The organism is Prescottella equi (genome assembly GCF_002094305.1).
Classification (GTDB): Bacteria; Actinomycetota; Actinomycetes; order Mycobacteriales; family Mycobacteriaceae; genus Prescottella; species Prescottella equi.
Window position 1 is genome coordinate 114036 of record NZ_LWTX01000002.1, and the last position, 455663, is coordinate 569698.

445 protein-coding genes, 10 tRNA genes, 5 pseudogenes and 4 riboswitches (2 of these 464 cut by a window edge) are annotated in these 455663 nt (G+C 68.8%); of the genes and pseudogenes, 217 read left to right on the forward strand and 243 right to left on the reverse strand.

Annotation, left to right across the window (positions count from 1 at the left end; translation table 11 throughout):
• On the forward strand, window positions 1-52 hold the 3' end of the coding sequence (locus A6I89_RS06095; protein WP_022594718.1) for an SGNH/GDSL hydrolase family protein. Its footprint begins 926 nt before the window's first position; 52 of the gene's 978 nt are visible here — the last part of the coding sequence; its start codon lies beyond the left edge, outside the window; the stop codon is at window positions 50-52.
• A gap of 38 nt (window positions 53-90) precedes the next feature.
• A complete protein-coding gene (locus tag A6I89_RS06100; RefSeq protein WP_005514661.1) occupies window positions 91-1308 on the forward strand; it encodes an acetyl-CoA C-acetyltransferase in 1218 nt (405 codons plus the stop codon).
• Window positions 1309-1457: 149 nt separating this feature from the next.
• Here A6I89_RS06100 and A6I89_RS06105 read toward each other — a convergent pair whose 3' ends face one another.
• Window positions 1458-2303: a Bax inhibitor-1/YccA family protein gene (locus tag A6I89_RS06105; protein ID WP_022594716.1), complete on the reverse strand. Its 846-nt coding sequence runs from the start codon at window positions 2301-2303 to the stop codon at window positions 1458-1460.
• Between the two features lie 244 nt (window positions 2304-2547).
• Between A6I89_RS06105 and A6I89_RS06110 the strand changes: the two genes are divergently transcribed.
• The gene (locus tag A6I89_RS06110) at window positions 2548-2892 is read left to right on the forward strand and encodes a hypothetical protein (RefSeq protein ID WP_005514663.1); all 345 of its coding nucleotides are present in this window, start codon (window positions 2548-2550) and stop codon (window positions 2890-2892) included.
• Between the two features lie 3 nt (window positions 2893-2895).
• Here the strand turns inward: A6I89_RS06110 and A6I89_RS06115 are convergent, their stop codons facing one another.
• From A6I89_RS06115 to A6I89_RS06130, 4 genes are all read right to left on the reverse strand, one after another.
• Window positions 2896-4029: a methyltransferase gene (locus tag A6I89_RS06115; RefSeq protein WP_013415276.1), complete on the reverse strand. Its 1134-nt coding sequence runs from the start codon at window positions 4027-4029 to the stop codon at window positions 2896-2898.
• A gap of 133 nt (window positions 4030-4162) precedes the next feature.
• Complete coding sequence (locus tag A6I89_RS06120; protein ID WP_022594714.1) at window positions 4163-5218, reverse strand: alpha/beta fold hydrolase; 1056 nt, start codon at window positions 5216-5218, stop codon at window positions 4163-4165.
• A 48-nt stretch (window positions 5219-5266) separates the two neighbouring features.
• Complete coding sequence (locus A6I89_RS06125) at window positions 5267-5896, reverse strand: FMN reductase (RefSeq protein ID WP_022594712.1); 630 nt, start codon at window positions 5894-5896, stop codon at window positions 5267-5269.
• Window positions 5893-6981 (reverse strand): LLM class flavin-dependent oxidoreductase, encoded by a 1089-nt coding sequence (locus A6I89_RS06130; RefSeq protein ID WP_022594710.1) that lies wholly within the window; start codon window positions 6979-6981, stop codon window positions 5893-5895. The genes A6I89_RS06125 and A6I89_RS06130 overlap by 4 nt, the downstream gene beginning before the upstream one ends.
• A gap of 144 nt (window positions 6982-7125) precedes the next feature.
• Between A6I89_RS06130 and A6I89_RS06135 the strand changes: the two genes are divergently transcribed.
• Complete coding sequence (locus A6I89_RS06135) at window positions 7126-8763, forward strand: acyl-CoA dehydrogenase family protein (protein WP_022594708.1); 1638 nt, start codon at window positions 7126-7128, stop codon at window positions 8761-8763.
• Between the two features lie 55 nt (window positions 8764-8818).
• Complete coding sequence (locus tag A6I89_RS06140) at window positions 8819-9157, forward strand: GNAT family N-acetyltransferase (protein ID WP_005514670.1); 339 nt, start codon at window positions 8819-8821, stop codon at window positions 9155-9157.
• Between the two features lie 86 nt (window positions 9158-9243).
• On the opposite strand, the gene A6I89_RS06145 is transcribed toward A6I89_RS06140, so the two are convergent.
• Window positions 9244-9447, reverse strand: a complete 204-nt coding sequence (locus tag A6I89_RS06145; RefSeq protein WP_013415272.1) for a cold-shock protein — start codon at window positions 9445-9447, stop codon at window positions 9244-9246.
• A 142-nt stretch (window positions 9448-9589) separates the two neighbouring features.
• Here A6I89_RS06145 and A6I89_RS24355 point away from each other — a divergent pair, with 142 nt between their 5' ends.
• Together A6I89_RS24355 and A6I89_RS24360 are read left to right on the forward strand one after the other, a co-directional pair.
• A complete protein-coding gene (locus A6I89_RS24355; protein ID WP_139811865.1) occupies window positions 9590-10117 on the forward strand; it encodes a hypothetical protein in 528 nt (175 codons plus the stop codon).
• 323 nt (window positions 10118-10440) lie between these two features.
• Window positions 10441-10662, forward strand: a complete 222-nt coding sequence (locus A6I89_RS24360) for a hypothetical protein (RefSeq protein WP_139811866.1) — start codon at window positions 10441-10443, stop codon at window positions 10660-10662.
• Between the two features lie 427 nt (window positions 10663-11089).
• Here the strand turns inward: A6I89_RS24360 and A6I89_RS06155 are convergent, their stop codons facing one another.
• The 7 genes from A6I89_RS06155 to A6I89_RS06185 all read right to left on the reverse strand — a co-directional run bounded on the left by A6I89_RS06155 (window position 11090) and on the right by A6I89_RS06185 (window position 16542).
• Window positions 11090-11563 (reverse strand): DUF4190 domain-containing protein, encoded by a 474-nt coding sequence (locus A6I89_RS06155; RefSeq protein ID WP_022594704.1) that lies wholly within the window; start codon window positions 11561-11563, stop codon window positions 11090-11092.
• A gap of 282 nt (window positions 11564-11845) precedes the next feature.
• Window positions 11846-11919 (reverse strand) — tRNA-Leu (locus A6I89_RS06160).
• A 77-nt stretch (window positions 11920-11996) separates the two neighbouring features.
• The gene (locus A6I89_RS06165; RefSeq protein ID WP_022594702.1) at window positions 11997-12953 is read right to left on the reverse strand and encodes a Ppx/GppA phosphatase family protein; all 957 of its coding nucleotides are present in this window, start codon (window positions 12951-12953) and stop codon (window positions 11997-11999) included.
• Entirely contained in the window at window positions 12950-13486 is a 537-nt protein-coding gene (locus A6I89_RS06170; RefSeq protein WP_005514680.1) for a DUF501 domain-containing protein, read from the reverse strand. Before A6I89_RS06170 ends, A6I89_RS06165 begins: the two co-directional genes overlap by 4 nt.
• Window positions 13483-14208 carry an FtsB family cell division protein gene (locus tag A6I89_RS06175; RefSeq protein ID WP_022594700.1) on the reverse strand — a complete coding sequence of 242 codons (726 nt, stop codon included), beginning with the start codon at window positions 14206-14208 and terminating at the stop codon, window positions 13483-13485. Before A6I89_RS06175 ends, A6I89_RS06170 begins: the two co-directional genes overlap by 4 nt.
• An 8-nt stretch (window positions 14209-14216) precedes the next feature.
• Window positions 14217-15503 carry a phosphopyruvate hydratase gene (eno, locus tag A6I89_RS06180; RefSeq protein WP_005514682.1) on the reverse strand — a complete coding sequence of 429 codons (1287 nt, stop codon included), beginning with the start codon at window positions 15501-15503 and terminating at the stop codon, window positions 14217-14219.
• A gap of 181 nt (window positions 15504-15684) precedes the next feature.
• Window positions 15685-16542 carry a lytic transglycosylase domain-containing protein gene (locus A6I89_RS06185; protein WP_231811910.1) on the reverse strand — a complete coding sequence of 286 codons (858 nt, stop codon included), beginning with the start codon at window positions 16540-16542 and terminating at the stop codon, window positions 15685-15687.
• A 191-nt stretch (window positions 16543-16733) separates the two neighbouring features.
• Here A6I89_RS06185 and efeU point away from each other — a divergent pair, with 191 nt between their 5' ends.
• The 4 genes from efeU (at window position 16734) to A6I89_RS06205 (ending at window position 22018) form a co-directional block, all read left to right on the forward strand.
• Window positions 16734-17642 (forward strand): iron uptake transporter permease EfeU, encoded by a 909-nt coding sequence (gene efeU, locus A6I89_RS06190; RefSeq protein ID WP_022594695.1) that lies wholly within the window; start codon window positions 16734-16736, stop codon window positions 17640-17642.
• The gene (gene efeO, locus A6I89_RS06195) at window positions 17639-18799 is read left to right on the forward strand and encodes an iron uptake system protein EfeO (RefSeq protein WP_013415265.1); all 1161 of its coding nucleotides are present in this window, start codon (window positions 17639-17641) and stop codon (window positions 18797-18799) included. Before efeU ends, efeO begins: the two co-directional genes overlap by 4 nt.
• Window positions 18800-18854: 55 nt before the next feature.
• A complete protein-coding gene (gene efeB, locus A6I89_RS06200; protein ID WP_390893145.1) occupies window positions 18855-20096 on the forward strand; it encodes an iron uptake transporter deferrochelatase/peroxidase subunit in 1242 nt (413 codons plus the stop codon).
• Between the two features lie 314 nt (window positions 20097-20410).
• Entirely contained in the window at window positions 20411-22018 is a 1608-nt protein-coding gene (locus A6I89_RS06205; RefSeq protein ID WP_022594691.1) for an ABC-F family ATP-binding cassette domain-containing protein, read from the forward strand.
• Window positions 22019-22025: 7 nt separating this feature from the next.
• On the opposite strand, the gene A6I89_RS06210 is transcribed toward A6I89_RS06205, so the two are convergent.
• The 3 genes from A6I89_RS06210 to A6I89_RS06220 all read right to left on the reverse strand — a co-directional run bounded on the left by A6I89_RS06210 (window position 22026) and on the right by A6I89_RS06220 (window position 27091).
• Entirely contained in the window at window positions 22026-22712 is a 687-nt protein-coding gene (locus tag A6I89_RS06210; RefSeq protein ID WP_005514689.1) for a nucleoside triphosphate pyrophosphohydrolase, read from the reverse strand.
• A 5-nt stretch (window positions 22713-22717) separates the two neighbouring features.
• Entirely contained in the window at window positions 22718-26395 is a 3678-nt protein-coding gene (gene mfd / locus A6I89_RS06215) for a transcription-repair coupling factor (RefSeq protein WP_022594690.1), read from the reverse strand.
• Between the two features lie 105 nt (window positions 26396-26500).
• Window positions 26501-27091, reverse strand: a complete 591-nt coding sequence (locus A6I89_RS06220) for a TetR/AcrR family transcriptional regulator (RefSeq protein ID WP_005514691.1) — start codon at window positions 27089-27091, stop codon at window positions 26501-26503.
• A gap of 220 nt (window positions 27092-27311) precedes the next feature.
• On the opposite strand from A6I89_RS06220, the gene A6I89_RS06225 reads away from it, so the two are divergent.
• The 6 genes from A6I89_RS06225 (at window position 27312) to A6I89_RS06250 (ending at window position 32137) form a co-directional block, all read left to right on the forward strand.
• Window positions 27312-27382 (forward strand) — tRNA-Gln (locus A6I89_RS06225).
• A gap of 267 nt (window positions 27383-27649) precedes the next feature.
• Window positions 27650-29119, forward strand: a complete 1470-nt coding sequence (gene glmU / locus A6I89_RS06230; RefSeq protein ID WP_013415260.1) for a bifunctional UDP-N-acetylglucosamine diphosphorylase/glucosamine-1-phosphate N-acetyltransferase GlmU — start codon at window positions 27650-27652, stop codon at window positions 29117-29119.
• Complete coding sequence (locus A6I89_RS06235; RefSeq protein WP_005514695.1) at window positions 29116-30096, forward strand: ribose-phosphate diphosphokinase; 981 nt, start codon at window positions 29116-29118, stop codon at window positions 30094-30096. The genes glmU and A6I89_RS06235 overlap by 4 nt, the downstream gene beginning before the upstream one ends.
• A 70-nt stretch (window positions 30097-30166) precedes the next feature.
• Window positions 30167-30802, forward strand: a complete 636-nt coding sequence (locus tag A6I89_RS06240; RefSeq protein WP_022594688.1) for a DUF2461 domain-containing protein — start codon at window positions 30167-30169, stop codon at window positions 30800-30802.
• A 299-nt stretch (window positions 30803-31101) separates the two neighbouring features.
• Window positions 31102-31635 carry a hypothetical protein gene (locus tag A6I89_RS06245; RefSeq protein WP_315851602.1) on the forward strand — a complete coding sequence of 178 codons (534 nt, stop codon included), beginning with the start codon at window positions 31102-31104 and terminating at the stop codon, window positions 31633-31635.
• Window positions 31636-31648: 13 nt separating this feature from the next.
• The gene (locus tag A6I89_RS06250; RefSeq protein ID WP_005514698.1) at window positions 31649-32137 is read left to right on the forward strand and encodes a GNAT family N-acetyltransferase; all 489 of its coding nucleotides are present in this window, start codon (window positions 31649-31651) and stop codon (window positions 32135-32137) included.
• 13 nt (window positions 32138-32150) lie between these two features.
• On the opposite strand, the gene egtD is transcribed toward A6I89_RS06250, so the two are convergent.
• From egtD to egtA, 4 genes are read right to left on the reverse strand one after another with little or no spacing between them, the layout of a single operon-like run.
• On the reverse strand, window positions 32151-33122 hold the full coding sequence (egtD, locus tag A6I89_RS06255) for an L-histidine N(alpha)-methyltransferase (RefSeq protein ID WP_022594684.1): 972 nt from the start codon (window positions 33120-33122) through the stop codon (window positions 32151-32153).
• A 57-nt stretch (window positions 33123-33179) separates the two neighbouring features.
• Window positions 33180-33908: an ergothioneine biosynthesis protein EgtC gene (gene egtC / locus A6I89_RS06260; protein ID WP_005514700.1), complete on the reverse strand. Its 729-nt coding sequence runs from the start codon at window positions 33906-33908 to the stop codon at window positions 33180-33182.
• Window positions 33908-35236: an ergothioneine biosynthesis protein EgtB gene (gene egtB, locus A6I89_RS06265; protein WP_044990644.1), complete on the reverse strand. Its 1329-nt coding sequence runs from the start codon at window positions 35234-35236 to the stop codon at window positions 33908-33910. The genes egtC and egtB overlap by 1 nt, the downstream gene beginning before the upstream one ends.
• Entirely contained in the window at window positions 35197-36435 is a 1239-nt protein-coding gene (gene egtA, locus A6I89_RS06270; RefSeq protein ID WP_022594680.1) for an ergothioneine biosynthesis glutamate--cysteine ligase EgtA, read from the reverse strand. Before egtA ends, egtB begins: the two co-directional genes overlap by 40 nt.
• 87 nt (window positions 36436-36522) lie before the next feature.
• Between egtA and A6I89_RS06275 the strand changes: the two genes are divergently transcribed.
• The 8 genes and pseudogenes from A6I89_RS06275 to nrfD all read left to right on the forward strand — a co-directional run bounded on the left by A6I89_RS06275 (window position 36523) and on the right by nrfD (window position 46764).
• The gene (locus A6I89_RS06275; RefSeq protein WP_022594678.1) at window positions 36523-37701 is read left to right on the forward strand and encodes an aminotransferase class V-fold PLP-dependent enzyme; all 1179 of its coding nucleotides are present in this window, start codon (window positions 36523-36525) and stop codon (window positions 37699-37701) included.
• A 98-nt stretch (window positions 37702-37799) separates the two neighbouring features.
• Window positions 37800-38306, forward strand: a complete 507-nt coding sequence (locus A6I89_RS06280; protein WP_060934524.1) for a hypothetical protein — start codon at window positions 37800-37802, stop codon at window positions 38304-38306.
• Between the two features lie 170 nt (window positions 38307-38476).
• Window positions 38477-39952 (forward strand): FAD-dependent oxidoreductase, encoded by a 1476-nt coding sequence (locus tag A6I89_RS06285; protein WP_005514711.1) that lies wholly within the window; start codon window positions 38477-38479, stop codon window positions 39950-39952.
• 256 nt (window positions 39953-40208) lie between these two features.
• Window positions 40209-40802 carry a 50S ribosomal protein L25/general stress protein Ctc gene (locus A6I89_RS06290; RefSeq protein WP_005514712.1) on the forward strand — a complete coding sequence of 198 codons (594 nt, stop codon included), beginning with the start codon at window positions 40209-40211 and terminating at the stop codon, window positions 40800-40802.
• Between the two features lie 112 nt (window positions 40803-40914).
• A complete protein-coding gene (gene pth / locus A6I89_RS06295; protein ID WP_005514714.1) occupies window positions 40915-41493 on the forward strand; it encodes an aminoacyl-tRNA hydrolase in 579 nt (192 codons plus the stop codon).
• 90 nt (window positions 41494-41583) lie between these two features.
• A complete protein-coding gene (fdh, locus tag A6I89_RS06305) occupies window positions 41584-44826 on the forward strand; it encodes a formate dehydrogenase (protein ID WP_162149952.1) in 3243 nt (1080 codons plus the stop codon).
• 116 nt (window positions 44827-44942) lie between these two features.
• A pseudogene (locus tag A6I89_RS06310) lies at window positions 44943-45775 on the forward strand (4Fe-4S dicluster domain-containing protein).
• Window positions 45772-46764, forward strand: a complete 993-nt coding sequence (gene nrfD / locus A6I89_RS06315; RefSeq protein ID WP_022594655.1) for an NrfD/PsrC family molybdoenzyme membrane anchor subunit — start codon at window positions 45772-45774, stop codon at window positions 46762-46764. Before A6I89_RS06310 ends, nrfD begins: the two are co-directional and overlap by 4 nt.
• On the opposite strand, the gene selB is transcribed toward nrfD, so the two are convergent.
• The 3 genes from selB to A6I89_RS06330 all read right to left on the reverse strand — a co-directional run bounded on the left by selB (window position 46749) and on the right by A6I89_RS06330 (window position 49934).
• On the reverse strand, window positions 46749-48500 hold the full coding sequence (gene selB, locus A6I89_RS06320) for a selenocysteine-specific translation elongation factor (RefSeq protein ID WP_044990639.1): 1752 nt from the start codon (window positions 48498-48500) through the stop codon (window positions 46749-46751). The two genes, nrfD and selB, sit on opposite strands and share 16 nt — an antisense overlap.
• Entirely contained in the window at window positions 48500-49753 is a 1254-nt protein-coding gene (gene selA, locus A6I89_RS06325; RefSeq protein WP_022594652.1) for an L-seryl-tRNA(Sec) selenium transferase, read from the reverse strand. The genes selB and selA overlap by 1 nt, the downstream gene beginning before the upstream one ends.
• Window positions 49754-49838: 85 nt before the next feature.
• Window positions 49839-49934: transfer RNA gene (locus A6I89_RS06330), tRNA-Sec, on the reverse strand.
• 24 nt (window positions 49935-49958) lie between these two features.
• On the opposite strand from A6I89_RS06330, the gene selD reads away from it, so the two are divergent.
• Window positions 49959-50963: a selenide, water dikinase SelD gene (selD, locus tag A6I89_RS06335; RefSeq protein WP_022594650.1), complete on the forward strand. Its 1005-nt coding sequence runs from the start codon at window positions 49959-49961 to the stop codon at window positions 50961-50963.
• Between the two features lie 19 nt (window positions 50964-50982).
• Here the strand turns inward: selD and A6I89_RS06340 are convergent, their stop codons facing one another.
• Window positions 50983-52611 (reverse strand): fatty acyl-AMP ligase, encoded by a 1629-nt coding sequence (locus A6I89_RS06340; RefSeq protein ID WP_022594647.1) that lies wholly within the window; start codon window positions 52609-52611, stop codon window positions 50983-50985.
• Window positions 52612-52769: 158 nt separating this feature from the next.
• Here A6I89_RS06340 and A6I89_RS06345 point away from each other — a divergent pair, with 158 nt between their 5' ends.
• Genes A6I89_RS06345 through A6I89_RS06355 form a run of 3 tightly spaced genes read left to right on the forward strand, consistent with a single transcriptional unit; the run spans window position 52770 to window position 56009 of the window.
• Window positions 52770-54446, forward strand: a complete 1677-nt coding sequence (locus tag A6I89_RS06345; RefSeq protein ID WP_022594645.1) for a peptide chain release factor 3 — start codon at window positions 52770-52772, stop codon at window positions 54444-54446.
• A complete protein-coding gene (gene pnuC / locus A6I89_RS06350; RefSeq protein ID WP_022594643.1) occupies window positions 54443-55111 on the forward strand; it encodes a nicotinamide riboside transporter PnuC in 669 nt (222 codons plus the stop codon). The genes A6I89_RS06345 and pnuC overlap by 4 nt, the downstream gene beginning before the upstream one ends.
• 28 nt (window positions 55112-55139) lie before the next feature.
• Entirely contained in the window at window positions 55140-56009 is an 870-nt protein-coding gene (locus tag A6I89_RS06355) for an LLM class F420-dependent oxidoreductase (RefSeq protein ID WP_022594641.1), read from the forward strand.
• An 11-nt stretch (window positions 56010-56020) separates the two neighbouring features.
• On the opposite strand, the gene A6I89_RS06360 is transcribed toward A6I89_RS06355, so the two are convergent.
• Entirely contained in the window at window positions 56021-56470 is a 450-nt protein-coding gene (locus A6I89_RS06360) for a MarR family winged helix-turn-helix transcriptional regulator (RefSeq protein WP_005514729.1), read from the reverse strand.
• A gap of 145 nt (window positions 56471-56615) precedes the next feature.
• Between A6I89_RS06360 and A6I89_RS06365 the strand changes: the two genes are divergently transcribed.
• The 5 genes from A6I89_RS06365 (at window position 56616) to A6I89_RS06385 (ending at window position 61269) form a co-directional block, all read left to right on the forward strand.
• Complete coding sequence (locus tag A6I89_RS06365; protein WP_022594639.1) at window positions 56616-57812, forward strand: MFS transporter; 1197 nt, start codon at window positions 56616-56618, stop codon at window positions 57810-57812.
• A 43-nt stretch (window positions 57813-57855) separates the two neighbouring features.
• Window positions 57856-58683 (forward strand): aldo/keto reductase, encoded by an 828-nt coding sequence (locus A6I89_RS06370; RefSeq protein WP_022594637.1) that lies wholly within the window; start codon window positions 57856-57858, stop codon window positions 58681-58683.
• Window positions 58684-58803: 120 nt separating this feature from the next.
• Entirely contained in the window at window positions 58804-59256 is a 453-nt protein-coding gene (locus A6I89_RS06375; RefSeq protein ID WP_022594635.1) for a hypothetical protein, read from the forward strand.
• A 22-nt stretch (window positions 59257-59278) separates the two neighbouring features.
• Window positions 59279-59980: a response regulator transcription factor gene (locus A6I89_RS06380; protein ID WP_044990637.1), complete on the forward strand. Its 702-nt coding sequence runs from the start codon at window positions 59279-59281 to the stop codon at window positions 59978-59980.
• A complete protein-coding gene (locus tag A6I89_RS06385) occupies window positions 59977-61269 on the forward strand; it encodes a sensor histidine kinase (RefSeq protein WP_022594630.1) in 1293 nt (430 codons plus the stop codon). Before A6I89_RS06380 ends, A6I89_RS06385 begins: the two co-directional genes overlap by 4 nt.
• Window positions 61270-61275: 6 nt before the next feature.
• On the opposite strand, the gene A6I89_RS06390 is transcribed toward A6I89_RS06385, so the two are convergent.
• The 8 genes from A6I89_RS06390 to A6I89_RS06425 form a co-directional block, all read right to left on the reverse strand.
• Window positions 61276-62313 (reverse strand): enoyl-CoA hydratase/isomerase family protein, encoded by a 1038-nt coding sequence (locus A6I89_RS06390; RefSeq protein ID WP_080668370.1) that lies wholly within the window; start codon window positions 62311-62313, stop codon window positions 61276-61278.
• Window positions 62314-62335: 22 nt separating this feature from the next.
• Window positions 62336-63040 carry a pyridoxine/pyridoxamine 5'-phosphate oxidase gene (locus tag A6I89_RS06395; protein WP_022594626.1) on the reverse strand — a complete coding sequence of 235 codons (705 nt, stop codon included), beginning with the start codon at window positions 63038-63040 and terminating at the stop codon, window positions 62336-62338.
• 9 nt (window positions 63041-63049) lie between these two features.
• Window positions 63050-63460, reverse strand: coding sequence for a VOC family protein (locus tag A6I89_RS06400; RefSeq protein ID WP_005514741.1), 411 nt, complete (start codon window positions 63458-63460; stop codon window positions 63050-63052).
• On the reverse strand, window positions 63457-63951 hold the full coding sequence (locus A6I89_RS06405) for a nuclear transport factor 2 family protein (RefSeq protein ID WP_005514743.1): 495 nt from the start codon (window positions 63949-63951) through the stop codon (window positions 63457-63459). The genes A6I89_RS06400 and A6I89_RS06405 overlap by 4 nt, the downstream gene beginning before the upstream one ends.
• Window positions 63952-64062: 111 nt before the next feature.
• Entirely contained in the window at window positions 64063-65853 is a 1791-nt protein-coding gene (locus tag A6I89_RS06410) for an ABC-F family ATP-binding cassette domain-containing protein (protein WP_005514744.1), read from the reverse strand.
• Entirely contained in the window at window positions 65853-66788 is a 936-nt protein-coding gene (locus A6I89_RS06415) for a 4-(cytidine 5'-diphospho)-2-C-methyl-D-erythritol kinase (protein ID WP_005514745.1), read from the reverse strand. The genes A6I89_RS06410 and A6I89_RS06415 overlap by 1 nt, the downstream gene beginning before the upstream one ends.
• A 62-nt stretch (window positions 66789-66850) precedes the next feature.
• Window positions 66851-67594, reverse strand: a complete 744-nt coding sequence (locus A6I89_RS06420; RefSeq protein ID WP_013415229.1) for an ABC transporter permease — start codon at window positions 67592-67594, stop codon at window positions 66851-66853.
• Window positions 67595-67643: 49 nt separating this feature from the next.
• On the reverse strand, window positions 67644-68603 hold the full coding sequence (locus A6I89_RS06425; protein WP_013415228.1) for an ATP-binding cassette domain-containing protein: 960 nt from the start codon (window positions 68601-68603) through the stop codon (window positions 67644-67646).
• Between the two features lie 109 nt (window positions 68604-68712).
• Here A6I89_RS06425 and A6I89_RS06430 point away from each other — a divergent pair, with 109 nt between their 5' ends.
• Complete coding sequence (locus A6I89_RS06430) at window positions 68713-69681, forward strand: helix-turn-helix transcriptional regulator (protein ID WP_005514748.1); 969 nt, start codon at window positions 68713-68715, stop codon at window positions 69679-69681.
• Here the strand turns inward: A6I89_RS06430 and A6I89_RS06435 are convergent.
• Both A6I89_RS06435 and cspE read right to left on the reverse strand, forming a co-directional pair.
• On the reverse strand, window positions 69666-70145 hold the full coding sequence (locus A6I89_RS06435; RefSeq protein WP_232244699.1) for a nuclear transport factor 2 family protein: 480 nt from the start codon (window positions 70143-70145) through the stop codon (window positions 69666-69668). The genes A6I89_RS06430 and A6I89_RS06435 overlap by 16 nt on opposite strands.
• 152 nt (window positions 70146-70297) lie before the next feature.
• Complete coding sequence (cspE, locus tag A6I89_RS06440; protein WP_005514750.1) at window positions 70298-70501, reverse strand: transcription antiterminator/RNA stability regulator CspE; 204 nt, start codon at window positions 70499-70501, stop codon at window positions 70298-70300.
• Window positions 70502-70839: 338 nt separating this feature from the next.
• On the opposite strand from cspE, the gene A6I89_RS06445 reads away from it, so the two are divergent.
• From A6I89_RS06445 to A6I89_RS06455, 3 genes are read left to right on the forward strand one after another with little or no spacing between them, the layout of a single operon-like run.
• Complete coding sequence (locus A6I89_RS06445) at window positions 70840-71049, forward strand: heavy-metal-associated domain-containing protein (protein ID WP_005514751.1); 210 nt, start codon at window positions 70840-70842, stop codon at window positions 71047-71049.
• An 8-nt stretch (window positions 71050-71057) separates the two neighbouring features.
• The gene (locus A6I89_RS06450) at window positions 71058-71990 is read left to right on the forward strand and encodes a hypothetical protein (protein ID WP_022594622.1); all 933 of its coding nucleotides are present in this window, start codon (window positions 71058-71060) and stop codon (window positions 71988-71990) included.
• Complete coding sequence (locus A6I89_RS06455) at window positions 71990-74248, forward strand: heavy metal translocating P-type ATPase (protein WP_022594620.1); 2259 nt, start codon at window positions 71990-71992, stop codon at window positions 74246-74248. Before A6I89_RS06450 ends, A6I89_RS06455 begins: the two co-directional genes overlap by 1 nt.
• 72 nt (window positions 74249-74320) lie before the next feature.
• Here A6I89_RS06455 and A6I89_RS06460 read toward each other — a convergent pair whose 3' ends face one another.
• The 6 genes from A6I89_RS06460 to A6I89_RS06485 form a co-directional block, all read right to left on the reverse strand.
• Complete coding sequence (locus A6I89_RS06460; protein WP_005514755.1) at window positions 74321-75928, reverse strand: ABC transporter substrate-binding protein; 1608 nt, start codon at window positions 75926-75928, stop codon at window positions 74321-74323.
• Window positions 75929-76052: 124 nt separating this feature from the next.
• Entirely contained in the window at window positions 76053-76853 is an 801-nt protein-coding gene (locus A6I89_RS06465) for a hypothetical protein (RefSeq protein ID WP_022594618.1), read from the reverse strand.
• Window positions 76854-76999: 146 nt separating this feature from the next.
• Window positions 77000-77614 (reverse strand): LppU family putative lipoprotein, encoded by a 615-nt coding sequence (gene lppU / locus A6I89_RS06470; protein WP_022594616.1) that lies wholly within the window; start codon window positions 77612-77614, stop codon window positions 77000-77002.
• Window positions 77615-77730: 116 nt separating this feature from the next.
• The gene (rsmA, locus tag A6I89_RS06475) at window positions 77731-78621 is read right to left on the reverse strand and encodes a 16S rRNA (adenine(1518)-N(6)/adenine(1519)-N(6))-dimethyltransferase RsmA (protein ID WP_044990635.1); all 891 of its coding nucleotides are present in this window, start codon (window positions 78619-78621) and stop codon (window positions 77731-77733) included.
• Window positions 78622-78650: 29 nt separating this feature from the next.
• Window positions 78651-79778: a resuscitation-promoting factor gene (locus A6I89_RS06480; RefSeq protein WP_022594612.1), complete on the reverse strand. Its 1128-nt coding sequence runs from the start codon at window positions 79776-79778 to the stop codon at window positions 78651-78653.
• A gap of 9 nt (window positions 79779-79787) precedes the next feature.
• On the reverse strand, window positions 79788-80915 hold the full coding sequence (locus A6I89_RS06485; RefSeq protein ID WP_013415219.1) for a resuscitation-promoting factor: 1128 nt from the start codon (window positions 80913-80915) through the stop codon (window positions 79788-79790).
• A 200-nt stretch (window positions 80916-81115) separates the two neighbouring features.
• On the opposite strand from A6I89_RS06485, the gene A6I89_RS06490 reads away from it, so the two are divergent.
• Window positions 81116-82108, forward strand: a complete 993-nt coding sequence (locus A6I89_RS06490) for a pirin family protein (protein ID WP_022594610.1) — start codon at window positions 81116-81118, stop codon at window positions 82106-82108.
• 28 nt (window positions 82109-82136) lie between these two features.
• On the opposite strand, the gene A6I89_RS06495 is transcribed toward A6I89_RS06490, so the two are convergent.
• The gene (locus A6I89_RS06495; protein WP_022594608.1) at window positions 82137-82976 is read right to left on the reverse strand and encodes a TatD family hydrolase; all 840 of its coding nucleotides are present in this window, start codon (window positions 82974-82976) and stop codon (window positions 82137-82139) included.
• Between the two features lie 20 nt (window positions 82977-82996).
• Between A6I89_RS06495 and metG the strand changes: the two genes are divergently transcribed.
• From metG to A6I89_RS06510, 3 genes are all read left to right on the forward strand, one after another.
• Complete coding sequence (gene metG / locus A6I89_RS06500) at window positions 82997-84583, forward strand: methionine--tRNA ligase (protein WP_022594606.1); 1587 nt, start codon at window positions 82997-82999, stop codon at window positions 84581-84583.
• A gap of 45 nt (window positions 84584-84628) precedes the next feature.
• Window positions 84629-85891, forward strand: a complete 1263-nt coding sequence (locus tag A6I89_RS06505) for a DUF2786 domain-containing protein (RefSeq protein WP_022594604.1) — start codon at window positions 84629-84631, stop codon at window positions 85889-85891.
• A gap of 91 nt (window positions 85892-85982) precedes the next feature.
• Window positions 85983-87278, forward strand: coding sequence for an aminodeoxychorismate synthase component I (locus A6I89_RS06510; RefSeq protein WP_022594602.1), 1296 nt, complete (start codon window positions 85983-85985; stop codon window positions 87276-87278).
• Here the strand turns inward: A6I89_RS06510 and A6I89_RS24795 are convergent.
• The 3 genes and pseudogenes from A6I89_RS24795 to A6I89_RS25020 form a co-directional block, all read right to left on the reverse strand.
• Window positions 87199-89031, reverse strand: a complete 1833-nt coding sequence (locus tag A6I89_RS24795; RefSeq protein ID WP_232244919.1) for a WD40 repeat domain-containing protein — start codon at window positions 89029-89031, stop codon at window positions 87199-87201. The genes A6I89_RS06510 and A6I89_RS24795 overlap by 80 nt on opposite strands.
• A 108-nt stretch (window positions 89032-89139) precedes the next feature.
• Window positions 89140-89442 (reverse strand): annotated as a pseudogene (locus A6I89_RS25080) (hypothetical protein); the annotation flags it as partial.
• A 250-nt stretch (window positions 89443-89692) separates the two neighbouring features.
• A pseudogene (locus A6I89_RS25020) lies at window positions 89693-91267 on the reverse strand (ATP-binding protein); the annotation flags it as partial.
• 300 nt (window positions 91268-91567) lie between these two features.
• Here A6I89_RS25020 and A6I89_RS24575 point away from each other — a divergent pair.
• A complete protein-coding gene (locus A6I89_RS24575) occupies window positions 91568-91732 on the forward strand; it encodes a hypothetical protein (RefSeq protein ID WP_157349027.1) in 165 nt (54 codons plus the stop codon).
• Window positions 91733-91781: 49 nt separating this feature from the next.
• Here A6I89_RS24575 and rsmI read toward each other — a convergent pair whose 3' ends face one another.
• Complete coding sequence (gene rsmI, locus A6I89_RS06520) at window positions 91782-92612, reverse strand: 16S rRNA (cytidine(1402)-2'-O)-methyltransferase (protein ID WP_022594589.1); 831 nt, start codon at window positions 92610-92612, stop codon at window positions 91782-91784.
• A 92-nt stretch (window positions 92613-92704) separates the two neighbouring features.
• Here rsmI and A6I89_RS06525 point away from each other — a divergent pair, with 92 nt between their 5' ends.
• Both A6I89_RS06525 and A6I89_RS06530 read left to right on the forward strand, forming a co-directional pair.
• Window positions 92705-94195 (forward strand): dolichyl-phosphate-mannose--protein mannosyltransferase, encoded by a 1491-nt coding sequence (locus A6I89_RS06525; RefSeq protein WP_044990625.1) that lies wholly within the window; start codon window positions 92705-92707, stop codon window positions 94193-94195.
• 76 nt (window positions 94196-94271) lie between these two features.
• Window positions 94272-95315, forward strand: a complete 1044-nt coding sequence (locus tag A6I89_RS06530) for a phosphatidylinositol-specific phospholipase C domain-containing protein (RefSeq protein WP_044990623.1) — start codon at window positions 94272-94274, stop codon at window positions 95313-95315.
• A 12-nt stretch (window positions 95316-95327) separates the two neighbouring features.
• Here the strand turns inward: A6I89_RS06530 and A6I89_RS06535 are convergent, their stop codons facing one another.
• The 4 genes from A6I89_RS06535 to A6I89_RS06550 all read right to left on the reverse strand — a co-directional run bounded on the left by A6I89_RS06535 (window position 95328) and on the right by A6I89_RS06550 (window position 98536).
• Window positions 95328-96884, reverse strand: a complete 1557-nt coding sequence (locus A6I89_RS06535; RefSeq protein WP_013415209.1) for a BCCT family transporter — start codon at window positions 96882-96884, stop codon at window positions 95328-95330.
• Window positions 96885-96968: 84 nt separating this feature from the next.
• The gene (locus tag A6I89_RS06540) at window positions 96969-97397 is read right to left on the reverse strand and encodes a DoxX family protein (RefSeq protein ID WP_022594584.1); all 429 of its coding nucleotides are present in this window, start codon (window positions 97395-97397) and stop codon (window positions 96969-96971) included.
• A 53-nt stretch (window positions 97398-97450) separates the two neighbouring features.
• Window positions 97451-97810: a GntR family transcriptional regulator gene (locus tag A6I89_RS06545; RefSeq protein ID WP_005514780.1), complete on the reverse strand. Its 360-nt coding sequence runs from the start codon at window positions 97808-97810 to the stop codon at window positions 97451-97453.
• Window positions 97811-97849: 39 nt separating this feature from the next.
• Window positions 97850-98536 carry an SDR family oxidoreductase gene (locus A6I89_RS06550; protein ID WP_005514781.1) on the reverse strand — a complete coding sequence of 229 codons (687 nt, stop codon included), beginning with the start codon at window positions 98534-98536 and terminating at the stop codon, window positions 97850-97852.
• 81 nt (window positions 98537-98617) lie between these two features.
• Between A6I89_RS06550 and arsC the strand changes: the two genes are divergently transcribed.
• Window positions 98618-98974, forward strand: coding sequence for an arsenate reductase (glutaredoxin) (gene arsC, locus A6I89_RS06555; RefSeq protein WP_022594582.1), 357 nt, complete (start codon window positions 98618-98620; stop codon window positions 98972-98974).
• An 11-nt stretch (window positions 98975-98985) separates the two neighbouring features.
• Here the strand turns inward: arsC and A6I89_RS06560 are convergent, their stop codons facing one another.
• Complete coding sequence (locus A6I89_RS06560) at window positions 98986-100212, reverse strand: arginine deiminase (protein WP_005514783.1); 1227 nt, start codon at window positions 100210-100212, stop codon at window positions 98986-98988.
• Window positions 100213-100303: 91 nt separating this feature from the next.
• Between A6I89_RS06560 and soxR the strand changes: the two genes are divergently transcribed.
• Window positions 100304-100765 (forward strand): redox-sensitive transcriptional activator SoxR, encoded by a 462-nt coding sequence (gene soxR / locus A6I89_RS06565; protein ID WP_005514784.1) that lies wholly within the window; start codon window positions 100304-100306, stop codon window positions 100763-100765.
• 11 nt (window positions 100766-100776) lie between these two features.
• On the opposite strand, the gene A6I89_RS06570 is transcribed toward soxR, so the two are convergent.
• The 3 genes from A6I89_RS06570 to A6I89_RS06580 are packed head-to-tail and all read right to left on the reverse strand — an operon-like array spanning window position 100777 to window position 103140.
• Window positions 100777-101286, reverse strand: coding sequence for a DUF2505 domain-containing protein (locus A6I89_RS06570; RefSeq protein WP_022594578.1), 510 nt, complete (start codon window positions 101284-101286; stop codon window positions 100777-100779).
• A 22-nt stretch (window positions 101287-101308) separates the two neighbouring features.
• On the reverse strand, window positions 101309-101935 hold the full coding sequence (locus tag A6I89_RS06575) for a response regulator (RefSeq protein WP_005514786.1): 627 nt from the start codon (window positions 101933-101935) through the stop codon (window positions 101309-101311).
• Window positions 101932-103140: a sensor histidine kinase gene (locus A6I89_RS06580; protein ID WP_022594576.1), complete on the reverse strand. Its 1209-nt coding sequence runs from the start codon at window positions 103138-103140 to the stop codon at window positions 101932-101934. Before A6I89_RS06580 ends, A6I89_RS06575 begins: the two co-directional genes overlap by 4 nt.
• 128 nt (window positions 103141-103268) lie before the next feature.
• Between A6I89_RS06580 and A6I89_RS06585 the strand changes: the two genes are divergently transcribed.
• Both A6I89_RS06585 and A6I89_RS06590 read left to right on the forward strand, forming a co-directional pair.
• Window positions 103269-104336 carry an ABC transporter permease gene (locus tag A6I89_RS06585; protein WP_022594574.1) on the forward strand — a complete coding sequence of 356 codons (1068 nt, stop codon included), beginning with the start codon at window positions 103269-103271 and terminating at the stop codon, window positions 104334-104336.
• Between the two features lie 27 nt (window positions 104337-104363).
• Complete coding sequence (locus tag A6I89_RS06590) at window positions 104364-105056, forward strand: ABC transporter ATP-binding protein (protein ID WP_022594572.1); 693 nt, start codon at window positions 104364-104366, stop codon at window positions 105054-105056.
• Here A6I89_RS06590 and A6I89_RS06595 read toward each other — a convergent pair.
• The gene (locus A6I89_RS06595) at window positions 105040-105879 is read right to left on the reverse strand and encodes an SDR family oxidoreductase (RefSeq protein ID WP_044990622.1); all 840 of its coding nucleotides are present in this window, start codon (window positions 105877-105879) and stop codon (window positions 105040-105042) included. The two genes, A6I89_RS06590 and A6I89_RS06595, sit on opposite strands and share 17 nt — an antisense overlap.
• Before the next feature lie 130 nt (window positions 105880-106009).
• Window positions 106010-106153: a hypothetical protein gene (locus A6I89_RS24580; protein ID WP_022594568.1), complete on the reverse strand. Its 144-nt coding sequence runs from the start codon at window positions 106151-106153 to the stop codon at window positions 106010-106012.
• Window positions 106154-106388: 235 nt separating this feature from the next.
• Here A6I89_RS24580 and A6I89_RS06600 point away from each other — a divergent pair, with 235 nt between their 5' ends.
• Complete coding sequence (locus tag A6I89_RS06600; protein WP_005514792.1) at window positions 106389-106805, forward strand: helix-turn-helix domain-containing protein; 417 nt, start codon at window positions 106389-106391, stop codon at window positions 106803-106805.
• Window positions 106806-106894: 89 nt separating this feature from the next.
• Here the strand turns inward: A6I89_RS06600 and A6I89_RS06605 are convergent.
• Both A6I89_RS06605 and sepX read right to left on the reverse strand, forming a co-directional pair.
• Window positions 106895-106967 (reverse strand) — tRNA-Ala (locus tag A6I89_RS06605).
• Between the two features lie 157 nt (window positions 106968-107124).
• Window positions 107125-107919 carry a divisome protein SepX/GlpR gene (sepX, locus tag A6I89_RS06610; RefSeq protein ID WP_022594566.1) on the reverse strand — a complete coding sequence of 265 codons (795 nt, stop codon included), beginning with the start codon at window positions 107917-107919 and terminating at the stop codon, window positions 107125-107127.
• A 519-nt stretch (window positions 107920-108438) separates the two neighbouring features.
• Here sepX and A6I89_RS06615 point away from each other — a divergent pair.
• Window positions 108439-109188, forward strand: coding sequence for an MspA family porin (locus A6I89_RS06615; protein ID WP_005514797.1), 750 nt, complete (start codon window positions 108439-108441; stop codon window positions 109186-109188).
• Window positions 109189-109242: 54 nt separating this feature from the next.
• On the opposite strand, the gene A6I89_RS06620 is transcribed toward A6I89_RS06615, so the two are convergent.
• From A6I89_RS06620 to A6I89_RS06630, 3 genes are read right to left on the reverse strand one after another with little or no spacing between them, the layout of a single operon-like run.
• Window positions 109243-109872 carry a GNAT family N-acetyltransferase gene (locus A6I89_RS06620; protein WP_226347404.1) on the reverse strand — a complete coding sequence of 210 codons (630 nt, stop codon included), beginning with the start codon at window positions 109870-109872 and terminating at the stop codon, window positions 109243-109245.
• A gap of 13 nt (window positions 109873-109885) precedes the next feature.
• On the reverse strand, window positions 109886-111145 hold the full coding sequence (gene glp / locus A6I89_RS06625) for a molybdotransferase-like divisome protein Glp (RefSeq protein WP_005514799.1): 1260 nt from the start codon (window positions 111143-111145) through the stop codon (window positions 109886-109888).
• Between the two features lie 53 nt (window positions 111146-111198).
• Window positions 111199-112122: a UTP--glucose-1-phosphate uridylyltransferase gene (locus A6I89_RS06630; RefSeq protein WP_005514800.1), complete on the reverse strand. Its 924-nt coding sequence runs from the start codon at window positions 112120-112122 to the stop codon at window positions 111199-111201.
• 61 nt (window positions 112123-112183) lie between these two features.
• Between A6I89_RS06630 and A6I89_RS06635 the strand changes: the two genes are divergently transcribed.
• The 4 genes from A6I89_RS06635 to mscL all read left to right on the forward strand — a co-directional run bounded on the left by A6I89_RS06635 (window position 112184) and on the right by mscL (window position 114504).
• Window positions 112184-112774 (forward strand): 5-formyltetrahydrofolate cyclo-ligase, encoded by a 591-nt coding sequence (locus tag A6I89_RS06635; protein ID WP_022594564.1) that lies wholly within the window; start codon window positions 112184-112186, stop codon window positions 112772-112774.
• Window positions 112775-112887: 113 nt separating this feature from the next.
• The gene (locus tag A6I89_RS06640; RefSeq protein WP_005514802.1) at window positions 112888-113172 is read left to right on the forward strand and encodes an FmdB family zinc ribbon protein; all 285 of its coding nucleotides are present in this window, start codon (window positions 112888-112890) and stop codon (window positions 113170-113172) included.
• 111 nt (window positions 113173-113283) lie between these two features.
• Window positions 113284-113988 (forward strand): SAF domain-containing protein, encoded by a 705-nt coding sequence (locus A6I89_RS06645; RefSeq protein WP_022594562.1) that lies wholly within the window; start codon window positions 113284-113286, stop codon window positions 113986-113988.
• A 78-nt stretch (window positions 113989-114066) separates the two neighbouring features.
• Window positions 114067-114504 (forward strand): large-conductance mechanosensitive channel protein MscL, encoded by a 438-nt coding sequence (mscL, locus tag A6I89_RS06650; protein WP_005514805.1) that lies wholly within the window; start codon window positions 114067-114069, stop codon window positions 114502-114504.
• Between the two features lie 99 nt (window positions 114505-114603).
• Here mscL and A6I89_RS24585 read toward each other — a convergent pair whose 3' ends face one another.
• The 9 genes from A6I89_RS24585 to mrf form a co-directional block, all read right to left on the reverse strand.
• The gene (locus A6I89_RS24585; protein WP_013415193.1) at window positions 114604-114771 is read right to left on the reverse strand and encodes a hypothetical protein; all 168 of its coding nucleotides are present in this window, start codon (window positions 114769-114771) and stop codon (window positions 114604-114606) included.
• Window positions 114768-115262 (reverse strand): MogA/MoaB family molybdenum cofactor biosynthesis protein, encoded by a 495-nt coding sequence (locus A6I89_RS06655; protein WP_005514807.1) that lies wholly within the window; start codon window positions 115260-115262, stop codon window positions 114768-114770. The genes A6I89_RS24585 and A6I89_RS06655 overlap by 4 nt, the downstream gene beginning before the upstream one ends.
• Before the next feature lie 80 nt (window positions 115263-115342).
• Window positions 115343-116728, reverse strand: a complete 1386-nt coding sequence (locus A6I89_RS06660; RefSeq protein WP_022594558.1) for a S1C family serine protease — start codon at window positions 116726-116728, stop codon at window positions 115343-115345.
• 179 nt (window positions 116729-116907) lie between these two features.
• Complete coding sequence (locus A6I89_RS06665) at window positions 116908-118308, reverse strand: HAMP domain-containing sensor histidine kinase (RefSeq protein ID WP_005514809.1); 1401 nt, start codon at window positions 118306-118308, stop codon at window positions 116908-116910.
• Between the two features lie 65 nt (window positions 118309-118373).
• Window positions 118374-119060, reverse strand: a complete 687-nt coding sequence (locus A6I89_RS06670; protein WP_005514811.1) for a response regulator transcription factor — start codon at window positions 119058-119060, stop codon at window positions 118374-118376.
• A gap of 62 nt (window positions 119061-119122) precedes the next feature.
• Window positions 119123-119734: a trimeric intracellular cation channel family protein gene (locus A6I89_RS06675; RefSeq protein ID WP_005514816.1), complete on the reverse strand. Its 612-nt coding sequence runs from the start codon at window positions 119732-119734 to the stop codon at window positions 119123-119125.
• A gap of 33 nt (window positions 119735-119767) precedes the next feature.
• Entirely contained in the window at window positions 119768-119941 is a 174-nt protein-coding gene (rpmF, locus tag A6I89_RS06680) for a 50S ribosomal protein L32 (RefSeq protein ID WP_022594556.1), read from the reverse strand.
• A 3-nt stretch (window positions 119942-119944) separates the two neighbouring features.
• The gene (locus A6I89_RS06685; protein ID WP_013415188.1) at window positions 119945-120214 is read right to left on the reverse strand and encodes a type B 50S ribosomal protein L31; all 270 of its coding nucleotides are present in this window, start codon (window positions 120212-120214) and stop codon (window positions 119945-119947) included.
• Window positions 120211-121467 (reverse strand): ribosome hibernation factor-recruiting GTPase MRF, encoded by a 1257-nt coding sequence (gene mrf, locus A6I89_RS06690; protein WP_044990601.1) that lies wholly within the window; start codon window positions 121465-121467, stop codon window positions 120211-120213. The genes A6I89_RS06685 and mrf overlap by 4 nt, the downstream gene beginning before the upstream one ends.
• An 85-nt stretch (window positions 121468-121552) precedes the next feature.
• Here mrf and rpmB point away from each other — a divergent pair, with 85 nt between their 5' ends.
• From rpmB to A6I89_RS06725, 7 genes are all read left to right on the forward strand, one after another.
• Window positions 121553-121789 (forward strand): 50S ribosomal protein L28, encoded by a 237-nt coding sequence (rpmB, locus tag A6I89_RS06695; protein WP_005514820.1) that lies wholly within the window; start codon window positions 121553-121555, stop codon window positions 121787-121789.
• A 5-nt stretch (window positions 121790-121794) separates the two neighbouring features.
• Window positions 121795-121959 (forward strand): 50S ribosomal protein L33, encoded by a 165-nt coding sequence (gene rpmG / locus A6I89_RS06700; RefSeq protein ID WP_005514821.1) that lies wholly within the window; start codon window positions 121795-121797, stop codon window positions 121957-121959.
• A 4-nt stretch (window positions 121960-121963) separates the two neighbouring features.
• The gene (gene rpsN, locus A6I89_RS06705; protein WP_022594552.1) at window positions 121964-122269 is read left to right on the forward strand and encodes a 30S ribosomal protein S14; all 306 of its coding nucleotides are present in this window, start codon (window positions 121964-121966) and stop codon (window positions 122267-122269) included.
• Between the two features lie 10 nt (window positions 122270-122279).
• On the forward strand, window positions 122280-122534 hold the full coding sequence (gene rpsR, locus A6I89_RS06710; protein ID WP_005514823.1) for a 30S ribosomal protein S18: 255 nt from the start codon (window positions 122280-122282) through the stop codon (window positions 122532-122534).
• Between the two features lie 101 nt (window positions 122535-122635).
• A complete protein-coding gene (locus A6I89_RS06715) occupies window positions 122636-123823 on the forward strand; it encodes an ABC transporter substrate-binding protein (protein WP_022594550.1) in 1188 nt (395 codons plus the stop codon).
• Window positions 123820-124857, forward strand: coding sequence for an iron ABC transporter permease (locus tag A6I89_RS06720; RefSeq protein WP_022594548.1), 1038 nt, complete (start codon window positions 123820-123822; stop codon window positions 124855-124857). Before A6I89_RS06715 ends, A6I89_RS06720 begins: the two co-directional genes overlap by 4 nt.
• Window positions 124854-125630, forward strand: coding sequence for an ABC transporter ATP-binding protein (locus tag A6I89_RS06725; RefSeq protein WP_005514829.1), 777 nt, complete (start codon window positions 124854-124856; stop codon window positions 125628-125630). Before A6I89_RS06720 ends, A6I89_RS06725 begins: the two co-directional genes overlap by 4 nt.
• A 17-nt stretch (window positions 125631-125647) precedes the next feature.
• Here A6I89_RS06725 and A6I89_RS06730 read toward each other — a convergent pair whose 3' ends face one another.
• Window positions 125648-126043: a hypothetical protein gene (locus A6I89_RS06730; protein WP_005514830.1), complete on the reverse strand. Its 396-nt coding sequence runs from the start codon at window positions 126041-126043 to the stop codon at window positions 125648-125650.
• A 48-nt stretch (window positions 126044-126091) separates the two neighbouring features.
• Complete coding sequence (locus A6I89_RS24810) at window positions 126092-126412, reverse strand: MerR family transcriptional regulator (RefSeq protein WP_013415180.1); 321 nt, start codon at window positions 126410-126412, stop codon at window positions 126092-126094.
• A gap of 145 nt (window positions 126413-126557) precedes the next feature.
• Here A6I89_RS24810 and A6I89_RS06740 point away from each other — a divergent pair, with 145 nt between their 5' ends.
• Window positions 126558-127484: an AEC family transporter gene (locus A6I89_RS06740; RefSeq protein WP_005514833.1), complete on the forward strand. Its 927-nt coding sequence runs from the start codon at window positions 126558-126560 to the stop codon at window positions 127482-127484.
• A 10-nt stretch (window positions 127485-127494) separates the two neighbouring features.
• Here the strand turns inward: A6I89_RS06740 and A6I89_RS06745 are convergent, their stop codons facing one another.
• Both A6I89_RS06745 and A6I89_RS06750 read right to left on the reverse strand, forming a co-directional pair.
• Window positions 127495-128190 carry a helix-turn-helix transcriptional regulator gene (locus A6I89_RS06745; protein ID WP_022594546.1) on the reverse strand — a complete coding sequence of 232 codons (696 nt, stop codon included), beginning with the start codon at window positions 128188-128190 and terminating at the stop codon, window positions 127495-127497.
• A 21-nt stretch (window positions 128191-128211) separates the two neighbouring features.
• A complete protein-coding gene (locus A6I89_RS06750) occupies window positions 128212-129630 on the reverse strand; it encodes an amidase (protein WP_022594545.1) in 1419 nt (472 codons plus the stop codon).
• Between the two features lie 155 nt (window positions 129631-129785).
• Between A6I89_RS06750 and A6I89_RS06755 the strand changes: the two genes are divergently transcribed.
• Window positions 129786-130118, forward strand: coding sequence for an ArsR/SmtB family transcription factor (locus A6I89_RS06755; RefSeq protein WP_022594544.1), 333 nt, complete (start codon window positions 129786-129788; stop codon window positions 130116-130118).
• Complete coding sequence (locus tag A6I89_RS06760) at window positions 130115-130501, forward strand: VOC family protein (RefSeq protein WP_022594543.1); 387 nt, start codon at window positions 130115-130117, stop codon at window positions 130499-130501. Before A6I89_RS06755 ends, A6I89_RS06760 begins: the two co-directional genes overlap by 4 nt.
• A gap of 6 nt (window positions 130502-130507) precedes the next feature.
• Here A6I89_RS06760 and A6I89_RS06765 read toward each other — a convergent pair whose 3' ends face one another.
• Window positions 130508-132457 (reverse strand): VWA domain-containing protein, encoded by a 1950-nt coding sequence (locus A6I89_RS06765; protein ID WP_022594542.1) that lies wholly within the window; start codon window positions 132455-132457, stop codon window positions 130508-130510.
• Between the two features lie 13 nt (window positions 132458-132470).
• Window positions 132471-133865 carry an ATP-binding protein gene (locus tag A6I89_RS06770; protein WP_022594540.1) on the reverse strand — a complete coding sequence of 465 codons (1395 nt, stop codon included), beginning with the start codon at window positions 133863-133865 and terminating at the stop codon, window positions 132471-132473.
• A gap of 86 nt (window positions 133866-133951) precedes the next feature.
• Here A6I89_RS06770 and A6I89_RS06775 point away from each other — a divergent pair, with 86 nt between their 5' ends.
• Complete coding sequence (locus A6I89_RS06775) at window positions 133952-134917, forward strand: alpha/beta hydrolase family protein (protein ID WP_022594538.1); 966 nt, start codon at window positions 133952-133954, stop codon at window positions 134915-134917.
• 358 nt (window positions 134918-135275) lie between these two features.
• On the forward strand, window positions 135276-135548 hold the full coding sequence (locus tag A6I89_RS06780; protein WP_022594537.1) for a hypothetical protein: 273 nt from the start codon (window positions 135276-135278) through the stop codon (window positions 135546-135548).
• A 43-nt stretch (window positions 135549-135591) separates the two neighbouring features.
• Here the strand turns inward: A6I89_RS06780 and purH are convergent, their stop codons facing one another.
• From purH to A6I89_RS06805, 5 genes are all read right to left on the reverse strand, one after another.
• Window positions 135592-137178, reverse strand: coding sequence for a bifunctional phosphoribosylaminoimidazolecarboxamide formyltransferase/IMP cyclohydrolase (gene purH / locus A6I89_RS06785; protein WP_022594534.1), 1587 nt, complete (start codon window positions 137176-137178; stop codon window positions 135592-135594).
• Window positions 137171-137779: a phosphoribosylglycinamide formyltransferase gene (gene purN, locus A6I89_RS06790; protein ID WP_005514844.1), complete on the reverse strand. Its 609-nt coding sequence runs from the start codon at window positions 137777-137779 to the stop codon at window positions 137171-137173. Before purN ends, purH begins: the two co-directional genes overlap by 8 nt.
• Before the next feature lie 87 nt (window positions 137780-137866).
• Window positions 137867-139480, reverse strand: coding sequence for a cell division protein PerM (locus A6I89_RS06795; protein WP_232244696.1), 1614 nt, complete (start codon window positions 139478-139480; stop codon window positions 137867-137869).
• A gap of 97 nt (window positions 139481-139577) precedes the next feature.
• Window positions 139578-140468 (reverse strand): DUF5336 domain-containing protein, encoded by an 891-nt coding sequence (locus tag A6I89_RS06800; RefSeq protein ID WP_022594529.1) that lies wholly within the window; start codon window positions 140466-140468, stop codon window positions 139578-139580.
• A 92-nt stretch (window positions 140469-140560) separates the two neighbouring features.
• A complete protein-coding gene (locus tag A6I89_RS06805) occupies window positions 140561-141958 on the reverse strand; it encodes a DUF2252 domain-containing protein (RefSeq protein ID WP_022594528.1) in 1398 nt (465 codons plus the stop codon).
• Between the two features lie 77 nt (window positions 141959-142035).
• Here A6I89_RS06805 and A6I89_RS06810 point away from each other — a divergent pair, with 77 nt between their 5' ends.
• Window positions 142036-142665, forward strand: a complete 630-nt coding sequence (locus A6I89_RS06810; RefSeq protein ID WP_022594527.1) for an IMPACT family protein — start codon at window positions 142036-142038, stop codon at window positions 142663-142665.
• A gap of 71 nt (window positions 142666-142736) precedes the next feature.
• Here A6I89_RS06810 and sucD read toward each other — a convergent pair whose 3' ends face one another.
• Together sucD and sucC are read right to left on the reverse strand one after the other, a co-directional pair.
• Complete coding sequence (gene sucD / locus A6I89_RS06815; RefSeq protein ID WP_005514850.1) at window positions 142737-143639, reverse strand: succinate--CoA ligase subunit alpha; 903 nt, start codon at window positions 143637-143639, stop codon at window positions 142737-142739.
• A 15-nt stretch (window positions 143640-143654) separates the two neighbouring features.
• Window positions 143655-144824, reverse strand: a complete 1170-nt coding sequence (sucC, locus tag A6I89_RS06820; RefSeq protein ID WP_005514851.1) for an ADP-forming succinate--CoA ligase subunit beta — start codon at window positions 144822-144824, stop codon at window positions 143655-143657.
• A gap of 546 nt (window positions 144825-145370) precedes the next feature.
• Here sucC and A6I89_RS06825 point away from each other — a divergent pair.
• Window positions 145371-146372, forward strand: coding sequence for a M23 family metallopeptidase (locus A6I89_RS06825; RefSeq protein WP_013415166.1), 1002 nt, complete (start codon window positions 145371-145373; stop codon window positions 146370-146372).
• 93 nt (window positions 146373-146465) lie between these two features.
• Here A6I89_RS06825 and pcrA read toward each other — a convergent pair whose 3' ends face one another.
• Entirely contained in the window at window positions 146466-148940 is a 2475-nt protein-coding gene (pcrA, locus tag A6I89_RS06830) for a DNA helicase PcrA (protein ID WP_022594525.1), read from the reverse strand.
• 333 nt (window positions 148941-149273) lie between these two features.
• Here pcrA and A6I89_RS06835 point away from each other — a divergent pair, with 333 nt between their 5' ends.
• Window positions 149274-149567 (forward strand): chorismate mutase, encoded by a 294-nt coding sequence (locus A6I89_RS06835; protein ID WP_005514856.1) that lies wholly within the window; start codon window positions 149274-149276, stop codon window positions 149565-149567.
• A gap of 90 nt (window positions 149568-149657) precedes the next feature.
• On the opposite strand, the gene A6I89_RS06840 is transcribed toward A6I89_RS06835, so the two are convergent.
• Window positions 149658-151109, reverse strand: a complete 1452-nt coding sequence (locus A6I89_RS06840) for an NAD-dependent succinate-semialdehyde dehydrogenase (protein ID WP_022594523.1) — start codon at window positions 151107-151109, stop codon at window positions 149658-149660.
• Between the two features lie 89 nt (window positions 151110-151198).
• Between A6I89_RS06840 and pgi the strand changes: the two genes are divergently transcribed.
• On the forward strand, window positions 151199-152848 hold the full coding sequence (pgi, locus tag A6I89_RS06845) for a glucose-6-phosphate isomerase (protein WP_005514858.1): 1650 nt from the start codon (window positions 151199-151201) through the stop codon (window positions 152846-152848).
• Window positions 152849-152850: 2 nt separating this feature from the next.
• On the opposite strand, the gene A6I89_RS06850 is transcribed toward pgi, so the two are convergent.
• The gene (locus A6I89_RS06850) at window positions 152851-153651 is read right to left on the reverse strand and encodes an FAD:protein FMN transferase (protein ID WP_022594522.1); all 801 of its coding nucleotides are present in this window, start codon (window positions 153649-153651) and stop codon (window positions 152851-152853) included.
• A gap of 169 nt (window positions 153652-153820) precedes the next feature.
• On the opposite strand from A6I89_RS06850, the gene A6I89_RS06855 reads away from it, so the two are divergent.
• The 9 genes from A6I89_RS06855 (at window position 153821) to A6I89_RS06890 (ending at window position 163096) form a co-directional block, all read left to right on the forward strand.
• Window positions 153821-154588 carry a crotonase/enoyl-CoA hydratase family protein gene (locus A6I89_RS06855; protein ID WP_022594520.1) on the forward strand — a complete coding sequence of 256 codons (768 nt, stop codon included), beginning with the start codon at window positions 153821-153823 and terminating at the stop codon, window positions 154586-154588.
• A gap of 17 nt (window positions 154589-154605) precedes the next feature.
• Window positions 154606-155877, forward strand: coding sequence for a hypothetical protein (locus A6I89_RS06860; protein WP_022594518.1), 1272 nt, complete (start codon window positions 154606-154608; stop codon window positions 155875-155877).
• A gap of 86 nt (window positions 155878-155963) precedes the next feature.
• On the forward strand, window positions 155964-156479 hold the full coding sequence (locus A6I89_RS06865; protein WP_005514863.1) for a hypothetical protein: 516 nt from the start codon (window positions 155964-155966) through the stop codon (window positions 156477-156479).
• Window positions 156480-156520: 41 nt separating this feature from the next.
• Complete coding sequence (locus A6I89_RS06870) at window positions 156521-157366, forward strand: DUF4097 family beta strand repeat-containing protein (protein WP_022594517.1); 846 nt, start codon at window positions 156521-156523, stop codon at window positions 157364-157366.
• Between the two features lie 32 nt (window positions 157367-157398).
• Window positions 157399-158361, forward strand: a complete 963-nt coding sequence (locus A6I89_RS06875; RefSeq protein WP_044990599.1) for a daunorubicin resistance protein DrrA family ABC transporter ATP-binding protein — start codon at window positions 157399-157401, stop codon at window positions 158359-158361.
• Window positions 158358-159149 carry an ABC transporter permease gene (locus A6I89_RS06880; protein ID WP_022594515.1) on the forward strand — a complete coding sequence of 264 codons (792 nt, stop codon included), beginning with the start codon at window positions 158358-158360 and terminating at the stop codon, window positions 159147-159149. Before A6I89_RS06875 ends, A6I89_RS06880 begins: the two co-directional genes overlap by 4 nt.
• Window positions 159150-159199: 50 nt before the next feature.
• The gene (locus A6I89_RS06885) at window positions 159200-160651 is read left to right on the forward strand and encodes a dihydrolipoyl dehydrogenase family protein (protein ID WP_022594514.1); all 1452 of its coding nucleotides are present in this window, start codon (window positions 159200-159202) and stop codon (window positions 160649-160651) included.
• A gap of 152 nt (window positions 160652-160803) precedes the next feature.
• On the forward strand, window positions 160804-160950 hold the full coding sequence (locus A6I89_RS24590; protein WP_005514868.1) for a hypothetical protein: 147 nt from the start codon (window positions 160804-160806) through the stop codon (window positions 160948-160950).
• 337 nt (window positions 160951-161287) lie between these two features.
• Window positions 161288-163096 (forward strand): alkyl/aryl-sulfatase, encoded by a 1809-nt coding sequence (locus A6I89_RS06890; protein WP_022594512.1) that lies wholly within the window; start codon window positions 161288-161290, stop codon window positions 163094-163096.
• Here A6I89_RS06890 and A6I89_RS06895 read toward each other — a convergent pair.
• Window positions 163052-163732 (reverse strand): class I SAM-dependent methyltransferase, encoded by a 681-nt coding sequence (locus A6I89_RS06895; protein ID WP_044990598.1) that lies wholly within the window; start codon window positions 163730-163732, stop codon window positions 163052-163054. The two genes, A6I89_RS06890 and A6I89_RS06895, sit on opposite strands and share 45 nt — an antisense overlap.
• Before the next feature lie 115 nt (window positions 163733-163847).
• Between A6I89_RS06895 and A6I89_RS06900 the strand changes: the two genes are divergently transcribed.
• From A6I89_RS06900 to casG, 3 genes are all read left to right on the forward strand, one after another.
• Window positions 163848-164444: a hypothetical protein gene (locus A6I89_RS06900; RefSeq protein ID WP_022594508.1), complete on the forward strand. Its 597-nt coding sequence runs from the start codon at window positions 163848-163850 to the stop codon at window positions 164442-164444.
• Window positions 164445-164449: 5 nt separating this feature from the next.
• Window positions 164450-165085: an RES family NAD+ phosphorylase gene (locus A6I89_RS06905; protein WP_022594506.1), complete on the forward strand. Its 636-nt coding sequence runs from the start codon at window positions 164450-164452 to the stop codon at window positions 165083-165085.
• A 191-nt stretch (window positions 165086-165276) separates the two neighbouring features.
• Window positions 165277-166935 (forward strand): steroid-24-oyl-CoA synthetase, encoded by a 1659-nt coding sequence (gene casG, locus A6I89_RS06910; protein ID WP_005514873.1) that lies wholly within the window; start codon window positions 165277-165279, stop codon window positions 166933-166935.
• 113 nt (window positions 166936-167048) lie between these two features.
• On the opposite strand, the gene A6I89_RS06915 is transcribed toward casG, so the two are convergent.
• Entirely contained in the window at window positions 167049-167453 is a 405-nt protein-coding gene (locus A6I89_RS06915) for a DUF4259 domain-containing protein (protein WP_013415152.1), read from the reverse strand.
• A gap of 110 nt (window positions 167454-167563) precedes the next feature.
• Between A6I89_RS06915 and A6I89_RS06920 the strand changes: the two genes are divergently transcribed.
• Genes A6I89_RS06920 through A6I89_RS06935 form a run of 4 tightly spaced genes read left to right on the forward strand, consistent with a single transcriptional unit; the run spans window position 167564 to window position 171738 of the window.
• Window positions 167564-168169: a hypothetical protein gene (locus A6I89_RS06920; protein ID WP_022594505.1), complete on the forward strand. Its 606-nt coding sequence runs from the start codon at window positions 167564-167566 to the stop codon at window positions 168167-168169.
• Between the two features lie 56 nt (window positions 168170-168225).
• A complete protein-coding gene (locus A6I89_RS06925) occupies window positions 168226-169767 on the forward strand; it encodes a carboxylesterase/lipase family protein (protein ID WP_044990596.1) in 1542 nt (513 codons plus the stop codon).
• Window positions 169764-171239: a carboxylesterase/lipase family protein gene (locus A6I89_RS06930; RefSeq protein ID WP_022594503.1), complete on the forward strand. Its 1476-nt coding sequence runs from the start codon at window positions 169764-169766 to the stop codon at window positions 171237-171239. The genes A6I89_RS06925 and A6I89_RS06930 overlap by 4 nt, the downstream gene beginning before the upstream one ends.
• Window positions 171240-171297: 58 nt before the next feature.
• Complete coding sequence (locus tag A6I89_RS06935; RefSeq protein ID WP_013415148.1) at window positions 171298-171738, forward strand: GtrA family protein; 441 nt, start codon at window positions 171298-171300, stop codon at window positions 171736-171738.
• Here the strand turns inward: A6I89_RS06935 and A6I89_RS06940 are convergent.
• Both A6I89_RS06940 and cobF read right to left on the reverse strand, forming a co-directional pair.
• Complete coding sequence (locus A6I89_RS06940) at window positions 171721-172587, reverse strand: Fpg/Nei family DNA glycosylase (protein ID WP_022594502.1); 867 nt, start codon at window positions 172585-172587, stop codon at window positions 171721-171723. The genes A6I89_RS06935 and A6I89_RS06940 overlap by 18 nt on opposite strands.
• Window positions 172588-172663: 76 nt before the next feature.
• Window positions 172664-173404, reverse strand: a complete 741-nt coding sequence (gene cobF / locus A6I89_RS06945; protein WP_022594501.1) for a precorrin-6A synthase (deacetylating) — start codon at window positions 173402-173404, stop codon at window positions 172664-172666.
• Window positions 173405-173527: 123 nt separating this feature from the next.
• On the opposite strand from cobF, the gene A6I89_RS06950 reads away from it, so the two are divergent.
• The 3 genes from A6I89_RS06950 to A6I89_RS06960 all read left to right on the forward strand — a co-directional run bounded on the left by A6I89_RS06950 (window position 173528) and on the right by A6I89_RS06960 (window position 175203).
• Window positions 173528-174286, forward strand: coding sequence for a thymidylate synthase (locus A6I89_RS06950; RefSeq protein WP_022594499.1), 759 nt, complete (start codon window positions 173528-173530; stop codon window positions 174284-174286).
• Entirely contained in the window at window positions 174286-174768 is a 483-nt protein-coding gene (locus A6I89_RS06955; protein WP_022594497.1) for a dihydrofolate reductase, read from the forward strand. The genes A6I89_RS06950 and A6I89_RS06955 overlap by 1 nt, the downstream gene beginning before the upstream one ends.
• Window positions 174769-174876: 108 nt before the next feature.
• Entirely contained in the window at window positions 174877-175203 is a 327-nt protein-coding gene (locus tag A6I89_RS06960) for a cupin domain-containing protein (protein ID WP_022594495.1), read from the forward strand.
• Here A6I89_RS06960 and A6I89_RS06965 read toward each other — a convergent pair whose 3' ends face one another.
• On the reverse strand, window positions 175204-175818 hold the full coding sequence (locus A6I89_RS06965; protein WP_005514890.1) for a TetR/AcrR family transcriptional regulator: 615 nt from the start codon (window positions 175816-175818) through the stop codon (window positions 175204-175206).
• Between the two features lie 423 nt (window positions 175819-176241).
• On the opposite strand from A6I89_RS06965, the gene A6I89_RS06970 reads away from it, so the two are divergent.
• A complete protein-coding gene (locus A6I89_RS06970) occupies window positions 176242-177927 on the forward strand; it encodes a sensor histidine kinase (RefSeq protein ID WP_005514892.1) in 1686 nt (561 codons plus the stop codon).
• A 68-nt stretch (window positions 177928-177995) separates the two neighbouring features.
• Here the strand turns inward: A6I89_RS06970 and A6I89_RS06975 are convergent, their stop codons facing one another.
• The gene (locus A6I89_RS06975; protein ID WP_022594492.1) at window positions 177996-178628 is read right to left on the reverse strand and encodes a response regulator; all 633 of its coding nucleotides are present in this window, start codon (window positions 178626-178628) and stop codon (window positions 177996-177998) included.
• A 151-nt stretch (window positions 178629-178779) separates the two neighbouring features.
• On the opposite strand from A6I89_RS06975, the gene A6I89_RS06980 reads away from it, so the two are divergent.
• Both A6I89_RS06980 and A6I89_RS06985 read left to right on the forward strand, forming a co-directional pair.
• Entirely contained in the window at window positions 178780-179136 is a 357-nt protein-coding gene (locus tag A6I89_RS06980; protein WP_022594491.1) for a hypothetical protein, read from the forward strand.
• Window positions 179129-179767 carry a Dabb family protein gene (locus A6I89_RS06985; protein ID WP_022594490.1) on the forward strand — a complete coding sequence of 213 codons (639 nt, stop codon included), beginning with the start codon at window positions 179129-179131 and terminating at the stop codon, window positions 179765-179767. Before A6I89_RS06980 ends, A6I89_RS06985 begins: the two co-directional genes overlap by 8 nt.
• Before the next feature lie 5 nt (window positions 179768-179772).
• Here the strand turns inward: A6I89_RS06985 and A6I89_RS06990 are convergent, their stop codons facing one another.
• Window positions 179773-182097, reverse strand: coding sequence for an ATP-binding protein (locus A6I89_RS06990; RefSeq protein WP_022594489.1), 2325 nt, complete (start codon window positions 182095-182097; stop codon window positions 179773-179775).
• 159 nt (window positions 182098-182256) lie between these two features.
• Here A6I89_RS06990 and htpG point away from each other — a divergent pair, with 159 nt between their 5' ends.
• Both htpG and mreB read left to right on the forward strand, forming a co-directional pair.
• On the forward strand, window positions 182257-184209 hold the full coding sequence (gene htpG, locus A6I89_RS06995) for a molecular chaperone HtpG (protein ID WP_022594488.1): 1953 nt from the start codon (window positions 182257-182259) through the stop codon (window positions 184207-184209).
• A gap of 165 nt (window positions 184210-184374) precedes the next feature.
• Window positions 184375-185364, forward strand: a complete 990-nt coding sequence (gene mreB, locus A6I89_RS07000) for a rod shape-determining protein (RefSeq protein WP_022594486.1) — start codon at window positions 184375-184377, stop codon at window positions 185362-185364.
• Here the strand turns inward: mreB and A6I89_RS07005 are convergent, their stop codons facing one another.
• Both A6I89_RS07005 and A6I89_RS07010 read right to left on the reverse strand, forming a co-directional pair.
• The gene (locus A6I89_RS07005) at window positions 185365-188238 is read right to left on the reverse strand and encodes an FtsW/RodA/SpoVE family cell cycle protein (RefSeq protein ID WP_005514900.1); all 2874 of its coding nucleotides are present in this window, start codon (window positions 188236-188238) and stop codon (window positions 185365-185367) included.
• On the reverse strand, window positions 188235-189485 hold the full coding sequence (locus A6I89_RS07010; RefSeq protein ID WP_044990594.1) for a hypothetical protein: 1251 nt from the start codon (window positions 189483-189485) through the stop codon (window positions 188235-188237). The genes A6I89_RS07005 and A6I89_RS07010 overlap by 4 nt, the downstream gene beginning before the upstream one ends.
• A gap of 243 nt (window positions 189486-189728) precedes the next feature.
• Between A6I89_RS07010 and A6I89_RS07015 the strand changes: the two genes are divergently transcribed.
• Window positions 189729-191297, forward strand: a complete 1569-nt coding sequence (locus A6I89_RS07015; RefSeq protein WP_022594482.1) for an FUSC family protein — start codon at window positions 189729-189731, stop codon at window positions 191295-191297.
• Between the two features lie 71 nt (window positions 191298-191368).
• Here the strand turns inward: A6I89_RS07015 and A6I89_RS07020 are convergent, their stop codons facing one another.
• The 3 genes from A6I89_RS07020 to A6I89_RS07030 form a co-directional block, all read right to left on the reverse strand.
• On the reverse strand, window positions 191369-192265 hold the full coding sequence (locus tag A6I89_RS07020; RefSeq protein WP_022594480.1) for a universal stress protein: 897 nt from the start codon (window positions 192263-192265) through the stop codon (window positions 191369-191371).
• A gap of 140 nt (window positions 192266-192405) precedes the next feature.
• A complete protein-coding gene (locus tag A6I89_RS07025; RefSeq protein ID WP_022594478.1) occupies window positions 192406-193446 on the reverse strand; it encodes an LLM class F420-dependent oxidoreductase in 1041 nt (346 codons plus the stop codon).
• Window positions 193447-193497: 51 nt separating this feature from the next.
• Window positions 193498-194424, reverse strand: coding sequence for a universal stress protein (locus A6I89_RS07030; protein ID WP_005514908.1), 927 nt, complete (start codon window positions 194422-194424; stop codon window positions 193498-193500).
• Between the two features lie 252 nt (window positions 194425-194676).
• Between A6I89_RS07030 and A6I89_RS07035 the strand changes: the two genes are divergently transcribed.
• The 5 genes from A6I89_RS07035 to A6I89_RS07055 all read left to right on the forward strand — a co-directional run bounded on the left by A6I89_RS07035 (window position 194677) and on the right by A6I89_RS07055 (window position 198666).
• Complete coding sequence (locus tag A6I89_RS07035) at window positions 194677-195123, forward strand: RrF2 family transcriptional regulator (protein WP_005514909.1); 447 nt, start codon at window positions 194677-194679, stop codon at window positions 195121-195123.
• A 31-nt stretch (window positions 195124-195154) separates the two neighbouring features.
• A complete protein-coding gene (locus A6I89_RS07040) occupies window positions 195155-196372 on the forward strand; it encodes a globin domain-containing protein (RefSeq protein ID WP_022594476.1) in 1218 nt (405 codons plus the stop codon).
• A gap of 90 nt (window positions 196373-196462) precedes the next feature.
• Complete coding sequence (locus A6I89_RS07045) at window positions 196463-197485, forward strand: Dyp-type peroxidase (protein ID WP_005514913.1); 1023 nt, start codon at window positions 196463-196465, stop codon at window positions 197483-197485.
• Window positions 197482-198282 carry a family 1 encapsulin nanocompartment shell protein gene (locus A6I89_RS07050; RefSeq protein WP_060934523.1) on the forward strand — a complete coding sequence of 267 codons (801 nt, stop codon included), beginning with the start codon at window positions 197482-197484 and terminating at the stop codon, window positions 198280-198282. Before A6I89_RS07045 ends, A6I89_RS07050 begins: the two co-directional genes overlap by 4 nt.
• Before the next feature lie 135 nt (window positions 198283-198417).
• On the forward strand, window positions 198418-198666 hold the full coding sequence (locus tag A6I89_RS07055; RefSeq protein ID WP_005514916.1) for a hypothetical protein: 249 nt from the start codon (window positions 198418-198420) through the stop codon (window positions 198664-198666).
• An 82-nt stretch (window positions 198667-198748) separates the two neighbouring features.
• On the opposite strand, the gene A6I89_RS07060 is transcribed toward A6I89_RS07055, so the two are convergent.
• Entirely contained in the window at window positions 198749-199582 is an 834-nt protein-coding gene (locus A6I89_RS07060) for a M23 family metallopeptidase (RefSeq protein ID WP_022594470.1), read from the reverse strand.
• A 328-nt stretch (window positions 199583-199910) separates the two neighbouring features.
• Between A6I89_RS07060 and A6I89_RS07065 the strand changes: the two genes are divergently transcribed.
• A tRNA-Arg gene (locus A6I89_RS07065) sits at window positions 199911-199983 on the forward strand.
• A gap of 23 nt (window positions 199984-200006) precedes the next feature.
• Here the strand turns inward: A6I89_RS07065 and A6I89_RS07070 are convergent.
• The 4 genes from A6I89_RS07070 to A6I89_RS24595 all read right to left on the reverse strand — a co-directional run bounded on the left by A6I89_RS07070 (window position 200007) and on the right by A6I89_RS24595 (window position 202961).
• On the reverse strand, window positions 200007-201128 hold the full coding sequence (locus tag A6I89_RS07070) for a type I restriction endonuclease (protein WP_022594469.1): 1122 nt from the start codon (window positions 201126-201128) through the stop codon (window positions 200007-200009).
• A 139-nt stretch (window positions 201129-201267) separates the two neighbouring features.
• Window positions 201268-202197 (reverse strand): MaoC family dehydratase, encoded by a 930-nt coding sequence (locus A6I89_RS07075; RefSeq protein WP_022594468.1) that lies wholly within the window; start codon window positions 202195-202197, stop codon window positions 201268-201270.
• Window positions 202198-202343: 146 nt separating this feature from the next.
• A complete protein-coding gene (locus A6I89_RS07080) occupies window positions 202344-202721 on the reverse strand; it encodes a hypothetical protein (protein WP_022594467.1) in 378 nt (125 codons plus the stop codon).
• Window positions 202722-202811: 90 nt separating this feature from the next.
• A complete protein-coding gene (locus tag A6I89_RS24595) occupies window positions 202812-202961 on the reverse strand; it encodes a hypothetical protein (RefSeq protein WP_162096935.1) in 150 nt (49 codons plus the stop codon).
• A 236-nt stretch (window positions 202962-203197) separates the two neighbouring features.
• Between A6I89_RS24595 and A6I89_RS07085 the strand changes: the two genes are divergently transcribed.
• Window positions 203198-203575: a hypothetical protein gene (locus tag A6I89_RS07085; RefSeq protein WP_005514920.1), complete on the forward strand. Its 378-nt coding sequence runs from the start codon at window positions 203198-203200 to the stop codon at window positions 203573-203575.
• Between the two features lie 7 nt (window positions 203576-203582).
• On the opposite strand, the gene A6I89_RS07090 is transcribed toward A6I89_RS07085, so the two are convergent.
• Window positions 203583-203969 (reverse strand): hypothetical protein, encoded by a 387-nt coding sequence (locus tag A6I89_RS07090; protein ID WP_022594466.1) that lies wholly within the window; start codon window positions 203967-203969, stop codon window positions 203583-203585.
• A 270-nt stretch (window positions 203970-204239) separates the two neighbouring features.
• Here A6I89_RS07090 and A6I89_RS07095 point away from each other — a divergent pair, with 270 nt between their 5' ends.
• Complete coding sequence (locus tag A6I89_RS07095) at window positions 204240-204590, forward strand: MerR family transcriptional regulator (RefSeq protein WP_005514924.1); 351 nt, start codon at window positions 204240-204242, stop codon at window positions 204588-204590.
• A gap of 17 nt (window positions 204591-204607) precedes the next feature.
• On the opposite strand, the gene A6I89_RS07100 is transcribed toward A6I89_RS07095, so the two are convergent.
• Window positions 204608-206848, reverse strand: a complete 2241-nt coding sequence (locus tag A6I89_RS07100; RefSeq protein WP_022594465.1) for an ATP-dependent DNA ligase — start codon at window positions 206846-206848, stop codon at window positions 204608-204610.
• A 79-nt stretch (window positions 206849-206927) separates the two neighbouring features.
• Between A6I89_RS07100 and A6I89_RS07105 the strand changes: the two genes are divergently transcribed.
• Window positions 206928-207830 (forward strand): ABC transporter substrate-binding protein, encoded by a 903-nt coding sequence (locus tag A6I89_RS07105; protein ID WP_044990616.1) that lies wholly within the window; start codon window positions 206928-206930, stop codon window positions 207828-207830.
• Window positions 207831-207860: 30 nt separating this feature from the next.
• On the opposite strand, the gene A6I89_RS07110 is transcribed toward A6I89_RS07105, so the two are convergent.
• Window positions 207861-209006: an acyl-CoA dehydrogenase family protein gene (locus tag A6I89_RS07110; protein ID WP_005514927.1), complete on the reverse strand. Its 1146-nt coding sequence runs from the start codon at window positions 209004-209006 to the stop codon at window positions 207861-207863.
• A gap of 123 nt (window positions 209007-209129) precedes the next feature.
• Here A6I89_RS07110 and A6I89_RS07115 point away from each other — a divergent pair, with 123 nt between their 5' ends.
• Window positions 209130-209753: a TetR/AcrR family transcriptional regulator gene (locus A6I89_RS07115; protein WP_022594461.1), complete on the forward strand. Its 624-nt coding sequence runs from the start codon at window positions 209130-209132 to the stop codon at window positions 209751-209753.
• Between the two features lie 43 nt (window positions 209754-209796).
• On the opposite strand, the gene A6I89_RS07120 is transcribed toward A6I89_RS07115, so the two are convergent.
• The 6 genes from A6I89_RS07120 to A6I89_RS07145 form a co-directional block, all read right to left on the reverse strand.
• Window positions 209797-211263, reverse strand: a complete 1467-nt coding sequence (locus tag A6I89_RS07120; RefSeq protein WP_022594459.1) for a glycoside hydrolase family 5 protein — start codon at window positions 211261-211263, stop codon at window positions 209797-209799.
• Window positions 211264-211379: 116 nt separating this feature from the next.
• Window positions 211380-212915: a long-chain-fatty-acid--CoA ligase gene (locus A6I89_RS07125; protein ID WP_022594458.1), complete on the reverse strand. Its 1536-nt coding sequence runs from the start codon at window positions 212913-212915 to the stop codon at window positions 211380-211382.
• A 35-nt stretch (window positions 212916-212950) separates the two neighbouring features.
• Window positions 212951-213544: an RBBP9/YdeN family alpha/beta hydrolase gene (locus tag A6I89_RS07130; protein WP_022594456.1), complete on the reverse strand. Its 594-nt coding sequence runs from the start codon at window positions 213542-213544 to the stop codon at window positions 212951-212953.
• 103 nt (window positions 213545-213647) lie between these two features.
• Window positions 213648-214703 carry a beta-keto acid cleavage family enzyme gene (locus tag A6I89_RS07135; protein WP_013415117.1) on the reverse strand — a complete coding sequence of 352 codons (1056 nt, stop codon included), beginning with the start codon at window positions 214701-214703 and terminating at the stop codon, window positions 213648-213650.
• Between the two features lie 43 nt (window positions 214704-214746).
• Window positions 214747-215646, reverse strand: a complete 900-nt coding sequence (locus A6I89_RS07140) for a TauD/TfdA dioxygenase family protein (protein ID WP_022594454.1) — start codon at window positions 215644-215646, stop codon at window positions 214747-214749.
• A gap of 31 nt (window positions 215647-215677) precedes the next feature.
• Window positions 215678-216655: a quinone oxidoreductase family protein gene (locus A6I89_RS07145; RefSeq protein WP_022594453.1), complete on the reverse strand. Its 978-nt coding sequence runs from the start codon at window positions 216653-216655 to the stop codon at window positions 215678-215680.
• A 291-nt stretch (window positions 216656-216946) separates the two neighbouring features.
• Between A6I89_RS07145 and A6I89_RS07150 the strand changes: the two genes are divergently transcribed.
• The 5 genes from A6I89_RS07150 to A6I89_RS07170 all read left to right on the forward strand — a co-directional run bounded on the left by A6I89_RS07150 (window position 216947) and on the right by A6I89_RS07170 (window position 221432).
• A complete protein-coding gene (locus A6I89_RS07150; protein WP_022594452.1) occupies window positions 216947-217975 on the forward strand; it encodes an AraC family transcriptional regulator in 1029 nt (342 codons plus the stop codon).
• Window positions 217976-218152: 177 nt separating this feature from the next.
• A complete protein-coding gene (locus tag A6I89_RS07155; RefSeq protein WP_013415113.1) occupies window positions 218153-218536 on the forward strand; it encodes a carboxymuconolactone decarboxylase family protein in 384 nt (127 codons plus the stop codon).
• Between the two features lie 82 nt (window positions 218537-218618).
• Window positions 218619-219983, forward strand: coding sequence for an MFS transporter (locus A6I89_RS07160; protein ID WP_022594451.1), 1365 nt, complete (start codon window positions 218619-218621; stop codon window positions 219981-219983).
• Window positions 219984-220023: 40 nt separating this feature from the next.
• Window positions 220024-220788 (forward strand): CoA transferase subunit A, encoded by a 765-nt coding sequence (locus A6I89_RS07165; RefSeq protein ID WP_022594450.1) that lies wholly within the window; start codon window positions 220024-220026, stop codon window positions 220786-220788.
• Window positions 220785-221432: a CoA transferase subunit B gene (locus A6I89_RS07170; protein WP_022594449.1), complete on the forward strand. Its 648-nt coding sequence runs from the start codon at window positions 220785-220787 to the stop codon at window positions 221430-221432. The genes A6I89_RS07165 and A6I89_RS07170 overlap by 4 nt, the downstream gene beginning before the upstream one ends.
• A 42-nt stretch (window positions 221433-221474) precedes the next feature.
• On the opposite strand, the gene A6I89_RS07175 is transcribed toward A6I89_RS07170, so the two are convergent.
• From A6I89_RS07175 to A6I89_RS07190, 4 genes are all read right to left on the reverse strand, one after another.
• On the reverse strand, window positions 221475-223112 hold the full coding sequence (locus tag A6I89_RS07175) for a VWA domain-containing protein (protein ID WP_005514944.1): 1638 nt from the start codon (window positions 223110-223112) through the stop codon (window positions 221475-221477).
• A 69-nt stretch (window positions 223113-223181) separates the two neighbouring features.
• Complete coding sequence (locus tag A6I89_RS07180; RefSeq protein ID WP_005514945.1) at window positions 223182-223613, reverse strand: type II toxin-antitoxin system Rv0910 family toxin; 432 nt, start codon at window positions 223611-223613, stop codon at window positions 223182-223184.
• A gap of 90 nt (window positions 223614-223703) precedes the next feature.
• On the reverse strand, window positions 223704-225347 hold the full coding sequence (locus A6I89_RS07185; protein WP_005514946.1) for a solute symporter family protein: 1644 nt from the start codon (window positions 225345-225347) through the stop codon (window positions 223704-223706).
• On the reverse strand, window positions 225344-225706 hold the full coding sequence (locus A6I89_RS07190) for a DUF485 domain-containing protein (protein WP_005514947.1): 363 nt from the start codon (window positions 225704-225706) through the stop codon (window positions 225344-225346). Before A6I89_RS07190 ends, A6I89_RS07185 begins: the two co-directional genes overlap by 4 nt.
• Before the next feature lie 281 nt (window positions 225707-225987).
• Here A6I89_RS07190 and A6I89_RS07195 point away from each other — a divergent pair, with 281 nt between their 5' ends.
• Window positions 225988-227724: an N-acyl-D-amino-acid deacylase family protein gene (locus A6I89_RS07195; RefSeq protein ID WP_022594447.1), complete on the forward strand. Its 1737-nt coding sequence runs from the start codon at window positions 225988-225990 to the stop codon at window positions 227722-227724.
• A gap of 29 nt (window positions 227725-227753) precedes the next feature.
• Here A6I89_RS07195 and A6I89_RS07200 read toward each other — a convergent pair whose 3' ends face one another.
• The 11 genes and pseudogenes from A6I89_RS07200 to A6I89_RS07250 form a co-directional block, all read right to left on the reverse strand.
• The gene (locus A6I89_RS07200) at window positions 227754-228116 is read right to left on the reverse strand and encodes a Rieske 2Fe-2S domain-containing protein (RefSeq protein WP_005514949.1); all 363 of its coding nucleotides are present in this window, start codon (window positions 228114-228116) and stop codon (window positions 227754-227756) included.
• Window positions 228117-228224: 108 nt separating this feature from the next.
• Complete coding sequence (locus tag A6I89_RS07205) at window positions 228225-229979, reverse strand: sodium/solute symporter (RefSeq protein WP_013415107.1); 1755 nt, start codon at window positions 229977-229979, stop codon at window positions 228225-228227.
• A gap of 10 nt (window positions 229980-229989) precedes the next feature.
• The gene (locus tag A6I89_RS07210) at window positions 229990-230325 is read right to left on the reverse strand and encodes a hypothetical protein (protein ID WP_080668369.1); all 336 of its coding nucleotides are present in this window, start codon (window positions 230323-230325) and stop codon (window positions 229990-229992) included.
• 35 nt (window positions 230326-230360) lie between these two features.
• A pseudogene (locus A6I89_RS07215) lies at window positions 230361-231157 on the reverse strand (LytR/AlgR family response regulator transcription factor).
• A 58-nt stretch (window positions 231158-231215) separates the two neighbouring features.
• Complete coding sequence (locus tag A6I89_RS07220) at window positions 231216-232445, reverse strand: sensor histidine kinase (protein ID WP_005514953.1); 1230 nt, start codon at window positions 232443-232445, stop codon at window positions 231216-231218.
• Complete coding sequence (locus tag A6I89_RS07225; protein WP_022594436.1) at window positions 232421-233614, reverse strand: lipase family protein; 1194 nt, start codon at window positions 233612-233614, stop codon at window positions 232421-232423. The genes A6I89_RS07220 and A6I89_RS07225 overlap by 25 nt, the downstream gene beginning before the upstream one ends.
• 29 nt (window positions 233615-233643) lie before the next feature.
• A complete protein-coding gene (locus tag A6I89_RS07230) occupies window positions 233644-235254 on the reverse strand; it encodes a Na+/H+ antiporter (RefSeq protein WP_390893134.1) in 1611 nt (536 codons plus the stop codon).
• Between the two features lie 77 nt (window positions 235255-235331).
• Window positions 235332-235523 (reverse strand): antitoxin, encoded by a 192-nt coding sequence (locus tag A6I89_RS07235; protein ID WP_005514959.1) that lies wholly within the window; start codon window positions 235521-235523, stop codon window positions 235332-235334.
• A 40-nt stretch (window positions 235524-235563) separates the two neighbouring features.
• Window positions 235564-236250 (reverse strand): PaaI family thioesterase, encoded by a 687-nt coding sequence (locus tag A6I89_RS07240; RefSeq protein WP_022594434.1) that lies wholly within the window; start codon window positions 236248-236250, stop codon window positions 235564-235566.
• Between the two features lie 68 nt (window positions 236251-236318).
• On the reverse strand, window positions 236319-236969 hold the full coding sequence (locus A6I89_RS07245; protein WP_022594433.1) for a ScbR family autoregulator-binding transcription factor: 651 nt from the start codon (window positions 236967-236969) through the stop codon (window positions 236319-236321).
• A 107-nt stretch (window positions 236970-237076) separates the two neighbouring features.
• Entirely contained in the window at window positions 237077-239542 is a 2466-nt protein-coding gene (locus A6I89_RS07250) for an HAD-IC family P-type ATPase (RefSeq protein WP_022594430.1), read from the reverse strand.
• A gap of 79 nt (window positions 239543-239621) precedes the next feature.
• Here A6I89_RS07250 and A6I89_RS07255 point away from each other — a divergent pair, with 79 nt between their 5' ends.
• Entirely contained in the window at window positions 239622-242000 is a 2379-nt protein-coding gene (locus A6I89_RS07255) for a glycoside hydrolase family 3 C-terminal domain-containing protein (protein WP_022594428.1), read from the forward strand.
• Between the two features lie 9 nt (window positions 242001-242009).
• Here A6I89_RS07255 and A6I89_RS07260 read toward each other — a convergent pair whose 3' ends face one another.
• Together A6I89_RS07260 and A6I89_RS07265 are read right to left on the reverse strand one after the other, a co-directional pair.
• Entirely contained in the window at window positions 242010-243107 is a 1098-nt protein-coding gene (locus A6I89_RS07260) for an MBL fold metallo-hydrolase (protein ID WP_037085556.1), read from the reverse strand.
• A gap of 16 nt (window positions 243108-243123) precedes the next feature.
• Window positions 243124-243855 (reverse strand): enoyl-CoA hydratase, encoded by a 732-nt coding sequence (locus tag A6I89_RS07265; RefSeq protein WP_005514965.1) that lies wholly within the window; start codon window positions 243853-243855, stop codon window positions 243124-243126.
• A gap of 168 nt (window positions 243856-244023) precedes the next feature.
• Here A6I89_RS07265 and A6I89_RS07270 point away from each other — a divergent pair, with 168 nt between their 5' ends.
• Window positions 244024-245094: an NAD(P)-binding domain-containing protein gene (locus A6I89_RS07270; protein WP_005514967.1), complete on the forward strand. Its 1071-nt coding sequence runs from the start codon at window positions 244024-244026 to the stop codon at window positions 245092-245094.
• Between the two features lie 6 nt (window positions 245095-245100).
• On the opposite strand, the gene A6I89_RS07275 is transcribed toward A6I89_RS07270, so the two are convergent.
• Window positions 245101-246480, reverse strand: a complete 1380-nt coding sequence (locus A6I89_RS07275; RefSeq protein ID WP_044990591.1) for a DUF1254 domain-containing protein — start codon at window positions 246478-246480, stop codon at window positions 245101-245103.
• A 68-nt stretch (window positions 246481-246548) separates the two neighbouring features.
• Between A6I89_RS07275 and A6I89_RS07280 the strand changes: the two genes are divergently transcribed.
• Window positions 246549-247028, forward strand: coding sequence for a cupin domain-containing protein (locus A6I89_RS07280; protein WP_013415094.1), 480 nt, complete (start codon window positions 246549-246551; stop codon window positions 247026-247028).
• Between the two features lie 126 nt (window positions 247029-247154).
• Here A6I89_RS07280 and A6I89_RS07285 read toward each other — a convergent pair whose 3' ends face one another.
• Entirely contained in the window at window positions 247155-247592 is a 438-nt protein-coding gene (locus A6I89_RS07285) for a 6,7-dimethyl-8-ribityllumazine synthase (protein ID WP_022594424.1), read from the reverse strand.
• 118 nt (window positions 247593-247710) lie between these two features.
• On the opposite strand from A6I89_RS07285, the gene A6I89_RS07290 reads away from it, so the two are divergent.
• A complete protein-coding gene (locus tag A6I89_RS07290; protein ID WP_084978811.1) occupies window positions 247711-249012 on the forward strand; it encodes an HNH endonuclease signature motif containing protein in 1302 nt (433 codons plus the stop codon).
• 88 nt (window positions 249013-249100) lie between these two features.
• Here A6I89_RS07290 and A6I89_RS07295 read toward each other — a convergent pair whose 3' ends face one another.
• Window positions 249101-249694 (reverse strand): TetR/AcrR family transcriptional regulator, encoded by a 594-nt coding sequence (locus A6I89_RS07295; protein WP_022594422.1) that lies wholly within the window; start codon window positions 249692-249694, stop codon window positions 249101-249103.
• 40 nt (window positions 249695-249734) lie between these two features.
• Here A6I89_RS07295 and zapE point away from each other — a divergent pair, with 40 nt between their 5' ends.
• Window positions 249735-250757 carry a cell division protein ZapE gene (gene zapE / locus A6I89_RS07300; protein ID WP_022594421.1) on the forward strand — a complete coding sequence of 341 codons (1023 nt, stop codon included), beginning with the start codon at window positions 249735-249737 and terminating at the stop codon, window positions 250755-250757.
• Between the two features lie 76 nt (window positions 250758-250833).
• Here zapE and A6I89_RS07305 read toward each other — a convergent pair whose 3' ends face one another.
• The 3 genes from A6I89_RS07305 to A6I89_RS07315 all read right to left on the reverse strand — a co-directional run bounded on the left by A6I89_RS07305 (window position 250834) and on the right by A6I89_RS07315 (window position 253885).
• Window positions 250834-252333, reverse strand: a complete 1500-nt coding sequence (locus A6I89_RS07305) for a DHA2 family efflux MFS transporter permease subunit (RefSeq protein WP_022594420.1) — start codon at window positions 252331-252333, stop codon at window positions 250834-250836.
• Window positions 252330-252938 (reverse strand): PadR family transcriptional regulator, encoded by a 609-nt coding sequence (locus tag A6I89_RS07310; protein ID WP_022594418.1) that lies wholly within the window; start codon window positions 252936-252938, stop codon window positions 252330-252332. The genes A6I89_RS07305 and A6I89_RS07310 overlap by 4 nt, the downstream gene beginning before the upstream one ends.
• A 110-nt stretch (window positions 252939-253048) precedes the next feature.
• The gene (locus A6I89_RS07315; RefSeq protein ID WP_022594416.1) at window positions 253049-253885 is read right to left on the reverse strand and encodes an aldo/keto reductase; all 837 of its coding nucleotides are present in this window, start codon (window positions 253883-253885) and stop codon (window positions 253049-253051) included.
• A 137-nt stretch (window positions 253886-254022) separates the two neighbouring features.
• Here A6I89_RS07315 and A6I89_RS07320 point away from each other — a divergent pair, with 137 nt between their 5' ends.
• The gene (locus A6I89_RS07320; protein ID WP_022594414.1) at window positions 254023-254628 is read left to right on the forward strand and encodes a class I SAM-dependent methyltransferase; all 606 of its coding nucleotides are present in this window, start codon (window positions 254023-254025) and stop codon (window positions 254626-254628) included.
• A 51-nt stretch (window positions 254629-254679) separates the two neighbouring features.
• Here the strand turns inward: A6I89_RS07320 and A6I89_RS07325 are convergent, their stop codons facing one another.
• A complete protein-coding gene (locus A6I89_RS07325; RefSeq protein ID WP_005515019.1) occupies window positions 254680-256386 on the reverse strand; it encodes a 3-ketosteroid-delta-1-dehydrogenase in 1707 nt (568 codons plus the stop codon).
• 243 nt (window positions 256387-256629) lie between these two features.
• Here A6I89_RS07325 and A6I89_RS07330 point away from each other — a divergent pair, with 243 nt between their 5' ends.
• Together A6I89_RS07330 and A6I89_RS07335 are read left to right on the forward strand one after the other, a co-directional pair.
• Complete coding sequence (locus A6I89_RS07330) at window positions 256630-257427, forward strand: SDR family NAD(P)-dependent oxidoreductase (RefSeq protein ID WP_013415085.1); 798 nt, start codon at window positions 256630-256632, stop codon at window positions 257425-257427.
• A gap of 67 nt (window positions 257428-257494) precedes the next feature.
• A complete protein-coding gene (locus tag A6I89_RS07335; RefSeq protein WP_084967839.1) occupies window positions 257495-258292 on the forward strand; it encodes an SDR family NAD(P)-dependent oxidoreductase in 798 nt (265 codons plus the stop codon).
• Between the two features lie 52 nt (window positions 258293-258344).
• Here the strand turns inward: A6I89_RS07335 and A6I89_RS07340 are convergent, their stop codons facing one another.
• Genes A6I89_RS07340 through A6I89_RS07355 form a run of 4 tightly spaced genes read right to left on the reverse strand, consistent with a single transcriptional unit; the run spans window position 258345 to window position 261704 of the window.
• Window positions 258345-259268, reverse strand: a complete 924-nt coding sequence (locus A6I89_RS07340; RefSeq protein ID WP_022594410.1) for an SDR family NAD(P)-dependent oxidoreductase — start codon at window positions 259266-259268, stop codon at window positions 258345-258347.
• The gene (locus A6I89_RS07345; RefSeq protein ID WP_022594408.1) at window positions 259265-260077 is read right to left on the reverse strand and encodes an enoyl-CoA hydratase/isomerase family protein; all 813 of its coding nucleotides are present in this window, start codon (window positions 260075-260077) and stop codon (window positions 259265-259267) included. Before A6I89_RS07345 ends, A6I89_RS07340 begins: the two co-directional genes overlap by 4 nt.
• Complete coding sequence (locus tag A6I89_RS07350) at window positions 260074-261093, reverse strand: TIGR03617 family F420-dependent LLM class oxidoreductase (protein ID WP_022594407.1); 1020 nt, start codon at window positions 261091-261093, stop codon at window positions 260074-260076. The genes A6I89_RS07345 and A6I89_RS07350 overlap by 4 nt, the downstream gene beginning before the upstream one ends.
• Window positions 261090-261704 carry a TetR/AcrR family transcriptional regulator gene (locus A6I89_RS07355; protein WP_022594406.1) on the reverse strand — a complete coding sequence of 205 codons (615 nt, stop codon included), beginning with the start codon at window positions 261702-261704 and terminating at the stop codon, window positions 261090-261092. Before A6I89_RS07355 ends, A6I89_RS07350 begins: the two co-directional genes overlap by 4 nt.
• 115 nt (window positions 261705-261819) lie before the next feature.
• Between A6I89_RS07355 and A6I89_RS07360 the strand changes: the two genes are divergently transcribed.
• The gene (locus A6I89_RS07360) at window positions 261820-263457 is read left to right on the forward strand and encodes an ABC-F family ATP-binding cassette domain-containing protein (protein WP_022594405.1); all 1638 of its coding nucleotides are present in this window, start codon (window positions 261820-261822) and stop codon (window positions 263455-263457) included.
• Between the two features lie 68 nt (window positions 263458-263525).
• Here A6I89_RS07360 and A6I89_RS07365 read toward each other — a convergent pair whose 3' ends face one another.
• The 3 genes from A6I89_RS07365 to A6I89_RS07375 form a co-directional block, all read right to left on the reverse strand.
• Window positions 263526-264719: a Dyp-type peroxidase gene (locus A6I89_RS07365; RefSeq protein WP_005515029.1), complete on the reverse strand. Its 1194-nt coding sequence runs from the start codon at window positions 264717-264719 to the stop codon at window positions 263526-263528.
• Window positions 264712-265290 carry a copper chaperone PCu(A)C gene (locus A6I89_RS07370; protein WP_022594404.1) on the reverse strand — a complete coding sequence of 193 codons (579 nt, stop codon included), beginning with the start codon at window positions 265288-265290 and terminating at the stop codon, window positions 264712-264714. The genes A6I89_RS07365 and A6I89_RS07370 overlap by 8 nt, the downstream gene beginning before the upstream one ends.
• 117 nt (window positions 265291-265407) lie before the next feature.
• Window positions 265408-265950, reverse strand: a complete 543-nt coding sequence (locus A6I89_RS07375; protein WP_005515032.1) for a hypothetical protein — start codon at window positions 265948-265950, stop codon at window positions 265408-265410.
• Between the two features lie 101 nt (window positions 265951-266051).
• On the opposite strand from A6I89_RS07375, the gene A6I89_RS07380 reads away from it, so the two are divergent.
• The 5 genes from A6I89_RS07380 to A6I89_RS07400 all read left to right on the forward strand — a co-directional run bounded on the left by A6I89_RS07380 (window position 266052) and on the right by A6I89_RS07400 (window position 270562).
• On the forward strand, window positions 266052-266342 hold the full coding sequence (locus A6I89_RS07380) for a helix-turn-helix transcriptional regulator (RefSeq protein WP_005515034.1): 291 nt from the start codon (window positions 266052-266054) through the stop codon (window positions 266340-266342).
• On the forward strand, window positions 266335-266886 hold the full coding sequence (locus A6I89_RS07385) for a hypothetical protein (protein ID WP_022594403.1): 552 nt from the start codon (window positions 266335-266337) through the stop codon (window positions 266884-266886). Before A6I89_RS07380 ends, A6I89_RS07385 begins: the two co-directional genes overlap by 8 nt.
• Window positions 266883-267782, forward strand: a complete 900-nt coding sequence (locus A6I89_RS07390) for an ABC transporter ATP-binding protein (RefSeq protein ID WP_022594402.1) — start codon at window positions 266883-266885, stop codon at window positions 267780-267782. Before A6I89_RS07385 ends, A6I89_RS07390 begins: the two co-directional genes overlap by 4 nt.
• Complete coding sequence (locus A6I89_RS07395; RefSeq protein ID WP_022594401.1) at window positions 267779-268981, forward strand: ABC transporter permease; 1203 nt, start codon at window positions 267779-267781, stop codon at window positions 268979-268981. Before A6I89_RS07390 ends, A6I89_RS07395 begins: the two co-directional genes overlap by 4 nt.
• Window positions 268982-269056: 75 nt before the next feature.
• The gene (locus A6I89_RS07400) at window positions 269057-270562 is read left to right on the forward strand and encodes a carboxyl transferase domain-containing protein (RefSeq protein WP_022594399.1); all 1506 of its coding nucleotides are present in this window, start codon (window positions 269057-269059) and stop codon (window positions 270560-270562) included.
• A 30-nt stretch (window positions 270563-270592) separates the two neighbouring features.
• Here the strand turns inward: A6I89_RS07400 and A6I89_RS07405 are convergent, their stop codons facing one another.
• Window positions 270593-271204 carry a TetR/AcrR family transcriptional regulator gene (locus A6I89_RS07405; RefSeq protein ID WP_022594397.1) on the reverse strand — a complete coding sequence of 204 codons (612 nt, stop codon included), beginning with the start codon at window positions 271202-271204 and terminating at the stop codon, window positions 270593-270595.
• Window positions 271205-271282: 78 nt separating this feature from the next.
• Between A6I89_RS07405 and A6I89_RS07410 the strand changes: the two genes are divergently transcribed.
• On the forward strand, window positions 271283-271669 hold the full coding sequence (locus A6I89_RS07410) for a DUF1304 domain-containing protein (protein WP_022594395.1): 387 nt from the start codon (window positions 271283-271285) through the stop codon (window positions 271667-271669).
• A gap of 28 nt (window positions 271670-271697) precedes the next feature.
• Window positions 271698-272702, forward strand: coding sequence for an NADP-dependent oxidoreductase (locus A6I89_RS07415; protein ID WP_022594393.1), 1005 nt, complete (start codon window positions 271698-271700; stop codon window positions 272700-272702).
• 71 nt (window positions 272703-272773) lie between these two features.
• On the opposite strand, the gene A6I89_RS07420 is transcribed toward A6I89_RS07415, so the two are convergent.
• Together A6I89_RS07420 and A6I89_RS07425 are read right to left on the reverse strand one after the other, a co-directional pair.
• On the reverse strand, window positions 272774-273454 hold the full coding sequence (locus A6I89_RS07420) for a GOLPH3/VPS74 family protein (RefSeq protein ID WP_005515042.1): 681 nt from the start codon (window positions 273452-273454) through the stop codon (window positions 272774-272776).
• A 24-nt stretch (window positions 273455-273478) separates the two neighbouring features.
• Window positions 273479-273838, reverse strand: coding sequence for a hypothetical protein (locus tag A6I89_RS07425; RefSeq protein ID WP_005515043.1), 360 nt, complete (start codon window positions 273836-273838; stop codon window positions 273479-273481).
• 338 nt (window positions 273839-274176) lie between these two features.
• On the opposite strand from A6I89_RS07425, the gene A6I89_RS07430 reads away from it, so the two are divergent.
• The 5 genes from A6I89_RS07430 (at window position 274177) to A6I89_RS07450 (ending at window position 279560) form a co-directional block, all read left to right on the forward strand.
• Window positions 274177-274737 (forward strand): RNA polymerase sigma factor, encoded by a 561-nt coding sequence (locus tag A6I89_RS07430; RefSeq protein WP_013415066.1) that lies wholly within the window; start codon window positions 274177-274179, stop codon window positions 274735-274737.
• 39 nt (window positions 274738-274776) lie between these two features.
• A complete protein-coding gene (locus A6I89_RS07435; RefSeq protein ID WP_005515045.1) occupies window positions 274777-275646 on the forward strand; it encodes a GAF and ANTAR domain-containing protein in 870 nt (289 codons plus the stop codon).
• Window positions 275643-276404, forward strand: a complete 762-nt coding sequence (locus A6I89_RS07440; RefSeq protein WP_022594391.1) for a DNA alkylation repair protein — start codon at window positions 275643-275645, stop codon at window positions 276402-276404. The genes A6I89_RS07435 and A6I89_RS07440 overlap by 4 nt, the downstream gene beginning before the upstream one ends.
• A 166-nt stretch (window positions 276405-276570) precedes the next feature.
• A complete protein-coding gene (locus tag A6I89_RS07445) occupies window positions 276571-278484 on the forward strand; it encodes a propionyl-CoA synthetase (RefSeq protein WP_022594389.1) in 1914 nt (637 codons plus the stop codon).
• A gap of 236 nt (window positions 278485-278720) precedes the next feature.
• Window positions 278721-279560: a hypothetical protein gene (locus tag A6I89_RS07450; protein WP_022594387.1), complete on the forward strand. Its 840-nt coding sequence runs from the start codon at window positions 278721-278723 to the stop codon at window positions 279558-279560.
• A 12-nt stretch (window positions 279561-279572) separates the two neighbouring features.
• Here the strand turns inward: A6I89_RS07450 and A6I89_RS07455 are convergent, their stop codons facing one another.
• From A6I89_RS07455 to A6I89_RS07475, 6 genes are all read right to left on the reverse strand, one after another.
• On the reverse strand, window positions 279573-280772 hold the full coding sequence (locus A6I89_RS07455) for an NADH:flavin oxidoreductase (RefSeq protein WP_022594385.1): 1200 nt from the start codon (window positions 280770-280772) through the stop codon (window positions 279573-279575).
• A 96-nt stretch (window positions 280773-280868) separates the two neighbouring features.
• Window positions 280869-281294 carry a hypothetical protein gene (locus A6I89_RS07460; RefSeq protein ID WP_041673920.1) on the reverse strand — a complete coding sequence of 142 codons (426 nt, stop codon included), beginning with the start codon at window positions 281292-281294 and terminating at the stop codon, window positions 280869-280871.
• A 38-nt stretch (window positions 281295-281332) separates the two neighbouring features.
• Entirely contained in the window at window positions 281333-281689 is a 357-nt protein-coding gene (locus tag A6I89_RS07465) for a hypothetical protein (RefSeq protein WP_005515051.1), read from the reverse strand.
• 94 nt (window positions 281690-281783) lie between these two features.
• A complete protein-coding gene (locus A6I89_RS07470; RefSeq protein ID WP_044990610.1) occupies window positions 281784-283115 on the reverse strand; it encodes a cryptochrome/photolyase family protein in 1332 nt (443 codons plus the stop codon).
• Window positions 283116-283163: 48 nt separating this feature from the next.
• The gene (locus A6I89_RS24925; RefSeq protein ID WP_255221271.1) at window positions 283164-283289 is read right to left on the reverse strand and encodes a hypothetical protein; all 126 of its coding nucleotides are present in this window, start codon (window positions 283287-283289) and stop codon (window positions 283164-283166) included.
• A 49-nt stretch (window positions 283290-283338) separates the two neighbouring features.
• Complete coding sequence (locus tag A6I89_RS07475) at window positions 283339-284001, reverse strand: GntR family transcriptional regulator (protein WP_022594382.1); 663 nt, start codon at window positions 283999-284001, stop codon at window positions 283339-283341.
• A gap of 123 nt (window positions 284002-284124) precedes the next feature.
• Between A6I89_RS07475 and A6I89_RS07480 the strand changes: the two genes are divergently transcribed.
• The 6 genes from A6I89_RS07480 to A6I89_RS07505 all read left to right on the forward strand — a co-directional run bounded on the left by A6I89_RS07480 (window position 284125) and on the right by A6I89_RS07505 (window position 291158).
• Window positions 284125-284970: a fumarylacetoacetate hydrolase family protein gene (locus tag A6I89_RS07480; protein WP_022594380.1), complete on the forward strand. Its 846-nt coding sequence runs from the start codon at window positions 284125-284127 to the stop codon at window positions 284968-284970.
• A 70-nt stretch (window positions 284971-285040) separates the two neighbouring features.
• Entirely contained in the window at window positions 285041-285502 is a 462-nt protein-coding gene (locus A6I89_RS07485; protein ID WP_022594378.1) for a MarR family winged helix-turn-helix transcriptional regulator, read from the forward strand.
• A gap of 5 nt (window positions 285503-285507) precedes the next feature.
• Window positions 285508-286242 (forward strand): response regulator transcription factor, encoded by a 735-nt coding sequence (locus tag A6I89_RS07490; RefSeq protein ID WP_044990608.1) that lies wholly within the window; start codon window positions 285508-285510, stop codon window positions 286240-286242.
• Window positions 286239-287543 (forward strand): sensor histidine kinase, encoded by a 1305-nt coding sequence (locus A6I89_RS07495; RefSeq protein ID WP_022594374.1) that lies wholly within the window; start codon window positions 286239-286241, stop codon window positions 287541-287543. The genes A6I89_RS07490 and A6I89_RS07495 overlap by 4 nt, the downstream gene beginning before the upstream one ends.
• A complete protein-coding gene (locus A6I89_RS07500) occupies window positions 287533-289923 on the forward strand; it encodes a lysylphosphatidylglycerol synthase transmembrane domain-containing protein (protein WP_022594372.1) in 2391 nt (796 codons plus the stop codon). Before A6I89_RS07495 ends, A6I89_RS07500 begins: the two co-directional genes overlap by 11 nt.
• Before the next feature lie 152 nt (window positions 289924-290075).
• Window positions 290076-291158, forward strand: coding sequence for an alpha/beta hydrolase (locus A6I89_RS07505; RefSeq protein ID WP_022594370.1), 1083 nt, complete (start codon window positions 290076-290078; stop codon window positions 291156-291158).
• 164 nt (window positions 291159-291322) lie between these two features.
• On the opposite strand, the gene A6I89_RS24815 is transcribed toward A6I89_RS07505, so the two are convergent.
• The 6 genes and pseudogenes from A6I89_RS24815 to pdxH all read right to left on the reverse strand — a co-directional run bounded on the left by A6I89_RS24815 (window position 291323) and on the right by pdxH (window position 296282).
• A complete protein-coding gene (locus tag A6I89_RS24815) occupies window positions 291323-291688 on the reverse strand; it encodes an FKBP-type peptidyl-prolyl cis-trans isomerase (protein WP_269149624.1) in 366 nt (121 codons plus the stop codon).
• Window positions 291689-291697: 9 nt separating this feature from the next.
• Window positions 291698-292048 (reverse strand): annotated as a pseudogene (locus A6I89_RS24820) (FKBP-type peptidyl-prolyl cis-trans isomerase); the annotation flags it as partial.
• A 37-nt stretch (window positions 292049-292085) separates the two neighbouring features.
• Window positions 292086-293384 carry a citrate synthase gene (locus A6I89_RS07515; RefSeq protein WP_005515064.1) on the reverse strand — a complete coding sequence of 433 codons (1299 nt, stop codon included), beginning with the start codon at window positions 293382-293384 and terminating at the stop codon, window positions 292086-292088.
• A gap of 57 nt (window positions 293385-293441) precedes the next feature.
• On the reverse strand, window positions 293442-294362 hold the full coding sequence (locus tag A6I89_RS07520) for a carbohydrate kinase family protein (protein ID WP_022594349.1): 921 nt from the start codon (window positions 294360-294362) through the stop codon (window positions 293442-293444).
• A complete protein-coding gene (locus tag A6I89_RS07525; RefSeq protein WP_013415050.1) occupies window positions 294355-295635 on the reverse strand; it encodes an MFS transporter in 1281 nt (426 codons plus the stop codon). The genes A6I89_RS07520 and A6I89_RS07525 overlap by 8 nt, the downstream gene beginning before the upstream one ends.
• Window positions 295632-296282, reverse strand: a complete 651-nt coding sequence (gene pdxH / locus A6I89_RS07530; RefSeq protein WP_005515067.1) for a pyridoxamine 5'-phosphate oxidase — start codon at window positions 296280-296282, stop codon at window positions 295632-295634. Before pdxH ends, A6I89_RS07525 begins: the two co-directional genes overlap by 4 nt.
• Window positions 296283-296509: 227 nt before the next feature.
• Here pdxH and A6I89_RS07535 point away from each other — a divergent pair, with 227 nt between their 5' ends.
• The 4 genes from A6I89_RS07535 to A6I89_RS07550 all read left to right on the forward strand — a co-directional run bounded on the left by A6I89_RS07535 (window position 296510) and on the right by A6I89_RS07550 (window position 300804).
• Window positions 296510-297637 carry a citrate synthase 2 gene (locus A6I89_RS07535; RefSeq protein WP_005515068.1) on the forward strand — a complete coding sequence of 376 codons (1128 nt, stop codon included), beginning with the start codon at window positions 296510-296512 and terminating at the stop codon, window positions 297635-297637.
• Window positions 297638-297693: 56 nt separating this feature from the next.
• On the forward strand, window positions 297694-298812 hold the full coding sequence (gene serC, locus A6I89_RS07540) for a phosphoserine transaminase (RefSeq protein ID WP_005515069.1): 1119 nt from the start codon (window positions 297694-297696) through the stop codon (window positions 298810-298812).
• A 346-nt stretch (window positions 298813-299158) separates the two neighbouring features.
• On the forward strand, window positions 299159-300028 hold the full coding sequence (sepH, locus tag A6I89_RS07545) for a septation protein SepH (RefSeq protein WP_174525756.1): 870 nt from the start codon (window positions 299159-299161) through the stop codon (window positions 300026-300028).
• Entirely contained in the window at window positions 299983-300804 is an 822-nt protein-coding gene (locus tag A6I89_RS07550; protein WP_226347400.1) for a DUF6928 family protein, read from the forward strand. Before sepH ends, A6I89_RS07550 begins: the two co-directional genes overlap by 46 nt.
• A gap of 6 nt (window positions 300805-300810) precedes the next feature.
• Here the strand turns inward: A6I89_RS07550 and A6I89_RS07555 are convergent, their stop codons facing one another.
• From A6I89_RS07555 to A6I89_RS07565, 3 genes are read right to left on the reverse strand one after another with little or no spacing between them, the layout of a single operon-like run.
• Window positions 300811-301083 (reverse strand): DUF2537 domain-containing protein, encoded by a 273-nt coding sequence (locus A6I89_RS07555; protein WP_013415047.1) that lies wholly within the window; start codon window positions 301081-301083, stop codon window positions 300811-300813.
• Entirely contained in the window at window positions 301080-301886 is an 807-nt protein-coding gene (locus A6I89_RS07560; protein ID WP_022594343.1) for a TrmH family RNA methyltransferase, read from the reverse strand. The genes A6I89_RS07555 and A6I89_RS07560 overlap by 4 nt, the downstream gene beginning before the upstream one ends.
• Window positions 301887-301920: 34 nt before the next feature.
• Window positions 301921-302526 (reverse strand): TetR/AcrR family transcriptional regulator, encoded by a 606-nt coding sequence (locus tag A6I89_RS07565; RefSeq protein ID WP_022594342.1) that lies wholly within the window; start codon window positions 302524-302526, stop codon window positions 301921-301923.
• A 70-nt stretch (window positions 302527-302596) separates the two neighbouring features.
• Here A6I89_RS07565 and A6I89_RS07570 point away from each other — a divergent pair, with 70 nt between their 5' ends.
• On the forward strand, window positions 302597-303148 hold the full coding sequence (locus tag A6I89_RS07570; RefSeq protein WP_022594341.1) for a hypothetical protein: 552 nt from the start codon (window positions 302597-302599) through the stop codon (window positions 303146-303148).
• Here A6I89_RS07570 and A6I89_RS07575 read toward each other — a convergent pair.
• The 3 genes from A6I89_RS07575 to A6I89_RS07585 all read right to left on the reverse strand — a co-directional run bounded on the left by A6I89_RS07575 (window position 303100) and on the right by A6I89_RS07585 (window position 306369).
• Entirely contained in the window at window positions 303100-304317 is a 1218-nt protein-coding gene (locus A6I89_RS07575; RefSeq protein WP_044990583.1) for an MFS transporter, read from the reverse strand. The two genes, A6I89_RS07570 and A6I89_RS07575, sit on opposite strands and share 49 nt — an antisense overlap.
• A 94-nt stretch (window positions 304318-304411) precedes the next feature.
• Window positions 304412-304843, reverse strand: coding sequence for an Rv0880 family HTH-type transcriptional regulator (locus A6I89_RS07580; RefSeq protein WP_022594339.1), 432 nt, complete (start codon window positions 304841-304843; stop codon window positions 304412-304414).
• Window positions 304844-304878: 35 nt separating this feature from the next.
• The gene (locus A6I89_RS07585) at window positions 304879-306369 is read right to left on the reverse strand and encodes an NCS2 family permease (protein WP_005515081.1); all 1491 of its coding nucleotides are present in this window, start codon (window positions 306367-306369) and stop codon (window positions 304879-304881) included.
• Between the two features lie 81 nt (window positions 306370-306450).
• Here A6I89_RS07585 and A6I89_RS07590 point away from each other — a divergent pair, with 81 nt between their 5' ends.
• Window positions 306451-306699: a DUF2530 domain-containing protein gene (locus tag A6I89_RS07590; protein ID WP_005515082.1), complete on the forward strand. Its 249-nt coding sequence runs from the start codon at window positions 306451-306453 to the stop codon at window positions 306697-306699.
• Between the two features lie 46 nt (window positions 306700-306745).
• Here the strand turns inward: A6I89_RS07590 and A6I89_RS07595 are convergent, their stop codons facing one another.
• From A6I89_RS07595 to A6I89_RS07605, 3 genes are read right to left on the reverse strand one after another with little or no spacing between them, the layout of a single operon-like run.
• Window positions 306746-307303, reverse strand: coding sequence for a phosphatase PAP2 family protein (locus A6I89_RS07595; RefSeq protein WP_005515083.1), 558 nt, complete (start codon window positions 307301-307303; stop codon window positions 306746-306748).
• Complete coding sequence (locus A6I89_RS07600; RefSeq protein ID WP_022594336.1) at window positions 307300-310053, reverse strand: sacsin N-terminal ATP-binding-like domain-containing protein; 2754 nt, start codon at window positions 310051-310053, stop codon at window positions 307300-307302. The genes A6I89_RS07595 and A6I89_RS07600 overlap by 4 nt, the downstream gene beginning before the upstream one ends.
• Window positions 310050-310949 (reverse strand): DUF3027 domain-containing protein, encoded by a 900-nt coding sequence (locus A6I89_RS07605; RefSeq protein WP_044990538.1) that lies wholly within the window; start codon window positions 310947-310949, stop codon window positions 310050-310052. Before A6I89_RS07605 ends, A6I89_RS07600 begins: the two co-directional genes overlap by 4 nt.
• A gap of 9 nt (window positions 310950-310958) precedes the next feature.
• Here A6I89_RS07605 and A6I89_RS07610 point away from each other — a divergent pair, with 9 nt between their 5' ends.
• The 3 genes from A6I89_RS07610 (at window position 310959) to A6I89_RS07620 (ending at window position 314126) form a co-directional block, all read left to right on the forward strand.
• Complete coding sequence (locus A6I89_RS07610; protein WP_044990536.1) at window positions 310959-311768, forward strand: glutaminyl-peptide cyclotransferase; 810 nt, start codon at window positions 310959-310961, stop codon at window positions 311766-311768.
• Window positions 311769-311855: 87 nt separating this feature from the next.
• Window positions 311856-313601, forward strand: coding sequence for an MFS transporter (locus A6I89_RS07615; RefSeq protein WP_005515092.1), 1746 nt, complete (start codon window positions 311856-311858; stop codon window positions 313599-313601).
• A 15-nt stretch (window positions 313602-313616) separates the two neighbouring features.
• The gene (locus A6I89_RS07620; RefSeq protein WP_005515094.1) at window positions 313617-314126 is read left to right on the forward strand and encodes a DUF2771 family protein; all 510 of its coding nucleotides are present in this window, start codon (window positions 313617-313619) and stop codon (window positions 314124-314126) included.
• A 76-nt stretch (window positions 314127-314202) separates the two neighbouring features.
• On the opposite strand, the gene A6I89_RS24930 is transcribed toward A6I89_RS07620, so the two are convergent.
• Window positions 314203-314616: a cold-shock protein gene (locus A6I89_RS24930; protein ID WP_022594333.1), complete on the reverse strand. Its 414-nt coding sequence runs from the start codon at window positions 314614-314616 to the stop codon at window positions 314203-314205.
• Between the two features lie 235 nt (window positions 314617-314851).
• On the opposite strand from A6I89_RS24930, the gene metA reads away from it, so the two are divergent.
• The 9 genes from metA (at window position 314852) to A6I89_RS07670 (ending at window position 323365) form a co-directional block, all read left to right on the forward strand.
• Window positions 314852-315766 carry a homoserine O-acetyltransferase MetA gene (gene metA, locus A6I89_RS07630; protein ID WP_044990534.1) on the forward strand — a complete coding sequence of 305 codons (915 nt, stop codon included), beginning with the start codon at window positions 314852-314854 and terminating at the stop codon, window positions 315764-315766.
• Window positions 315767-315869: 103 nt separating this feature from the next.
• Entirely contained in the window at window positions 315870-316646 is a 777-nt protein-coding gene (locus tag A6I89_RS07635; protein WP_022594331.1) for a cyclase family protein, read from the forward strand.
• Window positions 316643-318298, forward strand: a complete 1656-nt coding sequence (locus A6I89_RS07640; RefSeq protein WP_022594330.1) for a thiamine pyrophosphate-binding protein — start codon at window positions 316643-316645, stop codon at window positions 318296-318298. The genes A6I89_RS07635 and A6I89_RS07640 overlap by 4 nt, the downstream gene beginning before the upstream one ends.
• A gap of 316 nt (window positions 318299-318614) precedes the next feature.
• Window positions 318615-319145: an alternate-type signal peptide domain-containing protein gene (locus A6I89_RS07645; RefSeq protein WP_022594329.1), complete on the forward strand. Its 531-nt coding sequence runs from the start codon at window positions 318615-318617 to the stop codon at window positions 319143-319145.
• 39 nt (window positions 319146-319184) lie between these two features.
• Entirely contained in the window at window positions 319185-319706 is a 522-nt protein-coding gene (locus A6I89_RS07650; RefSeq protein WP_022594328.1) for a hypothetical protein, read from the forward strand.
• The gene (locus A6I89_RS07655; protein WP_022594327.1) at window positions 319703-320347 is read left to right on the forward strand and encodes a signal peptidase I; all 645 of its coding nucleotides are present in this window, start codon (window positions 319703-319705) and stop codon (window positions 320345-320347) included. Before A6I89_RS07650 ends, A6I89_RS07655 begins: the two co-directional genes overlap by 4 nt.
• A 60-nt stretch (window positions 320348-320407) precedes the next feature.
• Window positions 320408-320953, forward strand: a complete 546-nt coding sequence (locus A6I89_RS07660) for a TasA family protein (RefSeq protein ID WP_232244695.1) — start codon at window positions 320408-320410, stop codon at window positions 320951-320953.
• A 7-nt stretch (window positions 320954-320960) separates the two neighbouring features.
• Window positions 320961-322679 carry a signal peptidase I gene (locus A6I89_RS24295; RefSeq protein WP_087576486.1) on the forward strand — a complete coding sequence of 573 codons (1719 nt, stop codon included), beginning with the start codon at window positions 320961-320963 and terminating at the stop codon, window positions 322677-322679.
• Window positions 322680-322765: 86 nt separating this feature from the next.
• Window positions 322766-323365 carry an alternate-type signal peptide domain-containing protein gene (locus tag A6I89_RS07670; protein WP_232244693.1) on the forward strand — a complete coding sequence of 200 codons (600 nt, stop codon included), beginning with the start codon at window positions 322766-322768 and terminating at the stop codon, window positions 323363-323365.
• A 309-nt stretch (window positions 323366-323674) separates the two neighbouring features.
• Here the strand turns inward: A6I89_RS07670 and A6I89_RS07675 are convergent, their stop codons facing one another.
• Window positions 323675-324304, reverse strand: a complete 630-nt coding sequence (locus A6I89_RS07675) for a hypothetical protein (RefSeq protein ID WP_022594321.1) — start codon at window positions 324302-324304, stop codon at window positions 323675-323677.
• Between the two features lie 115 nt (window positions 324305-324419).
• On the opposite strand from A6I89_RS07675, the gene A6I89_RS07680 reads away from it, so the two are divergent.
• The 3 genes from A6I89_RS07680 to A6I89_RS07690 all read left to right on the forward strand — a co-directional run bounded on the left by A6I89_RS07680 (window position 324420) and on the right by A6I89_RS07690 (window position 326215).
• The gene (locus A6I89_RS07680; protein WP_022594320.1) at window positions 324420-324659 is read left to right on the forward strand and encodes a hypothetical protein; all 240 of its coding nucleotides are present in this window, start codon (window positions 324420-324422) and stop codon (window positions 324657-324659) included.
• A gap of 11 nt (window positions 324660-324670) precedes the next feature.
• Complete coding sequence (locus tag A6I89_RS07685) at window positions 324671-325075, forward strand: YccF domain-containing protein (RefSeq protein WP_013415021.1); 405 nt, start codon at window positions 324671-324673, stop codon at window positions 325073-325075.
• A 507-nt stretch (window positions 325076-325582) separates the two neighbouring features.
• Complete coding sequence (locus A6I89_RS07690) at window positions 325583-326215, forward strand: resuscitation-promoting factor Rpf1 domain-containing protein (protein WP_005515116.1); 633 nt, start codon at window positions 325583-325585, stop codon at window positions 326213-326215.
• A gap of 69 nt (window positions 326216-326284) precedes the next feature.
• Here the strand turns inward: A6I89_RS07690 and A6I89_RS07695 are convergent, their stop codons facing one another.
• Window positions 326285-326473, reverse strand: coding sequence for a hypothetical protein (locus A6I89_RS07695; protein ID WP_031937314.1), 189 nt, complete (start codon window positions 326471-326473; stop codon window positions 326285-326287).
• Between the two features lie 60 nt (window positions 326474-326533).
• On the opposite strand from A6I89_RS07695, the gene A6I89_RS07700 reads away from it, so the two are divergent.
• The 5 genes from A6I89_RS07700 (at window position 326534) to A6I89_RS07715 (ending at window position 331911) form a co-directional block, all read left to right on the forward strand.
• Window positions 326534-328834 (forward strand): helicase-associated domain-containing protein, encoded by a 2301-nt coding sequence (locus A6I89_RS07700; RefSeq protein ID WP_022594319.1) that lies wholly within the window; start codon window positions 326534-326536, stop codon window positions 328832-328834.
• Between the two features lie 239 nt (window positions 328835-329073).
• Window positions 329074-329286: a hypothetical protein gene (locus A6I89_RS07705; protein WP_005515120.1), complete on the forward strand. Its 213-nt coding sequence runs from the start codon at window positions 329074-329076 to the stop codon at window positions 329284-329286.
• 1 nt (window position 329287) lies between these two features.
• A complete protein-coding gene (locus tag A6I89_RS24600; RefSeq protein WP_005515122.1) occupies window positions 329288-329440 on the forward strand; it encodes a hypothetical protein in 153 nt (50 codons plus the stop codon).
• 131 nt (window positions 329441-329571) lie between these two features.
• A complete protein-coding gene (locus A6I89_RS07710; RefSeq protein ID WP_013415019.1) occupies window positions 329572-331230 on the forward strand; it encodes a DNA repair helicase XPB in 1659 nt (552 codons plus the stop codon).
• Window positions 331231-331242: 12 nt separating this feature from the next.
• The gene (locus tag A6I89_RS07715) at window positions 331243-331911 is read left to right on the forward strand and encodes a DUF3239 domain-containing protein (RefSeq protein WP_022594318.1); all 669 of its coding nucleotides are present in this window, start codon (window positions 331243-331245) and stop codon (window positions 331909-331911) included.
• A 58-nt stretch (window positions 331912-331969) separates the two neighbouring features.
• Here A6I89_RS07715 and A6I89_RS07720 read toward each other — a convergent pair whose 3' ends face one another.
• Window positions 331970-332236, reverse strand: a complete 267-nt coding sequence (locus A6I89_RS07720; protein ID WP_231849566.1) for a hypothetical protein — start codon at window positions 332234-332236, stop codon at window positions 331970-331972.
• A gap of 405 nt (window positions 332237-332641) precedes the next feature.
• On the opposite strand from A6I89_RS07720, the gene A6I89_RS07725 reads away from it, so the two are divergent.
• Entirely contained in the window at window positions 332642-334183 is a 1542-nt protein-coding gene (locus A6I89_RS07725) for an alpha,alpha-trehalose-phosphate synthase (UDP-forming) (RefSeq protein WP_044990519.1), read from the forward strand.
• Here the strand turns inward: A6I89_RS07725 and A6I89_RS07730 are convergent, their stop codons facing one another.
• The 7 genes from A6I89_RS07730 to A6I89_RS07760 form a co-directional block, all read right to left on the reverse strand.
• Window positions 334184-335440: an MCE family protein gene (locus A6I89_RS07730; RefSeq protein ID WP_022594315.1), complete on the reverse strand. Its 1257-nt coding sequence runs from the start codon at window positions 335438-335440 to the stop codon at window positions 334184-334186.
• A gap of 161 nt (window positions 335441-335601) precedes the next feature.
• The gene (gene idi / locus A6I89_RS07735; RefSeq protein ID WP_022594314.1) at window positions 335602-336195 is read right to left on the reverse strand and encodes an isopentenyl-diphosphate Delta-isomerase; all 594 of its coding nucleotides are present in this window, start codon (window positions 336193-336195) and stop codon (window positions 335602-335604) included.
• A gap of 36 nt (window positions 336196-336231) precedes the next feature.
• On the reverse strand, window positions 336232-337218 hold the full coding sequence (locus A6I89_RS07740; protein ID WP_005515133.1) for a phytoene/squalene synthase family protein: 987 nt from the start codon (window positions 337216-337218) through the stop codon (window positions 336232-336234).
• Window positions 337211-338830: a phytoene desaturase family protein gene (gene crtI / locus A6I89_RS07745; RefSeq protein ID WP_022594313.1), complete on the reverse strand. Its 1620-nt coding sequence runs from the start codon at window positions 338828-338830 to the stop codon at window positions 337211-337213. The genes A6I89_RS07740 and crtI overlap by 8 nt, the downstream gene beginning before the upstream one ends.
• Window positions 338827-340095 carry a glycosyltransferase family 2 protein gene (locus A6I89_RS07750; RefSeq protein WP_232244692.1) on the reverse strand — a complete coding sequence of 423 codons (1269 nt, stop codon included), beginning with the start codon at window positions 340093-340095 and terminating at the stop codon, window positions 338827-338829. Before A6I89_RS07750 ends, crtI begins: the two co-directional genes overlap by 4 nt.
• Window positions 340092-340907, reverse strand: a complete 816-nt coding sequence (locus tag A6I89_RS07755) for a carotenoid biosynthesis protein (protein ID WP_013415012.1) — start codon at window positions 340905-340907, stop codon at window positions 340092-340094. Before A6I89_RS07755 ends, A6I89_RS07750 begins: the two co-directional genes overlap by 4 nt.
• A 71-nt stretch (window positions 340908-340978) precedes the next feature.
• Window positions 340979-341143 carry a hypothetical protein gene (locus A6I89_RS07760; protein WP_005515140.1) on the reverse strand — a complete coding sequence of 55 codons (165 nt, stop codon included), beginning with the start codon at window positions 341141-341143 and terminating at the stop codon, window positions 340979-340981.
• A gap of 129 nt (window positions 341144-341272) precedes the next feature.
• Here A6I89_RS07760 and A6I89_RS07765 point away from each other — a divergent pair, with 129 nt between their 5' ends.
• Window positions 341273-342244: a sigma-70 family RNA polymerase sigma factor gene (locus A6I89_RS07765; RefSeq protein WP_022594310.1), complete on the forward strand. Its 972-nt coding sequence runs from the start codon at window positions 341273-341275 to the stop codon at window positions 342242-342244.
• Here A6I89_RS07765 and A6I89_RS07770 read toward each other — a convergent pair.
• Window positions 342171-342773 carry a carboxymuconolactone decarboxylase family protein gene (locus A6I89_RS07770; protein ID WP_022594309.1) on the reverse strand — a complete coding sequence of 201 codons (603 nt, stop codon included), beginning with the start codon at window positions 342771-342773 and terminating at the stop codon, window positions 342171-342173. The genes A6I89_RS07765 and A6I89_RS07770 overlap by 74 nt on opposite strands.
• 128 nt (window positions 342774-342901) lie before the next feature.
• Here A6I89_RS07770 and A6I89_RS07775 point away from each other — a divergent pair, with 128 nt between their 5' ends.
• Window positions 342902-344086 carry a pyridoxal phosphate-dependent aminotransferase gene (locus tag A6I89_RS07775; RefSeq protein WP_022594308.1) on the forward strand — a complete coding sequence of 395 codons (1185 nt, stop codon included), beginning with the start codon at window positions 342902-342904 and terminating at the stop codon, window positions 344084-344086.
• On the forward strand, window positions 344083-345099 hold the full coding sequence (locus A6I89_RS07780; protein ID WP_022594307.1) for an AraC family transcriptional regulator: 1017 nt from the start codon (window positions 344083-344085) through the stop codon (window positions 345097-345099). The genes A6I89_RS07775 and A6I89_RS07780 overlap by 4 nt, the downstream gene beginning before the upstream one ends.
• Here the strand turns inward: A6I89_RS07780 and A6I89_RS07785 are convergent.
• Together A6I89_RS07785 and A6I89_RS07790 are read right to left on the reverse strand one after the other, a co-directional pair.
• Window positions 345059-345382 (reverse strand): WhiB family transcriptional regulator, encoded by a 324-nt coding sequence (locus A6I89_RS07785; RefSeq protein ID WP_022594306.1) that lies wholly within the window; start codon window positions 345380-345382, stop codon window positions 345059-345061. The genes A6I89_RS07780 and A6I89_RS07785 overlap by 41 nt on opposite strands.
• A gap of 88 nt (window positions 345383-345470) precedes the next feature.
• Complete coding sequence (locus A6I89_RS07790; protein WP_044990575.1) at window positions 345471-345875, reverse strand: hypothetical protein; 405 nt, start codon at window positions 345873-345875, stop codon at window positions 345471-345473.
• 241 nt (window positions 345876-346116) lie between these two features.
• On the opposite strand from A6I89_RS07790, the gene A6I89_RS24605 reads away from it, so the two are divergent.
• The 5 genes from A6I89_RS24605 to A6I89_RS07810 are packed head-to-tail and all read left to right on the forward strand — an operon-like array spanning window position 346117 to window position 348396.
• A complete protein-coding gene (locus A6I89_RS24605) occupies window positions 346117-346266 on the forward strand; it encodes a hypothetical protein (protein WP_005515149.1) in 150 nt (49 codons plus the stop codon).
• Window positions 346267-346303: 37 nt separating this feature from the next.
• A complete protein-coding gene (locus tag A6I89_RS07795; protein WP_005515154.1) occupies window positions 346304-346669 on the forward strand; it encodes an anti-sigma factor antagonist in 366 nt (121 codons plus the stop codon).
• Window positions 346670-346674: 5 nt separating this feature from the next.
• A complete protein-coding gene (locus tag A6I89_RS07800) occupies window positions 346675-347166 on the forward strand; it encodes an ATP-binding protein (RefSeq protein WP_232244691.1) in 492 nt (163 codons plus the stop codon).
• 6 nt (window positions 347167-347172) lie between these two features.
• Complete coding sequence (locus A6I89_RS07805; RefSeq protein ID WP_005515156.1) at window positions 347173-347604, forward strand: ATP-binding protein; 432 nt, start codon at window positions 347173-347175, stop codon at window positions 347602-347604.
• A gap of 3 nt (window positions 347605-347607) precedes the next feature.
• Complete coding sequence (locus A6I89_RS07810) at window positions 347608-348396, forward strand: RNA polymerase sigma factor SigF (RefSeq protein WP_022594303.1); 789 nt, start codon at window positions 347608-347610, stop codon at window positions 348394-348396.
• Between the two features lie 6 nt (window positions 348397-348402).
• On the opposite strand, the gene A6I89_RS07815 is transcribed toward A6I89_RS07810, so the two are convergent.
• Window positions 348403-350082, reverse strand: coding sequence for a phospholipase D-like domain-containing protein (locus A6I89_RS07815; protein ID WP_022594302.1), 1680 nt, complete (start codon window positions 350080-350082; stop codon window positions 348403-348405).
• A 171-nt stretch (window positions 350083-350253) separates the two neighbouring features.
• Here A6I89_RS07815 and A6I89_RS07820 point away from each other — a divergent pair, with 171 nt between their 5' ends.
• A complete protein-coding gene (locus tag A6I89_RS07820) occupies window positions 350254-350682 on the forward strand; it encodes an ATP-binding protein (RefSeq protein ID WP_005515161.1) in 429 nt (142 codons plus the stop codon).
• Window positions 350683-350715: 33 nt separating this feature from the next.
• Here the strand turns inward: A6I89_RS07820 and A6I89_RS07825 are convergent, their stop codons facing one another.
• The 4 genes from A6I89_RS07825 to A6I89_RS07840 form a co-directional block, all read right to left on the reverse strand.
• Window positions 350716-351159, reverse strand: coding sequence for a response regulator (locus A6I89_RS07825; RefSeq protein ID WP_005515162.1), 444 nt, complete (start codon window positions 351157-351159; stop codon window positions 350716-350718).
• A complete protein-coding gene (locus tag A6I89_RS07830; protein ID WP_022594301.1) occupies window positions 351156-352778 on the reverse strand; it encodes a sensor histidine kinase in 1623 nt (540 codons plus the stop codon). Before A6I89_RS07830 ends, A6I89_RS07825 begins: the two co-directional genes overlap by 4 nt.
• Complete coding sequence (locus A6I89_RS07835; protein ID WP_022594300.1) at window positions 352775-353986, reverse strand: PP2C family protein-serine/threonine phosphatase; 1212 nt, start codon at window positions 353984-353986, stop codon at window positions 352775-352777. Before A6I89_RS07835 ends, A6I89_RS07830 begins: the two co-directional genes overlap by 4 nt.
• A 138-nt stretch (window positions 353987-354124) precedes the next feature.
• Window positions 354125-354700 (reverse strand): TetR/AcrR family transcriptional regulator, encoded by a 576-nt coding sequence (locus tag A6I89_RS07840; protein ID WP_013415002.1) that lies wholly within the window; start codon window positions 354698-354700, stop codon window positions 354125-354127.
• A 237-nt stretch (window positions 354701-354937) separates the two neighbouring features.
• On the opposite strand from A6I89_RS07840, the gene A6I89_RS07845 reads away from it, so the two are divergent.
• Window positions 354938-356044: an alpha/beta hydrolase gene (locus tag A6I89_RS07845; protein WP_022594299.1), complete on the forward strand. Its 1107-nt coding sequence runs from the start codon at window positions 354938-354940 to the stop codon at window positions 356042-356044.
• Between the two features lie 4 nt (window positions 356045-356048).
• On the opposite strand, the gene A6I89_RS07850 is transcribed toward A6I89_RS07845, so the two are convergent.
• Both A6I89_RS07850 and A6I89_RS07855 read right to left on the reverse strand, forming a co-directional pair.
• Window positions 356049-356474, reverse strand: a complete 426-nt coding sequence (locus A6I89_RS07850; protein WP_022594298.1) for a VOC family protein — start codon at window positions 356472-356474, stop codon at window positions 356049-356051.
• Between the two features lie 119 nt (window positions 356475-356593).
• Window positions 356594-357670 carry a 3-deoxy-7-phosphoheptulonate synthase gene (locus A6I89_RS07855; protein WP_005515170.1) on the reverse strand — a complete coding sequence of 359 codons (1077 nt, stop codon included), beginning with the start codon at window positions 357668-357670 and terminating at the stop codon, window positions 356594-356596.
• 292 nt (window positions 357671-357962) lie between these two features.
• On the opposite strand from A6I89_RS07855, the gene A6I89_RS07860 reads away from it, so the two are divergent.
• The 3 genes from A6I89_RS07860 (at window position 357963) to A6I89_RS07870 (ending at window position 359611) form a co-directional block, all read left to right on the forward strand.
• Window positions 357963-358316 (forward strand): ArsR/SmtB family transcription factor, encoded by a 354-nt coding sequence (locus A6I89_RS07860; RefSeq protein ID WP_005515172.1) that lies wholly within the window; start codon window positions 357963-357965, stop codon window positions 358314-358316.
• A gap of 3 nt (window positions 358317-358319) precedes the next feature.
• The gene (locus tag A6I89_RS07865) at window positions 358320-358805 is read left to right on the forward strand and encodes an SRPBCC family protein (protein WP_013415000.1); all 486 of its coding nucleotides are present in this window, start codon (window positions 358320-358322) and stop codon (window positions 358803-358805) included.
• 122 nt (window positions 358806-358927) lie between these two features.
• A complete protein-coding gene (locus tag A6I89_RS07870; RefSeq protein WP_022594297.1) occupies window positions 358928-359611 on the forward strand; it encodes a nitroreductase in 684 nt (227 codons plus the stop codon).
• Window positions 359612-359638: 27 nt separating this feature from the next.
• On the opposite strand, the gene A6I89_RS07875 is transcribed toward A6I89_RS07870, so the two are convergent.
• Complete coding sequence (locus A6I89_RS07875; RefSeq protein WP_103143038.1) at window positions 359639-360277, reverse strand: TetR/AcrR family transcriptional regulator; 639 nt, start codon at window positions 360275-360277, stop codon at window positions 359639-359641.
• 164 nt (window positions 360278-360441) lie between these two features.
• Here A6I89_RS07875 and A6I89_RS07880 point away from each other — a divergent pair, with 164 nt between their 5' ends.
• The 4 genes from A6I89_RS07880 to metE all read left to right on the forward strand — a co-directional run bounded on the left by A6I89_RS07880 (window position 360442) and on the right by metE (window position 367252).
• Window positions 360442-361677: a cytochrome P450 gene (locus A6I89_RS07880; RefSeq protein ID WP_013414998.1), complete on the forward strand. Its 1236-nt coding sequence runs from the start codon at window positions 360442-360444 to the stop codon at window positions 361675-361677.
• A 29-nt stretch (window positions 361678-361706) separates the two neighbouring features.
• Entirely contained in the window at window positions 361707-362879 is a 1173-nt protein-coding gene (locus A6I89_RS07885) for a phosphotransferase family protein (RefSeq protein ID WP_022594296.1), read from the forward strand.
• Entirely contained in the window at window positions 362876-364489 is a 1614-nt protein-coding gene (locus A6I89_RS07890) for an ABC transporter substrate-binding protein (RefSeq protein ID WP_022594295.1), read from the forward strand. The genes A6I89_RS07885 and A6I89_RS07890 overlap by 4 nt, the downstream gene beginning before the upstream one ends.
• A gap of 152 nt (window positions 364490-364641) precedes the next feature.
• A riboswitch (cobalamin riboswitch) is annotated at window positions 364642-364824 on the forward strand.
• Window positions 364825-364990: 166 nt separating this feature from the next.
• A complete protein-coding gene (gene metE / locus A6I89_RS07895; RefSeq protein WP_044990569.1) occupies window positions 364991-367252 on the forward strand; it encodes a 5-methyltetrahydropteroyltriglutamate--homocysteine S-methyltransferase in 2262 nt (753 codons plus the stop codon).
• Between the two features lie 43 nt (window positions 367253-367295).
• On the opposite strand, the gene A6I89_RS07900 is transcribed toward metE, so the two are convergent.
• From A6I89_RS07900 to A6I89_RS07915, 3 genes are all read right to left on the reverse strand, one after another.
• Window positions 367296-368291 carry an NAD(P)-dependent oxidoreductase gene (locus A6I89_RS07900; RefSeq protein WP_232244689.1) on the reverse strand — a complete coding sequence of 332 codons (996 nt, stop codon included), beginning with the start codon at window positions 368289-368291 and terminating at the stop codon, window positions 367296-367298.
• Window positions 368200-369651, reverse strand: coding sequence for an MFS transporter (locus A6I89_RS07905; protein WP_022594292.1), 1452 nt, complete (start codon window positions 369649-369651; stop codon window positions 368200-368202). The genes A6I89_RS07900 and A6I89_RS07905 overlap by 92 nt, the downstream gene beginning before the upstream one ends.
• Window positions 369652-370129: 478 nt before the next feature.
• Entirely contained in the window at window positions 370130-371548 is a 1419-nt protein-coding gene (locus A6I89_RS07915; RefSeq protein WP_022594291.1) for a short-chain fatty acyl-CoA regulator family protein, read from the reverse strand.
• Window positions 371549-371718: 170 nt separating this feature from the next.
• Between A6I89_RS07915 and prpD the strand changes: the two genes are divergently transcribed.
• From prpD to A6I89_RS07950, 7 genes are all read left to right on the forward strand, one after another.
• Complete coding sequence (gene prpD / locus A6I89_RS07920) at window positions 371719-373221, forward strand: 2-methylcitrate dehydratase PrpD (RefSeq protein WP_022594290.1); 1503 nt, start codon at window positions 371719-371721, stop codon at window positions 373219-373221.
• Window position 373222: 1 nt separating this feature from the next.
• Complete coding sequence (gene prpB / locus A6I89_RS07925) at window positions 373223-374161, forward strand: methylisocitrate lyase (protein ID WP_022594289.1); 939 nt, start codon at window positions 373223-373225, stop codon at window positions 374159-374161.
• Window positions 374158-375279, forward strand: a complete 1122-nt coding sequence (locus A6I89_RS07930; protein WP_022594288.1) for a bifunctional 2-methylcitrate synthase/citrate synthase — start codon at window positions 374158-374160, stop codon at window positions 375277-375279. Before prpB ends, A6I89_RS07930 begins: the two co-directional genes overlap by 4 nt.
• A gap of 100 nt (window positions 375280-375379) precedes the next feature.
• A riboswitch (cobalamin riboswitch) is annotated at window positions 375380-375562 on the forward strand.
• A 33-nt stretch (window positions 375563-375595) separates the two neighbouring features.
• On the forward strand, window positions 375596-377185 hold the full coding sequence (locus tag A6I89_RS07935) for an ABC transporter substrate-binding protein (protein WP_157349026.1): 1590 nt from the start codon (window positions 375596-375598) through the stop codon (window positions 377183-377185).
• On the forward strand, window positions 377182-378135 hold the full coding sequence (locus tag A6I89_RS07940; protein WP_022594286.1) for an ABC transporter permease: 954 nt from the start codon (window positions 377182-377184) through the stop codon (window positions 378133-378135). The genes A6I89_RS07935 and A6I89_RS07940 overlap by 4 nt, the downstream gene beginning before the upstream one ends.
• A gap of 5 nt (window positions 378136-378140) precedes the next feature.
• Window positions 378141-378974: an ABC transporter permease gene (locus A6I89_RS07945; protein WP_044990565.1), complete on the forward strand. Its 834-nt coding sequence runs from the start codon at window positions 378141-378143 to the stop codon at window positions 378972-378974.
• A 41-nt stretch (window positions 378975-379015) separates the two neighbouring features.
• On the forward strand, window positions 379016-380401 hold the full coding sequence (locus tag A6I89_RS07950; protein WP_022594284.1) for an ABC transporter ATP-binding protein: 1386 nt from the start codon (window positions 379016-379018) through the stop codon (window positions 380399-380401).
• On the opposite strand, the gene A6I89_RS07955 is transcribed toward A6I89_RS07950, so the two are convergent.
• The 9 genes from A6I89_RS07955 to A6I89_RS07995 all read right to left on the reverse strand — a co-directional run bounded on the left by A6I89_RS07955 (window position 380366) and on the right by A6I89_RS07995 (window position 390140).
• Window positions 380366-381328, reverse strand: coding sequence for an LLM class flavin-dependent oxidoreductase (locus tag A6I89_RS07955; RefSeq protein ID WP_022594283.1), 963 nt, complete (start codon window positions 381326-381328; stop codon window positions 380366-380368). The genes A6I89_RS07950 and A6I89_RS07955 overlap by 36 nt on opposite strands.
• 25 nt (window positions 381329-381353) lie before the next feature.
• Entirely contained in the window at window positions 381354-382259 is a 906-nt protein-coding gene (locus A6I89_RS07960) for a methylenetetrahydrofolate reductase (RefSeq protein ID WP_232244917.1), read from the reverse strand.
• 265 nt (window positions 382260-382524) lie between these two features.
• A riboswitch (cobalamin riboswitch) is annotated at window positions 382525-382733 on the reverse strand.
• 73 nt (window positions 382734-382806) lie between these two features.
• On the reverse strand, window positions 382807-383640 hold the full coding sequence (locus A6I89_RS07965; protein WP_022594281.1) for an ABC transporter ATP-binding protein: 834 nt from the start codon (window positions 383638-383640) through the stop codon (window positions 382807-382809).
• Window positions 383637-384677 carry a FecCD family ABC transporter permease gene (locus A6I89_RS07970; protein ID WP_022594280.1) on the reverse strand — a complete coding sequence of 347 codons (1041 nt, stop codon included), beginning with the start codon at window positions 384675-384677 and terminating at the stop codon, window positions 383637-383639. The genes A6I89_RS07965 and A6I89_RS07970 overlap by 4 nt, the downstream gene beginning before the upstream one ends.
• On the reverse strand, window positions 384674-385726 hold the full coding sequence (locus A6I89_RS07975) for an ABC transporter substrate-binding protein (RefSeq protein WP_022594279.1): 1053 nt from the start codon (window positions 385724-385726) through the stop codon (window positions 384674-384676). The genes A6I89_RS07970 and A6I89_RS07975 overlap by 4 nt, the downstream gene beginning before the upstream one ends.
• 71 nt (window positions 385727-385797) lie before the next feature.
• Window positions 385798-386553, reverse strand: coding sequence for a class I SAM-dependent methyltransferase (locus A6I89_RS07980; RefSeq protein ID WP_022594278.1), 756 nt, complete (start codon window positions 386551-386553; stop codon window positions 385798-385800).
• Window positions 386550-387443, reverse strand: coding sequence for an ABC transporter substrate-binding protein (locus tag A6I89_RS07985; protein WP_232244688.1), 894 nt, complete (start codon window positions 387441-387443; stop codon window positions 386550-386552). The genes A6I89_RS07980 and A6I89_RS07985 overlap by 4 nt, the downstream gene beginning before the upstream one ends.
• Before the next feature lie 172 nt (window positions 387444-387615).
• Window positions 387616-387748, reverse strand: a riboswitch (cobalamin riboswitch).
• A gap of 134 nt (window positions 387749-387882) precedes the next feature.
• Window positions 387883-389328 carry an MFS transporter gene (locus A6I89_RS07990; protein ID WP_022594276.1) on the reverse strand — a complete coding sequence of 482 codons (1446 nt, stop codon included), beginning with the start codon at window positions 389326-389328 and terminating at the stop codon, window positions 387883-387885.
• A gap of 194 nt (window positions 389329-389522) precedes the next feature.
• Entirely contained in the window at window positions 389523-390140 is a 618-nt protein-coding gene (locus tag A6I89_RS07995) for a hypothetical protein (RefSeq protein ID WP_022594275.1), read from the reverse strand.
• A 222-nt stretch (window positions 390141-390362) separates the two neighbouring features.
• On the opposite strand from A6I89_RS07995, the gene A6I89_RS08000 reads away from it, so the two are divergent.
• On the forward strand, window positions 390363-391088 hold the full coding sequence (locus tag A6I89_RS08000) for an SOS response-associated peptidase (RefSeq protein WP_022594273.1): 726 nt from the start codon (window positions 390363-390365) through the stop codon (window positions 391086-391088).
• Between the two features lie 170 nt (window positions 391089-391258).
• Window positions 391259-392029, forward strand: a complete 771-nt coding sequence (locus A6I89_RS08005; protein WP_005515198.1) for an IclR family transcriptional regulator — start codon at window positions 391259-391261, stop codon at window positions 392027-392029.
• Window positions 392030-392160: 131 nt separating this feature from the next.
• On the opposite strand, the gene A6I89_RS08010 is transcribed toward A6I89_RS08005, so the two are convergent.
• The 3 genes from A6I89_RS08010 to A6I89_RS08020 all read right to left on the reverse strand — a co-directional run bounded on the left by A6I89_RS08010 (window position 392161) and on the right by A6I89_RS08020 (window position 394540).
• Entirely contained in the window at window positions 392161-393321 is a 1161-nt protein-coding gene (locus tag A6I89_RS08010) for a 3-ketosteroid-9-alpha-monooxygenase, oxygenase component (RefSeq protein ID WP_005515199.1), read from the reverse strand.
• A gap of 89 nt (window positions 393322-393410) precedes the next feature.
• Window positions 393411-393683, reverse strand: coding sequence for a hypothetical protein (locus A6I89_RS08015; RefSeq protein ID WP_022594271.1), 273 nt, complete (start codon window positions 393681-393683; stop codon window positions 393411-393413).
• Window positions 393684-393784: 101 nt separating this feature from the next.
• The gene (locus A6I89_RS08020) at window positions 393785-394540 is read right to left on the reverse strand and encodes an SDR family NAD(P)-dependent oxidoreductase (protein WP_022594269.1); all 756 of its coding nucleotides are present in this window, start codon (window positions 394538-394540) and stop codon (window positions 393785-393787) included.
• 185 nt (window positions 394541-394725) lie between these two features.
• Between A6I89_RS08020 and A6I89_RS08025 the strand changes: the two genes are divergently transcribed.
• The gene (locus tag A6I89_RS08025) at window positions 394726-395307 is read left to right on the forward strand and encodes a TetR/AcrR family transcriptional regulator (RefSeq protein ID WP_005515203.1); all 582 of its coding nucleotides are present in this window, start codon (window positions 394726-394728) and stop codon (window positions 395305-395307) included.
• A 64-nt stretch (window positions 395308-395371) separates the two neighbouring features.
• On the opposite strand, the gene A6I89_RS08030 is transcribed toward A6I89_RS08025, so the two are convergent.
• The gene (locus A6I89_RS08030; RefSeq protein ID WP_022594267.1) at window positions 395372-397804 is read right to left on the reverse strand and encodes an ATP-dependent Clp protease ATP-binding subunit; all 2433 of its coding nucleotides are present in this window, start codon (window positions 397802-397804) and stop codon (window positions 395372-395374) included.
• A 253-nt stretch (window positions 397805-398057) separates the two neighbouring features.
• Between A6I89_RS08030 and A6I89_RS08035 the strand changes: the two genes are divergently transcribed.
• Entirely contained in the window at window positions 398058-399494 is a 1437-nt protein-coding gene (locus tag A6I89_RS08035; protein WP_022594265.1) for an MFS transporter, read from the forward strand.
• 1 nt (window position 399495) lies between these two features.
• On the opposite strand, the gene A6I89_RS08040 is transcribed toward A6I89_RS08035, so the two are convergent.
• Genes A6I89_RS08040 through A6I89_RS08050 form a run of 3 tightly spaced genes read right to left on the reverse strand, consistent with a single transcriptional unit; the run spans window position 399496 to window position 401967 of the window.
• Window positions 399496-400035, reverse strand: coding sequence for a VOC family protein (locus tag A6I89_RS08040; RefSeq protein WP_005515213.1), 540 nt, complete (start codon window positions 400033-400035; stop codon window positions 399496-399498).
• A 5-nt stretch (window positions 400036-400040) separates the two neighbouring features.
• Window positions 400041-400922 carry an oxidoreductase gene (locus tag A6I89_RS08045; protein ID WP_022594262.1) on the reverse strand — a complete coding sequence of 294 codons (882 nt, stop codon included), beginning with the start codon at window positions 400920-400922 and terminating at the stop codon, window positions 400041-400043.
• A gap of 55 nt (window positions 400923-400977) precedes the next feature.
• A complete protein-coding gene (locus A6I89_RS08050) occupies window positions 400978-401967 on the reverse strand; it encodes an alpha/beta hydrolase (RefSeq protein WP_022594260.1) in 990 nt (329 codons plus the stop codon).
• A gap of 490 nt (window positions 401968-402457) precedes the next feature.
• On the opposite strand from A6I89_RS08050, the gene A6I89_RS08055 reads away from it, so the two are divergent.
• Window positions 402458-403351: a pseudouridine synthase gene (locus A6I89_RS08055; RefSeq protein WP_005515221.1), complete on the forward strand. Its 894-nt coding sequence runs from the start codon at window positions 402458-402460 to the stop codon at window positions 403349-403351.
• Between the two features lie 111 nt (window positions 403352-403462).
• Window positions 403463-404239 carry an SDR family NAD(P)-dependent oxidoreductase gene (locus A6I89_RS08060; protein WP_022594258.1) on the forward strand — a complete coding sequence of 259 codons (777 nt, stop codon included), beginning with the start codon at window positions 403463-403465 and terminating at the stop codon, window positions 404237-404239.
• 22 nt (window positions 404240-404261) lie between these two features.
• Here A6I89_RS08060 and A6I89_RS08065 read toward each other — a convergent pair whose 3' ends face one another.
• From A6I89_RS08065 to A6I89_RS08080, 4 genes are all read right to left on the reverse strand, one after another.
• Complete coding sequence (locus tag A6I89_RS08065; RefSeq protein WP_005515223.1) at window positions 404262-404828, reverse strand: TetR/AcrR family transcriptional regulator; 567 nt, start codon at window positions 404826-404828, stop codon at window positions 404262-404264.
• 11 nt (window positions 404829-404839) lie between these two features.
• The gene (locus tag A6I89_RS08070) at window positions 404840-406462 is read right to left on the reverse strand and encodes an FAD-binding protein (RefSeq protein WP_022594257.1); all 1623 of its coding nucleotides are present in this window, start codon (window positions 406460-406462) and stop codon (window positions 404840-404842) included.
• A 33-nt stretch (window positions 406463-406495) separates the two neighbouring features.
• Window positions 406496-407671 carry a 3-hydroxy-9,10-secoandrosta-1,3,5(10)-triene-9,17-dione monooxygenase oxygenase subunit gene (gene hsaA / locus A6I89_RS08075; protein WP_013414977.1) on the reverse strand — a complete coding sequence of 392 codons (1176 nt, stop codon included), beginning with the start codon at window positions 407669-407671 and terminating at the stop codon, window positions 406496-406498.
• Window positions 407672-407886: 215 nt separating this feature from the next.
• On the reverse strand, window positions 407887-408489 hold the full coding sequence (locus A6I89_RS08080) for a TetR family transcriptional regulator (protein WP_013414976.1): 603 nt from the start codon (window positions 408487-408489) through the stop codon (window positions 407887-407889).
• A gap of 236 nt (window positions 408490-408725) precedes the next feature.
• Between A6I89_RS08080 and A6I89_RS08085 the strand changes: the two genes are divergently transcribed.
• A complete protein-coding gene (locus A6I89_RS08085) occupies window positions 408726-409484 on the forward strand; it encodes an IclR family transcriptional regulator (RefSeq protein ID WP_005515229.1) in 759 nt (252 codons plus the stop codon).
• A gap of 140 nt (window positions 409485-409624) precedes the next feature.
• On the opposite strand, the gene A6I89_RS08090 is transcribed toward A6I89_RS08085, so the two are convergent.
• The 7 genes from A6I89_RS08090 to A6I89_RS24370 form a co-directional block, all read right to left on the reverse strand.
• Window positions 409625-409698 (reverse strand) — tRNA-Asp (locus tag A6I89_RS08090).
• 57 nt (window positions 409699-409755) lie between these two features.
• Window positions 409756-409832: transfer RNA gene (locus tag A6I89_RS08095), tRNA-Phe, on the reverse strand.
• Between the two features lie 54 nt (window positions 409833-409886).
• Window positions 409887-409960, reverse strand: a tRNA-Asp gene (locus A6I89_RS08100).
• Window positions 409961-410009: 49 nt separating this feature from the next.
• Window positions 410010-410082: transfer RNA gene (locus A6I89_RS08105), tRNA-Glu, on the reverse strand.
• A gap of 117 nt (window positions 410083-410199) precedes the next feature.
• Complete coding sequence (locus A6I89_RS08110; RefSeq protein ID WP_013414975.1) at window positions 410200-410856, reverse strand: TetR/AcrR family transcriptional regulator; 657 nt, start codon at window positions 410854-410856, stop codon at window positions 410200-410202.
• Window positions 410857-411061: 205 nt separating this feature from the next.
• On the reverse strand, window positions 411062-412114 hold the full coding sequence (locus tag A6I89_RS08115; RefSeq protein WP_022594254.1) for a magnesium transporter CorA family protein: 1053 nt from the start codon (window positions 412112-412114) through the stop codon (window positions 411062-411064).
• Window positions 412115-412523: 409 nt separating this feature from the next.
• Complete coding sequence (locus A6I89_RS24370) at window positions 412524-412775, reverse strand: hypothetical protein (RefSeq protein WP_139811867.1); 252 nt, start codon at window positions 412773-412775, stop codon at window positions 412524-412526.
• Window positions 412776-413195: 420 nt separating this feature from the next.
• On the opposite strand from A6I89_RS24370, the gene A6I89_RS08120 reads away from it, so the two are divergent.
• Window positions 413196-413402 (forward strand): tyrosine-type recombinase/integrase, encoded by a 207-nt coding sequence (locus A6I89_RS08120; protein ID WP_022594251.1) that lies wholly within the window; start codon window positions 413196-413198, stop codon window positions 413400-413402.
• Between the two features lie 94 nt (window positions 413403-413496).
• Here the strand turns inward: A6I89_RS08120 and A6I89_RS08125 are convergent, their stop codons facing one another.
• From A6I89_RS08125 to A6I89_RS08155, 9 genes are all read right to left on the reverse strand, one after another.
• Window positions 413497-413979, reverse strand: coding sequence for a hypothetical protein (locus A6I89_RS08125; protein WP_022594249.1), 483 nt, complete (start codon window positions 413977-413979; stop codon window positions 413497-413499).
• Window positions 413980-414082: 103 nt separating this feature from the next.
• Complete coding sequence (locus A6I89_RS08130) at window positions 414083-414397, reverse strand: histone-like nucleoid-structuring protein Lsr2 (RefSeq protein WP_157349025.1); 315 nt, start codon at window positions 414395-414397, stop codon at window positions 414083-414085.
• Window positions 414398-414587: 190 nt separating this feature from the next.
• Window positions 414588-414722: a hypothetical protein gene (locus A6I89_RS24935; RefSeq protein WP_255221270.1), complete on the reverse strand. Its 135-nt coding sequence runs from the start codon at window positions 414720-414722 to the stop codon at window positions 414588-414590.
• A gap of 618 nt (window positions 414723-415340) precedes the next feature.
• On the reverse strand, window positions 415341-415499 hold the full coding sequence (locus A6I89_RS24610) for a hypothetical protein (protein WP_157349024.1): 159 nt from the start codon (window positions 415497-415499) through the stop codon (window positions 415341-415343).
• A gap of 1424 nt (window positions 415500-416923) precedes the next feature.
• Window positions 416924-416996, reverse strand: a tRNA-Lys gene (locus A6I89_RS08135).
• Between the two features lie 392 nt (window positions 416997-417388).
• Window positions 417389-418117: an oxygen-binding di-iron domain-containing protein gene (locus tag A6I89_RS08140; RefSeq protein ID WP_022594246.1), complete on the reverse strand. Its 729-nt coding sequence runs from the start codon at window positions 418115-418117 to the stop codon at window positions 417389-417391.
• A 104-nt stretch (window positions 418118-418221) separates the two neighbouring features.
• Window positions 418222-418803, reverse strand: coding sequence for a hypothetical protein (locus A6I89_RS08145; protein WP_005515331.1), 582 nt, complete (start codon window positions 418801-418803; stop codon window positions 418222-418224).
• Entirely contained in the window at window positions 418800-419192 is a 393-nt protein-coding gene (locus A6I89_RS08150; protein WP_022594244.1) for an MmcQ/YjbR family DNA-binding protein, read from the reverse strand. The genes A6I89_RS08145 and A6I89_RS08150 overlap by 4 nt, the downstream gene beginning before the upstream one ends.
• A gap of 74 nt (window positions 419193-419266) precedes the next feature.
• Complete coding sequence (locus A6I89_RS08155; RefSeq protein WP_005515333.1) at window positions 419267-420502, reverse strand: MFS transporter; 1236 nt, start codon at window positions 420500-420502, stop codon at window positions 419267-419269.
• Between the two features lie 95 nt (window positions 420503-420597).
• Here A6I89_RS08155 and A6I89_RS08160 point away from each other — a divergent pair, with 95 nt between their 5' ends.
• From A6I89_RS08160 to A6I89_RS08195, 8 genes are all read left to right on the forward strand, one after another.
• On the forward strand, window positions 420598-421515 hold the full coding sequence (locus A6I89_RS08160; RefSeq protein ID WP_022594242.1) for a LysR family transcriptional regulator: 918 nt from the start codon (window positions 420598-420600) through the stop codon (window positions 421513-421515).
• A gap of 205 nt (window positions 421516-421720) precedes the next feature.
• Entirely contained in the window at window positions 421721-422674 is a 954-nt protein-coding gene (locus tag A6I89_RS08165; RefSeq protein WP_022594240.1) for an acyl-ACP desaturase, read from the forward strand.
• A gap of 97 nt (window positions 422675-422771) precedes the next feature.
• Window positions 422772-423914: a tRNA dihydrouridine synthase DusB gene (gene dusB, locus A6I89_RS08170; protein WP_084978812.1), complete on the forward strand. Its 1143-nt coding sequence runs from the start codon at window positions 422772-422774 to the stop codon at window positions 423912-423914.
• Window positions 423915-423991: 77 nt separating this feature from the next.
• Window positions 423992-424933: a DUF5996 family protein gene (locus A6I89_RS08175; RefSeq protein WP_005515350.1), complete on the forward strand. Its 942-nt coding sequence runs from the start codon at window positions 423992-423994 to the stop codon at window positions 424931-424933.
• Window positions 424934-425062: 129 nt separating this feature from the next.
• Window positions 425063-427039 (forward strand): LCP family protein, encoded by a 1977-nt coding sequence (locus A6I89_RS08180; RefSeq protein ID WP_022594238.1) that lies wholly within the window; start codon window positions 425063-425065, stop codon window positions 427037-427039.
• 82 nt (window positions 427040-427121) lie between these two features.
• Entirely contained in the window at window positions 427122-427811 is a 690-nt protein-coding gene (gene phoU / locus A6I89_RS08185) for a phosphate signaling complex protein PhoU (RefSeq protein WP_022594237.1), read from the forward strand.
• 73 nt (window positions 427812-427884) lie between these two features.
• A complete protein-coding gene (locus A6I89_RS08190; RefSeq protein WP_022594236.1) occupies window positions 427885-428871 on the forward strand; it encodes an endonuclease/exonuclease/phosphatase family protein in 987 nt (328 codons plus the stop codon).
• Between the two features lie 278 nt (window positions 428872-429149).
• The gene (locus A6I89_RS08195; RefSeq protein WP_005515354.1) at window positions 429150-430280 is read left to right on the forward strand and encodes an NDMA-dependent alcohol dehydrogenase; all 1131 of its coding nucleotides are present in this window, start codon (window positions 429150-429152) and stop codon (window positions 430278-430280) included.
• Window positions 430281-430365: 85 nt separating this feature from the next.
• Here the strand turns inward: A6I89_RS08195 and pstB are convergent, their stop codons facing one another.
• The 6 genes from pstB to A6I89_RS08225 form a co-directional block, all read right to left on the reverse strand.
• Window positions 430366-431142, reverse strand: a complete 777-nt coding sequence (gene pstB, locus A6I89_RS08200) for a phosphate ABC transporter ATP-binding protein PstB (protein ID WP_005515355.1) — start codon at window positions 431140-431142, stop codon at window positions 430366-430368.
• 94 nt (window positions 431143-431236) lie between these two features.
• Complete coding sequence (gene pstA, locus A6I89_RS08205) at window positions 431237-432142, reverse strand: phosphate ABC transporter permease PstA (RefSeq protein ID WP_022594235.1); 906 nt, start codon at window positions 432140-432142, stop codon at window positions 431237-431239.
• 3 nt (window positions 432143-432145) lie between these two features.
• Complete coding sequence (gene pstC / locus A6I89_RS08210; protein ID WP_005515357.1) at window positions 432146-433195, reverse strand: phosphate ABC transporter permease subunit PstC; 1050 nt, start codon at window positions 433193-433195, stop codon at window positions 432146-432148.
• A gap of 58 nt (window positions 433196-433253) precedes the next feature.
• Entirely contained in the window at window positions 433254-434381 is a 1128-nt protein-coding gene (gene pstS / locus A6I89_RS08215) for a phosphate ABC transporter substrate-binding protein PstS (protein WP_022594233.1), read from the reverse strand.
• Window positions 434382-434586: 205 nt separating this feature from the next.
• Window positions 434587-435495 carry a mycothiol synthase gene (mshD, locus tag A6I89_RS08220; RefSeq protein WP_022594231.1) on the reverse strand — a complete coding sequence of 303 codons (909 nt, stop codon included), beginning with the start codon at window positions 435493-435495 and terminating at the stop codon, window positions 434587-434589.
• Window positions 435496-436257 carry a winged helix-turn-helix transcriptional regulator gene (locus A6I89_RS08225; protein ID WP_005515365.1) on the reverse strand — a complete coding sequence of 254 codons (762 nt, stop codon included), beginning with the start codon at window positions 436255-436257 and terminating at the stop codon, window positions 435496-435498.
• A gap of 141 nt (window positions 436258-436398) precedes the next feature.
• On the opposite strand from A6I89_RS08225, the gene A6I89_RS08230 reads away from it, so the two are divergent.
• From A6I89_RS08230 to A6I89_RS08250, 6 genes are all read left to right on the forward strand, one after another.
• Window positions 436399-437184, forward strand: a complete 786-nt coding sequence (locus A6I89_RS08230) for an LmeA family phospholipid-binding protein (RefSeq protein WP_037085655.1) — start codon at window positions 436399-436401, stop codon at window positions 437182-437184.
• Window positions 437181-437654, forward strand: coding sequence for a thioredoxin family protein (locus tag A6I89_RS08235; RefSeq protein WP_005515367.1), 474 nt, complete (start codon window positions 437181-437183; stop codon window positions 437652-437654). Before A6I89_RS08230 ends, A6I89_RS08235 begins: the two co-directional genes overlap by 4 nt.
• 22 nt (window positions 437655-437676) lie before the next feature.
• Complete coding sequence (locus A6I89_RS25085; RefSeq protein WP_350317252.1) at window positions 437677-437763, forward strand: putative leader peptide; 87 nt, start codon at window positions 437677-437679, stop codon at window positions 437761-437763.
• 143 nt (window positions 437764-437906) lie between these two features.
• Entirely contained in the window at window positions 437907-438380 is a 474-nt protein-coding gene (locus A6I89_RS08240) for a DUF4395 domain-containing protein (protein WP_005515368.1), read from the forward strand.
• A 101-nt stretch (window positions 438381-438481) separates the two neighbouring features.
• Entirely contained in the window at window positions 438482-439315 is an 834-nt protein-coding gene (locus A6I89_RS08245) for a sulfurtransferase (RefSeq protein ID WP_005515369.1), read from the forward strand.
• 5 nt (window positions 439316-439320) lie between these two features.
• Window positions 439321-439626 carry a DUF1416 domain-containing protein gene (locus A6I89_RS08250; protein WP_005515371.1) on the forward strand — a complete coding sequence of 102 codons (306 nt, stop codon included), beginning with the start codon at window positions 439321-439323 and terminating at the stop codon, window positions 439624-439626.
• 62 nt (window positions 439627-439688) lie between these two features.
• Here A6I89_RS08250 and A6I89_RS08255 read toward each other — a convergent pair whose 3' ends face one another.
• A complete protein-coding gene (locus A6I89_RS08255) occupies window positions 439689-440915 on the reverse strand; it encodes a cutinase family protein (RefSeq protein WP_044990556.1) in 1227 nt (408 codons plus the stop codon).
• A gap of 264 nt (window positions 440916-441179) precedes the next feature.
• Here A6I89_RS08255 and A6I89_RS08260 point away from each other — a divergent pair, with 264 nt between their 5' ends.
• Window positions 441180-441878: a heme-binding beta-barrel domain-containing protein gene (locus A6I89_RS08260; protein ID WP_013414961.1), complete on the forward strand. Its 699-nt coding sequence runs from the start codon at window positions 441180-441182 to the stop codon at window positions 441876-441878.
• Window positions 441879-442233: 355 nt separating this feature from the next.
• On the opposite strand, the gene A6I89_RS08265 is transcribed toward A6I89_RS08260, so the two are convergent.
• The 6 genes from A6I89_RS08265 to A6I89_RS08290 form a co-directional block, all read right to left on the reverse strand.
• Entirely contained in the window at window positions 442234-442950 is a 717-nt protein-coding gene (locus A6I89_RS08265) for a hypothetical protein (RefSeq protein ID WP_013414960.1), read from the reverse strand.
• Between the two features lie 280 nt (window positions 442951-443230).
• Window positions 443231-444958, reverse strand: coding sequence for a thiol reductant ABC exporter subunit CydC (gene cydC, locus A6I89_RS08270; protein WP_022594229.1), 1728 nt, complete (start codon window positions 444956-444958; stop codon window positions 443231-443233).
• Complete coding sequence (gene cydD / locus A6I89_RS08275) at window positions 444948-446687, reverse strand: thiol reductant ABC exporter subunit CydD (RefSeq protein ID WP_022594228.1); 1740 nt, start codon at window positions 446685-446687, stop codon at window positions 444948-444950. Before cydD ends, cydC begins: the two co-directional genes overlap by 11 nt.
• Window positions 446684-447706 carry a cytochrome d ubiquinol oxidase subunit II gene (cydB, locus tag A6I89_RS08280; RefSeq protein WP_022594227.1) on the reverse strand — a complete coding sequence of 341 codons (1023 nt, stop codon included), beginning with the start codon at window positions 447704-447706 and terminating at the stop codon, window positions 446684-446686. Before cydB ends, cydD begins: the two co-directional genes overlap by 4 nt.
• 9 nt (window positions 447707-447715) lie before the next feature.
• Entirely contained in the window at window positions 447716-449233 is a 1518-nt protein-coding gene (locus A6I89_RS08285) for a cytochrome ubiquinol oxidase subunit I (protein ID WP_013414957.1), read from the reverse strand.
• A 156-nt stretch (window positions 449234-449389) separates the two neighbouring features.
• Entirely contained in the window at window positions 449390-450250 is an 861-nt protein-coding gene (locus A6I89_RS08290; protein WP_037085658.1) for an aminodeoxychorismate lyase, read from the reverse strand.
• An 88-nt stretch (window positions 450251-450338) separates the two neighbouring features.
• Between A6I89_RS08290 and ygfZ the strand changes: the two genes are divergently transcribed.
• From ygfZ to A6I89_RS08310, 4 genes are all read left to right on the forward strand, one after another.
• Complete coding sequence (gene ygfZ / locus A6I89_RS08295; RefSeq protein WP_022594226.1) at window positions 450339-451472, forward strand: CAF17-like 4Fe-4S cluster assembly/insertion protein YgfZ; 1134 nt, start codon at window positions 450339-450341, stop codon at window positions 451470-451472.
• Window positions 451469-452119 (forward strand): MOSC domain-containing protein, encoded by a 651-nt coding sequence (locus A6I89_RS08300; RefSeq protein ID WP_022594225.1) that lies wholly within the window; start codon window positions 451469-451471, stop codon window positions 452117-452119. The genes ygfZ and A6I89_RS08300 overlap by 4 nt, the downstream gene beginning before the upstream one ends.
• Window positions 452116-453120 carry an asparaginase gene (locus A6I89_RS08305; RefSeq protein WP_022594224.1) on the forward strand — a complete coding sequence of 335 codons (1005 nt, stop codon included), beginning with the start codon at window positions 452116-452118 and terminating at the stop codon, window positions 453118-453120. The genes A6I89_RS08300 and A6I89_RS08305 overlap by 4 nt, the downstream gene beginning before the upstream one ends.
• Before the next feature lie 143 nt (window positions 453121-453263).
• Window positions 453264-453479 (forward strand): DUF3073 domain-containing protein, encoded by a 216-nt coding sequence (locus tag A6I89_RS08310; protein WP_080559279.1) that lies wholly within the window; start codon window positions 453264-453266, stop codon window positions 453477-453479.
• A 197-nt stretch (window positions 453480-453676) separates the two neighbouring features.
• On the opposite strand, the gene purM is transcribed toward A6I89_RS08310, so the two are convergent.
• Both purM and purF read right to left on the reverse strand, forming a co-directional pair.
• On the reverse strand, window positions 453677-454756 hold the full coding sequence (gene purM, locus A6I89_RS08315) for a phosphoribosylformylglycinamidine cyclo-ligase (RefSeq protein ID WP_022594223.1): 1080 nt from the start codon (window positions 454754-454756) through the stop codon (window positions 453677-453679).
• Between the two features lie 143 nt (window positions 454757-454899).
• Window positions 454900-455663, reverse strand: the 3' portion of a protein-coding gene (gene purF, locus A6I89_RS08320) for an amidophosphoribosyltransferase (RefSeq protein WP_005515395.1). It continues 817 nt past the right edge of the window; only the last 764 of its 1581 coding nucleotides appear in the window; the start codon falls outside the window, past its right edge; the stop codon is at window positions 454900-454902.

Below are 455663 nucleotides of genomic sequence, written 5' to 3' on the forward strand. Positions count from 1 at the left end.
GTGGGGCCCATTCGGGAGACGGCAAGGTGGTGATGCCGCGCGGGCAACGTAAGTTCAAGGGCGAAGAGACCAACGTACGAAGGAGTTTCCATGCCCGAGGCAGTCATTGTCTCCGTTGCCCGCTCGCCCATCGGCCGCGCCGTCAAGGGCTCGCTGGCCAGCATGCGCCCGGACGATCTGGCAGCTCAGATGGTTGCCGCCGCGATCGCCAAGGTCCCCGAGCTCGATCCCGCCGACATCGACGACCTGATGCTGGGCTGCGGTCTGCCCGGCGGCAAGGCCGGCTTCAACATGGGCCGCATCGTCGCCATCAAGCTCGGGTACGACACCCTGCCCGGCACCACGATCACCCGCTACTGCTCGTCGTCGCTGCAGACCACCCGTATGGCGCTGCACGCGATCAAGGCCGGCGAGGGTGACGTGTTCATCTCCGCCGGTGTCGAGTCGGTGTCGAGCTTCGCGGCCGGCAACTCGGACTCGCTGCCCGACACGAAGAACCCGTTCTTCGCCGAGGCCATGGAGCGCACCGCCGTCGCCGCGCAGGGTGGCGTGCAGTGGAGCGATCCGCGCGAGAACGGCATCGTCCCTGACGCATACATCGCGATGGGCCAGACCGCCGAGAACGTCGCGCAGCTGACCGGCATCAGCCGCGAGGACCAGGACCACTGGGGCGTCCGTTCGCAGAACCGCGCCGAGGAGGCCATCAAGTCCGGCTTCTTCGAGCGCGAGATCACCCCGGTCACGCTGGCCGACGGCACCGTCGTCAGCACCGACGACGGCCCGCGCGCCGGCGTCACCTACGAGGCCGTCAGCCAGCTGAAGCCGGTCTTCCGTCCCGACGGCACCATCAACGCCGGCAACTGCTGCCCGCTGAACGACGGTGCTGCCGCGCTGGTCATCATGAGCGACACCAAGGCCAAGGAGCTGGGCCTGACCCCGCTCGCGCGCGTCGTCTCCACCGGCGTCTCCGGCCTGTCCCCCGAGATCATGGGCCTGGGCCCGATCGAGGCGACCAAGAAGGCCCTCGCGCTCGCCGGCAAGTCGATCAGCGACATCGACCTGTTCGAGATCAACGAGGCCTTCGCGGTGCAGGTGCTGGGCTCGGCCCGCGCGCTGAACATCGACGAGGACAAGCTGAACGTCTCCGGTGGCTCCATTGCCGTCGGCCACCCGTTCGGCATGACCGGCGCCCGCATTACCGCGACGCTGATCAACAACCTGCAGACGCAGGACAAGCAGTTCGGCGTCGAGACCATGTGCGTCGGCGGCGGCCAGGGCATGGCGATGGTGCTCGAGCGCCTGAGCTGATTCTCGGTTGAGCCGCGAACGGGCGGTTACTGCGTACGGCTTCCGGCCGTTGCCGCAGTAACCGCCCGTTTCGTGTTCTGTGACCGAGACGCAGAACGGGCGGCCGCCGCTCTCGCGACGACCGCCCGTTCGTGTCCGGCGCGGTGAGACTAGTCGTTGTTGAAGTAGCTCAGCAGGCGCAGGATCTCGACGTACAGCCACACCAGGGTGACGGTGAGGCCGAGCGCGACGCCCCACGCGGCCTTCTCCGGCGCCTGAGCGCGGATCAGCTCGTCCGCAGCGTCGAAGTCGAGCAGGAAGCTGAATGCGGCCAGGGCGATGCACACCAGGCTGAAGACGATCGCGACGGTGCCGCCGTCACGCAGGCCGAAACCGCCGTCGGTGAAGAAGCTGGCGATCAGGTTGCCGATCATGAGGACCATGACGCCGATGAGGCCGCCGATGATCATGCGAGTCAGGCGCGGGGTGACGCGAATGGCACCGGTCTTGTAGACGACCAGCATGCCGAAGAAGACACCGAAGGTGCCGAGGACGGCCTGGCCGATCAGCATCGAGCCGCCGACCCCACCGAATTCGACATTCGTGAACATGAAGGACAGCGCGCCGAGGAACACGCCCTCACACGCGGCGTAGGCGAGCACGATCGCCGGGTTGTCCATCTTGCGGCCGAACGACGCGACCATCACCAGCACGAAGCCGATGAGACCGCCGCCGATGACGAACGGTGCCGCGAGATTCGTGTTTCCGTCGACCAGGAAGTACGAGACGATCGCGGAGATCGTCAGCACACCGAGCGTGATCGCGGTCTTGGTGACGACGTCGTCGATCGTCATCGCCCGCTGTCTGGTCTGCTGGAACTGCTCGGGAGCGCCGTACTGCTGGCCGTACTCCTGCGCGACCTGCGCGCCGCCGGCCTGCGCGGATCCGAACGTGGCGTATCCCGTGCCCTCCTGCTTGGGCAGGTTCTTGAACACCGGGTTGCTGGTGGTGCGCACCGTGAACATCCCTTCTCGTGGTCGTCTGTCGGGCTTGTGGGGCCCGAGCTCGGCCGGGTGGACCGGCGTCGTTGTCCGTAGAACGCACCGCCCGGCAGGGAAAGTTCCCACACCACGAAGATGACTTGGACAATTCGGACTTTACCGGGCGCCCGCAAGTGGATGCCATCCGAGCGCCCCATGCAACCGTATCGCCGTCGGCCACAATCCAGCGCGAATCGGCGATCCGGAACAGAATGAAGTCATGGGCATCGAAGAAGGACCAGACGACACTCTGGACGTCAGCGAGAGCCTCGACTCCGACGAGGTCCGCAACGAGGACGGCGACGACGTGGTCGATCCGCCGGACCACTGGAGCGAGGCGGACCGGTTCGGCACCACCCTGCGGGAGGCCGAACAGGGCGAGAGCCTCGATCAGCGACTCGCGGAGGAGGAGCCGGACGTCCCGCCGTCCGGTGGAGAGGACGAGTCCGAGGACCCCGACGAACTCCAGGGAGCCGAGATCATCGACGGGGTGATCGTCGAGGACGTCGGCCTCCACCGCGGGCAGGTCGACGGCGACGCGGCGGGCGGCGGACCCGTCGAATAGCGGCTACACCGCTCGCACCGACCGCGTGACGGTGAACTTCGGGTTGCGGCCGACCTCCTCGGTGCGGCCCACTGCGCGCTCGAGGGCGCGCTTGTACCCGAGGTGCGAGTTGTAGACGGTCCACAGTTCGCCCCCGGGTCGCAGAACCCGGCCCGCGGCGTCGAACATCTTGCCTGCACTGCCGGTGTGCACCGCCGCCCCGACATGGAACGGCGGATTGCACAGGATCAGGTCGACGCTCGATTCGGGCAGCGAGGACAGCGCGTCGTCGCGGATCACGCGCACCCGCGCCGCCACCCCGTTCGCGCGGGCGGTGGCGGCCGCGGACGCGACGGCCGCGGCCGACTGGTCGCTCGCGATCACCTCCGCCGACGGCTGCGCCTTCGCGAGACTCACCGCGAGAATGCCCGTCCCGCACCCGAGATCGACGGCCGTGCCGGCCTCCCGCATGCGGGGCAGGAATTCCAGCAGGAATCGGGTGCCGATGTCGAGCTTCGGACCGGCGAACACCGCGCCGTGCGCGGCGACGTCCGATCCGAGTTCGTCGACGTGCTCGACAACCGGGAATCGCGGGGGCTCGGTACTCGTGCGCGGCGTGTCGGCGATCAGCACGCGGGACTTCTGCCGACCGAGCGTTGCGCGCACTCCACCGAAGGAGCGGCGCAGTACGTCGTTCATCGCCGGGGTGATGTGCTTGTTGCGGCCGCCCGCGAACACGACGACGTCAGGGTCTGCGTACCGCGCGACCGCGTCGGCGACCTCGTCGAGCTCGTCCAGGCTGCGCGGCAGCTGCAGCAGCACGACACGCGCGCCGGTCAGCAGGTCCTCCCCCAGTGCGCAGGACCGATACCGGCCCGCGAGCCCGAACCGTTCCGCATTGTTCGCGAGCGCACGTTCACCGGTGAGCGGATCCTGGTGCACACGAATACCGTTCGCACCGAATCGGACGGCTGCAGCAAGCGTGAGCGCACCGTAGTGGTCGCCGACCACGACCACCGACGCCTCCGGGGCGGCCGACAGTGCGTCCGCGGCCTCGTCGAGGATCAGCCGGTCGGCCGCGTCGACGGCGAACAGGTTGGGTGCCTCGACGTCCGGGAAACGTGTGAGGCCGGCGAACAGGTCATCGACGGAGAGCATGACGTCCAGTGTGCGCGACCGGCCGGTGCGCGGCGCAGTCGGCCTGAGCGCCCGTTCCCGACCTGAATCTGCGGCAATCGGCCCGACGCACACAGGAGTGGACATCGGCGACGCCCACTGGCGACGGACTCGGTCAGGCGTCGACGCGCTCGGCTAGGAATGCGTCGATGTGCCGCCACGTGGTCTCTTTCGCACCGGGCCCGGCCAGCAGGCCCAGGTGGCTGCCCGGCGCGGTCTCGAACCGCACCGACGGCGAGCCGGTCAGCACGTCGACGATCGCGGCGACCGAATCGGCCGTCGCGATGACGTCGCCCGTGCCGCCGACCGCGAGCACCGGGACGGCGAGTTCGGCGAGCTTGATCGTCTTGCCGCCCAAGGTGATCCGGCCGTCGCGCAAACTGTTTCCGAGCACCAGCTCCTCGGCCGTCTGGTAGAACAGCCGCGCCGGATAGCCGGGCATCTCGGCCATGAACCGGTCGATGGCCTCCATCCGGGCGAGGGTCTCGGTGTCGTGCAGATTGTTCGCGACGAACCACGGTTTGAGCAGCTCCCGTTGCGGAGCGGTGGCCCGGTAGGCGATCTGGACCAGCGGCGCCGGGAGCCCGCCCATCAGGCGCGTCAGCTCGGTCACCGGGCGATGCCCAGTGATGCGGCCCACGGCCTGCGCCACCGCCATGGTCGGAATCCTGGAGTAGTCGATCGGCGTGCCCAGGGCGGTGACCGAGGCGATGGGAAGCTCCGGGTGCGCCGACGCGGTCAGCAACGAGATGGTCCCGCCGAGGCTCCAGCCGACGACATCGACGGGCGCGCCGTCGTGCAGGGCACTCACGCGCCGCAGCGCGGCCGGGACGATGTCGTCGATCCAGTCCTCGAAGCCGAGATTCCGGTCGGCATAGCCGATGGTTCCGTAGTCGACGACGTACGGCGTACGGCCGGTCTGCGCCAGGTGCGCGACGAGGGACTGGCCAGGGCGCAGGTCGTAGCAGTGCATCGGTACCGCCAGCGGCGGCACCAACAGGACCGGCGCCCCGACGCTGCGCACCCCGTAGCGGTGCAGGTCGCGGTGGGGTTCGCGATGCACCAGCACGGACGGCGTCCGCTCCACCGGCGCGACGCCACCTCCGAACGTCAGCCCCCAAGCATTGCGCAGCGACGTGTTCAGCCGCGATCCCCAGCCCGATTCCCGCACGACTCTCCCCTGCCCTGTCGACCTTGTTGCGGGCATCTTACCGGTGAGTCAGTTAGCGCGCTGCCGCGCCAGCAACTCCTCGAACGGCACCGCGTCGGCGAAGGGATCTGCCGGCGCGGTCCGCTCACGCGATGCCATCGCTGCCGCAAGCTCGTCACCCGCTCGTGCAATCCGCCCCGCGAGGGCCTGGTCACCCGAGCCCGCCCAGTCCTCCGAGGCCGCGTAGACCGCCGTGGGGACGACGCCTGCGCGCAGGTACGCGAACATCGGCCGGATCGCGTGCTCGAGCGCGAGCGAGTGCCGCGCGGTGCCGCCGGTCGCACCGATCAACGTCGGCATGCCGTCGAGCGTCCCCTGCTCGAGAACGTCGAAGAACGACTTGTACAGGCCGCTGTAGGACGCGTTGAAGATCGGTGTGACGGCGATGAGGCCGTCGGACGCCGCGACCCGATCGACGACCGATCGCAGGGCGCCACCGGGAAATCCGGTGAGCAGATTGTCGACGAGCGCGTGTGCGTGGTCGCGCAGCTCGACGACCTCGACGTCGGCGTCGACGCCGCGGCCGGTGAGCGCGTCCACGGTGGCGGCGGTGAGCCGGTCGGCGAGCAGCCGGCTCGACGACGGCTGCGTCAGGCCCGCCGAGAGCACCGTCAGAGCGCGTGTCTTCGTCTCGGTCACGACAGCACCTCCGCCTTCCTGCCGGCCAGCAGGCTCGCGTGGGTGGGTGCGTCGGGGACGTGCGCGGGGCGCATCGCATCCATCTCGCGACGGAGCACCGGCACGACTTCCTCACCGAGCAGGTCGAGCTGCTCGAGGACGGTCTTCAGGGGCAGCCCGGCGTGATCCACGAGGAACAGCTGACGCCGGTAGTCGCCGAAGCTCTCCCGGAAGGTGAGGGTCTTGTCGATGACCTCCTGCGGGCTGCCCACGGTGAGCGGGGTCTGTTCGGTGAACTCCTCGAGCGACGGGCCGTGGCCGTAGACCGGCGCGTTGTCGAAGTAGGGGCGGAACTCCCGGACGGCGTCCTGCGAGTTCTTCCGCATGAACACCTGGCCGCCGAGCCCGACGATCGCCTGGTCGGCGGATCCGTGACCGTAGTGCTCGTAGCGCCGCCGGTACAGGTTGACGAGCTGGATGAAGTGCTCCTTGGGCCAGAAGATGTTGTTCGCGAAGAAGCCGTCGCCGTAGTACGCGGCCTGCTCGGCGATCTCGGGGCTGCGGATCGACCCGTGCCACACGAACGGCGGGACGTCGTCGAGTGGACGTGGCGTCGACGTGAAGCCCTGCAGCGGAGTCCGGAAGCGCCCCTGCCAGTTCACGACGTCCTCGCGCCACAGCTTGTGCAGCAGCGCGTAGTTCTCGATCGCGAGCGGGATGCCCTCGCGGATGTCCTTACCGAACCACGGATATACCGGCCCGGTGTTGCCACGACCGAGCATGAGGTCGACCCGGCCGTCTGCCAGGTGCTGGAGCATCGCGAAGTCCTCGGCGATCTTCACCGGATCGTTCGTGGTGATGAGCGTGGTGGACGTCGAGAGCGTGATGCGCTCGGTGCGCGCCGCGATGTAGCCGAGCATCGTCGTCGGCGACGACGGCACGAACGGTGGATTGTGGTGCTCACCGGTGGCGAACACGTCGAGGCCGACCTCCTCGGCCTTCTGCGCGAGGGCGACCATCGCCTTGATCCGCTCGGCCTCGGTCGGCGTCCGACCGGTCGTGGGGTCCGCGGTCACGTCACCGACGGTGAAGATTCCGAACTGCATGCCCTACCTCCCAGGTATTTCAACTTTCAACTATATGCCACCAACCCGAACGCCACGCCGCATATTCCGCGCATGTCCTTGACGTTCCCGCCGAAGCGTCATTGACTGCACTCGAGGATCGCCACCACCACCGCAGGGGGTCGTATGAGGGTCACGCACGAGGTCACCAACCAGGTTCCGCCGCTGATCGACTACGACGCCGCCGACTATCCGCCGATCCTGGAGGCCCTGCAGCGGGAGGGCGCACATCACGCACTCGACGAGATCCATCGCGTCGGGCGTCTCGCGGGCGGCGCCGAGGCGCAGGCGCTCGGCGATCTGGCCGAGGCCCACCCCCCGGTTCTGCGGACCCACGACCGCTACGGCAACCGGATCGACGAAGTCGAGTACGACCCCGCCTACCACCAATTGATGGACACCGCGGTGGAGCTGGGCCTGCACGGCGCCCCGTGGGCGGATCCCCGTCCGCAGGCTCACCTGATCCGCGCCGCCAAGAACGCCGTGTGGGGGCAGGTCGACGCCGGACACGGGTGCCCGATCTCCATGACCTATGCCGTGGTCCCGGCACTGCGACACGCTCCGGAACTGGCGCTGCAGTACGAACCGCTGCTCACCGCCAAGGTGTACGACCCCGAGTTGCGCGCCCCGCTCACCAAGCCGGGGCTGATCGCCGGAATGTCGATGACCGAGAAGCAGGGCGGCTCCGACGTCCGGGCCGGCACCACCCGCGCGGTCCCGCAACCGGACGGTTCGTACCTGGTCACCGGGCACAAATGGTTCACGTCGGCGCCGATGTCGGACATCTTCCTGGTCCTCGCACAGGCGCCCGGCGGACTCACGTGCTTCCTGCTCCCGCGGATACTGCCCGACGGCTCACGGAACGCGATGTTCCTGCAGCGCCTCAAGGACAAGCTCGGTAACCACTCCAACGCGAGCAGCGAGGTGGAGTACGACGACGCCGTCGCCTGGCGCGTGGGCGACGAGGGCCGCGGGGTCCGGACCATCATCGAGATGGTCAACATGACGCGTCTCGACTGCACGATCGGCACCGCCACGGGCATGCGCCTGGGCGTCGCGCAGGCCGCCCACCACGCGGCTCACCGCAGCGCGTTCGGTGCCCATCTGATCGACCAGCCGCTCATGCGGAACGTGCTCGCGGACCTCGCCGTCGAATCGGAGGCGTCGACCACCGTCGCGATGTGGCTCGCCGCTCTCACCGACCACGCCGACAACGGCGATCCGCAGGCGTCGATCCTGCGCCGCGTCGCGCTCGCGGTGAGCAAGTACTACGTGTGCAAGCGCGGGCCGGCGCATGCCGCGGAGGCACTGGAGTGCCTGGGCGGCAACGGTTACGTCGAGGAATCGCGGATGCCGCGGTTGTACCGGGAGGCACCGCTGCTGTCGGTGTGGGAGGGCTCCGGCAACGTCGCGGCGCTCGACGTCCTGCGAGCGATGGCCCGTCAGCCCGAGTCGGTCGAGGCGTTCTTCGACGAACTCGACGCCAGTGCGGGAGGCGACCAGCGACTCGACACGGCGGTCGAGAAGCTGAAGGGCGCGTTTACCGACGTCGCCAGCCTCGAGCATCGCGCTCGAAGTGTGGTGGGCGAGATGGCCCTCGCGCTGCAGGGCGCGTTGCTGGTCAGGTACGGGCATCCGGCGGTCGCCGACGCATTCTGTGCGAGCCGGCTGTCCGGCGAGTGGGGCACCGTGTTCGGAACGCTGCCGACCGGCCTCGACCTGGCGTCGATCATCGATCGCGCGACGCCCAAGGTGGGTTCGTGAGCGCCCCGAACCCGGAACACTCGCACCAGCGCGCCCGCAGCGTCATAGTGGAGTCATGAGTGACCTCGACGCCCAGCCCGAAGTGACCCCGGATCACGACCGCCGCCGCTACGAGATTCGAGTGGGTGACGCGACCGCCGGGTTCACCCAGTTCGTCGACAGCGGTGACCAGCGCATCTTCTTCCACACGGAGATCGGAGAACGTTTCGCGGGGCGCGGTCTCGCCGGAACGCTGATCCGTGCCGCGCTCGACGACACCGTCGCGCACGGTAAGCGAATCGTGCCGATCTGCCCGTTCGTTGCGGGTTTCCTCGACAAGCACGACGACTTCAAGGGGTTCGTGGACGCCGTCACGCCGGCCGCACAGCAAGCCGTCATCGATTCCCAGCGCTGACCCGCGTCCGCCGACACGACAGGCCCCACTTCCGGTCGGAAGTGGGGCCTGTCGTTCTCACATCGCCCGGTACGGGCGACACGCGATCAGATCGCGGTGATGTTCGTGGCCTGGGGGCCCTTGGCGCCCTGGCCCAGATCGTAGGAAACGCGCTGGTTCTCGTCCAGGCTGCGGAAGCCGCCGCCCTGGATCTCCGAGTAGTGCGCGAACACGTCAGCGCTGCCGTCCTCGGGAGCGATGAAGCCGAAGCCCTTTTCAGCGTTGAACCACTTGACGGTGCCGTTTGCCATTTCTTGCTCCTCTTGCTTGCCGATCACGAATCGCCGATGTTCGAGCGACCCGGGCCGGTACTGCTGAAAGCGATACCCGAAGAGGAGATCCATCCCCCACAACTTAGGGAGTTGTGCGCGCAACGAGCGGGCACAAATCACTATGACCACTTTCAGTGAATCACACTCGGGCCGCGAAGTCGACGCGTTTCCGATCACTTTGCTGGGCAACGGCTTTTCCCGCTGCGCTTCGCGCACCGCCGACACAGCGTGCCGTTGTAGCGATGTGGCGCGCGCTTCGGTCGGTTCGACGGTGCACGTGACCGAGCCGACGGATCTCCCGCAGCCAGAAGTGCGCCGCGAGGGTCGTCTGCGCGTCGGCCGCCGAGCCGTCCGAGGGGCCGTCGACAACAGCGACAAGCGATTCCGCGAGCGCGGCGAGCTTGAGGTTGTTCGCCTGCGAATGCCGCAGCAACTGGTCCGCAGACTCGTCGGCGTCACATCGATAGAGGATTCCCACTATCTCCAGCGCGCGGGCACGGACAGCAGCGGATCGGTTGTGCCGCAATCCGACTGGCGTCGAACTGTCGACATCCGACGACGGGATGAAATTGTGGTGCATGGAACTTCCTTCGTGGTCGTCGCGAGACCATCTCTGCGACAACACATATCCGCGCCTTCGCGCCTGTGAATAAGATCGTTCGGTCGAAGTTCGGCTCGACTCGCGAGCACTCGACCGGTGAGTTCGTGAGGAGTCAGGGCTGCGTCGCTGCGGCGGCTCAGGAGCGGTGTCCGAGCTGACACACCGACAAGACGGCGGACCTGACCAGGACAGTCTACGCGATCCCGACACGGAAGGACACCTCTCCGGCCGGAGACTCACGTCGACACGTCGCGTGAGCGCCGCGTCAACCATCGAATCCTCCACGACTTCAGAATGATTCGCCCCCGACCCCCAACCGACCACACGTTCGCACCGACACGCATGCGGGATGTGGCATCGGTCTCGATCCCGTGGAATCACCTCCCCTCACGCCGTCGCGGGTACGCCCCGTGTGGGCGCAATCCGACGAGTCCGCCCCCAGGCGTCACAGGCCGGGCAAACCGACCCTGACGGCTTCTGCCGGCCTGCTGCCCGCGATGGTGGACCTCGCCGTCACCGGAGTACCGACCGAGGGCATCGCCGTCGGCGGACTGTCAGCGCTTGCGGTCGGCGTTGCCGCGGTCGCGATCTGAACTTGCTGCGCGAGGCCCTTCTCCGCTCTCGCGCGGATCGATAGCATGGTGAGTGCGCCGCAATGGGCTGCGACGAGGACGCCATCGGCGCTTCGATCGCAGCACGGGGAGCGCTGCGGTCCCGCCGAAAGGATCGACCGATGACTCAGGTGCGCGTTCCGCCTTCCCCGTCCACATTCCTCACGCTCGCAAGGGTTCTCGTCGTAGCCACTGTCGCAGCGACCGGACTGGCGATTCCGCCGGCCGCAGTTTCGACCGCCGCCCCGATCGTCCCGCGCGATCTCCCCACGGTTGCGGCCGCCCAGTCGAGCCCGGACCGCACCGCACCATGTCGGCGATGGCAGAACCCGAACGCTTACGGGCACTGGCACTGCAGGTGAGCGGGTAGACGCCGCGTGCGCGCCACCTACCCCCTCCTGCGGGCGTCTCAGTTGCAGGCGTTCATCTCTTCGGGGGTATCGGCATTGCTGATGCACTCCGAATAGCTGTCCCAGTCGTTGGAAATCTGGTTCAGGTCGTCACCCAGCTGATCCACCGCAGTGAAGACGATGACGATGCCCGCGATACCACCGACCACCGCGAGCACGCTGAGCACGATGCCCGAGATCGTGACACCCTTGTTGCTCGCCTGCGCCTTGCGTACCCGACTGAGGCCCGCCAAACCCAGGGCGAGGCCGATTACGCCGAGGATCAGCCCGATGAAACCCGTCAACGGCACCAGACAGAACAGCAGGCCCACGATGCCGAGGATCAGCGCCGCCAGGCCCAACCCGTTGCGCTCGGGGTTACCCGGGATCTGGCCGTAGCCCTGCGGCATCGACTGCTGCGGCATCTGGCCGTAGGCCGGCTGCGCGCCCTGAGGTGCACCCCCACCGGGGTACTGCGGAAACTGCTCTGTCATTTGAATCCCCCTCGCTCACAACTCAATTCAGTCCCCACCGCAGCTGGAGGCGGAAATGGGCAGGCGCGAGCGATGGAACTACAGATCCCCACCCGTGAATCCCCCAAGAAAACCGACCAGCTCGGTTGTAGAGCACAAGGTATACCGCACCACCGACACGAACCGAATCGGAACTGCCGATATTCATGAGCGAAGGCGACGAAATGGCGGAAGGTCCCGTCCACCGGAAGCGCGGTGGACGGGATCCCCGATGCCATGTGCCGTCAGACGGCGGGACGGGCGTGCCCCCAGTGGGACTCGAACCCACACTCGGCGGATTTTAAGTCCGCTGCCTCTGCCAATTGGGCTATGGGGGCCCACCACCGGCCCGACTCCGGTGGCCACGACAGTGGAAACCAAGGAACAGTGTAAGCGGCACAAACAGTGAGCTAATTCACGACCCACCCAGTAGGACTGACATTGCAATTCCGTCCAGAATGTCGTGTTCGCTGACGACCAGTTCGTCGATGCCTGCAAGCCTCGCGAGTTCGTCGGCGAGCACGGTGGTGACGATGGCGCCGCCACCGATCACGTCGACCCGCCCGGGGTGCATCGGCCCGAGCGCGGCCCGCTCGTCGTGCGTCATGGACACCAGGCGGTTCGCGACGTCGTGCAGCTGCCCGACGCTCAGCCGCGAGAGGTGCACCCGCTCGGCGTCGTACTCGGGCAGGTCCTGCGCGACGGCCGACAAGGTCGTCATGGTGCCGGCGACGCCGACCCAGGTGCGAGCCTGCTCCACCGGCACGCGTTCGAAGGCCTGAGCGAGGCGCTCGGCCGCGAACGCGCGGGCGGCGTGGATCTGATCGGTGGTGGGCGGATCGTCGTGCAGGCACCGTTCGGTGACGCGCACGCACCCGACGTCGGTGGAGTACGCGGCGTGGACTCCGGCGTCGTCGCCGAGCACCACCTCGGTGGAACCGCCACCGAGGTCGACGACCACGAACGGACCCTCCGACGCGTCGAGCTCGCCGACGGCGCCGGCGAACGACAGACGCGCCTCCTCGTCGCCGGTGATGACCTCCGCCTCGGCGCCGGGAATCACCGCTCCGAGCACCTCGCGCGTCATGGCGAAGAAGTCGTCGCGATTCGACGCGTCCCGCGTGGCGGACGTCGCGACCATACGCACCGCGGTGGCGCCGGTGTCACGGATGATCTCGGCGTACTCACCGAGCGCCACGCGCGTGCGCTCGATGGCTTCGGGCGCGAACGCTCCCGTGGCGTCGACGCCCTGTCCGAGGCGCACGATCCGCATCAGACGAGTGACGTCGGTGAGACGGCCGTCCTCGCCGGCCTCGGCGACCAGCAGACGAATCGAGTTGGTGCCGCAGTCGATCGCCGCGACCCGGGTCACTCGGCGTCTCCGGAAACTTCCGGGCCCTGGTACTCGGGCCAGTCGGCGGGAATCGCGGTGCCGCGCAGCTTTCCGCGTGCAGCGAGGGCGACGGACTCGTCACCGAGCGGATTGACCCCCGGCCCCTTCGCGAGCGAATGCGCCATGAGAACGTGCAGACACTTCACCCGGTCCGGCATGCCGCCGCCGGTGAAGTCCGTTCCCAGGGAATCGATTTCATTGCGTTCCGCGAGGTAGGACTCGTGTGCGGCACGGTAGGCTGCGGCCAACTCCGGGTCGGTGGCCAGGCGCTCGGTCATCTCGCGCATCACGCCGGCCGACTCCTGCCGGCTGGCCTCTGCGGTCAGACGCGGGTCGGTCAGGTAGTAGAGGGTGGGGAAGGGCGTGCCGTCCGGCAGCCGGGGGGCGGTCTTCACGACGCCGGGCTGGCCGTCCGGGCTGCGGTACGCGATCTCGAGGACGCCCCGTGGGACACGACCCAGCTGGGCCTCCACCGCGTCGAGGTCTTCCTGGGGGACGGACGATTCGCTCACCCGGTGGGTACTCCTGGTTCTTCTGGGGCGGGTGCCGGCACCACGGGGGCCTCCGGCGGTGTCTCTGTTTCGGCCTCGGCGACGGGCGCGGGTTCGGTGAGCCGCTGCCACAGGTCGCTGTGCCAGGCGCCGGTCGACGGCGGCGGCGGGGGCGCGTCCTTCTTCGGCGGCTGCCAGTCCCCGGGCAACTGCACCTTGTAGGGCGTCTCACCGGGGCGGACCAGGCCGAGTCGCTCGCGGCCCTGCGTGGCGATCCACGCGGGATCCTCGATCTGCTCCTTCTGGCGGCGCAGCTGGTCCAGTTGCTGTTCGAGCGCCACCTGCTCGGAGGCGAGCCGATCGGCCTCCGCACGCTGCGTGAGATACGTGCGCAACGGCATCGCGAGCGTGAGCGCGAGAGCGCAGATCACGACGCCGAGGATGACGGCGCGGCCGGTCGACAGACCGAAGAAGGTGCGCTCGGGCTGCGCCTGCGCCGACCGGCGTCCCGCGCCCGCCCGCCTGGAGCGGACACGGGAGCCGGTGGCGTGCGAAGGTCCGGCCGCGTCGCCGCCCGCATCGAGTGGGCTCGACGCGTCGGGGGCGACACGTCCGGTCGCGGTAGTGGTGCCGACCCGGTTGCGGCGGGGCCTACGAGAGCCCTGCCCGGTCCCGGCACCGTGGCGCTCGGGGCGTCCTCCCGGGGAGAGACGACCCGACCGCGACCTACCGCGCTGACTCATCGGCGTGCTTACGCCTCGAAGGCGAAGCGCGGGAACGCCAGCTCGCCGGCGTAGCGGGCGGCGTCGCCCAGGCTCTCCTCGATGCGGAGCAGCTGGTTGTACTTCGCGACGCGCTCGCTGCGGGCGGGGGCACCGGTCTTGATCTGGCCGCTGCCGACCGCGACGGCCAGATCGGCGATCGTGGTGTCCTCGGTCTCACCGGAACGGTGGCTCATCATCGTCTTGTAGCCGCTGCGGTGGGCCAGGTCGACGGCATCCAGCGTCTCGGTGAGCGTGCCGATCTGGTTGACCTTCACCAGGAGTGCGTTCGCGGCGCCCTTGGCGATGCCCTCCTCGAGGCGCTCCGGGTTGGTGACGAACAGGTCGTCGCCCACGAGCTGGACCTTGTTGCCGATCTGCTCGGTCAGCGCCACCCAGCCGGCCCAGTCGTCCTCGCTCAGCGGATCCTCGATCGAGACCAGCGGGAACTGCGTCAGCAGCTCGGCGTAGAACGCGCCCATCTCCTCGGCGGTACGGATCTTGCCCTCGAACTTGTAGCCGGTGCCGTCGGTGTAGAACTCGGTGGCGGCGACGTCGAGTGCGAGTGCGATGTCGGTACCCAGCTTCAGGCCGGTCTTGGCGACGGCCTCGCTGATCAGGTCCAGCGCTTCCTTGGTCCCCGCGACGTCGGGAGCGAAGCCACCCTCGTCACCGAGGCCGGTGGACAGGCCCTTGGCCTTGAGCACCGACTTGAGCGAGTGGTACACCTCGGCACCCCAGCGCAGCGACTCCTTGAAGGTCGGCGCACCGATCGGCGCCACCATGAACTCCTGGACGTCGACGCCGGTGTCGGCGTGCGCGCCACCGTTGAGGATGTTCATCATCGGGACCGGCAGCACGTGGGCGTTGGGGCCACCGACGTAACGGAACAGCTCCAGGCCGGAGGACTCCGCACCGGCGCGGGCCACGGCGAGCGACGCGCCGAGCAGCGCGTTGGCGCCCAGGCGGGACTTGTCGGGGGTTCCGTCGGCGTCCAGCAGAGCCTGGTCGACGGTGCGCTGCTCGGTGGCGTCCAGGCCGATGATGGCCGGTGCGATCTCGCCGAGGACGGATTCGACGGCCTTCTGGACACCCTTGCCCAGGTAACGGTCGCCGCCGTCACGCAGTTCGACGGCCTCGTGCTCACCGGTGGACGCGCCGGAGGGAACGGCGGCGCGGGCGAAGCTACCGTCCTCGAGCAGCACCTCGACCTCAACCGTGGGGTTGCCACGGGAATCGAGGATCTCGCGAGCTCCGACCTGCTCAATGATGGCCACGAATGGTTCTCCTTCGGCGGCTTCGTACGGCTGCTGCGGACAGCGGATCGAGCCGGTCCGGGCAGCAGCAACTGGGTTGTCTACGGGCAAGCGACCACGCTGAGTCGCCGGATGCATAGTGCCAGGTCTGAGCCTAGCGGGAGTAACCGACTCCCGCCTCCAGGCACGCCCGTCGCGCAGGTCACCTCCGCACTCCCACCGAGTACGCAGCCGCGCGGTCGCGGACGTCGCGCAGATACTCCCCCGACAGGTTGTAGGCCATGAGGGCGGCGGTCCACCCGTCCGCAGTGGTGAGGTCGCCACCGCGCGCACACAGGTACCGCGCTGCGGTGAGGGCTGCGTCGTCGATGTTGTCGGGGTCGACCACACCGTCACCGTTGGCGTCGACGCCCCAGCGCGCCCACGTCTCCGGGATGAACTGGAGCGGACCCATGGCACGGTCGTGGGTGGCGTCGCCGTCCATCGCGCCGCCGTCGGTATCGGGGATCTCGGCGACTCCGGGCGAGCCGTCGAGCGGGATACCTCGAATCGGCGGGCTCACCTGCCCGTCCTCGCCGACGCTCGAGCCGCGATACGTGCCGTGCTTGCTCTCGACGGCCGCAATCCCCGCGAGTGTCGTCCATCCGATTCCACAATCAGGCTTGGTCGCGGCCATCACTGCGGCCGCGTACCCGTAGGCCTCGAGCGCGGTAGGCGAGATTGCCAGCGCGTCCGACAGGGGCGCCGCCCACTCCCCCAGCATCGCCGCGGTCCGCCCAGGCCCGTTGATGTCGATCGGCGGCGTCGGCGCACCCGGTCCCGGCGGGACGCCCTCCGGGATCTCGATGCGGGGCTTGCGCTGGTCCAGCTCGTCCAACCCGACCGCGAGGACCACCACCGCGACGCCCACGAGGACCGACGACGCCACGACCAGGAACGTGCGCAGCGGACGCCGGCGCTTGGGTGGCGGGTACGTCGGCGCGGGTGATCCGTAGGACCGCCCCGTAGCGGCCCTCGTCGCGGTTGCGCGGGTTGCGGCTTCTCTCGTCACGGCATCCATCATCCAGAACCGCGCGGTCGCGACGTCGGACGAATCGGGACCAAAGCCCCATTCCAGACAAAAAGCACCAGGTCAGGGGTGGTTTTTCTCCATTGTCGGGGGCTGCTACTTTCGGCGTGGTCCTTCGAGGTTCGGCTTGCCTTGCCTTGCCTTTCCGTTCGCGCCGTCCCGACCCGTAGCAGGAGCCCAGAGTGTCAGTCCTCGCCGCCGGCGCCGCCGCGCCGTCCATTGCGACCCAGCTGTTCGGCAGTGGCCTGATCGGGGTGCGCGAGGGACTCGAGACCGGCATCGTCGTGATGATCCTGGTCGCCTTCCTGGTGAAGTCCGAGCGCCGCGACGCCCTCAGATGGGTATGGGTCGGCGTCGGCGCCGCCGTCGCGATGGTCGTCGCGATCTTCGTCGGCATCCACTTCGGCACTTCCACCGTCACCGGCACGGCCGCCGAACTCATCAGCGGCCTGGCGTCGCTCGTCGCGGTCGCGATCGTCACCGCAATGGTCCTGTGGATGCGCACCGCCGCGGCGTCGATGTCGGGGCACCTGCGCGCCGGGCTGGACCGGGCGCTCGCCGTCGGCCCGGTCGCCGTCGCGACGATGGCCTTCTTCGCCGTCGGCCGCGAGGGCGTCGAGACCGCTCTCCTCCTCGTCGGCTACGCCGAGAACGCGGCCGGAAGCTCGTGGCCGCTCGTCGGACTGCTGCTCGGCATCGCGGTCGCGGCCGCCCTGACCGTGCTGCTGTACGTCGGCGCGGTCCGCATCGACTTCGCCCGTTTCTTCCGCTACACCGGCGCGTTCCTCGTCGTCGTCGCGGCCGGCATCCTCGCGTACGGCGTCCGCGCACTGCAGATCGCTGGGTGGCTGCCCGGCGGATCGACGCTCGCGTTCGACATCTCGTCCGTGTTCGACACGTCCAGCTGGTACGGCACGGTCCTGCAGGGCATCTTCAACTTCCGCCCCGATCCGACCGTCCTCCAGGTGATCGCGTGGGTGGCGTACCTCGCGATCGTGATGCCGCTCTTCCTCCGCCCGGTGAAGCCGAAAGCCGCAGCACCGCAGGCCGCTCCGGGACCGACCGACTCCGAACTCAACGCTTCCCGATGACCGTCACCCGAAAGGTTCCGCTCGTGCGTCGTACCACCTCCGCGCTCGCCCTGCTCGCGATCGCCCCCCTCGCCCTCGCGGCGTGCACGTCCAAGTCGACCGCGGACGCCGAGGCGATCACGGTGACCGCCACCGACTCCACCTGTGACATCTCGGGCAACTCGGCGGAGACCGGCAACACCACGTTCTCCATCACCAACAACGGTTCCAAGGTCACCGAGTTCTACGTCTTCGGCGCCGGCGATCGAGTGATGGGCGAGGTCGAGAACGTCGGCCCCGGTCTGACCCGCCAGCTCATCGTCAACCTCGCCGAGGCCGGGACCTACCACACCGCGTGCAAGCCGGGAATGGTCGGCAACGGCATCCGATCCGAATTCGTCGTCACGGGCGACTCCGTCGCCGCGACCGACCAGGACGGACGCCTCACCGAGGCCGCCGACGGCTACAAGCGTTACGTCGACAGCCAGCTCACCGCACTGCAGGAGACCGTCACGGCGTTCGTCGCGTCGATCAAGGCCGGCGACGTGGCCGCCGCGAAAGCCCAGTACCCGTTGACCCGTACGTACTACGAGCGCATCGAACCCATCGCCGAGAGCTTCCCCGACGACCTCGATCCGCGCATCGACCTGCGCGAGGTCGACGTCGAGCCCGGCTGGAACTGGACCGGCTTCCACCGCCTCGAGAAGGACCTGTGGGTCCAGGGGCTGCAGCCCGACACCAACGCGATCGCCGACCAACTCGTCGCCGACATCCAGGAGCTCGCCGACGGTGTCGCGGCTCCCGACTTCGTCGTCGACCCGATCCAGGTGGCCGGCGGCGCCCAGACACTGCTCGACGAGATCGCCCGCACCAAGATCACCGGCGAGGAGGACATCTTCTCGCACACCGACCTGTACGACTTCCAGGCCAACGCCGACGGTTCGCAGGCCGCGATCGCGTCGCTGCGTCCGATCCTCGACGACCGCAACCCGGAACTCGCCGCCCGCATCGACCAGCGTTTCGCAGACCTCGATGCCGAACTCGCACAGTTCCGCCAGGGCGACGGATTCGTCTCCTACGAGACGGTGACCGAGCCGCAGCGTCAGGCGCTGTCCCAGAAGATCGATGCGTTGTCCGCCGAAGTGAGCCAGGTGCAGGGTGTCGTCGCAGGACAGTAACTCCCGGAACGACAACCAGTCGGACGACACCGGCCGGGCCGAATCGCGTCCAGGACTGTCCCGCCGGCGTCTCTTCGGCGCCGTCGGGGCCGGCGCGGTCCTCGCCGGCGCGGGTGCGGCGGTGGGCCGCCTGTCGGCCCCCGAGGCCGCGGCATCGACCTCCGAAGTGGTGCCCTTCCGGGGTATCCATCAGGCCGGAATCGTTACGGCCGCACAGGATCGCATGCACTTCGTCACGTTCGACGTCATCACCGATTCGCGTGACGAACTGGTGGCGATGTTGAAGAAGTGGACCGAGATGGCCGCGCGGATGACCGCCGGCGAGGAGGCCGCCGCGGACGGTGCCGTCGGCGCCGGCGAATACAACCCGCCCACCGATACCGGTGAGGCACTGGACCTGCACGCCTCGAAGCTCACGCTGACGATCGGGTTCGGACCGTCTCTGTTCGACGCGAACGGTAAGGACCGCTTCGGGATCGCGGACAGGAAGCCGGCGGCGCTCGCCGACCTGCCCAAGTTCACCGGAGACGCGCTCGAGCCGGCCCGCTCCGGCGGCGACATCGCGATCCAGGCCTGCGCCGACGACCCGCAGGTGGCGGTGCACGCGGTGCGCAACCTGGCCCGCGTCGGCTTCGGTGTGGTGGCGGTGCGGTGGTCGCAGCTCGGATTCGGGCGCACGTCCTCGACGTCGACGACCCAGGCGACGCCTCGAAACCTGTTCGGGTTCAAGGACGGAACACGGAACATCAAGGCCGAGGACCCCGTGGCGCTGTCGGAGTTCGTGTGGGTGGATCCGCAGGACGACCAGGCATGGATGGCGGGTGGCTCGTACCTGGTGGCCCGCCGCATCCGGATGCTGATCGAGCCGTGGGACCGCACCACGCTGCACGAACAGGAGCGGGTGTTCGGCCGGACCAAGGGCACCGGCGCACCGCTGGGTCGCAAGGACGAGTTCGACGATCTGCAGCTGGGAGCCAAGGGCGCCGGCGGGAAGCTCGTGATCGACAAGGACGCACACGTTCGGCTCGCGTCGGCCGAGGAGTTGAACGGCATCCAGATCCTGCGCCGCGGCTACAACTTCACCGACGGCACAGACGGTTTCGGCCATCTCGACGCCGGCCTGTTCTTCATCGCGTACTGCCGCGACCCGCAGAAGCAGTTCGTGCCGATGCAACAGACCCTCGCCCGCAACGACGCACTGAACGAGTACATCAAGCACGTCGGCTCCGCCGTGTTCGCGGTGCCACCGGGTGTCGGTGACGGCGACTACTGGGGATCGACGCTGTTCGAGGCGTGACGCGCAACGCACGACTGATGCAACGCACGACTGATAGAGTGCCGGCCATGGACATCGAGGTCGACAGAATCTAGCCACCGGACTGCCGGTGGCGTAGCCGCTCCGGCGCGGACCGCGCCCAGGCTGACGACCCATGCCCATTCCAGGGCGCCCATCCCCGGCACTTCCGGCTCGCGCCGATCACGTTCTCCCGTGTGCGCAGCGATGTCGACCTACTCGTGCGACGCATGCTCGCCCCTCCGGGCGACCCCTTGTGATCGGTCGTTCCCTCAGCCCCGCTGATCAGCAACCTTTCACGAAAGGGACGGCAACGCATGAGTGCCTCCGCAATCACTTTGAGAGACCTCACCTTCGAATGGCCCGACGGCACCGTCGCGCTCGATCGCGTGAGCGGCACCTTCACCACCGGGCGCACCGGTCTCGTCGGGCGGAACGGAGCGGGTAAGTCCACACTGCTCCGACTGATCGCCGGGCTGCTGCGGCCCACGTCGGGACGCGTCGACACGGTCGGGGGGGTGGGGTATCTGCCCCAGACGCTGACCAACCGCAAGGACTCGACCGTCGCCGAACTCCTGGGTGTCGACCGGATCGTCGCAGCGCTCCGGGCCATCGAATCCGGAGACCCCGATCCGCGCCACTTCGACACCGTGGGCGACGACTGGGACATCGAGGCACGTGCCGAGGAGGCCCTCCACGAGATCGGCTTCACCACAGTGGATCTCGACCGCCGAGTCGACACCCTCTCCGGCGGAGAGGCGATGCTGATCGCGATCACCGGCCTCCGAGTCCGGCGTACCCCGGTCACCCTGCTCGACGAGCCGACGAACAACCTCGACCGGCCCACACGCGCACGTCTCGCGGAGATGATCGACAACTGGACGGGCACTCTCGTCGTCGTCAGCCACGACCTGGAACTGCTCGAGCACATGGATGCCACCGCAGAGTTGCACGACAGCCGGATCGAGGTGTTCGGCGGCCCGTACAGCGCATGGAAGGAGCATCGCGAACAGGAGCAGGCGGCCGCCGTGCAAGCCGCGCGCTCCGCCGACCAGGCGCTCAAGGTCGAGAAGCGCCAGAGGATCGAAGCCGAGACGAAGCTGGCCCGCCGCGAACGGACGGCGAAGAAGACCCAGAAGGACGGCGGTATCCCGAAGATCCTCGCCGGAAATCGCGCGAGCAAGGCGCAGGCTTCCGCGGGGGCGATGCGCGGGACGCTCGACGACAAGGTCGAGAGCGCCAAGGCCGCGGCCGATGCGGCCGCCAGACGGGTTCGGGAAGACGAGCACATCCATCTCACGCTGCCCGACCCGGATGTGCCACGGAGTCGACGCATCGCCGAGTTCCATGACGGCGAACGCACCATCGTCGTGCAGGGCCCGGAGAGAATCGCGCTCGTGGGCCCCAACGGGGCCGGCAAGTCCACGCTTCTCGACCATCTCCTCCGGGGCACCGAGGGCGACCCGGGCCGAGTGCGCGGGGCGTTGCTCACCGAGCGGGTCGGCTATCTGCCACAGCGACTCGACAACCTCGACGAGACGCGGAGCGCACTCGAGAACGTGCAGGACGTCGCAACCGGAGCCTCGTCCGGCACGATCCGGAACCAACTCGCCCGTCTCTTGATCCGCGGCAGCGCGCCCGATCGCCCGGTCGCGACGTTGTCCGGCGGTGAACGCTTCCGAGTCTCACTCGCCAAACTGCTACTGGCTGAGCCACCCGCACAATTGTTGATCCTCGACGAGCCGACGAACAACCTCGACATCACCAGCGTCGAGCAACTCGCCGAGGCGCTCGACAGCTACCGCGGCGCGATGATCGTCGTCAGCCACGACTACGAGTTCCTCGGCAAGATCGGGGTGGACGTCACGATCGAACTCGACGCGCACGGCCGAATCGCGGGTCATCACAACGGTTTCCCGGAATGATCCAGAGTCAACTACTCCAGTAGGTCCGCCACGCGTCACCGTCGAGTCCGCCCCATGCGACCCCGGCCGCGTGCGCGGCGGACTCGGCGGCCCGGATGCGTGCGACGAAACGCAGGGCGGCCTTCCGCAGCCCGTCCTCGGCGCTCTCGGGCCCACCGAGCCGTACCATCCGCAGCTCGTCGGGCACCAACTCGTCCGGAAATCCGGCCTTGCGTGCCCGGGAGACGACCTTCTCGGCGAGGGCGAGCGCGGGCTGCTGCAACGCGATGCCGTCGATGCAGGATTCGCGGGCCTTCTCGGCCGCCTTGCGGGCCTCCCACGCGCGTTCCTGCTCGGCGATGTCCACCGGGCCCGCGAGGTCGTCCGCGAGGTGGGGGCTGCGGTGAGCCAGCTTGGTCACGAGAGTGGCAGCCACGTCGTCGACCGTGAACTCGCCGGCGGCCTCCGCGATCCGGGAGTGGAACAGGACCTGCAGCAACAGGTCTCCGAGTTCCTCCCGGATCGCGACGGGATCGCCGGACTGGATCGCGTCGAGCAGTTCGTACGTCTCCTCGAGCAGATAGGGACGCAGCGAGTCGTGGGTCTGCGTCACCTCCCAGCCCCCGAAGCCCCACAGCTTGTCCATCACCAGGGCGGCCTCGACCACGGCGTCGCCCGTGCGCCACTCGTCCTGGCGCTCGTCACCGGCAGTCATCTGCGTCAGACCCCGGCCTGCACACCGGTGGCGGTGCCGAGATCCACGGAGTCCGCCGCCTTCCCGTCCATCGCGAGGAGGAAGTTCGCGATGTACTGCAGCAGTTCGACGTCGCGCACCCGTTCGGCTCCTACGCCGCCCGAACCGGCACGCGGCAGCGGCATCTGCACCATCCCGGTAGTCGCCCGGTACTGCGCGCTCGGGTACATGCGCTTGAGCCGCAGCTGTTTCGAGTCCGGAAGTTGCATGGGCGAGATCTTGAGCTGGGTGCCGGTGACGGCCACTTCCTCGATGCCGTACTCGCGGCACAGCAATCGGAGCTTCGCGACCGACACCAGCCGACCCACCTCCTCGGGGAGCGGACCGTAGCGGTCGACGAGTTCCTCGACGACCGCGGCGATCGCATCGGTGTCGGCTGCGGCAGCGAGCTTGCGATAGCCCTCGAGCCGGAGCCGATCGCTGGTGACGTAGTCGGGCGGGATGTGCGCGTCGACCGGAAGATCGATGCGCACCTCCTTGACCTCAGGCTCGGTGGTGACGGGCCGGCCGTCGGCGACTGCGCGATACGCCTCCACGGCCTCGCCGACCAGCCGCACGTACAGGTCGAAGCCGACACCCGCGACGTGCCCCGACTGCTCGGCACCCAACACGTTTCCGGCGCCGCGGATCTCGAGATCCTTCATCGCGACGGCCATGCCGGCGCCGAGGTCGGAGTTCTGCGAGATCGTGGCGAGCCGGTCGTACGCCGTCTCGGTGAGCGGCTTCTCCGGCGGGTACAGGAAGTACGCGTACCCGCGCTCACGACTACGGCCGACGCGGCCGCGCAACTGGTGCAGCTGCGACAGGCCCAGCGAATCGGCCCGTTCCACGATGAGCGTGTTGGCATTCGAGATGTCGAGGCCGGTCTCGATGATCGTGGTGCAGACCAGGACGTCGAACTCGCGCTCCCAGAACCCCTGCACGGTCTTCTCGAGGGTCTCCTCGTTCATCTGCCCGTGCGCGACGACGACCCGAGCCTCGGGAACCATCTCGCGGATCCGCTTGGCCGCCTTGTCGATCGAGCTGACCCGGTTGTGGACGTAGAACACCTGACCGTCGCGCAGCAACTCGCGCCGGATGGCCGCGGCCACCTGCTTGTCCGCGTACGCACCGACATACGTGAGGATCGGGTGCCGTTCCTCGGGCGGCGTGAGGATCGTCGACATCTCCCGGATGCCGGCCATGCTCATCTCGAGCGTTCGCGGGATCGGGGTGGCCGACATGGTGAGCACGTCGACGTGCGTGCGCAGCGCCTTGATGTGCTCCTTGTGCTCCACACCGAACCGCTGCTCCTCGTCGACGATCACGAGACCGAGGTCCTTCCAACGGACACCGGTCTGCAGCAGTCGGTGGGTACCGACCACGATGTCGATCTCGCCGTCGGCCAGCTGCGCGATGATCTCCTTGGACTCGGCGGCATCGGTGAACCGGGACAGGCCCCGCACCTTCACCGGAAAGTTCGCCATCCGCTCGGAGAACGTCTGCAGGTGCTGCTGCGCGAGCAGCGTCGTCGGCACCAGCACCGCAACCTGCTTGCCGTCCTGCACGGCCTTGAAGGCGGCACGGACCGCGACCTCCGTCTTGCCGTAACCGACGTCGCCGATCACGACGCGATCCATCGGGACCGGCTTCTCCATGTCGGCCTTCACCTCGTCGATGACCGTCAACTGGTCGTGGGTCTCGGTGAATGCGAACGCGTCCTCCATCTCCTTCTGCCACGGGGTGTCCGGACCGAACGCGTGACCCGGCGCCGCCTGGCGGGCCGCGTACAGCTGCACCAGCTCGCCGGCGATCTCCCGGACAGCCTTGCGCGCCTTACGTTTCGTGTTCTGCCAGTCCGAGCCGCCCAGCTTCGACAGCGCGGGCATCTCGCCGCCGACGTAACGGGAGAGCTGATCGAGCGACTCCATCGGCACGAACAGCCGGTCTCCCGGATGGCCGCGCTTGCTGGCGGCGTACTCGATGACGAGGTACTCGCGGCGGGCCCCGCCGATCGTGCGCTCGACCATCTCGACGAAGCGGCCGATGCCGTGCTGGTCGTGCACCACCATGTCGCCGGCGGTGAGCGCGAGCGGATCGACCTGGTTGCGCCGTTTGGCCGGAATCTTCTTGCCGTCACCGGCGGCGGCCACCCGATTGCCGGTCAGGTCGGACTCGGTGACGATCACCAATCCGGGGACCCCGGCCGCGTCGTCACCCGGCAGCACGATGCCTTCGTGCAGCGACCCACGCAGGACCTGGACGAGTCCGCGGGCCGGCTCGGCGCCCGGCGCGAGCTCGCCGGCCGGGACGTCGGCCTCCTTGAGTCGCTCGAGCACGCGGTGGGCCGTGCCCGAACCGGCGACGACCACCACCGCGCGTCCCCCGGTGGTCACGTGCGCCCGCAGGTTCACGAACAGCATCGACAGCAGCTCGTCGGACCCGCGCACCTCGGGCGCCGACTGCACCGGAAGGACGAGCTCGTCTTCGCTGCCCGACGCCAGCGGACTGATCGTCCACCACGGACGGCCCTGCGCCTCGGCGTTCTCCCGCACCTGACGCAGCGACCGGTACGCGGACGCTCCCAGGTCGATGCCGCCGCCGAGCACCGACGTGTCGATGGGCGCGGCCCCGCCGATCGATGCCGCCGTCCACGACGCCTCGAGAAACTCCTGCCCGGTGCGCACGAGATCGGTGGCGCGGGTCCGGATCTTCTCCGGATCACACAGCAGCACATGGGTCTCGCGCGGCAGCACCTCGGTGAGCAGCTGCAGCTCGCCGGGCTGCAGTAGCGGCAGCAATGCCTCCATGCCCTCGACCGGGATACCGGCCGAGAGTTTGTCGAGCATCTCGACCAGAGCCGCGTCGGCGGGGTTCTCGGTGGCCAGCTGCGCGGCGCGGTCGCGCACCGCTTCCGTCAGCAGCAGTTCACGGCACGGCGGCGCGACCACCGTGCTGAGCTCGAGTTCCGGCAGCGAACGCTGGTCCGCGACCGAGAACGCCCGCAGTTCGGTGACCTCGTCGCCCCAGAACTCGACGCGCACTGGATGATCCGACGTGGGCGGGAAGACGTCGAGGATGCCGCCGCGCACCGCGAACTCGCCGCGCTTGCCGACCATGTCGACGCGGGTGTATGCGAGTTCCGCGAGACGCGAGACCAGTTCGCCGAAGTCGTGTTCGGATCCGATCCGCAGGACGACCGGCTCGATGTCGCCGAGCCCGGGCGCCATCGGCTGCACCAGCGAGCGCACGGTCGTGACGATCACCCGCAGCGGCGGGCCGTAGTCGGCCTCGTCGGGACACGCGAGACGCCGCAGCACCTGCAGGCGGCGACCGACGGTGTCCGCGCTCGGCGAGAGCCGCTCGTGCGGCAGCGTCTCCCACGACGGGAACTGCGCGACGCCGTCCCCGAAGATCTCCTGCAACTCGGTGGTGAGGTCGTCGGCCTCACGTCCGGTAGCGGTCACCAGCAACAACTGGGTGCGGTCGGCGAGCGCGGCGGCGACGAACGGGCGCGCCGCGACCGGGGCGACGATGTCGACACCGGTACGTCCGACGCTGTCCTGCACCCGGCCGATCGCGCCGTCCGCGAGCGCCGTCGACGCGAGACCCGCGAGTGGCGTGGCCGCGGCGACAGGGGCCGAAGAGTTATCTGAAGTGGACACGGAAGACAACGACGGCGCTCCTGATGTCGTGAAATGCAGACCGTTCGATTCTAGGCGTGCCCACCGACACCGGGCCGGGCACCCGACCCCGCCGCCCGGTCGTCCTCACTGCCCGAGTTGCGGGTCGGCCTCGAGGTTGGTCAGGCCGTTCCAGCACAGGTTCACCAGGTGCGCGGCGACCACCTCCTTGGACGGGGTGCGGTCGTCGAGCCACCACGTGGCGGTGGTCGCGACCATGCCGACGAGCGCCTGCGCGTACAGCGGCGCGAGGTCGGGATCGAGTCCGCGGCGCGCGAAGTCGCCGGCGAGAATGTGGCCGACCTGCCGGACCGCCTCGTTGAGCAGGCTCGAGTAGGTGCCGTCGTCGGCGGCGACCGGCGAGTCCCGGACCAGGATCCGGAAGCCGTCGGTGCGTTCCTCGACGTAGGTGAGCAGCGCCAGCGCGACCCGTTCGACCCGGATCCGGGAGCGATTCTGGGTGAGCGACGACGTGATCATCTCGAGCAGCGTCGACATCTCCCGATCGACGACGACGGCGTACAACCCTTCCTTGCCACCGAAGTGTTCGTAGACGACGGGCTTCGACACGTTCGCCCGCGCCGCGATCTCCTCGATCGATGCCGCCTCGTATCCGCGTTCGGCGAACAGCGCCCGGCCGATCTCGATCAACTGCTCGCGGCGTTGGGTTCCCGTCATCCGCGTCCGGGGGGCACGCTCGGTGGTCCGGTCCTCCCGCGATGGTCGTGACACTGGGGTCCACCGTCCTTTCCGACACGCCGCGTCGCGCACACTCGGCGCTGGTAGAGGCCACCCTATAGCCCGGTCGCCGAGGAATTTGTCCGGCGGTTCGACGCACGGCGCGTCGGCATGCGAGGATCGTTCCCGCGTATCCGGGCGTCGTCCCGGCGCGCGGTAATCCGCCGTAGTGTAATGGCAGCACCTCTGATTTTGGTTCAGATAGTTCAGGTTCGAGTCCTGGCGGCGGAGCCCTTCGGATCCTTCTCACCCCACGCCCGCGAGCGCTGTGATCCTCCACACAACCCACGGACCGTTCGGTTCGGAGTTGTTACTCCCCCGTTAACTTCCCGGCCTGTTCGCGGGCGCCGGAGCGGATCGCCGGACACCCGACGGGGGCCGTGGTTAATCTCGGACACGTTGCCTTCGCGGGTTCGACTCGCGATATTCTCTTCCGGAACGTGCGCGACCGTCGGGCCGCGCGAGCGGCTAAGCGTAGATCGACTTCGAGGGAGCTTCATGCCACCGCAGACCGCCGTCATCGTCCTTGCTGCCGGCGCCGGGACGCGAATGCGGTCGAAGACCCCCAAGGTGCTGCACACCCTGGCCGGGCGCTCGATGCTCTCGCACGCACTGCATGCCGCGGCCGGCATCGAACCCACCGAACTGGTCACCGTCATCGGCCACGATCGTGACGCCGTGGGCGCTGCGGTGGACGAGGTCGCCAAGGATCTGGGACGCGCCGTCGCCACCGCCGTCCAGCACGAACAGAACGGCACCGGCCACGCCGTCGGTTGTGGACTGACCGCGCTCCCCGACGACTTCGACGGCACAGTTCTCGTCACCGCCGCCGACGTCCCGCTCCTCGACAGCGACACACTGCGCGCCCTCATCGCGACGCACACCGCCGAGCCCGCCGCCGCGGTGACCGTGCTCACCTCCACGGCAACCGATCCCACCGGGTACGGCCGGATCCTGCGGACCACCGACGGCGAGGTCGCCGCGATCGTCGAGCAGGCCGACGCCACCGAGGCGCAGCGGGCGATCACCGAGGTCAACTCCGGCGTGTACGCGTTCGACGCCGCCACCCTGCGCGGTGCCCTGTCGTCGCTGAGCGCCGACAACGCCCAGGGCGAGCTGTACCTCACCGACGTGATCGCGATCGCCCGGTCGGCCGGGAAAACCGTTCGCGCGCAGCACATCGCCGACGACCTGCTCGTCGCCGGAGCCAACGACCGCGTGCAGCTCGCCACCCTCGCAGCCGAACTCAACCGCCGCATTCTCGAACGCCACATGCGCGCCGGGGTCACCGTCGAGGACCCGTCCAGCACCTGGATCGACGTCGACGTGACGATGGAGCGTGACGTGACGCTGCGTCCCGGCGTGCAGTTGCGTGGAGCCACGCACGTCGCCGAGGACGCGGTCGTCGGACCCGACAGCACACTCACCGACGTCACCGTCGGCGCGGGCGCATCGGTGATCCGCACGCACGGCGAATCGGCCCGGATCGGACCGGACGCCACCGTCGGCCCGTACACGTACCTGAGGCCGGGCACGGTCCTCGGCGTGGCCGGCAAGCTCGGTGCGTTCGTGGAGACGAAGAACGCCGACATCGGCGCGCACTCGAAGGTGCCGCACCTGACGTACGTCGGCGACGCGACCATCGGCGATCACAGCAACATCGGAGCATCCAGCGTCTTCGTCAACTACGACGGCGTGAACAAGAGCCGGACCGTCGTCGGTTCGCATGTTCGGACCGGATCCGACACCATGTTCGTCGCCCCGGTCCGTGTCGGCGACGGCGCGTACACGGGTGCAGGTACCGTCCTGCGCACCGACGTGCCTCCGGGGGCGCTCGCCGTCTCGGGCGGCAAGCAACGAAACATCGAGGGCTGGGTCCAGCGCAACCGACCCGGTACCCCCGCTGCCGACGCAGCGGCTCGAGCAGCCCAGCAAGACACCGATTCGAAGGATGGCGAAGACCAGTGAGCGCGATATCCAGCGACGTGCAGAAGAACTTGATGCTCTTCTCGGGCCGCGCACACCCCGAGTTGGCCGAGCAGGTGGCCAAGGAACTGGACATCAAGGTCACGCCGCAGACGGCTCGTGACTTCGCGAACGGCGAGATCTTCGTCCGCTTCGAGGAGTCCGTCCGTGGATCGGACGCGTTCGTGCTCCAGAGCCACCCGGCGCCGCTGAACCAGTGGATCATGGAGCAGCTGATCATGATCGACGCTCTCAAGCGTGGATCTGCCAAGCGCATCACCGCTGTGCTGCCGTTCTACCCGTACGCCCGTCAGGACAAGAAGCACCGCGGCCGCGAGCCCATCTCGGCCCGTCTCATCGCCGACCTGCTCAAGACGGCCGGTGCCGACCGCATCATCACCGTCGACCTGCACACCGATCAGATCCAGGGCTTCTTCGACGGCCCGGTCGACCACATGCACGCCCTCGGTCAGCTCGCTCAGTACGTCCGCGAGAACTACGGCACCGAGAACATCTGCGTGGTCTCCCCCGACGCCGGCCGGGTGAAGGTCGCCGAGAAGTGGGCCGACGCTCTCGACGGAGCCCCGCTCGCGTTCGTGCACAAGACCCGCGACCCGTTGGTTCCGAACCAGGTCAAGTCGAACCGTGTCGTCGGTGACGTGAGCGGCCGCACCTGCGTGCTGATCGACGACATGATCGACACCGGCGGCACGATCGCCGGCGCGGTCGAGGTGCTCAAGAACGCCGGCGCCGGCGACGTCATCATTGCGACCACGCACGGAGTGTTCTCCGATCCGGCCGCCGAGCGTCTCGCGAACTGCGGCGCCAAGGAGGTCATCGCGACCAACACGCTGCCGATCCCGGAAGAGAAGCGCTTCCCGACGCTGACCGTGCTGTCCATCGCACCGCTGCTGGCGCGCACCATCCAGGAAGTGTTCGAGAACGGCTCGGTGACCTCGCTGTTCAACGGCATCGCCTAGACATTCTGCAGACTACGCCCGTGCTCGGTCCGCGATTCGCGGACCGAGCACGGGCGTAGTCTTTCCAAGTGTGTTCACCGGATTTTCGACGACCGCACTGGATTTCTACGAGGACCTCGAGGCCGACAACAGCAAGGCCTGGTGGACGTCCCACAAGTCCGTCTACGACACGGACGTTCGCGCCCCCATGGTCGAACTGCTGTCCGTGCTGGAACCCGAGTTCGGTCCGGGTAAGGCCTTCCGGCCGAATCGTGACGTCCGTTTCTCGAAGGACAAGTCCCCCTACAAGACCCACCAGGGCGGCTTCGTCGAGTCCTGTCCCGGCGTCGGCTTCTACGTCCAGATCGACGCCTCGGGCCTGTTCGTCGCCGGTGGGCACTACTCACACACCCCCGAGCAACTCGCGCGCTACCGCGCGGCGGTCGACGACGACCGGCACGGACGCACGCTCGAGCGGTTGGTCCGCAAGATCGAGAAGGCGGGATTCGAGATCGGCGGCGACCGTCTGGCCACCCGTCCGCGTGGCGTCTCCCCGGATCATCCGCGCATCGAACTGATGCGGCACCGGTCGCTCACGGCCGGACTGAACTACGGCTGCCCCGACTGGCTGGGCACACCCGAGGCGGCCGACCGGATCCGCTCGGCGTGGGCTTCGATGCGGCCTCTCGTGGAGTGGTTCACCGACGTCTTCGGCGCTCACGGCTGACACCTCCGGTAGATCTCACGGGAGCGGAGAACTCGTGTGCCACAAGCCTTTGCCGACGTCGAGGGCGACCGAACATGAGTTTGGTCACGCCCGCGGAGAAGATTGGACCTCGGTGTAGCCGGACGCGAACGGGTGCCCTATTCTGGCTCCTCGTGATCGACGCGCAGACCCTGCAAAACCCCGCCGCCGCCTCTGTTGTTCCGAATCCTCAGCCGGTTCGCCGTTGGACTCCCGGGTCGTGCGTGTGGTGCGGAAGCGATGATTCGATCGAGGAGTTCCGCAACGAGCCCCGGTGCGGTGTGTGCCGCGAGCACGAGACCGTGATCGACGAGGCCCGCAAGTTCATGGGCATGTACGGCCTGCGTCCGATCGGCGGCACCCTCCAGTCCGACGACGAGGAGGAGCGCGAGTGGCGCGTGGGCGCCCGCGATGCGCGTGCCGCCCTCAACCAGATCCGCCTGCCCGAGCCCCCGGACCCGGCCCTCGTCCGCAAGTCGATGCGCCCCAAGGCCGCTCGGATCGTCAAGGCCTTCGAGGCGGAATCCGCTCCGGCCCGCAAGGCGTCCGCTGCGCGCCCGCGTGCGACGTCGGCACCGGCGCCGACACCCACCGCTGCCGTCGCTCCTGCGAAGAAGATCGATGTCGCGGCGCTCGAGCAGCGGGTCACCGGTCTGCTCGATCAGCTCACCAAGGTCGATTCGCAGATCGCGCTGGCCGAGGCCGCTCAGGGCCTCGCGGCCCGTGCTCGCCTCAACGACCTCAACGGGCAGAAGGCCACCATCCTGCGCACGCTCGCGGCGTTGGAGAAGGCGCGCCGCAGCGCAGGGGCGTAAGGCTCTCTCGACCATGCTGATCCGCGACGCCACCACAGGTGACCTGCCCGGGATCCTCGAGATCCACAACGAGGCGATCGCCAACACGACGGCGATCTGGGACGAGACACTCGCCGATCTGGACGAGCGGCGCCGTTGGCTCGACGATCGTCGGGCCAACGGCTTCCCGGTGCTCGTCGCCGACGTCGACGGAGCAGTCGCGGGGTACGCCTCGTACGGGGTGTGGCGGGCCAAGAGCGGCTACCGATACACCGTCGAGAACTCGGTGTACGTCCACGTCGATCACCATCGGCGGGGCATCGCGACCGCGCTCATGACCGCGTTGATCGAGCGGGCCCGCGCCGGCGGGATCCACGTGATCGTCGCCAGCGTCGAATCGTCCAACACGACGTCCATCGCCCTGCACGAACGGTTCGGTTTCCGCATCGTGGCGCAGATGCCGGAGGTGGGACGCAAGTTCGGCCGCTGGCTGGACATGACGTACCTGCAGCTGACCCTCTAGACGCCCCGCACCGTCAGCGGCGCCGCGCACACACGAGGGCGAAGCGCTGATCGGCGTCCGTCCACGTCCGGATGTCCTCGAAGCCCGCGGCGTCGAGTTCCGCGCTGATGCCGCTCAGCCGGAACTTGGCCGAGATCTCGGTACGCATCTGCTCCCCCGCCGCGAACCGCACCGCCAGCCCCAGGTCGGCCACGTGCACCGTCATGTCGGCGGCCGCCTCGAGACGCATCTCGATCCACTCGTCGACGGGATTCCACACTGCGACATGGCGGAAGCGGTCCAGGTCGAAGTCGGCGCCCAATTGTTTGTTCAACACCGACAGCACATTGAGGTCGAACTGCGCTGTGACACCGGCAGCGTCGTCGTAGGCGGGGACCAGTACGCGCGGATCGGTCACGAGTGCGACGCCGAGCAGGAGGTGCTCGCCGGATTCGAGAACACCGGCGATCTCCGCGAGGAACTGCTGCCGCTCGTCGGGAACGAGGTTGCCGAGTGTGCCGCCCAGGAAGGCGACCATCCGGCTGCCGCCGCTGGGCAGATGCTGCAGAGACTGCGTGAAATCCCCCACCACGCCGTGCACGTCGATCTCCGGGAACTCCGTGGCGATCCGGCGGGTGGCGTCCCGTAGCGCGCTCTCCGACACGTCCTGCGGCACATACTTCTCCAGCGTTCCCCGGGCGCCCAGCTCGTGCAGGAGGAGCCGCGTCTTGTCGGAGGAGCCCGATCCGAGTTCCACGAGGATCTGAGGCATGACGACGGCGGCGATCTCGCGGGCGTGCTCCTCGAGCAGCGCCCGCTCGGTCCGCGTCGGGTAGTACTCCGGAAGCCTCGTGATCCGCTCGAACAGTTCGCTGCCGCGCGCGTCGTAGAACCACTTCGGTGGCAGCCACTTGGGGGTCGCGGTGAGCCCACGCTCGGCGTCGGCCCGTAGTGCTGCGTTCAACTGCTCGGGCGTGATGTGTACTTCCAGGGTCGGTGCTCGCATACCTCTCCGATCTCCGTGGGTGTTCTCGGTCAACTCACAGGGCGCTCACAGGGGTGTTCACAGGGGCGTGACGATCAGGTGCCCCGGCCGGGCGGTGACGATGTGCCCGTCCGGGATCTCCCGCCACAGGTGGTTGTGGTCGAAAGGTTCGGAACTGAGGACCGCCCGGTCGTCGTCCACCAGCGCCGACAGCGAGTGATCCCAGGTGGTCGCCCACAGTTGGCGTCCGTCGCCGAGCAGCATGTTCAGCCGCGACCCCGGCGCCGCCTCCGCGACCGCGGACGTCACCTGCATCAGCGCGACCTCCGGGCTGTTGTCGCGCAGTGCGTGCCGAACCAGCGCCCACAGGAACACCGAGTCGGTGGGCGCCTCGAGTCTCAGCAGTTCCGACACCGGCAGGCCGGCCGCAAGCCCCGTCATCGAGTCGGGCCACTGCTCGATACGACCGTTGTGGCTGAACGCCCAGTGCCCCGAGACGAAAGGCGCGCACGCACTGCGTTCGACGGGCATTCCGACGGTGGCGGAGCGGACGGCGGCCATCACCGCGTGCGAACGAACCGTCGAGAGCATCTCGGGTAGAGCAGGATCCGACCAGATCGGCATCGCGCACCGATACCGAGACAGCGTCGAACCCCACCAGGCGGCGCCGTAACCGTCGGCGTTGATGGTCCCACCGCCACGCATGTCCCGCGGCGACCACGACTGCCGCAGCAGGGAGAACTCTCCCGCCGCGATCACCTCGCGCACCGACCGGGTGGGCCCGAGATAGCCCAGGTGCCGACACATCACACGTCCCTGGCGCAGCGGAATCCCGCGAAGATCTGCCGGCGGATCGGGTGATCCCAGTTACGGAACGTCCCGCGGCAGGCCACGGGGTCGGTGCCGAACGATCCGCCCCGCAGCACGCGGTAGTCGCCGCCGAAGAACACCTCCGAGTACTCGCGGTACGGGAAGGCGGTGAATCCGGGGTACCCGGTGAAGCGCGACGACGTCCACTCCCAGACGTCCCCGATCAGCTGGAGCACCCCGAGCGGGGACCGACCGGCCGGATACGATCCCACCGGGGCCGGGGCCAGATGACGTTGCCCCAGATTCGCCCGGGTGCGGTCGGGTTCCTCGTCGCCCCAGGGGAAACGCCGGGACCGTCCACTCGCGGGATGCCACCGCGCGGCCTTCTCCCATTCCGACTCGGTGGGCAACCGCTTGCCGGCCCACCGCGCGTAGGCGTCGGCCTCGAACCAGCACACGTGCATGACGGGCTCGTCTGCGGGCACGGGTTCGAGCACCCCGAACCGGTGCCGCCACCATCGACCGCTGCCGTCACCGGTCCAGAACTGCGGCGCCTCGAGACCCGATTCGCGATTGTGCTGCCAGCCCCGTTCACTCCACAGTTCCCGGCGCCGGTATCCGCCGTCGTCGATGAACTCCGCGTACTCCGCATTGCTGACCGGCACCGTGTCGATGGCGAACTCCGGAACGTGCACGCGGTGCGCGGGCCGCTCGTTGTCGAGTGCCCAGGGGTCGTCCGACGTTCCCATCGTGAATTCGCCTGCCGGAATCACGGTCTCACGATCGACGATCGGTGCGGCGGCCCTCGGGACATCCGGCGCGGTGAGCACCGCCTGCCCCTTCCGCAACTGATGGGTGGCGAGCATGGTCTCGTCGTGTTGCTGTTCGTGCTGCGCGATCATCGCGAAGGCGAACCCGTCGTGCTCGAGTCGACGTCCCCGGAACCTGCTCGCATCCAGCACGTCCCACGTCTTGTCCCGGACCTCACCGACGTACTTCCGGGCTTCGTCCGGGCCGAGGAGCGGGAGGGTCGGGCGGGTGGACCGGGCGTGTTTGAAGGCGTCGTACAGTTCGTCGATGTCGCGGCGGACCGGGTCCCGCCCACCCACATCGCGGATCAACCAGAGTTCCTCCTGGTTGCCGATGTGCGCGAGATCCCAGACGAGCGGGCTCATCAACGGCGAATGCTGGGCGATCAGATCCGAGTCGTCGACGCAATCCGTGAGGGTGTGGCTGCGATGCCGGGCCCTCAGTAGCGCGGATTCCAACTGCTCGCGAAGACCGGTCACGAACGCTCCCCCATCGGATTCTCGGCGCGCCGACATCGCGCCGACGCGGCCCCCAGCCCCGCGGCCAGGTTGCGATCCGACGCGAGGTCGGCCGCCAGTTCCGTCAATTGCACCGCAGCACGGCGCAGTTCACCGTCCGCGAGCCCGTACCGCGCCGCGTCGATCCAACGCCCCCGAGTATTCGCGGCTATCGCGGTGGCCGCATCCACGGCCTCACCCGATGCCAGCAACGCCTCGAGCGTGGCGATCGGCTGCCGCCACTGGTCGCCCGGCTGGGTGTCGAAGTAACGCACCTCCAGGTGGCCGACCGCCCGCACCGCGGGGAACACCGTCGTCAGGTGATAGTCGAGATCGGCAGGGGTGGGACGGCGACCTATCTCGTCGTCGAGCGCACCGTCGACCCAGTCCGCGAACGTCGCACCCGGCGGCGCGGCCCAACACGGTCCGTCGCGGCGCACGCAGAGCAGGGGGACGTCGAGCACCCAGCGCGCGTAGTCGGCGATCGGATCGGCCGAGAACCCCGCCGACTCGGGTGGACCGATCGTGCGGGACCGATCGAGCTCGAACCACGTCCGCATCCGTTGCGACGCCCACTCCCCCGGCGGCACACCCCGCAACCGGGGCGAGCACGCGAACGCTGCGATCAGCGCTGGGCCGACCGCCTGCAGCAGGTTCCAGCGGCGGGCGACATCGGCGACATCCGCTCCGGCATCGACGCTCACCTGAACCGCGGCGGTGTTGCACATCATCAGCTTCCCGAACGGGCCGATCTCCTCGAATCGCTCCTCCATCGCCCGGTAACGAGGCAGTTCGAGCAGACGCCGCGCGGTGCGCCGCGAATCGGCGGCGTGGGCGTGTGCGGTGATGGAACGTCGAGCGAGCAGCGCGCGCAGGGTGCCCTCGTCGGCGGCCAGGGCGGCACAGAGGGCGACGGCACTGTCGTGGGGTGCGCTGGAGAGTTCGATCTGACCGCCGGGTTCGACGGTGACGAGACTGCCCGCGGGAAGTGGGCGGGCGGGAGAATCGGGAGCCACAGATTTCGGGGCGTGCGGCCCGAGAGCTGCGGCGATGGAGGCGAGGTCGGGACGGTCGGGCGAGGATCGGGCGTGGTGGGTGAGCCATTCGAGTTCGGCACCGATGAGCCTCGGCGGACCCAGCTTGAAGCAGACGCCGCCGACGTAGGACTCGGCAGCCGGGCGCGAGGTGAAACCGGTGGACTCGACTGCGACAACCATGCAATCCTCCCCTCGGGAGCGGTCGAGCGTCCTTCTCGAGGGTAGAGCTCACTCCCTGTCGTGGCTACCGATCGGGAGGAATAGCCGATGCTCGATCTCGAACGCCTCCGGCTCGACACTCCGGGTTGTCTGGAAAGAGTGTTTCTCGACAGCGCCGGATCGTCACTGCCCCCTCAGCCGGTGCTCGCGACCGTGATCGAACATCTTCGGCGCGAAGCCGAGGTGGGCGGGTACGTCGCGGCCGCCGAACGTGCGGACGACCTCGCCGCCGTGCGGGATTCGATCGCACGCCTGATCGGCGCCTCACCGGCGGAGATCGCGCTCGTGGACAGCGCGACTCGGGCGTGGTGCGACTTCTTCACGTCGATCCCGTTGGGGCCCGGCGATCGAGTGCTGCTGTCACAGGTGGAGTACGCGAGCAACGCGATCACTGCCCTGCATCGCGCGAAGGAGACGGGCGCGTCGGTCGAGGTCGTCCCCAGCGACCCGAGCGGCCGGATCGACCTGGACGCCCTCGCTCGGATGCTCGACGACCGCGTCGCGCTGGTGTCGCTCGTTCACGTCCCCACCAACGGCGGCCTGATCAACCCGGTGCGCGAGGTTGTCGACCTCGCGCACCGGCACGGCGCGCTGGTCCTCCTCGACGCCTGCCAGTCGGTGGGCCAGGTCCCCATCGACGTCGGCGCGCTCGGTGTCGACGCCCTCTCCGCCACCGGACGCAAATGGTTGCGTGGACCGCGCGGCACCGGATTCCTGTATCTGCGGGGCGCCCTCGCCCGCGAACTGAAGCCCCTGGCGATGGATCTGCACGGGGCGCAGTGGTTGTCGCCCGACGAGTACCTGCCCGCCGCGGATGCGTCGCGCTTCGAGCTGTGGGAATGCGATGTGGCTGCTCGACTGGGGCTGGGCGTTGCAGTCGACTACCTGCTGAGCCTCGGGATCGACTATGCGGCCCGTGCGATCGCGGCCGGCGCCGAACGGATTCGGAACGAGCTGGACGCCTTGCCGGGCGTGCGGGTCCACGATCTCGGCACCGACCGCTGCGGCATCGTGACGTTCACGGTCGACGGCCGGGAGCCGTCGGGTATTCGAGACGCGCTGGCGGACAAGGGGATAACGGTTACCGTGAGTGGACGGTCGTCGACTCTGCTCGACATGAGTGCGCGCGGGCTCGATGCCGTGGTGCGCGCCTCGCCGCACTACTTCGTCTCCGACAGCGATCTGTCGCGGTTCGTCGATGCCGTTTCCCAGCTGACCCTCGAGTAACAATTCGGACAACTGATTCGCAAAGCTCACTTCCTGCCTACCAACCGACTGGTATCTGTTTGTCCGGCATGTACCGATCAATGGGGAGGAATTGAGTAATGCGACGTATCAAGGCTGCCGTTCTCGGGGCGGGCGTCATCGCGTCGGCGCTGCTGCTGGCGGGATGCAACGACGACGGCGACACAACGGCCGAGACGACCACCACCGCGCCGTCCTCGACGACGACCGCACCGAGTACCACGACGGCACCGACCAGCCCGCCCGGCGACGCCGACGCATCTGCTGGTTCCGGCGCGGGAACGGGTGGGGGCAACCGTCCGGCGCCGGGCACCGCGGGCGGTGGCAACGCCGGCGGTGGCAACGTCCAGGCGCCGGCCCCCGCGGCGCCGGCGCCCGCACCCGCACCCGGCGGGGGCGACGCGCCCGCCGCACCGGAGGCCCCCGCAGTCGGGGATCCGGAGAAGGAGGGCCCGGAGGACGGGACGGAGAATCCGGAGAAGACCCCCGAAGACACCCCGCCCGGGGAAGGGACGACGCCGGGCGACGGCACCGACGGCGGGACCGACGGCGGGACCGGAGGCGACGCCGGGGACTCGAACGGCTGATCTCGACAGCCCCGCGGCGGTGCGGCAATCCCCGACAGGATTGCCGCACCGCCGACCTCACAAACCGCGAAGTTCGTTCCCGCTGGGCGGGAACTGTGTGACGCAACAGTTTTGACGCGTGTAAATGATCTGTGTCACATCTTTGTTTGCGCTTGTGAGAGGACAACCTTATGGCCGAGGCCACACCGATCCGACCGATTTCCGCAGATCACATCACCGATTGGGCCTACGAGGCCGATGTCGTCGTCGCCGGATTCGGCGTCGCCGGTGCATCTGCTGCGGTCGGCGCAGCACAGAACGGTGCCGACGTCCTGGTGCTCGAGCGCACCGGCGGCTGGGGCGGCGCCGCGGCGATGGCCGGCGGTTTCATCTACATGGGTGGCGGCACGCCGCTGCAGAAAGCGTGCGGGTTCGAGGACACCGTCGACAGCATGAAGGCCTTCATGAAGGCTGCACTCGGCCCGGGCACCGACGAGGCCAAGATCGACGCGTACTGCGAGGGCAGCGTCGACCACTACCACTGGCTGGTCGACGAGTGCGGCGTCCCGTTCAAGATGAGCTTTTGGGGCGAGCCCGGCTGGGAGCCGCCGGGTGACGACGGCCTGCAGTACACCGGAGGCGAGAACGCCGCCCCCTTCAACGCGACGATTCCGCCGGCACCGCGCGGCCACGTCCCCCAGATGGAGGACAAGCACGTCAGCACCGAGAAGGGCGGCGGCTACATGCTCATGAAGCCGCTCGTGGATACAGCCAAGGCGCTGAATGTGCGCGCCGAGTACGACATGCGCGTGCAGACGCTGATCGTCGACGCCGACGGCCGTGTCGTCGGCCTGCTCGCCAAGCAGTACGGCAAGGACGTCGCGGTCCGTGCCCGCAAGGGTGTCGTCCTGGCGACCGGCAGCTTCGCCTACAACAACGAGATGCTCGAGTCGTTCGCGCCGAAGATGGTCAACCGGCCCGCCGCCTCGATCGAGGAGCACGACGGCCGCGCGATCCGCATGGCGCAGGCACTCGGCGCTGATCTCGCCCACATGGACGCGGCCGAGGTCGCGTTCTTCTGCGATCCGCAGCTGTTCATCCGCGGCATCCTCGTCAACGGCCGCGGCCAGCGGTACATCAACGAGGACACCTACCCAGGCCGCGTCGGCCAGGCCACGCTGTACGAGAACCACAACGAGGCGTACCTGATCATCGACGAGGCCGCGTACGAGGAGGGCATGACCCGCCCGACGTCGAGCCCGCAGCTGCGTCACCAGCCCAAGTGGGTCGCCGAGACCGTCGAGGAGCTCGAGGCCGAGATGGGTCTGCCCGCAGGAGCCCTGCAGGCGACCGTCGACGTCTTCAACCGCCACGCCGAGAACGGCGAGGATCCGCTGTTCGGCAAGAAGACGGAATGGGTCAAGCCCATCGGCTCCCCCGTGGCCGCGATCGACCTGCGCGGCATGACCGGGGGCTTCACACTCGGCGGCCTGCGCACCAACACCGACTCCGAGGTGCTGCACGTCTCCGGTGAACCGATCCCCGGCTTGTTCGCTGCCGGCCGCTGCACCTCCGGCGTCTGCGCCGGCGGCTACGCGTCGGGCACCTCGCTCGGCGACGGCAGCTTCTTCGGCCGTCGCGCCGGCATCAGCGCCGCCAAGGCCTGACGCCTTCCCGATCCGCATCGGGCCCGGTCGGCGCATTCGCGCGGACCGGGCCCGATTCTGTTCCGGACAGCGATCCGGTAGACTGCATCGAGTTGTCTCGGCGAGGGCGATTCGCGTAACGCGCTGAATCACCGTGATCGACGCGGCACGGCTTCGATAGAGCAGTTTGCTCCGGCCGTTCGTGTCAGTCCGCCCCCTCGTCGCGACGAACGACCGTCAACGAATATCTCACGTGAGTTGTAGGAGCCGTTTCACCATGTCTGACGACAACAAGCTCGTAGCCTCTGTCCGTTCCGAGTTCGGCAAGGGCGCTGCCCGCCGTGCCCGCCGCGACGGCCAGGTCCCCGCGGTCCTGTACGGCCACGGCACCGACCCGCAGCACCTGAACCTCCCGGCTCGCGAGTTCGCCGCCATCCTGCGCGCGCACGGCACCAACGTCGTCATCAACCTGGACATCGACGGCAAGGATCAGCTGGCGCTGACCAAGTCGGTCGTCGTCCACCCGATCCGTCGCCACATCGAGCACGCCGACCTGCTGATCGTCCAGAAGGGCGAGAAGGTTGCCGTCGAGGTCCCGATCGTCGTCACCGGCACCGCCGCTCCGGGTGCGCTGGTCACCGAGGAGACCACCACGATCAAGCTCGAGGTCGACGCTCTGGACATCCCCGAGTCCGTCGAGATCTCGGTCGAGGGCGCCGAGGTCGGCACCCAGTTCCTGGCCGGCGCGGTTGCGCTGCCCAAGGGCGCTACCCTGGCCGACGACGCCGAGCTGCTGCTCGTGAACGTCGTTGCCGCTCAGGCTGCCGAGCCCGCCGCCGGCGAGGAGACCGAGGCCGAGGCCGAGGCCTGATCAGCTCCGCGCTGAACATCCAGCGGCGCGTCGATCCCGTTCGGGTTCGACGCGCCGCTGTTCTGTGAGCACTGTCGTATGAGCACCGTCGCATCGAAAGGACTCCCGAGCAGTGAGTGACGACACCGGCACCGCAGTGGTCGTCGGCCTGGGCAACCCGGGACCGCAGTACGAGAAGACCCGCCACAACATCGGTTTCATGGTGGCCGACGTCCTCGCCGGCCGCGTGGGCGGAAAGTTCAGCGCCCACAAGCGCAGTGGCGCCGAGATCGTGCAGACCCGGCTCGTCGGCCGGCAGGTGATCCTCGCCAAGCCCCGCTCGTACATGAACCTGTCGGGTGGCGCGGTGTCCGGGCTGGCCCGCTTCTTCTCGGTGAAGCCGGAGAACATCGTCGTGATCCACGACGAACTGGACCTCGACTTCGGCACCATCCGGCTCAAGCAGGGCGGCGGCGAGGGCGGCCACAACGGCCTGCGCTCGATCTCGCAGTCCCTCGGCACCAAGGACTACCTGCGCACCCGCGTCGGCATCGGCCGCCCGCCGGGCCGACAGGATCCCGCCGACTACGTGCTCAAGCCGTTCTCCACCGTCGAACGCAAGGAACTCGATCTCGTCTGCGAGGAGGCCGCGGACGCCGTCGAACTGGTGCTGCAGCTCGGACTCGAGGCGGCGCAGAACCGGCTGCACTGACGGCCGACCTGCGCATCGGTTGCGAATCCCCGCCTGGTGACGTTGCATGGGTGAGACCACTCGATCGACGGAGCGGACAGGGAGCAGCCGATGAGTATTCGTGACTTCGCGCAGCGCTGGCCGGTGTGGCAGCAGATCACCGGGACCGACCCGCTCGGTCGCGGCGCGGCCGCCCAGTCCCGCCGCTCTCTCGAGATCACCCCCCGCACCGAATCGGCCGATCGGGTCGTCAAGAGCGTGTGCCCGTACTGCGCCGTCGGCTGCGGGCAGAAGATCTACGTCCGCGACGAGAAGGTCGTGCAGATCGAGGGCGATCCGGACAGCCCGATCTCGCGCGGGCGTCTGTGCCCCAAGGGCTCGGCCAGCAAGCAGCTCGTGACGAACCCCGACCGGGTCACCACCGTGCTGCACCGTCGCCCGTATGCGAGCGAGTGGGAAGAAGTCGACCTGGACACAGCCATGGAGATGGTCGCCGACCGGGTGCTCGAGTCGCGAGATCAGTTCTGGCAGTGGGAAGACGACGAGGGCCGACGGGTGCGGCGCACGTCCGGTGTCGCGAGCCTCGGCGGCGCGACGCTGGACAACGAAGAGAACTACCTGATGAAGAAGCTCTACACCGCGCTCGGCGCGATCGAGGTGGAGAATCAGGCCCGTATTTGACACTCCTCCACAGTTCCCGGTCTGGGAACCTCGTTCGGCCGTGGTGGTGCCACGAACTACCAGCAGGACCTCGTCAACGCGGACTGCATCATCATCCAGGGCTCCAACATGGCGGAGTGCCACCCCGTCGGTTTCCAGTGGGTGATGGAAGCGAAGCTGCGGGGCGCCAAGGTCATTCACGTGGATCCGCGGTTCACTCGCACCAGCGCGGTCGCGGATCTGCATGTCCCGGTCCGCGCCGGCTCGGACATCGCGTTCCTGGGTGGGCTCATCAACTACGTGCTGGCCCACGACGCGTACTTCCACGATTACGTCGTGGCGTACACGAACGCGCCGATGATCGTCTCCGACGATTTCCGGGACACCGAGGATCTGGCGGGCCTGTTCTCCGGGTTCGACGTGGAGGGCCGGCAGTACGACACCAGCAGCTGGCAGTACCGGGACGGTGGGTCGCAGTCTCCAGCGGCCGGTGCGCGTGATGCCGAGTCCGGGGAGACCGAGGCGTCCGGCAGCGGCGGAGCGCTCACCGGAAGCGCGGACGAGGTGCCGCAGCGGGACGACTCGCTGCGGGACCCGCGATGCGTCTTCCAGGTACTCAAGCGGCACTTCGAGCGGTACACGCCCGAGATGGTCGAGCAGGCGTGCGGTGTTCCGCGCGAAAGCTTCCTCGAGGTGGCCCGGGCGCTGACCGAGAACTCGGGCCGCGACCGGACGTCGGCGTTCTGCTACGCGGTGGGCTGGACCCAGCACACCGTCGGCGTGCAGTACATCCGCACGGCATCGATCCTCCAGCTCCTGCTCGGCAACATCGGCCGGCCGGGTGGCGGGATCATGGCGCTGCGCGGGCACGCGAGCATCCAGGGGTCGACGGACATCCCGACGCTGTACAACCTGCTGCCCGGGTACATCCCGATGCCGCACGCGCACAAGCACATCGATCTTGACACCTTCGTCGGCGAAAACGCCGGTGCGAAGGGCTTCTGGGGCAACATGCGCGCGTACACGGTGAGCATGCTCAAGTCGTGGTGGGGCGACGCGGCCACGGCCGAGAACGACTTCTGCTTCGACTACCTGCCGCGCCTGACCGGCACGCACGATTCGACGGACACCGTCGAACGGCAGATCAACGAGGGCGGGGGCGGCTACTTCCTGGTCGGCGAGAACCCCGCGGTGGGCACGGCCAACGCCCGCATGCAGCGGGCCGGCCTGGCGAATCTCGACTGGCTGGTGGTGCGCGACCTCGCGATGATCGAGAGCGCGACGTTCTGGAAGGACGGGCCGGAGATCGAGACCGGCGAGATGCGGACCGAGGACATCGGTACCGAGGTCTTCTTCTTCCCCGCCGCCAACCACGCCGAGAAGCAGGGCAGCTTCACCAATACGCAGCGGCTGCTCCAGTGGCATCGCAAGGCGCTCGATCCGCCGGGCGACGCCCGCAGCGACCTGTGGTTCTACTTCCATCTGGGTCGCATCCTCAAGGAGAAGCTCGCGGGCTCCACCGACGAGCGTGATCGGCCGCTGCTCGATCTCGTGTGGGACTACCCGATGGAGCCCGGCACCGACGAGCCCGACGCGGTCGCGGTCCTGGCCGAGATCAACGGCACCGGCCCCGACGGTCAGCCGCTGTCGATGTACACCCAGTTGCGCGACGACGGATCGACCCGCTGCGGGTGCTGGATCTACTGCGGGGTGTACGGCGACGGCGTCAATCAGGCCGATCGACGCCGGAGCCGGCACGAGCAGGGCCCGGTGGCGCCGGACTGGGGTTGGGCATGGCCGGCGAACCGGCGCGTGCTCTACAACCGGGCCTCGGCGGATCCCGACGGTAAACCGTGGAGCGAACGCAAGGCGTTCGTGTGGTGGGATCCGGACGCGAACGACGGCGCCGGCCGCTGGACGGGCCACGACGTCCCGGACTTCGAGGCCGACAAGCCGCCGACGTACCGGGCGCCGGAAGGGGCGACGGCGGAGGACGCGATCAACGGCACCGAGCCGTTCATCATGCAGAACGACGGCCGGGCGTGGTTGTACGCGCCGGTGGGCCTGCTGGACGGTCCGATGCCGACGCACTACGAACCACCGGAGTCGCCGCTGCCGAATCCGCTCTATCCGCAGCAGTCCAACCCTGCTCGGATGCCGCATCCGGGAAAGTTCAACCGCTACAACCCTGCTCACGGTGCGGCGGGCAGCGAGGTGTTCCCGTACATGTTCACCACGTACCGCCTCACCGAGCACCACACGGCCGGCGGGATGAGCCGCACGCTGCCGTACCTGTCGGAACTGCAGCCGGAGTTCTTCTGCGAGGTGAGCCCCGAGCTGGCGGCCGAGCGCGGTCTCGAGAACGGCGGGTGGGCGACGATCGTCACCGCCCGCACGGCGATCGAGGCTCGCGTCCTGGTCACCCACCGGATGCAGCCGCTGGTGGTGGACGGTCGACGGCTCCACCAGATCGGGTTGCCGTACCACTGGGGACGGAACGGCATCAGCGTCGGTGACGGCGCCAACGAGCTGCTGCCGCAGGCGCTGGACCCCAACGTGTCCATCCCGTCCACCAAGGCCACCAGCTGCGACATCCAGCCGGGCCGTCGGCCTCGGGGTCCCGCGCTGCTGGAGTACGTGGCCGAGTACCGGCGACGCGCCGGCGTGACACCCGAGACAGGAACGGAGCTGTAACCGTGTCGGACAATCTGTCGAAACTGGGTCGAGCGTTCTTCGGCCCGGGCGACCCCGCGCGGGAAGCGGGGTACACCGACCCGCCGAGCCGCAAGGGCTTCTTCACCGACACCAGCGTGTGCATCGGGTGCAAGGCCTGCGAGGTCGCGTGCAAGGAGTGGAACGCCGTCCCCGAGGACGGGCTCGAGCTGACCGGGATGTCGTACGACAACACCGGGGCGCTCGGCGCCTCGACCTGGCGGCACGTGGCCTTCGTGGAACAGCCGGTGCCGGCCGAGCGACGGCGGGAGACCGTCGATCTGGGGATGCCGGGGACGTCGTTGCCCGGCGCCGACTCCGACGTCACCGAACGCACGGACTTCCGCTGGCTCATGGAGTCGGACGTGTGCAAGCACTGCACGCACGCGGCATGTCTGGACGTGTGTCCCACCGGCGCGCTGTTCCGGACCGAGTTCGGCACCGTCGTGGTGCAGAACGACATCTGCAACGGCTGCGGCTACTGCATCCCGCCTGCCCGTACGGCGTGATCGACCGCCGCGACGGCCCCGCCGGGGACCCGGCCGTGGGCCTGGCCCAGAAGTGCACGCTCTGTTACGACCGGCTGTCGGGCGGGATGGAACCGGCGTGCGCGAAGGCGTGTCCCACGGATTCGATCCAGTTCGGCGATCTGGACGAGTTGCGCGAGCGCGCCGATCTCCGGCTCGCGCAACTGCAGGACGCGGGTGAGTCGACCGCCCAGCTGTACGGGCGCGACGAGGGCGACGGCGTCGGCGGCACCGGGGCGTTCTTCCTGCTACTGGACGAGCCGGAGGTGTACGGGTTGCCCCCGGACCCGGTGGTCACCACGCGGGACCTGCCCGGGATGTGGCGGCAGGCCGCGGTCGCGGCTGCCACGCTGCTCGGCGGCGCGGTCGTCGCGTTCGCCGGCCGTCGAAAGGGACACCGATGACCGACCGTACGCAGACACGTCGCCGCGGACGGCGCGGGCGCGGCGAGCAGGCGATGGTGCCCGACGCCAAGTTCGAGAGCTACTACGGCCGGCCCATCGTGAAGGCGTCGCCGTGGCAGGCGGACATTCCCGCCTACCTCTTCCTCGGCGGGCTGGCCGGCGGTTCGTCACTGCTGGCCGCCGGGGCGGATCTGACCGGGCGCCCGCACCAACGGCGTTCCGCCCGGGTGATCGCCCTCGGCGCCATCGTGGCGAGCATGTATGCGCTGATCCACGACCTGGGCCGCCCGGCCCGGTTCCATCACATGCTCCGCGTCGCCAAGCCGACGTCCCCGATGAGTGTGGGCACGTGGATCCTGTCGCTGTACGGACCGTTCAACGGTCTGGCCGCGGTCGGCGAGTTCGCGGATCTGCTCCCCCGCCCCATCCGGCGGGGACCGCTGGGCCGGCTGCTGACGTTCGCGACCCGTCCCGCCGGGATCCTGGCCGCGGTCACCGCGCCCGCGGTGGCGTCGTACACCGCCGTGTTGCTCACCGACACCGCGACGCCCAGTTGGCACGAGGCCAAGCGCGAGTTGCCGTTCGTATTCGTCGGCAGCGCGGCCGCGGCCGCGGGCGGGGCGGGCCTGCTGACGGCACCGCTCGCCGAGTCCGGACCTGCCCGGCGCCTCGCGGTCGGGGGCGCGGCGCTCGAACTGGCGGCGTCGCAGATCATGCAGCGGAGCATGGGCATCACAGCCGAACCGCTGCGGACCGGGACCGCGGGTCGTCTGCACTCCGCTGCGACCGCCCTCACCGCGGGCGGCGCGGTGGGAGCCTTGCTCGGCCGACGCAGCCGCGCGGTGACGGCACTGTCGGGCCTGGCGCTGACCGCGGGATCGGCATGCACGCGCTTCGCCGTCTTCCACGCCGGGCAGGCCTCGGCACGCGATCCGCGGTACACGGTGGTGCCGCAGCGGGAACGGCGTGCCGCTCAGGCCACGACGTGACCGTCCTCCCCCGTCCGGCGGGTCCGCCCCTCTCGGGCGAGGACCTCGAGCAGCGGCATGATCACCCGGCGCGAGGTTCCCAGACGAGTTCGGGCTTCGCTGGGCGTGAAGGGTTCCGGTAGCTCCCGGAGCGCCTCGACGGCGGCGTCCACCGCCCCGGCCCCGAGCCAGACGCCCCCGCCGAGCGGAGTGACCAGTCCCGCCCGGGCACAGGCCGCGAGTTCGCGGTGCCCGAGCCCCAGTTCGGCGAGCTCGCCCGCGCTGGGAGCGACGAAGGGCTCGTCCTCCCACCGCTGCTGCAATCGGGCGGCCGCCTGCGCGACGGGCTCCGGAAGCCCGGCCTCGGCGTCGCGTCGCACGATCCGGCCGTCGTCCACCGTGAGGGCGTCCGCATGTTCGAGCACCGCGGCCAGCAGCTGCGGGTCGGGCAATGCGAGCGCTCGACGCGCCGCCTCGCCGGGCAGGCCGGGCGCGAGCGGATGCGTGCGAGCGTGCTCGTCGACCAGTTTCCCCAGTCTCTCCGCCGCCGAACGTGCCGTGTCGGGGTCGAGCAGCCAGTCGCCGGGGCCCGCTGTGTCGGGAACACCGGTGACACCCCACGCCCGCAGATCGCGGGCCCGCGCGAAACCACGTCGGCGCAACTGCGAGCCGACGTCGGGGGCCGCCGCGGCCAGGACCTCGGCGCGCCGACGGGCATCGCCGCGGCGGCGAAGCTCGGGCGGTGCGGGATCGAGTACCACCGCACCCGACGGGATGAGCCCGGCGTCCGGGTCCCGCAGAATCATCCGGTCACCGATCCGCAGGGGCAGCGGCTGCTCGAGCGACAACCGGGCGAACGCGTCGGTGAGCGGTCGGACGCGAGCGCCGATCGCGGCGGATCCGCAGTGCACGACGACGTGTTCCCGCAGCGTTCCGGGCGCCGTCAGCTGCACGTCCACCGTGGCGGTCTCGTACCACCGGTCGGGGGTGAGCAGCGCGTCGCCGCGTGCGATGTCGGAGTTGGCGACGCCGCGCAGGTTCACCGCCACGCGGGCCGGGGCCGGCACCTCCGCGCGGTCCCGGCCGAGCGACTGCAGGCCCCGCACCACCACGCGGGGCCCGTTCGCGCCCACGAGCAGCGTGTCGCCGGTCCGCACGGTGCCGGCTCCGAGGGTGCCGGTCACCACGGTGCCTGCCCCACCGATGGTGAACGAGCGGTCGACCCACAGCCGTACGTCCGCGTCGACGTCCGCCGCGGGGAGCTCGTTCCCGAGTCGTTCCAGCGCCGAACGCAATTCGCCCATCCCGGAGCCGGTGACGGCAGAGACCGCCACCGTCGGGATGTGCGCGAGCGACGTTCCGGCCAGCGCCGCCCGCGCCTCCTCGGCCGCCGGCTCGGGGTCGAGCAGGTCGCTGCGGGTGATCACGAGCACCCCGTGCCGGACGCCCAACGCGGCGAGCGCGTCCAGGTGCTCCTGGGACTGCGGCATCCAGCCGTCGTCGGCGGCGACGACGAACAACACCGCGGGCACCGGGCCCACGCCGGCGAGCATGTTCGGCACGAACCGTCGGTGCCCCGGCACGTCGACGAAGGCGACGGTCCGGCCGTTCGGCAGCGTCGTGGACGCGAAGCCCAGGTCGATCGTGAGACCGCGGCGGCGTTCCTCGGCCCAGCGGTCCGGTTCCTCGCCGGTGAGCGCACGGATCAGCGTGGATTTGCCGTGATCGACGTGCCCGGCGGTCGCGACGACGAACATCACCGCGCCGCCAGGATCGCCCGATACAGGTCGTCGTCCGCCGACGGGCGGACGGTTCGCAGATCCAGCAGGCACCGGCCGTCGAGCACTCGGCCGAGCACGGCCGGACGACCCGCGCGCAGCAGGTCCGCGTACGCCGCGGGCAGACTCACCGCCGCGCTGGGCAGGTCCACCCCCGGCGCTCCGCCGCCACCGACCGTGGCCGCCGAGTCGGCGGCCACCGCGTCGACGCCGGCGCTACGCAGGCGGTCCGCCATCGTCTCGGCCCGCCGTCGCAGCTCCGCGACATCCGCGGAAAGTGCTGCGGCGGTGGGTGTTTGCGGTCCGCGCAGGGTCGCCTCGAACGCGGCCAGCGTCAGCTTGTCCACGCGCATCGCACGCGCCAGCGGGTGGCGTCGCAGCCGGTGCACCAGTTCCGCGCGTCCGCCGATCACCCCCGCCTGGGGTCCACCGAGAAGCTTGTCACCGCTCGCGGTCACGAGGTCGGCACCGGCCCGCAACGTCGAGGCCATGTCCGGCTCGTCGGGCAATACCGGGTGGCGCGCAAGCAGTCCCGAGCCGATGTCCACCACGAGCGGGCAGTCGAGGCCCGCGAGGTCGCGGACCGCGACGCTCGACGTGAAGCCGGTGATCCGGAAGTTCGAGGGATGCACCTTCAGGACGAACGCCGTCTCCGCGTCTATCGCGCGCACGTAGTCGTCGAGGTGCACCCGGTTGGTGGTGCCCACCTCGCGCAGTCGCGCGCCGGTCGATTCCAGCAGGTCCGGCAGCCGGAACCCGTCTCCGATCTCCACCATCTCGCCGCGGGCGATGACGATGTTGCGGCGTTCACCGCCGAGAGCCGTGGCGGCCAGCGCCAACGCCGCCGCGCCGTTGTTGACGATGTGGACGTCCTCGGCGTCGGGCACCGCCGACCGGAGGGCGTCCAGCGCGCCGCGCCCGCGCTTGCCGCGCTGCCCGGACACCAGGTCCAGTTCGACATCGTTGGTGCCCGCAGCCAGTTCGAGCGCTCGGACCGCGGCCGTCGACAGCGGCGCCCGGCCGAGGTTGGTGTGCAGCAGCACTCCGGTCGCGTTGAGCACGGGAGTCAGCGTCACCGGCGTGGCGGGCAGACCGTCGAGCACGACGTCGACGACGCCCTCGGGTGCCAGCAGACCTTGCCGCACCTGCTGCTGGGCGGCGCGGATCCCCGCTTTGACGGTCTCGCGGCCCACCGTGTCGATCGCCTCGCGCAACCGCTCGTCCCGGAGCACCGCGTCGGTGGACGGGACGCGCCGGCGCGGATCGGCCTCGCGGGTCTGCTGCTCGGCTATCGCGGTACCTCACTTCTCATGGCTTTGGCGGAGGCGGACGGGAATCGAACCCGCCTGGCCGAGATACTCGGCCACGTCGGTTTTGAAGACCGCGGAGACCACCAGGTGCCCATACGCCTCCGCTGAAAGACCTTAGGCTGCCTCCATGGGTTCCGCACAACACACCGACAGACTGACCTCATATGCGCACGGCGGCGGATGTGCCTGCAAGATCCCGCCGGGAGCGCTCGAGTCGGTGGTGGCCGGTCTGGTCGCGGCGCCTGTCGCCGAACCCGCGGCCCCGCTGATCGTGGGACTCGACAACGGTGACGACGCGGCCGTCGTGCAGGTGCGCGGCGACCTGGCGGTGATCAGCACGGCGGACTTCTTCACGCCCGTCGTCGACGACCCGTACGACTGGGGGCGCATCGCCGCGGCCAACGCCCTGTCCGACGTCTACGCGATGGGCGGCACTCCGGTGGTGGCGATCAACCTGCTGGGGTGGCCGATCGACCGGCTGCCCTACGAGGTGGCCGCGGAGGTGCTGCGCGGCGGCCGGGACGTCGCTGCCGCCGCGGGCTGCCACGTGGCCGGTGGGCACAGCGTCGACGACCCCGAACCGAAGTACGGCATGGCGGTGACCGGAACCGCCGACCCGGCTCGCCTGATGCGCAACGACGCCGGACGCGCCGGCATCCCGCTGTCGCTGACCAAGCCGCTGGGCATCGGTGTCCTCAACAGCCGCCACAAGAACACCGGAGAGGTGTTCCCGCAGGCGATCTCGGCGATGACTACGCTCAACGACCGAGCCTCCCGCGACGCCGTCGGGGCCGGGATCACGTGCGCGACGGACGTGACCGGCTTCGGTCTGCTGGGGCACCTGTTCAAGCTGGCCCGCGCCAGCGGGGTGTCCGCCGTCGTCGATGCCGCCGCGGTCGAGTACCTGGACGGCGCCCGCGACGCGCTCGCCGACGGCTTCGTCAGCGGCGGCACCCGGCGCAACCTCGACTGGGTCCGCCCGCACCTGGAAGCGTCCGTGAGCGAGGACGAGTTGCTGCTGCTCGCGGACGCCCAGACGTCGGGCGGGCTGCTCGTTGCCGGCGAGATCCCCGGGGCGCCGGTGATCGGCGAACTCGTTCCCGCCGGGGATGCGGTGCTGATGGTGCGGTGACGTCCGACGGGGCCTGGCGTCACAGCAGCCCGATGGAACTCGACCGCCGCAGCTTGCCGGACGACGTCTTGGGCAGCGACCCGGGACCCAGGACGGCGACAGTGCGTGGGCGCACCCCCACCTCGGCGACGACGGCGTGCGCCACCTCGCGCTCGATGCGTCTGACCTCGTCGGCGTCGTCGATTGCGTTCGTTTCCACGGCAACCGCGAAGCTTTCCCGCTTGTCGCCGGCGTCGAGTCGGATCGCGGCGGCGTTGCCGGGGCGCACACCGGACACCGATCCGGCGGCCCGTTCGATGTCGGTGGGATAGATGTTGCGGCCGCCCATGATGATGACGTCCTTGACGCGGCCGCACACCACGACGAGGTCGTCCTCGGTGAAGTAGCCGATGTCGCCGGTGTTGATCCACCCGTCCGCGTCCTGCGTCGCGACGGGGCCGTCGACGGTGAGATATCCAGGGGTGACCGACTTTCCACGCAGCTCGATCACTCCGACCGCGCGCTTGGGCAGTTCCAGCCCGTCCCGGGCGACGACGCGTCCCTCGAGTCCCGGTACGAGCGGACCGAGCGTCGCCATCGCGCGCGCATTGGCGCGGGTGGAACGGACGGCGAGTCCGCCGGCCTCCAGCAGATCGGGATCGACGCGGTCGAGGACGAGCCCTCGGCCGGGTTCCGGCACCGAAACCGCAAGGGTCACTTCGGCCATTCCGTAGGTCGGAGCGAGCGCGAGCGGGTCCAGCCCGAACCGGGCACCGGCGTCGGCGAGCGCGATCATGGTGTCGGGATCGACCGGCTCGGCTCCGTTGAGCAGGACTCGCATCGACGACAGGTCGTACTCGCCCGCCGGCGCCTGCGCGAGGCGTCGGGCAAGCAGCGAGTACGCGAAGTTCGGTGCCGCGGTGACGGTTCCGCGGTATTTGCCTATCAGCTCGGCCCACAGCAGCGGCGTCCGGAGGAAATCGAGCGGCGTGATGTGGACGGTGGTGGCACCGATCTGCATCGGGACGGTGAGGAACCCGATCATTCCCATGTCGTGGAACAGCGGCAGCCAGCTGATCATCACATCGCGTTCGGGACTGAACTCGACCCGGTCGATCATCGCGTACGCGTTGGCGTAGAAATTCGCGTGCGTGAGTTGCACGGCCTTGGGCGATCCGGTGGAGCCGGAGGTCAACTGCTGCAACGCGATGTCGGACTCCGCGGTCTCGACGGGGTCGATGTCGTGGCCGTCGCGCATCGACTCGATCGTCACCACCTTGATGCCGCGCTCGACGAGCAGTGGCACGGCCGCCTCGAACGGCGCCCCCAGCACCACCGCAGCAGCGGAGATCATCCGGATGATCGCCTCGGTGTCCTGCGCCCACACCTGCAGATCGGTACGCGGGGTGGGCTGGTGCAGCATCGTCACCGACCCGCCGCGCATCCAGATCGCCTGGCACGCGGGCGCGATGTCGACAGGCATGCCGGCGAGGACACCGATCGCGTCGCCGGACCCGATACCCGCATCCGCGAGGGCACCGGCCATACGACGGGCGATCGTGTGGACCTCGCCCCACGACTGGCGGAGCGGCGCATCGGGCTCACCCGTGATCAACACCTGCGCACTGGTCGCGGCGGTGGCATACATCTCGTCGGTGAACTTGCTCATCGAAGGCTCCTGCAGGCTCCTGCCGATACCTGTGCGGACACTACGACTGCGCGGCCGATCTCCGACACGTATATCCGGAAGCGGTGCCGACCTGTTACTCCGGCGAACGCCCCGAGTACGCTGGTAGCGGCCCCGATTCCCTTCTGAGAGGTTCACCGTTGACCAGCGCGCCCGACTCGGCCGAGATCACGACCGCCGAGAAGGCGTCGACCACCGCTCCCAAGAACCTCGCCGGTGAGGCGGCCCGGCGACGGACGTTCGCCGTCATCTCCCACCCAGACGCCGGCAAGTCGACGTTGACCGAGGCCCTCGCGCTGCACGCGAAGATGATCTCGGAGGCGGGCGCGGTGCACGGCAAGGCCGGCCGCAAGTCCACGGTCTCCGACTGGATGGAGATGGAGAAGGCCCGCGGCATCTCGGTGTCGTCGACGGCCCTCCAGTTCAACTACCACTCGGACGAGACTCCCGACGACCAGATCAACGTCGTCAATCTGGTCGACACCCCCGGTCACTCCGACTTCTCGGAGGACACCTACCGCGTCCTCACCGCGGTCGACGCCGCCGTGATGCTGATCGATGCCGCGAAAGGCCTCGAGCCGCAGACCCTGAAGCTGTTCCAGGTGTGTCGCCACCGCGGTATCCCCGTCATCACCGTCATCAACAAGTGGGACCGACCGGGTCGCACCCCGCTGGAGTTACTCGACGAGATCGACGAGCGCATCGGCCTCACCCCCACCCCGCTGTACTGGCCGGTCGGCATCGCCGGCGATTTCCGTGGACTGCTGCGCCGCGGCGAGGACGGGGCCCCGAGCGAGTACATCCGTTTCACCCGCACCGCGGGTGGCGCGAAGATCGCGCCCGAAGAGGTCATGGACGCCGACGCCGCCCTCGAGCGTGAGGGCGACGAATGGGTGACCGCCGCGGAGGAGAGCGAACTGCTCTCGGCCAGCGGCCAGGATCACGACCAGGAACTGTTTCTGGCCGGGCAGACGTCACCGGTGATCTTCGCGTCCGCGATGCTCAACTTCGGTGTCCGTCAGATCCTCGACACGCTCGTGGCGCTCGCCCCCGCATCGGGCGCCCGCAAGGATGTCGCCGACAAGCCGCGCGAGGTCACCGACCCGTTCAGCGCCGTCGTGTTCAAGGTGCAGGCGGGCATGGACACCGCGCACCGCGACCGCCTGGCGTTCATGCGCGTCGTCTCCGGCGTGTTCGAGCGCGGCATGGTCGTCACGCACGCGCAAACCGGCAAGCCGTTCGCCACCAAGTACGCGCTGACGGTGTTCGGCCGTGACCGCAACACGGTCGAGAACGCGTACCCCGGCGACATCGTCGGCCTGGTCAACGCCAATGCGCTGGCCCCGGGCCACACGCTGTTCTCCGAGAAGAAGGTGGAGTTCCCGCCGATCCCGTCGTTCGCGCCCGAACACTTCTCGGTGCTGCGTGCGGAGAGTGCGAGCAAGTACAAGCAGTTCCGTCGAGCCGTCGACCAGCTCGAATCCGAGGGTGTCGTGCAGATCCTCCGCAACGACATCCGCGGTGACGCGTCCCCGGTCATGGCGGCCGTCGGTCCCATGCAGTTCGAGGTGGTCGCGGCCCGCATGAAGGCCGAGTTCAACGTCGAGGCCCGGATGGAGCCGCTCGGCTACGCCCTCGCCCGGCGCACCGACGCCGAGTCCGCCGTCGAACTCGGCCGTCAGCGCGGCGTCGAGGTGTTCACCCGCAACGACGGGGTGCTGTTGGCTCTGTTCAGCGACAAGTGGCGGCTGCAGTACATCCAGAAGGAGATGCCGGAGCTGACACTCGAGCCGTTGGTCGCCGCAGGCGATCAGTGAGTTTCCTCCAGACGCTCTTCGACGCCGAACTCCACGTCGGCGGCGCCACGATCCTGTGGCGCGAGATCGTCGGGAACGCGTTCGGTATCGCGTCGGCGATCGGCGGGATGAAGCGCGTCGTGTGGGCGTGGCCGGTGGGCATCATCGGCAACGCGCTGCTGTTCACGGTGTTCATGGGCGCGCTGTTCCACACGCCGCAGAACCTCGACCTGTACGGCCAGGCCGGCCGCCAGCTGCTGTTCATCACCGTGAGTGCATACGGCTGGACGCGCTGGCTCCAGTCGCGGCACGACTCCGGCAAGGCGGTGCTCCCGCACTGGGCGCCCACCCGCGCACGAGTGGGGATGATCGCGACGATGGCGATCGGCACCGTCGCGTTCGCGAAGGTGTTCGAGATGCTCGGCTCGTGGGGACCGTGGCCCGATGCCTGGATCTTCACCGGTTCGATCCTCGCCACCTACGGCATGGCGCGCGGGTGGACCGAGTTCTGGTTGATCTGGATCGGGGTCGACGCCGTGGGCGTTCCGCTGCTCTTCAGCGGCGGCTACTACCCGTCGGCCCTGCTGTACCTCGTGTACGCGGCCTTCGTGCTGTGGGGTTTCGCGGTGTGGTTGCGAATCCAGCGGCAGTCCGCGCCGCAGTCGACGGCGATCACCGCGGAATGATCCACCGACCGGTCCGGTTGGAACCGGTATGGCAGCGGTCACACACGACACGGCAGATACCCCTTCGTACGGAAAGTTCGGCGTCTGGCGACACGCCTTCGGGCTGCAGCCCGAGGTGGGCGCCGAGATCGAACGCCTCGGCTACGGCGCGATCTGGGCCGGCGGGTCTCCCCCCGCCGACCTGCAGGTGGTCGAGGACCTGATCGCCGGCACCGAGACGATCACCGTCGCGACCGGCATCGTGAACATCTTCTCGGCACCGGCCGACGAGATCGCGAAGTCCTACCAACGCATCGAGTCCCGCCATCCCGGACGCTTCGTCCTCGGCATCGGCGTCGGCCACCCCGAGGTGCCCGGTATGGGCGCCGAGAAGCCGTACGACGCCCTCGTTCGGTACCTCGACGTCCTCGACGACGCCGGTGTCCCGAAGCACCGGCGCGTCCTGGCCGCGCTCGGCCCGAAGGTGTTGCAGCTCGCGGCCGATCGCACGGCCGGCGCACACCCGTATCTGACGACGCCCGAGCACACCCGGCAGGCGCGGGAGATCGTCGGCCCGGACGCACTGCTCGCTCCCGAGCAGAAGGTGGTGCTGAGCACCGACTCCGACGCCGCCCGCGCCACCGGCCGGGAGGCCGTCGAGAACCCGTACCTGCATCTACGGAACTACCGCCGCAACCTCGAACGCCTCGGTTTCCCGACCGAGGAGCTCGACGACGGAGGCAGTGACCGCGTGATCGACGCACTGGTCGCGCACGGAGACGCGGCCGCGATCGCCCCGCGGCTCACCGCGCACCTCGACGCCGGAGCCGACCACGTCGCGATCCAGGTGCTGCCGATGGCGGGCGACCCGCTGCCGGCGCTGCGAGAGCTGGCCTCGGCGCTGAACATCGGCGGGTAACCGCCGCCCTCCTACGGCGCGGCGTGCAGCAGCGGCAGCGCGTCGACGAGGGGTGCCAGTTCGGGCACCCCTCGCGCCTCGGCGAGCGCGCGCTCGAGCGTCGCGTCGTGGACAGGCCGCGCCTCCTCGAGTAGTTCACGCCCGGCCGGGGTGAGCTCGGTGTAGATCCCACGCCGGTCGTCCGCGCACAGGATCCGGGTGAGCAGGCCCCGGTCCTCGAGCCGATTCACCAGACGGGTCGTGGCACTCGCACTGAGCGCCGCCGCACGGGCCAGTTGCTGCATGCGCATGTGCCAGCCGTCCTGCCTGCTCAGGGCATCCATCACCGTGTATTCCACGACCGAGAGCTCGGCCTCTGCCTGCAGTGATCGCTCGAGTTCGGACTCGATCAGCCCGTGCAGCGCGGCGAGAGTCCGCCACCCCTGCGACCTGATCTCGACCGCATCGTCCCTGATGCCCACGATGCCCCTTTCCTGGTGACGAGCCTTACATCTTCAAATAGTTGCTTGCGCGGCATATCTACGCGTGCAACTATTTATCCAGCGCCTGCAACTAACAGCTTACGCGCCCTATCTGCTCTCACCGCGCTTTCAAGGAGCACCCCACATGCCCATAGGCCTCATAGCCCTCGCTCTCGGCGGGTTCGGCATCGGATTGACCGAGTTCGTCATCATGGGCCTCCTGCCCGAGGTCTCCACCGACTTCGCAGTCAGCGAGGCCACTGCGGGCTGGCTCATCTCCGGCTACGCACTCAGCGTCGTGGTCGGCGCACTGGTCCTGACCGCTGCCGTCACCCGTCTCCCCCGCAAACCTGTCCTCGCCGGATTGATGGTCCTCTTCGTCGTCGGGAACACGCTCTCGGCGCTCGCCCCGGACTTCCCCACCATGGTGCTGGGACGTGTCGTCGCGGCGCTCTGCCACGGAGCCTTCTTCGGTATCGGCGCCGTCGTGGCCGCCGACATGGTTGCGCCCCACAAGAAGGCGGGCGCGATTGCCGTCATGTTCACCGGCCTCACGGCAGCGAACGTGCTCGGTGTCCCCTTCGGAACACTGTTGGGGCAGGCCGCGGGCTGGCGCTCGACGTTCTGGGCGATCAGCGCGATCGGCGTCGTCGCCCTTGTCGGCATCCTCGCACTGGTCCCCGTCACCGAGCGCGGCACCGCAGGAACCACCGGGCTACGCGGCGAACTGCGAGCCTTCCGCTCCGGCCAGGTGTGGGCCTCGATCGCCATCACGGTCCTCGGCTACGGCGGAATGTTCGGCGCCTTCACGTACATCGCGTTCACCCTCACGTCGGTCAGCGGCTTCGACAGCGCGACGGTGCCGTGGCTGCTCATGGTGTTCGGTGTGGGTCTGTTCATCGGAAACACGCTGGGCGGCAGGGCCGCCGACCGCAACGTCGACGCCACCCTTCTGGCGGCGCTGTCCGTGTTGACCGTCGTCCTCGCCGTCTTCGCGCTGACCGCCGCGAGTGCCGTGATGGCGGTCGTGTCCCTGCTGCTGATGGGCATCTTCGGGTTCGCGACCGTGCCCGGCCTGCAGATGCGCGTCATGAAGTACGCCAGCGAGGCTCCCACTCTCGCGTCCGGCGCCAACATCGGCGCCTTCAACGCGGGCAACGCGTTCGGTGCCTGGATCGGTGGCGTCACCATCTCGGCGGGTCTCGGTTACACCTCACCGATCTGGGCCGGAGCCGCCATCACCCTGGCCGCCGTCGCTGTCATGGCACTCGCGGCCCGAACGGCGAACTCCCGCAATGGAGTCGAACTCGCACCCCGCACCGGCGACCTCGCCGGTGTCTGACCGTCCCCAACCGACCGACCTTCACCCACACCCAAGGAGAATCATGTCCACCGTTCCCAGCATCACCCTGAACAACGGCGTCACGATGCCGCAGATCGGCTTCGGAGTCTTCCAGGTTCCCGACGACGAGACGACGGCGGCGGTGACCGCTGCACTCGACGCCGGGTATCGCTCGATCGACACCGCGGCTGTCTACGGAAACGAGTCCGGCACCGGAAAAGCTCTGGCCGCCTCCGGGATCGCGCGCGACGAGTTGTTCGTGACGTCCAAGTTGTGGAACACCGACCAGGGCTACGACGCCACTCTCGCGGGCTTCGATGCGAGCCTGGACCGTCTCGGCCTCGACTACCTCGACCTGTACCTGATCCACTGGCCGGCCCCCGCCCAGGATCGATACCTCGACTCCTGGCGTGCCCTCGAAAAGCTGTACTCCGATGGACGCGTCCGGGCGATCGGCGTCTCGAACTTCCTGCCCGAGCACCTGCGTCGGGTACTCGATTCCGGCTCGATCGTCCCCGCCGTCAACCAGATCGAGCTGCACCCCGCACTGCAGCAGCGCGACGTCGTCGAGTTCGCCGACGCCCACGGCATCGCCACCGAAGCCTGGAGCCCGTTGGCGCAGGGCGCGGTCCTCGATGACGCGTCGATCGCACGGATCGCGGCCACCCACGAACGGACACCCGCGCAGGTCGTCCTCCGTTGGCACCTGCAGCAGGGACGCATCGTCATCCCGAAGTCGGTGACGCCGTCACGAATCCGCGAGAACCTCGACATCCTCGGCTTCGAACTCTCGGCCGCCGAGCTGGCAGAAATCGATGCACTGGACCGCGACGGACGGACCGGACCGCATCCGGCGGAGTTCAACGGCTAGACCGCACCCGACGACCCTCACCAACCCCTAACAGTTCGTTAACGGGGACCGATATCCGCGCCCATAGCTTGGCCGGTGTCGGTGCCACCGGGGCACCGACACCGAGCCAGGAGGCCGCACATGAACAAGAACGTCGTCACCCGCCGCCGCATCGCGGTCGCCGCCGCGAGCATCGCAGCCGCCGGAGCCCTCGCAGTGCCCGGCGTCGCCTGGGCGCAGAACGCCATCCCGGGTGGTTCCCCCGTGGCCGTCGCCGCCGTGAACGGTGTCGCCGCACCGGCCACATCCGTCATACCCGCTGCCACGGCCTCCCCCGACGAAGCCGTCTGCGGCCTGACGGTGGCGCCGCTGACGGACGCGGAACTGCAGACGCTGCGCGACGGTGGGGTCGTCACGAAGGAGGTGGAGACGGTCTCGGAGACAGGTGAGTCGTCGACCGTCTCGTTCTCGATGGCCGCCGCCGTCACAGCGGCCGACGAGACGGCCGCCGCGCCCGTGGAATTCCCCGCGGACGTCGCAGCGACGGCAAGCGATTCCGTCGCTGCGACCACGGTCACAGCGCAGGCCTGCTGAGCACCCCGAGGGCACGGGCACTATGGATGCAGTGACCGACAGCGCCGGTATCCTGCTCGTCGACGACGACCCCAAGGTCCTGTCGTCCCTCACGCGGGGGCTCCGACTCTCCGGTTTCGAACTCGATACCGCCGACGACGGAGCTTCCGCGCTGCGGGCCGTCTCCGAGTCCCGCCCGGACGCGATCGTGCTCGACGTGAACATGCCCGTCCTCGACGGGGTGAGCGTCGTCACCGCGCTACGGGCGATGGGGAACGATGTTCCGATCTGTGTGCTCAGCGCGCGCAGCACGGTCGGCGACCGGATCGCGGGACTCGAGGCCGGGGCCGACGACTATCTCACCAAACCGTTCGAACTGGGCGAGCTCGTCGCCCGGCTGCGCGCGCTGCTCCGCCGGGCGCCGCGGACACCGGCGCCGGCCGGGACTGTCACGGTCGGACCGTTGGAGGTGGACCTGCCGGGCCGCCGCGTCCACATGGGAGGCGAGCGAATCGACCTCACCAAACGGGAATTCGATCTGCTCGAGGTTCTCGCCGAGAACGCCGGCATCGTGCTCAGCCGGGTCCGACTGCTGGAGCTGGTGTGGGGCTACGACTTCGACGCGGACACCAACGTGGTGGACGTCTTCGCGACGTACCTGCGGAGAAAGTTGGAGGCCGGTGGCAGGCCGCGAGTGCTGCATACCGTGCGGGGAGTCGGCTTCGTACTCAGGGAGCAGCCGTGACCGTGCGCCGCCCGTCGCTGTCGCTGCGCGCCCGTGTCGCCGTGGTCTCCGCACTCGCCGCGGCGATCGTGATCGCCGCGATCGGTGTGGCGTTCGCGGTGTTCCTCCGGGTCAACGGCTCCGAGCAGCTCGACCGCACCCTCGATTCGGTATCGCTGAGCGTCGCCCCCGCCACTTCCGCGCCGAACGACTTCCCGGCAGGTCCTCCCGAGATCGCCGCACTCGACGGCTATTCGACCCCCGCGGTGTCCGAACCGGTCCGCACGACCACGATCGACGGTGCCGCGGTGCGCGCGAAGGACGTCACCATCGCCGGCACTCTCGGCGAGGTGATTGCCGTGTCCGTACCGGAGGACGCCCTCAGCCGGGCCATCCGGGAACAGCAGTGGCAGGTCGCGGGGGTGGCCGTTGCCGCGATCGCGGTGGCCGCCGGCCTCGGATGGCTCCTCGCCGGCCGTGCCGTGCGCCCGCTGCAGCGACTCGCGGCAGCCACCCACACCGTGGGGGACGAACTACCCGCGTCGCTCCCGGACATCCGCGGGGCGCGCGAGGCGGAGGAACTCGGTGAAGCGATCCGGCACATGCTCGATCGAATCGGAAAGGCCCAGAGTCGAACTCAGGACGCACTGGGAGCGGCGCGCGATTTCGCGGCCGTCTCCGCCCACGAACTGCGCACACCGCTCACGTCGATGCGCACCGATCTCGAGGTGCTCGCGACGATGCCGCTCACCGAGACCCAACGCGCCGAGATCCTGCGCGAACTGCGCTCCACCGAACGGCAGATCGAGTCGACACTCACCGATCTCGAAAGCCTCGCGGTGGGTGAACTCTCCGATCCCGCCGATCACGAGGACGTCGATCTGGTGGAACTGGCGGACCGCTGTGTCCAGGAATCGTCTCGGCGCCTGCCCGACGTGGACGTCCGGCTGACGGCACCGGCATCGTCGTCCCCGATGCGCGGCCTCCCGTCCGGACTGCGATCCGTCCTCGACAACGCCGTCACGAACGCCGTCCGGCACGGCCGCGCCGATCGCATCGAGATCACCGTCGCCGCGACTGCCCACGCGATCACGATCACCGTCGACGACAACGGCGTCGGCGTCCGGGAAGACGAGCGGACGGCGGTGTTCGAGCGCTTCGCGCGCGGAGCGTCCGCCCACCCCGTCGGGTCCGGGCTCGGGCTCGCACTCGTCGCCCAACTAGCGGCACTGCACGGCGGCACCGCCGAACTGACCGACAGTCCGCTCGGCGGTGCCCGGCTGCGGCTCGACCTGCCCGCGCCGGTCTGACCGCGGTTATCCCGCCAGTTCGGCGGTGATCTCGGTGAACAGCGCCTCGATCGCCTCGGCGTCGATGTCGTCGATCGACGGCGGATTCCACGACGGGTTGCGGTCCTTGTCGACCAGCACGGCCCGCACGCCCTCGATGAAGTCGGCGTTGCGGGTCACCTCGGCGCCGAGCACCAGCTCGAGGTCGAGGCACTGCTCGAGGGTCAGGTCCGCACCCCGGCGCACCAGCTCCGCGGTGATCCACAGGCTGCTGGGGGCCAGCGTGGTGAGAGCCTCACGGGTCTGCTTGGTCCACTCGTCGTCGCCGGTCAGCCGCGCCACCATGTCGGTGATGTCGCCCGACCCGAAGACCCGGTCGATCTCGCCCAGCTGATCCTTCAGCTCCGACGCCGGCGCCTCGGTGGTGTGCCGCGCCAGCACCGCGTCCAGGTCCGTGCCGCTCATCGCGCGGATGTCGTCGGCGAGTGCGCCGAGCTTGTCGCTCGGCACGAAGTGCGTGGCCAGGCCCGCGAACACGGCGTCGGCCGCCGACGCGCGCGCCCCGGTCAGGCCCAGGTACATCCCCGTCGCGCCGGTCAGCCGCGGCAGGAAGTAGCTGGCACCGATGTCGGGGAAGAAGCCGATGGCCGTCTCGGGCATCGCGAGGCCGGCCTTCTCCGTGACCACCCGCACCGACCCGTGCACCGAGATGCCGAGACCGCCGCCCATCGCGTGGCCGTCGATGAGCGCGACGTACGGCTTGGGGTAGTTCGCGATGAGCGCGTTGAGCTTGTACTCGGCAGCGAAGAACGCATGGACCGCGTTGTGGTCGCGGTCGAGGGCGGACTGGCGGACGGACTTGATGTCGCCGCCCGCGCAGAAGGCGCGTTCCGACGCGCTGGTCACCAGCACCGCCGTGATCGCGTCGTCGTCGCGCCACTTGGTCAGCGCGGCGTACATGTCGCGAATCATGCTGCCGTCCAAGGCGTTGAGCGCCCTCGGTCGATCGAGCACGATCTCCGCGACGTTTCCGTGCACCTGGGTCTGGATGAACGAGGCCATCACATCTCCCTTTCTGTCGAACTGTTCACGGCCACAACGCGTCGGAGCGCCAACCCGACCCCTCCGGGGGACGGAGGCGTCGGTAGCGGACACGCAGGTGCCGTCGGCCCGGGTCTGCGTGCCAGAACTCGACTGTCGCCGGAACCAGACACCAAGCCTGCCAGGTTGCCGAAACGAACGATCGGTCGGCCTCCATCTCGGATTCCGCGGCCCGGACGGCAGCGTCGTACTCTGCGGCGTCGGCGAGGATCTCGCTCTGCCGACTCGCCGCGGCCGCCGCCCGCGCCGTGATCGACCGCTCGCGGAAGTCGCGGGCGGTCACGTCGGCGTCGCCCCGCTCGACTCGACCGCAGACCCGCACCTGACGGCCCTGTTCGCGCCAGTAGAAGGTCAGTGCCGCGGCGGGATGCGCGCCGAGCTGACGGGCCTTCGGCGACCGCCGGTCGCTCGAGAACCACCATCCCCGCTCGGTGACGTCCTTGAGCAACAGCGTCCGGGCGTCCGGATCGCCCGCCGGATCGACCGTCGACAGCGTCGCGACGTGCGGTTCCGCGACGCCCGCAGCGACCGCCTCCCTCAGCCACGACACGAACAGCGCGACCGGGTCGGTGGGCAGGTTCGGGTCGCCGGGCATCGGCAGACCGCTCGGCGGCGGTGACGTCGCCGCGCCCGGAATGGCGCGGATCCAGCTGCGGGTGTCGGGGAAGTCGGCGGGAGACGGAACGGCCACCGACCGACCCTATCGAGCGGAGTCGCCCTTCGCCGGGCCCGAGAGCATCCAGCGATGCCCGAAGGGGTCGATCAGCGTCGCGTTGCGCCGACCGTAGTTCTCGGAGATCCAGCGCTCGACGGTGCCGCCCGCGTCGTGGGCACGTTCGAGCACCGCATCGGTGTCGTCGACCGGGAGCATCAGACTCACCGAGGTGGCACCCGACTCGGGGGCCGTCAGCCCCATCTCCGGGAACTCCTCCGCGAGGTAGATCAACCCGGTAGGCAGGCGCAGCTCGGCATGTCCGATCCGCCCGTCGTCCATCACGATCGGCTCGCCCACGACCTCAGCCCCGAAAGCCTTCCGATACCACTCGAGCGCCTCCCGCGCCCCGCGTACCGTCAGGTAGGGCAGGGCACCGGCGGGCGGGAATGCGGTCACGGCGCCACCCCGGACACCCCCGGCTGCGGCGACCCGATGAGGGCCCAGCGGTTGGAGGTGAGACGGAAACTGGGCACGTCGACCAGCGAGTACACCGATTCGTAGGTGCGCTCGTACGTCGTGGCGGCGATCTTCCACCGTCCCGCCGAGTCCCTGGTGTAGCGGTCCTGATAGAAGGCGGCGCCGTGCATCACCATCTGATCGCCCGGCACCACGACGGTGTCGGACAGGTACCAGATTCCCGTCGCGGTGTCGCCGTGGACGTCGATCTCGGGATGCCCGCAGTGGTGTTCGGTGATCACGTGCGGGCCGAGCGTGTCCTGCAGGAAGGAGACGAACGCGTCGCGCGAGTCGAACCGCAGATGCTCCGCGTACGTGGCGGTGACGTCCGGCATGAGTGTCTCCGCGAAGTCCGCCCACGACTTGGTGTCGAGAGCGCGCACGTACCGGTACTTGAGCCGACTGATCTCGGCTATCGCCTCCAGATCCACGATGCCCGCCCTCCACCCGCGCGTACGGTGACAACTGCAGGCTATCCGCCCGCGCGCCCGAATGAGGTGTGTAGTGCGATTATCGTTGCCCGGCAGCGATTCCGCCCCGCCTCAGTCGAGTTCGGACGCGAGCTCCATCCACTGCTCCTCGGCCGCTTCCTTCTCGGCCACCACCTGCTTGAGCTCGGCGTCGAGGGTCATCAACCTGGCCGGATCGGTCGCGGCCTCCGCCAGCTGGGCGTGCAGCTTCGCCTCGCGCTCGTCGAGCTTCGCGACCGCACGCTCGAGCCGGGACAGTTCCTTGCGGGCGGCGCGGTCGGCCGCGCCGTCGCGCGCCACCTTCGGAGCGGCCGCCCCGGCCGTCGACGCCACCGACTGCGCTACGTTCTCCGGCTTCTGGGCCAGGATCGCGCGTCGGCGCAGGTACTCCTCGATGCCACCGGGCAGGTTGGTCAGCTTGCCGTCGCCGAACAACGCCCACGTGGTGTCACAGATCCGCTCGATGAGGTAGCGGTCGTGGGAGATGACGACCATCGTCCCGGCCCAGCCGTCGAGCAGGTCCTCGAGCTGCTGCAGGGTGTCGATGTCGAGGTCGTTGGTGGGCTCGTCGAGCAGCAGCACGTTCGGCTCGGCCATCAGGACGCGGGTGAGCTGCAGACGACGACGCTCGCCACCGGACAGGTCGCCGACCGGCGTGCGCTGGCGGGCCGGCGCGAAGCCGAGCCGTTCGGCGAGCTGTCCGGCCGAGATCTCCTTGTCGCCCAGTGTGATCCGCTCCGCGACATCCTTGACGGCGTCGAGCACCCGCATGTCGGTGGGCAGGTCGTCGAGTTCCTGTCGGAGCCAGCCGATCTTGACGGTCTGGCCCTGGATCCGCTTGCCCGACGCCGGTTCCAGTTCGCCTGCGAGAGTGCGCAGCAGCGTCGTCTTGCCGGAGCCGTTGACGCCGACCAGGCCGACCCGCTCGCCGGGCGCCAGCCGCCACGTGAGGTCGTGGACCAGTTCGCGGCCGTCCGGCGTCGTGAGCGTGGCATCCTCGAGTTCGACGACCACCCGGCCCAGCCGCCGCTTCGCGAACGACGCGAGCGCGATGCTGTCACGCGGGGCGGGCACGTCGGCGATGAGCGCCTCGGCCGCCTCCACCCGGTACTTCGGCTTGGAGGTGCGAGCCTGCGGTCCGCGGCGCAGCCACGCCAGTTCCTTGCGCGCGAGATTCTGGCGCCGCTCCTCCGCGGCGTCGGCCTGCCGGGCACGTTCGGCGCGGGCGAAGATCCAGTCGTTGTAGCCGCCCTCGTAGCTCTCGACCTTGCCGCCCACCACCTCCCACGTGCGGGTGGCGACGGTGTCGAGGAACCAACGGTCGTGCGTGACGACCACGAGCGCGGAGCGCCGCGACACCAGATGCTCGGCGAGCCACTGCACGCCCTCGACGTCGAGATGGTTGGTGGGCTCGTCGAGCACCAGCAGATCGAGTTCCTGCACGAGCGCCGCGGCCAGGGCGACGCGACGCCGCTCACCGCCGGACAGCCCGTCGACCGATGCGTCGAGCCCGAGGTTGTCGATGCCGATACCGGCGAGGATGCCACGGATACGGGCGTCACCGGCCCACTCGTGGTCCGCGACACCGAGCGGGCCCAGGACGACGTCACCGACCGTCGATCCGGACGGGAGCACACCGCGCTGGGTGACGACCGCCATGCGCAGTCCGCCGACCCGGCTCACCCGGCCCGAGTCCGGCTCCTCGAGGCCCGCGAGGACCTCGAGCATCGTCGTCTTGCCGCCGCCGTTGAGGCCGACGACACCGATCCGCTCACCTTCCTGCACACCGAGCGAGACGGAGTCGAGCAGCGGCTTGATGCCGAAGGACTTCGAAACCTGTTCGAGATTGATCAAATTCGCCATCAGAGGCTGCCTTCCGGCTCGGAGTCGATCACGCGTGCGCCGGGCACCGGCCCGCTCGCGACACGTACGGTGCGGCACACTCCCGCACCCGAGAGTTCCGCCCCCACCGCGACCGCTGCGTCGGCGTCCGCACACAGGAACGCGCAAGTGGGACCGGAGCCGGACACGATGCCCGCGAGCGCACCGGCCGTCACGCCGGCGCGCAGCGTGCGCCGCAGGTCGGGGGCCAGCGACAGCGCCGCCGCCTGCAGGTCGTTGCCGAGCAGCGGAGCCAGCGCCTCCGCGTCACCGGACGCGAGCGCGTGCATGAGATCGTCGACGTCGCCGACCCGCGGCGGGTCACCCTCCACGCGCAGTCGATCGAGTTCACGGAACACCGTCGGCGTCGACAGTCCGCCCTTGGCGAGGGCGAGCACCCAGTGGAACGAATCGCGGGAGAGCACCGGCAGCAGCTTCTCGCCGCGCCCGGTGCCGACGGCGGTGCCGCCGTGCAAGGAGAACGGGACGTCACTGCCGAGGCGGGCGGCGAAGACGGAAAGGGCGTCCCGATCGAGCCCGAGCCGCCACAGTTCGTTGAGCGCGACCAGCGCGGCCGCCGCGTCGGCGCTGCCGCCGGCCATGCCGCCCGCCACCGGGATGCCCTTGACGATCGAGATCTCCACGTCGGGCGCGATCCCCGCCTCGGCGGCCAGCATCTCGGCGGCCTTCCAGACGAGGTTGGTGTGGTCGGTGGGCACCGACTCGGCGCCCTCACCGCGCACACGGACCGACAGCGCGTCCGACGCGATCACGGACACGTCGTCCGCGAGGGACAGCGCCTGGAAGACGGTGCGCAGCTCGTGGTAGCCGTCCTCCCTCAGGTCACCTACCGACAGGTGCAGGTTGACCTTGGACGGCGCCCGGACGGTGACGGGGCGAGGAACGACGGAAAGCACAGGTTCCAACAATAGGCGGTGCGCCCGAGGTGACGAAAACGCACCTCAGGCGGCACTTCCGGCTAGCGGACGGACCGCACGCCCACACCGAGGCCCACGGCCGCCACGGTGGCGGCTGCGATCACGCCCGACAGCACCGGCCCGGACGCGAGATCGCCCGCGAACAGCGCGCGCTCGGCGTCGACGACGTACCCGAGCGGATTGATCGCGACCAGAGCGCGCATCCAGCTCGGGGCGTCGTCGAGGGGGAGCATCGTGCCCGACAGGATGAGCATCGGGAACATCAGCGTCTGCTGCACCACCCAGAACATCCAGTCCTGATCCCGCACGGCGAGCGCCAGCGCGTACGACAGTGCGCCCAGGCCCACCCCGAACACGCCGAGCACCGCGATGCCCACGACCGCGCCGAGTGGATCGACGTCGAGACCCAGTGGCAACGCCACCAGAATGATCAGGACCGCCTGCGCGGCAAGCGGAACCATTTCCTTCGCCGCCCGGCCGATCAGCAGCGCCGAGCGGTGCAGAGGCGTCACCAGCATCCGTTCGTGCGAGCCCTGCTGCATCTCCATCAGCAGGTTCGAGCCCGTCATCGAGGTCCCGAAGATCGCGATCATCACCAGCACACCGGGGATGAACCAGTTCCACACGCCCTCGCCCATGCCCGGGACGTTCTTCAGGAGTGGGCCGAACAGCGCCAGCAGGATCAACGGCTGAGCGAGGCTGAACACCACGCTCACGGGGTCGCGCAGTGTGGGTCGCAGTTCGCGGGCCATCACGATGCCACTGTCGCGGACGATTCCGGTCATGAGAGGTCTCCTGGAGTGTGGAAGGCGAGAGGTGTGGAAGGGAAGACGTTCATGCGGCGGCCGTTTCTCGCAGGCTGCGTCCGGTCAGGCCCAGGAAGACGTCGTCGAGGGTCGGCCGCGTGATGTCGGCGGTCGTGACACGCAGGCCGGAAAGTTCGCTTCTCCGGAGCAGCTCCGGCAGCGTCGCGTCGCCCTCGCTCGTACGAATCCGCACCGATGTCCCGACCACCGTGACGTCGCGGACCGTGACGAGCTCCCCGGCCAGCCGGGCCGCCTCGGCGGCCGCGACGGCGTCGTCGAAGCCCACCGTCAACAGATCGCCCGCGAGATCCGCCTTGAGTGCGGACGCGGTGTCGTCGGCGATCACCGTGCCGCGATCGATGACGATCACGCGTTCGGCCATCGCGTCGGCCTCTTCGAGGTAGTGCGTCGTGAGCACGATCGTGGTGCCCATCGACTCCCGCAGGCGCAGGATGTGATCCCACAGGTTGGCCCGGCTCTGCGGGTCCATTCCGGTGGTCGGCTCGTCGAGGAACAGCAGCGGCGGCCGGTGCACCAGACCGAGCGCGATGTCGAGACGTCGGCGCTGTCCACCGGAGAGCGTGCTGACCTTGCGGGTGGCGAGGTCGTCGAGGTCGAGGGCCGCGAGCAGTTCGTTCGCGCGGGCGTCCGACGCCTGCCTCGTCATCCCGTAACAGCGTCCCTGCGTCACCAGCTCGTCCCGGACGCGCTGATTGTGCCCGGCCCCGCTCCCCTGGCCGACGTAGCCGATCCGGCGCCGCACCTCGTCGCGATCCGCGGTGACGTCGAAGCCGGCGACCTCGGCGCGACCCGCGGTGGGCTCCAGCAGTGTCGTCAGCATGCGCAGAGTTGTCGACTTGCCCGCACCGTTGGGTCCGAGCAGCGCCACCAGCTCGCCCTCGGCGACGTCGAGATCGACGTCCACGACCGCCTGCACCGTGTTCTTGCCCTGCGTGAATCGTTTGGTCAGACCCACCGTCCGGATCATCGCGTGCATCGCTTCCGCCTCCCGCTTTCGTGATTCGTTTCGTCCGACCACGAAAGCTAGGAGCAATTGCGGACACCTGGCGTCCGCAATCTCCGGGATACTTCGACGCATGCGGGAAACCTCGGCACGGCTGCTCCGGCTGCTCTCCCTGCTCCAGACCCGACGGGACTGGTCGGGCGTGGAACTGGCCGAGCGCCTGGACATCACCCCACGGACGGTGCGACGCGACGTCGACAAACTGCGCGGCCTCGGCTACCCCGTCGACGCGACCGTCGGCGTGGGGGGCGGGTACCGGCTCGGCGCGGGCGCGGAGATGCCGCCGCTGCTGCTCGACGACGACGAGGTGCTCGCCGTCGCGCTCGGGCTGCAGTCCGGCGCGACAGGCTCGGTCGTGGGCATCGGCGAGTCGTCGGTACGCGCACTCACCAAGTTGCGGCAGGTGATGCCGTCACGGCTGCGACACCGACTCGAGGCACTGCAGGTGGACGTCGTGCAGCGCGAACCCGCGCCCAGCGCGGTGGACGCCGCGGTGCTGTCCGCGATCGCATCGGTGTGCCACGGCCACGAGCGTCTCCGCTTCGACTACCGGACGCACGACGGCGGCGAGAGCCGCCGAGAGGTGGAGCCGTATCGCCTGGTCCGCTCCGGATCGCGGTGGTATTTGATGGCGTGGGACCTGTCGAGGGAGGACTGGCGGTCGTTCCGCGTCGACCGCATGGATCCGAAGATTCCCACCGGACCGCGCTTCACCCCTCGCGCACTCCCGCCCGGCGGGGCCGCGGAGTTCGTCGCGCGCGGCATCGGCCGAGCGGTGACGCGTGTGCGCGCCCGAGTGCTGCTGCACGCTCCGATCGGGGACATCGCGCCGATGGTGGACGCCGCGTGGGGCACGCTCGAAGACGCGCCGGACGGTCGGTGCGTGATTGCCCTGGCGGGCGAATCGCCGTCGTCGATCGCCCGCTGGCTGAGCGCGTTCGACGTCGACTTCACGGTGCTCGATCCCCCGGAACTACGTGACGAGTGCCGACGCCGCGCGGCGCACCACGCGCTGGTCGCCGAGCGTTACCGCGGCGCCTGACCGGGCACGTCCATCCAACCGCCGCCGACATCGTTACGGATCCAGTCGACCTCGATCCGGCGATCCGCGATGGCCCACCGGCCGTCGCGGCGCTCGAACCGGTCGAGGTAGCGCAACCATACGACCAGGAAGTTGCGGGTGGCGTGACCCGTGTCGGCCGCACTGGTGTGCTGCGCCATCGCGTAGGTTTCGGCGTCGGCGGTGTCACCGTCCAGCTCGATCAGCTGATTCCCCGCGAAATGGAACGTGCGATCGAACAGGCCGAACCCGCCAGGGTCCGCGAGGAACTGCATGAAGTCGTCCAGCCCGCCCTGGTAGAACGGCGCGTAGTCGTTGTGCGCATCCTCGAAGAAGCAGCCACGCACCAGGTTCCAGTCGCGGCGATCGACGCCCCGGAAGTAGCGGAGCAGCACGTCGCCGATCTCGGCACGGTCCGCGAGTGCGCGCAGTTCGTAGGCAGCCACCGTCGTCCCTTCGGTCACCTGAGCGGTTGCCGAACCCTACTTCCGAACCGGCGACCGGTGCCACGAATCCGGCCGTGAAACGCCGAAACGGGGCCCCATCCTCGCGGATGGGGCCCCGTGCACGTCAGATCCCGGTCAGACCGGGAGCGGAATCAGACCGCGGTGACGTCGGTGGCCTGCGGGCCCTTGTTGCCCTGACCGATCTCGAAGCGAACGCGCTGGTTCTCCTCGAGGGTGCGGAAGCCGTTGGTCTGGATGGCCGAGTAGTGGACGAAGACGTCGGCGCTGCCGTCGTCGGGCGCGATGAAGCCGAAGCCCTTTTCAGCGTTGAACCACTTCACGGTGCCTTCTGCCATGTTTCTTTCTCTCTCTTACGAAGTGCAAACTCGGGAAACTCCAGGTCAGGGGTTCCCGGGCCGGTGTCACACGGCGGCTTCGTCGATCCTCGGAGAGAGAACCCGTCCGCCCGCAACTTCAGGATTTGCGAGCGTGGACTAACACAAACACAAAAACTACGACCGAGGACCAGTCAACCACACGCAGCCCGGATGCGCCCGGGGACCCTCGTCACACTTCGTCGCAGTGACGCAGATCTCTTCGAATCCCTTGCAAGTGGATACCCCCCAGGGGTACCTTCGAGATGTCAGAACGAAGTACCCACACCGGGTAGTGGTACCTAAGCAAGGAGTCCGACATGAGCACCGCCGAATACACCGTCACCGGAATGACCTGCGGACACTGCGTCTCCTCGGTCAAGGAAGAGGTCGGCGCGATCGGCGGCGTCTCCGACGTCGCGGTCGATCTGAAGTCCGGCCGCCTCACCGTCACATCCGCGGCACCCCTCCCCGTCGACGCGGTCACCGCCGCGGTCGAGGAGGCGGGCTACACCGCCCAGCCGATCTGAGGAATCCGATGCGTACGTCCACCACGCTCATCGCCTACGCCGGGGGGCTCGCGGTCGTCTTCGCCGCGGCCCTCGGCGTGGGCGCCGTCACGGGAAGTCCGATCGACATGACGAGCACACACTCCGACAGCCACGCGGCCGCGGACCCCGAGCCCGCCTCGAGTGCCCCCGCCGGGTTACAGGTCTCGCAGGACGGCTACACCCTCGGCGAGGTCACCTCGCCCACCAGCGCCGGCCAGGCCGGCACCCTGAGCTTCCGCATCCTGGACGCGGACGGAGCGCCGGTGCGCGAGTACGACGACCTGCACGAGAAGCAGCTGCACCTCATCGTCGTCCGCTCGGACACCAGCCAGTTCCGACACGTCCACCCCACGCTCGGGCCCGACGGCACATGGTCGATCGACTGGACCTGGCCCACGGGCGGCACGTATCGCGTGTTCGCCGACTTCCAGGCGAGCGGCGCTCCCCGCCAACTCACCCTGGGCCGGAACGTCGACGTCGGCGGCGATCTGCAGCCGGCGGCACTGCCGACCCCGTCGCGCACGGCGACGGTCGACGGCTACACCATCACCCTCGACGGCGACCTCGGCACCGCAGGCGGACCGCTGACGCTCACGGTCGCCCGCGACGGCGCGCCCGTCACTGATCTCGATCCCTACCTGGGCGCATACGGTCACCTGGTCGCGCTGCGCACCGGCGACCTGGCCTACCTGCACGTGCACCCCGAAGGCGAACCCGGCGACGGTGTCACCGCGCCCGGCCCGGACGTCACGTTCCACGCACAGGCCCCGAGCGTCGGTACCTACCGACTGTTCCTCGACTTCCAGCACCGGGGCACCGTCCGCACCGCCGAGTTCACCGTTCCGGTCGGACCGGCGACCGCGCCATCGGCCACAGGATCCGTATCCGCACCTCACGACGGTCACGAAGGAGGACACTGATGACTACCGCCGATCTCACCACCGGCCGCAACGACACCATCGAACTCGCGATCGGCGGTATGACGTGCGCCTCGTGCGCCGCCCGAGTCGAGAAGAAGCTCAACAAGATCGAGGGCGTCACCGCTACGGTCAACTACGCCACCGAGAAGGCGAAGATCGCCTTCCCCGAGGGTGTCAGCACCGACGACCTCGTCACCGCGGTGCAGAACGCCGGCTACACCGCGACCCTGCCCACTCCCCCCTCGGCCGACGAGTCCGGCCCCACCGACGATCCGCGTGATCGCGAACTCACCGCGCTACGCACCCGTCTGATCGTCTCGGCGATCCTGTCGGTGCCGGTGATCGCGATGGCGATGGTCCCGGCCCTGCAGTTCGACAACTGGCAGTGGCTCTCGCTCACCCTCGCCGCCCCGGTGATCGTGTGGGCCGGCCTCCCCTTCCACCGCGCCGCCTGGACCAATCTGCGCCACGGCACCGCGACCATGGACACCCTCATCTCGCTCGGCACCACCGCAGCCTTCGCGTGGTCGCTGTACGCACTGTTCTTCGGCACCGCCGGCACCCCCGGGATGAAGCACGCGTTCGAGCTGACCGTCGACCGGATGGACGGCGCCGCGAACATCTATCTCGAGGTCGCGGCCGGTGTCATCACGTTCGTGCTCGCGGGACGGTACTTCGAGGCCAAGTCGAAGCGAACCGCCGGTGCGGCACTGCGTGCTCTGCTCGAACTGGGCGCCAAGGAAGTCTCGGTGCTGCGTGACGGCGTCGAATCCCGCATTCCCGCGGACCAATTGCGCGTCGACGACCTCTTCGTGGTCCGGCCCGGCGAGAAGGTCGCCACCGACGGCGTCGTCGTGGAGGGCAACTCGGCCGTCGACATGAGCATGCTCACCGGCGAATCTGTGCCCGTCGAGGTGGGAGTCGGCGACGACGTCGTCGGCGCCACCGTGAACGCGGGCGGACGGCTCGTGGTGCGCGCCCGCCGTGTCGGTAGCGACACCCAACTCGCGCAGATGGCCGCGCTGGTCGAGGACGCCCAGAACGGCAAGGCCGAGGTGCAGCGCCTCGCCGACCGCATCGCCGGCGTGTTCGTCCCGATCGCGATCGCGATCTCCGTTGCAGCCCTGGGCTACTGGATCGGCACCGGCAACCCCCTGCAGATGGCGTTCACGGCCGCCGTCGCGGTGCTCATCATCGCCTGCCCCTGCGCCCTCGGTCTGGCAACCCCCACCGCGCTGCTGGTCGGCACCGGCCGCGGCGCCCAACTGGGCGTCCTCATCAAGGGTCCTGAGGTTCTCGAGACCACCCGCGGCGTCGACACCATCGTGCTCGACAAGACCGGCACCGTCACCACGGGCAAGATGACGCTGATCGACGTCGTCACCACCGACGGCGTCGACCGCGACGAGGCGCTGCGCCTGGTGGGCGCGCTCGAGAACGCGTCCGAGCATCCGATCGCGCAGGCGGTCGCGGCAGGAGCCGCCGAGGGCGTCGGTTCCCTGCCCTCCGTCGAGGATTTCGTCAACGTCGAGGGCAAGGGTGTGCAGGGCATCGTCGACGGCCACGCCGTGGTCGCCGGACGCGAGAGTCTGCTCGCGGACTGGTCGCAGCACCTGCCCGACGACCTCGCCCGCGCGAAGCGGGAGGCCGAGAAGCTGGGCCGCACCGCGATCGCCGCAGGCTGGGACGGACAGGCCCGCGCCGTGTTCGTGGTCGCCGACGCCATCAAGGACACCAGTGCGGACGCCGTCCGCCGGTTCAAGCAACTGGGTCTGAACCCGGTGCTGCTCACCGGCGACAACGAGACCGTCGCCCGCACCGTGGCGGCGCAGGTGGGCATCGACACCGTCGTCGCCGAGGTGCTGCCCGGCGACAAGGTCGACGCCGTCAAGAACCTGCAGGCCGAGGGCAAGGTTGTCGCGATGGTCGGCGACGGTGTGAACGACGCGGCCGCTCTTGCCCAGGCCGATCTGGGCCTGGCGATGGGCACGGGCACCGATGTCGCGATCGAAGCCGCCGACATCACCCTCGTTCGCGGCGACCTGCGCTCGGCCGCCGACGCGATCGAGCTGTCCCGCAGGACCCTTCGCACCATCAAGGGGAACCTGTTCTGGGCGTTCGCCTACAACGCGGCGGCGATCCCCCTGGCCGCGGCGGGTCTGCTGAACCCGATGCTCGCCGGTGCGGCGATGGCGTTCTCGAGCGTGTTCGTGGTCAGCAACAGCCTCCGGCTGCGGCGGTTCAGCCCGTCCGCCTAGAGCAGGCGCAATACGAGGGCCCGGCGACCGTATGGTCACCGGGCCCTCGTCACGTCACCGGCTCGTCGACGCTCAGTTGCGACCGGCCTTGTCGAGCAGCATGATTCCCGTCGCAGTGGGAACGACACCGCCGACATTCTTCTGCCAGGCGACGTAGATCATCACCGAGCTCACCGGGACGCTCGGGACGGTCTCGTTCCACAGCGTCTGGATCTCCGCCAGCACACCGCGGATCTGGTCGTCGCCGTCCGCCGCCTGCAGCTTGTCGAGCAGCACCTCCATCTGCGGGTTCGAATAGCCCGCGAAGTTGGCCGTGGACGTCGCCGACAGCGTGGTGTCGAGACCCAGGTACGGAATGGCCTCGTACAGACCGATACCGGCGTGCGCCATGTCGTAGTCACGCTGCACGTACACCTGCTTGACGATGTCGCCGGCGTTGTTGGCGTTGATGATGTTCACCGTGAAGCCGACCGCCTGCAGCAGGGACTGCACGGCCAGGCCGATCGCCTGTTCACTCGGCTCCTGCAGCACGATGTAGTTCAGCTTGCCGTCGTAGCCGTCGGCCTTCGCCTCGTCGAGCAGCTTGCGGGCAGCGTCCGGGTCGAACGGCACGCCCTCGACGTCGGTGGCCCAACGGGAGAGATCGTTGAACATGGCCTTGCCCGGCAGGCCCAGGCCGTTGTCGCCGCGCTGACCGACCAGCTCCGGATCGATCGCGAGCGCAATTGCCCTGCGCACCCGCACATCCGCGCCCGGTCGGCCCTCACGGTTGTTGACCAGCTCGGCGCCACCACTGTTGAGGATGCTGAAGGATCCGGGGTAACCGGCGTCGATCGTGTCGTAGATCGCCTGCGGGTTGCCGCGCAGAAATCCGATGTCGATACCGTTGGTGCGCATCGACTCCAGGTTCTCCCGCGAACCGCTCAACGCGATGAAGCGCAACTTGTCGGACTTGGGCTTGCCGTTCCAGTAGTCGGCGCGCGCCGTGAGCACCCGCTCCTCGTTGGGCGCGTAGCGGTCGAGGACGAACGGGCCGGCGCCGATCGGCTTGAAGGCTTCGCCCTCGCCCGCCCCGGGCGCGACGATCATGCCGTGGCCGAGTGCGAGCATCGACGGGAACGTCGGCCACTTCTTGTTCAACCGGAACTCCACCGTCTGCGCGTCGACGGCCGTCGTCGACGCGACGGCGTCGACCCACACGGCAGCGCCGTTGCCCTTGTTGGCGTTGTAGCGGTTGATGCTGGCGACGACCGCGTTCGCGTCGAGCGGGGTTCCGTCGCTGAAGGTGACGCCCGGGCGCAGCTTCAGCGTCCAGACGTTGCCCTCCTGATCGGACGTCAGGGACTGCGCGAGACGCGGTACGAACTCCCCCGTCTCCTCGTCGTACCGCAGCAGGACGTCGTAGACCGCGGCCAGTTCGTCGCCGCCGCTGCCGCCGCGGGCGGTGGTCCTGGCCGGATCGAGCACTGCCGCGAGCGCCTGCACGCTGAAGGTGAGCTGCGGCGTCGAACCCGTCGGGTCCGGAGCCTGGTCGCCCACCAGGCCCACCGCGGGCGGGGTGCGGGTACCGCTGGTGTCGCCGCCACCGCCGTCGTCCGAACTGGCACAGCCCGCGAGCGCCAGCGCACCCACCACCAACACCGTCGTCAGGCTCTTGCCGAACCTCGCCCTGCTGCCCACGCACCCTCCAGTCGCTCCGGTGTGACTCACGCCACACATCCGCGCAGACGTTAGCCGGACGCGAATCGTACGGAATGCCCGGTCCCATTGAGCGGGAGAATTGGTGCGTGGGCGGCGTCGGCCGCTAGGAGAAGAGGCTGCCGAACAGGTTGCCGAGGCTGCCCAGGGAACCCGCTCCGGCCGGTTCGGGATCGTTCTTGGCGAAATCGGTGGTGCACCCGTTGAACTGCACGGCGTCGACCAAGGTCGACGTCGCGGCCGAGCCCGAGCCGACGCTCACCCCGTAGTGCTCGACGGTCGCGTTCGGGTTCGCTGCCGAGATCGCCGCCAGCGTGGTCGGCACACGATCCTTCGCGCCGTCGATGTTCTGGGTGCTCCACCACAGACCCTTCTGGATCTCCTCGTGGGTGGCACCCTGGGCGACGTCGGCGCCGGGCTCGGCGACCCACACCAGTGTGGTGAAGCCGTTCTCGAACTTGCCTCCCTTGGTGCCCAGCAGACGGATCTGGAACGACGCGGTGGACGTGGCCGCCTTCTCGGCGAAACCGATGTCCCTCGAGATGACGTCCGCGAGCGCGACGCTGCCGGCCTCGTGGTACCAGGCGGTGCGGTCCGTCGTTCCGGTCACGGCCAGCTCGAGCGAACCGTTGTCGTCGAGGACGTTGCTCGCGGAGTACGCGGCCTCCTGCCCCTTCTCGTCCTCGAACGGCACACCCCAGCCGGCGGGATTCGACTCGGTCGACAGGGCGTCACACGTGAAACCACCCGCAGGCTCCTCGGAGGAGCTGCCGAGCGACCCGGACGCGCTACCGAGGGAGCCTCCGAGCGAGCCGGTTGCGGCCGAGGACAGGGCCGGCGAGACCAGGATCGCGGTACCGGCGATCGCGACCACCGTGGCGACGCGACGAAGCGAGCTACTCGACATAGGAAGACCTTTCGGATGCGGAAACAGGCTGTACTCCAACGAAGTTAGAGAGCCACAGCCCGTTTCCGCTGCCCCGCAGGCCGCTTCGGCACGAAAGGAGGAGACGTTTCCTACGAAAGTAGGAGACGCCGACTGCTCGGCGACGTCTACAGCGGACGCACCGTCTCCGTGCACACCGTGAATTCGCGCTCGTCGTGGACGTAGCCGCCCTCCGAGCACTGCTCGACGTCGACGACGCCCTCGATGACCTCGATCGCACGCTCGATACCCGGAGCGTACGGGTCGTCGCACTCGACACGCTGCGGTTCGTCGTCGTCACCGTCCGGCAGGCTCATGCACCCGCCCATCACCCAGTCGATGTCGAGGCACAGCGCACCACGTTCGTTGCCCCAGCGGGTCTCGTAGTACACCTGGTCGACGTCCGACGCGCACTGCGCGTTCTTCGCGGCCTTGCCGACGACCTTGTAGTTGGATTTGTCACTGCCGCACACCGCTTCGTCGATCGTCGCGGCGTCCGCCGTTCCGCCCAGGCGAACACAGTCACCGATCTCGACGTCGATGTCGACCCGTCCACCGAGATCGGCCTCGCGTGGTGCGGTCGATGACGTCGACGATGACGACGACGTCGCGGCCGCGGAAGTACTCGCGGCGGTCGCCGTACCGTCGACGGACGTCCCACATCCCGCCGCGGTCAACGCCGCGGCCACGACCACAACCGCACCCGATCGTCGCACGATCGCCCGAATTCCCTTGTTCACCATCACATTCCTCACACCAACCCCGTCGCCGGGGACACCGTCGCGAAGGTCCGACAGAACGGACCACCCGGACCATTGTGGTCGAGGCCGTTTCGAGGAGGTGCGTCGGCCGTCTGGAACTACGAGACGTTCGCGAGCCGCACGAAGGCTGCCGCATCGAGTTTCTCACCGCGCGTGGACGGTTCGATCCCGGCCGCGACGAGCCGGCGCTCGGCTTCGACCGGCGAACCGGCCCACCCGGCAAGGGCTGCCCGAAGAGTCTTGCGACGCTGCGCGAAGGCCGCGTCGATGACGGCGAAGACCTTGCGCCGATGCTCGGCGTCGATCGGCCACGGCGCCTGCTCGTACCGGTCGATCCGCACCAGGCCGGACTCCACCTGCGGCACCGGCCAGAACACCGCGCGACCGACGTGGCCGGCGCGCTTGACCGTGCCGAAGAAGTTGGCCTTGACGCTCGGCACGCCGTACACCTTGCTGCCCGGAGTGGCCGCGAGCCGGTCCGCCACCTCGGCCTGCACCATCACCAATGCGGTGCGCAGGCTCGGGAACTCGGCGAACAGGTGCAGCAGTACCGGCACGGCCACGTTGTAGGGCAGATTCGCCACCACCGCGGTGGGCTCCGCCGGGACGTCGTCGGGCATCACCCGCATCGCATCGGCGCCGACGACCGTGAGCCGATCCGTGAGTTCGGGGGCGCGGTCGGCGACCGTCGCGGGCAGGCGGGCGGCCAGCTTGGGGTCGATCTCGACGGCGACCACGCGGTCGACGACGTCGAGCAGTGCCAGCGTGAGCGAACCGAGCCCCGGGCCGACCTCGAGGACGGTGTCCTCGGGACCCACGCCGGCCACCGTGACGATCCGGCGCACCGTGTTGGCATCGTGCACGAAATTCTGGCCGAGTTGTTTGGTGGGGCGCACCCCGAACTCTTCGGCGAGCGCACGGACCTCGGCGGGGCCCAGGAGGGCGGCCTGTCCTCGCGGGTGGATGGGGGGCGGCACGGCGTCTGACACCTGAAGAACCTAACGCACGGCGGAACTGGTCAGCGCAGGCCCAGCTTGCTGGTACACGACGGCCACGCGCCCCAGCCCTGTGTCTGCTGCGTGCGGGAAGCGATCGCGATCTGCTCCTCCCGGGTGGCGAGGTCCGCCCGCGGCGCGTACTTCAGGCCGCCCTGGCGCTCCCACGTGTTCTGGTCGAACTGCACGCCGCCGTAGAAGCCGTTTCCGGTGTTGATCGCCCAGTTGCCCGTGGCCTCGCACTGGGCCAGCGCGTCCCACGTCGCACCGTTTTGCACCGGCGGCACCTCGGTGCCGGGCTTGGCGCCCACCCGGACCACCTTGGGCTGGGCCGGCACCGTGACGGTGGATGCGACCGGCTTGCGTCCGGTCTCGACTCCGTTGACGGTGGTGACGTCGTAGGTGACGTCCGCGACGCCGGCCGTGCCCGGGTTCTCCACGACGGTGCGGCTCATGTTCATCGACGGATCCTCGATCCGTTGCTCCGGTGGCGCGACCGGCTCCGTGAGTACACGGGTCTCGACCCGGCCGCGGGTCACCGCGACCTCCATCCCGTCCACGAGCGGCGTCTCCGCGGCCGGCTCGACGGTGTCGGCCTGCTCGAGCGGGGTGCCGTGGGCGGCGAGGAAATCGCCCACCGTCGGCGCGGCGAGGCGGACGTCCACCGGGGCGGACGCGCCGTCGATCAGTTTCACCGTGCGGGGGCTCAGGACGTCCAGATCGGATCCCTCGAGCGGCAGGCGCTGCGACCGGTTCGCCGAGACGTGCACGTCACCGGCGAGTCGGAACTGGTTCAACGCCTCGTCGACGGTGAGCGCCGTCGTCCACACCGTGCGTTGCCGACCGTCCACGGTGAGCGCGACCTCGCGACCGCGACGCAGGACCACCGTGTCACCGTCGTCGAGGTCCGAGTCCGACGCGGGGGCCACGACGTCGTGTTCGCCCACGCTGTAGCCCGCCGCCGCGAGTGCCCCGTCGACCTTCGACGACATCGTGCCGACCGTGATCAGCTCACCGTCGACGTCGACGGTCACCGTCTTGTGTTGTGCCACCGCGACACCGCCACCGACCGTGAGGGTCACGAGGGTCGCGGCCACGACGCCGTACATCAGCGGCGAACGGCTCGAGTTGATCTTCGACAGTGGCGACATCGCGATTCCTTACCGGAGACCCAACTTGCTCGAACACGACGGCCACGCACCCCAGCCCTGGGCGGCCTGAACCTTCTCGGCGACGGCGATCTGCTGCTCACGCGACGCCCGGTCGGCGGTGGGGGCGTACTGCGTGCCCCCGTAGGCGGCCCATGTGCTCTGCGAGAACTGGAGTCCGCCGTAGAAGCCGTTGCCGTTGCTGATCGCCCAGTTGCCCGTCGCCTCGCACTGCGCCAACGAGTCCCACACCGACCCGGACGCGACCGCGGGCGCCGACGGCTTGGGCTTGGTCCCGACCCGCACGACCGCCGGCGCCGGCTCACGGACCACCACGGACGACAGTTCCCGGCGGTCCGTCTCGGCGCCGTTCACGGTCGTGACGGTCACCGTCACCGTCCGCTCCCCCGGTGTGCCGGGGTTCTCGACGGTGGTCTTCCCCTGCTCGAGTCCCGGATCGTCGACGCGGTTCTCCGGCGCCTGGATCGGCTGGGTCTCGGTGCGCGTCTCGGTGCGGTTGCGGGTCACGACGATCTCGAGGCCGTCGGTCAGCGGCGTCTCCGGCGCGGGCACGACCGTGTCGGCCTGTTCGAGCGGGACGTTCGTGACGTCGAGGAGCGCGCCGACGGTCGGTGCCGCCACGCGGACGTCGGCGTGCGGGGCGCCGTTGTCGGAGATCCGTACCGCCTTCGCGTTCACGACGTCGAACTCGATGCCGTCGAGCGGGATCCGCTGGCCACGCGATGCGGACGCGTAGGCGTCGCCGGCAAAGTTCAGCTGGCGCATCGCGTCGTCCACCGTGAGGGCCGTCGACCAGACGGTGCGGCGCTCGCCGTCCACCGTGAGCACGATCTCGCGAGCGCGGCGCAGGACCACGGTGTCGCCGTCGGAGAGCTTCGCATCGACGCTCGGCGCGACGACGTCGTGCTCACCGATCGGATAACCGGCGTTGTCCAGCACGGAGCCGACCTCGGAACGCAGTGTGCTCAGCGAGATCTGGTCGCCGTCGACGTCGAGTGTGATCGTCTTGTGCTGGGTGACGACCAGGCCGCCACCGACGAGAAGGGTCGCGAAGAGTGCGGCGACCACGACGTACAGGAGCGGCGACCTGGCGGTGTTGATCCGAGCGAAAGGCGACACGAGAAATCCTGGGGCAGACGACAGGTTCGATTACAGCACGGTAACGGTGGGGCTGTGATGTGGCAACCGCACGGTCTCGATCAGCACAAACACGACTACAAAGATATCGAGGAAAGCGCTGGTCGATCACGAATCGATTACGGAAGATTCCGGCCAGTTGCGCGCGTCACACCCGCACGGGGCCGTGGGAGGGTAGGGACATGAGCAACGTCGAAGCCGAACCGATCGAGATCGAGTGCGAGAACGGACCGCGCGCGGGCACCGCGGGCCGCCCGCTCGCCGAGATCATCACCTCACGAGAGGTCCCGCTGGGCGGGCCGCGGGCGATGCCGGTGCGCCGAACGCTGCCCCAGCGACAGCGCTCGCTGATCGGCGCGTGGTGCTTCGCCGACCACTACGGACCCGACGACGTCGCGCAGACCGGGGGCATGGACGTCGCCCCACACCCGCACACCGGATTGCAGACCGTGAGCTGGCTGTTCACCGGCGAGATCGAGCACCGCGACAGCCTGGGCATGCACGCGACGGTCCGGCCCGGCGAGGTCAACCTGATGACCGGCGGCCGCGGCATCTGCCACTCCGAGGTGTCGACGGCGGAGACGACGATCCTGCACGGCGTCCAGCTGTGGGTGGCACTGCCCGACGCCGCCCGGGACGCGCCCCGCAACTTCGAGCACTACGTGCCGCCGCAAGTGGATCTGGACGGCGGACGCGCTCGGGTCTTCCTGGGCTCGCTGGCCGGATCGACTTCCCCCGTGCACACCTTCACTCCCCTACTCGGCGCGGAACTCGTCCTCGAGCCGCGCGCCGAGGTGCGTCTCGACGTCGATCCGACGTTCGAGCACGGCGTCCTGGTCGACGCCGGGGCGATCGGCGTGGAGGGACTCGAGCTCGCTCGCGCCGACCTCGGCTACGTCGGGACCGGGGCGTCGGATCTGACGTTGGTCAACCGCACCGACGAACCCGCCCGCGTCGTGCTGCTCGGCGGCGAACCGTTCGGCGAGGAGATCGTGATGTGGTGGAACTTCGTCGGCCGCAGCCACGAGGAGATCGAGCAGTTCCGCGCCGAATGGCAGGCCGAGTCGGACCGCTTCGGCGCGGTGCACGGCTACGAGGGCACCGTGCAGCGACTGCCGGCGCCGCCGTTGCCGAACGCACGCATCAAGCCGCGGCAGAACCCGCCGTCGGCCTGAGCGCCCACTCCGTCGGCGCCGGACGCGCTCAGTTGCGACTCGGCAGGCGGTAGACGCGCTCGGCCGTCGCGGTCGACGCCTTCGCCAACTCGATCGGGTCCTCGCCGCGTACCTCGGCGAGGGCCCGCAGCGTGTACGGCAGACAGTACGACTGGTTCGGCGCGCCCCGGTACGGGTGCGGAGTGAGATACGGGGCGTCGGTCTCGACCAGCAACTGGTCGGACGGGACCGACAGCGCCGCCTCACGCAGGGCTTTCGCGTTCTTGAAACTCACGGTGCCGGAGAAGCTCAGCACGTAGCCGGCGTCGACACAGGCGCGGGCCATCGCGCTGTCGGACGAGAAGCAGTGGAAGATCACCGTCTCGGGCGCGCCCTCGGCGTCGAGCACGCGCAGCAGGTCGGTGTCGGCCTCACGGTTGTGAATCATGAGCGGCTTGCCGAGGCGCTTCGCGAGATCGATGTGCCAGCGGAACCCGTCCTCCTGCTCCTCCACCGTCGCGCAGCCGTCGAGCTTGCCGGGCCAGTACAGGTCGAGGCCGGTCTCGCCGACCGCGACCACACGCGGGTCCGACGCCAGCCGTTCGATCTCCGCCTTCGTGGCGTCGTCGAGAGTGTTCGCCCGGGTCGGGTGGATGGCGACCGCCGCGAAGACCCGCTCGTCCCAGTTGGCGGCGTTCACCGCGAACCGCGCGGCCGCCAGGTCGTCGGCCACCGTGACGATCCGCTCGACGCCCACCGACGCGGCACGGTCGACGATCGCGCGCGTGCTCTCCGCGTCCGTGGCACCGCACGCGTCGAGGTGCGTGTGGGCGTCGACGAGTGGAAAAAGCGGCTCGGGCAGGTCCGGGGCGGGACGATCTTTGCTCACGTCGATAGAGTAGGCGCACCATGACTGTGCCTTCCTCGCCCAACCAGATGCCTGCCCCGACGGACCGTCCGCCGTTCTATCTGACGACGGCGATCGCCTACCCCAACGGCGTTCCGCACATCGGGCACGCCTACGAGTACATCTCGTCGGACGCGATCGCGCGCTTCAAGCGCCTCGACGGATTCGACGTGTTCTTCCTGACCGGCACCGACGAGCACGGCCTGAAGATGCAGCAGACGGCGGCCAAGGAAGGCGTCGACGTCCGCGACCTGGCAACCCGCAACTCCGATGTGTTCCAGGCCATGGACAAGGCCCTGAACATCTCGTACGACCGGTTCATCCGGACCACGGACGCCGACCACCTCGAGGCCAGCAAGGCGATCTGGGAGCGGATGGTCGCGGCCGGCGACATCTACCTCGACACCTACTCCGGCTGGTACTCCGTTCGCGACGAGGCGTTCCACGCCGAGGAGGAGACGACGGTCCTCGAGGACGGCACCCGCATCGCCACCGAGACCGGCACGCCGGTGGAGTGGACCGAGGAGTCGAACTACACCTTCCGGCTGTCGAAGTACCAGGACCGTCTCCTCGCGCACTACGAGGAGAACCCGGACTTCATCGCGCCGGCCACTCGGCGCAACGAGATCCTCAGCTTCGTCAAGAGCGGGCTCAAGGACCTGTCGATCTCGCGCACCACGTTCGACTGGGGTGTCCCCGTGCCCGGCGATCCGGCACACGTCATGTACGTGTGGGTGGACGCGCTCACCAACTACCTCACCGGCGCCGGGTTCCCGAACACCGATTCCGCGGAGTTCGAGCGGTACTGGCCCGCGAACCTGCACATCATCGGCAAGGACATCACGCGGTTCCACACCGTGTACTGGCCGGCCTTCCTGATGTCGGCGGGGATCGAGCTGCCGAAGCGCGTCTTCGTGCACGGCTTCCTGTTCAACAAGGGCGAGAAGATGTCGAAGTCGGTCGGCAACGTCGTCGACCCGCTCGCGATGGTGGAGCAGTACGGCCTGGACGCGGTCCGCTTCTTCCTGCTGCGCGAGATCTCGTACGGGCAGGACGGCAGCTACAGCCACGAGGCGATCGTCACCCGGATGAACACCGACCTGGCGAACGAGCTGGGCAACCTGGCCCAGCGGTCGCTGTCGATGGTCGCGAAGAACTGCGACGCGCATGTCCCGACGCCGGGCGAGCTCACCGACGCCGACCGCGCGTTGCTCGCACAGGCCGACGCGCTGCTCGAGAAGGTGCGGGCCGAGTTCGACGTGCAGGCCCTGCATCTCGGGCTCGAGGCGATCTGGCACGTGCTGGGCGAGACGAACCGGTACTTCTCGCAGCAGGAACCGTGGGTGCTGCGCAAGACGGACCCGGCCCGCATGGCCACGGTCCTGTACGTCACGCTCGAGGTGGTCCGCATCGTCGGCATCCTGGTCCAGCCGGTGATGCCGGGCTCGGCCGAGAAGATCCTCGACCTGCTCGGGCAGGCTCCCGACGCCCGCGCCTTCGTCGACCTCGCGAACCGGATCGTCGCAGGTACGCCGCTGCCGAAGCCGGTGGGCGTGTTCCCGCGGTACGTCGAGGAGACCGAGGCGTAGCGACGCTCCCGAAAGTTGTCAGCCCCCTGATGCACACTGTCGCCCATGGGGAGCAATAGAACATACATTCGAGAAAACCCGACCGGCTCGACGTCCGAGGACTACGACGAGTTCGAGGACTTCGACGCCGGCATGTTCGACGACTTCGGGCAATTCGAGTGCCCACCACCACGGGAGCGTTCCATCACCGGCCTACTGATCGCCCTGACCGACGCCTACGAGCGCGGATGGCAGCCGGCCGACGTCATGCACGTGACCCGGCGCGCTCTCGGGGCGGACTCGACGGCGGTCACCGCCGCCACGGTGCTGTACCACTACCGGACGACGGGCGCAGCCGATCGAGCGCCGGCCGTCTGGGTCACGCAACTCGACCAGATCGCGGAGCGGGAATCCGCCGCCGCCGAGTTCGCGGCGGGTCTCCCGGCCGACTGCGACAGCAGCGCGTTCGGTGCGGCGCTGGACGCGTCCGGGTGGCATCTCGGCGAGAACGAGTCGACGGCGACGGCCCTGCTCTGGCTCGAGCTGCCCCGCGTCACCGAACTGTGTGTGCCGCCGTCGAGATGGCCGCGGATCCGCGTCGAGTCCGCGCCGGAGGCCCACGACGAAACCGCCGATCCCAAGGTCCTCAACAAGATCCGAGGACTGCTGGCCAAGGCGGAGGCCACCGAGTTCGTGGAGGAGGCGGAGACTTTCACGGCCAAGGCGCAGGAACTGATGACGCGGTACGCGATCAGCGCGGCACTGCTGCACGCGACCGTTTCAGGCTCCCCCACCGTACGCAGCCGACGCATCCACCTCGACAATCCGTACGTCAAGGAGAAGGTGCACCTGCTCACCGCCATCGGTGAAGCCAACCGGGTGCGCACGGTGTGGTTCGACAGGTTCGGCATCGCGACGGTCGTCGGCAGTCCGGTCGACCTCGACCAGGTGGATCTGCTGTTTACCTCACTGCTCGTCCAGGCCACCCGGGCGATGCAGGAGTCGTCCCCGCGTGCGAAACGCGGGGCGCGCACCACGTCGTTCCGGAAGGCGTTCCTGTTCGGGTTCGCGGTCCGGATCGGGCAGCGCCTGAAGGAAGCCGGGCACCGCGCCACGGCAGACGTCGCCGCCGAGTCGCACGTCCCCGTCGAGGACCTGCTGCCCGCACTGGCGGCACGGTCCGCGGCAGTCGACGCCGAGTTCGATCGACTGTTCCCCACGACGAGGGCAGCGCGGAGCCGATCGGTGGATGCCGGCGGCTGGTACGCGGGACAGTCGGCCGCCGACGACGCCTCGCTGGATCCGAGCAGCCGAGCGCTGCGGCCGTGACAATGCGTGGACCCCGGATCGGCTGCCCCACCGGCCGGGGTCGGCGCGGTCCGATGTCGGCGGAGAGCGAGCCACATGGAAGGCTGGACGGATGCGATCGGAGCGACTCGGAGATGGTGGCAGCGCCGCCGACGTGTTCCGCGCACTGGCTCGGCGGGCTCGCTCGCGGGAGCTGGCACCACCGGCCGGCCTGATCGGGAACTGGTTCGACGCCGCCGCCGTCATCGCACCCAGCGTTCGGGCCGCTCCGCACGACGCACGATCGGCGTTCACACTGCCGCCGCGCGGCACGGGACCGGTCCCCACCCCCGGCGACCCGATCGTCGGCGGCGGATGGATCGGCTACCGCGCCTACCCCGATCGATCCGGCATCCTGCCCGAGGCCGCGGGCGGATGGACCGATCATGTTCTGCGGCTGGACAACTCGGGTTTCTGGTGGTTCGAGAGCCTCCTCGACGAGCCGTGCCCCGAGGACCTCGTCGACGCGGTGCGCCGACCCGACGCCGTCCCCGGCCCCTGGCACATCGACTGGACCACCCCGGACCGTCACGCCCACCGCCGCGGAGTCGAGGACTGTCTCGACGCCATCGCCCGCGGCGACGTCTACCAGGCGTGCGTGTGCGCGCGCTTCCACGGCACCAGTTCGGGCCGCCCCGTCGACTTCTTCGCCGACGCAGTCGACCGAACCCGGCCCGGCCGAGCAGCTTTCGTGCAGGGCGATTGGGGCGCGGTAGCTTCCCTGTCCCCCGAACTGTTCCTGTCCCGCCGCGGCGGAACCGTCACCTCCAGCCCCATCAAGGGCACGCTTCCACTGAGCGAAGACCCTGCGCGGCTGCGTAATTCGGTGAAGGACGTCGCCGAGAACGTGATGATCGTCGACCTCGTCCGCAACGACCTGGGCCGCGTTGCCGACGCCGGGTCGGTCAGGGTGACCGACCTGTTGCGCGTGAAGCCCGCACCCGGCGTGTGGCACCTGGTCTCGACGGTGACCGCGGCCGTGTCGGACCGGGTGAGTGCCGCCGATCTGCTCGACGCCGCGTTCCCGCCCGCCTCGGTGACCGGGTGCCCCAAACACTCGGCCCGGACTCTGCTCCGCGCGTGGGAACCTGACCCCCGCGGCGTCTACTGTGGGGCCGTCGGAATGCACAGCCCGCTGGCAGGACTCGAACTCAACGTCGCGATCCGGACCGTGGAGTTCGACGCGGCCGGCCGGGTCGGGCTCGGCGTCGGCGGCGGAATCACCATCGACTCCGACCCCGACGCCGAATGGCAGGAGTGCCTGGACAAGGCGTCGAGCATCGTCACGCTCACCCAGTCCCGCACGCTCCCCGACCCGATTCCGGCATCTCGAAATGCGCCGGGCGATCCTGTGTCAGCTCCGAGGTAGACGAACAGATCCGTGCGGTGATCGGATCCTCGTCGAGGCGCCACGTCCGCAGCACACCGTCGCCGCCGCCCGCGATCACCGTGTCGGTCCGCGGCAGGAACGCGACCTGCCAACGTCCGGTGCCGATGGTGGTGAGCGGCCCGCCCACCTCCTCCGCCTCACCGGCGCCGTCGACGTTCCACAGCCGCACCGAACCGTCGTCGCTGCCGCTGACCACGTGGGTGCCGTCGCCGCCGAACGCGACGCTGTACACCGTGCCGGTGTGTCCACGCAGCGGCACCGGGCGGGGCGTGAAACCCCCGTCGTCGTCCCGATCCCACAGCACCAGCGTGTGATCGTCGCTGGCGGTCACGAGGGTGTCGCCGTCCGGACCGAACGAGACGGCATTGACGCCACCGTCGTGCCCGCCGGCACGGACCGGAAGCGATGCGGGCTTCTCCGGCGTGGACACGTCCCATGCGTAGATGTCGCCGTCGGCGCTCGACGCGACCAGGACGTCGCCGTCGGGCCCGAACGCGACGCTCCGCACCAGGTTCCCTGGACCGGTGAGACGCTCCCCCAGCCGCACCGGGTTGCGCGGATCCTGCACGTCCCACAGCGCGACGCTGAAGTCGTCGTCGCCGATCGCCAGTGTCCGGCCGTCCGGGCTGAACGCCATCTCCCACGTGAACCGCGTCGCCGTCGTGATCGGTGCCCCCAGCGCAGCCGGGTGCTCCGGATCGGCGACGTCCCACAACTGGACGTGGCCGCCCGACGTCTGGGTCGTCGCCAGCACCTTGCCGTCCGGCGACAGCTCGACCACGTTGCCGCCGCCGAGCGGTCGCGGCAACTCGATCGTGCCGGCGCGGTCCATCTCCCCGGCAGCCGACACCTTCCACAACCGCACCTGCGAGTCGTATCCGGCGGTCACCACCCGGGAGCCGTCGCTGTTGATCGACGGCAAGGTCATCGACGCGTCCGACACCGGCACCGTTCCCGCCGGCAGTGTCCACATCCGCACGATCGAATCCTGGCCACCCGTGACGATCGTCGTGCCGTCGGGCGAGAGCGCGAGCGCGGGGACACCGCCGCCGTTGCCGCTGAGCGCGGGCCGCAGTTCGTGCACCGCGCGGGTCCCCGGATCGACCGACCACAGCTTCGCGGTGCCGTCCCACGACGCACTCGCCAACGTCGACCCGTCGGCGGCGAACGCGACGGTCCAGATGCCGCCCGTATGGGCCTGCACCGGGGCGCCGACCTGACGGATGTCCGCGAGATTCGTGGCGTCGAAGACGCGGATCATGCCGTCGTCGCTACTCGCCGCGAGCGTCGTGCCGTCGGGGCTGAACGACACCGAGTGCGCGACGTCGTCGAAGCCCGTCAGATCCCGCCCCACCTGGACGGGGCGGGCGGGGTCGGCGACGTCCCACACCCGCACGGTGCGGTCGTCACTCGACGTCGCCATCACGGTGCCGCCGCGGAACGACACCGTGCGCACCGCACCGGAGTGTGCCCGCAGCGTGAATGCGGGGAACTCTCCCGAATCCGGCTTCGTGGTGTCGAACAGCGTGACCGTGCCGTCGTCGTGCGGCACCGCCAGCAACCGGCCGTCCGGGCTGAACCGGACGTTGTGCACCGCACCGGGCGCGTTCCGCTGCCCCGACATCAGTGCTCGCGGCGCGGACCGGTCACCGATGTCCCAGATCCACATCGTGCCGTCGCCGCCGCCGGCCGCGAGGAGATGCCCGTCGGGGCTGAACGAGACCGACGCCATGTACTGGTCCGGTCCGGTCAGCTCCTGCCCGATCTGTACCGGAACGGAACCGTCGGCGAGATCCCACAGCCGCACGGAACGGTCGTCGCTCGCGGTCGCGAGGGTCCGTCCGTCGGCGGAGAACGCGACGCCGTACACCGGACCGGTGTGGCCGGTCAGGCTGCGCGAGATGGGCGTGGTCTCGGTGGCGACCAGGCGGGAGAACGCGTCGTCGCTGCCGGGTCGCATCCGCCACGCGGCCAACGACAACTGCGCCGACGTGGTGGGGTCGCTCTCCCGCAGTGCGTCGGCGAGGGCGACCACCTGCTGGAACTGCGCGGCGCTCCGCTCGTCCTCGGCGCGCGACTTCGCGGCCAGCGCCATCGCGCCCATCGCGACCGCGACGACGGTCGACAGCGCCAGCGCGGTCATGACGGTGCGTTTGCGCCACGTCTGCCGCCGCACCTGCCCCACCGACGCCTCCAGGAAATCCGCGGCCGCGGGGGGTCAGCGACGCCGCCACCGCCTCGACAGCGCTCTCCCCCGTCGGAGTTCCGTGATCGGCTCGGGTCTGCGCGTGCTCGGTCAGCAGGTCGAGCCGACCGCGGTGGTAGAGCAGGCTGCTGTTGCGGTCCGAGTCCTCCCAGTGCACGGCGTCCGTCTCGATCTGTTGGCGCAGCGCGGAGTAGGAGCGGTCCTCCTGGATCCAGGTCCGGAGCCGCGGCCACGTGTAGATCACCGCGTCGTGGATCAGCTCGACCGCGTCGCCGTCGGCCACGAGCACCCGGGCGTTGACGAAGTGGTCCACCACGCGGCGTCCCGCTCCGGTGTCGTCGCCCTCGAGTGCCAGCAGCTGAGGGATCGTGCGACGGATCTTCACGTCGGTGCCGGTGCTGGTGACGTAGACCAGATGCACGAACATCGCCCGCGCGAGCACCCGGCCGCGTTCGTCGAGTTGCTCCCACGCACGCTCGGCGGCGGCCGCGATGGACCCCCGCACCCCGCCGGTGGCGCGGTAGTTCGCGATGGTGAGCTGTCCTCCGCGGCGCCGCTCCCACATCGTGTCGAGCAGGTGCGAGACCAGCGGCAGCACGGTGTCGCTGCTCTCGGAGGGGTTGGGCGACGCCGCGGTGAGTACGCCGAGATCGTTGAGGATGAGGTCGACCAGGCCCGGCTCGAGCTTGAGCCCGATCATGCGGGCCGGTTTCGTGATCACCTCGACGACGTCCTCCCGCAGGAGGGGCGAGACCGTCTTGCTGCGCTGTTCGAGCGCCCGCGCGAGCACCGGATGGGTGAGCGCCTGCGGATAGAAGTCCGATCGCATCGTCGCGACGACCGACGTCGTATCGGTCGCCCCGCCGCCGACGGGTGCCGTCGCGGCCAGGTCGAGCACCGTCAGGAAGGCCGCCCGCTCGTCGGCGTCGGAGCACTGCGAGAACAGTTCCTCGATCTGGTCGACCACGATCAGCAGGTGGTGGGCGCCGAGCCGTTCCGCCGCGCGGCCCAAGGCGTCGTGGAGCTGGTCGGCGCTCGGGACGTCCTCCGTCAGCTCGGGCACTGCGGACCGCAGCGACGTCAGGGGGTGCGCACCCGGCGCGAAGACCACCGCCGCGTAAGCGCTGCGATCGCCGTCCTGGTCGAGGGCCTTCAGCTGCGGAATCAACCCGGCCTGGACCAGCGACGACTTGCCTACGCCCGAGGCGCCGGTGACGATCACGATGCCCTTGCCCTGAGCCGCCTCGACCGCGGCGACGAGTCCGTCGACGCTCTGGGTGCGCCCGAAGAACAGCCGCTCGTCCTTCTCCCGGTACGGCGCCAGGCCGCGATAGGGCCGCACCCCGGCCGGCAACGTCGCCGGCGCCGGCTCCCCGGCTGCCGCGGCCGCCGCCTTCGTCGTGGGGACGGAGCTGGCCTTGCGCCACCACGCCTCCCACTGGCGCATCGAGAAGAGTCCATCGGTGGGTGGCGGACCCTCGTGGAGCGCGCGGGCCATCCGGATGAGGACCGCCAGCACCGGGCGGACCGACTCGAACGTGGCCGGCATCCGCTTGCCCGACCGCCAGTCGCTGATGCGCTGGACCGAGGCGGGCTTCTCCCCGCCGACCGAGCGACCGAGTGTCGCGGCCTCGGCGGCGACCTTCTTCAGCGGGGGACCGCCGGCGGTCGCGAACAGCAGCCGCAGCTGGTCGGCGAACATCAACCGCGCCTCCGCGCCGGACCGTTCCGCGTCCTGCGGGGCCTCGCTGTCCGCTGTCATCGCGCTGGTCGTTCCTTCCCTGTCGCCGGCCGGGCGTTCCCCCCGGTTCGGGCCCGTTTCCGCGCTCGGCAGCCCCCGCGGATTCCGCTGCGGAATAATTCCTCACCGCCCGCGAACAGGGATGATAGCTCGTCTTGCGAACCATCCAGTTCGTCCGTTCCGCCGAATGGGGCAAAGTCGACGTCGACGCACAAAGGCCCTGCGCCAGCGGTGCTGCAACCGGTGGGGGTTGGAGAAATCCACGAGGGGTATCCCCTGCCGGGTGCAGCGTCCAACGGAGGAGGAACTCGGATGATCGCGATGGCGACCAGACTGACGGCGAAGACACCGCCGGCTGTCGGGGCAGGTCTGGTCATCGCCGCGACCGTGGGCCTGATGTTGCTGTTGGGTGCGGCCCCCGCCGATGCGGTCGCTGCCCCGGTGGGGGGTGCTCCGGTTTCGACCGGAGCACCCGCCCCGGAGTAGTCGCTCGACGGGGGTCGGCGGGAACCGCGTTCCCAGCGCTCCGAACGCGTCAGTCCCTTCGCGATGCCAGTACGGTCTCGTACAGCTCGCGCTTCGACACGCCCTCGGTGGCCACCTGCGCGCACGCGTCCTTCAATCGCGCTCCGTCCGCCACGAGCCGTTCGACCTCGGCGACGAGATCCTCCGGATCCGCTGCGACCATCTGCGCACCCTCGAGAACGACGGTGATCTCACCGCGTGCGCCGTCCACGGCCCACTCGGCGAGCTCGGCCAGTGTCCCGCGGCGCACTTCCTCGTACGTCTTCGTCAATTCCCGGCACACCGCCGCCCTACGGGTGCCTCCGAGCACATCCACCGCGTCCGCAAGACACGCGGCCAGCCGGTGCGGCGCTTCGAAGAAGACACACGCCCGCGGCTCGGTCTTCAGAGTTTCGAACCACGTCCGGCGCTGACCCTGCTTGCGGGGCGGGAATCCGTCGAAGCAGAACCGCTCCACCGGCAGCCCGGACAGAGCGAGCGCCGTGGTGACCGCCGACGGGCCGGGCAGGCACGTCACCGGTAGGTCCTTCTCGACGCACGCCGCTACCAACCGGTAGCCGGGGTCGCTCACGGACGGCATCCCGGCGTCGGTCACGAGCAGTACGGTGCGGCCCTCCTCGACGTCCGCCACGAGCACCGGCAGCCGAGCCACCTCCACCTGGTCGTAGAAGCTGACGACACGTCCGGTGATCGTGACCCCCAGGGCCGCGGCCAGTGCCTTCGTGCGCCGGGTGTCCTCGGCGGCCACGACGTCGGCGGATCCGAGGGCTGTGCGCAGGCGTTCGGAGGCGTCACCGATGTCCCCCATGGGAGTTGCGGCGAGGACGAGGCGACCAGTCATGGGTGACAGCCTACGATCGACACGTGACCCAGCTGACGGACGAGCACCCCGCGCCCTCGTCCGGCGGACCCCGGACCGTCAGCCCCGCTCCGATGGCCCCGCCACCGGACTTCGGCCCCACCGACCGCCGACGCGGCTGGATCGCGACCCTCGTGGTCACCGCGCTCGCCGCCATCACGCGGTTCGTGATGCTGAACTACCCCACCGACGCGGGCACCCCGGTCTTCGACGAGAAGCACTACGTGCCGCAGGGATGGCAGGTCCTCACCGGTGGCGGGCTCGAGGACAATCCGGGATACGGGCTGGTGGTGCATCCGCCGGTCGGCAAGCAGCTGATCGCGATGGGCGAGGCCCTCTTCGGCTACAACGCGTGGGGCTGGCGGTTCGCGTCGGCACTCGCCGGGACGATCCTCGTGCTGTTGGTGATGCGGATCGTCCGGCGGATGACCCGGTCGACGCTGATCGGCACGATCGCCGGCGTCCTGCTGATCGTCGACGGCGTCACCTTCGTCTCGTCCCGGCTCGGAATGCTGGACATCTTCCTCGCCCTGTTCACCGTCGCGGCGCTCGGTTGCCTGGTCGTCGACCGGGACCAAGTCCGCGAGCGGATGGCCCGGGTCCGGGCGGAGGGACGTATCGGCGTCACCGAGTTCGGCCCCCGGCTGGGCGTGCGGTGGTGGCGATTCGGGGCCGGGCTCATGCTCGGTCTCGCGTGCGGCACCAAGTGGTCCGGCATGTACTTCATCGCGTTCTTCGGCCTGCTGTGCGTCGGGTACGACATCGCCGCGCGCCGCGCGTACGGGGTGCGGCGGCCGTGGGTCGGCACCGCGATCCGTGACATCGTCCCGTCGCTGTACGCGCTCGTCGTGGTGCCGCTGATCGTGTACCTCGGTACGTACGGCGCGTGGTTCGCGAGCGAGACCGGCGTCGACCGGCACGCCGCCGGAAATCAGATCGGCACGGGCGGGCCGTTCTCGTTCGTACCGGAGGCCCTGCGGTCGCTGTGGTACTACAGCGCCAAGGTGCTCGAGTTCCATTCGGGCCTGACCAACTCGGCCGGCAACCACCATCCGTGGGAGTCGAAGCCGTGGACGTGGCCGATGGGTCTGCGCCCGATGCTCTACTACTTCGCCGAGGGCGAGCACGTGTCCGGCTGCGGCGGGCCCAGTTGTGTCAAGGCGGTGATGCTGGTCGGCACACCCGCGATGTGGTGGCTGGCTCTTCCGGTCCTCGGGTGGGCGCTGTGGCGCACCTTCGTCAGCCGCGACTGGCGCTACGCGACGGTTCTGACCGGCTATGCGGCCGCACTGCTGCCGTGGTTCGTGACGCTGGACCGTCAGATGTACTACTTCTACGCGGTCGCCCTGGCCCCGTTCTTCGTGATGGCGATCGCGCTCGTCCTCGGTGAGCTCCTCGGCGCCGCCAAGGCGTCGGCCGAACGGCGCGGCACGGGCCTGCTCGCGGTGTGTCTCTACGTGGGGCTGGTGATCGCGAACTTCGTGTGGCTGTGGCCGATCCTGACGGCCGTGCCGATCACGCCGGAGATGTGGCAGCAGCAACTGTGGTTGCCGAGCTGGCGCTGATCCCCCACGACGGGTGACCGCTCCTCCTCCGCGAAACGTGCCCGCGGTCGCCCTCTCCGTGGGTAGTGTGCTCCGAATGTCCAGACCGTCCGTGATCGTGACGATCGTGCTCGCCGCCCTGACCGCGCTCGTACCGGCAACCGCGCGAGCGGATTCCGGTCCGGCCGCACCACGCTTGTCCGACGTGACGTCGGTCGGGGTGCACAACACGTTCGAGAAGCACCGCTACCCGTTCCTGGCGGATGCTCTCGACGCCGGCGCGGGGCTGATCGAGCTCGACGTGTGGACCAATGCGGCCGGTCCGGATTGGCGGGTGTCGCATTCGAACCCGGTCGCGAACGACAACAACTGCGCGGGCGCGACCTCGGCCGACCGGTTGCGGACGGGCCCGCGTGACCAATTCCTGAGCGGGTGCCTCGACGACCTGCGCGCGTGGCACGACGCCGACCCCGACCACCGGCCGGTCGTGGTGAAGGTGGAGATGAAGGACGGTTTCACGCCGCCGTTCGGTCGCGGCCCGCGCGAGTTCGACGCGCTGGTCCGCAGCCGGCTGGGCGACGCGGTGTTCGGTCCGGCCGATCTCCTCGCGCACGCCGGGCCGTCCGCCGCGACGCTCGACGACGCCGTCCGTTCCGTGGGGTGGCCCGATGTCGACGACCTGCGCGGCAGGTTTCTCGTGGAACTGATTCCCGGCACCGTGCAGGAGAACAATCCTCTCGACACCTGGTGGATCGACCGCGCATATGCGACGCACCTGTCGGATCTCTCCCGTGTCGGCGCCCTGGACCTGGCGACCGCCTTCCCCGCGGTGCACCGGGCGCAGGCCGGGGACCCGCGGTTCCGGTACGACGCAGTGCTGCGGCCGTGGTTCGTGGTGTTCGACGTGGACGCGGCGGACTTCGTCGGCCGCGACATCGACACCGGGTGGTACCGCGACAACGGCTATCTGGTCGTCCTCACCGACGCGCACAAGGTGCTCCCGGCACTCGACGCGGTCGCACCGTCGGAGGCCGACGCCCGCACTCGGGTGCTCGACCTCGCGGGCCGCTCGGCATCCGTCGTCTCCACGGACTGGACGCCGCTGCCGCGGATCCTGTCGATGGTCACCGACCGCGGCTGACGGGCCCCGGCGTCAACTCCAACGCCGCACTGCTCGCGGCGACAGTCGTCGCTCCTGGCGGCCGGCGAGGATCATCGGATCGCGGGACAGGTCCCGATACAGCGAGATGCACAGGCCGATCATGACGATCACGAACGGCGCGGCCGCGATGATCGTCATGGTCTGCAGACCGTTGAGCGCGTCGGCGCCACCGGTCCACAGGATCAGCGCCGCGACACCACCGGTGAGCAGGCCCCAGAAGACGACGACCCAGCGCGCCGGCGCGAGAGCCCCGCGCTGCGAGAGCGTGCCCATGACCATCGAGGCGGCGTCGGCGCCGGAGACGAAGAAGATGGCGACGAGCACCATCACCAGCACGGTGGAGATACCGAACAGCGGCAGGTGCTCGAGCATCCCGAACAGTTGACTCTCGGTGGTGTCCCGTCCGGCCAGGTCGATGCCCTCACGTTGCTCGTTGATCCCCGCGCCACCGAACACCGCGAACCACAGCAGGCTCACCAGGCTCGGGATGAGGATCACACCGACCACGAACTCGCGGATGGTGCGCCCGCGGCTGATCCGGGCGAGGAACATTCCGACGAACGGCGTCCACGAGATCCACCACGCCCAGTAGAAGATCGTCCACGACGACAGCCACTCGGCGGTCTCGGGATTGCTCGACGCCGCGGTCCGCGCGGACATCGACGCGAGGTCGGCTGCGTAGTTGCCGATCGTGCTGGGAATCAGGTTGAGGATCAGCACCGTCGGCCCGAGCACGAACACGAAGACCGCGAGCGCGAGAGCGAGCACCATGTTGATGTTCGACAGCCACTGGATGCCTTTCGCGACACCGGACACCGCCGATGCGACGAATGCGAGGGTGAGTACCGCGACGACGGCGACCAGCAGGAAGGTGCCGACCTCGCCCATCCAGCCGATCACCTCCAGTCCGGAGCCGATCTGCAGCGCGCCGAGACCGAGGGAGGCCGCCGTGCCGAACATGGTCGCGAAGATCGCGAGGACGTCGATGATCCGCCCGATCGGGCCTCCGCTGCGCCGCCCGAGGAGCGGGAAGAACGCCGCACTGATCAGTTGCGGGCGGCCGCGCCGGTACGTCCCGTAGGCGATCGAGAGGCCCATCACCGCGTAGATGGACCAGGGATGCAGGCTCCAGTGGAACATCGTGGTGGCCATCGCGGTACCCACTCCGCCGTCGGTGCCGGGCGGTGGCGTGACGAAGTGGGCGAGTGGTTCGGCCACGCCGAAGAACATCAGGCCGATGCCCATGCCGGCGCTGAACATCATCGCGATCCAGCTGACGGTCGTGAACTCGGGCTTCTCGCCGTCCTTCCCGAGCGGAACCCGGCCGTACTTGCTCGCGGCGATCCACAGTGTGAAGACCACGAACGACGACGCGGCTATGACGAACAACCAGCCCATGTTGGTGACCAGCCAGTCCAGCATGTTGCCGGTGACCGATTCGAGGTTGTCGGGCGCCGCCAGTCCCCACACGACGATCGCGGCGACGGCGGTCGCGGCCACGCCGAACACCACCCGGTCGGTCCCGGACAGTTCGCGTGCGCCTGCCATTCCTCAAACGGTGCTCACTCTCGCGGCCAAAAGCAAGCACCCGGAGCCCGCCGTGGCGAGTTCCGGGTGCGTGTAGACGACAGCTCAGGAGGCGGACAGCACCCGCGACCTTTTCCCGACGACGGCGTCGACGCTGAACCGGCCCGCACCGACACCCGCGATCAGCAGCGATGCGACCCCGAGCGCCAGGACCAGTTCGTAGCCGCCGTCACCGACGAAGATGCCGTGGCCGACGTGCACGATGAAGAACGCGCCGAGCATGTTCAGGAAGAGCAGGACGCCGGCTACCCGGGTGGCGAATCCGACGAGCAGGGCGATGCCGCCCACCAACTCGATCGTCGCGGCGACGATCGCGGAGACGTCGGCCAGCGGCACGTCCATGCCGGCGAAGGCGGCCTGGGTGCCGTCGATGCCCCACGTGGAGAACTTCTGCCACCCGTGCGCGATGAAGATCACGCCGAGGCCCAGCCGGGCGATGAGCAGACTGACGTCACGGAACACGGTGGAGTTCATGACCCCACCCTGACACAGATTAAGTTGAAGCGTCAACCTAAACGGCTACAGGCTCAGGCTCCCTCGAGGGCGCTCGCCACGAACGCCACGGCATCCGCGTCCGAGATTCCCAGCCGACGAACCACCCGGGCGTACTCGGTCGCGGCTTCCTGCGCCTTGGCCCGCGTGGGATCGCCGGACGCCGCCACGAAGGAGCCGAGCCGTCCACGCGTCTCGATGACCCCGAGTTGCTCGAGCTCCCGATAGGTCCGCGCGACGGTGTTCGGCGCGATGTGGAGTTGGGACGCCAGGCCCCGAACAGTCGGGATCTTGGTGCCGGCCACGAGCCGCTCGGACTTGACGAGTTCGAGTATCTGCGTGCGCAACTGCTCGAACGGCGGCGTCGACGACGCGTGGTCGATCTCGATGTCCACGACTCCCCTTCCTGCTCATCCGCCCCCTGTCGAGTGGATTCACGGTAACGCGGCGAGGGCGTCCTCAATGGAGAACGACCCCTCCGTGAGCATCAGCGTGCGCCGGACCGCACGCGGCGGACGGCCGTCCCCGTCCGACGCGAGCAACGCGGCGATGACGGCTGCGACATCGCCCCGTGGCACCGTGCCGCGTTCGAGCGGCGGCTCCGTCAGCGTGACCTCGCCCGTCGGATCGTCGTCGGTGAGTCCCCCGGGCCGCAGGATCGTCCAGTCCAGGCCGTCCCGCCGCCTCAGGTCGTCCTCGGCGGCGGTCTTCGCGACGAGGTAAGCCGCGAACACCTCGTCGGTGCCGTCGGGAATCGGCTCACCGGCGCCGAAGGAGCTGACCTGGATGAACCTCCGCACCCCGGCCCGCTCGGCGGCATCGGCCATGAGGACCGCGGCGCCGCGATCGACGCTGTCCTTCCGGTCCGCGCCGCTGCCCGGTCCGGCGCCGGCCGCGAACACGACCGCGTCGGCACCACGGACGACGTCCGCCACCTCGTCGACGGTCGCGGTTTCGAGGTCGATCACCACCGGCAGCGCACCGAGCGCCCGCACCGGGCCCACGTGGTCCGGGTTTCGGATCAGTGCCACCGCGCGGTCGCCCGACGCGGTCAACTCCTTGATCAGGTGCCTGGCGATCTTGCCGTGCCCGCCGGCGATGACGATGCGTCGATCGGTCATGTCCAACACTCCTCACGCTGAGTTCGTGACTAGCTGGTCTCCATGCTCCGTCATCCATTGTCCCCGTGCAGAATGGCAGGCATGGCAGGTACCGCAAAGAACGCAACGATCTATCACAATCCCCGCTGCAGCACGTCGCGGAACACGTTGAAACTCATCGAGGAAGCCGGCCTCGAGCCGACCGTCGTCAAGTACCTCGAGACGCCGCCTTCGCGGGACGGACTGCGCAAACTGCTCGACGACGCGGGCCTGCGCCCGAGCGAGGCGATCCGAAAGAAGGAGGCCGTCTACAAGGAACTCGGCCTCGCGAGCGCCTCCGAGGACGAACTGCTCGACGCGATGGTCGACAACCCGATCCTCATCGAACGCCCCATCGTCGTGACCGACCGCGGCACCGTGCTGGCGCGGCCGTACGAGAAGGTGCGCGACATCCTCTGACCGCCGTGGGCTCAGGGCAGCGGATCGCGTGCTATCGGACACGACATACAGCGCGGTCCGCCCCGCCCGGACCCCAACTCGGAGCCGGAGATTCGCAACACCTCGATGCCCGATGCCTCCATTCGCGCGTTGGTCTCGACGTTGCGCTCGTAGGCGACCACGACGCCGGGCGCGAGCGCGAGCGTGTTGTTGCCGTCGTCCCACTGCTCGCGCTCGGCGGTGACGTGATCGAGTCCGGTGTCGATCACCCGCAGCTTCCCGATCCCCATCGCGGCCGCGGCGGCCTCGAGGAAGGGCTCCGGGCCGCTGATCCGCGCGCTTCCGTCCAGGCTGCGGATCGTGAAGGCCGACAGGGTTTCCCGAACAGCCGGGTACATCACGACCGCATCGGTGTCGACCATCGTCAGGACGGTGTCGAGGTGCATGGACGCCCGCCGTTGCTCGATCGGCACCGCCAGCACGGTGTGCGCCAGTCCGTCCTCGAAGACGCTGCGCGCCAACGCTTCGGCACCGGCCGGCGTAGTCCGCTCCCCCACCCCGACCGCGATCACCCCGGGGGCGAGCAGCAGGACGTCGCCGCCTTCCACCGGGGCGGTGTGCGATTCGTAGGCCCGCCGCACCCCGCGGAAGCGCGGGTGATGCGCATAGATGAGGTCGGTGAGCGACGCCTCGCGCGCCCGCGCCGGCAGGGCGAGGGTCGTGATCGCGAAGCGGCCGCCCACCCAGAACGACGAATCCCGCGTGAACAGCAGGTTCGGCAGTGGGTCGATAACGAAGTCGCCGCCGTGGTGCATCAACCGGACCAGCGACGGGGTCGCGGCACCGGTGCCGATCGGCAACTCGTCGAACGTCATCCCGGCGGTGAGGACGTCGGCCAGGTCGGCCGCGGGAATCCCGCGCAGGTGCGCGGCGAGGTCCTGCGCGAGTGCGTGCCCCAGTTTGCGCGGGTCGACGGCCGCCGAAATGCCCTGCATCCGTGCCGCACCGCTCGTGGTGAGCGTCTCGGCCAGCAGGTCGGCGAGCAGCAGCACCTCCACTCCGCGCCCGCGAAGCACGTCGGCGAACGCGTCGTGCTCCTCCTGCGCGCGGTCCAGCCAGGGCAGGCCGTCGAAGAGCAGTTGGTCGTTGTTGCGCGGGGTCAGTCTGCGCAGTTCGTCGCCGGGACGGTGCAGCAGCACCGTGCGCAGCGCGCCCACCTCGGTGTCGACCCCCGGTTTCGCCGGCTCCTGCACGCTCATGGGTAAACGGTAGTCCCGCCCGCGCCGGACGGCATCCCACGCCCCAATCCTCGAGTATTGTCGAGGTTGGCGCACGGGAAGGGTGGACGGAGTGGAAATGCCGGATTGGAACACCAGGGAACTCACGCCCGGACAGCTGTCGGAGCGCAGCGGGGTGGCGGTCTCGGCGCTGCACTTCTACGAACGCGAGGGCCTCATCTCGAGCCGCCGGACCAGCGGCAACCAACGCCGCTACAAGCGCGACGTGCTGCGCAGGGTCGCGTTCGTCCGGCTGTCCCAGAAAGTCGGGATACCGCTCGCCGAGATCCGGGACGCACTGTCCACCCTCCCGGACGGCCGCACCCCCAACCGCAGCGACTGGGCGCGGCTGTCGAGCCGCTGGCACGCCGACCTCGACCGGCGCATCGAACAACTCACCCGGCTGCGCGACGACCTCACCAACTGCATCGGCTGCGGGTGCCTGTCCCTGGCGAGTTGCACTCTCGCCAACCCGCACGACGAACTCGGCACCGAGGGCCCCGGGGCTCGGGTCATCGATGTCGAGATCGACTGACCCGCCCGCACTCAGCCGGTGTCGGCGAGTCGGCGCAGCACCTCGTCACGGTCTCGGGTCACCATCTGCCCCACCATCTGGCGGGCGAGGGTCTCGATGCTGCCTCCGATCACGGGGACCTTCGCGGTGATCGTTCCGCGCACCGCGAGCAGCGCGCCGCCCGCGTGCGGGCCCAGGTCGTAGTCGCCGCGGATCACGACCGGTATGCCCGTCGACGTCCCCTCGACCCGACCCGACGCCCGGCCGTCGCCGACAGGACTCCACGAGTCGACACGCTGCATACGCATCTCACCGCGAACTGCCTTGCGCACCAACGCCGGAAAACTGGCCGAATCGACCGTCTCGGTCATCGTCACCGTCACCAGTGGCCGCCCGTCCCCGTCGAGGGAGTCGACCACCTGCACGGCTGCGCGCGAGTCGGGAGTCAGTCGCCCGCGCCAGTAGGCTTCGTCGGTCAGCACGGCGTACACACGCTCGACCGGATGCGCGAACTCGGCCGAGAACTCGAAACGCTTCGGCATGCGTCGGACGCTACCCGATCCGTCAGGTGATCAGGCCCCGTTCGCGGGCCGCGGCCACCGCAGCGGTGCGACTGTCGACACCGAGTTTCGTGAACGCATGTACCAGATGGGACTTGACGGTGGCCTCGCTCACGAACAACTGCTTCGCGATGGCCCGGTTCGACAGTCCCTGCGCCACCAGGTCCAGAACCTCGACCTCCCGGCCGCTGAGCTCCACTCTCGGCTGCTGCATACGCCGGTAGAGCCGTTGCGCCACATCCGGATCCAACACCGTGTCGCCTCGCGCCGCCGCGAACACCGACTCGATCAGCACCTCCGGCGCCGTGTCCTTGAGCAGGTACCCGGAGGCACCCGCCTCCACCGCGCGCAGGATGTCGGCGTCGGTGTCGTAGGTGGTGAGCACGACGACACGCGGTGGGTTCTCGGCCGCGGTGATCCGTGCCGTCGCCCCCGCGCCGTCCAGGCCGGCGCCGAGCCGTAGATCCATCAGCACGACGTCGGGTTCGGTGCTCCCGGCCAGCGCCACCGCCTCCTCGCCCGACGACGCCTCCGCCACCACGTCCACACCGTCGTGCGACGCGAGCAGGGCGCGCAGTCCCGCTCGCACGACGGGATGGTCGTCGACCAGAAGCACCCGCACGCCACTCACAGCGGCCTCCCCACCGGAAGTGTTGCGGCAACCGCGGTCCCGTCGTTCGGAGCACTCTCCACGACCAACGTTCCTCCCAACTCCGCGAGTCGCTCGCGCATGGCCCGCAGACCGAATCCACCGGCCTCGCGGGTATCGAAACCGATCCCGTCGTCGACGACGTCCAGGCGCACCTCGTCCGCCTCGTAGGTGAGTGTCACCCGCACCCGCTGCGCCCGCGAATGCAGGCGGACGTTCGCGAGCGAACTCTGCGCGACCCGCAGCAACGCGACGTCGTAGTCCATCGGCAGGGGGACGTCCTCGCCGTCGGTGTGCACTTCACCGATGATGCCGGTCTGGTCGCCTAGTTGGGCGACCAGGCGCCGCAACGCCGACTCGAGGGGCGCCGATTCCAGGTCGGCGGGCGCGAGCGCCGCCACCACCCGGCGAGCCTCCACCAGATTCTCCTGCGCGGTATCGGCGATCTGGTCGAAGATCGGCGCGGCGTCGTTGCCGCGCCGGCCCGCGCGGGCCAGCAGCAGGATCGACGAGAAGCCCTGCGCGAGGGTGTCGTGGATGTCCCGGGCGAGCCGTGAACGTTCCTCCAGGGCACCGGATTCGCGTTGCAGGGCGCCCAGTTCGTCCTGTGCGCCCAGGAGTTCGCGATGCGCCTCGGTGAGTTCGTCGACCAGCAGCTGTCGTTCGGCGGCCTCCCGCACCAGCAACTGGTACACCGTCGCCATGCCCGCGGCGACGGCCGCACCGATGAGCGGCCCCACGATCGACGGCACCGTCTCGGTGACGCCGTGCCACAGGCTCGCCGTGATCGACACCGCCGTGAGCGCCACGGTCGCTCCGAACGCCTGCGGAATCGTCAGCAGGTGGAAGCACAGGAAGAACAGCGCGAACACGAGCCAGACGAAGTTGGGGTCCGAGACCACGAGCGCCAGCCAGCCGAGGACGAGGATACCCAGCCACGACCGCCCGGACGCCTTGTCGACGGCGCCGCCGTTTCGCGCGCCACGGGCGAAGAGCACTCCGCAGCCGTACCAGAGCAGTTCCGCGACCGCGATCGCGACGATCCACCAACCGTCGGCGCCCTTCGTGACGAGAACCCGTCCGACACCGATCGCGAGCAGGAGCAGGAAGAGGAAGTGCGCGCCGATCTGCATGGCGCGCAGCACGGGGGCGACACCGCCGGGGTGGTACGCGTCGGAGGTCTGCATTTCACTCACGCTAACACCGCCGATCCCACGCTCACCGCCGCCAAGCACGGACTCCTACTTTCGATGGACCGGGGAAGTCAACCGATGCGCGATGCCCCGACCACCCCTTCTCCGCGACGCTGGATCACATGTTCCTCAGTATTCGAGATCTCCGCTTCGCCAAGGGCCGGTTCGCCCTCATGAGCTCGGCCCTGTTCCTGATCTCCCTGATGGTCGTCATGCTGTCGGGGCTGACCACGGGTCTGGGCAACCAATCGATCGCCGCGGTCCAGCACATCGGCGCCGACAACTTCGCGTTCGGTGAACCCGCAGAGGGCCAGTCGCTCTCGTTCGGCGAATCCACCGTCACCGAACAACAGCGCGACGCTCTGACCGCGACGGCCGGTGTCGACGAGGCCGCGATCGTCGGCATCGCGCCGGTCCGGATCAGCAACGGCAGCAGGGAGGTGGCCGCCTCCGCGTTCGGAGTCGACGGCGATTCCTTCGCCGCCCCCGTACCGCTCGATGCCGGTTCGGCAGCCGTCGACGCCGATCTCGCGAAGGACAACGGCTGGGACGCCGGTAGCCGAATCACCATCGGCGCCCAGACGTTCACGATCACCGCACTCGTCGACGACTCCCTCTACAGCCACCAGCCCGTGGTGTGGATCGACCACGGGGTGTGGACGCAACTGCCGTCCGCGGGCGGCAGCGACGGCACCGTCGTCGCGCTGCGCACGTCGGGAGGGTTCGACGCCGACGGTGCTGCCGCCGCGACCGGCACGTCGATCACCGACCAGAAGGGTGCGCTCGACGCGATCGGCTCCTACACGTCCGAGCGGGGCTCGCTGCTCCTCATGCAGGCGATGCTCATGACGGTCAGTGCCCTGGTGGTCGGCGCGTTCTTCACCGTCTGGACCATCCAGCGCAGCCAGGACCTCGCGGTCCTCAAGGCCGTCGGCGCCTCCACGAAGTACCTCCTCAAGGACGCACTCGGCCAGTCGCTGATCGTGCTCGTCCTCGGTGCCGGCCTCGGCGCCCTCGCCGCGGCGGGACTCGGCGCCATCGCGTCGCAGTTCGTGCCCTTCACGCTGACCCTGACGGGCACCCTCGTCCCGTTCGTCGCATTGATCGTGATGGGCATGGTGGGTGCGACCGCCGCCCTGGCCCGCATCGTCTCCATCGACCCGCAGTCCGCGCTCGCGACCGCCCGCTGAGCCGCCCCACTCCACGAAAGGTTCCCCATGAGCATCGATCTGCGTGACATCGTCCTCACCTACCCCGACGGCGACACCCGCCTGCGCGCCCTCGACGACGTGAATCTCCACGTGAACCGCGGGGAACTGGTCGCCGTGACCGGACCCTCCGGATCCGGCAAGTCGAGCGTCCTGGCCGTCGCAGGGTTGCTGACCACGCCGGATTCCGGCACCGTCACGATCGACGGCACCGATGTCACGGGCCTCGACCGCGGCGCCCGCACCGACGTGCGGCGCGAGAAGCTCGGTTTCGTGTTCCAGCAGTCGAACCTGCTGCCGTCCCTCACCGCCACCGAGCAACTCGAGATGATCACGCATCTGAACGGCGGCAAGGTGCGCGAGAGCCGGCGCCGCGCCCGAGACCTGCTCAGCAGCCTCGGTCTCGAGGGCCAGCTCGACCGGCGGCCGAACCAGCTCTCCGGTGGGCAGCGACAGCGGGTCGCGATCGCCCGCTCACTCGTCAACGACCCCGCGGTGCTCCTGGTCGACGAGCCCACGTCGGCCCTCGACGAGGAACGCAGCCGGGAGATCGTCGCGCTGTTGGCGGACCTGAGCCGCGAACGATCCGTCGCGACGGTCATGGTGACCCACGACCTGAGCCAACTCGATCTCGTCGACGCCGCCTTCGAGATGCACAGCGGTGCGCTGCGGCCGCGCCCGATCGCTACAGCAGTGAACTGAACCGGTCGTTGGCCTTCTGCATCACGAACTCGTACGGCGGGGCGAACTTCCGAGCCCACCAGTATCCGAATCGGATGTCGTTCGACGTGTAGACCAGGAAACGGTTCTTCACGATCCCGGCCAGGATGCAGTCGGCCACCTTCTCTGGCGTGACGGCGTGCTTCTCGAAACGCCGGGTGAGCTTCTGCACACGCGGGTCCTGTCTGTCGATGCCCGCGATCTGCACCGTTTCGACCAGGGGTGTCTTCACGCCACCCGGGACCACCAGACTCACGCCGATACCGTGCCGCTTGAGGTCGAACCGCAGGACCTCCGACACCCCACGCAGCCCGAACTTGCCGGCGCTGTACGCCGCATGCCACGGCAGCGCCAGGAGCCCGGCCGCGGACGAGACGTTCACGAGGTGCCCCCCGCGGCCGGCCGCGATCATCGGCGGCACGAAGCGCTCGATGATGTGGATCGGTCCCATCAGATTGACGTCGACCATCGACTTCCAGTGTCGATGCTCGAGATGTTCCACCGTGCCCCACGCAGAGATCCCGGCGACGTTCATGACCACGTCGAGACTGCCGAACTCCTCGTGCACGTCGTTCGCGAAGTCGGTGACAGTGTCGAAGTCGGTGATGTCGAAAGCGCGCGCGGACAACACCTTCCCACCCGCACCACCGCACAGCGCGACTGTCTCCGCCAGACCGACCTCGTTCACGTCGGTCAGCACCAACTCCGCGCCTCTGCCCGCCGCCGCGACGGCGGTCGCCCGCCCGATCCCACTGGCCGCACCGGTGACGAGACACTTCTTCCCGTCGAGTGTTCTGATCGCCATCGTCTGTCGTCCCCCGCCTTCGCCGATCGGTCCGTCCAGTCCCGGCAGTGTACGTCGCACACGAGGCATCCGCGCCGAACGAGGCGTCGGCGCGGGGGCAGCGCGAATCGGACTCCGAGGGGCCCTCTTCTCAGAGGCGCTGCGCCATCTCGTCCTGGTAGTCGCGGATGGTTCTCTCGATGCCGTCCGCGTCCTCGGGGCGTCCGTGGCTTCGGGCGTCGTCCGCCCGATCGCGCAGCACGCGAATCGCCCTGCGCAATTCGTTGTCGCTCATTCTGCGGTCCATGTCACAAGTCTCCCCGGTGTGGTCTGGGTTCGCCAGCCGGGCCGGAATTGACCGGCAGAGCGCCGGAATTGCCGGAAAGGAATTCGAGCAACGGCGAAGCTATTCGAGTAGCGCCGCCGACAATTACCATCCCGTCCGGGCCATTCCCCGAACACACCGAACGCCTGACCAGTCGACACTTTCGAGCTACCGATTGGCTATCACCGGTGCTACTATCGTCGCGATGTCTGATTTCGCCGCACGGCTGAACAAGCTCTTCGAGACCGTCCATCCCCCGGGCCGGAAGCCGCATACCAACGCAGAAGTGGCGAACGCCCTCATCGCGGACGGACACAAGATCTCCAAGCCGTACATCTCGCAGCTGCGCTCCGGCCAGCGAAGCAATCCGTCGGACGAGACCGTGGCCGCCTTCGCGAAGTTCTTCAAGGTCAAGCCGGCGTACTTCTTCAACGACATCTACGCCTCCAAGATCGATCACGATCTCGAGCTGCTCAACCAGTTGCAGGGCTACGGGCTGCGCAGGCTCGCGACCCGCGCATTCGATCTGTCCGAAGAGTCCCAGACGCTGTTGACGACGCTCGCGGAGAAGCTGCGCGCAGCGGAGGGCCTACCGGAGATCCCCCCGGACGCTTCACGCTGACCACGGTCCCGGCGAATCGGTGAACCCCGCCCGCGATCGGGACGAACACGAAGAAGGCCCCCTCCCGAGGGAGGGGGCCTTCTTTCCGGTGGAGCTGAGGGGAATCGAACCCCTGACCTCTTCGATGCGAACGAAGCGCGCTACCAACTGCGCCACAGCCCCGAACCACGGTCCATCGTTCCCTGACCGCTCCGAAACTCTAACAGGACATGCCTCCGGATAACGAATCGGCTGGTCAGCAGCCACAATTCGCGCCGGCGCCCGACAACGCGAAGGGCGCCCGATCGGTGATCGGACGCCCTTCGCAAAACCTGTCGGACTACTGTCCCGACGCTCTGCGCAGATCCTCGTCTCGGTAACGGCTGTCGTCGTACCCGTACTCGGCCGCCTCCGCGTCGTAGTAGTCGAGGTGGTCGAACGCCGGGTCCCCGTCGTCGACCTCGAGGACCACTGCGCCGGGCCGGCGCAACCGCGACGGGACGAGGCGAAGTTCGTCGTCGGAGAGCGACTCCACACCGAGTCGCGACCGGCCGACCCGGGCCATCCGGCGGCGGCGAATGGCCTGCTCCATGTGCACCTGTCGGCGCAGATATGCCAGATAGAACCCCAGTCCGACGAACGTCAGCGCAAAGACCCACCACATGACGGGGGTGAGTGCCACGGCCAAACCGGCCGTGAGCAGGGACGCGAACACCAATCCCAGCACGGAGCGCTGACGGAACTGGTATCGGGCCGCGCGGGCGATCGCGTCGGCCTCGGGGTCGAATCCACCCCGGCCGCGTCGGTCCGGTACGTACTCTCCCGCGGCGCCGCGGTCGCGCGCCCTCGGGTCGTCGTCGGCGTGAGCGTTCATTCGATCCTCCGCGTCCGTGCCATGGTGGTCGTCGCTGTGGGTGTCACCGAAATCCGGTGCCGGTCGCCAGTTCGGGTCGCTGCGGTGCCCGGCCGCGGGACCCCGCGCCGTCCGCTTCGCCCCGCCTTGAAACAGCACTCGAGTCGCGAGGGCTGCGTCGGTCGTCTGCCGGATCCGAGGCCGCCTGCTGACAAGCATCGGAACAAGGACGAACAGCCAGACGGCGACGAGCGCGATCCAGATGATCGAGGAACTCGGCATACCGGCGGCCTCCTCCCATTCGTCTACCAGCACTGATGTCGCCAATGACCCGTTCAGGGTAGTGGCAGCGAGGCACGAATCGTCGCAGACGCGCCGACTCAAGTTTCGCAGGTGTCACACCCGTCACTCGATTATCACCTCTCGAGGAAGAAATTGCAGCCTCGAGATTCCTTGCACCCCGCGCCGTCCCGGGTCCACCCAGCAAACGACGCACCGCCGAGGCGCCGCACGGTGGCAGGCCGGCCGCCGGCGGCAGCTGACCCGACATCTGACGCGAAGCGGCACAGCGAGCTGCAATCAACCTTCGGCCGCCGCAGAAAAGCGACAAATTGTGCGGTCGATTCCAAATCGTTAGCGACCCTTGATCAAATCTAGGAAAACAAGTCGCCAAAATCTTACGGATCAGTGATTCAGCCCCAATACTGCAACCGGGACAGGCACTCGCGAAGCGGCCTGTCCACACCGCCCGAGGCCGGGATTTCCCACCGGTCGCGCAACAGGAGAAGACGAGGAATTCCCATGCATGCGAATCGCCGGTCTTTACTTCGCCACTTTCGCCGCCGCTCCTTCACGCGCTCGGCCACCGCGGTCGTCGCCGGCTCGGCGGCCCTGCTGCTGGCGGGCGCCGTAGGCACCGCGGGCGCCGCCGTGGCCCAGCAGGAGAACACCTCCGCGCACACCGTGAGCTTCGACGGCTGGGATCTCACCGTCGAGCAGACAGGGCAATCCATCAACAGCGTGCAACCGCTCTCGGGCAACCAGTTCACGCGCGACCTCTTCGCGAGCCAGCGGGCGCTCGCCACGGTGAGTGGCAACGGCGGCTCGCCGTACACCGGCGGCACCCTCGAGGTCGGCTACCAGATCGGCTACCAGGCCGACGTTTCGAACGGCGCCGTCATCACCGGCAACGCCGGCGTCACGCCCGGCGCCGTCTTCATTCCGGAGGTCTCCGAGAATCTGATCCTGACCGCCGACCCGGAGGTCCCGGCGGTAGTGGAACTGTTCAACGGGCAGGCCCTCGAGCTGGGCGTCGAGACACCGGTCGAGGGCAACCTCTCGACGCAGATCGCGCCCGGCACCATCGCGACCGTCCCGGTCCAGAAGAAGGAGTGCAAGTCGACGCAGTGCGCCATCACGCTGCGCGACGTGCACCTCGAGGTCAATCACGCCCTCGGCACGGTGTCGGTGCGGTCCTACGCGATCTTCACCGCGTCGACCGATATCGCCGATGACGTCGTCGTCAGTTACGGCCCGCCCGTCATCGTGTGATCCGCGGCCGAGCGGCCTCGTCGGGCGTCGGGCCCCGGCGGGGTCGCTCGGCCGTCAGCCCCACGTGGCGCGTCCGGCCCGCACCAACCGGTCGGAGATCGAGCCCGGAACCTCTTCCACCGTCATCGCCACCAGCAGGTGGTCCCGCCATTGGCCGTCGACGTCGAGGTAGCGGCGCAGCAATCCCTCCTCCCGGAACCCGGCGTGTTCCAGAACTGCCCGGCTCGCAACGTTTTCCGGGCGCACGGTGGCTTCCACGCGATGCAGTCCCATGGGACCGAAGCAGTGGTCCAAACCGAGTGCGAGGGCGGCGGTCGCCACCCCCTGGCCGCCGACGTCCTTCGTGACCCAGTAGCCGATCCACGCCGAACTCAGGGCGCCTCGGATGATGTTGCCGACCGTGATCTGGCCGCAGTAGCGACCGTCGAGTTCGATGACCATCGGCAGCATGCGGCCTTTGCGGGCCTCGGAGCGCAGGCTCGAACACAGGCCCGGCCAGACGGTGACATGGTGCCGATCGTCCCACGGCGCCTGCCCGGTGGGCTCCCACGGCTCGAGATGCTCCCGATTGACGATGCGCAGCCGACTCCACGTCGCCGCATCACGTAACCGGATGGGCCGCAGCGTTACCCGGCCCGCCGTCACCCGCAGCGGCCCGACCCGGGCAGGCCATCCAGGATGCACCGATCCGCCCCGCTCAGCCCCGCTGCGCAAGGAACGCGACTTCCACCTCTTCACCGGCCCGAACCTCGGTGACCTCGGGGTCGACGAGCACCAGACAGTTGGCCTCGGCCAACGTGGCGAGCAGGTGCGACGACGCTCCCGGCGCTCCGCCGAGCGCCTGCACGAGGTACTCGCCGGTGGTTTCGTCCCGCATCAGTTGTCCCCGCAGAAAGCCCTTGCGGTTCGCGATGGACGTGATCGGGGCGACCGACCGGGCCGTGACGATCCGGCGCATCGGCTGCCGCCGGCCCAGGGCGATACGGATCAGCGGCCGCACCATCACCTCGAACACCACGAGCGCACTGACCGGATTGGACGGCAGCAGGAACGTCGGCACCTCGTCGCGCCCCAACTGTCCGAAACCCTGCACGGATCCCGGGTGCATCGCCACCCGCTCCACCTCGAGATCGCCCAGATCCGCGAGCGCCTCGCGCACCTCGTCGGACGCGCCACCACCGACGGCGCCCGCGATGACGACGATCTCGGAGCGGATCAACTGCCCCTCGACGACTTCCCGGAGCCGCCGCGGATCCATCGTCGCGATGCCGACCCGGTTGACGTCGGCGCCGGCGTCCCGCGCGGCGGCCGCGAGCGCGTACGAATTGACGTCGTACACCTGCCCCGGGCCGGGCGTGCGGTCGATGTCGACGAGTTCGCCGCCCACCGATATCACCGACAGGCGTGGCCGTGGATGCACGAGAACCTTGTCCCGGCCGACCGCGGCGAGCAGCCCGACCTGGGCGGCGCCGATGATCGTGCCCGCCCGGACCGCGACGTCGCCGGGCTGGACATCGTCACCGGCGCGTCGGACGTAGTCGCCGGATCGCACCGGCTTGTAGACCTTGACCCGCACGTGACCGCCGTCGGTGCGGTCCATCGGCAGGACGGCGTCCGCGAGAGTCGGCAGCGGCGCACCGGTGTCGACCCGCACCGCCTGCCGGGGCTGGAGCCTGATCGGCTGACGCGAGCCCGCGGTGACCTCACCGACCACCGGCAGTGTGAGCTCGGTGGGCTCGCCGTCCTCGCCGCGGACATCGGTGCCCGCGGCGAGGACGTCGACACTGCGAACCGCATAGCCGTCGATCGCGGCCTGGTCGAAGCCTGGCAGTGGCCGTTCGGTCACCACTTCCTCCGCGCAGAGCAGCCCCTGCGCCTCGGAGATCGCCACCCGGACGGGCCGGGGCGCCACCGCGGCAGCAGTCACTCTCGACTGCTGCTCCTCAACCGAGCGCATGTGGTTTCTCGTCCTCCAGACCCTGTCGACCCGACCTGTACTGCTGCGAACCGCTATTCGGCGGAAGGCTGCTGCAGTCGGTCGGCCAGCCACTCACGCAGCGACGGACCGTACTCGTCGCTGTTCAACGCAAAGTCAACCGCAGCCCGCAGGTAACCGCCGGGATTTCCCAGATCGTGTCGAGTTCCGCGATGGACCACGACGTGGACGGGATGTCCCTCGGAGATCAGCAGTGCGATGGCGTCGGTGAGCTGGAGTTCGCCGCCCGCGCCCGGCTCGATCCGGCGCAAGGCGTCGAAGATCGCGCGGTCGAGCAGGTACCGGCCGGCCGCGGCGAAGGTGGACGGAGCGTCCTCCATCGCCGGCTTCTCGACCATTCCGACGACCTTGAGGACGTCCGGGTTGGTCGCGTCCGGGACTGTCTCGACGTCGAACACGCCGTACGCGCTGACCTGCTCCTTGGGCACGTCGATGGCGCACAGCACGCTGCCGCCGCGCTTGGCGCGCACCCGCGCCATGGTCTCGAGCACGCCGCGCGGCATCACCAGATCGTCCGGCAGGAGCACCGCGATGGCGTCCTCGTCGTCGTCGAGCACCGCTTCGGCGCACCCGACCGCGTGACCGAGGCCCAGCGGCTCGGCCTGCACGACGGAGTCGACCTCCAGCAGTCCCGGAGCCTTCCGGACCTTCTCGAGTAGGTGGTACTTGCCGCTGGCTTCGAGCTTGCTCTCGAGGACGAGATCCTCGACGAAGTGAGCGACGACACCGTCCTTACCGGGCGAGGTCACGATGACGAGACGGTTCGCCCCCGAATCGGCCGCCTCACCCGCCACCAACTCGATGCCCGGCGTGTCGACCACCGGGAGTAACTCCTTCGGAACGGTCTTCGTCGCAGGTAGGAACCGCGTTCCCATCCCTGCAGCGGGCACGACCGCCGTCCGGAAGCACCTGTTGTCATTGGTGACGGCATCTGTCATAACTCACCACCCTATCCATCCGGCCCCCGCGGCCGGACGGAGCGATCCTAAGGTGGCGGTCATGAATTCGCTCTCCAAGGCGGAATGGCGTGCTCACGTCCTCCGCGAACGCCGTGCGGTGTCCTCCGGAACGCGGGCGGCCGAGGCGCGGGCGCTGGCCGCGACGGCGGTTTCCGTGGCCGGATCGACGGCTCCGGCGGGGGCGACGGTGTGCGCGTACGTGCCTGTCGGCTCGGAACCAGGTTCCATCGAGATGCTCGACGCGCTGCGTGCGGCCGGGTTGCGGGTGCTGCTCCCGGTCACCGGTGAACCCGGCCCGCTCGAGTGGGCCGAGTTCACGGGCGCCGAAGGGCTGGCCGCGGCGGGCCACGGACTGCAGGAACCCTTCGGTCCGGTGTTGCCGGCCGGCGAGGTCGCGTCCGCGTCCGTGATCTTCGTCCCGGCGCTCGCCGTGGACGAGCGGGGCACCCGACTGGGCCGAGGAGCCGGGTTCTACGACCGCACCCTCGGCTACGCCGATCCCGGCGCGGCACTCGTCGCGGTGGTACGCGACTGCGAGTTGGTGCCCACACTGCCCGCCGACCCGCACGACGTCCGGATGCACTACGCGCTCACCCCGGGCCGCGGGCTGGTCCGGCTGCGCGACAAGTGACTTTCGCGACGTTCGCTCACTCGCGGAAATAGCATGCTGGTTTCCGCTGTTGGCACTGTCGACTGTAGAGTGCCAACACCTGCGGTTTGACTACACAGTGCGGAGGAACCCCAGTGCCCACCTACTCGTACGCCTGCACCGAGTGCGACAACAAGTTCGACATCGTGCAGTCGTTCAGCGACGACACCCTGACCGTGTGCCCGGCATGCTCGGGCAAGCTCCGCAAGCTGTTCAACTCGGTCGGCATCGTGTTCAAGGGCAGCGGCTTCTACCGCACCGACAGCCGTGGCGGCGGCTCGAGCACCGTGAGCGAGCCCGCGAAGAAGTCCGAGTCGACCTCGACTGCTTCCTCTTCCTCGTCCACCACGAGCGGATCGAGCACGGCCGCCGCGAGCTAGCCGCCGCCGCCGAACCACTTTCTCCACAGCTCCGGACTCATCCACAGGCAGATCGGTCCGCCCAGGAAAGCCCCGGCCGGTTCCTCGCACCCGGCCGTAGCGTCCGATGGCATGCCGAAGTATTCCGTCCGTTCCCGGGGGCCGAGTCCCGATGCGTCGCTGGCGCCGACCCTGCTGGGCAGGGTCGGCGCCGCTGTGCGTCCGGACTGGGCCCGCACCGACACGGCCCGGCGGGTCACCGCCGGTGTCCTGATCGTCGCCGCCGGGGTGCTCCTGCTGCGCGACGGATTACGTGACTCGGGCGCCCCGGTCCTCGTCGCGGCGCACGATCTGACCCCCGGAACGGTGCTCACCCCCGGCGATGTCCGGGTCGTCGCCCGCCCGGATCCTGATCTTCCCGAGGGATCCGTGCGTGTCGTCGCCGACGCCTCCGGCCGCACCGTCGCCTCACCGGTACGGGCGGGCGAGATGCTCACCGATGTCCGTCTCCTCGGCCCCCGGCTCACCGAGGCCGCTGCCGGGGCGCCCGACGCGCGGATGGTGCCGGTCCGGCTGACGGATCCGGGTCTGTCCGAACTCATCCGCGCCGGCGACCGCGTCGACGTCCTGACCGTGGACCAGACGTCCGGGCCCACCGAGACGCGACGGCCCGCCGCCACCGTGCTGGCAACCGACGCCACGGTGGTGCTCGTCTCCCCCGAATCGTCCGGTGCGGGACGGCGCGACCGCGTCGTGATGCTCGCGCTGCCGGCGCCCGCCGCGGGGGCGGTGGCGACCGCATCGTTGACCGAAGCGCTCACGGTGACCCTGCGGTGAACGCGCGCCGGTCGCCCACCGTGTCCCCGTGAATTAGGGTCTGCTGGTGCACCAGTCATTCCAAGCGAGGGGGCACAGATGCTCAAGGGATTCAAGGACTTCCTGCTCCGGGGCAATGTCCTGGATCTGGCGGTCGCGGTGGTCGTCGGCGCCGCGTTCACCGCGATCGTGACCGCGTTCACCGACAACATCATCAGCCCGCTCATCGCCGCGGTCGGCGGATCCGACGACCTTCCCTGGGGTAAGGCGATCATCGAGGGCAACGACGCAACGTTCGTCAACGTCGGTGCCGTGGTGACTGCGATCATCAACTTCGTCATCATCGCTGCCGTCGTCTACTTCGTCCTGATCGTCCCCGCGAACGCCGTCAAGGCCCGTTTCGCGACGGAGGAAGAGGACACGAAAGCCAGTGAGGCGGACCTGCTCATCCAGATTCGCGACATCCTGGCCGAGGGCCGCATCGGCGAGGCCTCGTCCGCGGAGTCCGACGGCAGGCACACCCGAGTCGACGACTGATCCGTCGGCCCACACCGAAACGACGATGCGCGTGCCCTCCGGAGGGCACGCGCATCGTTTCGTCTCTGCTGCGGGAGTCGCCGTCCGAGCGACTCGAGATCAGCCGTGGTGCGGGGGCACCTGACGACGCAGCCACTCGTCCGGAGTGCCGTCGCCGCGCGACTCGCCGTCCGGGGACCGCTCGTCCGACGTCTGGTCGGGCAGGACCGTTCCGAACACGGCGTCCAGCCGTGCCCGGTCGATCTCCTTCTTCTTTTCCTGCGTCATTCGTCGATCGCCGACAACTGACCGATGACGTGGCTCGCAAGCGGCGTCAGCGTCGCCATGCCGTCGCGGACGGCCGCCCGCGACGCCGCGAGATTGGCCACCAGGGTGCTGCCGGAGATACCGACCAGACCGCGCGAGATCACCGCGTCGACCGCACCGGCCGCCAGACCCGAGGACCTGAGTGCCTCACTGATACCGGGCAACTCGCGATCGAGAACCTCGGCGGTGGCCTCGGGGGTGACGTCACGCGGGGTGACGCCGGTGCCGCCGACCGAGATCACCAGGTCGACACCGCCGATCACCGCGGTGTTGAGCGCGTTGCGAATCTCCACCTCGTCCGCGGTCACCGCGACGGTCGCGTCCACCAGGAATCCGGCCTCGGTGAGCAGTTCGGTGACGAGCGGACCCGTCGAGTCGAGGTCGCCGTGGGCGGTGCGATCGTCGACGATGACGACGAGAGCTCGTCCGGCCATCGGTGATTCCAGTTCCATGGTTCCCACCGTAGTGGCAGCGTCCGACGACGACGGGACGTGGCGGAGAATCCGCGGCGCCGGTCGCGCTCCGGAGTTCATCAACGGCCGCCCGTGGTGGGCGCGGTGCCGAGTTCGACGTCGACGGTCTTGCTGTTGCCGGACGGGTCCTTGTACGTGACGCTCACCTTGTCGCCGGGCGCGTGGGAGCGGATCGCGGCGATCAGCGCGTCCCCGCTCGTGATCACGCGATCGTCGACCTTGGTGACGACCGCACCCTTCGGGATGCCGGCCTTCTCGGCCGGTCCGCCGCCGGTGACGTCGACCACCGTCGCGCCGCCCGTCGCGTCCTTGGCCGCGACCTGGACGCCGATGATCGCCTGCGTGGCCTTGCCGGTCTTCACCAGTTCGTCGGCGATGCGCCGGGCCTGGTCGACGGGGATCGCGAAGCCGAGTCCGATCGATCCGCCCTGCCCACCGGCCGTCGCGATCGCGGTGTTGATGCCGACCAGTTGGCCTTCCATGTTCACCAGCGCGCCACCCGAGTTGCCCGGGTTGATCGCGGCGTCCGTCTGGATCGCGTCGATGACGGTGTTCTGGTTGCCGGTCTCCCCGCTCGTCGACACGGGGCGGTCGAGCGCGGAGACGATGCCGGCGGTGACGGTGCCGGCCAGGCCGAGCGGCGAACCGATCGCGACGACCTCCTCGCCGACCTTGACGTCCTCGGACGAGCCCAGCTCGATCGGGGTCAGGCCGGACTTGCCGTCGACCTTGATGACCGCGATGTCCGAGGTGGGGTCGGTACCGACGAGGGTGGCCGGGGCCGTGCTGCCGTCCGAGAACGCGACCAGCAGCTTGCCGTCGGTTCCGCCGCCGGCGATGACGTGGTTGTTGGTCATGATCAGTCCGTCGGACGAGAGGATCACACCGGAGCCCTCGCCTTCACCGCGGGTGCCCGCGACCTGGATCTGCACGACGCTCGGCACGACCTTGGCGGCGACGGCCTCGACGGACCCCGCCGGCGCGTTGGACGCGGGACTGGTGCTGGGCTTCGGTGCGTCGAGCGCGTTCGAGACGGGGGCGCTGCTGCCGTTGTTCGACGAAGCGAGCGATCCCACGACGCCACCGATACCCCCGCTCACGAGCGCCAGCGCGACGGCGCCCGCCACGAGAGCCGTCCGGCCCACCCGCCGGGGCTCGGTGGACGGCGTCGGCGCACCGGTGGTGGGCAGGGTTCCCGTGCCACCGACCGTCGGGATCTGCTCGGTCGGGCGGTACCCCGCCTGGTACCCGGGCTGCTGCGGGTAGCCCGGGTAGCCGCCGGCGCCCTGCGGCGTCGTCGGGTGGTAGCCGGCTCCGGGGCTCCACGGATCGCGCGGAGCGGACGGCTGCTGTCCCTCGCCGTGCTGGTGGGCGTTCTGGGCGGGATGACCCTGGTAGGGATTGCCCTGGTTCGGGTCACCGTGAGGATTACGGTCGTCGGTCATCGCACCGCTTTCTGTCTGTCCGCCTGTGTCGGGCGGCGCTGGTGGGTCGCTGACTACCAGACTGCCCGGCCCGTCTGAGAGGCCGCTGAGACGGTCCTTTCAGTTTCCCGTGTCCTTACCCGCGCTGGCCAACAACACAATTCGGACAGCAGAGCGGCCGAACGAACCGACCGAACGGATCAGCGCCCCTCGGCCTCGGGCTCGCCCGGCAACACGATGCGGATCCGGGTGCCGCCCCGGTCCGACGTCTCCACCGCGATCGTGCCGCCGTGTTTGACGACGACCTGCCGGACGATGGCCAGGCCGAGGCCCGACCCGGGCATGGAGCGCGAGGCGGTGGACCGGTAGAACCGCTCGAAGACCAGTTCGCGGTCCTCGAGCGGAATGCCCGGGCCCGCATCGTCGACGACGAGTTCGAGCAGCCGGTCCCCGATCTGCCGCATCGTGACATCGACACGGTCACCGGTGGGGCTCCACTTCGCTGCATTGTCGAGGACGTTGAGCACGGCTCGGGACAGCCCGGCCTGGTCGCCGTAGATGAACCACGGCGTCGTCCGTGCCTCGAAGTCGATCTCGTTGCGGCGACGGCGCGCCTTCTCCAACGATCGTTCGACCACCTCGCTCAGGTCGACGAGTTCGAACACCGTCTCGGGGGCGTCCTCGCGGGCCAGGTCGACGAGGTCGCCGACGAGCGTGGACAGCTCCTCGATCTGCGCGACGACGTCCGCGCGCAGATCGGCCATGTCCTCGTCGGGGATGCTCGGCGCGCCGGGGCGGCTCGACGCGATCAGCAGCTCCATGTTGGTGCGCAGCGACGTCAGCGGCGTGCGCAGTTCGTGTCCGGCGTCCGCCACGAGGCGACTCTGCCGGTTCCGCGACTCCCCGAGCGCGCGCAGCATGGTGTTGAAACTGACGGTGAGCCGGGCGAGTTCGTCGTTACCGGTCACCGGGATGGGCGTGAGGTCGTCGGTGCGCGCGACCCGTTCGGCCGCGGCGGTCAACCGCGCGATCGGCCGCAGACCGGTGCGTCCCACGGTGGTGCCGGCGGCCGCCGCGAGTACGACGCCGCAACCACCCACCACGAACAGCACCCACGCGAGCCGGTCGAGGACGTCCTCGGTCGGTTCCAGACGCTGCGCGATCACCAGGGTGCTGCCGTCGCGGGTTCGCTCGGCCAGCACCCGGTTGCCCTCGACGGTGCGCAGCGACGAGTCGAGCTGACCACGGGCAACGGCCAGTTCGGCTGGGCCGATCGGCACCACGGAACCCGGCGGGATGTACTTGTTCAGGTCCGGGAAGATCAGCGCCACACTGATATCGGTGGTGTAGAGGGTGGCGCCCGCGATGTACCGCGGGTCGAACGTGATGAGGTCGTTGTCGACGATCGCGGATGCGCGGGAACGCAGTTGGTGGTCGACGTCCGCATACAACGCCCGCGACACCACCGCATACGCGGCGAACGCCATGAGCGCCACCGCGATCGCGACGACCGACGCCGCCAGCAGCGTCACCCGCCAGCGCAGCGACACCGATCGCGTCAGCGGCATCGGGGGCCGCATCTCGTGCTGCACGGGCCGCATGGGGCGGAACGGGGGCGGCGACGCGGGCTGTGGCGGCGGACCGGACCTACCGAAGGGCGCACCCATCACGGAGGCGTCTCCCGCAGGACGTAACCGACACCGCGCACCGTGTGGATCAGGCGCGGCTCACCGTCGGCCTCGGTCTTGCGCCGCAGGTAGCCGACGTACACCTCGAGCGCATTGCCCGACGTCGGGAAGTCGTAACCCCACACCTCCTCGAGGATGCGGCTGCGGGACAACACCCGGCGCGGGTTCGCCATCAGCATCTCGAGCAGCGCGAACTCGGTGCGGGTGAGGCTGATCGAGCGACCGCCGCGGGTCACCTCGCGGGTCACCGGGTCCAGCGTGAGGTCCTCGAACGTCATGGCCTCGGAGTCGTCCCCGGCGGCCGGCGCAGCCCGGCGCAGCAGGGCGCGCAGACGGGCGAGCAACTCCTCGAGCGCGAACGGCTTGGGCAGGTAGTCGTCGGCACCGGCGTCCAGGCCGGCGACCCGCTCGGACACCGAATCACGGGCGGTGAGAACGAGAATCGGCAGATCGTCGCCGGTGCTGCGCAGTCGGCGGCACACCTCGAGTCCGTCCAGGCGCGGCATCATCACGTCGAGCACGAGGGCATCGGGGCGCGACGCCGCGACCTTCTCGAGCGCATCCATGCCGTCGACGGCGAGATCGACCGTGTAGCCGTTGAAGCTCAGGGATCGCCGCAGCGACTCCCGCACCGCCCGGTCGTCGTCGACCACCAATATGCGCATGCCGACATTTTGGCCCCACCGGCTGAGATCCCGCTGAGAGGATCCCGTTCACGCGTGTCGGGTCACTCGCGGGACAGCCGTGGGCCGGGCAGCGACCAGCTCCGCCACAGCGCCAGCAGACGCAGCCCCGACGCCACCACCGTCCCGATCACGAGCGAGGTGTCGCCGGTCAGACCCGCCGACGTCCCCGCCACCACGATCCCGGCGCCCAGCAGCGCGGGTATCGCGTACAGGTCGCGGTGCAGCAGCAGCGGCACCTCGTTCACCAGGACGTCGCGCAGGATGCCGCCGCCGATCGCGGCGGTGGCCCCGATCAGCACCGACGCGAGCGCCCCGGCACCGGCGTCGAGGGCGATCACGGCGCCGGTGCTCGCGAACAAGCCCATGCCGAGCGCGTCCAGCACCAGGATCTCGCGGCGCAGCTTGCCGAGCGCCGAGTGCAGGAAGAACACGACCATCGACGTCACGGCCGCGGTCCCGAACAGCGGCCAGTTCGTCAGCGACGTCGGCGGATGGATCCCGAGGAGGATGTCGCGCACGATGCCGCCGCCGATGCCGGTGAAGACACCGACGACGCACACCCCGAAGATGTCGAAGCGTTTACTGACCCCGACGAGGGCACCGGACGCGGCGAACGCGACGATGCCCACCAGTTCGAGGATCTTCAGCAGCACGCCGACAGCCTCGCACGGCCGACATGGCGGCCGTCACAGGCGCGACGGATCGATCACCCCGAGTCGGACAGCCCGCACCAGACGTCGGGGAACGCGGAACGACTGCCCGCCCACGGTGACCGTCACCAGCGCGGGGGCCGCCGCCTTCCACTGCGCCCGCCGCTTGCGGGTGTTGGCGCGCGAGCGGCGCCGCTTCGGTACCGCCATCGGTCAGCCCTCCCGAGGTCCGCGACGGGTGCGACGGCCGTACCGGCGCTCGAACTTCTCGACTCGTCCCTCGGTGTCGACGATCCTGTCCGCGCCCGTCCAGAAGGGATGGGACGCGCTGGTCACGTCGACGACCACGAGCGGATAGCTGCGGCCGTCCTCCCACACGACGGTGCGGTCGGTGTGTGCCGTCGATCTCGTGAGAAAGGCCGTTCCGGTGTTCGCGTCCTGGAACACGACGGGTCGGTAGTCGGGATGGATTCCGGTCTTCACGATGCGTTCTCTCCGTTCTTCTCGAAGGCACCGAGGGGTGCCTCGGCGCAGGGGTCGGTATGGAATTCGCCGAACGGGTCGTCCCATGTGGGCCACGCCGCCTCGTCCGCGAGTTCACGCTCGGTGACCAGCGCCCACCCGAGCGCGGCGGTGATCTCCTCCGGTTCGACGTCGTGGACGAGCACCACCATCGAGGTGTCCCGGTCGCCGAACCGGTCGTCCCACCGCAGCGCGGCGAGAGCTCGACGCTCCGGGTCGACGAGCTCGGTCTCGTCGTCGGTCATGTCGGCGAGCCAGCGGTCGGCAGCGGCCACCCGCAGTCCCCCGCCGGCGGATTCGAGCCACAGCGCGGCGTCGGGCCGCGTCGCGAGCCAGAGCCGGCCGCGGGCGGTGACGACCCCGTCGAGCAGGACGTCGATCGCCTCGTGCAGCCGACCCGGGTGGAACGGTCGGCGCGCGGTGAACTCGACGAGTGCGACACCGTGTTCCTCCTCGAGCGGTGGACGTCCGCGCAGCAGCGGCGAATGGGCACCGTCGACCCGACCTCGGCGGGCGTCGGCGCCGACCTGCGACAGGAGCGAGGGTCCGTCCGCTGCGGACACCACGGGGGCGCCGGGTGCGAGGCGGGCCAGCACCGCGCGAACCTTGTGCGTCAACCACGGATCGCGCGCGGAGGGGTGAACGACGAGCGCGTCGGCGAACGCCACCTGTCCCACGGCGACCTGCGCCACGGTCCGGTCGTCGTCGAGGTCCTCGTCGCCGGTCACCGCGTCCCACCAGCCGTCGACGTCGACGCAGGTGACGATGGCTTCGACACGGATGTCGCGGGCCGCGGGCCCGTCGATCCGTCCCACCACACCCACCACCGGGACGTGCTCTATCGCCCAGCACACCGCTTCGGGTTCCAGTGCAGGGTCGAGTTCGAGGACGACGCGGTCCACGGTGCTGCGGGCATGCAGCTTCCGCAGCAGCGGGAGCAGGTCGAACCGCAGTGTGCAGGACACGCACCCGTGGGCGAGTTCGAGGATCTCGGTTGTCACGACGGGCACGGCGGCGGTCCCCGTGGTGACGGTCCGGCGCACGACGCCCTGCCCGAGGTCGGTGAGATCGTGACGGATCACGACGGTGCCCTGGCCGTCGAGGAACGAGCGGGCCGTCTCCTCCACCGGCCCGCGCCACCCGCTCACGAGCACCAGCGGAGTCCGACCGTCCGATGTCACAGCCACGAACCCCCTTTCGAAAATGATTGTCATTACAGATACAGAAGACTACGCTCACTCAGCGTTATCGACAACCGTTTTCAAGAACTGGCCGCTCGACGGCCGGAAGGGAGCCTCCGTGTCCGCTCACTGCCAGGTGACCGGCAGACGCCCCGGCTTCGGCCGATCCGTATCCCACTCGCACCGACGGACCAATCGGCGCTGGAACCCCAACATCCAGACCAAGACGTACTTCCTGCCCGGCGAGGGCCGCAGGATCACCCTGCGCGTCACCCCGAAAGGCATCCGCACCATCGACCGCGACGGCATCGAAGCCGTGGTCGCCCGCCTCCGGGCCGCCGGAGAGAAGGTTTGAAAACCATGGCAGGCAACGAGATCCGCCCACTCACCAAGCTCGTGTCCACGGCGGGCACCGGATACCGCTACTACACCCGGAAGAACCGACGCAACGACCCGGAGCGTCTGGTACTGCGCCGCTACGACCCCGTGGTGCGCCGGCACGTCGACTTTCGAGAGGAGCGCTGACGACATGGCGAAGAAGTCGAAGATCGTCCGGAACGAACAACGCAAGGCGACCGTGGCGCGCTACGCGCCGCTCCGCGCGGAACTGAAGGAGACCATCCGGCGGCCCACGTCCACTCCCGAGGAACGCGTCACAGCACAGTTTCGGCTGGCAGGGCTGCCGCGGGACGCGAGTCCGGTACGATTGCGCAATCGAGACGCCGCGGATGGACGTCCGCGCGGTCACCTGCGAAAGTTCGGCCTTTCCCGCGTTCGGGTACGCGAGATGGCACACCGCGGGGAACTGCCAGGCGTGCACAAGTCGAGCTGGTAAGGAAAGAGCAATGGCAGTCAAGAGATCACCGTCGAGGAAGTCGCGCGGCGAGCAGGGCCGCCGCCCCAAGAAGAACCCGCTCATCGCCGCGGGCATCGAGACCGTCGACTACAAGGACGTCAACCTCCTGCGCACCTTCATCTCGGACCGCGGCAAGATCCGTAGCCGCCGCGTCACGGGGCTGACCCCGCAGCAGCAGCGCCAGGTCGCCGTGGCGGTGAAGAACGCGCGCGAGATGGCGCTTCTCCCCTTCACCAGCCGCTAGGACCCACCCGAGAGGCCGCGCAGTCCGACCGACCGCGCGGCCTCTCGGCGTTCGTGGCGAGCGACGCACGGTCCGCCGCGGCTGCACGCTAGATTCTCCGGGTGTCGTTTTCGTTCCGTACCGCTGTTCTTCTCACCGCGACCGCCCTGACCGTGGGCGCTGTCGCGGCGTGCTCGTCCGATGACTCGACCGACGCCGCGTCGGCCGCCGGCGCCGACTGCATCACCGACTTCGACGCGGGCACCGACTACTTCCCGGACAAGCAGACCGTGGAATACGCGGAGAACTTCGACATCGAGTACCACCAGTCGTACCAGGTGGTGACGGTCCGCCAGCCCGGCCAGGCCGACGAGTCGTACGTGCTCACCCGCTGCGGCGCCCCGGCGCCCGAACTCACGGGCGACCTCGCCGGCGCCCAGCAGGTCACGACGCCGGTGACGAGCCTGTTCGCCGAGTCGACGACGCACCTGCCGAGCCTCGAGGCCCTCGGCAAGCTCGACGTTCTGACCGGTTTCGCGAGCGCCGACTACGTCTACAGCGAGGCCGCGCGCGCCCACATCGCCGACGACGGCGTCACCCAGTTCGCCACTGCCGGCCAGGTCGACGCGGAGGCCGTCGTGGCGCAGGCCCCGCAGGCGTTCGTGACCGGCGGCTTCACCGATCCCGCTTTCGCGGTGATCGAGCGTTCGAAGATCCCGGTCCTCGACAACTACGACTGGCTCGAGACCGACCCGTTGGGCCGGGCCGAGTGGATCAAGTTCTTCGCGGCCCTCACCGGCACCGAGCAGCAGGCCACCGAGACGTTCGACGGCATCGTCTCCGAGTACGGCAAGTACACGACACTCGCCGCGAACGTCGCGGACGCGCCGATCGTTCCGGGCCTGCCCTATCAGGGAGCGTGGTCGGTCCCGCTGGCCAGCTACTCCAACGACCTGTACTCCACCGCCCGCATCACGCACCCGTGGAAGTCGGAGCCGGGCACCGGCAGCCTGCAGACGGACCTCGAGACCGTGTTCGCGAAGGCCGGCGGATTCCCGTTGGCGATCAGCACGTCTTCGAACAGGACGAAGGCCGAGGCGATCGCCGCCGAGCCGCGCCTCGCCGAGTTCGCAGCCTTCCGCGACGGTCAGGTGTGGACGTCGTCGGCGCGGATGACCGACGCGGGCGCGCTCGACATCTACGAGCAGGGCGTCCTGCGCCCCGACCTGGTGCTCGCCGATCTCATCGCGATCGCGCATCCGGACCTTCTGCCCGGCCACGAGTTCACCTTCTACCGTCGACTGCAGTGAACCGCACCGCCGCCACCGTCACCGCGCTGGCCGCGTTCGTCGTCGCGGCGACGATCCTCGCGGTTTCGGTCGGATCGGTGACCATCCCGTTCGGCACCACCGCGCGGTACCTGTTCACCGGTGACGCGGGCTCAGAGCGCTGGACCACGCTCATCGCGGACATCCGTCTGCCCCGCGTGGTCACCGCGGCCTGTGCGGGCGCGGCGCTCGCGGTGGCGGGTCTGCTGATGCAGACGCTGTTCGCCAATCCCCTCGCCGACCCGTACATCCTCGGGGTGTCCTCCGGCGCGAGTCTGGGCGTCGCGCTCGTGGTGCTCGGCTCGGGTACCGGCGCCGGCGTCTTCGCGGCGGTCGCGGGAACCGGGCGTCTCGGGGTCGCTGCGGCTGCCGCGATAGGCGCGCTGGCCGTGCTGCTGCTGGTGCTCGCCATCTCGCGCTGGATCCGTTCGGTCGTCACGCTGCTCATCGTCGGCGTCATGGTGGGGTCCGTCACCAGCGCGATCGTCTCGCTGCTGGTCGCGTTCTCGCAGCCCGCCCAGATGCAGCAGTTCGTCCTGTGGAGCCTCGGCTCGTACGCGGGCGCGTCGTGGTCGGATCTGCGGGTTCTCGTGCCCGCCGTGCTCGTCGGTGTCGTGTTGGCCGCGACGCTGGTCCGGCCGCTCAACGCGATGCTCCTCGGCGAGGACTACGCCCACTCGATGGGCGTCCATCTGGTCCGCACCCGAACGATCGCGATCACGGCGTCGGCGCTGCTGGCCGGCGCCGTCACCGCGTTCTGCGGACCGATCGCCTTCCTCGGGATCGCGGTCCCACACCTCGCCCGGCTGGCGCTCGGCACCTCCGACCACCGGATCCTCCTGCCCGGCGTCGTGCTCATGGGGGCCGGTGTGTCACTGCTGTGTTCGGTGGTCGCCCAGCTGCCCGGACGCGACGGCGTCCTGCCCCTCAACGTCGTCACCGCGCTCGTCGGCGCGCCGGTCGTGATCCTCGTCCTCCTGCGCTCGCGCCGCGCCCAAGCCGGGACCGTCTCATGACGCTCGTCCTCGACGACGTCACCGTCGGCTACCCGGGCCGCCCGGCGCGGACGATCCTGCGAGATGTGCGATTGACGGCCCACGCCGGTCAGGTCACCGCCCTGCTCGGCCCCAACGGCGCGGGCAAGTCGACGCTGCTGCGGTCGGTCGCCGGGTTGCAGCGTGTCCTCGGCGGGTCGGTGTTCCTCGACGGGGACGACGTCACGAAGCTCTCCCCCGCACACCGCGCCCGGAGGATCGCGGTGGTCCTCACCGACCGCGTCGACGGGGGCCTGCTCACGGGTGGCGAGGTGGCCGCCCTCGGACGACTCCCCCACCAGGGCTTCACATCCCGGTTGAGCGCGGACGAGAAGCGGCTCATCGCCGACAGTCTCGACCGGCTCGGCGCCGCCCACCTCACCGACGTGCGCATGCACGAGATGTCGGACGGCCAGCGACAGCGCATCCTGATCGCGCGGGCGCTCGTGCAGCAGCCGGCCCTGTTGGTGCTCGACGAGCCGAGCGCGTTCCTCGACGTGGCCGCTCGCGTCGAACTGCTGGCCCTGCTGGACGAGATCGCCACCGACACCGGAATCACGGTGCTGCTCTCGACGCACGACGTCGAACTGGTGCTGCGCACGTCACAGCACGTGTGGCTGGCCGCCGGGGACGGCACCGTCGTCGACGGCAGCCCCGCCGAACTCGTCGAATCAGGGGCGATCACGCGCGCCTTCGACTCACGGCGGGTGCACTTCGATCCGCGCGACGGCATCTTCCGCCTGGGCGGCGTATAGAGACGGCGCCCGGTCGATCAGGCGTCCGAGTCGTTCGGCGACTCCGGCCGCGGCGCGATCTCGTGGAGCATCGCGTCGGAGGAAATCCACTTGCCGGTGCTGATCAGTTCGGCGATCACGAGATCGAACGCGTCGGCGAGCCACTCGTGACGCGCGCGGACGAGTTCGACGTCGCCCGTCGTGTCGTCCGAGGTCTGCTCGAAGAGCCGCACCAACCAGATGTCGCGGGCGTCGGGGTCGCTGCTCAGTCCGTGTTCGGTATTGGTGGCGAGCACGTACATCCCGAAGGCGAAGTCGACACGGATCGCGTACTCGCCACCGATGTTGACGACGTTCGTGGGCCGATGCGTGGCGGCGGCGAGCGCGGTCAACGCATCGGCGTAGCGGGCTGCGTGTTCCTGTGTGCGTGGCACTTCATCGTCCCTTCGGTCGACGCGAGATCGGACTCGGTGGTCTCGCTGCTACACGGCCGATTCGGCAGCCGCCCTCAATCTGGCGTTCTCGGCGGTCAGCGCCGCGCGTTCGTCCTCGAGCGACAGGATGAGACCGATACCGGTGAGGTTGACGCCGAGCGCGACGAGTTCACTGATCCTGGTCAGCCGGTACAGGTCGTCCTCGCTGTATCGGCGGGTCCCGCCCGACGTGCGCGACGGAGTGATGAGCCCGCGGCTCTCGTACAGCCGCAGCGTCTGCGGACCGATCCCGGACAGCTCCGACGTCACCGAGATGCCGTAGACGCCACGCTTCGAGCGTGAGGAGTCCTCCGGCGGTTGAATTCCCACGAAGGGAAAGGTAGCAGTGCCGGACACGCCCGATGAGCAGCGGCTCGCGGTACCGGCCCGGCGCGGCGCCCGGAAGCCCCGGGAGTAGAGTTCGCGGCGGTATGTGCAGTTCAGCGACACCTCGGTAGATCGGCGGATGTAGGCAGTGTCGGGTGTGGTCGCAGGCTTCACGGTCATCTTCGTCGTCATCGCGATCGGGTACTTCCTCGGTCGCACCGGCACCCTCGGCGAGCACGGGCAGTTCGTCCTCAGCCGCCTCGTCTTCTTCGTCGCCACTCCGGCGCTGCTGTTCGACACCCTCGCCAACTCGGACCTGTCGGTGGTGTTCTCCCCGACCCTCGCCGTGGCGGCGGCCACCGCGTTCGCAGTCGCCGGCCTCTATTTCGTGATCGCCCGGGTGTGGCTGCGCCGGGAACTGCCGGAACTGACGATCGGCGCGCTCGCGTCGTCGTACGTGAACTCGGCGAACCTGGGCATTCCCATCGCCGTGTTCGTACTCGGCGACGCGTCGTTCGTGGCGCCGCTGCTGCTGTTCCAGATCATGATCTTCTCGCCGATCGCGCTGACCGTGCTCGACATCAGCACGATGCGCCAGGACGCGTCCCGGCTCGAGACGATCACCGCGCCGTTCAAGAATCCGATCGTGCTGGCCGGCGCCGCCGGACTCGCGGTGGCCGTGTCGGGGTGGACGATGCCGGAAGCACTGATGCAGCCGTTCCGGCTCATCGGCGGCGCCTCCGTCCCCGGGGCACTGCTCGCCTTCGGACTGTCGCTGTACGGGGTGCGCGTGCTCGAGAAGGGTGCGAGTCCGCGCCGCGACGTCGTGCTCGCGTCGGTGCTCAAGATCTGCGTCCAGCCGGTGCTCGGGTACCTGATGGCCCGCTACCTGCTCGGCCTCGAGGGTCACGAACTGTTCGCGATCGTCGTCGTGTCGACGCTGCCCACCGCGCAGAACGTGTTCGTCTACGCCAGCCGCTATCAGCGCGGCATGGTCCTCTCCCGCGACGCGGCCTTCGTCACGACCTTGGCGTCGATCCCGGCGATCGGATTGGTGGCGGCGCTGCTCGCCTGAACCACCCGGCTCACAGGATCCCCAGTTCCGTGGCCCGGACCGCGACGCGGACACGGGACCGCGTCCCGGTCTTGGCGAAGATGTTCTCCAGGTGTGTCGCCACCGTGCGCCTACTGATCAACAGTTCCGCGGCGATCTCGGCGTTGCTTGCGCCCTGCGCGACCAGCGCGAGTATCTGGTGTTCCCGGCCGCTGAGCCGGAACGATTCACGTTCGCTCTGATCCGCGACGATGCGGCGACATTGCCGCGCGAGCGCCTCGATTCCGGCCCGCACCGTCGAATCGACCTGCGAGCGCGTGAAGCTCACGTGCAGGACGCTGGTGACCTGCCCTCGTTCCAGGCCGAGTGCCACCGAGGATCCTTCTCGGAACCCAGAGGGCCGCAACACGTCCTCCACGGCCGATGTCAGCTCGAAATCGGGGACGTCCTCCCAGCAGACCGGCCGCCCGGACGCCACCCTGATGTGGTCGAAGATCCGAGTGTCGTCGACGAACTCGCGTGCCAGGTACTGCGCGACGGGCACCGCGTAGCCGCCGTTGGCGAGCACCCGCTGCCCCTGGTCCCCACTGCGTCGGTAGGTGATCGCGGCCGCGACGTAACCGAGTTCGGCGGACCAGCGTGAGAGCAGGCCGTGCGCGACGGTGACCGGGGATCGGGACGACATCAGGTCCCGGTCTCCGGCCGCCGTCTCGCACCGCTCGCCCATGGCGCCGAATCTACCTGTGACCTACGCCACCGGACGCCGATCCGCCCACGGCCGCGCCTGCTCCAGGTTCGCCGCGGCCCGGAGCACGAGCGCATCCTGGCGGTGCCGCGCAGCGATCTGCAGGCCGACCGGACGTCCGTCCGGGGTGAATCCGGCCGGCACGGTGATCGCCGGGTTGTTCAACATGTTGTACGGGTAGGTCAGCAGCCAGTCGAGAAGCTGCTCGCGGAGCGACTTGCCCTGCAACCAGTCGGGCGCGAACTGGGTGAGCGGGAAGGTCGCGGATGCGAGGGTCGGCGAGATGAGGACGTCGTAGTCGTTCATGAACTCGGTCCAGGTGTCCCACATGCGACCGCGGAACGTGTCGGCGCGGCCGTAGTCGACACCGGTGAGCCGACGCCCCTCGTGGATCAGCTCGATCAGATTCTCGTCGACGTCGCCGTGCAGCGAGTCCCAGTTGAGCATGTCGTGCTCGCCCGCGAAGCCGGGCACCCAGATGCCGTGCCACATCGCCTGAGACGGATCTCCCCAATCGGGGGTCGCCTCGACGATCTTCGCGCCCATCTCCTCGAAGCACGCGACCGCCTCGGCACACACGGCCGCGACGTCGGGGTCGACGTACCCGAGACCGAGGTTCGGCGACCACGCGATCCGCAGGCCGTCGATTCCCCCGCGCGCCGCCTCGACGTACGACGTCTCGACTCGCTCGATGCTGAGAGGATCCGAATGATCCGGTCCGGCGAGCACGTCCAGCATCAGCGCGTTGTCGGCGACGGTGCGCGTGATGGGGCCGTGGTAGGCCCAGTTGTTGTAGCGGCCGGGCAGGATCGTCTGCGGGATCACGCCGGTCGTGGGTTTGAGACCGACGACGCCGCACAGCGCCGACGGGATCCGAACCGATCCGGCGCCGTCGCTGCCCTCGGCGAGCGGGCCCAGTCCGGCGGCAACCGCGGCGGCCGCGCCACCACTCGATCCACCCGCGGTGTGGCCGGGCTTCCACGGGTTGTGGGTCGGGCCGAAGAGGTGGTTGTCGGTGCCGCCGTAGTAACCGCTCTCCGGCGTGTTGGTCTTGCCGAGATACAGGCCACCGGCCTGCCGCAACCGGGTCACGATCACCGCGTCGCGCTCGGCGATGTTGTCGCGCATGGGCTTCAGGCCGAATGTGGTCGGGAGACCGCGGACGTCGGTGAGATCCTTGATCGTGAACGGGACGCCGTGCAGCGGCCCCAACTGTTCGCCACTCACCTGCGCGCGTGTCAGTTCCGCCGCGTCGCGCCGCACCTGGTCGGCGTCGAAGTGCACGATCGCGTTGACCGAAGGGTTGATCTCGTCGACCCGGCGGATCATCTCCTCCGCGATCTCGTTGGGCGACAGACTCTTCGAGGCGACCTGCGCGGCCATCTCGATAGCCGACATCCAACCCGGATCCGATGTGTTCATGGCGAACCGTCCTTCACAGTGAGGTGTTGCGGAGACGATCGCCACGCTATGACCGTCGTCACACCCGCACCATCGGTCGGATGACCGATGACGGAACCCCGACGGGCGTCGACGGGGATTGACAGGCAAGCGAGCACTTGCCTATCGTTTCGGGTGTGGGTGACCTGTTCAGAGCCCTGGCGGACCCGACCCGGCGCGCGATCCTCGACGAACTCGTCGACCGGGACGGTCAGACGCTGTTCGAACTGTGCACGCGACTCGTCACGAAGCACGACGTCGGCTCGTCCCGGCAAGCCGTCTCGCAGCACGTGGCGGTACTGGAGGAGGCCGGCCTGCTCCGAACCCGACGCGAGGGCCGGTACAAGTTCCACCATCTCGACACGACACCCCTACGAGAGATCACCGATCGCTGGCCGGTTCGCATCACGCACCACGACATCACGCACCACGACATCACGCAGCACCGCGGAGAGGAAGAAGTGCCATGAGGATCCATCTGACGAGCGTGCACGTCGACGACCAGGACAAGGCGCTCGCCTTCTACACCGACGTCCTCGGCTTCGTGAAGAAGACCGAAGTCCCCCTCGGCGAACACAAGTGGCTCACCGTCGCCTCTCCCGAGAACCCCGACGGCACCGAGTTGCTGCTCGAACCCGACCAGCACCCGGCCGCCCAGGCCTACAAGACCGGTCTCGTCGCGGACGGAATCCCCGCCGCTTCCTTCGCGGTCGACGACGTGCCGGCCGAGTTCGAGCGACTGAAGGCACTCGGAGTCGTGTTCACGCAGGAGCCGTTGAACATGGGGCCCGTCACCACCGCCGTCTTCGACGACACCTGCGGCAATCTGATCCAGATCGTCGCGCAGGACTGACGCCTCTCACCGCCCGGGGCGACGCATCCGCATGTAGTCGCTCACCACGGCAGCACCGAGACCGTCGAGGTCGGGTGCGACGACTCGTCCGCCCACCCGCTGCGCCATCCGGTCCACGACACGGGCCAGGCCGGGATCGTCTCCGAGCCGGAAGATGGTGACCTGAGCGCCGAGCCTGGCGAGAGTGTCGAGTTCGCGCACCGTCAGCCCCAGCGTCCGCACGTTCGGCGGGTAGTCGAAGAACGCCTGCCCGTCCGGCTCGAGGTGGGCGGTGGGCTCACCGTCGGTGACGATCAGCACGACGGGCTGCGCGTTGGGATGGCGGCGCAGGTGCCGGGCCGCGAGCAGCAGCGCGTGGTGCAGATTGGTGCCCTGGTCCCACGCGCCGTCCAGGCCCGCGAGCTCGGCAACACTGAGGGCCTGCGCGTACCGCCCGAAACCGATGAGCTGCAACGCGTCTCCCCGGAACCGCGTCGTCACCAGGTGCTCGAGCGCCAGCGCAGTGCGCTTCATCGGCACCCACCGCCCGTCCATCACCATCGAGAACGACGTGTCCACCAGCAGTGCGACGGCGGCCTGCGCGCGCTGCTCGGTCTCGGCCACTTCCACGTCCGCGACCGACATCCGCACCGGCATCCGGCCGGGTTCGCGCAGGATCGCGTTGGTCAAGGTCCGGGTGACGTCCCACGGTTCGGTGTCCCCGAACTCCCATGCCCGCGACGCCCCGGTCGGCTCCCCCATCGACCCGGCGCGACGGGTCTCCCGCTGCCCGCCGCGGTGCGCGAGGCTTCCGGCGACGTCCCGCAGAGCCGTCTGCCCCAACTGGCGCATCGCCTTGGGCGACAGGCGCCACTGACCGTCCGGGGCCCGGTCGAAGAACCCCTGCTGCTGCAGCGCCTTCTCGAGGTCGGCGAGCGTCCGAGCGTCCGCGACGGCCTCGTCTCCGAGTTGGCGGGCCAGCGCCTCGGTGTCGATGTCGTCGAGCTGGGCGCCCGGATACTGTTGCGACAGTTGCTCGGACAGCCGCTCGAGGTCCGCCACGTCCGCGACCGCCGACGTCCCCTCCCCCAACCCGAGTCCGTCGTCGCCGCGGAACTCCGCCGAGCCGTTCCAGTCCTCGCCGGGACGGGCGGCCTGCAGGTGCGCGTCGAGGCGGTCGAGCTGGTTCGTCAACGACGGGTCGCCGAATGCCTGCTGCGCCAGTGCATCCAGCTCCGCGCGTTGATCCGGGGTGAGCGAGTTCCGCAGCCGCTGAGCTGCGGCGGCCCGACGGGCCAGCGAGTCCAGCAGTTCGTCGGTGTTGCGCGGGTTCTCGGGGAAGAACTCGCCGTGCCGATTCATGAACTGCTCGAACTGCTCCGTGGTGTCCTCGCCGCGAGCATGGCTGTCCAGCAGAGCGTTCAGGTCCTCGAGCATGTCGCGGATCCGCTGGCGATCCTCCTCGGTGGCGCCTTCGAGAGCCTGCTTCATCCCGTCGAATCGTTGGTCCAGCAGCTCACGCCCGAGCAGGTCACGGATCTTCTCGTAGTCCTCGCGGGCCTGGCTGCTGCGCCAGTCGTAGTCGGCGAGGTCGGCGACGGCCTGCGCCGTCGACGGCGGCAGCTCCTCGATCCGCATCTCGGCGAACCGGGCGTCGTCGTCGAGGGCGCGCGCCAGGGCCTTGCGCTCCTCGAGTACCGCCCGGTCGAGCAGTTCCCGCACCTCGTCGAGCGTCCCACCGAGGTTGTTGCGTTGCAGCAACTCCCGGCGGCGCCGGTTGGCCTGCGCGGCCAGGTCGTCGAGCCCGCGCCGGTCCCCGAAGCCGCGCCGCAGCAACTCCCGCAACGCCTGCCGCGGCGAGGCCCCCTCGAGCACGTCGTCACCGATCGCGGCCAGCGCGTCCCGCAGATCCACCGGCGGTGCCAGTGGATCGCCGCCCTCGTACCGGCCGTACCGCGCGCCGCGAGACGGGCTCATGAGGCCCACGCCCTCATGAATACACCGCCTGCCCGTTCTCGTCCGGATTCTTCGAGATCCGCCGGGCCAGGTAGAGGCCCTCGAGTGCGAGCTCGGCCGCGGAGGCCCGTTCGCCGTCGGTCTGTGCCCCGAGCCGGGCCGCGACCTCGTCGAGCACGTCGAGTTCCGGTAGCTCCCCGAGCAGCGCCTTCGCGGTGACCCGCTCGCCGGTGACGACGGGCTGCCCCTGCTCCACCGCCGACACGAGCGATGCCATGTCGATACCGCCGAGTCGGGTGCGGGCGGTGTCCGCGGTCGCACGTCGCAGCAGATGTTCGAGAATCTCGAGTTCTCGCCCCTCCTCGCCGGATTCGAACTCGACCTTGCCGCGAAGCACCTCGACGACGGTGCCGAGGTCGATCGGCCGGGCCACCGCCTCGGCCTCGCCGAGCACGGCGCTGCGATGCACCGCGGCGGCACTCACCGTCTCCGCACCGGCCACAGCGAAGCGCGCCGAGACGCCCGACCGCTGATCCACCGACGTCGACTCGCGCAGCAGCCGAGTGAACCGGGCCAGCACCTCGAGCAGATGGTGCGGCACCGACGCCTGCAGGTTCGCCTCCTGGCGGATCACCGCGATCTCGTCGTCGAGCAACGACGGGTAATGGGTGCGAATCTCGGCGCCGAAGCGGTCCTTGAGCGGAGTGATGATCCGGCCGCGGTTGGTGTAGTCCTCGGGGTTGGCGCTGGCCACCAGCAGCACGTCCAGCGGAAGCCGCAGCGTGTAGCCGCGGACCTGGATGTCGCGCTCCTCCATGACGTTGAGCAGCGACACCTGGATCCGTTCGGCCAGGTCGGGCAGCTCGTTGATCGCGACGATGCCGCGGTGCGCGCGGGGCACGAGCCCGAAGTGGATGGTCTCCGGATCGCCCAGGCTGCGTCCCTCCGCGACCTTGATCGGGTCGACGTCGCCGACCAGGTCCGCGACCGACGTGTCCGGCGTCGCGAGCTTCTCCGCGTAGCGCTCCGTGCGGTGCCGCCACTCGACGGGCAGCGCGTCGCCGAGTTCGGCGGCCCGGCGCAGCGAGGCCGGGGCGATCGGCTCGTACGGGTGCTCGCCCAGTTCGGACCCGGCGATCACCGGCGTCCACTCGTCGAGCAACAGCGGCAAGGTGCGCAGCAGTCGCGTCTTGCCCTGGCCTCGCTCCCCGAGCAGCACGACGTCGTGGCCGGCGATGAGGGCGCGCTCGAGTTGCGGCAGCACCGTCTCCTCGAAGCCGACGATGCCGGGCCACGGGTCCACGCCGTCCCGGAGGGCCGCGAGCAGATTGTCACGCATCTCCTCCTTGACCGGACGCTGGACGTGGCCGGACGCCCGGAGTTCACCGAGAGTGCGGGGCAGATGCGCGGGCGGTGTGGCAGTCACCACTCCAAGCTACGAGTGTTCCGACGATTCGGCACGTGGGCTCGTCGCCGCATACGGAGCGGACGTGTCGCTCTGAGAGACTCGACGGCATGGCCGACACCGAGATCACCTTCACCACCGGCGCGATCACCCTGCACGGCAGCCTGCGTCTGCCGGCCGGCAGCGGGCCCGACGCGCCCGCCCCCGCCGTCCTGCTGCTGGCCGGCAGCGGGCCGACCGACCGCAACGGCGACAGCGCGCTGCTCCCCGGTTCGATCGGCACCCTCGAGTTCCTGGCGGACCTGCTCGAGCGGCACGGTTTCGCGTCCCTGCGCTACGACAAGCTGGGCAGCGGTTCGACCGGACTCGGTCCGTACGAGCTCGAGGACATCGGCGACCTCGGCTTCTCGGTGTTCACCGACGCCGCCGCGGCCGCGCTGACGTTCCTGTCCGACCGCGCCGCCGTGGACCCGGAACGGGTGTACGTCGTCGGGCACAGCGAGGGCGCGCTCATCGCGCTGGCCCTCGCCGGCAGCGGCGCGAAGGTCGCCGGCCTGGGCCTGCTCGAGCCGCTCGCCGTCCGGCTTCTGGACCTGCTCACCACGCAGATCGACGGACAGCTCACCGCCGTCGTCGGCGCCGGACAGCTACCGGTGGAACTGGCGGACGAGCTGCGGGTTGCGCTCGCCGGAGCCGTCGAGTCGCTGCGGAGCGATGCCACGCTGACCGACGACCTGCCCGATCCGCTGCGCGCCGCGGGCCTCGTCCCCGCCAATGCGCGAGCACTCGCGGAGGAGGATTCGCTCGACCCGCGCGAGCTGGCCTCGCGCCTGCCTGCGGGTCTGCCGGTCGTGACCAGTTGCTCTGCGAAGGACATCCAGCTCAGCAGCAGCGACGTCGACGCGCTCGACGCCGCACTCGCTCACACCGCGCTGACTCCGGTGCGCATGACGACCGCGAACCACGTGCTCAAGGAGATCGGCGACGCCCCCTCCACCGGTGCGGACTACATCGCACCGTTGCCCTGGTCGACCGAGTTCACCCAGGGTTTCGAGGGCTGGCTCCGCAGCCTCTGATCCCCCTCTCATCCGGGACTCGCACGGCCCGGCGACACGCTCGGCGCAGAAACCGAGATGTCGCCGGGCCGTCACTGCTGTATGGTTCTCCGTTAACCAACGGGCACACACGAGAAGGGTACGGTCGCGATGCAGTCGATGAGCTCGGCAAACGCCTTGAAGCACGTAGGCAACAAGCACTTTTCACAGCACATCTCCGAGCACGCATATTTCGCCGTACCCGCCTGGCACCGCCACGCAGCCTTCTTCAGGTGGCCCCGAGAGACCGGTTCCCCGTAACCGGAACCTCTCTCGGGCACCCGAAGGCACACCGCCTCGGGTGCCTTTTCTTTTACTACTTCCAGTCAGGAGAAATCACATGAAGCTTCGACTCGGCGCCGGCGGCGCCACGAGACACGGCGCCGGCGGTACCACCGCCCTGAACCTGCCCGGCGACCTCACCGGCCAGGTCGTCACCATCGACCTGCGGCACGTCGAGCCCGGTCAGGACGCCGGAGCAGCGGCACTGCTCAGCGAACTGATCGCCCGCGGCGCGGCCCGCCTGGTCGTCGAGGGCACCGACGCCGCCCACGCCCGCACGCTCATCGAGTCCGCACAGCACAGCGCTCCCCCGTCCGGGCTCGCGGCCTGAGGCTCGCGAACTCCGGACGAGGGAGCGCTGCGGAAGGTGTCGATCAGTGCGCGAAGTGGCGCGCACCGGTCAGGTAGAGGGTGACGCCGGCCTCGCGGGCCGCCTCGATCACCTCGTTGTCGCGAACGGATCCGCCCGGCTGGACGACCGCGCGGACACCGGCGTCGAGCAGGACCTGCAGTCCGTCGGGGAACGGGAAGAACGCGTCGGACGCCGCCACCGATCCCTTGGAGCGGTCCCCGGCACGCTGCACCGCGAGGTGTGCGGAGTCGACGCGGTTGACCTGCCCCATGCCGACGCCCACCGAGGCGCCGTCGTTCGCGAGCAGGATCGCGTTGGACTTCACGGCGCGGCACGCACGCCACGCGAACTCCAGATCCGCGAGGGTCTTCTCGTCTGCAGCGTCGCCGACCACCAGCGTCCAGTTTGCGGAGTTGTCGCCGTCGGCGTCGAGGACGTCGCGGTCCTGCAGCAACGCGCCACCGGAGATCGGACGCAGCTCGATGCCCGTCTCGGTGGGGGCGGCGGCCTCGAGAACGCGGACGTTCTTCTTGCGGGCCAGCACCTCGACGGCACCCGGCGCGTACGACGGCGCGATGACGACCTCGGTGAAGATGTCGGCGACCTGCTCGGCCATCTCGACGGTCACCTCGCGGTTGGCGGCGATCACGCCACCGAACGCGGAGACCGGATCGCACGCGTGTGCCTTGCGGTGCGCCTCGGCGATGTCGGCGCCCACCGCGATGCCACACGGGTTGGCGTGCTTGATGATCGCGACCGCGGGCTCGGCATGGTCGTAGGCCGCACGCCACGCGGCGTCACCGTCGGTGTAGTTGTTGTACGACATCTCCTTGCCGTGGAACTGCTTCGCCTGCGCGAGGCCCGCGGGACCGGCCGGGCTGTCGTACAGCGCCGCCGCCTGGTGGGGGTTCTCGCCGTAGCGCAGCACCGCGGAGCGGTTCCACGTGGCACCGACCCAGCGCGGGAACTTCGACAGTGCGGAATCGTCCGTCTCTTCGCTGGGCGCGACGGTCTGGACCAGGCTCTCGGTCATCCAGGTGGCGACCGCGACGTCGTACGACGCGGTGTGCTGGAACGCCTGTGCCGCCAGCGCGGTGCGCTCGAAGAGGTTGAAGCCACCGGCCTCCACCGCGGCGAGAACGCCCTCGTACTTCGCGGGGTCGACGACGACCGCGACGGACGGGTGGTTCTTGGCGGCGGCGCGGACCATCGACGGACCGCCGATGTCGATCTGCTCGACGCACTCGTCCGGGGTGGCGCCCGACGCGACGGTCTGCGTGAACGGGTACAGGTTCACGATCACCAACTGGAAGGCCTCGATGCCCAGTTCCTCGAGCTGCGCGAGATGCTCGGGCTTGCGGGTGTCGGCGAGAACACCGGCGTGTACGCGCGGGTGCAACGTCTTGACGCGGCCCTCGAGGCACTCGGGGAAGCCGGTCAGGTCCTCGACCTTGGTGACCGGGATGCCGGCCTCGGCGATCTTGGCTGCGGTGGAGCCGGTGGACACCAGCTCGACACCGGCCTGGTGCAGGCCGGTGGCCAGTTCGACCAGTCCGGTCTTGTCGTAGACGCTGACAAGTGCGCGGCGCACAGCCTTGCGTTCACTCACTGGGGATCACGGCCTTTCGTCCGTCGGAAACAACACCTCGGAGGGCGACGGCGGCCACGACCTCGGCCAGCAGTCGCCGTTCGACAATCTTGATGCGCTCGTGCAGCGTCGCCTCGTCGTCGTCGACGCGGACCTCGACCGGCTCCTGGGCCAGGATCGGGCCGGTGTCGACGCCGGAATCGACCAGGTGCACCGTCGAGCCGGTCACCCGTACGCCGTACGCGAGCGCGTCACGCACCGCGTGCGCGCCGGGAAACGCCGGCAGCAGCGCGGGATGCGTGTTGATGATGCGGCCACCGAAACGTTCCATGAACGCCGGGCCGAGGATCTTCATGAAACCGGCGCTGACCACCAGGTCGGGCCGGTGGGCGGCGACGGCCTCGGTGAAGGCGACGTCCCACGCGGCGCGGTCGGCATGCTCGCCGAGCGCGACCTTGAAGTGTGCGACACCGGCGTTCGCGGCATGATCGGTGGCGGCGCAGTCCCGGTCGACCCCGACTGCGACGATCGCCGCGGGATAGCCGTCGGCGCGCGTAGCCGCGAGGAGCGCCTCCAGGAGGCTGCCGGTCCCCGACGCGAGTACGACAATCCGAGCGGGCACCGTGGGCCGCAGCTGGTCACGCGTGGCAGTCAGCGCACTACTCCTGGTTTTCGAGACGATCCGGCCGCGTCACGGGCCGCCCCAAGCCTAGTCTCTGGGGGTCACCGGACCGTCCGGCAGGTCGCCTTCCGCGTCCGCGGCGCGCTCCCGCGCGGAACTCTTCTCGGAAACGCCGTCCGGGGAATCGCCGGAATCGACGGGATCTTCTCCGCCGGCCGCAACCTCGACCTCGACGACGTCGAGCGCCTCGGCCTCCGACTCGCCGTCCGCGGGCTGCGGTTCGGGCGTCTCGTCGTCGACGATCTCGGCCTCGAGGGCGTCCTCGACAGCCGGGTCCCGAGCATCCGCGCCGTCCGCATCCGGGCCGTCCGCTGTCACGGCATCCGGTTCGGGTTCCGAGCGGTAGCGCATCGACGGCAGTTCGAGACGCTTCACCTCGAACGCGAACTCCTCAGTTGCGCCGAGCTCACCGGACGCGCTCGGCGACACCTCGGCCTCCCCGGCTCCCTCGTCGAGGGTTTCCTCGAACTTTTCGTCGCTCTCGTTCCGGCGCGCGAGCACGGCCGCGACGGCCAGACCAGGCAGCACGAGCCACCCGAAGGTCAGCAGGCCCAACGCCCACGGCTCCACCCCGACGAATCCGTAGGCGCCCAGTTCACCGCCGGCCGCGAAGCCCACCGCGGCAGCGAGGACACCGGCGACGCCCGCCGCCGTGAGCACCGCGAACGCGGTGTCCTGCAGCGACAGCCGGAGCCGACCGCAGTCTCGTCCGAGAAGTGCTCCGACGGCCACCGGGACGAGGAGCAGGACGGGCCACGCGGGACCGGCCAGTTCGGTCGGCACCCCTCCGAGGACGGGCACCGGCGGTACCGGACCCGCGACGATCTCGAACAGGCTCAGTGACGTCCCGCCGACATTCGCTGTCCCGCCGAGGAGCACCGCGACGCCGCCGACGGCGACGTTGGGCAGGTACAGCACCGACACCACGGTCAGACCCAGTACCCCGACCACACCGCCGCCCTCGCCGAGCAGGTCACCGACCTCGGACCACGACCACAGGAGGGAGGCGAGGGCGAGCACGCTGCCGGCCGCGAACAGCGACACTGCCGCGCGCACGGCGGGCCGGACCACCGACGGCAGCCACGTGGGCGCACCGAGTGCAGCACACCGAGTGCGTCCGACGACCGACACGACACCGGCGCCCGCGGCCAGGGCGTGGATCGCCACCACCCACGCCAACGCGGCCCCTGCGTTCGGCGAGGAGATCGGCGTGACGGCGGAGGCGTCGGTCACCACCGCGAGCGCGATGAGCGTCGCGGCGAGCGGACCGGCGACGGCAGCACCGACCACCTTCGCGGCCTCACGCGCAGACGTGTCCGGTTCCACCACTCGCGCACAGCCGCGCGCCACCACCCACATCAGCACCGCGGTCGGCAGCAACGGGAGGATCCCGAGCGGTGCGTCCGTGATCGTCAGCGAAACCTGGTGCAGCGCGAACCAACTCGTCGCGATCGCGCCGATCGCGCCCGTCAGGTCACTGTTCGACGACACGAGCGTGACGAGCACGACCGCAGACAACAGCACGATCGCGGCACCGGTCGGCCGCAGTGCGACACCGACGAGTGCGCGGGCGTCGCCGGAAATCGGATCGGGGCGAGTGGGGACGTCGCGGCGGGAGCCACGACCAAGCAGAGAAGTCATCATCTCGAGGGTCGCACCTGCGCGCCGGGTGTCCGCTCAGGCGCGCCGGAACGTGGCCTTCCCCACTGGCACAGGAGACGGGTGACGCCTCGCCGGGTCACTTCTCGTCGTCGCCCTTGTCGCGCGCGTCGTTCCGGTCGCCCTGAGCGCCGAACGCCTGGGTGGGCGCCCCGGTCACGTCGGTCTGCGAGGGCTCGGGCCGGGGCGGGGCCGGCGTCGACGACGTCTCCGGCTGTTGCTGCGACATCTGTTGCGTCGGCTGCGACTGGTAGGGCTGCCCCGCCTGGAACTGTCCGTACCCGGCCGTGGGCTGAGGAGCCTGGTGCGACTGCGGGTAGCCGTACTGCTGCTGCGACGGTCCGTAGCCGGACGGGTAGCCCTGCTGCGGCGCATACCCCTGCTGGGGCGCGTAGCCCTGCGGCGGCCCGTAACCCTGGGACGCGTTGTAGCCCTGCTGCGGCGCGTACCCCTGAGGATGTCCGTACGCGGCGGGATGGGTGTGGGTGCGGCTGGGTCGCGCGGCCGGCTCACTCACGATTCCGGCCGAGAACAGGAACACGGCGACCGCCAGCACCGTCTGGACGAACCCGAGGACGAGAATCGCGATTCCACCGCCGGCGAGCTCGCTGTTGCCCGGAAGGTTGAGCATGAGCGCGAACGCGGCGAGGAAGCCCGTGACCGCGGCCGCGGCCGCCGGCCCCGTGAAATTCTGCTTCGGCAGCAGCGAGATGCCCGACAACAGACCGCCCAGCAGCAGCAGCGACAGCGGCGCCACCGCGTTGCTGAGCGGCTCGAACGCATTGAGCGTCACGCCGTACATCATCGCGGAACCCGGCGAGTCGAGGTACGGGGCGAAGCCGAGGAGGAAGCTCACGACGCCCAACGCCGCCGCCCCGAGGCCGAGGTAGAAGGAGAGTCCCCGCGAATTGGACTCGCCCGACGTCTGCGGGGGCTGGCCGTAGCCCGACCCTGCATCGTTGTAAGTCATCTGCGCTCCTCGTCGATGTGTCGAAATCCCCATGAACGCTACCCCGATCACCGACAGCTCTCACCCGAAGAGAGCACGGCGCACGACGGGCGTCACGTCGGCGTGCTCACCGGGATCCGGCCCTCCTCGACGGCCGCGGCCAGCATGGCACGGTCCTGCTCGGTCCGGTCCGCGTAGGACCGCGCGAAGGCGGCCATCGCCTCGTCGAATCCGGTGCCGGGGCCCAGGTACTCGGCGATCGCGAACCGGTCGCCCCCGCGAGCGTGCGCGTAACCGAGCACACGGCCGCACAGCCTCGCGTACTGCTCCATCCCGGTCGGGGTCATCGACTCGACCGTCGCCGATCCCTTGGCGTCGCGCAGCTGCCGCACGTAGTAGTCCCGTCGGACACCGTCGTTGCCGACGCCCTGCTGCCAGCCGAGGAAGATGTCGCTCGCGGCCTGCATGATCCGTTGCCCTTCGACTACCCGCTGCCCCTGGTTCGGGTGGTCCGGTCCGTGAAGGTACTGCGCCAGGACCGAGGGCTGGGCTTCCTTGGCCTGGAGGAACAGCGGGTCGCTGTCGTCCGCACCGAGCAACAGCAGGATCCAACTACGAGTCCCCACACTCCCCACGCCGACGACCTTGCGGGCGGCCTGGACGAAGGCATACCGGTCGAACGGGACACGGTGGTCGGCGCGCAGCGTCTCGCGGTACTCGGCGAGGCGCCCCGACAACTCGCGGTACAGCGCACGCGCGTCCTGCGTCTCGAACACCTCCTCGATCGGCACCAGCAGCGGTGGCCGAGAGACGATCCGGCGACCGTCGTCGGTCATCGTGGTCAGCTTGCCGAGAGCCTGGAGGCTGTCACGCCGCCACGACTTCTCGACCAGTTTTCGCGAACTCCGGCGGCTGGCCGCATCGAGCGTCTCGCGGAGATCGGCGAGTTCCTGTTCGGCCTCGACGTGCGAGTACCATACGGCCAGATTGCCGAGCCGGGCCTGCGCCGACATCGTCTCGCGGTACGCGGCGGCGCACGCGAGGGCGATGCGGTGGCGGCGCTTACCACCGAACGACAGGACCCGGGCGGCGACCTCGACGCTCGCGACGAGCCGTTTGACGTCCCACTCGAACGGTCCCGGGTACGTCTCGTCGAAGTCGTTGACGTCGAAAGCCAGCCGTCGTTCCGGGGTCGCGAAGACCCCGAAGTTGCTCAGGTGCGCGTCCCCACACAGGTGTGTGTGCAGTCCCGAGTTCGGCGTTCGCGACAAATCGTCGGCCATCACCGCCGCCGCGCCGCGGTAGAACGCGAAGGGCGTCGACACCATTCGCCCGTAACGGATCGGAAGGAGCTCCGGAATTCGTTGCAGGTCTTGACTTCTCAACAACTCGATCGGATCGCGACCACTGCCCGCGAGATCGGCCAGAGCGTCGAACGGCACGCGCCGACGGGCGGCCTCGCCCCGGTCGGCGCGGTCGGTCCGGATCGAAGACTCGGCAACTTTCGACATCGCACCTCCCTCGGGTGGGGACCGCACCATTGTCTCCCCGCGGCGGTGGACCCGGGCCGGAAAGGGAAGATGACATCATGCCGTTCACGCTGCCCGCAGGTTCCGACGTCGTAGAGGAGACGGAGGTCAAGCACTCCCGCTTCATCGCGGCGCTGAGAAGGGTCGACTCCCCCGCGGATGCGCAGGCCTTCCTCGGCGAGCAGCGGCGGCTCCATCCGGACGCTCGGCACCACTGCTGGGCGTACGTGACGGGCAACGAACCGTCCGAACGCGCCGAACGGTCGGGCGACGACGGGGAACCGGGCGGCACTGCCGGCGTGCCGATGCTGCAGGTACTGCGGGCGCGCGATCTGGTCGACGTGGCCGCGGTGGTGACCCGGTACTTCGGTGGCGTCAAACTCGGGGCGGGCGGCCTCGTGCGCGCGTATTCCGGCGCAGTCGCGGTGGCGGCCGACGCCGCTCGGCCGACACTGCTCAGCCGCGAACGTCTCGATCTGCTGTCCCTCGACGTCGGGCACGACACCGCGGGCCGAATCGAGGCGGAACTGCGCGGCCGCGCAATCCCCGTCGTCGACACCGTCTACGGTGCCGAGGTCACCTTCACCCTGGCCACGAAGGACCCCGGTCACCTCGCCGCGGTCGTCTCCGAACTCACCGCCGGGGCAGGCGAACTCGAGCCGGCCGGCGTCCGGTGGGTCGACGTGTGAGACGCCGAACGGCGCCCGCAGCCGGACGATACGTCCTGGCTGCGAGCGCCGTTCGCAAGATCCGTCGGGATCTAGAGGTTCTGCAGGATCTCCCGAGCGAGAGCCGCGGTCTCGGACGGCGTCTTGCCGACCTTGACGCCGGCCGCCTCGAGGGCGTCCTTCTTGGCCTGCGCGGTGCCCGAGGAACCGGAGACGATGGCGCCGGCGTGGCCCATGGTCTTGCCCTCGGGAGCGGTGAAGCCCGCGACGTAGCCGACGACCGGCTTGGTCACGTTGGCCTTGATGTAGTCGGCGGCACGCTCCTCGGCGTCGCCACCGATCTCACCGATCATCACGATCAGCTTGGTCTCGGGATCCTTCTCGAACGCCTCGATGGCGTCGATGTGGGTGGTGCCGATGACCGGGTCGCCGCCGATGCCGATGGCGGTCGAGAAGCCGTACTCACGCAGCTCGAACATCATCTGGTAGGTCAGGGTGCCGGACTTGGAGACCAGGCCGACCGGGCCCTTGCCCGCGATGTTCGCCGGGGTGATGCCGACGAGGGCCTCCTCCGGGGTGATGATGCCCGGGCAGTTGGGGCCGATGATGCGGGTCTTGTTGCCCTTCTCCACGTTGTAGGCCCACGCGTACGCGGAGTCCTGCACCGGGATGCCCTCGGTGATGACCACGAGCAGCGGGATCTCCGCGTCGATGGCCTCGACGATGGCGTCCTTCGAGAAGGCCGGGGGAACGAACGCGATCGAGACGTCCGCGCCGGTCTCCTTCATGGCCTCGGCGACGGTCGCGAAGACCGGCAGCTCGACAGCGTTGCCGTCCTTGTCGGTGTGCGAGACCGTGGTGCCGGCCTTGCGAGCGTTGACGCCACCGACGACCTGGGTGCCGGCCTTGAGCATCAGCGCGGTGTGCTTGGTGCCCTCGCCGCCGGTGATGCCCTGGACGATGACCTTGGAGTCCTTGGTCAGGAAGATAGCCATTGTTGTGTGTGTCCCTTACTTCGCGGCGAACGCGAGCTCGGCAGCCTTGTCGGCAGCCTCGTCCATGGTTGCGACGACCGTCACCAGCGGGTGGTTGGCCTCGGCGAGGATGCGACGACCCTCTTCGACGTTGTTGCCGTCCAGGCGCACGACGAGCGGCTTGTTGGCCTCGTCGCCCAGGGTCTCGAGGGCACCCACGATGCCGTTGGCGACCGCGTCACATGCGGTGATGCCACCGAAGACGTTGACGAAGACGCTCTTGACCTGTGCGTCGTTCAGGATGACGTCGAGGCCGGCAGCCATGACCGCCGCCGAGGCGCCGCCACCGATGTCGAGGAAGTTGGCGGGCTTGACGTTGCCGTGCTTCTCACCCGCGTAGGCGACGACGTCCAGGGTCGACATGACCAGGCCGGCGCCGTTACCGATGATTCCGACCTCGCCGTCGAGCTTGACGTAGTTGAGGTCGTTCTCCTTGGCCTTGAGCTCGAGCGGATCCGTCGCGTCCTTGTCCTCGAACTCGGCATGGCCGGGCTGACGGAAGTCGGCGTTGGCGTCCAGGGTGACCTTGCCGTCGAGGGCGAGGATCTGGTCGTCGGGCGTACGGACGAGCGGGTTGACCTCGACGAGGAGAGCGTCTTCCTTGACGAAGACCTCCCACAGCTTCTGGATGGTCACGGCTGCGGCGTCGAGCACCTCGGCGGGCAGGTGGCCCTGCTCGGCGATGCTGCGCGCGAACGCGAGGTCGACACCCTTCACGGCGTCGACGGAGACCTTGGCGAGACGCTCCGGCTTGGTGGCGGCGACCTCTTCGATCTCCATGCCACCCTCGACCGAGCACATGGCCAGGTAGGTGCGGTTGGTGCGGTCGAGCAGGAAGGAGATGTAGTACTCCTCCGCGATGTCGCTCGCCTCGGCGACGAGGAGCTTCTTGACGACGTGGCCCTTGATGTCCAGGCCGAGGATGTTCTCGGCGTGGGTCTGCGCATCGTCCGCGGTGGCGGCGTACTTCACGCCACCGGCCTTGCCACGGCCGCCGACCTTGACCTGGGCCTTGACCATGACCGGCTTGCCGATTTCCTCCGCGATCTCGCGGGCACCGGCAACCGTGTCGGTAACACGGCCGGCCGACGTCGGCACGTCATGCTTGGCGAAGAGTTCCTTCGCCTGGTATTCGAAGAGATCCATCTGCTCACCGTCTCGTCTGCGTTGACGCCCGCTCGGGGTAGGAGCGGGTCCGTGTCGGACTTTAACTAGTTCAATCAATCGACTATCGCTCGCCTATGTGCCATGTGGCATATATCACGCGCTCGAGCCGACGGCGGCACTCCGTCGCGGCCACCACATCACAGGAGCGGCGGCACCCACGATTCGATCCGGGTGCGCACTCGGTGCGGCCGCGCCAGAAGGCGCCCTCCCAAGGATTGCAGGTGGCCCGAACGGCGTCGCGATCGGACCACCCGAATCACCGCCGAAACCGCCGCGCGGCAACTACCCGGCACTGCAACCGACCCGCAACCGATCACTGCCGCGATCGGGCTGTAACAAACACGAGCCGTCCCGATATATGAACGAAACCATTCGGGATGTTCGACATCCTCCCAGCTCACCGTGTGACACGCGTCACAATGCCATGTTGCTTGCGCGGTACAGGTTGCCCCGCTGCAACCGTTTCGTTACCGTCGCCAAGGTCTAAGTCACAGGCAGGTCACGGGCAGGAGGACGGCAGGGCACATGCACCACCGCACTCAGTTCACCGCCAGCCGATTCGTGAAACAGCACGCCGACGAGGAGCCCACCCGGGCGTTCCCAGCGGCGGCAGGTCCGGAAGCCACAGGCTCCGGGGCGGAAAGAACCGAGATTCACAGCGTCATGCTCCACAGCACCGAAGTTCCCACCGCCCGCGAGGATGCCCCCGGCACCGGCGAGGCCCCCACCGAGATCGTCGGGGCCACCACGGTCACCGCTGCCGCTCCCCCCGGACGCGGCGGTCGCCACCGCCTCCCCACCCCACCCACCGCCCTCAAGGGCCGGGCAGCGGTCATCGCAGTGGCCGCCGGCGCAGTGGTCGCCGCCGGACAGGCCGCGGTCAGCGGACCGTCGCAGGATTCCGATCATTCCGAGGTCGCCCTCGACGAGGCCGGATCCGTCGCCACCACCGCGACTCCCCAGGCGGCACAGTTCAGCAATGTCGCGCAGACGACCTCCACCAGTTCCGCCCCGCAGGTACTCGCCCTCGCGAACCCGACGGATCTGAACCAGTTCTCCAACCTGCTGGCCAAGGGCCAGCGTTTCAGCGAGGAGCGCGCCGCCCGCGAGGCCGCCGCCCGCCGCCCGCTGTTCGTCCTGCCCGCCAAGGGCACCTACACCTCGTCGTTCGGGGCCCGCTGGGGCACCCTGCACGCGGGTGTCGACATCGCCAACGCCATCGGCACCCCGATCTACGCGGTGGCCGACGGCACGGTCATCGACTCCGGTCCGGCCTCCGGCTTCGGCATGTGGGTCCGTCTCCAGCACGCCGACGGCACGATCACCGTGTACGGCCACATCAACGAGACGCTCGTGACGGTCGGGCAGAAGGTCATGGCCGGCGACCAGATCGCCACCATGGGCAACCGCGGCTTCTCCACGGGTCCGCACCTGCACTTCGAGGTCCACCTGGCCGGCGAGAACAAGATCGATCCGCTGCCGTGGCTTGCGACCCGCGGCATCAGCCTCGGCGTCGAACAGCCCTGATCGGCCGCGCACCCCGCTACCGAAAACGCCTCCGGCCCAAGCATTTCGCTTGGGCCGGAGGCGTTTCGGTCTCCGCGTCTCCGCAGGGACGCGTCAGAGTTTGACCATCGGCACGCCGCCGATGAGCATCAGCCGCACCTTGCCGGCCGAACCGAAGTCGATCGTGACCGTCGCGGTCGGACCGGCCCCCTTGGTCTCGAGCACCTTGCCGAGCCCGTACTTGTCGTGGCTGACCCGATCCCCCACGGCGAGCACCAGATTGTTGTTGCGCCCGCGCGGCGCCCCGAAGCTCGGCGACGAAGCGCCCGAGCGACCCGTCGAACCGAATCCCGCTCCGCCGCCCCCGAAGCCGCCCCCGTAGCCCTGGCCACGCGGACGCCCGCCGCCGATCGCACCACCGGTACCCAGCACACCGGGATCCTCGCGTCGCCAGTTCACGAGATCGGCCGGAATCTCCTGCAGGAAGCGCGATTCCGGATTGGTGACGGGCTGCCCCCAAGCCGACCGCACGATCGCGCGGGTGAGATACAGCCGGTGCCGCGCGCGGGTGATCCCGACGTACGCGAGCCGCCGCTCCTCCGACAGTTCCGCCGGATCGCCGAGGGCCCTCATGTGCGGGAACTGCCCGTCCTCCCAGCCGGTCACGAACACGACGGGGAACTCGAGACCCTTCGCGGTGTGCAGCGTCATGAGGGTCACCACGCCCTCACCCTCGTCGGGCACCTGGTCGGAGTCGGCGACCAGCGACACCCGCTCGAGAAACGCGGCGAGTGAGCCGGGATCGGGCTGACCCTCGTCTTCCACGACGTCACCCTCGGCGGCGTTCTCCTCGGCGAAGGCAGCGGCGTTGCGGGCGTCGGAGCTGAACTCTCTTGCGACGCTGACCAGTTCGTTCAGGTTGTCGAGGCGGGCACCGTCCTGAGGGTCGCTGCTGGCCTCGAGCTCCCGGCGGTAGCCGGTGCGATCGAGGACACCTTCGACGACCTCTCCGATGTCGGTGAGGTCGTTGCCGTCGGCGTCGGTGCTCACCATGAGCGCGCGCAGCCCGTCGAGCAGCTCGAGGAACGACGCGATCGCCTTCTGGGACCGGGTGTTGAGCAGCGGCACCGATCCCTCGCCGGCGGCCCGCAACGCCTCGGCGAATCCGACGCCCTTCTGCTCCGCGTACACCGACACGCACGCCTCGGCGCGATCGCCGATGCCGCGGCGCGGGGTGTTGAGGATCCGGCGCAGGCTCACCGTGTCGTCCTCGTTCGCCAGCACACGCAGGTAGGCGACGATGTCGCGCACTTCCTTGCGCTCGTAGAACCGCGTGCCGCCGACCACCTTGTACGGAATCCCGAGCCGGATGAAGATCTCTTCCAGCGCGCGGGAGGAGTTGTTGGTCCGGTAGAAGACCGCCACCTCACCGAACTTGGTCTCGCCCGCGTCGACCAGGCGGTCGATCTCGGACGCCACGAACTGCGCCTCGTCGTGCTCGTTGTCGGCGACGTAGCCGGTGATCAGCTCGCCCTCGCCGGAGTCCGTCCACAACCGCTTCTCGCGCCGACCGGTGTTGCGGGAGATCACCGAGTTCGCCGCGGACAGGATGTTCTGCGTGGAACGGTAGTTCTGCTCGAGCAGGATGGTCCGGGCGTCCGGGTAGTCGCGCTCGAATTCCTCGATGTTGCGGATCGTCGCGCCACGGAACGCATAGATCGACTGGTCGGCGTCACCGACGACGCACAGCTCACCCGGCGGGACGGCGTACGGGTCGTCCGACTCCTCCCCCACGAGCTCGCGGACCAGGACGTACTGGGCGTGGTTGGTGTCCTGGTACTCGTCGACCAGAACGTGCCGGAAGCGGCGCCGGTAGTACTCGGCGACCTGCGGGTTCGCCTGCAGCAGTCCCACCGTCTCGCCGATCAGGTCGTCGAAGTCGAGAGCGTTCGCGGCCCGCAGGCGCTGCTGGTAGTGCGCGTAGACCCGCGCCACCAGCTTGTCCAGGTCGTTGGAGTCGCGATCGGCGTCCGCCGCGGCCTCCTCGGGGTCGATCAGCTCGTTCTTGAGGTTCGAGATCTTGGTCGCGAGGAGCCGGGCCGAGTACCGCTTTGTGTCGATTTCCAGGTCCTTGGAAATCATCGTCAGCAGGCGGCGCGAGTCGTCGGCGTCGTAAATCGAGAAGTTCGAGTTCAGGCCGTGCAGCAGGCCGGCCTGCGCGCGCAGGATCCGGACGCAGCTCGAGTGGAACGTCGAGACCCACATGCTGTTGGCGCGGGGGCCCACCAGCTGGGCGACGCGCTCGCGCATCTCCGCCGCGGCCTTGTTGGTGAACGTGATCGCGAGGATCTGTCCGGGCATCACTCCCCGCTCGGCCAGCAGGTACGCGATCCGGCGGGTGAGGACGGCGGTCTTACCCGATCCGGCTCCCGCGACGATGAGCAGCGGCGACCCCGCGTGCAGGACAGCCTCACGCTGTTGCGGGTTGAGCCCCTCGAGCAGCGCGTCGGCAGGGCCGCGGGATCCGCCCTGGGATCCGCCCTGGGAATGGCCGGGAATACCGAGCGTGGAACCGGAGATCGTATTCATCGTCTGTCCACGCTACCGGCGAAGTCCGACACCGCGGCAGGTACCCGATCACCCTGGTCGTGAAGGCAGTCACCCTTGCTTGGGTTGGACTTGTACGCGTGGCAAACTGGAGAGGTGATCATGGCCGCAACGATGCGAGCATCCGGTGCACGATGGCGCGAGTGCCGTCTGCACTGGCGATTTCCCAGCGGGTACCGACCGATGGTGCCCGCGGCCTGATCCTCCGCGAGCCCCGAGGTCCACTGGATCCCGGGGCGTTCTTGTGAGCAGGACCCGGATTCGTAACGACTCGAGGGAACCGAACGAACCTAGTTCCGACACGAGGAGCAGACTATGAGCAGCCCCACCACCACTTCTTCATCCGATTCGTCGCTGCCTGCGAGCGAGGCCGAGATCGCCGAACTCCGCAAGGAGATCGACCGCCTCGACGCCGAGATCCTCGCGGCCGTCAAGCGCCGCAGCGAGGTGTCGCAGATCATCGGCCGTACCCGTATGGCGTCCGGTGGCCCACGGCTGGTGCACAGCCGGGAAATGAAGGTTCTGGAGCGCTTCAGTGAGCTCGGCCAGGAGGGCCACACCCTCGCCATGCTGCTGCTCCGTCTCGGACGCGGCCGGCTGGGGCACTGACCGCTCCCGTCTCACCACCTCACAGCGCGAACTCGAGAAACGCCCGGTCCGTTCGGACCGGGCGTTTCTCGTGCTCGTGCTGCGGCCGGTTCAGGTGAGCGCGATGTACTTGGTCTCGAGGTACTCGGCGATCCCCTCGCTACCGCCCTCGCGGCCGAACCCGGAGGCCTTGACGCCGCCGAACGGGGCCGCGGTGTCGGAGATGACGCCGCGGTTGACACCGACCATGCCCGTTTCCAGGGCGTCGGAGACGCGCAGCGCCCGGTCCAGGTCGCGGGTGTAGATGTACGCCGCGAGACCGAACTCGGTGTCGTTGGCGGCCGCGACGGCCTCCTCCTCGGTGTCGAAGCCGGTGATCGCCGCGACCGGCCCGAACACCTCCTCGCGCAGGATGCGCGCCGACGCCGGGACGTCGGCGAGGACGGTGGCGGGATAGAACCAGCCCGGGCCGCCCGGGGCCTCGCCGCCGAGCAGTACCTTCGCTCCCGCTTGCACGGCGTCGTCGACGAGTTCGGCGACGGTGGCGAGCTGATCGCGATTGATCAGCGGGCCGAGCGTCGTCTCCGGGTCGATGCCGGGGCCCATCTTCGACGCTGCCATCCGTTCGGTGAGTTTCGCGGTGAACTCCTCACGGACGGCGTTCGCGACGTGGAAACGGTTCGCGGCCGTGCACGCCTCGCCCCCGTTGCGGAGCTTGGCCAGCATCGCGCCGTCCACCGCGGCATCGATATCGGCGTCGTCGAACACGACGAACGGCGCGTTGCCACCAAGTTCCATCGACGTGCGCAGCAGCCCCTTCGCGGACTTCTCGACCAGCATCCGGCCCACACCGGTGGAGCCGGTGAAGGTGAGTTTGCGCAGCCGAGGGTCCTCGAGCAGCGGCTCGGTGACCGCGCTCGAATGCGACGTCGGCAGCACCGACAGCACGCCCGGCGGCAGCCCCGCCTCGACGAACAGCTCGGCCAGCGCCAGCATGGTCAGCGGCGTCTCCGATGCAGGCTTGACGATCATGGTGCAGCCGGCGGCCAGCGCCGGGCCGATCTTGCGGGTGCCCATCGCGAGCGGGAAGTTCCACGGCGTGATCGCCAAGCACGGTCCCACCGGCTGCTTCGACACGAGGATGCGGCCGTTGCCGGCGGGCGCGGCCTGGTAGCGACCCTCCATCCGGACCGCTTCCTCGGCGAACCACCGGAAGAACTCGGCGCCGTACTTGACCTCGGCCCGGCTCTCGGGCAGTGCTTTGCCCATCTCGAGGGTCATCAGTTGCGCGAAGGTCTCCGCACGGGTCGTGATCTTGTCGAACACCGAGCGCAGCAACTCGCCGCGCTCGCGGGCGGGCGTGGCGGCCCAGTCCGCCTGTGCGGCGGCCGCGGCGTCGAGGGCCTTGACGGCGTCGCCGGGACTGGCGTCGGCGACCTCGGTGAGTACGTCACCGGTCGCGGGGTCGTACACGGGGAAGGTGGCGCCGTTCTCGGCGTCCACGGAGGTGCCCCCGATCCACAGCTTGGTAGGAACGGCACGAATCAGTTCGGCTGGGTTCATGGCTTCCATCATGCGCCGGTCGAGCGCGCCGTGTGTCGCTCAACGAGAGTCGGCAAGAGCTTCGGGCGCGCTGCCGATAAGCTTCCTGCATGAGCACAGACATCACCGGTACCGCAGCCTGGAAGAATCTGGATGCGCATCATCGAGTGGTCGAATCTGCCCATCTGCGAGACCTGTTCGCTCAGGACCCCTCCCGCGGCACCGAACTGACGGTGACGGCGGGCGACCTGTACGTGGACTACAGCAAACATCGTGTGACTCGCGAAACCCTTGATCTGCTCGTGGAACTGGCGCGAACCGCACAGGTGGAGCAGCGCCGCGACGACATGTTCGCGGGCGCGCACATCAACACGTCGGAGGACCGCGCGGTGCTGCACACCGCCCTGCGCCTGCCGGCGGACGCCGACCTCACCGTCGACGGGCAGGACGTCGTCGCCGACGTGCACGACGTTCTGCGCCGGATGGGCGAGTTCACCGACCGGCTGCGGTCCGGGCAGTGGCGGGGCGCGACCGGCGAGAAGATCCGCACGGTCGTCAACATCGGTATCGGCGGTTCGGATCTCGGTCCGGTGATGGTGTGCGGGGCGCTGCGTCACTACGCCGACGCCGGGATCTCGGCGCGTTTCGTCTCCAACGTCGACCCTGCCGACCTGGTGGGCACGCTGGCCGACCTGGATCCGGCCACGACGCTGTTCGTCGTCGCGTCGAAGACGTTCTCGACGCTCGAGACGCTGACGAACGCATCCGCCGCGCGCCGCTGGCTCGTCGACGAGCTCGGTGAGGACGCGGTGCCCAAGCACTTCGTGGCGGTCTCGACGCACGCCGAGCGGGTCGCGGAGTTCGGCATCGACACCGCCAACATGTTCGGGTTCTGGGACTGGGTCGGCGGACGCTACTCGGTGGACTCGGCGATCGGGTTGTCGGTGATGGCGGTGATCGGCAAGGAGCGCTTCGCGGAGTTCCTCGCCGGCTTCCATGCCGTCGACGAGCACTTCCGGACGGCGCCGCTCGCGGAGAACGCGCCGGTGCTGCTGGGACTGATCGGGGTGTGGTACTCGAGTTTCTTCGACGCCGAATCCCGTGCGGTCCTTCCGTATTCGAACGATCTGGCCCGCTTCGCGGCCTACCTGCAGCAGCTCACGATGGAGTCGAACGGCAAGTCGGTGCGCGCCGACGGCTCCCCCGTCACCACCAGGACCGGCGAGATCTTCTGGGGCGAGCCGGGAACCAACGGCCAGCACGCGTTCTACCAGTTGCTGCACCAGGGCACCCGCCTGGTGCCGGCAGACTTCATCGGCTTCGCCGAGCCCACCGACGACCTGCCGACCTCCGACGGGACCGGCAGCATGCACGATCTGCTCATGAGCAACCTGTTCGCGCAGACGAAGGTGCTCGCGTTCGGCAAGACCGCCGAGGAGATCGCCGCCGAGGGCACGCCGCCGGAGTTGGTACCGCACAAGGTGATGCCGGGTAATCGCCCGACCACGACGATCCTGGCGCCGCGCCTGACGCCGTCGGTGATCGGTCAGCTCATCGCGCTGTACGAGCACCAGGTGTTCGTCGCGGGCGTCATCTGGGGCATCGATTCGTTCGACCAGTGGGGCGTCGAACTCGGCAAGGCCCAGGCACTCGAGCTCGGTCCCGTGCTGACGTCCACGGAAGCTCCTCCGCGGCAGGACGACTCGTCCACCGACGCCTTGGTGCGGTGGTACCGGAGCCGGCGCGGCCGAGCGGTCTGAGATCACGCGGCGTGCGGATGGCTCCATCCGCACGTCGTGTAGACGCGCCCGTCGCGATCGACCAGCCGGGCGGCCAGTTCCTGCTGTTCCAGCCAGGTGACGGCGCCGACTCCGCGACGGAGGGCTGCAGCGGCGGCGCCGTGGGCCCACAGCGCGTCCTCCGCCAGGACCGAGACCTGCTCCCACTCCCCGCCCACCGCGTCGTGGCCGGCGAACGTGGCGTCCGTGCCGGCCGTCGCGAGCGCCGTCTCCGTCGGCAGCTCGGTCGTGCCGTCTCCCGGCACCGGCACCTGCCAGCCGCCGGCCGGGCAGTGTCCCGCGGTTGCGACGTCGGAGCCGATCCGCACCAGCGCCCCGCACTCCAGGTCGTGGGCGACGAGGGTCGCCGCGCGGTCCGCGGTGTCAGCCTTGGCGATGCCCGCGATGTCGAACGAGGCGCCCCACGGTGCGAGAACGGTGTCGCCGTCGATCTGGACGTCCCGGAAAGTCGGTGCCGGGTGGATGGACGGCACGGCGGACAGGGTGTCCTCGACCGCCAGCGGACTGACGGCCCCGTCGGTCATCCGTGCCACCCACAGAGCCGACCGGAGCAGTCTCGCCAACCCGACGCTGACCCGGACCGGCAGGCCCTGAGCCAGATTGACGGCGTGGATCTCGGCGTCGCCCCGCTGCAGGCTGCAGGCGGCCTCGGCCCCTGCGAGCACCGCGCCCACCAGGGCCACAGCGGACCCGAGGGCCGCTGCCTCGGTCACCTGGACCTCGATCTCCTCGCCCCAGGCGCTCCATCTGGTTTCGACCAACATGACGCACTCCGTGTCTCCGTGCGAACCGGTTCGGGAACCGGTGCGGACAACGGGTTCATTTCCTCAATTATGCGCTCGGCGCACCGGTCCGGGCCCGCTCGTCAATCGGTTTTCCGTCGAATCGCGGATTCTCCCCAGCCGCGCGGACGGCCGCGGGTAGCGTCGCATCATGCCGGTACGCAGCGAGAAGGCCGGGCCCGTCACCACGATCGTGTTGTCCCGGCCCGAGGTTCGCAACGCCGTGGACGGCCCCACCGCCGCGGCTCTCGCGTCCGCCTTCAGGGAGTTCGACGACGATCCGGACGCCGCGGTGGCGGTGCTGTGGGGCGAGGGCGGCACGTTCTGCGCAGGGGCCGATCTCAAGGCTCTCGGAACCGAACGGTCCAACCACGTCACCCCGGACGGCGACGGCCCGATGGGGCCCACCCGCATGCGCCTGTCCAAGCCGGTGATCGCGGCTGTGTCCGGTCACGCGGTGGCGGGCGGCCTCGAACTGGCGTTGTGGGCCGACCTGCGAATCGCCGAAGCCGACAGCGTCTTCGGCGTCTTCTGTCGACGCTGGGGCGTGCCACTGATCGACGGCGGCACCGTACGGTTGCCGCGGATCGTCGGGGCGGGGCGGGCGATGGACCTCGTGCTCACCGGGCGCGCCGTGGATGCCGAGGAGGCCCTGACGATCGGTCTGGTGAACCGGGTGGTACCGCCCGGTCAGGCCCGCGTCGCCGCGGAGGAGCTGGCAGCCGAGCTGGCGACGTTCCCGCAGACCTGTCTGCGGGAGGACCGCATGTCGCTACTCGAGCAGGAGGGCATGTCCGAGGAGGACGCCCTCGCCACCGAGTTCCGGCACGGCATGGTGGCGGTCACGGTCGACGCGCTCTCCGGCGCCGCCCGCTTCACGGCCGGCGAGGGTCGGCACGGGAGCTTCGGCGGGGACTGACGGTAACGTCCGGTCTCATGGACCGGCTGACCATGGTGGACGAGATCTTCCTACGCAGGCACCACGGTTACGGCTTGCCGATCGTGATGCAGGGCGTGTGGCGCACCGCCGACGCGGTGGACGTCCGGGCGCTCGAAGCGGTGCACGCGGCGCTTTCCCGCGGCGCTCTCGGCCGCCGAGTGGTCCGCCCCCGGGTACCGGGGGCCCGCATGCGCTGGGAGGCGAGCACCGCCACCCATCCGCTGCGCTACGAGACGTACCCGGTGGACGACGTGGTGGCGTGGGCGGACGCGTGCGCCGACGTCGACGTCGATCCCGAGCACGGCCCCGCGTGGGCGCTCGCCGCGGCGCCCACCGCCGACGGCGGAACTGCGATCTCGTTGGTGTGCTCCCACGTGGTCGCCGACGCGCGCGGACTCGTGTCGGCGGCGGCCACCGCGCTCACCGGCGGATCCCCGCCTCCGGCCCCCGCCCGGACGTCCGATGTGGGCGACGCGCTGCGCACCGTGGGCTCCGTGCTCGCCGACGGCGCGACTGCCTCCCTCGGTCTGCTGTTCAGCGCGGACAGGCGCCGCGAACTGCGCGAGTTCCGTGAGGTCGCGGCCGCCGACCGTCGGCCCGGCGGCGCACACCTCACCACCGGAACGTCGACCGCGATAGTCGACGTCGACGCCGCGGCGTGGGACGCGTCCGCCGCGGCGGACGGCGGGACTGCGAACAGCCTGTTCATCGCGCTCGTCACCGCGATCGCCGACGCGGCCGGCGTCCCGATGCCGTTGCACGTCAGTGTGCCGGTCGACACCCGCAATTCCGACGCCGTCGACAACGCGATGGTCATCACCGAAGTCGTTGTGCGCCCCACTGATTCGCTGTCCGATATCCGCCGGCTGAGCAGAGCGGCGTTCGCTCGGCCACCGATGGGCGCTCCGTCGGGCTTTCCCGAGGAGATCACGCAGATCCTGCCCGACCGCATCGCGAACAGGCTGACCGTCGGGGCCGGGGAGCGCGACGCACTGTGCTCGAACATCGGCCGGTTGCCCGGCTCCTTGGCATCGCTGGGCCCCTATCGCACCACCGGCGTCGCGACCCGCGCGGTGCATCCGGGACTGTCCCGGCACCGACCGGCGTCGACGACCACGCGCCTCTCGGGCTACCTCTGCTCACACGGCAAGACGTACACGTTGTCGCTGGTGGGAGTGGATCCGCAGCACTTCGGAGATTCCGACCGACTCCGTGAACTGGCCATCGCCGAACTCGGAAAGCGAGGACTCACGGCGCGCTCCTGGTGACAGATGGCACCACTTTGCGCCGTCTTGGCACCATCAATTTCATGAAACCCATTTACATGGCACCACAGTGATGCCATAGTGGTGCCATGAACTTGGATCCGTACGTCAGCGCCCTTCAGCACGACCTCGCAGTCGCTGCCGAGGCCGCGGGCCCCGACGCTCGCGCCCTCGCGGAGCGACTGACCGCTCCGCTCGACTCGGCGGTGCGTCTGGCACTGCTCGACGCACTGTCCGCGGCGGCCGGTGAGATCACCCGCGACCTCGCGCCCGGCTCGGTCGATCTCCGACTGCGGGGTCGGGAGCCGAGCTTCGTCGTCACTCCGCCGCCCGGTGAACCCGCCGACGACACCGGGGAAACGGCCGGCACGGAACCCCCGCCCCGGGGCCCCGACGTCGACGAGGGCCCGATGACTCGAATCAACCTCCGGTTGCCGCAGGAGCTCAAGGACCGCGTCGAGGACGCTGCCCGCGTCGCCGGAATGTCGGTCAACGCGTGGCTCGTCCGCTCGGCCGCGGCAGGGCTCGAGGACGGCGGCGGCGCACGTCGTCCCGAGCGTCGCGCCACCACGGGCGGCGACCGCTTCACCGGCTGGGTCCACTGAGCACGCGACAGCGCCGCCCCCATCACACAACGAGGATCACGATGCCCACTTTCAGCACCCCCGAACCGATCTCGGCCGCGATCTCGCTCGTGGTCGGCGACGTCGCCGTCACCGCCTCCGACCGGGACGACACGGTCGTGGAGGTCCACCCCAGCGATCCACACCGCGAACAGGACGTGCGCGCGGCCGAACAGACGCGCGTCGAGTTCGCCGCCGGACGACTGGTCGTCAAGGCACCCCGGCCCCGCGTGCTCGGCGTCTGGGGCAAGGTCGGGTCGATCGACATCACCGTCGACCTGCCGACCGACTCGGCGGTGGAGTCCGACGCCTCCGTCGGCGGCTTCCGCTCCACCGGCCGACTCGGTAACTGCCGACTGAAGTCCGCGACCGGCGACATCCGCCTCGACGGCACCGGCGATCTGATCGTGCACACGGGCGCCGGCGCCATCTCGGTCGAATCCGTCGGCGGCGCCGCCGATCTGTCGACCGGTTCGGGCCGGATCGAGGTCGCCCACATCGGCGGAAACGCTCTGGTCGAGAACTCCAACGGCCACAACAGGATCGGCTCGGTCGCCGGGAATCTACGGGTCAAGACCGCGAACGGCGACGTCGTCGTCGGTAGCGCCGGGGGCGACGTAGATGCGGCGACTGCGAACGGCGAGGTCCGGATCGGCGAGGTGACCCGCGGCGTCGTGTCGCTGCGCACCGGCAATGGTGCGGTCGAGGCCGGAATCCGCGAAGGCACCGCCGCGCGCGTCGACGCGCACACCTCGTTCGGCAAGGTCCACAACCTTCTCACCGAGGCCTCCGGCCCCTCAGCGACCGAGGAACGGGTCGAACTGCGGGCCCGGACGAGTTTCGGGGACATCACCGTTCGCCGCCCCTGACCGGGCGCGGACCACAACTCGAAGGCGGAAATATGACATCCACGGTCTCCACAGCATCAGCAGTTCGAGTTCGATCACTTCGGAAGTCCTTCGGGGACAAGGTGGTACTCGACGGCATCGATCTCGACATCGCCGAGGGCACCATCTTCTCCCTGCTCGGCCCCAACGGTGCCGGCAAGACGACGGTCGTGAACATCTTGTCCACGCTGGTCCGGCCCGACGCCGGTGAGGTGTGGGTCGCGGGCCACGACCTGAGCCGCCACCCCGACGCGATCAGGTCCGCGATCGGTGTCACCGGCCAGTTCTCGGCGGTGGACGGTCTTCTGACCGGCGCCGAGAACCTCGCGCTCATGGCGGATCTCCACCACCTCGATCGGCGCAGCGAGCGCCACCGCACCGCCGAACTGCTCGAGCGGTTCGATCTCACCGAGGCGGCGTCGAAGCCGGCCGCGAGCTACTCGGGTGGCATGCGGCGCCGACTCGATCTCGCGATGACGCTCGTCGGACGTCCGCGCATCATCTTCCTGGACGAGCCGACGACCGGACTGGACCCGCGCAGTCGCAGGACCATGTGGGACATCGTGCGCGAACTCGTCGCGGACGGCGTCACGATCTTCCTCACCACCCAGTACCTCGAGGAGGCCGACCAGTTGGCCGATCGCATCGCGCTGCTGGACCAGGGCCGATTGGTCGCCGACGGCACGCCGGCCGATCTCAAGCAACTCGTACCTGGCGGACATGTCCGCCTGCGCTTCGCCGACGTCGACGAACTCCGTTCGGCTGCACACTCTCTCGCCGGGTCCGCTCCCGACGACGAGACCCTGACGCTGCAGGTGCCGGGAGACGGCAGCATCCCGTCGCTGCGGTCGATTCTCGACCGACTGGACGCCGAGGCCATCGAGGTCGCCGACCTCTCGATCCACACTCCCGACCTCGACGACGTGTTCTTCGCCCTCACCGCCCGATCCGACTCCCCTACGGAGGTATCGCGATGACCACTCTCTCCTACGCCGTGACCGATTCCGCCACGATGTTGCGGCGCAATCTGCGGCACATGATCCGGTACCCGTCGATGACGGTGATGCTGATCGGGATGCCCGTCGTGCTCCTGCTGCTGTTCGTCTACGTCTTCGGCGGCACTCTCGGTGCAGGACTGGGCGACCCGGGCGGCGGGCGTGGGGCATACGTGGACTACGTGACGCCCGGCATCCTGTTGATGACCGTAGCGAGTTCCGCTCAGGGAACGGCGATCTCGGTCGCGACGGACATGACGGAGGGAATCATCGCCCGGTTCCGGACCATGTCGATCTCCCGCGCCTCGGTACTCACCGGGCACGTCGTCGGCAGCCTGCTCCAGACGATGCTCAGCCTGGCGGTGGTGACCGGCGTCGCCGTCCTCGTCGGATTCCGGCCCACTGCGACCGCGGCCGAGTGGATCGCCGCCTTCGGCCTGCTCGCGGCCTTCACACTGGCGATCACGTGGCTGTCCGTGGCGCTGGGACTGGTCTCGCGGAGCGTCGAGACGGCGAGCAATCTGCCGATGTTCCTCATCCTGCTGCCCTTCCTGGGCAGCGGTTTCGTACCCACCGACTCGATGCCCACCGCGGTGCGCTGGTTCGCCGAGTACCAACCGTTCAGCCCGGTCATCGAGACGCTGCGCGGCCTGCTCCTGGGCACGCCGATCGACGCGAACGGTGCGCTCGCTGCGGCGTGGATCGTCGGGATCGGCCTGTTCGGGTACGTCTGGGCGAACCGCCTGTTCGAGCGGCGCTCTCCCCGCTGACGCCGACCGGAAGTAGCGCGAAACCGTTCTCCCCGGCCTACCGTGGGTCCATGGCTCCCGAAGATTTCGACGTCATCGTCATCGGAGGCGGACCGGCCGGGGAGAACGCCGCGGCCTACGCCATCGCCGGAAGCGACCGCACCGCGGCACTCGTCGAACACGAGTTGGTGGGCGGCGAATGCTCGTACTGGGCGTGTATGCCGTCGAAGGCACTGCTCAGACCCGTCGAGGTGCTCGGCACCGCCCGGCACATGCCGGGAGTGGAGGAGAAGGTCAACGCGTACGGCCTCGACACCGAGGCCGTACTCGCACGACGGGACGGGTTCACCCACAATCTCGACGACTCGTCGCAGGTGTTGTGGGCGGATTCGGTCGGCATCGACGTGATCCGCGGCACCGCACGCATCACCGGGGTACGGGAGGTGACGGTGGGCGACCGCGTGCTGCGGGCCCGCCACGCGGTGGTTCTCGCGACCGGCACCAGGGCGAGTGTGCCGGATCTACCGGGTCTGCGGGACGCACTTCCGTGGACTTCGCGGGACGCCACCAACGTCCGCGAGGTGCCCGCGCGCCTCGCGGTCGTCGGTGGCGGCGTGGTGGCGTGTGAGGCTGCCACGTGGATGCACGAACTCGGCGCCGATGAGGTGACGCTCCTGGTCCGCGGCTCGGCGTTGCTCGAACGGACCGAGCCGTTCGCGGGTGAACTCGTCGCCGAGAAGCTGCGCAAGCACGGTGTGAACGTGCGCTTCGGCACCTCGCTGCAGACCGCGTCCCGCCCGGGCGCCGCCGACACCGGAGTGGGCCGCATCCACGGCGGCCCGGTCACCCTCACGGTCAGCGGTGACGGTTCCGATTCGGAGTTGACCGTCGACGAGCTACTCGTGGCGACGGGTCGGACACCTGCGACCACCGGGCTCGGCCTGGATCTGTTCGGACTCCCCGACCACGGCTACGTCGGTGTCGACGACCATCTCACCGTCACCGGGGTGGACGGTGAGTGGCTGTACGCCGTCGGCGACGTCAACGGCCGGGCGCTGCTCACCCACATGGGCAAGTACCAGGCCCGGGTGTGCGGCGACGTCATCGCCGCCCGTGCCGAGGGCCGGCCACTGGACGGTCCCCGCTTCGTCGCGTCGGCCGACCACGGCCAGGTGCCGCAAGTGGTGTTCACGACCCCCGAGGTCGCAGCCGTCGGACGCACCGAAAGTCAAGCCCGTGCAGACGGATTGGATACCGAAGTGGTCACCGTCGACATCGATGTCGCGGGTGCCGCACTGTCTCGCGACGACTACTCCGGGCGGGCGTCGCTGGTGATCGACCGTGCGACCGACACGGTCGTCGGCGCGACGTTCGTCGGCTCGGGTGTCGCGGAACTGGTGCACGCCGCTACCGTCGCCGTCGTCGGCAAGGTGCCACTCGAGAGCCTCTGGCACGCGGTCCCGTCGTACCCGACGGTGAGCGAGGTGTGGCTACGGCTGCTCGAGGCCCGGCGCGATCGATAGACCCGGACGGGGACGCGGGAGCATCGAACCCGGCACCTACGCACGCACACCCAGGTATGGGAACGGGTAATTGTCCGGTCGTGCATTCGCACCCGACGTACAAAGCTTCGATTGTCCGGATCGAACCATCTTCGTCAGCTAGGGAGGAAACCATGAGCAGACAGCCCGCCAGGGTCCTCGCTCTCGCCCGCTTCCGGTGTCGACTCGCCCTGATGGGACGCAGGGAGCGTGCGTGCTGGATGTCGCTGTCGCGGCCGCAGGACGAGCGTTTGCTCGATTGCGACAGCTTCGCGTTGTAGTCGGGGCCGGTGTCGCGGCGGTTTCGGCATGGGGCAGAATCGCCGCTCAGCCACGATCACGCGAAGGAGTAACCATGGGTTCCTTATCCGAGTTCACGCCCGCGGAGAACATTGCCGGCTTCGTCAGCTGGGCTTTCGGAAGTCTCGTCCTCCTCGGCCTCGCGGGTGTACTGAAGTCCGCGAGCTGACCGGCGCCCGGAACCTGCTCGCCGGATCCCACCCACTGCTTCGGGCATCATCGGATCGTCCTGATCTCACCCCTTTCGGATGAGACACAGGGGACCCGTGCGTGCGCAGAATGCCTGAAGCACTTGGCTTCGGCGAGCGAGGAGTTCCGATGGCGCCAGATTTTTCCGACCGATCCGACTTCGACGATGCGGAGCGTGGGTTCGTAGCAACCCTCGAGCCGTTGAAGATCACCGACGCCGAGGGGCGGATCGTGTTCGATCTGTCGGGGTACGAATTCCTCGACGGGGACTGTCCCGACACCGTGGACCCGGGCTTGTTCCGCCAGAGTCGCCTCTGCGTCAAGAACGGTCTTTTCGAAGTGGTGGAGGGGATATATCAGATCCGCGGCTTCGATCTGTCGAACATGACCCTGGTCGAAGGCGACACCGGTGTCATCGTGATCGATCCGCTCGTCAGCGTCGAGTGCGCCGCCGCAGGTTTGGCTCTCTACCGCAAGCATCGCGGCGAGCGCCCGGTTACCGGTGTCATCTACACCCATTCCCACGGGGACCACTTCGGCGGTGTGCTCGGCGTCCTTCCCGACGGTGCCGGCGACGTGCCGATCCTGGCTCCGGCCGGATTCATGGCCGAGGCCGTCTCGGAAAACGTCTATGCCGGTATCGCAATGAACCGGCGCGGCAACTACATGTACGGCGTGACCTTGCCGGTGGGGCCGCAGGGCCATGTCGGTGCCGGGCTGGGCCTGCAGGGTTCGACCGGTCAGGTCAGCCTGCTCGCGCCGACACTCGACGTGACCTACACCGGCCAGACCGAAACTCTCGACGGCGTCCCGATCGTCTTCCAGATCACTCCGGGTACCGAGGCGCCCTCGGAGATGAACTTCCACTTCCCGCGCCATCGCGCGCTGTGTATGGCCGAGAACGCCACTCACACCCTGCACAATCTGCTGACGTTGCGCGGCGCGCAGGTACGCGATCCCCGGATGTGGTCCCACTATCTCGACGAGGCAATCGAGCTCTTCGCCGACGCATCGGATGTGGTCTTCGCCTCCCACCACTGGCCCACCTGGGGCACGGACAATCTCGTCCGGTTCGTGTCCCAGCAACGTGATCTCTACATCTATCTGCACGATCAGACGGTGCGGAGGATGAACCAGGGCATGACCGGTGTCGAGATCGCCGAAGAGATGACCCTTCCTCCCGCGCTCGAGGAGGCCTGGCATGCGCGCGGATATTACGGCTCGGTCAGCCACAACGTCAAAGCCATCTACCAGCGCTATCTCGGCTGGTTCGACGGCCACCCCAGCTCCCTGTGGCAACACCCACCCACAGCGCTTGCCCATCGCTACGTTCAGGTCATCGGCGGCATCGACGCGGTGGTCGAGCACGGCCGACGATTCTCCGACGAGGGAGACCTGCGCTTCGCTGCCGAACTGCTCAAACACGCCGTGTTCGCCGATCCCGACCACGCGCCCGCGCGAGAAGCTCTGGCCGAGGTCTACACGCGGCTGGGACACGGCTCGGAGAATGCCACGTGGCGGGGGTTCTATCTCACCGGGGCGAAGGAACTTCGCGAAGGAATCACCGCCCCCGAGCTCGACCTCGGCGGTGGCATGGCGGCCGCACTCAGTGTCGAACAACTCTTCGACACTCTCGCCATCCGTGTCGACGGTCTCCGAGCGGCCGGCGAATCGCTGTGCATCGACTGGCATTTCACCGAGCCGGACCTCACGATACGGACCATGCTGTCCAACGGCGCACTCATCCGCACCCGCGACCCGCGCAGCGTCGCAACGAAGGTGGATCTGTCACTGACACTGACCAAATCACAACTGCTCGGCCTGCTCGCCGGCGGTGACCTGGACGCCGTCACCACCGACGGCGACGAGACGGCGCTGCGGCGGCTGTTCGGCTTACTCGACGAACCTTCTCCGGCCTTCGCCATCGTCACCCCGTGAGCGGGGCGCACTCCGCCGCCGCGCGACGATCGCACCGTGCGGGCGCTGCCCACTCGAGGTCCGCGTGTGCGTCTCGATCACCTCGAAACCGGCCACGACCAGCTCCCGTTCGAGATCGGCTGTCGGCCATCGATAAGCCGTCGTGGCGGCATGGTCGAAGGGCTCCACTGCCGGCCCTTCGAAGAACCCCACCAGCAGTCCTCCGCCCGGCCGGATCACGCGCGCAAACTCGGTGAGAGGGATCCGGACGTCCTGCGGCCGGTGGTGGATCAGCGAATACCAGGCGAGGATTCCACCGAGCGATTCGTCGGCGGCGTCCAGTGTTTCGAAGCTGCCGTGGGCGAACGAGAGGTGTGGATACCGCGTCCGTGCGCGGCGGACGAACTCCGGAACGAGGTCGATGCCTGCGGCCGCCGATCCGCACCCGGTCAGGAAGTCCGTCCACTGCCCCGGCCCGCAACCTGCATCGAGCACGGGACCGCTGAGCGTCTGGGCCCAGTTGCCCACGAGGGCCCGATCGGACGGGTGGGTCGACGTCATCGAGCCGAAGAGGTCGATGTACTCCCGCGACCGGGCCGAGTAGGCCGTTCGGACGATGTCGCCCACGGCGTCCGCCTTCTCCATGCCCCCGATCATGCCGTGGCGACGAGCACACCGGTGGCACGACCCACCCCGGCACGAGGGCCGTGAACCGAGCCTGGCTGACACGATCGGTACGCGGTACACTTGTGGCACATTTGGAGGTGCGACCATGCTCGTCGACCGAGACCGTGCCCGCGACACGATCCACGCATTGTCGGATCAAGACCTGCTGGAACTGCTGTCCGAGGAGTTCTCCCGGCGCCCCAACCTGCGCCCGGTGCGCGACGACGTCACCGCACTGCTGGCGATGGGGCCGGCACTGGCGCTGCAACACGAACGTGCCGTGGCCAATCCCGCCGCCGCGGCCGTCGCCCGCACCCGCATCGCGTCCTCCGCATTGCGCTCGCTCGTGGAGGAGCACGAGATGCTCGACTCCACTGCCGTCAGCCGCGCACTGGGCAGGGCCGCCACCAGCCGCAATACCGCGAGCCGCCTCGCGTCGTCCGGCAGCGTCATCGCGCTCCCCGCAGCCGGGCACAAGCTCTTCCCCGCCTTCCAATTCGACACCGAGCGACGTGAGGTGCGCCCGATCGTCGCCGAGATCAACCGCATCATCGGCGCCAAGGAAGATCCGTGGGGCGCAGCTTCGTGGTGGCTGAACCCGACGGCCTTCGCCGACGATCCCCGCTCCCCCGCCGACCTCGCCGTCGCCGGCGGACACGACCAGGATCTACGGGACATGTCCGGCGACCTCGTCGCCGACTGACCCCCGTGTACCCCGACCCACCGGCCGCGCTGCCGGCCGCCCTGATCACGACGGTGCCCGCCGACACGTCGGCGTGGCGGATCCACAGCGCCACTCGCGGCGCCGCCGACCTCAACCCGACGCCGAGACCGCGCGTGCGCACCGGGGGCCGCTTCGACAGCCTCGACGGCTCGTACGCGTATCTCTACGTCGGCGACAGCCCGGCGGCGGCAGTAGCGGAAACGCTGTGCCGCAACCTTCCGGTCGACCTGTCCCCCAGGCTGATTCCGCGCATCCAGGTCCGCGGCCGGGTGCTGAGTGAGCTGCGTACGACCCGGCCGGTGCGCGTCGCAGACCTGACCGGCACCAGCGCGGCGCGACTCAACGCCGATGTGTGGCTCACCAAGTGCGACCCCTCCGGCTATCTCGCCACGCGTCGCTGGGCCGCCGCCGTCCTCGCCGCGAACCCGGACATCGACGGTCTGCAGTACCGGCCACGCCACGACGAGAACAATCTCGCGTGGATGCTCGCCGCCGGCCCCACCGTCACCGCGCACCCCGCGGTGTCCGCGGTGGGAGGCGTGGTCCCACTCGATTCGGCCGACGGGCACTATCTCCTCGGGGCACTGCCCACGGCTCACAACGCCGCCCTCGCACCCTGATCCGGCCGGCGGCGGCCCGCGGCACCGGGTTTTCCGCGCACTGATCGACCCGGGCGCCACCCGATCGGCAGTCCTGGTCGAGGACGCGCCCGATTCCGACTCCACTCACCGAGACCTCCCTTGACAGGAAATCGGACACCCTCGACTATGACGCACGTCACTCGAGAGTCGTTCGTCGAAAGGATCCATCCGTGACCCAGTCTGTCGACCCCCAGGCCTACATCGCATCGGTCATGGCCGGGCTGACCGGCCCGGGTGGCCGTTTCGAATTCGTCCAGGAGGACGTCCTCGGCACGACCATGCCGGTGATGAAGAACCGCGACAAGGCGCTGGGCGACGTCCTCGCCGCGTCCGCCGCCTACGGCGACCGCGACTACCTGGTCACCGAGGACCGGCGGATCAGTTACGCCGACCATCTGCGTGACGTCGCCGCACTCGCGACCGCACTGCGCGACCGGTACGGCGTCGGCAAGGGCGACCGGGTCGGCATTCTCGCCGCCAATACCCCCGAGTGGGTCGAATCGTTCTGGGCCGCGCAGGCGCTCGGCGCGATCGCGGTCGGATTCAACGCGTGGTGGGTGCCCCGCGAGATCGAGTACGGCGTGGAGCACACCCGCCCGTCCGTGCTGATCGTCGACGCCAAGCGCGCTGCCCTGCTCGACGACCTCGACCTCGACGTCCCGGTCCTGACGATGGAGGACGACCTGCCCCGTCTCGTCAAGGAGTTCGCCGGTGCAGAGCTTCCGACAACCACTGTCGCCGAAGACGATCCGGCGGTGATCCTCTACACGTCCGGCACCAGTGGGCGGCCGAAGGGTGCGGTGCACTCGCAGCGGAACCTGCTGGCCGTCATCGACTACCACCGCTACAGCGACGCCCTCCTGGCAGCGTTCTCGGGCGCGGCGCCGAGCGACGGCCCCAGCGACCTCCGGTACCTGCTCACCTCGCCGCTGTTCCACATCGCGAGCCTCCACAACCTCGTCGTGCCACGACTGGCGACCGGCAGCGCGGTGGTGCTCTACCAGGGCTCGTTCGACGCCGACCGCGTGCTGCGGCTCATCGAGCGGGAGAAGGTCACCAACTGGGGCGCGGTCCCGACGATGGCCGGGCGCCTGCTCGAGCACGAGGATGTCTCGCGCTACGACACGTCGTCGCTCACCGCGTTCGCGCTCGCGTCGGCGCCGTCGTCCCCCGGCTTCCAGCAGCGCCTGCGCGAAAAGTTGCCGTTCGCGACCAACGCACTCGTCGACAGCTACGGGCTCACCGAATGCAGCACCGCGATCTCGGTCGCGACCCCGATGGACCTGCAGGCCTTCCCGGGTACCCTGGGCCGCCCGATCCTCGGCGTCAGCGTCGAGGTGCGCGACCCGTTCGGCGATCCGGTCCCCGACGGCACCGAGGGCGAGATCTGTGTGCGCAGCCCGTACGTGATGCTCGGCTACTGGGAGAACGACGCCGCGACGTCCGACGCGATCCGCAAGGACCGCTGGCTGCACACCGGCGACTTCGGCGTCATCGAGAACGGCATGGTCCGGCTCACCGGCCGCCGCTCCGACCTGATCCTGCGCGGCGGCGAGAACGTGTACCCGGTGGAGATCGAGCAGTGCCTCGACGAGCATCCGGACGTCGCCGAGTGCGCGGTGATCGGCGTCGACCACCCCGACCTCGGACAGGAGGTTGCCGCGGTGGTCGTGCTGCGACCGGGCGCCACGGTCACCGAGGACGAACTCCGGGAGTTCGCGGCCGAGCGCCTCTCCTACTTCAAGGTGCCCACGCGCTGGCGCCTCTCCGGGGAACCGCTGCCGCGCAACGCGACCGGCAAGACCATGCGCAAGCAGATCGTCATCTGAGCACGACACGCAATGGCGAACCGAAACTGACCGATCCGCCGAGGCCCTGGGCACTCGGCGGACCGGGCAGTTCCTCCGGGCCCGCTGAGCGGCGGGCCGCGAGCTGCCGGGGGTCAGCCCAGTGCTCGGAGGCTCTCCAGCCTGCGCGCGACCGGGGCACGCCACTCCTCGAGATCCTCGGGGCCGTTCTCGGCCCACAGCTCGTGCAGCTCCGAGGTGTCGCTGTCCGCGATCGCACGTTCGAGTGTGGTGAGGATCCACGCGTGTTGTTCGGGTGTCAGCGACGCGCAGAAAGCCGCCGCGTCGATCCCGTCGAGATGTGGGGACGCCGACTCGATTCCGCGGCCCACCGCCACGATCTCCGCGTAAGCGATCGCCGCCTGCGCGTCGTCCGCCTCGAGGTACTCCTCGTCGACGTGACTCGTGAAGTCGTCGATGACGAAGTCACCAGCTCGCAGCCCGGCGAGCAGATCACCCGCTCCGTCGTTCTCGAACGGTCCCGAACCCCATGTCCCCATACCGGATTCCTCCTAGCTACCGATGCTTGCTCGCGTGCCGAGCATAAGGTTGGGCACCGACAGCCGCCAGGCCTTCGACACCTCGCCGCGTGCGATGAAATGCTGTCACCATGGCCTACAAGGGATCTCGCACCAAGACGACGGCGATCTGGCTGTCACCCGAGGACGAGGTGCGCGTCGGCCGCGCAATCGCGGATGCGGCACCCCGCGCCGCCTGGCTCTGCAGCCCGCCGGGCCCGGCCGGACTACACCCGGTTCACCTGCACCGAAATCTCGAGCAGGCATTCGAGTGTGGGCCCGTTCAGGCGTTTCTGCTGATGCCCTTCGCAGCGGCGCCGCCCGGCGACGTCGAGCCGGACGCGGACGTCGAGATCACCCCGGCGCTGACGGGGCGGGCGCTCGTCCAACTCCTGCGTTCCCGGCACGTGGACGACGAGTGGAGTCGGTCCGGCGAGCATGGGAAGGCCTTTTCGTCCGGGCGGCTCGCGGTGCGCTGGTCCGAGTCCGAGGTGGGTCCGGACGAGCATCGGCTCCTGTCGGAGCAGACCGACATCGTGTGGGCGGCGATGCGCTGGGCCACGCGTCCGGCGAGGCTGCTCGGGCCGGACGGTCGCGTCTCCACCGCTGGACGCATCGGGCAGGCAGCGTACGACATGGTCACGACGACCGGGATCCCGCTGACCCGTGGCGGGCCGGAGCGCTGCGCACTCGCCTGACGACACCGCTCGCGACCCGCCCGGCCGCGGCGTCCCGCCGCCGTATAGTCGCGAACATGAGGCCGAGTCTCGACGTGACCACCTCCGACGGCGTCGTCCGGGGGCTGCGGATGGGCGATCTGTCGACCTGGCGCGGGATTCCGTTCGCTGCTGCGCCGGTGGGGCCGCTGCGGCTGCGGGCACCGCACCCGGTGCAGCCCTGGGCCGGGGTCCGCGATGCCACCGAGTTCGGCAACGCCGCCCCCCAGTCCCGAATGGGCACGACGCTGCGACCGGGCAAGTACCAGCCGATCTCCGAGGACTGCCTGACGCTCAACATCGTCGCGCCCGCCGCACCGAGTGCGGAGCTCCGGCCGGTGATGGTGTTCGTGCACGGCGGCGCGTTCGTTCTCGGCACCACCGCGATGGGCATCTACCGGGGCGACCGCCTGGCGCGCCGCGGCGATGTCGTCTACGTGTCGCTGAACTATCGCCTGGGCGCCCTCGGCTATCTCGACTTCACCGAGTTCTCGACTCCCGAGCGTCCCATCGACGCCAACCTCGGTCTCCGCGACCAGGTCGCCGCGCTGCAGTGGATCCAACGCAACATCGCGGCGTTCGGCGGTGACCCGGACAACGTCACGCTGTTCGGGGAGTCCGCGGGCGGCACTTCGGTGACGACCCTGCTGGCGACCCCCGCGGCGCGGGGCCTGTTCGCCCGCGCGATCTCCCAGAGTTCCGCGCCCGTCCTGGTGGGCGACGCCACTCGCGCGCGGACGTGGGCCCGGCAGTTCCTGCCGCTGCTCGGCTGCGACGACCCGGCCGACGCGACCCGTGCTCTCGACGCGGCCACCCCAGCCGAACTCGGCAAGGCGGCCGGACGATTGGGTGCGAAAGTGCTCGCGGAGACACCCGGGCTGCACCCGTTCGGGCCCGTCGTGGACGGCGACTTCCTGCCCGTCGCCCCGTTGCAGGCGTTCACCGACGGCACCGCGCATCCCGTGCCGTTGATCATCGGCACCAACGCCCGCGAGGGCACTTTGTTCCCCAAGGTGATGGACGGTCTGCCCACCGACGCGGCCCGCATCGACGCGATGTTCGCCCTCACCGATCCCGCCGCCCGCGATCGTGTGGTCGCCGCGTACCTCGGCTATCCGGGAGTGGCCGCGGCGATCGACCTCGGCGGCGACCTCACGTTCTGGAAGCCGTCGGTCGACATCGCCGACGCGCATTCGGCGCACGCCCCCACCTACAGCTACCGGTTCGACTACGCGCCGCGTCTGCTGCATCGCCTCGGCCTCGGTGCCACGCACGCGTTCGAGTTGTTCGCGGTGTTCGGCTACGGCGAGTCCGCGGCCGGTCGGGCGCTGACGGCCTACGGTGGTCGACGCGGACTGCGGACGGTCACCGATCGGGTCCAGGAGAACTGGATCTCGTTCGCCCGGGGCGGTGTTCCGGAGCCGTGGTGGCCCCGGTACGACGCCGAGAACCGGCGCACCCTGATATTCGACGTCCCCACCCGCGTAGAGCGGGACCCCAATCGGGACCGGCGCCTCGCCTGGTCCGGTTACCGCGGCTATCTCGGCGAGGGCACGGCCGAAGCCGAACGGCTTTCGTGAGCGACGACCACGCGGCTGTCACGTATGCGGACGGAACCGTCCGCGGCAGGCGCCTCGCGGATCTGTTGTCGTGGCGTGGAATCCCTTACGCCGCACCCCCGGTCGGACCACTGCGGCTGCGCGCGCCCCGACCGGTCTCGCCGTGGGCGGGCGTTCGCGATGCCCTCTCGTTCGGCCCGCCGGCCCCCCAGCGGCGTCGCCGTGGCAGCGAGGACTGCCTCACACTCAACGTCCTCCGGCAGGCCGAACCGAGCGCCGACCCACGCCCCGTCATGGTCTACATCCACGGCGGGGCACACACGGCCGGGACGTCCGCGGCACCGATGTACAGCGGGGCGTCCCTCGTCCGCCGCGGCGACGTCGTGTTCGTCTCGCTCGGCTACCGGCTCGGAGCGCTCGGCTACCTCGACTTCCGCGAGTTCTCCACACCGGAACACACTTTCGATGTCAATCTCGGCCTGCGTGACCAGATCGCCGCGCTCGAATGGGTGCAGCGGAACATCGCGGCCTTCGGCGGGGACCCGTCGAACGTGACACTGTTCGGCGAGTCGGCGGGAGCGGACGCCGTCGTCACCCTGATGTGCACGCCGGCGGCGCGGGGCCTGTTCGCCCGCGCGATCGCGCAGAGCCCGCCGCCCGCAACGTCCAACGGCACCGAACTGGCAGGGCTGTGGGCGCGGGAGTTCCTGGACCTGGCGGGCGTGTCACGGGCGGACGCGGCCCACTACCTGACGACGGCGTCGCCCGAAGCACTCGTCCGGACCGCCGCGACGCTCAGCGCGCGAGGCGCCGACGAGGTTCCCGGTGTCCGCCCGTTCGCGCCCGTCGCCGACGGCGCAGTGCTGCCCGACCATCCCCTCGACGCGTTCGAGGCGGGTACCGAACACCGGGTCCCCCTGATCATCGGTACCAACGCCCAGGAGGGGCGCATCTTTCCGCGGATGCTCGACATCCTGCCGACCGACCGCACCCGGATCGAGAAGATGTTCGAGGGCACCGACCCGGCGATCGCGGCGCGCGTGACGGCCGCCTACCCCGGCTATCCGCGGCGGTGGGCGGCCGCCGACCTCGGCGGGGACGTCGTGTTCTGGGAGCCGTCGCTGCGCTGCGCACACGCGCACACCCGGCACACGGAGACCTACATGTACCGGTACGACTTCGCGCCGCGCCTGTCGCACCTGGCCGGTCTGGGTGCGACGCACGCGACGGAACTGTTCGCGGTCTTCGGCCGGCGAGGAGTGGGCGTCGGAACGCTGACCGCGCTGGGCGGGCGCAAAGGACTGCGCGCGGTCACCGAAACGATGCAGCGCCACTGGCTCGAGTTCGCCCACTCCGGCCGCCCGCTGGACTCGTGGCCGCGGTACTCGTCCGAGCACCGCGATACCTTGATCATCGACGAGGTCTGTCGGGTGGAGTGCGACCCGGCGCGCCGCCGCCGGGAGGCATGGCTCGGATACCGGCACCGTCACTAGATCTCGAATGGGTTACCGTTGCGAGTTGCAACCAAATCTCAGGCTTTGGGAGACCTCGATGGCGATGCGCGAACTGCGTCTGGGCGGTGACGGCTGGGCCGCGCAGCTCACTCGGTTCGCACTCGTCGGCGGATCGAGCAACGTCCTGTACGCGCTGTCGTTCGTCGTCCTCGACGCCTACGGAACGTTCCTGGCGAACGCCGTGGGCGTCGCGACCAGCACGGTGCTCGCCAACGAATTGCACCGCCGCCGCACCTTCCGTGCCGCCGACCGGGTGCCGTGGTTCGCCGCTCAATGGGAAGGCGGCGCGCTCGCGCTGCTCGGCCTCGTGATCAGCTCGCTCGTGCTGGCCGCGCTGCACTTCTTCCTTCCCGACGCCACCGATCTCGTGTCGATCGCGCTCGTGATCGCGGTGAGTGGAGTGGTCGGAGGGCTGCGATTCGTGGCGCTGCGCGGCTGGGTGTTCGGCCGCCGGGACCCGCTACTTCAACAGCCGTGACATCCGCCGGTCGGCGAGGATCCTGCCACCGGTCTGGCACGTCGGGCAGTACTGGAACGACCGCTCGGCGTACGCCACCTCCCGCACCGTGTCGCCGCACACCGGGCACGGCATCCCGGTCCGCGCGTGCACCGTCATCCCGGCGCGCTTCTCGCCCTTGAGCCGGGCCGCCTCCTGCCCCACCGAACGTTCGACGGCGTCGGACAGCTCCGCGCGCATCGCGTCGTACAACCGGTCCACCTCGTCGGGCGCCAGCTTCGACGTCGTCGCGAACGGGGACAGCCGGGCCGCGTGCAGGATCTCGTCGGAGTAGGCGTTGCCGATTCCGGCCAGCAGCGACTGGTCCACGAGCGCCGTCTTGATCCGGGACGTGGTGCCGGCGAGGATCTCGCCGAACTGTGGGCGGGTCACCTCGAGCGCGTCCGGCCCGAGTCGCGCGATTCCCGGGACGAGCAGCGGGTCCGTCACCACCCACACCGCGAGCCGCTTCTTGGTGCCGGCCTCGGTGAGGTCGAAGGCGGGGGTCTCGCCGTCGGGGGTGAAGAAGTGCACGCGCACCGCCAGCGGCCCCTTGCCGGGTTTCGGCGGCGCCGAACCGGGGTTGTCGATCCAGCGCAGCCAGCCGCCGCGGGACAGGTGCGCGATGAGCCACAGCCCGTCGCAGTCCAGCGCGAGGTGCTTGCCGAACCGGTCCGCCCCGGTGACGTTGCGGCCCTGCAGCGAGGTGATCGGCGGATCGAACGTCTTGAGCACACTCAACGCGGCCACGTCGACGCGTCCCACGACAGCACCCACGGCATGGTCGCGCAGGAACTGGGCCAGGGCCTCCACCTCGGGCAGTTCGGGCATGGGGCCAGCGTAAGGCGGCTCCGCCGCCCGTGCGCCTTTTCGGTAGCTCCGACCACCGAAAAGACGCACGGGCGCGTCAGCGCCTGATCAGATAGATGTCCATGATCCAGCCCTTGCGCTCCCGCAGTTCGGCGCGGACGCGGACGATCTCGTCCTCGACCTCGCGGAGCTTGCCGGAGATCAGCACCTCGTCCGGCAATCCCAGGTACGCGCCCCACCAGATCTCGGCATCCTCGTCCGGGACGTGGGTGAAGCTGCATTCCGCGTCGAGCATCACGACGGCCGTGCCGACGCCGTCCGGTAGGCCGTCGCGCAGCTTCCTGCCGGTGGTGACGTGCAGCGGCTCGCCGATCCGGTTGAGCACGATCCGGTGCTGCGCGGCGAGCGCCTGGATGCTCGTGACGCCGGGGATCACCGTGTAGTCGAACGCGACGTTGCCGCGGGCCAGGACGCGCTCGACGATGCGCAGTGTGCTGTCGTACAGCGACGGGTCACCCCACACGAGGATCGCGCCGACACCGTCCTCGGCCGCGAACTTCTCCTCGAACACCTGGGCCCGGCGGTCGTGCCAGTCGTCGACGACACCGGTGTAGTCGGACGGCGTCCGGTCCCGCGGCGGGTCGAGGATGTCGACGATCCGGTACTCGCGGTCCATGTGCTCGGCGAGGATGCTGGTCCGCAGGTCCACCAGTTCCTGCTTCTCGTCGCCCTTGCCGATGACGAAGAACACGTCGGCCCGGTTCATCGCCTTGACGGCCTGGATCGTCACCTGGTCGGGGTCGCCGGCGCCGATGCCGATCACGAGAAGCTCACGCATGGGCGCAGGCTATCGCCCGTGCGCCTTTCCGGTAGCACCCACCACCGGAAAGGCGCACGGGTGGCGCAGCCGCCTAGACTGACCCCCGTGCACTCCCCCTACGAAGATCTCCTGCGCCTGGTCATGGACACCGGAACTGCCAAGGCGGACCGCACCGGAACCGGGACGCGCAGCGTCTTCGGGCATCAGATGCGCTGGGATCTCGCCGAGGGGTTCCCGCTGATCACCACCAAGAAGGTGCACCTCAAGTCCATCGTCTACGAGCTGCTGTGGTTCCTGCGCGGCGAGTCGAACGTCAAGTGGCTGCAGGAGCACGGCGTCACCATCTGGGACGAGTGGGCGGACGCGGACGGCGAGCTGGGCCCGGTGTACGGCGTGCAGTGGCGGTCGTGGCCGACGCCGTCGGGCGAGCACATCGACCAGATCACCAAGGTCGTCGAGACGCTGAAGACCAATCCGGACTCGCGGCGGATCATCGTCTCGGCGTGGAACGTGGCCGACCTCGACGCCATGGCGCTGCAGCCGTGCCACGCGTTCTTCCAGTTCTACGTCGCCGACGGCAAGCTCAGCTGCCAGCTGTACCAGCGCAGCGCGGACCTGTTCCTCGGTGTGCCGTTCAACATCGCGAGCTACGCGCTGCTCACCCACATGGTGGCGCAGCAGGCCGACCTCGAGGTGGGCGACTTCATCTGGACCGGTGGCGACTGCCACATCTACGACAACCACGTCGACCAGGTCACCGAGCAGCTCTCCCGGGAGCCGCTCCCCTATCCGACGCTGAAGCTGAACAAGCGCGACTCGATCTTCGACTACACCTTCGAGGACGTCGAGATCGTCGACTACCGGCACCATCCGGCGATCAAGGCACCGGTGGCCGTCTGATGATCGGCCTGATCTGGGCCCAGACGACGTCGGGCGTGATCGGACGCGACAACACGATCCCGTGGCGGGTCCCGGAGGACATGGCCCGGTTCAAGGACACGACCATGGGTCATCCCGTGGTGATGGGCCGGTTGACGTGGGAATCGCTGCCCCCGAAGTTCCGTCCGCTGGCCGGCCGCACCAACATCGTCGTCACCCGCCAGGACGGATGGAGTGCCGACGGCGCCCGGACCGCACACGGGATCGAACAGGCGCTCGAGGTCGCCGGCGACACCGCCTGGGTGATGGGCGGCAGCCAGATCTACACAGCAGCAATGCCGTTCGCGGACCTGCTGTCGGTGACCGAGATCGACGCCGACATCGAGGGCGATGCCTTCGCCCCGACGATCGGGAACGAGTGGGTGATCGGGGACGAGGGCGACTGGCACATCTCCGAGAAGTCCGGGCTGCGCTACCGGTTCCTGACATACGTGCGGGGCTGACCGGACCGGGACGGTGGCCGAACCGTTAGGTCGATGTCCGGACCATTCGCCCCCGGGTGGGTCATACTGCGGGAACCACCGCCCCTGCCGTCCCGGGAGTGACATGTGATGGACAAGACCTCGCTGACCGCGCTCGCCCGCCAGCAGCTCAAGCTGGCGGCCACGTCGTCGAGTGGCCGCAGCTCGCAGACCGTGCACGGCGGTCACCAGCGGCATCTACGCCAGACCGTCATCGCGCTGAGCGCCGGGAAGTCGCTGGCCGAGCACGACAGCCCGGGCGAGGCGACGCTCCTGGTGCTCAGCGGCAAGCTCGCGCTCATCTCCGGCGAGGACTCGTGGAAGGGATCGACGGGCGACCTGCTCATCATTCCCCCGACGCGGCACAGCGTGGAGGCGCTCGAGGACGTCGCGTTCCTCCTCACGGTCGCGAAGTAGTCACACCATCTGGTCGACGGGTGCGGGGACCACGCCGAGCGACAGCAGTCCGGCCACGAAGGCGCGCAGCGCAGTCTCGTCCGTCGTGTCGATCACGCCCCCGGTCGTGATGAACGAGGTCACCAACCGGAAGGCCCACTCACACACCGCGCGCGGATCGATGGTGGCGAGCTGCTCGGCGGTCATCAGTCGTTCGAACAGGGGGGCGAGGTAGTCGGTGCCGCGCTCGACGAACGGTCGGGCCCGCACCGTGAACCATGGCAGCACGACCTCCGGGTCGTCGCGGAGTCCCTTCTGGAGCAACATGTGGCGGCGCGCATAGCCGACAGCGAAGACGACGCAGTCGGTGAGCCCGGTATCCAGCCGCTCGCTGTCCCGGAGCACGGGCGTCAACAGCGTGAAGAACCGGGTGATCTCCCGCTGGAACAGCGCCTCGAAGATCTCGGCCTGATCGCCCACGTACTTGTAGACCGTCGGCCGGGACAGGCCGGCCCGCTCGGAGATCACCGCGTGCAGTCGCGTGCCGTACCCGGACTCCACCAGGCAGGCTTCTGCGGCGTCGAGGATCCGTTCCCGAATCGCGACGGGGCTCAGATCTTGTGCGCGAGATCTCATTCGCGGGATTGTAGTGCGAACGACACCTACCGGCCGGTTCAGTTCTTCAGGCCCGACGTCACCATGCTCCCCAGCGACCGAAGGCCGGTTCCAGCACCACGCGCACGGCCCGGGGAAGGGTCTGCCCGTACGCGCGGAACAACTCGTCCCGCGAATCGAACGTGCCGAGTGACCGAATTACGAACCGCGACAGGTCGACGCACCCCGTGACAGCAGTGTTTTCCCAGGTTATGACGCTGCTAGAGGGAAGTCCGGCGCCGACCCCCTCCCCCGAGGATCGACGCCGGACAGTCAAAGGCGGGAGCAGGCCACCACGACCCCGCTCCCGATCACTTCACCCCCTACATCGGGCGCCTACTGCAACGCGTTACACCCGGACACAACCAAATTTTCGGGAGAGTTTCGGGCGCCTATGCTGCGTGCATGGTGGAGAGCGGCAGCTGGGACCTCGGGGAATTCGACGACCTGGAGGAACTGCTCGCCGACATGCGCAGTCGCCTCGTGGAAAGCGTCGCGACGCCGGCCCGGCTGCGGGAACTGCTCGAGGCGGTCCTGGTCGTCGGGGCGGGGCTGGAACTCGATTCGATCCTGCAACGCATCGTGCAGGCGGCGACGACACTGCTCGACGCACGCTACGGGGCGCTCGGTGTCCGCGATCCGGACGGCGGACTGTCGGAGTTCGTGTACGAGGGCATCACCACCGAGCAGCGCGCCCGGATGGGGCACCTCCCGGAGGGGCACGGGCTGCTGGGGCTGTTGATGGAACACCCCCGGCCGGTTCGTGTCTCACACCTGGGCGCGCACCCGGCGTCGGTCGGCTTCCCGCCGAACCACCCCCCGATGGACAGTTTCCTGGGCATGCCGATCATCGTGCGCGGCCAGGTTTTCGGCAGCATCTACCTCACCGAGAAGCGCACCGGCCCCGAGTTCACCGACGAGGACGAGACGATCCTCGACGCCCTGGCCACGTCGGCCGGCGTCGCGATCGACAACGCGCATCTGTTCGAGGAGTCCCGAACCCGGGAGCGTTGGGTGACGGCGCTCCGGTCCGCGAACGCCCGCCTGCTGTCCGGCGGGTCCATCGACGAGGCGCTCGATCTGCTGGTCACCCGCACCCGCGACCTGTGCTCGGCCAGCGGAGCCTACGTGGTCGTGGTGGAGGAGGACGACGACGCGACGATCGAGGCGGCGTCGTCCGACGGCGGTCCCCGCCCCGGCAGCCACATCGACCTGTCCGGGTCCGACCTGCTGTCCGTGGTCCGCGGCCGCCGCCCGGCGCTGCTCGGCGAGCACGACCGGATCGGGCCGTTCGGTGCCGACGAACCGGTGCGGATCGCGGCGCTCCCGCTCTCGACGACGTCGGGGGTCGCCGGAATGCTCGTGGTGACCCGCGCCGGAACTGCGAGTTGGGCCGCCGACGAGATCACGAGGCTGGGGTCGATGGCCGATTCGGCGGCCCTGGCCGTCGAGTTCGCCGATCAGCAGCAGCGTCGCCGTCAGCTCGATGTCCTCGCCGACCGGGACCGCATCGCGCGCGACCTGCACGACAACGTCATCCAGCAGTTGTTCGCGACCGGGATGAGCCTGCAGAGCTTGCTGCTGGACACGACCGCGCCGCTGCCCGAGGCGACGGCCGGCACGATCACGAAGTCGGTGTCCCAGCTCGACCGGATGATCCACGAGATCCGCACCACGATCTTCGACCTGCAGACGACGGGGGATCAGCCCAGCACGAGCCTGCGCCGGCGCCTGCTCGACGCGATCGGCGACCTGACGACCCGCTCGGAAGTGGTGCCCAACGTCCAGTTCACCGGCGCGATCGACACCTTGGTGCCGCCGCGGATCCATCCGCACGCCGAGGCGGTGCTGCGGGAGGGGCTGAGCAACGCGTTGCGGCACGCCGATGCGACGACCATCGACGTCGTGATCGACGCGGCCGACCGGCTCACGATCCGGATCTGCGACGACGGCGTCGGCGTGCCCGAGACCACGCGACGCAGCGGCCTCGACAACCTGGCCCGACGCGCTGAGCAGTGCGGCGGTACCTTCACGCTGCTGCCGGGTGTCAGCTGCGGCACCGAACTGACGTGGCGGGTGCCGCTGCGTTAGGCGCTCCGCGCCCGTGCGCACTTGTGGTGGGGCCGGCTACCAAAAAGGCGCACGGGTGCCGCAGGCGCCTATCGCTTGTTCCGCAGCTCCGTGGCCAGCACCGCGGCCTGGGTGCGACGCTGCATGCCCAGTTTGGCGAGCAGTCGCGAGACGTAGTTCTTGATCGTCTTCTCGGCGAGAAACAGCCGTTCGGCGATCTCACGGTTGGTCAGACCCTGGCCGATGAGGTCGAAGACGGCTCGCTCCTGATCGGACAGTTCGGCGAGCGGGTCGGCGGTGCGCTCGGAGCGCATGCGCTGCATCAGTGCGGCGGTGGCGCGGCTGTCGAGCAGCGAACCGCCGGCGCCGACGGTCCGCACCGCCGAGATCAGGTCGGTGCCGAGGATCTGCTTGAGCACGAACCCGGACGCTCCGGCCATGACGGCGTCGAACAGGGCCTCGTCGTCGGCGAAAGACGTGAGCATCAGGCAGCGCAGGTCCGGCAGGACGGTGCGCAGGTCACGGCACAGTTCGACGCCGTTGCCGTCGGGGAGCCGGACGTCGAGCACCGCGACGTCGGCGCCGCTGGACGGGATCCGGGCCATCGCCTCGCCCACCGACGCGGCCTCGCCGACCACCGTGAGGTCGGGCGCGCTGCCGAGTAGATCCACCAGCCCGCGTCGCACGATCTCGTGATCGTCGACCAGAAAGACCCGCGTCATCGGTGTCACCTCCATGTCCGTTCCGGAAAACGCTACCGCGCCGCGGCCGCTTTCCTGGTGTCGGACCTCCCGCTGCATGGAATCGGCCGTGGCGGTGTCGCACACACCACACCTAGCGTCGGCGTCGAGTTGCTGTGGTGAGAGGAGCCCGATGACGCACACGGCGGAAGCCATCGTCTACATCGTCGACGAGATGGTGGTCCGGCCCGGACGGGGCCGCGAATTCCTCTCCGCCTACCTCGAGCGGTACGCGCCCGGCGCGGAAGCTCGCGGCCTCACCCTCGACCGCGCCCTCGTCAGTCCGCCGGTGTGGCTCGACGACCAGTCGAACACCGTGACCGTCACGTGGACGGTCACGGGAGTCGACGCGTGGTGGCAGCAGCGGTGGGCGGCGGGACGCGACCCCGGCGTCGCGCAGTGGTGGGCCGAAGCGGACGCCTGGCTGCTCAGCCGCAACCGCAGCACGTCGTGTCCGGTCGACGATCTCGCGGCGGTGGCCGGTGTTTGAGGTCACCAAGCTGATCAGGTTCGCCGACGGCGTCGACGAATCCGAAAGAGAGACCGTGCTGTCGGGGGTGGCGTCCGACGTCTTGCCCCATGCCCGGAGCGCCCTGATCCGGCCCACGCTGCCGGGCGGTATCGCGGCCGGGGACGTCATCGCCCGGTTCCGGTTCGACGTCGAATCCGATTGGCGGGCAGCTCAGAACGACGTCGAGCGACGCTTGTGGACCGCAGCGGTCGAGCACGTGGATTCCGTGACCCACACCGGGACACCGCGACCCGCGAAGTCCGATGCCCCACCCACCGTGTTCCGGACACTGCTGGTCGCGGTGAATCCATCGACGGACCCGAAGGTGTTACGGCAGTTCGAATCCGAGACGGCGGCGATGGCGGACTACATCCCCTCGATCGGGGCGTCGCAACTCGGCCGGGTACACGAGGCGTCGGGCTCGGCGCGGTGGACGCACGTGTGGGAGCAGGAGTACGCGAGCCTGGACGGACTGACCGGCCCGTACATGACGCACCCCTATCACTGGGCGCACGTCGACCGCTGGTTCGACGCCGAGCGCGGGCAGCGCATCGTCACCGCCCTGTGCCACAGCTTCTGCCGGATCGAGGAGCCGATCCTCGTCTGCTGACACGCTCAGCGGGCTCCCCCGCGCTGCGCGACCATCCACGCCGCGACCTGGGTGCGCGAGGTGAACCCGAGCTTGGCGAGGATGTGGTCGACGTGCCCCTCGACGGTGCGCGGGGCGATGACGAGGCGCTCGGCGATAGCCCGGTTCGTCATGCCCTCGGCGACGAGTTCCGCGACCTGCATTTCGCGGCGGGTGAGGTTGTGCCCGCTGTCGGCGGCCGGTTCCGCAACGTCCAGCGGCTGTTCCCCGAGCGCGTACGCGATGACCTCCTCGGTGTTCATCGCCACGCCGCGCTGACGGGCAGCGTCGAAGGCGTTGTCACCGAGCGCTTCACGGGCTCGACGCACACACTGCTCGTGGTAGGCCACCAACGGCTGGAACGTCTCGATGGGACTACCCGTCGCGGTGAAGAGCACCTCGGCGGCGCCGAGGAACACCGCGGCCCGTTCCGGATCCTGCTCGACGACCGTCCAAGCCAGCTGTTCGAAACACCAGGCCCCACCGAACTGGTTGTCCAACGCACGCAGGAGGGGTAGAGCCTCCACGAGCATCGCACTCCCCCGCTCGAGCTGCCCGTGCCGCCAGAGCGACGACCCGTAGTCGGACATGATCATCGCGCGCCACATGATTTCGCCGTGGGCCTCGGTGACGGCGAGCGCCTCGTCGTAGTGCGCGGACGCCTCGTCGGGATCGCCCAGGATGTCGATCACGTACCCCTGCCAGTAGAGCGCGGGCACGAGATCGTAGAGATCGTCACGCTCGCGGAACACCGCGATCGCCCGCCCCAGGTCGGCCTGCGCCGGTTCCAGGTCGCCCCGGGTGACCGCGGCGTAGGCGACCGCTGCCGCCGCCCGTGCGGCCGACACGTCGTCGACACCTTCCTCGGCCAGCCGACGGGCCTTGTCCGCCAACACTGTTGCGGCGACGATGTCCTGTTGGAGCGCGGCGAGCATGCTGTTCACGCACAGCGCCTCGATACGGTCGTCGATCGGCCCACCGTCCCCCTCCCACGACCGTCTCAGCCAGAGGCGGCCCTCGTTGAACCGGCCCCGCACGATCCACGCCGGGTACAGCGCCGCCGTGATCCGCAACGCGGCGCCCCAATCACGCTCCGCCAGTGCGAACTCGATCGCCTCACGGATGTTCGACTGCTCGACGTCCACGGCGGCGGCCCACTGGACCTGCCGGGGACCGATCCAGTCGTTCTTGGCGCGCAGGACGAAACGCTCGAACCAGTCGAGGTGCCGACGGCGCACGATGTCCGTCCAGCCGAACTCCTCCAGCTTCTCCTGCCCGTACTCGCGGATCGTCTCGAGCATCCGGTACCGGGCGAGAACCCCCGTCGAGTCCGCCTCGTCGCGCACGAGTATCGACTTGTCCACCAGCGCGGTCACGACGTCGAGCACGTCCACCGGCCCGGCTTCGTCGTGCAGCACGCTCTCGGCCGTATCGAGATCGAAGCCACCCGCGAACACCGACAGGCAGGCCCACAACCGCCGTTCCGAGTCGGTGCACAGGTCGTAGCTCCAGTCGATGCTCATCCGCAGCGTCTGCTGTCGGCCCGGGCTGGTGCGGCCACCGAGCGTCAGCAACCGGAAGCGATCGCTCAGCCGGTCGCGGATCTGCTCCACCGACAGCGCCCGCAGCCTGGCGGCGGCCAACTCGATCGGCAGTGGCAGGCCCTCGAGCCGCGCACAGATCTCCTCGACCACCGCCCGGTTGTCGTCGGTGACGCGGAAATCGGGCACTGCTGCACGCGCCCGTTCCTCGAACAGCAGGACCGCGTCGGACATCTGCTCGCCCGGACCTGTCCCCGCGGCGACCGTCAGCGGCGGCACCCGGACGACGGCCTCCCCGCCGATACCGAGCGGCTCGCGGCTGGTCGCGAGCATCGACAGGCCCGGGCACGCGCGGAGCAGGGTGTCGGAGAAGTTCGCCACGGCGTCGACCAGGTGCTCGCAGTTGTCGAGGATCAGCAGTGCACGCCCGTCCGCCAGGTGCTCGACGAGCACGGCCTCCGGCGGGCGGGCCGACCAGTCCTGCAGACCGAGGACGTCCGTCACCGTCTGCCACAGCAGGTCGGGATCGCGCAGGTCCCCCAACTCCACGAACCACGTTCCACCGGTGAAAACCTTGCGGGACTCGCGGGCGACGCGGAGCGCGAGCCGGGTCTTGCCGACGCCGCCGGGGCCGGTGAGCGTCACCAGGCGCGACTCGGACAGCAGCCGCCGGACCTCGGCCACCTCGTTCTGCCGTCCCACGAAGCTGTCCAGCTCCTCGGGAAGACTCGCCCTGCCGATCCCCGCGTCGGTCCGCACCGCACCGCGCACGATTCCAAGATACGTCCGCGCGCGCCACCGGAAAGCCACTCCGACCAGCAGGCGAGCGTAACGTTCGCGTCACGCGAACAGCCGGTTCGTGCGACGGTGCGCGGGCCGGCCAGCCGCTACCATCTGCGTCGAACGTTCTGCTGTCGAAGGGGACCACGAATGACCACGGGTATCGAACAGCGCGAGTTCCAGACGGAGACTCGCCAGATCCTGGATCTGATGATCCACTCGGTGTACTCCAACAAGGACACCTTCCTCCGTGAGCTCGTCTCGAACGCGTCCGACGCGCTCGACAAGCTCAAGTTGGAGGCCTACCGCGACAAGGACCTCGAGGCCGACACGTCGGATCTGCACATCGAGCTCGAAGTGGACGCCGACACGCGCACCCTGACGGTGCGCGACAACGGCATCGGCATGTCCCGCGACGAGGTGATCGACCTGATCGGCACCCTCGCCAAGTCGGGCACCGCCGAGCTTCGCCGCAAGCTGCGCGAGGCGAAGGACGCGGCGGCGTCGGAGGAGCTGATCGGACAGTTCGGCATCGGCTTCTATTCGACGTTCATGGTCGCCGACAAGGTCACGCTGCTCACCCGCAAGGCCGGCGAGAAGCACGGCACGCGCTGGGAGTCGAGCGGCGACGCCACGTACACGATCGAGACCGTCGACGACGCCCCGCAGGGCACGTCGGTGACGCTGCACCTCAAGCCCGAGGACGTCGAGGATCACCTGTACGACTACGCGTCCGAGCGCAAGCTCCGCGAGATCGTCAAGCGGTACTCGGACTTCATCGCGTACCCGGTGCGGATGCAGGTGGAGCGTCCGGCACCGAAGACTGACGACGATGCGGACGACGCCGCGCCGAAGACGGTGGTCGAGACCGAAACCCTCAACTCCATGAAGGCGCTGTGGGCCCGGCCGCGCAGCGAGGTCACCGACGACGAGTACAACGAGTTCTACAAGCACGTCAGCCACTCGTGGGACGACCCGCTCGAGGTCATCCCGATGAAGGCCGAGGGCACGTTCGAATACCAGGCGCTGCTGTTCATCCCGTCGCACGCCCCGTTCGACCTCTTCTCCCGGGAGCACCGCGCGGGCATCCACCTGTACGTCAAGCGGGTGTTCATCATGGACGACTGCGAGGAACTCATGCCCGAGTACCTGCGCTTCGTCAAGGGCGTGGTGGACGCGCAGGACCTGTCGCTCAACGTCTCTCGCGAGATTCTGCAGCAGGACCGCCAGATCCGGGCGATCCGGCGCCGGCTCACCAAGAAGGTCCTCACCACGATCAAGGACATGCTCTGGTCCGACGACGAGGCGACCCGCGAGAAGTACCGGACCGTCTGGTCGCAGTTCGGCCGGGTCCTCAAGGAGGGTCTGCTCTCGGACTTCGACAACCGCGACACCCTGCTCGAGATCTCGTCGTTCCCGTCGACGCACAGCGAGGACGAGCAGACCACGCTCGCGCAGTACGTCGAGCGGATGAAGGACGGCCAGGAGCAGATCTACTACCTCACCGGCGAGTCCCGCCAGCAGCTCGAGGCGTCGCCGCACATGGAGGCGTTCCGAGCCCGCGGCCTCGAGGTGCTGCTCCTCACCGACCCGGTCGACGAGATGTGGGTGACGTCGGTCCCCGAGTTCGACGGCAAGCCGCTGCAGTCGATCGCGAAGGGTGAGGTGGACCTCGACACCGAGGAGGAGAAGAAGGACGCCGAGGCCAAGCGCGAGGAGCAGGACAAGCAGTTCGCCGACGTTCTCGCCTGGCTCACCTCGACCCTGGAGGAGCAGGTCAAGCAGGTGCGCCTGTCGACGCGCCTCACCGATTCCCCCGCCTGCATCGTCGGCGACGAGTTCGGCATGACGCCGTCGCTCGAGCGCATGTACCGGGCGTCGGGCCAGGAGGTCCCGCACTTCAAGCGGATCCTCGAACTCAACCCGACCCACCCGTTGGTGGAGGGGCTGCGCGCCGCGCACGCCGAACGCGGTGCCGATCCGAGCCTCGCCGAGACCGCCGAATTGCTCTACGGCACCGCCCTTCTCGCGGAGGGCGGCGAGCTGGAGGATCCGGCACACTTCGCGAAAATGCTCGCAAACCGCCTGGCAAGGACCCTCTAGACACGCTCACAAGTTCGACGCAGCGCCCGCGGGAGTCACCTCCCGCGGGCGCTGTCGTTCGCGCCGCACGATCGCACCGAGCGCTGCCCCGCGAAACCGGCCATGAAGCTGCGCGGTGTGCGTAGCATCTAATCCATCTCGTTCGATTCCCTTCGGGAGGCCGAAGTGCGTGGACTTGGCATCGATCTCGGAACTACCAACACTGTCGTCGGGACCCTCGACGGCGGAATCGTCCTGAACGAACCGTCTTTCATGCTGGTGCGAAACAAGGACCCGCATCGGGCCCTCGTGATAGGCCAGGACGCGCGCAATCTCGTCGGCCGCACCCCGGCAGGGATCTCGCAGGTGCGGCCCATGCGCGACGGCGTGATCGTGGACCTGGAGTCGGCCCGGGCTTTCGTCACGGCCGTCATCGAGCAGGTCGCGCCGCACCGCCGCTACGGCCGACGGCAGACGGCCGTCTTCTCGGCACCCGCCGGGGCCACCCCGCTCGAGCGCCGCGCCCTGCTCGAGGTCGGGCACGAGGCCGGTCTGCGGAAGGTCGGGCTGATCCCCGAACCTGTGGCGGGGGCGCTCGGGTGCGGCGTCAACCCCCTCGAACCACGGGCGCACCTCGTCGTCAGCGTGGGCGGCGGTGTCTCGGAGGTCACCGCGATCTGCTTCGGAGGCGTGATCTCGCACCGCAGTTGCCAACTGGCGGGCGAGGAACTGACCGAGGCGCTGCACCACTACCTGCGCGAAGAACACCAGATCATCGTCGGCGAACTCACCGCGGAGCGCGCGAAGATGGGCGCCCCCGACCCCGCCGACGAACAATCGCTCGTGGTGGAGGGACTGGACGCCGTCACCGGCCGCGCCCGGCTGATCTCGCTCGACGTCGAGGAGATCGTGGAGGCGCTGCGACCGACCACGACGGGAATCGTGCAGACACTCACCGCATGCCTGGAAGATCTTCCCCCGCAAGCGATCAGCGACGTCATGTCCGAGGGCGTTCTGATGATCGGCGGTGGCGCGATGCTCCGCGGGCTGTCCCAGTTGTTCGAGGAGTCGTTCGGCCTGCCGGTGAAGACGGCCGAACGCCCCCTCACGTGCGTCGCCGAGGGCGCCACCGCCTGCCTCGATCACCCCGAGGTCGTTGCCGCCTACAGCGGCTGATCACCGGCCGGGTTCCGGCGCCGGTGCCGCAGGCGGGGGGCCCGGGCGCTCCGCGAGGTAGCGCTCGAGGATGGCCTTGACCACCGGACCGGATGTGGCCGAACCGAACCCGCCGCCGCGAACCAGCGCGGTCACGACGATCTCGGGGGATTCGAAGGGCACCACCGCGGAGAACCAGGCGTTGAGCCCGCCCGGCGCCGACGGATCCTCCGCCGTGCCCGTCTTGGCGCCGGCAGTTACCGGCAGCGTGGCCAATTGGCCCGCGGTACCCGCGGTGGCCGAAGCCCGCATTCCGGCGCGGACAGGACCGAGCTTGTCGGCGAAGGGAAGCCGCTGCGGCTCGCCCGTCGGAATCGGAGCGCCGTCGCCGGTGGCGTCGGCGGCGGCGAGTTGCGGGGTCACGAGCGCGCCGGTCGCGATGCCGGACGTCCAGCGCGCCACCTGCACCGGCGTCGCGATCACGGTGCCCTGGCCGATACCCATCAACAGCGTGGAGCCGGGATACCAGGTGCCACCGATGTCGGCGACGTTCTCCGGGGTGCCGAGGAACCCGGCGGATTCGCCGGGCAGGTCGATGCCGGATCGGCTGCCCACACCGAGTTCGGACGCGGTCCGCGCCATCCGTTCGGGACCGAGGAGTTCCCCGAGCTTGTAGAAGTACACGTTGTCCGACCACTGGATCGCGCCCAACAGTTTGTTCGGTCCCATCGGTTGCCAGTTCGCGAACGTGTGCCCGCCGTAGCTGTAGGCGGCGCCGGTCTCGATCACCTCTTCCGGGTCCAGGACCTGCTCCTCCTGGTTCGCCGACGCGACGACGATCTTGAAGGTGGAGCCGGGTGGCGCGGCGGTCTGGTAGGCGTGGTTGAGCATCTTGCCGGGCCCCGCCCCCTCGGTCTGGGCGGCCAGCGCGACGGCGTCGACGGGGGGACCGTAGACGTTGTTGTCGTACCCGGGCACGCTGGCGAGCGCGAGCACCCCACCGGTGCGCGCGTCCATCACGACCGCCGCGCCGAGGTCGCCTCCGCTGCTACGGACCGCCTGGGCCAGCGCGTCCGTCGCCAGCGTCTGCAAGCCGATGTCCAGGTGCAATCGCAGGTCGTGGCCCGGCACCGGATCGACCCGCTCGGCGGGGCCGACCAGGTTGCCTGCGGGATCGACGTACACACACTGTCTGCCGTCGGTGCCGCGGAGCAGCGCGTCGTACTGCTTCTCTAGGCCCGCCCGGCCCACCCGCGACCCGAGGGCCAGCTGCGGCCAACGTTCCATGTCCTGCGGATCGCCGACGCCGACATAGCCGAGCACCGAGGCGAGCGAGGGTCCGTACGGATAGTGCCGCTTGCCGGAGGGCACGACGAGCACCCCGGGCAGCTTCGCGTCGATGATCCGCCGCGCCTGCTCCGGGGGCACCCGGCCGACGACGGCCTGCATCTCGCCGTCGCCGCGGGCGCTCAACGTTTCCGCCAGCTCGGCGTCGGGCTCGCCGAGCAGCCCGGCCAGCATGATGCGTTCCCCGGAATCGTCCTCGTCGAACATGCGACTGACCACCGATATGGAGTACTCGGGCACGTTGGTCGCCAGCGGCACCCCGTTGCGGTCGAGGATCTCGCCGCGCTCGGCGGGCAATCGGATGCACCGGGTCATCTGGGTGTCGCTGAGCGCGCGCAACTCCGGACCGCGGCCACTCTGCAACTGCCACGCGAAGACCGACATGGCCACGAGGAGCGCGGTGACCGCGAGCGAGCCGGCCGTGACGCCCCGTGGCCGACCGCGGCGAGTCGACGGCTGCGCCCACAGCGGGCGGCCGACACCGTCGCGGCGCACCGCGAGCACCAGCCCGATCGCCACGAAACCTACGACCGCGACGGTGCCTCCGTAGCTGAACATCGGGAGCGGCATCCCGGTCTGGGGCAGCACCGACAGGCTCGCCCCGATGGACAGCACCGCGTGGATCCCGAACAGTCCGCCGATTCCCGCGGCCACGAGCGCGGCCTCCCGGGTCCGGGCGCGGCGCGCGGCGAGCGCGGCCCGCCACGTGATCACCAGGCTGGCCGCGATGACGGCGATACCGGCGAACAGCCCCCACCCGTAGACGACGCTCGCGAACGCGAGGTCGTGCTCCGCCTCGGGCAGGTATGCCGCCCTCAGGTCGTAGACCGGGTCGCGCGCCAGGCCCCACAGGCCGCCGCTGCCGACCGCGATGTCGGCCTGCATCGACGCCCAGCCCGACCCGCCCGGGTCGGCGTCGCTGGAGATGAACGTCTGGATCCGTTCGAGCTGGTACGGGCGCAGGAAGAGCACAGCGATGGGTAGCGCGGCGATCCCCAGCGCGAACAGCGGCATCAGCGGCGCCGCCGGCACCCGGGCCAGGATCAGCATCAACACCGCGATCGCGACGAGCACCACGGCACTCGACAGGTCAGGCTGCAGCGCAACGAGCGCGACGACGCCGCCGGCGATCGCCAACGCCGCCGTCAGTCGGCCGACGGTGTAGCCACCGGCGAGGATGGTCGCGGACACCATCACCAGACCGAGCTTGGCGATCTCCGACGGCTGCACGGTGAACAGGCCGAAATCCAGCCAGCGCTGCGCGCCCTTCACCGCGACGCCGACGAGCGGCACCGCCGCCAGCATCACGACCGAGACTGCGAGGGTCACCCATCCGAACCGGGCCAGATTGTTCACGCGCATGCGCGAGACGACCCACATCAATCCGAGTCCGATCACCGTGAAGAAGGCGTGGCGGATGGCCTGCGACGTGAACCCGATGGACACCAGGTTGAGGAGACCGAGAACCGCGAGAACGACCGCCGCCGCCACGATCCAGGGGTCGGACTCCCGATCGTGTCCCCGAACCCGGCCGCCGTCCCCACTCATCGGCAGACCGCGTTCTCGGCGGGTACGTACAGCGGCTCCGACGCGGCGACGGCCGGGACGCTCGTGATCGCCGCGACGGCGAGCGCCGGACTGTCCGGAAGGGTGGCCCGGCTCAGGCCGTACACACCGTCGCGCCCCGGCTCCGCCGGGATGGTGACGTCGGACCCCTCGCGCACCTCGCCGGTGCAACGGTCGTAGACGTTCAGCTTCCAGGTGACCGCGCCCACCGTCGACGGGTCCAGTCGCACGTCCACTCGGACGGCGCAGGGCTTACCGGGACTGCACGAGCCGTCGGCGAAACTTGCTGTGACCCCGGTTATCTGACCTGACGCGGCCGGGGCACCGGTGTCCACCGCCGCCGGCGCGACCCCGCCTGCGGCCGCCGGGTCCTCGGGTGCGGGTGGCGGCGGCGACACCGGCTCGATGCGGTTCTGTGCTGACGAGGCGTTCACCGGATGGACCAGCGCGTCCCAGCCCCGACTCAACTGATCCCAGGCGCGGGGAGCCGCGACGGCCGACCCGGCGAGAACGACGAGCGCGAGCACGGCGTACAGGCCCTGACGCCGGGACGGTCGCCGCCGCCGACTGTGCCAGGGACTCCGCACCGGCGGATACCAACCGGTACCCGTCACCAGCGATCCGGTCGCCACGGCCGGACCGTTCCGGGTCGCGGACGGGTCGCGCGGCTCCGCGGCCGCCCGGCTGCTCGCCGAGGGCCGGACGGTCGCCGCCTCGACGAGGTCGGCGATCCGGCGCCGCCGCCGAGCCTCCCCGTCGGGGTCGAGTTCGGGATCGATCACCCGACGAATCCGATGAGACGACTCCTGGGGATCCACAGTGCCCGAGACTGATTCGCGAAGAAGATCACCGAAGCCCGAACCGCGGCAGTTGGCTGCGATGCCCCGGATCAGATCGACGAGGCCGTCGTCCACCTCGATACGGGAGGCGACACCGTCGATCGTGAGCCGTCCACCGTCGGACACCGTGACGGCCTCGGGGGACAGCGTTACCGGCCTGCCCCGACGCGTAGCTGTCAGTTCGACCTGTTCGAGCAGGTCCGCGACCAGTTGCGCGGCCTGCGGCGGCGTCAGGCGGGCCACCGCGAGCAGCGCCGGGAGCGTGATACGGCCACCGGGGGCGCCGCCACCGCCACTGCCCGCGGCGTCGTCGGACGACTCGGCCGGCTCCGATCCGGACACGGCGGGCCGGCTCCCGCTCGCGTGGACTCCCAAGGCTGCTTCGTTCATCGCGCATCCCCGAAACGATCTGCCTCCCGCGGGCGGCAACGAACCGGTGCGGGCGGGCGGTGGACTGGGCTGGCCGTGCTAGTGCTGTCGAAATCCCTTGCGCCTGTTCGAATCCATTTAACTCCGATCCCTTCCGCCGAGGGGAGGAATCGAGAAGGCCACGAGACCCGGATGCACGGTAGGCGACATTCCCGGTTCGCCTGATTCGATCGCGCCCCCGACCGTTTCGTAACGTAAGGATCCGTGTCGATCGAAGCCCCTCCCCCGATTCCCACCCCGGCGCGGCCCTGGCCCGCGCTGGTGCGCGTGCCGCGGGACGGTCGGCGCTGGCCGGGAACTGCGCGGGCGGCGGTCGCAGTCGCCCTGCCCGGCCTGCTCGGCATCGCACTCGGTCACGGTCCGGCGGCCGCGACGGCCGCTCTCGGCGCCTTCGCGGTCGTGTACGGGGAGAGCCGTCCGTATCGGGTGCGGTGGCGAGCGGTCTCGGCCGCGGCCGGAGTGATGGTGGTCGCGGCCACGCTCGGCGCGGTCGTCGGCAGCGCGGTCCACGAAGCGGCGTCCGCCGATGGGTCCGCGTGGTGGCCCATGGCGCTGGTGCTGACGATGTCGGTATTCGTGGCCGTTGCCGCCTTCGTGGTCGACGCGCTGCGCATCGGCGCGCCGGGCGCCTTCCTTCCGCTGCTCGCGGTGGAGATCGCGTCGGCCCTCCCGGCGGCCGGCGTTCCCGTCGGTCACGTCGTCGGCTGGACCGCGATCGGGGCGGCCACCGCGGTGGCCGTCGCCATGTCCGGATGCGTGCTGCGGCCACGGACCCCCGAGCGCGCGGCGGTGGCGTCGGCGATCGCGGCGGTCGACGCCCTCGACCACGACCGGGGATCGGCGGTGCGACGGCACGCCGCGGTCAAGGCGGTCCACACCGCGTGGCAGTGCCTGCACGACGCCGACCTCGCCGCCCGCGACCATCCCCTCACCGAAGACCTGCGCACCGCGCAGGACCGCTGCGTCGCCCTGTTGCACGGGAGCACTTCGACGCTCGACGCCGACGGCGAGGACCTGTCTCGGAGCGTTCCCGCTCCCCGGCCGACGGTCCGATTCCGGCTCGGCCGCGCGGCGCACCTGCGGAGCCGATCGACGCTCATCGTGGTGCGACTGCTCGTCGCCTGCCCGACAGCGGGTGCGGCCGCGATGCTCCTCGGCGTCGCCCGCCCGGACTGGGCCGTCATCACCGCGGCCATGATCCTGCATCAGGGCCCGGACCGGATCCTGGGGACGTACCGGGCCGTGCACCGGTTCGCCGGGACCGTCCTGGGCCTGGTGATCCTCGCCGCGCTGACCCCGCTCGACCCGACGGGTGCGGCACTCGTCCTCGTGCTGGCCGCGTCGATGGCCGGCATCCAGGCGTACCTCGTCCGCAACTACGGGCTGGCGATGGTGTTCATCACGATCCTCGCGCTGCTGCTCGCCGGGCTCGGGTCACCGGCGGACCTGACGGCGGTGACGCGCGACCGCCTGGTCGAGACGGTGATCGGTGTCGTCGTCGCCGTCGTCGTGCTGTGGGCGGTGCTGCCCGCGTCGTACCGGCGGATCCTCGACGACGCCGACGCCCGGGTCGACGCGACGATCGGACAGGTCGACGCCGCAGCCGACCCCGCCGAGATTCGGGAGCTGCGACGCGCCCTCGAGTTCGACCTGCACTCGGCCACGACGGCCGCTCTGGTCGCGGCCCACACCGACGCCGGCTGGACAGAGACGCGGTGGGCGCGCCATCACGCGCTCAACGAGTCGGGCTATCGGGCCCTGGCCCGCGCCTGAGAGGGTCGAAGACCACACGATTTTCACGGGGCCGCGCGGCGAACCGCACGGCCCCGGCGAAAAGCTCGGATCTAGGTGCCCGACGGCACGATCAGCACCGGGCAATCGGCGGTGTGCAGCATCGCGCGACTGGTCGAACCCAGCAGCATGCCCTTGAAGCCGCCCCGGCCGCGAGTGCCGACGACGATCAACTGCGCCTGCTCGGCGTACTCGCTGAGCACCCGCACCGGACGGTCACGCGCGACCACACGCTCGACGGTCACATCCGGGTAGCGCTCCTGCCAGCCCGCGAGCCGCTCGGCGAGCACCACTTCCTCACCCGTCTGGATACGGCTCCAGTGCGGGTCGTCCGGTGTCGCGCCGAGCGACGGCTGCACGCTGACATCGCTCCACACATTGACCGCGACCAGGGTGGCGCCGCGCATCGCGGCCTCCTCGAACGCTGCAGCGACGGCGGGCTTGCAGGACTCGGAGCCGTCGACGCCCACGACGATCGGACCCTCGATGGGCGGATGCCCGTCGAGCGTGCGACCACGAACCACGGCGACGGGGCACTCGGAGTGCGCGGCCACCGCGGCCGTCACCGAACCGACGACCAGCCCGGTGATCTCACCGTGGCCGTGCGAGCCGAGGACCACCATCCACGCCTGCTTCGACAGGTCGATCAGCAGCGGCGCCGGCCGGCCCTCGAGTTCCTCGGTCGTGATCTCGATCGCCGCGTTGTCGTCGGCCGACTGCCGGGCGAGGACCTGTGCGCTGTCGAGGCGGGCGCGGGCGGTGTCGTGCAGCTCGTCCTGGAAGCTGCGTGCCAGGTAGGGCTCGGAGTAGTAGAACGCCGGGATGTGTACGGCGGTCACGATGTGCAGGCGACGCTGATGGGCCGCGGCGGCACGGGCCGCCCAGACCACCGCGTTCGATGCCGCTTCGGAACCGTCTACTGCGACGACGATCGCATCTGTTGCGCTCATGGATTCTGATTCTCCTTCACACCCGCGGTGTGTTCCGGGACCTGTCGAGACCCATTGTCCTGATTTCCGGCGGCCCGCGTGTGGGTCTTCGGTCCCGGGCGAGCCGTGACGCTCGGCACGTCACGGCTCGCCGGGGTCCGTCAGTCGACGAGCGCGCGCAACTGCTCGATGAGCGCGACGCGCCCGGCACGGTCTGCGGCCAGCGGCATCACGTTGAGAGTGGTGGCGCCGGCGGCCGCGAAGGCCGCGACCCGTTCCTTGACGAAACTCTCGGTGCCGATCAAGGAGATCGCGCGCACGAGGTCGTCGGGCACGGCGGCGGTGGCCTCCGCCTTCTTGCCGGCCAGGTACAGGTCCTGGATCTTCTCGGCCTCCTCCTCGTACCCGTAGCGGCACGCGAGGTCGTTGTAGAAGTTCTTGCCCTTGGCGCCCATGCCGCCGATGTAGAGCGCCAGATTCGGCTTGATCCACTCCAGCATGGGCTCGACGTCGTCGCCGATCGCCAGCGCCGGGCTCGCGTAGATCTGCAGGTCGCCCAGGCTCGGATCACGCTTGACCTTGCCCGTCGCGAGCGCGTCGCCCCACACCGCGTCGGCCTTCTCCGGGTGGAAGAAGATCGGTTCCCAGCCCTCCGCGATCTCCGCGGTCAGCGCCACGTTCTTCGGTCCGAGCGAGGCGATGACGATCGGAATCCGGTCGCGCACGGGGTGGTTGATGAGCTTGAGCGGCTTGCCCAGCCCCGTGCCCTGGTCGGCGGGCAGCGGCACCTTGTAGTACTTGCCCTGGTACTCGACCTTCTCCCGCCGCCACACCTGACGACAGATGTCGACGAGCTCGCGGGTGCGGCCGAGCGGCGCGTCGTACTTGACGCCGTGGAAGCCCTCGATCACCTGCGGGCCCGACGCCCCGATACCCATCACGAATCGGCCGTTCGAGACGTAGTCCAGACCCGCCGCGGTCATCGCGGTGAGGCTCGGGGTGCGGGTGTAGATCTGGAAGATGCCCGACGCCAACTCCACCGTCGACGTCTTCGCCGCGAGGTAGCCGATCTGGCTGACCGCGTCGAACGAGTACGCCTCGGGGACGAAGACGATGTCCAGGCCCGCCCGTTCGAGGTCGGCGACCTCCTCGACGGTCTCGGCGAATCCGCCGCTGTAGTTCAAGCCCATACCGATGCGCACTTCGGCGACCCCATTCCGTATTTACCTGTGACGGACGTTACGGAGTGGACTCTACGACCGCTCGGGCCGAACCACCATCACGGGGCACTGCGCCTTCTGGACCAGCTCGTTGCTGGTCGAGCCCAGCAGCAATCCGCGGAATCCGCCGCGACCACGGCTGCCGACCACCACGAGCTGCGCCTTCTGGGACCACGCCAGCAGATGGGTGCGGGGTCCGTCGATGTACAGCTCGCGCTGGACCTCGACGTCCGGGTAGCGATCGCGCCAACCGGCGAGACGTTCGGAGAGGACCTCACGCTCGGCGTCCTCGAACGCACGCGGATCCCGGATCGCGCTGCGGCCACCGGCCAGGGTGCCGTGCGGGGTGTCGCTCCAGGCGTGCACGGCGACCAGGGGGACCCCGCGCAGCGCCGCCTCCTCGAACGCCACCGCGGTGGCGCGCTCGCTCGTCTGGCTGCCGTCGATGCCGACGACGACGGGGCCCTGGCTGGGCACCTCGCCGTCGCGCTGGTGCACCACGACGACCGGGCACACGCCGTGGCTGGCGGCATTGACCGCCGTCGAACCGATGCCGCCCGCCGCACCGCTGCCGGACGCGCCGAGGACGAGCGCGCGCGAATCCTCCGACAACGAGACGAGCCAGCGGGCGCCGCCCATCGTGGAGATCTCGGTGGACAGCGTCAGGTCGGCGGAGACTTCGCGGGCGGCCGCGGCGGCGCGGGCGAGGATCTCCTTGCCCTCGTCCTCCATCCAGTCGTAGATCCCGGCGACATCGAGGTAGGGCGCCCCGTAGGTGTACGGCGAGAAGTTGAGGGCGTGGATGATTCGCAGGGTGAGGTTGCGCTCCGCGCACATCCGCGCGGCCCAGACGACGGCCGCCTGGGCGGCGTCCGATCCGTCGACGCCGACGATCACCGAGTTCTCGTCCCTGGCGACCGACGGTTCCTCGACGCCCTGCTGCATGCCCTCTGCGGTCATCCCGCTCACCCTCTTCCGTTTGCGACGAATCGGTGTGGCATTCGTGGTCGATCCTGCCCCGGACCGAACCGATCGAGGTGCCACCTCCGACGTTAGTCACTCGGGCCTGTTTGCGTGGGGATGCCACGGTCCCGAGTGGTTCGGGACCAAAGTCCCGTCCGCCCAGGCCCAAGGTCGGGACTTCGTCTCCGGCACCGCGACCCGCGTCACATCTAATTGGAATCGCAGATACCAATTTTCTACGGTCGAGACATGCAGCTGACGCAGTTCACCGATCTGGGCCTGCGGATCGTCATGCGCCTGGCCACCGACCCGGCCGGGTCGGGCGGTCCCAGCACCCGCGCGGTCGCCGAGCAGCTCGCCGTCTCGTACACGCACGCGACCAAAGTGGTTGCGCGACTGAGCGAACTCGGCGTCGTGACGACACGCCGTGGGCGCGGCGGTGGGCTGGCGATCACCGATCTCGGTCGCACCGCGTCGGTGGGCTGGTTGACCCGTCAGCTCGAGGGCGACGGCGAGGTCGTGACCTGCGAGGGCGACAAGCCGTGCCCGCTGCGTCGGGGCTGCCGGCTCAGGTCGTCCCTGCGCGTCGCCCAGGACGCGTTCTACACCGCACTCGACGCGATGACCGTCCGCGACCTCGCCGCCCCCACCCCCACAACCGTGCTGCCGGTACCCGACTCACCGGCAGTGACCTAACCGTAGAAACCCGACCGACAAGGAGAATCCGATGCTCTCGGAGGCCTCGAAGGAAACCGTCCGCGCGACCCTGCCCGTCGTGGGCGCGGCGATCGGCGACATCACGACGCTGTTCTACCGCAAGATGTTCGACGCCCACCCGGAGCTCGAGCGGGACCTGTTCAACCGGGGCAACCAGCGCCAGGGTGAGCAGCAGAAGGCACTTGCGGGCGCCGTCGCCGCGTTCGCGACGCTGCAGCTCGAGCCCGACCCCGAGCGGGTGGACGCGATCCTGTCGCGCATCGCACACAAGCATGCCTCGCTCGGGATCATCGCGGACCAGTACTGGATCGTGCACAAGCACCTGTTCGAGGCGATCGTCGAGATCCTCGGCGAGGCCGTCACGCCCGAGGTCGCGTCGGCGTGGGACGAGGTCTACTGGCTGATGGCGAACACGCTGATCGCGATGGAGGCCGGGTTGTACGAGAAGGCCGGTGTCGCAGCCGGTGACGTGTGGCGCGCAGTGCGGGTGACGCGCCGCGAGCACCAGTCGGCGGACACCGTCTCCTTCACGCTCGCCTCGGCGGAGAACACTCCACTCCCCACGTTCGCCCCCGGCCAGTACATCTCGGTCGCCGTCCATCTGCCGGACGGCGCGCGGCAGATCCGGCAGTACAGCCTCGCCTGCGGCCCCACCGACGAACAGTGGCGGATCACCGTCAAGCGCATCGCGGGCGGGACGCTGGCCGACGGTACCCCCGCACCCGCCGGTGAGGTATCGAACTTCCTGTACGACAACGTCTTCGAAGGGGACGAGCTGGCCGTGTCGCTGCCCTTCGGCGATCTCGTCCTGCCCGACGACGACGCGCCGCTGCTGCTGGTCTCGGCCGGCATCGGCTGCACCCCGATGATCGGCATGCTCGAGCACCTCGCGTCCACCGAGGACCAGCGCAGCGTGTCCGTGCTGCACGCCGACCGATCCGTCGCGCAGCACGCGCACCGCGCCGAGCTCACCGAACTGGTCGAGAAGCTGCCGTCGGGCGTGGTGCACCGCTGGTACGAGGATCTGGGGGCGCGCGAGGCGTTCGACGGAATCCGGCTGGGCCGTGCGGATCTGACCGACGTCACGCTCGAGCCCGGCACCCGCGCCTTCCTCTGCGGCCCGCTGCCGTTCATGTTGGCGATGAAGGAGTCGCTCCTCGCCCGCGACGTGCCCGAGTCGAACATCCACTACGAGGTCTTCGGCCCGGATACCTGGGCGGGGGTATAGGCGCTTCGCGCCCGTGCGCCTTTTTGGTAGCTACAGCTACCGAAAAGGCGCACGGGCGACGGAGTCGCCCGGAGTGTTCTAACGTAAGGCGTGGCCCGATCTCAGTTGATCCTGACGCCGCTGACACCAGCGGCGATCTTCCTCGTGCTCACCATCGACGAGGGTGGTGAGGACACCGTCCGCGACGTGCTCTCGGACGTCGACGGCCTGCGCAAGGCCGTCGGATTCCGGGTACCCGACTCCGGATTGGTGTGTGTCGCCTCCATCGGTTCGTCCGCGTGGGACCGCCTGTTCGACGGCCCGCGGCCCGCGGAGCTGCACGAGTTCGTCGAACTCGACGGCGGCCGGCACCGCGCCCCCGCGACACCGGGCGATCTGCTGTTCCACCTTCGTGCGGTGTCGATGGACCTGTGCTTCGAGTTGGCGTCGAAGATCGTCGGACGGCTGCGCGGCGCCGCGACCGTCGTCGACGAGACGCACGGCTTCCGCTACTTCGAGCAGCGCGACCTGCTGGGGTTCGTCGACGGGACCGAGAACCCGGAAGGCGTCGAGGCTGCCGAGGCCGCCCTCGTGGGCGACGAGGACCCCGACTTCACCGGCGGCAGCTACGTCATCGTGCAGAAGTACCTGCACGACATGGACTCGTGGAACGCGATCTCCACCGAGGAGCAGGAACGCGTCATCGGCCGCACCAAGCTGGACGACATCGAGTTCGCCGACGACGTCAAGCCGTCGAACTCTCATGTCGCGCTGAACACCATCACCGACGAGGACGGCGACGAGCGGCAGATCCTGCGCGTCAACATGCCGTTCGGCAGCCTCGGTGACGGCGAGTTCGGCACGTACTTCATCGGGTACGCGGCGACGCCGTCGGTCACCGAGGAGATGCTGCGGAACATGTTCATCGGCAAGCCCGAAGGCAACACCGACCGCATCCTCGACTTCTCCACGGCCGTCACCGGCGGCCTGTTCTTCTCCCCCACCGTCGAGTTCTTCGACGATCTCCCGCCGGCGCCGGCCATCCGGAACGCCGACACCGAAGGCACGAGCCCGTCTCCCGCCGCTGACGGATCACTCGGAATTGGCAGTCTGAGAAGGAGTTCCAACCGATGAACAACCTCTACCGCGGTCTCGCCCCCCTCACCGACGCCGCCTGGGCGTCGATCGAGGAGGAGGCGACCCGAACCTTCAAGCGGCACATCGCGGGACGTACCGTCGTCGACGTCTCCGGCCCGCACGGCACCGACTTCTCCGCGGTCGGGCTGGGACGCACCACCATGATCGAGGCCCCCGCCTCCGGTGTGATGGCCCGCCAGCGCCGAGTGGCTCCACTGGTCGAGTTGCGCGTCCCGTTCAAGCTCTCGCGCGAGGAGATCGACAACGTCGAACGTGGCGCGCAGGACGCGGACTGGGATGCGGTCAAAGATGCCGCGAAGAAGATCGCGTTCGCCGAGGATCGGGCGATCTTCGAGGGCTACGCCGCGGCCGGCATCGAGGGGATCCGGGCGAGCTCGTCGAACCCGCCGCTGCAGCTGCCCGAGGACGTCCGAGACGTACCCGAGGTCATCAGCCAGGCGCTGTCCGAACTGCGCCTGGCCGGCGTCGACGGCCCCTACTCGGTGCTGCTGAGCGCCGAGGCGTACACGCAGGTGAGCGAGACGTCGGACCACGGCTACCCGATTCGCGAGCACATCCGACGCCTCATCGACGGCGACATCATCTGGGCACCGGCGATCGACGGGGCGTTCGTGCTGACCACGCGCGGCGGCGACTTCGACCTGCAGATCGGGCAGGACCTGTCGATCGGCTACCTGTCGCACGACGCGGAGACCGTCGAGCTGTACTTCCAGGAGTCGCTGACGTTCCTCACGTACACCGGCGAGGCGTCGGTCGCACTCGGGGCGCGCTGACCGCACCCGGAGTGGTTGCTCACACCGACCGAACGCAGGGTTGACAGGCCCACAGGAGCGAAGGCTAACCTAATCTCTGTTGCCTGGACGGCGACGGAGGACCCGGTCGACCCGGGGGTACGAGGAGCAGCTTTCGTGATCGAGGACCTGATCGAACTCGCCCATACGCAGGGCGTCGTGTGCGAGACGTCGGTCGGCCCCGACGGTTGCGACGAGTACGTCCTCGCTTGCGCGGACGGTGTGACGACGGTCCGGTTGTGGGTGCGTCCGGACGGCCGCTTCTCCCGCGCGCACGGCAATGCGGGATCGCTGAGCCTCGGTCAGGTCATGGCGGTGTGCGGCCTGTCCTACGCGGCCCGTACGTCCGCCGCGCCGGCCGCCTGAGCTCCGCGGATCTCGGCGCACCACTCGAACGACAAAGTCCCCGCCCGGATGGGCGGGGACTTTGCGTCGTTTCGGGATCGGCTCACATGGTGGCCGAGGCACCTCGCCACGTGACCGCGACACCGCGCTCCTCGAGCCACGAGGACGGGTCGATCTTGGCGCCGCCCGGGCTCCACACCTCGAAGTGCAGGTGCGGGCCGGTGGACTGACCGCGGTTGCCGACGGTGGCGATCTGCTGGCCGGCGACGACGTGCTGGCCGACGTTCACCTGGTAGTCGTTGACGTGGCCGTAGACCGTGGTGGTGCCGTCGTCGTGCTTGACGCGCACCCACAGGCCGAAGCCGGACGCGGGACCGGCGTCGACGACAACGCCGTCCGCTGCCGCGTACACCGGGGTACCGATCGGTGCCGCGATGTCGAGGCCGCCGTGATGGCTGCCCCAGCGCGGTCCGAAGTCGGAGGTGAGCGTGCCGGAGACCGGCTTCACGGCGCGCGCGTTGGGCGTGCCCACCGAACCGAAGGCGGCCTCGGCGGCGGCCGTGAGGTTGTCGACGACGTCCTGCACCTGCGGGAGTTCAGCCGGGATCTCGATCGTCTTGGCCTGCTGGATCAGTTCCTGTGCGGACGGCACCGCCGGAGCTGCGGGCAACTCGGGGAGCTGGAACTGCGGAAGTTCGACGCCCGCAGGCAGCAGTCCGGCGGGGACCTGGAGTGGCGCGGGAGCCGGGGCGGCGGCGGCACTGCCGGCGCCGAGCTGGGCACCCGCGGTGATGATCGCGCCCGTCGCCGCGGCAACCGTGGCGGCCTTCAAGCCTGCGCCGGGACCGGAGGTCTCCTCACGGTGGCGGCCGCGCCGGAGCGTCGGGTCGAGCTCGATGAGAACAGCGTCTGCTGACGTCCGGTGATGGCGTCCCACAGTCAATTACCTCGTCAATCGGTTTCTTCGGCCGCACACTCCGGAGTGCACTCGATCTTGCTGCCGGGCCAAGGTAACAAATCCATATACGTCCCCGCCAGCGTTACCTGATCTTTATTTTCGAGTTGCCGCATCAGTGCTGGGAGCGCGCCCGATCGACGCGCGGTCGCGGGGCGGCCACCGGGCGTGTCGGCGCGGCGCGGCGGATCAGCCGCACCAGCAACCCCACCCCCTCGCACGACCCCGTCCGACCGATTCATCTCGGACGCCCTCCGGCCGCTACACTCCCTAACTGCGGAACAGCGCGACTCCCGTTCGCCCCGCCCCCGCCCTCGTAGCTCAGGGGATAGAGCACGGCTCTCCTAAAGCCGGTGTCGCAGGTTCGAATCCTGCCGAGGGCACTTCACTTGATCTGTCCGTAAACTCAGTCAGCAGTGGCGACCTCGACGTACCCTCGGACGGTGGAGCGGATCTGTTCCGCGAACTTGTAGATGTCGACGACAGTCTCGATGTCGTGACGGATGCCCACCTTGCTGCCGTCTTCGAAGGTCGTCACGAACTTCACCGATTTTCCGTTCAAGTGCAATCGAAGAATCGGCTTGCGGTTGTTGTCGTCGAGGAGCACGGCGCAATAGCTCTTCGAATCGCGATAGACGACCCGATGGGGCGCAACGTCGGCGACCGCGATGGCACGCACGATGTTGAACCCCTCGAGTTCCTCATCGGTTGTCACGATCTCCGGATCTGGCACCTCCGGTGCCAGAACGTCGTCGCGAGCGATGATATCTACGACTTCGACATTCGAAGTCGCAATTTCATCGCGCCCGACTCCTTCACCCAGTGCACTCTTCAGGCGCTCGTTGACTTGGTCCGAAACGTACTGGCTTGTCGCCTTGGAGACGAGTCCACGGAACTGATCGACAACTCGCTGCGTCGCCTTACCGTCGTAAACCCTCGCGACGAAGTACCTGATCCAATCGTCCGTCGGTTCCTTGATCTCGTTCGCGAGTGCTCGCTTGACCAAGCCGATGTACTTCAGTTCCTCCGCTGCACTGATCACCGATTCGAGGTCGAAGGATTCCTTCGACAGCTTCTGAACCTCGGAGATCAACGAACGATCGATGTCGAGGAGGTCGAACACAAGAAAAGGCTTCTCATCCATCCGGTTCGGAGCGTCACCGTCTGTGTAGATCTGGTACACCTGACCGTTCGTCAAGATCGCGATGCGAGCGGAGGTAACCGCAAAGTACCGAAACAGTTGGGAGGCATGCTGCAAGCTGAGCGGCTCCCCAACCTTCTTGCACTCGATGAGGATCTGCACCTCGCCGTTCTTCACGATGGCGTAGTCGATCTTCTCCCCCTTCTTGACGCCCACATCCGCAACGAACTCGGGGACCACTTCTGACGGGTCGAAGACGTCATAGCCGAGGACCGTTGAGATGAACGGCATGATGAGCGCGTTCTTGGTCGCTTCCTCGGTGACGATCTCCGACTTCCTGTCACGAACCTTGCCCGCGAGTGTGCTGATCGCTTCGGCAAATGTCATTCTCCAACCCCCTGGTTCACGAGATAGTGGCCTCGAGCAGGAAGTAGAGCACAGCGGAGGGACAAAAGCGCCAAATTGGTGAAAGCACCAATTCGCACGAAACTATGCGGACACGAGCGTCCTATCCATCCCTCGACGCCTAGTCCACCAGAACCTCCGCGGCACCGCTGAAGACCGGCACGCCCTGCTGATTCGTCGTGGTGAGTGCGATATCGGCGACGGTCCCGCCGTCGTCGCTCGCCCGGACGGCGGTGATCTCGACGCGCGCGGTGAGAGTGTCCCCGGGCCAGACCTGCGAGACGATCCGGCCACCGAACGACCGGACGCTCGCGTGACCGAAACGGTCGGTGACGGCCCGGCCGGTCATGCCCATCGTCAGCATGCCGTGCGCGAAGACACCCGGGTGCCCGCGATCGCGCGCGTACACGTCGTCGCTGTGCAGCGGATGGAAGTCGCCGGACGCACCCGCGTACATGACGATCTGCGCCCGCGTCAGATCCTCGACCAGCACGACGGTCCATGCGCTTCCGACCGTGAGATCCTGTGCGGCCGAGCCGTGTTCGACGACCGGTGCTGGTCGGGAGGATGAGCGATCGGCCGCTGCGGCGGGGGACGGCGCGTCCGGTTTGCGCTCGACCATGGCGGAGACCCAGCGCGCGGTCGCGACGAGTTCACCATCGAAATCGCGGTAGTCGGTGAGGGTCTCGCCGAACGTCATCGTCCCGGCGCGGCGTCCGCTCTTCTCCCAGGTGGCGCCGGGCCGCGATGCGGCGGTCAGGACGTCACCGGCACGGACGGGGCGACGGAACGTGAAGTGTTGCTCCATGTGGAATCCGGACTGCTGCGCGCTGTCACGCGGTCGCGACCCGAGCCACGAGGTTCCCGGCCGCGGGCGGCGCGCGTAGGCGGGATCGAAGTGGTCGGCAGCCATCAGGAACGTCGGTGGTGCGACGAGCGCGTCCGGGCCGGTGGCCGCCAGACGCCCGACGTCCTCGAAGACAGGATCGAAATCGCCGACCGCACGCGCGAACTGCATGAGGTGCGAACCGTGCACGACAAACCCGAACATGCCACCTGCTTTCAGAGGGTTGAGAGGGTTCAGGGGGAGGGACGATCTGCCTTACGCATGAATGCTCCGGACAAACGTCACACACCTCCGGCCCCGCCCGCGGCCCGCCACTCGGTGAGTGGGACCTGCCCCCATCCGGCAACCGGTCAGGGCGCCGGATCAGCTGTCTGCAGTACCACCGGGTCGATCGCCTCGCCGCACGCCGCGGTGACGAAGGCCTCGTGCGCCGTCATCGCCTCTTCTTCCGTTGCATACCAACGGTGTTCGAGCGTCTCGTGGTCCCGGTCGAAGACCGCAGCCTCGAAGATCAGCGGAGGCCCGGAATCGTTCTCGCCGTTGAAGTCGAGACCGATCCACACCGTCGAGACGTCGCGGATCCAGTCCAGGTCCGCCATGTCGAGAATCGTGGTGGACCCGACCCTGTCGTAGCCGGGGCGTCCGAGAAGTCGCTCGGCCTCGTCCGCGGAGATCGGTCGCCCCGCACGGTCGTACCATTGCCGTCCCGCCCCGACACGATCCGTCATCGCCCGCCTCCGTCCCACCGCGCGTAGTGCGCACGCCCGCTCAGCGAAAACCTACCGGGCGGCGGCATCCGGCCGCTCCGCGAGCTTCCTTCACGGCACCATCACCCCCAGGACCGACGTCCCGAACACGACGAGCCCACCGACGAGGCCCGCGAGGATCACGAGCCCCGACGTGGGGTGATCGAGCAGCGAATCCGCCTGCACCTCTTCCTTCGAACTCGACACTGCCGAACTCGCCACCGTCTCCATCTCGCACCACCGAATCTCACGACGTCGTCGACCGGACCGGCCGACGTGAACAACGTTAATCTATGCCCTATGGTATAGATTTACTGAGCGAAATGGTTGAGACAAGGTGCGCGGCACCAGATAGGAAACTGACGAACTCCAGTTCACACCCGAAGGGTCCGCCGGCAACCGCCCGAGACCCGCGCACCGCCGACAGCGTTCGGTGGCCCGAGAGAGAGACGAGCGACATGGCACGCAAGCACGAGTACTTCACGGACCTCTACACCGACGCCCTGATCGGCTTCGCCGCCTTCACCCACCTGCCGGCCTCGGTAGTGAAGACCGCACTCGGCTACGCGATCCGCGCCGACGCCGGATCCGGGCGCATCCTGCTGGCCACGAACAGCGAGCTGGGCTTGGCGGACGTCCGCAGCGACCTCGACCTCTGGACGGTCCAGGTCCTGCAGAACTCGCCGGCCGGTGCGCACCCGATCGCGGAGGAAACCGATCGCGACCTGATCGTCGCCTACGGCCGCGCGGTGGAGCGCCTCGAGCTCGAGGGCGCGTGGTCCCCCGTCGAGGTGGCACTCGATCGCCCCGTCACGGTGGTCGAGGGCGCAGCCTAGAGGTGGCTCAGGCTTCGCTCGCGACGCCGACCGGCAACTTCGCCAGTTCCCCGAACTTGGCGTCGGAGTCGATCCAGTTCGCCGAGCGGCGCAGGCAGTCGAGCGCCTGGTCGAAGGCATCGGCCAGCCATTCGTCCTCGGCCTCTGCGAGCAGTTCGTCGGCAGCGCCTTCGGACAGCTGGAAGAACGCGACGTGCCAGGCCTCGATGGCGTCGACGTCGCTGGTCAGGCCGTCCTCCGAGTTGGTCGCCAGGACGTAGCGATTGAACTCGAAATCGACGCGGATCGCGTAACGGTCATGGAGGTTGACGATGTTGGCGGGACGGTGCGTGGCGGCTGCAAGCGCGATCAGAGCATCGGTGTACCGCGCTGTGTGTTCCTGCGTGCGGGGCATGCGCCCTCATCTCTGACTTGAAGTGGCCCCCGTAACCCACGGTGGCAGCCGGCGCACCGGGGTGGCTGCGAACCCACCCCGCACGTTTCGCCCGATCGATCGTAACGGCACCGACCACGATTTCGGCAAGCCACAGGCCGTGGTTGACCCGACCAGAGGAGGTTATCTGTGTAGACGAGAAACACTTTTCGATCCCAGGATCCGCATGCCCGATCGCTGCGATCGGCGTCCCACGCACGATTCGCAGCACTGTACGAAGCGGAGGATTCGATGCACAGTCACACCCACGAGCGACCCACCCGCTCCTACGGCTCCGCCGCCGCCCCCGTCGACCGGGGGGTGTACGGCATCTCGGTCACCGCCGAACTGTCCGGAGTCGGCCCCCAAACCCTGCGCCTGTACGAGCGCCGCGGACTGCTCGCCCCGGACCGCACCGGCGGCGGCACCCGACGCTACAGCCACGAGGACCTCGAGCGGCTGCGCCGCATCACCGAACTCGTCGAGCTCGGCGTCAATCTCACCGGCATCCGCGAGATACTCGCCCTCGAGGACCAGCAGTCGGCACTGCGCGCGGAGATCGCGGAACTCACCCACGCCTCGCCGGAACGGCGCCTGGGCTGATCGCCGGGCGACGGCTCCTATTCGATGCGAACGTCGTCGGGAGACTTGTCGTCCCGTAGCCCGCGCCACGCCGGGTGCCGCAGGCGCCCGGCGTCGGTGCGTTCCCGGTACCGCACCTCACCGACGACGCTCGGCGTCACCCACACGGTATCCCGGTCGACGTCGGGTACCTCGCCGGCGAAGGGGCTCGATTCGCGTTCGAGGGGTCCGAGCAACTCGATCAGCCGTTCGCGCTCCCGTTCGCTGAACCCGGTCCCGACCCGTCCGACGTACCGCAGCCCGGCCTTGTCGGGAACACCCAGCAGTAGCGACCCGATGCCTGCCTCGCGGGCACCGCGGCCCCGCCGCCATCCCCCGATCACCACTTCCTGCGTGAGCCAGTTCTTCGTCTTGATCCACGCCGTCCCGCGGCGACCCGGCAGGTAGATCGAGTCGCGACGCTTCGCGACGACGCCCTCGAGGTCCTTGCTCTGCGCGCGCACGTCCGCGACGCCGCCCGTCAACTGCGGTGGCACGTCGAGGCCCACGGTGGCCGCGGCCAGCGCGTCGAGGATCCGTCGGCGATCGTCGTAGCGCTTGCGGAGCAGCGAGACCCCGTCGAGGTACAGGATGTCGAAGGCCCGGAACTGAGGGACGCCGCCGGCCTGAAGCGCGGGAAAACTGGTGTTGCCGTGCGAGTCCAGGCTCACCACCTCGCCGTCGAGCACCACTCGATGCCCGTCGAGAGCCGCCGCGAGCGCCTGCAACGCCGGATAGCGTTCGGTCACATCGTTTCCCGCCCGCCCTCGCAACCGCACCGTCGTGCCGTCGAATTCGACGATCAGTCGGATGCCGTCCCACTTTCCCTCGAACGCCCACTGCTCGGGTTCGAGCCCGTCGAGCGTGCCGGCGGTGGCGAGCATCGGGGCGAGCCCGCGGGGCAGATCGGCGGCACCACCGTCATCCTTCATCAGGTGCATCAGCCACTGGTCGCCCTCGGTGCGGATGAGCGCGTATCGCCCCTGGGCCCGCTGCCCGGACAGTCGCACGATCACCTCGTCGTCGCGCCATTTCTCCGGCTCGTACGTCCCCGCGTCCCAGATGCTCACGGTGCCGCCGCCGTACTCGCCCTTGGGAATCGATCCCGCGAAGCTCGCGTACTCGAGCGGGTGGTCCTCGGTGTGAACGGCCAGACGGTTCTCCTTCGACGACGTCGGCAGCCCGCGGGGTACCGCCCACGACACCATCACTCCGTCACGTTCGAGACGGAAGTCGTAGTGCAGGCGTCGGGCGTGGTGCTCCTGGATCACGAACGAATTGCCCTCGCCGCCTTCGGCCGCGGTCTGCGGGATCGGTTCGGGCGTACGGTCGGCGTCGCGCTTGCGGCGGTACTCGGTGAGGGCATCCATCCGCGGATCGAGGTCGGCGATGAGGTCGCCGTCCCGCTGGAACCGGTCGAGGACCTCGTCGAACCGCAGATGCCGCAGGCCCGGATCCTCGAGTTCGTCCCAGGTCCGCGGCGCCGCCACGGTGGGTGCCGCCCGGCCGCGCAACGAGTACGGCGCAATGGTGGTCTTCGCCGCGTTGTTCTGGCTCCAGTCCACGAAGACGCGCCCCGCCCGCACCGATTTCGCCATCGTCGCCGTCACCAAATCGGGGTGCAACTGTTCCAAGCTGGTCGCGACCTTCCGCGCGACAGTGGACGCTCCGCCCGGCGCAAGGGTCCGGTCCAACGGCACGTACACGTGAATCCCTTTGCTGCCACTGGTGACCGGGTACGCCGTCCAGCCCAGGCTCGCCACCAGGTCCCGCACCGCGGCGGCCACCCGCGCGCACTCCGCGAGCCCCACACCGTCACCGGGATCGAGATCGAACACCAGCCGCGTCGCAGGCCCCGGCTCGCCGTCGACGAAGCGCCACTGCGGAACGTGGACCTCGAGCGCCGCCTGCTGGCCGATCCACACCAGGGCCGCAGCGGAATCGATCACCGGGTACCGCACCGCCCGGTCCTTGTGATGGACCGCGTGACGCGTGAGCCAGTCCGGTGCGGACGCAGCGAGGTTCTTCTCGAAGAACGACGGCTCGTCGACCCCGTTCGGCCAGCGCTTGCGGGTCACCGGACGATCCACGACGTGCGGCAGCATCGCCGGTGCGATCGCCTCGTAGTAGTCGATCACCTCGCCCTTGGTCACTGCGGGGCCGTTCGCGGTGGCCGGATAGAGCACCTTGTCGAGGCGGCTCACCGCCACCCGTCGTCCGTCGATGGTGCGCGTCGGCATCGGTCACCTCCCGTCACAGATACGCACATTGTGCGCCCGCACGCACCTGTTCTTGTCGCATTCCGGGCGCGAAGGCAAGATGACTGCGGTGTTGACCCCCCGACGACGCTCTGCGGTCCTGGCCTCGATCTGCCTCGCCGTCGTTCCCGCGACCGCATGCACCATCGCCGATCCCGCCGACGCGGCCGACACGTCGGCAGCATCCGCGGACGCCGCGTCGCGGTCGGTCTCGTGCGGTCCCGGCGGCGGGCTCACCTGGGCGCCGGACGTTCTCACGATTGCGACCGACGACCCCGCCCACGCACCGTGGGTCATCGACAACGACCCGGCCAACGGGCTGGGCTACGAGGGGGCGGTGGCCCGAGCAGTGTCCGAACGCCTGGGGTACGCCCCCGACCAGGTGCGGTTCAGCCGGGTCGCCTTCGACGACGCCCTGGCGCCCGGGCCCAAGAACTTCGACTTCGACATCAACCAGTTCACGATCGTCACCGACCGGCGGGACAGCGTCGATTTCTCGGCGCCGTACTACCCGGTGGCGCAGTCGGTGGTGGCGCTGTCCACGAACCCCGCAGCACGATCGCGATCGCTCGCCGACCTGACGGAGCTTCGACTGGGCGCGCAGCGGAATTCGACGAGCCTGGCCGCGATCGAGGGCACCATCCGTCCGGGAAGGACGCCGATGGCATTCGACAGCACCGATACGGCGAAAGCGGCGCTGCTGGCCGGCGAGGTCGATGCGATCGTCGTGGACCTGCCCACCGGCTTCCACATCACGGAGGAACAGATTCCGGGAAGCGTCATCGTCGGGCAGTTCCCCCGCCCCAACGATGTCACCGAGTTCTACGGCGTGGTGCTCGAGAAGGACAGTCCTCTGACCGGGTGCGTGTCCGCCGCACTCGACGGCCTGTACGACGACGGGACCCTGGACGCTCTGATCGCGCGGTGGCTCACCGACAGCGCCGGCGCGCGGGTGCTGCAGTAGCAGCTCCCGCGGTCGGCGCCGCCGATCGGTTCACAGCTCGAGATCGCGACCGATGATCTCCTTCATGATCTCGTTGGATCCGGCCCAGATCTTCGTGACCCGGGCGTCCATCCAGGCCCGCGCGACGCGGTACTCGCGCATGAAGCCGTAACCACCGTGCAACTGCACGCAGTGGTCGAGGACCTCGTTCTGCACCTGCGCCGACCACCACTTGGCCTTGGCCGCGTCGACGGCGCTCAGACCCGAATCGGAGTGTTCGGCCACCGCGGCGTCGATGTACGCCTGGGCCACCTCGATCTTCGTCACCAGCTCGGCCAGCAGGAACTTGTTGTGCTGGAACGACCCGATCGAGTTCCCGAAGGCCTTGCGCTCCTTCGCGTACTCGATGGTCTCGAGCAGGATCTGCTTGGCGTGCGCGACGTTGGTCACTGCGGCGCCGATCCGTTCCTGCGGCAGCCGCTCCATCATCGAGACGAACCCGGTGCCGGGCTCGCCGAGCATCGCGTCGGCGGGCAGCCGGATCTCGTCGAAGAACAGTTCCGCGGTGTCCGCCTCCGGCTGGCCCACCTTGTCGAGCTTGCGTCCCCGCTCGAATCCGGGCAGCGACGTGTCGACGAGGAACAGGCTGATGCCCTTCGACCTCTGGGTCGGATCGGTTCGAGCCGCCACCACCACGACGTCGGCGGTGTAGCCGTTGGTGATGAACGTCTTGGAGCCGCTCAGAATCCAGTCGGAACCGTCGCGGACCGCGGACGTCTTGAGGTTCGCCAGATCCGAGCCGGCAGACGGCTCGGTCATGCCGATCGCAGCGACGGCCTCACCGGCGGCCATGCGCGGCAGCCACTGCTGCTTCTGCTCCTCCGACGCCAGGTCGACGACGTACGGGGTCACGATGTCGAAGTGGATGCCGAAGCTCGACGCCAGCGCCATGTTGACCGCGGCCAGTTCCTCGGTGGCGACGGCGTTGAACCGGTAGTCGCCGGCCTCGCCGCCGCCGTACGCCTCGGGGATCTCGAGCCCGAGGATGCCCTGCTTGCCGGCCTCGTGCCAGACCTCACGCGCGATGAGTTTGTTCTCGGCGTACTCGTCCACGTTGGGCACCACGTCGCGGGCCAGGAAATCGCGGACGGCCGAACGGAACTCCTCGTGATCGGCCGTGAAAACTGATCTCTTCACTTCGCAGCCCTTTCCGACTGAGCACTAACTTCTAAGCGTTCGCTTAGTCTGCGGTGGACGTGTGCGAAAGTCAACGCGGAAGACGTCGACACCGGGTCGACGGAGCGGCGGAGGTCGAACCAGATGACATCGCGAACAGGAACCCGATCGGGCGCGCCCGAGACGGAGCGGCCGGCCGCCGAGGCCGAGCAGCGACTGCTCGACGCCGCCCGCGACGCCTTCGCCGCGAAGGGCTACCACGGCACGAGCACGCGGGAGATCGCAGCAGGAGCCGGCATGAGCCCCGCCGCCATGTACATCCACTTCCGGTCCAAGCAGGACGTCCTCGCGCGACTGAGCATCGAGGGACACGTCTCCGCCCTCGCCCGACTCACCGCCGCCGCCACACCTCCCGGTTCGCCCACGAAACGCCTGCGGGCAGCGGTGTACGCGTTCGCCCACTGGCACGCCGAGAACACCACGACCGCCCGGGTGGTGCAGTACGAGTTGTCCCATCTCGACCCCGCCAGTCACGTGCAGGTGGTGCGGTTGCGGCGCGAGATCGTCGACACGGTGCGCTCGATCGTCGCGGACGGGTCGCGCGTCGGCGACTTCGCGGTGGCCGACGTCGACACCACGACGCTCGCCGTGCTGTCGCTGTGCATCGACACCGCCCGCTGGTACCCGTCTCGCGAACTCGACACCCCGGACGCGGTCGGCGCATCGCTGGCGGCGATGGCAGAGCGGATGGTCGGGGCGGTCGGCTGAGCCCGGCTCGTTCTTCCGCGCCCCCGAACCCCTAAGCGATCGCTCAGAGCGTTGTGACCGAGTACTCTCCGGCGGCCTCACCGATCAGGCGCCAGCCGCCGTCGACGCGGGTGAGCGCGACGTCGGCCACGTTCACCGTGTCCAGCTGCGGCCGCTCGGCGCCGGGGTACCAGGCCTCGATGCGTCCGGTGCCGTCGCCGCGGAAGCCTTCCGTCGCCACCTCGGTCAGGCCAGGCGCCGCCCGCGGGTACGCGCGGGCGAGTTGCTCCGCGAACCCCTCGACCAGCCCCTGCTCCTCCCCCGACGGACAGTCGATGCGATTGAGGTTGCCCTGCGGCTCGGCGGTATTGCCGTCCTTCACCGCGTGCGGGTCACCACACGCCTGGGTCCACGACCACCACGCGCCCCCGATCCGGTGCGTGTTCATCGCATCGACGAACCGGCGGACCTGACCTGCCTGCTCGTCCGGATCACCGAACCAGCCCCACTCGCCGGTCCACAGCGGCGCGCCGTACCAGTCGGCCGCCGCCGCGGCGATCCTGAATCCGTCCTCGATCGAAGGAAATTCACTGCTGACGTTGATCGACTGGCTGTAGAGGTGCGGCGAGAACACGACCAGCGGATCGGCAAGATAGTGCCGCGGCGGCAGCGCGTCGAATCCGAACGCCGACCACAGCGCGCTGGGCTCGAAGATCACCAGGTGCGGGAAGCCGCCCGTCTCGGCCTGCCGGATGGCCGCGATCGCCCGCTGATAGAAGCGTCCGATCTGATCGGCCGCCGCGAACGGGTCCCGAAGCCCGGGGTTCGGTTCGTTGAGCAGGTCGTAGCCCACCACCGCGGGCTCGTTCCTGAACTCTGCGGCCAGGCGCGCCCAGGTCTGCACCAGGTGGCCCTGCACACCCTGTTCGTCGTCGTAGAACGCCTGGAACGCCCTGGCGACCGCCGGCGACGCTTCCCGCTGACCGCCGATGTTGCACGTCGTCCACCCGCCGGTGAGCGTCGCCCATTCGGGTGCCCCGTCCCACCCGATCCCGCGCTGCAGGAGCGGCGGGCAATCCTGTCCCTCGGGCGTTCCCACGTAGGGACCCCACGCGTCCTGGTGCATGTCGAGGACCGTGTAGATGCCGTTGTCCTTCGCGTCCTGCACGGCCTCGCGGATCCGGGCGACGTAGGCGGCGTCGAAGGCGCCGGGGGTCGGTTCGAGCGCCGACCACGCGATGTTCAACCGCACCACGTCGAATCCGAGCGCCGCCATGGCTTCGAAGTCCGTCCGGTCCAGCGGCGCGACCGTCGGCAGTCCGGTTCCGTTGGAGGCGTAGTCGTTGAGCCCGTTGACGTTCGCGCCGCGCAGCATGACCGTCCGCCCGTCGACGTCCTTGATGGCGCCGTCCTCGACGGTCAGCCGCGGAAGCGTCCAGCCATCCGAGGCAGACGGGACCGGAGCCGCCGACACGGCCGGCGCGGCCTGGAGTGTCAGAGCCGCGAGGGCGACCATCAACAGTGCGCGCACGAGGAGCCTTCCTGTACAACCGTCCAAGTGGACGGAAGCTTAGGTCGGCACCGGGACCGAAAGGGGCGAAACCATCGAAGTTCCGCTCGCCGAGCACGTCTCGAACAGTCCTCGGGTCACACCAGTTCGCGCTTGAGGATCTTCCCCGTGGCGGTCATCGGCAGTTGCTCCACGAAGTGCACTTCACGCGGATACTTGTAGCTCGCCATCCGCTCCTTCGACCACGCGACGAGATCCGCGGCCGAGACCTCGGTTCCGGCGGCGGGAATCACGTAGGCGCGCACCTCCTCGCCGTGCCGCTCGTGCGGGACACCGACGACGGCGGCCAGCGACACGGCGTCGTGCGTCATGAGGACTTCCTCGACCTCACGCGGGTACACGTTGAATCCGCCGCGCACGATCATGTCCTTGGCACGGTCGACGATGTAGTAGAAGCCGTCCGCGTCCCGGCGCGCGAGGTCACCTGTGCGGAACCACCCGTCCCGCATCGCCTCCGCGGTCGCGTCGGGCCGGCCGAGGTACCCCTTCATGACGTTGTGGCCGCGGATCGCGATCTCGCCCACGGCGTCCGCGCCCTCGACGGTATTCCAGTCCCGATCGACCAGACGGACTTGCACGCCCCACAGCGGGACGCCGATCGAGCCCGGACGCGGCGCCTGCTCCGGATCGCTGAACAGTGCGACCGGCGACGTCTCGGACAGCCCGTAACCCTCCAGGATCTGCACCCCGAACCGCGACGCGAACCGTTCGAGGATCTCGACCGGCAGGGCGGCGCCGCCGGAAATCGCCTTGCGGAGGTTTCCGGCGATCTGCTCGACGTCCACCGAGTCGTCGACCGCACCGAGCAGGGACCAGTACATCGTCGGTACACCCGCGAATATCGTGATCGACTCGCGTTCCATGATCTCGAGTGCGGCCCCCGCCTCGAACCGCGGCAGCAGCACCAGCGTCGCGCCCACCGAGAACCCGGCGTTCATGTTGATCGTCTGTCCGAAGGAATGGAACAGCGGCAGGGTGAGCAGATGGGTGTCCGGCACGCTCGGCGTGCTGTCGAACAACCGGTTCGCGGCGATCGCGTTCAGCACCATGTTCGAGTGGGTGAGCTCGGCACCCTTGGGCTGGCCGGTGGTGCCGCTCGTGTAGAGGATCACCGCGGTGTCCGTCGCCCCGCAGGCCGCCGCCTCGAACGTGTTCGGCTGTGCGGGAAGCACATCCGACAGAGAGGTGACACCGTCGCCGCTGCTGCCGTCGATGACGAACATGGTGTGGCACCCCTCGGCGGACCGGAAGCCCTCCCGCCCGTACTCCCCGATCGGCAACTCCGGCCCACCCTCGAAGCAGAAGTACGCCGCCGCCCCGCAGTCCTGCAGGTGGTAGGTGATCTCACGACCTTTCAGCAGGACGTTGAGCGGCACGACGACCGCACCTGCCTTGAGGATCCCGTAGTAGACGATCGGGAACCACGGCACATTCGGACACGAGATCGCGACTCGGTCGCCGGGCTCGATCCCGGACGCGACGAGGAGATTCGCTATCTGGTTCGCCAGGCCGTCGGTCTCGGCGTAGGTGAACCGGGAATCCCCCAGCACCAGTGCGTCGCGCTGCGGGTACTTGCGGGCCGAGTCTTCCAGGAACATGGACAGATTGAGCATCGAGGCGTTCTTCTCTCGGGCGGCGATCGTGACGGTCAGTGGCTCGGTGCGGGTGCGGCGCCGATCGTGGTGAGGAGTTCGTCCAGAAGTTCGGATGCGCGCGGCCATTCGCCGTAGCCGGAGGCTGGATTGAGGTGCCCCACCTCACCGAGATCGACGAGCCGGCTGCCCCACGCGTGCGCCAGATCGACGACGGCCGTGAACTCGGCGAGCGGATCGTTGCGGCTCGCGGCGACGATGCTCGGGAACGGCAACGGGCTGCGCGGGACCGGGTTCCAGCCGTTGGCGTCGAGGTCGGGCAGCGTCGGATAGCCGGCGGGCAGCGGCGTAGAGAAATCCGGCGGGGTGGCCAGGAGCGCGCCCGCGACCGGGCGGTCGTGCCGAGACGCCCAGTGCACGGCGATCATCACCCCGGCGCTGTGCGCAACCAGCACGATGGGGCCGTCGATGCCGGTCAGGACGTCGTCGAGTGCGGCCACCCGTGCGTCGAGGCTGAGTCTGTCGTGCTCGAGCGGCGGAACGATGCGGACCCTGTCCAGGCCGGCGGCCAGCAGGGTCTGCCAGTGGTCGTCGACGTGGTCACGCAAACCGGGAACTATCACGACGGTCGGGGATGCGCTGCTGCTCATGGTATTTCCTTGAAAGATATCGAGGCGGACGGACCGAGCGGGGGACACCTGTAGGTGTCCCCCGCTCGACCGGAACACGCTGTCGCAGACGGGTGACAGCGGGTCAGGCGTGCCGGGTGAAGCCGACCTGACCGCGAACACGGTTCGGCGCGTAGCCGAGCTTGGCGAGGGTCTCGTCGGCGTCCTTGTAGGTGGTGCCGATCTTGTAGATGTCGCGCGCTTCCTTGCCGGTGGCGACCTCGCGGCCGAGTTCCTTCGCCACCCGGACCAGCTGACGGACCTGGTCGGCCGAGGTGATCTTGACCTCGCCGCTCGGCGCCCACAGGTTGTCCTCGTTGCCGCACCGCGGATGCAGGCCCATCGCGATCGCCATCGCGTTGACCGGCAGAACCGATCGCATGAGCGTCTCGAGGGTCAGGCAGGCGCCGTCCGGGACGCGATCGATGAACTGCATCATGTTGTACGGGTTGGGGCCGTCGAAGCCGCCACCGATCGCCACCCAGGTCAGATTCAACGGGCCGGTGTAGACGCCGCGACGGATCAGCCGTTCGACGGTCTCGAGCTGCGGGATCGAGGAGAGCTGGAAGTGCGGCTGGATACCGGCGGCCTGCAACCGGCGCAGGTGCTCCTCGACCCACTCGGGACCGGCAGGGACGGTCATCTCTCGGTAGGTGTGGGCCAGCTCGGCGTTCTCCAGAGAGGTGCCCTTGATGTCGCCCGGCGTCATCAACTCCATGATGTTCATCTGGCTGGTGTTGATGGCGATCGTGACCTGGTCGGGCTTCGGATCCAGCTCGGCGAGCATGTGGCGGACGTTGTCCGGAAGCCACTTCGCGTCGGCGCCGTCACCTTCCGGCGCGAAGGAGATCGAACCGCCGACCTGGAGGATCATGTCCGGCACAGCCTCCCGCAGACGCCCGAGGAGCTCGTTGAACTTGGAGAGCCGCTTCGAGCCCTTCCCGTCCTCCTCACGGACGTGGATGTGCAGCACGGTCGCGCCGGCTTCGTAGCAGTCCACCGCCTGCTGGACGTGCTCGTCCATCGTGAGCGGCAAGTCCTCGGGGAAGTCCTCCACCGCCCATTCCGGACCGTACGGCGCGACGGTGATGACCAGCTTGTCCTGGTTCTCGGGGAAGAGCGCATCGTCGTGGAAATGCATTGCGTAACTCCGTTTCTGAATAGCTGAAGGGCTGAAGGAAGACTCAGAAGGGGCGGTCGCCGACGATCCCGGCGCGCTCCATCTTTCGAACTGCCGGCCAGTAGTCCTGGACCGCGTAGTGCTGCGTCGAGCGGTTGTCCCAGATCGCGACGCTGTTCTTCGTCCACCGCCAACGCACCTGATATTCCGGGATCGTGGCCTGAGTCTGCAGGTACCGCAGCAGATCTCCGGCGCCCGGCGCGTAATCGATTCCGCTCCGGACGTTCTCGGCGGTGTGGAAGTTCGTCAGATGCGTCGTGAAGCTGTTGACGAACAGGATCTTCTCCCCCGTCTCCGGGTGGACGCGGACGACCGGGTGCTCCGCATCCGGGAAGCGCTCCTTCAGTTCGAGCCGCTGCTCGATCGGCAGCCGGGCGCCGAACGACGCCTCGATGCTGTGCCGCGCCCGAAGACCCTCGATCCGTTCCTTGACCCGTTCCGGCAGACGCGCGTATGCGAGCGCCATGTTCACCCAGATCGTGTCGCCGCCGACCGCCGGACCCTCCACGCAGCGCAGCACACACCCCATGGGCGGATTCACGCGCCACGTCGCATCACAGTGGTAGGCGTTCTCGAACGCTTCCGGGGCGCTGTCGAGGTCCTTGTAGATCCGGACCAGGCCGGGATGCTCGGGATCGCTTCCGACGACGGGGTGATCCTCGAGCGCGCCGAACCGCTGCGCGAGCGCCACGTGCTCGGCCCTGCTCATGTCCTGGTCACGAAAGAAGAGCACCTTGTGCTCGAGCAGACGCGATTTCAGTTCGGCGAACAGGACGTCGTCGCGGGACACCTCCCCGAGATCGACGCCGTGGACCTCCGCGCCGATGCTGCAGGTCAAAGGTCGTGCGTCCAGGTTCGCGACGGTCGCCCCGCGACCGCGAACGCGGCTTTCGACAATGGTCATCGCTCTCTCCTGTTCATGCTCGGAAGACGGTTCAGAACGAGAAGACCGACGAGCCGATGCTGATCCCCGACTCCAGGTCTCGGTGGGCCTGTTCGGCTTCCTCGAGTGCGTAGTGCTGGTTGATCTCGATCTGGATGCGGCCGGCCGCAACGTGGCCGAACAGCTCGCCGGCGAGCTCGGCTCGCTCGGCGGGGTCGGCGATGTAGTCGGCGAGCGCCGGCCGGGTCACGAACAGTGAGCCCTTGACCGCGAGTTCCATCGCGTCGATCGGCGGGATCGGGCCCGACGCCGTACCGAAGGCCACCAGCAGACCCCGGCGCGCCAGCGAGTCGATCGACGACTGGTAGGTGGTCTGCCCGATACTGTCGTACACGACCGGCACCCCCGCACCGTCGGTGAGCTCGCGGACCCGTTCGGCAACGTTCTCCCGCTTGTAGACGATGACCTCGCCGCATCCGTGCGCGCGCGCGACCGCAGCCTTCTCGTCGCTCGACACGGTTCCGATGACGTTGATGCCCAGCAGTTTCGCCCACTGGCAGAAGATCAGACCCACGCCGCCGGCGGCCGCGTGCAGCAGGACCGTGTCGCCCGCCTTCAGCGACGGAGCGATCCGACGCAGCAGGTACGACGTGGTGAGCCCGCGCATCGTCATCGCGGCCGCGGTCTCGAACGCGATCCCGTCCGGCAGCGCGATCAGGTGCTCGGCGGGCAGGACGCGCTCGGTGCTGTACGCGCCCAGTGGGCTGCCGGTATAGGTGACCCGGTCCCCCGCCGCGAAGCCCTCCACCCCGGGGCCGACCGCCTCGACGACGCCCGCGGCCTCGACGCCCATTCCCGCCGGCAGCGGGGCCGGGTACAGCCCGGTGCGGAAGTACGTGTCGGCGAAGTTCAGCCCGACTGCCTCGTGCCGGACGCGCACCTCGCCGGGGCCGGGGTCGCCGACGTCCACCGACTCCCACTTCAGGACTTCCGGTCCACCGGTCTCGTGAAAGCGGATCGCTTTGGCCATTGACTTCTCCTCGATCGCGAATCGACGCCCAGCGGCCGGCTCATTCGAGCCGCAGGGCGGAACACCCCGAGCGGCAGGCCTTTTCGAGCCGCGGCGCCGGTGTGACTCAACTGACACGACACTATCGAGCCGGCCACCCGCGCACATACCCTGCCGGGACATATTTCTTTCCCTTTCGGGACATAGGTGTGACGGGGGCAATATCGCGCACAGCACACCCGAGCTCGACTGCGACTGGGCACACACTTACCCTTACGGGACAGCACGACCATCCCGAGGAGGGTGATACGGGTGGCCAAGCCCCTCGCGCGATATGCGGCGCTCACCGGATATGTCGAGGTCAGCCGCATGCTGGGCATCGACCCGGTTCAGTTGCTGCGGACCGTCGGACTCGATCCGTCGAGCCTCGACCTACAGGACCGGTGGATCCCGGCAGCCTCCGTGGCACGACTTCTCGAACTGTCGTCGGCCGCAGCGGGGCGCCCCGACTTCGCACTCAAGCTCGCCGAGCACCGGCGACTGTCCACGCTCGGGCCGCTCAGCGTGAGCATCCGCGAGGAGCCGGACGCCCGCAGCGCACTGCGCATGCTGATCCGGTACCAGCACATGTACAACGAGGCCCTGCACATCCGCATGAGCGAGAGGGACGGGCTGTCCGCGATCCAGGTCAGCATCGAACCCGGCGAGCCGGTGCCGGTTCGGCAATCGGTCGAACTCGCGGTCACAGTGGTGCACCAACTGCTCCGTAACCTGCTCGGAGAGCGGTGGCACCCGGTCTCCGTGTGCTTCGAGCACGGCCGGCCCGCGGACGACTCCACCCACCGGAGAATGTTCGGCACCCCGCCCACGTTCGGCAGCGACTTCAGCGGAATCGTCACCTACACAGGAGATCTGAACGAGCCGAATCGCCTGTCCGACCCCGGGTTGCGAACGTATGCCAAGCAGTTCCTCGACACCCTGTCGGAGCCCGCGGAACCCACCGTGGAGGGGCGAGTGCGCGAACTGATCGAGCTGCTGCTCCCGACCGGCCGATGCTCCATCGACCAGGTCGCCCGAAGCCTCGGCGTCGACCGTCGTACGGTCCATCGCCATCTCGCGAAGTCGGGACAGACCTTTACCACGGTGCTGGACGACACCCGGGCCGAACTGGCGAATCGAATGGTGCGCGGGAGCCGGTACTCCTTCACGGAAATCTCCGAGATGCTCGCATTCTCGACCCCGAGCAGCTTCTCGCGCTGGTTCCATCAGCAGTTCGGCGCCAACCCCCGGGACTGGCGCAAACAGGCCGCGGCGAACGATGCCGCCCACAGCGGCTCCTGACCCCGGACGCCCGGGACGGGTGCCTGGTCGTCCACGATGTCCCGAGATGCACAGAATGACGTCCCAGTGGGGTAATTAATGCCGGCCGAGGCGAGATAACGTGATGTGCGCCACCTTTTGCGGCGCGCTGTCGCGCGCACCACATCCACCCTCGACTTCGGTGAAACGAGCGCTGCCATGACCACGAACCCCGAGCCGACATCCACCCCGACGATCAGTCGCATGCAGCAAGAGGGAAGCTGGAACCCCCTGTGGGACACACTTTCCCAGTGGGATCCCGAATGGACCGAACAGTTCATGGCGATGAACGCGACACCGATCCGACGCGGGGTGTTCCCGCCGGAGTTCGTAGAGTTGCTCAGTATCGCCATCGACGCCGCGGCCACGCACATGTACGCACCGGGCGTGCGCAGGCACATCCGCGCGGCCCTCGAACTCGGCGTCACCCGCGAGCAGATTCTCACCGTGCTCCAGATGGTCAGCGTCCTGGGGATCCACGCCTGCAACCTCGGCGTGCCGATTCTCGCGGAGGAACTGGCCGCGATGGAAGCGCGCCCCTAGACCACCGCCAACGCGGCGACATCGATCCGCGAGTCCTCGATCGCCGCGCCCCCTACCAGCCCATCCGCCTCCAGGAGCCACCATGGGACTGCCCCCCACGTCCATCGAACAGCCGGCCGGAACCGTCGAATCCGACGCACCCGGTAGGACGGCCACCTCCGCGCCCCGCCGCACCCGATCCCGAAGCTATCCCTGGATCGTCGCCGGCCTGGCGTTCGCACTGCTGCTGTCGGACTACATGTCCCGCCAGGTCCTCAGCGCAGTCTTCCCGATGCTGAAAGCCGAATGGGCACTGTCCGATTCCCAGTTGGCATCGTTGACCAGCATCGTCGCGTTGATGGTCGGCCTGCTGACGTTCCCGCTCTCCGTGCTCGCCGACAGGTGGGGTCGGGTCCGCAGCCTGGTCGTCATGGCCGTGATGTGGAGCCTGGCAACGCTGTGCTGTGCGATCGCATCCAACTACGAACAGATGTTGGCCGCGCGGTTCTTCGTGGGCGTCGGCGAAGCCGCGTACGGCAGCGTGGGCATCGCGGTGGTCCTGAGCGTGTTCTCCCCACGGTTGCACTCGTCGCTCAGCGGCGCCTTCATGGCCGGTGGCTCCTTCGGTTCCGTCGTCGGCGTCTCGCTCGGTGGCGTGATCGCCGTGAATGTCGGCTGGCGATGGTCGTTCACAGCGATGGCCGTACTGGGGCTCATCCTCGCCGCGCTGTTCCGCGCCGTGGTCACCGAGTCGCGCCTCGCGAGGTACGCCGTGCACGACGAACCCGTCACTCAGTCCGGCTCCCCCGACCCGACCGCACGCGTCGTGCGCGTGCCCGTGTCCACCCTGTTCACGAACCGCGCCGTGTGGTGCGCCTACCTCGCGGGTGGCTTCCAGATGTTCACCGCAGCCGTGCTGCTGTCGTGGACCCCCAGCTTCTTCAACCGGTATTACGGGATGGCACCGGACAAGGCCGGTGCGGTAGCCGCGCTGTTCGTCCTGTTGGTCGGCACGGGAATGGTGGTGTGCGGCATGATCACCGACCGCGTGAGCCGCACCGATCCCGCGCGGAAGTGGACGACGGCCGTCGTCTTCTGCACGATCGCGCTCCTCACGCTCGGCATCGGGCTCCGGCTGGGTACCGGGGCGCCTCAGCTGATCCTCCTCGGCATCGGCGCCTTCTTCTCCGCCGGATGCTCGGGTCCCACGGCCGCCATGGTCGCCGGCCTCACCCACGAATCCGTCCGCTCGTCGGCACTGGGTACACTCACCATCGCCAACAATGTTCTCGGTTTGGCGTTGGGCCCCTTCGTCATCGGCATTCTCGCCGATCGACTCGGCCTTCTCGAGTCGCTGCAGCTCGCGCCCCTCTTCTACATCGCCGCCATCGTTGCACTGCTCGTAGGCAAGCGCGTCTACCCCGCGGGACTGCGCAAGCTCGTAGCGCAGAGCACAGCGTCCGCCTGACCCGACGATCGCCGAGACACACAGAGACGGAAAGGTTCTCATGACCAAGATTTACCCATCGGCCGCCGCGGCGGTCGCCGACATCCCGTCCGGGGCCTCCCTGGCCGTCGGAGGGTTCGGGCTGTGCGGCATTCCGGACGTCCTGATCGCTGCCCTCGCGGCCGGCGCGGAAACCGCGTTCGAGGTGTTCTCCAACAACTGCGGAACCGACGGGCACGGTCTGGGAATCCTCCTCGAGACAGGCAGGATTCGACGTGTCACGGCGTCGTACGTCGGGGAGAACCGGGAGTTCGCGCGCCAATACCTGTCGGGGGAACTCGAGGTGGTGCTGACCCCGCAGGGCACACTCGCCGAGAAGTTGCGCGCCGGCGGGGCGGGGATACCGGCCTTCTTCACGCCGTCGGGCGTCGGCACCCTCATCTCCGAGGGCGGCCTGCCGTGGCGCTACGCGCCCGACGGCTCGGTGGCCCTCGCGTCCCCGCCCAAGGAGGTGCGCGCGTTCGGTGGTCGCGACTACGTGCTGGAGGAGTCGATCACCGCCGACTTCTCGCTGGTGCACGCGATGGTCGCGGACACCGCGGGCAACCTGGTCTTCAACAAGGCCGCGATGAACTTCAACCCGCTGGCCGCGATGGCCGGCCGAGTGTGCATCGCCCAGGCCGAGGTGATCGTCGAGGCCGGCGAACTCGATCCGGAGCAGGTGCATCTGCCGGGAATCTTCGTCGACCGGATCGTCCATATCGGACAGCAGGACAAGAAGATCGAGAAGCGGACCGTCTCGGCCGCGAAGGAGGGCACCCGATGACCGCGGTGGTGGAGACCGTCGGCTGGACGCGCGAGCAGATGGCCGCGCGGGCCGCGTTGGAACTGGCGTCGGGCGAGTACGTCAACCTGGGAATCGGCCTGCCCACGCTGATTCCGAACCATCTGCCGGGCGGCGTCGAGGTGACGCTGCACAGCGAGAACGGCATCCTCGGCACTGGTGCGTACCCGACCGAGGCCGAGGTGGACCCGGATCTGATCAACGCCGGCAAGGAGACCGTGACCGTCGACGCCGGTGCGTCGTTCTTCGACTCCGCCACCAGTTTCGGGATGATCCGCGGCGGCCACATCGACACGGCGGTGCTGGGCGGGATGCAGGTGTCCGCCACCGGCGACCTCGCGAACTGGATGGTGCCGGGCAAGATGGTCAAGGGCATGGGCGGCGCGATGGACCTGGTGCACGGCGCCCGCAAGGTGATCGTGCTCATGGAGCACACCGACAAGGCCGGGGCGTCGAAGATCGTCGAACGCTGCACCCTCCCCCTCACCGGGCGCGCGGTGGTCGACCGCATCATCACCGATCTCGCAGTGATCGACGTAACCGACACCGGTCTGGTCCTTCGGGAATGCGCTCCGGGAGTGACCGAGGACGCGGTCCGCGCGGCGACCGACGCCGTCCTGCTCTGACGCGCGGGGGTGGGCTGCACACGGATGCAGCCCACCCTGCCGTCAGCTGGTGGCGCGGCTACGCATCGCGTCCACGAACACGCCGGGAATCTCCGCAGGCGTGCGCGCGACGTGACTGGTTCCGCCCGTGGCGGCCGAGATCTTCTGCAGCACAGCCGCATCGGCATCCTCGGTGATGCCGATGGTGACGATGATGACCGGGCGTGCCGGGTCCTGCTCCCGCTTCAACGTGGCGAGCAGTTCGTCGAGCGAGATCGTCGACGGGTCCTCGTTGGCGCCGTCGGTGAGCAGGATGACGCTGTTGATCGCGGCCGGATCGTAGCCCTCCTTGACCTTCCGGAAGGCGGCGAGCGTCGTGTCGTACAGTCCGGTGCCGCCCTTGACGAGCGAGGGCAGCGTGCGGACGGCATCGGTCAGGCGCTGCCGGTGGCTGACCCCGTCGACCGTCTCGTCGAGGCGGCGGATCGGGGCGAGTTCCTTGTAGTCCTGCGAGCCCCCACCCAACCCGATCGAGAACGCCCACAGACCCAGTTGCGCGTTGTCGGGGAACAGTCGGGCGCCCGTCTCGCTGGCCTGGACCGTCAGCGCGATCCGAGTCTCCGGGCCGGCCTGCTCGGCCATCGAACCCGAGACGTCCTCCACCACGAGCGCGCGGGACGGCAACGCCAGCACCGCATACCGTCGGAGAACCTGAGCCGTCTCCGTCGGATCCTCCACGGTCAGCACCGCGACATCCCCCACGCCGCGGCCGGCGTCGAGCGGAGCCCGGTCCGGGGCGCGGAACCCGCGCTGCGCCAACGCGGCCCGGCCCGCGTCGGATCCCATCACCTCGGCCAGCGCGACGCCCGCACTGCGGGCGTCGTCGTGCTCGGACCCCGGCGCGGTGGCAACGACCGGATAGTCGAGGAACACCGCACCCGAGTTCGGAGTGGTCGCCTCGAGGCGCACCGCCGAGTCGCCCGCGTTCTGTCCCGCCACCTGCTGCTCGGTGGCGATGGCGATCCCGCCGTCCGATGCCACCGCCGCGAGCCGCGCGGCCGGGTCGGTCTGATGCATGTTGGCGGCCTGCGCCTGGGCGAGCGGAACCAGCGCTCCGGGCACCGCGTCGCCCGGGACGGTGCCGGCGGCGGACTCGGACAGCGCACCGACGATGGGGGCACCCGAGACGGTGCTGGTGAGCGGGTCGCCGATCCGCAGACCCTGCAGCTGCAGAGCGCTCAGCCAAGTTGCGAAGAACGGCATGTCGCCCTCGCGCGCCGCGATGACGACCGGCGTCGTGGCGATCGACGGGGCCGCGACGTCGAAGAGTGTGCCGGTTCCGCTGCTCGCCTTCGCGACCCACTGCGTCGAATCCGGAATCCACAGGTCCGGCCCCGACTGTTGACCGGGCGACCCGAGCGGTTCCATGCCGGACGCGGCCTCGATCCGGAAGCTGCGGCAGCCGAGGTCCTCCGCCGATGTCGCCGAAGTCACCTCGGTGAGCACCGGCGAGATCGACGGGTCGGCGGCCACCACGAACTCGGTGACCGAATCGCATCCGCCGCCGGCGACGGCGTCCACCGCGAAGTACGCCCCCACACCCACGACGACCACCGCAGCGAGGCCGATCGCCCCGTACTTCACCGACGGCGACGCCGCCGCGGTGGATTTCGCGCGCGGCGCGCTGTGACGACCGGCCATGTCTTCGAGACCTCCGTAGGGATCGCGTTCCGGCCGGGCCGCCGGTCGCGTTGTGCGGGTTCCGCCGAATCAGGCGTAGAGAGTGACGAACTTCTGCAGCGAGCCCTCGATGTCGCCGCGCAGCGCCTTGGCCACGCCCGACCCGATGGGTCCGAACAGGGGTGCGCCGCCGAGGTCGATGTCGAGCGCGACGACGGCGCCCACCGTGGACGGTTCGACGCTGAGGACGAGGCCGAGCTTCACGCCACCCTTGCCGTCGCCCTTCAGGACCAGGCTCCGCGGCGGGTTGTACTGCTTGAGCGTCCACGTCACGCGATTTCGCAGGCCTTTGACCGTGACGACCGAACTGACGACGGTGCCGGTGCTCAGTTCCGCGGGCAGATCGCTACGCCAACCCTCGTGGATGCTGAGCCACTGCTCGAACTCGGTGAGGTCCGACGCCCGGTCCCACGCGTCCTCGGGGCTCATCGGCACGTCGACGGACACCTTCAGCTTGGCCATTGTCGGATCGTAACCAAAAGGTGACGTAGACGACAGTGCGCCCCGTGACGCGGCTGCGTCACGGGGCGCCCCGGGAAGCCCGGACGGCCGCTAGTGGGCCACGGCCTTCTCGACGCCGACACCGGTGAGGGAGCGGACCTCCATCTCGGCCTGCTTGAACGGATCTTCAAGCTTGTTCCGTCCCACCCAGGTACCGACGATGCCGAGCGCGAACGCCAGCGGGATCGACACGATGCCGGGGTTGGCCAGCGGGAACCAGGCGAAGTCGACGTTCGGGAACATCGACGTCTTGGCGCCGGAGACGGCCGGCGAGAAGACGATGAGCACCAGGCAGCTGATCAGGCCGCCGTAGATGCTGAACAGCGCGCCGGTGGTGTTGAACTTCTTCCAGAACAGCGAGTACAGCAGCGTCGGCAGGTTCGCCGACGCGGCGACGGCGAACGCGAGCGCGACGAGGAACGCGATGTTCTGTCCCATCGCGAGGATGCCGAGGACGATCGCAACGATGCCGATGACGACCACGGTGATCCGCGAGACCCGGACCTGCTCCTCCTCCGACGCCTTGCCGCGCTTGATGACGCTGGCGTAGATGTCGTGGGCGAACGACGCCGACGCGGTGATCGCCAAGCCGGCGACGACCGCGAGGATCGTCGCGAACGCGACCGCCGAGATGATGCCCAGGAAGATCGTGCCGCCCAGTTCGAACGCCAGCAGCGGCGCCGCCGAGTTCTCCTTGCCGGGAGCGGCCAGGATCGTATCGGGGCCGACCATCTTCGCGGCGCCGTAACCGAGGACGAGCGTGAACAGGTAGAACGCGCCGATCAATCCGATCGCCCACGTCACCGAGCGGCGGGCCTCCTTGGCGGTGGGCACCGTGTAGAAGCGCATGAGCACGTGCGGCAGGCCCGCGGTGCCGAGGACCAGGGCGATACCGAGCGAGACGAAGTCCAGCCGCGACATGTCGCTGATCCCGTACTTGGCGCCCGGTGCGAGCACGTCGCGCCCGGCGACGGCCTCGTTGGCGGAGCCGTTGACCATGTTCTGCGCGTCGGCCAGCAGCTGCGAGAAGTTGCCCTTCACCGCGAACAGCACCAGGACGAACATGATGCCGGCGCCCGCGATGAGCAGGACGGCCTTGACCATCTGCACGTACGTGGTGCCCTTCATGCCGCCGATCAGCACGTAGACGATCATCAGCACACCGACGACCGCGACGACGATCGCCTGTCCCGCGAAGTCCTTGATGTTCAGCAACAGCGCGACCAGGCCGCCCGCACCGGCCATCTGCGCGAGCAGGTAGAACAGCGAGACGACCAGCGTCGACAATGCCGCCGCCATCCGCACCGGACGCTGCTTCAGCCGGAAGCTCAGAACGTCGGCCATCGTGAATCGTCCTGTGTTGCGAAGCAGTTCGGCCACCAACAGCAGCGCGACGAGCCACGCGACGAGGAACCCGATCGAGTACAGGAACCCGTCGTATCCGTACACCGCGATGGCGCCGGCGATACCGAGGAACGACGCCGCCGACAGGTAGTCACCGGCGATGGCGAAACCGTTCTGCGGGCCGGAGAACTGGCCGCCGCCGGTGTAGAAGTCCGACGCCTTCTTCGTCGATTTGCTGGCCCGGATCACCAGGGTCATGGTGCCGACGACGAACGCGACGAAGATCGCGATGTTGAACAGCGGATTGCCGACATCCGTTGCCGGAGCGGACTGTGCGAGCGTGGTGATCACCGGGCCGGTCCTTCCAGTTCCTCGCGGATCGCCGACGACCGCGGATCGAGTTCACGGTTCGCGAACTTCACGTACAGGGCGGTGATGACGAACGTCGTCACGAACTGGCCGAGACCGAGCACGATTCCGAGGTTGACGTTGCCGAACACCTTGGTGGCCATGAAGTCCGGCGCGTACGTCGCGAGCAGGACGTAGCCGGCGTACCACGTGAGGAAGAACGCGGTCATCGGAAAGACGAAGCGCCGCAGCCGGTGCCGGAGTTCCTGGAACTCCGGGCTCGCCTGCATGTCGAGGAACGCCTGCGCGTCGGGCGTGGGCCGCTGCGGCGGCGCTCCCGAGCCGAGGTCGGTGGTGGTCATGATCGGGCTCCTCCGATGGCGGGCGACGGGCGTCGCGGGGTGTGCGAAGCGACGCTAGTGAGAGCCAGATCACAGGAGAAGGGTGTGGTGCCAGTCACACGCCGAGCTGTCGACGCGTGCGCCGAACGGTAGCCGCCACACGACGAACGGTCGGCTCCCGAACCCTGCGACCGAGCGAACGAACGACCCGATTTCCACACTCACTGACACCGTGTCCAGTTAGTCTGACGCCTGTCATCGAGACGCATGACGTGCCGGTCGACTCTCAGCGAGGAGTGGATATGGGTTTCTCTCTCGTGATCTCCAACGGGACAGTGGTGGACGGGACCGGCGGTGAACCCTTCGTCGCCGACGTCGGGGTCCGGGACGGCTCGATCGTGGCCGTCACCCCGGGAGGCGAACTCGCCGATGCGGACGCCGACGAGGTGATCGACGCGACCGGACTGCTCGTCACCCCGGGGTTCGTCGACATCCACACCCACTACGACGGCCAGGTCACGTGGGACCCGATGCTCACACCCAGCTGCTGGCACGGTGTCACCACCGCGGTGATGGGCAACTGCGGCGTGGGATTCGCTCCGGTGGCCGACGCCGACCGCGAATGGCTGATCGGCCTCATGGAAGGCGTCGAGGACATTCCCGGTGCCGCGCTGTCCGCCGGGATCCGCTGGGGCTGGCAGTCCTTCCCGCAGTACCTCGACGCGCTCGACCGGCTGCCGCTGGCCATCGACGTGGGCACGCACGTGCCGCACGGAGCCGTGCGGGCGTACGTGATGGGCGAGCGCGGTGCCCGCAACGAGGCGGCGTCGGCCGAGGACATCGCGTTGATGGCCAAGCTGGTCCGTGAGGGCGTCGAGGCCGGGGCCCTCGGCTTCTCGACGTCACGCACCATCGTGCACCGGGCGATCGACGGGGAACCGGTACCGGGAACCTTCGCTGCCGAGGACGAACTGTTCGGCATCGGGCAGGCGCTGGCCGCCGCCGGAACCGGGGTGTTCGAACTGGCACCGGCCGGCATCATGGGCGAGGACCTGGCGGCCCCCGACCGCGAACTCGATTGGATGCTGCGGTTGGCCGAACTCACCGGGCGGACAGTGTGTTTCGGCCTGATGCAGCACGACAACGTGCCGAACGACTGGAAGCGACTGCTCGACGCCGCTGCCGCCGCGTACGAGACCGGAATACCCCTGCGCCCGCAGGTCCCGGCGCGCCCGCTGGGCCTGCTGACCGGCTTGCAGACGTTCAACGCCTTCCACACCCGGCCGACGTACCTCGCGGCCGCCGCGCGCGCCGACGGCGACCTCGACGCCCTGGTGGCCGCGCTGCGTGACCCGGCGACCCGGCGCGCGATCCTCGACGAACCCGATTCGCCCGACAATCGGATGCCGTACCTGAGCAGGCTCGACCGGACGTTCGATCTCGGCCACCCGCCGCGGTACGAACCCGATCCCGACACCAGCCTCGCCCGCGAGGCCGAGCGCGCCGGGCGGGATCCGTTCGAGTACGCCTACGACCTCATGCTCACCGACGGGGGCCGCGCGTTGTTCTTCCGGCCTCTCTTGGGGTACTCGGACTTCACGCTCGACCCGACCCGGGAGATGCTGATGCATCCCGCGACTGCGATCGGCCTCGGCGACGGCGGCGCGCACGTGGGAGCCATCTGCGACGCGTCGAACACCACGTTCATGCTGACGCACTGGGCGCGCGACCGCAGTCGCGGTGACCTGATCCCGCTGGCGACCGCGGTCCGGAAGATGACCCTCGACACCGCGACGATCTACGGACTCGGCGATCGCGGCGTGATCGCCGAGGGCAAGAAGGCCGATCTCAACGTGATCGATTTCGAACGGCTGCAGCTGCAGTCGCCGACGATGGTGCACGACCTGCCGGGCGGCGCCCGGCGCCTGCTGCAGGGCGCCGACGGCTACCGCGCGACGATCGTCTCCGGTCGGGTGGTGCTCCGCGACGGCGTCGACACCGGGGCCCGCCCCGGCGCCCTGATCCGCGGCTCACGCTGAGAGCTGCCCTCACGTCGTGGGCCGCGGGCTCACCACCACGCGTTCGCGGCCCGGACCGGGCGACCGGTGGGCGCGGCGTCGGACCGCTCGAGATACAGCAGCCCGTCCCGCTCCTCGGTCGTCCAGGAGCGGATCGGCAGCAGCTTGGGTGACCCGCCGACGCACTTGCCCTTGCCGTTCCAGCGCCACCGGTGGGCGGGGCAGTCGATGGTGTCCCCCACGACCCGGCCCTTGCTGAGATCGGCGCCCATGTGGGGGCAGCGGGAATCGAGGACGTTGATGCCGCCCGCCCGGTCGGAGTAGACGACGAGATCGGTGTCGAATGCCCGGACGGCGTGGGGCTTTCCGTCGCGGTAGTCGTCGGCGGTTCCGAGGCAGTGCCAATCCGACACGGGGTCTCCTTCTTCCGGGCGTGAGCGCGGGCAGCACACGCAGACCCGTCACGTTCGCCGATACCGGCGACGGGCGTCAATCGCCGGACCCACCTACCGGAACCCGGATCACGTCGATCGCAGGTCGTCCTCGCGGTCGCGGCCCATGCCCAGTCGTTCCGGCGCGTGCATGCGGGTGAAGATCCGGCCCACGTCGCGAGGGATCTGCCGCCGGGTGGCGAGGCTGACCGACACCATCGCCGCGAACGACAGCGGGACGCTGACCGCGGCCGGGTAGCCGATGAGCACGGACGGCCAACCGTTCCAGAGGTTCTCGGAGGGGACGCCGAGCACCGCGAGCAGGGCCGCTCCCCCGCCGGTCACCAGCCCGACGACGAGACCGGCCGTCGCTCCCGCGGCAGTGAGTCCGCGCCACCAGATCCCGAGGACCAGCAGCGGGCACAACGTCGAGGCCGCGACCGCGAACACCAACCCGACAGATCGGGACAGGTCGAGCGACGCGGCCCCGAGCGCCAGGATCAGCGGTACCGCTCCGGCGAGGACCGCGGCGACCCGGAAGTCCCGGACCCGACCGCGCAGCACGTCGGTGCTGAGGACACCGGCGATGCTCACCAACAGCCCCGACGACGTGGACAGGAACGCCGCGATGGCGCCGGCCGCGACCAGCGCGGCGAGCAGTTGGCCGCCCCACCCGGAGAACACCGAGACCGGGAGCAGCAGGACGGCAGCGTCCGACGTGCCGGTGATGAGCAACTGCGGGACGTACAGCCGCGCGAACACCCCGAGCAGGACCGGGAACAGGTAGAACACGCCCACCAAAGCGATCACGACCAGTGACGTCAGGCGGGCCGCGCGCCCGTCCGGGTTGGTGTAGAAGCGCACGAGGACGTGCGGCAGACCCATCGCGCCGAGGAACGTCGCGAGCATCAGCGAGTACACCTGGAACATCGGGTGCGGACCGCCGAAACCGCCACCCGGATCGGCCCACCCGGCGCCGTCGGCGGGAGCGCCGGCCACCACCGGGACCGGTGATCCCGCGGGCAGCACCAGCGTCGTGCCCTTCCCCAGTTCGTGCCGGCCCGCGCCGAGTCGGACGTCGCCCGACACCGCTCGGTCGTCGAGTCGTCCGTGCACCGTCACGTCGGTCGCGACGGCGACCTGCACCACGACGTCGGTGGTGACGTCCACCGACGTCTGCGTCGCGACGGTGGGCGGGGCGGGTGCGCCCACCGACTGCTGGTCGGCGAAGAAGTGCCCGGCCAGCACCAGCGCGGGAACGGCGACGGCCGTCAGCTTGAGCCAGTACTGGAACCCCTGGACGAACGTGATCGACCGCATGCCGCCGCCCACGACGTTGCCGATCACGATGATCCCGACCACGACGATGCCCACCCAGCCGGGCACGCCCAGCAAGATGTTCAGCGTCAGACCCGCGCCCTGGAGCTGCGGCACCATGTACAGCCCGCACACCAGCGCCACCACGATCATCGCGACACGGCGTACCCGCACGGAACCGAGCCGGAACTCCGCGAAATCGGGGACGGTGTACGCGCCGGAGCGGCGCAGGGGCGCCGCGACGAACAGCAGCAGCCCGAGGTAACCGGCGGTGAACCCGATCGGATACCACAGCGCGTCCGCACCGTACTTCGCGATGAGGCCGGCGACACCGAGAAACGAGGCGGCCGAGAGGTACTCACCCGAGATCGCCGCCGCGTTCCACCGCGGCCCGACACTGCGCGACGCCACCAGGAAGTCGGAGGTGGTGCGCGCCAGACGCACCCCGTAGATCCCGATGCCGACGGTCGCGACGGCCGCGGCGACGAGCGCGAACACCGTCAGGAGGGGAATGGGCTGTCCGGTCATGGGCGCCGCCTCAGTCGTCGACCAGGTCGGCGAAGTCCTGTTCGTTGCGCTCTGCCGCGCGGATGTAGAACCAGCCCGCCGCCAACAGGATCGGCAGCGGGACGCTCACCGCGAGCAGCCACGGCAGACGGACTCCGAAGACCACGACATCGGCGACGTCGGGGAACACGAGCAGCAGGACGGGCACCACCGCGAACAGCAACCCGACCGCCGCCGCGACCCGCGTGGCGAGGCTCAGCTGGGCCCGGACGAGCCCGCGGATCATCGCGTCGCCGATCTCCGTCTGCTCCTGCACTTCCACGCGGGTGCGCACCATCCGGGCGCCGCGCCGCTTCGCGAGCACCACCCGTTCGCGGGCAGGTGGAACGGCACCCGGCGACGTCACCTCGACGTCCAGTTCTGACGCGGACCGCGGATGAGTTTGTCCTTCAGTTCCCGGGTGTGCCGACGACTCACCGGCAACTCCACCGACGGCGCGGTGCCCTGCGGACGCAGGCACACCACGAGCCCGGAGCCGACGCTGCGGATGCCGGTCACCTCGGCGAGCGACACGAGGTACGAGCGGTGTACCCGCAGGAACCCGGCATCGGCCCAGCGACTCTCGAGCGACGAGATGGGGATGCGTACGAGGTGCGATCCGGTACCGGTGTGCAGGCGCGCGTAGTCGCCGTCGGCCTCCACCCACTTGACCGTCGACCGCGGCACCAGTGTCGTCACACCGCCGAGTTCGACGGGGATCACCTCGTCGGCCGACGAGTCGTCGTCGGCGTCGTCCTTCGCTCGGCGTCGACGCTCGACGATCCGGCGCACCGACTCCGCGAGCCGCTCCTCGCGCAGCGGCTTGAGCAGGTAGTCGACGGCACCGAGGTCGAACGCCGCGACGGCCCGGTCCTCGTGCGCGGTCACGAACACCACCGACGGCGGGTTCGCGAACTGAGTGAGGATCCCCGCCAGCTCCAGACCGTCGAGCCCGGGCATGTTGATGTCGAGGAAGACTGCATCGATGCCGCCGTCCCGCAGGATGCGCAGCGCGGTGGTGGCGTCTCCCGCGGTGAGGATCTCCCCGATCTCGTCGCGGGCACGGAGCAGAAAGCCAGCTCGTCGAGGGCAGGTCGCTCGTCGTCGACTGCCAGCACGGTCAGGAGGCCGTCAAAGGGCCGGTCAGAGATCTCGTTCACAACGGATCCATCGTGCCATGTCGCGGGGACCCTCCGGACCGGACAGGCCGACGGCCCGTCAGGCCCGGATGCCGGGACGGAACTTGGGGACCCGCATGCTGACCTTGGTCCCGGCGCCGGGGGCCGTTTCCACCACCAGTCCGTAGTCGTTGCCGAATGCGGCGCGGAGCCGGTCGTCGACGTTCGCCAGGCCCACGTGCGCGGCCTCCGATGCGCTCGGCCCGCCGGTCCCGGACGCGACCGCGTCGAGTTCCCCCGAGCGGAGCAGTTCCGGGTCCATGCCCACGCCGTCGTCCTCGACGCTGATGACGCAGTCCGGCCCGGCGTCGGACGCCACGATCGAGACGGTGCCGCCGGCCGACTTGCCGGACAGCCCGTGCCGGACCGCGTTCTCGACCAGCGGCTGCAGCGCGAGGAAGGGCAGCACGACGCTGAGCACCTCGGGCGCCACCTGGAGCCGCACCTGCAAGTTGTCCCCGAAGCGGGCCCGCTCGAGCGTCAGATAGCGGTCGATGTTGCGCAACTCGTCCGCCAGCACGGTGTACTCGCCGGCGGACCGGAACGAGTAGCGGGTGAAGTCGGCGAACTCGAGGACCAGTTCCCGCGCCCGTTCCGGGTCGGTGCGCACGAACGACGCGATCGTGCCGAGCGCGTTGTAGATGAAGTGCGGGCTGATCTGCGCCCGCAACGCCCGTACCTCGGCGCGGTCGAGCCGCGCACGGGACGAGTCGAGCTCGGCCAGCTCGAGCTGACCGCACGCGTACCGGGCGACCTCGGTGAGCGCGCCCAGCATCGCCGGCCCCGGTTCGGTGGTGGTGACGACGGCGAGCGCACCCACGACGCCGGTCCCCTCGATCAGCAGCGGTTGCGCGACGAGGGCTCGTACGTCGTGGTCACCGGCGCCGCGCTCGAGATCACCGTGGCCGACCAGGACGCGCCGGCCGTCGTCGATCGCGCGTCCGGCCACGGCCGTCACCTGTGCCGACAGCGCCTCGTGCGGTCCCGTCCACGCCAGCAAACCGCCGTCCGGTCCCAGGATCGCGAGCGACTGTGCCCCGGTCAGCACCCGCAGATGCGGCGCCGCCTCCCGCGCCGACGTCTCGTCGAGGCCGCGGCGCAGCGGACGTGCGGCCAGCGACGCGGTGTGCAGTGTGTCGTGCACGGCGCGTTCGGCGGGCGTGGTGAGCACCCGGCGGGTCCGCATCGCGACATAGGTCAGCGACACCGCGACCGCGACGACGATCGCGGTCCAGACGAGCGGGCTCACCGTGGTGCCTGCCCCGCGCACGTGGAGCTCGCGGAGACCCCGGCGAACCGGTCCGAGATCCACTCCACGGCACCGGGCAGTGCCTTCGCGTCGGCGTGCACGTCGTCGGGGCGATAACGCAGTTCGACGACGTCACCCTGCCCGCACGCACGGCCCACGGCCGCGGTGGTCCAGTCGGGGCGGATCAGGTTGTCCCGCCCGGCGACCACCACGAGCAGCGGACCGGACGCCTGCTGCTGCGGCAGAGCGTCCGCGGTGAGCCACTCGCGCATCCGCGCGACGTCTTCGTCGCTGCGCGGCAACGTGTCCGCCGGCGTGAGATTCAACGCGACCGACAGCTTGCGCGACGCGAGGGCACCCGTGCACGACCGGATCACGTCACGGTTGTCGGCGAGCGGACCGCGGATGTAGGCACTGGCATCCAGGTCGGGATGCGAGACCGCGAGACCGTCGAGCAGCATGGGCAGGAAGATCTGTTGCGGAACATCGAGATTCGGTGGGCCGTCCGACACGATGGGGCTGAGGTCTGCGGGCGGCGACAGGCTGGCGGCTCCGACGAACTCGAGGCCGTCGCCGTACCGACCGGCGCGTTCGGCGGCCGCCCACGCCGCCTGGCCGCCCTGCGACACCCCGATCGCCGCCCAGCGGGTCGACGCATCGGGCACGAGGGTGCGCGCGGCACGGACCGCGTCGATCAGGTTGTAGCCCGCGGTGATCGGTTCGAGGTAGGGGTGCGGGCCGTCGGTGCCGAGGCCCTCGTAGTCGGTGACCGCGACGACGTAGCCGCGGGCCAGCAGGTCACGCACCAGCCCGGCCGAACCCAGCAGGTTGCCGTGCCGCGACGGCGCACAGTCGTCGAGCAGTCCGGTGGTGGGGTGGCCGACGGTGACGACCGGCCACCCGCCCGCAGGCGCCCGACCGGGCGGCACGAACACCGTGCCCGACACCTCGGTGCCGCGCCCGTCGATGCCGGACGTCGACCGGTACAGGATCTTCTGCCCCGACAGTCCTTCGCCGGTGAACGGTTCCGCGGAGGTCACCACGCCGCGCTCGGCGGGGTCGGGCGCCGCCACGGCTTGCGAGGTCTGCGTAGCAGTTGTCCGCGGCGTCCGGTCGTCGGCCGTGGCGGAGCAGCCCACCAACGCGGCCGCGCACAGCAGCACCGCGAGCAACGCACCGGTTCGAGTCACGGATCGATTGTGCCCGTCACGACCCCGACTCAGCCACGACGACGCCGCACCCGCTGTTCGGCGGCCGCTTCCTCGATGTCGCGGGACTCCAGTTCGGCGCGCAGCACCTCGTCGTCGAGCACACCCTCGTCACGGGCGGCGATCAGCGCCGTGCGCTGAGTCTGCAGGACCCGGCGCCGCACCGAGTCGAACAGCGCACCCGCCTGCTTCAACGTGAGGTCGTTGCCGTCGTCGTCGCCCTCTGCCTCCTCCACCTGAGCCTGCGCGCGGACCGACATCCGCACCCGGTCGAGCGCGCGCACGAACTGCTCCGGGTCGGCGCCGGCGGGCGGGTCGGCCGCCACCTCGGCGAGCGCCCGGTCCGCGGCGTCCGCGGCGATCCGGCGGGCGAGCAGCGTCTGCTGGTGGGCCCGCTCGAGTTCGGCGGGATCGGCGACGTCGAGTCGGCGGATCATGAACGGGATGGTGGCGCCCTGGATCAGCAGCGTGCCGACCGCGACCACGAACGCGATCGCCTGGATGACGCCGCGTCCGGGGAACGGATCACCGGCCGCGGTGAGCACCGGGATACCGCCCGCCGCGGCGAGGGTGACGACTCCGCGCATGCCCGCCCACGACACCACCAGTTTCTGACGCCAGTTCAGGGTCGGCCCGGTGGACCCGGTGCGACGCGGGGCGAACCGCAGGTGCGTCGGACCCCAGTTGAGGAACACCCAGATCGGCCGGACCAGGATCACGACCGCCAACACCGCGAATCCGTAGGCGAAGATGTGGTGGACCGGCAGTCCCTCGTCCGCGACGTCCTCGATCACGAACTTCAACTGCAGTCCCATGTACGCGAACACGAACATCTCGAGCAGCAGGTCGAGGGTCGTCCACAGCGACCGTTCCTGTAGCCGGGTGGGAATCGAGACGTTGGTCGCGTGATGGCCCATCACGAATCCGGCGACGACGACCGCGAGCACGCCCGAGGTGTCGAGCGACTCCGCCGCGAGGTATGCGGCGAACGGCAGCACCAGCCCCAGAACGGTTTCGAGTGGCGAGTCGTACATGCGGGCCCGCACCCAGCGCACGACCGTGGCCATCACGACACCGACGCCCACGCCGCCGGCCACCTCGTACAGGAAGAACAGCACCGGCTGCTCGACGACGACCCGGGTGCCCGCGACGGCGGCGACGCTCACCGTGAACAGGGTGAGCGCGGTCGCGTCGTTGAGCAGTCCCTCACCGGTGAGGATCGCCAGGACGCGTTTGGGCAACCCGAGTTTTCGGCCCACACTGACCGCGCTGACGGCATCCGTCGGGGAGACCACCGCGCCGAGGACGAGCGCGGCACCGAGCGTGAACTCGGGCACCAGCCAGTTCGCGAAGAACCCGACGGCGAACGCCGTCACCAGCACCAGCCCGACGCCGAGACGGAGGATCGAGGCGAAGTTGCGGCGCAGGCTGGCCATCGAGAAATCGAGCGCCGCCGAGTACAGCAGTGGCGGCAACACGACACCGAGGATGATCTCGGGATCGAGTTCGAGCCGCGGCATCCCCGGAATGAAGGACGCCGCCGACCCGAACGCGACGAGCACGAGCGGAACCTGCAGGTCCCGCCGCTTCGCCAGGCTCGTCACCGCGATGGCGACGATCATGACGAGCAGTACGAGTGTCAGATGCACCCGTCGATTGTGCAGCCGACTACACCGAGACGGTCAGCCGACTCACACGGCTACTCCTTCGGCGGCACGACCTTCTTGGCAGCCTCGGCCGCCTTGTCGATCTTGTCGCTGTACTTGCCGCCGGTCTTGTCGTCGGCGAGGTCCGCAGCCTTGTCGATGACGCCCTGCACCTTGTCGGAGTGCTCGGCGGCGAGTTCCTGACCCTTGTTGACCAGGCCCTTGACTGAATCCATGAATCCCATGGACACATTCTCCCCCAAATCACGCGGGGAGACCGGTGCGTCAGGCCGGGCCGGGGACGGGCAGCGCACTCGAACCGTCGGCAGCCCGCGCCCACCGCGGCAGGATGAAGACGCCCTCCGCCTCGACGCAGACACCGTCGGGACCGGCCAGGTGTCCGGTGACGAACGTCTTGACCCCCTCGATGCGGTCCACGCACGCCTCGAGGTGCAGCTTCCCGAGCGGGGTGGGCTTGCGGTAGCGGAGTGTCAGTGTGCCGGTCATACCGGGCGCGCCGCCGTGCTCGGCGGCCTCGCCGAGCACCTGGTCGAGCAGCAGCGCCGAGATGCCGCCGTGCGTGAGCCCGGCCGGCCCCTCGTACTGCATCCCCAGTTCGACGTCCGCCCACACGCGCCCGTCCGGTTCCCGCTGGATCCGCAGCGGCGGCGCCACCGCGTTGCGCAGCCCGACCACGGCGTTCCCCCATGCCCGCCGGTTGCCCGCCGCGTTCCACCGGACCCCGTACGGCTGCGGGCGGGTCCTTTTGGACAGCAGCGCCTTCGCGGCCTCGAGGTGTTCCCGCGCCTGCCGGATGTCGTCGTCGTCGGACTCGGTCGACAGCGCGAGTTCGACCAGGTCCCGGACGCTCCCGGTGAGGTCGCCGTAGAACTCCGCCTCCCGCGCGATCTCCTCGTCCGTCAGGTCCTCGAAGACGTACAGACCCTGCTTGCTGTCGACCGATTCCGTCACCAACGCCTCATTCCCGCATGCAATCGATGTGCATCATGCACGTGACGTGGACAATACCGAGGGCTGCGTCACACCATCTCGGCGCACCAGCGTGCGGAGCTGGCCGACGGGATCCGGTCGTGGCGGCCGGCGGGAACGATGCTCGGGAGCAGCACCTGCCACATCTCGTCGACGCGCCCGTCGAGATCGGAGAACCAGGTGCGCACCCGCGATACCAACTGGGCCCCGGTGATCGCACCGATGAGGTGGCGTCCGAGGACCGCGGGGGCCACCCGGTCGCTGATGTCGCCCTGCTCGACGGCCCGCGCCGCCAGACGCGTCGCCCAGTCCGTCCACGGCTGGAACGGGTCCGTCGGTGCGTCACCGAGAGCATCGGTCACACCGAGTTCCACGGTGAGGCGGATCCCGGCACGTACGAGGGGGTTACTCGTCTGGCGCGCCATCTCGTGGCACAGCATCACCATCTGCTCGAGCGCCGACGCATCGGTGGCCGCGATGGCCTCGATCGAACGTTCGGCAAGGCGGTGCTGCTCACGGATGATGTGCCGGGCCAGGCCGTCCTTGGATCCGAAGTGGAAGTAGAGCGCACCCTTGGTGATTCGGGCGCTCTCCACGATCTCCTCGACCCGCGCGCCGTAGTAGCCGACGCGGTCGAAGACCTCCGATGCCCGGAGCACGATGAGCTGTCGGGTCGCGACGGCACGCGCCTGTCGTGCCACTGCCTACCTCCACAGAGTCCCCGGGGAGCCGACGGGTGATCGGTCGCTCGGGACCGTACCACTCGACACGTGTCCATGCACCTGCCCACCCCGCGGGGCGTGGGCGGTCAGTGCACCCCGGGCAGATCGTCACTCGAGGCGAACAGTCGCCGGTGTTCCCCGTGGATACGGCCGGTCACCCACCACGCGATCTCCACCAGCACGACACCGACCAGACCGATCAGCAGGGCCCCGGTCGTCGCGGCCACGTTCGACGGATCGAGCTTGAAGAACTCGCGGGTGAAGGAGAATCCGAAGAGGACGACGTACCCGAGGACCGAGCCCACGATCAGCACGATCTTCCACCACGTGTAGGGACGGGCGACCACCGCGAGCACCCACAACGCGATCATGATGAGCGTGATGAGCGCGGTCGTGCCGGCCTGCTCCACCTGCTGCTCGGTCGCATCCGGACCCGCGTACGCGAGCAGGTACGACACGTACGTCGCGATGCCGATGATGACGCCGGACGGAATCGCCAACCGCATGACGCGCGAGACGAACCCGGTCCGGGCCCGCTCGTTGTTCGGGGCGAGCGACAGGATGAACGCCGGGATGCCGATCGTGAACCACGCGGCGATCGTCACGTGCCGCGGCAGGAACGGGTACGGCAGCGGATCGAAGTCGAAGATCTGCGCCACCACACCGGACACGCCGATGAGGAATGCCAGCAGCACCGAGTACACGGTCTTGGTCAGGAAAAGGTTCGAGACGCGCTCGATGTTGCCGATAACCCGGCGGCCCTCGCCGACGACGTACGGCAGCGTTGCGAACTTGTTGTCCAGCAGCACGATCTGCGCCACCGCACGCGTCGCGGGGCTACCCGATCCCATCGCGACCCCGATGTCGGCGTCCTTGAGCGCCAGCACGTCGTTGACGCCGTCGCCGGTCATCGCGACGGTGTGTCCGCGAGACTGCAGCGCCCCCACCATCGCCCGCTTCTGGTCCGGGCGCACCCGACCGAAGGTGGTGGCCTCGTCGAGGGTGTCGGCCAGCTCCTCGGGATCCTCCGGCAGCTTGCGGGCATCGATCGCGTTGTCGCCGCCGGGCAGCCCGAGCGACGTCGCGACGGCGCCCACCGAGACCGCGTTGTCGCCGGAGATGACCTTGACGTCCACCTTCTGGCTCGCGAAGTACTCGAGGGTCTCGCGGGCGTCGGGGCGCACCTTCTGATCGAGGATCACCAGCGCGCGCGGCGTCACGGCGCCGGGGGCGTCGGGCGCGTCGACGGGGCGGTCACTGCTGCCGAGCAGCAGCACCCGCAGCCCCTGGGCGCCCACCTCCTCGGCCTGCCGGGCCATGTCGCTGTCCGGATCGAGCAGGACGTCGGGGGCGCCGAGCAACCAGTTGCCGTTGTTGCCGTACGACTGGCCGCTCCACTTCTTGGCGGACGAGAACGGCGCCACCGCGGTGGGCTCCCACCCGGGATCGTCGGACAGGGCCTCACGGATCGCGAGCATGCTCGCGTTGGGCCGCGGGTCGTCGGCGGCCATCGCGGCGAGCGCGCGAGCGGCCTGCGCGTCGTCGGGCTTGGCGGTGCGCAGCTCCGCGAGCTTCATGCCGTTCTCGGTGAGGGTGCCGGTCTTGTCGGCGCACACGACGTCGACGCGGGCCAGGCCTTCGATGGCAGGCAGTTCCTGCACGAGGCACTTGCGCTGACCGAGGCGGACCACGCCGACGGCGAACGCGATCGAGGTCATCAGCACCAGACCCTCGGGGACCATCGGCACCAGCGCGGCCACCATGCCGTTGAGGGCCGGGCCGAGCGCCTGGCCGCTCGAGAACAGCTGGTTGTAGATGATCAGCAGACCCGCCGGGATCATCAGGTAGGTGATGAACTTGAGGATCTTGTCGATGCCGGAGCGCAGTTCGGAGTGCACCAGCGTGAACTTGCTGGCCTCCTCGGCGAGCTTGGCGGCATACGCCTCGCGCCCCACCTTGGTCGCCCGGTACGCGCCGCTGCCGGCGACGACGTAGCTGCCGGACAGCACCTGCGCACCGATCGGCTTGTGTACGGCGTCGGCCTCGCCGGTGAGCAGCGACTCGTCGACCTCGAGCGCCGACGCCTCCACCACCACCCCGTCCACGACGATCTGATCGCCCGGACCGAGTTCGATGATGTCGTCGAACACCACGTCCTTCGGTGCGACGGGCGCGGCCGTACCGTCGCGACGGACCACCGGTTTGGCCTGACTGACGATCGCCAGCTGGTCGAGTGTTCGTTTGGCCCGGATCTCCTGGATGATGCCGATCCCGCTGTTGGCGATGATCAGCAGACCGAACATTCCGTCGATGATCGATCCGGTCGACAGCACGATGATCAGCAGAACACCGAGAATCGCATTGATCCGGGTGAACACGTTTCCCCGGACGATGTCCTTGACCGAGCGGCTGGCCCGGTCCGGAACATCGTTGGTCTGCCCGTTCGCGACCCGCTGCGCCACCTCGTCGGCGGTGAGGCCGTTCTCGATGTGCCGGGGATCGGTGTCCAGAGTGCCGACTGCGCCGCCGTCGGCCGGATCGTCCGTTGCCATGACACGAAGGCTATTCCAACTGCCCGGCGACACGACGGAAGGTCCGCGGTCCTGCCGCGTTCGGGGGCATGCTGGGCCCATGACGATGCGCGAGCAGGTGTCACTCACGTCCGGCGCCGACTTCTGGCACACGCACACTCCGCCGGTCCCGGGATTGCCGGCGATCATGCTCACGGACGGCCCGCACGGCGTCCGGAAACAGGCGGCGACCGCAGCCGGTTACTCCCCGGAGTCCGTGCCCGCGACGTGCTTCCCAACCGCGTCCGCGCTCGCGGCCACGTGGGACGTCGAACTGCTCGAGGAGGTGGGCGTCGCGCTCGGCACCGAGGCGCGCACCGAGGGCGTGAGCGTGCTGCTGGGCCCGGGCGCCAACATCAAGCGCAGCGCGCTGTGCGGGCGGAACTTCGAGTACTTCTCGGAGGATCCCTTCCTGTCGTCCCGCATGGCGGCGGCCTGGATCCTCGGCGTCCAGTCCACCGGCGTCGGGGCGTCGCTCAAGCACTTCGCGGTCAACAACCAGGAGTTCCGGCGCTACAGCGTCGACGCCGTCGTCGACGCCCGCGCGCTGCGGGAGATCTACCTCGCCGGCTTCGAGCACGCCGTGGTCGACGCCCGTCCCGCCACCGTGATGGCCGCGTACAACCGGGTCGGCGGCACCCATTGCGCCGAGAACCGCTGGTTGCTCACCGACGTCCTGCGCGAGCAGTGGGGGTTCGACGGACTGGTGGTCTCCGACTGGGGCGCGGTCACTCGGCGCTCGCGCTGCCTGGCGGCGGGCCTCGACCTCGAGATGCCCGGCTACGGTGGGCTCGGCGACGACGACGTGCTCGCGGCGGTGGGCGCCGGGAAACTGGATCCGGCTGCCGTGGCCCGCGCCGCCGAGTCCGTGACGCGCCTGATCGAACGGACCGAGGCCGCCCGGACCGCCGCTCCCGGGTACGACGAGGCCGCACACCACGCGCTCGCGCGGCGCGCGGCCGAGGCGGGCACCGTGCTGCTGCGGAACGACGGCGTCCTGCCGTTGGCCGCGGCGCAGGTCGCGATCGTCGGCGAGTTCGCGAAGCAGCCGCGATACCAGGGCGCGGGCAGTTCCGGCATCACCCCGCACCGTCTCGACGATGCGTGGACCGATCTCGTCGAACATCTCGGCGCCGAACGGCTCACCTACGCCCCGGGCTACCGGCGTGCGTCGGGACGGACCGACGCGGCGCTGCTCGACGAGGCGCGAGCTGTCGCGCGGGACACCGACGTCACGGTGGTGTTCGCGGGGCTGCCCGACAGTTACGAGACCGAGGGTGTCGACCGTGCGGACCTGAAGCTGCCGGAGGGCCACGACGCGCTGATCGCCGCGGTCGCCGAGGTGTGCCCGCGGGTGGTGGTGGTGCTCGCCAACGGGGCGCCGGTGACGATGCCGTGGCACGACGACGTGGCCGCGATCGTCGAGTGCTATCTGGGCGGGCAGGCCGCGGGCAGCGCGATCGCCCGGATTCTCACCGGCGACGCCGAGCCGGGCGGGCGGCTCGCGGAGACGTTCCCGCTGCACACGTCGGACAACCCGGTGCACGTGTGGCCCGCCGGGCCGTCGGTGGTGGAGTACCGCGAGAGCATCTACGTCGGCTACCGCTACTACGACGCCGCCGAACTCGACGTCCGGTACCCGTTCGGGCACGGGCTGAGCTACACGTCGTTCGCGTGGACCGAACTCGAAGTCGCCGACGTGTTCGACAGCACCTCCGAAGACATCGAGCAGCGCCTCGACGTCTCGGTGCGCGTCACCAACACCGGCGACCGTCCCGGCAGCGAGGTCGTGCAGGTCTACGTGCGGGATGTCGAATCCACGGTGTTCCGGCCCGACCAGGAACTGGCAGCCTTCGCGAAGGTGTTCCTGGCGCCCGGGGAATCCCGACGCGTCACGCTTCACGTGGACCGTCGAGCGTTCTCGTTCTGGGACACCACGATCGACGACTGGTCGATCGAATCGGGAGACTTCGAGATCCGGGTCGGAGCATCGTCACGCGACATCCGGCAGTCGGCGACGGTGACCCTCACGTCGGACCGGTCCGGTTTCGACGCCGGGCCACTCGCCTACCACGGTTCACCGGTCTTCGAACGCGCTGCCTTCGCGGAGCTGTACGGAAAACCACTACCCGACAACGTTGTCGACGCACCACGCCATTACAGCGTCGACACCCCTCTCGCGGACATCCGGCACCCGGCCGCCGCGCTGCTGACACGAGCGATGCGGCGCAAGGTCGCGGCGACGGCGCCCGCGCTCGACGAGGACGATCCGCTGTCGCGGCTGATCGAGCGATCGCTGCAGGAGTTGCCGCCGCGGATGCTGCCGATGCTCACGCAGGGTGGAGTCACTCCCGCGGCGGCGCAGGCGTTCGTCGACATCTGCAACGGGCACACCGTCCGCGGCGGGTGGGCCCTGGTGGCGGCGCTGCGACGGAAGTGAGTGCGCCGCTCAGCCCAGCGCCTCCCACCACGGCTTCTGCTCGGGTGGGCGCAACGCGTCGACCCGCTGACCCACCATCGGGATCGCCATCGCCACCTCCGCGGCGGTCGCCGCGTCGACCAGGCGGGTGATCGGCTCCCCCCACGGATGGAACGCGAGGTTGAACGTGGCCCAGTGGATGGGGATCAGCAGCGCCCCGGCCACATCCAGGTGCGTTCGCACCGCCTCCTCGGGGTTCATGTGAATGTCGGGCCAGCGCTCGTCGTAGGCACCCACCGGCAACAGCGTGACGTCGAACGGCCCGTACGCCCGGCCGAGATCGGCGAAACGCGGCGTGTACCCGGAGTCGCCCCCGAAGAACACCCGGTGTCGCGGTCCGGCGATCACCCACGACGACCACAGCGTCGTGTCGCGGGCCAACCCACGGCCCGAGAAGTGCCGAGCCTCCGTGCACGTCAGCACCAGCCCGTTCACCTCGGCCGACTCGTCCCAGTCGAGTTCGACGATGCGGTCGCTCGGGACGTTCCACCGGCGCAGGTGGGCGCCCACCCCGATCGGCACCACGAAGACCGTGTCCTGCGTGCGTGCGAGCCCGGTGACGGTCGCCTGGTCGAGGTGGTCGTAGTGGTCGTGCGAGATGACGACGGCGTCGATCGGCGGCAGATCGGCCAGCGCCATCGGAACCGGATGCATCCGGGCCGGACCGACGACCGCGGACGGTGAGACCCGTTCGCTCCATACGGGATCGGCGAGCACGCGGCGTCCGTCGATCTCGAGCAGCACGCTCGAGTGACCGAACCAGGTGACGGCCAACTCCCCGGCCTCGGCCGGCGCCAGTGGTGTCGCGAGCGGGATCGCCCGGCGTGGCCGCCCGACGTCGCCGCGCGTGAGGAACGCCTTGGCGAGGCCGGACTGGGAGCCGGCCGGTAGCGACGAACTGGGGTCGGAGTTGTGAAAACGGCTGTCGCGGTAACGCGGTGAGGACTCTGCGTACGGCTCGATCGCCGCCCGTGAGGCGCCGAGCGCGGGGAGCGTCCCCCACGCGGCGCGGGCCACCCAGCCGGCCCCCGCGGCGGCCGCCGCAACCAGCACTCCCCTGCCGATCATCGTCCGCCCCACTTCCCTATCGCCCCCGGAATTCGGGGACGCGCTTCTCGATTCGCGCGGCTCGCGCCTCCTGCGCGTCTTCGCTGCCCCATGCTGCGTACAGCGCGGCGAGTTGTTCCTCGGTCTGCGGCTCGCGGGTTCCGTCGTCGTTGAAGACGAGCTTGAGGTGGCGCAGCGACAGCGGAGCGAGCTCCGAGATCGTGCGCGCCCATTCCTGCGCGGTCACGAGGTCACCGAACTTGTTGGCCAGCCCGCGTGCGAAAGCCTCTTCCGCCGAGATGGTCTCGGCGCCGAGCAGCATGGTCCGGGCCGGGCCGCCGCCGACGAGGGACACCAGACGCCGCACCGTCCACTTGTCGACGGTGATGCCGAGTTTCGCCGCGGGGACCCCGAACCGCGCCTCGGGGCTCACGACCCGCAGGTCGGCAGCGAGCGCCAACTGAGTGCCGGCGCCGATCGCGGGCCCGTTGACGGCGGCGATGACCGGAACGGGGATCGAGTCGATCGTGTGCAGCATGCCGAGCAGGTGGTCGGTGAAGCCCTCCGCGTAGACGTCGCCGGACAGGTCCGCCCCCGCACAGAACGCGGTGCCCTGCCCGGTCAGCACGATCGCGCGCGCCTCGTCCGCGACGGCCTTCTCGAGAGCTTCCCGCAGTTCGATGCACAATGCAGCGCTGAGGGCGTTGCGCCGCTCCGGACGCTGCAGCTCGAGCGTGACTACGTGGCCGTCACGGCTGGTCCCGATCATGTGGGTCCACTCGCTTTCTCGGGTGCGGGCCCCGTCCCTGCTGACGGCCCCGGCAGATGCGATCCGAACAGTACCTGTAACGCAACATCCACAGACACGCCGAGTTCGGGGAACAACCGGTACCTCGGCAGCGTTGCGGCAGATTCAGGCTATACAGATCGGAGCAGCATGGACACCGAGCTCGACGTCGTGGTCATCGGGGCCGGGCAAGCAGGGCTGTCCGCCGCTTACCACCTGCGCCGATCGGGACTCGAGCCGGAGAATCAGTTCGTGGTGCTCGACCATGCGCCCGGTCCGGGCGGGGCGTGGCAGTTCCGCTGGCCGTCGCTCACCCTGCAGACCGTCAACGGTGTCCACGACCTCCCCGGGATGCCCTTCGCCGAGACGCTCGGTCCCGATGTCGACTCCGTACGGGCCGCCGACGCCGTCCCCCACTACTACGGGCTCTACGAGAAACGATTCGAGTTGCCGGTCCACCGCCCGGTACACGTGCCGGTGGTGTGCGATCGCGGCGAGCGGCTCGCGGTGGAGACGCCGGACGGGACGTATCTGACCCGCGGGCTCGTCAACGCCACCGGCACATGGGAGCGGCCGTTCGTCCCCTCGGTGCCCGGCGCCGAACGATTCGAGGGACGTCAACTGCACACCCGCGACTATCGCGGCGCCCAGGAATTCGAGGGCCGGCACGTGATCGTGGTCGGCGGCGGCATCTCGGCGGTGCAACTGCTCGACGAGATCTCGTGCGTCACGACCACCACATGGGTGACGCGTCGCGAGCCCCGGTTCCGGGAGGAGCCGTTCACGCCCGAGATCGGACGCGCGGCCGTCGCCCTCGTCGAGGATCGGGTTCGACGCGGTCTGCCGCCGGGCTCGGTCGTCTCGGTCACCGGGCTGCCGGTCACGCCCGCCATCCGGGCCGCGCGCGAACGCGGAGTCCTGCACCGGCTCCCGATGTTCTCCGAGATCACCGAAACCGGCGTCCGCTGGGCCGACGGCACCGAACGACGCGCCGACGTCATCCTGTGGTGCACGGGTTTTCGGTCGTCGCTCGACCATCTCGCGCCGCTGCGGCTACGCGGTCCCGGCGGAGGCATCACGATGACCGGTCGCCTGGCGACGCAGGTCGCCGGCGACGCACGCGTGCACCTCGTGGGGTACGGCCCGTCGGCGTCGACGATCGGCGCCAACCGCGCCGGCCGCGCCGCGGCACGGGAGTTGACCCAGTTCCTGAAGCAGTGACGCGGATCAGCCCTGGCCGTCGACCTTCACGATCGGCGGCATCTCGTAGCTGCCGTCCAACACCGCCTTGTTCGGGATGTACATCCGCAGCAGCGGCCGGAAGGGCCCGGCCGGTGTCGGCAACCAGTTGGCCCGCGCCACCGGATCGGCCGGCTCGGTAGCGCTCAACGTCAGTGTCAGCGAGCCGTTGTCGTCGTACACGAGCCCCGGCGTGCGGTCGCCGATCGAGTACCGCTCGATCGGGTTCGACACCAGATAGAAGTGCGGCATGCTGTACATCGTGATCGACCAGAACGCCTCCACCGGTGGTGGCGACGCGAACGTGATCGCGTAGGTGTGCTCCCCGGTGAGCTGCGCGCCCGTCGCATCGGTGTAGATCTGGCTGTACGCGGCCTCGTAGCCGTGATTACCCCACAAACCGCCCATCGCCGCGGCCGCACGGACGCCGATCGCCTTCCGTCGGTCCTCGATGCGCCACTCCGGACTGTCGAGAGTGCCGATCTCGAAGAAGTCGTCGTTGTAGTCGAAGATGTGGAACGCCTGATGCCAGCCGTTGACGACAGTCGCGGCCGAACCGGACTTCAGCGCCTGTTCGATCCGCGCCCGTCCCTGCGCGGCGCCCTCGACGAGGATCTTCGCCAGTGCCGGATCGGGATTCACGTACGGTGATGATCCCGATTCGAGCAAGCCGAGCGGCGCGAAGGCCTGCTGCAGTGCGATGTCCCGGGGTGCCGGAGGGAACGCCTGCAGATAGAGCCGCAGCCTCTCCCAGAACGCGAGCTCCTCCGGCACCGCCGGATCGGGCTCCGGTAGACCCTCCGGATCCTTGGTCACCAAGGGAGTCAGCCCGATCCGGTCCTGCAGGTCCCGCACCCGGTCGATGTCGTCGGGTCCGTCGCACGCCCACCTGCCGACGATGGACACGATGCGCGTCGAGCAGTGCACCGCCGTCGCATCGGACGGCAACTCGCCCGGCCATCCCGGTGGAACCAGAACGTAGCGACCAGCTTTCGTTCCGGTTGCCCGCTTCCCGATGTAAGCGAAGTTGTTGGTCCACGCGTCCACGAACTGCAGCACGAAGTACGCATCCGCAGTGTCGGGCACGTCGAGGATCAGCGGACCGACGCTCAGATCGAGTTGCGCCATCGAGTAGATGGTGTCGTTGTTGATCGAGACGAACGTGTCGTCCGGACCCGCGAGCCCGTCGGCGTGGCTGAACGAATTGAACGGCGCCGCAGAATTCGCCCCGACTCCGGTGGTCACGAAACGTTCCACCTGAGACAGATTGAAGACCGGAGCGAATCCGTAAACGAACGCGCTCACGGCCGATTCGACAGTGACTGCCGAATCCGAACCTACTGCCGAATCTCCACTCGGGTGGGTCATGCGGCCATTTCACCATCACGACCGGACCCGCGCTCGCGATACGGAAAGATTCGGTTCATCATGGTCTGGTGACCGATCTTCCCGAGTGGGCATCCGCCCTCGATCTCGCCCCTCACCCCGAGGGCGGCTGGTATTGCGAAACCTGGCGGAGCGACATCGAGTTACCCGGCGTGGCGCTGCCGAACATGTTCGGTGGGGCACGCTCGGCGGGGACCGCGATCCTGTTCCTGCTCGAACCCGGGCAGCAGTCCGCGTGGCACACGGTGCGCGGCACGGAGATCTGGTTGTACCACCGCGGCAGCCCGATACTGCTCGAGATCGGCGGCGACGGCGACAACCCGGACGCGATCACGACACACGTAGTTGGACCGGACATTTCGGCCGGCCAGACGCCGCAGGTGGTCGTGCCGCCCTGCGCGTGGCAGCGAGCGCGGCCGATGGAGGACGAGGCCGGTCTCGTCAGCTGCATCGTGGTCCCCGGCTTCGACTTCGCAGACTTCCGCGTCGAAGGCCAGGAGTATCCGATGCCGTCGCCGGCGCAGTTCTGAGGGTGTCGGAACACCACCCCCCACAGGAGGACGTCGCTCGATCTCCTGTGGGGGGCTCGACGACAATCCTGGCGACGAGCCGGCCGCCGAGGTGCGGGCCGAACCCGCCGGCAGCGCCGTCTCCGGCTATCCGATCGCGGCGAGCCCGGCAAGAGTCGCCGAGCAGGCGTTCGCGACCTCCTGGCCCTTCTTGTCGAAGTGCGCGGTGAAGAACGCGTCGTGATCGAGATGCTCGTGGAAGTGATGCGGAGTGAGCACCGCGGAAAACACCGGCACGTCGGTGTCGAGCTGGACACGCATGAGACCGTCGATCACCGCGGATGCGACGAACTCGTGACGGTAGATACCACCGTCGACCACCAGACCGGCCGCAACCACCGCAGCGAAGCGCCCGGTGCGCGCGAGTCGCTGGGCATGCAGGGGGATCTCGAACGCCCCGGGCGTCTCGAAGAACTCGATCCCGGCCGGGTCGTGCCCCAACTCGCTCCACCGCGCCACGAAAGCGTCACGTGCGCGGTCGACGATGGACCGATGCCAAGTGGACTGGACAAACGCGATGTTCATACCCGCGATCCTAGGCTCTCGGGTCCCGTGGTCAGCCTCGGCGGGCGATTCGAGCGGACGGAAGACCCGAAAGCGCTGCACCCTTGACTCGAACATCAGTTCGAACTAGGCTCGTGTCATGAATCCGGGGGGACTCAACAATTCGGGCATCGCGGCCACCGCGCTGCAGCCTGCCGAGGTGCGTCGACTCGTCGAACCCGACCTCGTGCGGTCGGTGATCGAGGTGTCTCGCGAGATCGAACGTCTGGAGGCTCTCAGGGCCGTCGCGGTCGCCGAAATCGATGAGCGCGCAGTCTCGTTCGACACCCTCGGATTTCGCAGTGTCAAGCAGTGGTTGGCTGCGAACACGTTGCTGGAGGTACCGGCTGCCGCACGGATCCTCGCATTGGGCCGGATGCTGAGCCGACAGCCCGAGATCGCCGACGCCTTCAACGCCGGCGATATTTCCGCCGAGCACGCGGCGTTGATCGGGAAGTTCTGCGAGACCCCGCCGCGCGGCATGCCGAACGAAGCGCTTGGTTCGTGCCGGAAGGTGTTGCTGGACGCCGCGTCCGGTCCCGCCGCGACCACCACGACCGTCCGCACCTGCATCTCCCGGCTCGAGCGGATCTTCGAATCCGACGAACTCCCACCCAGCGAAGACACCGAACGCAACGAATTCCACGCCTCGAAAACCCTGAACGGACGCGTCGCGGTCAAGGGTGACCTCGACGCCGTCACCGGCGAAATGCTCCTGACCGCACTCTCCGCGCTGACCAAACCACGGAATCTTCTCGACGACCCGGCCGAGAAACGCCCTCCGACGCGGCAGCGAGCCGATGCGTTCGCGGAGATCCTGCGCCGCTACCTCGACTCCGGCGAAGCACCCGTCGAGGGCGGCGAGCGGCCCCACCTGTCACTCCATGTGAACGCCAGCGACCTCGCCCGCAGCGAGTCGGCTAACGAGTGGGTGAATCCAGACGGCGAGTCGGACCTGTTCGGCGACAACGACATCGCACGCCTGCCCCACACGGGGCCACTGTCCATCGCCACCGCGCGACGGCTCGCCTGCGACTGTCACCTCACCCCCATCGTCATGGACGACGGTGTCCCGCTCAACCTCGGCCGCACCAGCAGAACCGTGTCGAAGAAGCAGCGCCGGGCGTTGATCGCCCGCGACCACGGCTGCGCCTTCCCCGGCTGCGGCACACCGCCCGCACACTGCGAAGGCCACCACATCAAGCATTGGGCCGACGGCGGCCCCACCGACCTCGACAACCTCGTCCTACTCTGCCGCTACCACCACACCTTGCTGCACCACTCCCACTGGGACGTGGAAATCGGCGTCGACAGAAAGCCGTGGTTCACACCACCATCCACCGTGGCCCCCTACAAGAAACCCATCCCCGCCCACAACCGGGCGGGACCACACGCCGCATGACGCTGCAGCCGACACCCCCTGGGGAAGGGGTGCCGGCCAAAGCGTGCCGGTCAAGCCCGCGACGGAGGCGCGCCGCGACCCCCGCAGGTCACGACTCGGCGAGCGCCGCCAGCCACAAGCGGATCGTCACCCGAAAGCGTTGGGTGCTCGGCGTCGATCCGCCGGCGAGCACCGACCGAGACCCGTACACGGAGTCGAACACCAACCCCTCCAGCAAGCTGATCAGGTCGTGCGCCGCCGAGTCCGGATCGCTTGCACCGAGCGCCTCCAGCAACCCGGTCGCCTTCTCCACCGAGAAGAGGCAGCCCGCGAGCGCGGGGCGAAGCTCCTCGTCATCGGCGGCATCGACAGCCAGGGCGTAACGCGCCAGCACATCCCGTCGCCGACCGGTCAGCAGCAACACGATCTGGTCGGCCATGAGATCAGCGGCGCCCTCGACCGAGACGCCGCCGACGCCCGCGCCGTACGCCTCGGCGAACGCAGCCCGCGACCGCTCGGTCAGGCGTCGAACCGCGGCACCCACCAGCGCGTCGCGCGTCCGGAAGTAGTACGACGTCGACCCTTTCGCCAGGCTCAGACGTCGATCGATCGCCTGATGGGTGACGGCGTGGTTGCCGCCCTCTGCGGCGAGATCGAGAGCGGCCTCGCAAATCGATTCGCGCCGCGACGGACGGTGACTCATGCCTCGATATTGCCAGACTCTACGATGATAGAGTCCAGGCATGCGATGGCCGAGACGCTCGTCCCGCTCGACGACACTGCGGGTACCCGTCGAAGCATTCGACGACGCGGCGTACCGGCAGGGCTACACGATCGACTCCGCCCAGCGGCAGGCAATCTCTCGACTGTGCGAAACGGCCGGCCGCGGCGTCTACCTGTGGGGTCCGGTCGGCCGAGGCAAGAGTTGGCTCATGGCAACTTATTTCGCGGCGTTGCCCACCACCTGCAAGAGACGTGTGCACTTCCACGAGTTCTTCCGTGAACTGCATGCCGCGATTCGTCGACACCGGAACGATCTGGATGCGGCGCTCGACACCATCCTCGATGGCGTCCATGTGCTGTGCTTCGACGAGTTCCACGTCCACGACGTCGCCGACGCGAAGTTCGTCGAACGTCTCCTCCCGGCCCTCTTCGCCCGGAACATCGCCCTCGTCGTGACCTCGAACTATCCCCCGCCCCGCCTACTGCCGAATCCCCTGTTCCACGACATCTTCGTGCCGACGATCGAGTTGATCGAGCAGTCGCTGGATGTTGTCGCCGTCGATGGGCCGCGGGACTATCGAGCCACGTCGGATCACCTCTCCGGCTTCGCGTCGGGCCGATGGGTGGTGCGCGGCGCCACCGACCCACTGGCCGCGCTGGGGCTCGAGCCCCCGGCACCGGACGAACGGTCCACGCTGATTCCGCGCGGACATCCGCTGGTCGCACTGCGCGCGGAGGCTCACTGCCTGTGGTTCGACTTCGACGACCTGTGCGAGCGCACCACCGCGCCGGCGGACTACCTGAAGCTTGCCGCGGAGTTCGACCGATGGGTCGTCAGTGGCATTCCCGATCTGGCGCATGCGGGTCGCGAAGCGGCGCAACGGTTCGCGAACCTGATCGACGTCCTGTACGACCGGGACGTCGAAACCACGTTCGTGGCCGACCTACCCATGGAAGCGCTCGTGGCCGAGGGACGCCGTCCGGTCGACATCGACCGAATCATGAGCAGACTCGGGCAGCTGCAACGAGTCGGTACCGCCTGAGCGAAACGAGACTCGAAACACGGAAGGCGCAGCCGGCCAGTGGTCGGCTGCGCCTTCCGCGAGAACGGAGCCCTCGTCAGTGGCCGGTACTCACCGACTCCCCGTCGACACCCGCCGGCACGGCCTGCTCCGTCGGACCCTTGCGGGGATTGACGAAGAACATCACCGCGACGAAACCGACCAGAAGCGCTGCCGCCGGCAGCATCGCCGACTGGGACATCGCGGTGGAGAACGGCTCACGCACCATCTCCGGAAGCTGACCCACGTGCGAGCCCTCGCCGACCTTCGCACCTCCGCCGACGCCGAGCGTCGACAGTTCGGCGGTGATCCGCGACGTCATGAGCGCGCCCATCGCGGCGCTACCGAGGACGGCGCCGACCTGACGGGTGGTGTTGTAGACGCCCGAGCCGGCACCGACGTGCATGGGCGGCAGGTTCCGCGTCGCGGTGGCGGCCAGCGGTGCCCAGATGAATGCGTTGGACGCACCGATGATCGCCATCGGCAACAGGATCTGCCATACCGGGGTGGTCGGGGTGAGCCTCGTGGCCAGCCATGCGGTCGCGAGGGCGAACACGAGGAAACCGGGGCCGGCGATCATCCGCGGGTGCGCCTTGTCGACGAGGCGTCCGACGAACGGCGCGAGGATGCCGGTGACGATCGCCATCGGCGCCATCAACAGTGCCGAACGCGTCGGCGACAGCCCCGTCACGCTCTGCGCGTAGAACATGAACGGCAGCATCACACCGGTGATGGAGAAGCCCATCGCGGCGATACCGACGTTGGCGACGGAGAAGTTGCGGTCCTTGAACAGGCCCAGCGGTACCAGCGGCTCGTTGCGGTTGACCTTCTGCCACCACACGAACACACCCATCACGACGAGGCCGCCGGCGATCAGGCCCCACGCGCGCGCATCCCAGTCGTACGAGTTGCCTTCCTGCAGCCCGAAGACGATGCAGAACAGGCCGATCGCGCTGAGCGCGACTCCGATCATGTCGAACTTGTGGTTGTTCGTCGGCAGCGACGGGACCAGGCGCCACGCGAGCAGGAAGCCGACCACGCCGACGGGCACGTTGACGAAGAAGATCCACTGCCAGCCGAGGTTGTCCAGCAGCACACCGCCGAGGATCGGCCCCACCAGCGTCGCGACACCGGCCACCGAACCCCACAGGCCCATGGCGGTTCCGCGCTTGTCGGGCGGGAAGATCCGGGTGATGACGGCCATCGTCTGCGGGGTCATCATGGCCGCGCCGAGGCCCTGGAAGACGCGCGCGACGATGAGCATCTCGACGCCACCGGACAGACCACACCACAGCGATGCGAGCGTGAACACGACCAGACCGATCAGGTACATGTTCTTGGGGCCGAACCGGTCGCCGAGACGTCCGGTGACGAGCAACGGCACCGCGTACGCGAGCAGGTAGGCGCTCGTGACCCAGATGACCGCGTTGACGTCGGCGTTCAGTTCCGCGGTGATGACCGGGTTGGCGACGGCGACGATGGTGCTGTCGACGAGGATCATGAAGAAGCCCAGGCACAGGGCCCACAGGGCCGGCCAGGGCCGTACTTCGGTTTTCATGCGTTGCCCTTCTGATGTGCGAGCCGTGTGGATTCGAGGTGTTCTTCGGTGACCCAGGGAATCTCGCCACTGCGGACGCGGTCGACGAAGGCGCGCAGCCAGTCCACTTCGGCCTGTGCCATCGCCCGGGTGTAGGAGAACGGGATGGTGAACAATTCCGGCACCTCGCGGGCGAACTCCGCCAGGTCGTCGAGGGCGGAGAGTTCGCCGGCGAGCGCTGCTATGCGCTGCTCCAGCAACGCGAGCGCTTCGACGGATTCCAGGTTGTGCAGTTCGGCGAGGCCGAGGGTGAACCGCGGGTACTCGGGAGTGGGAGCGGCGACGGTGTCGGAGACCCACTGCCGCATCGCGGCGCGTCCCGCGGACGTGATCTCGTAGATCGTCCGTTCCGGCCGGTTGCCCTGCCGGTCGGTACCCGACGCGAGCACCAGTCCGTCCCGCTCGAGGCGCTCGACCGTGTGGTACAGCGACCCCGGACGCACCTTGACCACGCGATCCTTGCGGCGGGTGGTCAACAGCTGAAACATCTCGTAGGGGTGCATCGGCCGCTCGAACAGCAGCGCGAGCACCGAGACGCCCAACGGTGTGACGGAGCGCGGCAACATTCCTCACCCCCACTTCCACGCCGTATATTCCACGTGGAATATACGGCCGGGAGTGGAGTGCGGGCAATCACGATCGCCGCCTGTGACGAGTACCACCGGAACCCGGAAGGTCAGCCGAACTCCACCGGGTCGGGCCCGAGGCGGCCGTCCGGGGAATCCAGCGAGGCGATCGCGAACATGTCGTCGGCCGTCAGTTCGAAGTCGAAGACGTCGAAGTTGCTCGCGATCCGCTCGGGCGTCACCGACTTGGGAATCACCACGTTCCCCAACTGGATGTGCCAGCGCAGGATCACCTGCGCGGGCGTGCGCCCGTGCGCGCCGGCGATCTCGCGGATCGTCGGGTTCGTGAGCGTGGTGCCCTGCCCGAGCGGACTCCACGCCTCGGTGACGATGCCCATGTCGGCGTGCACGGAACGCAGGTGCGCCTGCGCGAAGTCCGGATGCAGCTCGATCTGGTTGAGCACCGGGGTCTCCCCCACCGCCTCGACCAGGCGTTCGAGGTTCTCGGCGGTGAAGTTCGAGACACCGATCGACCGGATCCGACCGTCCGCCTTCAACTGCTGGAAGGCCTTGAACGTGTCGACGTAGCGGTCCTGCGCGGGCACCGGCCAGTGGATGAGATAGAGGTCGAGGTAGTCGAGGCCGAGTCGGGCGAGGCTGTCGTCGAACGCCCGCAGCGTCGAGTCGTAGCCCTGATCGGAGTTCCAGAGCTTGGTGGTGACGAACAGGTCCTCGCGGGCGACACCGGAATCAGCCAACGCGCGGCCGGTCCCGGTCTCGTTCTCGTAGATTCGGGCGGTGTCGATGCTGCGGTAGCCGACGCGTAGCGCCTCACCGACCGCGTCGTACGCCTGGTCGTCCGACACCTGGAACACCCCGAAGCCCAGTTGCGGAATCGTGTTGCCGTCGTTCAGTTCGACGGCCGGTACGGAACTGATGGAGGTCATCTCCAGGGCAACCGCGGCGACGCCCCGACATGTTCCCGCCGTCCCAGAACGTGGACCCCAGCGGCGCCCGTTGCGCGGTGCTCGACTGCGGGCCTACGTTCGTTCCAGGTGGTCGGATCTCCGGAAAGGGACGGCCGATGAACCTCGGGTACCGGTTGGCGTATCGGGCGGGCTTCACCCCGTGGGAGAAGGCCGGCCGGGCGATCTTCGCGGGGCAGTTGAACCACCTGCTCGACGCCGTCGCCGTCCCCGGCGAGGCGGCGGCCCGGGCTCTCGACCTCGGTTGCGGAACCGGTGACCACTCGATCGAGCTGGCGAAGCGGGGATGGTCGGTGACCGCCGTCGACTCCGTGCCGCTCGCGATCGAACGGGGCCGCGCGAAGCTGCCCGTGGCCGGCGCGGACGTGAGGTTCGTACTCGGCGACGTCACGCATCTGCCCGCCTACGTCGACGACCACTACACCTTCGCCCTCGATGTCGGTTGCTTCCACGGCCTCACCGACGAATGCCGCGTCGCCTACGGCCGGGGCCTCACCGCGGTGACGGCACCGGGCGCCCGGTTGCTGATGTTCGCGTTCTCGCCCGGGCGGCGCGGACCACTGCCCCGAGGTTCGTCCCGGCGCGACGTCGAGCAGGCGCTGGCCGGGTGGGAGGTCGTCGGTGACGACGCCATGGACACCGGTAGCGCGCCCGGTCTCCTCGCACGGGCCGAACCACGGTTCTTCCGCCTGGTCCGCAACTGACGGAGCGGCCCACCACATCGTCGATGTGGTGGGCCGCTCCGAGTCGATCCGTCAGGCGTCGACGGTCCGTTCCGCAGCGTCGTGCGCGGCGATGTAGCCGAACACCAGACCCTGGCCGATCGTCGCGCCGGCACCCGGGTAGGTGTGACCGAACGCGTTGGCCGCGGTGTTGCCGATCGCGTACAGACCCTCGACCGGGCTGCCGTCCTCGCGCACCACGCGCGCCCGCTCGTCGGCCTGGACACCACCGCAGGTGCCGAGGTCGCTGAGCGTCATCTTCACCGCGTACAGCGATCCGCCGGTCAGCGGCCGCAGGTTCGGGTTCGGCTGCTGGGTGGGGTCGCCGTAGTAGCGGTCGTAGGCGCTCTGGCCGCGCTGGAACTCGCTGTCGGTGCCCGTCGCCGCGTCCTCGTTGAACTTGCGGAACGTCTCCGTGAACGCATCCTCGGGCAGGCCGGCCTTGCGGGCCAGCTCGGCCGGGGTGGACGCCTGGTGGGCGATGCCCGCCTTGTACCAGGACTCCGGCAGCGGCTGACGCGGGAACAGCCCGGCCGCGAAGATGTAGCTGTTGCGGTACTTCTGGTCGAACACGATCCACTGCGACTCGATCGGGTCGCCGGCGCGCTCGCGCTCGAGAACCTTCTGGCCGTAGGACATGTAGTCGATGGACTCGTTGATGAACCGACGACCGGTGTGGTCGACGATGAACGAGCCGGGCAGCGAACGCTCGGCGAGCATCACCGTCGGCGGACGACCCGGCAGCGCTGCCACGGCGGGGAACCACCACGACTGGTCCATCAGGTCGGTCGTGGCGCCGACTTCCTGGGCGATCCGGATCGCGTCGCCGGTGTTGCCCTCCGCACCGAGGCTCTCGTGCTCGCCGAGGCTCTCCGACTGGTACTTGTGCCGCATCGCCATGTCGTGGTCGAAACCACCGGCCGCGAGCACCACACCGCGACGCGCGGTCACGGTGACCTCACGGTCGCCCTGCGTGACGACGGCGCCGGTGACCCGATCGCCCTCGGTGACCAAGCGCACCAGCGACGTCTCGGTCCAGACCGGGATCCCGGCGCGAACCACACCGGCGAACAGACCCGCGGCGAGCGCCTGGCCGCCGGCCATGTACTCGCGACGCAGCGCGAGGCCGCCGACGCCCTGGGCGAGACGCTTGACGACGCGCGGGATGCCCTTCTGGGGCACGCGCGCCATGAGGTTCATCCACTTGTAGTCGGCGCCCGTGGTGGGCATCGGCATCGGGGCCTCCATCAGGCCCGGACGCAGACGCGGACGCTCCGGTCCGAGGATCGAGGCGTCGAACGGACGGCATTCACAGGTGCGGCCGATCGCCGATCCGCCAGGCAGTTCGGGGTGGTAGTCCGAGTAGCCCTCGGCCCAGAAGAACTTCATCGGCGTCGTGCGCTGCAGCAGTTCGACGGTGGCGGCCGAGTTGTCGACGAACGCCTTGCCGCGTTCGGCGGGTGCGGTGCCGCCGACGACGGCGCTGACGTAGGTCTGCGCCCGCTCGTGGGAGTCACCGGCGTTCGCCTCACGGAGGATCGGGTTGTCGGGCAGCCAGAATGCGCCGCCCGAACGTGCCGTCGATCCGCCCACGTACTTCGTCTTCTCGACGATGAGGGTGGACAGTCCCAGCTCCTTCGCCGCAAGTGCTGCGGCCATTCCGGTGCCGGCGCCGACGACCAGCAGGTCGACGGTGATGTCGCGCGCGGTGGGTGTGACCGCGGCAGGACTGGTGGCCATGAAAACTCCTTCGCCTGGTTGTGGGAGCACGCTAGGTAGGTCCGACGCGGACATAAAGCCGCAATCCCATTCGCTGGGAGTTTCGCACTCCAGGCCCGCCGGAAATGGGGGTCCCGGCCAGTGGAATCCGGGGCGTACTGCGATCCACGTCACACCATAATCGGGGACATCTGGACTGAGCGGTCGACCGATCAGCCAGGCCGTTCCCGACCGTCGGGAGCGCGGAAACGAAGGGACCGATACATGATCGACGCAGCCAAGTACGGGCCGTGGGCCGTCATCGCAGGCGGATCCGAGGGCGTCGGCGAGGAGTTCGCCGTCCAACTCGCCGAGGCCGGCCTGAACCTCGTGCTCCTGGCCCGCAAGCCGGAGCCGCTCGAGGTGGCTGCCGAGAAGGCCCGCGCGAAGGGCGTCGAGGTCCGCACGCTGTCGGTCGATCTCACCGCTGCCGACATGCTCGACAAGATCCGCAGCGTCACCGACGGTCTCGAGGTGGGCCTGCTCGTCTACAACGCGGGCGCCAACACGTACGGCCACGAGTTCGTCACCGGCGACCTCGACCGCTTCCAGCAGGTGATCGACCTCAACATCACCGGTCAGCTCAAGCTGATCCAGCACTTCGGCGCACCGATGAAGGATCGTCGCCGAGGCGGCCTGCTGCTGGTCGGCTCGATGGCCGGTTTCCTCGGCGCCTCCCAGATCAGCATCTACGCGGGCGTGAAGTCGTTCTGCCGCACCTTCGCCGAGGGCCTGTGGCTCGAGATGCGCGAATACGACGTCGACGTCCTCGAAATGGTCCTCGGCGTCACCCGCACCCCTGCGATGGCCCGCGCCGGGCTGAACATGGACATCCCCGGCCTGAACGTCTCCGAACCCGCGGACGTCGCGGCGCAGGCACTCGCCAACCTCGGCAACGGACCCGTGGTGGTCGCGAAGGGCAACGAGTCGGCCGTAGAGAAGCGCAGCGGCGGCAACCGTGCCGAACTGCTGCTGGCCGCGCAGGCCGCGTCGAAGGCGATGCTGCCGCCGGCCAGCAAGTAGCAGACCGCGGCACGAGAAACACCTGCGCCTGCGCCTGCGCAGATTCGAACGACGAGGGGATCGAATCATGATCGACATTGCCAAGTACGGGCCGTGGGCCGTCATCGCCGGCGGCTCCGAGGGTATGGGCGCGGAACTCGCCGTCCAACTCGCCGAGGCGGGCCTGAATCTGGTTCTGCTGGCCCGCAAACCGGGGCCGCTCGAGGCGACGGCGGAGCGCGTCCGCGCGAACGGCGTCGAGGTGCGCACACTGTCCGTCGATCTCACCGAGGCGGACGTGCTCGACAAGATCCGCACCGTCACCGACGACCTCGAGGTGGGCCTGCTCGTCTACAACGCGGGCGCCAACACCTACGGCCACGAGTTCGTCACCGGCGACCTCGACCGCTTCCAGCAGGTGATCGACCTCAACATCACCGGTCAGCTCAAGCTGATCCAGCACTTCGGCGCACCGATGAAGGATCGTCGCCGAGGCGGCCTGCTGCTGGTCGGCTCGATGGCCGGTTTCCTCGGCGCCTCCCAGATCAGCATCTACGCGGGCGTGAAGTCGTTCTGCCGCACCTTCGCCGAGGGCCTGTGGCTCGAGATGCGCGAATACGACGTCGACGTTCTCGAAATGGTCCTCGGTGTCACCCGCACCCCGGCGATGGACCGGGCCGGGCTGAACATGGACATCGACGGCCTCCATGTCTCCGAACCGGCGGACGTGGCTGCGCAAGCGATAGCGAACATCGGGAACGGCCCGGTGTTCGTCACCAAGGGCAACGAGGAGAAGGCCGAGCGTCGCAGCGGCGGCGATCGCGTCCGGATCCTGCTCGACGCGCACGACGAGGCACTGCAGATGCTCCCGCCGGAAACTGTGTAGCCCAACCCTTCCGGGGTCGGCCGCGCACTTGCGACCGGCCCCGGATTCGCGTTCAGCGGCCGACGAGTTGCTCCGACAGTTCCCACAGCTCCTCTGCGGTCGACGGATCCACGGCATGCCGGGACGCCCTGCCGACAGCGCAGTCGGCGAGGTACGCCCCGCCCGCGGAGTCCAGTTCCGTGGCGGTCGCCGCCCACACCGATGTCGCTACCGCGGCGGGGATGGACTTGAGATTCTCCAGCAGGCCCGGCTTCCCGGCGCTCATCGCCTTCATCTCGGCGAAGTCGTCGCGGGCCATGTACCGCGACAGGCCGGTCGCGCACACGCCGGGATGCACTGCGAATGCCTGGATCCCACTGTCCGCGTACCGCTTCTGCAGCTCGATCGTCATGAGGACGTTGGCCGCCTTGGACTGCGCATACGCGACGAACTTGTCGTACTCCCGGTCCCGGAAGTTCGGATCGGCGAGATCGACGGCATGCGCGCGGTGCGCGTCCGACGACACGGTGACCACCCTGGACGGGGTCCCGGCCCGGCCTGCCGCAGCGATCAGGTTCGGCAGCAGCAGCGTGGTGAGAAGGAAATGACCCAGGTGGTTCGTGCCGAATTGCAACTCGAACCCGTCGGCGGTGCGCTCGAACGGCGTGTACATCACACCGGCGTTGTTGATCAGCAGGTCGATCGGCTGCCCGCCCAGGCTCTCGGCGGCGCCGCGAACGCTCGACAGGTCGGCCAGATCGATTGCCGTGACGAGCAGTTCGGCGCCGGGCACGGCCTCACCGATGCCGTCGGCCACGATCGCGGCGGCGTCACCATTGCGGGCCGCGAGGATCACCGTCGCACCGGCGGCAGCCAGCGCTCGCGCGGTTTCCCCGCCGAGACCGCTCGTCACTCCGGTGACCAGTGCGGTGCGGCCGGTCAGGTCGACTCCGGCGAGCACGTCATCGGTGGTGGTGTCGGGTCCGAAAACATTCACTTCCAAGGCAATTCCTTCCAATCGGCGGATACCCGCGCGGTCCAGTCGGGGTCGCGGCGGTCGAGGAAGGCGCGCACGCCCTCCGCTGCGTCCGCGGTGCCCATGACCCGGTGGTGCAGTTCGGTCTCGTATCCGGCCACCTCGCGGGGCGCGAAACCCTCTCGTGCGCTGTCCCACAGCAGTCGCTTGCTCAGCGCCGCCGACATCGGTGCGACGTTGGTCGCGATGTCCCGCGCCGTGGCGAGCGCGGCGGGCAGAACCTGGCCGGCGGGCAGCGACCGGCTCGCGAGCCCCAGCCGGACCGCCTCGGGGCCGTCGAAGGTGCGCCCGGTGAGCAGGACGTCCGCGGCCACCGCCAAGCCGGCGACGCGCGCGACCGTCCAGTGCGACATCATGTCGGGCACGACACCGCGCCGCACCTGCGGGATCGCATACTTCGCGTCGTCGGCGACGATGCGGATGTCGGCCTGCATCGCGAGAGTGAGGCCGATCCCGATCGCGTGCCCGTTGACGGCCGCGATCACCGGTTTGCGGATCTCGAACGCGGCCGGGTCCACCGGGGACGCGGAGAAGCCGCTGTCGGTCGGGGAGGCGAACGTCTCGCCCTCCGCAGTGAGATCGGCACCCGCGCAGAAAGCCGGCGGGGTGCCGGTGAGGACGACCGCGCGGACCGCATCGTCGGCGTCGAGTTCGCCGTACAGGTCACCGAGACGGCGACCCATGTCACCGGTGAACGCGTTGCGCGCCGCCGGCCGATTGAGCGTGAGAACCGCGACGCCGCCGTCGATCTCGATCAGCACGTCACTCACGGCGACGTCAGCTTTTTCACGGCCGCGACCAGATCGGTAATGTACCCGTCCCGGATCGGGTAGCCCGGGAAGTAGCAGCACACGCGGTCGCTGTAGGCACCGAACCGCTCGACGATCTCGGCGGCGCATTCCTCGGGCGTGCCGTGCACCGCGAGGGCCGTGAGCATCTTGTCGTCGATCAGCTCCGCCATCGCGGCGTACTCGCCGACCTTGGATAAAGCGTTGAGCTCGGGTTGCAGGTCCCCCCAGCCCTCGACGTCGAGGACCGGGCGGTAGGCGGGCGTGGATCCGTAGAAGGCGAGCAGGCTCCGCACGCCGCGCGACGCCGCGGCCAGCTCGTCCGGGGTGCGTCCTGTTCCCACGATCACCTGCGGGTAGATCGCGAGATCCGCGGCGTGGCGTCCGGCGCGGACGAGCCCCTCCTCGATCGCCGGCAGCGTGCGCTCGCGGTAGTGCCGAACGCTGTTGAACGGCATGACGAGCAACCCGTCTGCGACCTCGGCGGCGGTGCGCGTCATCACCGGTCCGAGCGCGCCGAGACAGATCGGGGGCGGACCGTACGGGTTGGGTCCGGGGTCGAACGTGGGCGGCATCAGCGTGTGGGTGGTGAACTCCCCCTCGAACCGCAGGCGCGAATTGCCCTCCCACGCATCGAAGATCGCCTTCACCGCGAGAACGATCTCCCGCATCCGCGCGGCCGGGCGTGACCACTCGGCGCCGTACCGCTTCTCGATGTGCGGCCGGATCTGCGAGCCCAGCCCGAGGCGGAAGCGGCCGCGGCTGAGCGTCTGCAGGTCGTAGGCGGTGTGCGCGAGGTGCATCGGGCTGCGCGGCAACGCGATCGCGACGTTGGTCATGAGGTCGGCATCGACCGCGCCCGCCGCCGCCACCAGTGGGAGGAACACGTCGTGTGGGCCCTCGAACGTGAACAGTCCGTCCACGCCGAGGTCGACGAGTTCCCGCGCGCGGGCTGCCGCCCTCTCCGGGCGTCCGTCGAGTTGGACGTCGATCTTCACGACTCGCTCTCCTTCACTTCTACAGCCAGTTCGTCACCGTGCGCGGCCAGCACGTGGAGCGCGCCGGCGAGGGCGGCCACGAACGCGTCGGCGCCGGCTCCGCCCTGAGTGAGCCCTCGAATCGACGTGGTGCCGGTGAGGATCTCGAACAAGGTGGCCGCGTCCACCGGTCCCGGAATCTCCCCTCGGTCCGCTGCGAGCTCGATTCGAGCAGTGAAGGCAGCCCGCACGGGATCCTGCAGCGAGAGCAGCCTCGCGCGATCCGCATCTGTCCGAATGTCGGCCAGCAGCCCGGGCACGCCCGCGCGGGCAGCGGGACTCGCCGACCGTGACAGGAAGACTCGCACCCATGTGGCCAGGTCCGCACGGAGATCGTGCGTGGCCTCGGGCAGCCTGTGCGCGCCGGGTCCGTGGACCGCTTCCTCGAGGAGCGCCTCCCGGGTGGGCCAGCGGCGGTAGATCGCCGGGGCGCTCACGTTGGACCGGCGTGCAATCGCCGAGATCGTGGTCTGCTGATAGCCGACCTCGCGGAGCAGTCGCCGCGCGGCGACGAGGACCGCGTGATCCTTTCCGGGGTCACGGGGTCGACCGATGCGGGGCGAAGTCTCCATTACGTTTCACGTTAATACGTTACGTTTTTCCACGGGCCCGATTCGCCATATCCCGCGAGCTCTGGCGCCCGCAACCTCATCGCACGGGCGGATGCCGACCTGGGACAATCGACCCGTGACTGCAACACTGCGTATCTCCGGCCTCTCCGCATCCCGGGGCGAGCGCACGCTATTCTCCGATCTCGACCTGACCGTCGCGCCCGGCGACGTGATCGGCCTGGTCGGCGCGAACGGCGCCGGGAAGTCGACGCTGCTCACAACGCTCGCAGGGGTCGGGAACGCGGACATCGAGGGCACCGTCACGCTCAGCCCGCCCGACGCGACCGTCGGCTACCTCGCGCAGGAACCCGACCGGATCGAGGGCGAGACGGTACTCGAGTTCCTCGGCCGACGGACCGGCGTCACCGCCGCCGAAACCGCGATGAACGCCGCGGCCGAGTCGCTCGCGGACGGCGGGGAGGACCTCTACTCCCCCGCCCTCGACAAGTGGCTCGCCCTCGGCGGCGCGGATCTCGCCGAGCGTGCCGAGAAGGTCCTCGCCGATCTGGGTCTCGACGTCACAGGCGACGCCCACATGACGGACCTCTCCGGTGGACAGGCCGCACGGGCGGGCCTGGCGTCGTTGCTGCTCTCGCGCTACGACGTCCTGCTGCTCGACGAGCCGACCAACGACCTCGATCTGCCCGGACTCGAGCAGCTCGAACAGTTCGTCGCCGAGACCCGGACGGCACTGGTGGTGGTCAGTCACGATCGGGAGTTCCTGGCGCGCACCGTTACCGGCATCGTCGAACTCGATCTCGCGCAGCAGCAGATCGCGGTGTACGACGGCGGGTACGAGTCGTACCTCGCCGAACGCGAGGTGGCCAGGCGGCACGCGCGCGAGGCCTACGACGAGTACGCAGGGAACCTGTCGGCACTCGAGGACCGCGCACAGATGCAACGTAACTGGCTCGAGCACGGCGTCCGCAACGCGCGCCGCAAGGCCAAGGGCGGCGACGCGGACAAGATGGGCCGCAAGGCACGCGCCGAGTCCACCGAGAAGCAGGCCGCGAAGGCGCGGCAGACGCAGCGCCGGATCGAGCGGCTCGAGGTGGTCGAGGAGCCCCGCAAGGAGTGGGAGTTGCGGATGGAGATCGCTGCGGCACCGCGCAGCGGCGCGGTCGTGGCCACGCTCAGCGGTGCCGTGGTCCGCCGCGACGCGTTCACGTTCGGTCCCGTCACCGCACAGATCGACTGGGGTGACCGAATTCTCGTGACCGGCCCGAACGGGTCCGGCAAGTCGACGCTGTTGAAGGTCCTGCTCGGGAAGCTGCCACCCGACGAGGGCACCGCAACCCTCGGCTCGGGTGTCGCGGTGGGCGAGATCGACCAGGCGCGCGGACTTTTCGAAGGCGACGAGCCGCTGGCCGACGCATTCGGCGCACAGGTCCCCGACTGGCCCGAGGCGGACGTCCGCACGCTGTTGGCGAAGTTCGGACTCAAGGGTCACCACGTGCTGCGGTCCGCGGCGTCGCTGTCGCCGGGCGAACGCACCCGCGCGGCGCTGGCGCTGCTGCAGGCCCGTGGGGTCAATCTGCTGGTCCTCGACGAGCCCACCAACCACCTCGACCTGCCCGCGATCGAGCAGCTCGAGCAGGCGATGGAATCGTTCACCGGCACGCTGCTGCTGGTCACCCACGACCGTCGGATGCTGGGCACCATGCGGCACACCCGGCGCTGGCACATGGACGGTGGCGGGCTGACGGAGGAGTAGGCGCTTCGCGCCCGTGCGCCTTTTCGGTAGCTGGAACCACCAAAAAGGCGCACGGGCGACGAAGTCGCCTAGGCGAGCAGACCCTGCCCCAGGTACTCGCCCTTCCGGCACCCCGGGAGGATCGCGAACACCGCCGAGCCGATCGGCGTCGACCACTGGTTGAACATGTCGGCCTCCGCCAGCCGCTGCTGGACCGGCAGGTACTGGGCGTCGACGTCGGCCTGGTAGGCGACGAAGATCAGCCCCGAGTCGGACACTCCGATGCCGTCTGGGGCCTCGTCGTAGTTGTACGCCCGACGGTGGAAACGCTCCCGCGGCGCCATCGGGCGGGCTCGCGCGATGTGCGAGAACTCGGGGATGATCTTCAAACCGCCGCGGCCGGTGGCGTCGAAATCCGGTGCGTCGTGCTCGGATTCACCGGTCAACGGCGCGCCGTCGGACATCCGCCGGCCCATCACCTCGTCCCGTCCGGGCCGGTCGAGTTCGTCCCACCCGTCCAGGTCGAGGTGGATCCGCCGGATCACCACCGACGTCCCACCCGCGAACCACGGCTGCTCGGCGCCGTCGTTCCACACCACTTGCGCGAAGTCGTCGCTGCCGGACGCCGGGTTGACGGTGCCGTCGACCTGCCCCATGAGGTTCCGCATCGTGGTGCCCTCGGGTTCGCTGCCCCGGGCCCGACGGAAACCGCGCTGGACCCAGCGCACCGTCGCGGTGCCCCGCGCGGCCTTGAGCAGCACCCGCAATGCGTGCGCCACGGTGACAGGGTCGTCCGAGCCGACGTGCAACAGGAGGTCACCGCCGTTCCAGCGGTCCTCGAGCTTGTCGATCTCGAACGGTGGCAACGGCTTGCACCAGGACGGCCGCTTGTCCTCGACCGCCGCGGCACGGAACGCGCCCGGTCCGAAACCGACCGTGACGGTGAGCCGCGCCGGTGCTGTCGCGAGGTCCGGTTCGGTGTCGGCGAGGGCGCCGCGCCCCTCGGTGAGGCGCGCGGCGTCGTCGGTCCACACCCGCATCAGCCGCACGAGCGCGGCCCGGTCGGTGCCGGGACGCAGGTCAAGGCCCACGAACGTGGCATGAGCCTGTGGCGTGGTCTCGATCCCGGCCTGGTGTTCCCCGTGGAACGGGACGGTCTCCGCGACGACGTCGGCCTTCGCGGGACGCGCGGCGACGGTGCCGGCGCCCAGACCGAGGCCGACGCCGCCGACGGCAGCGGCGGCACCGACCCCGAACAGTTGACGACGGCTGAGGTCAGCCACCGTGCGCCTCGCCCTGGCCGTGGTCCTGCATCGCGCCGTCCATCCCGCCCGACGTCTCGCCGTGCGATGCACCGTCGCCGTAGTCCTCTCGGGCGCCGGTGAAGTCGCGGACCTGCGCGGTGAACTGTGCCGTCGCGCCGTCGGCGAACGTAAACGTGAACGGGACGTCGCTGCCGGCCCGGACCGGCGCGGGCAGATCGAACAGCATGATGTGGTCACCGCCCGGCGCCAACTCGTACGAGCTGTTCGCCTGGACAACCACCCCGCCGTCCTTCTCGCGCATCTTCATCGCACCGGTGCCGTCGGGAGCCATCTCGTGCAGTTCGACCCGGGGCGAGACGCCGGTGGTGACGGACGTCAGGGTGACGTCGGAATCCGAGTCGTTGACGATCGTTCCGAACATCGCAGTCATGCCGGAGTCGGCCGCCTTGACCCAGGAATCCTCGAACGAGATCGCCGAGGTGTCGGTCGTCGAACCGGATTCCTCGGAGTTGCTGCAGCCGGTGAGGACGAGTGCCGTTGCCGCGGTCACGCCGATCGCAAGGGTGCGGGCGCGGGTGAATGCCTTCATGTACGTGTGCCTTTCGAATGCGGGCGCGCAGCAACCAATGACGGGCGCGCAACCCGCAGGGTGTGAGGGGACGCGCGTCGCCGGAGAGAAGGCCGGGGACGCGGTGAGTGAGAGAGGTCAGGCCCGGACGGGTGGGCCGCGGCGCGCGATGGGCCCTACCGCCACGAGCGAGCGCGCTGGGCGGATGTCGTCGACGACGTGCGGCAACGCCGGTTCCAGACGGACCGGGAGGACCGCGACGATGCTGGGCAGGATCCGGCGCAGCGCGGCGGCGGCGCGGGGACCGACGAGTTCGGCGCCCGCGATGAGTACGGCGCACGCGACGACTGCGACCGAGTGGGCGAGCAGCATCGGCGTCGTCGAATGCGAACCCGAGTGCATCGCGCCGTGCGCATCACCGAGGGAGAGCGCGGAGTGCGAGAGCACCTGGCCGGTCGCGAGGACGGGAACGAGCCACCGACGTCGGGTGGCGAGCGCGGGAACCGCGATCACCGCGGCAGCCAGGACCGCGGCGACACCGCCGAGCAGAAGGAACGTCGACCCCTGCGGTGCGCCGCCTCCGGCCAGTCCGTGCGCGCCGATCGCGAGCGTGACGACGGATGCAGCGACAGCGAGGCCACGCACCTGGCGTGCGAGCTCCTCACCTGGGCCGATCCGCATGCCCAGAGGTTACTACAGGCAGTCGTACCCACCGGAGATCGGAGCCTGCGGACCGTTGTCTCGATTTGACACATCGTTAGGTTTTCCCAACGATGTGTTGCATGAGTCCGGTGCGACGTGGGGCGAGTCTCCCCATCTTCAATCGCATCGCCGTGCTGCGCGCCGAACGCAAGATGACCCGCGCGCAGCTCGCCGAGCTGATCGAGGTCAACCCGCAGACGGTCGGCGCACTCGAGCGGGGTGACCACTACCCCAGCCTCGATCTCGCGCTGCGGATCTGCACGGTCTTCGATCTCCCCGTGGAGGCGGTCTTCTCCCGAACCGAGTTCGGGCCGATCAGCGCCGAGTTGTACCGAGCCGACCGATCACGAGGAGGCGACGACCATGGCTGACCCCGGCTTGCTCGAGCGGTACCAGGATTTCCGCACCCGGCGGTTCCTGAAGAACGAGGACCAGTTCAAGCACTGGCTACCGGGTTGGCGAACCCGGGCGAGACGGCGCATCCTCGTCGTCACCCTGGCGGTGATTCTGGGATGCATGCTCGCCGTCGGCGCGGTCTGCCTGACGAACATGCGCGTCGGCCCGCTGTTGTGGCTGCCCGCCTGCCTCGCCTTCATGGCGGTCTGGACGACGCTGCAGATCGTCTCGGGACGCCAGGGCGATGCGCCTCGCCATGCGCTCGACGAATGGGAGGTCCAGCAGCGCGACAGCGCCCGCTCGATCGGCCTCACGGTCACCCAGGTCCTGACCTTCGTCCCGGCGATGTTCCTGATCGTCGCCGGCTCACTGGACCTCGACATCGACCGATCCAATCTCACCTACTCCGCCGGACTCTTCGTCCTCACCACGCTGATAGCCGGCGCGTGTTCGCCGGCGATGATCCTGGCGTGGACGCGCCCCGACCCCGAACCCGACGACCACGAGGAGACCACATGACCGGCCAGACCCTCACCTTCGACGGAATAGCCAAACGCTACGGCGACGTCGTCGCGCTCGAGAGCCTGAGTTTCGACGTCCGTCCCGGCGAAATCTTCGGCTTCGTCGGCAGCAACGGGGCCGGCAAGACCACCGCGATGCGGATCGCTCTCGGTGTGCTCGCCGCCGACCGCGGCGAGGTGCGTCTCGGTGGCAAGCCCGTGGACCTCGAGGTCCGCCGCTCGATCGGCTACATGCCCGAGGAGCGCGGCCTCTATCCGAAGATGAAGGTGGGTCGTCAGCTCACGTACCTGGCCGAGCTGCATGGTCTTTCGCGGGCCGAGGCGGCCGACGCCGCGAGCCGGTGGACCGAGCGTCTCGGCATCGCCGCGCGCGTGAACGACGCCGTCGATGCGCTCAGTCTGGGTAACCAGCAGCGCGTGCAGCTCGCCGCCGCGCTGGTCCACGACCCTGCCGTCCTGATCCTCGACGAGCCGTTCTCGGGCCTGGATCCGGTGGCCGTCGACGTCATGAGCGACGTTCTGGTGGAGAAGGCGAACTCGGGTGTGCCCGTGATCTTCTCGAGCCATCAGCTCGACCTGGTGCAGCGGCTGTGCGACCGGGTCGGGATCATCGCGAAGGGGCGGATGAACTCGATCGGCACCGTCGACGAACTCCGTGGCAGCGGCGACGTGCTCCTCGACGTCCACGCACCCGCCGCACCGTCCGGGTGGGCCGACCACCTGTTCGGGGTGACGATCGTCAGCCACGCCGACGGCCGCACGGTGTTGGCACTCGGTGCGGGGGCCGACGACCAGGCCGTCCTGCATGCCGCTCTGAAGACCGGACCCGTCCACGAGTTCGCGGTCCGCAAGCCGTCCCTGACCGAACTGTTCCGAGAGGTGGTGTCCGCGTGAGCGAACGCAGCGGACTGAACCCGAGCCGCGCCATCGCACTGGTGGCCCGGCGCGAATTCCTGACCCAGGTGCAAAAGAAGAGCTTCCTGGTCAGCAACGTGATCGTCCTGATCGCGATCATCGGCGGCATCGTCGCCGCATCGATCTTCTCCGGCAAGGACGACGAGTCCCGCTCGAAGGTGGGGCTCGTCGGCGACCAGTCGCTCAGTGCGGCACTGGTCGCGACCGGCGACGCGGCCGGCAACCCCGTCGAGGTGACCGAGATCGGCGACGAGCAGACCGCCCGCACGCAGGTCGAGGACGGTGACCTCGACGTCGCCGTCGTGCCGGGCAGCGGGGGCGCGGTCACCGCGATCACGAAGTCCGAGATCGACTCCTCGCTGCGCGTCGTGCTCGACGGTGCGGTGGCCGCCCAGGCCCAGAGCGCCGCGCTGGCCGCCCAGGGCGTCGACGCCGCGCAACTGGCCGAGAACACCGCGTCGGCAGTCGTCACCGTCGACGCCATCGATCCTCCGGATCCCGAACGTGGACAGCGCATCGCGCTGTCCACGGCGGTGGTGGTCCTGTTGTACATGCAGATCCTCGCGTTCGGCATGTACGTCGCGATGGGCGTGGTCGAGGAGAAGTCGTCCCGCGTCGTCGAACTGCTGCTGTCGACCCTGCGTCCGCTGCAGTTGCTGTGGGGCAAGGTGATCGGCATCGGCGCTGTCGGTCTCGCACAGTTGACGGTGTACGGCGTCGTGGGTGTCGGCGCGGGCGTCGCGACCGGGGTCCTCACCCTCGGCGGCACCGCCTGGGGCACCCTGCTCGGCACGCTGGGCTGGTTCGTTCTCGGCTTCGCGTTCTTCGCGGTGCTCTATGCCGCAACAGGTTCGATGGTCTCGCGCCAGGAGGACGTCAATTCCACCGCGATGCCGTTGACCATCCTGATCATGGCGATGTTCTTCGCCGCGTTCAGCGCCGTGCAGAACCCGGAAGGCACACTGTCCAACGTGCTCAGTTGGATTCCGCCGTTCTCGGCGATCCTCATGCCGCTGCGCATCGCGGCCGGTGTCGCGAGCGCCACCCAGATCGCCGCCACGGTCGTGCTCATGCTGATCGTCACCGTCGCGATGTCCGCGATCGCCGCCCGCATCTACCAGCGCTCGATCCTGCGGATGGGCAAGACGGTCTCGTGGCGCGAGGCACTCGCGCGGTAACTAGGCTGGAGCTGTGCCGGCCGCCGTCGTCTCCGGACGACGGCGGCCGTTCCGTAGAGAAGTGGAGGAAGGCCCGTGCCCGCGAACAAGGTTTCGGCTCGCGAACTGATCGGCCAGGTATTCGACGCCGACAGCTTCGAATCGTGGGACACCGCACCGCTCGAGATCGATCCCGACCCGAAGTACCGGGCCGAACTCGATGCGGCAGCCGAGAAGTCGGGCGCCGACGAGTCCGTGCTCACCGGGACCGCACTGCTCGGCGGGCGCCGCGTGGCCGTGATCGCGTGCGAGTTCTCGTTCCTCGCCGGCTCCATCGGCGTGGCCGCAGCGGAACGGATCGTCACCGCGATCGAGCGCGCCACCACCGAGGGTCTCCCGCTGCTCGCGTCGCCCACCTCCGGCGGCACCCGCATGCAGGAGGGCACGGTCGCCTTCGTGCAGATGGTGAAGATCGCGGCCGCGATCGCCGCCCACAAGTCCGCTCACCTGCCGTACCTGGTGTACCTGCGCAATCCCACCACCGGTGGGGTGTTCGCATCGTGGGGGTCGCTCGGTCACGTCACCATCGCCGAACCCGGCGCGCTCGTCGGCTTCCTCGGCCCGCGCGTGTACGAGGCCCTCTACGGCGAGAAGTTCCCGGAGGGCGTGCAGACGTCGGAGAACCTGTACCGCAACGGTGTGATCGACGGAGTGGCGTCGACGACCCAACTGCGTGACCTCGTCGACCGCGCCCTGCACGTGCTCGTCGACTCGCCGGGTGACGACCACACGATTCCCGAACCGGCTGACTCCCAGGACATCCCGGACGTCCCGGCGTGGCAGTCGGTCATCACGTCGCGGCGCGACGACCGTCCGGGTGTGCGCGAGCTCGTCCGGCACGCGTCGTCCACCCGGGTGCCCCTCAGCGGCACCGGCCAGGGCGAGGTGGACTCGACCGTGCTGCTGTCGCTGGCCCGGTTCCACGGTCAGCCGTGCGTGCTGTTCGGTCAGGATCGCGCGGGCCAGTCGGCGCTCAACACGATGGGGCCGGCAGCGCTGCGGGAGGCCCGCCGCGGTATGCGGATGGCGGCCGAACTGCGGCTACCGCTGGTGCTCGTGATCGACACCCTCGGCGCGGCTCTGTCCAAGGAGGCCGAGGAGCGGGGCCTGGCCCCCGAGATCGCGCGCTGCATCTCCGATCTCGTCACCCTGCGCACGCCCACCGTGTCGGTGCTGCTCGGTCAGGGCACCGGCGGCGGCGCTCTCGCGCTACTGCCCGCCGACCGCGTCCTCGCCGCGCAGAACGGCTGGCTCGCACCGCTTCCACCGGAGGGGGCGAGTGCCATCGTGCACCGCGACGTCACCCACGCACCCGCAATGGCGGCGGCGCAGGGCATCCGGTCGCTCGACCTGCTACGCGACGGTGTCGTCGACGCAGTCATTCCCGAAAGGCCCGACGCGGCGATCGAGCCGGTCGAGTTCTCCCGGCGCGTCGGCGCCGCGATCGCCCGCGAACTCGTCTCCCTGCGCGGGGTCCCCGGCGACGATCGGATGTCCGCTCGACTCGGGCGCTTCCGCACGCTGGGACTGCCCGCGGACTGAACGACGGGTCCCCCCGTTACCGGGGCGTGACTACGCGGTGGTTCGCTGATTCCGGGCGGCGGACCACTCCGCCAACTGCTCCAGCGCGGTTCGCGCGAGCGCCGCGGCCTCGTCCCGATTGACCCGGGACAGCAGCAGCGCACTGATCGACAGCGACGTCAGGAGACGGGTGCGATGGACGATCCGGTCGGCGGAGGCCTCGGGGTCGAGGGCGCGCAGCGCGTGCGCCAGCGCCGCCGCCAGCTCCGATCGGTAGGCGTCGACCACCGCCCGCTGGGCGTCGTCGTGCGCAGCGAATCCGGCGGCGCTGTTGAGAAGCAGGCACCCGCGCCCGGGGTAGTCGTCCGGCAGGGACTCGATGGCCTCCACGACACCGCGGTAGTACCGGGAGGCCGCGTCGGGCACGGTGGGCTCGTGGGTCAGGATCCGCAGTCGCGGGCGGACCACGCGGTCCAGGTAGTCCTGCACGGCGGCATCGAAGAGACCCCGTTTGCTACCGAACGCGTTGTACAGGCTCGACCGGTTCAACCCTGTCACGCGTTCGAGGTCCGGTACCGAGGTGGCCTCGAACCCCTTGTCCCAGAAGAGGTCCCGCGCCCGAGCGACGACGGTGTCGGTGTCGAACTCCTGCACCCGCGGCATGACGACCCTCACTTCCCGTTGTGGAACGACCATTGCAGTATATATTGAAACGATCAGTTCAAAATAAGGAGAGTGACCATGGTCGTCGCGGGTCTGATCGTCGCCGCACTCGCCGGCGCGCTGCATGTCTACATCTTCTTCCTCGAGTCGCTGCGCTGGACCGCCCCGCGCACCCGCGCGACGTTCGGCACCACCGCCGAGGAGGCCGCCGCAACCCGGGAACTCGCGTTCAACCAGGGCTTCTACAACCTTTTCCTGGCGATCGTCACGGCCGCCGGCATCGTCGCAGTCCTGATCGGCGCGACCGCAGTGGGTTCGGCGCTCGTGTTCGCCGGCACCGGATCGATGCTGCTCGCAGCACTGGTCCTGCTGCTCTCGTCGCCGGACAAGGCCCGTGCCGCGATCACTCAGGGGACGCTCCCCCTCGTCGCCGTCGTCCTCCTCGCACTCGGACTGATTCTCTGACCCCGCACACCCACGAAGGGACCGATCCATGTCGACCAGCACGCAGATCCAGCTCATCGCCCGCCCGGTCGGGTGGCCCACGCTCGACAACTTCCGGACTACCACCGTGGAGCTGCCGGACCTCGCACCCAACCAGGTGCGGGTGGCCAACGAGTTCCTCTCCGTCGACCCGTACATGCGCGGCCGGATGAACGACGTGAAGTCCTACGTGCCTCCGTTCGCGCTGAACGAGACCATGACCGGCGGCGCGGTGGGCCGAATCGTCGAGTCCACCTCCCCCTCCCACCCCGCCGGTGCCGTCGTCGTGCACGATCTCGGCTGGCGCGACGTGGCACAGGGTGACGCCTCGGGCTTCCGTGTGGTGGAGGAGATTCCGGGCGTACCGGTGTCCGCGTACCTCGGCATCCTCGGCCTCACGGGGCTCACCGCCTACGTCGGGCTGATGCACATCGCGCACCTGAAGCCGGGCGAGTCCGTGTTCATCTCCGGTGCCGCGGGCGCCGTCGGCACCGCCGCCGGACAGATCGCCCGGTTGGAGGGGGCCGCCCGGATCATCGGCTCGGCGGGGTCGGCCGAGAAGGTGGAGCTGCTCACCGAGCGCTACGGCTACAGCGTGGCGTTCGACTACAAGCGGGAACCGGTGCGGAAGCAGTTGCGGGAGATCGCCGGAGACGGCATCGACGTCTACTTCGACAACGTCGGCGGAGACCATCTCGAGGCCGCGCTGGACGTGATGAGGGACGGTGGCCGGGCAGCGTTGTGCGGCGCCATCGCCGACTACAACGCGACCGAGCGCACGCCGGGTCCCGACAACATGGCGAACATCATCACCCGCGGGCTGACGCTGCAGGGATTCACACTCGGCAACTACACCCACTTCTTCCCCGAGTTCGCCGCCAAGATGGGGCCCTGGTTGGCGTCGGGCGACGTCGTGTTCGACGAGACGATCGTCGACGGCATCGACAACGCGGTCGACGCCTTCCTCCAGCTGATGCGCGGCGGCAACATCGGGAAGATGCTGGTGCGGATCTGAACTCCCCCCTTCGACCGACTGTCACATGCGTTCGGTTCGAGTGAATGCATGTGACAGTCGGCCGGGGACCCTCAGGACGATCCGGCAGCGATCGCCGGCACCATGACCGCCACGAAGACGGCGCTGTTGATCGCGTCGACGGCCTTGCGGACCGCCGCGCCCGCCCATTCGCCGTCGGCGATCTCCTTGGCGCGCTTGCGGATCATCTTGCGGTCGGTGTCGGGAAACACCTTCGCCGCAGCGTCCACCGCGGACAGCAGGGAGATCAGTGCCGCGGCACGGGGCGTCGGATCGAGGCCCTCGACCAGCACCCCGGACAGTTCGTGACGCACCCCTCGCTCGTGGCTCTCGTCGACGGGCGGCCAGACCTTGGACGGGAAGATCCCGAGCACCTTGCGTCGGCTCTCGCGAACCCACCCGCGGTCGATCACCCGCTCGAACACCGCGGCCCGAACCTCGGAGTCGAGCTTCTCGATCGCCGCTTCCGGTTTCATCGGACGCCGGGCGTCCGCGACTACGCCGAGAGCGCGCCCGAGGATCGGGTCGGCAGGCGCCTCCACCCGCCGCACCGCGAGCCGGCCTCGCTTGACGTCCTCACCCTGGTCCGCGGGCGTCACGTACCCGTCGAGCGCCAGCTCGAGCAGCACCGCACCGGCCAGCACCCGAGGCAGCCGGGTGCCGTCGACGAGCGGGTCGCCCGACTCGTCGTCGAGTAGGAGCAGCAGCAGATCCTCGGCGATGAGCGACGTCATGGCCTTCACCGTACGGAACGGACGTCAACAGGTCGACGGCGCGAACTCGCCGTAGGTGGTGCCGTCCTCTCGCCACCACTTCGACGCCCGGAGTTCGCCGACCACGGCGTCGAACGCGTCGACGAGCCACTCCCGGTCCGCGGAGGCGAGCAGCACGTCGGCGCTGCCGAAGAACTTCACCGTCCACGTGCCGGGACCGCCGTCGGCCGTCGTGGCGAGATCCCCGCCGGCGTTGGTGGCGAGCAGGTACCGGCCCAGCTCGAACTCGACGCGGATGGCGTACGTGCCGCCCAGGTTGACGATGTTGGCAGGACGCTGCGTCGCCGTGGCCATCGCCACGAGGGCATCCGCGTACCGTTCGGTGTGCTCACGAGTCAGCGGCATGGCGGGACCGCCCGTCGCCGCCTCGGCAGAGCGAAGCCCAGGTCATCCGCACGCGCGACACCGACCCCTCGAACGATGCTGCGCAACTGATCGATTCGCGCGCTTATCGGACTTTTCCCAACGCTCTCACCTTCTCACGGACAACCTACGCGGTGCACCTGCTCTCCCACTCCGTTAGACGTTCCGAAGCGACCGAACCGAACACCGGCCGACTGTGATCTGTCGCACATTTCCGGCGGCGGGTGGCGCTGCCTGCGGTTTGACGGTCGGTGCGTCCGATCGGGGTAAAGTCGGCGTGCCTCACTCCCGCGACGGCTTCGACGGGAGGAGTGTATTCAGTGACCGAACAGGCCATGGACGGGCCGACGGCGCCCGACCATGTCTTGGGCCAGGACGGCCACCCCGACGGAACCTTCGCCGGATTCGTCGAGCGCTACGGCCTCGAGCTGCGCAGATACTGCCGGCCGCTCGCGCCGGACGACGACGCCGCCGAGGACATCGTCCAGGAGACCTTCATCGCCGCCTGGAATCAGCTGTCCTCGTTCCGCGGCGACGCGTCGATCCGGACCTGGCTGTTCGCGATCTGCACCCGCAAGGTCCTCGACCTGCACCGCCGGCGTCGACCCCACGTCGTCGACGACGAAATCCTCCACACGATCCCCGATCAGCGCAGGCACGAACCGGCGACGGTGGTGTCGAGCAACGCGTTCCTCAACGCCCTCGACGGCGCATTGCGGCAACTCCCGCTGCGACAGCGAGCATCATGGGTGATGAGAGAAGTGGAATCGATGACGTTTCCTGAGATCGGCAAGGTGCTGGGCTTGAGCCCGGACGCGGCCCGCGGTCAACATCGGCGCGCGGCGGCGACGCTGGCCGTTCTGCTGGAGGAGTGGCGATGATTCCGTGGCACGGGCGGCGCACAGAAGGAGGCCTACACCATGGTGCACATTGACCCACTGACGGACGGGCGAACACCGGACGACACGAGGAACAGAACGAACAGCACGAAGACGGACGGAACGAAGGCGGGCACGCGGCCGAGTGCCGCCGACGTCGTCGCTGTCGCGGAACAGTCCGACCTGTCCCCCACCGCACTCGCATCCCTGCTCGTGTCGCTCGGCGAGAGCATCACCGACGAGGACGATCTGGCGAACGTCCTGCAGCGGGTGACGGAGGTGGCGCACCAGGTGATCGACAACGCCGATTGCACCGGTGTGACGGTCGACTTCGGTGGACGCACCTACACCGCCGCCTACACCGACGGGCGCACCCTGCGGGTGGATCACGAGCAGTACGCCGCCGGCGAAGGGCCGTGCCTGCAGGCGTCGCGGACCCGAGAGACGGTCCTGGTGGACCTCGACGAGGCGACCGATCGTTGGCCGGCGTTCACGGAATCAGCTCGGGCGGAGGGGATTCGCAGCTTCCTCGCCGCTCCCCTGTTCGTCGACGACCACACCCTGGGCGCGCTCAACCTCTACGGCCGTGGACCGTCGGCCTTCGACGAGGTGGACGCCGACGTCCTCGAACTGCTCACCGGCACCGTGTCCCGGGCGATCGGCGAGTTCGCGCGCTTCAAGTCCGCGCGCGACGCCGCGGACGCGCTGCAACGCGCGCTGGAGACCCGGGCACCGATCGAGCAGGCGAAGGGCATGCTGATGGCCCTCCACCGGATCGACGCGCACCAGGCCTTCCAATTGCTGCGCAAGCAGTCGCAGACGACCAACACACGCTTGCGCGACGTCGCCCTGAATCTCGTCGAACAACTCAGCGCGCCAGAGGACTTCGCCGTCGACGAGACCGCCTCGTGACGCGGACAGGCGCCGCGGACGCGGTGATCGCCGCGCTGGCGGAAGTCGCCGACCCCGACGACGCCCGACAGCTCGCCCGGTTCTTCAAGACGGGTCCGGGCGAGTACGGCGAGGGCGACGTCTTCATCGGTGTCCGGGTGCCCGCGACCCGTGCCGTGGCCAAGCGGTTCACGTCGTTGTCGGCCGACGGTGTCGACGCGCTGCTCGACAGCCCCGTCCACGAACACCGGCTCGCCGGCTTGCTGATCCTCGTCGAACAGTTCGCCGCGGTCAGCCGGCCACGGGGTCGCGACGACGGCGCCCGTGAGCGCATCGCCGACCACTACCTCGCGACCGTCCTGCGGGGGCGGGTGAACAACTGGGACCTGGTGGACCAGTCGGCCCACCCCATCCTCGGCGACTGGCTGTACGACCGGCCCCGGGACGTCGTGTTCGAGCTCGGCGCCGACGACGACCTGTGGCGGCGCCGGGTCGCGCTGGTCACGACGTTCGGCTTCATCCGGCGCGGCGACGCGTCCACGACGCTCGATCTGGCGGCGCAGGTCCTGAGCGACCGGCGCGACCTCACGCAGAAGGCGACCGGTTGGATGCTGCGCGAGGTCGGCAAACGGGTGGACCGGGCGCTGCTGCTCGGTTTCCTCGACCGGCACGCCCCGCAGATGGGCGCCACCGCGCTCGGTTACGCCACCGAACACCTCGACCCGGACACCCGCGCGCATTACCGGCTACTCCGCGGTAACCACGCCCGGAGCAGATAGCCGCCGTTCATCGACCGTCGGGCACCATCCACCGCACGGACGCGCGGCGGACGGTCCGCTGCGCGGGCGATCTCCCGGCCGTCCAATAGGGTGTTGTGTGCATCACAGCTGCACACTCACGCGTGCGTCCCCGACGCAGTGTCAGGACCCGAGAGGACACGAATCGATGAGCACCGCCGAGCACGCATCCGGCGCCTACGCCGAGGCCTTCCGTCGGAGCGTGGAGGACCCCGACGGCTACTGGCTCGCGGCCGCCGAGGCCGTCGAGTGGGACACGGCGCCGACACGCGCCCTGGACGACTCGAACGCCCCGATGTACCGCTGGTTCCCGGACGCCACGCTCAACACGTGCTTCAACGCGCTCGACCGGCACGTGCGCGACGGCCGCGGTGATCAGGCGGCACTGATCTGGGACTCGGCAATGGTCCCGGCGCAGCGGACGTACACGTACGCCGAGCTGCTCGCGGAGGTGGCCCGATTCGCGGGCGTGCTGTCCGAGCAGGGCGTCGTGGCCGGCGACCGCGTCGTGATCTACATGCCGATGATCCCCGAGGCCGCGATCGCGATGCTCGCGTGCGCCCGGATCGGTGCCGTGCACTCGGTGGTGTTCGGCGGCTTCGCCGCCAAGGAGCTCGCGACCCGCATCGACGACGCACAGCCCGTCGTCCTGGTCACCGCGTCCGGGGGCCTCGAGCCGGGCCGCACCATCGAGTACCTGCCGATGGTCGACCAGGCGCTGGACATGTCGGCGCACCCGCCGCACACCGTGATCGTGAAGAACCGCGAGGCCGTGCCCGGGTCCGCAGGCGACTTCCGCGACCGGGGCGCCGCGTGGTTCGACTGGGACGAGCTGGCCGCCGACGCGAAGGACGCCGCCCCCGTCTCGGTGGCCGCGACCGACCCCCTGTACATCCTCTACACGTCGGGCACCACCGGGAAGCCGAAGGGTGTGGTCCGCGACAACGGTGGCCACGCTGTGGCGTTGACCTGGTCGATGCGCAACATCTACGACCTCGGCCCCGGCCAGGTCATGTGGACCGCGTCGGACGTCGGCTGGGTCGTCGGCCACTCCTACATCGTGTACGCGCCGTTGCTGGCGGGCGCGACCACCGTGATGTACGAGGGCAAGCCGGTGGGCACCCCCGACGCCGGTGCGTTCTGGCGAGTGATCCAGGAGCACAACGTCTCCGCGTTGTTCACCGCACCCACCGCGATCCGCGCGATCCGCAAGGCGGACCCGGAGGCCGCCGAACTCGCCAAGTACGACATCTCGTCGATGACGACGCTGTTCGCCGCCGGCGAGCGCCTCGATCCCGACACCTACGTGTGGGCCACCGAGAAGCTCGGCGTCCCGGTGATCGACCACTGGTGGCAGACCGAGACGGGCTGGGCCATCTGTGCGAATCTGCGTGGGCTGGAACCGATGCCGATCAAGGCCGGCTCCCCCACCGTCCCCGTGCCCGGTTACCGCGTCGGCATCGTCGACGGCGAGGGTTCTCCGGTCGGGGCGGGCACGGAGGGCAACATCGTGATCGCGCTGCCGCTGCCGCCCGGCACCCTGGCGGGGCTGTGGCGCGACGAGGATCGCTACACGAAGTCGTACCTGTCGACGTTCGACGGCTACTACCTCACCGGCGACTCCGGCTACATCGACGAGGACGGCTACGTGTTCGTACTCGGACGCAGCGACGACGTCATCAACGTTGCCGGACACCGCCTTTCGACCGGCAGCATGGAGGCGGTCGTCGCGTCGCATCCCGCGGTCGCCGAGTGCGCGGTGATCGGCATCCACGACGAACTCAAGGGCCAGCGTCCGAGCGGCTACGTGGTCCTCAAGGCCGGCGTGGAGATCGAGGACGACGTTCTGCGCAAGGAACTGATCGCGATGGTCCGGGAACAGATCGGCGCGGTCGCCACATTCCGCGACGTCACCGTCGTGCAGGCCCTTCCGAAGACGCGATCGGGCAAGATCCTGCGCAAGACGATGCGGCAGATCGCGGACAACGACGAGTACACCGTGCCGTCGACCATCGAGGACCCGTCCGTCATCGACGCACTCGAGAAACTGCTGCGCGGATAGCGTGGCGCCCTACCGAAAGGCCCCTCCCCACTGCGGGGCGGGGCCTTTCTTTTCGGATAAATCGGATATTCAGCACCAATTAGTACCAAACGACATTTTGGCCTAAATATCCAAAAGGGCAGGTCAGGGCCACATAGAGGTTGACCATCACGGTTCGATCACGGTATGTTTACGAACAGGATCCAAGCGATCATCGGATTCGACACCATCAATTCGCACTCGCCCGAGGGGGAGAATTGTCCGTAGTCGCCACGCCATCCGTCCACGCCCTTCTGCGCGATCTCGTCGCGAACTGCACGCGCAGCCATTTCCTGGACGATCCGGAGGGACTCGAACTCTCGAACCAGGCCGCCCTCATGCGTGAGGTCGTCGTCACCGTGCAGGCCTGTCTGGCCCCCGACCTGGACGCCACCCGAGCGGCCGAGCGCCGGGACGCGGCGAGCGACCCTCACTGGTCCGACAGCCCCGGCCTGCGCCTGATCGCCGCCATCGCGCAGTACGAGGAGATTCTGTCCACCCTGCTGGACGCAGCCACCCTCGTCGAATCGGGGCGCATGAGCACCGCCTGGACGCTCCTCGGATCGACGGCGGACCGCCTCCGGGTCCTCGCAGCCCTCGCATCGGCCGCCGGCGACGACGTCGCCCGGCAGCTGGCCGCCACGTCGGCACACGCCCGCGCGCGATTCACCGCTGCGGCCGCAACCGACGGCGTCGACCTCGGCCTGCCCGCGCCGTTCGAATCGGCGACGAACGTGGTGACCGCGCCCGCCCCCCTCGCACCGGGAGAGCCGCCGCGGGCGATCGCCCGGGTGATCGAACTCGCCACGCTGGGCGCCGCGACCAGCCGGGACGGCGGACCGCTCGACACGACTTCGCTGCACGGTTCGCCGCACCACACCGACTACGCACATCTCGCAACCGTCGGCGGCTACCAATTCCACCTCGTACTCGACATCGTCCGCGCCGCAACCGATTCCCTCTGCAGCGTCGCCGGCGCCCTCACCGCCGAGCAGGTCTGGGCGGACTGGGCCGACGACGTCCGCGAGGCGATCGAATTCGCGTGGGACTGCATCTAGGACGCGTCCGCGTCAGCCTCCGATGCGCACCGGCCCCCGGTCGACCAGGACGCAGCGGGCGCCCGAGAAGATCGTCGGCATGCACTTGTTGCAGTGGATGCACAGCGACCGCGTGCGGGACTCGGCCTGGATCCGGTTGATCAGGTCGGGCTCCCGCAGCAGCGCGCGCGCCATCGCGACGAACTCGAACCCCTCCTCCATCGCGGTGTCCATACCGGCCTTGTCGGTGACACCGCCGAGCAGCACCAGCGGCATCTTCACGGCCGCGCGGATCTGTCGGGCCTCCTCGAGCATGAACAGCGGCTCGTAGGGGTAGGTCTTGATGAACGCCTTGCCCACCAACTGCACACCGAGCTTGACCGGCTGCGGCATCGCATTGGCGAAGTCGCGGACCGGGGCGTCGCCCTTGAACAGGTACATCGGGTTGAGCAGCGAGCTGCCCATGGTCAGTTCGAGCGCGTCGAGGCTGCCGTCGGCCTCGAGCCACTGCGCCACCTGGATCGCCTCGTCCACCCAGAACCCGCCGGGCACACCGTCGTCCATGTTGAGTTTGGCGAGCACAGCGATGCGGTCGCCGACGGCCTCGCGGACGGCGCGGGCCGTCTCACGCACGATCCGCGCTCGATTCTCGAGCGATCCGCCGTAGTTGTCCTGGCGCTTGTTCAGCTTGGGGCTGAGGAATGAACTGGCGAAGTAGTTGTGGCCGAAGTGGATCTCCACGGCGTCGAAGCCGCCCTCGATCGCGAACCTCGCGGCGTCGGCGTGCGCCTGCGTGATCCGCGCGATGTCGGCGGAGGTCGCGGCGTGGATCCTCTTCATGCTCAGCGGGCTGAACGACGTCGACGGCGCCAGCGCCGGCAGCCCGTTCGACTTCTCGTTCGCGACGGGACCGGCGTGCCCGATCTGCGCCGACGCCGCCGCACCCTCGGCATGGATCGCGTCGGTGAGCTCGCGAAGGCCCGGCACCACCTCGGGTCGCATCCACAGCTGACCGCGTTCGGTGCGCCCCTCGGGCTGCACGGCGCAGTACGCGACCGTGGTCATGCCTACACCGCCCGCCGCGGGCCGGCGGTGGAACTCGATGAGCTCGTTCGTGACCAGCGCCTGCGGGGTGCGCCCCTCGAACGTCGCGGACTTGATGATCCGATTGCGCAGCGTGATCGGGCCGAGCTTGGCCGGCGCGAACACGTCGGGGGCAGTGATCTGGGACACCGCGAATCCTTCCGTCGGGAGCGGCCCGAGGCTATACCGATGCCAGCGGTCTCGAAAGTAGGGGTGTCCACTGGGTGGGACGTTTCGGACCGGTGCTCAACGGCAGACCGTCTCCACGAGCCCGTAGATCTCGCGGGACTGCTCTCCTGTCGGCATCCGGCCCTCGTGCTCTGCCCGATCGACGATCCGCGAGCTCACCGCGTCCGGGTCGACGCGCCTGCCGAGATCGTCGCACGACTGCGTGGCGATCCCGGCGATTTCGGCGTCATTGCGGTCGACGGCCAACTCGGGGTACCGGGCCCGGAAGGTCGCGACGAAAGCGGCCACCTGCGCGGGGTCGTAGGTCCCGAGTGTGGGCCGGGTGTGATCGTGGTGGTCCGTGTCCGACGGCATCACATCGGTGGTCGCAGCCGGTCCCCGGGGACCCGTGTCGACCGGGTGGTCGTGGACGTCACCGCAGGCGCCGGCGAACACGAGGGTCCCGATCGCGATCGCGATCCCCCCGAACGCCACTCTGGTCATACCTTCGGATTCCCCGACAACGCGGTTCCGAAACCCGCTCAGCCGGCCACGCTTCGCACCGCGATGCCCAGATACACGAGCATCAGGACGAACAGGAACCATCCCGCCGCCTGCCAGATCGGCCATGTTCCGGCGCGGCGCCACACACGGTAGGCCTGCACGAACGCTCCGATCCCACCGAGCAACAGCAGAGCCGACGGCACCACGACCACCACGATGCGCGCGGTGTCGGTACACAGTCGGCCCTCGTCGGGGGCGCAGTCACCGGCCCCCGACCCCACCACGATCGTGACGACCATCGCGATCAACGCGAGCACGATCGTCGCGCCGTCGTACAGCGCCGCCCGGCGAAATGTCTGCGGGTCCGACCACCGCTTCTCCACGTCGCGCGTCATGAGCCTCCCTCGTGTCGTTCGATCACGAGGCGCCTACCCGGACGGGCGCGCCCCGAAACCGATCGCCGCGAAAGCGAGGGTTGTCCGCGGCCTGTCAGCCCAGCGCGCCGTACCGGGCCAGCGCCTCGCGCCGCTCCTCGGCGTGGTCGACTATCGGGTCCGGGTACGCCTCCGGCCGAGCGTCTTTCAGGGTGTGCACCGCCTTGCCGCGCACCCCGCGCAGTTCCGGCACCCAACGCCGCACGTAATCTCCCGTGGGGTCGAACTTCTCACCCTGCCCGGTCGGGTTGAACACCCGGAAGTACGGCGAGGCGTCGGTACCCGACCCGGCGGTCCACTGCCAGCCGTGCTGGTTCGACGCCAGATCGCCGTCGACCAGATGCTGCATGAAGAACCGAGCACCGCGCCACCACGGCAGGTGCAGGTCCTTCACGAGGAACGACGCGACGATCATCCGCACGCGGTTGTGCATCCACCCCTCGGACACCAGCTGCCGCATCCCGGCGTCGACGATCGGAAAGCCGGTGCGACCCTCGCACCACGCCGCGAACAACGCGTCGGCGTCGCGTCCGGTGTCGTGACGCATGGCGTCGAACTTGGCGTCGTAGTTGCGGCGCGCACTGTCGGGACGCTGGAACAGGATGTCGGCGTAGAAGTCTCGCCACGCCACCTGACGACGATACTGTTCGGCGCCGTGGCTGCGCTTGCGGGCCAGGTCGGCGAGCATCGTGCGCGGATGAATGTTCCCGAACTTGAGGTACACCGACATTCGACTGGTGGTGTCGAGGTCCGGGCGGTCACGCTCGGCGTCGTACCGGATCAGGTCGTCGTCACAGAAGGCGCTCCAGCGTTCCAGCGCCGCCGCCTCCCCCGCCGCCGGGCCCGAAGCCTCGGGGGCCGGAATTGCGTTGCGCGCCTTCGAGACATCGACGTCGTCCGGGTCGATCCAGTCGAGTGTGTCCGCACCCGTACTGGCCGGCGCGCGCCAGCCGTGGTCGAGCCAGCGCTTGAACCACGGCGTGAACACCTTGTAGGGGTTGCCGTCGTCCTTCGTCACCCGGCCGGGCGCGACCGCGTACGGAGAACCGGTCGTCACCAGGTCCACGTGCTCCGCGACGGCCGCGTCGCGCTCGCGCCCGTACGGACCATAGTCGGCACTCACATGCACTTCGTGCGCGCCAATCGCTTTCGCGACCAAAGGCACCACCTCGACCGGATCACCTCGCACCACCAGCAGTCGTCCGTCCAACTGCTCGTCGAGCGCGGACAAGCTGCGGTACAGGAAGTCCCGTCGCGGACCGCCCGACGGGCCGAGCAAACGGTCGTCGAGCACGAACAGCCCCAGTGCCCGCTCCCCGGCGGCGCTCAGCGTCGGCAGGTCGCCCACCCGCAGGTCGCGGCGGAACCAGACGAGCGATTGCGTCACGGCGTCCTCCTGATCGGTCGTGTGCCCGGCACACACGACCACGGTAGTTCAGGCGTCGTCTGCACCGCCCGGCACCGCTTCACGCGACGCGGTGCGGCGACGGCGCAGCATTCGTCCGGCAACTCCTACGAAGAGAAGCACCACCAGCACCAGCAGCACACCGGCGTCGGACACCCGATTCGCCCAGTCCCCATCACGGCGCTCTCGAGTTCCCCCAGTCCGATCATGCTCCGGCACCGGCAATCAACAGGTCGGTCGTCAGCTCGATGTGCCGCCGCAGCTCGTCCACCGCGCGGTCTGCGTCCCGATCAACGGCCGCCGTGGCGATGCGGTCGTGCTCCGCCTCGACGTCCCGGGCCGCGGATTCGGGGCTGCGCACGCTCCAGCAGCGGTACACCTCCGAGACGTCGCGCAGCGATTCGGCGATGTGCACGAGCCGGGTGTTGGGACACGCCTGCAACAGCGCACCGTGAAAGCCGCTGTGCGCCGCGAGCCACGCCTCCGAGACTCGGCCAAAGGTGTCCAGCGACGCCGTCCGCGACAGCCGGTGCCGCGCCGCGAGCACCGCAGACTCCCATTCGACGTCGCCGTGCGCGATCGACCGGCGCAGCGCCTCGGTCTCGACGAACACGCGAGTGTCGGTCAGTTCCAGCAGATCCGGCACCGACACCGGGACGACACGGAACCCCAGTTGCGCCTCCGACACCGCGAGCCCCTGCTCGACCAGCCTCGGCAGTACCTCGCGCAGCACCCCGGTGCTGACGTCGTAGCGGGCCTGCAGCTGCCCGAAGGCGAGCTTCTCCCCCGGCGCGAGGACGCCACCGAGGATGTCGGCACGCAGCCGCGCGTGGATCTCGTCGGCGCGGGTCGCGGTCGCTCTGGCCATGCCGTCAGTACAGGCTGTTCCGAATCGCGAGTCAAGTTTCGAAATTATGTTGCTTTTCCGATATTTCTCGGGTCTACTGGGCCTCACCTCCGCCAGCACTCACCGACAGACAGGAACGCCGTCATGCGCGTGGCCAATCTCTCCGGACGAACCGTCCTGATCGACGGCGACCGAGCCCTCGACGTCCACACCGCGAGCTCCGGCCGCTTCGGCCCCGACCCAGCGGCGGTCTACGCGGACTGGCCGGCCTTCGCCGAGTGGGCGCGGACACTCACCGGCACAGACGGGGAACCGTTCGATCGCCGCGAACTCGGCGCCCCGTCCCCCGCGCCCAGCCAGGTGTTCGCGATCGGCCTCAACTACCGCGACCACGCGGCCGAGACCGGACTGGACGCACCCGACGCACCGCCGACGTTCACCAAGTTCGCGAGCTGCCTCACCGGCCCCGAGACCGACCTGGTGCTGCCCACCGACACCGTCGACTGGGAAGTGGAGCTGGTGGCGGTCATCGGCCGGGAGGCCACCGACGTCCCAGCCGCCGACGCATGGTCGTACGTCGCGGGACTGACCGTCGGACAGGACTTCTCGGAGCGGACGTCGCAGATGGCCGGGCCGGCGCCGCAGTTCTCGCTGGCCAAGTCGTTTCCCGGCTTCGGCGCGACCGGGCCGTGGCTGGTGACGCCCGACGAGTTCGCCGACCGGGACGACCTCACGATCGCGTGCGAGATCGACGGCGAGACGGTGCAGTCCGGCCGCACCGGACAGATGATGTTCCCCGTCGCCGACCTGATCGCCCACCTGTCGGCGGTGTGCATGTTGCGCCCGGGCGACCTGATCTTCACCGGCACCCCGGCCGGCGTCGGGGTCGGCCGCAGCCCGCAGCGGTTCCTGGTTCCCGGCAACGTCGTGACCAGCAGCATCGAGGGCATCGGTTCGCTGGTCCAGCGCTGCGTGGCCGGAGCGAAGTAGGCGATTCACCGGAATCTCGGCGGGACCGCGACTTAGTGAACAGCATTCACAATGAACTAGCATCACCGCCGTGTCCGACAACTCCGACCGCCACGACGCCCGCGACGCGCTCGGCCGCGCGTACGTCCTCGTGGAGAACCTGTCGGCGTCGCTGCAGTCGGGCACCCGCGATGTCGGACTGACCACTGCGCGGACCCGTGCGCTGCTGTGCGTCCTCGAGAATCCGCCCATGACGCAGCGCGACCTCGCGAAGGCGCTGCGGTGCAGCACCCGCCAGGTCACCGCGCTGGTCGATGCGCTCGAGAAGTCCGGACACCTGCGCCGGGATCCGCATCCCACCGATCGGCGCGCCCACATCGTCGCGCTCACCGAGCGCGGCCACCACGACGCCGACCGGGTCCGGCACCTGCGGGCCAGTACCGCGCAGCAGCTGTTCGACGGCGTCGATCCGCACGATCTCGACGCCTTCGTCCGGGTCGCCGACACCGTCATCGCACGCGCCGACCGCGTCCGCCCCCGGCCGGAGGAGTGACGAAGATGAGGGGAAATGCCGCAGTCGGCGGGCACAATGCTCAGGTGACCGCCACCGTACTGGTCGTGGACGACGACCCGGACGTGCTCGCCTCGCTCGAGCGTGGGCTCCGTCTGTCCGGCTTCACGGTCCTCACCGCGTCGGACGGGGCGGTGGCGTTGAGGGTAGTCGCGGACGCGGCGCCCGACGCCGTCGTGCTCGACATGAACATGCCTGTCCTCGACGGGACCGGCGTGGTCACCGCGCTGCGCAGGGCGGGCAACGAGGTGCCGATCTGCGTGCTCAGTGCCCGCAGTTCGGTCGACGATCGCATCGCCGGGCTCGAGTCCGGCGCGGACGACTACCTCGTCAAACCGTTCGTGCTCGCCGAACTGGTCGCCCGGATCCGCGCGATGCTGCGCCGCCGCTCGGTCGTCGTCGCGGCGACGGACACCGATCCCCCGATCGTCGTCGGCCCGCTGGCGGTGGATCTCGCGGGCCGCCGTGTCTGGCTCGGCGACACCGAGATCACCCTCACCAAGAGGGAATTCGAGCTCACGGAGGTGCTGGCCCGCAACGCCGGGGTGGTACTGAGCCGCGAACGACTGCTGGATCTGGTGTGGGGCTACGACTTCGTCGCCGACACCAACGTGGTGGACGTGTTCGTCGGCTACCTGCGCCGCAAGTTCGAGATCGACGGCACCCCACGGCTCGTGCACACCGTGCGCGGCGTGGGCTTCGTGTTGCGGGAACCGACATGAGACCGCAGTCGCTGCGGGCACGCGTCGCCGCCGCCACCGCACTGGGCGCGACGATCGTCGTCGCCGCGGTCGGCGTGTACCTGGCCCTCGCGATCGCCCGCAACAATCTGCAGCAGCTCGATCGGCGGCTCGAGACCGCGTCGCGGGTGCTCGTCGTCAATGCCGGTGCCGCAGCGCCGTTCCTGAACGTCCTCGGTGACGGCGGGGCGTTCGCGGTGACGATCCGGGCGGGCGAGAAGGTCGTGTCGAGCACGTCCAGCCGGCTGCCCGAGCTCGATCCCGGATCGCACACCGTCGACGTCGCCGGGACCCCGTTCCGCACCTTCACCGCCCCGCTGGGTCCCGACTCCACGACCCTCCTGACGGTGGCGGTCCCGCTCGCCGAGGCGAAGGATCCCACCACCGACCAGCAGCAGCAGGTCGCACTGGTGGGTGTGGGCGCGATCGTCGCCGCCACCGGGCTCGGCTGGCTCTTCGGTGGCCGCGCCGTCCGCCCGCTGGTCGAACTCACCCAGCGCGTCGGCCGCCGCGACCGCGACCTCGCCACCGCGGCGTCCGGGGTCCGCGAGGCCGACGAGCTCGCCGCCGCGGCCGGCGCCATGCTGCAGGACGTCTCCGACGCGCAGGAACGCACCGCGGCCGCGCTCGACACCGCCCGCGACTTCGCGGCCGCGTCCGCGCACGAGCTACGGACCCCGCTCACCGCCATGCGCACCGACCTCGAGGTACTCACCACCCTCGACCTGTCCGACGAACAGCGCGCCGAGATCCTCGCCGACCTCGCGCGGACACAGGGCCGGCTCGAGGCCACGCTCACCGCGCTGGAACGGCTCGCGTCGGGTGAACTGTCCAGCGAGAAGGACCACGTCGACCTCGACCTGACGGAACTGTGCGACCTCGCCGCCGAGGACGCGCAGCGGCTGCGTCCGGATCTCACGGTCACCGTCGACGCGCCACCCGGGCTGGTCGTGCGCGGCCTGCCGGTGGGACTGCGGCTGTCGATCGACAATGCGATCAGCAATGCCGTCCGGCACGGCGGCGCACGGCACGTGTCGATCGGTGCGCACCGCGACGACGACGGCACCGTCACGGTCACCGTCGACGACGACGGCACCGGCATCCCGCACGAGGAGAGGGCCGAGGTGTTCGAGCGCTTCCGGCGCGGCAGCAGCGCCGCCAAGGGCGGCTCCGGGCTCGGGCTGGCGCTCGTGGCGCAGCAGGCCGGTCTGCACGGCGGCACGGCACACCTCGCGGACAGCCCCCTCGGCGGCGCGCGACTGGTGGTGACCCTTGAAAGTTGACGGACGCGAAATCCCGGTCAGCGGCAGCCTGCTGCCGCCACTGATCCGGCGCACCAGCGACATCCTGCGGGTCGTCTTCGCACTGGTCCTGCTCGGCGCCGTGATCGCCGGCTCGGTGATCACCCGCAGCGAGTGGGACGCCCTCGAGACGTCGGTGTCCGACATCGTCGGCATCCTCTCGCCAGGGGTGTCCGACACGGTCTACCTGCTGTACGGCGTCGCGATCCTGGCGCTGCCGTTCGCGATCCTGATCCAGCTGATCGTGGGCCGCCGCTGGAAGCTGCTCGCCGGCTACGCGGCCGCGGGACTCATCGCGGGAGTGGCGCTCTCGTTCACCGGGTCTGGGCTGGCGGCCCCGCGCTGGCACCTCGACGTCTCGGACCGCCTCAACACGTTCCTGTCGCAGTTCCTCGACGACCCCCGCTGGATCGCCATGCTCGCCGCCGTCCTGACCGTCTCGGGGCCGTGGCTGCCCAAACGCTGGCGGCGCGTGTGGTGGGCGCTGCTGCTGTTGTTCGCACCGATCCATCTGGTCGTCAGCTCGATCGTCCCGGCCCGCTCGATGCTCGGCCTGGCCGTGGGCTACCTCGTCGGCGCGATCATCGTGCTCGTCGTGGGCACCCCCGCGCTGGAGGTCCCGCTCGAGTCGGCGGTCGAGGCGCTGCAGCGTCTGGGACACCGGGTGACCGCGTTCCGCGTCATCACCACCGCCGGCAGCGGGCCGCTGATCCTCGGCGCGTCTCGCGACGGCGAACCCGAGATGATCGTCGAACTGTACGGGCAGAACCAGCGCAGCAGCGGAGCGATCCGGCAGGTGTCGAAGTGGCTGACGCTGCGCAGCAGCGAGAGCGCCCCCGCGCACGCGTCGCTGGCGCGGGCCGTCGAGCACCGGGCACTCATGGGGATCGCCGTGGCCGATCTGGGACTCGCGGCGTCGAAGCCGATGGCCGTCACCGCCCTCGACCGCGGGTGGCAGCTCTATGCCCGGCCGCTCTCCCACGGCGCCCCGGTCGCGACGCTCCGGACCGACAACCCCCACCCTCGCGACACCCTGCTCGAGATGCTGTGGGCCTCGCTCGGCGAACTGCACGCCCGCCAGATCACGCACGGCGACCTGCGCGCGTCCGAGATCCGGATCGACGACGGCCAGGCCATGTTCGACGGCTTCACGTACGCCGAACTGGGGTCGTCGGAGGCACAGATACAGTCCGACACCGCGCAACTGCTCCTGACGACCGCGACGCTGTTCGGGGTGGAGCCGGCCGTCCGTGCCGCGCTCGCCGCGCGCGGCCGCGACCGGATCCTCGCCGCGTCGGGCCGGCTCACGAAGTCCGCGATGCCGTCACGGCTGCGCAAGCAGGCGCCCGACTCGTCCGCGCTGCTCGGCGCGATCCGGGACGAGGTGAGCAACCAGACCGACATCGAGAAGATCGCCCCAGAACAGGTCACCCGCTTCACCCGGAACCAGATCATCCAGCTGGTGCTGCTGATCGGCCTGGTCTACGTGGCCTACCCGTTCATCAGCCAGGTACCGACGTTCCTCACGGAACTGAAGACCGCGAACTGGTGGTGGGCACTGGCCGGACTGGTCGTCTCGGCCCTCACCTACGTCGGCGCCGCGGCCGCCCTGTGGGCGTGCGCCTCCGAGCTGGTGCGCTACCGGCACCTGCTGATCATGCAGATCGCCAACACGTTCGCCACCACCACCACCCCGGCCGGCGTCGGTGGCCTTGCGCTGAGCGTGCGGTTCCTGCAGAAGGGCGGCCTCGGCACCGTCCGGGCGACGGCCGCGGTGGCCCTGCAACAGACCGTGCAGGTGGTCACCCACGTGGCGCTGCTGATCTTCTTCAGCGTCGCCGCCGGGCGGGACGCCGATCTGTCGCACTTCGTCCCCAAGGGCACGACCCTCTACCTCATCGCGGGCATCGCGTTGGGTGCGATCGGCACCTTCACGTTCATCCCCAAGGCGCGGCGCTGGCTGCGCAACGAGGTCCGGCCACAGCTGACGGAGGTGCTCGGATCCCTGACGCAACTGGCCCGCAATCCGGGCCGCTTCATGCTGATCGTCCTCGGCAGCGCGGGCACCACCCTCGGGGCCGCACTGGCGTTGTGGGCCAGCGTCGAGGCGTTCGGCGGCGGCACCACGTTCGTCACGGTCACGATCGTCACGATGATCGGCGGCACCCTGGCGTCGGCCGCGCCCACCCCCGGCGGTGTGGGCGCGGTGGAGGCCGCCCTCATCGGTGGCCTGACCGCCTTCGGGCTGCCCGTGGGCATCGCGGTACCGTCAGTGCTGCTGTACCGCGTCCTGACCTGCTGGCTGCCGGTGTTCTGCGGCTGGCCGACATTGCGCTGGTTGCAGAAAAACGACATGGTCTGACGGTTTGTGACCGATAATTCTGGAACGCCGGAAGAATTTTGCGGCAACCAGTAGCAAATCGAGACGTAGTCCCGATAGCGAAAGTGATATACACCTGTTCAGAACCGCGGAGCTGATCCTTGCTCCCGGCCGACCACCGAAGCGGAGAAAGCATGCGCGTAACCCAGAAGTCCCGCCGGCTCAAAGCACTGATCGGCGCCACGACTGCGGCGGTCGCCGCACTGCCCGTCTTCGTCGGAGCCGGGGTCGCCTCCGCCTCGACGCCCGGCGCGACCGACGCCGCCAACGTCCAGGCTTCGGCCCGCGCGAACGGTGGCACCAAGCTCGTGTCGGCCACGTCGACCGGCTCCAACAAGCTCCGCCTGGTGGTCCGCTCCGAGTCGATGAACCGCGACATCCCGCTCGACGTCATCCGCCCGGCCGACACGTCCAAGGCCGCCCCCACGCTGTACCTGCTCAACGGCGCAGGCGGCGGCGAGGACTCGGCGTCGTGGCAGAAGCAGGCCGACATCGGCACCTTCTTCGAGGGTAAGCACGTCAACGTGGTCACCCCGATGCAGGGCGCGTTCACCTACTACACCGACTGGCAGAAGGCCGACGACGCCCTGCACGGTGTCAACAAGTGGGAGACGTTCCTCACGCAGGAACTACCGCCGGTCATCGACTCCGCGCTCGGCACCACCAAGGTCAACAGCCTTGCCGGCATCTCGACGTCGGGCACCTCGGTGTTCAACCTCGCGCTCAAGGATCCGCAGCTGTACAAGGCGGTCGGCGCCTACAGCGGTTGCGCGGACACCGTGACTCCGATGGGCCAGACCTACATCCAGATCGTCATCGCGGCCCGCGGCAGCGCCGAGGTCGAGAACATGTGGGGCCCGGTCGGCAGCCCCGACTGGCAGGCCCACGACCCGATCTACAACATCGGCAAGCTCAAGGGCGGCCCGAAGCTGTACGTCGCCAACGCGTCCGGTCTGCCGGGCCCGCACGACACCCTCGAAAGCCAGGGCATCAACGGTAACGTCTCGACGCTGGCCAACCAGATCATCGTCGGCGGCATCATCGAGGCGGCCACCAACGAGTGCACCCACCGTCTGTTCGACGCCGTCAACTTCAACGGCATGGGCGACCAGGCGCACTTCGACTTCAAGCCGGCCGGCACCCACTCGTGGGGCTACTGGCGTGACGACCTGGCCAACTCGTGGCCGATGCTGGCCGAGTCCATGGGCACCGCGTAACAGCCCTCAGGGTCGAGCAGGAACATACTGACGAAAAGGCGCCCCGACTTCGGTCGGGGCGCCTTTTCTCGTCGCCGGTCCGGCGCTCCTGACCGGACTTCGGAGACGACTCGGGCCCCACACCGGTGAACGGTGTGGGGCCCGAGTTCTGTTGCTCTACAGGACTACTGGGTGCCCAGCAGGTCGATGACGAACACCAGCGTCTTGCCCGACAGCTGATGGCCGCCACCGGCGGGACCGTATGCGAGCTCCGGAGGAACCGTGAGCTTGCGGCGGCCGCCGACCTTCATGCCGGGGATGCCTTCCTGCCAGCCCGGGATCAACCGGTTGAGAGGGAAGGCGACCGACTCGCCACGCAGGAACGACGAGTCGAACACCTCGTTGGAGTCGTACTCGACACCGTGGTAGTGCACGTCCACGACACCGCCCGGCTGAGCCTCCGCGCCGTCGCCGATCGTGATGTCCTCGATCACCAGCTCGGCCGGCGCCGGGCCCTCGGCGGGCTCGATGACCGGCGGCTTCGGCGGCACGACGACGTCGAGCAGGTCGATGACGAACACGAGGGTCTTGCCGGACAGCTGGTGACCGCTGCCTGCCGGACCGTACGCAAGCTCCGGCGGGATGGTCAGCTGACGCCGGCCGCCCACCTTCATGCCCGGGATGCCTTCCTGCCAGCCTGCGATGAGGCCCTGGAGCGGGAAGGTGATGGACTCGCCGCGGCCCCACGAGGAGTCGAACTCCTCGCCGGAGTCGAACTCGACGCCGACGTAGTGGACCTCGACCTTCGCGCCGGGGGTGGCCTCGGGGCCGTCACCGACGACGATGTCCTTGATGACGAGTTCGGTGGGCGCGGGGCCTTCCTGGAACTCGATCTCGGGCTTGGTGCTCATGATGGTGTCCGATCAGTAGTAGTCGGGCAGAAACAGATCAGCGTGCGGACAGGTCCACGTAGCCGCGCTGCGTGTAGCCGGTGTAGATCTGACGCGGACGGCCGATCTTGGTGGCCGGATCCTCGTGCATCTCACGCCAGTGCGCGATCCAGCCGGGCAGGCGGCCGAGCGCGAACAGGACCGTGAACATGCGCGTCGGGAAGCCCATCGCGCGATAGATCAGGCCCGTGTAGAAGTCCACGTTCGGGTACAGCTTGCGCTCGATGAAGTACTCGTCGGTGAGCGCGGTCTCCTCGAGCGCCATGGCGATCTCGAGCATCTTGTCGTCGCCGCCGAGCTTGCCGAGCACCGAGTGCGCGGTCTGCTTGACGAGTGCGGCGCGCGGGTCGTAGTTGCGGTAGACGCGGTGACCGAAGCCCATGAGCTTCACGCCGTCTTCCTTGTTCTTGACCTTGCGGACGAACTCCTTGACGTCGCCACCGTTCGCGGTGATGTCGTCGAGCATCTCGAGCACGGCCTGGTTGGCGCCGCCGTGCAGCGGGCCCCACAGCGCGTTGATGCCGGCGGAGACCGACGTGAACAGGTTCGCGTCCGACGAGCCGACCATGCGGACCGTCGACGTCGAGCAGTTCTGCTCGTGGTCGGCGTGCAGGATCAGCAGCATGTCGAGGGCCTTGGCGACCTCGGGGTCCACCTCGTACGGCTCGGCGGGGAAGCCGAACGTCATGCGGAGGAAGTTCTCGACCAGGCTCAGCGAGTTGTCCGGGTAGAGGAACGGCTGACCGACCGACTTCTTGTACGCGTACGCCGCGATCGTGGGCAGCTTCGCGAGAAGGCGGATCGTGGACAGCTCGACCTGCTCCGGATCGTCCGGATCCAGGGCGTCCTGGTAGTACGCGGACAGCGCGTTGACGGCGCTCGACAGCACCGGCATCGGGTGCGCGTTGCGCGGGAAGCCGTCGAAGAACCGCTTGAGGTCCTCGTGCAGGAGGGTGTGGCGACGGATCTTGTCGGTGAACACCTCGAGCTGGTTTTCGGTGGGCAGCTCGCCGTAGATCAGCAGGTAGCTGACCTCGATGAACGTGGAGCGCTGTGCGAGCTCCTCGATCGGGTACCCGCGGTAGCGCAGGATGCCCTTGTCGCCGTCGATGTAGGTGATTGCGGAACTGGTGGACGCGGTGTTCACGAAGCCCGGGTCGAGCGTCGTGTAACCCGTGTCGGCAAGGAGCTTGCCCAGCTCGATGCCGTCGTTGCCTTCAGTCGCCTTGGCGATGGACATCGTGTGCTCGCCACCGGGGTAGCTGAGTGTGGGTTTGTTGTCATTCTCAGCGGGCACGGAAGGATCCCTCTCAAACTCAGACCAGTGAGTAACTTCGTAACATTCAAGTAGAAACTAGCCGCCCGCGAGCTCCACTGCCCACGGAGGGTCCGCCCCGGGCCGCGAAACGGTGATCGCCGCCGCGCGCGCCGCGAATTCCAGGGCGTCACGCCATTGTCCCCCGTCGAGCCGCGATACCGAATTCCGACCGAGGAGTTCCCGCCGGTCGAGCCGATGCAGGAGCGCCGCCTGAACCGTGTCACCTGCACCGATCGTGTCGACGACGGCCACCGGTCGTCCCGGCACGCGCACCGTCAGGGACCGCGTCCGCACGCTCAGTCCGTCCGCCCCGTGCGTCGTGACGACGGCGGCAACTCCGCGATCGAGCCACTGCTCCGGTGTGGTGCCGTCCACTCCGTGTCCCAACCACTGGACGTCGTCGTCGGAGACCTTCACTACATCGACCCACGGAAGCAGGTCGCCGAAACGGCGGCGGTAGTCGTCGGGAAAGACAGCCGGGCGGATGTTGGGGTCGAGGACCGTGAGCCGTCCCTCGTCGTGGCAGCGGCGGAGCAGGTCCGCGTAGACGCCGGCGCCCGGTTCGAGCACCAGCGAGAGCGTCCCGAACGACGCCGCGACCACCGTGTCCGGGAGGCGGCCGGGATCGGTGACGAGCCGGTCGGCGGTGCCGTCGGCATAGAAGGTGTAGCGGGCGCCGCCGTCGGACCCGATGCCCGCGACAGCGAGCGTGGTGGGCTCGGGCCCGCGCTGGACGATTCGGGTGTCGACGTCCGACGCGGTGAGCGCCGCGAGCACCCGGTCGCCGAACGCGTCGGTCGAGACCCGCGAACAGAACGCCGTCCGGCTACCGAGACGTCCGAGCGAGACGGCCACGTTGAACGGCCCACCGCCCAGGCGCGCGTCGAAGGACTCGCCGCCGGTCGGGACGAGGTCGACGAGCGCCTCGCCGCACACCACGATTCGCGGATCAGACATGTTCGGGTCGTCCCGTCCGGCCCACGCGGTACCGCATGAACGCCGGGAAGGCCAGGATCGAGGCGACGACGCCGACCACCACCAGGATTCCGCCGCCGGCCGACGCGACGGCGGTGCCGAACGCGAACGCCGCGGCGCCGTGCAGGACGTCGCCGATCCGCGGCCCGCCGGCCACGACGACGGTGAAGACACCCTGCAGGCGTCCGCGCATGTCGTCGGTGGCCACCTGCTGGAGCATCGTGCTGCGCAGTGCCGCGGAGACCATGTCGACGGCACCGCCGAACGCGAGGAACGCGAGTGCCAGCCACAGTAGGAAGGCCGGGCTGTCCGGGCCCGCGATCCCGATGACCACACCGAACCCGACCATCGCCAGACCCCACAGGACGATGCAGATCACGACAGCCCGGCCCTGGAAGCGGATCCGGGGCAGCCACCCTGAGAAGACGCCACCCAGCACGGCACCCGCCGACATCGCGGCGAACAACAGCCCCAGCGCGACACCGCCGTCGAGTGGATCCCCGAACGACTCGTGAGCGATCTCCGGGAACAGTGCCCGGGGCATCCCGAACACCATCGCGACGATGTCGACGACGAACGACGCCAGCAGCACCTTCTGGGTGGCGAGATACGTGAAGCCCTCTCCCACCACGCGCAGTCCGGCGCGGCGCGCCGGACCGGTCGGCGGCAGCGCCGGCAGTTTGATCACCGCCCACAGCGTCGCGAGCAGCGCGATCGAGTCCAGCAGATACACCGTCGACAATCCGGCCACCGGTATGAGGACGCCCGCGAGCAGCGGACCGGCGATGGCACCGAACTGCATCACCGTCATGTTGAGGGAGTTCGCCGCCGGCAGATCCTTCAGGGGCAGCAGTCGCGGAATGATCGCGCTGCGGGTCGGCGAGTTCACCGCGAAGAACACCTGCTGCAACGAGAACAGACACAGCAGCAACCACACGTTGTTCACGTTCGCGGCGGCCTGCAGCCACAGCAACACCGACGTGCCGATCAGACCGAGCGTGGTGATGACGATCAGTTTGCGGCGATCCATGACGTCGGCGAGGGCTCCGCCCCACAGGCCGAACACGACCAGCGGCACCAGCCCGAAGATGCCGGCGAGACCGACGTAGGCCGAGTTCTGGGTGATCGCGAAGATCTGCAGCGGCACGGCCACGACGGTGAGCTGTCCGCCGATGACGGTGACGATGCCGCTCGTCCACAACCGCCGGTAGTCGGGATTGCGGAGCGGAGTGACGTCGGCGAGCAGTCCCCTCACGGCTGCAGACGCTCGACGGTCCAGGCGCCGTCGACCAGACGGGTGCGGATGCGGTTGTGCATGCGGTTGGGTCGGCCCTGCCAGAACTCGACCGACTCGGGGCGGATCCGGAACCCACCCCAGTGCGCGGGCACCGGGATGTCACCGTCGACGCCGAAACGCCTGCCGGCGTCCACGAGTCGGCTCTCGAGGTCAGCGCGGGTATCGATCGGGCGGGACTGGTCCGACGCCCACGCCCCCAGCCGGGAGCCGCGCGGGCGGCTGTTCCAGTACTCGGACGTCGTGCTCTCGCTGGTTTTCACCACGGGACCGCGGACGGTGAGCTGGTGTGCGAGCGGAATCCACGTGAACGTCACCGACGCGTACGGCGTCGCGGCCAGCTGACGACCCTTGTCGGAGTCGTAATTGGTGAAGAACTGCACACCGTCCTCGTCGAACCCCTTGCACAGCACCGTCCGTGTGCACGGGTGCCCGTCGGCATCGACGGTGCCGAGCACCATCGCATTCGGTTCCGGCAGTCCCGCCTCGACTGCCTCCTCGACCCACCGGCGCGCCAACGCGACCCATCCGTCGTCGAGCCAGGACGGCTCGAGATCGGGTTCGACGACGGGCCGCTGCGGCCCGATTTCGCCGTAGCTGACCCTCATCGTGGAGAGATCGGAATTCCGGGAACCCCGGCGGCGGGAATCTGACGACACAGCCGTTGACGCTACCCCTGGGTAGGCGCTGGCCAGGTGAGCGGTGACACCCGCTAGAGTTTGGTTAGCACCAGGCCCGACGGAGTATCTCGAAGCCCCATGTTGCAGTAGTCGAAGGCTGAGGCAGGCAGTGCAGCTCGCACGGGCGGCACTCGGATGAGGAGAGTCCAGGAGCAATGGCACCCAGCGCTGTAGTACCCGAGGATTTCGTCAGCGGCCTCGAAGGCGTCGTCGCGTTCACCACCGACATCGCCGAGCCCGACAAGGACGGCGGCGCGCTGCGCTACCGCGGTGTCGACATCGAGGATCTCGTCGGCCGCCGCGTCACGTTCGGCAACGTGTGGGCGCTGCTGGTCGACGGCGAGTTCGGCCGGGGTCTGCCCCCGGCGGAGCCGTTCCCGCTGCCCATCCACACCGGCGACGTCCGCGTCGACGTGCAGGCCGGTCTCGCGATGCTCGCCCCGATCTGGGGCTACCAGCCGCTGCTCGACATCGACGACGAGACCGCCCGCGAGAATCTCGCGCGGGCCTCGGTGATGGCGCTGTCGTACGTCGCGCAGTCCGCGCGCGGCATCTACCAGCCGGCCGTGCCGCAGAAGCTCATCGACGAATGCCCCACCGTCACCGCGCGTTTCATGACGCGGTGGAAGGGCGACCCGGATCCGGCGCACATCGAGGCCATCGACGCGTACTGGGTGTCGGCCGCCGAGCACGGCATGAACGCCTCCACCTTCACCGCGCGCGTCATCGCCTCCACCGGCGCCGACGTGGCGGCGTCGCTGTCCGGGGCGATCGGCGCGATGTCCGGCCCGCTGCACGGCGGTGCCCCCGCGCGCGTGCTGCCGATGATCGAGGAGACCGAGCGCACCGGCGACGCCCGCGCCCTGGTCAAGGGGATCCTCGACCGCAAGGAGAAGCTGATGGGCTTCGGCCACCGGGTGTACCGGGCCGAGGACCCGCGCGCCCGGGTGCTGCGTGAGACCGCCAAGCGTCTGAACGCACCCCGCTTCGAGGTGGCCGCGGCACTCGAGCAGGCCGCGCTCGCCGAGCTGCGGGAGCGTCGCCCCGATCGCGCGATCGAGACGAACGTCGAGTTCTGGGCGGCGGTGATCCTCGACTTCGCCGAGGTGCCCGCGCACATGATGCCCGCCATGTTCACGTGCGGCCGTACCGCCGGCTGGTGCGCGCACATCATGGAACAGAAGCGTCTGGGCAAGCTGGTCCGCCCCGCCGCCATCTACACCGGCCCCGAGCCCCGCACCCCCGACTCGGTCGCGGGCTGGGACCAGATTTCGCACAGCTAGAAACAGCTGGACGTCCAACCACATCCGAGCACAATCGATAAGGACAACTCGCACCGATGAGCACACCGATCATCCCCGCCGACCTCAAGCCCGTCGACGGCCGCTTCGGTTGCGGACCCTCGAAGGTTCGCCCCGAGCAGCTGCAGTCCCTGGTCGACGTCGGCGCCTCGGTGTTCGGCACCAGCCACCGGCAGAAGCCCGTCAAGGACGTCGTCGGCCGCGTGCGCTCGGGCCTGCGTGACCTGTTCTCGCTGCCCGAGGGCTACGAGGTCGTCCTCGGCAACGGCGGCTCCACCGCGTTCTGGGATGCGGCGGCCTTCGGTCTGATCCGGGAGCGCTCGCAGCACTTCACGTACGGCGAGTTCTCGTCCAAGTTCGCGTCTGTGGCGAAGAACAACCCGTTCATCGGCGACCCCATCGTCGTGTCGAGCGATCCGGGCACCGCACCGGAGATCGTCGCCGACGGTTCGGTCGACCTCATCGGCTGGGCGCACAACGAGACCTCGACGGGTGTCGCCGTGCCGGTGTCCCGCCCGGCGGGTTCGGAGAACGCGCTCATCGCGATCGACGCCACCTCGGGTGCCGGTGGTCTGCCGGTCAACGCCGCCGACGCCGACGTCTACTACTTCGCGCCGCAGAAGTGCTTCGCCGCGGACGGTGGCCTGTGGATCGCCCTGATGAGCCCGGCCGCGCTCGAGCGCGTGGCCGAGATCAAGGACTCGGGCCGCTGGACTCCGGACTTCCTGTCGCTGCCGATCGCGGTCGACAACTCCACCAAGGACCAGACGTACAACACTCCGGCGCTCGCGACGCTGCTGATGTTCGAGAACCAGATCGCGTGGATGAACTCCAACGGCGGCCTGGACTGGACCACGGCGCGCACCAAGGATTCGTCGGAGCGCCTGTACTCGTGGGCCGAGGCTTCGGAGTACGCGACGCCGTTCGTCGCCGATCCGGCCTACCGCTCGCAGGTCGTCGGCACCATCGACTTCGCCGACTCGGTCGACGCGGCCGCGGTCGCGAAGATCCTGCGCGCCAACGGCATCGTCGATACCGAGCCGTACCGCAAGCTGGGCCGCAACCAGCTGCGCATCGGCATGTTCCCGGCGATCGACCCCGAGGACATCTCGCAGCTCACCAAGAGCATCGACTGGGTCGTCTCGCAGCTCGGCTGATTTCCGCCGGGCCGCAGGGGTGGCCCCGGGCTTCCCGGTTCTCCGTAGCGAGGGCGGGCACGCGTGCGCGTGCCCGCCCTTTCTGCGTCCCTACGTCTCCTTCCCCCGCCCCTCCGCGCCCTCCCCTCCCCCACCTCGCGTTTTGCGCACTTGTCGCACCCCGGACCACCCCTCCTCCCGCGCTTTGCGCACTTGTCGCGCGCATCACATCCCCGGGGTAGCGATAAGTGCGCAAAACGCGCGGGGGGGTGATATACGGCGCGCGTGTCTTTCCTGCGCGTGGGTCACGGATGAATTACAGTCGATCATGACGTGATCGCGAGTCGGCGCGATGAGGAGGACGAACGTGCGGGAGCTGCGAGTAATAGGTCTCGAACCTGGCGGCGCGCACGTGGTGTGTTCTGATCCAGACACCGGCGAAAAGTTCCGGCTCCCAGCCGATGACAAACTCCGCGCGGCCTCCCGCGGGGACATCGCTCGACTCGGCCAGATTGAGATCGAAATGGACAGTCAGCTCCGCCCCCGCGAAATCCAGGCCCGCATCCGTGCCGGCGCCTCCGTCGAACAGGTCGCCGAACAGGCCGGCATCCCGCACGCCAAGGTGGAACGCTTCGCGTACCCCGTGCTGCTCGAGCGCGCCCGGGCCGCGGAGATGGCGCAGGCCGGTCATCCGGTACGTCCGGACGGCCCGGCCGTGCACACCCTTTCGGAGATCGTGACGCTGGCGTTCAAGGCGCGCGGTCACGAGAACAGCGCCATCACGTGGGACGCCTGGAAGGACGAGGACGGATTCTGGGTGGCCCAGCTGCAGTGGCAGGCCGGCCGCACCACCAACACCGCGCACTGGCGTTACCAGCCGGACGCGCACGGCGGCACCATCACCGCGCTCGACGACACGGCCGCCCAGCTCGTCGACCCCGATTTCGGTCGGCGCGGTCTCGCTCCGGTGCCCACCAACCCGATCTACGGTCCGGCCGATTTCGAGCAGGATCACGAGCACGAGAGCACCGAGCCGTCCGACAAGGCCCAGGATTCTCCGATCGTGTTGGCGGACAACGAGTCCCACGCCCCCGCGTCGGAGGTCACAGGCGAGATCGAACACGATCAGCCCAAGGTCGCGCCGCAGCAGACGCCTGGTAAGGACAAGCGCGGCAAGCCCGCCCTGCCGTCGTGGGACGACGTGCTGCTGGGCGTGCGGAGCAACGGGCGCGGCTGACGCCGGTGCTGGGGGTCACCTCCTCGACGATCTGGTACGTCGACGCCACCGAGCCCACCGGGGTCCTGCGCGGCGCGATACCGGACCGGAAGTCCGCCCGGGCCCTCGCCGCGACGCTGCATCCCGGTCTCGACGTCACGTACCTCGGTGACGAGCCGCTGTCCGACGCCGTGAAGCCCGAACCCGGCGAGGTGGTCGTCGGCCGCTACCCGGGCGTCGCCGTGGTTCGCACGGGGGAGGCGCTGCCGCCGACGCCGTCGACGCTCGTCGAGCACTGGATCCGCCCGACGGGGGCCACCCACACCTACCTGAGTTCGTCGACCGTCCACACGGCCGCCGGTTCCTGGGGTGCGTTCGCGCACTGGGAGGACGGCGAACTCAAGCGGTCGTTCAGCGCGACGCCGGTGCACATCATCGAGGATCTCGGTCTGCCCCAGGTGTGGGAGCGGCCGTACTGGGCGGGCGAGCACCCGGCGCCGCCGGTGATGGACGTCCTGCCGGACCCGCAGACGCTGCCGTTCGATCCCGGCGCGTTCGCCGAGGCGGCCCCGGCCGCATGGCTCGGGGACGACCTGGACCTGTCATCGATCACGGTGTGCCGCTTCGCCGTTCACCCGACCGGTCAGGTGCCGGAGGCGGTGCGACGCGCACAGGAGAGGCTGCGCGCCGAGCAGGCCCGCGCCGAGCAACTGCGCGCCGAGCAGGCCCGGCCCGAGCAGGCGGCCCGGCCGCAGCGGCGATCGTTGTTCGCGCGACTGTTCCGACGGGAGCGCTGACGCGGCCTAGAAGGCCCCGAAAAGCAATGCGATCCAACCGGATACGACTCCGGCCGCCACACCGTAGACCACCCACCGCCACACCGGCAGGTTCCGCCACCGCCACACGGTGGGTGCGGCGCCGCCGACGGCGACGAGGTTGAACCCCACAGTGAGCAGCGGGTGGATGTGCGCGAGGGTGACGCCGAACGCCACGACCGCGACCAGCGTCACCACCGCGGCGAACGTGCTGACCAGCAGGCCCGTCGCCCACGGGGTCGGATCGGCGGACGCGGTCACGATCCGGTCCGGATTCGCTCGTAGAACGCCATCGCAGCCGCGGTCGCCACGTTGAGCGAATCGGTACCCGCCGACATCGGGATGCGGGCACGCACGTCGGTGACACGCATCGCGTCTTCGGTCAATCCCGGACCCTCCGCACCGAGCAGCAATGCCACCCTCTCGCCCGTCATCGCCTCCGCGAGCGTCGGCGCCGACGGATTCGGAGTGAGTGAGATCAGCTGGAAACCTTTGTCGCGCAGAATGTTCAGTCCGCGCGGCCACTCCGGGATCTGCGCGAACGGAACCCGTAGCGCGTGCCCCATCGACACGCGCACCGCCCGCCGGTACAACGGGTCCGCCACCGCAGCGCCGAACAGGATGGCGTCGACACCGAGACCGGCGGCGTTGCGGAACATCGAGCCGATGTTCTCGTGGTCGTTGACGCCCTCGAGCACCGCGACGGTGCGGGCGTCGCGCAGGACGTCCTCGACGTCGAGGGCGGGCGGGCGGTGCGCGGCCGCGAGGACACCGCGGTTCAGGTGGAAGCCCACGACCTGCGCCATCACGTCGGCGGTGCTTCGGTAGAACGGCACGTCCACGCCCTCGAGGTCCGCGGACAGTTCGGTGAGACGTCGGTCGACGCCGAGCAGGCTGTTCGGGGTGAAGCGCGATGCGAGCATCCGCTGCACCACCAGCACGCCCTCGGCGATCACCAGGCCCTTGCCTCCGGGCAGGTCGGGGCGACGATCCGACGAATTCAGATCGCGGTAGTCGCCCAACCGGGGGTCGGCGGGGTCTGCGATGTCGATGACGTGAACCACGGGTCCATCGTGCCGTACCGGACTCGGCGTTCGGCTACACGGTGTCCCCATCCACGAGCAGGGCCGCGAAGTGGGCGTCGAGGACGGCGTGGAGCCGCTCGGCGTCCATGCGGCGGGGGTGGTTGACGCCGTGGGCGGCGAGGCCGTCGACCAGGGCGTGCAACCGCGCCGCTTCCACTTCCACCGATGTGTCCGGCGCGAGCAGGCCGGCGTCGTGCAGCGCGCCGACGAGGCGGAGGAAACCCTCGTACATCTCCCGGTCGGTGCGGTCGCGCACCGCGGCGAGGGCTGGATCCGTGCGCGCGGCCACCACGAAGGCCTGCCAGACGTCCATCTCGCCGCGCCGGTCGGCGTCGAGCGGGACGAACTGCTCGGCCAGCAGTCGGGCGTCGGCGCGCAGGTCGCCGGTGAATTCGATCGCCGCGATGCGCTCGTGGACCCGCCTGGTGACCAGTTCCATCGCGAACAGCAGCAGTTCGGACTGGGTGCCGAAGAAGTGCCGCAGCGACCCGGTGGACAGCCCGGCCTCGTCGGCGACGGTGCGCACGCTGGCGGCGCCGATGCCGTCGCGCCGGATCACCTGCAGGACCGCGTCGGCGATCTCCTCGCGGCGGGCCTCGGTACTGGTTCGCTTCACCACGTCGCCAAAACTAACACAGTCGTGATAGTTTCTACCCGACTAACACAGTCGTACTAGAAATGGGGCGGACATGATCGTGCAACTGATCGTCGCGTGCGAGATCCTCTTCTGGGTGTTCCTCGGCGCCGGCCTGACGGCGCGCTACCTCCTGCGCCGCCCCACGCTCGGCGCGGTACTGCTGGTGGGCGCACCGCTCGTCGACGTCGTGCTGTTGGTCGCCACCACGATCGATCTGCGTGGCGGGGCCGAGGCGTCGTGGAGCCACGGTCTGGCGGCGGCGTACATCGGCTTCTCGGTCGCCTTCGGCCACAGCATCATCCGCTGGGCGGATGGTCGTTTCGCCCACCGCTTCGCCGGAGGACCCGCCCCCGAGAAGCCCGCCCGGCACGGGAGGGCACGGGCGATCCGCGAGTGGCGCGAGTTCGGAAAGGCCGTGGTGGCCTGGGGTATCGCGTGCGGCCTGCTGCTCGCCGCGATCGCGATGGTCGGCGAACCGGACCGCACCGCAGCCCTGTCCGACTGGATCCGCACGCTCACGGTCGTCCTCGGTGTCTGGGGCGTGGTCGCGCTCAGCTACACGCTGTTCCCCGCACGCCCCAAGGTTGCCGAACGACGCACGTAGCCCGCGGCGGCCAGAGCTGCGACGAGGGAGACGACGCCGCCGATCACGAGCGGGGCGCGGGGGTCGACGGCGTCGGCCAGCCAGCCCAGGAGCGGGCTGCCCAGCGGGGTGCCGCCGAGGAAGGCGAGCATGTACATGCCCATCACCCGGCCGCGCATCTCGGACGGCACCGACATCTGCAGGATGCTCATCGCGGCCGTCGAGAACGTGAGGACGAGGGCGCCGGTGGGCACGAGCAGCACGATGACCGCCACATACGACGGGACGAGTCCGATGGCGGTCTCGAGGACGCCGAACCCGACAGCGGCGCCGAGACACCAGCCGACGGTGGGGGCCGTCGCCCGCCGCGCGGCGAGGGTGGCGCCGCCGAGCATGCCGATCGCGAGCATCGTCGACAGCAGACCGAACGCGTCGGCGTCCTTGCCGAAGGTGTTGCGGGCCAGGACGGCCAGGGTGAGCGAGAAGTTCAGCCCGAACGTGGAGACCACGAACACGGTGAGCAGGACGACGGTGAGGTCGGGCCTGCCGCGCGCGTACCGGAAGCCTTCCCGCACCTGCCCCTTGGTCCGCGGCGCCGGCGCGGACCGGGTGAGCTCGTCCACCCGCATCCACAGCAGCGAGGCGAACACCGCGACGAAGGACACGGAGTTGACGAGGAACACCGGGCCGGTGCCGATCAGCGTGATGAGCACACCGGCCACGGCGGGTCCGACGATGCGGGCGGCGTTGAACATCATGGAGTTCAACGCGATTGCGTTGGCCAATCGGTCCGGTCCGACCATCTCGATCGTGAACGACTGGCGCACGGGCGTTTCGAGAGCCGTGACGCAGCCGAGCGCGAACGCCAGCACGTACACGTGCCACAGCTGCACCACACCACCCACGTCGAGCAGTCCGAGAATCAACCCGAACGACGCCATCGCGACCAGCGAGACCATCAGGATGCGCCGCTTGTCGTATCGGTCGGCGAGCAGCCCGCCGTACATCGACAGGAACAGCGTCGGCCCGAACTGCAGAGCCATCACGACGCCGACCGCGAAACCGTCTCCGCCGGAGAGGGTCAGGACCAACCAGTCCTGCGCGATCCGCTGCATCCACGTGCCGACGAGGGACACGATCTGACCGGCCGTCCAGTACCGGTAGTTGCGGGAGCGCAGCGCGGCGAACATCGACGGCGCGAGATCGGTTGACACCCCGTGATCTTGCACACGCGAAACCGGTCAGCGGGGATTACATCCCGCTGACCGGTTTCGGGTGGAAGGGTCAGTCGTTCTCGGAGACCAGGGAACTGATGATCGTGACGGCGTCGCGCAGCGTGGCGAGCTGGGTGGCGTCGAGGCCCGACAGCTTCTCCGTCATCCACGCCTCACGGGCCTGGGTCTCCCCCTCGATGAGGGCGTGGCCGGCGTCGGAGAGCGACACGATGATCTGTCGACCGTCGGTGGGATGCGGTGCGCGGTCGACCAGTCCGACGTCCGCGAGGGAGGCGATGACCCGCGTCATCGACGGCGGCTGGACCTTCTCGCGCTGGGCGAGTGCACCCGGGGTCATGGGTCCCTCGGCGCTGAGCGTGACGAGCGCGGACAGCTGCGTCAGCGTCACCTGTGCGTCAGCGCGCCGTCCCCGCAGGTGGCGTGTGAGGCGGACCACCGCTAGGGAGAGGTCGCTGGCAAGGGCGCGAGTATCCGTTGTCACAACTTCGAACAATACGGGAACTCGCGCCCCGCCAATCACGTAACGGCGTCAGTGATGGGGCCGACCGCGAAGTATGCGACGAACAGCGCGGCGACGATCCACAGCAGCGGATGGATCTTCTTCGCGTTGCCACCCGCGGCCGCGAGGACCACGTAGGAGATGAAGCCGATGCCGATGCCGTTGGCGATCGAGTAGGTGAACGGCATCGTCACGACGGTCAGGAAGGCCGGCAGGGCGATGGCGAACTTGCTGAAGTCGATCTCGCGCAGCTGGCCGATCATCAACGCGCCCACCACGACCAGAGCCGGTGCGGCCGCCTCGATCGGGACCACCGAGTACAGCGGGGTCAGGAACATCGCGGCGAGGAACAGCGTGCCGGTGACGACGTTGGCGAGGCCGGTGCGAGCGCCCTCGGCGATGCCCGAGGCCGACTCGACGAACACCGTGTTGGACGACGCGGACGCGCCGCCGCCCACGACGGCGCCGGCACCCTCGACGATCAGGGCCTTGCCGATGCCGGGCAGGTTGCCGTCCTCGTCGGCCAGCTTCGCTTCCTTGCCGAGACCGGTCATGGTGCCCATGGCGTCGAAGAAGTTGGCGAGCACCAGCGTGAAGACGAGCAGGCTGGCGGCGATGACACCGATACGGGTGAACGCACCGAACAGGCTGACGTCACCGACCAGGCTGAGATCGGGCAGCTGCGCGAACACGTCGGGCATCGCGGGGACGCTGAGGTTCCAGCCCTTGGGGTCGACGCCCTTGGAGGCGCCGATGTCGAAGACGGCCTCGAGGATCGCGGCGAGCACGGTGGTGACGACGATGCCGATCAGCAGACCGCCGCGGACCTTGCGCACGACGAGGATGCCCATGAGCAGCACGCCGAAGACGAACACGGCGGTCGGCCATGCCGAGATGGAGCCGTTGATGCCGAGGCCGACGGGGACCGTGGTGCCCGCGGCGTCGGGGATGCGTCGGACGAAACCGGCGTCGACGAGGCCGATGAACGCGATGAACATGCCGATTCCGGCGGCGATCGCGGCCTTGAGCTCGCGCGGGATGGCGTTGAACACGGCGGTACGGAAGCCGGTGGCGGCGAGCGCGACGATGATGATGCCGTCGATGACGACCAGACCCATCGCCTCGGGCCACGTCACCTGCGGGGCGATCGTCACGGCGAGCAGGCTGTTGATGCCGAGACCCGCGGCGATACCGAACGGATAGTTGGCGATGATGCCGAACGCGATGCTCATCAGGCCCGCGACGAGCGCGGTGACGGCGGCGACCTGGCTGACCGGGAGGATGTTGCCGAGTACGTCGGTCTTGGCGACGGCGTCGTCCGCCGAGAAGCTACCGAGGATCAGCGGGTTGAGGACCACGATGTAGGCCATGGCCACGAACGTGACCAGGCCGCCGCGGACCTCGGTGCTGATGGTCGAGCCCCGCTCGGAGATCTTGAAATAGGTGTCGAGCAACCGCGAGGGTGCCGACGGCCGCGAGGGCTCGGTGGTCTTGTCGGTAACCGCCATGTCGTGTTTCGGTCCAATCGCCGGGAAGTGGGGTTTCGCACCTGGCAGATTAGGGCACCGACGCGCGGGTAACTTAATCGTGTGACCGAAATCCATAGCACGCCGACGCTCGTGGAGCGCCTCTCCGACCCGCGCCCGGTTCTGGCGGTGGGAACCCTCGCGTGGATCGTGGCGACCGTCGTGGTCCTCGCGTCCGGGGACCGTTGGAACACAGCGCTTCCGGTCTGTTACGCCGGAATCGCCCTGGGCCTCCTCGGATTCGGACTGTTCCTGGTTCAGCGCCGCGCGGCGCGGCGCGGCCGACGTGGCGCGCAGCAGGGGCTGGTCTGACCGACAGCGGACGCGGGGGCGCAACCCATCCGCCCGGTGACTGATCTCACAGGGTATTCGCGCGTGTCCGGTGGCGGCTGCGACGGCTGATCGCCCAGATCCACAGCGCCGCCCACGCGATACCGAACGCCCACCCGGCCAGCACGTCGGTGAGCCAGTGCGCGGCCAGGTAGACGCGGGAGAGTCCGACGGCGATCGTGTAGCAACCCAGCAGCACGAGCAGCGCGATCCGCCGGATCCCGGGTGCGACGAGACGCACGACGACGGCGCCGAGCACGCACGCGAGGATCGCCGACATCATCGCGTGCCCCGACGGGAACGAATAGCTGTCGAGCACGACCAGCCGCTCGGGCACCGGCGGCCGCTGGCGCCCGAAGAAGAGTTTGAGCAGGCTCATCGCGGCCCACCCGGACAGCATTGCGCCCGCGACCGTCACTGCCTCCGCGGTGTACCGGCGGAGCAGCAGGGCGACCGTGACGATCGTCGAGATCACGAACGCGGCGACGGTGCCGCCGCTGTGGGTGATCACGGTGACCACGTCGGTCAGGCCGGGGGTGCGGATGTCGAGCATCCAGTTCAGCACCGACTGATCCATGTCCGTCATCGCTGCTCCCCCACCGGCCGGCGCCGCAAGTGCGCACGGCCGTCGTCGTCGATCCAGATCGGCACCGCGACGTCGCCGTCGAGTGCGCCGCCGAGACGCACCACCAGATCGTCGTGCACGACGACGTCACCGGACGGCAGTGGCAGGCCCAGGGCCGCGCACGCGAGCACCGCGCCGGGCTCGCGGTCCCACGTGCTCACCGCCCCGTCGCCGACGACGCGCGCCTCGACGGCGGCCGACGCGAGCGGCAGGTCCAGCAGATCCGCGAGGGCGGCGGCGGTGTCGAGCGCGCCGAGCACCAGACGCTCCGGCGGCACGACGGCCGCGAGGTGGGCGCGGTCGAGCACCAGCGCGACGTCGGGGTCGACGACGGCGCCGGTCAGGCTGCGCACCTGCGCGGGCAGGTCCAGGTCGTCGAGGTCGAGCACCCCGCGCCGGGCGGCGTCGGCGAGCAGCCGGTGGGCACGGACCACGACGTCGGGGCTGGGCGTGCGCGCGGGGTCGGCGAGACGGTCCAGCAGCACGGCGGCGAGCGCGTTGTCGTCGACGGTCCGCGGGGCGAGCGCCGCCGCGAGCGCCGGGGCGTCGGGGTGGTCGAGGACGTCGAGCAGGCCGGCGAAGGTGTCGTCGTCGGCGGCGCGGAGCAGCCCCAGCGGGCGGCCGTCGATCTCGGCGTGGGTGCGCAGCCACCACGCGGTGTAGCCGGTCCGGTCGCCGAGCGCGGACGCCGTGTCGGGCTCGGCGGCGAGCAGGGTCAGCGCCTGCGCCCAGCGGTCGGGGTCGACCAGGTCGAGGTCGCGGACCGCGATCAGCGTCTCGGGGTCGTCGGCGAGGGTGTCCCACCAGGCGTCCTCGTCGTCGAGGTCGTGTTCGGGGCCGGTGGGCAGGTCGGCGCGCAGCACCGTGAAACCCCAGCCGACGCCCACAGCGCGCAGCGCCTCCGCACCGAACCGGTCCACGAGGGCGGCGTCGACGGTCCCGAAAGGCGAGTCGGCGTCCAGCACGTCGGCCAACGGTGCGCCGGGGAGCAGCAACTGGTCGGCGGGCACGAGTTCGCCGTCGGCGTCGGGCAGTGGGAGTTCACCCAGCCAGGTCGGCCGCGACTCGCGCGCGGTGAGCGTCACGAGCGCGAGCACCGCCGACGCCAGTTCGGTTGCCGCGCCGGGGTCGTCGTAGTCGAGGTCCTCGATCCGCGCGTGCAGTGCGGGATCCGACAGCAGGTCACCGGCGGTGGCCCGCTGCGCACCCAACCGGTTCAGCAACGGGTGCGCGGCGTCCGGGTGCACCAGGCGTACCCAGTCCAGCGCCGACGCCGCATCGTCGAGGGCGTGCCCCAGATCGGTGCCGGTGACGACGGTGCGCGGACCGGTGACGGTGCGGCCGTCCGCGAGCGGAACCGGAACGGCGGCAAGCTCTTCCACCGCCAGTGCGTCCACCACCAGCGGTTCGAGCGCGGCGTAGACGGCGTGCCACCACGACGGCTCGCGGCTGTGTCCGCCGAGCAGTTCCGCGACGCGGGCCAGCCCGAAGCGGTGCACGTCGACGGCCGCCAGCGCGGCGGCGTGGCGCGGGCCGGACAGCTCCGGATCCACCAGGCCGGGCACGACATCCGCGAGCGCATCGGCCAGTTCCCTGGTGAGCCCGGACAACACACTCGCCCGCGCCGGCACGAGATCCGGTACGTCGGAGCCGGTCTCGGCGGGCGGTAGCCACGGTTGGGTCCGCAGGTCGGCGAGCACCGCCTCCCGCAGCGCGGCGTCGGTCTCGCTGCGCGCGAACCCGGGCAGCGGCACCAGGTCGAGCCGCTGGTCGCCGGGCAGGGCGGCGACGAACCGCGCGTAGCCGAGCGCGACACGAGCCAGCGGCGCACCGGGCAGCAGGCGTCGGCGGTCGGGCTGCATCGGGACGTCGGCGATCAGCAACGCGGGCAGCGACAGTTCTTCGTCGGACCGGGTGGGCGCGCGCAGCACGTCCTCGGCGACGGGGCGGACGCGGCCGTCGACCACCGGAACCAGCCAGCGCGCGGTGTCGGTGACGTACTGCCACCACGTGTTCTCGCCGACGGTGATCTCGGTAAGCCCGCCGTCGAGGTCGCGGGCGGTGCGGCGCAGCGTGCGGTCGCCGATCGTGATCGTCTCGAGCGCGGGCAGTTCCAGCAGCAGGTCGACGGCCTCGTCGGCGAACCCGCCCAGCAGCGCAGCGCCGTCGATGTCGGGGCGCAGGTGCAGCACCACCTCGGAGTCGAACCCGGCGGCGGGCGGCTCGTCGGTGGCCCACACCAGACGCAGCACCGGGACGCCGGACGCCGGCGCCTGCAGGCAGGAGTCGGCGATCTCCGCCCGGGTGCGGGCGGCCGAGAACTGCAGCGACCCGCTGGTGGAGCGCAGTTCGATCTCGTCGCTCACCGAGCGGACGGCGGTGAAGCCGACGCCGAATCGTCCTACCCCGGTGGACTTCCCGGATGCGCGCAGTGCGGCGAGAGCCTGCACACCCTCGATGTCGAGGGGGGCACCGGTGTTGGCGATCCGCAGCACATCGCCGTGCAGCTCCACGCGCAGCGTCCCGGGGACGCCGGCCCGGGCGGCGGCGTCGGCCGCGTTCTGTGCCAGTTCCGTCAGCAGCCGGTCGCGGTACCCGGCGCGGACGAGGTCGGCCTCCGCGGCCGCGTCCTCACGCAGCCGCGTCGGGGAGTTGCGCCACGCGAGGATCGTGCCGTCGCGCAGCGCGTCGGTGCCGAAGGGGTCGGTCAATCGGCCGAGGTGGTGTCCGGGGAAGCGTCCTCGGGAGCCTGGGACGGCTCGGGAGCCGCTTCGACCGCAGTGGTTTCGGCGGCCGGCTCGGCACGCTCGATCTGCACCGCCTCGATCGCGCCGTCGTCGTAGGCGTCGTAGCGCGGGGTGCCCGCACCGGTGGGGAGCGTGGTGTCGGAGTGCGCACCGCAGCCGTGCGCCGCGTGCACGATGTGCCCGTCGGCGGCCATCTCGTTTCCGCACACGCCGAACGCGGCGTGCAGCGAACCGGCCAGCGGCAGATAGAAACCGCACAGGTCGCACGTCGACGGCGCGGCCTTGGCCATCTCGGAATCGGGACCGTAGTCGCCGTCGTGCCAGCGGGCGGCGCAGTCCAGGCGGCCCTCGCGGCTCATGACCTGCTTGCGTCCCAGGCCCACCTCGAACGCGACGTCGTCGATCTCGGGGTCGCCGGTGGCGACGTAACCGGGCACCAACCGCGGATCGTTCTCCCGCGGCGCGAGCAGGTCGCCGGGCGAGAGATCGCCGGGGCGGACGCGCTGATCCCACGGCAGCCACTCGGGCGCGACGAGCGCGTCCGGCCCGGGCAGCAGCGCGAGCTCGCTGACGGTGACGTGATCGGAGCCCGGCACGGCGGCCACGACGACGGCCCACTGCCAGCCCCGGTAACCGGGAAGCTCGGTGTCGAAGCGGTGAGTGGCGGCGCAGTCGTCCTCGGCGGTCACGCCGAGGTATCTGCCCACTCCTCCCTCTCCGAGGTCGACCAGCGCCGTGCGAGCAAGCTCGACGGCATCGGCGAGGACGGGGCGCACGACGGCGCTCTCGGGAGACGACGTAACACTCACGGTGTCCATCTTGCCGCACTCGGTCCCGTCTGCGCTCGTGCGGGCTGCCATGCTGGGCGGGTGAATCTGCGTAGCACCCCCGTCCGGGCCGCGGTCGCGGTGTCCGTGGCGGCCGTCGCTCTGCTCACCGGCTGCTCGGGCGGCACCCCGCCGGCGGGCGCGACGATCGCCGAACGGATGCACCCGGAGATCGTCCGCGAACTTCCCCATGATCCGTCCGCGTTCACGCAGGGCCTGGAGATCTCCGACGGCACGCTGTTCGAGAGCACCGGACGGGTGGGGCAGTCGTGGGTGCGGGCGACCGCGCTCGACACCGGCGTCGAGCAGGCCCGCGCCGACCTGTCTCGGCCGATGTTCGGCGAGGGGATCACCGTCGTCGGCGACACGGTGTGGCAGATCACGTGGAAGGACGGGGTCGCGATCGAACGCGACCGCGACACCCTCGCGCAGCGCCGCACCGTCGACTACGAGGGCGAGGGCTGGGGGTTGTGCACGCAGCCCGACCGGCTGGTGATGAGCGACGGTTCCGACGCGCTCACCTTCCGCGATCCCGAGACGTTCGCGGAGACGGGGACGGTCGACGTCACGCTCGACGGCCGGCCCGTCGACAAGCTCAACGAGCTCGAGTGCGCGAGCGACGGTTCGGTGTACGCGAACGTGTGGACCACCGACACGATCGTGCGGATCGATCCGGCGACGGGTGTCGTGACGGGCCGGATCGACGCGGCGGCGTTGAAGGACGCGCTGCCGGCGGACGAGCGGGGCAGCATCGACGTGCTCAACGGCATCGCTCAGATCCCCGGCACCGACCGGTTCCTGGTGACGGGGAAGCTGTGGCCGCGCATGTTCGAGGTCCGGTTCGTCGCCTGAGCGCGTCGCGCCGGGCGCCGACACGTCCGAGCGAGCAGGAACGGACCGCCCGTGTCGTGCATTGTCCGGGGACTAGGACAGAATTGAGTGGTGACCGGACCCCGCGACCCCCACGACGCCCCTCGGCGTGGGCCCCACCCGCAGGATCCTTCGGCGCGACGTCACCCCGGTTTCGAGAACTATCCGCCGTCGCAGCGGGTCAGCGGGCGTAGGGCACCGCTGCCACCCCTGCATCCGGTGGACCGGTCGGCACGCACCGAGCGCATCGAGCAACCCACCGAGCGTTTCGCGTCCCCGCCGGCCGAAGAGACCCGCCGGATGGACGTCCCCGCGGATGATGCGGCGAACGGGGCCCGCCCCGAATCCCCCGAGCCTCCCGAATCCGCCGAGGCCGACGCCCCCAAGCCGCGCCCCATGCCGCGCAAGCTGACGGTGACCCGGGTCGCCGCGATGCGTGGCCGTGAACTCACCAACAAGGGCATCGCCACGTTCCGGCGCGCGGCCACCGCGGACGGCGCCGACAAGTCGGGGCTGACCGCGCTCACGTACGCGGTGATGGCGAACTTCGCGACCGACGCGACGGTCGCCGTCGCGCTCGCGAACACCCTTTTCTTCTCCGCCGCGACCGGCGAGGACAAGACCAAGGTCGCGCTGTACCTGCTGATCACGATCGCGCCGTTCGCGGTGATCGCGCCGCTCATCGGGCCGGCGCTGGACCGTCTGCAGCGGGGCCGGCGGATCGCGCTGGCGTCGTCGTTCGCGCTGCGCACGCTGCTGGCGATCGTGCTGGTCTTCAACTTCGACAGCTGGGCGCTGTACCCGTGTGCGCTGGGCATGATGGTGCTCAGCAAGTCCTTCGCGGTACTCAAGAGCGCGGTGACGCCACGCGTGCTGCCACCGGAGATAGACCTGGTGCGGGTCAATTCGCGACTGACGGTGTTCGGCCTGATCGGCGGCACCATCGGTGCAGGCGCCCTCGCCGGCGCCCTCGCGTTCCTCACCGGTTCCACGGGTGCGCTGTGGTTGACCGTCCTGATCACCGCGTTCGGTGCGTACCTGAGCATGCGGATCCCGGCGTGGGTGGAGGTCACCGAGGGCGAGGTGCCGGCCAAGCTCGCGTTCCACGGGGACGACTCCCCCACCGAACGGATCGACGCGGCCGCCGTCGCGGGCGTCGCCCCCGACAAACGCCGTCAGCCCCTGGGCCGCACCGTCGTCACCGGGCTGTGGGGCAACGGCACCATCCGGGTGCTCACCGGCTTCCTCACGCTCTACATCGCGTTCGTCGCCAAGGCCAACACCGACCACGCCGCGGTCATGCAGGCCGCGATGCTGGGTCTGGTCGGTGCCGCGGCGGGCATCGGCAACTTCGCCGGCAACGCCGCAGGCGCCCGCCTCGAACTGGGCCGTCCCGCGATGATGGTGGTGCGGTGCACCATCGCCGTCACCGTCGTCGCGATCCTCGCCGCGATCACCGGGAACCTGCTCACCGCGGCGCTCGCCGCGCTGGTGGCGTCCGCGGCCAGCGCGCTCGCGAAGGTGTCGCTCGACGCGTCGCTGCAGCAGGACCTGCCCGAGGAGTCCATCGCGTCCGGGTTCGGTCGGTCCGAGACCGTGCTCCAGCTCAGCTGGGTCGTCGGCGGCGCGATGGGCGTCCTGCTGCCCACCGAACTGTGGATCGGTTTCACCGTCGTGTCGGTGGTGCTTACGATCGGGCTGGTACAGACCGTGCTGACGTATCGCGGTGGCTCGCTGCTACCCGGCCTCGGCGGCAAGCGCCCCGAGCACGTCGACCAGGAGACCACCGTCGGCCACAGCCCTCGTGCCGACTGATACACCGAACGAGAAATGGACTTGATGATGCAGGACCGGACGAAGAAGATTCTTGCGCTGATCGCCGCGGTGGTGATCGTCGCGGCTGCCGGTCTGGCCGGAGTTGTGGCCTACCTCGTCGGGCAGTCGGAGGAGAAGCTGCCGACCATCACGGCGTACTCCAAGCAGGAGACCGCCACCGTCGTGCCCGGGTTCTGCGACCCGTCGCTGCAGTGCGAGGGCCTCGAAATCGTCGAGCTGCACGTGCCCGAGGGCTACCCGCTGCAGCTGTCGCTGCCCAAGGAGATCGCCGATTCCGACTGGCGTCTGAACGTGCAGATCGGCAACCCGAAGACCGGTGAGATCTACGAGGGCTACCGCGACTACAAGCCCGGCGACGCCTGGGCCGTGACCGTGCCCGGCGCCCCCGGCGAGCAGCTGATCAGCGCCATCATCCAGCTCCCGGCCCAGGGCGGCCTGGCCCCGGTGTGGGCGCTGCAGACGATGCCGCTGCCCGGCGGCGGTGTGGTCGCCCCCGCCTCCTGATTCGAGGCCTCGACCGAAACGGGCGCCCTCCGGTGATGATCACCGGAGGGCGCCCGTTTCGCGTCGCGTGGACGACTCAGCTGTCGAGCTCGCGTGCGACGGCGCGCACCACCTCGGAGATCCGCTGCGCGGTCTTGCGGTCCGGGTACTTACCCTTGCGCAGGTCCGGCTGGATCTTGGCCTCGAGCAGCGTGATCATGTCCTCGACCATGCCGTGCAGTTCGTCGGGCGAGTGCTTGCGCGCCACGGCGTCCTTGCGCGCCCCACCGTTCTGGCGGAGCGTCGGGGCCGGCTCGAGCAGCTGGACCTTGAGCGCCTGCGGACCGCGGCGTCCGGCGGCCATGTCGAATTCGACGCGCTGACCGGCCTTGAGGCCGTCGACGTCGCCGGGCAGCGCGGAAGCGCGGACGTAGACGTCCTCCCCTTCTTCCTGGGACAGGAAGCCGAAACCCTTCTCGACGTCGTACCACTTCACCTTGCCGGTAGGCACCGTGTTCACCTGCTCATCTGCCAGCCGCACTCCCCGTTGAGCGCGCGCGTGTATCTATGCAAAACAACGCGCCCCACTCGGATTGCGGGACGCGTGAATGCCCGAGTGTACCCGCCCCGCCCGGTCACAGGCATCCGCGTTTCGGGCCGCAGGACGCGTGGGCGACGGTCCGGCATGTGGGTGTCGGAAGCGCCGGCCCCTGCCTCGAACCGGCCGCCGACTATGCTGCTGGGCGATGCCTGTCAACGTGCCGCGCGACCTTCCCGCCAGGGCCATCCTGGAGGCGGAGCGAATCTTTGTCATGTCCGACGAGCGCGCCGGACATCAGGACATTCGCCCCATGCGGATCGCGATTTTGAATCTGATGCCGCTGAAGGTCTCCACCGAGACGCAGCTTCTACGGTTGCTCAGCAACAACCCGCTGCAGATCGAGATCACTCTGCTGCACATGGCCAGCCATGTCTCCCGTACCACCTCTGCCGAGCATCTCGAATCGTTCTACTCGACTTTCGACGACGTGGCCCACATGCACTTCGACGGGCTCATCGTCACCGGGGCGCCGATCGAGAAGCTCGACTTCGAGGACGTCGACTACTGGCCGGAGATGACCAAGATCCTCGACTGGGCCCGCGGCGCCGTGCAGTCGACCCTGCACGTCTGCTGGGGTGCGCAGGCGGCCCTGTACCACTACTACGGCGTCGGCAAACACGAAGTCCCACAGAAGATCTCCGGTGTATTTCCCCACCGGCTCACCGGGGTGCAATCTCCGATCGTCACCGGGTTCGACGACGAGTTCCTGGCCCCGCACTCACGGCACACCGACGTCCACGCCGCCGACATCGAGGCCACCGGCGAGGTCGACGTGTTGGCAGTGAGCGACGAGGCCGGGGTCTACCTGGCCGCCACCCCGGACGGCCGCCAGGTCTTCGTGACCGGGCACCCCGAGTACGACGCGGACACCTTGGCACGCGAATATCGCCGCGACAGCGCGCAAGGTCTGCCGATCGCGGCGCCCGCGCACTACTTCCCCGGCGACGATCCCGCCGCGAGCCCGCTCAACCGCTGGCGCGGTCACGGGCACCTGCTGTACTCCAACTGGCTCAACTACTGCGTCTACCAGGAGACCCCGTTCCTTCCCGGCGACGTCTGACCGGCTGAGTCCGTCCCGTAGTTCGGCGACCAGGTGGTCGGTCCGTTCGCTGCGTGCCCGATACTGGTGCGCACGGACTTTCGACGACAGTGAGGACCACGCCGTGACGACGCTCGACGACCTGCTCACCAAGATCGGTTCCAAGAGCATCGAGGTGCTCGACCTCACCGCGCCGCTGAGCTCGGAGACGCCCGTCCTGCATCTGCCGGAGCCGTTCGCGAACACCATCCCGGCACGTCTGGAGACGGTCAGCAACTTCGACGACGACGGGCCGGCGTGGGCGTGGAACAACCTCCACACCGGCGAGCACACCGGCACACACCTGGACGCGCCGACGCACTGGATCACCGGCCGCGACGGCGCCAGCGTCGACCAGATCCCGCCGGAGCGGCTGATCGGCCCGGTCGCTGTCGTCGACGTCACCGCCGAGGTGGAGCAGAATCCGGATTTCGTGCTCGAGGTGGAGCACCTCGAGGCGTGGGAGGCCCAGAACGGTCCGCTGCCCGACGGCGCGTGGCTGATCCTGCGCACCGGGTGGGGCGAGCGCGGCACCGACCCGGTGCGCTTCGCGAACGCCGACGCCGACGGCCCGCACACCCCCGGCGTCTCGGCGGCCGCCGCGAAATGGCTCGCCGAGCAGAGCCCCATCACCGGTCTCGGCGTCGAGACGGTCGGCATCGACGCGGGCATCGCGGCCGGCTTCGAGCCGATGTTCCCGGCGCACTACTACCTGCTCGGCAACGACAAGTACGGCCTGACGCAGCTGCGGGGCGTCGACAAGCTGCCGACACTCGGCGCGGTGCTGGTGGCCTCGCCGCTGCCGATCGTCGGCGGCACCGGCAGCCCCGCCCGAGTGTTCGCGCTGGTCGAACGGGCATGAGTTCCACCGCCGCCGGTTTCACTGTCGCGCAGTTGGTGGGCGCCACCCTCGCCGAGCTCGGGGTGGGGCACGCGTTCGGGGTGGTGGGCAGCGGCAACTTCGCGGTCACCAACGCGCTGATCGCGGCGGGCGTGCCGTTCGTCGCGGCCCGGCACGAGGGCGGCGCCGCCACGATGGCCGACGCCTACTCGCGGCTGTCGGCGCTGCCGGCGGTGGTCACCACTCATCAGGGCTGCGGGCTCACCAACGCCGTCACCGGGATCGGTGAGGCCGCGAAGAGCCGCACCCCGCTGATCGTGCTCACCGCCGACACTGCCGGTGCTGCCGTGCGATCGAACTTTCGGATCGACCAGGATGCGTTGGCGCGCAGCGTCGGTGCGGTGGCCGAACGGGTGCATTCGGCGGCGTCGGCGATGGCCGACACCGTCCGCGCCTACCGCACCGCGGTCCGCGAGCGGCGGACCGTGGTGTTGAGTCTGCCGTTGGACGTGCAGGAGCAGGCCGCCCCGCAGTCGTGGGCGGTGCCGCTGCTGCCGCCGATCCAGCGGGTACACCCGGACGCGGGCGCGCTGACGTCGCTGGTGGCGCTGCTCGACCGGGCCGAGCGGCCGGTGTTCGTGGCCGGGCGCGGCGCCCGGGACGCCGGACCGCAGATCGCGGCGCTGGCCGAGCGCACCGGCGCGCTGGTCGCGACGTCGGCGGTGGCCAACGGTTTGTTCGAGGGAAACCCGTTCTCGCTCGGGATCTCCGGCGGCTTCTCGTGCCCGCTCACGGCGGAGCTGATCGCCGGTGCCGACCTGATCGTGGGCTGGGGTTGTGCGCTGAACATGTGGACGATGCGGCACGGATCGCTGATCGGCGCCGACGCCACCGTCGTACAGGTGGACGTCGAGGACGCGGCGCTGGGCGCGAACCGGCCGATCGATCTGGGAGTGCTGGGCGACTGCCGTGAGACCGCCGCCGCAGCGGTCGCGGCTGTCGGTCCGGCGCGGGCCGGCTACCGCAGCGACGAGCTGCGGGAGCGTATTGCGGCGCACGGGCGTTGGAACGACATGGTGTTCGACGACCTGTCGACCACGTCGACGATCGACCCGCGCGTGCTGTCGCGGGAGCTGGACGCGATTCTGCCGCGCGAGCGCACGGTGTCGGTGGACTCCGGCAACTTCATGGGCTACCCCAGTGCGTACCTGCGGGTGCCGGACGAGTTCGGCTTCAACTTCACGCAGGCCTTCCAGTCGATCGGGCTGGGTCTGGCGACGGCGATCGGAACGGCGCTGGCGCAACCGGATCGGATCCCGGTCGCCGCGCTGGGCGACGGCGGCTTCCTGATGGGGATCTCCGAACTGGAGACGGTGGTGCGGCTGGGACTGCCGATGGTCTTGGTGGTCTACAACGACAGCGCCTACGGCGCGGAGGTCCACCACTTCGATGCGCCGGGCACCGACCATTCCGCAGTCACGTTCCCGGACACCGACATTGCGGCGATAGCCCGGGGGTACGGGGCGGAGGCCGTCACGGTACGGTCGGTCGCCGACCTCGACGCCGTGCGCACCTGGGTCGCGGGGCCGCGGAATCGGCCGCTGCTGATCGATGCGAAGGTCAGTTCCGACGGCGGCGCGTGGTGGCTGGCCGAGGCGTTCAAGGGGCACTGACCAGCCGTTTCGTAGGCAGTTTCGCGCACTTCCGGTGACTGAACCGATCCCGGACAAATTTCCTTCTGGACGATTGACCAGTTTTGCCTTCAACAAGGTCTCGGGAGTGCTACAACTTACTCCGGCACCGCGCGGGGGCAGTGCCAAACGTTCGACTCAGCTCTGCATGTTCTGCCATCTCTGCCAGCGCCGGACGAGCGCCGACCAGGTTGTCGTGTGTGAAACAAAGTTTTGACTGGTCCAAGTGTCTGTACGCCGACGCACCACCCTTGCAACGACCCCTACCCTCGGGGCCAGAAGAAACGAGAACACCCGCATGAACAAGAAGACCAAGGGCGCAATCGCCGCCGGTGCTGCTGCAGCCCTCCTCGCCGGTGGCGCCGGCTCGTTCGCGCTGTGGAGTGACAGCGAGAACCTCGCCGGTGGCACGATCCAGTCGGGCAAGCTCACCCTTACCACCGCCGGGACGCCGACCTGGACGAAGGGTGGCAACAGCATCGACATCACCACCTACAAGGTCGTTCCGGGCGACGTCATCACATACAACGCAACGGCAACCATCGGCGCCTCAGGCAACAACCTCGCCGCACATCTCAAGGCCACCGTCCCCGGCCTCGGCACCAGCACCGAACTTGCCCAGGCCCTACAGACCTCCACGACCGCCACGGTCAATAGCGTCCCGCTGCCCTCGGACCCGGCGGGCGTGGCTATCACCAGCGCCAACGACGGCCAGACGGTCCAGGTCCAGGTCCAGTTCACGTTCGACGCTGCAACCGCAAACCAGGTGGCACAGAACCAGAGCGCGACCTTCGGCAACGTCGTCCTGGACCTCACACAGGATTCCTGACAGTTGTTTAGAAACCACCGTCGGTGGGCACTCGCAGCGGTGCCGGTCCTGGGCCTGATCTTCTTCTCTGCCCAGCAGACCGGCGCGCTGTGGAGTGACTCCAAGAGCTTCGCCGGAGGCACCATCACCTCCGGAACCCTCGACATCGGTGTCGGTGCCGGCGGCGCGAGCCAGAGCAGCTACGCATTCTCATCGTTGGGCAAAGCCGGCCTGATGCCCGGCGGCTTCGCTCAAGCCCCGCTGACGGTGCGCAATAGCGGCAACGTGCCGATGAAGTACCGACTACAGAACGTCGCGCAGTCGAATACTGCTGTGCCGCTGACCCTCACGGTGTCCACGGTCACCTCCGAGGGCGACTGCCCGACGGCCGCTGCCCCCTCTGGCGCCACACAGTTGTACCACGGCCCGATGATCGGGGCTCAGACTCCGACTTCACCGGCATGGCGCACACTTGGTGCGGGGGCCGCTGAAGTGCTTTGTCTCAGAGGCACGGTCGGGACCGCCGAGACACCCGGCGCGAGCACCACCGCAACGTTCACCTTCGCTTCGGAGTCCTGGTGAGTCACGCAGTCGGCCGCGAGGACCAACTCACCACCGTTTGGTGGTGGGTCAAGTCCGTCGTGTCATGGCTGCTTCTCATCGCAATGACGGGCGTGCTCGCGCTCACCATCGTGATTCCACGAGTTGTCGGCGCCACGCCGTATACGGTGCTGACGGGATCGATGAAGCCCACGTATCCGCCAGGCACGCTCATCGTCGTCCGTCCGCAGGATCCGCAAACTCTCGCGGTCGGTGACCCCATCACCTTCCAGTGGGAGTCCGGGAAGCCCGAGGTCGTGACGCATCGGATCACTCAAGTCAGACGCACGTCACAGGGTGATCTGACCTTCGTGACGCACGGTGACAACAATCCGTCCCCAGACGAGAGACCGGTTGTGCCCGAGCAGGTTCGGGGCAAGGTCTGGTATTCGATGCCTTACGTGGGCTATATCAACAACTACATCACAGGTAAGCAGCGTTCGATCCTCCTGACGGTGGTCGTAGGCGGCCTGCTGATCTACGCGGTATCGATGTTCGTCAGTTCGAGTCGAGACAAGGCGCGCAGCCGTCGCCCAAAGCCGATCGACCTTCGCGACGACGACTCCACCGCGACAGCCGTAATCCCGGTGATCGACGGCAACGCGTCGACCACAAAGAAATAAGAAGGGCCAACCATGTCTCGCGACGAGCACTCCCACTCGCCTTCCACGGACGATGGCCGGATGCGTAGGGCACTGGGTGGCGGCCGAGTACGCGCTGCCCTTTCCCTCGGGATAGTCCTCGGCCTGGGCGCCGTCGGCACAATGGCTGCGTGGAGCGATACCGCAACTGCGACCTCCGGGGCGTTCACACTTGCAACGATTGATCTGCAGCTCAACAACAACCCAGGCAACCCCACGGCCTATGCGTTCACTTCGCTCAACAGATCGGGCATGATGCCCGGCGACACCGCGCAGGCAACACTTCCCGTGCAGAACAATGGCACCTCGGACTTCAAGTACTCGATGTCGGCATCAGCGACGGGGGATGCTGCTCTCGCGCCGATGACGAAGGTGACTGTGCTCGAATCCACATGCACCACAGCAATCGCCGGCCCGCTCGGTTTGTCGACCACGGCCTCCACACCACTCATTACGACTGCACGCTCACTAGTCCAGAGCACATCCGAGACGCTCTGCCTGCGAGTCGCCCTTGATCCCGGAGTGACGGTCGCCGCGCAGAACAAGTCCATCAATGTCTCGTTCGCCTTCTCCGCGACCACGGCGTGAGGTAGCCATGTCCGATCAAGAGAAACACACCGACCGTCAGACACCCACCAGCCGGGTTTGGCGTGAAATTGCCCTCACGGTCGGCGGGATTGTCGGCCTGATATGCATCCTCGCAACACTCGCGGCAATGCTGTTCGGCGTCAAGCCACTGATCTTCCGATCCGGTTCGATGTCACCGGAGATCACCACGGGTTCGCTCGCGCTGTCTCACAACGTTCCCGCTACCGAACTGAAGGTCGGGGACATCATCAGCGTGGAGAACGCCCAGGGCACCCGGATCACCCACCGCGTCCACGAAATTCAACAGAAGTCCGGCGACACTGTAATCGTCATGCTCAAGGGCGATGCCAACCAGGATCCCGACGTCGAACCCTATGTAATCACCCACGCGGACCGGGTATTCACGAGCGTCGGAGGCCTTGGCTACGCGGTTGCATGGCTTTCGAACCCTGCCGCGATCTTCCTAGGCGGCGCTTTCGTTGGCGCCCTCCTGATGATTGTGGTCCGCCCGACCATCAAGAAGGACGACAGCGACGACGATCGTAGACCAGGCACGCGGTCACCGATCGACGACGCCATCACCACCGAATTCGTGCCCGTCATCGAGTCGAAGGTCGAACCCATCTCCCCCACACAGCGCTTCTCGAGCCCTTCCGCCCGATCATTGCTCGCCATCACGGCAGCCGCGGTTTCCGTATTCGCGCTCACCCAGGCCACGGGGACGTCTGCGGCATTCACCGACAGTGCTACTGCGAAGAGCGGGACATTGTCATCGGCGACAAAAGTCCTTCCCGCAATCTCATCGATCAGCGCATCTAACGCTGGCGCGGGCGGCACCCAATGGTGTGTCATGAATTGGCCGCATCTCGGCTATGGATTCACCTACTACATCGGCGTCTATCTGAACAATACAGGCAATCCGGTCTGGGAAACCACGCGAGATCCAGGGGTCTCGGCCGCCACAGGTACGAATGTTACGGTCAGCGTTGGATCGTCAGAGACGGAGTACAGCGGCAGCACACGATACTTCACCACCCGCATTTACACAGTTAACCGCTACTCCGGCGAGCGGTCCTCCGATTGGCGCGGACAAGAAATCAAGCGCCGGGGGATCTTCTACGAAGGTACGTGCAACGGCTATAAGGACAGTATCAGCGGGGCAAGCCTCGAGGGCTCCTTCGGAGATTTGAACGCACGGATGGCTGCCCCCACACAAACAACCTCAACCACCGCACCGACGACCGTGTCGATGCCGCCCAACACCAGTACCAGCACCGGCACCGGCACCGGCACCAGCGAACCCGCGACAACCACCATCCCCGTCCCATCGCCACAGCCGAGCATCGGATCAACAACAACTCCCGCCACCACATCGTCGACGACGACGACACTGTCCCTCGCGCCGACAACCGCTGTCACTACCACTGCCACGGACACCGCGTTGGGCACCTCAGCGCAATCACAGTCACGTGACTACGCAGCAGCCCTTATGAGGTCGCCCGAAACCTCACAGACTGCGCTCGTGATCTCAAACAAGAATGGTGACGAGGTGAAGCGCATTCCGGTTTCGGCGTCGGCCACCTTCGAGTGGGATTCGTCCACAGACACCCTGTGGATCGTGGACGGCGGCCAACTGTACAAGGCGTCCGGCAGCACGTGGTCCAAGACCTCAGTAGACCCGACGTCCAGCGAAGTGCCTGCCGACATCGCAGCCCTGGTCGAATAACGCCACGTTGCACCTGCATCCGTGCCGGTGCAACTCAATCACCGTCGGGCCGGGAATCTCGCACGAGGGGAATGGAAGACAATCCGATGAACACACAGACGAGGGCCTTCAAGGTCGTGATCGCCGCGGCAGCGCTCGGCTCGACGCTGACTCTGACCGCCTGCGACTTCGGCAGCCTCGGTAGCGGAAGTGCCGGCGGCGCAACCACCACCACGCCGTCCGCACCCACCACAACGGCTCCCCCGACGACCATCGGTGGCGGCGGCAACGGATCGGGCTCGCTCTCGATCACTGAGGTCACCGCACCCACGTGGAGCGACCAGAACGGCCCGATCGACATCTCGTCGTTCCGCATCGTCCCCGGTGACGTTCTCACCTACAGGGGCAGCTACCGGATCAACCTCACCGGGACCGATCTGAAGGCTCGCCTCACCGCGGACAACATCACCTTCACCGGCAACGGACAGCTCGCGGGCAAGCTGCAGCCTCAGGTGACCGCGACCATCGGCGGCACCGTCGTCCCGGGTGGACCCACCGGCATAGTCGTCACCCCTACCCAGAACAATGCGATCGTCGACGTGGCAGCCAAGTTCACGTTCGATCCACAGACGTCCGGCGTTGTCGGACAGGCAGACTCGGCGAACTTCGCGGACTTCCGCGTCCGCCTCGAGCAGGTCATCTCCTAGTTCCCGACAGAATCGAGGCCACCGGCGGACCCCCTCCCAGCCGGTGGCCTCGATTCTCATTCCTGCGCCCTGCCGATCCGGCACCGGAGTCGGGTGAACGACGGTGCGCGGGAATGGGCCGCGTGCGCACCCCTGGCGCACGCCACGCAGCGCCGGTTCATCACCCCCCATGAACCGGCGCTGCGTCATATCCGCCTTGCCGAGACACCGAACCTGCCTAGCCGACCCGAAACGACAAACGGGCGGCTGTCCGACTATCGGCCGAGGGCCGTGCCGAACAACCGCCCGTTCAGGGTCGGTAGAACGAAATCAGGACGCGAGGCTGCCCGAGCTACCCGCGCCGGCGAAGAGGCAGGACAGCGAGCCCAGGGAACCGCTGGGGACGCAGCCGGGATCGGGTAGCTCACCCGGGGTGAAGCCGACGGACCAGCGCGGATTGATGGTGCCGTTCTGCGCCTGGTTGCCGGCGTCTGCGGGCATACCGCTCACCAGATCGATGGACGCGACCGCGCCGGGCGCGAGGTGCACCCGGCCGATCTCCGTCAACGGCGCCACGGCGCCACCGTCGGTCAGCGTCACCGGCGTGCCGGCCGTGCCGTCGACGTCCACACGCACGCTGGCGATCATGTCGGGCGACACCTCGTACTCGCCCACCGCGAAGCCGGCCCAGCCCGCCACACCGGAGGCGTTGCGCACCTTGAAGCTGGTCTTCAGCTCCTCGCCGGGCACCAGCAGTCCGTTGTTCCACGAGATCTTCTCGGTGCCACCCCACGTGGTGCCGCCGTCGGACGAGTACTCGACCGTCGCGGGCTCGTCGGCGCGCGCGACGGACGGCACGACGATCACGGCGAGGGCCGACAGGAAGAGGGCGAGCAGCACGGCGCCCAGGATCTTGCCCGGCACCGAGAGGCCTCCGGACACACGGGTGATTGCGGTCATTTCGCGGAGCCTAGGGCAGCAAACCTGGCCAAGCGTCCAATTCGGCGATATTGGATGGATCACGCGAGACGAACTGCGGTACACCACGCGACGACCGGTGGCCTACCGTTGTGTTGTGACGAAAGAATCGAACCGCAACGACGCCGACGCCCCCACCGAGTCCGGCAAGGGACTGTTCTATGCGGCAGTCGTCAGCTTCCTGATCGGCATCGCGGCCATCGTCGCCATCTTCTTCGTCCACTCGCTCTCCGAGGGCGACCCGGGTCTGGTTCTCTACTTCCTGACCCTGGCGTGCCCGCTCGGCTTCGTACTCGCCGTCGCCTACGCCCTCCGCTCCGGCCGCCGGAGCCGCTGAAAGGAACGATCATGAGGATCCTGCTGAACATCATCTGGCTGATCTTCGGCGGCCTGTGGCTGGCGCTGGGCTACTTCCTGGCCGGCCTCGTCATGTGCATCCTCATCATCACGATTCCGTTCGGCATCGCCTCGTTCCGGATCGGCCTCTACGCGCTGTGGCCGTTCGGCAAGACCGTCGTCGACAAGCCGACGGCGGGTGTCGGCTCGCTCATCGGCAACGTGATCTGGCTGATCCTCGCGGGCATCTGGCTCGCGATCGGACACATCGCGACCGCATTGGCGATGGCCATCACGATCATCGGCATCCCGCTGGCGATCGCGAACCTCAAGATGATCCCGATCTCACTGATGCCGCTCGGCAAGGAGATCGTCGACGTCGGGTCCCGCGATCAGGCCCAGTGGGCGCCCGCCTGACACCGCACCACCCTCCCGGTCCGTTCCGAATTCTGAGACGAGCCTGCGGTATACCTGTGATCTCGCTCACATTACGCGGCGATAACGGGGCGGTGTCGGTCCGTGACCGTCCGGCGCTCGGCGCGACTAGCTGGGGATAAGCCGTCTCAATCGAATCCCGCACGCGAACAACACAAGACGCGCCGCGTTATCAACCGGTGACATTGAGCGGCAAATTCTCGTACCGTCGTTTTCGGCCGCAACCTCGGCCACCCCGGGCCCGCCGCGCCAAACCCCGTCCAGTGGGCCCGGAAGTACCCACGAACCATCCATGGACGGGGACGGGGGACCCAAGGTCCTCCGGGGAAGCAAGTCCCGAACGAGGGACGACCCCGCAGGCATCGGGAGAGCGATCTCCCTGGGGGTGAAGCCAGACCCGCTCCATCCAAGAGCGGCGAGGCCGGGCGACCTCTCAGTCCGAACCCGACAGCTGACCTCGCAGGCGCGTGCGGAGAGGAAACGACCGACATGAGCGGACGCCATCGCAAGCCGACCACCACCGGCCGCACCGTCGCCAAGGTCGCCGTCACCGGCGCCATCATGGGCGTGGGCGGCGTCGCCTTCGCCGGCACCGCCAACGCGGCGCCCGATTCCGACTGGGATCGCCTGGCGCAGTGCGAGGCCAGCGGCAACTGGGGCATCAACACCGGCAACGGCTACCAGGGCGGGCTGCAGTTCTCGCCCAGCACGTGGACCGGCCACGGCGGCGGCCAGTTCGCCGCCACCGCGGACAAGGCCACCCGTGAGCAGCAGATCGTCGTCGCCGAGCGGGTGCTCGCGTCGCAGGGCTGGGGCGCCTGGCCGTCCTGCTCCTCCAAGCTCGGTCTGAGCAGCGCGCCGTCGCAGCGCAGCGTCCCGGCCACCCCCGCGCCGGCCCCGGTCACCCCGGCTCCCGTCGCCACCACCCCCGCGGCCCCGGCCGCTCCCTCGGCCGTGCAGGCCGCCTTCGCCGGCATCGACGCGCTCCTCGACGCCGCCGCGAACAACGGCATCGTCATCCACCAGGACGTGCTCAACGCCTACGACGCCGCCAAGTCGTTCGACTTCAACCAGGTGGCCATGCAGAACATCGCCGGTATCGCGAACCAGTCGCAGAGCTGAGATCGCCCCACCCGGAACAGCGAACGGGCCCCTCACCATCGGTGAGGGGCCCGTTCGGTTGTGTGTGCGTCAGCGGTTGATCACGGTGTGCGGGTGCACGTAGGGCAGAGAATCCACCGGAAGGGGGAACTCCGTCTCCTCGCCGAACGGCGAGAGATTGCCGGCACGACTGGAAGACAACTCGGTCACCGCGTGATCTCCATCCGCAGTTTCCGGCCACCCTGGATCGACATAGCGCTTCTTCGAATTGTTAGCCACGCGCCCATTTTGACAGGAGTGCGAAGCGCGGTACAGCCCAGGTCACTAATCTCATAGGCGATGACCCCCACGCCAGGCACCGAGGGCGCCGCCGAAACCGCGTCGACCGCACCGACACCGACCCTGACCAGCTGGTTGGCCGACCGCAAGGACGCCGCGCTCACCGAGCTGCTGCGGCTGCGTCCCGACCTCGCCGTGCCCCCACCGGCCACCTCCGCGATTCTCGCCGCCCGGGCCGAGCAGCGCGCGTCGGTGGTGCGGGCCGCCGATCTGCTCGACTCCCTCGAGTTCACGGTCCTCGAACTCCTCGCGCTGGAGCAGGCCGACCAGATGCCGGTGGCCCGGCGGCACGTCGACGAGGCGCTGGCCGGCCGGGTACCGCAGCGCACACTGGATCGGGCGCTGGCCCGGCTGCGCGCCCTCGCGCTGGTGTGGGGCGACGACGAGCACCTGCGCATCGTCCGCTCCGCGGTGGAAACCATCCCGTGGCGGGTGGGCCGGATCAACGCCGAACCCGACGACCTGAGCGAGGACGGGATCCGCGCCGCGCTCGACGCGAGCGAACCGAACGAACGCGAGCTGCTGACCACCCTGGCCCGGTCGTCGCCGATCGGACGCACCCGCGACGCCGCGCCCGGCACCTCCCCGGACCGGCCCGTGCAGCGGCTGCTCTCCCGGGGGCTGCTGCGCTGGATCGACGCCGAAACCGTGGAGCTGCCGGCCCGGGTGGGCCAGGTGCTACGCGGTGAGGCCGTGTTCGATCCGTCCTCCCCCACCCCGCCGCCACTGTCCGGCCGCAAGCAGAAGCCCGCCGACGTCAACGCCGCCGCTGCCGGCGAGGCCCTCGAGCTCGTCCGGCACTGCGAGGACATCGTCGCCGCGCTCGGCGACGCCCCCGCCCCCGCGCTCAAGGCCGGCGGTGTGGGTGTGCGCGAGGTACGACGACTGTCCAAGGCCACCGGTGTCGACGAGGCCCGCGTCGGCCTGTTGCTCGAACTGCTCGCCGCGGCCGGGCTGATCGCCCGCGGCATCCCCGATCCGGCGCCGCTCACCGACGTCGACGACTACTGGGCACCCACCGTCGCCGTCGACGGCTGGCTCACCTCCGGCACCGCCCGCCGCTGGGCCACCGTCGCCGGTGCGTGGCTGGCACTGCCGCGGCGGCCGTGGATCATCGGCAGCCGCGACGCCACCGACAAGCCGATCTCGGCGTTGTCGGAGGAGGTGCGCGCGCCGGGCGCCGCGCACGAGCGTCGGCTGCTGCTCGAACTGCTCGCCGAAACCGGTGGCAAGGAGGTCTCCGCGACCGAGGCCGCCCGCCTGCTCGCGTGGCGGCGCCCCCGCTGGGCGGGCCGGCTGGGCCCGCACGTCGTCGAGCGCACGCTCGCCGAGGCCCGCACCCTGGGGCTGGTCGCGCACGGCGCGCTCAGCTCCCCCGGCAAGGCGCTGCTTCACGGCGGCGACCCCGAGGCGGAGATGGAAGCGGCCCTGCCCCAGCCGATCGACTACGTGCTGGTGCAGGCCGACCTCACCGTCGTCGCCCCCGGCCCGCTGATCCCGGAGCTGCTCGAGCAGATCACCCTCGTCGCCGACATCGAATCGGCCGGCGCCGCATCCATGTACCGGATCAGCGAGGCCAGCATCCGGCGCGCGCTCGACGCCGGGCTCACCGCGTCCGAACTGCAGGCCCTGTTCGCGACCCGCTCCAAGACCCCGGTGCCGCAGTCACTGACCTACCTGATCGACGACGTCGCCCGTCGCCACGGCCGGCTGCGTGCCGGGGTCGCGGCGTCGTTCGTCCGCTGTGAGGATCCGGCGCTGCTCGCCGAGGTGCTGTCCTCCCCCGTCGCCGAACACCTGGCGCTGCGCGCGCTCGCCCCCACCGTCGTCATCTCGCAGGCGCCGCTCAAGGAGGTCCTCGCGGACCTGCGCGGCGCCGGGTTCGCTCCGGCCGGCGAGGACTCGAGCGGCGCGATCGTCGATTTGCGCCCGCGTGGGGCCCGGGTGCCCGCCGCCCGGGCCGCGCGCTCACGGGTCCCCGCGGTGCCCAACGACGACCAACTGGCGGCGCTGGTGCGGTCGCTGCGCTCCGGCGACAAGGCCGCCGCGTCGTCGGGGACGGGGCTGCGCAGCGACGGCAGTCGGGCGTCCACCGCCGCGACCATGACCCTGCTGCAGACCGCTGCGCAGGTGCGGCGGTCGGTCACCATCGGCTACGTCGATGCGCAGGGCGTCGCGTCGCACCGCATCGTGCAGCCGGTCAGCGTCGGCGGCGGGCAGTTGGACGCGCTCGATCAGGCGTCCGGCGAGGTGCGCCGGTTCACACTGCACCGGATCACGTCCGTCGCGTTCGCCGACTGAGAATCCGGGCCCGAAGGCCTCGCGAACTGCACGACTGGCTTTTTTCTGGAAATGGGCTATGGTCTCGGTCAAGTGATTGCCACTTCGAATTCAGGAGCGACAATGGCCGACCGAAAACCCGGTAAGAGTCTGAAAAAGTCTGCACAGTCCATCAAGGAAAAGCGTGCGGAAAAGCGGGAGCGTGCCGCTGATGCCGGTGAGTTGATCAAAAAGCGGAAGCGCCACTGACGGACCGCGCCATGACCCGCGAGGCCCCGGCGCCCGACGCGCCGGATGTCCTGGACCACCTGCATCGGAAACTGGACCTGCTGCTGGGCGACGACGCCCCCGGGCAGCCCCGCCCGCCGGGCTTCCGGTCCGCGATCGCGTCGGCGAAATTGTTCGTCCTCGACGAACGCGCACACAATTCCGGTTTTCACAAATTCAACGACGCCGAAAAAAGAGGATCCTGACGTGAAGCGGACCCTGCTCGCCCTGGACAGAATTCAGACGCGACTGGAAAACGAGCTCGACGCCACCGAAGTCCGCTCCGAACGCGACGCCGGCTACCGCGCCGGAATTTCCGAGGCGCTGGTGCAGGTGATGGAAACGAGGAAATCCCTCTGAGGCCTTCGGCCTGTGCGCCTTTCCGGTAGCCCTCACTACCGAAAAGGCGCACGGGCCGGAGGCCTACGTGGCGGGACGTCGCCGACGTCTGGACAATGGTCTGGTTACCGTTCCGCTGCTAGGAGGCGCACGTGACCGACGGCCCGCTGATCGTCCAGTCCGACAAGACCCTGTTGCTCGAGGTCGATCACGAGCGCGCCGACGAGGCACGGCAGGCGATCGCACCGTTCGCCGAGCTCGAACGCGCCCCCGAACACGTGCACACGTATCGGATCACCCCGCTCGCGCTGTGGAATGCGCGCGCCGCCGGGCACGACGCCGAGCAGGTCGTCGACGCGCTCGTCAACTTCTCCCGGTTCGCGGTGCCGCAGCCGCTGCTGGTCGACATCGTCGACACCATGGCCCGCTACGGCCGGTTGCAGTTGGTGAAGAGCCCGGTGCACGGTCTCACGCTGGTGAGCCTGGACCGTGCGGTGCTCACCGAGGTGATGCGGCACAAGAAGATCGCCCCGATGCTGGGCGCAAAGATCGACGACGACACCGTGATCGTGCATCCCAGCGAGCGCGGGCACCTCAAGCAGATGCTGCTCAAGATCGGCTGGCCGGCCGAGGACCTCGCCGGGTACGTCGACGGCGAGGCACACCCCATCGACCTCGCGTTCGAGGAGGGCCACTGGCAGTTGCGCGACTACCAGGAGATGGCGGCCGACTCGTTCTGGGCCGGTGGCTCCGGCGTCGTGGTGCTGCCCTGTGGCGCCGGCAAGACGATGGTGGGCGCCGCCGCGATGGCCAAGGCGAAGGCGACGACGTTGATCCTGGTCACCAACACCGTCGCGGGCCGGCAGTGGAAGCGCGAGCTGATCGCCCGCACCTCGCTCACCGAGGAGGAGATCGGCGAGTACTCGGGTGAGAAGAAGGAGATCCGCCCGGTCACCATCGCCACCTATCAGGTGATCACCCGCAAGTCGAAGGGCGAGTACAAGCACCTCGAGCTGTTCGATTCCCGCGACTGGGGCCTGGTGATCTACGACGAGGTGCACCTGCTGCCCGCGCCGGTGTTCCGGATGACCGCGGATCTGCAGTCCCGCCGCCGTCTCGGTCTCACCGCGACGCTGGTCCGCGAGGACGGCCGCGAGGGCGACGTGTTCTCGCTCATCGGGCCGAAGCGCTACGACGCCCCGTGGAAGGACATCGAGGCGCAGGGCTGGATCGCGCCCGCCGACTGTGTCGAGGTGCGGGTGACGCTCACCGACGCGGAGCGGATGGCGTATGCGACGGCCGAGCCGGAGGAGCGCTACAAGCTGTGCTCCACCGCCCGGACCAAGCACGCGGTGGTGAAGTCCATCCTGGACAGGCACCCGGGCGCGCCGACGCTGGTGATCGGCGCCTACCTGGACCAGCTCGAGGAACTCGGCGCGGAACTGGACGCCCCCGTCATCCAGGGTTCCACGCGAAACAAGGAACGCGAGGCGCTGTTCGACCGCTTCCGGGCCGGTGAGATCCAGACGCTGGTGGTGAGCAAGGTCGCGAACTTCTCGATCGATCTGCCGGAGGCGTCGGTGGCCGTGCAGGTGTCGGGCACCTTCGGCTCCCGGCAGGAGGAGGCGCAGCGGCTGGGCCGACTCCTGCGTCCCAAGCACGACGGCGGTCAGGCACACTTCTACTCGGTGGTCGCTCGGGACACGCTCGACGCCGAGTACGCCGCCCACCGTCAACGCTTCCTCGCCGAGCAGGGCTACGCGTACCGGATCACGGACGCCGACGACCTGCTCGGCCCGGCCATCGGATAGGACCCCTCACCCGTGCGACGCTTCGAGTTCCCGGTCGACAAACTTCACGCCAAGGCCGTCAACGAGACCCTCGGCGATCTGCGACGGCTGCAGTGGTCGGCCGCGCTGATGGCGGTCCTGCTCGGCGCCGGCGCGGCATGGATGTTCGTCCTGGCACACCCGTGGTCGTACATCCTCGGCGTGGTTCTCGCGATCTGCGCACTGACCTCGCTCTTCATGGTGGTGTGGACGCCTCGGAAGGTGGGCAGCATCGAAGATCTCTACGCGAAGGGCGACCTGGTACCGGCGATCGTGTCGGAGGTGCATCCGCGCGGGTACACGCTGCTGTCGCTGATCGACATCGCCAAGCCCGGCGCGACGAAGCCGCACTACGCGCTCGCCGCCCGGACCGTCCGCACGCTGCCCGGCAAGAGCTACGCGGTGGGCGCGAAGCTGCCATCGGTGTCGGTGCTCGGCGACCGTGGATCGCGTTCCTCCGGTGAGACGTGGCAGATGGTGAGCTTCATGCCGGTCTCGTGGGGCACCCGCGACAGCAAGGTCCTCACCAAGGCGTCGGCTGCGATCGACGACGTCGAGTGGAAGCTGCTGAACAAGAACATCGCGAGGTCGGAGAAGGTTCGGGGCTCGAGTGGGCAGTTCGTGCTGCTCGATCCGGCGGATCTCCCCGACGAACTGCGCTGACGCGCAGCGAATTACAGCGATGGGATTAGCCCCGGCCCCGTTTCCCGGGGCCGGGGCCTCAGATCATCAGGGCCGCGAGGCCGACGCCACCGACCGCAACGAGCGCGATCGTGAGCGCGAGGGTCACAGACCCCATCAGTACAACCGTCGCGACCGCCGGCACCGCCGCCACCACGATCAGCAGGGCGACCCACCACAGCGCCGTCTCGACGGACGTTGATCTACCGATTTCCAAGTCGTGCAAGATGTTCGGCCGGACAGCGCCGGTCATCGGCCGGGAAACAGATCCGTTGGCTCGGAGTTCCATAGAGGTGACCTCCTTCATGAGGTCACCTCAGTCTCGCGCACTTCGGCAGATTTCGCAGCCGTGTCGGCAGAACGATCGACATCGACCGCCGCGTCCGGCCGTCCGGGCGCCGATTCCCTTCGAACGCTGAACGTTTTCCGGATGAACGTCAATTGAACTGCGGTGCAGCGATTCCGGACGATTCGCCGTCACTCGGCCGCGCAACGAGGAAGCCGCGCAGGGGCTTTGCCGCCCCGCCACGCCCCTTCCCCCCGATCGCCGGCATGTGTGTGTCGGACGCCCGATCGGTTGCCGCGCACGCACAACACTGATACAACAAATCTATTCCGACAGCTATAGATTTGTCGTCTCGTCGGGCGGCGCGGTTCCGTGCTCCGAGCGATCCCCGCCTCCGGCGGGACGCGTACCCACGGGAGCCGCTCGATGCCATTGGAACTTGCCGACGACACAACCGCCCGCCCCGACGAACAGTCCGACTTCGTCGTGGTCGCCAATCGCCTGCCCGTCGATCTCGAGGAGCGGCCCGACGGCTCCACCGCGTGGCGGCGCTCGCCCGGCGGGCTGGTCACCGCGCTGGAGCCGGTTCTGCGCAGCAGGAACGGCTGCTGGGTGGGCTGGCCCGGCGTCGCCGACCGTGACGTCGCTCCGTTCACTCACGAGGGGTTGCGGGTGCACCCGGTCCGCCTCGGCGAGGACGACATCGAGGGCTTCTACGAAGGCTTCTCGAACAGCACCCTGTGGCCGCTCTACCACGACGTCGTCGTCAAACCCACGTTCGACCGGGAGTGGTGGGCCACCTACCGGGACGTCAATCTGCGCTACGCGCATGCGGCCGCCGCCGCAGCCGCACCCGGTGCGACGGTGTGGGTCCACGACTACCAGCTGCAGCTCGTTCCCCGGCTACTCCGGGAGCTGCGCCCGGACGTCACGATCGGGTTCTTCCTGCACATCCCTTTCCCGCCCGTCGAGTTGTTCGCCCAGCTGCCGTGGCGGCGCAGCGTCCTCGAGGGGATGCTCGGCGCCGACCTGGTCGGCTTCCACCTCCCCGGCGGAGCCGAGAACTTCGTGGTGCTGGCGCGCCGGTTGCTCGAGCTCGAGACGCGGCCGGTCGCCGACGGACGCGGCGAGGTCCGCTTCGACGGGCGCATCGTCCGGGTGGGAGCCTTCCCGATCTCCATCGATTCGGCCGACATGGTCGAACGCGCGCGCAGCGAGTCGGTGCGCCGGCGCGCCCGCGAGATCCGGGAGGACCTCGGCAACCCCGAGCAGATCCTGCTGGGTGTCGATCGGCTGGACTACACCAAGGGCATCGACCTGAGACTCGACGCACTGGGCGAGCTGTACGACGAGGGCCGGCTCGACCCGAGCCGGACCGTGATGGTGCAGCTCGCCACCCCGAGCCGGGAGCAGGTGGAGCAGTACGCGCTCATGCGGACGTCGATCGAGACGCAGGTCGGTCGGATCAACGGTGACCACGGTCGCCTCGGGCGCGCGCCCGTCCACTACCTGTACCAGCCGGTGCCGCGGGAAGAGTTGATCGCGCTCTACGTGGCCGCGGACGCCATGCTCGTCACACCGCTGCGCGACGGCATGAACCTCGTCGCCAAGGAGTACGTGGCGTGCCGTCCCGACCACACCGGAGCTCTCGTCCTGAGCGAGTTCACCGGCGCCGCTTCCGAATTGGACCAGGCATACCTGGTGAACCCGCACGATCTCGACTTCGTCAAGGACACGATCGTCGCGGCCCTCGAGCAGTCGCCGGAGCAGCGCAGCACCCGGATGGCCGCGCTCCACGCCCAGGTGATGACCCACGACGTGCACCACTGGGCGCGAACGTTCCTCGACCACCTGGCCTTGGCCGGCCGCGCCAACACCGAAGTGGAGGAGTTCCCCCTGGACTGGCAGATGCCGACGACCGGCCCGTTCTCGCCCGGCGAGTCGCCGATCGCCGCCACGGGGCGGTAGTCACCGCGGCGGCACCAATCCCATCACGGTCGCGAGCTGCGTCGCGATCGGGTTGAGGTTCAACGCATCCGGAGCCACCTTCGGCTTGTCGTCCCACGGCTGCGGGACGGTCGGGTCGGCCAGCGCCGCCCGTTCGGCGCTGCGCACGCCCGTGACACTGCCTTGCGGCGCGAGGCACCGGACGTCGGAGGCGAACGGGAAGTCGTCACGGGTGTCGTCGAAGTCGGGGTCGCGCCGCTTCATATCCGCCAGGATCTCGTGGGTGCTCTCGTAGCCGACCGTGCACGCGGGCGGATTGTTCGTCTCGAGGATGATCCCGAAGTGGATGGTGCCGTCGCCCGGCGCGACGGCACGTGCGGCCACCGGCAGGGCGGGCAGCAACTGCAGCATCGAGCGCAGATAGGGCTCGCGCCCCGGGGCGAGCGAGGTGACCTGCTGCGTGTTCGAGAGCACCTCGGTGAGGTCGGCGCCGCTCTCGCGGACCAACGCACCCACCTGGTCGCTGGTGGCGGTGCCCGTGCCGATCAGCTTGCGTACGTCCGGATCGCTCGAGCGCAGCTGGGCGGCGAGTGCGTCGAGGTCGGCGCTGAACGAGCGGATCGACGACGCCTGGCCCGCCTGGGTGTCGAGTACGGTGCGGCCGTCGCCGATCAGGTCGAGCGTCTGCGGCAGCGCATCCGACGCCTCCCGGGTGAAGGCGTTCAGCGAGTCGACGACGGCCTGCAGGTTGTCGCCCTGGCCGTCGAACGCCTTGCCGAGTTCGGTGGCGACCGTGTGCAGCCGGTCGGCGGGCACGGATCGGGCGAACGCGTCGACCGAGGCCACCAGATCCTCGACCGGTGTCGGGACGGTGGTGTCCTTCCGATCGATCACGGATCCCTCGGCGAGGTACGGGCCGTCGCTGCCGGTGGGCTGCAGGTCCACGTACTGCTCGCCGATCGCCGACCGGTTGGCCACGACCGCCGCCGCGGACGCCGGAACCTGCGGGCCGCCGTCGTCGAGGCGCAGTTCCACGCGGACGCCGTCGGCGGTGAGCTGCAGGTCCCCCACCCGTCCGACCGGGACGCCGCGGTAGGTGACCTCGGCGTTGGAGAAGATGCCGCCGGAGGTCGGCAGGTCGACGAACACGGAGTACTGGCCGAAGCCGAGGAGGTTGTCGAGACGCGCGTACTTGCCGCCTACGAAGACGATGCTCACGACGGCCAGGATCAGGAACGCCGCGATCTGGCCTCGCGCCAGCCTGGACACCATGTTCATCGCCGCCGGCCCTCCATGCTCACCCCGAAGAGAATGTCGGCGAGATCACCAGAACCGCCCCACTGTTACGCAGGCAACAGGCTACCGCTATCCGTTACTCGGGGTCACATTCATGTGACCGGAGTTACAAAGTGGACAATTGTCCGGCTCGCAACCGGCCGCTACGGGGCGTCCACCCCGTGCCGGGCGGCGGGCGGCAGGGCTGTCAGCGGCGCGGCGGTCCAGGCGGCGGGATCCGGGCCGAGTCGGCGCAGCTGCTGCACCTGCTCGCGACACCACGGCGACACGGCGCGAGCGCCGGCGTCGACCTCCGCGGAGAACGTCGACCAGGCCACCCAGTCGACGTCGTCCACCTCCCCCCGCCGCGGAACGGGCGGCGGCCCGTCGTAGCGCACCCGGAATACCGGGCAGATCTCGTTCTCCACCACACCGCTGTCCATCACCGCGCGATAGCGGAAGTCCGGCAGAACCAGATCGACCTCGGACGAATCGATCCCGAGCTCGTGATGCAACCGTCGCCGAACCGCCTCGCGCAGTGGCTCGCCCAGGGCTGGGTGCCCGCAGCACGTGTTGGTCCACACTCCCGGCCACGTAGCCTTGTCGAGGGCACGGCGAGTCATCAGCAGCCGCCCGTGGCGGTCGAAGACGTAGGACGAGAACGCCAGATGCAGCGGCGTCGCGGTGGTGTGGACGGTCGCTTTCGGCTCGGTGCCGACGGCGCGGCCCGCCTCGTCCAGCAGCACGACATGTTCCATGTGATTCCTTCTTCGTCGGGTCGGGGCCGTCGGGGGTCAGGCCGCACGCGCTCGCGTCCGCGCCGTCCGGCGCAACCGCGCGGACGTCCGGCCCGCAATCAGCAACTGCGGCACCGCGACAGCCAGTCGGCGACGCCGGGAGACGACCGCTCGCTCGCAGAGCACGCGGTATCCACCGTCCTCCACTTCGCGCAGGATGTCGGCGTAGAGGACGAATGCGGTGCGGATCGCCGGCCGCGCCGCGGGATCGAGCATGTCGAGCCCCGGTTCGGCGGCCCGGTACACCGACCGGGTGTGGGCGACGAGATGGGCGAGCGCTCGGCCGAGCCGGGGGTCGGTCCGGCCGGTCGAACGACAGCGGCGAAGGAGTTCCTCGTCGACGCCGAACGCCGCGAGCTCGTCGGTCGGCAGATAGATCCGGTCCCGGTCCAGGTCCTCGCCCATGTCGCGGATGAAGTTCGTCAGCTGGAACGCTTCTCCCAGCGCGCGGGCAGGGCCGACGGCGTCGTCGATCGGAACCGACGTGCCCAGGATGGGCAGCATCTGCAACCCGATCACGGCTGCCGAGCCGTACATGTACTCGGACAGCTCGGCCATCGTGCGGTATCGCGACCGGAACGCGGCGGTTCCCGGGATGTCCATCCGCATCGAATGCAGGAACGCGTAGTGGTACTCGTGTGGAATGTCGTAGCGCGCAGTGGTGTCCGCCAGCGCGCTCAGGACCAGGTCCGTCTCGGCGTGTCCCGACACCCCACCGGCCAGCACCGTGCGGACCCGCGCCTCGAGCTCGTCCAGCGCCGCGGCCGCCGCCCGGTCCGTCGGGGCGATACCGCTGTCGGCACCGACGTCGACGACGTCGTCGACCATGCGCGCGAAGCCGTACAGCGCGTGCACACCCGCCCTCCGCGACGTCGGGAGCAGTCTCGTCGCCAGGAAGTACGTCTTGCCGTGCCGCGCGTTCAGGGTGCGACACAGGCGGTAGGCCGCGTGCAGGCTCGGATCGATACCGTCGAGTTCACCCATGCCGGACCTCCACCCGAGACGTTTCCGTGTGCCGAGCTGCGGCCGTGGGCGCCCCGGTGATCCGTTCGGCGGCGAGGCGCCCCGATACGAGGACGGTCGGCACCCCGACCCCGGGCGTCGTCCCCGACCCGGCCAGCACGACGTTCCCGATCCCGGACACCATGTTCTTGCGGCGGAACGGGCCGGTCTGCCGGAATACGTGCGCCGAGGAGAACGGGCTTCCGGCCAGCATGCCCTTGTCGAGCCAGGTCTGCGGGGTGTCGAGATGGTCGACGACCATGGCCTGCCGCAGATCTCGATAGCCCCGTCCTTCCAGGTCGTCCTGGAGCTCACGCATGTACGACGTCCCCAGCCGGCCCCAGTCCAGATCGGCGCTGTCGAGGTTGGGGCACGGCGCGAGGATCGACACCGGCTCGCTGTGCACGCCGTCCCGGACGACGTGCAGACCGGGATCGGTGACGGCCGGGCGCGTGATCAACAGTGACGGGTCGTACATCAACCGTCCTCGGCCACGCGGGGCGGTGATCCGGGCGAACGTCTCCGACCACTGCGCACCGAAGTCGATGGTGTGGTGCGCACGAGTCGGCCACGTCCGCGTCACCTCGGTGGGGACCGTGCCGTGGAAGACGACGGCCGACGGCGACGCCACCGCGTAGCCGCGTCTGCGCCCGCGCGTGGCGACGCCCGCGCCGTCGAGCAGCCGGTCCACCACGGGGAGGTCTGCTGTGAGAACCAATGCGTCACACTCGAAGTGACGGCCGTCGGCCGTCCGGACGCCGGTGGCCCGGCCACCGGCGACGTCCACCGCGCAGACCTCGGCGCCGGTGTACACCACCCCACCGTGGCGGGTGAGGGCATCGGCCATCGCCCGCGCGATGGTGCACATGCCCCCTTCCGGGAAGTAGACACCGAGCGAGGTGTCCATGTGCGCGATGGCGCCGTACACGCCCAGGGCCTTCGCGGGCGACATGCCGGCGTACAGCGCCTGGAAGGTGAAGATGCGGCGCAGTCGGTCGTCCCGGACGAACGAGCCGACCCGCGGTCCGAGGCGACCGAACCCGCCCAGGCGAACGAGTTTCGCGGTGTCGACCAGCGCTCCCCGCGACGACACCAGGTCGAGCGGCGAATCGAAGTTCGAGTCGATGTACCGGTCGAACTCGGTGTCGAAGATCGACGCCAGCCACCGCCGGAGTCGGCGGTATCCCGCGGCTTCGCCTGCACCGCAGACTCGTTCGACCTCCGCGGACATCGCCGCCGGATCGGAGAAGACGTTCAGCGAGGTGCCGTCGGCGAACCGGGCGTGATAGCTCGGCGCGAGTTTGGCGAGCGTGACCGGCGGCGACGTGGACTCGAACGACTCACCGACGGCCGCGAGGGCGTCGGCGATGAGTTCGGGCATGGTCAGCACACTCGCGCCGTTGTCGATGTCGTACAGCCGGTGCCCGGAATCGTCCCGCACCTCGTACGTGCCGACGCGGCCGCCGACCGAACTCTCCCGCTCGAGGACGGTGACGCGCTTGCCTGCACCCGCGAGGTGCAGTGCCGCGGACAGCCCGGCGAGCCCCGCTCCCACCACGACGACCGACTCGGTCCGTCCCTCGACCGCCCTCATGCGGCACCGTCCAGGATCGACATCAGGGTTCCTCGCTTCTCTCGTTTCCGCGCTCGGTGTGCGGACGGTTCGCCGGTCGGGGAGGGCAGTGCTCTGCCCTTCCAGGAGAGGGTATTTCGTGCCCGGCGGATGTGGGAATCCACGACCAGTCCGGCGAAGACCGCGGTGGCCGGTGGGTGCAGAGCGGCGCTCGCGATCATCCGCAGCAGATCGACAGCCCGCACGCGACCACGATCGGCGGCCGCGCTCTCGGACATCGCCGCGCCCACGCGTCCGGCCACGCCGGCGAGGTAGCCGACGGTGCCCGCACGCCGTATGCGTCCGGATCCCAGGACAGCCGCGGCGGGCGGCAGCAGGTACGCCACCGCGGCGAAGGTGAGAACACCTGCGGCCCCTGGCCGTCCGCCGAACGACGACCACAACCATCGCGTGTAGCCCGCCCGTAGTTCGGTCCAGTTGCGGTACATCCGGCATTCGACGAATCCGGCGCCGGACACGACGACGGTGCGCTCACCGGCCCGCCGCAGAGTCCTCGCGATGTCGAGATCCTCGGTGGCGCTGGACGCGACGGACTCGTGTCCACCGATCCGCCGGTAGGCGTCGGCGTCGAACACTAGAACCTGACCACACGCCACGGCCAGTGACGGCCGCAGCGAACGGTTCGCGGCGGCGACCACGACGGTCGACATCCACGAGAAGCTCAGCAACGGCTGGATCAGCCACTCGGCGAAGCCCCCGGTCCGCTGTTCGGGCCACGGGCACACCAGCGCGGCTCCGCTGCTTCGCAGTGCCGTCACCGCCGCCCACACCGCGTCCGGTGCCAGCCGCACATCGGCGTCGACGAAGACGATGACGTCGGCGGCGGGAGAATCGGCCTGCGCCAGCGCGGCGAGGCGGCGGCAGGCCGCCGCCTTTCCGGTCCACCCGGGCGGCGGCGCGGCGGTGTTCGAATGCACCGCGATCCGCGAGTCACCGCGAGCGGCGTCCAGTGCTGCTTCCCGCGTCCCGTCCCGGGAACCGTCGTCGAGCACGATCACCCGCAGCTCCCCCGGCCAGCTCTGGGCGCGAAGGTCGCCGATCAGCAGCGGCAGTCTCGTCTCCTCGTCGCGCGCCGGTACGCAAACCACGACCCGGTCATTTTTCGTCGCCGCAGCCCCGGGTCGTCGCAGCCGCGGCATCGACAGCGCGTTGCCGACCGACAGCGCCGCCGACGCCACCGCCAGCGCCGCCCCGCTCACGACCAGCCGGCGGGTGACGGCAGTCATGCCGGCTCCCGGAGCGGTTCGCGTCGCCAGGTCAGCGTCCACAGCAGCGGGACGCCGACCGCCCCCATCATGCAGAACCCGTAGACCGCCGAGTACCGCAGCTCGGCGCCGTCCAGCAGGGCCGCGTGCGCGAACGCAGAGCCGAGCCACGTCCACACGAACAGCACCAGCGGCGCGGTGTCCGGCATCCGCGGGCCGGCGGGCCGGCGGGCGCGAGTGCGCCTGTCCACGATCTCCACGACGACCGCCATCAGCAGTGCGGTACCGAACCATCCGAGGTAGTTGGTGACCGGAATCGACGCAATGCCCGGCAGACCGGGAGCGTCGGACGTCCACGTCCACTGTCCGTCCGTCACCATCTGGGTGTCGAGGTACAGATCCCACCCGACCATCCCGACGGCGGTGAGCACGATCCGCTGGAGCCACAGCCGCCCGGCGGGCACCCGGGAGCGTTCGAGCACGTAGGTCACCGCGCACCAGATCGGGTAGAAGCCGGCCGTCCAGGCGAACGGAACCACGACCGGGACGCCGTCGACATCCATCCCGAGCCGGTCGACGGCGTAGAAGTAGCTGCCGAACGGGAAGCCGGTCGCGGTGCCGACGATCTCCGCGGCCAGACCCACGCCCGCGGTCGTGACGAGCAGTGCCGACGCCCACACCGCGCCCCGGGACAGGCCGGCGTGCACCAGGACCGCCGCCGCCGACAGCGTGACGACCGCAACGGTGATCGTGTCGCGGGCTTCCCCGGTCACCAGGGCATACGTGATCTGGGCGAGCAGTGCGCCCCCGACCAGCGCCCACAGCAGAACCATCGCCCCCGTCCGCGGCGCCGTGGCCCCGACGGGGCGGGCGTCCGTCGGCGCCAGGACCGGCCCCGTCGACGTCACTCCGGCCGCCGATCACCTGCGATGTCGACACCACGGTCCGGCACCGAACCGCTCACCGCACGACCCGCGAGCCGGTTGGCTTCCATGAAGAGTTGGAGGAACCCACCGGGAGGCGGAACCGAATCCTCACCGGCATGCGCAGAAGCTTCCGTCAACGCCATGTCGCAACCCTTCCCTCGACTGTCCGGCCCGTCCGTGGAGACGCAGCCCTCACCTTCCGGGAAGTCATTCGGAGCACCGACACCGATGGATGGGAACGAATTGTGCGGAGTAGATCGTAGGATCGCGGCATGAGCGCTCCGACTCTCGCGGACTCGTTCGAATCCCATCGCGGACACCTGCTGTCCGCGGCATATCGCCTCACCGGAAGCGTCACCGACGCCGAGGACGCTGTGCAGGAGGCGTGGCTACGCCTCGCGAAATCGGACGCCGACCGGATCGACGACCTCCGGGCCTGGCTCACCACCGTCGTCGGCCGCCTGTGCCTCGATCGCCTGCGCTCGGCGGCCGTCCGCCGCGAGCAGTACGTCGGGCAATGGCTACCCGAGCCGATCGTCACGGACCTGACACCGTCGGCCATGCCCGATCCGCTGGAGGCCGTCGTCCGCCAGGAGGACAACCGGCTGGCCGCGCTGATCGTGCTCGATGCACTCACCCCGGACCAGAGGGTGGCGTTCGTGCTGCACGACGGGTTCGGGGTGCCGTTCGGGGAGATCGCGGATGTGTTGTCGGTGAGCGTCGCGTCGGCCCGACAGCTCGCGTCCCGGGCCCGACGTGCCGTCGCCGACGCCCCACCGCCGGTGCCGGACGACGAGCACACCGCGGCCGTCACCCGCCTGATGATCGCGATGGCGGCCGGCGACCTCGACGCCGTCCTCGACGCGCTGCACCCCGACGCCATCACGATCGGCGACGCCAACGGCACCACCCGTACCGCCGTCAACGTCATCACCGGCGCCGATCGCACCGCCCGCTTCTTCCTGGGGCTCGCGCACAAGTACGGCCTCGAGGCCTTCCTGGGTGCGGCGATGCCGGCACTGGTCAACGGCCAACTCGGCTTCGTCAGCCACGGCTCTCCCGGCGACGACACCCACCCCGGTTTCCCGGGGCGGGTGACGGGGTTCACCGTCCGCGACGGCCTGGTGTGGGCCGCCTACGACATCGCGAACCCCGAGAAGCACCGTGGGATTAGGCTTTCCGCTCCTCCTGCGCCCCCGACCCCTCCGCCGCCCACGGCACCCGGCACGCGTCGCCCGAGTTGAATCCCTGGTCGTGGATGCCGAGGGCCGAGTTCATCCGCGCCCGCATGTTCTCGAGTCCGATCTGGTAGGTCAGTTCGACGACGCCGTCGCGGCCGAACCGTCGCTCCAGGTCGGCCACCTGCTCGTCGGTCGCGGCCGTCGGCGTCTCCGTCATCGCGTCGGCGTAGGCGATCGCCGCGCGTTCGTCGTCGCTGTAGAGCGGCGAGGTGTCGTACTCACCGATGTGTTGCAGGCGGTCCACGTCGAGGCCCTGCAGTCGCTGGAGCATGGTGCCGAAGTCGACGCACCACGAGCATCCGACCGTCCAGGCGACGCGGTAGACGGCGATGTCGCGCACGTTCGGCGGCAGCACGGTCGATACCTTCTGTGCGCCCATCTCGTGCCTCGCCGACACCGTGAAGAGCTTGCGATGATTGGCCAGGACCGCGAACGGTTCGGGTACCTCGCCGAACCGCCGACCGGCGTACCAGTACGCGGCCTTCACCAACGGATTGGCCTCCTGCGGGGTCACCGCGTGAATGCGAGCCATGACGTTCTCCTGTCTCCGGGTCTGCGCCGGGCACCGGTTGCGCCCGTTCACCCCTTGGACGAGACAGCCCCCGCGAACGTGACACGGCCGGGTTCGTTCGTCGACGGCGACGCCGCTACGCTGGACAAATGCCCGCAGCGCCCCGTTCCCGCACCGTCTCGCGACTGCAGCCGTTCGCGTCCACGATCTTCGCCGAGATGACGGCGCTGGCCACCGAGCACGATGCGATCAACCTGGGTCAGGGCTTCCCCGACACCGACGGTCCGGCGTCGATGCTCGAGGTCGCGCGACAGGCGATCGCCGACGGCCTCAACCAGTACCCGCCCGGTCCGGGTATGCCGGTGCTGCGGCAGGCCATCGTGACCGACCGCGCCCTGCGCTACGGCACCTCGCTCGACCCCAACTCGGAAGTCCTGGTGACCGTCGGCGCCACGGAGGCGATCAGCGCCGCGATCCTCGGGCTGGTCGAGCCCGGCGAGGAGGTGGTGCTGATCGAGCCGTACTACGACTCGTACGCCGCCGCCGTCGCGCTGGCCGGGGCGGTCCGGCGGTCGGTTCCGCTCGCCCGGGACGGCGGGCGGTTCGTGCTCGACCTCGACGGTCTGCGGGCCGCGATCACCCCGAACACCAAGATGCTCGTGGTCAACTCCCCTCACAACCCCACCGGCACGGTGTTCACCGAGGCCGAGCTGCTCGCGGTTGCCGAGCTGGCGTGCGAGCACGATCTGCTGGTGCTCAGCGACGAGGTGTACGAGCACCTGGTGTTCGACGGGCTCACCCACACGCCGCTCGCTGCGCTGCCCGGCATGTACGAGCGCACGGTCACGGTGTCGAGCGCGGCCAAGACGTTCAACGTCACCGGCTGGAAGACCGGATGGGCCTGCGGCCCTGCCGAACTGATCGACGCGGTTCGCGCGGCGAAGCAGTTCATGTCGTTCGTGGCCGGCGGCCCGTTCCAGCCCGCCGTGGCGCACGCGCTCGAACACGAGCAGGCATGGGTGCGGCAGATGCGAAACGAGTTGCAGGGCAAGCGAGATCTGCTCGCGGCGGCCCTGCGGGACGCCGGGTTCGACGTCTGTTCGGGCGGTGGCACGTACTTCCTGCTGGCCGACATCTCCGCGTTCGGCACCCGGGACGGAATCGAGTTCTGCCGCCGACTACCCCGCGAGGTCGGCGTCGCGGCGGTGCCCGTGAGTGTGTTCACCGACCACCCCGAGCAGTGGAGTCACCTGGTTCGGTTCGCGTTCTGCAAGCGTGACGAGGTCCTCACCGAGGCGGCGTCCCGGCTCCGCCGGGCAGAGGTGTCCGGGTGAGCCTGGCGACCGTTCCCGCGGACTTCCTCAAACGCGCCCTGCGACTGGCGGAGACGGCAGGTGCGGACCTGGCGTCGACGCTCGAGGCGTCGGGCATCGACGTCGCGTCGCTCGACGATCCCCGCTCGCGGCTCACCCCGGAGCAGGTCACGGCGTTCACCCAGGCCGCGTGGCAGCTCACCGACGACGAACTGTTCGGCATCGGTGCGTCTCCGGTCCCGCGCGGCACGTTCCGGCTGATCTGTCTGTCGTTGATCCACCGCCCGGATCTGGGCAGCGCGCTCGAGCGGATGGCCGATGTCACCCGCGCGCTGCCGGTGCCACCGATCACGCTTTTCCGGAGTGAACGCTCCACGCGACTCGAGGTGCGGGTCGACGTCCGCGACGACGCGTACTCCCCCGAATTCGTCGACGAGGCGTTCCGGCTGGTCACCGATTTCGAGCTGATCCTCCTGCACCGCTTCGCGGCCTGGCTGGTGGGTCGCCGTGTGCGACTGCGGGCGGTGCTCATCCCCTATCCGGAGCCCGAGGCCCGGTTCGCCAAGCACTACGACGCGATCTTCGGGGTCCCGGTCACGTTCGGGGCGGCCGTGGCGACGCTCGAGTTCGAAAACGCGATCCTGCGGGCACCGATCATCCAGGACGAGGACACGCTCGCCGAGTACCTGCGCGAATCTCCGAACCTGCTTCTCTCCGAACGCGACTACGACAGCACCGCCTCCGCTCAGGTGCGCCGGGTACTCGAGATGGGGGCGCGCGGACGCACGTGCACTGCCGACGAGATCGCCGAGATGCTCTCGATCAGCGTGCCGCACCTGCGCCGGCTCCTGCGCCAGGAAGGCACGTCGCTCAACGCGCTGCGCGAGGAGGTGCTGCGCGACGCCGCGGTCGCCGCACTCCGCCGCGGCGAGCCGGTGGACGAGCTGTCCGCCCGGCTCGGCTTCTCCGAGGCGAGCGCGTTCCGGCGCGCATTCAAACGGTGGACGGGCGCGACGCCCGGGGCCTACCGCTGAGCGTTCCGCCGGCACACCCTCCCGCCGCCACGTGGGCGCGGGGCCGGCCGCGTGAGCGCTTGCGGGCGACGACGACGCCGCGGTGCAGGATCTCACCGCCCCAAACTCCCCACGGCTCGGCCCGCTCGAGCGCACCGGCGAGGCACCGGGACCGGATCGGGCATCCCCCGCACTGCCGTTTGGCCTGCTCGAGATCGTCGGGGGCCGGCGAGAACCACAGATCAGGGTCGCCGGTGCGGCACGGCGTCGTCCGTTCGTCGATGGAAATCGCACTGCCCTGCATCCCGATGGTCTCCTCGTCTCCCCGCGGCCGGGTAGTTCCCGTGCCATCGGTACAGACCGGTTTCGGGACGAAAACTCATCGCGAAAGGTCAGCAGAGAGCGACGGCGGCGGCCGAGGGGACGGTCACGGAGGGGGCGGCTACCGTGGCCGCGTCGGCGGCGCTCGCCGCGAGCTGCCGGCCGGGCACCGCGCGGGCGACGTCGTAGACGCGATCGAACGCGTCCACCAGCCATTCGTCGGTGGCCTCGGCCAGCACGCCCGCCGACGGATCCTGCTCGTCGTAGACGGTGACCGTCCAGTCCCCGCACGCGTCGGGATCGGTGGTGGTACCGGTGTCGTGGTTCTGCGCGAGGAGGAACCGCCCGAACTCGAAGTCGACCCGGACCACGCGGCGACCGCGGTGCAGAACCACCCGGACGGGACGATGAGTCGCCGCCGCCAGCACCGTGACGGCATCGGTGTAGCAAAGATCAGGCGTGTCCAGCCATCCCATGCCGAGGTCCTTTCCCGACGAGTTCTCCGAGTTCTCCGCGCCACCCTCCGGCAACGCACTCCACGCTGTTACCCCGGGAGAACGGCGGCTATACCTCCGATGTCACACACGTCACCGGAACCGCCCGAAACGGTCGTCCGCACCGCTCCGCCGGACTTTTCGAGATCGGGGGTATAGGGCTCCCGAGAGGTGGGTACAGACGGGGAGATCGTTCGTAAATCTCTCACCGGGAGTTGCCCTCATGTCGTTGTTCTCGAGGACCGCCGTTCGCGTCGCCTGCGTCAAGAGCGTCTACTCGTGGTGCGGCGTGCCGTACTTCGGCGCGCGCGCCGACCTGGCAGCCACGGCCTACCCGACACCGGTGTCCGTTCTGTCGGCGGCGCGGGCGTAGGGCCGGCCGGGTGAGCACCGAACGTATATTTGCGCCCATGGAAATGTCCGGATCTGCCGCCGATTCCGCCCTGTCCCTCGACGTCGACGTGATCGAGGGCGTGGTCGTCCTACGCGCCCGCGGCGAGATCGACGTCCTCACCGCGCAGATGTTCGAGGAAGCACTCGACCGTGCCGCGTCCCGGCTGAAGGACGGCGTACTGATCGTCGACCTCTCCGAGGTCGCGTTCCTCGCGTCGGCCGGCCTCGCCGTGCTGGTCCGCTGCAGCGACGACATCCCCGCCGGTAATCGGTTCATCGTGGCCGCGCACGGCCCCGCCACTGTCCGCCCCCTCGAGCTGACCGGACTGACCGAGGTGCTCGAGGTGCACCCGTCCGTCGAAGCGGCTCTGTCGACGGTGTGATCCTCGTGGCTGACAGAACGGTTACCTCGGCGTCGGTGGCGCAGCAGTCGGGCGTCGACGCCACGCGTGGCGACGGCGGCTTCTCGCTGATCGAACTGCGGGCCGAGCCCACGGTCCTCGCACCGGCTCGCCGGGCGCTCGCCGAGTTCCTGAGGCGGGCGGGTTTCCCCGACGACCGGGCGCAGGACGTGCTGTTGGCCTGCTACGAGGCGATGGCGAACATCGTCGAGCACGCGTACCCCAGCGGGGCCGTCGGCACCTTCGACGTGTCGGCGACCTGTGACCGGGCCGGGACCCTGACGGTGACGATCACCGATCGTGGCGTCTGGAACAGCGCGGGGCCCGACCCCGCTTCGCGTCGGGGCCGCGGGCTGCAACTGGTTCGTGCGTGCGCCGACCGATCCGAGGTCGCGTGCGGGGACACCGGGACACGAGTACTTCTCCAGTGGCGCGGCGCGCCCAGCAGCGCCACGCCCTACGACGAACAGGGTGGATAGAACACGATGCAGGCCGACGCCACTTCCGAGGTCTCCCTCAGCCCGTCCGGCACCACCCCCGCCGTGACGGTCACCGTCGCCGCCCGGCACGACCAGCTCACCATCCTGCGGATGCTGACCGAGCTGGTGGCGATGCGCAACAACTGCACCCTCGATCAGGCGGCCGATCTCAAGCTGGCCGTCGACCAGATCTGCACCCTGCTGATCTCGTCCGCCGCCCCGGACACCGAGGTGAGCTGTCGGTACACCACGGTCGACGACACCTTCACCATCACGCTGACCGCCTTCACGGTCGGCGAGTGGTACCCCGAACAGGGCAGCCTCGAGTGGCGCATCCTGAGCGCCCTGGCCGATTCGATCGCGATCGACCAGCAGCCCGGCGCCTCCGGCGGCGCGACCGAATCGACGGTGACGATCTGCACCCGAAAGCTGGTGTGACGGGTGGTTGTCCACGCCGACTCCCCGTCGTCACAGTCCTCGGATGACCTCGACGGGGTGGCCGAACTGTTCGCCGAACTGGCGAACTGCGACCCCGGTGACGAGCGTGGCACCGCGCTGCGCGACCGGATCGTCGCGCAGTCACTTCCACTGGCCCGCAACATCGCTCGACGCTTCTCCAGCCGCGGCGAGGAGATGGACGACCTCTACCAGGTGGCGTGTGTCGGCCTGATCAACGCCGTCGACCGCTTCGACCCCGCCCAGGGAAGCAGCTTCGCCGCATACGCCGTCCCCACCATCATGGGCGAAGTGCGCCGTTACTTTCGCGACCACGCGTGGGCGGCCCGGGTCCCCCGTCGCCTCAAGGATCTGACACTCGACGTCGGCAAGGCCACCGAGGCACTGTCGCAGCGCCTCGGGCGTTCACCCACCGCACACGAACTGGCCGCCGAACTCGGCACCGATCCGGACTCGGTCATGGAGGCGATCGCCGCGGCCGGTGCGTACCAGACACATTCGCTCGACAGCCCGGTCGGGCGCGACGGCGAGAGCGCCACTCTCGCCGATACGCTCGCGACCGACGACGTGGATCTCGAGCAGACCGAACTCCACCTCGCCCTGCAGCCCCTCATCGATCAACTCGAGCCGCGGGAGAAGCGCATCGTCGTGATGCGCTTCTTCGAGGAGAGGACGCAGACCGAGATCGCCCGCGAGATCGGCGTCTCGCAAGTCCAGATCTCCCGCCTGCTGTCGAAGATCCTCGCCAGGATTCGCACCAACCTGGACGAGTGACGCCGCTCAGTAGGCGCGCTTCAGCCGCATCCGGAGGGGCCGGCCGTCGGGGTCGACGACGAGGCGGTAGACGAGAGCGGCGGCGCGCTGCTGCCACCGTGGCGGCACGTCGATGTGGTGTCGGCGCAGCCGTCCCGCAGGTCTGGTCCCCGCCGACGGCGCCTCGTGCCAGCGGTCCAGCGCGTCGACACTGGTTCTGACGACGTCGAAGAAGCGCCCCGGGTCGATCAGGTCGGCGTCGTCACCGTCGCGCCGGCCCAGGTGTTCCCGGGCCAGCTCGAGCCGGAGGTCGCGCGCGAAACGGCGCGCCCCGTCGCCCAGACCGGCCGGGTCGACGGGCGCACGAACATCACGCTCGGCGTCCACGACGGCGGCAGTCAGCTCCGAATCATGGGTCCAGGACCGACGATTGAAGTTGTCGCTCCCGACGGCCGCCCACGTGTCGTCGACAACACACACCTTGGAGTGCACGTACACGGGAATGCCGCGATCGTTCTCGAGGTCGAGCACCAGCACCCGGTCGCCACCGGCGGCGCGGATGGTTTCGAGCGCCGACGAGTGCCCGAGCAGCGCAGACGGGATCGTGATGGGACTGTCGTCGTCGAGATGCTTCGGAACGACCGCCACGAGCCTCAGCTCCGGCTCGCGGCGCAGCGCCTCGGCGAACACCCGCGCGACGTCCACCGACCACAGGTACTGGTCCTCGACGTACACCAGGGTCCGGGCGCGGTGCAGAACCTTCGCGTATGCCTTGGCCGCGCTGCGTTCGCCCTCTCGGGCAAAGGGGTAGGCCGGTCGGCGCCGCGGGTAGGTGCGCAGCAACTGCACCGAACACGACCCGCACGGCTCGGGAGGCGCTGCGGGCGTCGGCAATTCGGACGGTGATCGAGTCAGGCCCCGCAGGATGTCCGGCAACGCGTGCCACGGCAGCCGGGACAGCGCAGCGGGATCCTCCCACCGCTCCCGGAACACGTCCTCGACGTCACGGACCGCCGGCCCGCGAATCTGCAACTGGGCGTCGTGCCACGCCGGGGTCTCGCCGTACTCGGGCGGGAACGGCCGGCTGAGCGGGTCACCGAAGTGATCGGCGTCGTCGCGGCGGGCGCGGGCGAGATCGATTCCCCCGACGAACGCGACGTCGGGGACGTGCGGGTCGGCATACCTGACCACGACGAACTTCTGATGGTGACTGCCGAGTGCGGGTACCCGCTGGTCGAGGATCACCTCACCGCCGGCGGCCTCGAGCGTCTCCGCGAGCTTGCGGTTGCGGCGCCCCGGGAACCCGAGTGTCTCGATGTGCGAGCGCCACATCATGCCCTTGACCGTCGCGCCGCGACGGGCGGCGCCGGCGAAGGCGTCGGACACGGTAGTGCCGTCGACGAGCTGTTGATCGGCATCACCGCGCCAATCCGTGAACAGCACGAGGTCGTTCGATCCGGCGCGGGCCAGAGCCTCGGCCAGGGCCTCGAAGTACGCCCTGCCGTGGATCAGGGGCGTGACCTCGTTGCCGTCCGTCCACGCCGGGATCCGGGTGTCGCCGTTTCCTCGCTCGTCGGCGCTGAGGAACCACGGGTGCGCCGGATCGAACCGCTCCCGGCGGCCCGTCAGCGCGAGGCTGGACCGCCCGAACGCCGAGGAGACCCGCCCAGCGAGCACACGGCAGCGACGCCACAGGGTTACGACCAACGCTCGAATCCTCCTCGGGAGCACTCCGGGATCCTTCCAGAACCGCGGGGCGCTGTCCGGCACCGGACGGTCGGAGCGAGATCCCGGTCGGAAGTCCCAGGTATAGGACCCCCGTACTCGGGGTACCAGATCGGGGAACCGTGTCACCGTACCGAGCCGGGGAGAGAAGCCATGTCACGGCAGCTGCGGCAGCGCCCGACCGACGACGCCCTGTCATTGACGGGCATTCGTGCGATCCCGACCGAGCTGGCGCCGGCCCGCGCCAGCCTGACGTCGTACATGCACGGCCTGGGCCTGCCCGCAGTCCAGGCCCAGGACGCGGTCCTGGCCGGCTACGAGGCGATGGCGAACAGCGTCGAGCACGCCTACCCGCCCGGCGGCGCAGGAACATTCGATCTGCATGCCACTCGCGGGCACGACGGGGTCGTCACCGTCACGATCACCGACCACGGAACGTGGAAGGACACCGGGACGCAGCCGCACGCCAAGCGGGGGCGCGGCCTGCAGCTGATGAAGGCGTGCAGCGACCACGCGGAGGTGCACCGTGGCCACGACGGGACGCGCGTCCGGTTGCAGTGGAGCCCTCGCGTCGCCGCGTGACGGCGCGGCTCCGGATGTCGCCGAACGGCGGATTCAGTGCCGGCCGGGGAGACGGACCACCTGCACCCAGAAGTCGTCGATCTGCCGGACGGCAGCGATGAACTGATCGAGATCCACCGGCTTGGTGACGTACGCGTTCGCGTGCAGCTTGTAGCTGCGCACTATGTCCTCCTCGGCGCCCGACGTCGTCAGGATCACCACCGGGATGTCGGCCAGGTCCTGGTCCGATTTGATCTTCTCGAGCACCTGGCGTCCGTCGTACTTGGGCAGGTTGAGGTCGAGCAGGATCAGGTCCGGCCGAACAGCGTCCGGGTACTCCCCGCGCTTGTAGAGGAAGTCCAGCGCCTGTTCGCCGTCCCGGACGACGTGCAGGTTGTTGCCGACCTTGTTGAACTCGAACGCTTCCCGCGTCATCAGTTCGTCGCCGGGATCGTCCTCGACGAGAAGGACGTCGATCGCCTTGCCTGCAGAACTCATGTGAGGGCTCCTTGTCCGGTGTGGACGCCGACATCGGCGCCGTTGACTGCTTCGCTGATGACGGGCAGGGTGAAGTTGAACCGCGCCCCGTCGGAAGAGGTTGTGTCGAGCCAGATCTGACCGCCGTGGTACTCGACGATCTTCTTGCACAACGCGAGTCCGATACCTGTACCGGTGTACTCGTCGCGGCCGTGCAGGCGCTGGAAGATGACGAAGATCTTCTCCTCGAACTCCTCCGCGATCCCGATCCCGCGGTCCTGCACGCTCACCAGCCACATGTCGTCTGGGCGGCGCTGCACGCTGATGGATACCTCGGGTGTGCTCTCGGGCCGAGTGAACTTGATCGCGTTACCGATCAGGTTCTGCCACAACATCGCCAGCAGCGTTGCATCGCCGTCGATCTCGGGCAGCCGCTGCGGTCGCTCGATCGTCGCACCCGACTCGTCGACGGCCGCGGAGAGGTTCGCCAACGCCTTGTCGAGCGCGTGGTCGAGGGACACCGGTCCGAAGCCGTCGTTGACCCGACCGACGCGGGAGAAGGTGAGCAGGTCGTTGATCAGCACCTGCATGCGCTTGGCACCGTCCACCGCGAAGTCGATGTACTGGCGGCCCCGCTCGTCGACGACGTCCCCGTAGCGCTTCTCGAGGAGCTGGCAGAACGAGGCCACCTTCCGGAGCGGTTCCTGCAGGTCGTGCGATGTGACGTAGGCGAACTGCTCGAGTTCGGCGTTGGAGCGCCGCAACTCCACCGTCTGCGCGTCCAGCTTGGCGGTCTGCACCTCGAGTCGGGCCTGACGGTCTCGCACGAGCTCGAGTTCGGCGACGATCCGCTGCCGCATCCCCTCGATGTCCTCGGCGAGCGCCCGGATGTCCGCCGGACCGCTACCCGCGTCGACCTGCTGCCCGAAGTTGCCCAGTGCCACGCGACGCGACGACTCCGACAGTCGCCGCAGCGGGCTGGTGATCGCCTTGCGGATCAGCACCGCGAACGCCGCCGACGCGGCCAACAGAATCACGAACAGCGACACGAACACCGCGGCCCGGATCTCCCGCGCGTGCGCGAGGGTCGCCCGGGCGTCGGCGCCGGCCTCGGCCAAGTGCTGGTCCAACTCGCCGAGACCGGCGCGCAGCTGGTCGAAGGCGAGCTTGCCGCGCTCGTACACGCCCGGGTCGAGAGGGCGGCCACCCGTGGTCGGTGTGGTGGCGAGGATGGGCTCGACGAAAACGGTCTGCCAGTTCGCAGCGTCCTGCTCGATCGCGTCGAGATCGGCGACCAGTTCGGATGTGGAACTGACCAGACCGCGCAGCTCGGCCATCGCGTCGGTCTGCAACTGCTCTCCCGCGGTGTACGGCTCGAGGGCTGCCGTGTCACCGCTGAGCGCGTACCCGCGAACCCCCGTCTCCTGATTCAGGAACGACGCCCCGAGCTGCGAGGCCGCAGCTTCCGCCGGCGCGAGCCGGTTGATCAGATTGTCGGTGGCCGTCTGGGTCCAGTTCAGCGACACGGCAGCAGCGACCGCCCCGCCACAGATCAGAACCACCAGGGCGGCCAGAATCACGTTGAACCATGCCTGGACCGTGAGGCCCTTACCGGCAGTTCGCCGCAATTGCGTACTCATCGACGGGCACCTTCCTTCGTCATCCGAACATGGACGACCGCGATGTCGTCGGTCAGGCCGCCGAAGTCGGCCGCAAGGCTCTCCGCGTGGCCGATCAGCGCGTCGACGAAGTCGTCCGCCGACGCATCGGCGCGCGTACGCGCGTACTCGAGCAGTCGCTCCTCGCCGAGCCGCTCCGTCGTACCGGTGCGGCTCTCGAACAAGCCGTCGGTGAAGAGCACCATCGCGGACCGATCCTCGATCGGCAGCTCGTGGGCCGTCCACTTCCCCGGCACCCGGCGCAGACCCAATGCGGGCCCACCGGGAACCTCGAGCCAGTGCACCCCGGAGCCGGTGCGCAGCATCATGCCGGGATGGCCCGCGCGAATGACGCGCATCGTGGACCGATCCGGTGCGAGCACGACGCACGTCATCGTCGCGAAGATGTGGCGCCGGGGCCGCTCCGCGATCAGGATCTCCTCGAGCGTCCGCATCGCGGCGTCGGTGGGAACACCACCGACCACCAGCGTCCGCCACGCGATTCGCAGGCTCACGCCGAGGGCGGCCTCGTCCGGACCGTGCCCGCAGATGTCGCCGATGAGGACGTGCACCGTCCCGTCGCCGGCCTCCACCACGTCGTAGAAGTCGCCGCCGAGCAGGCCGTGCTCGCGTCCCGCCCGGTAACGCGCAACCACCTCGACGTGGTCGCTGCGCAGCAGGGGAACCGGCAGCAGGCCGCGCTCGAGCCGGGCGTTCTCGCGGGATCGCTGTTCACTCGCTTGCAGGGCAGCCGCATTGTTCTCGGCACGCTTGCGCTCGACGGCGTACCGGACCGAGCGCGTCAGCAGGTCGCCGTCGACCCGGCCTTTGACCAGGTAGTCCTGCGCGCCGGCCGCCACGGCCGCGAGCCCCGTTCCGTCCTCGGCGAGACCGGTCATCACCACTACGGGCGCACCGTTCGCGCTGCGCTGAACAGCGGCGAGCGCGTCGAGTCCCTGCGCATCCGGCAGATGCAGGTCCAGCAGGATGCAGTCCGGCCTACCGGTTTCGAGTACCGCCTGGGCCTGTCCCAGCGACTTGGTCCAGACCAGGTCGTAGTCGAAGGCCGAGTCGATCGCCATCTCCTCGACCAGGAGGGCATCGCCGGGGTCGTCCTCGATCAGCAGGATCGACAGCTTGCTGTCGCCTGCTATTTTCGCACCGCTGGGAACAGTGTCGTCGTCGGTCACGCCGGATTGGCCAGCGAAACAGTCGACAAGGCCATGACCTGCTCCTCACGTCGGGGCAGACGATCTGCCGACGACTACCCTAACGGACGCTTGGACCACGGGCCGCGCCGCTGTGAGGACCCGCACCGGTGTCGTTCGTTACGCGGCCACCACCGGTGTGACGACGGCGAGGCCGGCGAACACCTTCGCGAAGGCCGCGAGCGACGCCTCCACCTCGTCGGTGCGCCCGTCGGCGAGCCAGCCGAGGATCAGGCCGTCGATGGCCGTGGTCACCATGCGGCTGAGCACGGGGATGGGAACGGTCCATTCGATCCCGGCGGTCTCGGCGAGCCGGGCGAGGAAGCGGCCGGTCGATGCGAAGTACTCGCGGTACTGCCACTCGGCCACGTCGCTGCGTTCGGGGGCGCGCAGCGCCCCGACGGTCAGCTCGTAGAACACCAACTGCTTCCGGGGTTGGACACGAACGGTTTCCCACAGGGTCATGAGCCCCTTGAAGATCGACTGCTCGGCATCGACACCGGGCGTCAGGCTGGCGACCGCGTTCTCGAGCATCGTCGCGACGACCTCACGGGTGAGTTCGCGCAACAGCTCCTCCTTGGAACTGAAGCAGTAGTGGAACACGCTCTGCTGCACCCCGGCCTCGGTGCAGATCGCGCGGGTACTCGCGGCGGCGAGCCCCACCTCGGAGCTGACGCGAATGGCCGCGTCGATCAAGTCCCTGCGCCGTTGTTCCGCCGAAACGTAAGGCATCGCAACCTTTCCCGAACCCTCGCACCCAGTGTTCCCGGCAGCGTAGTGGGCAGTTGGTCCGGTGGCCAGGGTTGAGCGCAGTGAATTCGCGGAGCCGAGCGATGTCCGATTTCACCCTTGTTTCCAAGCCGGTCGGTTGACAGACTTCGGGGACGATTCGGCAGCACGACGTGCGGCCCGCGGCGAGAGGACGAAAGACCGATGAGAACGACGCTCGAATCGATGCTCGAATCGGCGGTCCGGACCGTGGCCACGGTCGCCGGAGCACTCCCCACGCCGCTGCAACGCGCCCTCGGCGGCCGACCGGTCCGCCTCGACGGGCAGGAGCTGAATCCCGAGATCCAGTTGATGCTGCGCATGCTGGCGCTGCTTCCGGACTCCGACTTCGAAGAGCTCCCGATCGAGAAGTCGCGCGCGCAGATCGACATGGAGGCACGCCTGGTCAGCGGTCGGCCGATTCCGATGGCATCGGTCGAGTCGCTGGCGATCCCCGGACCGGCGGGCCCCGTCCCGGCACGGATGTTCCGCCCCGCTGGTCTGCCGACCTCCGCGCCGCTGCTGGTCTACTTCCACGGCGGCGGTTTCGTCCTCGGCAGCCTCGACAGCCACGACTCGCTGTGCCGGTTCCTCGCCCGGAACGCCGAGGTGGCCGTGCTGGCCGTGGACTATCGCCTGGCACCTGAGCACGCCTTCCCCGCGGCGGTGGACGACGCCGTGTCCACCTTCCGTTACGCGGTCGAGAACGCATCGACGCTCGGCATCGATCCCGACCGGGTGGCTGTCGCCGGCGACAGTGCCGGCGGCAACCTCGCCGCGGTCGTCTCGCAGGTCACCCGGAACGACGACCGGCGTCCCGCGTTCCAGATGCTGTTCTTCCCGTGGCTCGACATGACCGCGAAACGCCGCTCGTACCAACTGTTCAGCGACGGCTTCTTCCTCACGGAGGCCCAGATGGATTGGTACACGAACCATTACGTGCCGAAGACGGAAGATCGCAGCGACCCGCAGGCATCGCCGATCCTCACTGCGGACCTCACCGGACTGCCCGCGGCGTACGTCGCGATCTCAGGATTCGACGTACTGCGCGACGAGGGCATCGAATACGCCGAGCGCTTGCGTGCCGCGGGCGTCCCGACCACGTTGCGCGTCCACGACGACCTGGTACACGCGTTCGTGAACCTCACCGGCTACGGGCGAGCCGGGGTGGATGCACTCCGCGAGGCCGCCGGTGCACTGTGCGTGGGACTCTCCTTCGCGCCGCGGCGTGCGTCCGATCCCGGACTCGGGGCAGTCGAACTGGCGGAGTGACCGCTCAGCCCACGCAGAACTCGTTGCCCTCGGGGTCGGTCATCGTGATCCAGATGCTCGGGCCCTGCCGGCCGCGATGCAGGATCGTGGCGCCGGCGGCGACCAGTTCGGCGACCACCTCCTCGCGGCGGTCCCCCACTCGCACGTCGAAATGCATCCGGTTCTTGACCGCTTTGCCCTCGGGCACCAATTGGAACAGCACCCTGGGCCGCTGCGGGTGCTCGGGGTCCCGGATGGCCGCCCCCTCCTTCCAGACGAGGACCCCCTCGAACACCGTGGTGTCCGACTCCTGCGCATGTCCCGCCTCGACGAGTCCCCGGATGAACTGCTCGTCGCTGGGCTCCACCTCCCAGCCCAAGGTCTGCGCCCACCACTTCGCCTGCAGGTGAGGATCCTTCGCGTCTACGGTGATCTGAATTTCGTATCCCATGTCGCGACGCTACTGCGGACCACCGACAAGTCTGTGCGGAAGACGCTTCGCCGATCAGCTGCCGACGGGGCGTGCCCTCACCGATGGAGAACACGCCCCCGTGCGGCCGACGACCGGCCTCAGCCGCGGCGAGTGGCGACCGCGGCGGCGAGACGGTCGAGCGTCGAGGCCGTGGTGTCCCAGTCGATGCAGGCGTCGGTGATCGACTGGCCGTAGGTCAGTTCGTCGGACCTGCCCAGCGTCAGGTCCTGGCGGCCCGCCTCGATGAAGCTCTCGAGCATGATGCCCACGATCCCCTTCTCGCCGGCCTCGATCCGCTCGGCGACGTCGGCGGCGACGTCGACCTGCTTGTTGTGGTCCTTGCGGCTGTTGCCGTGACTCGCGTCGATCACGACCCGCTCCGGAAGACCCGACTTCGCAAGGCGCGCAAGGGTGTCCGCGACGGTCTCGGCGTCGTAGTTCGGCCCGTCGGTGCCGCCACGCAGGATCACGTGGCAGTCCGGGTTCCCGACGGTGTGGATCAGCGCGGCCTGCCCCTCGAGATCGGTGCCCGGGAAGACGTGGCTCGCGGCCGCGGCGCGGGTGCCGTCGACCGCAACCTGGACGTCGCCCTCGGTGGAGTTCTTGATACCCACCGGCATCGACAGCGCGCTGCACAGCTGGCGGTGCACCTGGCTGGCGGCGGTGCGGGCACCGATCGCGCCGTAGGTGACCAGGTCGGCGATGTACTGCGGGATGATCGGGTCGAGGAATTCGCAGCCGACCGGCAGACCGAGCCGGGAGATGTCCAGCAGCAGCTTGCGCCCCATCCGCAGGCCGGTGTTGATGTCGAAGGTGCCGTCGAGGTGCGGGTCGTTGAGCAGGCCCTTCCAGCCCAGCGTGGTGCGCGGCTTCTCGAAGTAGACGCGCATGACGATCTGCAGGTCGTCGCGCAACTCCTCGGCCTTCGCGGCCAGACGGCGTGCGTAGTCCATTGCCGCCTCGGGATCGTGCACCGAGCACGGTCCGACCACGACGACCAGACGGTCGTCGTCGCCGTTGAGGATGTTGACGGTGTCGGCACGCCCCGAACGCACGGTGGCTGCGGCCACCTCGTCGGGAGTGTGCTCGGCGCGCACGACGGACGGCGCCACCAGCGGGCTGACACTGACGGTGCGCTGTTCGTCGAGACGCTGGTCGTTTGCGATAGCAGTCATGGGGTTCGGTTTCCTGTTCTCAGGCCGACCCTCGAAGACTGAAGAATCCAGTGAGCCGGTCTGTCATCCGGCTCTGGGGTGGAAGATTGTCAGCGCGTGGTTACGCCGACCGACCCACCCGGGGCCGGCCTGCTAAACCAGAAATAGGTCGCTGACACGTCGACCACAGTAGCGCGGGCCGCCCGGACATGCAGCAGCGCCCCCGTGAACGAGACCACGATCACACCTAGCGGGCACCCGGCCCGTAGCCCCTCCCACGCACCGAACCCTTGACATACAACCGATCAGTTGTATGTTTGCCGGTGTGAGCGGAGATGACGAGGACCGGGCGGACGCCCTGTTCCACGCGCTCGCCGACCGCACCCGGCGCGACATCCTGCGCCGCGTCCTGGCCGGAGAGCACTCGGTTTCCGCGCTCGCCGAGAAGTACGACATGAGCTTCGCCGCCGTGCAGAAGCACGTTTCCGTGCTGCAGAACGCCGGCCTGCTCACCAAACGGCGTCGCGGGCGCGAGCAGTTGGCCAGTGGCGACGTGGCCGCGGTGCGCTCGGTGGCCTCCATGCTCACCGAGCTGGAGGACGTCTGGCGCGGGCGCATCGCACGTATCGACGAGCTCATCGCACTCGACTCGACCAAGGAGGACTGAGCAATGCCTGTCACCGATGTTTCGCACGATCTCGAGAACCGCACCCTGACGATCACCGCGCAGTTCGCGGCTCCGGTGGAACGGATCTGGCAGATCTATGCCGACCCCCGCCAACTGGAGAAGGTGTGGGGGCCGCCGGCCTGCCCCGCGACGGTGGTGGACCACGAACTCGTACCGGGCGGACGGGTCACGTACTTCATGACCGGTCCGGAAGGTGAGAAGTACGCGGGCTACTGGGAGATCGCGGCGGTGGACGAACCGCACAGTTTCTCGTTCGCCGACGGCTTCGCCGACGAGGACTTCAATCCGAATCCCGAACTGCCCGTGTCGCAGAACGTCTACACGTTCACTGCACACGACCGGGGCACGCGGGCGACGTACACGAGCACATTCGAGTCCGCAGAGGGCCTGCAGAAGGTGCTGGACATGGGCGTCGTCGAGGGTGCGACGTCGGCAATCAACCAGATCGACGGCGTTCTGACGGCCTGACGACACCCGGCCGGGCGGGGCCACCTCTGGCGAAACTGAAATCAATTCCATATCGTGTGACGCGCGACACCCGCGCGACGGGCGCCGCTCACGCCCGTCCGCCGTCGTCAGGAGTGCCCCCCGTGACCGCATCGCCCAGCTCGAGCGCCGATCTTCAGACTCTGCTCGCGACCCGCAGCAGTTGCCGCGCGTTCCGCCCGGATCCCGTTCCGCGGGTGACGATCGAGCAGATCCTCGAGCTGGCGCAGCGCACTCCGTCGTGGTGCAACACCCAGCCCTGGCAAGTCGCGATCACCGAGGGTGAGGGCACCGAACGGTTCCGGAAGGGGCTGGGCGAGTATGTGCGATCCAACCCCCAGGAATCGGACTTCCCGTTCCCCGCCGAGTACCGCGGCGCGTACCAGCAGCGCCGCAAGGAATGCGCGATGCAGTTGTACGCGAGCGTCGGCATCGCGCCCGGAGACCGGCAGGCGTCGGCGCAGCAGACCATGAAGAACTTCGACCTGTTCGGCGCACCGCACGTCGCGATCGTCACCACGGACGCCGCGCTCGGCGTCTACGGTGCAGTCGACTGCGGCCTGTACGTGAACACCTTCCTGCTCGCCGCCCAGAGCCTCGGTGTGGCAAGCATTCCGCAGGCCGCGCTGGCCGGAAGCGCGCCCTACCTCCGCAGCTTCCTCGACCTGCCCGAGGACCGGAAGGTCGTGTGCGCCATCTCGTTCGGCTACGCCGACGAATCCCACCCAGCGAACGGCTTCCGCACCACCCGCGCCGACATCGCGTCCGTGGCCACCTGGGTGTCCTGAGGCGCCCGCGGCGTCGAACGGCCGACTCTAGAAGGAGCTCAGGGCGCGGTCCGGAAGCTCCGCGAGGCTGCCCAGCGTGCCCATCTCGATGAGATTGATGACGAAGGTGTCGTGATCGAGCGGGAGCTCGCTCCCGCCGTCGAACGCCCGTGCCCGCGACGCCAGCGCCGAGACGATGAAATTGGTCGTCAGCCGGATCCGCTCCTCGCGGAGCGCCTCGCTCATGCCCGTCATGGATCGGCGGACCACATCCTTCGCGATCGCACTCGCCGGGGAATACTGGGCGTCGGCGAGACCGCCACGCCGCTCGTACACCTCGGCCATGATCTGCACGAAGTCACGCCCTCGTTCGTCGAGAAGCTTCTCCGCGAGCGGAATCGTCATTGCGGCGATGGCATCGCGCAGCGCCTCCGGCGAAGGTTCGCGGCCGACACACAACCGTTCGACGAGCTCGTCCATACGCCCGCTGACATCGACCATGTGCCGCAGCACGATGGCCTCGAGCAATCCTTCGCGGGATCCGAAGTAGTAGTGCACCGCCGAGTCGTTCCGCACCTCGGCCATCGCGTTGAGATCGCGGATGCGTACTCGCGCAATTCCTTCACGCGCGAACAGATACTCACCCGCCCGCAGCAATCGCTCCCTCGCGGGAAGATTCGGAGCCATGGCTTGACAGCCTAACAAACATGATTAATGTGTTCCGCATCACTGTTAACGGCCCTCGTTAACTGTTTCCTTCTCCACGGCCCGGTGCCCTCGGACGACCCGGGTCGAGCTGGACACTGTCCGATGTCAGGACTCCCGAATCCCTATGCGCGGAGGGAATTTCCATGGCTGTACCCGAAGGAATCGACGTCACCGACGCTTCGACGTTCGAGAACGGAATCCCCCACGACCTCTTCGCGGAACTGCGCCGCACCGACCCCATCTGGTGGAACCCGCAGCGTCGTGGGGCCGCGGGCTACGACGACGAAGGATTCTGGGTGGTGTCGACACACGAACTCGTCCAGGACGTTTCCCGGCGCAACGACGTGTTCTCGTCGTGGGAGAACACCGTCATGGTGCGAAACGCGGACGACGCGCCCCGCGAACAGATCGAAGCCCAGCGGGCCACCATGCTCAACAAGGACGAGCCCGAGCACTCGGCACTTCGTCGCATCGTCACCAGAGGTTTCACCCCACGGGCCGTCAGCGGACTGCGCTCGGCGCTGGCCGCGCGGGCGCAGGACATCGCACGAACCGCAGCCGGCCTGGGACGCGGCAACTTCGTCGAGGAGGCCGCGTGCGAGCTGCCCCTGCAGGCGATTGCCGATCTCCTCGGTGTGCCACAGGAGGACCGCCGCAAGCTCTTCGACTGGTCCAACCAAATGACCGGCCGAGACGACCCCGACGCGCACGGCGATCCGCTGGTCGCGGTCGGCGAAATCGCGGGGTACGCATACGCACTGGCCACCGAACGCCGCGAGAATCCGGCCGACGACATCGTCACGAAGTTGGTCCAGGCCCAGGTCGACGACGGCGCGCTCACCCCGGAGGAGTTCGCGTACTTCGTCATCCTGCTCGTGGTGGCCGGCAGTGAGACCACCCGGAACTCGATCACGCACGGGCTGATGGCGTTCCTCGACAACCCCGAGCAGTGGGAGCTGTACAAGCGCGAACGCCCGTCGACCGCGGTCGACGAGATCATCCGCTGGGCGAGCCCGGTCCTGTCGTTCCAACGGACCGCGACCTGCGACACCGAACTCGGCGGCCGGACGGTGCGGAAGGGCGATCGCGTGGTGATGCTGTACGCGTCCGCGAACTACGACGAGACCGTCTTCGACGAGCCCCGCCGCTTCGACATCACGCGGTCCCCCAACCCTCATCTGGCCTTCGGGGGTACCGGGGCGCACTACTGCCTCGGCGCCAATCTCGCACGACTCGAAGTGGAACTGATGTTCGCCGCGATCGCCGATCACCTGCCCGACATCACGATCCTCGGACCACCCACTCGTATGCGGTCGGCATGGCTCAACAGCATCAAGGCGCTGCCCGTCGACTACGGCACCTGCCCGGTCGCGCACTGATGGCCGCCCGGAACGCCAGGAGGAAGGCGATGACCACCAGTTCCGCTGTCCCGAGGGGAGTGAACACGGACGTCACGACGACCTCGACCGATGTCGCGGCGCTCCGCGGAAGTCTCGAACGCTGGGTGCGAGACCGGATCGGAAGCCCCACCGCTCATGTCTCCGCTCTGCAGATGCCGTCCGCGTCCGGGATGTCGAGCATCTCGGTGCTCTTCACCGTCGACTGGGACGAGCACGGAACGCGCCACCACGCAGACCTCGTCGCCCGGCTGGCCCCCGAATCCACCGCGCTTCCCGTGTTTCCCGAGTACGACCTCGAACGGCAGGCTGCCGTCATGCGCGCCGTCGCCGCTCACAGCGCGGTGCCGGTGCCCCGGGTGCGGTGGGTCGAGCCGTCGTCCGACGTCCTGGGGCAACCGTTCGTCGTGATGGACCGGGTCGAGGGTGTGGTCCCGGTCGACAATCCCCCCTACGTGTTCGGTGGCTGGCTGCACGAGGCCACGTCGGAGCAGTGCGAGGTCTTGCAACGCGGTTCGGTGGAGGTGTTGGCGGCCATCCACTCGATTCCCGATCCGGGGTCGCTGTTGCCGGAGCTCGGCGCCGGCGCCGCCGACGACGCCCTGCGCAGGCACGTCGACAACGAGCGCACCTACTACGAGTGGACGCACTGCGAGGACGGGGTGCGGATCCCGCTGCTGGAGAAGGGGTTCGACTGGCTCGAGGAACATTGGCCGAGCGCTCCGTCGGAACCGGTGCTGTGTTGGGGAGACTCCCGTATCGGCAACATCATGTATCGGGACTTCGCGCCTGTGGCCGTACTCGATTGGGAGCTCGCAACCCTCGCTCCCCGTGAGGTGGACGTCGGTTGGTTCGTCTTCTTCCACCGGATGTTCCAGGACATGGCGGAACAGTTCGACCGACCGGGCCTTCCCCATCTGCTCCGACGCGAGGAGGTGGTCGCCCTGTACGAGGAGACGACCGGCGTCGAACTGCGCGACCTCGACTTCTACCTCGTCTACGCCGCCGTCCGCCACGGCATCATCATGTCCCGCATCAAGCGTCGCTCCATCCACTTCGGCGACAGTGCGGCGCCGTCGGACCCCGACGAGTACGTCCTGCACCACCACCTGCTCCGCCGGATGATCGACGGCGAGCCCGCATTCCCAATCACACAGTCTCGGAACGGAAGAAGGATCGAATGACACGATCGTCACTTGCCCGGTTCGGTCGGGTGTTCACAGCGTTGGCCGCGGCGACGGTGCTGGCGGCCGGATGCGCAGGCCAGAGCTCGACCTCCGCCACCGACGCCACCGACGTCACGACGGGCCTGGTGGGCGAGCAGCCCGACGGCGGCGACGCCGTGTCCGGCGGAATGCTGTCGTACGCGACGTACAACGCGGTGAGCAGCCTGGATCCGGCCGATCGGCAGGACGGCGGGGCGACCGGCGGCACCGAGATGGCGGCGATCTACGACGTCCTCATGCGCTACGACACCGCCACCAAGGAGTATCAGCCGCAGTTGGCGCAGTCGCTGACACCCAACGGGGACAACGCCGTCTGGACGTTGAAGCTGCGGGACGGCGTGAAGTTCAGCGACGGCACCGCGCTCGACGCAGCGGCGGTGCAGTGGAGCATCGACCACTACCTCGAGAAGAAGGGCACCCACACGCAGGTGTGGAAGGTGACGGTCGACAAGGTGGAGTCGCCCGACCCGTCGACGGTCGTGTTCACGCTGAAGCAGCCGTGGAACGAGTTCCCGATCATGTTCACCACCGGACCGGGCATGATCGTGGCGCCCTCGTCGACGGCCAACGGCACCTTCACTCCCATCGGAGCGGGCCCGTTCACGGTCGAGAAGTTCGCATCCCAGAACGAACTGGTACTCGCCGCGAATCCGGGCTACTGGGACGGCAGGCCGAACCTGGACAAGCTGCGGTTCCCGGCCATCGTCGGCGAGCAGGCCAAGCTCGACGCGTTGCACAGCGGCGGCATCCAGGCCGCGTACCTGCGTGCCGCGGACACCGTGCACAACGCACTCGAGGCCGGGGACGTCGGCTACGTCTACACCGCCAGCATGGGTGGCGTGCAGGTACTGAACCAGCGCGAGGGACGCGCGGCGTCGGATCCGCGGGTGCGCGAGGCGATCGTCAAGGCACTGAACCCGGAAACGTTCAACGAGCGCGGTGAAGGTGGCTTCGGTATGCCGGGCACCGACATGTTCCAGTCCTGGTCGCAGTGGCACGGAAACGTGTCCGGCTCCACCTTCGACCCGGACACCGCGAGGAAGGTCCTGGCCGAGGCCAAGGCCGACGGCTACGACGGCAAGCTCACCTATGCGGGCCTCAACGAACCGGGCGCTCAACGCCGGGCACTCGCGATCCAGTCGATGCTGCAGGCCGTCGGGTTCACCGTCGACATCGTCTACAACAGCGGCATCAACGACCTCGTCAAGATGATGTATGCCAAGCACGATTTCGATCTGGGCGAGTCGGCGTTCAACGTCCTCGACGAATCGCCGTTCATGCGCATGTACGGCAATCTGGCGAGCGCGTCGACGTCCAACGTCCTCGGGTATCAGAACCCCGAGATGGACGCCCTCCTCGGCAAGCTGCAGTCCGCACCGAACGACGACGACCGCCGCCGGGTCCTCGAGGACATCCAGACCCTGGTGAACGAGACGAACCCGATGATGGTCCTCGGCGCGGGCAAGTACTTCATCCCGTGGAGCAAGAACGCGCACGGCATCACGCCCAGTGCCGACGGCGTCCTGCTGTTCGGAAACGCCTGGCTCACTCCGGATTCGGCGTCGTAGCACCGGACGCAGACACCGCGACTCGATCCTCGATCGGGCGGACGCCACCACGGGTCCGCCCGATCGGCCTTCCCCGGGGCCTATGCTGGACGGTGCAGCTGGTTCGCCGGGTGCGGTCGTGAGGAGCCCCGAAGACCGCCGCCGGCGTCGAAGCATCCGTGGTCGTGAGACCGGCGGATGTGAGAGGGAACCCGGTGGAAATCCGGGACTGTCCCGCAGCGGTGAGTGGGAACGACCGCCGTCATGAGCACTGGACCGACAGGTCCGGGAAGCGACGGCCAGTAGGTTTCGCCGGGTCGATTCCCGGCCGAGCGCCCACGAGTCCGAAGACCTGCCGACTGTGTCGGGCACGCCGTGCCCGACGGTCCACCGCCTCGTGGAGAAGGCGAGATGGGCGATGCTCGGCACTTCGTGCTGCCCGCCGGCGGGTACACACAGGGCTCGCTTACGTTCTCGTCTGCCGGCGGTGACCATCCACGCTGTGAGCAACTGGAGAACGACGTGACATTCGCTTTCACCGCAACCGTGCTGGGCTCCCCGCGCATCGGACCCCGCCGCGAGCTCAAGAGGGCCGTCGAGGCCTACTGGGCGGGGAACCTCGACGCCGCCGCACTCGCGGCGGTCGGCAAGGATCTGCGCCGACAGACCTGGACCGAACTCGTCTCCGCCGGGATCGACTCCGTCCCGGTGGGCACTTTCTCGTACTACGACCAGATGCTCGACACCGCTGTCATGTTGGGCGCGCTGCCCGAGCGGGTCGAGAGGATCGACGACGAACTGGACCGCTACTTCGCGGCCGCGCGCGGCACCGACACCGTGCCGCCGCTCGAGATGACGAAGTGGTTCGACACCAACTACCACTACCTGGTCCCCGAGATCACCGCCGCGACCAGGTTCGTGCTGAATCCGGGCAAGATACTCGGCGAGGTCGCCGAGGCCCGGGACCTCGGCATCCCGGCACGCCCGGTCGTGATCGGACCGACCACCTTCCTGCTGCTGTCGAAGTTCGACGACGGCTCCGCGCTCGAGCGCCTGGACGAGATCGTGCCCCTGTACGCGGATCTGCTGCACCGTCTCGCGGACGCGGGCGTCGAGTGGGTGCAGATCGACGAGCCGGCGCTCGTGGCCGACCGGACCGATGCCGAGCTGGCCGCGACCCGCTCGGTGTACGACCGCCTCGCCGCGCTCGACCATCGTCCCGCGATCCTCGTCGCGTCGTATTTCGGTGACCTCGGCGCGGCACTGCCGGCGCTGACGTCGACGGGCATCGAGGGCATCGCCGTCGACCTCGTCGCCGGATCCCTCGACGCGGTGATCGCGACGCCGGACATCGAACGCAAGCACCTTGTCGCCGGCGTCGTCGACGGCCGCAACATCTGGCGCAACGGACTGGACGCCTCACTCGACACTCTCGAAATGCTGCGTGAGCGTGCGGGTTCGGTGGCCGTGTCGACGTCGTGCTCGCTGCTGCACGTCCCCTACGCCCTCGGCGGCGAGGACGGTCTCGACCGGGCGCTGCGGTCGTGGCTGGCGTTCGGTTCCGAGAAGATCGGTGAAGTCGCCACCCTCGCGGCCGGACTGCGCTCGGGGCGCGGGGCGATCACCACCGAACTGTCCGAGGCACGGGCGGCGGCGGCCACCCGGGTCGCCGATCCGCGACTGCACGACGACACGATCCGCGAGCGCCTCGCCGACCTGACCGACGCCGACCGCACGCGGATCCCGGCGGCGGAGCGGCGCACCGTGCAGGCGAGTCGGCTGCCGCTGCCGCCGTTGCCGACCACCACTATCGGTTCGTACCCGCAGACCACCGCGATTCGCGTGGCCCGCGCCGCGCTGCGCAAGGGCGAGATCGATCAGGCCGAGTACGTCCGCCGCATGCGGGCCGAGGTCGCCGACGTGATTGCACTGCAGGACGAGTTGGGGCTGGATGTCTTGGTACATGGCGAACCCGAACGCAACGACATGGTGCAGTACTTCGCCGAGCAGCTCGACGGCTTCTTCGCGACCGCGAACGGCTGGGTGCAGTCGTACGGCAGCCGCTGCGTCCGCCCACCGATCCTGTTCGGCGACGTGCGCCGACCGGAGCCGATGACCGTCGAATGGTTCACGTACGCCCAGTCACTCACCGACAGACCCGTCAAGGGCATGCTCACCGGCCCGGTCACGATCCTGGCGTGGTCGTTCGTGCGCGACGACCAGCCGCTCGCCGAGTCCGCCGATCAGATCGCCCTCGCGATCCGCGACGAGACGATCGACCTGGAAAGAGCCGGCGCCCAGATCATCCAGGTCGACGAGCCCGCGCTGCGTGAATTGTTGCCGCTGCGGGCGGCAGAGCAACAGCACTACCTGGACTGGGCCGTGGGAGCATTCCGGCTGTCGACGTCGGGCATCGCCGACGCCACCGCGATCCACACCCACCTGTGCTACTCCGAGTTCGGTCCCGTGATCGGGGCGATCGCCGGCTTGGACGCCGACGTCACGTCGATCGAGGCGGCCCGCTCACACATGGAAGTGCTCGACGACCTGGACGCGGTCGGCTTCGACCTGGGCGTCGGACCCGGCGTGTACGACATCCACTCGCCGCGGGTGCCGCCCGTCGACGAGATCGCCGCATCTCTGCGCGCCGCACTGAAGGTCGTTCCGTCGGAACGACTCTGGGTCAACCCCGACTGCGGCCTAAAGACACGAGGCTCGGTCGAGGTCGAGGCATCACTGCGCAACCTCGTCGACGCCGCACACATGGTGCGCGCGGAACTCTAGGCGATCGGGTCCGCCGCGACGGCGGAGGCGGGACCGGGGACCACTAGGGTAACCCGGCCCGCCGCCGGGTGGCCTCGGTGACGGCGGACCAGTCCTGGTCGGCCTGCCCGTGGGCAAGCGCGTCGAGGAACAGATCCTCGAGTACGCTGCCGAAGGGCAGGCCGACGTTCACGGCGTGCGCCTGGGCGAGCGCCAGGCGGACGTCCTTGAGCCCCAACGGCAGTCTGAAACCCGCGGGTTCGTAGCGGCGCTGCGCGATCATCGCGCCGTATCCCTGATAGACGCCACCGGGGAACAGGCTGTCGTTCATGATCTCCATCAGCAGTTCGGGCGAACCGCCGACCTTCTCGGCGACCGTCGTGGCCTCCGCCATTGCCTGAATCGCGTTGGCGATCAAATAGTTTCCCAGAATCTTGACCACATTGGCCTGCGCGGGATCCTCGCCGATCCGCCACGTGCGTCGCCCGATGACGTCGAGCATCGGCGCCACCACGTCGATCGCACCCGGATCCCCCGCCGCTAGTACGGTCAGCTGTCCCGCCTCGGCCACCTCGGCACGCCCGAACACCGGCGCCGCCACGTAGAAGATTCCCCGTTCACTCAGGGCCGCTTCCGCCTCACCGGACTTTCCCGGGCTGACCGTGGCCAGATTGACATGCACGGAACCCGGTTTCGCGGCCTGCAACGACGGCGCCGACAACACCGACTCGGTGAAGGCGCCGTCGTCGGCCAGTGAACTGAACACGACAGACTTGTGAAGCACATCGGCAAGATCGGGCGCCTCGGACGCCCCGTAGTCGACGACGTCGGCGGCCTTGCCCGGACTTCGATTCCACACCGTCACGTCGTAGCCGGCCCGGGCGAGATTGCGCGCCATCGGCCTGCCCATCGTGCCCATACCCAGAAATCCGATGTCCACGTCAGGCTCCTCGTGGTCGGGACCGCGGTCACACGGTTCGCTCCACTGTAACGCCGTCGGGGTCGCTCGGAACCGACTCCGGCGCCGCGCTCCGGAAAAGCAGCGCTGTGGCAACGGCACCGATCAGCGCAACGACCGCGGCGCCCAGGAAGGCCGCCGAGAACCCGTCGGTCAGGGCTACCGGGTCACCGATCCTGTCGGCGCCGTAGGCAGCCGCGATGGCGGTCATGGCGGCGAGACCGATGGCCGAGCCCACCTGGTAGCTCGTGTTGACGATGCCGGAAGCGAGCCCGCCCTCCTCTGGCCGCGCCGCGGAGATCGCGGTGCCGAGAGTCGGGATGAAGGCGAGCGACATGCCGAGCGCCGCAACCAAGGACGCGGGAAGCACGTCGGTGACGAACGAACCGCCGGGACGCACGAAGGACAGCCAGACCATGCCGGCCGCGAGGAGCAGCAATCCGGCAACCGTCATGTTCTTCGGCCCGAATCGGCCGATTGCCCGAGGTGCGAGCACGACCATGCCGATCATGATCAGTACCGTCATGGGCACCAGGGCCGCGCCGCTGGGGAACGCGGTGTAGCCGAGGACCTGCTGCAGGTACAGGTTGAGGAAGAACCACATCGGGATCCAGGCGGCACCGAGGAGCAGTTGGGCCAGATTGGCAGCGCCGAGGTTGGGAGCCCGGAAGATGCCGAGACGGATCAGCGGTTCGCGACGGGACGCCTGCAACGCGACGAATCCGACGAGCAGCGCAGCGGCACCTGCGAGAACGAGCCAGGTGCGGGCCGAACCCCACCCGACCTCCGGCGCCTGGACGATCCCGTAGACGAGGGCCGCCAGGCCCGCAGTGACGCTGACGGCGCCGAGCACGTCGATCCGACTGCGGGCGACGAGCCCTCCGGGCGGCATGAGAGCAGGGGTGACGGCCAGAATGATCAGAGCGATCGGGATGTTGATGTAGAAAACCCATGGCCAGCTGGCATATTCGGTGATCAGGCCTCCGAAGAACACGCCGGCGGTCCCACCCGCAGGCGCCGCGGCGCCGTAGAGCGCGAACGCCTTGGTCAGTTCGCGCGGGTTACCACCGAAGAGCATCATCAACATCGTCAGGGCAGACGGAGCGATCAGCGCCGCACCGGCGCCCTGCACCGCGCGTCCCGCGAGTTCGACGCCGACATCGGACGCCATCCCTGCCGCGGCCGAACCGGCGATCAGCGTCACCCAGCCGGCGGTGAAGACCCGGCGCGCACCGAAGAGGTCCGACAGCTTGCCGCCGAGAAGCAACAGTCCCCCGAACGCAACGACGTAAGCGTTGAACACCCACGACAGGTTCTCCTGGGAAAAGCCCAGGTCGTCCTGCATCTGCGGCAGCGCGACGCCGATGATCGAGGTGTCCATGATGACCATGAACTGGGCAGCCGCGATGACGGCAAGGCCCAGCCAGCGACGAGATGCCGGCGGCGAACTGTGGTTGGACATGTTCTCTCCTCCAAACGTATTCGGATCGATCGACATCTTCGTTGATACCCTAGGGGGGTATCGTATGTCTATGATTCGATCGGAACCGCCGGCCGGGACGACTGGGGAGGCAAGGACCGCCTATGCGGTCTCGGGAGGTGAGGCGTAAAGGACCAATGCGCCGAGAGGCGACGTCAGCGCCAGGTCACGGAGCTCGGCCACGAGCGCGTAGCGTCCCGGAGGGAGATCTTCGACGATCCGCTGGCCGTTCTCGTCGAGAATCCAGCCGTGGACGGTCGTGCAGTCCCCCCGCTTCGTCGACCCACGTCGTGTCCGCAGTGGTCACCAAATCGATCGTCACGGGTGACACCCGACTGTTTCAGGACAGCGCCGTCCACTTCGACCGATCCGATCTGGACCATATCGGCTTCGGGACCGGATCCGGGATCCGTGCTCACTCCCCAACCGTGTCACACGACGGATCCGCATGCCGCCGGTTTCACGACGCCGGCGGATACGGCAGCCGGCTGCTGAAGTCGACGTCCACGCGCACCGGGCGGCCGATCTGCGGAAATGCGCGCTGCGCGCAGTTCGTACGCTCGCAGATCTTGCACCCGGCCCCGATCGGGACCGGCGACACCTGCTCGTCGAGGCGGAGGCCGCGCGAGTAGACGAGACGGTCTGCATGGGTTATGTCGCAGCCGAGGCCGACGGCGAAGCTACGGTCCGGCGTCCCGTACGGGCGGGCGCCGTCGTCGGTGGTGCGGGCGATCCACAGGTAGGTGCGGCCGTCCGGCATCTGCGCCACCTGGGTGACGATGCGTCCCGGGGTGCCGAACGCGTCGTGCACCACCCACAGCGGACAGCTACCGCCGACGCGGGAGAAGTGGAATGCCGTGGCGGACTGCCGTTTCGAGATGTTCCCGGCCCGGTCGGTGCGGACGAAGAAGAACGGCACCCCGCGCCGGCTGGGGCGCTGCAGCGTCGAGAGCCGGTGGCAGACCGTCTCGAAGCCCACCTCGAACTGCAGCGCGAGCAGCTCGATGTCGTAGTGCAGATGTTCGGCGGCGTCGAGAAACTGGGTGTACGGCAGCAGCAGCGCCCCCGCGAAGTAGTTCGCCAGACCGATCTTCGCCAGTTCCCGGGCATTCTCACTCAGGCCGATCGCCGCCTCTAGCTGTCGCTCGATCACCGCCGACTGCGTGAGAAACGCCAGCTGAGTGGCGATCTGGAACGCACGCTGCCCCGGCGAGAGGTGCCGCGACAGCGTCAGGATGCGATTGGTCGCGTCGTAGACGCGTTTCGGCCCGGGCCGGTCCGGCGGATCGGTGCGCAGGCGGACGACGATGTCATGTTCGGATTCGAGCAGTGCCGTCAGCTGTGTGTCCAACGATCCGATCCGAAGTCCGCCTTCGACGAACAGCTGCTCGGCGGCGTCGTCGAGCTGCGCGATGTGATTGTGCCTGTCATAGAAGAAGTCTCGCACCTCTTCGAACGGCATCGGCGCCCCGTCGCCCGCAGCGGTGGGCGTCGCCAGATGAGCGCTGAACTGCTCGAGCTGCTCGGTTGCGGCCTGCAGCCTACGGTGGACACCGACGAGCGCGTGCCCGATCTCCGGCATGCGGGCGACGAACTCCTCGATGGTGGACGCGGACGGCGCCGGAGTGCCGAGAGTCGTCAACACGTCCTGCAGGTCGGCGGCCAGGCGCGCATCGGACTCCGCGGCGAAGAAGTGGGCGTCGAGGTCGAACGTCGTATTGAGCTTGAGCAGCACAGGCACCGTCAGCGGCCGCTGGTCGTTCTCGAGCTGATTGACGTAACTCGCCGACAGATCCAGGATGCGCGCGAGCGCGAGCTGCGTCAGACCACGCTCCTCACGCAGCCGGCGCAAGCGCGGACCGCCGTAGATCTTCTGCACCCTCGCGTCCTTCCACTCACCCCCACTCAAGCACAGCCGACACCATTCGCACCATTCGCAAACCCGGTCGATCCACACCACAAAAGTACGCATATTCAGGCTCTTTACCGCCGAACCCGGCCTGCATACGCTGCGAAACAGCAGCACCGGCCACATCAAAGGACACAGCTTTGAAGACACATCCCGTTCGTACCCGCCTCTCCGCGGAGAACTTCCCCAAGCACGAACACCTCGCGTGGAAGATCGCCGAGGTCGCAACCGACCCGGTCGAGGTGCCGGCCGACACCACCGAGATGATTGTCAACCGGATCATCGACAACGCGGCCGTCGCCGCCGCGTCCGTGACCCGTCGTCCCGTCGCGAACGCCCGGGCCCAGGCGCTGGCGCACCCGTACGCCCCCGGTTCGACGGTCTTCGGTGTCGGTGGCACCTTCTCGCCCGAGTGGGCGGCGTGGGCGAACGGTGTCGCAGTGCGTGAGCTCGACTTCCACGACACGTTCCTGGCCGCGGAGTACTCGCATCCGGGCGACAACATCCCGTCGATCCTCGCGGTCGCACAGCACACCGGCCGCGGCGGCACCGACCTGATCCGCGGTCTGGCCACCGGCTACGAGATCCAGGTGGACCTGGTGCGGTCGATCTGCCTGCATGAGCACAAGATCGACCACGTCGCGCACCTCGGCCCGTCCGCCGCCGCCGGCATCGGCACGCTGCTCGGCCTCGACACCGAGACGGTCTACCAGGCGATCGGCCAGGCGCTGCACACCACCACGGCGACCCGACAGTCCCGCAAGGGCGAGATCTCGAGCTGGAAAGCCTACGCGCCGGCGTTCGCCGGGAAGATGGCCGTGGAGGCCGTCGACCGGGCGATGCGCGGTGAGGGTGCCCCGTCCCCGATCTGGGAGGGCGAGGACGGTGTCATCGCCTGGCTGCTCGGTGGCCCGAACGCGGAATACGCTGTGCCGCTGCCAAGTCCGGGCGAGGCGAAGCGCGCGATCCTCGACACCTACACCAAGGAGCACTCCGCGGAGTACCAGAGCCAGGCACCCATCGACCTGGCCCGCCGGATGCGCGAGCGCATCGGCGACCTGGACCAGATCGCGTCGATCGTGCTGCACACCAGCCACCACACCCACGTCGTGATCGGCACCGGCTCCAACGATCCGCAGAAGTTCGATCCGTTCGCAAGCCGTGAGACGCTCGACCACTCGGTGATGTACATCTTCGCCGTCGCACTGCAGGACGGCACGTGGCACCACGAGCGCTCGTACGCACCCGAGCGCGCGCAGCGCCCCGACACGATCGAGCTGTGGAAGAAGATCTCCACCGCCGAGGATCCGGAGTGGACCCGCCGCTACCACTCGACCGACCCGGACGAGAAGGCCTTTGGCGCCCGCGCCGAGGTCACGTTGAAGAGCGGCGAGGTGATCGTCGACGAGCTCGCGATCGCCGACGCGCACCCGCTCGGTGCCCGGCCCTTCTCGCGCGACCAGTACATCGCGAAGTTCCGCACCCTCACCGAGGGCGTCGTCGATCCGGCCGAGCAGGACCGCTTCCTCGACGCCGCGCAGCGCACCCCCGATCTGAAGGCCGGCGAGCTGAACCAGCTCACGTTCAACGTCTCGGACGACGTTCTCGCCCGCTCCCCCGAGTCGCCGAAGGGACTGTTCTGACATGACCGGTCTCATCGCCGCTTCCACCTCCGCGGCCGACAAGCGCATCGCTTTCCGCGGGGGCCTGTCGTCGGGCAAGATCCAGCGCCTGCCCGGTGCGATCAACCCGTTGACCGCCAAGCTGATCCAGGAGATCGGTTTCGAGGGCGTGTACGTCTCCGGCGGCGCGTTCTCCGCCGCGCTCGGACTGCCCGACATCGGGCTGACCACGCTCACCGAAGTTGTCGCGCACGGCCGGCAGATCGCCGGGATCACCGATCTGCCGGTGCTCATCGACGCCGACACCGGCTTCGGTGAGCCCATGTCGGCGGCCCGGACCGTCCTTGCCGCCGAGGACGCCGGTATCGCCGGCCTGCACCTCGAGGATCAGGTGAACCCCAAGCGGTGTGGCCACCTCGACGGCAAGGCCATCGTCCCCACCGACGAGATGGTTCGTCGCCTGCGCGCCGCCGTCACGGCTCGGCGGGACCCGAACTTCGTGATCTGCGCCCGCACCGACGCCGCCGGCATCGGATACGACGCAGCCTCCGGCAAGACCGGCATCGACGCCGCAATCGAGCGGGCCAAGGCCTACGCGGACGCCGGCGCCGACATGATCTTCACCGAGGCCCTGCACACCGAGGCGGAATTCGCGAAGTTCCGTGCCGCGGTGGATATCCCGCTGCTTGCGAACATGACGGAGTTCGGCAAGTCCCAGCTGATCCCCGCGCAGACGCTCGAGGATATCGGCTACAACGCGGTGATCTACCCGGTCACCACCCTGCGACTCGCGATGGGCGCCATCGAGCGTGGCCTGCGCGAGATCCACGCGACCGGCACGCAGGAGGGGCAGCTCGATCAGATGCAGACCCGCTCGCGGCTGTACGAACTGCTCGAGTACGAGCGCTACAACGAATTCGATTCCGGAGTCTTCAACTTCACGCTCGGAGGGAACCAATGACGAATGCAGTCCCGACGATCTACAAAGGCCTGGCCGGCGTCGTCGTCGACACCACCGCGATCTCCAAGGTCGTTCCCGAGACCAACTCGCTGACCTACCGCGGCTACGCGGTCCAGGACCTGGCGGCGAACTGCACCTTCGAACAGGTCGCGTACCTCCTGTGGAACGGTGAGCTGCCCTCGGACGCCCAGCTCGAACTCTTCTGCCAGCGCGAGCGGGCCAGCCGCCGTGCGGACCGGTCGCTGCTCGCGCTGGTGGCGAAGATGCCGGACAACTGTCACCCGATGGACGTGGTGCGCACCGCGATCAGCTTCCTCGGCGCGGAAGACCCGGAGGAGGCAGACAGCTCTCCGAAGGCCAACCGCGAGAAGGCTCTTCGCATGATGGCGGTGCTGCCGACGATCGTCGCCGCCGATCATCGCCGGCGCCACGGTCTCGACCCGATCGCGCCGCACAGCCACCTCGGCTTCGCCGAGAACTTCCTGAACATGTGCTTCGGCGAGATCCCTGATCCGGAGATCGTGAGGGCGTTCGAGGTGTCGTTGATCCTCTACGCGGAGCACAGCTTCAATGCCTCCACCTTCGCGGCCCGCGTGGTGACCTCGACGCTGTCCGACATCTACAGCGCCGTCACCGCCGCGATCGGAACGCTCAAGGGACCGCTGCACGGCGGCGCCAACGAGGCGGTCATGCACGACATGCTCGAGATCCGCGAACCCGAGCACGCCGAGTCCTGGCTGCGCGGCAAGCTGGCCCGCAAGGAAAAGGTGATGGGCTTCGGGCACCGCGTCTACAAGAACGGCGACTCGCGCGTCCCCACCATGCGTCAGGCGTTCTTCGATGTCGCCGCGAGGACCGGCGGCGACAAGTGGGTCCGGATATACCAGATCCTCGAGCGCACCATGAACGAGGCCACCGGCATCGAGCCCAACCTCGACTTCCCCACCGGGCCCGCGTACTACCTGATGGGCTTCGACATCGAGATCTTCACGCCCATCTTCGTGATGAGTCGCATCACCGGTTGGACCGCGCACATCATCGAACAGGGCGAGTCCAACGCCCTGATCCGACCGCTCAGCGAGTACACCGGCGTGCCACAGCGCTCGGTGGTGGCCTGAGCCCACGATCAGCGCCCCGGGGTTGGTCATTGGCATCACCGTCTCCTACGCCTCGGGGCGCTCCCTGCTCGAACTGCATCCTCCAACCGAGCTCGAAACTTCCGGATCGCGATCTTGTAGTGTGCCACTCGACGCAGGGAACACCGGTGCAAATCCGGGGCTGTCCCGCAACTGTCACCGAGGAGCGAACCCCCAACGCTCGGCCACGACCCCACCGGGTTGGAAGGCCGGGGGCGAGCGCTGATCCGGGAGCCAGGACACCTGTGTCGAGGCCACGACACCCCGTGCCGTGGCCAGGACGACCACGAGGATGGAAATGAATATCTCGAAATCTACCGCCCGCCACGGGCGGTATTCAGTGCTGCGCACCGGTGTCGTCACCGTCGTTGCAGCCCTCGGCATCGTCGGCTGTTCGTCGGGCGCCGTGGATACCACCGCCGGCATCACCGACGATCATCTGACGATCTACAACTCGTACAAGATCGCTGGTCTGGATCCGGCCGCCACCGGCACCAACTGGCTGTTCGACTGGGGCGTCGCCGAGAACCTCCTCCAGGTCGAGGAGGACGGTGAGATCACACCGTGGCTCGCCGAGGGTGTCGAGCGCCGCGACGATCTGACCTGGGTCATCACGCTGCGGGACGGTCAGACGTTCCAGAACGGCAAGCCCGTCACCGCACAGGCGGTGGCGGCTGCGCTGAACCGCCAGATCGAGAAGTCCAAGGCCGCAAGGGTCTACCTCGAGTCGGGGACGCAGGCCGTGGCGGAGGGCGACACGGTGGTGCTCCGCACCCCCAAGCCCAACGCGATGGTCCCGGCCGGGCTGGCGGCGCGCGACAACTCGCTGCAGATCTACGACGTCGAGGCGATCGACGCCGCAGCCGGCGACTCCGCGAAGATCGTCGGATCAGGTGCGTACACCGGCCCGTACGCCATTACGCAGTGGACGCCGACCGATCTCGAACTCGCCCGCTACGACGCGTACTGGCAGGGCACTCCCGCGTTGAGCGGGATCAGTGTCGACGTCGTGCCGGACGAGCAGGCGCGCATCGCGGGCGTGGAGAGCGGCGAAGCCGACATGGCGTTCTACCCGTCGACCGGCGCACGACTGGCACTCGAGGGTAACTCGACTGTCGCGGTGAAGAATTCGCCGAAGGCCCTGCAGTCGCTGCTGATCGAGATGAACTTGAAGGAGGGCGTCTTCACCGACGTCGAGGTACGCAAGGCATTCACCCAGGCGATCGACTACCAGGGTGTGGCCGACAACATCGGCAACGGCTCGTTCGACGCGGCCGAAGGCCTGTACCCCGAGGGCCTGCCGTACGCGCTCGATAATCAGAAGTACGACCTCGAGGCCGCCAAGTCGATTCTCGACAAGGCCGGCTGGGTCGTCGGCTCCGACGGTATCCGCACCAAGGACGGGCAGCGGCTCACGGTTCGCTTCGTCACTCAGGCACAGGGACCGGAGACCACGGACGTGGCCATCGGCATCCAGGACCAGGTCGCCAAGGCCGGGTTCGAGCTGAGAATCGACGTCGCCGAGGATTCGGCAGCGGTGAAGGAGAATCCGGCAGGCTGGGATTCCTCGATCGCGCTGAGCGGTTCACTGTCCGGCACCGCGGATCCCGTACAGCCTTACCTGGTCCGGTGGACCACCGGCGGATCGTCGAATGCCCAGGGCCTGTCCAACCCTGAGATCGATGCGATCGGCGAGAAGTTGCGCGGCACCTTCGACGAGGACGAGCGGAACGAGTTGCTCGAGCGCGCACAGGAGATCCTCGTCGCCGAGCAGGCGTACGTCGTGGCCGGCACGTTCAAGTACTTCACCGTGGTGACCTCCGACGAGTGGTCCGGATACGAGGTGTCCAACGTGCGCCGGCACATCCGGTACGACACCGGGGCGTGACGACCTCGTTCCGTGGTGCAGCCAGGCGCCTGATCCAAGCAGTGGCCGCGGCCTGGGGCGCCAGTCTCCTCATCTGGATGCTGCTGCCGCTGGCGCCGGGTGACCCTGCGCGTCTGACACTGGGCGCGCAGGGTATCCCGGAACCCAACGACGAACAGCTGTCCGCGATGCGCGAGCAACTCGGGCTGGATCTGTCGCTGCCGCAGCAGTATCTGCATTGGCTGGCCGGTGTCGTGCGCCTCGATTTCGGGCTCTCGTACGTCACCGGCCGGCCGGTCACCACCGAGTTCGCGGAACGCCTGGGCCCGACGCTGCGTCTGGCCGTCGCGGCTCTCGTTCTGGCGGTGGCGCTCTCACTCGTGCTCGGTCTGGTCGCGGCCCGGTACCGCGACCGCTGGCCGGATTCCGTGGCCCGGGCGATCGCGCTGATCTCGGCATCCACTCCCGGCTTCGTCGTCGGACTGGTGCTCATCCAGGTGGTGGTCATCGACATGGGTATCGGCAAGGTGGTGCTCGACGGGTCCTGGTCGATGGTCGCGATGCCGGCGGTGTGCCTGGCGTTCGGACTCTTCGACACCTGGTCACGGCTGCTGCGGTCCAACCTGGTCGAGGTGATGGACAGTTCCGTCGTCGACGTCGCACGCAGCCGCGGCGCCACGACGCGGCGCGCGTTGCTTCGCCATGCGCTCCCGCACAGCATGCCGACGTATCTGCACGCGGTGGCCGTCGGCGCGGGCGCGGTACTCGGCGGCGCCGCAATCGTCGAGACCGTCTTCACCTGGCCGGGCGTCGGCGCGTACGTCGTGTCGTCGGTCGCTACCCGGGATCTTCCGGTCGTCCAGGCATTCGCGATGCTCGCGACCATCGTCTACGTGGCCGTGAACCTGGCAGCGGACGCAGCTGCGGCCCTCATCGATCCTCGACTGCGCTCGACGGGAAGCCGAACATGATGCCGATGCGCACGCGCGTCCCGATCTCCTGGGCGAAGGATCAGGCGCTCCTGATCGGTGTCGTGCTCACGGTCGTCGTCGCGGCGATCGCAGCGGTGGGACCACTCCTGATCGGGATGGATGCGAACGTGCCGAACTACGGCGCCAAGCTGCGTCCACCGAGCGCCGAACACTGGTTGGGCACAGACCAGTACGGACGGGACCAAGCCGCCCGGCTGATGGTCGGCTTGCGCCGATCGATCCTGTCCGCGCTGATCGTGCTCGCCGGCTCGATGACAGTGAGCCTCCTGGTCGGAGTGCTGGCGGGGTTGTCGCCACGGTGGATCGATTCGCTCCTCGGCCGCGTCATCGACGTCCTGCTCGCCGTTCCCAGTCTTGTGCTCGCTCTGGCGATCGTGGGCCTCCTCGGCCCGGGATACGCGAATCTCTTACTGGCACTGATCGTGTCGTCGTGGGCCGCGGACGCCCGACTGGCCCGTTCGCTGACGATGGATCTGTCCCACCGGCCGTACATTACCGCCGCCAGGCTGTCCGGGGTCGGCACCGTCGGGATTGCACTGCGCCACATCGTGCCCGCAGTCGTTCCACGCCTGTCCGTCGTCGCGACCCTGCGCCTCGGTGGAATCGTGGTCTCGCTGGCCGGACTGTCCTTCCTGGGACTCGGCGTCCAGCAGCCCGATGCCGAACTCGGCGCGATGCTCGGTGACGCACGCAAGTTCCTGACAGCCGCGCCGTGGCTGCTACTGGTACCGGCGACCGCAATCCTGCTCATGACGACCGCCGCGAACCTGATCGCCGACGGCCTGCATCGGCGCACCGCAGTGAGGGGACGACAGTGACCACAGGTACCGCCGAAACCGCAACTCGCCCGGACGAAGCTGTGACGGCCGTATCCGATCTGTCCGTGACGTACGCCGACGGTCGTGTCGCGCTCCGCTCGGTGTCCCTCACCGTCGATCCGGGAGAAACGGTCGCCGTCATCGGCGAGAGCGGCTGCGGCAAGAGCACACTGATCAAGGCCCTGCTCGGAATGCTGCCACCGGGGGCGTCTGTGGAGGGCACCATCCGGGTCGACGGATGCAACGTGACCACGGCGTCGGAGGCGCAGTTGCGCGAGATCCGCGGCAGCCGAGTGGGATATGTCGCGCAGGACGCCTACGGCGGCCTCGATCCGCTCATGCGAATCGGCGCGAACATCGAGGAGGCGTGGCGGGCGAAGTCGCGCCCGGTCCCGCACGAGGCCGCGGCGCAGCGGCTCACAGCACTCGGCATCACGGACAGCGTTCGGCGTGTGCAGGATTGGCCCCACACCTGGTCCGGCGGCATGCAGCAGCGCGCGGGCATTGCCGCGGCGACGGCGCTCCAACCGGCGCTGGTGGTGGCCGACGAGCCCACGTCCGCGTTGGACTCGGGTACCGCCGAGACCGTGCTGACCCGACTGGTGGCGCAGTCCCGGAGTCTGCTGATCGTCAGCCACGACCTGCCGCTCGTGGCCAGGTTCGCCGACCGCATCTACGTCCTGAAGGGTGGCGAGGTCGTGGAACACGGTGACGCCGAACAGATCCTCGCGACGACTCGGGATCCTTACACACGCGCGCTGATCCATGCCCACGATCCCCTCGTCGACACGCAGGGCGTGGAACCTCCCGGTGAGGTTGTCCTGGACGTCGCTGCCGTCAGCCACACGTACGGCACCCGTCAGGTGGTGCCGACGACTTCCCTCCAGGTGCGGCGCGGGGAGATCGTCGGCATCCGCGGGCCTTCAGGATCGGGCAAGAGCACCCTGCTTCGGATCCTCGCCGGCCTGGAGAAGGCCGGGAGCGGCACCGTCTCGTGGTCGGGTGCCCCCGCCCCCGCACCCGCGTCGGTCCAACTGGTGTTCCAGGATGCGGTGGGCAGCCTCGATCCACGTTGGCCCATCTGGAAGTCGGTCGTCGAACCGGCGCGGTTGCGGGGCAGGCAGGGCCGTACTGCCGCCGCATCGGCGCTGCGTCGCCTCGGCCTCGAAGCGGTCCCCCTTCAAGCTCGGCCTGCCGCCCTGTCCGGCGGCCAGTGCCAACGGGTCGCACTCGCCCGGGCCCTCGTCTCCGGCGCCGAGTTGGTGGTGGCCGACGAGCCCACCGCCGCCCTCGATCCGACGGTGGGACGACAGGTCCTCGCGGCGCTCCGAGGTCTCGCCGACTCCGGCACCGCGGTCGTGATGGTCAGCCACGACGACCGCGCCCTGAACTCAGTGTGCGACCGCATCCTCACGATGGGTCAGTAGCGGGCGTACTCGGCGGGCGATCCTCTCCAGCAACGGTCCCCACTGGGCGGCGGTGAGATGAACGGGTTGGACATGACACAGCAGATCGGTGGCGAACTGCAGACAAGCGTCGCCGCGGAGTCCGTCGGCGATCGTCGCCGCCGAACCGTGATAGATGTGGTTGCGGTCGAGATAGTCCGCGGCGCTGTATCCCTCGGGGAAACGCCCGGTGCGGATCCCCCGTTCCACCCAGTCGGCCACCCCGTCCTCGATCAGCTCCCGCGCCGACGCGGTGTCGTCGGTGCAGACAACCGGACGTGACAGTCCGATGCGAGGATTCGCGGCGCTCCGGGTGTACTCGTCGAGCATCCGCGCCGAGAGCGCGTCGTCGGGCCCCTGCGGCGACGAGCTTCGACCGGACAGCACTCCAGCCCCCAGTCGTGCAGCCAACTCCATTCCTGAGCGCGAAGCCGTGCCGAGCCAGATCCGGTCCCGCAGCCCGCGCTCGTCGGGGAAGATCCGTCCGCCCTCGATCAGCTCGATCATCGTCTCGACCGTGCGCCTGAGATCGGCGCGGCGTGTGTCGTGCTCCCTGCCGAAACGACGGGCGGCCTCCGGGTCGGCGCCCGCGCCGAGTCCCAGCTCGAGGCGCCCGCCGCTGAGCGCGTCCACCGTTGCGGCGTCCTCGGCGAGCCGAATCGGATCCTCCAGCGAGGCGACTACGACTGCGGTGCCCAACCGGATGCGTTCGGTGCGCTCCGCGACCGCGGCGAGCAGTACGAGCGGTGAAGGCGAGTGTCCGCGTTGAAATCCGAAGTGGTGCTGGGCTATCCAGAACGATTCGAACCCCAGATCCTCTGCGAGGCAGGCCAGTTCGATGGTATCCCGCATTTCCTCCCGCGAGCCGCGAGCACCCGCGCAATGGCTGATCACGCCGATTCGAGTCATCCGAATTCCTTCCCCAGACGGTGGGTCACGCCACGCGCGAGGCGTAGCCGAGGTTCGCGAGGACCTCGCTGGTCGCGCGCGCGAAGTTGAGTGTGATGAAGTGCAGGCACGGGGCGCCCTCGGCGATGAGGCGCTCGGCCATCTGAGTGGCTACCTCGATGCCGATCTCGCGGACCGCGGCCCGGTTCTCCTCGGGTCCGTCACCGGCGGCGCGGGTGAGGCGTTCATCGAGGGCCGGCGGCAGGCTCGAACCGGACAGTTCCAGACTGCGCCGGGCCGAACGCAGCGACGTGATCGGCATGAGCTCGGGGATGATCGGCTTCTCGGCCTGCTCGGGGTCGTACGCCGCGACCCGGTCGCGCAGCCGCAGGTAGTCCTCGACGTCGAAGAACATCTGGGTGATCGAGTACTCGGCGCCGGCCCGCAGCTTCTGCACGAGGTACTCGGTGTCGTGTTCGAGGTCCGGGGCACGGTAGTGGCCCTCCGGGAAGGACGCGACACCGACGTGGAAGTCGCCCATGTCGCGTACGAGACGCACGAGCTCCTCTGCGTACTCGACGCCGTCCGGATGCTTGACCCACTCCCCCAACGGATCTCCGGGCGGATCCCCGCGCAGCACCAGGACATTGCTGACGCCACGGTCGGCGTACGCCCCGCACATCGCGCGCAGTTCGTCGACGCTGTGTCCGACGGCCGTCATGTGCGCAACCGGCAGGAGGGTGGTGTTCTCGGCCAACTCGCCAGTGACCCGAACCGTGCGGTCCCGCGTCGAACCGCCGGCCCCGTACGTCATCGACACGAAAGCAGGATCCATACGCTCGAAGGCACGGACGGCCCGCCACAACCGCGCCTCCGCGGCCTCGTCGCGGGGCGGCGAGAACTCGACGGAGAAGGGAATCCGGCCGGCATCGGGTGCGCCGATACGGTCCACGATCGAAGGTGTCCGACTCTCGAGCGTGTCACGCTGACGCGACAACTCACCCGCCGTCGCGGTGGCGACCTCGGGGTCCAGTCCGGCGAAGGACGCGCTGCTCTGATTGGTATTCATCGTGATTCGTGGGTCTTTCCGGTCGGTCCGAGAGGCCGCCCACGGCTGCACTCACCCACGAAGCCCCTGAATCGAGCGCTCTGACGCGCATCGTGATGCCACGAGGGTACGCACACCCACTCCTCGAGGCGGCACACCGCCGGATGCGGCGCACCCGGCACAGTGGGCAGGTCTTCGGACTCGCAAGCGCCCACGTCGTCCGACGTGAACCTACTGGCCGTCGCTTCCCGGGCTCGTGACAACTGAGACCCAGTGCTGGTGACGGCGGTCGTTCCTGCTCACCGCTGCGGGACAGTCCCGGATTCCCACCGGGTTCCCTCTTCGTGCCTTGCAAGGCACTTCGACGCCGGCCAATAACCTTCGGGGCTCCTCACGGTCCTGGCGGCGAACCAACTGCATCGCCCAGTGTAGAAGCAACACCGACTGCTGATTACGGGTGGGCGGAGCGGGAGGCCGTCACGTCGTCCGTCCGCGCGAGTCCGCGCGAGACAACTGGATGCCGAGGCCCCCTGTGGAACTGGACGGACGGCACCCCGTCCAGACCCGGGGAGACGGTGGCGTGGACGTTGTAGACGTCACTCACGAGTTTCTCGGTGAGGACATCCACGGGCCTGCCTGCTGCGACGATCCGCCCCTCTTGCAGCACCACCAGCCGATCGCAGTAGATCGCGGCGAGGTTGAGGTCGTGCAACGCGATGTAGCTCGCCATGGGCAGCCCCGCGACAAGTTCCAGAATCTCGAGCTGGTGCTGGATGTCGAGATGGTTGGTCGGTTCGTCGAGCAGCAGATGTTCGGGTTCCTGCGCGAGCGCTCGGGCGATCTGCGCGCGCTGGCGTTCACCTCCGGAGAGCGTGTGCCACAGGCGACGCCGCTTCTCGAGCATGCCCGTGCCCGCCAGCGCCTTCTCGATCGCCGTGTCGTCGGCCATCGGATCGGATCCGAATACTCCGCGATGCGGTATCCGGCCGAGCCGGACCACGTCGAGCACCGTGACATCGACGTCGGTGTGGGCGTGTTGATCCACCATCGCAACTCGGCGGGCGATGCTGCGGCGGCGCACGGTTCGGATGTCCGCGTCGTCGAGCGTGACCGTGCCGGCATCGGGTGTCGCGATACCCGCGAGGAGGCGCAGGAGCGACGACTTGCCCGATCCGTTGGGGCCGAGGAGCCCGACGGTCTCTCCGGGTTCCGCGACGACGGTGACACCGTCCAGCACGAGATTGCCGCCACGGTTCCAGCCGACGTCTCTCGCGGACAGAGTCATTCGGTTCTCCTCATCCGGAACAGGATCAACGCGAAGGCCGGAACGCCGATCAGTGCGGTCACCACGCCGACCGGAATCTCCTGCGGCGCGAACAGTGTGCGGGCAATCGCATCCACCCACACCATGAAGATCGCACCGATCAGCGCCGTCGCCGGCAGGAGCCGACTGTGCCTGGGGCCTACCAGGAATCGTGCTGCATGCGGGAGGACGAGCCCGACGAACCCGATCGCGCCGGCCGCGCTCACCAACGCCGCCGTGATCAACGCCGTGACGGTCAGCAGCAGTACGCGAACGCGACGTACCGAGATGCCCAGTGTCGCCGCGGAGTCGTTCCCGAAGGTGAACGCATCCAGCGCGGGCGCGTGGAACAGACACACGACGATGCCGACCAGACACGCCGCCGAACACAGCAGCACGTCCGTCCAACCGACACCGCTGAGCGAACCCAGTAGCCAGAACAGCACGCCGCGGGTCTGTTCGGCATCGGCCGACGAGATGACGATGAACGACGTCAGGGCCGAGAAGAGCTGCGTTCCGGCCACGCCCGCCAGCACGACACGCGCGGTACCGCCGCCGGCTCCTGCCGCCAGCAACATCACGAGCGCGAACGACACGACCGCGCCGAGGAAGGCACCCGCCGACAGCGAGACGATGCCGCCGCCGATACCGAGGACCACCACCGACACCGCGCCGGTCGAGGCGCCCGAGGAGATGCCGAGCACGAACGGGTCTGCGAGCGGATTGCGCAGCAACGACTGCATGATCGCCCCGCACAGCGCGAGGCCTGCACCGCACACCGCGGCCAACACCGTGCGCGGAAGCCGCAGTTCCCACACGATGCCGTCCTTGATCCGGCTCAGCCCCGACTCGCCGATCCCCCAGTGCTCGAACACGACGGCATACACGTCACGCACGGAGAGCTCGGCCGGGCCCAGCGTGATTGCGAGGGCGATCGACAGCGCCAACACCACCGTCCCGGCGCCGTACACGGCGCCGAGGAGTGGACGGGATTCGAGCCGGGCCGTCCGGGCGCTCAATTGGTCAGACCCCAACCGCGTAGCGCGGTCGAGACCTTCTCGATGCCGTCGATCGTGCGGATCGACGGGTTCATGTCGGCTCCGTTGACCACGATGTACCGCTTGTCGCGCACCGCATCGGTGTTCCGGGTGACAGGGTTCGATTCGAGGAACGCGACCTTGCTGTCGAGGGCGTCGCCATCGATGCTGCGTCGGCTCAGGTCACCGAGTACCAGCGCCGTCGGATTGCGGTCTGCGACCGACTCCCAACTCACCTGCGGCCATTCGTCGGTCGTGTCGGCGAAGACGTTGGTCGCCCCGACCGCGCCGGAGATGATACCCGACGATCCGCAGCACCCCGCCACGTACGGCGTCTTGGTGCCGGCGAACCAGAACGCGAGCGAGACACCCGATGCCTTCACATCGGCAGCTGCCTCGTCGAAGCGCTGCTGCAACTCCGCTACGAAAGCCTCGCCACGCTCTCGGACGTCGAAGATCGCGGCCAGGTCCAGGATTTCCTGATAGACCGACTCGATCCGCAACGGTTCGGTGCGGGCGCCGTCCGCGTTGGACGCCGACGATGCGACGCCGCCGCAGCCGTTGTCGGTGGGCGAGAGATATGTAGGGACGCCGAGAGTCTCGAACCGATCGCGTCCCGCGTCGCCGCCGTCGGCGAACGTCGAGGCGAAGGATGCCGAGACGAAGTCGGGTTCGGCATCGAGCACGACCTCGAGTGACGGCTTGTTGTCGGCCAGACGCGGGACCTTCGCATTGTCGGCGGCGAGGTTCTCGCGGACGGGATCGGTCCAGGTGGCGGTGCCGACCATCCGGTCGGCGAGGCCGAGTGACAGCAGGATCTCGGTGGAACCCTGGTTGAGGGACACCACGCGTTTCGGGGGCTCATCGATCGTCACCTCGCGGCCGCAGTTCTCGAGCGTCAACGGGAAAGTGGACGCCGTCGACCCCGATTCGGTGGACGCGATGCTGTCGGTGGGCGAGGAACAACCGGCGAGGACAATCGTCCCGACGGAGGCGAGGGCGGCGCCGATGCACCGAACGGTGGAAGGCATGAAGGAACGAAACTCCTAGCTCGAGGCTCGCATTCGCGCGAACCGAGAAGACACGGGAACTCGCGGCCTCGTCAGACGACGCCGTAGACGACGTAGTCGTCGAAGAGTTGCCACACGGTGCCGGACTCGGTGAACCCGGCCTGGCGAAGCGCAGCCAACTGGAACTCCACGGTGGTCGGTGGCGACGCGTCTCTCCCGCTGAAGCGACGGGTCCGCTCGTCCTGCAAGCGGGAGATGTGCGGATGAGCCGCCAGCAGGCTCCACCAGGCATCCCACTCGTCGGCGCCCTCGGTGAAACTGCGCTGCTGTGTTGCACTGTCGTGCCGCGTCGACCAGGAGGCGACGTGCCGCGTGCGCTCGTCGAAGCGGAAGTGGTCGCCGTTGAGCAGGACGCCGCCCGGGTCCAGGAGGGATCTGACCTGTCCGTACACGTCGACCAGTTCGGAGGGCGCGAGCCAGTGCAGGGCGGTCGTCGAGACCACCGCCTGGGGACGATATCCGAGTTGGTCGGTGATCCGGGCAGTCCACTGCGGATCGCAGAGGTCTGCGTCGACGAACATGACACGGTCGCCGTGCGCGGCAAGGTGTTCGCGTGCAAGCGCGAGCAGCATCGGGTCGTAGTCGAGGGCCACGACACGGGCGTCCGGGAATCGCGACAGAATCCGCGAACCGAGAGAGCTTGGGCCGCAGGCCAGGTCGACCACCGCGAAGGCCGTTCCGACGGCGAGCTCCAGGGCGTCGAGAATCGCCTCGAACCTGCCCTCGCGATGCGAGATGTAGGCAGCTTGTTGGCGATCCCAACGCTCGACCAGTTCGGTGTGGTTCATCGGGCCACGCCCAGGTCACGAAGCCCCGCGGCGAGCTGCTCGACCCCCTGGATATTCCTGATCGAAGGATCCATCGCGGTGCCGTCGATGACGATGTAGCGCTTGTCGCGGACGGCGGTCAATCTACTTGCTACCGGATCGGATTCGAGGAAGCGAATCTTCTCCTCGGCGCTGTCACCGTCGCCACCCCGGCCCAGATCTGCGAGCACGAGCACGGTCGGGTCTCGGTCGAGCACACTCTCCCAACCGATTTCGGGCCACAACTGGCGATTGTCGGCAAACGCATTCTGCGCGCCGATCTCCCTGGTCATGATCCCGGGCGCACCACAGCAGCCGGCGATGTACGGGGTCTTGGTGCCGGCATACCACCAGGCCAACGTCACATCCGACGCGTCGAGCCCGCCGGCCGCGGTCTGCGCACGGCCTCTCAGCTCGCCGATCAGATCGTCACCACGGTCCTGCACGTCGAAGACGGTCGAGACCTCTTCGATCTCCTCGTACAGATCGTCGAGGGTCAGCTCGGCCGCCTGGACCGCATCCTGGCCGCCGCATTCGCTCGGGGACTGATAGGTCGCGATACCCATATCGGTGAACCGCTTCCGGTCGGCAATCCCCTCACCGGTGAAGGTGTAGTCGAACGTGCTGTAGACGAAATCGGGCTCACGGTCGAGAACTGCTTCGAACGACGGGAACTCGACGTCGAATCTGTGCACACGCGACGCTGCCTGCTCCAGTTCGGGAAGCACTGAATCGTCGCTGTATGCGAGACCCGCCATCCGATCCTCGAGCCCCAGGCTGAGCAGCAACTCCACAGCCGGTTGATTAACAGCGATCGCCCGCTGGATCGGCTCCTCGACGGCCACCGTCGTCTCACAGTTGGTCAGACTCACGGGCGCCGGCGTCGAGTCTCTCGCCTCGACCGCGGACCCGCTGCATCCCGTGGCGCCGAACACGGCTAGTATCGCCGTCGCTCCGGCGATTGTCCGGACACTCTTGTGCATCACACATCAAGCTTCCTGCGGACGCTGCACGCGAGCGGCCCGCACGGTCATGCCGGGAACGAAAACGTCTCCCAGCCCAGCAGGTCGTCGGACTCGAGGCGATGCAGCCCCATACCGTTGCGCGTCAGTTCCGGATTCGCACCGGATTCCACCTGATCCCGATTGTCGGAATTGCCTGGTACCGCGAAATCTAGCAGCACATTTCGGAAGGCAGGAAATCGGGTCGCAGCAGGTACTGGTTGCCAGGAACGCGCCGAGCCGCGAAAGACGCCTCGAGGCCTGTACCGGATGACGGTGCAGGCCCCGAGGCGTCGAAAGTGTTGCGAGACTAGCCCTCGCCGCGGCGTCCGACGGTGATGCCGAAGGCCAGGACCGCGCCAAGCAGCGCGGCGCCGGCGGCGACCATGAAGGCCACGAAGAACCCGTCCGAGCTGTAGACGGGGCCGGCGGGGCCGACCGTCATGACGTGCTGCGCCAACAGCGCGAAGCCCACCGAGGACAGCATGCCGCCGAACATCGACTGCGACAGACCGGTGAAGTTGGCGCCGATCGCGCGCTGGTCCTCGGGCAGCGCCATCATCACCAGGTTCGGGATCGCGGCGTAGATCATCGAACCGAAGCCGATGAGACCGTACGCGCACACGACCTGCCACGCCTGGTCCGGCGTCGTCGCCAGCCAGGTGGCACCCAGCGCGATGAGGACGGCGCCGAGAACGAGGTGCTGACGGAAGCCGATGCGCTTCGCCGTCGCTCCGACGAAGACGCCACCGAGGACGATCAGGCAACCGCCGGGCAGCATCCACAGCGCCATGTCGGTGACCGTGAGTCCGAAGCCGTAGTCGGCCGCTTCCTTCGGGGTCTGCAGCAGCATCGGAATGAGCGTCGCGGTGAGCGTCGTCGCGCCGTAGGCGATGCCGCCGGCGAGCAGCGTGATGCCGACCTTGCGGCTGGCGAGCACGTCGATGCTGATGAGCGGTTCGGGCACGCGGCGCTCCCAGACGACCCAGGCGACCGCGAAGACGACGGTGACGGCGAGCGTGCCGACGGTCTTTCCGCTCAGCCAGCCCCAACCGGCGCCCAGGGACAGCGCGAGCATGACGGTGAACAGCGCGACGGTGAGCAGGAAGGCGCCGAGCCAGTCGACGGAAACCTTGGCACGCACCGGAGTTTCGGGGACGAAGAACAGCGTCAGCAGTCCGCCCACGGCGCACAGCCCGAAGGAGAACCAGAACACCGACGAGACACCGGAGTGGTCGAGCATGTAGCCCGAGATCAGTGGCGCGACGACGGTGACGACACCGACGCCGGTGTTCGCTATGGAGATCGACATGGCCTGCAGGCGAGCCGGGAACACGTCGCGGATCAGCGAGTAACCGAGCGCGGTGAAGGCGAAGCCGACACCGGACAGGAAGCGGCCGACCAGCAGGATCGGGAACGTCGGCGCAACCGCCGAGATGAGCGCACCGAGGCTCGCGATCGCGGCGGTGACCACGAGAATGCGCTTCTTGCCGTAGACGTCGGCGAGCTTCCCGAGAATCGGCGACGCGATGGCCGCCGCCAGAACCAGCGCCGTCATCACCCAGACCACCTGCGTGGTCTTGTACTCCGCAGCGATCTTCGGGAGCGCGGGAGTGAAGAGGGCGAAGGCAAGCGCCGCCTGCTCGGTGAGCAGAACGAGGATCAGCAGGACACGGATCCAGTACCCGGTCGAGCCGCCGGCACCGCCGGGGCCCCGCACGGGGGCTGCGTCGCCCTGAGAGACGGAGACTGCCATTTCTACCTACACATTCCGGTCTGGGTTCCAACAGTGACCGGACGCACATTAGGAGGTGAGACGGGACTCACCTTCATCGCTTCCCGATGAACGGGAAGGTGGCATGGATCGGCGGACGCACCCCCGCCGCCGACGCGCCGTCTTCGACCAATTCGATTGCTGCTTCGTCACTTTCGCGGAGCACCGGGCCCCGCTCAGGCAAGGGCGGCGAACACCTCCGCCCAGTTGCCCCCGGCTACCTCCATCGCATTTGCGATCTCGCGGAGGATGTCGCGTGCGATCTGCTCACGCGTGGACCCGTCGTCGGGATCCTCCGTTCCCTTGATCGCCCTGATGCCCTCCCCCGCCGCGGTGAATTGCTCCTTCCACTGCCCGGCGGACGACAGAAGGAATCTCAGGTGGTACGGGAAGCTGAAGTCGGGCATCGGTATCCCGGATTCCGCGACACGCTCGAGCGAGGTGACGATCGACCGCAGGCGCGCGGACTCGAAGGTGCACGACTCGGGCTCCGCCAATTCGGAGGAGCCGACGGATCCGTCGACCAGACCCTGCCAGTACTCACGATCGTGGAGACCGTCTCGCTGCTCCATGTGGGTCTCCGCGAACACCGACATGAGTCCGCTGTCGCTGATGAGCGGGGACAGGACCAGATCCTCGCTGTAGTCGTAACCGAAGAAGTACCGTGTGCCGTCGACCTCGATGGACTCGATTCCGCCGATGTGGCGGTAATCCCGCAGCAGCGGCACGGGAATGTCCGGCGCCGCGTCGGCACCGTCGGGTACTCCACTCTCGCCGCATCCGTGGGATCTCATCGCCGTTCCTTTCATCCACGATTCCGACCTTGTTGCCCGCAGTCGATCGAGTGTACGAATCGGCGCTCCGGGGGGAGCCCACGGGAGCGCAGCCCGGACGCATGCCGTCCGAGAGGCGACCGCACGCATCCGGGCCTTTCCGGGTAGGCAGAGCGCTCTGCCGCGCAAGTGTCCGTGGTGCGGATATCGTTCGCGAGGTACCTGCGACGACGGGAGACGCGCGTGTGTGGACGGTATGCCTCGACCACGACCGACAAGGAACTGCGCTCGCTGTTCGATGTGGCCGGGTCGGTGGGCCCCGAAGTGCCGCCGTCGTACAACGTCGCCCCCACCCGACAGGTTCGCGTCGTGCTCGAACGCGCGCCCCGCAGGGAGCCGCGAGCAGGCGCCGAGCGGCAGCTCAGGACCGCCAAGTGGGGTCTGGTACCGGCGTGGTCGAAGGACCCGAAGATCGGCTCCCGGTTGATCAACGCCCGCTCGGAGACGATCACCGAGAAGCCCAGCTTCCGATCGGCCGCCGCGAAGCGCCGCTGCATCATCCCGGCGGACGGATACTTCGAATGGATGAAAGACGCCGAAGGAAAGAAGATTCCGTACTTCCTCCACGGCGACGACCCGGTCCTCGCGATGGCCGGCCTCTACGAGCTGTGGCCGGACCCGTCCAAGGCCGAGGACGATCCAGACCGCTGGCTGTGGACCACCACCGTGCTCACCACACAGGCGACGGATGCGACCGGACACATCCATGACCGCTCCCCTGTCATCCTGCCCGCGTCGTTCTGGGAGCACTGGCTCGACCCCTCGATCACCGACCGCGACGAAGTGCAGGCGATGGTCAACTCCATCCCCGAACCGCATCTGCAGCCCTACCAAGTGAGCACGGCGGTCAACAACGTCGAGAACGACCGTCCGGAGCTGCTGAACCCGGTCGGCGAGGACGAGAAGTAGAGCGGCGCCGGACCGCTCCGGGCCTCATGGCATCGGGATCCGGTGCATCACCGAAATGAATCGACGGGGCGGCTGGAGCGACGCGGCTCACGCTGATACAGTTCGCACCACTTGATTGAACGCTTGCTCAATCAGACTGGAATGCGAGCACCCTGGAGGTTCAGAACGTCATGACGACGACAGACGCAAGCTCCCCCATCGCAGTCATCGACCGTGTCGCAGTCCTGCTGGACGCATTCCGGGAAGCCGAGCGGTTGACCCTGTCGGAGCTCTCGCGGCGCACCGGGTTTCCCCGGTCGTCGACGCACCGCATGCTGCTGCAACTGGTTCGGATCGGATGGATCCGCCGACACGGGCACGCCTACGAACTCGGCATGAAGATGCTCGAGCTCGGCTCCCTCGCGCAGCACCACGATCGTGTGCACCAGGCGGCCCTGCCGGTGATGCACGAACTGCACAACGCCACCGGACTCGTCGTCCACCTCGCGGTGCTCGACGGCCCCGACGTGCTGTACCTCGAGAAGATCGGCGGCCGTTTCACGCTGTCGGTCCCGTCGCGCGTCGGTGGGCGCCAGCCCGCCCACCGCACCGCGATCGGCAAGGCGCTGCTCGCAAGCTCGCGGATCGATGCCGAGTCGGTCATGCCGCATCCGGTGGTAGGCCCCACACCGAACTCCATCGGCGATGCGGCGCGACTGCGCGTGGAGCTCGCACGAATCCGTGAGCAGAGCATCGCGCACGATCGGGACGAGACCACCGTCGGCGTCTCCTGCGTGGCAGCGGCGATCGGCGACGGCAAGAACACCGTCGGCGCGGTCTCGGTGTGCGGCCCCACCAAGAGCATGAACAGCTCGGCCCTGGTGGCACCGGTCCGCATGGCCGCGCTCGCGACGTGGCGGCACATGACGAGCAGCCGCACCCTGCGCCCCATCCCTGCCTGACACTCCCCCACACGACGGAGGGGTGGTTCCGCCGGTCGGCGGAACCACCCCTTCGTCGTTGCCCGCACCCGCGAAAACAACTGTGCCCCTGCCCGATGATCGGCAGGGGCACAGTCGGTGCCGTCGGCGGACTAGACGTCGGCAACCAGCTCGACTGGCTTGACGCCGTTCGCCACGTTGTCCGCGACGACGTCACGCCAGTTCTGCTGAGCGCGGGTCGTGTCGACCTCGAACTCGAAGCGCTTGGTCATGTCCTCCGTGACGTCTGCGACGTCCACGTAGAACTGCTGGTACCAGCGACGCAACTGGTAGACCGGGCCGTCTTCCTCGGTCAGCAGCGGGTTCTCGATCCGGCTCTTGTGGTTCCAGATCGCGATGTCCTGCTTGAACTGGTGCTCGACGCCCTCGGTGAACTGCTCCGCCATCGCCTTGGCGTCCTCGTCCGACAACCCCTCGGTCCGCTTGACGATGGTGCCCCACTGCAGGATGAACGAGTTGTTCGTGATCGGGTAGTGGCAGTTCGCCAGCTTCGTCTCGACCTTGATGTCGCCGGCAACCGTGTAGACGGTGTCGAGCATGAAGGACGGGCCGAAGTACGAAGCGTCCGAAATGGTTTCCGCCTCGGCCATCCCGAGCTGGACACCGGTCTGGATGTCGTCACGCCCACCCGACCGCATCACCTGGGTCGCGACGTGGCCCTCGAAGACGTTCTTGAAGTAGGTCGGGATCTGGAAGTGCACGTAGAAGAAGTGCGCCATGTCCACCACGTTGTCGACGATCTCGCGGCAGTGCGAGCCCTCGACGACGTAGGTGTTCCAGCTCCAGTCGCTCCAGCCACCCTCGTCGTAGCCCTCGATCTGCGGGATCGTGACTTCGGCCGGCGGCGGGTTGCCCTCCGGGTCGTTGTAGACGAAGAAGAGACCGTTGCGCTCGAGCTTGACCCACGCCTTGGTCTTGGCGACCGGAGGAACACGACGCGCGTAGGGGATGTCGGTGCACTTGCCCTTGCCGTTCCAGCGCCAGTCGTGGAACGGGCAGGCGATGGTGTCACCCTTGATCTCGCCCATCGCGAGGTTGCCACCCATGTGACGGCAGAACGCGTCGAGCACCTGCAGCTCGCCCTTGCTGTCCTCGAACACCACCAGGTCGGTGCCGAAGATCTTGACCTGGTGCGGCTTTCCGTCACGGAAGTCCTGCGCGCGGCCGATGCAGTGCCAGCCGCGAGCGAAGCGGTCGGGATTGCTGCCCGCCACGATCTCCCGGACCTCGACGTCGTCGGAAATCTCGGTCATCTTGCCTCCTTCGAAGAAGTGAACGCTTCCCGCCCATGTGCGAGCAGCGTCGAAAAATACGGAACCGCAGAGAATCTGGTTCCGGCGCTTTACGAGTACGGACGGACTTCCGCCGTGGACCCCGAGACCGGGACGGTCCGGTACGACTCGCCCAGACGCCCCTCGGCGACCGCCTCGTCGATGCTCTCGGTCAACGCACCGCACGTGCGCATGTACATGCTGTGCGTTCCGTTCGCCGCGGCGTCACGGAACTCGGCGCACGCCGTCTCCGCATCCTCGAGCCACTGGGTGCTGGTGTGCGTCGAGCTGTACTTCTCGACGAGTACGCGGTTGCCGCACGCTCCGCATTCGACCGGCTGCATTGCGCGATCCTTCCGTTGGAACTGTATTGGTCCACCGTACGAGCAGTGGGCTTGCTCGTTGCTGTCGATTTCCGTTGAGCGGTAAAGAATTCGGTGCTCCACTACCTCAGGAAAGCCTGCCCTCCGTCGACCGGCAGCGAATGCCCCGTTATGTAGCGGGCGGCCGGGCTGCACAGGAACACCACGGCCGGCCCGATGTCCGACTCGGCGTCACCCAGACGACCGAGCGGCACGCTCCGCAGATACTCCCCGTACGCCTCCGGATTCAGCTCTGCCCACTCGTCCATCAACGGGGTCGACGCCAGCGGGAGCACCGCGTTGACTCGGATCCCGTCGCTGCCCCACTCGCACGCGGCGGTGCGTGTGAGCACCCGCACCGCTTCCTTCGCGGCAGCGTAGGCACCGGTGCCGGTCGGATCCCATTTCAGCCCGGCGGCGGAGCCGAGGTTGACGATCGAACCGCGACCCTTCAGATGCGGGTGGCACACGCGCATCAGCCGCAGCGTCGCCAGCGGACCCGAGTTCATGCTGCCGTGGTAGTCGTCTTCGCTGACATCCAGGAGCATGCCGTGAGCCGGGGTCTGCGCGTTGTTCACCAGGATCGACAGGCCGCCGTATCGGTCGACCACATCCGCGACCACGGCGTCGATGCGTTCCGCGTCCGTCACGTCACACTGCAGTGCGACGGCGTCACCGCCGCGACGGACGATCTCGTCGGCGGTGTCGACGACCTTCGACAGCGTGCGCCCGACGACCGCGACGCGCGCGCCCTCGGCGGCCAGCGCCAGGGCGATTCCACGTCCGATCCCCTGACCGGCACCCGTCACCAACGCGACGTCGCCCTCGAGTACACCCATCAACTGCTCCCACTTCCGATCTCGGCCACAACTGCCGACCATTGTGATCCAAGACACGAGATTGAGCAAGCGATCAATCAATGTAGGATTGCCTGGCCAGGTTGGTCGGGGGCGGTGCGGTCGCAGGTAGCATGAGGCGCCTCGACCGGCAACCGATCGACCCAGGTACAGGGGGAACAACCGCGATGGATCCGCAGGAACGTCGGCGCCAGATACTCGACCGTTCCGGCGAGATCTTCGCGACCAAGGGCATCTCCGCCACGACGGTGCGGGAGATAGCGGACGCCTGCGGCGTCTACTCGGGCACGCTCTACCACTACTTCCCGTCGAAGGAAGCCATCGTCACCGAGATCATCCGGGTGTACGTCGACGAACTCTACGAACGCTGCTCCCAGGTGATCGCCGAGAACCTTCCCCCGATCGAACGCCTCGAGGCCCTCGTACTGGTGGCGATCGACGCCGCCGAACGTCATCGCCACGCCACCGCGATCTGGCAGGTCGAGACGGACTACATGCGCGACAAGATGCTCGAGGCCAGCCTGGACGACAAGGGCGACTTCGCGGCAGGTTTATGGATGCAGTGCATCACCGAGGCCCAGGCGGACGGCGAACTCCGCTCGGATGTCGATGCCGCGACCTTCTACCAACTGATGCGGGACTCGGTGTGGCTCACCAGTCGGTGGTTCCGCGCGTCGCCGCAGAAGTCCAATGCCGACTTCGCCCGCGAGATCACGTCGATCTACATCGACGGACTCCGCGTGCGCTGAGGGCAGCACACGACGAAGGGCGGGACAGGTTTTCACCTGTCCCGCCCTTGTCGTTGTCTCGGCGTCAGCTGACCACGAGATCCAGTTCGTCGTCGGTGACCTTGACCGTGATCCGCCCACCGGCGTCGAGGACGTCGTCGAGCAGCAGATCGGCGATTCGGTCGTCGACCTCACGGGCGATGGTCCGGCGCAGCGGCCGTGCCCCGAACTCGGGCTGGTGCCCGTGCTCGGCGATCCAGTCCACCGCATCGGGAGTGAACTCGATGTCGATGTCCTGAGCCCGCAGGCGATCCCGGCTCTCGCCCAGCAGCAGATCGGTGATCCGGTGCAGCTGCTCGGCCTCGAGCTTGCGGAAGATCACGATCTCGTCGATCCGGTTGAGGAACTCCGGCCGGAACGACTCCCGCAGGCGGCCCATCACCCGATCGCGCAGGGGCTTCTCGGTCGCCGCGGCGTCACCGGTGGTGAAGCCCAGCGCCCCGCCCTTGCTCGAGATGATGTCCGAGCCGAGGTTGCTCGTCATGATCAGGACGGTGTTCTTGAAGTCCACCGTGCGGCCCTGGCCGTCGGTGAGCCGTCCGTCGTCGAGCACCTGGAGCAGCACGTTGAACACATCCGGGTGGGCCTTCTCGATCTCGTCGAGCAGGATCACCGAGTACGGGTGACGTCGCACCTGCTCGGTGAGCTGACCGGCCTCGCCGTAGCCGACGTAACCCGGAGGCGCCCCGACCAGTCGGCTCGCGGTGTGCCGCTCGCCGAACTCGCTCATGTCGAGCCGCAGCATCTTGCTCTCGTCACCGAACAGCGACTGCGCCAACGCCTTCGCCAGTTCCGTCTTGCCGACGCCCGTCGGACCGAGGAACAGGAAGCTACCGACCGGACGACGGGGATCACCCATGCCGGTCCGGCTGCGTCGCACCGCTCGTGCGATCGCCTTCACCGCATCCTCCTGGCCGACGACCCGCTGATGCAGTTCGTCCTCCAGTCGCCGCAGACGCTCCTTATCCTTCTGTGTCATCTGGCTGGCCGGGATTCCCGTGGACCGCGCGACGATCTCCGCGATGTCCTCGGCAGTCACCGACGGCGTCCCCACCGCGACGGGCTCACCTGCGCGAGTCTCGGAGAGTCGCTTCTCGGCTCCCGCGATCTCGTCGCGCAGCTGCGACGCGCGCTCGTAGTTCTCGGCGCTCACCGCATCTTCCTTGGCCTTCTCCAGTCGCGCGATCCGCTGCTGCAGCGCCTTGGCATCCGGATTGGATGCGCCGAGCTGCAGGCGCTTCCGCGCGCCGGCCTGGTCGAGCAGGTCGATCGCCTTGTCCGGCAGGTACCGGTCGGCGATGTACCGCGACGACAGTTCGACGGCAGCGGAGATCGCCTCGTCGGTGTAGCTGACGCGGTGATGCTCCTCGTACCGCTCGCGCAGCCCGCTCAGGATCGCCTTGGCGTCGTCCTGGCTGGGCTCGTTCACGGTCACCGGCTGGAACCGCCGCTCGAGCGCGGGATCCTTCTCGATGTGCTTGCGGTACTCGTCGAGCGTGGTTGCACCCACGATGCGCAGATCGCCGCGAGCCAGCTTGGGCTTGAGGATGTTTCCGGCATCCATGGCACCCTCGCCGCCGGCGCCCGCACCCACGATGGTGTGCAGCTCGTCGATGAACACGATCAGCCGGCCGTCCTGCGCGACGATCTCGTCGACCGCCTTGGTCAGCCGCTCCTCGAAGTCGCCGCGGTAGCGGGTTCCGGACAGCATGCCGGCCAGGTCCAGCTGGACGATCTTCTTGTCCGCCAGCACCTCCGGGACGTCTCCGTCGACGATGCGCTGCGCCAGACCCTCGACGACGGCGGTCTTGCCGACGCCGGCCTCACCGACCAGAACCGGGTTGTTCTTGGTCCGGCGCGCCAGGATCTCGATGGCCTGCTCGATCTCGTCGCTACGTCCGATGACCGGGTCGACGCCGCCGGAGCGGGCCCGCTCGGTCAGGTCGGTGCCGTACTTGTCGAGCGTCGGGGTGGCCGACTCCTGCTGCGGCTCCGCAGCACTCGCGTTCACCGCGGACTGCATCGACTCCGGCGTGACACCGGCGGACGCGAGGATGCGCCCGGTCGTCGAGTCCCCGTTGGAGACCAGCGACAGGAAGATGTGTTCGGGATCGATGTAGGTCGATCCGAGTGCGCGCGCGATCTGGTGTGCGTCGAGCAGCGTCCGACGTCCGGCGGCCGTGACCGTCGGAGAGATCGAGACGGCTTCGCGACCACGGGGCAGGTGCGCCTCCGCGTCCTTCGAGATCGCCTCCGGGTCCCCACCCACTCGCTTGACCATGTCGCGCACCGGGTCCTTGACCGCGGCCACGTGCAGGATGTGCAGTGCGTCCAGGCCCGTGTCACCGCGTCGGGCCGCGAACTGCGCAGCCTCGGCCATGAGCTGCTGCGTGTCGCTGCTCATGAGACGGGTGATATCGATGCGCCCGGGCCCCTCGGGCCCGAAGAATGCCGGCATTCGCAGCCTCCTCCAAAGTTGAGTCTTACTGACTCATGGAACATGCCTCCGCGAGATTCAATTCCCGACCGTCCAGGATCGTCGGCGCGGCGGGGACGCCGACCCACGCCGAGAGCCGTCGACAAGCCCGCGACCTGGGTGTTCGCCCGACCCGACGCGGCGAAGGTCCGGGGTTGTGACAACGGACACAGTGCTTCTCAGGCGCTTCCATCTTCTTGACCTCGAGTGTGCTCGAGCTTCTACCTTCGGGTCCATGACAACCCGAACCGACGGCTCCGGCACCTGGCGTCAGCTTCTGAGCGGGCGACATCTCGGGGTCGCCGCCGTGCTGGCCGGCGGAGTGGCGCTGTACGCGATCAACGTCTATCTCACGAGCAGTCTGCTGCCCACCGCGATCGACGACATCGGCGGACTTCGCTACTACGCCTGGACGTCGACCGTGTTCCTCATCGCGTCGGTGCTCTCGTCGATGATCGTCAGCCGGACGCTCGCCGCCCGCGGCCCGCGCGGCGCCTTTCTGATCGGCCTCGCGCTCTTCGCGTTCGGAACCGGGGTGTGCGCGCTGAGCCCGACCATGGAACTGCTCCTGGCCGGACGCGCCGTGCAGGGTTTCGGCGGCGGCCTGCTCGCCGGCCTCGGATACGCGGTGATCAACTCCGCGCTGCCCCGGCATCTGTGGACCCGCGCCAGCGCACTGGTCTCCACCATGTGGGGTGTCGGCACCCTGGTGGGCCCTGCCGTCGGCGGGGCGTTCGCCCAGTTCGGCGCGTGGCGGTGGGCGTTCGGTGCGCTGATCGTGTGCACCGCGGCAGTCGCTGCCCTCGTTCCGGTAGTCCTGCCGCCGCACACCCGTGCGGACGACCGCGTCGTCGCCCCCGTGCCGGTCGTCCCGCTGGCGCTGCTCACCGCCGCGACGCTGCTGGTGAGCGTCGCCGGGCTCCTCTCCCACGCGGCGATCGCGGCCGCCGCCGTCGCCGGCGCGGTGGGCCTGGTCGTGTGGTTCGTCGCGGCCGACCGGCGCAGCCCGCACGGGGTGCTGCCACCGTCGACGTTCTCCGGGTCGTCCCTGAAATGGGTGTACCTGACCATCGGGGTCCTCGCGATGGCATCGACGGTCGAGACGTTCGTCCCGCTGTTCGGGCAGCAGCTGGCCGGGTTGACGCCCCTCGTCGCCGGATTTCTCGGTGCCGCACTGGCACTCGGCTGGACGGTCGGCGAGATCCCGAGCGCGTCGGCGGCAGCTCCGAACGCGGTCCGCCGCATCGTGCGGTGCGGCCCGCTCCTGGTCGCGGCCGGGCTCGCGATCATGGCAGTGGTCCTCGCCGGACAGGCCGGGAGCGACCGCGTCGCGCTCTGGGCGACCGGGCTGATCGTCGCCGGCGCGGGCATCGGCATCGCGTGGCCGCATCTGGCGGTCGGGGCCATGAACGCCGTGGCCGAACCGGCCGAGGGCGCCCGCGCGTCCGCCGCGATCAACACCGTGCAGCTGATCGCCAACGCGTTCGGCACCGCGCTGGCGGGCGTGCTGGTGAACCTCGGCGGACAGTCCGAGATGCGTTCGGCGCAACTGCTGCTGTTCGGCTTCGCCGCACTTGCATTCGTCGGCGTGTGGACCGCGTGGCGCGCCACCCCGGTGCGCGGGCGCCCGAAGACCGCGGTCCGGCGCGACGTGGACGCGATCGCCGGCTAGTTCAGCCGCGGGCGCGGGCCGCGAACACCCGCTCCCAGAGGTGCCGATCGGTGCGCGGACCCCCGCGGGTATCAGCGCCGTAGCGGGCGATCTCGGCATCGATGTCGAGCGGACGCGTCGGCGGCTGTGCGGGCACAAGTTCGTCGATCGCGAGCGCGTCCGGCACCAGCCAGCACACCTCGAACTCGATGCCGTCCGGGTCGGCCGCGTACAACGCCTTGGTGGAGCAGTGGTTGCTGGCCCCCGTCAGCGCGCCCGCCGCGAGCAGACGCTCACGCATCTGCGCCAGGGCGGCGAGCGTGTCGACCTCCCAGGCCAGGTGGTACAGCCCGACGTTGCCCGGCGTCACGCGGCTCACCGGGGCGGGGCTCTGGAACAGGCCCAGGTCGTGGTCGTTCGCCGAGTCCGGCGCCTGCAGGAACGCCGCACCGGGGAACCCGCCCGGCAGTGCCTTGAACCCGAGCACATCCTGGTAGAAGGCCAGGCTGCGCTGCAGGTCCGACACGAACAGGACGGCGTGGTTGAGTCGCTCGATCGCCAACGCGGTCAGCCTCCGAAGTCGTAGGTGACGCCGGTGAGTTGCTCCGACGCCGACCACAATTGTCGCGCAACGCTCCGGTCGTGCGACTTCCGGTTCGACGAAACCACTTTCGGGTAGCCCCGCGTCTCGAACATCGACGACGGACCGAGGTAGCTGCCGCCGATCGCGTCGGGCACGGTCGCGGCGTACAGCATCGGCAGCGCGCCCATCTTCGCCGACTGCGCGATGAACGGATTGGCCAGCGCCATGACCCTGCTGGAGATCGACTCGGTGTGCGATTGCAGGTTCGTCGCGGCGTAACCGGGATGCGACGCCAACGCGCGTACCTGAGAACCCGACGCGGACAGCTTGCGCTGCAACTCGTATGTGAACAGCAGGTTCGCGAGCTTGGACTGCACGTAGGCCGGCCAGCGCCGGTACGTTCGGCGTTCCCAGTTCAGGTCGTCGAGGTCGATACTGCCGATCTTGTGCATGGTGCTCGACATCGTCACGACACGATCGGTGACCTTGCCCAGCAGCAGGCCGGTGAGCGCGAAATGCCCCAGATGGTTGGTGCCGAACTGCATCTCGAACCCGTCGGCCGTGCGACCGAGCGGCACCGCCATCACGCCCGCGTTGTTGACGAGCACGTCGACCGCATCGACCGAGTCCGCGAACTCCCGCACGGACGCCAGGTCGGCGAGGTCGAGGCGGCGCACCTCCGCCCGCTCCCCCAACGGCGCCGCGACGGCCTTGCCCTTGTCGACGTTGCGGCAGGCCAGGATCACGTGCGCGCCGGCCTTCACGAGCGCCTTCGCCGCCTCGGCCCCCAGCCCACTGTTCGCACCCGTCACGACGAACGTCCGGCCGCTCTGATCGACGATGTCCCCTGCATCCCATGTGGTCATGGCCACAGACTACGGAAACCTGGTCGGCGGAAGTGTCGATGCGCGCAAGACGTCTTCACCACGCGTTCAACGCGTTCAGGATCTGTGGTCGCGCCTGCCACAGCTCGCCCGACCAGTACGGCCACGCATGGGTACCGGTGCCGCGGAACTGAAAGTTCGCGGGAATGCCCAGGGTGTGCAGACGAAACTCGAATGCCCGCGTGGTGACCATGGACAGGAACTCGAGGCCCATCGCCATCGTCGTGTTCCAGTAGCCGACCGGGTCGGTGGGCCGGTCGTACACGCCCGGTATCCCGTTGCCGGCGGACACGTACATCGACAGGCCCTGCAGTTGCGGCGCCGAGACGAACGGATCGTTGCGCATCCACGCCGGATCCCACGGGAAGCCCCACATCGAGTCGGCGTTGTAGCGGCCCGCGTCGTACATCGCAATCCGAATCGCCTCGCGCATGCCCGGCGCCGTCGTATTCAGATAGCCCGACAGCGAACCGGCGAATCGGAACTGGTCACGATGGTAGGCGGCGAGCGTCATTGCGGCCGTTCCCCCCATCGACAACCCGACGACTCCGGTATTCGTGCGGTCCACACCGAAATTGGCCAGATAGTCGGGCAGTTCGCGAGTAAGAAACGTCTCCCATTTGTAGGTGATCGGCTGAGCATTGAAATTGCTGGGGTTGTACCAGTCCGAATAGAAGCTGGCTTCGCCGCCCACGGGCATGACGAGAGTGACGTTGTCCAGCGCGAACTGCTCCATCGCATTGGTCTCGAAGCTCCACGCGTTGCGGTCGTTGCGTGCCCGCATGCCGTCGAGTAGATACAGCGAGGCGTTGCCGCCGCGCGCGGCCCACTGGACCTGAACCTTGATGTCCCCCATCGACGAGGGGACCCACAGCTCCTGATAGCCACCTCGCGGTACCTGGCGGGCGGTCCCTGCGGAAGCCCCGGGCGCAGCCGCCAACACGCAGCCCGCGCACGTGATCAACGCGACGAGAACCGCCATCAGTCGATGCCGCCATGCCGTCGCCCAATTTCCGGAGTAGTACATCGAACCGCTTCCTGCCACCTGCCGTCGACCTCGACGAACAACGAACACAACCCTCTGTTGATCAGCTGCACACGAGCAGTCGTTAGCAGAACGAAATGTGGCAAAACTCTCTCTCGGACAATTCTTGAGAGTTCTCTGAGAGTTTCGGATGGTTCACAGATTTCGTGGTAGTCGATTTCCGGAACCACGATATGCGGCGCGATCAGCAGAAATGGCGACCCCGTCCGGTCGGCGGCCCGCGCACCGCGACGAAGAATCGCGGCCACGCGCGTCGTGGGTGGCCGCCTCGCCCCGCGAAACGGACCGCGCGGGTTGTTGACCAAGGACGCCGGCAGCGCAGCCCGGCGACGCGCCGAAGAGAAGGGCAGCGCCACCACCCACCCCTCGAGAGTGGCGGACGCCGCAACTTACCGAAGGGTAAGGTAAGAAGGTGCGCACGTCAACGCCCTGCGCACGACCCGTCGCGAGCCGGGGCCGGTACCGTCGACACGTGCCCGCCGCTCCCCTGCCCGTCCGCGACGGACTGAATCCCACCCGACTGCGCCTACCCGACGACGGCGCGTGGCCCACCGCGCTCGGGTACCTACTGTCGCGGTTTCCCGGCGACGCGAAGAGGTTGCAGGAGAAGGTGGATGCGGGTGAGGTGGTCGACGAGCACGGCACGCCGATCGACGCCGTCACCGCGTACCGGCCCCGCGCGTTCCTCTACCTCTACCGCGACCCACCGGCCGAGAAGCGCGTCCCGTTCGAGGTGGACGTCCTGCACCGTGACCAGGACCTGCTCGTGGTCGACAAGCCGCACTTCCTCGCGAGCACCCCGCGCGGCGCGTACGTAGTCGAGTCGGCCCTGGTCCGGTTGCGCCGCGAACTCGATCTACCCGAACTGACCCCCGCGCACCGACTGGACCGGATCACCGCCGGGGTGCTGCTGTTCACGGTGCGCCGCGAGGCACGGCGCGCGTACCAGTCACTCTTCGACGAACGCCGGGCGACAAAGGTGTACGAGGCGCTCGCACGGCACGATCCGTCCCTGCACCTGCCGGTCACGGTACGGAGCCGAATCATCAAGGAGCGCGGCGTACTACAGGCGCGCGAGGTGGACGGCGAGCCGAATGCGGAGAGTCGCATCGAACTGCTCGACGTCCGCGACGGCGTGGGCCACTACCGGCTGCTGCCACGCACCGGCAAGACCCATCAGTTGCGCCTGCACATGTGCTCGCTCGGCGTCCCGATCATCGGCGACAACTTCTATCCGCGCTTCTACGACGTGGCCTCCGACGACTATTCCGACCCGTTGCGCCTGCTCGCACGCAGTCTCGAGTTCGACGATCCCTACACCGGCGTCCGCCGCCGCTTCGAGAGCCGGCGCACGCTCACCGTTTGACGTTCCGGTCCGGGATTTCCCATTGCCCGGGCGAATCAGACCACTCGAAACCAAGCAAGTGCTAGGTTGCCTGACATCTCGCAAGGAACGACGCCAGCAGGGAGCACACCAGTGAGCACCACATCCTCGAGTTCGACGACGACCACCGCCCTCGTCACGGGCGGCACCGGCGGGATCGGCGCCGCGATCGTCCGCCGACTCGCAGCCGAGGGACACAACGTCGTCCTGACCTACCGATCCAACGCCGACGCCGCCGCCAAGTTGGTCACCGAGGTCGAGGAACTCGGCGTCCGTGCCGCAGCGCACTCGGTCGACCTCACCGACGCCCGGCAGCTGGGCGACCTCGTCGCCGCGATCACCGCAGACTTCGGCGACCTGTCGATCCTGGTCCATGCGGCCGGCCCGCACGTGCCGATGGTGCACCTGTCGAAGGTCGAGCCGTCCACGTACGCTGCGCATCTCACCGACGAGGCGACCGCGTTCTTCACCGTCGTGCAGGCCTGCCTGCCGGCGCTGCGCGAGGCGTCGGGCTCGGTTGTCGCCGTCACCACCGCCGCCACCGACCGCTACCCCGTTCGGGACGGGCTGTCGGCGGGAACCAAGGGCGCCGTCGAGGCGCTGGTGCGCGGCTTCGCCGCCGAGGAGGGGCGCTTCGGCGTCCGCTTCAACGCGGTCGGCCCGGGCATGCTCACCGACGGCATGGCCGAACGGCTCATCAGCTCCCAGAGCCTGGACCAGCGGGCACTCGACGTCACGATGAGCCGGATCCCACTGCAGAAGTTCGGGACCGCGGTCGACATCGCCGAAGCCGTCTGTTTCCTCGCGAGCCCCAAGGCCGGTTTCGTGACGGGCCAGAAGCTCAACGTCGACGGCGGCTACACCGTCTGAGCCGTCCCCGACCGGCTCGGGATCACGGCAGCAGCAACCGCGCCGAGATCTCGAGCCTGTCGGCGATGTGCCCGTACGAGTCGTACCCCATCCCGGCCCGCAGCAACGCGCCCGCGTACAGCATTTCGAGCGCCTCGAGGAGGTCGTCGTCGGGTTCGTCGCCCATCGCGTGGAGCAGTCGCTTACGGATCTCGAGTCCGATGCGCGCCCGCAGGTGCACGACGTCGGGGTCGCGGCCCAACAGCGCGGTCGTGACGGCGGCCGCGAGTTCGGGCTCGTCGGAGACCAGCAGTGCGACGCTGCGCAGCACCTCGACGATGCGGGTGGTCCGGTCGTCGGAGACCGGCTCGTCGGCCGGCATCGCCGCCAGCCGGCGCCAGAACACCTCCGCGACCAGGTGTTCCTTCGACGAGAAGTAGGTGTAGGCCGTGGCCGGCGCCACCCCGGCCTGCTTCGCCACCAAACGAACGGTCAATCCGGCGAACCCGTTCTCGCGTAACACCTCCACGGCGCAGCGAGTCAGCCGAGACACCGTCTCGGCCTGCTTGGTCGTCAGCCGACGACGGGTCGATTCGAAATCGCCAGACACATGTCCGGAGGCTACGCGAGCCGCCCACCTCGTGCCACGACGGCCCCCGCCCGGCGCCCCGAGTACACGCAGTCGGCGATGGACAGGCCGCTGACGTAGGACTGCGAGCACACCCCGACCGCGGTGCGTCCGGCCGCGTACAGACCGGGGATCGGAGCGCCGTCCGCCCCGGTCACCGCCCCGGTCCACTCGTCGACCGTCAGGCCACCGAGCGTGAGCACCGGGCACGGGAACCCGGCCTGCACCCGGATCGAGCAGTCGAACGCGTAGAACGGGCCGTCGACCAGTGGCGTGACGTGAGCGGGATCCTTGCCCATCGCATCGGGCACCCCGGCCCGACGGTCCGCGTTGTACCGCTCGAGCGTCCGCGCCAAGCCCGCCGGATCGATGCCGGTACGGCGGGCGAGCTCCTCGGCAGTCGCACCCTTCTTGTGGCCCACGGTGTACAGGTACGTCGTCTGCAGACGCTGGAACCACAGCGTCTGTTCGGGGACCTGACGTTTCGCGTCGGCGAGGACGCGCGAGTCGACGACGAGATACGCGGCGACATCGGTCTGCTCGGCGATGTGCTCGCCGATCTTCGCGCCGTAGAACAGTTCGTTGCAGATGCGCTCGCCCTCCTTGTTGACGAGCACGCCCTCGGTCATCGCGATCGGCGGATTGAAGAAGCGCCACGCCGACACCCGTTCCATGCGATCGGTGGCACCGCCGGCGGACTGCCCCAACCGGATACCGCTGCCGTCGTCGCCGATCGTGCCCAGCCCGGTCCCGCCGAGATAGCGCGGCGCGTACTCGCCGAGCATCTCCCGATCGAAGACGAATCCCCCGGCGGCGAGGATGACACCCTTGCGCGCCCGGTACCGGCGCACCACCGAGTGCCCGTCCTCGATCCGACGGATGGGGCCGTCCATCAGGCGACCGACCGGGCGGTAGTAGAGGTTCCACTTGCGGTTGAGCGACCCGAGCACGCGGTGCAGGACGCGGCGCCCCCGGGCCCGCGGATCCACCTCGCGGCACTCGACGCCGATCACCGTCCCGGCGTCGTCGGTGATCAGCGACGTCACCGTGGTCTGGCAGCGGACGTCGATACCCCAGCGCTTGCGGGCCGACTTCGCCATCGCCGAGAAGAACACCTTGCCCGACGTGCCCTTGCCCTTGGTCCGGTGACCGCGCGGGGCCGGGGTCGCCGCGTCCTTGTACGGCGGCGCCAGTTCGTTGCCCGAGTAGTACAGGTAGTACTCGTTGGTGGGATACGACGTCTTCCGTGGCGCCATGCTGCCCTCGAACGGCACTCCCAGGCGCTCGAGCCACTGCAGGTTCTCGACACTGCGCTCACAGAAGTCTTCGAGCAGTTCGTCGGAGACCACGCCTGCCGTCTCGAGCTTCAGGTAGTCGAACATCGCCGACGGGGTGTCGTCGAAGCCGGCCTCCTTCTGCTGCGCAGTTCCACCGCCCGCGTAGTAGATGCCGCCGCTGATCGCGGTCGCCCCACCGCCCTGGAACCTCTCCACCACCAACACATCGGCACCCAGGTCGGCGGCCTCGATGGCGGCGCTGGCACCGGCCGCGCCGAAGCCGACCACCACGACGTCCGCCTCGCCGTCCCACTTCTCGGATCCAGCGTACGACTGCATGTTTCGCCTCCCACTGATTCTGCGACCCGGGGTTCACACCCACGCGTCGTGGATGTCCCGGCCTAGTTCGTTGCGCCCGAACAACACCAGCGGCTGGTACGGGTCGTTGATCACGTGAGCCCGTCCTGCATGGGCATCGCGCCAGAAACGCTGGATCGGGGCATCGGTACGCAGGGCACCCCCACCGGCGTGGTCGAAAAGACGATCGATCGCGCCGACGGCCATGCTCGACGCACTCACCTGGTCGCGGCGGGCCTTGACCCGCAACGACACCGGAATGCGGACGTCGGCGTGCGCGAAGTCCAGCATCTCGGAGAAGTTGCGCTCCAACTGCATCCAGGCCAGTTCGATGTCGCGCGCCGACTCGGCCAGCGCGGCCTGCATGAACTGATCGTCCGTGAACCGCAACGGACTCACCGCGGCGGTTCGGCCGGTCTGGTACGCGGTGAACGCGGAGTAGGCTCCGTCGGCCATCCCGACGATCGGCGCAGTGATCGTCGTCGAGAAGACCGCGGAGAACGGCAGGCGGTAGAGCGGCGCCGTGTTGACCGCCTGACCGGGACCGGCGCACTGCACCGTGGACGTGAAACTCAACGTCCGGTAGTCCGGAACGAAGACGTCCTCGACCACGAGGTCGTTGCTGCCGGTGCCGCGCAATCCCACGGTGTGCCAGACGTCGTCGATGCGATAGTCCCGGGCCGGGATCAGAAAGGTACGGAAATCGATGGGGTCGCCGGCGTCGTCGACGACCAGACCGCCGACGAGCACCCAGTCGGCGTGGGCCGATCCGGACGAGTAACTCCACCGGCCCGAGAAGAAGAATCCGCCGTCGGACGCGATCGCCCGCCCCATCGGCGCGTATGCCGACGACATCAGTGTGTCCGGATTCGCTCCCCACACGTCTCGCTGGGCCCGCACGTCGAACAGCGCCAACTGCCAGGGATGCACGCCGACGACCGACGCCACCCACCCCGTCGATCCGCACGCGCCGGCGAGAGATCGCACCGCGGCGTAGTAGTCGCGGGGATCCGCCTCGAATCCGCCGAACGCGTGGGGTTGGAGCAGACGGAAATAGCCGATCTCGGTGAGCCTGGCGATCACTTCCGTGGAGATCTGCCGGTCCCGCTCGACCTGGCCGGCGCGGTCGCGCAGCATCGGCAACAGGTCCCTGATGTCGTCGAAGACGTCGACGACCTGCCGATCACCCATCGCACCCCTGTCCGCGCCGAGGGCACCCTCCACGGCCGCATCCGAACCGACCGAACACTCGGGCGATCACCTCCATCGGGGTGAGGGTAGAACAGGGTGCAGAGTTTGTCGACGATCTACGGTGAACACGGAGGCCAGGACGCCGAAAAGACCGGGCGCCGAAACTGGAATCTGTTCCAGTTCTGGAGGCGGGGGGGGGGATCGCCGAGCGAGCGTCAGGCGTAGTCGGCGAGCACCAGACGAATTACGTCCTCGACGTTTCGCACGGCCTGCGCGTAGCTGATGCGGCCCGCCGTCCAGAAGGACAGCGCCGCGAGCATCGTCCCGTCGACGGCCAGGATCGCAACCCGGGACACGTGGTCGGGAACCCCGTCCATGAGGGCGAATGTCGCGGCGTGGTTCACGTGCGCGCGCCGCTGCATCGACTGCCGGACGTAGGGGTCGGACGACGCCGTCAACTCCAGGTCGAGCCGAGCAAAGTTCGGGCCCCTCTGAAATGCCCTCAACTGGCGGCGGTACAGCGCGAGCACCCTTTCACACACACTGCGATCGTCGGACTCGCCGGAGGCATCCGCCCGGGCGCGTTCGACCTCGAGCTTGCGGGACAGCCTGTCGTTCCAGGCCTCCATCGAGGCCGCCATCAGGTGTTCCTTCGTGGGGAAATAGCGATACAGCGTCCCCAGCGCGACGCCGGACCGCTCGGACACCTCCCGCATCTGGATCCGGTCGGGCTCCGTCTCCTGCAGGAGGTCGATCACCGCCTCGGTGAGGGCCGCCCGCCGCCCCCGCTGGCGCGCCGTCATCCCCTCCGTCGACATCGGAGCGCCACAGTCACCTCGCACCGCGCCACGATAACGCAGCCATCCGAAGTATTTGAAACATCGTTCTCACTTCTCGTGAAAGACGTACCATCGAAATATCTTTCGGAGCCACCCCGTACTCACGGGTAGCGCTCCACGGTGGGGGTCAATCGCCCCGCTCGGCTTGTTGCACAGCCCCGCGGTGGGTATAACGAATGGACCGGTAGGCGATCGCGCCGGGGATTGGAGGAGCCGTGACCGTCATCGACGACGAAGTGAGGGCCGCGGTCGCGGACGTCCCCCCGACGATGGCCGAGCGGATCACGCTGATCCTCGACCAGTTCGACGGCGCCGGCACCCGGCTCACCGCGGAGGACCTCGTCCAGCTCACGAGCATCCCGCGATCGACCACCCACCGCATCCTCGACCAGTTGACACAGTTGAACTGGCTGAGGCACAACCGGACGGGTTACCGCCTGGGGTGGCGGGCGATCGCCCTGGGACGCAGCAACGAGCGCGACGAACTGCGCGCTGCAGCCGCCCCGCATCTGCATCAGTTGCACCTTCACACCCGCATGATCACGCACCTGTCGGTTCTCGACGGCCGCGACGTCGTGTGGCTGGACAAACTCGGCGGCCGCTGCGCCGACACGATCGCCACGCGGGTCGGCGGGCGCAGCCGGGCCGACCTCACCAGCGAGGGCAGGGCAATGTTGTCCCTGTTGCCCCCGGAACACGTCGACGTGCTGTACGGCGACATCCTCTCGACGGAGTCTCTTCGCGAACTGCACGGACGCATCGGCGTCATCCGCACCCGCTACGGCCGCACGTGGGAGACCGACGCGCAAGGGGTGTCGTCGGTGAGCGCCGCCCTGCTCACCGGCGAATCCGATCATGTTCAGCTCAGCTGCATCTCACTGCGCGGGCGGGTCCATCAGAATCAACTGCAGGGCGCGATTCCGCTGCTCGCGGCGACGGTCCGACGGGTGGCCGAGCGGATCGCGGAAGACTGACGGGCAGACCCGTTCACCCGGGGACCTCCGTCGGGGACGAGACGGGCCCGGAAAGCACGAAGTCCCTGGCACCCGAAGGTGACCAGGGACTGGATCGCACTGCATTGTCGACAACACTGGATTGTCGCCAATACAGAAAGCGACCCTGACGGGACTCGAACCCGCGACCTCCGCCGTGACAGGGCGGCGCGCTAACCAACTGCGCCACAGGGCCTTGCTGTGCTCCTCGCGGAGCGGTACTGCATTTTCACCGAAGTCCGAGGACCTCACGTGGTGGCCAGAGCCGGGATCGAACCGGCGACCTTCCGCTTTTCAGGCGGACGCTCGTACCAACTGAGCTACCTGGCCGTACGGCACCCGAACCGAATGCCTATCGCGCTCCATCGTTTCCGATGGAACAAGCGACCCTGACGGGACTCGAACCCGCGACCTCCGCCGTGACAGGGCGGCGCGCTAACCAACTGCGCCACAGGGCCTTGCTGTTACTGCTATTCAACTGTACTTCCCCAGCTGATGGGTGAAGCGTACCCCCTACGGGATTCGAACCCGCGCTACCGCCTTGAAAGGGCGGCGTCCTAGGCCGCTAGACGAAGGGGGCCCGCCGGATTGCTCCGACCAGTACCTCCAACGGCGTTCCGTTGGGAGCTTGGATAGCTTAGGGCACCGATTTCGCAATCCACAAATCGCCTGATCAAACCGCGCAAACGCCAGGTTGTCACGCCTCCGTGGACACGGGGACCTCGGCCGGCCACCCGTTGGCCCGCCAGTTCGCGAGCCACTCGTCCGACGCCATCCCCGCCAGCACCACCTCGAGCGATTCCTCGAAGCGGGCACGCAGGTCCACCTCGCTCGCGGTCAGATCCGACATGTAGCGCTGCCCGGCGAGGCTGGCCGCGAGCACGCGGGTGAACTTGTCGGTGTCGACCCCGTCCCGGACCAACCCCTCACGCTGCGCCCGTGCGATCAGGTCGCGAGCCGAGGACCCCCACACCCGTGCGCCACCGTTCTGCACGTCCGCATAGAACTCCGGCTCGATGATCAATCGGAACTCGGCCCGCACGATGGGGTCCGTCAGGAACATCTGCGCCACCTGGTCGATGAGCCCGTGCAGGATCTCGAACGGATCGAGGTCGGTGCGGGACGTCCACCGATCGGTGGTCTCCTTGAATTTCTCGAGCGCGGCAGCGAGAACCGCGCGCCCGAGCTCCTCCTTCGATTCGAAGTGGAAGTACATCGCACCCTTGGTCGCGTTGGATCCTTCCAGGATCGCGTTGACCGAAGCTGCCGCGTAACCGCGCTTCCCGAACTCGACTGCAGCCGCTTCCACGATCGCAGCGCGGGTCCGCCGCGCACGTTCCTGTTGACGTGCCATGCGCTACTCGCCTCCGAAAGCCGTAACGCTCGCCGGCCTGCCGACGAGCTGCCACCCGCCCGAAAACCAGACTAGTCCGCTTGTCGGTGGGGCCGAAACCGTAAACCCTGAACAGGCGGTTTGCGCTCTTCGTCCATAAACACACCAAGTGGTATCCTTTTTCCGGCTCGGGTGTGCCGCAGGGGGTGCGCACCCGAGCCTTCAACTACAGCCACCCCCGGCGTTTGAAGCTCGCCCACAGTCCGGTGGCCAAACCCAGCAGGAGCACCGTGCTGAGCCAGAAGCCCAGCGGCTCGGAGTAGCCGGGAAACGGAATGTTCTGGCCGAAGTAGCCGGTCACCCCGGTGGGAATCGCGATGATCGCCGCCCACGCGGTGAGCTTCTTCATGATCTCGTTCAGCGCGTTGCCCTGCATCGCCAGACTCGTCGAGAGAATCGACTCGATCGTGTCCCGCAGCCCGTCGATCCGCTCCGTCGCCCGCAGCGCGTGGTCGTAGACGTCCTGGTAGTACGGCACGATCTCGGCAGACGACGCATGTACGCCGGCGCGCAACAACGCACTCAGCGCCTGGTTCATCGGCAACACGACCCGCGACATCGCCACCACGTCCTTGCGCAGCGAGAAGCTCTGCAGCTGGATCGACCTGACGGACTCCGACCCGTCCAGCAACTCGTCCTCGACTGCCTGGATCCGTTCGTCGACGTCGTCCAACGCGTCGAAGTAGCCGTCGACCAACTGGTCGAGCAGCGCGTGGACGAGGAATCCGACGCCGTGCTCACTGAGCGAACCCAAGTCGTCCCAGGCGTCGAGCAGGGGGTCCGCGGGAAACCCGTCGTCGGAGCGGATCGTGATCAGCGCCCGGGCGAGGATGAACGCCGCGACCCGCGTCGAGCCCAGTTCGCCGGAATCCGGATCGACACGGAGCGCGCGGGCATGCAACAAACTGTGATCGCGATAGCGCACCAGGCGGGGTCGCTGACTACCCGACGCGGCGTTCTCGAGAGCGAGGGGATGCAGTTCGATCTCGCCGCCGACCAACGGCGCCAGCGCAACCAGATCCGCCAGGGTCGGCGCCGAGAGATCCACCCAGATCACGGTGTCCGAGTCGGCACGGTGGACCGCAACTTCCTCCAGCGGTATGTCGGACGCGATCAGTACACCGCCCCGATACACCCGGCTTCGGTGCTTGCAGGTCACCTGCAGATCCTGCGCCACTCCCGCGATCTCGCGCGCCGCCTCGTCCGTCGTCTCGTCCACACCTTCGATCCTCGCCCACGTCCACGTCGAGCGCGCGCCCCCTCATCACCGAACGTTCTCCCCGGATACCGTTCACACGTTTGTTCAGTGCCCCACGGTTCATTCCGGCCGAACGAACCTTCACGAGAAAAATTGAATGGAAACTGTTTACCCTCTCGCTCGCGCCAGGGAGCGTCTTCGGTTCCGAATCGTGATCGGGTAGCCCGACCACATGTGCGGGCGGCCCTCTCGCATTTTCCGTGCCCGATTTCCCGTTGCGCCGCAGGGCTGTGAACAGGTGGCAACTCATGCGAACGATCCGTGCGAACCCACTCGAGCAGGTTCGCACGGATCGTTCCCGCCCGTCGGCGGGTCAGCACGTTTCGATCCGTCCAGACTGCGGAATCGCGTTGTGCTGGAAGAGTTCCCCCTACACCGGCGGAGTCGCCGTGCTGCCACCGAAGGTGCTGCCGCTGATGTTGCTGCCACTGTTCGCAGACCCGAACGTCACGTCGGAACTGAAGGCATTTCCATTGAACAGATTGAAGATCAGATCGAAGATGCTGCCCATTCGAGCCTCCTGATTTTGAATTCCGTGAATGATGCCGACGTCACAGTAACAGCGGAACAGACCTGTCGTTGCGTTCTTCAATAACGGATCGATAAATGCATCAACCGCCACTCTAGAACTCAGGAATCAACTGTTTCAACAATACCTGCAAAATGGACTTTCTCACCATTGCGGATATACGTCCGGATCCCCTCCCGGCCTCGAGCACGAAGGGGCGCGACGGCGGCTCGCGGCGGGGCGTCGAGCGAGCCCGACACTGGAGGAAACGCGTCAGCGGCCCGCTCCGAAGTTGGAACGGGCCGCTGAACGGCGGCGGAGTGAACCGCCTGCACGTGCCCCCAGTAGGGCTCGAACCACGACCACCCCTCCGACCGGAGCGGCAGGAACGCCGGCGGGAAGCACCCGATTCCTCGGGATAGCCGCCAACGTCCCTAACGATGCCGGCGCGCGGGTGGTGGTTCCCAGCGAATGCGACCCGCCCCGGCGAACACATCCAATTCGAAGTCGGTCAGCCAAATCATAGGGAAGGCGATGCGGCGAGCCGGACTCCAGCGCACGGCGCACCGCCTCCGCCACTGGTACGGCACGACGCTCCTCGACGACGGAGCCGACCTCCGCGTCGTCCAGGAACTGCTGCGCCACGCCTCACTATCGACGACGCAGATCTACACGAAGGTTCCCGACGGCCGGCGGAGGACTGCGGTCAAGGCACTGGATCCGTGGAGGGCAATCGCGTAGTCCTACTGATGCCCCACCGAGGACCTGCTCCCGCGCCCGATCACCCGGATATCGGTGTGGTCATCGCGCCGTCTGGGGGTTCCTTTGTGTTCCGTCAGCCCTGACCTGCTTGAACGCGCGCCACGGTATACGACTTCTCATCACGGGTGAGCAGCGCGCTGATCCTGCGGAACTGGTCAATCAGGTGGGGGTCAGCGAGGGGGCGATTGTCGAACTCTGCGGATGAGACGTCGAGCCCGGCGACTTCGAGCAACGTCAGCGCCATCGCCGCGATCGGCTCGCTGGCCCCGCTCTTTCGAAAGCGGTACCAGCACGTTAGTCCGCACATTGCAACGAGGAGGACGTCGGCGGTCTCCTCGTCCCGGTGGATGTGCGCTGTTTCCCATGCGGCGATCCAATCGCCGAGAGTGTCGATCTCGACGCGTACTGGGTCAGCGCAGGCCAGACAGAGTGTGCGGCTGGCGGCGGGAAGAAGTTCGGTCTCGGCCGCGTCGGTCAGGCCGTCCAATTGAGTCAGGCAGCGAACTGCATGGGTTGCCAGGTTCCGGCGTTGTTCGACGGAGGCGTTGTCCGCCAACCGACGGATGACGCTTTCGACGTCACTGCGTCGGAACCGTCGTCGGCTACCTGGAAGATACGTGCTCGACGGTACGAGGTGGAACACGTGGGACCGCATGCTGTCAGTCGGAATGTGCGACTGCGTAGTGCTCGAGAACGGTCCGGGGGAGGCGCGATTTTCGGGGCAGTGGGTAGCCCTTCTCGTGCGCCCATCGGCGTACGACGGGCACACCGCTTTCGGGCACCAGCTCCGTTGCCCACCGCTTGTGGCCGCCGACGCGGCGGGCACGGCGGATGTAGCCGGCGAGAACATCACGCAGCTCTTTCGCGTTCTCGTCCCGTAAGTCGATGGAGTAGGTTTGCCCGTCCACGGAGAACTCGATCGTTTCTCCCCCAGCTTCGATCTTCTGTCCGTCGAGCTCGTCGATCGTTTCCACCATGATTCTGCACACCGCAGCTACCCCCCTGTTGCTGAATGCTGTTGGGGCCGACACGGATACCATGTCGGCCCCAACATCGGGTCCATCAGTGTGCCGTCGCCGCCCGATTCGGCCGACTCGAAGTCGTCACCGCATGCGGGGGACAACTCGTCATCGGGCGTGGGGCCTCGTTCCTCGGTGGCGCCGGTCAGGCTCCGCCGCTAGCTGAGTTCAGGCTCGACCAACCGGCACCTTCCATAGACGCGGTGAGCAAACCGACCATGGTGACGTTGCCGAGTCCGAGCAGCATATCCAAGAAGCCGTCGAAGTAATCGCTGGACATTCAGTGTCTCCTTACGACAAATCCTTGAGGAAATTGAATAAAAGCTGGCTGGACCCGACACCAGTGGGGGTGTCGTTCCCGAACCAGGACCCGGCTCCGACGATGAGCAGGTCCATGAAGAAGTCTTGCAGCGACATCACACGTTCACCCTTCTGTTGATTTCTGCACTCACACGTTCACGCCCAGAGACAGCGACACGGCTCGACCGATCAAGGCCGAGTACAGCGTCGGAATCATCTGGGTGACGGTCTGCCCCAGCGAGGCGGTGGCTTCGGCGATGGAAAGCAACGTATTACTCCGTTCCGGTCGAGGACGAGTCCATGGACATCGCGTTCAGTCCGTCCAGGGAGCCTCCGAGAATCGGGGCGAGTCCTGTGACGAATGTTCGCAGGGCAGTGAAGAAATCAACGGACATGCGGTAACCATTCTCTTGATACTTCGGATGAACGAAACCCCTTCGTGCCGGTGGGATTTGATAGCTTCCAAATCCCACCGGCACGAGTAGAGGGTGACGTCACTGGTGGTGACGTCGTTGCATCAGCGGACGATGTGGAACTTGTTCGCCGACTGAGTGATGGTGGGGAACGAGATGTAGATGTGGGCCAGGAAGTCGGACTCCTAGATGCCGGTGGACTCCCACTGGTTCGCCGGTGTGGTGCCGCTGCCCGGGGTCTCGAGCTTGACGTAGCCGCCGCTGGTCACAGTCGAAACCAGGGCTGACGTGCCCGTGATGCAGTAGCGGCCGTTGGCATCGGTCGTGGTGCTGTAGTCGGCCACGAATCCGCCGCCCGAGTTGTACAGCGTGCCCTTGACCGCGGCTCAGGAGACACCGGTCGCCGCGCTCGGCGGCGCCGCGTTGGCCACCCAGGAACCGCCCGTGTAGACGGTGCCACACATCTGGTAGTTCGCCGTGGGAACCGCGTTCAACGCGGGGCGGCATTGGCAACGCCAGTGCCGAGGAACGCCATTGCTGCTGCACCCGCGATCGCACCTGCGGCCGACAGCTTTGTCTTCACCTGCATGCTCGTCCTTCGTTCGGGTTGATGGCCCTCGTGGAGAAAGTCGCATCACATCGCTGCCGGGCCCGATACAGCATCGTGATGCGGATCACGCTAGATCACGGGAAATGAAACTTGTGCCGAATTCGTAAATCTACCGGGCAGTAGGTTTTCCGAATTCTCAAAGGGTCGAGTTGAGTTCGCTCGTGCTATCAAACGCTCGACAGGAAGCCACTCGGACTCTTAGTCGAAACACCCAAGACCACCTGCACGAATGCGAACTTTCGGAACCGGGAAACTGCAGCACACTCGATTCTTTACTTTTGTACTGCAGTGCAAAGGTAAAGAATGGAGCGAATCGCGATACGAGGACTCGGAGAGCTGCACCCTTGGTTGATGTCGTGGCTGCTGTTTCGAGTCGATGCGATGGCGCGCTCGACGGCTCGACGATCCTGGCGAAGTCCTCCTACCGCACGTAGCCGGTGGCCCTCTGCAGCCTACGCAGTGACCGACGCTCAGTACCGTCGTCGTGAACCCGCCGGATGGCATCGAACGCGGACTCATCGTCGTCGAACAGGGAGTCCGCTCGTCGCACACCACCAGCAGTAGTCGACGCGGTAGTGATATCCGCCGCCGAGTCACACTCGTCTCCTACGGTGTGATCGCCAGTTTCACCAACCGAAGCCGATGTCATGACCTGGAGCGTCTGTCGCGGACGCGGGCAGTTGCTCGCATTCGTGAACGAGACAGCCCCGGCCCGGGATGTCGAAATGAGACTGCAGGGCGTCGCAGTTGGCGGTAGGTCTGGAAGCCGCGATTGGACGGCGAAGCGTCCGCTCATGGAGCAGGGTGACGCCGTCACTTCGACCACCTCTGATGGCGATCGACTCGAGCAGACTGTGGATCGCCTACCACCATGACCGCCCGCGGCACCAGAGTGACCGCTACCGAGAGAAGGTTGACATGAGCCCTCCGTCACCTCCTCGGCGATCAAGAACGAAAACTCTGCACCATCGACACCGAGCCAGCTTTCGGCGTGGTCGACGAGGATTTCGTCCAGGGGGGGAGACGGACCGGACGAAGCCACGGGACGTTGTTGCCATCGCGAAGCGTGTCGAGTTCTCACCCGCATCCCGGCCGGATGGATCCTCGGCACACAAGAAACCCCCGCCGGACCCAATGGGCCGGACGGGGGTCGGGCGGTGCCCCCAGTAGGGCTCGAACCTACGACCTGCGGATTAAAAGTCCGTAGCTCTACCAACTGAGCTATAGGGGCGTGCGGGCAGAGTCTAGTGGGATCGACCGGCCGGAGGAAACTGCGCCCCGACACGACATCTCTCCTGCCGCGTTCGGGCAGCCCAGCGGCACTCGGCCGTCGGCGCTCGGTGCAGGAGAGTGTGCTCCACCGGCGCCGACGGCCACCCTCCCCCGAGGATTCGACGAAGGCCCCTCGAAAGGAAGAAAACTGTGAACGCCCCGCCTCCAGACAGACGGGGCGTTCAGCGGACTGTCGACAGCACCCGTAGCCGACGGCCGGCCCCCGCGCGGGGAGGCATCACCAGATCACCACACTGCGGCACCTGTCGGAAGCTCCGGAGCCGAGAACGGGCGCAACGGCCCACGGATCGGGGACCAAGGACCTACTTTTCGACTCGGTTTCGCCTCGGTTCAGCCGCGGACCCGTTGGAGTTCGGCATCCAGCCGGTCGTCGTAGGCGGTTGCGAGTTCACGCAACGCCACCGAGCAAGCGCCGCGATAGGCGGGGCCGTGCATCAGCCCGAGCACTGCCGGCTCCAGCTCCGCGAGCCCGCGCAGCGTCACTCCCAGCGCCGGCGTCAGCGCCGTCGCGTGTCCGCGGTCCTCCGCGTCCAGTGCCGGCTCGACGATGTCGTGGTCTGTCTCGGACATCGACCTGCCGAACGCGGTGAAGAAGTCACCACACAGCAGCGTGGAGGTCGTCTCCTCGAACATCAGTCCGGCGTCCCAGCCGTGAGGAACGTGTGGAGTCTCGATGCGACGTACCCGCCGGCCGCCGACGTCGATGACCTCCCCGTCGTCGAGCGGCCGCGGCGGACGGTCGGCGAGATATCCGATCTGCACGAAGCAGCCCATCGCTCCGTGCGCCACCTGAGCTCGTGGAGCGGCGGCCAGCCAGCGGTTCATGGACCCGCTCTCGTCGGCCTCGACGTGGCCGAACGTGATCCAGCGCAACGTGTCCAACGGCAACAGCTTCGACACGGCGGCGGAGACGACGGGGTAGAGCATCGGCATCCCGGTGTGGAACAGGAGCGGCTCGTCGCCGCGGATCAGGAACTGGTTCATCGGCAGGTCCGCCTCGTCGACGAACGTCGAGAGCCGGAAGATGTCGGCGGCGATCTCGGTGACCTCGGTGTCCATGTCCGGCCTCGCAGGAAGTCCTCCCCCGGCTCGCGGCCCCTGTCCCAGCCTTCGCCGATGACGAGCCCGACGCAAGGTCCGCGGGACCCGCGGGACGGGTCGGATCACATCTCGGGGCCGGGCGACTCTCCCGGTGACTGCGGCTCACGCTGGTGAAGGTCACCACGCAGCTTCGTCAGCTCGTTGCCGCGCTTGCGGTACCGGACATCCAGGAACACCGCCGCGGCGAACAGTAGGGCGCCGATGATCGCGCCCCACAGCGACGCGCCACGGAAGCCGGGCGCGTCGACGTCGAGCGTGCGCTCGCCCGCATGGGCGGCGCTGCTGTTGCCGAGCACGACCGACAGCGTGAGGAGGTTCGGGATCGCGACGACGATGCCGAGCACGAGAAGTGAGATCACCCAGATCCGAGCGTGCGTGCGGTGACGGGATCGCCACGCGAAGTAGAACAGCAGCAACGGAACTGCGGTGCACACCACCCCGTACAGCAGGCCCCACATGATGCCGCGGGAGAAGCTACCCGACGACAGCGAACCCACACTCTGCGACCACCAGCGGGGCAGGAACGCGGCCAGGATGAAATAGAGAGCGATCAACGCCACCGCGATCACGGCAGCCCAGATCGCTTTGCGCGCCCAGGCCGGCAGGCCGGACTTCGCGGGCGAGGTCGTGGAAGTGTCGCTCACGATGTGCCTCCTGTCGTCTGCGCGGAGTCCTCGGCGAGGACGACGCGCGCCAAGGTCTTGGGTGCGATCAGGGTGTAGGACGTGCGCACCCACTCCCGTAACTGGTCCCACCAGTCGTCCCGGCCGGATGGCGGCACGGTCAGCGAAATCCAGCCGTGCCGGCCGAGCCCGTACCCGGCGGGCCCCGCACCCGCCTCGGTGGCGACAACCGCCGCCGCTTCGTCGCGGGGCAATTTGAGTGACAAGCTCGACGCGTCCGGGTCGCTGAACACGAAATTCTTGCCGCGGACGCGGAACGTGGGATGCCCGCCCCACTCCTCGATGTCGACCCGCACCGCCTCGGGCAGCTCGTCGACGATCCGCTGCAGCCGAGTCATGTTCGCGACCATGGCGCGATTCTGTGCCCCCGCGTGCCGGGCCGCAAGCTTTTCGACGAGACGGTGTCGCGGGGGCGGTCGCCGTGTCAGCCTCGCCGCGCCCGCCGGAACATCGCTGACGCCGCCACCGCGGCGATCGCCAACAGCACCCCGACGAAGCCCACCGTCGCCGGCCACGCACCGTGCGCGTAGGCGATCCCCGCCGCGGCGCCGGCGACGCTCGAACCCAGGTAGTACGCGAACAGGTACATCGACGACGCCTCGGCGCGGTGCTCGGTCGCGAGAAGACCCACCCACCCGCTGGCCACCGAATGGGCTGCGAAGAACCCACCGGTGAAGAGCAACATCCCGGCCAGGACGAGCGGGAGCACGGCCCACAGTGTCACCACCAGCCCGGTGGCCATCGCGAGCACCGCGCCGAGCAGGACCGTGCCCCGACCGAACCGGTCCGCGGCCGCACCTGCCGCGGCCGACGTGTACGTCCCCGACAGATACAGCAGGAACACCAGGCCGACAAGCGCCTCCGGCAGCGAGAACGGGGCGTCGAGCAGTCGGAACCCGAGAAAGTTGTAGACGGAGACGAAACCGCCCATCAGCAGGAACCCCAGCACGAACAGCAGCGCCAGCGCCGGATTGCGCAGGTGCCCGCCCAGATTCGACAACACGATCCGCGGGCTCACCCGCTGCGGGCGGAAGTGGCGCGACGGCGGGAGTTTACGGGTCATCACGACGGCCAGTACGAGCGCCAGGAGCGAGGCGGCCTCCATCGCCCAGCGCCACGACGCGACGTCGAGCACCGTCGACGGCACCAGGCGGCCGACCAGACCGCCGATCGTGGTGCCGGCGACGTAGCGGCCCATCGCCGCGCCGAGGTCACGGGTATGGATCTCCTCCGCCAGGTAGGCCATAGCGACCGCGGGGATGCCGGCCAGCGCGACACCCTGCAGCGCACGTCCGATCAGCAGCACCTCGATTGTCGGACTGAACGGCAGAAGCACACCGAGCACGCTCGACACCGCCGCCGACGCCACCATCACCCGTGTGCGCCCGAACCGTTCGGACAGCGCACTCGCCGGGATGATCGCGAGCGCGACCATCCCGGTCGTGACCGACACCGCGAGCGCGGCCACCGCGGGCGGCACCGCGAACTCGTCGGTCAGCGCCGGCAACAGCGCCTGCGCCGAGTACATCGAGACGAAGGTGGTCAGTCCGGCCGCGAACAGCGCGACGGTGACGGCCCGGTACTCGCGGGTACCCCGAGTCGGCCGGACGTCGCGCACCGTCGCCTCCGCCGGCGTCTCGCTCGTGAGCGTGTGATCCATACGTTTCCTCCATGAACCATCCTCGCGAGACACCCGACGAGAAGGAAATGCATCTGTCAACAGTTGTTGATACGCCTTGTGCATAAGCTGAGCGGGTGAAATTGATCGAGGGTCTGCGCTGGTTCATCGCACTGGCCGAGACCGAGCAGGTGACGGCCGCGTCGGACATGCTGCGCATCTCCCAGCCGACGCTGTCGCGCCGCCTGGCCCGGCTCGAGCGGGACATCGGTGCCGAGCTGTTCGACCGGCACGGCCGACGCCTCGAACTCAACGACCGGGGCCGGGTGCTGCTCGAGCACGCCCGCCGGGCGGCCACGGAACTCGCCGCGGCCCAGCGCGAGATCGACGCGTTCGACAGCCCGGATCGAGGCACCGTCCGGCTGGGCTTCCTGCATTCGTTCGGCACCTGGCTCGTCCCGGACCTGCTCCGCGCCTACCGCGAGGCGCACCCGCGCGTGGCGTTCACGCTGTATCAGGACGCCGCTCGAACGCTCGTCGACCGGGTGGTCGAGGGACGCGACGACCTCGCCTTCGTCTCCCCCCGTCCGCGCACGTCCCAGGTGCACTGGACCCCGGTGACGTACCAGCGCCTCGCCCTGGCCGTGCCGTCCGGACATCCGCTGAGCTCCTGCGCCGACCTCGACCTCGGGGCCGCGGCGGACGAGCAGTTCATCGGGATGCACCAGGACTACGGGATGCGCCGCATCTTCGACGACCTGTGCGCCGAGGCCGGCGTCGTGCCGGAGGTCGTGTTCGAGTCGAGCGAACTCGCGACGATCGGAGGCTTGGTGTCGGCGTCGCTCGGTGTCGCGGTGATGCCGTGGCAGGAGCCCCGCTCGTGGCCTGACGGCGTCACCCTCGTCCCGCTGCGCGGCGCCGGGCGCGAGATCGGCATGATCCGGGCCGAAAGCCGTCCGCTGCCGCCTGTGGCGGACCGATTCCTGCGTTTCACAGCGGACTCACAGCGGGAGGAACCGCCGAAATCGGGTCCCAGCCAGGTCACCGACGTGTAACGTTCGCCACACGGGCGACGGTGCATCTGCACGGCGGGTGGGAACGTGCACCGCAACCGGCGTGGGGGCGTCCGGGAGACACCGATCGGTATGTTCCGAACCCTTTCCCACCGCCAAACCTACGGTACCGTAGGTTGTCAGCACGATCCTGAAGTACAGCGCCACAGGCATTCAGCGTCAACAACTTTCACGGAGGCAGATACCGATGTCGAGAGACCTCACTCAGCTCGAGCTGCTACAGGAGCTGCAGCCGGTCGCCGAAGAGAACGTCAATCGACATCTCTCCATGGCAAAGGATTGGCATCCGCACGATTACGTCCCGTGGGACGAGGGTCGGAACTTCGCGGCGTTGGGCGGCGAGGACTGGGATCCCGAACAGTCCCGTCTGGACGAGGTCGCGAAGGCCGCGATGATCACCAACCTGCTGACCGAGGACAACCTGCCGTCGTACCACCGCGAAATCGCGGAGAACTTCTCGCAGGACGGCGCGTGGGGTACGTGGGTCGGCCGTTGGACCGCCGAGGAGAACCGGCACGGCATCGTGATGCGCGACTACCTCGTCGTCACGCGCGGCGTCGACCCCGTGGAACTCGAGAACGCCCGCATGGTCCACATGACCAACGGCTACACGGCCCCCGGTGGCCCGCACTCGGGTCTGCTGACCTCGGTCGCCTACGTCACGTTCCAGGAACTGGCGACGCGCGTCTCGCACCGCAACACCGGCAAGGCCTGCCAGGACCCGATCGCCGACAAGATGCTCCAGCGCATCGCCGCGGACGAGAACCTGCACATGATCTTCTACCGCAACATCTGTGGTGCCGGTATGGACGTGGCGCCGGACCAGACCCTGCGCGCCGTGACCGATGTCATCAAGAACTTCCAGATGCCCGGCGCGGGTATGCCGAACTTCCGCCGCAACGGCGTGCTGATGGCCAAGCACGGCATCTACGACCTGCGTCAACATCTCGAAGAGGTCGTGATGCCGGTGCTCCGGAAGTGGAACGTCTTCGAACGCACCGACTTCACCGCACGCGGCGAGGACACCCGCGAGGAACTCGCCGCCTTCCTCGAGGGTCTCGAGAAGCAGGCCACCAAGTTCGAGGAGATGCGCGACCGCGCGCTCGCGCGGGACGCCGCGCGCGCGGAGAAGGCCTCCTGACAGGTCGCCACCTGCTCCGCTGCAGCTATCCTGTGCCCGGTACCGGATTCGGTGCCGGGCACAGTCTTTTCTCCCGAAGAATTATCCCGAGGTCTTCATGTCACCCCTTCGCATCGGTTCGCTCGAGCTGGGCAGCCCCGTCGTTCTCGCCCCCATGGCGGGCATCACGAACGTCGCGTTCCGCACGCTGTGCCGCGAACTCGAACTCGAACGTGCCGGCAGCACGTCGGGTCTGTACGTGTGCGAGATGGTGACCGCCCGCGCGCTCGTCGAACGTCATCCGGTGACGATGCACATGACCACGTGCGGCCCCACCGAGACGCCGCGGTCGCTGCAGCTGTACACGGTGGACCCGGAGATCACGTACCAGGCGGCGAAGATGATCGTCGACGAGAACCTCGCCGACCACATCGACATGAACTTCGGCTGCCCGGTCCCCAAGGTCACCCGCAAGGGCGGCGGCTCGGCCCTGCCCTACAAGCGCCGCCTGTTCGGACAGATCGTCGCAGCCGCGGTGAAGGCGACCGAGGGCACCGACATCCCCGTCACCGTGAAGATGCGGGTCGGCATCGACGCCGAACACCACACCCACCTCGACGCCGGCCGGATCGCCGCCGCGGAGGGGGCCGCTGCCGTCGCGCTGCACGGCCGAACCGCCGCCCAGCGCTACTCCGGCCAGGCCGACTGGTCCGAGATCGCACGGCTCAAGGAGCACGTCACCGACGTCCCGGTGCTCGGTAACGGCGACATCTTCGCCGCCGAGGACGCCGAGAAGATGATGTCCGAGACCGGCTGCGACGGGGTCGTGGTCGGACGCGGTTGCCTCGGCCGACCGTGGCTGTTTGCCGAGCTGAGCGCTGCCCTCAACGGCACCGAGATGCCGGTCCCGCCGAACCTCGGCGAGGTCGCCGCGATCATGATGCGGCACGGGCGACTGCTCGCCGATCATCACGGGGAGGACAAGGGCATGCGCGAGATGCGCAAGCACATCGCCTGGTACATGCGAGGCTTCCCGGCCGGCTCCGAGCTGCGGAACGGCATGGCCCGGGTGTCGTCCCTGGCCGAACTCGAGGGGTTCCTCGGCCAGCTCGATCCGACGGTGCCGTTCCCCAAGGACGCCGAGGGCCCGCGTGGTCGACAGGGCTCGCCCGGCACCGTCGCCCTCCCCGACGGCTGGCTCGACGACCCGGAGGACACGCTCGTCCCGGCCGGCGCCGACGTCATGCATTCCGGCGGATAGCCCCGGCCGCGGGTAGCCCGCGCCTACACTCCGAAGAAGCCTGCAGTTCCTCGAGGATTCTTCCGGAGGTAGACGTCGTGGCCGCTTCCCCAGCAGTTTCGGACCCCTGGCCCGCACTGCGGGTCGACGACTGGCAGCCCACCCGCGACACCCTGCACATGTGGACGCAGATCGTCGGGAAGGTCCGCATGGCGCACACTCCGCTGGTCAATCACTGGTGGCAGGTGCCGCTGTACGTGAGTGCGCGGGGACTGACGACGTCGGCGATCCCGTACCGCACCCGTGTGTTCGAGATCGAGTTCGACCTGTCCGGCCACCGGCTGGCGATCCGCGACAGCAGCGGCGCGCATCGCGAGTTTCCGCTCGAACCGATGCCGGTGGCAGATTTCTACGCGCGCGTCCTGCGGATCCTCGACGAGCTGGGCATCGAGACGCACATCCAGCCGACGCCCAACGAGGTGCCCGACGCCGTCCCGTTCGCGGAGGACACGGTCCACGACTCGTACGACCCCGCTGCCGTGAGCCTGTTCTGGAAGCAGCTCATCCAGGCCGATCGCGGCCTGCACATGTTCCGGTCGTACTTCATCGGCAAGGTCAGCCCGGTGCACTTCTTCTGGGGTTCGTTCGACTTGGCGTGCACCCGGTTCTCCGGACGGGCCGCTCCCCCGCATCCGGGTGGCGCCCCCAACTGCGGCGACTGGGTGATGGTCGAGGGGTACTCGCGGGAGCTGTCGAGCTGTGGTTTCTGGCCGGGCGGCGGCGAGGAGGGCGCGTTCTACGCGTACGCGTATCCCGAGCCGGACGGCTTCGCGGACTACCCGGTAGCGCCCGGGCAGGCGTTCTACAGCCCGGATTTCCGCCAGTTCCTGCTGCCTTACGAGACTGTCCGCACCGCTGCGGACCCCGACGCCACGCTGCAGCAATTTCTGCAGACCACCTACGCTGCGGCCGCCGATCGGGGCGGGTGGGACCGGGCCGCACTCGAGTGCGATCCGCACCGCTGGGACAGCCGCCACTGATCTTTCCGATACCGGCGATGCCGAACTTCCCCACCGCGCACTGATGCCCCGGAGGGCGTCGATCAGTATCATTGCGACGTCGTCGAGCGACGGTATCTTTTTTGGAGGCGGAGAGGTCAGGGCGAACAGGTGGGTGACGAGCACAATCCCGGTCACGCCGCGCCGGAAGGCCGGGCCCCCTGGGAACGCCCAATCGCCGACCCCGACTATCGCGAAGCGACCGGTCACCGCCGCCGCGACGGCGAGTCCGGTCGCCGGGCCCTGGACGACGACCCCAGCGAGCAGCTGTCCGTCGCCGAACTCATGCAGAAGATGGGGCGCACCGCCCCCGTCGCCTCGGGGGGCCGCCGAGCGCGGCCGGACGAGGCCGAGGACGGCGACGAGATCGACGAGGCGCCCGGGATCGCCGAACCGGAGGTGCAGTCCCCTCCCGGCTTCGATGCCGAAGCCACCGAGATCATTCCCGCCGTCACCGACGCGCCACCCGCCGACTCCTGGTCCGGCCACGCGCCGGAACCGGAGGAACCCAACTGGGTCGAGCAGGCCGTCACGACGGCGTCCCCGCAAGCGGTCGGCACCCCCAACCGCTCCCGCCTCGCCGAGAACAAGACCCGTAAGCGCCGCAAGGCGCTCGTTGTCGGGCGGTCGATGGTCGCCTTCGTCGCCGTCATGGCGTTGCTCGCGACCGGAACGGTGTGGGGTTACCTCCGCTCCGCCGAGGGCCGCTTCTCGCAGATCGCCGCACTCGACACCGACTCCGCGGACATCGTCGACCCCGGCGGTCAGATGGGCGACGAGAACTACCTGATCGTCGGTACCGACACCCGTGCCGGCGCGTCCGGCGCGATCGGCGCCGGCACCGTCGAGGACGCCGAGGGCGCCCGCTCCGACACCGTGATGCTGGTCCATGTGCCGGCCGACCGCAGCCGCGTCGTCGCGGTCTCGTTCCCCCGCGACCTGGACGTCGAGCGTCCGGTGTGCCAGGCCTGGGACAACGACACCGGCACCTACACCGACGAGACGTACCCGGCCGCGGACGGCGACAAGCTCAACGCGACCTACGCGCTCGGCGGACCGAAGTGCCTCGTGAAGGTCATCCAGAAGATGTCCGGACTGCAGATCAAGCACTTCGTCGGCATGGACTTCGCGGGCTTCGAGAGCATGGTCGACACGGTCGGCGGCGTGAACGTGTGCATCCCGCAGCCGTTGATCGACGGCGAACTCGGCAACGTCCTGCCCGTTGCCGGCAACCAGACGCTGGACGGTCGCAAGGCCCTCGACTACGTCCGTGCCCGCCACGTGGAGGCCGAGGGCAACGGCGACTACGGCCGGATCAAGCGGCAGCAGCTGTTCCTGTCGGCGCTGCTGCGCGAGGCGATGTCGAGCAAGGTGCTGTTCGATCCGGGCAAACTCAACGGCTTCATCAACGCCTTCACCCGTGCCACGTTCGTCGAGGGCGTCGACACCCGGTCGCTGCTGACGCTCGGGCAGTCACTGCGCAACGTCGATGCCGGAGCGGTCACCTTCATCACCGTCCCCACCGCCGGCACCAACGACTGGGGCAACGAGATCCCGCGACTCGACGACATCAAGGCGATCTTCCAGGCCATCATCGACGACCAGCCGCTGCCCGGTGAGGAGCGCACGTCCGGCGACAAGAAGGAGACCACGCCGGCGCCCGCACCGGACATCACCGAACTCGCGTCGGCCCCCGAGGAGCTGTCGGTGCAGGTCTCCAACGGCTCCGGGGTCTCCGGCCTGGCCGCCGGCACGGCCGATCGGCTCGCCGCCTACGGCTTCGGCATCTACAGCGTCGGCAACTACAGCTCGACCAGCCGCCAGACGATCGTGCGCTTCGCCCCCGGCCTCGAGGCCGAGGCCGCGACTCTCGCGTCGGCGATACCGGGCGCCGTGCTCGAGTCGACGTCGGGGCTGGGCAGCATCGTCGAGGTGGTGCTCGGCACCGAGTTCGACGGCACGCTCACCGCACCGGCCGCACCCGGCACGCCCGTCGACTCCGGTCCGACGCGCATCTCCGTCGAGGAGGACGCCGAACTGCCCGCCGACCTGGCCGTCACGAACGCCACCGACAACCCCTGCGCCTGAGCCCGGAACTGTCCCGGTCATTCACCCGCCGTTCACCCGACCGTGGTGACTTGGTTTCCGGCACGCCGTAGGCTGTGACCTCATGCGCGTCGCTTACAACGAACAGATGACCGAGCTCGCCGACACCCTCGGCGAGATGGCGGGCTTGGCCGGAGCGGCCATGGAGAAGGCAACCCAGGCACTCCTGCAGGCGGACCTCGGGCTCGCTGAGCAGGTCATCGGCGAGCACGAGAAGATCACCGAGCTGAGCGTCATCGCCGAGGAGCGGGCTTTCGCGCTGCTCGCGCTGCAGGCCCCGGTGGCCGGGGATCTCCGATCGGTGGTCAGCGGCATCCAGATCGTCTCGGACATCGACCGCATGGGTGTTCTCGCGCTGCACGTCGCCAAGATCACCCGCCGTCGGCACCCCAACCACGTCCTCCCCGAGGAGGTCAACGGGTACTTCGCCGAGATGGGCCGCATCGCCGTCGCGCTCGGCGCGGGCGCCAAGGAGGTCCTCGAGACCCGCGACCCCGAACGTGCCGCGAAGATGCACGAAGAGGACGACGCGATGGACGACCTCCACCGCCACCTGTTCAGCGTGCTCATGGACCGTGAATGGAAGCACGGTGTCGCTGCCGCCGTCGACGTGACCCTCCTCGGCCGCTTCTACGAGCGCTTCGCCGACCACACCGTCGAGGTCGCGCGCCGGGTGATCTTCCTCGTCACCGGCAAGATGCCCGTCGAGCCCAGCAACGAGTCCGACGACCTCACCACCTATCCGGAGCTGTAGCGAACGGACACCGAGCGCCCGTCGGGATTCCTTCCCGGCGGGCGCTTCGCGTCGGACAGGGCATGATCGACACGTGCGCCTGCCTCCACACCTCGAGCGATCGACCGGCATCGTCGGAGTGTTGTGCGCCCTGTACGGGACGGTGGGCCTGCTCGCGTCGACCGTCCCGGTGGAGAACCGGTTCGTCGTCCTGCTGGCGGGCCGGACGCCGTCCCTGCTGCTGCTGACGTTGTTCGGCGCGATCGTCGCCACCGTGGGCCGGCGATGGCGTGCGTCCGCCGCCTGCCTTGCCGTGTGCGCTCTGGGGACCTGGCTGCTCGCACCGCTGTTCATCCCCGGAGCAGACGGCGTGTCCCCCGCGTCTGCCACCGGCCCCACCGTTCGCGTCATGCAGGCAAACGTCAAGGTGGGCCAGGCCGATCCGGATGCACTCGTGCGGACGGTCCGCGACCGGGACGTCGACATCCTGACCGTGCAGGAGCTGACCGACGAGTCGATCGAGGCGCTGGAACGAGCGGGACTCGACGACGTACTGCCCCACCGATTCGTGGTGTCGTACGGTCCGGGCGGCCAGGGCGGCGGGGTCTACAGCCGATTCCCGCTGTCGAACACCCACAACCTGCCCGACTTCTTCTCGGTGAACCTCACCGCGGACATCGACGTCGGGCTGCGGGAACCGCTGACGCTGTTGGCGGTTCACCCCGCACCCGCGTATCTGTTCCCGGCGCAGCTGTGGGCGGCCGAACTGCGCGGCATCCACGACGAGATGCGCTCGTTCGCCGGGCGCGACAACGTCGTCGTCAGCGGTGACTTCAACGCGAGCTACACCCAGCCGCAGTACCGCGCGCTGCTCACCGACGGTTACGCCGACACGGCCGATCAGTTGGGCGCCGGGCTGGTTCCGACGATGCCGGCGGCGCGCTGGTATCCGGCCGTCACCGGGATCGACCGCGTCATCACCAAGGGTGCCGTTGCGACGGATCTGGAACGCATCGACATCGTCGGATCCGACCATCACGGCCTGCTCGTCGACGTCCGGCTGCGCACCGACGGCTCGTAAGTTCCGTTCCCCGTCCGGCCAGATCCCCTCCCCGCCAAAGCAATCGACAGAACGAACGGACGCCGGTCAAACGTCTGACGCACCCGCGTGCACGACATTCCGGTACCGACATGTCTACCGCCGCGGGCGTCACGGATTTCGTTGACACGCCGTCCAGCGAGTGCCATTGTGTGAGCATTCCGAGCGTGGTCGGTCCACCACTCGACCGCAGATCCATGTGCAGCACTCACTTCGAAGTTCGTCATCGCAACGTCGTCTCGTAGAGGGGAATCCGCAACATGAAGACCAAGGGCGCAATTCTGTGGGGGCTCGACGAACCGTGGTCGGTCGAGGAGATCGACCTCGGCGATCCCCGCGAGGGCGAGGTCCAGGTGGAACTGGCCGCGTCGGGCCTGTGCCACTCGGACCACCACCTCGTCACCGGCGACATCGCGCTGCCGAGCTTCCCCGCGCTCGGCGGGCACGAGGGTGCGGGCGTGATCAGCAAGGTGGGCCCGGGCGTCAAGGGGCTGGCGGAGGGTGATCACGTGGTGCTCTCCTTCATCCCCGCCTGCGGCCAGTGCGCCCAATGTTCCACGGGCCACCAGAATCTCTGCGACCTCGGCATGTATCTGCTCACCGGGCAGGCCATCTCCGACGGCACCCACCGCGTGCAGGCGCGAGGGAAGGACGTCATCCCGATGTGCCTGCTGGGCACGTTCTCGCCGTACGTGACCGTGAACCAGTTCTCGGTGGTGAAGATCGAGCCGTACATCTCGCTGGAGGCGGCGGCTCTCGTCGGCTGCGGTGTCACCACCGGATGGGGATCGGCCGTCAACATCGCGGACGTCCGCCCGGGTGAAACCGTGATCGTCGCCGGCGTCGGCGGCATCGGCATCAATGCGGTTCAGGCCGCGGCAGCGGCCGGCGCCGAGCGGATCATCGCGATCGACCCGGTCGAGTTCCATCGGGACCAGGCCAAGCGCTTCGGCGCCACCCACACGTTCGCCTCCATGGCGGAAGCCATCGAGCCGGTCATGGAGATCACCTGGGGCCGCATGGCCGACAAGGTGATGCTGGCGATGGGCGTGGTGCACGGCGAGGACATCGAGCCGGCGATGATCCTGACCGCCAAGGGCGGAAGGTGCGTCGTCATCGGCCTGGCCTCGGTCACCGACATGGATACCCGACTCAGCCTGTTCCAGCTGTCGATGCTGCAGAAGCAGCTGTGCGGCACGATCTTCGGCGGGGCCAACCCTCGCAAGGACATCCCGTCACTGCTGTCGATGTACCACTCCGGCAAGCTGAACCTCGACGATCTCATCACCAAGACCTACCGGCTCGAAGAGATCAACGACGGCTACCAGGACATGCTGGAGGGCAGGAACATTCGCGGCGTGATCCGGTACACGGACGCCGATCGGAGCTGAACCGACCTGACGCGAACGACCGTACGAGCGGGACACGACGAGGCCCGGTGCGTCGATAAGCACCGGGCCTCGTCGTGGAAGCAGATCAGCCGAAACGGCCCGAGATGTAGTCCTCGGTCGCCTTCTGGGTGGGATTGGAGAAGATCTTCTCGGTGTCGTCGATCTCGATGAGCCGGCCCGGCTTGCCGGTGGCCTCGAGGTTGAAGAACGCCGTCTGGTCGCTCACGCGCGCAGCCTGCTGCATGTTGTGCGTGACGATGACGATCGTGAAGTCCTTCTTCAGTTCGGTGATGAGATCCTCGATCGCGAGCGTCGAGATCGGATCCAGCGCCGAGCACGGCTCGTCCATCAGCAGAACGTCCGGCGAGACCGCGATCGCGCGAGCGATGCACAGACGCTGCTGCTGACCACCCGAGAGACCGCCGCCCGGCTTGTCGAGGCGGTCCTTGACCTCGTTCCACAGGTTCGCTCCGCGCAGCGACTGCTCGGCGATCTCGTCGAGCTTCTTCTTGTCGCGCATGCCCTGCAGCTTGAGCCCGGCGACCACGTTGTCGCGGATCGACATCGTGGGGAACGGGTTGGGCCGCTGGAACACCATGCCGATGGTCTTGCGGACGCCGACCGGGTCGACCGACGAGCCGTAGATGTCCTCGCCGTCGAGCAGCACGGAGCCCTCGACGCGGGCGCCCGGGGTGACCTCGTGCATGCGGTTGAGTGAACGCAGCACCGTCGACTTGCCACAGCCCGACGGGCCGATGAACGCGGTGACGCTGCGCGGGGGCACCGACAGCCCGACATCGGCGACGGCGTGGAACTTGCCGTAGTAGATGTTGACGTCCTTGAGATCCAGACGCTTGGCCATTATCGGCTCCCTACTGGTGCGAGCGTCAGCTCGAGTATGTGCTTATGAGGTTCTGGGGTTGCGGCGATTGCGCCGATCGCCGCTTGTTCGGTGCTCACTTGTTGCGCACCGTGGTGAAGTGGCCGATCACCTTCGCGATGATGTTGAGGACCGCGATGAGGAGGATCAAGGTCAGGGCCGCGCCCCAGATCCGGTTGGAGCCGGCGTCGGTGGGGTTGTTCATCTCCGCGACCATCACGCCCGGCAGCGTCCCCATCTCTCCACCGAACAGGTTGAAGTTGATGAACGGCGCGTAGCCCACCAGGATCAGCAGCGGCGCGGTCTCACCGAGGACGCGGGCCAGGGCCAGCATGACGCCGGTGATGATGCCGGGCAGGGCGGTCGGAACGACGATGCGGGCGATGGTCTTCCACTTGGGCACGCCCAGCGCGTACGACGCCTCGCGCAGGTCGTCCGGCACGATCCGCAGCATCTCCTCGGTGCTGCGGACCACGACCGGAACCATCAGCAGCACCAGTGCGAGCGACACTGCGAACGCCGACTTGGGGAAGCCGAACGTCGCGATCCACAGCGCGTAGATGAACAGGGCCGCGACGATCGACGGGACACCGGAGAGGATGTCGACCATGAACGTGGTGAGCTTGCCGAGCCGCGAATTACCCGAGTACTCCACGAGATAGACCGCGACGAACAAACCGAGCGGGACGGACAGCGCGGCGCAGACGAGTCCCTGCATCAGCGTCCCGATGAGGGCGTGGTAGATGCCGCCGCCCTCGGCCGAGGCCGACAATCCGCTCAGCGAATGGGTGAACCACGTCTGCGACATGATGGCACTGATGCCCTTGACCACCACCGTCCACAGCACCCACACGAGCGGCACGAGCGCGATGAGGACGGACAGGGTCACCAGCACCGTGGCGGTGAGATCGGTGGAGCGGCGGCGGAATCCGACACCCTGGAAGGCGGGCGCCTTGATCGGCTTGTCGAGGACGCTGGTCATCGGTCAGTCCCGCTTTCCGGCGATCGCGGCACGCGCTGCCGCGTTGACCACGAAGGTGAGCACGAACAGGACCAGGCCGGCGGCGATGTAGGCACCCGCCTGGATGTTGTTGTTGAACTCGGCGTAGCCGAGGGCGATCTTCGATGCGATCGTCGAACCGCTGTCGAAGAGCGATCCACTGAACGCCTGCGACGTGGTGCGCAGGATCATGTACAGCGCCATGGTCTCGCCCAGCGCGCGGCCCAGACCGAGCATCGAGCCGCTGATGTAGCCGGACTTGCCGAACGGAATGACCGTGGTGCGCACCACTTCCCAACGGGTGGCGCCGAGCGCGAGCGCGGCCTCGACGTGCGCCTTGGGTGTCTGGGCGAACACCTCGCGGGTCACCGCGGTGATCACCGGCAGGATCATCACCGCGAGCACGATGCCGGCCGTGAAGATGGTGCCGCCACCGCGGATGGAGCCGCTGCCGTCGGCGAAGATGGGAATCCATCCGAGATGCTCGTTGAGCCACACCGCGAGCGGTGCGATGGCCGGAGCGAACACCAGCAGCCCCCACAGGCCGTAGACGATCGACGGCACCGCGGCGAGCAGGTCGATCACGTACGCGAGCGGCCGGGACAGCTTCTTCGGCGCGTACTCGGTGAGGAAGATCGCGATACCGAGCGCCACCGGCATCGCCAGCACCAGCGCGAACACCGACACCATCACCGTGACCAGCAACAGGTCCAGGACGCCGAACGCCATCGCGTTGATGTTGTCGGTGTCCCACACCCGGCTGGTGAGGAAGTTGACCTCGTTGCGCTGCAGCGCGGGGACTGCACGCCAGATCAGGAAAATGCCGACCGCAGCTACCAGCAGCGTGATGAAGACCGCCGATCCCGATGCGAGTGATCCGAAGATCCGGTCGCCGGGACGGGTGACCGTCTTGTTCTTCGTGGCCTGTGGGGTAGTGATCGGGGCCTCCGGGTTACCGTGCGGACCGCCCACCCCGGCCCCGCCGTCCGCGGGGTCGGAGGCGCGTGGTGTCGACCTTGTGCTCGCGTCAGTCATCTGCGCTCACATTCTCCGTCTGAATATAGATGGGCGGTCCGTCGGACGATCGTTCCGATCAGGCGATCGCGGAGATCGACTCGTTGATCTTGGCGCGGAACGACTCCGGCAGCGGCACGTAACCCTGGTCGGCCAGCGTCTGCTGTCCCTCGTTCGCGGCGCTGGTGAGGAACGACTTCACCGCGTTGCCCGTGGCCTCGTCGTAGCCCTTGGAGCAGACGATCTCGTAGGTGGCGAGAACCAGCGGGTAGGCGCCGGCTTCCTGGGTGCCGTAGATCGACTTCAGGTCGAGCGTGAGGTCACCGGTGCCCGAGCCCTTGAACGACGCGTTCGCGATGGCCTTCGACGCGGTCTCCTGCGTCAGCTCCACCGGGCCGGAACCGGTGTCGATCTGCGCGGCCGGCAGCTTCTGCTGATCGGCGAACGACTTCTCGACGTACGTGATCGAACCGGGAGCCGACGCGACGGCCTGAGCGACGCCCGCCGAGCCCTTCGCGCCCTCACCGACGCCACCCTTGAAGTCGGAACCGGCACCCTGCGTCCAGGCACCCTTCGACGAGGCCTCGAGGTACTGCTGGAAGTTGTCGCTGGTGCCGGAGGAATCCGAGCGCACGATGGGGCTGATCTTCTCGTCGGGGAGCTTCACGCCGGAGTTCAGCGCGGCGATGGCCGGGTCGTTCCAGTTGGTGATGCCGCCGTTGAAGATCTTGGCGATGGTCTCGCCGTTCAGGACGAGTCCGTCGACGCCGTCGAGGTTGTAGGCGATCGCGACCGGACCGAACACGAGCGGCAGATTCCAGGCGTCGTTGCCCTGGCAACGCTGCTTGGCCTGCTCGGCCTGCTCACCCTTGATCGCCGAGTCGGAGCCGGCGAAGTCGATCTGGTTGGCGATGAACTGCGTGCGGCCGTCACCGGAGCCGCTGGGGTTGTACGCGACGTTGACGCTCTTGCCCTTCTGCTGGCAGGCCGCGATGTAGGTCGAGGTGAACTCGTCCATCGCGTTCTTCTGCGCAGACGATCCGGCGCCGGAGAGCTTGTCCTTGCCGTCGCACAGGGCCGTGGACGCCGACGTGTCGACGGTCGACGACGCGGCGTTGTTGTCGCTGCCGCACGCGGTCAGCGACATCGCCGTCACGGCACCCACAGCTACCACTCCGAGCAGTGCGCCCTTGCGGTCGAGATTCACCCTGGTCCTCCGCTGGTCTAGCGTCACGCCCACGGTCGGGCGGCACGGTAGGTGCGGGACGCAAGCCCGCACCGGGCGACGTTCTGTCACCCAGGCCAGAAAGGTAGGGGCGCCCGGTAGCCAACGGGACCCGGTTCGGTGAACGGAAGATGAACACCCGCGAGAATTCGACCGAGACGTGGGTCACACCGGCCGAACGGCCAGGTCAGGGCTGTGCGGCGTAGGCGACGTCCACGTGGAACCGCTCGAATCCGAGGCGCTCGTACGTGTGCAGCGCGGCGGTGTTGTCGCCCTCGACGTACAGCAGCACGGTGCCCAGCCCACGGTCGCGCAGATGGTGCAGGCCGGCGAGCGTGAGCACTCGGCCCAGGCCCCGGCCCTGCGCGTCGGGGTCGATGCCGACCACGTACACCTCCCCCAGCGCGGGGTCGCCGTTCTCGGGCGCGTGCACCTTGGTCCAGTGGAAGCCTAGGAGACGATTCGTGTCCCCTTCCGACGGGAAGGCCAGGAACAGCCCCGCGGGATCGAACCACGGCTCGGCGCGACGCTCGTCGATCTCGCGCTGCGTCCACGTCCCCTGCTCGGGGTGCCACGCGAAGGCGGCCGCGTTGACGCGCAGCAACTCCGCGTCGTCCTCGGGTCCACGGTAGGTCCGCAGCGTGACGCCGTCCGGCACCACGACGTCGGGCAGGTCCGGGGTTGCGAGCGAGCGACGCAGCTGCAGCAGTTCCCGGGCGCCGGTGAGACCGAGCCGCCGCGCGACCGCGACCGCGGCAGGCAGGTTGCCGTGCGCCCACACCCGAGTGCCGGGTCCGCCCGCCTCGAGTACCGCGGCCACCAGTCGGCCACCGACACCGGCCCCGCGCTCGGCCGGGTCCACCACGACCTCCGCCATGGCGGGATGGTCCCCGTGGCCGGGCTCGAGGTGCGCGTAGCCCACCGGACGGTTTTCCACCGTGCAGACCAGGTGTCGGGACGGACCGTCGGCCGCCAGCGCATGCACCGCCTGTTCCGAGATCGGCGCGGTGCCGTCGGCCACGGTGGCACGGGCAATCATCGCCCGAACCGCCTCGACCGGCGGTGAATCGATCCAGTCGAGCTGCTGCACGGTCATCTAGTACGCCGATCCGTTGGTAGGGGTGAGATCCGTGTCGTCGGTGTCCTCCGCCTCGCCCGCATCGCCGACGGGTCCGCCCCGGCCGGCGTTCCGCGCCGGGCGGACCGCCTTGTAACCGACGTTGCGGACGGTGCCGATCAGCGACTCGTACTCGGAGCCGAGCTTGGCGCGTAGTCGTCGCACGTGGACGTCGACGGTTCGGGTGCCACCGAAGAAGTCGTAACCCCACACCTCCTGCAGCAACTGGGCGCGGGTGAAGACCCGGCCGGCGTGCTGTGCGAGGTACTTCAGGAGCTCGAACTCCTTGTAAGTCAAATCGAGGGGACGTCCCCGCAGTCGCGCGGTGTACGTCCCCTCGTCGATCACGAGCTCTCCGAGCGTGATCTTGCCGGTGGCCTCGGGACTGGCCACCCCGCCGTTGCGGCCGACCAGCAACCGCAGTCGCGCGTCGAGTTCCGCGGGCCCGGTCGACGGCAACAGGATGTCGTCGAGCCCCCAGTCGGAGTTCACCGCGACAAGGCCGCCCTCGGTGAGTACGGCCACGACCGGAATCGCCGATCCTGTGCTGCCGAGTAGTCGGCACAGGCCGCGGGCTGCGGCCAGGTCGCTACGGGCGTCGACGAGTGCCACATCCGCGGCGCCGGCCTCGAGCAGCGACGAAACCTCTGTCGGAGCGGGGCGCACGGAATGGGACAGCAATGCCAACGAGGGCAGCACCGTATCGGGATTGGGGTCGGAGGTCAGAAGCAGCAGCTCCACTCAACCTCCCTCTCTGCGTCGCGAGTGCCGACGCAGGGGCCGACACCGAGTGGACCGACGTTCATGTTTCGGGGACAGATTAGCGCGAGGTCAGGCAGGACCGTCGCACCGGTGCCCGACGGACTCGGTAAGAATGGTGAGGTGCGCAAACTCATCATCGGCCTGGTGTGCCTCGTCGGACTCGCCGTCGTCGTCGATTTCGGCGCCGCCGCCTACTCCGAGTTCCGGGTTTCGCGCGCGCTGCGGGAGGGCGGCTCGCTCAACGCGGACCCCGAGGTGACCATCCACGGATTCCCCTTCCTCACACAGGCGTGGAACGGGAAGTACGACAACGTCGAGATCCGGGCGCAGCAGGTCGAGGCCGACATGATCGGAGAGGTCACGATCGAGGCGTCCCTGAAGGGAGTGGTCGTCCCGGCGTCCGCGCTGCTCGACGGCTCGGTGCAGACCGTCCCGGTGGATTACCTCGACGGCCGGATGAAGATCGACGCCACCGACCTCGGCAAGTTCCTCGGCATCCCGGACCTGCAGGTTTCCGCTCCGCCGGCGAGCAAGTCCGACGGCACCGGTGGTTCCGGCGGATCGGGTTCGACCACCGACGACGGCGGCATCGTCCTCACCGGCACGGTTCCGGTCGGTCCGCTGCAGACCACGGTGAGTGTGCAGGCCGACCTGGTACTGCGGGGCGAGCAGCTGATGATCGTGGCCACCGACTTCAACTTCGGCCCCGAGGGCGAGGCCGAGTTCACGGTGCCGGCCCCGTTGCGCCAGCAGGTGCTCGACCGCTTCACCAAGACGATCGACCCGCAGTCGCTGCCGTTCGGCATCATGCCCACCGAGGTGTACGCGCAGGGTTCGCAGATCGTCGTCGAGGGCACCGGCGAGAACCTCGTCATCAACCTCGACGAACTGCAGGCGCAGCTGTGACCGCGCTGATCATCCTCGTCGTGGCGATCGCCGCGACCGTGGCCGTCGGGCTGATACTGCAGTCCCGCGCCGGCAAGGTGCGTGCCACGGCCCCGGCCGCCACCGCAGCCGTCGACGACGAGCGGGCGACGCAGCTCGCGGCCGCCGGTGTCACCGCGACTGGACGCCCGATCGTGCTGCACTTCTCGGCCGACTGGTGCGGCCCGTGTGCTGCCGTACGCCGCGTGGTCGGACAGGTCCTCGCCCGATTCGAGGCGGACCCCGACGGCACCCCGGCCGCCACCGAGGTGGAGGTCGACATCGACGAACATCCCGCTCTGGCAAAAACTCTCGGCGTCCTGTCGCTGCCCACGACGTTCATCCTCGACGGCGCGCTCACCGAGCGGTTCCGCATCTCGGGTGTGCCGTCCGCACCGGACCTCGAGACCGCACTCGCACCCCTGCTCGAAACCGGGCGCCCCAATTCCTGAAAAACCGGGTACGCTGCACCACGTGTACGCCAACCATGAGCTGATGCTCACCCGTCGCCGCGCAGTCGATCTGTGCCGCCTCGGTGGTTGTTGCTGTCCCTGCTGCTGATCACGCAGACGGCTGTCTTCTTCTCTTCGCCCAGCGTCTCTCGCTGCGACCCCCGTCCGTGATCGGTGAATCCCCGAGTCCGGTCCCTGCCGCATCTCCACGTCGGCACGTCAACAATCGGTAGTCCGCAGGAGCACCCCACAATGGCAACTCCCACGTCCACGCACCCGGCCCAGCAGGTCGACGTCCGCGGTCCGCGCTTCGCCGCGTGGGTCACGACCGGCGTCCTCGTCCTCGTGCTGTTGCTCTCGACCGTCTCCACTCTCGCCGCCGGCCTGCTGCTCACCGCGCAGGCCGTGGTGTTCGCGATCGGCGCTGTCGCCGGACCGCGCCGCAGCCCGTACGGCCAACTCTTCGCCGCGTTCGTCGCGCCGCGGCTGAGCCCGACGGTCGAGCGCGAGCCCGTCGCCCCACTGCGGTTCGCGCAGGGCGTCGGGCTGACCTTCGCCGCCGTCGGCGCGGTTGCCTTCCTGCTCGGCGCGGGCATCGTCGGCGGCATCGCGACCGGGTTCGCCCTGTTCGCCGCCCTGCTCAACGCCGCCTTCGGCATCTGCCTCGGCTGCCAGATCTATCCGCTGGTCGCGCGTCTGCGCGGCGGCACACCCAGCGCAGCCTGACCACCGACCCCGTCTCCACCGTGCGGGACCGTGCTCGCACCGGTCCCGTCCGCCTCGCTCCACGCATTCACACCCGCGCTCCATCATCGAAAGGACACTTCATGGCTCGCTCCGACGTCCTGGTCTCGGCAGACTGGGCAGAGCAGAACCTCGATGCTCCCAAGACCGTCTTCATCGAGGTCGACGAGGACACCGCCGCATACGACGCCAGCCACATCGAGGGCGCGATCAAGCTCGACTGGCGCAAGGACCTGCAGGACGGCGTCCGCCGCGACTTCCTGAACCAGGAGCAGTTCTCTGCACTGCTGTCCGCCAAGGGCGTCGCGAACGACGACACCGTGGTCCTCTACGGCGGCAACAACAACTGGTTCGCGGCCTACGCGTACTGGTACTTCAAGCTGTACGGCCACCAGGACGTCAAGCTGATCGACGGCGGCCGCAAGAAGTGGGAGCTCGACGGCCGTCCGCTGTCGAAAGAGACCGTCACCCGCCCGGCCACCGAGTACAAGGCCGCAGCGCCCGACACCTCGATCCGCGCCTTCCGCGACGACGTGATCGCCGCGATCGGTTCCGCGAACCTGGTGGACGTCCGCTCCCCCGACGAGTACTCGGGCAAGATCCTCGCGCCGGCGCACCTGCCGCAGGAACAGGCTCAGCAGCGTGGCCACGTCCCCGGCGCCATCAACATCCCGTGGAGCACCACCGCCAACGAGGACGGCACCTTCAAGTCGGACGCCGACCTCGAGAAGCTCTACGCGGACAAGGGATTCGACGAGACCAAGGACACCATCGCCTACTGCCGTATCGGCGAGCGCTCGAGCCACACCTGGTTCGTGCTGCAGGAGATCCTCGGTAAGCAGAACGTCAAGAACTACGACGGCAGCTGGGTCGAGTACGGCTCGCTGGTCGGCGCACCGATCGAGTTGGGAGCATAAGGAAAATGTGCGGAGCACCTGTTCAGACCCAGACCCTGCCCGCGGGCGTGAACGTCGAGAAGGAAACCGTCATCACCGGCCGCGTGCTGGCCGCTGACGGCCAGCCGGTGGGTGGCGCGTTCGTCCGCCTGCTCGACGGCACCGACGAGTTCACCGCCGAGGTCGTCGCGTCCGCGACCGGCGACTTCCGCTTCTTCGCCGCGCCCGGCACCTGGAAGGTCCGCGCCCTGTCGAGCACCGGCAACGGCGACGTGACGATCACCCCGGACAGCGCCGGCGTCTACGCCGTCGACGTGACGGTCGCGAAGTAGGTCGTTCGACACCAGATACGAAAGGGGCGCCACTCCACTCGGAGTGGCGCCCCTTTCGTCGCCTAGGCGCCACCGCGTGGCAGTCCGTCGATCCACTCGGCAACCCGTTCGCTGTCGCCGAGGAGCGGTGCGGGGCCGGGAAGCCAGTAGAGGACGTGCTGGAGCGGTCCGAGGAACAGGTACGGCTTGACGATGAGATCGACGATGCCGCGGTTGTCCTCGAGGAATCCCGCTCCTTCGGCGCCGAGCTTGGCCCGGACCACGTCGACCCCCGGTCCACGCGCCCAGGCATCCAGTGCCGCAATGCGTTCCGGTGTCGCTGCCGCCATCGCGGCATCGTCACGGTAGGTCTGGTCGGCGACGGTTCGCAGCACGTCGAGCAGCGACTCGTCGGAGGTGAACCAGTCCTCGCGGGTGACGATATGGGCGATCGCGCGCGCCGACATGTCGGATGCCACGCGACCGAAGTCGGCGAACGTCTGCACCGGGTTCACGATCGTGAACCGCACCTGTCCGAGCACACCGAGCGCGAGTTCGAGCAGCGCGATGTCCGGCGGGGCGTCACACGCGATGTCCATCGGACGGCAGTCGTAGAGGATCCGGCCGGCGAGCGCGCCGTAATCGGCCGGCTCGGACGCCATGAAGCCCCCGCCGGCCGGCCCGGACTCGCCGAGCGACGGCGTCCCGGCCGGGCGGTAGGGGTCTCCGACGAGCGCGACGCCTGCGATGTCGTCGGCAGTCACGGCTGCCGACGCGTCCCGGTGGCCGATGTCCCGGGCGACCCGTTCGGTGATCTCGGCGCCGACGCTGTAGCCGAGCAGGACGAACCGGGTCGCGGCGCCGCACTGCGCCTTCTTCTCGTCGAGTATCCGGTTCGCCGATGCCACGCCGGCGGCCACCGAGTCCTGGTATGTCGGCACGTCCGCCAGCAGTCCCACGCCGTAGGTCGACGGATAGGGCACGTACATCCACCCCACCGTGCCCGGCTGATCGCGGTTCGCCTGGCCGAGCGACACGGTGATCCGGTTCAGCCAGTTCGCCCCGGGCAGCTGGTTCATGTCTGCGAACGGGTCACGGTCCACGGTGGAATCACCGGCGCCCGACGCCGCGACCACCAGAAGGTCGGGGCACCCCGCACCGCCGTTGTTCGGGTCGACGACGGGCGCCCCGGCCGACCCCGGCGCCGACGACCCTTCCGCCGCCGCGACACCGCCGGACGCGAACAGGGTCGCGGCGGCGACCAGCCCACCGAGAGCCGTTCCGATCATCCGCTCAACCCTGCGTCCCATCGACACCTCCGAACGTTCGCACCCAGTGCTGATCTTGTTCCGTTGGCGATCCGGGAGCACCGTACTCCCGCCTAACGGGCGTCGAGCTCGATTCGGCCGGATCGATTCACCCGGCGGCACGGTCCCGTCCGATTTCGAACGCCGCGGGGGCGCGGTCTAAGATGAGCCCGTGGTCATCTTCTTCGAGGTTCTCCTGGTACTTGCCGCCATCCTGATCACCTGGTTCTCGCTGTACGTCGTGTACCGGCTGGTCACCGACAAGCCGTGAATCAGGATCCCGGCGCAGGCGGTTCGCAGCCTGACGACACCGAGTCGCACGTAGTTCGTGGCAGCGGCGACCGGGCGGTCGCGGCTGCAGAAGAGCGTGCGAAGGAAACGGCGGGTCGCAACATCCCGACACTGCCCGATCTCCCCCTGCCCGAGGACACCGCGAATCTGCGGCTCGGGCCGGACCTCAACCCGGGAATGCTCGCGCTCCTGCCGCTCGTCGGCGTGTGGCGGGGCGAGGGCGAGGGTCACGATGCGGAGAGCGGCGACGACTACCCGTTCGGCCAGCAGATCGTCGTGTCGCACGACGGTGGCAACTACCTGGTCTGGGAGTCCCGCACGTGGCGTCTGGACGCGGACGGCGCCTATGTCGGCCCCGATCAGCGCGAGAGCGGCTACTGGCGCGTCGCCGGCGACGGTATCCCCGGTAGCACCAAGGAGGAAGTAGTAGAGCTCCTCCTCACGCACTCGTCCGGTGTCGTCGAACTGTTCTACGGCCAGGCCCTCACGCAGTCGTCGTGGGAACTCGCCACCGACGTCGTGATCCGTAGCGAGTCCGGCGAACTCATCGGCGGCGCCAAGCGTCTGTACGGCATCGTGGAGGGCGGCGATCTGGCGTACGTCGAAGAGCGCGTCGTCGCCGACGGGCCTCTCGCCCCGCGCTTCTCGGCACGACTCCAGCGTTACATCGGCTGACCCCCGAACGACAGCGACCCCCGGGCCCGTCCACGTGACGAAGCCCGGGGGGTTCGTCGTTCGTGGAGTTCCGGCCTGGACGTGGCCGGAGGGCTCGGGGGTCGGGTAGCTGTCTGGGATTCGCCAGCCGCGCTGCGGTCAGTGAACCCGAAAAGCATCGTGGCTAGCGGACAGCCACCTCACGTGTCCGTTTGTCATTCAACTTCAGACCACCTCCTTCCTCGTGTAGACCCGAAGCTACGCTCGACGGAAGCGCTCGGCAACGGATTATCCGGTGACGTGTTTCACGCAGCGAACGAGCCCCGCCCGGACAGTGCCGGGACGGGGCTCGCGTGTGGTTCGGGTGGGACGGGTACTAGCTCATGTTGCCGAGCACGTTGCCCAGGATTCCGCCGACCACGTTGGAGATCGAACCCTGCGGGTCGGTCAGCGATCCGAAGACCTGGCCACCGATGCCCAGGTCCTCGAGGCTGCCCGAACCGGCCTCCACCGGGTTCGGCTGACGGACCGTGACACAGACGCCCATCGGGTTGATGTTCCAATCGCCGGCGGCGAGCAGGATGTTGGTGCCGGCGCCGCTGTCCAGCTTGCTGCCGACCACGGCGTCGTCCGGAACCTTGTACGTGGTCTCCAGGGCGATGACTCCGCCGCCCGCCGTGGTCCAACCGGCGCCCGTGGCCTTGACGGAATTGTTGCCGCGGACGACCGTGCCGGTCACGTCGTCCCACTGCTGACCGCCGAGAACCCACTTCACGTTCAGGCGGGCCTTCACGAGCTGGAAGCCCGCCGGATGGAAGTCGCGGATCTCGTTGACGAGCGCGCCCGAGCCGGAGACCTTGGTGAGGTAGGTGACGGTGTGCCCGGGAGCGGCGGTGCCGTCACCGACGATCTCCTTGCTCACCGTGTACGGCGTCCCGAAGGAGCCCGCCCAACTGTCGGTGACCGACTGCTTGGTCGCACACGCCGGCGCGGCCTGCGCCGTGGAGGCTCCGAGTCCGACGGTGACGCCGGCGGCGAGGATCGCCATCGAGGCGGTGGCGGCGACGGCGTGTCGTAGCGAGCGACGTGACATGAACAGCTCCGTTCAGTGGGTTGGGGGGCCAGCCTGAGGGGGAAGGTAGAACGCGTTTCAGTATCGAGTGCGCAACTCGGTCGAGTTGCCTATTTCGTCGTGAAGTCGATCACATAGTAGCTAGTAATTCGGACGTACGTCCAGAAAACTAGCACCGAGGTCGGGGGCACTTTTCGACGAATCGCCGCCCGTAACGCGAAGGAACGCACGAACGATCACGGGATCACTAGAACGTGTTGCAACACAGACGGCCGCGCGGTGCAGTTCACATCGCCCGTGGTCAGGGCCCCTGCGAGGCACCCATCGGTTCACCCGGACTGACACCGTCGCCCGCGTCGGCGGGCGCCTCACCCACGGTGACGATCCGATCCGGAAGTGCATCGGCGGGCAACTGGTGCGTGACGAGCACCAGAGTCCGAGCGGCGTCGACGAGCGAGCCGTTGCGGTCGAGCAGCTCGCGCAGGATCTGCGCGCCGTCGGACGCGTCGAGGTGCTCGGTCGGCTCGTCGAGCAGCAGTATCCGGGCCGGCGAGACGAGTGCCCGGGCCAACAGCAAACGGCGGCGCTGGCCACCCGAGATGGCGCGCGCACCACCACCCAGCGACGTGTGCACCCCCCGCGGCAGGCGTGTGACCCACTCCCCCAGTCCGACGGCCCGTAGCGCCGAGAGAGCGTCGTCCTCGGTCAGATCACCCCGGGCAACCCTCAGGTTCTCGAGCACCGACGTGTCGAACAGGTGCGCGTCCTCGGCGAAGAACCCGATCTCGCGCCGCAGATCGTCCGGCCGGAAGTCGGCGAGCGGGACATCGTCGACGGTCACGGTTCCGCTGACCGGCGGCAGCAGTCCCGCCACCGTCATCAACAGTGTGGTCTTGCCCGCGCCGCTGCCCCCGACCACTGCGATGCGTGCGCCCGGCGGCAGATCGAGGTCGAGCGGTGCGGTCACCTTGTCGCCGTCGGGCCAGCCGCAACGCAGGTCCCGGGCGCGCACGTCGGCCGGATCGGGCGGCGTGAGGCTGCCGCCGGGCTGGGCCTCGCCCGCCCGGTCGAGCAGCTCGAGAATCCGGGTGGACGCGATCCGGGCGCGGGTCAGAGCGACGGCGGCGGCCGGAAGCGCACCGGTCGCCTCGAAAGCTGCGAGCGGGACCAGCACGAGAATCGCCAACGACATCGGAGTCATCGCGCCCGGCGCGCCGCCGTCCGTCCCGTACAACGTGATGCCGATGAGCAGGGAGCCGAGCACGCTCGCGCCGATCGCGAGGGGCGTGGCGGCGGCAGCGAACGCCGCCGGTTTCGCCGCCCGGTCCGCGGCGCGGACCGCCTCGTCGTCGGCGGCCTCCGCTCGCGCGACTACGTCGTCGAGGCGTCCGGCCACGCGCAGTTCGGCCGCATGGTCCAACGCGGTGACGGCAGTCTCGCTGAACAGTGCCGTCGCCGCGGCACTCTCGGATTCCGCGAGACGCGCCGCGCGCGCCGACAGCCACGGCGCCAGAATCCCGGACACCGCGAGCGCGACGGCGAGAACGAGCGCCCCGGCCGGAGAGATCAGCCCCAACAGAATCACTGCGGACAAGGACATCACGACGGCGACCGCGATCGGTACCAGCGCCCGGATGACCACGTCGCCGAGCGCGTCGACGTCGGCGCCGGTGCGAGCCAGCAGGTCGCCGCGGCGCAGCCCCGCTGCTGCCGCGGGGTCGCCGTCGGCGAGACGCCGGTAGATCATGGTCCGCGCCGACGTCGTGCCACGCAGCGCGGCGTCGTGCGTCGCGAGGCGCTCGAGGTAGCGGAAGAGGCCCCGGGAGATGCCCAGCGCTCGCACCGCGACCACCGCGACGGTGAGGTCCAGGACCGGCGGCATCTGCCATGCCCTGGTGATCAACCACGCCGACAGCGCCGCCAGCGCGAGTGCGCTACCGAGCGTTGCGACGCCGGCGGCGATTGCGGCCAGGACCCGGCGCGGTTCGAGGTCGAGCAGGCGGATCGCCCGCACCAGATCACGATTCATGTTGCTGCGCCCCGACTTCCTGCTGCGCCTCCACCCGGACCACCCGGTCGCCCGCCGCGAGCACGGTCGGCCGGTGGCCGACCACCACGACGGTGCGGCCCTCCCCGGCGAGATCGCGCAGGGAAGTCAGCACGGTGCGTTCGGTGTCGTCGTCGAGGTGCGCGGTGGGCTCGTCGAGCAACAGCACCGGGCGCGGCGACACCAGTAGCCTGGTCAGCGCGAGGCGCTGCCGCTGGCCTAGCGAGAGGCCGGTGCCACCGACCCCGACGACGGTGTCCCACCCGCGTGGGAGCTCGGCGAGGACCGCGTCGAATCCGGTTGCTCGACAGGCGCGGTGAAGCGCGTCGGACCCGGGATCCACCGGTCCGACCAGCGCGAGGTTCTCGCCGAGAGTGCCCGGCACCAGCACCGGATGCTGTGGCAGCCATGCGATCCGGTCCCACCACCGGGTCCGGTCCAGGTGGGCGACGTCGACGCCGCCCACCCGCACCGCGCCCTCGGCAGGCTCGGCGAGACCCAGGATCACCTGCAGCGCCGTGGATTTCCCGGAGCCGTTGGCACCGGTCAGCACCGTCACCTGTCCGGGCCTGCACGAGACGTCCAGCCGGTGCGGTGCGAGCCCGGACCGCGAGTGCACGCTGACGCCGACCAGCTCGACCGAGTTGTCCGCGGGTACCTCGGAACCGGTTCCCGCCTCCCGACGAGCGGGGGCCTCGTCGATCACCGCGAAGGCCTTGTCGGCGGCGGCGAGACCGTCCTCGGCCGCATGGAACTGCATGCCCACCATGCGCAGGGGCAGATACACCTCGGGGGCGAGGATGAGCGCCACGATGCCCGGTTCGAGCTCCATGTTGCCGAAGACCAGGCGCAGGCCGATGCTCACCGCGATCAGCGCCACCGACAGCGTCGCGAGCATCTCGAGCACCATCGACGACAGGAACGCGACCCGCAGCGACGACATCGTCGTCTTGCGGTGCGCATCGCCGAGTTCCCGCACCCGCGCAGCCGGACCGTGTTCGCGGCCCAGGGCGCGCAGTGTCGGCAGGCCCGCCAGCAGATCCATCAGCTGACCGGAGAGCCGGGTCATCGCGCCGAGGTTCGCCTCCGACTTCCCCTTGGTGAGCAGACCGATGAGGATCATGAACACCGGGATGAGCGGCAGCGTGATCACCACGATCATCGCCGCCGTGAGGTCCTGCAGAGCGATCACGACGAACGTCGCCGGGGTGAGTGTCGCCGCCAGGATCAACGCCGGCAGGTAACCGGTGAGATACGGTGCCAGGCCGCGGATACCGCGGGTGAGGACCGTGGCGATCTCGTCGCGCCGTGGGTCGAGATCCCGTGGCGACATCCTGGTCGCTGATTCGAGTACCTCGACCTCGAGTTCGGCGACGACGCGGTTCGCGGCGCGGTGGGCGTAGCGGGCGTGCAACCACGCCGCCGACACCCGCACCACGACCGCCGCGGCCAGCCACAGCAGGTCCGTTCGCCAGTCCGCGATGCTGCGCCTGTCGGACGTGATGACGCCGGCCAGGATCGTGCCGATCAGCACCGCGGAGACGATCACCATCGCGACGTTCACCGCGGACAGCACGACCGTGAGGATCAGGTAGCCGCGCGCCGACGCCGAGTACTTCCACAGCCGCGGATCGACCGGACCCGACCGCCGACGATCCCCGCGCCCCGCCCGGCGTTGCGCGCGGGCGGGGCGATCGGACTCGATAGTCATCCGATCTTCGTGGGCAGGCCGATCGACGGCGGGATGTGCTTCGTCGAGATCCGCTTGCTGAACACCCAGTACGTCCAGCCCTGGTAGACGAGCACGACGGGCACCAGAATCACTGCGGCCCAACTCATCACCTTCAGGGTGTACGGACTCGACGATGCGTTCTCAATCGTGAGGTTGTACGCCTCACTGATCGTGGACGGCATCACGTTCGGGTACAGCGAAGCGAACAGCAGCACGACCGCGCCGATGATCGCGAGCGTGGTGAACACGAACGCCCACCCCTCGCGTTCCAAGCGGGTGAAGAAGACGACCGCGAGCACCGCCACCGCGGCGAGCGCGACCAGGATCCACGTCCAGCCCTTGCCGTAGGCCAACTGGGTCCACAGCACGAACCCACCCGCGACCGGCACCGCCGGGATGGCCAGCTTCTTCGCCAGTTCCGCGGCGTCGATCCGGACGTCGTCCGCGGTCTTGAGCGCGATGAACACCGCACCGTGGAGGGCGAAGACCAGGCCGGTGGTGATACCGCCGAGCAGCGCATAGGGATTGAGGAGATCGAAGAAGCCCGACGTGACCTTCTTGTCCGCGTTGATCGCAACGCCGCGAACGATGTTCGCGAACGCCACGCCCCACAGCACCGCCGGCACCCACGAACCGATCATGATCCCGAGATCCGCCCGCCATCGCCACTTGTCGTCGTCGATCTTGCCGCGCCATTCGATGGCGCAGATCCGCAGGATCAGGGCGACGAGAATCAACAGCAGTGGTAGATAGAAGCCCGAGAACAATGTCGCGTACCAGTCAGGGAACGCCGCGAACAACGCACCGCCTCCGACGATCAACCACACCTCGTTGCCGTCCCACACCGGGCCGATGGTGTTGATGACGACCCGTCTGCGGATCTCGGTCTTGCCGAGCACCGGCAGCAGCATCCCGACGCCGTAGTCGAATCCCTCGAGCACGAAGTACCCGACGAAGAGCACCGCGATGAGAATGAACCAGAATTCCTGCAGTCCCATGTCGGTCTCCTAGTAGGCGAACGAAAGTTGCTCGTCGGATTCCGGTTCGCCCGGTTCGCCCGGGCCGCCGGCCTTCGGTTTGGGGCCCTCACCCGGCGGATGCATGTCGTGCGGCGACGGACCCGCGATCGCGTACCGGCGGATGAGGTAGAACCACACCACGCCGAGCGCGCCGTACAGAACGGTGAAGACGACGAGCGAGGTCACGACCAGCGCTGTCGGATGGTCGGAGACACCCTGGTCGACGGTGAGCCTGATCAGGTCGACACCGGTCGGGTTGGGGTGCACCACCCACGGCTGACGGCCCATCTCGGTGAAGATCCAGCCCGCACTGTTCGCGAGGAACGGCGTCGGGATCGCGATGAGCGACAACCACTTGAACCAGTTCTGGTCCGGGACCCTGCCCTTGCGCGTCACCCAGAGCCCGGCCAGCGCCAGCGCGGCCGAGCCGGCGGCGAGGCCGATCATCGCGCGGAACGACCAGTACGTGACGAAGAGGTTGGGTCGGTAGTTACCTGGGCCGAACTGCTCCTCGTACTGGGCCTGCAGGTCTTCCACACCCTGCAGCGTGACGCCGCTGATCTTGCCCTCCGCGAGCCACGGCAGCACGTACGGCACCTTGAGGACGTGGGTGACGCTGTCGCAGTTGTTGTGGGTGCCCACGGTGAGGATCGAGAAGTCCGGATCGGTTTCGGTGTGGCACAACGACTCCGCGGACGCCATCTTCATGGGTTGTTGCTGGAACATGAGCTTGCCCTGGACGTCACCGGTGTAGATCACGGCGATACCCGCGATGATCATCACGAGCATGCCCATCCGGGCGGCGGGTCGGAACATTCCACGCGCATCGTTCTCCAACACCTCGCGCTCCTCCGGAGCGGCGGTCTTGGCCTTGCGCATGTTGCGCACCATCCACCAACCGGCGATGCCGACGACGAAGGTGGAGGCGGTCAGGAAGGCTCCGGCAACGGCGTGCGGAAACGCTGCCCACGCAGTGTTGTTGCCCAGCAACGTCCAGATGCTCTCGAGTTCGGCGCGCCCGGTGTCCGGATTGAACCGCGCGCCTACCGGGTGCTGCATGAACGAGTTGGCGACGATGATGAAGAAGGCCGACGCATTGACGCCGATGGCCGCGAGCCAGATGGTTGCGAGATGCACCAGCTTCGGCAGCCGGCCCCAACCGAAGATCCACAGCCCGAGGAAGGTCGACTCGAGGAAGAAGGCGACGAGCCCCTCCAGGGCCAGTGGTGCGCCGAAGACGTCGCCGACGAACCGCGAGTACTCGCTCCAGTTCATGCCGAACTGGAACTCCTGGACGATGCCGGTCGCAACCCCGAGGGCGAAGTTGATCAGGAAGAACTTGCCGAAGAACTTGGTCAGGCGATACCAGTGATCCTTCTTCGTGATCACCCACATCGTCTGCATGATCGCGACCAGCGGTGCCAGTCCGATCGTGAGCGGAACGAAGATGAAGTGGTAGACGGTGGTGATTCCGAACTGCCACCGCGAGACATCCAAGACATCCATGGCTACTCCGAAAACTCGGCCCCTAGGACAGGCTTCGGGGTCGAGACGTGGGCGTCCGCTCGATCCCTGTTCACAAAGCTACTGCGGCGTGAAGCTCACCGCAGCTATTTGTTACTACGGAATGTAGTAGACCCGTCGGCACAAACCTAGTCCGCGTCAGTCCGAACCGATCGTCTCCACCGCCAGCTCGACCAGGGAGGCCACGTCCTCGGCGGCCGGTGAGGACTGCAGCGTGAGCCCGTCCAGGGTGTGCACACGCGCCGCGAGCGTGACGCTCGAGACGAGCCAAACACCCTCTGCCGCAATGAGATCGGAGGGGAACAGTGGGGCGTACTCACACGAGTACCCCTTGTCCGGAGCGACCTCGAAGAGCGCCTTCTGAGTGGTGCCCGGGAGGATGCCCTGCTCCGGCGGCGGAGTGATCAAAGTCTTACCGCGGGCGATCACGACGGTCGACCGCGGACCCTCGAGAACGCGGCCCTCACTGCTGGTGAAGACGACCTCGTCGGCACCCTGCGCCTGTGCGTGCCGCAGGGCCGCCATGTTCGTCGCGTACGACAACGTCTTCGCGCCCAACAGTTGCCACGGGGCCGACGCGGACAGATCCACCGAATAGCCCCGCGGCAGGGTCAGCGCCGACACCCCGTCCTGCCGCGCCCGCAGCACCCGTTCCGCCACCGCGCCGACCGTCACGAAGGCCGTGGGCGGTCCACCCGCTTCCCGCCCCCGGCTGAGCACCAGGCGCATCCAGCCCTCGCGGTCACCGCCCCATTCCCGGGCCGCAGCCTCGACGGCCCGGGTCCACAGGCCGCGCCCCGGCCAGGGCAGGTCCAGCGCCCGCGCCGACGCCTCCAGTCGGTCGAGATGCAGGGCCGGCTTGCAGGCCCGGCCGTCCCGGACGAGCAGCGTCTCGAAGACCCCGTCGCCGCGGATCACCGCCAGGTCGTCCACGTGGAGCAAGGGCGCCGCGGCGTCCCGCACCTGCCCGTCGAGCGTCACCAGAACCTGCTCAGCCATGCGCCCACCATAGCCAGAACCGGTCACCACCAGCAGTTCCACACCCGCCCAGCCCTGCCCCATCCCCCGTCGCTTCTAGTATGGGTCCGTGTCCGACACTCCGCTCGCCGCACCCAGTCCGCTCCTCTCCTCCCCCGGTGCCGTGCCGCCGCTCGACGGATCACCCGACGCCGGTGTCGCCTGGCACTACGGCGATCCGTTCGCCGAACAGCGCGCCGCGGTTCGGGCGGCCGCCGTCGTGGACCGCTCCCACCGGTTCGTCATCGCGATCTCCGGTGAGGAACGACTCACGTGGCTGCACACCATCTCGAGCCAGCACGTGGCGTCCCTGCCGGATGGGACGAGCGCCGAGAACCTGAGCCTGGACCTCAACGGCCGCGTCGAGCACCACTTCGTGATGACCGACATCGACGGCGTCACGTGGATCGACACCGAGGCGGGCCGCGGGGCCGACCTGCTCGGCTTCCTGCAGAAGATGGTGTTCTGGTCGAAGGCCGAACCCCGGGACGGCAACGAACTGGCCGTGCTGAGCCTGCTCGGCCCCGATGTCGCGGCGTCGCCCGCGTTCACCGCGGCCCTCGGGGTGGCCGCGCTGCCCGGCGTGTACGAGGCCGTGCCGCTCGCCGGAGGCGGATTCGTCCGGCGCATGCCCTGGCCCACCGACGACGCGTTCGATCTGCTCGTCCCGCGCGCCGATCTGGCCGCATGGCGGTCCCGGCTCGTCGACGCCGGCGCCCGCCCAGCCGGGACGTGGGCGTTCGAGGCACTGCGGGTCGCCGCGCACCGGCCCAGGATCGGACTCGACACCGACGACCGCACCATCCCCCACGAGGTCGGCTGGATCGGGGGCCCCGCCGAGCACGGCGCCGTGCATCTCGAGAAGGGCTGCTACCGGGGCCAGGAGACCGTTGCGCGGGTCCACAACCTCGGCAAGCCGCCGCGCCACCTGGTGATGCTGCACCTCGACGGCTCGGCCGAAGGCCGCCCCGAGGTGGGCGAGACCCTCACCGCCGCCGGTCGCGCCGTGGGCCGGGTCGGCACCGTCGTCGACCACTTCGAGGACGGGCCGATCGCGCTCGCCCTCGTGAAGCGATCGGTGCCGGTCGACACCGCGCTCGACGCGGGCCCGTGTGCCGCCGCCATCGACGCGGACTCGGTCCCGCAGCACGACGAGGTCCAGGCCGGCCGCGCCGCCGTGGATCGGCTGCGCGGGCGCGGGTGACCGGCCGGGTAGAGGCGGTGTGCGTCGTGTTCGCCGAGCTGGACGCACCCAGCCGGCGCTCGCCGCGCACAGCCATCGACAAGCGACCGGTGATCGGCCCGGTGCGCGTCGAGACCGGCGGGCTGACCGGCGACCACGTGTGCGACACGAAGTTCCACGGAGGTCGCGACAAGGCCGTCTACGCGTACTCCGCGGAGGAAGCCGGGCGGTGGAGCGACGAACTGGGTCGGGAACTGCCGGCCGGCTGGTTCGGGGAGAACCTGCGGGTTACCGGCGTGGCGACGACCGACGCGGTGATCGGCACCCGCTGGCGTATCGGGACCACCGAGCTCGAGGTCACCGAACCCCGCGTGCCGTGCGGGACCTTCGCGCACTGGACCGGTGAGCCGCAGTGGGTCAGGCGCTTCACCGGACGCGCCGACGTCGGCGCCTATCTGCGGGTGCTCACGCCGGGCCGGCTGCAGGCCGGAGACCCGGTGCAGATCGTGTCCGTCCCGGAGCACGGGGTGACCGTCCGCGACGTGTTCACCGGCGCCGATCCGGCCCGGCTGCGCGCACTCCTGGCCGCCCCCGGCGATCTCGCGGACGGGGCGGCCACCCGCATCCGCAAGTTCTTGAACCGTCTCGAGGAACAGGTGCCGTCGTGAGCGTCGAACTGGTGGAAGTCGTCCGATCCGGGTTCCGCGAATGCGTGCACCGCGGGTCGCTCGTCGTGCTGGCCCCCGACGGCACGACGAGCGTGGAACTCGGCGAGGTGCACACCCCGATCTACCCGCGCTCGTCGAACAAGCCCATGCAAGCGGTCGCCCTGCTGCGCGCCGGCTTCGTGCCGCGTTCGACCGAGGAACTGGCGATCGCCTCGGCGTCGCACGAGGGCGAGGCCGCGCACGTCGAACTGGTGGAGCGTCTCCTCGAGCACACCGGGCTCGAGGAGAGCCGGTTGCTGTGCCCGCCGGACCTGCCGGGGAACGAGCAGGCCCGGGCCGAGGTCCTCGCGGCCGGCGCCCCGCGCCGGGCCGTCTACATGAACTGCTCCGGCAAGCACGCGGCGATGCTCGCGGCGTGCGTCGCGAACGACTGGCCGCTCGACTCCTACCTCGATCCGACGCACCCGCTGCAACAGGTCGTCATCGAAACGATCGCGGATCTCACCGGTGAACCGGAAACCGAACTCGGCATCGGTTCCTTCGACGGCTGCGGTCTGCCGATCATCCCGGTCTCCCTCACGAACCTCGCGCGCGCGTTCGGTCGTCTCGTCACCGCCGACCCCGGAACTCCCGAACGTGCGGTGGCCGACGCGATCCGCGCGCACCCGCACGTGATCTCGGGGACCGGACGCGACGACGCACGACTGATGTCCGCCGTCCCCGGACTGCTGTGCAAGGCCGGAGCGGACGGCGTCCACGCCGGCGCGCTCGAGGACGGAACCGCCTTCGCCTTCAAGATCGACGACGGGCACGAGCGGGCCCGCCTGCCGCTGACCGCCGCGCTGCTGCACCGACTCGGGGTGAACTGGTCCGAGGACCACGCCGCGCTGGCCTCGCAGCCGGTGCTGGGTGGAAGCGCCCGGGTCGGCACGATCCGCGCCGTTCCCGGCGTGTTCCAGCCTGCACAAATCGGACATAGCGGCAGCTCACAGGCCCGGTGAGACTAATCAGACACCGCTGGGGACCATACGTGGAGGCGGAAGCGAGTTTTGCACGCTAGAGTGTGGGTCAGGAAAACATCAACACTCAACGCGGGGCCGCCAAATTCCCCAGGCCGCCCCGCGAAAGCGCGAGGGGGTCAGCCATGGGCCGCGGCCGGGCTAAGGCAAAGCAGACCAAGGTTGCACGGGAGCTCAAATACAGCTCGCCGTCCACGGATTTCGACAGCTTGCAACGAGAGCTCTCGAACGGCGGAGCATCTGGCTCACCCCGCAATGGCGGAGTGATCGCGGACAAGCGCGCCGACGAGGATTCTCGCTCGCGCTGGGACGAGGACGACTACGACGACTGGCGTCGTTGACTGTCGTACTGACGTCGCCTGACACACCTCGCAATGAGGGGGAGCCGCCCGGCTCCCCCTCATTTCGTGGTATCCGGCGGTGGCCGTAGCGCTCCGGAACGACGCCGACGGCACCGGCCGTCCGGAACGACACCGAGAACACGACGTCCCCGGCTCCTCCTTCGAGGCGCCGGGGACGTACGGGGTGTAGAGATGCGTCAGAAACGCGGGTGATCGCCCAGCAGCAGCGCACGCGCGGCGTCGCCGTCCGATGCCTTCTTGACGGTGCCGAGTGTCCAGCAGTCGATGTGGCGTGCGGTGAGCACCGCCATCGCGCGGTCGACGTCCTCGGGCGCGACGATCGCGACCATGCCGACGCCCATGTTGAACGTCTGCTCCATCTCGGCGCGCTCGACACGGCCGCGCTGCGCGATCATCGTGAAGATCGGGGCCGGGCTCCAGGTGCCGCGGTCCAGCTCGGCGACGAGACCCTTCGGCATGACGCGCGCCAGGTTGTTCGCGAGACCGCCGCCGGTGACGTGGCAGAAGGTGCGCACATCCGTCTCGGCCGCGAGGGCCAGGCAGTCCTTGGCGTAGATCTTGGTGGGCTCGAGGAGCTCCTCGCCCAGGGTGCGGCCGAACTCGTCGACGTGGCCGGTCAGCGACATCCGATCGATCTCGAGCAGCACCTTGCGGGCCAGCGAGTAGCCATTGGAGTGCAGGCCCGACGCGCCCATTCCGATGACGACGTCGCCCGGACGGACCCGGTCGGGGCCGAGGACCTGATCGGCCTCGACGACGCCGACGCCGGTCGCGGAGATGTCGTAGTCACCGTCGGCCATTACGCCGGGGTGCTCCGCCGTCTCGCCACCGAGCAGCGCGCAACCGGCCTGGATGCAGCCCTCGGCGATGCCGCCGACGATCTCCGCCACCCGCTCGGGCACGACGCGCCCGACAGCGATGTAGTCCTGCAGGAACAGCGGCTCGGCACCGCACACGACGAGGTCGTCGACCACCATGGCGACGAGGTCGAGGCCGACCGTGTCGTGCTTGTCCATCGCCTGCGCGACGGCCAGCTTGGTGCCGACACCGTCGGTGGACGCTGCGAGCAGCGGCTCCTTGTAGTCGCCCTTGAGCGAGAACAGGCCGGCGAACCCGCCGAGGCCACCCATCACCTCGGGGCGGCTGGCCTTCTTCGCCAGCGGGGCGAACAGCTCGACTGCCCGGTCGCCCGCCTCGATGTCCACTCCGGCGGCGGCGTACGAAGCGCCCTGCGTGCGGGTACTGTCCTCGGTCATCGGTTTCTGGCTCCAGCCTTGATCTCGGTGAATGCCCGACTTCGGCGCCAGCCGTCGTCGGGCATACGTGTACAGGCGCAATCACCTCGATTGCGCCCTAACGTTACCGGAGTGCGATGCGCACTCCGGCAGCGTCCTGCGAACTAGGGGCGAGACAGCGCGTCCGCATTGTCGTTGTCGTGACTGAACGAGGCGCCCGCAGCCGACTCCAACATCCCCTCGAGGACGTTCTTGCCGATGCCGCCTTCCGGCAGCGCGATCGGGTAGGTGCCGTCGAAGCACGCAGCGCACAGGCGCGACCGGGGCTGCTCGGTGGCCGCGACCATGCCGTCGATCGAGATGTAGCCGAGCGAATCGGCGCCGATCGACCGGCGCACACCCTCGAGCATCTCGTCGAAGGTGGCGTTGACGCCGCTGCCCTCGGCACCGTTCGCGATGAGTTCGGCGGGCGACGCGAAGTCGATGCCGTAGAAGCACGGCCACTTGACCGGCGGCGACGCGATGCGGACGTGGATCTCGAGTGCACCGGCCTCGCGGAGCATCCGGATCAGCGCGCGCTGGGTGTTGCCGCGGACGATCGAGTCGTCGACGACGACCAGGCGCTTACCTCGGATGACTTCCTTGAGCGGGTTGAGCTTGAGCCGGATGCCGAGCTGACGGATGGTCTGCGACGGCTGGATGAAGGTGCGGCCCACGTAGGCGTTCTTCATCAGACCCTGGCCGTACGGAATGCCCGAACCCTGCGCGTAACCGACCGCGGCGGGGGTGCCGGACTCCGGCACCGGGATCACCAGGTCGCCCTCGGCGGGGTGCTCCTTGGCGAGGCGGCGACCGATCTCGACGCGCGTCGAGTGCACCGAACGGCCGGAGATCACGCTGTCGGGGCGGGCCAGGTAGACGTACTCGA

Bases quoted from the DNA above. Each gene is read 5' to 3' on its own strand.
- A6I89_RS06100 (WP_005514661.1), top strand. From the start codon at position 91: ATGCCCGAGGCAGTCATTGTCTCCGTTGCCCGCTCGCCCATCGGCCGC.
- A6I89_RS06110 (WP_005514663.1), top strand. From the start codon at position 2,548: ATGGGCATCGAAGAAGGACCAGACGACACTCTGGACGTCAGCGAGAGC.
- A6I89_RS06115 (WP_013415276.1), bottom strand. From the start codon at position 4,029: ATGCTCTCCGTCGATGACCTGTTCGCCGGCCTCACACGTTTCCCGGAC.
- A6I89_RS06130 (WP_022594710.1), bottom strand. From the start codon at position 6,981: ATGCAGTTCGGAATCTTCACCGTCGGTGACGTGACCGCGGACCCCACG.
- A6I89_RS06135 (WP_022594708.1), top strand. From the start codon at position 7,126: ATGAGGGTCACGCACGAGGTCACCAACCAGGTTCCGCCGCTGATCGAC.
- A6I89_RS06140 (WP_005514670.1), top strand. From the start codon at position 8,819: ATGAGTGACCTCGACGCCCAGCCCGAAGTGACCCCGGATCACGACCGC.
- A6I89_RS06145 (WP_013415272.1), bottom strand. From the start codon at position 9,447: ATGGCAAACGGCACCGTCAAGTGGTTCAACGCTGAAAAGGGCTTCGGC.
- A6I89_RS24355 (WP_139811865.1), top strand. From the start codon at position 9,590: ATGACCACTTTCAGTGAATCACACTCGGGCCGCGAAGTCGACGCGTTT.
- A6I89_RS06155 (WP_022594704.1), bottom strand. From the start codon at position 11,563: ATGACAGAGCAGTTTCCGCAGTACCCCGGTGGGGGTGCACCTCAGGGC.
- A6I89_RS06175 (WP_022594700.1), bottom strand. From the start codon at position 14,208: ATGAGTCAGCGCGGTAGGTCGCGGTCGGGTCGTCTCTCCCCGGGAGGA.
- A6I89_RS06185 (WP_231811910.1), bottom strand. From the start codon at position 16,542: ATGGATGCCGTGACGAGAGAAGCCGCAACCCGCGCAACCGCGACGAGG.
- efeO (WP_013415265.1), top strand. From the start codon at position 17,639: ATGACCGTCACCCGAAAGGTTCCGCTCGTGCGTCGTACCACCTCCGCG.
- A6I89_RS06205 (WP_022594691.1), top strand. From the start codon at position 20,411: ATGAGTGCCTCCGCAATCACTTTGAGAGACCTCACCTTCGAATGGCCC.
- A6I89_RS06210 (WP_005514689.1), bottom strand. From the start codon at position 22,712: ATGACTGCCGGTGACGAGCGCCAGGACGAGTGGCGCACGGGCGACGCC.
- A6I89_RS06220 (WP_005514691.1), bottom strand. From the start codon at position 27,091: ATGACGGGAACCCAACGCCGCGAGCAGTTGATCGAGATCGGCCGGGCG.
- glmU (WP_013415260.1), top strand. From the start codon at position 27,650: ATGCCACCGCAGACCGCCGTCATCGTCCTTGCTGCCGGCGCCGGGACG.
- A6I89_RS06250 (WP_005514698.1), top strand. From the start codon at position 31,649: ATGCTGATCCGCGACGCCACCACAGGTGACCTGCCCGGGATCCTCGAG.
- egtD (WP_022594684.1), bottom strand. From the start codon at position 33,122: ATGCGAGCACCGACCCTGGAAGTACACATCACGCCCGAGCAGTTGAAC.
- egtC (WP_005514700.1), bottom strand. From the start codon at position 33,908: ATGTGTCGGCACCTGGGCTATCTCGGGCCCACCCGGTCGGTGCGCGAG.
- egtB (WP_044990644.1), bottom strand. From the start codon at position 35,236: ATGTCGGCGCGCCGAGAATCCGATGGGGGAGCGTTCGTGACCGGTCTT.
- egtA (WP_022594680.1), bottom strand. From the start codon at position 36,435: ATGGTTGTCGCAGTCGAGTCCACCGGTTTCACCTCGCGCCCGGCTGCC.
- A6I89_RS06275 (WP_022594678.1), top strand. From the start codon at position 36,523: ATGCTCGATCTCGAACGCCTCCGGCTCGACACTCCGGGTTGTCTGGAA.
- A6I89_RS06280 (WP_060934524.1), top strand. From the start codon at position 37,800: ATGCGACGTATCAAGGCTGCCGTTCTCGGGGCGGGCGTCATCGCGTCG.
- A6I89_RS06285 (WP_005514711.1), top strand. From the start codon at position 38,477: ATGGCCGAGGCCACACCGATCCGACCGATTTCCGCAGATCACATCACC.
- A6I89_RS06290 (WP_005514712.1), top strand. From the start codon at position 40,209: ATGTCTGACGACAACAAGCTCGTAGCCTCTGTCCGTTCCGAGTTCGGC.
- nrfD (WP_022594655.1), top strand. From the start codon at position 45,772: ATGACCGACCGTACGCAGACACGTCGCCGCGGACGGCGCGGGCGCGGC.
- selB (WP_044990639.1), bottom strand. From the start codon at position 48,500: ATGTTCGTCGTCGCGACCGCCGGGCACGTCGATCACGGCAAATCCACG.
- selD (WP_022594650.1), top strand. From the start codon at position 49,959: ATGGGTTCCGCACAACACACCGACAGACTGACCTCATATGCGCACGGC.
- A6I89_RS06340 (WP_022594647.1), bottom strand. From the start codon at position 52,611: ATGAGCAAGTTCACCGACGAGATGTATGCCACCGCCGCGACCAGTGCG.
- A6I89_RS06355 (WP_022594641.1), top strand. From the start codon at position 55,140: ATGGCAGCGGTCACACACGACACGGCAGATACCCCTTCGTACGGAAAG.
- A6I89_RS06365 (WP_022594639.1), top strand. From the start codon at position 56,616: ATGCCCATAGGCCTCATAGCCCTCGCTCTCGGCGGGTTCGGCATCGGA.
- A6I89_RS06370 (WP_022594637.1), top strand. From the start codon at position 57,856: ATGTCCACCGTTCCCAGCATCACCCTGAACAACGGCGTCACGATGCCG.
- A6I89_RS06375 (WP_022594635.1), top strand. From the start codon at position 58,804: ATGAACAAGAACGTCGTCACCCGCCGCCGCATCGCGGTCGCCGCCGCG.
- A6I89_RS06380 (WP_044990637.1), top strand. From the start codon at position 59,279: ATGGATGCAGTGACCGACAGCGCCGGTATCCTGCTCGTCGACGACGAC.
- A6I89_RS06410 (WP_005514744.1), bottom strand. From the start codon at position 65,853: ATGGCGAATTTGATCAATCTCGAACAGGTTTCGAAGTCCTTCGGCATC.
- A6I89_RS06420 (WP_013415229.1), bottom strand. From the start codon at position 67,594: ATGACCGGAATCGTCCGCGACAGTGGCATCGTGATGGCCCGCGAACTG.
- A6I89_RS06425 (WP_013415228.1), bottom strand. From the start codon at position 68,603: ATGATCCGGACGGTGGGTCTGACCAAACGATTCACGCAGGGCAAGAAC.
- A6I89_RS06430 (WP_005514748.1), top strand. From the start codon at position 68,713: ATGCGGGAAACCTCGGCACGGCTGCTCCGGCTGCTCTCCCTGCTCCAG.
- cspE (WP_005514750.1), bottom strand. From the start codon at position 70,501: ATGGCAGAAGGCACCGTGAAGTGGTTCAACGCTGAAAAGGGCTTCGGC.
- A6I89_RS06445 (WP_005514751.1), top strand. From the start codon at position 70,840: ATGAGCACCGCCGAATACACCGTCACCGGAATGACCTGCGGACACTGC.
- A6I89_RS06450 (WP_022594622.1), top strand. From the start codon at position 71,058: ATGCGTACGTCCACCACGCTCATCGCCTACGCCGGGGGGCTCGCGGTC.
- A6I89_RS06455 (WP_022594620.1), top strand. From the start codon at position 71,990: ATGACTACCGCCGATCTCACCACCGGCCGCAACGACACCATCGAACTC.
- A6I89_RS06465 (WP_022594618.1), bottom strand. From the start codon at position 76,853: ATGTCGAGTAGCTCGCTTCGTCGCGTCGCCACGGTGGTCGCGATCGCC.
- lppU (WP_022594616.1), bottom strand. From the start codon at position 77,614: ATGGTGAACAAGGGAATTCGGGCGATCGTGCGACGATCGGGTGCGGTT.
- A6I89_RS06480 (WP_022594612.1), bottom strand. From the start codon at position 79,778: ATGTCGCCACTGTCGAAGATCAACTCGAGCCGTTCGCCGCTGATGTAC.
- A6I89_RS06490 (WP_022594610.1), top strand. From the start codon at position 81,116: ATGAGCAACGTCGAAGCCGAACCGATCGAGATCGAGTGCGAGAACGGA.
- metG (WP_022594606.1), top strand. From the start codon at position 82,997: ATGACTGTGCCTTCCTCGCCCAACCAGATGCCTGCCCCGACGGACCGT.
- A6I89_RS06505 (WP_022594604.1), top strand. From the start codon at position 84,629: ATGGGGAGCAATAGAACATACATTCGAGAAAACCCGACCGGCTCGACG.
- A6I89_RS06510 (WP_022594602.1), top strand. From the start codon at position 85,983: ATGCGATCGGAGCGACTCGGAGATGGTGGCAGCGCCGCCGACGTGTTC.
- A6I89_RS24795 (WP_232244919.1), bottom strand. From the start codon at position 89,031: ATGGCGTCGGTCTCGTTCAGCCCCGACGGGCATCTCCTCGCGGCCGGC.
- A6I89_RS24575 (WP_157349027.1), top strand. From the start codon at position 91,568: ATGGCGACCAGACTGACGGCGAAGACACCGCCGGCTGTCGGGGCAGGT.
- rsmI (WP_022594589.1), bottom strand. From the start codon at position 92,612: ATGACTGGTCGCCTCGTCCTCGCCGCAACTCCCATGGGGGACATCGGT.
- A6I89_RS06525 (WP_044990625.1), top strand. From the start codon at position 92,705: ATGGCCCCGCCACCGGACTTCGGCCCCACCGACCGCCGACGCGGCTGG.
- A6I89_RS06530 (WP_044990623.1), top strand. From the start codon at position 94,272: ATGTCCAGACCGTCCGTGATCGTGACGATCGTGCTCGCCGCCCTGACC.
- A6I89_RS06535 (WP_013415209.1), bottom strand. From the start codon at position 96,884: ATGGCAGGCGCACGCGAACTGTCCGGGACCGACCGGGTGGTGTTCGGC.
- A6I89_RS06540 (WP_022594584.1), bottom strand. From the start codon at position 97,397: ATGAACTCCACCGTGTTCCGTGACGTCAGTCTGCTCATCGCCCGGCTG.
- A6I89_RS06550 (WP_005514781.1), bottom strand. From the start codon at position 98,536: ATGACCGATCGACGCATCGTCATCGCCGGCGGGCACGGCAAGATCGCC.
- arsC (WP_022594582.1), top strand. From the start codon at position 98,618: ATGGCAGGTACCGCAAAGAACGCAACGATCTATCACAATCCCCGCTGC.
- A6I89_RS06560 (WP_005514783.1), bottom strand. From the start codon at position 100,212: ATGAGCGTGCAGGAGCCGGCGAAACCGGGGGTCGACACCGAGGTGGGC.
- A6I89_RS06570 (WP_022594578.1), bottom strand. From the start codon at position 101,286: ATGCCGAAGCGTTTCGAGTTCTCGGCCGAGTTCGCGCATCCGGTCGAG.
- A6I89_RS06580 (WP_022594576.1), bottom strand. From the start codon at position 103,140: ATGCAGACCTCCGACGCGTACCACCCCGGCGGTGTCGCCCCCGTGCTG.
- A6I89_RS06585 (WP_022594574.1), top strand. From the start codon at position 103,269: ATGTTCCTCAGTATTCGAGATCTCCGCTTCGCCAAGGGCCGGTTCGCC.
- A6I89_RS06590 (WP_022594572.1), top strand. From the start codon at position 104,364: ATGAGCATCGATCTGCGTGACATCGTCCTCACCTACCCCGACGGCGAC.
- A6I89_RS06595 (WP_044990622.1), bottom strand. From the start codon at position 105,879: ATGGCGATCAGAACACTCGACGGGAAGAAGTGTCTCGTCACCGGTGCG.
- A6I89_RS24580 (WP_022594568.1), bottom strand. From the start codon at position 106,153: ATGAGCGACAACGAATTGCGCAGGGCGATTCGCGTGCTGCGCGATCGG.
- A6I89_RS06600 (WP_005514792.1), top strand. From the start codon at position 106,389: ATGTCTGATTTCGCCGCACGGCTGAACAAGCTCTTCGAGACCGTCCAT.
- sepX (WP_022594566.1), bottom strand. From the start codon at position 107,919: ATGCCGAGTTCCTCGATCATCTGGATCGCGCTCGTCGCCGTCTGGCTG.
- A6I89_RS06615 (WP_005514797.1), top strand. From the start codon at position 108,439: ATGCATGCGAATCGCCGGTCTTTACTTCGCCACTTTCGCCGCCGCTCC.
- glp (WP_005514799.1), bottom strand. From the start codon at position 111,145: ATGCGCTCGGTTGAGGAGCAGCAGTCGAGAGTGACTGCTGCCGCGGTG.
- A6I89_RS06630 (WP_005514800.1), bottom strand. From the start codon at position 112,122: ATGACAGATGCCGTCACCAATGACAACAGGTGCTTCCGGACGGCGGTC.
- A6I89_RS06635 (WP_022594564.1), top strand. From the start codon at position 112,184: ATGAATTCGCTCTCCAAGGCGGAATGGCGTGCTCACGTCCTCCGCGAA.
- A6I89_RS06645 (WP_022594562.1), top strand. From the start codon at position 113,284: ATGCCGAAGTATTCCGTCCGTTCCCGGGGGCCGAGTCCCGATGCGTCG.
- mscL (WP_005514805.1), top strand. From the start codon at position 114,067: ATGCTCAAGGGATTCAAGGACTTCCTGCTCCGGGGCAATGTCCTGGAT.
- A6I89_RS24585 (WP_013415193.1), bottom strand. From the start codon at position 114,771: ATGACGCAGGAAAAGAAGAAGGAGATCGACCGGGCACGGCTGGACGCC.
- A6I89_RS06655 (WP_005514807.1), bottom strand. From the start codon at position 115,262: ATGGAACTGGAATCACCGATGGCCGGACGAGCTCTCGTCGTCATCGTC.
- A6I89_RS06660 (WP_022594558.1), bottom strand. From the start codon at position 116,728: ATGACCGACGACCGTAATCCTCACGGTGACCCGAACCAGGGCAATCCC.
- A6I89_RS06665 (WP_005514809.1), bottom strand. From the start codon at position 118,308: ATGCGGCCCGTGCAGCACGAGATGCGGCCCCCGATGCCGCTGACGCGA.
- A6I89_RS06670 (WP_005514811.1), bottom strand. From the start codon at position 119,060: ATGCGCATATTGGTGGTCGACGACGACCGGGCGGTGCGGGAGTCGCTG.
- rpmF (WP_022594556.1), bottom strand. From the start codon at position 119,941: ATGGCGGTACCGAAGCGGCGCCGCTCGCGCGCCAACACCCGCAAGCGG.
- mrf (WP_044990601.1), bottom strand. From the start codon at position 121,467: ATGACAATCATTTTCGAAAGGGGGTTCGTGGCTGTGACATCGGACGGT.
- rpmG (WP_005514821.1), top strand. From the start codon at position 121,795: ATGGCAGGCAACGAGATCCGCCCACTCACCAAGCTCGTGTCCACGGCG.
- rpsN (WP_022594552.1), top strand. From the start codon at position 121,964: ATGGCGAAGAAGTCGAAGATCGTCCGGAACGAACAACGCAAGGCGACC.
- rpsR (WP_005514823.1), top strand. From the start codon at position 122,280: ATGGCAGTCAAGAGATCACCGTCGAGGAAGTCGCGCGGCGAGCAGGGC.
- A6I89_RS06725 (WP_005514829.1), top strand. From the start codon at position 124,854: ATGACGCTCGTCCTCGACGACGTCACCGTCGGCTACCCGGGCCGCCCG.
- A6I89_RS06745 (WP_022594546.1), bottom strand. From the start codon at position 128,190: ATGGGCGAGCGGTGCGAGACGGCGGCCGGAGACCGGGACCTGATGTCG.
- A6I89_RS06750 (WP_022594545.1), bottom strand. From the start codon at position 129,630: ATGAACACATCGGATCCGGGTTGGATGTCGGCTATCGAGATGGCCGCG.
- A6I89_RS06760 (WP_022594543.1), top strand. From the start codon at position 130,115: ATGAGGATCCATCTGACGAGCGTGCACGTCGACGACCAGGACAAGGCG.
- A6I89_RS06765 (WP_022594542.1), bottom strand. From the start codon at position 132,457: ATGAGCCCGTCTCGCGGCGCGCGGTACGGCCGGTACGAGGGCGGCGAT.
- A6I89_RS06775 (WP_022594538.1), top strand. From the start codon at position 133,952: ATGGCCGACACCGAGATCACCTTCACCACCGGCGCGATCACCCTGCAC.
- A6I89_RS06780 (WP_022594537.1), top strand. From the start codon at position 135,276: ATGAAGCTTCGACTCGGCGCCGGCGGCGCCACGAGACACGGCGCCGGC.
- A6I89_RS06795 (WP_232244696.1), bottom strand. From the start codon at position 139,480: ATGACTTCTCTGCTTGGTCGTGGCTCCCGCCGCGACGTCCCCACTCGC.
- A6I89_RS06800 (WP_022594529.1), bottom strand. From the start codon at position 140,468: ATGACTTACAACGATGCAGGGTCGGGCTACGGCCAGCCCCCGCAGACG.
- A6I89_RS06805 (WP_022594528.1), bottom strand. From the start codon at position 141,958: ATGTCGAAAGTTGCCGAGTCTTCGATCCGGACCGACCGCGCCGACCGG.
- A6I89_RS06810 (WP_022594527.1), top strand. From the start codon at position 142,036: ATGCCGTTCACGCTGCCCGCAGGTTCCGACGTCGTAGAGGAGACGGAG.
- sucD (WP_005514850.1), bottom strand. From the start codon at position 143,639: ATGGCTATCTTCCTGACCAAGGACTCCAAGGTCATCGTCCAGGGCATC.
- sucC (WP_005514851.1), bottom strand. From the start codon at position 144,824: ATGGATCTCTTCGAATACCAGGCGAAGGAACTCTTCGCCAAGCATGAC.
- A6I89_RS06825 (WP_013415166.1), top strand. From the start codon at position 145,371: ATGCACCACCGCACTCAGTTCACCGCCAGCCGATTCGTGAAACAGCAC.
- pcrA (WP_022594525.1), bottom strand. From the start codon at position 148,940: ATGAATACGATCTCCGGTTCCACGCTCGGTATTCCCGGCCATTCCCAG.
- A6I89_RS06835 (WP_005514856.1), top strand. From the start codon at position 149,274: ATGAGCAGCCCCACCACCACTTCTTCATCCGATTCGTCGCTGCCTGCG.
- A6I89_RS06840 (WP_022594523.1), bottom strand. From the start codon at position 151,109: ATGAACCCAGCCGAACTGATTCGTGCCGTTCCTACCAAGCTGTGGATC.
- pgi (WP_005514858.1), top strand. From the start codon at position 151,199: ATGAGCACAGACATCACCGGTACCGCAGCCTGGAAGAATCTGGATGCG.
- A6I89_RS06850 (WP_022594522.1), bottom strand. From the start codon at position 153,651: ATGTTGGTCGAAACCAGATGGAGCGCCTGGGGCGAGGAGATCGAGGTC.
- A6I89_RS06855 (WP_022594520.1), top strand. From the start codon at position 153,821: ATGCCGGTACGCAGCGAGAAGGCCGGGCCCGTCACCACGATCGTGTTG.
- A6I89_RS06860 (WP_022594518.1), top strand. From the start codon at position 154,606: ATGGACCGGCTGACCATGGTGGACGAGATCTTCCTACGCAGGCACCAC.
- A6I89_RS06865 (WP_005514863.1), top strand. From the start codon at position 155,964: ATGAACTTGGATCCGTACGTCAGCGCCCTTCAGCACGACCTCGCAGTC.
- A6I89_RS06870 (WP_022594517.1), top strand. From the start codon at position 156,521: ATGCCCACTTTCAGCACCCCCGAACCGATCTCGGCCGCGATCTCGCTC.
- A6I89_RS06875 (WP_044990599.1), top strand. From the start codon at position 157,399: ATGACATCCACGGTCTCCACAGCATCAGCAGTTCGAGTTCGATCACTT.
- A6I89_RS06880 (WP_022594515.1), top strand. From the start codon at position 158,358: ATGACCACTCTCTCCTACGCCGTGACCGATTCCGCCACGATGTTGCGG.
- A6I89_RS06885 (WP_022594514.1), top strand. From the start codon at position 159,200: ATGGCTCCCGAAGATTTCGACGTCATCGTCATCGGAGGCGGACCGGCC.
- A6I89_RS24590 (WP_005514868.1), top strand. From the start codon at position 160,804: ATGAGCAGACAGCCCGCCAGGGTCCTCGCTCTCGCCCGCTTCCGGTGT.
- A6I89_RS06890 (WP_022594512.1), top strand. From the start codon at position 161,288: ATGGCGCCAGATTTTTCCGACCGATCCGACTTCGACGATGCGGAGCGT.
- A6I89_RS06895 (WP_044990598.1), bottom strand. From the start codon at position 163,732: ATGATCGGGGGCATGGAGAAGGCGGACGCCGTGGGCGACATCGTCCGA.
- A6I89_RS06900 (WP_022594508.1), top strand. From the start codon at position 163,848: ATGCTCGTCGACCGAGACCGTGCCCGCGACACGATCCACGCATTGTCG.
- A6I89_RS06915 (WP_013415152.1), bottom strand. From the start codon at position 167,453: ATGGGGACATGGGGTTCGGGACCGTTCGAGAACGACGGAGCGGGTGAT.
- A6I89_RS06920 (WP_022594505.1), top strand. From the start codon at position 167,564: ATGGCCTACAAGGGATCTCGCACCAAGACGACGGCGATCTGGCTGTCA.
- A6I89_RS06925 (WP_044990596.1), top strand. From the start codon at position 168,226: ATGAGGCCGAGTCTCGACGTGACCACCTCCGACGGCGTCGTCCGGGGG.
- A6I89_RS06935 (WP_013415148.1), top strand. From the start codon at position 171,298: ATGGCGATGCGCGAACTGCGTCTGGGCGGTGACGGCTGGGCCGCGCAG.
- A6I89_RS06940 (WP_022594502.1), bottom strand. From the start codon at position 172,587: ATGCCCGAACTGCCCGAGGTGGAGGCCCTGGCCCAGTTCCTGCGCGAC.
- cobF (WP_022594501.1), bottom strand. From the start codon at position 173,404: ATGCGTGAGCTTCTCGTGATCGGCATCGGCGCCGGCGACCCCGACCAG.
- A6I89_RS06950 (WP_022594499.1), top strand. From the start codon at position 173,528: ATGGACACCGGAACTGCCAAGGCGGACCGCACCGGAACCGGGACGCGC.
- A6I89_RS06955 (WP_022594497.1), top strand. From the start codon at position 174,286: ATGATCGGCCTGATCTGGGCCCAGACGACGTCGGGCGTGATCGGACGC.
- A6I89_RS06960 (WP_022594495.1), top strand. From the start codon at position 174,877: ATGGACAAGACCTCGCTGACCGCGCTCGCCCGCCAGCAGCTCAAGCTG.
- A6I89_RS06965 (WP_005514890.1), bottom strand. From the start codon at position 175,818: ATGAGATCTCGCGCACAAGATCTGAGCCCCGTCGCGATTCGGGAACGG.
- A6I89_RS06970 (WP_005514892.1), top strand. From the start codon at position 176,242: ATGGTGGAGAGCGGCAGCTGGGACCTCGGGGAATTCGACGACCTGGAG.
- A6I89_RS06975 (WP_022594492.1), bottom strand. From the start codon at position 178,628: ATGACGCGGGTCTTTCTGGTCGACGATCACGAGATCGTGCGACGCGGG.
- A6I89_RS06980 (WP_022594491.1), top strand. From the start codon at position 178,780: ATGACGCACACGGCGGAAGCCATCGTCTACATCGTCGACGAGATGGTG.
- htpG (WP_022594488.1), top strand. From the start codon at position 182,257: ATGACCACGGGTATCGAACAGCGCGAGTTCCAGACGGAGACTCGCCAG.
- A6I89_RS07005 (WP_005514900.1), bottom strand. From the start codon at position 188,238: ATGAGTGGGGACGGCGGCCGGGTTCGGGGACACGATCGGGAGTCCGAC.
- A6I89_RS07010 (WP_044990594.1), bottom strand. From the start codon at position 189,485: ATGAACGAAGCAGCCTTGGGAGTCCACGCGAGCGGGAGCCGGCCCGCC.
- A6I89_RS07020 (WP_022594480.1), bottom strand. From the start codon at position 192,265: ATGAGCGCAACAGATGCGATCGTCGTCGCAGTAGACGGTTCCGAAGCG.
- A6I89_RS07030 (WP_005514908.1), bottom strand. From the start codon at position 194,424: ATGACCGCAGAGGGCATGCAGCAGGGCGTCGAGGAACCGTCGGTCGCC.
- A6I89_RS07035 (WP_005514909.1), top strand. From the start codon at position 194,677: ATGCAGCTGACGCAGTTCACCGATCTGGGCCTGCGGATCGTCATGCGC.
- A6I89_RS07040 (WP_022594476.1), top strand. From the start codon at position 195,155: ATGCTCTCGGAGGCCTCGAAGGAAACCGTCCGCGCGACCCTGCCCGTC.
- A6I89_RS07050 (WP_060934523.1), top strand. From the start codon at position 197,482: ATGAACAACCTCTACCGCGGTCTCGCCCCCCTCACCGACGCCGCCTGG.
- A6I89_RS07070 (WP_022594469.1), bottom strand. From the start codon at position 201,128: ATGACATTTGCCGAAGCGATCAGCACACTCGCGGGCAAGGTTCGTGAC.
- A6I89_RS07075 (WP_022594468.1), bottom strand. From the start codon at position 202,197: ATGTTCGGGTTTGTCGTGCACGGTTCGCACCTCATGCAGTTCGCGCGT.
- A6I89_RS07080 (WP_022594467.1), bottom strand. From the start codon at position 202,721: ATGACGGATCGTGTCGGGGCGGGACGGCAATGGTACGACCGTGCGGGG.
- A6I89_RS07085 (WP_005514920.1), top strand. From the start codon at position 203,198: ATGGCACGCAAGCACGAGTACTTCACGGACCTCTACACCGACGCCCTG.
- A6I89_RS07090 (WP_022594466.1), bottom strand. From the start codon at position 203,969: ATGCCCCGCACGCAGGAACACACAGCGCGGTACACCGATGCTCTGATC.
- A6I89_RS07095 (WP_005514924.1), top strand. From the start codon at position 204,240: ATGCACAGTCACACCCACGAGCGACCCACCCGCTCCTACGGCTCCGCC.
- A6I89_RS07100 (WP_022594465.1), bottom strand. From the start codon at position 206,848: ATGCCGACGCGCACCATCGACGGACGACGGGTGGCGGTGAGCCGCCTC.
- A6I89_RS07105 (WP_044990616.1), top strand. From the start codon at position 206,928: ATGACTGCGGTGTTGACCCCCCGACGACGCTCTGCGGTCCTGGCCTCG.
- A6I89_RS07115 (WP_022594461.1), top strand. From the start codon at position 209,130: ATGACATCGCGAACAGGAACCCGATCGGGCGCGCCCGAGACGGAGCGG.
- A6I89_RS07125 (WP_022594458.1), bottom strand. From the start codon at position 212,915: ATGCTCAATCTGTCCATGTTCCTGGAAGACTCGGCCCGCAAGTACCCG.
- A6I89_RS07130 (WP_022594456.1), bottom strand. From the start codon at position 213,544: ATGAGCAGCAGCGCATCCCCGACCGTCGTGATAGTTCCCGGTTTGCGT.
- A6I89_RS07135 (WP_013415117.1), bottom strand. From the start codon at position 214,703: ATGCATTTCCACGACGATGCGCTCTTCCCCGAGAACCAGGACAAGCTG.
- A6I89_RS07140 (WP_022594454.1), bottom strand. From the start codon at position 215,646: ATGACCATTGTCGAAAGCCGCGTTCGCGGTCGCGGGGCGACCGTCGCG.
- A6I89_RS07145 (WP_022594453.1), bottom strand. From the start codon at position 216,655: ATGGCCAAAGCGATCCGCTTTCACGAGACCGGTGGACCGGAAGTCCTG.
- A6I89_RS07155 (WP_013415113.1), top strand. From the start codon at position 218,153: ATGACCACGAACCCCGAGCCGACATCCACCCCGACGATCAGTCGCATG.
- A6I89_RS07160 (WP_022594451.1), top strand. From the start codon at position 218,619: ATGGGACTGCCCCCCACGTCCATCGAACAGCCGGCCGGAACCGTCGAA.
- A6I89_RS07165 (WP_022594450.1), top strand. From the start codon at position 220,024: ATGACCAAGATTTACCCATCGGCCGCCGCGGCGGTCGCCGACATCCCG.
- A6I89_RS07170 (WP_022594449.1), top strand. From the start codon at position 220,785: ATGACCGCGGTGGTGGAGACCGTCGGCTGGACGCGCGAGCAGATGGCC.
- A6I89_RS07175 (WP_005514944.1), bottom strand. From the start codon at position 223,112: ATGGCCGGTCGTCACAGCGCGCCGCGCGCGAAATCCACCGCGGCGGCG.
- A6I89_RS07180 (WP_005514945.1), bottom strand. From the start codon at position 223,613: ATGGCCAAGCTGAAGGTGTCCGTCGACGTGCCGATGAGCCCCGAGGAC.
- A6I89_RS07190 (WP_005514947.1), bottom strand. From the start codon at position 225,706: ATGACCACCACCGACCTCGGCTCGGGAGCGCCGCCGCAGCGGCCCACG.
- A6I89_RS07195 (WP_022594447.1), top strand. From the start codon at position 225,988: ATGGGTTTCTCTCTCGTGATCTCCAACGGGACAGTGGTGGACGGGACC.
- A6I89_RS07205 (WP_013415107.1), bottom strand. From the start codon at position 229,979: ATGACCGGACAGCCCATTCCCCTCCTGACGGTGTTCGCGCTCGTCGCC.
- A6I89_RS07230 (WP_390893134.1), bottom strand. From the start codon at position 235,254: ATGATCGTCGCCATCGCGGTGACGAGCCTGGCGAAGCGGCGGGACCTG.
- A6I89_RS07235 (WP_005514959.1), bottom strand. From the start codon at position 235,523: ATGGGATTCATGGATTCAGTCAAGGGCCTGGTCAACAAGGGTCAGGAA.
- A6I89_RS07250 (WP_022594430.1), bottom strand. From the start codon at position 239,542: ATGGCAACGGACGATCCGGCCGACGGCGGCGCAGTCGGCACTCTGGAC.
- A6I89_RS07255 (WP_022594428.1), top strand. From the start codon at position 239,622: ATGACGATGCGCGAGCAGGTGTCACTCACGTCCGGCGCCGACTTCTGG.
- A6I89_RS07260 (WP_037085556.1), bottom strand. From the start codon at position 243,107: ATGATCGGCAGGGGAGTGCTGGTTGCGGCGGCCGCCGCGGGGGCCGGC.
- A6I89_RS07265 (WP_005514965.1), bottom strand. From the start codon at position 243,855: ATGATCGGGACCAGCCGTGACGGCCACGTAGTCACGCTCGAGCTGCAG.
- A6I89_RS07270 (WP_005514967.1), top strand. From the start codon at position 244,024: ATGGACACCGAGCTCGACGTCGTGGTCATCGGGGCCGGGCAAGCAGGG.
- A6I89_RS07275 (WP_044990591.1), bottom strand. From the start codon at position 246,480: ATGACCCACCCGAGTGGAGATTCGGCAGTAGGTTCGGATTCGGCAGTC.
- A6I89_RS07285 (WP_022594424.1), bottom strand. From the start codon at position 247,592: ATGAACATCGCGTTTGTCCAGTCCACTTGGCATCGGTCCATCGTCGAC.
- A6I89_RS07290 (WP_084978811.1), top strand. From the start codon at position 247,711: ATGAATCCGGGGGGACTCAACAATTCGGGCATCGCGGCCACCGCGCTG.
- A6I89_RS07295 (WP_022594422.1), bottom strand. From the start codon at position 249,694: ATGAGTCACCGTCCGTCGCGGCGCGAATCGATTTGCGAGGCCGCTCTC.
- zapE (WP_022594421.1), top strand. From the start codon at position 249,735: ATGCGATGGCCGAGACGCTCGTCCCGCTCGACGACACTGCGGGTACCC.
- A6I89_RS07305 (WP_022594420.1), bottom strand. From the start codon at position 252,333: ATGAAAACCGAAGTACGGCCCTGGCCGGCCCTGTGGGCCCTGTGCCTG.
- A6I89_RS07310 (WP_022594418.1), bottom strand. From the start codon at position 252,938: ATGTTGCCGCGCTCCGTCACACCGTTGGGCGTCTCGGTGCTCGCGCTG.
- A6I89_RS07315 (WP_022594416.1), bottom strand. From the start codon at position 253,885: ATGACCTCCATCAGTTCCGTACCGGCCGTCGAACTGAACGACGGCAAC.
- A6I89_RS07320 (WP_022594414.1), top strand. From the start codon at position 254,023: ATGAACCTCGGGTACCGGTTGGCGTATCGGGCGGGCTTCACCCCGTGG.
- A6I89_RS07325 (WP_005515019.1), bottom strand. From the start codon at position 256,386: ATGGCCACCAGTCCTGCCGCGGTCACACCCACCGCGCGCGACATCACC.
- A6I89_RS07330 (WP_013415085.1), top strand. From the start codon at position 256,630: ATGATCGACGCAGCCAAGTACGGGCCGTGGGCCGTCATCGCAGGCGGA.
- A6I89_RS07335 (WP_084967839.1), top strand. From the start codon at position 257,495: ATGATCGACATTGCCAAGTACGGGCCGTGGGCCGTCATCGCCGGCGGC.
- A6I89_RS07355 (WP_022594406.1), bottom strand. From the start codon at position 261,704: ATGGAGACTTCGCCCCGCATCGGTCGACCCCGTGACCCCGGAAAGGAT.
- A6I89_RS07370 (WP_022594404.1), bottom strand. From the start codon at position 265,290: ATGAAGGCATTCACCCGCGCCCGCACCCTTGCGATCGGCGTGACCGCG.
- A6I89_RS07375 (WP_005515032.1), bottom strand. From the start codon at position 265,950: ATGCGGATCGGCCCAGGTGAGGAGCTCGCACGCCAGGTGCGTGGCCTC.
- A6I89_RS07380 (WP_005515034.1), top strand. From the start codon at position 266,052: ATGAGTCCGGTGCGACGTGGGGCGAGTCTCCCCATCTTCAATCGCATC.
- A6I89_RS07385 (WP_022594403.1), top strand. From the start codon at position 266,335: ATGGCTGACCCCGGCTTGCTCGAGCGGTACCAGGATTTCCGCACCCGG.
- A6I89_RS07390 (WP_022594402.1), top strand. From the start codon at position 266,883: ATGACCGGCCAGACCCTCACCTTCGACGGAATAGCCAAACGCTACGGC.
- A6I89_RS07405 (WP_022594397.1), bottom strand. From the start codon at position 271,204: ATGCCGCGGGTGCAGGAGTTCGACACCGACACCGTCGTCGCTCGGGCG.
- A6I89_RS07410 (WP_022594395.1), top strand. From the start codon at position 271,283: ATGGTCGTCGCGGGTCTGATCGTCGCCGCACTCGCCGGCGCGCTGCAT.
- A6I89_RS07415 (WP_022594393.1), top strand. From the start codon at position 271,698: ATGTCGACCAGCACGCAGATCCAGCTCATCGCCCGCCCGGTCGGGTGG.
- A6I89_RS07420 (WP_005515042.1), bottom strand. From the start codon at position 273,454: ATGACGTCGCTCATCGCCGAGGATCTGCTGCTGCTCCTACTCGACGAC.
- A6I89_RS07425 (WP_005515043.1), bottom strand. From the start codon at position 273,838: ATGCCGCTGACTCGTGAGCACACCGAACGGTACGCGGATGCCCTCGTG.
- A6I89_RS07435 (WP_005515045.1), top strand. From the start codon at position 274,777: ATGGTGCACATTGACCCACTGACGGACGGGCGAACACCGGACGACACG.
- A6I89_RS07445 (WP_022594389.1), top strand. From the start codon at position 276,571: ATGAGCACCGCCGAGCACGCATCCGGCGCCTACGCCGAGGCCTTCCGT.
- A6I89_RS07460 (WP_041673920.1), bottom strand. From the start codon at position 281,294: ATGACCAGAGTGGCGTTCGGGGGGATCGCGATCGCGATCGGGACCCTC.
- A6I89_RS07465 (WP_005515051.1), bottom strand. From the start codon at position 281,689: ATGACGCGCGACGTGGAGAAGCGGTGGTCGGACCCGCAGACATTTCGC.
- A6I89_RS07475 (WP_022594382.1), bottom strand. From the start codon at position 284,001: ATGGCCAGAGCGACCGCGACCCGCGCCGACGAGATCCACGCGCGGCTG.
- A6I89_RS07480 (WP_022594380.1), top strand. From the start codon at position 284,125: ATGCGCGTGGCCAATCTCTCCGGACGAACCGTCCTGATCGACGGCGAC.
- A6I89_RS07490 (WP_044990608.1), top strand. From the start codon at position 285,508: ATGAGGGGAAATGCCGCAGTCGGCGGGCACAATGCTCAGGTGACCGCC.
- A6I89_RS07495 (WP_022594374.1), top strand. From the start codon at position 286,239: ATGAGACCGCAGTCGCTGCGGGCACGCGTCGCCGCCGCCACCGCACTG.
- A6I89_RS07505 (WP_022594370.1), top strand. From the start codon at position 290,076: ATGCGCGTAACCCAGAAGTCCCGCCGGCTCAAAGCACTGATCGGCGCC.
- A6I89_RS07520 (WP_022594349.1), bottom strand. From the start codon at position 294,362: ATGTCTGATCCGCGAATCGTGGTGTGCGGCGAGGCGCTCGTCGACCTC.
- pdxH (WP_005515067.1), bottom strand. From the start codon at position 296,282: ATGAGGGTCAGCTACGGCGAAATCGGGCCGCAGCGGCCCGTCGTCGAA.
- A6I89_RS07535 (WP_005515068.1), top strand. From the start codon at position 296,510: ATGGCACCCAGCGCTGTAGTACCCGAGGATTTCGTCAGCGGCCTCGAA.
- serC (WP_005515069.1), top strand. From the start codon at position 297,694: ATGAGCACACCGATCATCCCCGCCGACCTCAAGCCCGTCGACGGCCGC.
- A6I89_RS07570 (WP_022594341.1), top strand. From the start codon at position 302,597: ATGATCGTGCAACTGATCGTCGCGTGCGAGATCCTCTTCTGGGTGTTC.
- A6I89_RS07575 (WP_044990583.1), bottom strand. From the start codon at position 304,317: ATGTTCGCCGCGCTGCGCTCCCGCAACTACCGGTACTGGACGGCCGGT.
- A6I89_RS07585 (WP_005515081.1), bottom strand. From the start codon at position 306,369: ATGGCGGTTACCGACAAGACCACCGAGCCCTCGCGGCCGTCGGCACCC.
- A6I89_RS07595 (WP_005515083.1), bottom strand. From the start codon at position 307,303: ATGACGGACATGGATCAGTCGGTGCTGAACTGGATGCTCGACATCCGC.
- A6I89_RS07605 (WP_044990538.1), bottom strand. From the start codon at position 310,949: ATGGCAGCCCGCACGAGCGCAGACGGGACCGAGTGCGGCAAGATGGAC.
- A6I89_RS07620 (WP_005515094.1), top strand. From the start codon at position 313,617: ATGGACTTGATGATGCAGGACCGGACGAAGAAGATTCTTGCGCTGATC.
- metA (WP_044990534.1), top strand. From the start codon at position 314,852: ATGCCTGTCAACGTGCCGCGCGACCTTCCCGCCAGGGCCATCCTGGAG.
- A6I89_RS07640 (WP_022594330.1), top strand. From the start codon at position 316,643: ATGAGTTCCACCGCCGCCGGTTTCACTGTCGCGCAGTTGGTGGGCGCC.
- A6I89_RS07645 (WP_022594329.1), top strand. From the start codon at position 318,615: ATGAACAAGAAGACCAAGGGCGCAATCGCCGCCGGTGCTGCTGCAGCC.
- A6I89_RS07660 (WP_232244695.1), top strand. From the start codon at position 320,408: ATGCGTAGGGCACTGGGTGGCGGCCGAGTACGCGCTGCCCTTTCCCTC.
- A6I89_RS24295 (WP_087576486.1), top strand. From the start codon at position 320,961: ATGTCCGATCAAGAGAAACACACCGACCGTCAGACACCCACCAGCCGG.
- A6I89_RS07670 (WP_232244693.1), top strand. From the start codon at position 322,766: ATGAACACACAGACGAGGGCCTTCAAGGTCGTGATCGCCGCGGCAGCG.
- A6I89_RS07675 (WP_022594321.1), bottom strand. From the start codon at position 324,304: ATGACCGCAATCACCCGTGTGTCCGGAGGCCTCTCGGTGCCGGGCAAG.
- A6I89_RS07685 (WP_013415021.1), top strand. From the start codon at position 324,671: ATGAGGATCCTGCTGAACATCATCTGGCTGATCTTCGGCGGCCTGTGG.
- A6I89_RS07690 (WP_005515116.1), top strand. From the start codon at position 325,583: ATGAGCGGACGCCATCGCAAGCCGACCACCACCGGCCGCACCGTCGCC.
- A6I89_RS07700 (WP_022594319.1), top strand. From the start codon at position 326,534: ATGACCCCCACGCCAGGCACCGAGGGCGCCGCCGAAACCGCGTCGACC.
- A6I89_RS07705 (WP_005515120.1), top strand. From the start codon at position 329,074: ATGACCCGCGAGGCCCCGGCGCCCGACGCGCCGGATGTCCTGGACCAC.
- A6I89_RS07720 (WP_231849566.1), bottom strand. From the start codon at position 332,236: ATGAAGGAGGTCACCTCTATGGAACTCCGAGCCAACGGATCTGTTTCC.
- A6I89_RS07725 (WP_044990519.1), top strand. From the start codon at position 332,642: ATGCCATTGGAACTTGCCGACGACACAACCGCCCGCCCCGACGAACAG.
- A6I89_RS07730 (WP_022594315.1), bottom strand. From the start codon at position 335,440: ATGAACATGGTGTCCAGGCTGGCGCGAGGCCAGATCGCGGCGTTCCTG.
- idi (WP_022594314.1), bottom strand. From the start codon at position 336,195: ATGGAACATGTCGTGCTGCTGGACGAGGCGGGCCGCGCCGTCGGCACC.
- A6I89_RS07740 (WP_005515133.1), bottom strand. From the start codon at position 337,218: ATGGGTGAACTCGACGGTATCGATCCGAGCCTGCACGCGGCCTACCGC.
- crtI (WP_022594313.1), bottom strand. From the start codon at position 338,830: ATGAGGGCGGTCGAGGGACGGACCGAGTCGGTCGTCGTGGTGGGAGCG.
- A6I89_RS07750 (WP_232244692.1), bottom strand. From the start codon at position 340,095: ATGACTGCCGTCACCCGCCGGCTGGTCGTGAGCGGGGCGGCGCTGGCG.
- A6I89_RS07755 (WP_013415012.1), bottom strand. From the start codon at position 340,907: ATGGTTCTGCTGTGGGCGCTGGTCGGGGGCGCACTGCTCGCCCAGATC.
- A6I89_RS07760 (WP_005515140.1), bottom strand. From the start codon at position 341,143: ATGGCGTTGACGGAAGCTTCTGCGCATGCCGGTGAGGATTCGGTTCCG.
- A6I89_RS07765 (WP_022594310.1), top strand. From the start codon at position 341,273: ATGAGCGCTCCGACTCTCGCGGACTCGTTCGAATCCCATCGCGGACAC.
- A6I89_RS07770 (WP_022594309.1), bottom strand. From the start codon at position 342,773: ATGGCTCGCATTCACGCGGTGACCCCGCAGGAGGCCAATCCGTTGGTG.
- A6I89_RS07775 (WP_022594308.1), top strand. From the start codon at position 342,902: ATGCCCGCAGCGCCCCGTTCCCGCACCGTCTCGCGACTGCAGCCGTTC.
- A6I89_RS07785 (WP_022594306.1), bottom strand. From the start codon at position 345,382: ATGCAGGGCAGTGCGATTTCCATCGACGAACGGACGACGCCGTGCCGC.
- A6I89_RS07790 (WP_044990575.1), bottom strand. From the start codon at position 345,875: ATGGGATGGCTGGACACGCCTGATCTTTGCTACACCGATGCCGTCACG.
- A6I89_RS24605 (WP_005515149.1), top strand. From the start codon at position 346,117: ATGTCGTTGTTCTCGAGGACCGCCGTTCGCGTCGCCTGCGTCAAGAGC.
- A6I89_RS07795 (WP_005515154.1), top strand. From the start codon at position 346,304: ATGGAAATGTCCGGATCTGCCGCCGATTCCGCCCTGTCCCTCGACGTC.
- A6I89_RS07805 (WP_005515156.1), top strand. From the start codon at position 347,173: ATGCAGGCCGACGCCACTTCCGAGGTCTCCCTCAGCCCGTCCGGCACC.
- A6I89_RS07820 (WP_005515161.1), top strand. From the start codon at position 350,254: ATGTCACGGCAGCTGCGGCAGCGCCCGACCGACGACGCCCTGTCATTG.
- A6I89_RS07825 (WP_005515162.1), bottom strand. From the start codon at position 351,159: ATGAGTTCTGCAGGCAAGGCGATCGACGTCCTTCTCGTCGAGGACGAT.
- A6I89_RS07830 (WP_022594301.1), bottom strand. From the start codon at position 352,778: ATGAGTACGCAATTGCGGCGAACTGCCGGTAAGGGCCTCACGGTCCAG.
- A6I89_RS07845 (WP_022594299.1), top strand. From the start codon at position 354,938: ATGAGAACGACGCTCGAATCGATGCTCGAATCGGCGGTCCGGACCGTG.
- A6I89_RS07850 (WP_022594298.1), bottom strand. From the start codon at position 356,474: ATGGGATACGAAATTCAGATCACCGTAGACGCGAAGGATCCTCACCTG.
- A6I89_RS07855 (WP_005515170.1), bottom strand. From the start codon at position 357,670: ATGACTGCTATCGCAAACGACCAGCGTCTCGACGAACAGCGCACCGTC.
- A6I89_RS07860 (WP_005515172.1), top strand. From the start codon at position 357,963: ATGTTTGCCGGTGTGAGCGGAGATGACGAGGACCGGGCGGACGCCCTG.
- A6I89_RS07865 (WP_013415000.1), top strand. From the start codon at position 358,320: ATGCCTGTCACCGATGTTTCGCACGATCTCGAGAACCGCACCCTGACG.
- A6I89_RS07875 (WP_103143038.1), bottom strand. From the start codon at position 360,277: ATGGCTCCGAATCTTCCCGCGAGGGAGCGATTGCTGCGGGCGGGTGAG.
- A6I89_RS07880 (WP_013414998.1), top strand. From the start codon at position 360,442: ATGGCTGTACCCGAAGGAATCGACGTCACCGACGCTTCGACGTTCGAG.
- A6I89_RS07885 (WP_022594296.1), top strand. From the start codon at position 361,707: ATGACCACCAGTTCCGCTGTCCCGAGGGGAGTGAACACGGACGTCACG.
- A6I89_RS07890 (WP_022594295.1), top strand. From the start codon at position 362,876: ATGACACGATCGTCACTTGCCCGGTTCGGTCGGGTGTTCACAGCGTTG.
- A6I89_RS07905 (WP_022594292.1), bottom strand. From the start codon at position 369,651: ATGTCCAACCACAGTTCGCCGCCGGCATCTCGTCGCTGGCTGGGCCTT.
- prpB (WP_022594289.1), top strand. From the start codon at position 373,223: ATGACCGGTCTCATCGCCGCTTCCACCTCCGCGGCCGACAAGCGCATC.
- A6I89_RS07930 (WP_022594288.1), top strand. From the start codon at position 374,158: ATGACGAATGCAGTCCCGACGATCTACAAAGGCCTGGCCGGCGTCGTC.
- A6I89_RS07935 (WP_157349026.1), top strand. From the start codon at position 375,596: ATGAATATCTCGAAATCTACCGCCCGCCACGGGCGGTATTCAGTGCTG.
- A6I89_RS07945 (WP_044990565.1), top strand. From the start codon at position 378,141: ATGCGCACGCGCGTCCCGATCTCCTGGGCGAAGGATCAGGCGCTCCTG.
- A6I89_RS07955 (WP_022594283.1), bottom strand. From the start codon at position 381,328: ATGACTCGAATCGGCGTGATCAGCCATTGCGCGGGTGCTCGCGGCTCG.
- A6I89_RS07965 (WP_022594281.1), bottom strand. From the start codon at position 383,640: ATGACTCTGTCCGCGAGAGACGTCGGCTGGAACCGTGGCGGCAATCTC.
- A6I89_RS07975 (WP_022594279.1), bottom strand. From the start codon at position 385,726: ATGCCTTCCACCGTTCGGTGCATCGGCGCCGCCCTCGCCTCCGTCGGG.
- A6I89_RS07980 (WP_022594278.1), bottom strand. From the start codon at position 386,553: ATGAACCACACCGAACTGGTCGAGCGTTGGGATCGCCAACAAGCTGCC.
- A6I89_RS07990 (WP_022594276.1), bottom strand. From the start codon at position 389,328: ATGGCAGTCTCCGTCTCTCAGGGCGACGCAGCCCCCGTGCGGGGCCCC.
- A6I89_RS07995 (WP_022594275.1), bottom strand. From the start codon at position 390,140: ATGAGATCCCACGGATGCGGCGAGAGTGGAGTACCCGACGGTGCCGAC.
- A6I89_RS08005 (WP_005515198.1), top strand. From the start codon at position 391,259: ATGACGACGACAGACGCAAGCTCCCCCATCGCAGTCATCGACCGTGTC.
- A6I89_RS08010 (WP_005515199.1), bottom strand. From the start codon at position 393,321: ATGACCGAGATTTCCGACGACGTCGAGGTCCGGGAGATCGTGGCGGGC.
- A6I89_RS08015 (WP_022594271.1), bottom strand. From the start codon at position 393,683: ATGCAGCCGGTCGAATGCGGAGCGTGCGGCAACCGCGTACTCGTCGAG.
- A6I89_RS08020 (WP_022594269.1), bottom strand. From the start codon at position 394,540: ATGGGTGTACTCGAGGGCGACGTCGCGTTGGTGACGGGTGCCGGTCAG.
- A6I89_RS08025 (WP_005515203.1), top strand. From the start codon at position 394,726: ATGGATCCGCAGGAACGTCGGCGCCAGATACTCGACCGTTCCGGCGAG.
- A6I89_RS08030 (WP_022594267.1), bottom strand. From the start codon at position 397,804: ATGCCGGCATTCTTCGGGCCCGAGGGGCCCGGGCGCATCGATATCACC.
- A6I89_RS08035 (WP_022594265.1), top strand. From the start codon at position 398,058: ATGACAACCCGAACCGACGGCTCCGGCACCTGGCGTCAGCTTCTGAGC.
- A6I89_RS08045 (WP_022594262.1), bottom strand. From the start codon at position 400,922: ATGACCACATGGGATGCAGGGGACATCGTCGATCAGAGCGGCCGGACG.
- A6I89_RS08050 (WP_022594260.1), bottom strand. From the start codon at position 401,967: ATGTACTACTCCGGAAATTGGGCGACGGCATGGCGGCATCGACTGATG.
- A6I89_RS08070 (WP_022594257.1), bottom strand. From the start codon at position 406,462: ATGCAGTCGTACGCTGGATCCGAGAAGTGGGACGGCGAGGCGGACGTC.
- hsaA (WP_013414977.1), bottom strand. From the start codon at position 407,671: ATGGGTGATCGGCAGGTCGTCGACGTCTTCGACGACATCAGGGACCTG.
- A6I89_RS08080 (WP_013414976.1), bottom strand. From the start codon at position 408,489: ATGTCGACGGAGGGGATGACGGCGCGCCAGCGGGGGCGGCGGGCGGCC.
- A6I89_RS08110 (WP_013414975.1), bottom strand. From the start codon at position 410,856: ATGGCACGTCAACAGGAACGTGCGCGGCGGACCCGCGCTGCGATCGTG.
- A6I89_RS08120 (WP_022594251.1), top strand. From the start codon at position 413,196: ATGCGGCGAGCCGGACTCCAGCGCACGGCGCACCGCCTCCGCCACTGG.
- A6I89_RS24935 (WP_255221270.1), bottom strand. From the start codon at position 414,722: ATGTCCAGCGATTACTTCGACGGCTTCTTGGATATGCTGCTCGGACTC.
- A6I89_RS08140 (WP_022594246.1), bottom strand. From the start codon at position 418,117: ATGGACACCGAGGTCACCGAGATCGCCGCCGACATCTTCCGGCTCTCG.
- A6I89_RS08150 (WP_022594244.1), bottom strand. From the start codon at position 419,192: ATGGTCGCGAACATGACTCGGCTGCAGCGGATCGTCGACGAGCTGCCC.
- A6I89_RS08155 (WP_005515333.1), bottom strand. From the start codon at position 420,502: ATGGATCACACGCTCACGAGCGAGACGCCGGCGGAGGCGACGGTGCGC.
- A6I89_RS08165 (WP_022594240.1), top strand. From the start codon at position 421,721: ATGTCGAGAGACCTCACTCAGCTCGAGCTGCTACAGGAGCTGCAGCCG.
- dusB (WP_084978812.1), top strand. From the start codon at position 422,772: ATGTCACCCCTTCGCATCGGTTCGCTCGAGCTGGGCAGCCCCGTCGTT.
- phoU (WP_022594237.1), top strand. From the start codon at position 427,122: ATGCGCGTCGCTTACAACGAACAGATGACCGAGCTCGCCGACACCCTC.
- A6I89_RS08195 (WP_005515354.1), top strand. From the start codon at position 429,150: ATGAAGACCAAGGGCGCAATTCTGTGGGGGCTCGACGAACCGTGGTCG.
- pstB (WP_005515355.1), bottom strand. From the start codon at position 431,142: ATGGCCAAGCGTCTGGATCTCAAGGACGTCAACATCTACTACGGCAAG.
- pstA (WP_022594235.1), bottom strand. From the start codon at position 432,142: ATGACCAGCGTCCTCGACAAGCCGATCAAGGCGCCCGCCTTCCAGGGT.
- pstC (WP_005515357.1), bottom strand. From the start codon at position 433,195: ATGACTGACGCGAGCACAAGGTCGACACCACGCGCCTCCGACCCCGCG.
- mshD (WP_022594231.1), bottom strand. From the start codon at position 435,495: ATGACCGTGCAGCAGCTCGACTGGATCGATTCACCGCCGGTCGAGGCG.
- A6I89_RS08240 (WP_005515368.1), top strand. From the start codon at position 437,907: ATGGCAACTCCCACGTCCACGCACCCGGCCCAGCAGGTCGACGTCCGC.
- A6I89_RS08245 (WP_005515369.1), top strand. From the start codon at position 438,482: ATGGCTCGCTCCGACGTCCTGGTCTCGGCAGACTGGGCAGAGCAGAAC.
- A6I89_RS08250 (WP_005515371.1), top strand. From the start codon at position 439,321: ATGTGCGGAGCACCTGTTCAGACCCAGACCCTGCCCGCGGGCGTGAAC.
- A6I89_RS08255 (WP_044990556.1), bottom strand. From the start codon at position 440,915: ATGGGACGCAGGGTTGAGCGGATGATCGGAACGGCTCTCGGTGGGCTG.
- A6I89_RS08265 (WP_013414960.1), bottom strand. From the start codon at position 442,950: ATGTCACGTCGCTCGCTACGACACGCCGTCGCCGCCACCGCCTCGATG.
- cydC (WP_022594229.1), bottom strand. From the start codon at position 444,958: ATGAATCGTGATCTGGTGCGGGCGATCCGCCTGCTCGACCTCGAACCG.
- cydD (WP_022594228.1), bottom strand. From the start codon at position 446,687: ATGACTATCGAGTCCGATCGCCCCGCCCGCGCGCAACGCCGGGCGGGG.
- cydB (WP_022594227.1), bottom strand. From the start codon at position 447,706: ATGGGACTGCAGGAATTCTGGTTCATTCTCATCGCGGTGCTCTTCGTC.
- A6I89_RS08285 (WP_013414957.1), bottom strand. From the start codon at position 449,233: ATGGATGTCTTGGATGTCTCGCGGTGGCAGTTCGGAATCACCACCGTC.
- A6I89_RS08290 (WP_037085658.1), bottom strand. From the start codon at position 450,250: ATGGCTGAGCAGGTTCTGGTGACGCTCGACGGGCAGGTGCGGGACGCC.
- A6I89_RS08310 (WP_080559279.1), top strand. From the start codon at position 453,264: ATGGGCCGCGGCCGGGCTAAGGCAAAGCAGACCAAGGTTGCACGGGAG.
- purM (WP_022594223.1), bottom strand. From the start codon at position 454,756: ATGACCGAGGACAGTACCCGCACGCAGGGCGCTTCGTACGCCGCCGCC.